At 41.2% G+C, this 461373-nt stretch carries 486 protein-coding genes, 1 tRNA gene, 2 other RNA genes, 4 pseudogenes, 5 riboswitches and 1 other annotated feature (2 of these 499 cut by a window edge); of the genes and pseudogenes, 108 read left to right on the top strand and 385 right to left on the bottom strand.

The window, feature by feature from the left end; translation table 11 throughout:
* The 9 genes from NST57_RS09815 to NST57_RS09855 form a co-directional block, all read right to left on the bottom strand.
* Nucleotides 1-1254 carry the 5' portion of an extracellular solute-binding protein gene (locus NST57_RS09815; protein ID WP_142155205.1) on the bottom strand. Its footprint begins 3 nt before the window's first position, so 1254 of the gene's 1257 nt are visible here — the first part of the coding sequence; its start codon is at nucleotides 1252-1254; the stop codon falls past the left edge of the window.
* Nucleotides 1255-1472: 218 nt separating this feature from the next.
* A complete protein-coding gene (locus NST57_RS09820; protein WP_142155206.1) occupies nucleotides 1473-2513 on the bottom strand; it encodes a LacI family DNA-binding transcriptional regulator in 1041 nt (346 codons plus the stop codon).
* Between the two features lie 183 nt (nucleotides 2514-2696).
* Nucleotides 2697-3389 carry a D-allulose 6-phosphate 3-epimerase gene (alsE, locus tag NST57_RS09825; RefSeq protein ID WP_142155207.1) on the bottom strand — a complete coding sequence of 231 codons (693 nt, stop codon included), beginning with the start codon at nucleotides 3387-3389 and terminating at the stop codon, nucleotides 2697-2699.
* A gap of 17 nt (nucleotides 3390-3406) precedes the next feature.
* Nucleotides 3407-4669 (bottom strand): PTS ascorbate transporter subunit IIC, encoded by a 1263-nt coding sequence (locus NST57_RS09830; RefSeq protein ID WP_142155208.1) that lies wholly within the window; start codon nucleotides 4667-4669, stop codon nucleotides 3407-3409.
* A gap of 26 nt (nucleotides 4670-4695) precedes the next feature.
* On the bottom strand, nucleotides 4696-4962 hold the full coding sequence (locus NST57_RS09835; protein WP_017359544.1) for a PTS sugar transporter subunit IIB: 267 nt from the start codon (nucleotides 4960-4962) through the stop codon (nucleotides 4696-4698).
* 15 nt (nucleotides 4963-4977) lie between these two features.
* Entirely contained in the window at nucleotides 4978-7050 is a 2073-nt protein-coding gene (locus tag NST57_RS09840) for a BglG family transcription antiterminator (protein WP_341299212.1), read from the bottom strand.
* A 39-nt stretch (nucleotides 7051-7089) separates the two neighbouring features.
* Nucleotides 7090-7356 (bottom strand): hypothetical protein, encoded by a 267-nt coding sequence (locus tag NST57_RS09845; protein WP_341298471.1) that lies wholly within the window; start codon nucleotides 7354-7356, stop codon nucleotides 7090-7092.
* A 237-nt stretch (nucleotides 7357-7593) separates the two neighbouring features.
* On the bottom strand, nucleotides 7594-8067 hold the full coding sequence (locus NST57_RS09850) for a GNAT family N-acetyltransferase (protein WP_142155210.1): 474 nt from the start codon (nucleotides 8065-8067) through the stop codon (nucleotides 7594-7596).
* 132 nt (nucleotides 8068-8199) lie between these two features.
* Nucleotides 8200-8619, bottom strand: a complete 420-nt coding sequence (locus tag NST57_RS09855; protein WP_341299213.1) for a MarR family winged helix-turn-helix transcriptional regulator — start codon at nucleotides 8617-8619, stop codon at nucleotides 8200-8202.
* A gap of 170 nt (nucleotides 8620-8789) precedes the next feature.
* Between NST57_RS09855 and NST57_RS09860 the strand changes: the two are divergent.
* Nucleotides 8790-10362 (top strand): annotated as a pseudogene (locus NST57_RS09860) (MDR family MFS transporter).
* Here NST57_RS09860 and NST57_RS09865 read toward each other — a convergent pair.
* From NST57_RS09865 to NST57_RS09885, 5 genes are all read right to left on the bottom strand, one after another.
* Nucleotides 10351-11220: a class II fructose-bisphosphate aldolase gene (locus tag NST57_RS09865; protein ID WP_341298473.1), complete on the bottom strand. Its 870-nt coding sequence runs from the start codon at nucleotides 11218-11220 to the stop codon at nucleotides 10351-10353. The pseudogene NST57_RS09860 and the gene NST57_RS09865 overlap by 12 nt on opposite strands.
* A gap of 2 nt (nucleotides 11221-11222) precedes the next feature.
* Nucleotides 11223-11681, bottom strand: a complete 459-nt coding sequence (locus tag NST57_RS09870) for a fructose PTS transporter subunit IIA (protein ID WP_142155215.1) — start codon at nucleotides 11679-11681, stop codon at nucleotides 11223-11225.
* 14 nt (nucleotides 11682-11695) lie between these two features.
* The gene (locus tag NST57_RS09875) at nucleotides 11696-13111 is read right to left on the bottom strand and encodes a PTS fructose transporter subunit IIC (protein WP_341298474.1); all 1416 of its coding nucleotides are present in this window, start codon (nucleotides 13109-13111) and stop codon (nucleotides 11696-11698) included.
* 12 nt (nucleotides 13112-13123) lie between these two features.
* Nucleotides 13124-14038 (bottom strand): 1-phosphofructokinase, encoded by a 915-nt coding sequence (gene pfkB, locus NST57_RS09880; RefSeq protein WP_341298475.1) that lies wholly within the window; start codon nucleotides 14036-14038, stop codon nucleotides 13124-13126.
* Nucleotides 14039-14168: 130 nt separating this feature from the next.
* On the bottom strand, nucleotides 14169-14945 hold the full coding sequence (locus NST57_RS09885; protein WP_341298476.1) for a MurR/RpiR family transcriptional regulator: 777 nt from the start codon (nucleotides 14943-14945) through the stop codon (nucleotides 14169-14171).
* A 160-nt stretch (nucleotides 14946-15105) separates the two neighbouring features.
* On the opposite strand from NST57_RS09885, the gene NST57_RS09890 reads away from it, so the two are divergent.
* Nucleotides 15106-16512 (top strand): phospholipase D-like domain-containing protein, encoded by a 1407-nt coding sequence (locus tag NST57_RS09890; RefSeq protein ID WP_341298477.1) that lies wholly within the window; start codon nucleotides 15106-15108, stop codon nucleotides 16510-16512.
* An 11-nt stretch (nucleotides 16513-16523) separates the two neighbouring features.
* Here NST57_RS09890 and NST57_RS09895 read toward each other — a convergent pair whose 3' ends face one another.
* Genes NST57_RS09895 through NST57_RS09905 form a run of 3 tightly spaced genes read right to left on the bottom strand, consistent with a single transcriptional unit; the run spans nucleotide 16524 to nucleotide 18156 of the window.
* A complete protein-coding gene (locus NST57_RS09895) occupies nucleotides 16524-17009 on the bottom strand; it encodes a DMT family transporter (protein ID WP_142155219.1) in 486 nt (161 codons plus the stop codon).
* 21 nt (nucleotides 17010-17030) lie between these two features.
* A complete protein-coding gene (locus NST57_RS09900; RefSeq protein WP_341298478.1) occupies nucleotides 17031-17717 on the bottom strand; it encodes a Crp/Fnr family transcriptional regulator in 687 nt (228 codons plus the stop codon).
* A 13-nt stretch (nucleotides 17718-17730) separates the two neighbouring features.
* On the bottom strand, nucleotides 17731-18156 hold the full coding sequence (locus NST57_RS09905) for a DMT family transporter (RefSeq protein WP_341298479.1): 426 nt from the start codon (nucleotides 18154-18156) through the stop codon (nucleotides 17731-17733).
* A gap of 212 nt (nucleotides 18157-18368) precedes the next feature.
* On the opposite strand from NST57_RS09905, the gene NST57_RS09910 reads away from it, so the two are divergent.
* The 3 genes from NST57_RS09910 to cysI all read left to right on the top strand — a co-directional run bounded on the left by NST57_RS09910 (nucleotide 18369) and on the right by cysI (nucleotide 23573).
* On the top strand, nucleotides 18369-19796 hold the full coding sequence (locus tag NST57_RS09910) for an aldehyde dehydrogenase family protein (protein ID WP_142155221.1): 1428 nt from the start codon (nucleotides 18369-18371) through the stop codon (nucleotides 19794-19796).
* 213 nt (nucleotides 19797-20009) lie between these two features.
* The gene (locus NST57_RS09915) at nucleotides 20010-21821 is read left to right on the top strand and encodes an assimilatory sulfite reductase (NADPH) flavoprotein subunit (RefSeq protein ID WP_341298480.1); all 1812 of its coding nucleotides are present in this window, start codon (nucleotides 20010-20012) and stop codon (nucleotides 21819-21821) included.
* A gap of 33 nt (nucleotides 21822-21854) precedes the next feature.
* On the top strand, nucleotides 21855-23573 hold the full coding sequence (gene cysI / locus NST57_RS09920; protein WP_341298481.1) for an assimilatory sulfite reductase (NADPH) hemoprotein subunit: 1719 nt from the start codon (nucleotides 21855-21857) through the stop codon (nucleotides 23571-23573).
* A 222-nt stretch (nucleotides 23574-23795) separates the two neighbouring features.
* On the opposite strand, the gene NST57_RS09925 is transcribed toward cysI, so the two are convergent.
* The 10 genes from NST57_RS09925 to NST57_RS09970 all read right to left on the bottom strand — a co-directional run bounded on the left by NST57_RS09925 (nucleotide 23796) and on the right by NST57_RS09970 (nucleotide 35921).
* A complete protein-coding gene (locus tag NST57_RS09925; RefSeq protein WP_341298482.1) occupies nucleotides 23796-25730 on the bottom strand; it encodes an AMP-binding protein in 1935 nt (644 codons plus the stop codon).
* A 14-nt stretch (nucleotides 25731-25744) separates the two neighbouring features.
* Nucleotides 25745-27268, bottom strand: a complete 1524-nt coding sequence (locus NST57_RS09930; protein WP_341298483.1) for an acyl-CoA carboxylase subunit beta — start codon at nucleotides 27266-27268, stop codon at nucleotides 25745-25747.
* An 18-nt stretch (nucleotides 27269-27286) separates the two neighbouring features.
* A complete protein-coding gene (locus NST57_RS09935; protein WP_341298484.1) occupies nucleotides 27287-28069 on the bottom strand; it encodes an enoyl-CoA hydratase in 783 nt (260 codons plus the stop codon).
* A gap of 15 nt (nucleotides 28070-28084) precedes the next feature.
* The gene (locus tag NST57_RS09940) at nucleotides 28085-28990 is read right to left on the bottom strand and encodes a hydroxymethylglutaryl-CoA lyase (protein ID WP_142155227.1); all 906 of its coding nucleotides are present in this window, start codon (nucleotides 28988-28990) and stop codon (nucleotides 28085-28087) included.
* Nucleotides 28991-29002: 12 nt separating this feature from the next.
* The gene (locus NST57_RS09945; RefSeq protein WP_017367387.1) at nucleotides 29003-29218 is read right to left on the bottom strand and encodes an acetyl-CoA carboxylase biotin carboxyl carrier protein subunit; all 216 of its coding nucleotides are present in this window, start codon (nucleotides 29216-29218) and stop codon (nucleotides 29003-29005) included.
* Nucleotides 29215-30564, bottom strand: coding sequence for an acetyl-CoA carboxylase biotin carboxylase subunit (locus NST57_RS09950; protein WP_341298485.1), 1350 nt, complete (start codon nucleotides 30562-30564; stop codon nucleotides 29215-29217). Before NST57_RS09950 ends, NST57_RS09945 begins: the two co-directional genes overlap by 4 nt.
* Before the next feature lie 8 nt (nucleotides 30565-30572).
* A complete protein-coding gene (locus NST57_RS09955; RefSeq protein ID WP_341298486.1) occupies nucleotides 30573-32210 on the bottom strand; it encodes an AMP-binding protein in 1638 nt (545 codons plus the stop codon).
* Between the two features lie 42 nt (nucleotides 32211-32252).
* Nucleotides 32253-33395 carry an acyl-CoA dehydrogenase family protein gene (locus NST57_RS09960; RefSeq protein WP_142155230.1) on the bottom strand — a complete coding sequence of 381 codons (1143 nt, stop codon included), beginning with the start codon at nucleotides 33393-33395 and terminating at the stop codon, nucleotides 32253-32255.
* Between the two features lie 159 nt (nucleotides 33396-33554).
* Complete coding sequence (locus NST57_RS09965) at nucleotides 33555-35090, bottom strand: glycoside hydrolase family 10 protein (protein ID WP_341298487.1); 1536 nt, start codon at nucleotides 35088-35090, stop codon at nucleotides 33555-33557.
* A 24-nt stretch (nucleotides 35091-35114) separates the two neighbouring features.
* The gene (locus tag NST57_RS09970) at nucleotides 35115-35921 is read right to left on the bottom strand and encodes a tyrosine-protein phosphatase (protein WP_341298488.1); all 807 of its coding nucleotides are present in this window, start codon (nucleotides 35919-35921) and stop codon (nucleotides 35115-35117) included.
* Between the two features lie 171 nt (nucleotides 35922-36092).
* On the opposite strand from NST57_RS09970, the gene NST57_RS09975 reads away from it, so the two are divergent.
* Entirely contained in the window at nucleotides 36093-36845 is a 753-nt protein-coding gene (locus NST57_RS09975; protein ID WP_341298489.1) for a DeoR/GlpR family DNA-binding transcription regulator, read from the top strand.
* Nucleotides 36846-36965: 120 nt separating this feature from the next.
* Nucleotides 36966-37267: pseudogene (locus tag NST57_RS09980) on the top strand (tautomerase family protein); the annotation flags it as partial.
* 36 nt (nucleotides 37268-37303) lie between these two features.
* Here the strand turns inward: NST57_RS09980 and NST57_RS09985 are convergent.
* Nucleotides 37304-37858, bottom strand: coding sequence for a branched-chain amino acid aminotransferase (locus NST57_RS09985; protein ID WP_341298490.1), 555 nt, complete (start codon nucleotides 37856-37858; stop codon nucleotides 37304-37306).
* A gap of 125 nt (nucleotides 37859-37983) precedes the next feature.
* On the opposite strand from NST57_RS09985, the gene NST57_RS09990 reads away from it, so the two are divergent.
* From NST57_RS09990 to NST57_RS10015, 6 genes are all read left to right on the top strand, one after another.
* Nucleotides 37984-39117, top strand: a complete 1134-nt coding sequence (locus tag NST57_RS09990; RefSeq protein WP_341298491.1) for a CdaR family transcriptional regulator — start codon at nucleotides 37984-37986, stop codon at nucleotides 39115-39117.
* A gap of 77 nt (nucleotides 39118-39194) precedes the next feature.
* Complete coding sequence (gene glcD, locus NST57_RS09995) at nucleotides 39195-40604, top strand: glycolate oxidase subunit GlcD (protein WP_341298492.1); 1410 nt, start codon at nucleotides 39195-39197, stop codon at nucleotides 40602-40604.
* Nucleotides 40601-41941, top strand: a complete 1341-nt coding sequence (locus NST57_RS10000; protein ID WP_341298493.1) for a (Fe-S)-binding protein — start codon at nucleotides 40601-40603, stop codon at nucleotides 41939-41941. The genes glcD and NST57_RS10000 overlap by 4 nt, the downstream gene beginning before the upstream one ends.
* A 78-nt stretch (nucleotides 41942-42019) precedes the next feature.
* Nucleotides 42020-43507: a spore germination protein gene (locus tag NST57_RS10005; RefSeq protein ID WP_341298494.1), complete on the top strand. Its 1488-nt coding sequence runs from the start codon at nucleotides 42020-42022 to the stop codon at nucleotides 43505-43507.
* Nucleotides 43508-43519: 12 nt separating this feature from the next.
* On the top strand, nucleotides 43520-44620 hold the full coding sequence (locus tag NST57_RS10010) for a GerAB/ArcD/ProY family transporter (RefSeq protein ID WP_341298495.1): 1101 nt from the start codon (nucleotides 43520-43522) through the stop codon (nucleotides 44618-44620).
* Nucleotides 44617-45717: a Ger(x)C family spore germination protein gene (locus tag NST57_RS10015; RefSeq protein ID WP_341298496.1), complete on the top strand. Its 1101-nt coding sequence runs from the start codon at nucleotides 44617-44619 to the stop codon at nucleotides 45715-45717. The genes NST57_RS10010 and NST57_RS10015 overlap by 4 nt, the downstream gene beginning before the upstream one ends.
* 43 nt (nucleotides 45718-45760) lie before the next feature.
* Here the strand turns inward: NST57_RS10015 and NST57_RS10020 are convergent, their stop codons facing one another.
* Nucleotides 45761-45991 carry an excisionase family DNA-binding protein gene (locus tag NST57_RS10020; RefSeq protein ID WP_008346618.1) on the bottom strand — a complete coding sequence of 77 codons (231 nt, stop codon included), beginning with the start codon at nucleotides 45989-45991 and terminating at the stop codon, nucleotides 45761-45763.
* Between the two features lie 167 nt (nucleotides 45992-46158).
* Here NST57_RS10020 and NST57_RS10025 point away from each other — a divergent pair, with 167 nt between their 5' ends.
* The 3 genes from NST57_RS10025 to NST57_RS10035 are packed head-to-tail and all read left to right on the top strand — an operon-like array spanning nucleotide 46159 to nucleotide 48108.
* Nucleotides 46159-46566 carry a GtrA family protein gene (locus NST57_RS10025; protein ID WP_394804974.1) on the top strand — a complete coding sequence of 136 codons (408 nt, stop codon included), beginning with the start codon at nucleotides 46159-46161 and terminating at the stop codon, nucleotides 46564-46566.
* Between the two features lie 4 nt (nucleotides 46567-46570).
* Entirely contained in the window at nucleotides 46571-47452 is an 882-nt protein-coding gene (gene galU / locus NST57_RS10030; protein WP_142155242.1) for a UTP--glucose-1-phosphate uridylyltransferase GalU, read from the top strand.
* Between the two features lie 53 nt (nucleotides 47453-47505).
* Complete coding sequence (locus NST57_RS10035) at nucleotides 47506-48108, top strand: VTT domain-containing protein (protein ID WP_142155243.1); 603 nt, start codon at nucleotides 47506-47508, stop codon at nucleotides 48106-48108.
* 39 nt (nucleotides 48109-48147) lie between these two features.
* On the opposite strand, the gene NST57_RS10040 is transcribed toward NST57_RS10035, so the two are convergent.
* Nucleotides 48148-48969 (bottom strand): uroporphyrinogen-III synthase, encoded by an 822-nt coding sequence (locus tag NST57_RS10040; RefSeq protein ID WP_341298497.1) that lies wholly within the window; start codon nucleotides 48967-48969, stop codon nucleotides 48148-48150.
* A gap of 148 nt (nucleotides 48970-49117) precedes the next feature.
* Here NST57_RS10040 and NST57_RS10045 point away from each other — a divergent pair, with 148 nt between their 5' ends.
* Together NST57_RS10045 and NST57_RS10050 are read left to right on the top strand one after the other, a co-directional pair.
* Complete coding sequence (locus NST57_RS10045) at nucleotides 49118-49738, top strand: acetate uptake transporter (protein ID WP_142155245.1); 621 nt, start codon at nucleotides 49118-49120, stop codon at nucleotides 49736-49738.
* Nucleotides 49739-50356: 618 nt separating this feature from the next.
* Complete coding sequence (locus NST57_RS10050; protein WP_445818818.1) at nucleotides 50357-51430, top strand: glycoside hydrolase family 26 protein; 1074 nt, start codon at nucleotides 50357-50359, stop codon at nucleotides 51428-51430.
* 105 nt (nucleotides 51431-51535) lie between these two features.
* Here the strand turns inward: NST57_RS10050 and NST57_RS20355 are convergent.
* Nucleotides 51536-51616, bottom strand: a pseudogene (locus tag NST57_RS20355) (transposase); the annotation flags it as partial.
* Nucleotides 51617-51622: 6 nt separating this feature from the next.
* The gene (locus tag NST57_RS10055; protein WP_341298499.1) at nucleotides 51623-52642 is read right to left on the bottom strand and encodes an LLM class flavin-dependent oxidoreductase; all 1020 of its coding nucleotides are present in this window, start codon (nucleotides 52640-52642) and stop codon (nucleotides 51623-51625) included.
* A 175-nt stretch (nucleotides 52643-52817) separates the two neighbouring features.
* Here NST57_RS10055 and NST57_RS20360 point away from each other — a divergent pair, with 175 nt between their 5' ends.
* Nucleotides 52818-58409 (top strand): BclA C-terminal domain-containing protein, encoded by a 5592-nt coding sequence (locus NST57_RS20360; protein WP_445818819.1) that lies wholly within the window; start codon nucleotides 52818-52820, stop codon nucleotides 58407-58409.
* 32 nt (nucleotides 58410-58441) lie between these two features.
* On the opposite strand, the gene NST57_RS10080 is transcribed toward NST57_RS20360, so the two are convergent.
* The 7 genes from NST57_RS10080 to gltB all read right to left on the bottom strand — a co-directional run bounded on the left by NST57_RS10080 (nucleotide 58442) and on the right by gltB (nucleotide 70138).
* Nucleotides 58442-59002, bottom strand: coding sequence for a DapH/DapD/GlmU-related protein (locus NST57_RS10080; protein ID WP_142155248.1), 561 nt, complete (start codon nucleotides 59000-59002; stop codon nucleotides 58442-58444).
* Nucleotides 59003-59066: 64 nt separating this feature from the next.
* Nucleotides 59067-60434, bottom strand: coding sequence for an MATE family efflux transporter (locus NST57_RS10085; RefSeq protein WP_035703202.1), 1368 nt, complete (start codon nucleotides 60432-60434; stop codon nucleotides 59067-59069).
* Between the two features lie 19 nt (nucleotides 60435-60453).
* The gene (gene dacB, locus NST57_RS10090; RefSeq protein ID WP_341298503.1) at nucleotides 60454-61938 is read right to left on the bottom strand and encodes a D-alanyl-D-alanine carboxypeptidase/D-alanyl-D-alanine endopeptidase; all 1485 of its coding nucleotides are present in this window, start codon (nucleotides 61936-61938) and stop codon (nucleotides 60454-60456) included.
* Nucleotides 61939-62069: 131 nt separating this feature from the next.
* Nucleotides 62070-63050 (bottom strand): pectinesterase family protein, encoded by a 981-nt coding sequence (locus NST57_RS10095; protein ID WP_046526848.1) that lies wholly within the window; start codon nucleotides 63048-63050, stop codon nucleotides 62070-62072.
* A 99-nt stretch (nucleotides 63051-63149) separates the two neighbouring features.
* Complete coding sequence (locus tag NST57_RS10100) at nucleotides 63150-63842, bottom strand: DUF421 domain-containing protein (RefSeq protein ID WP_024718337.1); 693 nt, start codon at nucleotides 63840-63842, stop codon at nucleotides 63150-63152.
* Nucleotides 63843-64065: 223 nt separating this feature from the next.
* The gene (gene gltD, locus NST57_RS10105) at nucleotides 64066-65550 is read right to left on the bottom strand and encodes a glutamate synthase small subunit (protein WP_341298504.1); all 1485 of its coding nucleotides are present in this window, start codon (nucleotides 65548-65550) and stop codon (nucleotides 64066-64068) included.
* Between the two features lie 16 nt (nucleotides 65551-65566).
* Complete coding sequence (gltB, locus tag NST57_RS10110) at nucleotides 65567-70138, bottom strand: glutamate synthase large subunit (RefSeq protein WP_341298505.1); 4572 nt, start codon at nucleotides 70136-70138, stop codon at nucleotides 65567-65569.
* 153 nt (nucleotides 70139-70291) lie between these two features.
* Between gltB and NST57_RS10115 the strand changes: the two genes are divergently transcribed.
* From NST57_RS10115 to NST57_RS10125, 3 genes are all read left to right on the top strand, one after another.
* Nucleotides 70292-71194 carry a LysR family transcriptional regulator gene (locus NST57_RS10115; protein WP_024718330.1) on the top strand — a complete coding sequence of 301 codons (903 nt, stop codon included), beginning with the start codon at nucleotides 70292-70294 and terminating at the stop codon, nucleotides 71192-71194.
* A 94-nt stretch (nucleotides 71195-71288) separates the two neighbouring features.
* Entirely contained in the window at nucleotides 71289-73022 is a 1734-nt protein-coding gene (locus NST57_RS10120) for an ABC transporter ATP-binding protein (protein WP_341298506.1), read from the top strand.
* Nucleotides 73019-74848 (top strand): ABC transporter transmembrane domain-containing protein, encoded by a 1830-nt coding sequence (locus NST57_RS10125; RefSeq protein ID WP_142155253.1) that lies wholly within the window; start codon nucleotides 73019-73021, stop codon nucleotides 74846-74848. The genes NST57_RS10120 and NST57_RS10125 overlap by 4 nt, the downstream gene beginning before the upstream one ends.
* A 59-nt stretch (nucleotides 74849-74907) precedes the next feature.
* Here the strand turns inward: NST57_RS10125 and NST57_RS10130 are convergent, their stop codons facing one another.
* Nucleotides 74908-75729 carry a MerR family transcriptional regulator gene (locus NST57_RS10130; protein ID WP_142155254.1) on the bottom strand — a complete coding sequence of 274 codons (822 nt, stop codon included), beginning with the start codon at nucleotides 75727-75729 and terminating at the stop codon, nucleotides 74908-74910.
* 87 nt (nucleotides 75730-75816) lie between these two features.
* On the opposite strand from NST57_RS10130, the gene NST57_RS10135 reads away from it, so the two are divergent.
* Entirely contained in the window at nucleotides 75817-76386 is a 570-nt protein-coding gene (locus NST57_RS10135) for a GNAT family N-acetyltransferase (protein WP_142155255.1), read from the top strand.
* A gap of 214 nt (nucleotides 76387-76600) precedes the next feature.
* Here the strand turns inward: NST57_RS10135 and NST57_RS10140 are convergent.
* The 4 genes from NST57_RS10140 to proC (NST57_RS10155) all read right to left on the bottom strand — a co-directional run bounded on the left by NST57_RS10140 (nucleotide 76601) and on the right by proC (NST57_RS10155) (nucleotide 81109).
* Nucleotides 76601-77763, bottom strand: a protein-coding gene (locus tag NST57_RS10140; protein ID WP_341298297.1) for an IS3 family transposase whose coding sequence is annotated in 2 segments (ribosomal slippage) — nucleotides 76601-77487 and nucleotides 77487-77763 — 1164 coding nt in all. Because the reading frame shifts where the segments join, the coding sequence is not laid out codon by codon here.
* 115 nt (nucleotides 77764-77878) lie between these two features.
* On the bottom strand, nucleotides 77879-79147 hold the full coding sequence (locus tag NST57_RS10145; protein ID WP_142155256.1) for a glutamate-5-semialdehyde dehydrogenase: 1269 nt from the start codon (nucleotides 79145-79147) through the stop codon (nucleotides 77879-77881).
* Between the two features lie 18 nt (nucleotides 79148-79165).
* Entirely contained in the window at nucleotides 79166-80284 is a 1119-nt protein-coding gene (gene proB / locus NST57_RS10150) for a glutamate 5-kinase (protein ID WP_019743320.1), read from the bottom strand.
* Between the two features lie 27 nt (nucleotides 80285-80311).
* Nucleotides 80312-81109 (bottom strand): pyrroline-5-carboxylate reductase, encoded by a 798-nt coding sequence (proC, locus tag NST57_RS10155; protein WP_445818788.1) that lies wholly within the window; start codon nucleotides 81107-81109, stop codon nucleotides 80312-80314.
* A 471-nt stretch (nucleotides 81110-81580) separates the two neighbouring features.
* Between proC (NST57_RS10155) and NST57_RS10160 the strand changes: the two genes are divergently transcribed.
* Both NST57_RS10160 and NST57_RS10165 read left to right on the top strand, forming a co-directional pair.
* The gene (locus NST57_RS10160) at nucleotides 81581-82777 is read left to right on the top strand and encodes a cytochrome P450 (RefSeq protein WP_341298507.1); all 1197 of its coding nucleotides are present in this window, start codon (nucleotides 81581-81583) and stop codon (nucleotides 82775-82777) included.
* 116 nt (nucleotides 82778-82893) lie between these two features.
* A complete protein-coding gene (locus NST57_RS10165) occupies nucleotides 82894-84933 on the top strand; it encodes a molybdopterin oxidoreductase family protein (protein ID WP_341298508.1) in 2040 nt (679 codons plus the stop codon).
* A gap of 60 nt (nucleotides 84934-84993) precedes the next feature.
* On the opposite strand, the gene NST57_RS10170 is transcribed toward NST57_RS10165, so the two are convergent.
* From NST57_RS10170 to xylA, 4 genes are all read right to left on the bottom strand, one after another.
* A protein-coding gene (locus tag NST57_RS10170) for an IS3 family transposase (RefSeq protein WP_341298297.1) occupies nucleotides 84994-86156 on the bottom strand; the annotation gives its coding sequence in 2 pieces (ribosomal slippage) (nucleotides 84994-85880 and nucleotides 85880-86156; 1164 coding nt in all).
* Between the two features lie 116 nt (nucleotides 86157-86272).
* Entirely contained in the window at nucleotides 86273-86959 is a 687-nt protein-coding gene (locus NST57_RS10175) for a glycoside hydrolase family 11 protein (protein ID WP_341298509.1), read from the bottom strand.
* 94 nt (nucleotides 86960-87053) lie between these two features.
* Nucleotides 87054-88547: a xylulokinase gene (gene xylB, locus NST57_RS10180; RefSeq protein ID WP_341298510.1), complete on the bottom strand. Its 1494-nt coding sequence runs from the start codon at nucleotides 88545-88547 to the stop codon at nucleotides 87054-87056.
* Between the two features lie 33 nt (nucleotides 88548-88580).
* Nucleotides 88581-89918: a xylose isomerase gene (gene xylA / locus NST57_RS10185; protein WP_341298511.1), complete on the bottom strand. Its 1338-nt coding sequence runs from the start codon at nucleotides 89916-89918 to the stop codon at nucleotides 88581-88583.
* Nucleotides 89919-90131: 213 nt separating this feature from the next.
* Here xylA and xylR point away from each other — a divergent pair, with 213 nt between their 5' ends.
* The gene (gene xylR, locus NST57_RS10190) at nucleotides 90132-91292 is read left to right on the top strand and encodes a transcriptional repressor XylR (RefSeq protein WP_142155263.1); all 1161 of its coding nucleotides are present in this window, start codon (nucleotides 90132-90134) and stop codon (nucleotides 91290-91292) included.
* 46 nt (nucleotides 91293-91338) lie between these two features.
* Here xylR and NST57_RS10195 read toward each other — a convergent pair whose 3' ends face one another.
* The 3 genes from NST57_RS10195 to csaA form a co-directional block, all read right to left on the bottom strand.
* A complete protein-coding gene (locus tag NST57_RS10195) occupies nucleotides 91339-92946 on the bottom strand; it encodes a glycoside hydrolase family 43 protein (RefSeq protein WP_341298512.1) in 1608 nt (535 codons plus the stop codon).
* Between the two features lie 24 nt (nucleotides 92947-92970).
* A complete protein-coding gene (locus tag NST57_RS10200; RefSeq protein ID WP_142155265.1) occupies nucleotides 92971-94362 on the bottom strand; it encodes a glycoside-pentoside-hexuronide (GPH):cation symporter in 1392 nt (463 codons plus the stop codon).
* Between the two features lie 516 nt (nucleotides 94363-94878).
* Nucleotides 94879-95211, bottom strand: a complete 333-nt coding sequence (gene csaA / locus NST57_RS10205; protein ID WP_017359474.1) for a chaperone CsaA — start codon at nucleotides 95209-95211, stop codon at nucleotides 94879-94881.
* A 267-nt stretch (nucleotides 95212-95478) separates the two neighbouring features.
* On the opposite strand from csaA, the gene NST57_RS10210 reads away from it, so the two are divergent.
* A complete protein-coding gene (locus NST57_RS10210; RefSeq protein ID WP_142155266.1) occupies nucleotides 95479-95958 on the top strand; it encodes a hypothetical protein in 480 nt (159 codons plus the stop codon).
* Here the strand turns inward: NST57_RS10210 and NST57_RS10215 are convergent.
* From NST57_RS10215 to NST57_RS10245, 7 genes are all read right to left on the bottom strand, one after another.
* Complete coding sequence (locus NST57_RS10215) at nucleotides 95955-97580, bottom strand: YndJ family protein (protein WP_341298513.1); 1626 nt, start codon at nucleotides 97578-97580, stop codon at nucleotides 95955-95957. The two genes, NST57_RS10210 and NST57_RS10215, sit on opposite strands and share 4 nt — an antisense overlap.
* Nucleotides 97573-98178, bottom strand: coding sequence for a DUF4166 domain-containing protein (locus NST57_RS10220; RefSeq protein WP_142155268.1), 606 nt, complete (start codon nucleotides 98176-98178; stop codon nucleotides 97573-97575). The genes NST57_RS10215 and NST57_RS10220 overlap by 8 nt, the downstream gene beginning before the upstream one ends.
* Nucleotides 98141-99022 carry a hypothetical protein gene (locus tag NST57_RS10225; protein WP_142155269.1) on the bottom strand — a complete coding sequence of 294 codons (882 nt, stop codon included), beginning with the start codon at nucleotides 99020-99022 and terminating at the stop codon, nucleotides 98141-98143. Before NST57_RS10225 ends, NST57_RS10220 begins: the two co-directional genes overlap by 38 nt.
* A 154-nt stretch (nucleotides 99023-99176) precedes the next feature.
* Nucleotides 99177-99746, bottom strand: a complete 570-nt coding sequence (locus tag NST57_RS10230) for a TetR/AcrR family transcriptional regulator (RefSeq protein ID WP_341298514.1) — start codon at nucleotides 99744-99746, stop codon at nucleotides 99177-99179.
* A gap of 3 nt (nucleotides 99747-99749) precedes the next feature.
* Nucleotides 99750-100469, bottom strand: coding sequence for an MBL fold metallo-hydrolase (locus NST57_RS10235; RefSeq protein WP_341298515.1), 720 nt, complete (start codon nucleotides 100467-100469; stop codon nucleotides 99750-99752).
* Nucleotides 100470-100507: 38 nt separating this feature from the next.
* Nucleotides 100508-100984, bottom strand: coding sequence for a GyrI-like domain-containing protein (locus tag NST57_RS10240; RefSeq protein ID WP_341298516.1), 477 nt, complete (start codon nucleotides 100982-100984; stop codon nucleotides 100508-100510).
* A 54-nt stretch (nucleotides 100985-101038) separates the two neighbouring features.
* Nucleotides 101039-101962 (bottom strand): helix-turn-helix transcriptional regulator, encoded by a 924-nt coding sequence (locus NST57_RS10245; RefSeq protein ID WP_341298517.1) that lies wholly within the window; start codon nucleotides 101960-101962, stop codon nucleotides 101039-101041.
* 118 nt (nucleotides 101963-102080) lie between these two features.
* Between NST57_RS10245 and NST57_RS10250 the strand changes: the two genes are divergently transcribed.
* Nucleotides 102081-102605, top strand: a complete 525-nt coding sequence (locus NST57_RS10250; RefSeq protein ID WP_341298518.1) for a mother cell-specific membrane sporulation protein — start codon at nucleotides 102081-102083, stop codon at nucleotides 102603-102605.
* Nucleotides 102606-102640: 35 nt separating this feature from the next.
* On the opposite strand, the gene czrA is transcribed toward NST57_RS10250, so the two are convergent.
* Complete coding sequence (czrA, locus tag NST57_RS10255; RefSeq protein WP_007500691.1) at nucleotides 102641-102970, bottom strand: Zn(II)-responsive metalloregulatory transcriptional repressor CzrA; 330 nt, start codon at nucleotides 102968-102970, stop codon at nucleotides 102641-102643.
* Between the two features lie 187 nt (nucleotides 102971-103157).
* Between czrA and NST57_RS10260 the strand changes: the two genes are divergently transcribed.
* A complete protein-coding gene (locus tag NST57_RS10260) occupies nucleotides 103158-104483 on the top strand; it encodes an APC family permease (RefSeq protein ID WP_341298519.1) in 1326 nt (441 codons plus the stop codon).
* A 97-nt stretch (nucleotides 104484-104580) separates the two neighbouring features.
* A complete protein-coding gene (locus NST57_RS10265) occupies nucleotides 104581-105243 on the top strand; it encodes a lysozyme family protein (RefSeq protein ID WP_142155276.1) in 663 nt (220 codons plus the stop codon).
* A gap of 87 nt (nucleotides 105244-105330) precedes the next feature.
* Here NST57_RS10265 and prpB read toward each other — a convergent pair whose 3' ends face one another.
* From prpB to NST57_RS10285, 4 genes are all read right to left on the bottom strand, one after another.
* Nucleotides 105331-106248, bottom strand: coding sequence for a methylisocitrate lyase (gene prpB, locus NST57_RS10270; protein ID WP_058336748.1), 918 nt, complete (start codon nucleotides 106246-106248; stop codon nucleotides 105331-105333).
* A 12-nt stretch (nucleotides 106249-106260) separates the two neighbouring features.
* On the bottom strand, nucleotides 106261-107697 hold the full coding sequence (locus tag NST57_RS10275; protein WP_142155277.1) for a bifunctional 2-methylcitrate dehydratase/aconitate hydratase: 1437 nt from the start codon (nucleotides 107695-107697) through the stop codon (nucleotides 106261-106263).
* Between the two features lie 2 nt (nucleotides 107698-107699).
* Entirely contained in the window at nucleotides 107700-108842 is a 1143-nt protein-coding gene (gene mmgD / locus NST57_RS10280) for a citrate synthase (RefSeq protein WP_341298520.1), read from the bottom strand.
* A 167-nt stretch (nucleotides 108843-109009) separates the two neighbouring features.
* Nucleotides 109010-109549, bottom strand: coding sequence for a DUF420 domain-containing protein (locus NST57_RS10285; protein ID WP_142155279.1), 540 nt, complete (start codon nucleotides 109547-109549; stop codon nucleotides 109010-109012).
* Nucleotides 109550-109754: 205 nt separating this feature from the next.
* Here NST57_RS10285 and NST57_RS10290 point away from each other — a divergent pair, with 205 nt between their 5' ends.
* Entirely contained in the window at nucleotides 109755-110261 is a 507-nt protein-coding gene (locus tag NST57_RS10290; RefSeq protein ID WP_008346514.1) for a GNAT family N-acetyltransferase, read from the top strand.
* Nucleotides 110262-110413: 152 nt separating this feature from the next.
* On the opposite strand, the gene NST57_RS10295 is transcribed toward NST57_RS10290, so the two are convergent.
* The 8 genes from NST57_RS10295 to NST57_RS10330 all read right to left on the bottom strand — a co-directional run bounded on the left by NST57_RS10295 (nucleotide 110414) and on the right by NST57_RS10330 (nucleotide 116121).
* On the bottom strand, nucleotides 110414-111205 hold the full coding sequence (locus tag NST57_RS10295; protein WP_135227097.1) for a LysM peptidoglycan-binding and 3D domain-containing protein: 792 nt from the start codon (nucleotides 111203-111205) through the stop codon (nucleotides 110414-110416).
* Between the two features lie 256 nt (nucleotides 111206-111461).
* Complete coding sequence (gene recQ, locus NST57_RS10300; RefSeq protein WP_142155280.1) at nucleotides 111462-113243, bottom strand: DNA helicase RecQ; 1782 nt, start codon at nucleotides 113241-113243, stop codon at nucleotides 111462-111464.
* A gap of 135 nt (nucleotides 113244-113378) precedes the next feature.
* Nucleotides 113379-113564, bottom strand: a non-coding RNA gene (gene ssrS, locus NST57_RS10305) — 6S RNA.
* A 132-nt stretch (nucleotides 113565-113696) separates the two neighbouring features.
* Nucleotides 113697-114197 (bottom strand): TraR/DksA family transcriptional regulator, encoded by a 501-nt coding sequence (locus NST57_RS10310; protein ID WP_057079424.1) that lies wholly within the window; start codon nucleotides 114195-114197, stop codon nucleotides 113697-113699.
* 91 nt (nucleotides 114198-114288) lie between these two features.
* Nucleotides 114289-114936: an SDR family oxidoreductase gene (locus NST57_RS10315; RefSeq protein WP_341298521.1), complete on the bottom strand. Its 648-nt coding sequence runs from the start codon at nucleotides 114934-114936 to the stop codon at nucleotides 114289-114291.
* A gap of 177 nt (nucleotides 114937-115113) precedes the next feature.
* A complete protein-coding gene (locus NST57_RS10320; RefSeq protein WP_008346505.1) occupies nucleotides 115114-115455 on the bottom strand; it encodes a PH domain-containing protein in 342 nt (113 codons plus the stop codon).
* A 266-nt stretch (nucleotides 115456-115721) separates the two neighbouring features.
* Nucleotides 115722-115859 carry a YozQ family protein gene (locus NST57_RS10325; protein ID WP_017359491.1) on the bottom strand — a complete coding sequence of 46 codons (138 nt, stop codon included), beginning with the start codon at nucleotides 115857-115859 and terminating at the stop codon, nucleotides 115722-115724.
* Between the two features lie 49 nt (nucleotides 115860-115908).
* Nucleotides 115909-116121 (bottom strand): DUF6501 family protein, encoded by a 213-nt coding sequence (locus NST57_RS10330; RefSeq protein WP_142155283.1) that lies wholly within the window; start codon nucleotides 116119-116121, stop codon nucleotides 115909-115911.
* A 210-nt stretch (nucleotides 116122-116331) separates the two neighbouring features.
* On the opposite strand from NST57_RS10330, the gene NST57_RS10335 reads away from it, so the two are divergent.
* Nucleotides 116332-117816, top strand: coding sequence for an aldehyde dehydrogenase family protein (locus NST57_RS10335; RefSeq protein WP_341298522.1), 1485 nt, complete (start codon nucleotides 116332-116334; stop codon nucleotides 117814-117816).
* Between the two features lie 64 nt (nucleotides 117817-117880).
* Here NST57_RS10335 and NST57_RS10340 read toward each other — a convergent pair.
* Nucleotides 117881-119031, bottom strand: a protein-coding gene (locus tag NST57_RS10340) for an IS3 family transposase (protein ID WP_142155484.1) whose coding sequence is annotated in 2 segments (ribosomal slippage) — nucleotides 117881-118761 and nucleotides 118761-119031 — 1152 coding nt in all. Because the reading frame shifts where the segments join, the coding sequence is not laid out codon by codon here.
* Between the two features lie 171 nt (nucleotides 119032-119202).
* On the opposite strand from NST57_RS10340, the gene NST57_RS10345 reads away from it, so the two are divergent.
* From NST57_RS10345 to NST57_RS10360, 4 genes are all read left to right on the top strand, one after another.
* A complete protein-coding gene (locus NST57_RS10345; RefSeq protein ID WP_341299215.1) occupies nucleotides 119203-121080 on the top strand; it encodes a terpene cyclase/mutase family protein in 1878 nt (625 codons plus the stop codon).
* The gene (locus NST57_RS10350; protein ID WP_341298523.1) at nucleotides 121073-121894 is read left to right on the top strand and encodes a superoxide dismutase; all 822 of its coding nucleotides are present in this window, start codon (nucleotides 121073-121075) and stop codon (nucleotides 121892-121894) included. Before NST57_RS10345 ends, NST57_RS10350 begins: the two co-directional genes overlap by 8 nt.
* A 151-nt stretch (nucleotides 121895-122045) precedes the next feature.
* Nucleotides 122046-122996, top strand: coding sequence for a bile acid:sodium symporter family protein (locus NST57_RS10355; RefSeq protein ID WP_341298524.1), 951 nt, complete (start codon nucleotides 122046-122048; stop codon nucleotides 122994-122996).
* A 101-nt stretch (nucleotides 122997-123097) separates the two neighbouring features.
* Nucleotides 123098-124248 (top strand): IS3 family transposase gene (locus tag NST57_RS10360; protein ID WP_142155484.1). Its coding sequence is split into 2 segments (ribosomal slippage): nucleotides 123098-123368 and nucleotides 123368-124248, totalling 1152 coding nucleotides; the frame shifts between segments, so codons are not numbered across the junction.
* 67 nt (nucleotides 124249-124315) lie between these two features.
* Here the strand turns inward: NST57_RS10360 and odhB are convergent.
* The 7 genes from odhB to cdaS all read right to left on the bottom strand — a co-directional run bounded on the left by odhB (nucleotide 124316) and on the right by cdaS (nucleotide 134556).
* The gene (gene odhB / locus NST57_RS10365; RefSeq protein WP_046343784.1) at nucleotides 124316-125572 is read right to left on the bottom strand and encodes a 2-oxoglutarate dehydrogenase complex dihydrolipoyllysine-residue succinyltransferase; all 1257 of its coding nucleotides are present in this window, start codon (nucleotides 125570-125572) and stop codon (nucleotides 124316-124318) included.
* A 14-nt stretch (nucleotides 125573-125586) separates the two neighbouring features.
* On the bottom strand, nucleotides 125587-128421 hold the full coding sequence (gene sucA / locus NST57_RS10370; RefSeq protein WP_341298525.1) for a 2-oxoglutarate dehydrogenase E1 component: 2835 nt from the start codon (nucleotides 128419-128421) through the stop codon (nucleotides 125587-125589).
* 224 nt (nucleotides 128422-128645) lie between these two features.
* On the bottom strand, nucleotides 128646-130562 hold the full coding sequence (locus NST57_RS10375; RefSeq protein ID WP_341298526.1) for a vWA domain-containing protein: 1917 nt from the start codon (nucleotides 130560-130562) through the stop codon (nucleotides 128646-128648).
* Nucleotides 130563-130573: 11 nt separating this feature from the next.
* Complete coding sequence (locus NST57_RS10380; RefSeq protein ID WP_142155290.1) at nucleotides 130574-131452, bottom strand: AAA family ATPase; 879 nt, start codon at nucleotides 131450-131452, stop codon at nucleotides 130574-130576.
* An 89-nt stretch (nucleotides 131453-131541) separates the two neighbouring features.
* A complete protein-coding gene (locus NST57_RS10385; protein WP_341298527.1) occupies nucleotides 131542-132120 on the bottom strand; it encodes a superoxide dismutase family protein in 579 nt (192 codons plus the stop codon).
* A 75-nt stretch (nucleotides 132121-132195) separates the two neighbouring features.
* Nucleotides 132196-133527 carry a LysM peptidoglycan-binding domain-containing protein gene (locus NST57_RS10390; protein WP_142155292.1) on the bottom strand — a complete coding sequence of 444 codons (1332 nt, stop codon included), beginning with the start codon at nucleotides 133525-133527 and terminating at the stop codon, nucleotides 132196-132198.
* A 402-nt stretch (nucleotides 133528-133929) separates the two neighbouring features.
* Complete coding sequence (gene cdaS / locus NST57_RS10395) at nucleotides 133930-134556, bottom strand: sporulation-specific diadenylate cyclase CdaS (protein ID WP_024718575.1); 627 nt, start codon at nucleotides 134554-134556, stop codon at nucleotides 133930-133932.
* 81 nt (nucleotides 134557-134637) lie between these two features.
* On the opposite strand from cdaS, the gene NST57_RS10400 reads away from it, so the two are divergent.
* Entirely contained in the window at nucleotides 134638-134763 is a 126-nt protein-coding gene (locus NST57_RS10400; RefSeq protein WP_003215647.1) for a hypothetical protein, read from the top strand.
* Nucleotides 134764-134822: 59 nt separating this feature from the next.
* Nucleotides 134823-136190 (top strand): MATE family efflux transporter, encoded by a 1368-nt coding sequence (locus NST57_RS10405; RefSeq protein WP_142155293.1) that lies wholly within the window; start codon nucleotides 134823-134825, stop codon nucleotides 136188-136190.
* A 21-nt stretch (nucleotides 136191-136211) separates the two neighbouring features.
* Here the strand turns inward: NST57_RS10405 and bshB2 are convergent, their stop codons facing one another.
* The 4 genes from bshB2 to rarD form a co-directional block, all read right to left on the bottom strand.
* A complete protein-coding gene (gene bshB2 / locus NST57_RS10410; RefSeq protein ID WP_135227103.1) occupies nucleotides 136212-136877 on the bottom strand; it encodes a bacillithiol biosynthesis deacetylase BshB2 in 666 nt (221 codons plus the stop codon).
* A 17-nt stretch (nucleotides 136878-136894) separates the two neighbouring features.
* Nucleotides 136895-137245 carry a YojF family protein gene (locus NST57_RS10415; protein ID WP_008346474.1) on the bottom strand — a complete coding sequence of 117 codons (351 nt, stop codon included), beginning with the start codon at nucleotides 137243-137245 and terminating at the stop codon, nucleotides 136895-136897.
* Nucleotides 137242-137523, bottom strand: coding sequence for a hypothetical protein (locus NST57_RS10420; RefSeq protein WP_008346472.1), 282 nt, complete (start codon nucleotides 137521-137523; stop codon nucleotides 137242-137244). Before NST57_RS10420 ends, NST57_RS10415 begins: the two co-directional genes overlap by 4 nt.
* Nucleotides 137524-137601: 78 nt before the next feature.
* The gene (rarD, locus tag NST57_RS10425; RefSeq protein ID WP_007500743.1) at nucleotides 137602-138513 is read right to left on the bottom strand and encodes an EamA family transporter RarD; all 912 of its coding nucleotides are present in this window, start codon (nucleotides 138511-138513) and stop codon (nucleotides 137602-137604) included.
* Nucleotides 138514-138599: 86 nt separating this feature from the next.
* Between rarD and NST57_RS10430 the strand changes: the two genes are divergently transcribed.
* Entirely contained in the window at nucleotides 138600-139073 is a 474-nt protein-coding gene (locus NST57_RS10430; RefSeq protein WP_142155294.1) for a spore gernimation protein GerT, read from the top strand.
* A 40-nt stretch (nucleotides 139074-139113) separates the two neighbouring features.
* On the opposite strand, the gene NST57_RS10435 is transcribed toward NST57_RS10430, so the two are convergent.
* Both NST57_RS10435 and NST57_RS10440 read right to left on the bottom strand, forming a co-directional pair.
* Nucleotides 139114-139332, bottom strand: coding sequence for a hypothetical protein (locus NST57_RS10435; protein ID WP_003215921.1), 219 nt, complete (start codon nucleotides 139330-139332; stop codon nucleotides 139114-139116).
* A gap of 75 nt (nucleotides 139333-139407) precedes the next feature.
* The gene (locus NST57_RS10440; RefSeq protein ID WP_142155295.1) at nucleotides 139408-139740 is read right to left on the bottom strand and encodes a winged helix-turn-helix transcriptional regulator; all 333 of its coding nucleotides are present in this window, start codon (nucleotides 139738-139740) and stop codon (nucleotides 139408-139410) included.
* 141 nt (nucleotides 139741-139881) lie between these two features.
* Here NST57_RS10440 and NST57_RS10445 point away from each other — a divergent pair, with 141 nt between their 5' ends.
* From NST57_RS10445 to NST57_RS10455, 3 genes are all read left to right on the top strand, one after another.
* Nucleotides 139882-140499, top strand: coding sequence for a nitroreductase family protein (locus NST57_RS10445; RefSeq protein ID WP_142155296.1), 618 nt, complete (start codon nucleotides 139882-139884; stop codon nucleotides 140497-140499).
* A gap of 237 nt (nucleotides 140500-140736) precedes the next feature.
* The gene (locus tag NST57_RS10450) at nucleotides 140737-140955 is read left to right on the top strand and encodes a DUF3311 domain-containing protein (protein WP_341298528.1); all 219 of its coding nucleotides are present in this window, start codon (nucleotides 140737-140739) and stop codon (nucleotides 140953-140955) included.
* Nucleotides 140940-142433 carry a sodium:solute symporter family protein gene (locus tag NST57_RS10455; RefSeq protein WP_341298529.1) on the top strand — a complete coding sequence of 498 codons (1494 nt, stop codon included), beginning with the start codon at nucleotides 140940-140942 and terminating at the stop codon, nucleotides 142431-142433. The genes NST57_RS10450 and NST57_RS10455 overlap by 16 nt, the downstream gene beginning before the upstream one ends.
* Nucleotides 142434-142678: 245 nt before the next feature.
* On the opposite strand, the gene NST57_RS10460 is transcribed toward NST57_RS10455, so the two are convergent.
* Entirely contained in the window at nucleotides 142679-144064 is a 1386-nt protein-coding gene (locus tag NST57_RS10460) for a S41 family peptidase (protein WP_341298530.1), read from the bottom strand.
* 151 nt (nucleotides 144065-144215) lie between these two features.
* Between NST57_RS10460 and NST57_RS10465 the strand changes: the two genes are divergently transcribed.
* Together NST57_RS10465 and NST57_RS10470 are read left to right on the top strand one after the other, a co-directional pair.
* Entirely contained in the window at nucleotides 144216-144914 is a 699-nt protein-coding gene (locus tag NST57_RS10465; protein WP_341298531.1) for a class I SAM-dependent methyltransferase, read from the top strand.
* 92 nt (nucleotides 144915-145006) lie between these two features.
* Nucleotides 145007-145258: a hypothetical protein gene (locus NST57_RS10470; RefSeq protein ID WP_008346452.1), complete on the top strand. Its 252-nt coding sequence runs from the start codon at nucleotides 145007-145009 to the stop codon at nucleotides 145256-145258.
* 49 nt (nucleotides 145259-145307) lie between these two features.
* Here the strand turns inward: NST57_RS10470 and NST57_RS10475 are convergent, their stop codons facing one another.
* From NST57_RS10475 to NST57_RS10495, 5 genes are all read right to left on the bottom strand, one after another.
* Nucleotides 145308-146138 carry a M15 family metallopeptidase gene (locus NST57_RS10475; protein ID WP_017367458.1) on the bottom strand — a complete coding sequence of 277 codons (831 nt, stop codon included), beginning with the start codon at nucleotides 146136-146138 and terminating at the stop codon, nucleotides 145308-145310.
* Between the two features lie 68 nt (nucleotides 146139-146206).
* Nucleotides 146207-146902: a purine-nucleoside phosphorylase gene (deoD, locus tag NST57_RS10480; protein ID WP_341298532.1), complete on the bottom strand. Its 696-nt coding sequence runs from the start codon at nucleotides 146900-146902 to the stop codon at nucleotides 146207-146209.
* Between the two features lie 110 nt (nucleotides 146903-147012).
* Nucleotides 147013-147330, bottom strand: coding sequence for a hypothetical protein (locus NST57_RS10485; protein ID WP_142155300.1), 318 nt, complete (start codon nucleotides 147328-147330; stop codon nucleotides 147013-147015).
* Between the two features lie 54 nt (nucleotides 147331-147384).
* Nucleotides 147385-147993 (bottom strand): phosphatase PAP2 family protein, encoded by a 609-nt coding sequence (locus NST57_RS10490; protein ID WP_142155301.1) that lies wholly within the window; start codon nucleotides 147991-147993, stop codon nucleotides 147385-147387.
* Nucleotides 147994-148044: 51 nt separating this feature from the next.
* On the bottom strand, nucleotides 148045-148215 hold the full coding sequence (locus tag NST57_RS10495) for a YozD family protein (protein ID WP_142155303.1): 171 nt from the start codon (nucleotides 148213-148215) through the stop codon (nucleotides 148045-148047).
* 119 nt (nucleotides 148216-148334) lie between these two features.
* On the opposite strand from NST57_RS10495, the gene NST57_RS10500 reads away from it, so the two are divergent.
* A complete protein-coding gene (locus NST57_RS10500; protein WP_017359686.1) occupies nucleotides 148335-148469 on the top strand; it encodes a hypothetical protein in 135 nt (44 codons plus the stop codon).
* Here the strand turns inward: NST57_RS10500 and NST57_RS10505 are convergent.
* From NST57_RS10505 to cgeC, 7 genes are all read right to left on the bottom strand, one after another.
* The gene (locus NST57_RS10505) at nucleotides 148466-149146 is read right to left on the bottom strand and encodes a hypothetical protein (protein ID WP_142155305.1); all 681 of its coding nucleotides are present in this window, start codon (nucleotides 149144-149146) and stop codon (nucleotides 148466-148468) included. The genes NST57_RS10500 and NST57_RS10505 overlap by 4 nt on opposite strands.
* A gap of 147 nt (nucleotides 149147-149293) precedes the next feature.
* Nucleotides 149294-149518 carry a YozE family protein gene (locus NST57_RS10510; RefSeq protein ID WP_003215834.1) on the bottom strand — a complete coding sequence of 75 codons (225 nt, stop codon included), beginning with the start codon at nucleotides 149516-149518 and terminating at the stop codon, nucleotides 149294-149296.
* Nucleotides 149519-149597: 79 nt separating this feature from the next.
* Complete coding sequence (locus NST57_RS10515) at nucleotides 149598-149879, bottom strand: YokU family protein (RefSeq protein ID WP_024718564.1); 282 nt, start codon at nucleotides 149877-149879, stop codon at nucleotides 149598-149600.
* A gap of 2 nt (nucleotides 149880-149881) precedes the next feature.
* On the bottom strand, nucleotides 149882-151282 hold the full coding sequence (gene ablA / locus NST57_RS10520; protein WP_142155307.1) for a lysine 2,3-aminomutase: 1401 nt from the start codon (nucleotides 151280-151282) through the stop codon (nucleotides 149882-149884).
* 116 nt (nucleotides 151283-151398) lie between these two features.
* Entirely contained in the window at nucleotides 151399-152775 is a 1377-nt protein-coding gene (locus tag NST57_RS10525) for a sigma-54 interaction domain-containing protein (RefSeq protein WP_341298533.1), read from the bottom strand.
* Between the two features lie 155 nt (nucleotides 152776-152930).
* A complete protein-coding gene (locus NST57_RS10530; protein ID WP_142155309.1) occupies nucleotides 152931-154226 on the bottom strand; it encodes a glycosyltransferase in 1296 nt (431 codons plus the stop codon).
* Nucleotides 154227-154244: 18 nt separating this feature from the next.
* Nucleotides 154245-154565: a spore maturation protein CgeC gene (cgeC, locus tag NST57_RS10535; RefSeq protein ID WP_142155310.1), complete on the bottom strand. Its 321-nt coding sequence runs from the start codon at nucleotides 154563-154565 to the stop codon at nucleotides 154245-154247.
* Nucleotides 154566-154772: 207 nt separating this feature from the next.
* Here cgeC and NST57_RS10540 point away from each other — a divergent pair, with 207 nt between their 5' ends.
* Both NST57_RS10540 and NST57_RS10545 read left to right on the top strand, forming a co-directional pair.
* On the top strand, nucleotides 154773-155174 hold the full coding sequence (locus tag NST57_RS10540) for a hypothetical protein (RefSeq protein ID WP_142155311.1): 402 nt from the start codon (nucleotides 154773-154775) through the stop codon (nucleotides 155172-155174).
* A 183-nt stretch (nucleotides 155175-155357) separates the two neighbouring features.
* Nucleotides 155358-156152, top strand: coding sequence for a CgeB family protein (locus NST57_RS10545; RefSeq protein WP_341298534.1), 795 nt, complete (start codon nucleotides 155358-155360; stop codon nucleotides 156150-156152).
* A 28-nt stretch (nucleotides 156153-156180) separates the two neighbouring features.
* On the opposite strand, the gene NST57_RS10550 is transcribed toward NST57_RS10545, so the two are convergent.
* On the bottom strand, nucleotides 156181-156903 hold the full coding sequence (locus NST57_RS10550) for an acylneuraminate cytidylyltransferase family protein (protein ID WP_341298535.1): 723 nt from the start codon (nucleotides 156901-156903) through the stop codon (nucleotides 156181-156183).
* Nucleotides 156904-157156: 253 nt separating this feature from the next.
* Between NST57_RS10550 and NST57_RS10555 the strand changes: the two genes are divergently transcribed.
* On the top strand, nucleotides 157157-158185 hold the full coding sequence (locus tag NST57_RS10555) for an SDR family NAD(P)-dependent oxidoreductase (protein WP_142155314.1): 1029 nt from the start codon (nucleotides 157157-157159) through the stop codon (nucleotides 158183-158185).
* 53 nt (nucleotides 158186-158238) lie between these two features.
* Here the strand turns inward: NST57_RS10555 and msrB are convergent, their stop codons facing one another.
* The gene (gene msrB / locus NST57_RS10560) at nucleotides 158239-158670 is read right to left on the bottom strand and encodes a peptide-methionine (R)-S-oxide reductase MsrB (protein WP_007500777.1); all 432 of its coding nucleotides are present in this window, start codon (nucleotides 158668-158670) and stop codon (nucleotides 158239-158241) included.
* The gene (gene msrA / locus NST57_RS10565) at nucleotides 158670-159203 is read right to left on the bottom strand and encodes a peptide-methionine (S)-S-oxide reductase MsrA (protein ID WP_142155315.1); all 534 of its coding nucleotides are present in this window, start codon (nucleotides 159201-159203) and stop codon (nucleotides 158670-158672) included. Before msrA ends, msrB begins: the two co-directional genes overlap by 1 nt.
* A gap of 138 nt (nucleotides 159204-159341) precedes the next feature.
* On the opposite strand from msrA, the gene NST57_RS10570 reads away from it, so the two are divergent.
* The 3 genes from NST57_RS10570 (at nucleotide 159342) to NST57_RS10580 (ending at nucleotide 160872) form a co-directional block, all read left to right on the top strand.
* Entirely contained in the window at nucleotides 159342-159773 is a 432-nt protein-coding gene (locus NST57_RS10570; RefSeq protein ID WP_142155316.1) for a MarR family transcriptional regulator, read from the top strand.
* Nucleotides 159774-159825: 52 nt separating this feature from the next.
* Entirely contained in the window at nucleotides 159826-160086 is a 261-nt protein-coding gene (locus NST57_RS10575) for a hypothetical protein (RefSeq protein WP_008346413.1), read from the top strand.
* A 117-nt stretch (nucleotides 160087-160203) separates the two neighbouring features.
* A complete protein-coding gene (locus tag NST57_RS10580) occupies nucleotides 160204-160872 on the top strand; it encodes a DUF4397 domain-containing protein (RefSeq protein WP_142155317.1) in 669 nt (222 codons plus the stop codon).
* A 188-nt stretch (nucleotides 160873-161060) separates the two neighbouring features.
* On the opposite strand, the gene ypmT is transcribed toward NST57_RS10580, so the two are convergent.
* From ypmT to ilvA, 7 genes are all read right to left on the bottom strand, one after another.
* Nucleotides 161061-161258 (bottom strand): protein YpmT, encoded by a 198-nt coding sequence (gene ypmT, locus NST57_RS10585; protein WP_341298536.1) that lies wholly within the window; start codon nucleotides 161256-161258, stop codon nucleotides 161061-161063.
* A gap of 24 nt (nucleotides 161259-161282) precedes the next feature.
* The gene (locus NST57_RS10590; protein WP_142155319.1) at nucleotides 161283-161849 is read right to left on the bottom strand and encodes a DUF2140 family protein; all 567 of its coding nucleotides are present in this window, start codon (nucleotides 161847-161849) and stop codon (nucleotides 161283-161285) included.
* Nucleotides 161850-161858: 9 nt separating this feature from the next.
* Nucleotides 161859-162620, bottom strand: a complete 762-nt coding sequence (locus NST57_RS10595) for an SGNH/GDSL hydrolase family protein (protein WP_017359696.1) — start codon at nucleotides 162618-162620, stop codon at nucleotides 161859-161861.
* Between the two features lie 69 nt (nucleotides 162621-162689).
* Nucleotides 162690-163280: a cytochrome c oxidase assembly protein gene (locus NST57_RS10600; protein WP_007500791.1), complete on the bottom strand. Its 591-nt coding sequence runs from the start codon at nucleotides 163278-163280 to the stop codon at nucleotides 162690-162692.
* 22 nt (nucleotides 163281-163302) lie between these two features.
* Nucleotides 163303-164145, bottom strand: coding sequence for a DegV family protein (locus NST57_RS10605; protein WP_017359697.1), 843 nt, complete (start codon nucleotides 164143-164145; stop codon nucleotides 163303-163305).
* Between the two features lie 187 nt (nucleotides 164146-164332).
* The gene (locus NST57_RS10610) at nucleotides 164333-164584 is read right to left on the bottom strand and encodes a DUF2535 family protein (protein WP_142155320.1); all 252 of its coding nucleotides are present in this window, start codon (nucleotides 164582-164584) and stop codon (nucleotides 164333-164335) included.
* Between the two features lie 36 nt (nucleotides 164585-164620).
* Nucleotides 164621-165889 (bottom strand): threonine ammonia-lyase IlvA, encoded by a 1269-nt coding sequence (ilvA, locus tag NST57_RS10615; protein ID WP_142155321.1) that lies wholly within the window; start codon nucleotides 165887-165889, stop codon nucleotides 164621-164623.
* Nucleotides 165890-166070: 181 nt separating this feature from the next.
* Here ilvA and NST57_RS10620 point away from each other — a divergent pair, with 181 nt between their 5' ends.
* Together NST57_RS10620 and trhA are read left to right on the top strand one after the other, a co-directional pair.
* Nucleotides 166071-167039 carry a sigma 54-interacting transcriptional regulator gene (locus NST57_RS10620; RefSeq protein ID WP_341298537.1) on the top strand — a complete coding sequence of 323 codons (969 nt, stop codon included), beginning with the start codon at nucleotides 166071-166073 and terminating at the stop codon, nucleotides 167037-167039.
* Between the two features lie 13 nt (nucleotides 167040-167052).
* Nucleotides 167053-167688, top strand: a complete 636-nt coding sequence (gene trhA / locus NST57_RS10625; protein ID WP_142155323.1) for a PAQR family membrane homeostasis protein TrhA — start codon at nucleotides 167053-167055, stop codon at nucleotides 167686-167688.
* A gap of 38 nt (nucleotides 167689-167726) precedes the next feature.
* Here the strand turns inward: trhA and NST57_RS10630 are convergent, their stop codons facing one another.
* From NST57_RS10630 to NST57_RS10685, 12 genes are all read right to left on the bottom strand, one after another.
* Nucleotides 167727-168350, bottom strand: a complete 624-nt coding sequence (locus NST57_RS10630; RefSeq protein WP_341298538.1) for a lysophospholipid acyltransferase family protein — start codon at nucleotides 168348-168350, stop codon at nucleotides 167727-167729.
* Nucleotides 168351-168369: 19 nt separating this feature from the next.
* Nucleotides 168370-168858 (bottom strand): type 3 dihydrofolate reductase, encoded by a 489-nt coding sequence (gene folA / locus NST57_RS10635; RefSeq protein WP_142155325.1) that lies wholly within the window; start codon nucleotides 168856-168858, stop codon nucleotides 168370-168372.
* Nucleotides 168855-169649: a thymidylate synthase gene (locus NST57_RS10640; RefSeq protein ID WP_008346390.1), complete on the bottom strand. Its 795-nt coding sequence runs from the start codon at nucleotides 169647-169649 to the stop codon at nucleotides 168855-168857. The genes folA and NST57_RS10640 overlap by 4 nt, the downstream gene beginning before the upstream one ends.
* 102 nt (nucleotides 169650-169751) lie before the next feature.
* Nucleotides 169752-170279, bottom strand: a complete 528-nt coding sequence (locus NST57_RS10645; RefSeq protein ID WP_142155327.1) for a phosphatidylglycerophosphatase A family protein — start codon at nucleotides 170277-170279, stop codon at nucleotides 169752-169754.
* An 18-nt stretch (nucleotides 170280-170297) separates the two neighbouring features.
* Nucleotides 170298-170915, bottom strand: coding sequence for a YpjP family protein (locus tag NST57_RS10650; protein WP_007500816.1), 618 nt, complete (start codon nucleotides 170913-170915; stop codon nucleotides 170298-170300).
* A 266-nt stretch (nucleotides 170916-171181) separates the two neighbouring features.
* Nucleotides 171182-171979 carry a class I SAM-dependent methyltransferase gene (locus NST57_RS10655; protein ID WP_341298539.1) on the bottom strand — a complete coding sequence of 266 codons (798 nt, stop codon included), beginning with the start codon at nucleotides 171977-171979 and terminating at the stop codon, nucleotides 171182-171184.
* A gap of 66 nt (nucleotides 171980-172045) precedes the next feature.
* A complete protein-coding gene (locus NST57_RS10660; RefSeq protein ID WP_017359703.1) occupies nucleotides 172046-172480 on the bottom strand; it encodes a BrxA/BrxB family bacilliredoxin in 435 nt (144 codons plus the stop codon).
* 81 nt (nucleotides 172481-172561) lie between these two features.
* A complete protein-coding gene (gene ilvD / locus NST57_RS10665; RefSeq protein WP_034319100.1) occupies nucleotides 172562-174238 on the bottom strand; it encodes a dihydroxy-acid dehydratase in 1677 nt (558 codons plus the stop codon).
* A gap of 310 nt (nucleotides 174239-174548) precedes the next feature.
* Nucleotides 174549-175688, bottom strand: coding sequence for a virulence factor (locus tag NST57_RS10670; RefSeq protein WP_142155329.1), 1140 nt, complete (start codon nucleotides 175686-175688; stop codon nucleotides 174549-174551).
* Between the two features lie 30 nt (nucleotides 175689-175718).
* A complete protein-coding gene (locus NST57_RS10675) occupies nucleotides 175719-176342 on the bottom strand; it encodes an HD domain-containing protein (RefSeq protein WP_142155330.1) in 624 nt (207 codons plus the stop codon).
* Between the two features lie 2 nt (nucleotides 176343-176344).
* Nucleotides 176345-176827, bottom strand: a complete 483-nt coding sequence (locus tag NST57_RS10680) for a glutathione peroxidase (protein WP_007500827.1) — start codon at nucleotides 176825-176827, stop codon at nucleotides 176345-176347.
* Between the two features lie 74 nt (nucleotides 176828-176901).
* Complete coding sequence (locus tag NST57_RS10685) at nucleotides 176902-178584, bottom strand: formate--tetrahydrofolate ligase (protein WP_341298540.1); 1683 nt, start codon at nucleotides 178582-178584, stop codon at nucleotides 176902-176904.
* Between the two features lie 138 nt (nucleotides 178585-178722).
* Here NST57_RS10685 and metA point away from each other — a divergent pair, with 138 nt between their 5' ends.
* Nucleotides 178723-179631, top strand: coding sequence for a homoserine O-acetyltransferase MetA (metA, locus tag NST57_RS10690; protein ID WP_341298541.1), 909 nt, complete (start codon nucleotides 178723-178725; stop codon nucleotides 179629-179631).
* A gap of 228 nt (nucleotides 179632-179859) precedes the next feature.
* Entirely contained in the window at nucleotides 179860-181011 is a 1152-nt protein-coding gene (locus NST57_RS10695) for a diglucosyl diacylglycerol synthase (protein ID WP_142155333.1), read from the top strand.
* A gap of 35 nt (nucleotides 181012-181046) precedes the next feature.
* Here NST57_RS10695 and NST57_RS10700 read toward each other — a convergent pair whose 3' ends face one another.
* Nucleotides 181047-181748 carry an AIM24 family protein gene (locus NST57_RS10700; protein ID WP_017359709.1) on the bottom strand — a complete coding sequence of 234 codons (702 nt, stop codon included), beginning with the start codon at nucleotides 181746-181748 and terminating at the stop codon, nucleotides 181047-181049.
* Nucleotides 181749-182015: 267 nt separating this feature from the next.
* On the opposite strand from NST57_RS10700, the gene cspD reads away from it, so the two are divergent.
* Nucleotides 182016-182216, top strand: a complete 201-nt coding sequence (gene cspD / locus NST57_RS10705) for a cold-shock protein CspD (RefSeq protein ID WP_003215784.1) — start codon at nucleotides 182016-182018, stop codon at nucleotides 182214-182216.
* 51 nt (nucleotides 182217-182267) lie between these two features.
* Here the strand turns inward: cspD and NST57_RS10710 are convergent, their stop codons facing one another.
* From NST57_RS10710 to NST57_RS10720, 3 genes are all read right to left on the bottom strand, one after another.
* Nucleotides 182268-182450 (bottom strand): hypothetical protein, encoded by a 183-nt coding sequence (locus NST57_RS10710; RefSeq protein WP_008346368.1) that lies wholly within the window; start codon nucleotides 182448-182450, stop codon nucleotides 182268-182270.
* A 171-nt stretch (nucleotides 182451-182621) separates the two neighbouring features.
* Nucleotides 182622-182804 (bottom strand): zinc-finger domain-containing protein, encoded by a 183-nt coding sequence (locus NST57_RS10715; protein WP_008346366.1) that lies wholly within the window; start codon nucleotides 182802-182804, stop codon nucleotides 182622-182624.
* Nucleotide 182805: 1 nt separating this feature from the next.
* Nucleotides 182806-183477 carry a reverse transcriptase-like protein gene (locus NST57_RS10720; RefSeq protein ID WP_142155335.1) on the bottom strand — a complete coding sequence of 224 codons (672 nt, stop codon included), beginning with the start codon at nucleotides 183475-183477 and terminating at the stop codon, nucleotides 182806-182808.
* A 94-nt stretch (nucleotides 183478-183571) separates the two neighbouring features.
* Here NST57_RS10720 and NST57_RS10725 point away from each other — a divergent pair, with 94 nt between their 5' ends.
* Genes NST57_RS10725 through NST57_RS10735 form a run of 3 tightly spaced genes read left to right on the top strand, consistent with a single transcriptional unit; the run spans nucleotide 183572 to nucleotide 184827 of the window.
* Nucleotides 183572-184261, top strand: a complete 690-nt coding sequence (locus NST57_RS10725) for a queuosine precursor transporter (protein WP_142155336.1) — start codon at nucleotides 183572-183574, stop codon at nucleotides 184259-184261.
* 1 nt (nucleotide 184262) lies between these two features.
* Entirely contained in the window at nucleotides 184263-184658 is a 396-nt protein-coding gene (locus tag NST57_RS10730) for a reverse transcriptase-like protein (protein ID WP_142155337.1), read from the top strand.
* Between the two features lie 43 nt (nucleotides 184659-184701).
* Nucleotides 184702-184827, top strand: coding sequence for a hypothetical protein (locus tag NST57_RS10735; RefSeq protein WP_008346357.1), 126 nt, complete (start codon nucleotides 184702-184704; stop codon nucleotides 184825-184827).
* 40 nt (nucleotides 184828-184867) lie between these two features.
* On the opposite strand, the gene NST57_RS10740 is transcribed toward NST57_RS10735, so the two are convergent.
* The 7 genes from NST57_RS10740 to NST57_RS10770 all read right to left on the bottom strand — a co-directional run bounded on the left by NST57_RS10740 (nucleotide 184868) and on the right by NST57_RS10770 (nucleotide 192666).
* On the bottom strand, nucleotides 184868-185755 hold the full coding sequence (locus tag NST57_RS10740; RefSeq protein WP_047946659.1) for a 5'-3' exonuclease: 888 nt from the start codon (nucleotides 185753-185755) through the stop codon (nucleotides 184868-184870).
* A gap of 275 nt (nucleotides 185756-186030) precedes the next feature.
* The gene (locus NST57_RS10745; protein WP_008346351.1) at nucleotides 186031-186294 is read right to left on the bottom strand and encodes a YpbS family protein; all 264 of its coding nucleotides are present in this window, start codon (nucleotides 186292-186294) and stop codon (nucleotides 186031-186033) included.
* 41 nt (nucleotides 186295-186335) lie between these two features.
* Nucleotides 186336-189929 (bottom strand): dynamin family protein, encoded by a 3594-nt coding sequence (locus NST57_RS10750; RefSeq protein ID WP_341298542.1) that lies wholly within the window; start codon nucleotides 189927-189929, stop codon nucleotides 186336-186338.
* A gap of 131 nt (nucleotides 189930-190060) precedes the next feature.
* Nucleotides 190061-190168, bottom strand: coding sequence for a Fur-regulated basic protein FbpC (fbpC, locus tag NST57_RS10755; RefSeq protein ID WP_306172627.1), 108 nt, complete (start codon nucleotides 190166-190168; stop codon nucleotides 190061-190063).
* A gap of 64 nt (nucleotides 190169-190232) precedes the next feature.
* A complete protein-coding gene (locus NST57_RS10760) occupies nucleotides 190233-190742 on the bottom strand; it encodes an isoprenylcysteine carboxyl methyltransferase family protein (RefSeq protein ID WP_017367476.1) in 510 nt (169 codons plus the stop codon).
* On the bottom strand, nucleotides 190742-191839 hold the full coding sequence (locus NST57_RS10765; RefSeq protein WP_341298543.1) for a type III polyketide synthase: 1098 nt from the start codon (nucleotides 191837-191839) through the stop codon (nucleotides 190742-190744). The genes NST57_RS10760 and NST57_RS10765 overlap by 1 nt, the downstream gene beginning before the upstream one ends.
* Nucleotides 191840-192159: 320 nt before the next feature.
* Nucleotides 192160-192666 carry a GrpB family protein gene (locus tag NST57_RS10770; RefSeq protein ID WP_046343818.1) on the bottom strand — a complete coding sequence of 169 codons (507 nt, stop codon included), beginning with the start codon at nucleotides 192664-192666 and terminating at the stop codon, nucleotides 192160-192162.
* Between the two features lie 821 nt (nucleotides 192667-193487).
* Between NST57_RS10770 and NST57_RS10775 the strand changes: the two genes are divergently transcribed.
* Nucleotides 193488-194342: a polysaccharide deacetylase family protein gene (locus NST57_RS10775; RefSeq protein ID WP_341298544.1), complete on the top strand. Its 855-nt coding sequence runs from the start codon at nucleotides 193488-193490 to the stop codon at nucleotides 194340-194342.
* 192 nt (nucleotides 194343-194534) lie between these two features.
* On the opposite strand, the gene pbuX is transcribed toward NST57_RS10775, so the two are convergent.
* The 12 genes from pbuX to NST57_RS10835 form a co-directional block, all read right to left on the bottom strand.
* A complete protein-coding gene (pbuX, locus tag NST57_RS10780; RefSeq protein ID WP_142155345.1) occupies nucleotides 194535-195854 on the bottom strand; it encodes a xanthine permease PbuX in 1320 nt (439 codons plus the stop codon).
* Nucleotides 195851-196435 carry a xanthine phosphoribosyltransferase gene (xpt, locus tag NST57_RS10785; RefSeq protein ID WP_003215672.1) on the bottom strand — a complete coding sequence of 195 codons (585 nt, stop codon included), beginning with the start codon at nucleotides 196433-196435 and terminating at the stop codon, nucleotides 195851-195853. Before xpt ends, pbuX begins: the two co-directional genes overlap by 4 nt.
* Before the next feature lie 118 nt (nucleotides 196436-196553).
* A riboswitch (purine riboswitch) is annotated at nucleotides 196554-196653 on the bottom strand.
* Nucleotides 196654-196789: 136 nt separating this feature from the next.
* Entirely contained in the window at nucleotides 196790-198295 is a 1506-nt protein-coding gene (locus NST57_RS10790; RefSeq protein WP_341298545.1) for a carboxypeptidase M32, read from the bottom strand.
* A gap of 127 nt (nucleotides 198296-198422) precedes the next feature.
* A complete protein-coding gene (locus NST57_RS10795) occupies nucleotides 198423-200360 on the bottom strand; it encodes an ATP-dependent DNA helicase (protein ID WP_341298546.1) in 1938 nt (645 codons plus the stop codon).
* Between the two features lie 75 nt (nucleotides 200361-200435).
* Nucleotides 200436-200633 carry a hypothetical protein gene (locus tag NST57_RS10800; RefSeq protein ID WP_017359721.1) on the bottom strand — a complete coding sequence of 66 codons (198 nt, stop codon included), beginning with the start codon at nucleotides 200631-200633 and terminating at the stop codon, nucleotides 200436-200438.
* A 105-nt stretch (nucleotides 200634-200738) separates the two neighbouring features.
* A complete protein-coding gene (locus NST57_RS10805) occupies nucleotides 200739-201893 on the bottom strand; it encodes a THUMP domain-containing class I SAM-dependent RNA methyltransferase (protein ID WP_341299216.1) in 1155 nt (384 codons plus the stop codon).
* A 109-nt stretch (nucleotides 201894-202002) separates the two neighbouring features.
* Nucleotides 202003-202384: RNase P RNA component class B (rnpB, locus tag NST57_RS10810), an RNA gene on the bottom strand.
* 60 nt (nucleotides 202385-202444) lie between these two features.
* Nucleotides 202445-202750 carry a cell division regulator GpsB gene (gene gpsB, locus NST57_RS10815; protein ID WP_008344631.1) on the bottom strand — a complete coding sequence of 102 codons (306 nt, stop codon included), beginning with the start codon at nucleotides 202748-202750 and terminating at the stop codon, nucleotides 202445-202447.
* Between the two features lie 75 nt (nucleotides 202751-202825).
* Entirely contained in the window at nucleotides 202826-203368 is a 543-nt protein-coding gene (locus NST57_RS10820) for a DUF1273 domain-containing protein (RefSeq protein WP_341298547.1), read from the bottom strand.
* Between the two features lie 49 nt (nucleotides 203369-203417).
* Nucleotides 203418-203654, bottom strand: a complete 237-nt coding sequence (gene cotD, locus NST57_RS10825; RefSeq protein ID WP_072368252.1) for a spore coat protein CotD — start codon at nucleotides 203652-203654, stop codon at nucleotides 203418-203420.
* 314 nt (nucleotides 203655-203968) lie between these two features.
* On the bottom strand, nucleotides 203969-205216 hold the full coding sequence (locus NST57_RS10830; protein WP_341298548.1) for a ribonuclease H-like domain-containing protein: 1248 nt from the start codon (nucleotides 205214-205216) through the stop codon (nucleotides 203969-203971).
* Nucleotides 205217-205239: 23 nt separating this feature from the next.
* Nucleotides 205240-207486, bottom strand: coding sequence for a DEAD/DEAH box helicase (locus NST57_RS10835; RefSeq protein ID WP_142155349.1), 2247 nt, complete (start codon nucleotides 207484-207486; stop codon nucleotides 205240-205242).
* A 160-nt stretch (nucleotides 207487-207646) separates the two neighbouring features.
* On the opposite strand from NST57_RS10835, the gene NST57_RS10840 reads away from it, so the two are divergent.
* A complete protein-coding gene (locus tag NST57_RS10840) occupies nucleotides 207647-208765 on the top strand; it encodes an NADH-dependent flavin oxidoreductase (protein ID WP_025207530.1) in 1119 nt (372 codons plus the stop codon).
* Between the two features lie 49 nt (nucleotides 208766-208814).
* On the opposite strand, the gene NST57_RS10845 is transcribed toward NST57_RS10840, so the two are convergent.
* Nucleotides 208815-209321, bottom strand: coding sequence for a PTS sugar transporter subunit IIA (locus NST57_RS10845; RefSeq protein WP_065460619.1), 507 nt, complete (start codon nucleotides 209319-209321; stop codon nucleotides 208815-208817).
* A 168-nt stretch (nucleotides 209322-209489) separates the two neighbouring features.
* Here NST57_RS10845 and NST57_RS10850 point away from each other — a divergent pair, with 168 nt between their 5' ends.
* Complete coding sequence (locus NST57_RS10850) at nucleotides 209490-209909, top strand: Hsp20 family protein (protein ID WP_142155350.1); 420 nt, start codon at nucleotides 209490-209492, stop codon at nucleotides 209907-209909.
* A gap of 22 nt (nucleotides 209910-209931) precedes the next feature.
* Here NST57_RS10850 and NST57_RS10855 read toward each other — a convergent pair whose 3' ends face one another.
* The 3 genes from NST57_RS10855 to NST57_RS10865 form a co-directional block, all read right to left on the bottom strand.
* A complete protein-coding gene (locus tag NST57_RS10855; RefSeq protein ID WP_142155351.1) occupies nucleotides 209932-210384 on the bottom strand; it encodes a YppG family protein in 453 nt (150 codons plus the stop codon).
* A 108-nt stretch (nucleotides 210385-210492) separates the two neighbouring features.
* Complete coding sequence (locus tag NST57_RS10860) at nucleotides 210493-210873, bottom strand: YppE family protein (RefSeq protein ID WP_341298549.1); 381 nt, start codon at nucleotides 210871-210873, stop codon at nucleotides 210493-210495.
* 49 nt (nucleotides 210874-210922) lie between these two features.
* Nucleotides 210923-211156 (bottom strand): DUF5446 family protein, encoded by a 234-nt coding sequence (locus NST57_RS10865; RefSeq protein WP_234717153.1) that lies wholly within the window; start codon nucleotides 211154-211156, stop codon nucleotides 210923-210925.
* Between the two features lie 196 nt (nucleotides 211157-211352).
* On the opposite strand from NST57_RS10865, the gene sspM reads away from it, so the two are divergent.
* On the top strand, nucleotides 211353-211457 hold the full coding sequence (gene sspM / locus NST57_RS10870; RefSeq protein WP_017359731.1) for an acid-soluble spore protein SspM: 105 nt from the start codon (nucleotides 211353-211355) through the stop codon (nucleotides 211455-211457).
* A 23-nt stretch (nucleotides 211458-211480) separates the two neighbouring features.
* Here sspM and NST57_RS10875 read toward each other — a convergent pair whose 3' ends face one another.
* Nucleotides 211481-212437 (bottom strand): DUF2515 family protein, encoded by a 957-nt coding sequence (locus NST57_RS10875; RefSeq protein WP_142155353.1) that lies wholly within the window; start codon nucleotides 212435-212437, stop codon nucleotides 211481-211483.
* Nucleotides 212438-212483: 46 nt separating this feature from the next.
* Between NST57_RS10875 and recU the strand changes: the two genes are divergently transcribed.
* Nucleotides 212484-213119 carry a Holliday junction resolvase RecU gene (gene recU, locus NST57_RS10880; RefSeq protein WP_341299217.1) on the top strand — a complete coding sequence of 212 codons (636 nt, stop codon included), beginning with the start codon at nucleotides 212484-212486 and terminating at the stop codon, nucleotides 213117-213119.
* Nucleotides 213120-213138: 19 nt separating this feature from the next.
* Nucleotides 213139-215829 (top strand): PBP1A family penicillin-binding protein, encoded by a 2691-nt coding sequence (locus NST57_RS10885; RefSeq protein ID WP_142155354.1) that lies wholly within the window; start codon nucleotides 213139-213141, stop codon nucleotides 215827-215829.
* Nucleotides 215830-215864: 35 nt separating this feature from the next.
* Here NST57_RS10885 and NST57_RS10890 read toward each other — a convergent pair whose 3' ends face one another.
* From NST57_RS10890 to NST57_RS10970, 17 genes are all read right to left on the bottom strand, one after another.
* Nucleotides 215865-216374 (bottom strand): YpoC family protein, encoded by a 510-nt coding sequence (locus NST57_RS10890; protein ID WP_341298550.1) that lies wholly within the window; start codon nucleotides 216372-216374, stop codon nucleotides 215865-215867.
* Nucleotides 216371-217033 (bottom strand): endonuclease III, encoded by a 663-nt coding sequence (nth, locus tag NST57_RS10895; RefSeq protein WP_008344602.1) that lies wholly within the window; start codon nucleotides 217031-217033, stop codon nucleotides 216371-216373. Before nth ends, NST57_RS10890 begins: the two co-directional genes overlap by 4 nt.
* A gap of 17 nt (nucleotides 217034-217050) precedes the next feature.
* The gene (locus NST57_RS10900) at nucleotides 217051-217755 is read right to left on the bottom strand and encodes a DnaD domain protein (protein WP_142155356.1); all 705 of its coding nucleotides are present in this window, start codon (nucleotides 217753-217755) and stop codon (nucleotides 217051-217053) included.
* Between the two features lie 297 nt (nucleotides 217756-218052).
* Nucleotides 218053-219345: an asparagine--tRNA ligase gene (gene asnS, locus NST57_RS10905; RefSeq protein WP_024718525.1), complete on the bottom strand. Its 1293-nt coding sequence runs from the start codon at nucleotides 219343-219345 to the stop codon at nucleotides 218053-218055.
* 116 nt (nucleotides 219346-219461) lie between these two features.
* Nucleotides 219462-219947, bottom strand: a complete 486-nt coding sequence (tseB, locus tag NST57_RS10910; RefSeq protein ID WP_142155357.1) for a cell wall elongation/penicillin-binding protein regulator TseB — start codon at nucleotides 219945-219947, stop codon at nucleotides 219462-219464.
* Between the two features lie 12 nt (nucleotides 219948-219959).
* A complete protein-coding gene (locus NST57_RS10915) occupies nucleotides 219960-220130 on the bottom strand; it encodes a YpmA family protein (RefSeq protein ID WP_008344594.1) in 171 nt (56 codons plus the stop codon).
* Nucleotides 220131-220263: 133 nt separating this feature from the next.
* The gene (gene dinG, locus NST57_RS10920) at nucleotides 220264-223056 is read right to left on the bottom strand and encodes an ATP-dependent DNA helicase DinG (RefSeq protein WP_341298551.1); all 2793 of its coding nucleotides are present in this window, start codon (nucleotides 223054-223056) and stop codon (nucleotides 220264-220266) included.
* A 115-nt stretch (nucleotides 223057-223171) separates the two neighbouring features.
* Nucleotides 223172-223555 carry an aspartate 1-decarboxylase gene (gene panD / locus NST57_RS10925; RefSeq protein WP_017359738.1) on the bottom strand — a complete coding sequence of 128 codons (384 nt, stop codon included), beginning with the start codon at nucleotides 223553-223555 and terminating at the stop codon, nucleotides 223172-223174.
* Nucleotides 223548-224414: a pantoate--beta-alanine ligase gene (gene panC, locus NST57_RS10930; protein ID WP_341298552.1), complete on the bottom strand. Its 867-nt coding sequence runs from the start codon at nucleotides 224412-224414 to the stop codon at nucleotides 223548-223550. Before panC ends, panD begins: the two co-directional genes overlap by 8 nt.
* Complete coding sequence (panB, locus tag NST57_RS10935) at nucleotides 224411-225250, bottom strand: 3-methyl-2-oxobutanoate hydroxymethyltransferase (RefSeq protein WP_017367493.1); 840 nt, start codon at nucleotides 225248-225250, stop codon at nucleotides 224411-224413. Before panB ends, panC begins: the two co-directional genes overlap by 4 nt.
* A gap of 199 nt (nucleotides 225251-225449) precedes the next feature.
* Nucleotides 225450-226433 (bottom strand): biotin--[acetyl-CoA-carboxylase] ligase, encoded by a 984-nt coding sequence (locus NST57_RS10940; RefSeq protein ID WP_142155361.1) that lies wholly within the window; start codon nucleotides 226431-226433, stop codon nucleotides 225450-225452.
* A complete protein-coding gene (locus tag NST57_RS10945; RefSeq protein ID WP_142155362.1) occupies nucleotides 226406-227608 on the bottom strand; it encodes a CCA tRNA nucleotidyltransferase in 1203 nt (400 codons plus the stop codon). The genes NST57_RS10940 and NST57_RS10945 overlap by 28 nt, the downstream gene beginning before the upstream one ends.
* Entirely contained in the window at nucleotides 227601-228746 is a 1146-nt protein-coding gene (gene bshA, locus NST57_RS10950) for an N-acetyl-alpha-D-glucosaminyl L-malate synthase BshA (protein ID WP_341298553.1), read from the bottom strand. Before bshA ends, NST57_RS10945 begins: the two co-directional genes overlap by 8 nt.
* 2 nt (nucleotides 228747-228748) lie before the next feature.
* Nucleotides 228749-229453 carry a bacillithiol biosynthesis deacetylase BshB1 gene (bshB1, locus tag NST57_RS10955; protein WP_142155364.1) on the bottom strand — a complete coding sequence of 235 codons (705 nt, stop codon included), beginning with the start codon at nucleotides 229451-229453 and terminating at the stop codon, nucleotides 228749-228751.
* Nucleotides 229440-229859: a methylglyoxal synthase gene (gene mgsA / locus NST57_RS10960; RefSeq protein ID WP_008344580.1), complete on the bottom strand. Its 420-nt coding sequence runs from the start codon at nucleotides 229857-229859 to the stop codon at nucleotides 229440-229442. The genes bshB1 and mgsA overlap by 14 nt, the downstream gene beginning before the upstream one ends.
* 17 nt (nucleotides 229860-229876) lie before the next feature.
* Nucleotides 229877-230680 (bottom strand): 4-hydroxy-tetrahydrodipicolinate reductase, encoded by an 804-nt coding sequence (gene dapB, locus NST57_RS10965; protein ID WP_017359745.1) that lies wholly within the window; start codon nucleotides 230678-230680, stop codon nucleotides 229877-229879.
* Between the two features lie 5 nt (nucleotides 230681-230685).
* Nucleotides 230686-231021 (bottom strand): nucleotide pyrophosphohydrolase, encoded by a 336-nt coding sequence (locus NST57_RS10970; RefSeq protein ID WP_003215805.1) that lies wholly within the window; start codon nucleotides 231019-231021, stop codon nucleotides 230686-230688.
* Nucleotides 231022-231158: 137 nt separating this feature from the next.
* On the opposite strand from NST57_RS10970, the gene NST57_RS10975 reads away from it, so the two are divergent.
* On the top strand, nucleotides 231159-232031 hold the full coding sequence (locus NST57_RS10975) for a YitT family protein (RefSeq protein ID WP_003215598.1): 873 nt from the start codon (nucleotides 231159-231161) through the stop codon (nucleotides 232029-232031).
* 30 nt (nucleotides 232032-232061) lie between these two features.
* On the opposite strand, the gene ypjB is transcribed toward NST57_RS10975, so the two are convergent.
* The 36 genes from ypjB to NST57_RS11155 form a co-directional block, all read right to left on the bottom strand.
* The gene (gene ypjB, locus NST57_RS10980) at nucleotides 232062-232868 is read right to left on the bottom strand and encodes a sporulation protein YpjB (protein ID WP_341298554.1); all 807 of its coding nucleotides are present in this window, start codon (nucleotides 232866-232868) and stop codon (nucleotides 232062-232064) included.
* 65 nt (nucleotides 232869-232933) lie between these two features.
* Nucleotides 232934-233527 (bottom strand): DUF1405 domain-containing protein, encoded by a 594-nt coding sequence (locus NST57_RS10985; RefSeq protein WP_341298555.1) that lies wholly within the window; start codon nucleotides 233525-233527, stop codon nucleotides 232934-232936.
* A 102-nt stretch (nucleotides 233528-233629) separates the two neighbouring features.
* A complete protein-coding gene (locus tag NST57_RS10990) occupies nucleotides 233630-234397 on the bottom strand; it encodes a menaquinol-cytochrome c reductase cytochrome b/c subunit (RefSeq protein WP_008344567.1) in 768 nt (255 codons plus the stop codon).
* Nucleotides 234398-234438: 41 nt separating this feature from the next.
* On the bottom strand, nucleotides 234439-235113 hold the full coding sequence (gene qcrB / locus NST57_RS10995; protein WP_003215804.1) for a menaquinol-cytochrome c reductase cytochrome b subunit: 675 nt from the start codon (nucleotides 235111-235113) through the stop codon (nucleotides 234439-234441).
* Nucleotides 235114-235115: 2 nt separating this feature from the next.
* Nucleotides 235116-235622, bottom strand: coding sequence for a ubiquinol-cytochrome c reductase iron-sulfur subunit (locus tag NST57_RS11000; RefSeq protein WP_007500911.1), 507 nt, complete (start codon nucleotides 235620-235622; stop codon nucleotides 235116-235118).
* A 144-nt stretch (nucleotides 235623-235766) separates the two neighbouring features.
* Nucleotides 235767-236213, bottom strand: a complete 447-nt coding sequence (locus NST57_RS11005) for a YpiF family protein (RefSeq protein WP_341298556.1) — start codon at nucleotides 236211-236213, stop codon at nucleotides 235767-235769.
* 61 nt (nucleotides 236214-236274) lie between these two features.
* Nucleotides 236275-236814 (bottom strand): ReoY family proteolytic degradation factor, encoded by a 540-nt coding sequence (locus tag NST57_RS11010; RefSeq protein ID WP_008344562.1) that lies wholly within the window; start codon nucleotides 236812-236814, stop codon nucleotides 236275-236277.
* A gap of 76 nt (nucleotides 236815-236890) precedes the next feature.
* The gene (locus NST57_RS11015; protein WP_341298557.1) at nucleotides 236891-238162 is read right to left on the bottom strand and encodes a tetratricopeptide repeat protein; all 1272 of its coding nucleotides are present in this window, start codon (nucleotides 238160-238162) and stop codon (nucleotides 236891-236893) included.
* A 289-nt stretch (nucleotides 238163-238451) separates the two neighbouring features.
* Complete coding sequence (gene aroA, locus NST57_RS11020; RefSeq protein WP_142155369.1) at nucleotides 238452-239738, bottom strand: 3-phosphoshikimate 1-carboxyvinyltransferase; 1287 nt, start codon at nucleotides 239736-239738, stop codon at nucleotides 238452-238454.
* A gap of 10 nt (nucleotides 239739-239748) precedes the next feature.
* Nucleotides 239749-240864 (bottom strand): prephenate dehydrogenase, encoded by a 1116-nt coding sequence (locus NST57_RS11025; protein ID WP_341298558.1) that lies wholly within the window; start codon nucleotides 240862-240864, stop codon nucleotides 239749-239751.
* A 117-nt stretch (nucleotides 240865-240981) separates the two neighbouring features.
* On the bottom strand, nucleotides 240982-242079 hold the full coding sequence (gene hisC / locus NST57_RS11030) for a histidinol-phosphate transaminase (RefSeq protein WP_341298559.1): 1098 nt from the start codon (nucleotides 242077-242079) through the stop codon (nucleotides 240982-240984).
* 11 nt (nucleotides 242080-242090) lie between these two features.
* Nucleotides 242091-242894, bottom strand: coding sequence for a tryptophan synthase subunit alpha (gene trpA, locus NST57_RS11035; protein WP_341298560.1), 804 nt, complete (start codon nucleotides 242892-242894; stop codon nucleotides 242091-242093).
* A complete protein-coding gene (gene trpB, locus NST57_RS11040; RefSeq protein WP_142155373.1) occupies nucleotides 242891-244090 on the bottom strand; it encodes a tryptophan synthase subunit beta in 1200 nt (399 codons plus the stop codon). Before trpB ends, trpA begins: the two co-directional genes overlap by 4 nt.
* Nucleotides 244071-244736, bottom strand: a complete 666-nt coding sequence (locus NST57_RS11045; RefSeq protein ID WP_142155374.1) for a phosphoribosylanthranilate isomerase — start codon at nucleotides 244734-244736, stop codon at nucleotides 244071-244073. Before NST57_RS11045 ends, trpB begins: the two co-directional genes overlap by 20 nt.
* Nucleotides 244733-245485, bottom strand: coding sequence for an indole-3-glycerol phosphate synthase TrpC (gene trpC / locus NST57_RS11050; protein WP_142155375.1), 753 nt, complete (start codon nucleotides 245483-245485; stop codon nucleotides 244733-244735). Before trpC ends, NST57_RS11045 begins: the two co-directional genes overlap by 4 nt.
* On the bottom strand, nucleotides 245478-246500 hold the full coding sequence (gene trpD / locus NST57_RS11055) for an anthranilate phosphoribosyltransferase (RefSeq protein WP_142155376.1): 1023 nt from the start codon (nucleotides 246498-246500) through the stop codon (nucleotides 245478-245480). The genes trpC and trpD overlap by 8 nt, the downstream gene beginning before the upstream one ends.
* Entirely contained in the window at nucleotides 246472-248019 is a 1548-nt protein-coding gene (gene trpE / locus NST57_RS11060) for an anthranilate synthase component I (protein ID WP_341298561.1), read from the bottom strand. Before trpE ends, trpD begins: the two co-directional genes overlap by 29 nt.
* A 232-nt stretch (nucleotides 248020-248251) precedes the next feature.
* On the bottom strand, nucleotides 248252-248635 hold the full coding sequence (aroH, locus tag NST57_RS11065; RefSeq protein WP_341298562.1) for a chorismate mutase: 384 nt from the start codon (nucleotides 248633-248635) through the stop codon (nucleotides 248252-248254).
* Complete coding sequence (aroB, locus tag NST57_RS11070; RefSeq protein WP_341298563.1) at nucleotides 248632-249723, bottom strand: 3-dehydroquinate synthase; 1092 nt, start codon at nucleotides 249721-249723, stop codon at nucleotides 248632-248634. The genes aroH and aroB overlap by 4 nt, the downstream gene beginning before the upstream one ends.
* Nucleotides 249723-250895, bottom strand: coding sequence for a chorismate synthase (aroC, locus tag NST57_RS11075; RefSeq protein ID WP_341298564.1), 1173 nt, complete (start codon nucleotides 250893-250895; stop codon nucleotides 249723-249725). Before aroC ends, aroB begins: the two co-directional genes overlap by 1 nt.
* Nucleotides 250896-250971: 76 nt before the next feature.
* On the bottom strand, nucleotides 250972-251748 hold the full coding sequence (locus tag NST57_RS11080; RefSeq protein ID WP_008344547.1) for a CheR family methyltransferase: 777 nt from the start codon (nucleotides 251746-251748) through the stop codon (nucleotides 250972-250974).
* A gap of 144 nt (nucleotides 251749-251892) precedes the next feature.
* The gene (gene ndk, locus NST57_RS11085) at nucleotides 251893-252339 is read right to left on the bottom strand and encodes a nucleoside-diphosphate kinase (protein ID WP_142155381.1); all 447 of its coding nucleotides are present in this window, start codon (nucleotides 252337-252339) and stop codon (nucleotides 251893-251895) included.
* A 129-nt stretch (nucleotides 252340-252468) separates the two neighbouring features.
* Complete coding sequence (gene hepT / locus NST57_RS11090) at nucleotides 252469-253431, bottom strand: heptaprenyl diphosphate synthase component II (protein WP_272511669.1); 963 nt, start codon at nucleotides 253429-253431, stop codon at nucleotides 252469-252471.
* A gap of 24 nt (nucleotides 253432-253455) precedes the next feature.
* Nucleotides 253456-254160 (bottom strand): demethylmenaquinone methyltransferase, encoded by a 705-nt coding sequence (locus NST57_RS11095; RefSeq protein WP_341298565.1) that lies wholly within the window; start codon nucleotides 254158-254160, stop codon nucleotides 253456-253458.
* 3 nt (nucleotides 254161-254163) lie between these two features.
* Nucleotides 254164-254931, bottom strand: a complete 768-nt coding sequence (locus tag NST57_RS11100) for a heptaprenyl diphosphate synthase component 1 (RefSeq protein WP_007500958.1) — start codon at nucleotides 254929-254931, stop codon at nucleotides 254164-254166.
* A gap of 115 nt (nucleotides 254932-255046) precedes the next feature.
* Nucleotides 255047-255277 (bottom strand): trp RNA-binding attenuation protein MtrB, encoded by a 231-nt coding sequence (mtrB, locus tag NST57_RS11105; protein WP_008344541.1) that lies wholly within the window; start codon nucleotides 255275-255277, stop codon nucleotides 255047-255049.
* Between the two features lie 23 nt (nucleotides 255278-255300).
* Nucleotides 255301-255870 carry a GTP cyclohydrolase I FolE gene (gene folE / locus NST57_RS11110; RefSeq protein ID WP_003215789.1) on the bottom strand — a complete coding sequence of 190 codons (570 nt, stop codon included), beginning with the start codon at nucleotides 255868-255870 and terminating at the stop codon, nucleotides 255301-255303.
* Nucleotides 255871-256060: 190 nt separating this feature from the next.
* Nucleotides 256061-256339 (bottom strand): non-specific DNA-binding protein Hbs, encoded by a 279-nt coding sequence (gene hbs, locus NST57_RS11115; protein ID WP_003215863.1) that lies wholly within the window; start codon nucleotides 256337-256339, stop codon nucleotides 256061-256063.
* Nucleotides 256340-256713: 374 nt separating this feature from the next.
* Nucleotides 256714-258192, bottom strand: a complete 1479-nt coding sequence (gene spoIVA / locus NST57_RS11120; protein WP_341298566.1) for a stage IV sporulation protein A — start codon at nucleotides 258190-258192, stop codon at nucleotides 256714-256716.
* A 205-nt stretch (nucleotides 258193-258397) separates the two neighbouring features.
* Nucleotides 258398-259123 (bottom strand): hypothetical protein, encoded by a 726-nt coding sequence (locus NST57_RS11125; RefSeq protein WP_142155382.1) that lies wholly within the window; start codon nucleotides 259121-259123, stop codon nucleotides 258398-258400.
* 18 nt (nucleotides 259124-259141) lie between these two features.
* The gene (locus NST57_RS11130; protein ID WP_008344530.1) at nucleotides 259142-259345 is read right to left on the bottom strand and encodes a DUF2768 domain-containing protein; all 204 of its coding nucleotides are present in this window, start codon (nucleotides 259343-259345) and stop codon (nucleotides 259142-259144) included.
* Nucleotides 259346-259611: 266 nt separating this feature from the next.
* Nucleotides 259612-260649, bottom strand: coding sequence for an NAD(P)H-dependent glycerol-3-phosphate dehydrogenase (locus NST57_RS11135; RefSeq protein WP_142155383.1), 1038 nt, complete (start codon nucleotides 260647-260649; stop codon nucleotides 259612-259614).
* A gap of 14 nt (nucleotides 260650-260663) precedes the next feature.
* Complete coding sequence (gene der / locus NST57_RS11140; protein WP_039963975.1) at nucleotides 260664-261974, bottom strand: ribosome biogenesis GTPase Der; 1311 nt, start codon at nucleotides 261972-261974, stop codon at nucleotides 260664-260666.
* Between the two features lie 161 nt (nucleotides 261975-262135).
* Complete coding sequence (locus NST57_RS11145) at nucleotides 262136-262330, bottom strand: capping complex subunit for YIEGIA (RefSeq protein WP_008344527.1); 195 nt, start codon at nucleotides 262328-262330, stop codon at nucleotides 262136-262138.
* A 6-nt stretch (nucleotides 262331-262336) separates the two neighbouring features.
* Nucleotides 262337-263221, bottom strand: a complete 885-nt coding sequence (locus NST57_RS11150; protein WP_142155384.1) for a YIEGIA domain-containing protein — start codon at nucleotides 263219-263221, stop codon at nucleotides 262337-262339.
* Nucleotides 263218-263820, bottom strand: coding sequence for a YphA family membrane protein (locus tag NST57_RS11155; protein WP_341298567.1), 603 nt, complete (start codon nucleotides 263818-263820; stop codon nucleotides 263218-263220). The genes NST57_RS11150 and NST57_RS11155 overlap by 4 nt, the downstream gene beginning before the upstream one ends.
* A 118-nt stretch (nucleotides 263821-263938) precedes the next feature.
* Here NST57_RS11155 and NST57_RS11160 point away from each other — a divergent pair, with 118 nt between their 5' ends.
* Entirely contained in the window at nucleotides 263939-264070 is a 132-nt protein-coding gene (locus tag NST57_RS11160; RefSeq protein WP_008344525.1) for a YpzI family protein, read from the top strand.
* Between the two features lie 175 nt (nucleotides 264071-264245).
* Here the strand turns inward: NST57_RS11160 and fni are convergent, their stop codons facing one another.
* The 17 genes from fni to NST57_RS11245 all read right to left on the bottom strand — a co-directional run bounded on the left by fni (nucleotide 264246) and on the right by NST57_RS11245 (nucleotide 280270).
* Nucleotides 264246-265313, bottom strand: coding sequence for a type 2 isopentenyl-diphosphate Delta-isomerase (gene fni, locus NST57_RS11165; RefSeq protein WP_142155385.1), 1068 nt, complete (start codon nucleotides 265311-265313; stop codon nucleotides 264246-264248).
* Nucleotides 265314-265327: 14 nt separating this feature from the next.
* Nucleotides 265328-266479: a 30S ribosomal protein S1 gene (rpsA, locus tag NST57_RS11170; RefSeq protein WP_142155386.1), complete on the bottom strand. Its 1152-nt coding sequence runs from the start codon at nucleotides 266477-266479 to the stop codon at nucleotides 265328-265330.
* A 223-nt stretch (nucleotides 266480-266702) separates the two neighbouring features.
* Nucleotides 266703-267380 (bottom strand): (d)CMP kinase, encoded by a 678-nt coding sequence (cmk, locus tag NST57_RS11175; RefSeq protein ID WP_142155387.1) that lies wholly within the window; start codon nucleotides 267378-267380, stop codon nucleotides 266703-266705.
* Between the two features lie 71 nt (nucleotides 267381-267451).
* The gene (locus tag NST57_RS11180; protein ID WP_142155388.1) at nucleotides 267452-267634 is read right to left on the bottom strand and encodes a DUF5359 family protein; all 183 of its coding nucleotides are present in this window, start codon (nucleotides 267632-267634) and stop codon (nucleotides 267452-267454) included.
* A 63-nt stretch (nucleotides 267635-267697) separates the two neighbouring features.
* Nucleotides 267698-268345 carry a flagellar brake domain-containing protein gene (locus NST57_RS11185; protein ID WP_142155389.1) on the bottom strand — a complete coding sequence of 216 codons (648 nt, stop codon included), beginning with the start codon at nucleotides 268343-268345 and terminating at the stop codon, nucleotides 267698-267700.
* Between the two features lie 102 nt (nucleotides 268346-268447).
* Nucleotides 268448-269797 (bottom strand): germination protein YpeB, encoded by a 1350-nt coding sequence (gene ypeB / locus NST57_RS11190; protein WP_341298568.1) that lies wholly within the window; start codon nucleotides 269795-269797, stop codon nucleotides 268448-268450.
* 16 nt (nucleotides 269798-269813) lie between these two features.
* A complete protein-coding gene (gene sleB, locus NST57_RS11195; RefSeq protein WP_445818820.1) occupies nucleotides 269814-270653 on the bottom strand; it encodes a spore cortex-lytic enzyme in 840 nt (279 codons plus the stop codon).
* Between the two features lie 201 nt (nucleotides 270654-270854).
* Nucleotides 270855-271511: a glutamic-type intramembrane protease PrsW gene (prsW, locus tag NST57_RS11200; protein WP_142155392.1), complete on the bottom strand. Its 657-nt coding sequence runs from the start codon at nucleotides 271509-271511 to the stop codon at nucleotides 270855-270857.
* Between the two features lie 155 nt (nucleotides 271512-271666).
* Nucleotides 271667-272638 (bottom strand): YpdA family putative bacillithiol disulfide reductase, encoded by a 972-nt coding sequence (locus NST57_RS11205; RefSeq protein ID WP_017367512.1) that lies wholly within the window; start codon nucleotides 272636-272638, stop codon nucleotides 271667-271669.
* Between the two features lie 124 nt (nucleotides 272639-272762).
* Nucleotides 272763-274037: a Glu/Leu/Phe/Val family dehydrogenase gene (locus NST57_RS11210; protein ID WP_007500982.1), complete on the bottom strand. Its 1275-nt coding sequence runs from the start codon at nucleotides 274035-274037 to the stop codon at nucleotides 272763-272765.
* 196 nt (nucleotides 274038-274233) lie between these two features.
* A complete protein-coding gene (locus NST57_RS11215; RefSeq protein WP_007500984.1) occupies nucleotides 274234-274812 on the bottom strand; it encodes a genetic competence negative regulator in 579 nt (192 codons plus the stop codon).
* Between the two features lie 164 nt (nucleotides 274813-274976).
* Nucleotides 274977-275765, bottom strand: a complete 789-nt coding sequence (locus NST57_RS11220) for a metallophosphoesterase (protein ID WP_142155394.1) — start codon at nucleotides 275763-275765, stop codon at nucleotides 274977-274979.
* 87 nt (nucleotides 275766-275852) lie between these two features.
* On the bottom strand, nucleotides 275853-276305 hold the full coding sequence (locus NST57_RS11225) for a DUF2663 family protein (RefSeq protein WP_007500988.1): 453 nt from the start codon (nucleotides 276303-276305) through the stop codon (nucleotides 275853-275855).
* Between the two features lie 64 nt (nucleotides 276306-276369).
* Entirely contained in the window at nucleotides 276370-277134 is a 765-nt protein-coding gene (locus tag NST57_RS11230) for a LysM peptidoglycan-binding domain-containing protein (RefSeq protein ID WP_142155395.1), read from the bottom strand.
* Nucleotides 277079-277720, bottom strand: coding sequence for a CPBP family glutamic-type intramembrane protease (locus NST57_RS11235; protein WP_142155396.1), 642 nt, complete (start codon nucleotides 277718-277720; stop codon nucleotides 277079-277081). Before NST57_RS11235 ends, NST57_RS11230 begins: the two co-directional genes overlap by 56 nt.
* Nucleotides 277717-279225: a RecQ family ATP-dependent DNA helicase gene (locus tag NST57_RS11240; protein ID WP_142155397.1), complete on the bottom strand. Its 1509-nt coding sequence runs from the start codon at nucleotides 279223-279225 to the stop codon at nucleotides 277717-277719. The genes NST57_RS11235 and NST57_RS11240 overlap by 4 nt, the downstream gene beginning before the upstream one ends.
* Complete coding sequence (locus tag NST57_RS11245) at nucleotides 279218-280270, bottom strand: helix-turn-helix domain-containing protein (RefSeq protein ID WP_142155398.1); 1053 nt, start codon at nucleotides 280268-280270, stop codon at nucleotides 279218-279220. Before NST57_RS11245 ends, NST57_RS11240 begins: the two co-directional genes overlap by 8 nt.
* Before the next feature lie 268 nt (nucleotides 280271-280538).
* On the opposite strand from NST57_RS11245, the gene NST57_RS11250 reads away from it, so the two are divergent.
* A complete protein-coding gene (locus NST57_RS11250; RefSeq protein ID WP_008344492.1) occupies nucleotides 280539-280787 on the top strand; it encodes a ferredoxin in 249 nt (82 codons plus the stop codon).
* Between the two features lie 34 nt (nucleotides 280788-280821).
* On the opposite strand, the gene NST57_RS11255 is transcribed toward NST57_RS11250, so the two are convergent.
* Nucleotides 280822-281403 (bottom strand): ECF transporter S component, encoded by a 582-nt coding sequence (locus NST57_RS11255; RefSeq protein WP_008344490.1) that lies wholly within the window; start codon nucleotides 281401-281403, stop codon nucleotides 280822-280824.
* A gap of 149 nt (nucleotides 281404-281552) precedes the next feature.
* Nucleotides 281553-281685, bottom strand: a riboswitch (FMN riboswitch).
* A 287-nt stretch (nucleotides 281686-281972) separates the two neighbouring features.
* Here NST57_RS11255 and serA point away from each other — a divergent pair.
* Nucleotides 281973-283547, top strand: a complete 1575-nt coding sequence (gene serA, locus NST57_RS11260; RefSeq protein WP_017359773.1) for a phosphoglycerate dehydrogenase — start codon at nucleotides 281973-281975, stop codon at nucleotides 283545-283547.
* Between the two features lie 33 nt (nucleotides 283548-283580).
* Here the strand turns inward: serA and NST57_RS11265 are convergent, their stop codons facing one another.
* The 15 genes from NST57_RS11265 to NST57_RS11335 all read right to left on the bottom strand — a co-directional run bounded on the left by NST57_RS11265 (nucleotide 283581) and on the right by NST57_RS11335 (nucleotide 297552).
* On the bottom strand, nucleotides 283581-284228 hold the full coding sequence (locus NST57_RS11265; RefSeq protein WP_142155399.1) for a peptidoglycan DD-metalloendopeptidase family protein: 648 nt from the start codon (nucleotides 284226-284228) through the stop codon (nucleotides 283581-283583).
* Between the two features lie 100 nt (nucleotides 284229-284328).
* A complete protein-coding gene (locus tag NST57_RS11270) occupies nucleotides 284329-285435 on the bottom strand; it encodes a sigma X negative regulator (RefSeq protein WP_142155400.1) in 1107 nt (368 codons plus the stop codon).
* A complete protein-coding gene (sigX, locus tag NST57_RS11275) occupies nucleotides 285395-285955 on the bottom strand; it encodes an RNA polymerase sigma factor SigX (protein WP_341298570.1) in 561 nt (186 codons plus the stop codon). The genes NST57_RS11270 and sigX overlap by 41 nt, the downstream gene beginning before the upstream one ends.
* A gap of 203 nt (nucleotides 285956-286158) precedes the next feature.
* Nucleotides 286159-287940 carry an ATP-binding protein gene (locus NST57_RS11280; protein ID WP_142155401.1) on the bottom strand — a complete coding sequence of 594 codons (1782 nt, stop codon included), beginning with the start codon at nucleotides 287938-287940 and terminating at the stop codon, nucleotides 286159-286161.
* The gene (locus tag NST57_RS11285; protein ID WP_003215596.1) at nucleotides 287937-288659 is read right to left on the bottom strand and encodes a response regulator transcription factor; all 723 of its coding nucleotides are present in this window, start codon (nucleotides 288657-288659) and stop codon (nucleotides 287937-287939) included. Before NST57_RS11285 ends, NST57_RS11280 begins: the two co-directional genes overlap by 4 nt.
* Before the next feature lie 86 nt (nucleotides 288660-288745).
* Nucleotides 288746-289924 carry a c-type cytochrome biogenesis protein CcsB gene (gene ccsB / locus NST57_RS11290; protein WP_142155402.1) on the bottom strand — a complete coding sequence of 393 codons (1179 nt, stop codon included), beginning with the start codon at nucleotides 289922-289924 and terminating at the stop codon, nucleotides 288746-288748.
* Nucleotides 289908-291587, bottom strand: a complete 1680-nt coding sequence (resB, locus tag NST57_RS11295) for a cytochrome c biogenesis protein ResB (RefSeq protein WP_142155403.1) — start codon at nucleotides 291585-291587, stop codon at nucleotides 289908-289910. The genes ccsB and resB overlap by 17 nt, the downstream gene beginning before the upstream one ends.
* Before the next feature lies 1 nt (nucleotide 291588).
* The gene (resA, locus tag NST57_RS11300; RefSeq protein ID WP_008344474.1) at nucleotides 291589-292119 is read right to left on the bottom strand and encodes a thiol-disulfide oxidoreductase ResA; all 531 of its coding nucleotides are present in this window, start codon (nucleotides 292117-292119) and stop codon (nucleotides 291589-291591) included.
* 90 nt (nucleotides 292120-292209) lie between these two features.
* Nucleotides 292210-292944 (bottom strand): 23S rRNA pseudouridine(2605) synthase RluB, encoded by a 735-nt coding sequence (gene rluB / locus NST57_RS11305; protein ID WP_142155404.1) that lies wholly within the window; start codon nucleotides 292942-292944, stop codon nucleotides 292210-292212.
* A 134-nt stretch (nucleotides 292945-293078) separates the two neighbouring features.
* On the bottom strand, nucleotides 293079-293615 hold the full coding sequence (locus tag NST57_RS11310; RefSeq protein WP_017359781.1) for a spore maturation protein: 537 nt from the start codon (nucleotides 293613-293615) through the stop codon (nucleotides 293079-293081).
* A gap of 4 nt (nucleotides 293616-293619) precedes the next feature.
* On the bottom strand, nucleotides 293620-294207 hold the full coding sequence (locus tag NST57_RS11315) for a nucleoside recognition domain-containing protein (protein ID WP_142155405.1): 588 nt from the start codon (nucleotides 294205-294207) through the stop codon (nucleotides 293620-293622).
* A complete protein-coding gene (locus tag NST57_RS11320) occupies nucleotides 294195-295346 on the bottom strand; it encodes a D-alanyl-D-alanine carboxypeptidase family protein (RefSeq protein ID WP_341298571.1) in 1152 nt (383 codons plus the stop codon). Before NST57_RS11320 ends, NST57_RS11315 begins: the two co-directional genes overlap by 13 nt.
* Before the next feature lie 271 nt (nucleotides 295347-295617).
* Nucleotides 295618-296097, bottom strand: a complete 480-nt coding sequence (locus NST57_RS11325) for a DUF3907 family protein (protein ID WP_142155408.1) — start codon at nucleotides 296095-296097, stop codon at nucleotides 295618-295620.
* Nucleotides 296098-296210: 113 nt separating this feature from the next.
* Nucleotides 296211-296804 (bottom strand): SMC-Scp complex subunit ScpB, encoded by a 594-nt coding sequence (gene scpB / locus NST57_RS11330; RefSeq protein WP_341298572.1) that lies wholly within the window; start codon nucleotides 296802-296804, stop codon nucleotides 296211-296213.
* On the bottom strand, nucleotides 296794-297552 hold the full coding sequence (locus tag NST57_RS11335; RefSeq protein ID WP_007501021.1) for a segregation/condensation protein A: 759 nt from the start codon (nucleotides 297550-297552) through the stop codon (nucleotides 296794-296796). The genes scpB and NST57_RS11335 overlap by 11 nt, the downstream gene beginning before the upstream one ends.
* A 210-nt stretch (nucleotides 297553-297762) precedes the next feature.
* Between NST57_RS11335 and NST57_RS11340 the strand changes: the two genes are divergently transcribed.
* Complete coding sequence (locus tag NST57_RS11340) at nucleotides 297763-297855, top strand: YjcZ family sporulation protein (protein WP_008359694.1); 93 nt, start codon at nucleotides 297763-297765, stop codon at nucleotides 297853-297855.
* Nucleotides 297856-297944: 89 nt separating this feature from the next.
* Nucleotides 297945-298469 carry a DUF309 domain-containing protein gene (locus NST57_RS11345; protein WP_341298573.1) on the top strand — a complete coding sequence of 175 codons (525 nt, stop codon included), beginning with the start codon at nucleotides 297945-297947 and terminating at the stop codon, nucleotides 298467-298469.
* A gap of 24 nt (nucleotides 298470-298493) precedes the next feature.
* Here the strand turns inward: NST57_RS11345 and NST57_RS11350 are convergent, their stop codons facing one another.
* The 7 genes from NST57_RS11350 to NST57_RS11380 all read right to left on the bottom strand — a co-directional run bounded on the left by NST57_RS11350 (nucleotide 298494) and on the right by NST57_RS11380 (nucleotide 302851).
* The gene (locus NST57_RS11350) at nucleotides 298494-298847 is read right to left on the bottom strand and encodes a GNAT family N-acetyltransferase (RefSeq protein WP_142155410.1); all 354 of its coding nucleotides are present in this window, start codon (nucleotides 298845-298847) and stop codon (nucleotides 298494-298496) included.
* Nucleotides 298848-298960: 113 nt separating this feature from the next.
* Nucleotides 298961-299425: a 6,7-dimethyl-8-ribityllumazine synthase gene (ribH, locus tag NST57_RS11355; protein ID WP_007501031.1), complete on the bottom strand. Its 465-nt coding sequence runs from the start codon at nucleotides 299423-299425 to the stop codon at nucleotides 298961-298963.
* 26 nt (nucleotides 299426-299451) lie between these two features.
* Nucleotides 299452-300075, bottom strand: a complete 624-nt coding sequence (gene ribB / locus NST57_RS11360) for a 3,4-dihydroxy-2-butanone-4-phosphate synthase (protein WP_142155411.1) — start codon at nucleotides 300073-300075, stop codon at nucleotides 299452-299454.
* 11 nt (nucleotides 300076-300086) lie between these two features.
* A complete protein-coding gene (ribE, locus tag NST57_RS11365; RefSeq protein ID WP_200831226.1) occupies nucleotides 300087-300737 on the bottom strand; it encodes a riboflavin synthase in 651 nt (216 codons plus the stop codon).
* A 260-nt stretch (nucleotides 300738-300997) separates the two neighbouring features.
* A riboswitch (FMN riboswitch) is annotated at nucleotides 300998-301139 on the bottom strand.
* 113 nt (nucleotides 301140-301252) lie between these two features.
* Entirely contained in the window at nucleotides 301253-301597 is a 345-nt protein-coding gene (locus NST57_RS11370) for a hypothetical protein (protein ID WP_008344451.1), read from the bottom strand.
* Between the two features lie 234 nt (nucleotides 301598-301831).
* The gene (locus NST57_RS11375; RefSeq protein ID WP_142155413.1) at nucleotides 301832-302068 is read right to left on the bottom strand and encodes a DUF2164 family protein; all 237 of its coding nucleotides are present in this window, start codon (nucleotides 302066-302068) and stop codon (nucleotides 301832-301834) included.
* A gap of 201 nt (nucleotides 302069-302269) precedes the next feature.
* Nucleotides 302270-302851 carry a TetR/AcrR family transcriptional regulator gene (locus NST57_RS11380; protein ID WP_341298574.1) on the bottom strand — a complete coding sequence of 194 codons (582 nt, stop codon included), beginning with the start codon at nucleotides 302849-302851 and terminating at the stop codon, nucleotides 302270-302272.
* 259 nt (nucleotides 302852-303110) lie between these two features.
* On the opposite strand from NST57_RS11380, the gene NST57_RS11385 reads away from it, so the two are divergent.
* Nucleotides 303111-304373, top strand: coding sequence for an MFS transporter (locus NST57_RS11385; RefSeq protein ID WP_341298575.1), 1263 nt, complete (start codon nucleotides 303111-303113; stop codon nucleotides 304371-304373).
* A 31-nt stretch (nucleotides 304374-304404) separates the two neighbouring features.
* Here the strand turns inward: NST57_RS11385 and NST57_RS11390 are convergent, their stop codons facing one another.
* A complete protein-coding gene (locus NST57_RS11390) occupies nucleotides 304405-304842 on the bottom strand; it encodes a peptidylprolyl isomerase (protein WP_008359679.1) in 438 nt (145 codons plus the stop codon).
* 320 nt (nucleotides 304843-305162) lie between these two features.
* Between NST57_RS11390 and NST57_RS11395 the strand changes: the two genes are divergently transcribed.
* Nucleotides 305163-306047, top strand: a complete 885-nt coding sequence (locus tag NST57_RS11395; protein WP_277687675.1) for a DUF1002 domain-containing protein — start codon at nucleotides 305163-305165, stop codon at nucleotides 306045-306047.
* 239 nt (nucleotides 306048-306286) lie between these two features.
* Here the strand turns inward: NST57_RS11395 and lysA are convergent, their stop codons facing one another.
* From lysA to NST57_RS11500, 21 genes and pseudogenes are all read right to left on the bottom strand, one after another.
* The gene (gene lysA / locus NST57_RS11400; protein WP_341299218.1) at nucleotides 306287-307612 is read right to left on the bottom strand and encodes a diaminopimelate decarboxylase; all 1326 of its coding nucleotides are present in this window, start codon (nucleotides 307610-307612) and stop codon (nucleotides 306287-306289) included.
* A 115-nt stretch (nucleotides 307613-307727) separates the two neighbouring features.
* The gene (locus tag NST57_RS11405; RefSeq protein ID WP_007501043.1) at nucleotides 307728-309200 is read right to left on the bottom strand and encodes a spore germination protein; all 1473 of its coding nucleotides are present in this window, start codon (nucleotides 309198-309200) and stop codon (nucleotides 307728-307730) included.
* The gene (locus tag NST57_RS11410) at nucleotides 309154-309762 is read right to left on the bottom strand and encodes a stage V sporulation protein AE (protein ID WP_142155418.1); all 609 of its coding nucleotides are present in this window, start codon (nucleotides 309760-309762) and stop codon (nucleotides 309154-309156) included. Before NST57_RS11410 ends, NST57_RS11405 begins: the two co-directional genes overlap by 47 nt.
* Nucleotides 309763-309768: 6 nt before the next feature.
* Nucleotides 309769-310119, bottom strand: a complete 351-nt coding sequence (gene spoVAE / locus NST57_RS11415; protein WP_007501045.1) for a stage V sporulation protein AE — start codon at nucleotides 310117-310119, stop codon at nucleotides 309769-309771.
* Nucleotides 310119-311135, bottom strand: coding sequence for a stage V sporulation protein AD (gene spoVAD, locus NST57_RS11420; RefSeq protein WP_008344437.1), 1017 nt, complete (start codon nucleotides 311133-311135; stop codon nucleotides 310119-310121). Before spoVAD ends, spoVAE begins: the two co-directional genes overlap by 1 nt.
* Nucleotides 311136-311147: 12 nt before the next feature.
* A complete protein-coding gene (spoVAC, locus tag NST57_RS11425) occupies nucleotides 311148-311600 on the bottom strand; it encodes a stage V sporulation protein AC (RefSeq protein WP_142155419.1) in 453 nt (150 codons plus the stop codon).
* Nucleotides 311601-311620: 20 nt separating this feature from the next.
* A complete protein-coding gene (locus NST57_RS11430; protein WP_007501049.1) occupies nucleotides 311621-312037 on the bottom strand; it encodes a stage V sporulation protein AB in 417 nt (138 codons plus the stop codon).
* Nucleotides 312027-312647, bottom strand: a complete 621-nt coding sequence (locus tag NST57_RS11435) for a stage V sporulation protein AA (protein WP_341298576.1) — start codon at nucleotides 312645-312647, stop codon at nucleotides 312027-312029. Before NST57_RS11435 ends, NST57_RS11430 begins: the two co-directional genes overlap by 11 nt.
* A gap of 114 nt (nucleotides 312648-312761) precedes the next feature.
* Entirely contained in the window at nucleotides 312762-313535 is a 774-nt protein-coding gene (gene sigF / locus NST57_RS11440) for an RNA polymerase sporulation sigma factor SigF (protein WP_341298577.1), read from the bottom strand.
* A 12-nt stretch (nucleotides 313536-313547) separates the two neighbouring features.
* A complete protein-coding gene (gene spoIIAB / locus NST57_RS11445) occupies nucleotides 313548-313988 on the bottom strand; it encodes an anti-sigma F factor (protein WP_007501052.1) in 441 nt (146 codons plus the stop codon).
* Nucleotides 313985-314338 (bottom strand): anti-sigma F factor antagonist, encoded by a 354-nt coding sequence (gene spoIIAA / locus NST57_RS11450; RefSeq protein WP_008344431.1) that lies wholly within the window; start codon nucleotides 314336-314338, stop codon nucleotides 313985-313987. Before spoIIAA ends, spoIIAB begins: the two co-directional genes overlap by 4 nt.
* A gap of 157 nt (nucleotides 314339-314495) precedes the next feature.
* Complete coding sequence (locus tag NST57_RS11455) at nucleotides 314496-315650, bottom strand: D-alanyl-D-alanine carboxypeptidase family protein (protein WP_445818821.1); 1155 nt, start codon at nucleotides 315648-315650, stop codon at nucleotides 314496-314498.
* 159 nt (nucleotides 315651-315809) lie between these two features.
* Nucleotides 315810-316622: a purine-nucleoside phosphorylase gene (locus NST57_RS11460; RefSeq protein WP_341298578.1), complete on the bottom strand. Its 813-nt coding sequence runs from the start codon at nucleotides 316620-316622 to the stop codon at nucleotides 315810-315812.
* Between the two features lie 11 nt (nucleotides 316623-316633).
* Nucleotides 316634-317818 (bottom strand): phosphopentomutase, encoded by a 1185-nt coding sequence (gene deoB, locus NST57_RS11465; RefSeq protein WP_142155423.1) that lies wholly within the window; start codon nucleotides 317816-317818, stop codon nucleotides 316634-316636.
* A gap of 153 nt (nucleotides 317819-317971) precedes the next feature.
* Nucleotides 317972-318862, bottom strand: a complete 891-nt coding sequence (gene xerD / locus NST57_RS11470; protein WP_142155424.1) for a site-specific tyrosine recombinase XerD — start codon at nucleotides 318860-318862, stop codon at nucleotides 317972-317974.
* A 6-nt stretch (nucleotides 318863-318868) separates the two neighbouring features.
* The gene (locus NST57_RS11475; protein WP_008344420.1) at nucleotides 318869-319096 is read right to left on the bottom strand and encodes a YqzK family protein; all 228 of its coding nucleotides are present in this window, start codon (nucleotides 319094-319096) and stop codon (nucleotides 318869-318871) included.
* 117 nt (nucleotides 319097-319213) lie between these two features.
* Nucleotides 319214-319666: a ferric iron uptake transcriptional regulator gene (gene fur, locus NST57_RS11480; RefSeq protein ID WP_003215577.1), complete on the bottom strand. Its 453-nt coding sequence runs from the start codon at nucleotides 319664-319666 to the stop codon at nucleotides 319214-319216.
* Between the two features lie 121 nt (nucleotides 319667-319787).
* A complete protein-coding gene (gene spoIIM / locus NST57_RS11485; protein WP_017367532.1) occupies nucleotides 319788-320432 on the bottom strand; it encodes a stage II sporulation protein M in 645 nt (214 codons plus the stop codon).
* A gap of 115 nt (nucleotides 320433-320547) precedes the next feature.
* Entirely contained in the window at nucleotides 320548-321678 is a 1131-nt protein-coding gene (locus tag NST57_RS11490; RefSeq protein WP_142155425.1) for a S8 family serine peptidase, read from the bottom strand.
* Nucleotides 321679-321789: 111 nt separating this feature from the next.
* Entirely contained in the window at nucleotides 321790-322011 is a 222-nt protein-coding gene (locus NST57_RS11495) for a hypothetical protein (RefSeq protein ID WP_142155426.1), read from the bottom strand.
* 267 nt (nucleotides 322012-322278) lie between these two features.
* A pseudogene (locus NST57_RS11500) lies at nucleotides 322279-322452 on the bottom strand (GNAT family N-acetyltransferase); the annotation flags it as partial.
* A gap of 96 nt (nucleotides 322453-322548) precedes the next feature.
* Between NST57_RS11500 and NST57_RS11505 the strand changes: the two are divergent.
* Nucleotides 322549-323699 (top strand): IS3 family transposase gene (locus tag NST57_RS11505; protein WP_142152928.1). Its coding sequence is split into 2 segments (ribosomal slippage): nucleotides 322549-322822 and nucleotides 322822-323699, totalling 1152 coding nucleotides; the frame shifts between segments, so codons are not numbered across the junction.
* Nucleotides 323700-323718: 19 nt separating this feature from the next.
* Here the strand turns inward: NST57_RS11505 and NST57_RS11510 are convergent.
* Genes NST57_RS11510 through NST57_RS11520 form a run of 3 tightly spaced genes read right to left on the bottom strand, consistent with a single transcriptional unit; the run spans nucleotide 323719 to nucleotide 325731 of the window.
* On the bottom strand, nucleotides 323719-324009 hold the full coding sequence (locus NST57_RS11510; protein WP_341298579.1) for a GNAT family N-acetyltransferase: 291 nt from the start codon (nucleotides 324007-324009) through the stop codon (nucleotides 323719-323721).
* Entirely contained in the window at nucleotides 323996-325177 is a 1182-nt protein-coding gene (locus NST57_RS11515) for a TIGR00375 family protein (RefSeq protein ID WP_142155428.1), read from the bottom strand. The genes NST57_RS11510 and NST57_RS11515 overlap by 14 nt, the downstream gene beginning before the upstream one ends.
* The gene (locus tag NST57_RS11520; protein WP_142155429.1) at nucleotides 325174-325731 is read right to left on the bottom strand and encodes an NUDIX domain-containing protein; all 558 of its coding nucleotides are present in this window, start codon (nucleotides 325729-325731) and stop codon (nucleotides 325174-325176) included. The genes NST57_RS11515 and NST57_RS11520 overlap by 4 nt, the downstream gene beginning before the upstream one ends.
* Nucleotides 325732-325899: 168 nt before the next feature.
* On the opposite strand from NST57_RS11520, the gene NST57_RS11525 reads away from it, so the two are divergent.
* Nucleotides 325900-326826, top strand: a complete 927-nt coding sequence (locus NST57_RS11525) for an aldo/keto reductase (protein ID WP_142155430.1) — start codon at nucleotides 325900-325902, stop codon at nucleotides 326824-326826.
* 174 nt (nucleotides 326827-327000) lie between these two features.
* On the opposite strand, the gene NST57_RS11530 is transcribed toward NST57_RS11525, so the two are convergent.
* Complete coding sequence (locus tag NST57_RS11530; protein ID WP_142155431.1) at nucleotides 327001-327225, bottom strand: YqkE family protein; 225 nt, start codon at nucleotides 327223-327225, stop codon at nucleotides 327001-327003.
* Nucleotides 327226-327344: 119 nt separating this feature from the next.
* On the opposite strand from NST57_RS11530, the gene NST57_RS11535 reads away from it, so the two are divergent.
* Entirely contained in the window at nucleotides 327345-328274 is a 930-nt protein-coding gene (locus tag NST57_RS11535; RefSeq protein ID WP_142155432.1) for an alpha/beta fold hydrolase, read from the top strand.
* A 24-nt stretch (nucleotides 328275-328298) separates the two neighbouring features.
* On the opposite strand, the gene NST57_RS11540 is transcribed toward NST57_RS11535, so the two are convergent.
* From NST57_RS11540 to NST57_RS11550, 3 genes are all read right to left on the bottom strand, one after another.
* Nucleotides 328299-329561: a response regulator aspartate phosphatase gene (locus NST57_RS11540; protein ID WP_142155433.1), complete on the bottom strand. Its 1263-nt coding sequence runs from the start codon at nucleotides 329559-329561 to the stop codon at nucleotides 328299-328301.
* A gap of 302 nt (nucleotides 329562-329863) precedes the next feature.
* Nucleotides 329864-330103 (bottom strand): YqkC family protein, encoded by a 240-nt coding sequence (locus NST57_RS11545; RefSeq protein WP_008343836.1) that lies wholly within the window; start codon nucleotides 330101-330103, stop codon nucleotides 329864-329866.
* Nucleotides 330104-330115: 12 nt separating this feature from the next.
* Nucleotides 330116-330442 carry an iron-sulfur cluster biosynthesis family protein gene (locus tag NST57_RS11550; RefSeq protein WP_142155434.1) on the bottom strand — a complete coding sequence of 109 codons (327 nt, stop codon included), beginning with the start codon at nucleotides 330440-330442 and terminating at the stop codon, nucleotides 330116-330118.
* Nucleotides 330443-330653: 211 nt separating this feature from the next.
* Here NST57_RS11550 and NST57_RS11555 point away from each other — a divergent pair, with 211 nt between their 5' ends.
* Entirely contained in the window at nucleotides 330654-331361 is a 708-nt protein-coding gene (locus NST57_RS11555; RefSeq protein WP_142155435.1) for an expansin EXLX1 family cellulose-binding protein, read from the top strand.
* A gap of 17 nt (nucleotides 331362-331378) precedes the next feature.
* On the opposite strand, the gene NST57_RS11560 is transcribed toward NST57_RS11555, so the two are convergent.
* Both NST57_RS11560 and NST57_RS11565 read right to left on the bottom strand, forming a co-directional pair.
* A complete protein-coding gene (locus NST57_RS11560) occupies nucleotides 331379-332353 on the bottom strand; it encodes a GNAT family N-acetyltransferase (RefSeq protein ID WP_142155436.1) in 975 nt (324 codons plus the stop codon).
* A complete protein-coding gene (locus NST57_RS11565; protein WP_142155437.1) occupies nucleotides 332350-332829 on the bottom strand; it encodes a GNAT family N-acetyltransferase in 480 nt (159 codons plus the stop codon). Before NST57_RS11565 ends, NST57_RS11560 begins: the two co-directional genes overlap by 4 nt.
* Before the next feature lie 286 nt (nucleotides 332830-333115).
* On the opposite strand from NST57_RS11565, the gene NST57_RS11570 reads away from it, so the two are divergent.
* The 4 genes from NST57_RS11570 to NST57_RS11585 all read left to right on the top strand — a co-directional run bounded on the left by NST57_RS11570 (nucleotide 333116) and on the right by NST57_RS11585 (nucleotide 336754).
* Complete coding sequence (locus tag NST57_RS11570) at nucleotides 333116-333565, top strand: YfmQ family protein (protein ID WP_142155438.1); 450 nt, start codon at nucleotides 333116-333118, stop codon at nucleotides 333563-333565.
* A 141-nt stretch (nucleotides 333566-333706) separates the two neighbouring features.
* Nucleotides 333707-334939 (top strand): DNA polymerase IV, encoded by a 1233-nt coding sequence (locus NST57_RS11575; protein WP_142155439.1) that lies wholly within the window; start codon nucleotides 333707-333709, stop codon nucleotides 334937-334939.
* A 15-nt stretch (nucleotides 334940-334954) separates the two neighbouring features.
* Complete coding sequence (locus tag NST57_RS11580; protein ID WP_142155440.1) at nucleotides 334955-335299, top strand: YolD-like family protein; 345 nt, start codon at nucleotides 334955-334957, stop codon at nucleotides 335297-335299.
* A gap of 219 nt (nucleotides 335300-335518) precedes the next feature.
* Entirely contained in the window at nucleotides 335519-336754 is a 1236-nt protein-coding gene (locus tag NST57_RS11585) for an MDR family MFS transporter (RefSeq protein WP_341298580.1), read from the top strand.
* Nucleotides 336755-336984: 230 nt separating this feature from the next.
* Here NST57_RS11585 and coaA read toward each other — a convergent pair whose 3' ends face one another.
* Nucleotides 336985-337944, bottom strand: a complete 960-nt coding sequence (gene coaA, locus NST57_RS11590) for a type I pantothenate kinase (RefSeq protein WP_142155441.1) — start codon at nucleotides 337942-337944, stop codon at nucleotides 336985-336987.
* A gap of 188 nt (nucleotides 337945-338132) precedes the next feature.
* On the opposite strand from coaA, the gene NST57_RS11595 reads away from it, so the two are divergent.
* A complete protein-coding gene (locus NST57_RS11595) occupies nucleotides 338133-339461 on the top strand; it encodes a CoA-disulfide reductase (protein ID WP_341298581.1) in 1329 nt (442 codons plus the stop codon).
* A 163-nt stretch (nucleotides 339462-339624) separates the two neighbouring features.
* Here NST57_RS11595 and NST57_RS11600 read toward each other — a convergent pair whose 3' ends face one another.
* Together NST57_RS11600 and NST57_RS11605 are read right to left on the bottom strand one after the other, a co-directional pair.
* Complete coding sequence (locus NST57_RS11600; protein WP_142155443.1) at nucleotides 339625-340401, bottom strand: SDR family NAD(P)-dependent oxidoreductase; 777 nt, start codon at nucleotides 340399-340401, stop codon at nucleotides 339625-339627.
* Nucleotides 340389-341363, bottom strand: coding sequence for an MBL fold metallo-hydrolase (locus NST57_RS11605; protein ID WP_341298582.1), 975 nt, complete (start codon nucleotides 341361-341363; stop codon nucleotides 340389-340391). The genes NST57_RS11600 and NST57_RS11605 overlap by 13 nt, the downstream gene beginning before the upstream one ends.
* 168 nt (nucleotides 341364-341531) lie before the next feature.
* Nucleotides 341532-341743: a binding site (T-box leader), on the top strand.
* 41 nt (nucleotides 341744-341784) lie between these two features.
* Between NST57_RS11605 and proC (NST57_RS11610) the strand changes: the two genes are divergently transcribed.
* Nucleotides 341785-342612, top strand: coding sequence for a pyrroline-5-carboxylate reductase (gene proC / locus NST57_RS11610; RefSeq protein WP_142155445.1), 828 nt, complete (start codon nucleotides 341785-341787; stop codon nucleotides 342610-342612).
* 35 nt (nucleotides 342613-342647) lie between these two features.
* Here the strand turns inward: proC (NST57_RS11610) and NST57_RS11615 are convergent, their stop codons facing one another.
* Both NST57_RS11615 and NST57_RS11620 read right to left on the bottom strand, forming a co-directional pair.
* The gene (locus NST57_RS11615; RefSeq protein WP_341298583.1) at nucleotides 342648-343139 is read right to left on the bottom strand and encodes a DinB family protein; all 492 of its coding nucleotides are present in this window, start codon (nucleotides 343137-343139) and stop codon (nucleotides 342648-342650) included.
* Between the two features lie 117 nt (nucleotides 343140-343256).
* Complete coding sequence (locus NST57_RS11620; protein ID WP_341298584.1) at nucleotides 343257-344870, bottom strand: M20/M25/M40 family metallo-hydrolase; 1614 nt, start codon at nucleotides 344868-344870, stop codon at nucleotides 343257-343259.
* 140 nt (nucleotides 344871-345010) lie between these two features.
* Between NST57_RS11620 and namA the strand changes: the two genes are divergently transcribed.
* Together namA and NST57_RS11630 are read left to right on the top strand one after the other, a co-directional pair.
* Entirely contained in the window at nucleotides 345011-346027 is a 1017-nt protein-coding gene (gene namA / locus NST57_RS11625; protein ID WP_341298585.1) for an NADPH dehydrogenase NamA, read from the top strand.
* Between the two features lie 119 nt (nucleotides 346028-346146).
* Entirely contained in the window at nucleotides 346147-346911 is a 765-nt protein-coding gene (locus NST57_RS11630) for an alpha/beta fold hydrolase (RefSeq protein ID WP_108611157.1), read from the top strand.
* Nucleotides 346912-346955: 44 nt separating this feature from the next.
* Here NST57_RS11630 and NST57_RS11635 read toward each other — a convergent pair whose 3' ends face one another.
* Both NST57_RS11635 and rnz read right to left on the bottom strand, forming a co-directional pair.
* Nucleotides 346956-348263, bottom strand: a complete 1308-nt coding sequence (locus NST57_RS11635; protein ID WP_341298586.1) for an aminotransferase class I/II-fold pyridoxal phosphate-dependent enzyme — start codon at nucleotides 348261-348263, stop codon at nucleotides 346956-346958.
* 139 nt (nucleotides 348264-348402) lie between these two features.
* Nucleotides 348403-349332 carry a ribonuclease Z gene (rnz, locus tag NST57_RS11640; protein ID WP_341298587.1) on the bottom strand — a complete coding sequence of 310 codons (930 nt, stop codon included), beginning with the start codon at nucleotides 349330-349332 and terminating at the stop codon, nucleotides 348403-348405.
* Between the two features lie 222 nt (nucleotides 349333-349554).
* Here rnz and zwf point away from each other — a divergent pair, with 222 nt between their 5' ends.
* Nucleotides 349555-351030, top strand: coding sequence for a glucose-6-phosphate dehydrogenase (gene zwf / locus NST57_RS11645; RefSeq protein WP_341298588.1), 1476 nt, complete (start codon nucleotides 349555-349557; stop codon nucleotides 351028-351030).
* A 62-nt stretch (nucleotides 351031-351092) separates the two neighbouring features.
* On the opposite strand, the gene NST57_RS11650 is transcribed toward zwf, so the two are convergent.
* The 11 genes from NST57_RS11650 to NST57_RS11700 form a co-directional block, all read right to left on the bottom strand.
* Complete coding sequence (locus NST57_RS11650) at nucleotides 351093-352079, bottom strand: acetylxylan esterase (protein ID WP_142155452.1); 987 nt, start codon at nucleotides 352077-352079, stop codon at nucleotides 351093-351095.
* Between the two features lie 106 nt (nucleotides 352080-352185).
* On the bottom strand, nucleotides 352186-352908 hold the full coding sequence (locus NST57_RS11655; RefSeq protein WP_073414000.1) for a GntR family transcriptional regulator: 723 nt from the start codon (nucleotides 352906-352908) through the stop codon (nucleotides 352186-352188).
* Between the two features lie 23 nt (nucleotides 352909-352931).
* Entirely contained in the window at nucleotides 352932-353840 is a 909-nt protein-coding gene (locus NST57_RS11660; protein WP_160141247.1) for an ROK family protein, read from the bottom strand.
* Between the two features lie 72 nt (nucleotides 353841-353912).
* Nucleotides 353913-355319, bottom strand: coding sequence for a glycoside hydrolase family 1 protein (locus tag NST57_RS11665; protein ID WP_073413996.1), 1407 nt, complete (start codon nucleotides 355317-355319; stop codon nucleotides 353913-353915).
* The gene (celB, locus tag NST57_RS11670; RefSeq protein WP_073413994.1) at nucleotides 355309-356649 is read right to left on the bottom strand and encodes a PTS cellobiose transporter subunit IIC; all 1341 of its coding nucleotides are present in this window, start codon (nucleotides 356647-356649) and stop codon (nucleotides 355309-355311) included. Before celB ends, NST57_RS11665 begins: the two co-directional genes overlap by 11 nt.
* 24 nt (nucleotides 356650-356673) lie before the next feature.
* Entirely contained in the window at nucleotides 356674-357006 is a 333-nt protein-coding gene (locus tag NST57_RS11675) for a PTS lactose/cellobiose transporter subunit IIA (RefSeq protein ID WP_073413992.1), read from the bottom strand.
* On the bottom strand, nucleotides 357006-357317 hold the full coding sequence (locus NST57_RS11680) for a PTS sugar transporter subunit IIB (RefSeq protein WP_073413990.1): 312 nt from the start codon (nucleotides 357315-357317) through the stop codon (nucleotides 357006-357008). Before NST57_RS11680 ends, NST57_RS11675 begins: the two co-directional genes overlap by 1 nt.
* 350 nt (nucleotides 357318-357667) lie before the next feature.
* The gene (locus NST57_RS11685) at nucleotides 357668-358453 is read right to left on the bottom strand and encodes an SDR family oxidoreductase (protein ID WP_309219640.1); all 786 of its coding nucleotides are present in this window, start codon (nucleotides 358451-358453) and stop codon (nucleotides 357668-357670) included.
* A gap of 13 nt (nucleotides 358454-358466) precedes the next feature.
* Nucleotides 358467-359312: a GRP family sugar transporter gene (locus NST57_RS11690; RefSeq protein WP_341299219.1), complete on the bottom strand. Its 846-nt coding sequence runs from the start codon at nucleotides 359310-359312 to the stop codon at nucleotides 358467-358469.
* A 117-nt stretch (nucleotides 359313-359429) separates the two neighbouring features.
* Entirely contained in the window at nucleotides 359430-360839 is a 1410-nt protein-coding gene (gene gndA / locus NST57_RS11695) for an NADP-dependent phosphogluconate dehydrogenase (RefSeq protein ID WP_065460666.1), read from the bottom strand.
* A gap of 98 nt (nucleotides 360840-360937) precedes the next feature.
* Nucleotides 360938-362194 (bottom strand): DNA polymerase IV, encoded by a 1257-nt coding sequence (locus NST57_RS11700; RefSeq protein ID WP_341298589.1) that lies wholly within the window; start codon nucleotides 362192-362194, stop codon nucleotides 360938-360940.
* 120 nt (nucleotides 362195-362314) lie between these two features.
* Here NST57_RS11700 and NST57_RS11705 point away from each other — a divergent pair, with 120 nt between their 5' ends.
* Nucleotides 362315-362596 carry a hypothetical protein gene (locus NST57_RS11705; protein ID WP_008342247.1) on the top strand — a complete coding sequence of 94 codons (282 nt, stop codon included), beginning with the start codon at nucleotides 362315-362317 and terminating at the stop codon, nucleotides 362594-362596.
* A gap of 25 nt (nucleotides 362597-362621) precedes the next feature.
* Nucleotides 362622-363440 (top strand): membrane protein insertase YidC, encoded by an 819-nt coding sequence (locus NST57_RS11710; RefSeq protein ID WP_445818789.1) that lies wholly within the window; start codon nucleotides 362622-362624, stop codon nucleotides 363438-363440.
* Between the two features lie 139 nt (nucleotides 363441-363579).
* On the opposite strand, the gene NST57_RS11715 is transcribed toward NST57_RS11710, so the two are convergent.
* Genes NST57_RS11715 through mce form a run of 4 tightly spaced genes read right to left on the bottom strand, consistent with a single transcriptional unit; the run spans nucleotide 363580 to nucleotide 367075 of the window.
* Nucleotides 363580-364044 carry a chemotaxis protein CheW gene (locus NST57_RS11715; protein ID WP_008342245.1) on the bottom strand — a complete coding sequence of 155 codons (465 nt, stop codon included), beginning with the start codon at nucleotides 364042-364044 and terminating at the stop codon, nucleotides 363580-363582.
* 14 nt (nucleotides 364045-364058) lie between these two features.
* Nucleotides 364059-365180 (bottom strand): M20/M25/M40 family metallo-hydrolase, encoded by a 1122-nt coding sequence (locus NST57_RS11720; protein WP_142155458.1) that lies wholly within the window; start codon nucleotides 365178-365180, stop codon nucleotides 364059-364061.
* A gap of 16 nt (nucleotides 365181-365196) precedes the next feature.
* The gene (locus NST57_RS11725; protein ID WP_341298590.1) at nucleotides 365197-366660 is read right to left on the bottom strand and encodes an acyl-CoA carboxylase subunit beta; all 1464 of its coding nucleotides are present in this window, start codon (nucleotides 366658-366660) and stop codon (nucleotides 365197-365199) included.
* Nucleotides 366653-367075 (bottom strand): methylmalonyl-CoA epimerase, encoded by a 423-nt coding sequence (gene mce / locus NST57_RS11730; RefSeq protein ID WP_142155460.1) that lies wholly within the window; start codon nucleotides 367073-367075, stop codon nucleotides 366653-366655. Before mce ends, NST57_RS11725 begins: the two co-directional genes overlap by 8 nt.
* A gap of 101 nt (nucleotides 367076-367176) precedes the next feature.
* Here mce and prli42 point away from each other — a divergent pair, with 101 nt between their 5' ends.
* Entirely contained in the window at nucleotides 367177-367269 is a 93-nt protein-coding gene (prli42, locus tag NST57_RS11735; RefSeq protein ID WP_017357951.1) for a stressosome-associated protein Prli42, read from the top strand.
* A gap of 39 nt (nucleotides 367270-367308) precedes the next feature.
* Here prli42 and NST57_RS11740 read toward each other — a convergent pair whose 3' ends face one another.
* The 6 genes from NST57_RS11740 to NST57_RS11765 all read right to left on the bottom strand — a co-directional run bounded on the left by NST57_RS11740 (nucleotide 367309) and on the right by NST57_RS11765 (nucleotide 371830).
* The gene (locus NST57_RS11740; RefSeq protein WP_113747201.1) at nucleotides 367309-367818 is read right to left on the bottom strand and encodes a L,D-transpeptidase; all 510 of its coding nucleotides are present in this window, start codon (nucleotides 367816-367818) and stop codon (nucleotides 367309-367311) included.
* Nucleotides 367819-367870: 52 nt separating this feature from the next.
* Nucleotides 367871-368824: an aromatic acid exporter family protein gene (locus tag NST57_RS11745; RefSeq protein ID WP_007501130.1), complete on the bottom strand. Its 954-nt coding sequence runs from the start codon at nucleotides 368822-368824 to the stop codon at nucleotides 367871-367873.
* 111 nt (nucleotides 368825-368935) lie between these two features.
* On the bottom strand, nucleotides 368936-369658 hold the full coding sequence (locus NST57_RS11750; RefSeq protein WP_017357952.1) for an amino acid ABC transporter ATP-binding protein: 723 nt from the start codon (nucleotides 369656-369658) through the stop codon (nucleotides 368936-368938).
* A complete protein-coding gene (locus NST57_RS11755) occupies nucleotides 369651-370304 on the bottom strand; it encodes an amino acid ABC transporter permease (RefSeq protein WP_008342239.1) in 654 nt (217 codons plus the stop codon). The genes NST57_RS11750 and NST57_RS11755 overlap by 8 nt, the downstream gene beginning before the upstream one ends.
* A 127-nt stretch (nucleotides 370305-370431) precedes the next feature.
* Complete coding sequence (locus tag NST57_RS11760) at nucleotides 370432-371196, bottom strand: transporter substrate-binding domain-containing protein (RefSeq protein ID WP_017357953.1); 765 nt, start codon at nucleotides 371194-371196, stop codon at nucleotides 370432-370434.
* Nucleotides 371197-371392: 196 nt separating this feature from the next.
* Nucleotides 371393-371830, bottom strand: a complete 438-nt coding sequence (locus NST57_RS11765) for a BrxA/BrxB family bacilliredoxin (RefSeq protein ID WP_007501138.1) — start codon at nucleotides 371828-371830, stop codon at nucleotides 371393-371395.
* Nucleotides 371831-371997: 167 nt separating this feature from the next.
* Here NST57_RS11765 and NST57_RS11770 point away from each other — a divergent pair, with 167 nt between their 5' ends.
* Complete coding sequence (locus NST57_RS11770; RefSeq protein ID WP_341298591.1) at nucleotides 371998-372891, top strand: YegS/Rv2252/BmrU family lipid kinase; 894 nt, start codon at nucleotides 371998-372000, stop codon at nucleotides 372889-372891.
* Nucleotides 372892-372903: 12 nt separating this feature from the next.
* On the opposite strand, the gene NST57_RS11775 is transcribed toward NST57_RS11770, so the two are convergent.
* The 9 genes from NST57_RS11775 to NST57_RS11815 form a co-directional block, all read right to left on the bottom strand.
* On the bottom strand, nucleotides 372904-373197 hold the full coding sequence (locus tag NST57_RS11775) for a YesK-like family protein (RefSeq protein WP_341298592.1): 294 nt from the start codon (nucleotides 373195-373197) through the stop codon (nucleotides 372904-372906).
* A gap of 68 nt (nucleotides 373198-373265) precedes the next feature.
* Nucleotides 373266-374522, bottom strand: coding sequence for a dihydrolipoamide acetyltransferase family protein (locus tag NST57_RS11780; protein ID WP_341298593.1), 1257 nt, complete (start codon nucleotides 374520-374522; stop codon nucleotides 373266-373268).
* Between the two features lie 19 nt (nucleotides 374523-374541).
* Nucleotides 374542-375525 carry an alpha-ketoacid dehydrogenase subunit beta gene (locus NST57_RS11785; RefSeq protein ID WP_007501148.1) on the bottom strand — a complete coding sequence of 328 codons (984 nt, stop codon included), beginning with the start codon at nucleotides 375523-375525 and terminating at the stop codon, nucleotides 374542-374544.
* A gap of 12 nt (nucleotides 375526-375537) precedes the next feature.
* Entirely contained in the window at nucleotides 375538-376530 is a 993-nt protein-coding gene (locus NST57_RS11790; protein ID WP_039955993.1) for a thiamine pyrophosphate-dependent dehydrogenase E1 component subunit alpha, read from the bottom strand.
* Between the two features lie 17 nt (nucleotides 376531-376547).
* Nucleotides 376548-377972 (bottom strand): dihydrolipoyl dehydrogenase, encoded by a 1425-nt coding sequence (gene lpdA / locus NST57_RS11795; RefSeq protein ID WP_341298594.1) that lies wholly within the window; start codon nucleotides 377970-377972, stop codon nucleotides 376548-376550.
* Nucleotides 377962-379083 (bottom strand): butyrate kinase, encoded by a 1122-nt coding sequence (gene buk / locus NST57_RS11800; RefSeq protein WP_445818790.1) that lies wholly within the window; start codon nucleotides 379081-379083, stop codon nucleotides 377962-377964. The genes lpdA and buk overlap by 11 nt, the downstream gene beginning before the upstream one ends.
* A gap of 33 nt (nucleotides 379084-379116) precedes the next feature.
* On the bottom strand, nucleotides 379117-380211 hold the full coding sequence (gene bcd, locus NST57_RS11805; protein ID WP_007501155.1) for a branched-chain amino acid dehydrogenase: 1095 nt from the start codon (nucleotides 380209-380211) through the stop codon (nucleotides 379117-379119).
* 25 nt (nucleotides 380212-380236) lie between these two features.
* Entirely contained in the window at nucleotides 380237-381130 is an 894-nt protein-coding gene (yqiS, locus tag NST57_RS11810; RefSeq protein WP_142155465.1) for a phosphate butyryltransferase, read from the bottom strand.
* 125 nt (nucleotides 381131-381255) lie between these two features.
* Nucleotides 381256-383328, bottom strand: a complete 2073-nt coding sequence (locus NST57_RS11815; protein ID WP_341298596.1) for a sigma-54-dependent Fis family transcriptional regulator — start codon at nucleotides 383326-383328, stop codon at nucleotides 381256-381258.
* Between the two features lie 149 nt (nucleotides 383329-383477).
* Here NST57_RS11815 and NST57_RS11820 point away from each other — a divergent pair, with 149 nt between their 5' ends.
* A complete protein-coding gene (locus NST57_RS11820) occupies nucleotides 383478-383714 on the top strand; it encodes a DUF2627 domain-containing protein (protein WP_017357960.1) in 237 nt (78 codons plus the stop codon).
* Nucleotides 383715-383748: 34 nt separating this feature from the next.
* On the opposite strand, the gene NST57_RS11825 is transcribed toward NST57_RS11820, so the two are convergent.
* From NST57_RS11825 to NST57_RS11965, 29 genes are all read right to left on the bottom strand, one after another.
* Nucleotides 383749-384486, bottom strand: coding sequence for a glycerophosphodiester phosphodiesterase family protein (locus NST57_RS11825; RefSeq protein WP_142155467.1), 738 nt, complete (start codon nucleotides 384484-384486; stop codon nucleotides 383749-383751).
* A gap of 226 nt (nucleotides 384487-384712) precedes the next feature.
* A complete protein-coding gene (locus NST57_RS11830; RefSeq protein WP_142155468.1) occupies nucleotides 384713-385813 on the bottom strand; it encodes a response regulator aspartate phosphatase in 1101 nt (366 codons plus the stop codon).
* A gap of 449 nt (nucleotides 385814-386262) precedes the next feature.
* The gene (gene spo0A, locus NST57_RS11835; protein WP_142155469.1) at nucleotides 386263-387066 is read right to left on the bottom strand and encodes a sporulation transcription factor Spo0A; all 804 of its coding nucleotides are present in this window, start codon (nucleotides 387064-387066) and stop codon (nucleotides 386263-386265) included.
* A 283-nt stretch (nucleotides 387067-387349) separates the two neighbouring features.
* Nucleotides 387350-388627, bottom strand: coding sequence for a SpoIVB peptidase (spoIVB, locus tag NST57_RS11840; RefSeq protein WP_142155470.1), 1278 nt, complete (start codon nucleotides 388625-388627; stop codon nucleotides 387350-387352).
* A gap of 198 nt (nucleotides 388628-388825) precedes the next feature.
* The gene (recN, locus tag NST57_RS11845; protein WP_341298597.1) at nucleotides 388826-390559 is read right to left on the bottom strand and encodes a DNA repair protein RecN; all 1734 of its coding nucleotides are present in this window, start codon (nucleotides 390557-390559) and stop codon (nucleotides 388826-388828) included.
* Between the two features lie 34 nt (nucleotides 390560-390593).
* Nucleotides 390594-391043 carry a transcriptional regulator AhrC/ArgR gene (gene ahrC, locus NST57_RS11850; protein WP_007501163.1) on the bottom strand — a complete coding sequence of 150 codons (450 nt, stop codon included), beginning with the start codon at nucleotides 391041-391043 and terminating at the stop codon, nucleotides 390594-390596.
* 366 nt (nucleotides 391044-391409) lie between these two features.
* Nucleotides 391410-392264, bottom strand: a complete 855-nt coding sequence (locus tag NST57_RS11855) for a TlyA family RNA methyltransferase (RefSeq protein WP_007501164.1) — start codon at nucleotides 392262-392264, stop codon at nucleotides 391410-391412.
* Nucleotides 392261-394162 (bottom strand): 1-deoxy-D-xylulose-5-phosphate synthase, encoded by a 1902-nt coding sequence (dxs, locus tag NST57_RS11860; protein WP_341298598.1) that lies wholly within the window; start codon nucleotides 394160-394162, stop codon nucleotides 392261-392263. The genes NST57_RS11855 and dxs overlap by 4 nt, the downstream gene beginning before the upstream one ends.
* Nucleotides 394163-394313: 151 nt before the next feature.
* Nucleotides 394314-395210, bottom strand: coding sequence for a polyprenyl synthetase family protein (locus tag NST57_RS11865; RefSeq protein ID WP_445818791.1), 897 nt, complete (start codon nucleotides 395208-395210; stop codon nucleotides 394314-394316).
* Nucleotides 395194-395454, bottom strand: a complete 261-nt coding sequence (locus NST57_RS11870; protein ID WP_003215880.1) for an exodeoxyribonuclease VII small subunit — start codon at nucleotides 395452-395454, stop codon at nucleotides 395194-395196. The genes NST57_RS11865 and NST57_RS11870 overlap by 17 nt, the downstream gene beginning before the upstream one ends.
* Complete coding sequence (gene xseA, locus NST57_RS11875; protein WP_142155475.1) at nucleotides 395451-396797, bottom strand: exodeoxyribonuclease VII large subunit; 1347 nt, start codon at nucleotides 396795-396797, stop codon at nucleotides 395451-395453. The genes NST57_RS11870 and xseA overlap by 4 nt, the downstream gene beginning before the upstream one ends.
* 70 nt (nucleotides 396798-396867) lie before the next feature.
* Nucleotides 396868-397719, bottom strand: coding sequence for a bifunctional methylenetetrahydrofolate dehydrogenase/methenyltetrahydrofolate cyclohydrolase FolD (folD, locus tag NST57_RS11880; protein ID WP_007501171.1), 852 nt, complete (start codon nucleotides 397717-397719; stop codon nucleotides 396868-396870).
* A gap of 11 nt (nucleotides 397720-397730) precedes the next feature.
* Nucleotides 397731-398126, bottom strand: a complete 396-nt coding sequence (gene nusB, locus NST57_RS11885) for a transcription antitermination factor NusB (protein ID WP_142155476.1) — start codon at nucleotides 398124-398126, stop codon at nucleotides 397731-397733.
* A 209-nt stretch (nucleotides 398127-398335) separates the two neighbouring features.
* A complete protein-coding gene (locus NST57_RS11890; protein WP_200831229.1) occupies nucleotides 398336-398743 on the bottom strand; it encodes an Asp23/Gls24 family envelope stress response protein in 408 nt (135 codons plus the stop codon).
* A 25-nt stretch (nucleotides 398744-398768) separates the two neighbouring features.
* On the bottom strand, nucleotides 398769-400118 hold the full coding sequence (accC, locus tag NST57_RS11895) for an acetyl-CoA carboxylase biotin carboxylase subunit (RefSeq protein ID WP_008342217.1): 1350 nt from the start codon (nucleotides 400116-400118) through the stop codon (nucleotides 398769-398771).
* An 11-nt stretch (nucleotides 400119-400129) separates the two neighbouring features.
* The gene (gene accB, locus NST57_RS11900) at nucleotides 400130-400612 is read right to left on the bottom strand and encodes an acetyl-CoA carboxylase biotin carboxyl carrier protein (protein WP_341298600.1); all 483 of its coding nucleotides are present in this window, start codon (nucleotides 400610-400612) and stop codon (nucleotides 400130-400132) included.
* Between the two features lie 194 nt (nucleotides 400613-400806).
* On the bottom strand, nucleotides 400807-401439 hold the full coding sequence (locus NST57_RS11905) for a SpoIIIAH-like family protein (protein WP_341299221.1): 633 nt from the start codon (nucleotides 401437-401439) through the stop codon (nucleotides 400807-400809).
* A complete protein-coding gene (spoIIIAG, locus tag NST57_RS11910; RefSeq protein WP_445818822.1) occupies nucleotides 401439-402074 on the bottom strand; it encodes a stage III sporulation protein AG in 636 nt (211 codons plus the stop codon). Before spoIIIAG ends, NST57_RS11905 begins: the two co-directional genes overlap by 1 nt.
* A gap of 28 nt (nucleotides 402075-402102) precedes the next feature.
* Nucleotides 402103-402735 carry a stage III sporulation protein AF gene (gene spoIIIAF / locus NST57_RS11915; RefSeq protein WP_142155480.1) on the bottom strand — a complete coding sequence of 211 codons (633 nt, stop codon included), beginning with the start codon at nucleotides 402733-402735 and terminating at the stop codon, nucleotides 402103-402105.
* Nucleotides 402736-402749: 14 nt separating this feature from the next.
* On the bottom strand, nucleotides 402750-403943 hold the full coding sequence (spoIIIAE, locus tag NST57_RS11920) for a stage III sporulation protein AE (protein WP_445818792.1): 1194 nt from the start codon (nucleotides 403941-403943) through the stop codon (nucleotides 402750-402752).
* A 19-nt stretch (nucleotides 403944-403962) separates the two neighbouring features.
* Nucleotides 403963-404376, bottom strand: a complete 414-nt coding sequence (gene spoIIIAD, locus NST57_RS11925) for a stage III sporulation protein AD (protein ID WP_087978339.1) — start codon at nucleotides 404374-404376, stop codon at nucleotides 403963-403965.
* Nucleotides 404373-404579, bottom strand: coding sequence for a stage III sporulation protein AC (gene spoIIIAC, locus NST57_RS11930; RefSeq protein WP_003153142.1), 207 nt, complete (start codon nucleotides 404577-404579; stop codon nucleotides 404373-404375). Before spoIIIAC ends, spoIIIAD begins: the two co-directional genes overlap by 4 nt.
* Nucleotides 404580-404598: 19 nt before the next feature.
* On the bottom strand, nucleotides 404599-405114 hold the full coding sequence (gene spoIIIAB, locus NST57_RS11935) for a stage III sporulation protein SpoIIIAB (RefSeq protein WP_341298601.1): 516 nt from the start codon (nucleotides 405112-405114) through the stop codon (nucleotides 404599-404601).
* Nucleotides 405108-406031 carry a stage III sporulation protein AA gene (spoIIIAA, locus tag NST57_RS11940; RefSeq protein ID WP_041091756.1) on the bottom strand — a complete coding sequence of 308 codons (924 nt, stop codon included), beginning with the start codon at nucleotides 406029-406031 and terminating at the stop codon, nucleotides 405108-405110. Before spoIIIAA ends, spoIIIAB begins: the two co-directional genes overlap by 7 nt.
* Nucleotides 406032-406097: 66 nt before the next feature.
* On the bottom strand, nucleotides 406098-406379 hold the full coding sequence (locus NST57_RS11945; RefSeq protein ID WP_017367580.1) for a YqhV family protein: 282 nt from the start codon (nucleotides 406377-406379) through the stop codon (nucleotides 406098-406100).
* A 377-nt stretch (nucleotides 406380-406756) separates the two neighbouring features.
* On the bottom strand, nucleotides 406757-407314 hold the full coding sequence (efp, locus tag NST57_RS11950) for an elongation factor P (RefSeq protein WP_007501192.1): 558 nt from the start codon (nucleotides 407312-407314) through the stop codon (nucleotides 406757-406759).
* Between the two features lie 25 nt (nucleotides 407315-407339).
* Nucleotides 407340-408401, bottom strand: coding sequence for a M24 family metallopeptidase (locus tag NST57_RS11955; RefSeq protein WP_007501193.1), 1062 nt, complete (start codon nucleotides 408399-408401; stop codon nucleotides 407340-407342).
* Nucleotides 408398-408841: a type II 3-dehydroquinate dehydratase gene (aroQ, locus tag NST57_RS11960; protein ID WP_007501195.1), complete on the bottom strand. Its 444-nt coding sequence runs from the start codon at nucleotides 408839-408841 to the stop codon at nucleotides 408398-408400. Before aroQ ends, NST57_RS11955 begins: the two co-directional genes overlap by 4 nt.
* Before the next feature lie 109 nt (nucleotides 408842-408950).
* A complete protein-coding gene (locus tag NST57_RS11965; protein WP_142155482.1) occupies nucleotides 408951-409478 on the bottom strand; it encodes a YqhR family membrane protein in 528 nt (175 codons plus the stop codon).
* A gap of 220 nt (nucleotides 409479-409698) precedes the next feature.
* Between NST57_RS11965 and NST57_RS11970 the strand changes: the two genes are divergently transcribed.
* Together NST57_RS11970 and NST57_RS11975 are read left to right on the top strand one after the other, a co-directional pair.
* Nucleotides 409699-410655, top strand: coding sequence for a DUF1385 domain-containing protein (locus tag NST57_RS11970; RefSeq protein WP_142155483.1), 957 nt, complete (start codon nucleotides 409699-409701; stop codon nucleotides 410653-410655).
* Between the two features lie 38 nt (nucleotides 410656-410693).
* On the top strand, nucleotides 410694-411089 hold the full coding sequence (locus NST57_RS11975; RefSeq protein WP_096881615.1) for an SA1362 family protein: 396 nt from the start codon (nucleotides 410694-410696) through the stop codon (nucleotides 411087-411089).
* On the opposite strand, the gene NST57_RS11980 is transcribed toward NST57_RS11975, so the two are convergent.
* The 3 genes from NST57_RS11980 to NST57_RS11990 form a co-directional block, all read right to left on the bottom strand.
* Complete coding sequence (locus NST57_RS11980; protein WP_341298602.1) at nucleotides 411086-411961, bottom strand: patatin-like phospholipase family protein; 876 nt, start codon at nucleotides 411959-411961, stop codon at nucleotides 411086-411088. The two genes, NST57_RS11975 and NST57_RS11980, sit on opposite strands and share 4 nt — an antisense overlap.
* A 102-nt stretch (nucleotides 411962-412063) precedes the next feature.
* Complete coding sequence (gene mntR / locus NST57_RS11985; protein WP_003215946.1) at nucleotides 412064-412498, bottom strand: transcriptional regulator MntR; 435 nt, start codon at nucleotides 412496-412498, stop codon at nucleotides 412064-412066.
* A gap of 85 nt (nucleotides 412499-412583) precedes the next feature.
* The gene (locus NST57_RS11990; protein ID WP_017357972.1) at nucleotides 412584-413420 is read right to left on the bottom strand and encodes a lipoate--protein ligase family protein; all 837 of its coding nucleotides are present in this window, start codon (nucleotides 413418-413420) and stop codon (nucleotides 412584-412586) included.
* Nucleotides 413421-413639: 219 nt separating this feature from the next.
* Between NST57_RS11990 and NST57_RS11995 the strand changes: the two genes are divergently transcribed.
* The gene (locus NST57_RS11995; protein ID WP_024718853.1) at nucleotides 413640-414020 is read left to right on the top strand and encodes a rhodanese-like domain-containing protein; all 381 of its coding nucleotides are present in this window, start codon (nucleotides 413640-413642) and stop codon (nucleotides 414018-414020) included.
* A 39-nt stretch (nucleotides 414021-414059) separates the two neighbouring features.
* Here the strand turns inward: NST57_RS11995 and gcvPB are convergent, their stop codons facing one another.
* From gcvPB to gcvT, 3 genes are read right to left on the bottom strand one after another with little or no spacing between them, the layout of a single operon-like run.
* The gene (gene gcvPB, locus NST57_RS12000; protein WP_041506963.1) at nucleotides 414060-415520 is read right to left on the bottom strand and encodes an aminomethyl-transferring glycine dehydrogenase subunit GcvPB; all 1461 of its coding nucleotides are present in this window, start codon (nucleotides 415518-415520) and stop codon (nucleotides 414060-414062) included.
* Entirely contained in the window at nucleotides 415513-416859 is a 1347-nt protein-coding gene (gene gcvPA, locus NST57_RS12005; protein ID WP_341298603.1) for an aminomethyl-transferring glycine dehydrogenase subunit GcvPA, read from the bottom strand. The genes gcvPB and gcvPA overlap by 8 nt, the downstream gene beginning before the upstream one ends.
* Before the next feature lie 16 nt (nucleotides 416860-416875).
* Entirely contained in the window at nucleotides 416876-417973 is a 1098-nt protein-coding gene (gcvT, locus tag NST57_RS12010; protein ID WP_019743009.1) for a glycine cleavage system aminomethyltransferase GcvT, read from the bottom strand.
* Nucleotides 417974-418077: 104 nt separating this feature from the next.
* Nucleotides 418078-418172: riboswitch (glycine riboswitch) on the bottom strand.
* A gap of 3 nt (nucleotides 418173-418175) precedes the next feature.
* Nucleotides 418176-418283: riboswitch (glycine riboswitch) on the bottom strand.
* Between the two features lie 250 nt (nucleotides 418284-418533).
* On the opposite strand from gcvT, the gene NST57_RS12015 reads away from it, so the two are divergent.
* The 4 genes from NST57_RS12015 to sinR all read left to right on the top strand — a co-directional run bounded on the left by NST57_RS12015 (nucleotide 418534) and on the right by sinR (nucleotide 421734).
* Nucleotides 418534-420204, top strand: a complete 1671-nt coding sequence (locus NST57_RS12015) for a DEAD/DEAH box helicase (protein WP_341298604.1) — start codon at nucleotides 418534-418536, stop codon at nucleotides 420202-420204.
* 14 nt (nucleotides 420205-420218) lie between these two features.
* Nucleotides 420219-421016 (top strand): YqhG family protein, encoded by a 798-nt coding sequence (locus NST57_RS12020; RefSeq protein ID WP_341298605.1) that lies wholly within the window; start codon nucleotides 420219-420221, stop codon nucleotides 421014-421016.
* A 184-nt stretch (nucleotides 421017-421200) separates the two neighbouring features.
* Nucleotides 421201-421365 carry an anti-repressor SinI family protein gene (locus NST57_RS12025; RefSeq protein ID WP_008342197.1) on the top strand — a complete coding sequence of 55 codons (165 nt, stop codon included), beginning with the start codon at nucleotides 421201-421203 and terminating at the stop codon, nucleotides 421363-421365.
* A 33-nt stretch (nucleotides 421366-421398) separates the two neighbouring features.
* Complete coding sequence (sinR, locus tag NST57_RS12030) at nucleotides 421399-421734, top strand: transcriptional regulator SinR (protein ID WP_017357978.1); 336 nt, start codon at nucleotides 421399-421401, stop codon at nucleotides 421732-421734.
* Between the two features lie 67 nt (nucleotides 421735-421801).
* Here the strand turns inward: sinR and tasA are convergent, their stop codons facing one another.
* The 3 genes from tasA to tapA are packed head-to-tail and all read right to left on the bottom strand — an operon-like array spanning nucleotide 421802 to nucleotide 423810.
* Nucleotides 421802-422602 (bottom strand): biofilm matrix protein TasA, encoded by an 801-nt coding sequence (tasA, locus tag NST57_RS12035; RefSeq protein WP_142155488.1) that lies wholly within the window; start codon nucleotides 422600-422602, stop codon nucleotides 421802-421804.
* A 58-nt stretch (nucleotides 422603-422660) separates the two neighbouring features.
* Entirely contained in the window at nucleotides 422661-423233 is a 573-nt protein-coding gene (sipW, locus tag NST57_RS12040) for a signal peptidase I SipW (RefSeq protein ID WP_017357979.1), read from the bottom strand.
* A gap of 49 nt (nucleotides 423234-423282) precedes the next feature.
* Nucleotides 423283-423810 (bottom strand): amyloid fiber anchoring/assembly protein TapA, encoded by a 528-nt coding sequence (gene tapA, locus NST57_RS12045; RefSeq protein WP_341298606.1) that lies wholly within the window; start codon nucleotides 423808-423810, stop codon nucleotides 423283-423285.
* A gap of 252 nt (nucleotides 423811-424062) precedes the next feature.
* Here tapA and NST57_RS12050 point away from each other — a divergent pair, with 252 nt between their 5' ends.
* Entirely contained in the window at nucleotides 424063-424389 is a 327-nt protein-coding gene (locus tag NST57_RS12050) for a DUF3889 domain-containing protein (protein ID WP_017367590.1), read from the top strand.
* Between the two features lie 34 nt (nucleotides 424390-424423).
* On the opposite strand, the gene NST57_RS12055 is transcribed toward NST57_RS12050, so the two are convergent.
* The 10 genes from NST57_RS12055 to NST57_RS12100 all read right to left on the bottom strand — a co-directional run bounded on the left by NST57_RS12055 (nucleotide 424424) and on the right by NST57_RS12100 (nucleotide 431351).
* The gene (locus NST57_RS12055) at nucleotides 424424-424618 is read right to left on the bottom strand and encodes a YqzE family protein (RefSeq protein WP_034319624.1); all 195 of its coding nucleotides are present in this window, start codon (nucleotides 424616-424618) and stop codon (nucleotides 424424-424426) included.
* Between the two features lie 60 nt (nucleotides 424619-424678).
* Nucleotides 424679-425062, bottom strand: coding sequence for a competence type IV pilus minor pilin ComGG (locus NST57_RS12060; protein WP_142155491.1), 384 nt, complete (start codon nucleotides 425060-425062; stop codon nucleotides 424679-424681).
* Nucleotides 425059-425556 (bottom strand): competence type IV pilus minor pilin ComGF, encoded by a 498-nt coding sequence (comGF, locus tag NST57_RS12065; RefSeq protein ID WP_341298607.1) that lies wholly within the window; start codon nucleotides 425554-425556, stop codon nucleotides 425059-425061. The genes NST57_RS12060 and comGF overlap by 4 nt, the downstream gene beginning before the upstream one ends.
* Complete coding sequence (comGE, locus tag NST57_RS12070) at nucleotides 425498-425812, bottom strand: competence type IV pilus minor pilin ComGE (protein WP_142155493.1); 315 nt, start codon at nucleotides 425810-425812, stop codon at nucleotides 425498-425500. Before comGE ends, comGF begins: the two co-directional genes overlap by 59 nt.
* Nucleotides 425796-426242, bottom strand: a complete 447-nt coding sequence (gene comGD, locus NST57_RS12075; RefSeq protein WP_341298608.1) for a competence type IV pilus minor pilin ComGD — start codon at nucleotides 426240-426242, stop codon at nucleotides 425796-425798. Before comGD ends, comGE begins: the two co-directional genes overlap by 17 nt.
* Complete coding sequence (comGC, locus tag NST57_RS12080) at nucleotides 426235-426528, bottom strand: competence type IV pilus major pilin ComGC (RefSeq protein WP_008342186.1); 294 nt, start codon at nucleotides 426526-426528, stop codon at nucleotides 426235-426237. The genes comGD and comGC overlap by 8 nt, the downstream gene beginning before the upstream one ends.
* A gap of 16 nt (nucleotides 426529-426544) precedes the next feature.
* A complete protein-coding gene (comGB, locus tag NST57_RS12085) occupies nucleotides 426545-427585 on the bottom strand; it encodes a competence type IV pilus assembly protein ComGB (RefSeq protein WP_341298609.1) in 1041 nt (346 codons plus the stop codon).
* Nucleotides 427566-428636 (bottom strand): competence type IV pilus ATPase ComGA, encoded by a 1071-nt coding sequence (gene comGA, locus NST57_RS12090; protein ID WP_017357987.1) that lies wholly within the window; start codon nucleotides 428634-428636, stop codon nucleotides 427566-427568. Before comGA ends, comGB begins: the two co-directional genes overlap by 20 nt.
* Before the next feature lie 260 nt (nucleotides 428637-428896).
* A protein-coding gene (locus tag NST57_RS12095) for an IS3 family transposase (protein WP_445818773.1) occupies nucleotides 428897-430086 on the bottom strand; the annotation gives its coding sequence in 2 pieces (ribosomal slippage) (nucleotides 428897-429798 and nucleotides 429798-430086; 1191 coding nt in all).
* 392 nt (nucleotides 430087-430478) lie between these two features.
* Nucleotides 430479-431351, bottom strand: coding sequence for an STAS domain-containing protein (locus tag NST57_RS12100; protein ID WP_341298610.1), 873 nt, complete (start codon nucleotides 431349-431351; stop codon nucleotides 430479-430481).
* 99 nt (nucleotides 431352-431450) lie between these two features.
* Here NST57_RS12100 and NST57_RS12105 point away from each other — a divergent pair.
* A tRNA-Gln gene (locus NST57_RS12105) sits at nucleotides 431451-431521 on the top strand.
* Between the two features lie 55 nt (nucleotides 431522-431576).
* On the opposite strand, the gene NST57_RS12110 is transcribed toward NST57_RS12105, so the two are convergent.
* On the bottom strand, nucleotides 431577-431957 hold the full coding sequence (locus tag NST57_RS12110; RefSeq protein ID WP_142155497.1) for a Spx/MgsR family RNA polymerase-binding regulatory protein: 381 nt from the start codon (nucleotides 431955-431957) through the stop codon (nucleotides 431577-431579).
* 211 nt (nucleotides 431958-432168) lie between these two features.
* On the opposite strand from NST57_RS12110, the gene NST57_RS12115 reads away from it, so the two are divergent.
* Nucleotides 432169-432411, top strand: a complete 243-nt coding sequence (locus tag NST57_RS12115; RefSeq protein WP_003217440.1) for a DUF2626 domain-containing protein — start codon at nucleotides 432169-432171, stop codon at nucleotides 432409-432411.
* Nucleotides 432412-432459: 48 nt separating this feature from the next.
* Here NST57_RS12115 and NST57_RS12120 read toward each other — a convergent pair whose 3' ends face one another.
* Nucleotides 432460-433098: an MBL fold metallo-hydrolase gene (locus NST57_RS12120; protein WP_017357989.1), complete on the bottom strand. Its 639-nt coding sequence runs from the start codon at nucleotides 433096-433098 to the stop codon at nucleotides 432460-432462.
* Between the two features lie 160 nt (nucleotides 433099-433258).
* Here NST57_RS12120 and NST57_RS12125 point away from each other — a divergent pair, with 160 nt between their 5' ends.
* Entirely contained in the window at nucleotides 433259-433432 is a 174-nt protein-coding gene (locus NST57_RS12125; RefSeq protein WP_003217333.1) for a DUF2759 domain-containing protein, read from the top strand.
* A gap of 24 nt (nucleotides 433433-433456) precedes the next feature.
* Here NST57_RS12125 and NST57_RS12130 read toward each other — a convergent pair whose 3' ends face one another.
* From NST57_RS12130 to rpmG, 11 genes are all read right to left on the bottom strand, one after another.
* Nucleotides 433457-433771 carry an MTH1187 family thiamine-binding protein gene (locus NST57_RS12130; RefSeq protein ID WP_017367597.1) on the bottom strand — a complete coding sequence of 105 codons (315 nt, stop codon included), beginning with the start codon at nucleotides 433769-433771 and terminating at the stop codon, nucleotides 433457-433459.
* Nucleotides 433772-433848: 77 nt separating this feature from the next.
* Complete coding sequence (locus NST57_RS12135) at nucleotides 433849-435102, bottom strand: MFS transporter (RefSeq protein WP_341298611.1); 1254 nt, start codon at nucleotides 435100-435102, stop codon at nucleotides 433849-433851.
* Nucleotides 435103-435432: 330 nt separating this feature from the next.
* A complete protein-coding gene (locus NST57_RS12140) occupies nucleotides 435433-436557 on the bottom strand; it encodes a M14 family metallopeptidase (protein ID WP_341298612.1) in 1125 nt (374 codons plus the stop codon).
* A gap of 83 nt (nucleotides 436558-436640) precedes the next feature.
* On the bottom strand, nucleotides 436641-438560 hold the full coding sequence (locus tag NST57_RS12145) for a sulfatase-like hydrolase/transferase (protein WP_142155501.1): 1920 nt from the start codon (nucleotides 438558-438560) through the stop codon (nucleotides 436641-436643).
* Nucleotides 438561-438773: 213 nt separating this feature from the next.
* The gene (locus NST57_RS12150) at nucleotides 438774-439727 is read right to left on the bottom strand and encodes an ROK family glucokinase (protein WP_142155502.1); all 954 of its coding nucleotides are present in this window, start codon (nucleotides 439725-439727) and stop codon (nucleotides 438774-438776) included.
* Between the two features lie 13 nt (nucleotides 439728-439740).
* The gene (locus NST57_RS12155) at nucleotides 439741-439944 is read right to left on the bottom strand and encodes a YqgQ family protein (RefSeq protein WP_008342322.1); all 204 of its coding nucleotides are present in this window, start codon (nucleotides 439942-439944) and stop codon (nucleotides 439741-439743) included.
* A 70-nt stretch (nucleotides 439945-440014) separates the two neighbouring features.
* The gene (locus NST57_RS12160; protein ID WP_341298613.1) at nucleotides 440015-441553 is read right to left on the bottom strand and encodes a rhomboid family intramembrane serine protease; all 1539 of its coding nucleotides are present in this window, start codon (nucleotides 441551-441553) and stop codon (nucleotides 440015-440017) included.
* A gap of 86 nt (nucleotides 441554-441639) precedes the next feature.
* Nucleotides 441640-441813 (bottom strand): hypothetical protein, encoded by a 174-nt coding sequence (locus tag NST57_RS12165; RefSeq protein WP_017357994.1) that lies wholly within the window; start codon nucleotides 441811-441813, stop codon nucleotides 441640-441642.
* 100 nt (nucleotides 441814-441913) lie between these two features.
* Nucleotides 441914-442378 (bottom strand): hypothetical protein, encoded by a 465-nt coding sequence (locus NST57_RS12170; protein ID WP_341298614.1) that lies wholly within the window; start codon nucleotides 442376-442378, stop codon nucleotides 441914-441916.
* Nucleotides 442379-442462: 84 nt separating this feature from the next.
* A complete protein-coding gene (locus NST57_RS12175) occupies nucleotides 442463-443023 on the bottom strand; it encodes a 5-formyltetrahydrofolate cyclo-ligase (protein WP_045034376.1) in 561 nt (186 codons plus the stop codon).
* Nucleotides 443024-443072: 49 nt separating this feature from the next.
* Nucleotides 443073-443222, bottom strand: coding sequence for a 50S ribosomal protein L33 (rpmG, locus tag NST57_RS12180; protein WP_008360061.1), 150 nt, complete (start codon nucleotides 443220-443222; stop codon nucleotides 443073-443075).
* 451 nt (nucleotides 443223-443673) lie between these two features.
* On the opposite strand from rpmG, the gene NST57_RS12185 reads away from it, so the two are divergent.
* Together NST57_RS12185 and NST57_RS12190 are read left to right on the top strand one after the other, a co-directional pair.
* A complete protein-coding gene (locus tag NST57_RS12185; RefSeq protein WP_003217285.1) occupies nucleotides 443674-444021 on the top strand; it encodes a hypothetical protein in 348 nt (115 codons plus the stop codon).
* Entirely contained in the window at nucleotides 444018-444518 is a 501-nt protein-coding gene (locus NST57_RS12190; protein ID WP_008342335.1) for an endolytic transglycosylase MltG, read from the top strand. Before NST57_RS12185 ends, NST57_RS12190 begins: the two co-directional genes overlap by 4 nt.
* Before the next feature lie 44 nt (nucleotides 444519-444562).
* Here the strand turns inward: NST57_RS12190 and pstB (NST57_RS12195) are convergent, their stop codons facing one another.
* The 9 genes from pstB (NST57_RS12195) to NST57_RS12235 form a co-directional block, all read right to left on the bottom strand.
* Nucleotides 444563-445345, bottom strand: coding sequence for a phosphate ABC transporter ATP-binding protein PstB (gene pstB / locus NST57_RS12195; protein ID WP_341298615.1), 783 nt, complete (start codon nucleotides 445343-445345; stop codon nucleotides 444563-444565).
* A gap of 15 nt (nucleotides 445346-445360) precedes the next feature.
* On the bottom strand, nucleotides 445361-446173 hold the full coding sequence (gene pstB / locus NST57_RS12200) for a phosphate ABC transporter ATP-binding protein PstB (RefSeq protein ID WP_007501258.1): 813 nt from the start codon (nucleotides 446171-446173) through the stop codon (nucleotides 445361-445363).
* A 23-nt stretch (nucleotides 446174-446196) separates the two neighbouring features.
* Nucleotides 446197-447081, bottom strand: coding sequence for a phosphate ABC transporter permease PstA (pstA, locus tag NST57_RS12205; protein WP_007501259.1), 885 nt, complete (start codon nucleotides 447079-447081; stop codon nucleotides 446197-446199).
* The gene (gene pstC / locus NST57_RS12210; protein ID WP_142155505.1) at nucleotides 447081-448007 is read right to left on the bottom strand and encodes a phosphate ABC transporter permease subunit PstC; all 927 of its coding nucleotides are present in this window, start codon (nucleotides 448005-448007) and stop codon (nucleotides 447081-447083) included. Before pstC ends, pstA begins: the two co-directional genes overlap by 1 nt.
* Before the next feature lie 79 nt (nucleotides 448008-448086).
* Nucleotides 448087-449004 carry a phosphate ABC transporter substrate-binding protein gene (locus NST57_RS12215; RefSeq protein ID WP_341298616.1) on the bottom strand — a complete coding sequence of 306 codons (918 nt, stop codon included), beginning with the start codon at nucleotides 449002-449004 and terminating at the stop codon, nucleotides 448087-448089.
* 214 nt (nucleotides 449005-449218) lie between these two features.
* A complete protein-coding gene (locus NST57_RS12220; RefSeq protein WP_341298617.1) occupies nucleotides 449219-451354 on the bottom strand; it encodes a peptidoglycan D,D-transpeptidase FtsI family protein in 2136 nt (711 codons plus the stop codon).
* A gap of 122 nt (nucleotides 451355-451476) precedes the next feature.
* Nucleotides 451477-452763 carry an MFS transporter gene (locus tag NST57_RS12225; RefSeq protein ID WP_142155507.1) on the bottom strand — a complete coding sequence of 429 codons (1287 nt, stop codon included), beginning with the start codon at nucleotides 452761-452763 and terminating at the stop codon, nucleotides 451477-451479.
* Between the two features lie 123 nt (nucleotides 452764-452886).
* A complete protein-coding gene (gene sodA / locus NST57_RS12230; RefSeq protein ID WP_007501264.1) occupies nucleotides 452887-453495 on the bottom strand; it encodes a superoxide dismutase SodA in 609 nt (202 codons plus the stop codon).
* A 183-nt stretch (nucleotides 453496-453678) separates the two neighbouring features.
* Nucleotides 453679-454164 carry a DUF456 domain-containing protein gene (locus NST57_RS12235; protein WP_007501265.1) on the bottom strand — a complete coding sequence of 162 codons (486 nt, stop codon included), beginning with the start codon at nucleotides 454162-454164 and terminating at the stop codon, nucleotides 453679-453681.
* 143 nt (nucleotides 454165-454307) lie between these two features.
* Between NST57_RS12235 and NST57_RS12240 the strand changes: the two genes are divergently transcribed.
* Entirely contained in the window at nucleotides 454308-455060 is a 753-nt protein-coding gene (locus NST57_RS12240; protein ID WP_035390831.1) for a DUF1189 domain-containing protein, read from the top strand.
* A gap of 237 nt (nucleotides 455061-455297) precedes the next feature.
* On the opposite strand, the gene NST57_RS12245 is transcribed toward NST57_RS12240, so the two are convergent.
* Nucleotides 455298-455822, bottom strand: coding sequence for a GNAT family N-acetyltransferase (locus NST57_RS12245; protein ID WP_341299223.1), 525 nt, complete (start codon nucleotides 455820-455822; stop codon nucleotides 455298-455300).
* Between the two features lie 209 nt (nucleotides 455823-456031).
* Here NST57_RS12245 and NST57_RS12250 point away from each other — a divergent pair, with 209 nt between their 5' ends.
* Nucleotides 456032-456334 carry a hypothetical protein gene (locus NST57_RS12250; RefSeq protein WP_142155509.1) on the top strand — a complete coding sequence of 101 codons (303 nt, stop codon included), beginning with the start codon at nucleotides 456032-456034 and terminating at the stop codon, nucleotides 456332-456334.
* Nucleotides 456335-456440: 106 nt separating this feature from the next.
* Nucleotides 456441-457556: a flavodoxin-dependent (E)-4-hydroxy-3-methylbut-2-enyl-diphosphate synthase gene (gene ispG / locus NST57_RS12255; protein ID WP_008342357.1), complete on the top strand. Its 1116-nt coding sequence runs from the start codon at nucleotides 456441-456443 to the stop codon at nucleotides 457554-457556.
* A 48-nt stretch (nucleotides 457557-457604) separates the two neighbouring features.
* On the opposite strand, the gene NST57_RS12260 is transcribed toward ispG, so the two are convergent.
* Complete coding sequence (locus NST57_RS12260; RefSeq protein ID WP_142155510.1) at nucleotides 457605-457967, bottom strand: cell division protein CrgA; 363 nt, start codon at nucleotides 457965-457967, stop codon at nucleotides 457605-457607.
* 139 nt (nucleotides 457968-458106) lie between these two features.
* Between NST57_RS12260 and NST57_RS12265 the strand changes: the two genes are divergently transcribed.
* The gene (locus tag NST57_RS12265; RefSeq protein ID WP_025207634.1) at nucleotides 458107-458685 is read left to right on the top strand and encodes a 5' nucleotidase, NT5C type; all 579 of its coding nucleotides are present in this window, start codon (nucleotides 458107-458109) and stop codon (nucleotides 458683-458685) included.
* Between the two features lie 227 nt (nucleotides 458686-458912).
* On the opposite strand, the gene NST57_RS12270 is transcribed toward NST57_RS12265, so the two are convergent.
* The 4 genes from NST57_RS12270 to NST57_RS12285 form a co-directional block, all read right to left on the bottom strand.
* Nucleotides 458913-459830 carry an ROK family protein gene (locus NST57_RS12270; protein ID WP_341298618.1) on the bottom strand — a complete coding sequence of 306 codons (918 nt, stop codon included), beginning with the start codon at nucleotides 459828-459830 and terminating at the stop codon, nucleotides 458913-458915.
* Nucleotides 459831-459971: 141 nt separating this feature from the next.
* A complete protein-coding gene (locus NST57_RS12275; RefSeq protein WP_003217433.1) occupies nucleotides 459972-460400 on the bottom strand; it encodes a Fur family transcriptional regulator in 429 nt (142 codons plus the stop codon).
* The gene (locus NST57_RS12280) at nucleotides 460378-461238 is read right to left on the bottom strand and encodes a metal ABC transporter permease (RefSeq protein ID WP_007501274.1); all 861 of its coding nucleotides are present in this window, start codon (nucleotides 461236-461238) and stop codon (nucleotides 460378-460380) included. Before NST57_RS12280 ends, NST57_RS12275 begins: the two co-directional genes overlap by 23 nt.
* On the bottom strand, nucleotides 461238-461373 hold the 3' portion of the coding sequence (locus tag NST57_RS12285; RefSeq protein ID WP_008342368.1) for a metal ABC transporter ATP-binding protein. Its footprint extends 641 nt past the window's final position; the window shows 136 of its 777 coding nt (coding positions 642-777); its start codon lies beyond the right edge, outside the window — the gene reads right to left on this strand; it ends in the stop codon at nucleotides 461238-461240. Before NST57_RS12285 ends, NST57_RS12280 begins: the two co-directional genes overlap by 1 nt.

Here is a 461373-nt window from a genome sequence, read left to right on the forward strand (position 1 = left end):
TTGTTTTTTCAGACGCTTATATTCCTCTTCCATTTTCTTCGATAGTTGTTCCGGTGTGATGGAGCCTGCTAATAATTCTTGACCGGTCGTTGCCATGACAGCCCACATGCCGCTCGGTAAGTATTTTCGATCAAAATATGGTTCAATTTTAATATCTTCATATTGCTCGTAAAATGTAGAGTAATAGTTTTTGGCTTTGACTTCTTTTAAAGCCGTTTCAGAGGAAGTGCCCTCTGCGATTTTCTTTGCGTTTTCAGGCTTTGCTAGAAAGTCAATGAATTGTTTTGCTTCTTTTAGATGCTTTGAGTCTTTCCATGCCGCGACAGTAAAGCGTTCCCCGCCAATCCAGCTTTGCTCATCTCCTTCATGAATCGCTGGTACGGGCATGGTGCCTACTTTGATCGATTGATTGAGTTCAGTCGCCTCAGGTCCTAAAGATCCTCCCACAAAGGTGAAAGCGATTTTGTTTTGTGCCATCAGCTCAGGTGCTTGAGATAGTTTCGCCGTGAGTACATCTTTGTTTAAAAGGTCTTGATCTTTCAGCTCCTTCATAAACTGTGCAAGCGGTGTATAGTGAGACCAATCAAATGATCCATTTTCAAGGTCTTTTCCGTATTGATGTTTTTGATCGGTAATGAGTAAAGGCGTTGCCAGCTCATCAAAGACTTGGGCAATATTTGAATTATCGCCTCCTGGGACCCAGAGCGGCACAACGTCTCCTTTACTTTTTTCTTTGACAGTTTGTAAAGCACTTTTCAGTTCATTCAGTGTTTTAGGAATTTTTATGCCATATTCTTTTAATAGATTGGCATTAAAACTAAGTCCGTCTTTTGCTTGATTCAGCGGATAGGCATAGACTTTGCCATCTTTGTCTTTTAAAATTTGATCGAGTGACGGATCGAGTTGTTTTACCCAGTCCATCTCCTTTAGATCAGCCACGTATTCGCTATATCGCAGCTTGGCCCAGCCGTGTGTATCAAATAGGTCCGGCATGTCGTTTGCGCCCATTTTGACGCGTATCATATCTTCATAGCTGTTGCCAGGGAAGTTGGCATCAATTCGGATGTTTTGATGTTCTTTTTCAAAGTCACGGATCACTTCTTCAAATGCCTTTCTCTCCCCGCTGTTACTCATTGTGGAGAATAGGGTCAAGGTCACTTTCCCGTTTGCTTCAGACGCACCGTTATTGCCGCAAGCAGACAAGATCATCGACAAAACTAGAGCTACACACAGCATCAGAATTTTTTTACTCATCGTTTCCTCCTTTTGATCACTGAAAATTCAGATGATTATCGGTAGAATTCATGCAGTTGCGGAAACAAAAGAAGTCCATTATACTGGAATTCTATTCTTTTCAAAGAGATAAGAGAGCAATTGGGTGAACTGCGTTGTTTTCAGCATGATCTGGCCATCATGCTCAGCAGCTCCCTTCCTGCTTTTTTGTCTCTTTTTTTGTTTACTGAAATGCTCGTTCACCCCCTTTCATGGATTGGGCATGTGCTGCCTCTTTGCATGAGTTTTGTTGGCACGACGACTTTTAGAGGAAGCTTTCTTCCTTTTATCCGCTCAAGCAAAAGCTTTAGGCCCACTTCCCCCATTTCTTCTGTATATACTTTAACCGTTGTGAGCGGCGGGCTTGAAAAGGAAGCGGCTTCGATATCATTAAACCCCACGATTGAGACATCTTGAGGTACACGACGACCGGCTTCATGTAGCGCGCGCATAGCGCCTATTGCCATAGAGTCACTTCCGATAAAAAAGGCTTCTGGAAGATTTCCTTTCTGAATGGCTTTTTGCATAAGCGAGTAGCCTTCTTGCATCGAATATTCGCCTATGTGGATGTCATTCATATGAAGAGTTCCCGCTTCTTGCATTCTTTTGATAAAAGTTGTTTGTCTTTCATCCTCAATCACAGCATTTCCTTCAAAATAATGCTCCCTCTCTTTCCCGCCAATATATCCTAGATGTGTATAGCCGAGAGATTGCAGATGACGAATGGCACGATCTGCCGCTCTGACAAAATCCACATGTACACAATCATACAAATCTTCATCCGCATAATGATTGATAAAAACAATATGTTCCATTCGGTTTGTCATCTTTTCAACCGTATCAGGGCTGATTCGTCCAATGACGATCAAACCGTCAATATCCTTTAGTATCGCCCCTTTATCCATGTTTCTTAGGCGAAAGGTATGGAGAGTGGACAGACCTTGTTTGGCATATTCTTTTTCAATTCCTTTTCGAATCGATGAAAAAAAAGGATCATTTAATTCTTCGTCAATGGATTGGGCGACAACGACACCGATGACTGGGGATGCGGGTGGGCTATTTACTTCTGCTTGATCGGCTTTTCTTGCTCTGACTGGGGTATAGTTTAATTTCTTGGCTATGTCGAGGATGTTTTGTCTTGTTGCGTGTGAAACGGCAAGCGTTTGGTCGCCATTTAACACACGGGATACAGTAGAGACGGATACTTTTGCATCATGAGCAATATCTTTGAGTGTGGTCATAGGCAAACTCCTCAATATTTTTGACTAAATGTTTACTAAAGATATTTGAAGAATACCACATAAATAAAGCGCTTTCAATTATAAATTTGTGCTTTTTTGAAGTTTTTGAGTATGTTTTGATAAGGAGATAGTTTGTTTAGTAAAATTGCGTAAAAAAGAGGATGGACTTCATCCTCTTTTTTACTAAGGTGATTTCATTGTGGCTGTTTCTTTTGCGAACAATTGCTTCATTGTTTCCCATGCTTTATCTAATTCTTCGTGAAGTCCAAATAAACCTGAGGTGCCGATGATGTAAATTTCATTTCCTGCCTCAGCAAGCAGCCGGAACGTGCTTTCATTACAAGAGCCGTCTACCTCAATTGAAAACGAGTATCCTCCCTTCTCTTTGATTTCTTTCACCTCTTTCATTTTCGGAAGCATTTCTTTGATAAAAGGCTGACCAGCAAACCCTGGATCAATTGTCATGATCGTCACCCGGTCTATTAAATGAATAAAAGCATCTAATGCTGCAACTGGTGTGGCGGGATTGAGAACAAAGCCGACCTCACACTTTCTTTCGTGAATATGCCGAATGATTCGAAAAACGTCTTTTTGCACCACTTCTGGATGTAAACAAATCATCGTTGCGCCTGCATCAATACATGCATCAATTAAAAATTCCTGAGGCTGTTCGGCCATTAGATGAACATCAATCGGAACGTCTGTCAGTTTCCGAAGTTGTTCAATGAAAAAGGGTGATAAGGTCATATTTTTTACATAATGACCATCCATGACGTCGACATGATAACGGTCTGCCCTTGTGTTCAGAAGCTGAATTTGTTCACGGAAGTGCGTTAAATCCATGCACATCAATGAAGGTGAGAAAATAGCTGTCATCCTGAAATGCCTCCTTTTTAAAGATGAAATAAAAATTTGATCAATCCAATCAAGATTCCAATGATACCGAAGTCTGTATCTCCAAATGTTGTCCCTTCAAAGCCAAGAGTGCCTAACACAGGAAGTAAACAAGCTGGTAAAAATGAAAGGAGTATTCCATTCACAAAGGAGCCGGCGACAGCACCTCTCACTCCCCCCGTTGCATTGCCGTATACGCCCGCTGTCGCACCGCAGAAAAAGTGCGGCACAAGTCCAGGAACAATGACAGTTAAACCAAACAAAGGAAGAAGGAAAATAGACAAGATGCCTCCTGCAAAACTGCATAAAAAACCGATGATCACCGCATTTGGAGCAAATGGGAAAACAGTTGGCGCATCAAGTGCCGGCTTTGCCCCTTTCACGAAGCGATCGGCAATCCCTTTGAAAGCAGGCACAATTTCACCGATTGCCATCCGTACACCTGCTAAAATAATGTATACCCCAGCAGCAAAGGTAATGGCCTGAATGAGAATGAAGACAGCAAAGTTCGTACCACCACTAATGTTTTCTATGAATGAAATTCCCGCAAACGGTGCAATCGCAAAGAAAAGCAAAGCCATCGTAATGGAGATGGCCACCGATGTATCTCTTAGAAAACCGAGTGACTTAGGCACTTGAATGGTTTCCGTTGATTTCTCTGGGCGCCCGACCCATTTGCCGATCATTCCCGCTGTAAAATAGCCGAACGTACTGAAATGACCGAGCGCCAGATCATCACTTCCAGTGACTTTCCTTGTAAACGGCTGAAGGATTGCGGGAGCAATGACCATCGCTGCACCTAATACGATTGAACCAGTGGTGATCAGTAGCGTTCCTTGCATGCCAGCTGTTGACAGAACGACTGCAAGCATAGCCGCCATATATAGCGTATGATGACCAGTTAAAAAGACGTATTTAAAGGGTGTGAATTTTGCCAAAAGCAAATTAACCACCATACCAAAAATCATAATGAGCGCTGTCTGTGTACCGAATTCCTTTTGGGCAATGGCCGCCATGGCATCTGTATTTGGGACAACCCCTTGAATGTGAAAGGCTGCTTCAAACATCTTCCTGAAAACCCCAAGTGAATCAGATACGACTGTGGCGCCCGCTCCTAATATTAAAAAACCCATTGTTGTTTTTAAGGTGCCTGATACAGTATCGGCAGCTGACTTTTTCTGCAAAAGTAAACCAGCTAGTGCAAACAAACCGATGAGAATTGCGGGTGTGCCCAATATATCGTTCATGATCAGTTCTATCATGATGTGAATCCCCCTTTTTCTGTCGATTATATGTGTTTACGAAGGACGTCTTTAATGGCTTCCTGGTCTAACAAGTTATTTAATCCAGCGACCTTTCTTGTGCCGTCATCCAGCTGATCGATAATATCTGTTGCGCCAATATAGAGGTCTGCTTGTTCATTTTTGCTTGTACTGAGATCGGTGTGATCCACTTCCGCTAAAAGTCCTAATTCTTCTAATGCCTTTTTGACATTCATTTCAACAATAAAGCTGCTTCCTAAACCGTTTCCGCATACAACTAGAATTTTTTTCATCCTCTTTTTCCTCCTTTATACTTGTGAAAATTGATTGATTAGTTGTTGAATGGCTGCGAATTCCTCTGCTTCAATCAATTGTCTCACCCGTTTTTCTTCACTTAACAGCATCGTCAGCTGTTTGAGTGCTTTCAGGTGGGTCATACTGTCAATGGCAGCTAATACAATGATGAGCCGAACTTGCTTTTTTCCATCCTTTGAAAAGGAAACGGGCTGATGACATGACATAAGTGACATACTTAATTTGTTCACGCCATCCTCTGGCCTTGCATGCGGAATCGCCACTTGTGGCGCAATCACAATATAAGGGCCATTTTGATGAACAGACTGGATCATCGCTTTCACATAACTTTCCTGAATCGCTTGTTGATCAAGCAAAGGCTGCGCTGCTTTTGTAATGGCCTCCTGCCATGTGTCTGCTGTTTGCTGGAGCTGAATGGTTTCTTCTGTTAATAAATCGTTTAACACTGGTTTCCACCCTTTCTGGTGTGATACATATGTGGGATGAAGCAGCTCCTTCAGGTCATGAAGCAATGCTTTTTTATTTTGAACGATGGTATGCTGCTGAATGATATTGAATAAAGCATTCACATGGTGCTCATCAAGCATATGTTCTGAGCCTTCTCCATATTGAAGCAATGTTTTTTTCTCATAAGCAGTGAGAATAGGGTGAACGAGATGAACAGGTTTTCCTTTAAACGAAATAGGTGTCGTTGACACAACAAAGTCGGCATCAATGGATGTTAATTCTTCATATGAACGTTTTGATAACAGTCCGCGTATGTCAATGTAGCCGATTAATTCAAGAAGCTGCGTTTTCAGCATGTGACTTGTGCCAATTCCTTCTCCGCAGACAATGTAAACAGAACGTTTCGCAATCGATGAAATCCCTTCTCTTCTCATCCAGCCGCCAAAATGCATCGCCACATAGGCAATTTCATGATCGCTCATCTTTGAACAGGTCGCCTTCTCTAAATGGCAAGCAACCTTTTGCGTGATGTCAAACACCTCTGGCTGTGCATGTTTCATTGAATCTGTTAATTCATTGATGATCTCAATGTGATAGATGAGCCTATAATAGGCCGGAATTAAATGCATGGTTAAGTTTTGTTCCAAGACTTCTACTTCCTGGAAGGAAATACACGCATAACGCTGAAAGTCAATGATCATTTGTCTCGCAATGGTTCGAATGAGATGTTCTTCTGGTTTTTGACTTGTTGGAAGTTTTTGTTTTTTGGCACTGAGCCATAGCGTACTAAGAAAATAGATTTCATCATCATGAACCAAAAGACTGGTTTCTTTTTGAATTTGCGCCATGAAACGAATAGCAGCCAAGCATTCATCTGTTTCCTGCAATGTCCGTTTTTCTTCTGTTGAAATGTGTACAGTACATCCTAGCTTCATCCGTTTGAAGTAGAAAAAGAGATCCATAGACAGCTGATCCAGCATGTCATCTGCAAACTCAAGTTTCAGATCTTGTTCGGACTGTTGAAGGAGATCATGTATTCTCTTATATGAAATAGGACCCTTTAACCAAATCGATGGAAACGTTTTTTCATTTTTTATCATGGTGCGAATGAAATGAATATAAGGCTTCAGCGCCAATCGAATCGTTCTTTCTTCTCCCGAAATTAAATAGCCGCTGGCCGCCTGATAGTGAAGTGTAAGCTGCTGTTTTGAAAGTGCTTCTTTTAGTTGTTTCATATCTTCAAGCAGTGTATTACGGCTTACCTTCGTCATCTCCATAAAATCATCAATTTTTAGATGCTTCTCACTGCATGCAATGGATAGGAGCAAGATGGCACGTCTTTCTTTTACACATGGTTCATAGTCATAACCGACGAGAACAGTGTCAGCTTTTTCGATAATGACTTCTTTCTCGTGTGGATTTAAATAGTAGCCCCGTTGATCTTTTCGCTGAACGCCACTAAGCTGATGGGTTGCCAGCCAGCTATTCATTCGTTTGATTTCAGCGTAGACCGTTCGAGTAGAGACATTCAATCGATTCTGTAAATCTTCAATTGATAGATAAGTGGTCGTGTGAAGCAGCATCGATAATAAAGTCGTGCCCCTCTTGGTTAAATACAGATAGAATCCCTCCCTTCTTCCCTTTGGTTATAAGTCTAATCAACTCACATGCGCCAAAGAAGTCCAAATGTCTTCAGTAAGTATTGTGAAGCTTTTGGGTGCTTCTTTTGCCATAAGAAAAAGCACACCCGCATGAGTGTGCTTTGAGCCTTTTGATCTTGGTTTAGCCATTTTTAAATACTCTAAATCAAAACCAACTGGACGACCAGTATTATCAATAAAATATACTGCACCTTTCTCGTTTTCTACAATTAACCCTTTTTTTAATGCTTTTTTCTCAATAACTTTATTTTTTATATTAGGCAAATACTGTGCCTGCTTTCGTCCTGTTTCGCTAAATAGCTTAGCTTGTTCAGCTGTTTTGGCTTTTACATGTTTAAAACCATGTTCTGTAAAGGTAGCATTGTTGATTTGAGTTCTAATATCTTTTCTGCTATTGAAAAAAAGTTAAATAAATGAAAGGGTATAACATATTTTATATGACGAATATGTTATACCCTTTCTTCTTAAACTAACGCACCTGTTAGCATAACAAGAAAATGATTATTTTATTTTTTTTAGCATTTTAAAATTAGCCAACTTAACCCCCTTTTTTTCCACAGTTTGTGAACAAACAATTTTGTAACCTAGATGTTCAAAAAATGGCTTAGCTGTAATACTTGCTTCGGTATCAATTTCTAAAAGATTTAGTTTCTTTGCCTCAGATTCGAGCATATCAACTAAAGCTGTGGCTATACCTTGTCCTTGATAATCTTTATGAACGAATAGTCTATCTAAGTACCCGGTATGCGTTAAATCGCTAAAACCAACAACTTTACCATTCACTTTAGCAACAAATGTTATATTTTGACTCAATGATTCCTTCCAAGAATTCATTTTAGATTCTTTTTCATCTCTTGGTGCCCAAGCATCCAATTGTACTTGGGAATAATTTTTTGAATTTACGGAATGAACTGTTTCATAAAACAATGAAACAATCTCTTTTGTATCAGTTTCCTTAAACTTTATAATTTCCACTTTCTGTATACCCCCCCTTATTTGGATAAGCATCCTATGTTGTTATTCTCAATGAGAACTTCTTGCACCCTCATAACACATCTCTCATAAAAGATATTACCGCTTCGTCTAAAGACCTCACAGTGTCCTTTCTTACGATTTAGACTTAAGCAATTGCAGCTCTTGATCCATGATTTCAGCTGCTTCTGAAATAAATTGAATGATTAAATCCAATTCTTCTGGCTTGTATTCATTTGTGAGTTTTTTGGAGGATGCCGATAAAGATAGAAAGAGTTGTTTCACTTGTGATTTCCCAGCTGTTAATGGAACAATGATGACCCTTCGCTTGTCTTTTGAGTCCTTCTCCCTTTTGACGTAGCCAGCTTTTTCTAACCGGTCAATGAGAGCGGTGACTGCACCTGAGCTAAGACCAGTTTTTTCACTTAATTCCCCTGCTGTAAGTGGTCCGAGCTCGTTTAACAAATCAGCTGATTTGAGATCTGTTGGGAAAAGGCCGAGCGATTGAGCCGCCGCTTGATGGAATAGCACCGTTCGTGTAGCAAGGCGTCTCATCGTATGAATGATCAGGTCCGCTCGGTCTTCTGCCTCGTTCTTTATTGACAACTTGTTCTCCTCCCTTTAAAATCAATTTATCTTGATCATCAAGATAAATGTTCTCTTACTTTATCATTAACTTGATCATAGCAAAAATAAGAAGAGAACGTAAGCAGGAGGTAAATGAAATGAATCATGTGGATAAAGGCAAGGCATCCACTCGCTTTGTTGTCATCGGGTTGCTGTTAGGGATTTTTATGGCAGCGATGGACAACACCATTGTCGCAACAGCAATGGGAAGCATCGTCGCCGATTTGGGCAGTTTTGATAAATTTGCTTGGGTGACTGCTTCTTACATGGTGGCAGTGATGGCCGGTATGCCGATTTATGGAAAGCTTTCAGATATGTATGGTCGAAAGCGTTTTTTTCTGTTTGGACTTATTTTCTTTTTAATTGGATCTGCGCTGTGCGGCATCGCACAAACAATGGATCAGCTCATTATTTACCGTGCGATTCAAGGACTTGGAGGCGGTGCTCTTCTTCCGATCGCTTTCACAATTATCTTTGATATCTTCCCGCCAGAAAAGCGCGGGAAAATGTCCGGTATGTTTGGTGCAGTTTTTGGTCTATCCAGTGTATTAGGCCCGCTGTTAGGAGCGATTATTACGGATTCGATCGGCTGGCATTGGGTGTTTTATATTAACGTACCAATCGGTATTGTCAGTGTGTTCTTGATCGCCAAATTTTATCAAGAATCGCTCGAGCATCGCAAGCAGAAAATTGACTGGTCAGGTGCCATTACACTTGTCGTTGCGGTTGTCAGTTTAATGTTCGCCCTTGAGCTTGGCGGTAAATCGTATGCATGGGATTCTGTTCAAATCTTGACACTATTTGCTGTGTTTGTTGTCTTCGGAACCATCTTCTTCATTGTTGAACGAAAGGCCGAAGAACCGATTATTTCTTTTTGGATGTTTAAAAATCGTTTGTTTGCGACATCTCAAATTTTGGCGTTTTTATATGGCGGGACGTTTATTATCCTAGCTGTCTTCATTCCTATCTTCGTCCAGGCGGTGTACGGTGAATCTGCGACAAGTGCAGGGTTCATTTTAACACCGATGATGATCGGGTCCGTGATTGGCAGTATGATTGGCGGAACGATGCAGACGAAAGTACCTTTTAGACGATTAATGACGATCTCTGTGATTTCATTTTTTGCTGGGATGCTGCTGCTTGCCAATATGTCGCCAGATACAGCAAGATTGTGGCTTACGCTCTTTATGATGATTTCAGGTTTTGGCGTTGGATTTAGCTTCTCCCTTCTGCCATCTGCTTCAATGAATGATCTCTCTCCGCGCTACCGCGGCAGTGCTAATTCTACCAATTCGTTCATGAGATCACTTGGGATGACTTTAGGTGTGACGATTTTTGGAACGATACAAACCAATGTCCTGACAAATCGTTTAGCAGATGCTTTTAGCGGAATGAAAGGAGCTTCATCTCAAGTTGGTGATCCGCAAGCCATTTTTCAAGAGGGGGCACGCTCACAAATTCCGCCTGATATTTTAAATAAAGTGATTGATGCGATGTCACAAAGTATTACGTATGTATTTATGATTGCTTTATTCCCGATTGCACTTGCGGCGATTACGGTCATATTTATGGGAAATGCACGAGTACGTACATCAAATGAAATGAAAGAAAGCGAATAATGTGAAAAAAGCAGAGCGATGTGGCTCTGCTTTTTTCACATTATTGATATAAAGGTTGGGCTTTTCCTTCACTGCCAACGATCTTTATTTTAGATGTGACCATGTCTTTGGCTGCTTGTTTTGCTTTTTGTAAATACATACGCGGATCTAAGCTTTCAGGTTCGTTTGAGAAATGATCACGAATCGCTTCAGAGTATGCATTTTTCAGTTCAGTGGACACATTGACCTTTGCCATACCGAGTGCAACACATCTTTTGACATCCTCATCTGGTACAGCTGAACCACCATGAAGGACAAGCGGCACATCGACAAGCGCTGCAATTTGTTCAATGCGGTCAAAGTCGATATCCGGTACCCCTTTATAGATGCCGTGGGCCGTGCCGATCGCAGGTGCTAAAGTAGGTACACCAGTTTCTTCTACAAATTGACGGCATTCTGATGGAATGGCTTTTTGAGCATCCTTTTCATCAACGACGATATCATCTTCGACACCGCCTACCTTGCCTAACTCGGCTTCTACATTCACCCCTACTTTTAATGCGAGGTCCACAACTTCTTTTGTGCGGCGAACATTTTCTTCATATGAATGCATCGATGCATCGATCATGACGGATGTATATCCCGCTCGAATACATGTGAGAATTACATCAAAATCAGTGCAATGATCGAGATGAAGGCCGATTGGTATTTGGTATTGATCCGCTGCCGCCTTCACTGTATCTGCAATGGCTTTTGCGCCAAGCGATTGGACCGTTCCAACCGTTGTTTGCAAAATGACAGGTGACTTTAATTCAGCTGCCGTTTCGAGTACCCAGTAAATACTATCAAAGGAATGTACATTGAATGCGACAATTCCGTATTTTTCTTTTTTTGCTACTTCAAGCATGGGTGTTGTTGAAAGTAAAGACATGGTCAAACATCCTCTCTCGTCAAAATATCTGTTTTTAATAAAGTGAGCATTTCTTCATTTGTTCTTGTTTCGAGCAGTTTTTGTCGTTTCGTTTCATCCATTAATCCGCGTGAAAGAGCAGAAAGTGCTTGTAAATGAGTGGTTCCTGCTTCACTTTTTGGAATGAGTAAGGATAAGAAGAAAAAGCAAGGCTTTCCATCAAAAGCGTCCCATTCGATTCCGGTTTCTGTACGGACGATGACGAGTGCCGGTTTTGTGATGGCGTCTGACTGTGTATGCGGAATGGCAAATCCATCTTGAAAGCCAGTTGTACTAAGAGCTTCTCTTTCAGCGAGTCCTTTTTTGACAGCCTCAGGAGATGTACAAATCCCTGCTTCAGAGGCAATGTCAGCTATGGCTGCGAAAACGCCAGCCTGTGAAGAAGCCGTTTCATGTAGATTCATATAAATATGTTCCATCATTTCTCTTCCTCCTATTAAACTGCGGGTTTGTCTATTTTCTTGCGGTAAAGTCCGTATAGAATGGCACCTACAAGTGATCCGATCAGTATGGAAAGTACCCACTGGAATGCGCCTGTGACGACTGGAAGAACAAGGAATCCGCCATGCGGAGCTGGAACCTGTACGCCAAAGAGATACGTCAATATAGCAGAGATGGCGGAACCAAACATGATAATTGGCAGGACAACAACCGGGTTTTTGGCCGCAAATGGGATGGCCCCTTCTGTTATATGTGTCGCTCCTAGAATATAGTTGATGGCCCCTGCATTTCGTTCCTGCGGTGTAAAATGTTTTCGGAAAATCGTTGTGGCAATCGCTATGATAAGCGGCGGTGTGATACATGCTGCTGACACACCTGCCATGAAGTAAAGGTTACCTTCTGCGAGTAAAGCCGTTCCTGTGACATAGGCTGCTTTGTTAAAAGGTCCTCCCATATCAAATCCACACATTGCTCCAACAATTAAACCTAAGAGCAGTGGATTCGTGGATTGAACTGCTGAGAGAAAATCCATTAATGAATTATTTAGCCCTGTGATTGGAACTAATAACGGTGTCATCACAGCCCCAATTAAGAAAATACCAATGACAGGATAGATAAAAATTGATTTTAATCCGTCAAGTGATGCAGGTAATTTTTGAAGCAGGAATTGAAGAAGTACGATGATATACCCTGCTGCAAAACCTGCGATAATACCACCTAAGAATCCAGCGCCTCCATCGTTTGCAAGCAGGCCACCGATAAATCCGACAACCATCCCTGGGCGTTTGGCGATTGAATCAGCGATAAATGCTGCTAAAATAGGCACCATTAAGCTAAAGCCGAGCCCGCCAATGCTTTTCAAGTAGGCAGCAAACGGATGATACGTTTCATGCTGCGGATCAGCAGAATAGATACCGAATAAGAAAGAAATGGCAATTAAGACCCCGCCTCCAACGACAAACGGCAGCATGTGTGATACACCGTTCATTAAATGTTTGTAGATGGTGTGTACCCACTTATTGGCGGACTTTTGTTGAGCTGATGAAGGCGCAGATGTTTTTTCTGTTCCAGAAGCTCTTCCTTTCACTTGGTGAACGGGTGCTTCTCCATTGATAATGCCTTGAATCAGTTCATTTGGTGTGCGGATACCCTTTGCTACAGGAACTTCAATCAGTGGTTTGCCGTGAAAACGATCTGTATTCACATCTTTGTCAGCTGCGACAATGACCCCATCGGCCTCCAAGATGTCTTGATCCGTTAAAGCGTTTTCAATTCCTACTTGACCATGCGTTTCAACTTTGATGTCGACCCCTAATTGCTCAGCTGCGATTTTTAATGCCTCAGCTGCCATAAATGTGTGCGCAATGCCTGTTGGACAGCCAGTGGCAGCGACAATTTTCTTGCGGCTCATGTGAACTCCCCCTTATATGTTCTGAATGTGTATTTGCTCAATTAATGAATCAATGTCATATAAATCACTTAACCCTTTAGAAAAAGCGGTAGATGCCCCTGTTGCAATGCCGTAGCGTAAGCATTCTTCATGAGGTTGTCCTTCCAGCTGTTTACTTAGAAATGCAGCGAGCATGGCATCACCAGAACAAGCCGTGTTTACGACCGTTCCTATCGGTGCATTTCCTTTTAATACGGCTTCGTTTGTGAGGAGTAGTGCTCCTTCTCCTCCTCGAGAAATGAGTACTTGCTCTGCACCCATCTCGATCAGCTTTCGTCCTGATTCAACGAGTTCTGTTTCTGATAAACGGTGGGTTTTTCCAAAAAATGCGGCAATCTCTTCTTCATTTGGTTTTAGTAAATATGGTTTGTACTGAAGAGTCTCTAAAACCGCTTTAGAGCTTGTGTCTAAAATAAATTTCACGTTGTTTTGATGACAAATAGCGGCTATCTCTGAGAAAATGCTGGCAGGGACGCCTTTAGGCAGACTACCTGACATAATGAAGATGCTGCCTTTTGGAATGGCTAACATTTTCTCGCGAAAGGCATCAAGCGCTTTTGCCTCAATAGCAGGTCCTTGATTCACAAGCTTGTATTCTTCCGTTGTGTTAATAAATACATTAATGCGTGTAATCCCATCCACTGGGATAAAATCGGTTTGAATGGAGAGATCTTTTAACGATTGTTCAATATATGAACCTGAAAACCCAGCAATAAATCCTAATGCAGTGCTGGTGAAGCCATATTTCTTTAGCATAATGGACACATTAACACCTTTTCCATTCGGCTGATAATCCTCATCTTCCGTGCGGTTAACTGTATCTGCCCGCATTTCTTTTAATGCAATATATAGGTCAATAGCAGGATTTAAGGTGCAGGTATAAATCAATTGGTTTCACCTTCTTTCTTTTCTCTAAAGAAAGTATCTCATACGATTCAGTGAAAATGTTTTCAGATTGTGTAAAGGTTTTCACGGTAAAAAGCCCCCCATCATAAAGTGTGGAAGGCTTTTTGAGTATTTATTTCATCCGAATCACATAGGCGTCTAGTAAAATACGGGCAATGACATGAAGCGACAGGCGGGACCTGACTTCATAATCTGGGAAGAATGATTGTTCCCCTTTATATCCGACGAGTGTCATATCTGATATTTTACTTAATGTAGAATCAATTCTAGTTGTGATCGTAATGGTCGTGACTTGCTTCATACTGAGGTTTTGGCACGCTTCTACTAGTTCCGACGTTTCTCCATTTAATGAAACAAAGATGGCAAGTTCATTTTTATCAATGTCACGCGATTTGAGCCGAATGATATTCGGGTCGTCATGAACTTCACATGTTTTTCCGATGAGCTGCAATTTGATGGTCATCTCTTTGGCGATCATCTCTGAAAAGCCTCTGCCAAAAATATAAATTTTGTCCGCATCATGGATCTTTTGAACCGCATCCTCAATTTGCCCAATACTTTGCAGTTGAATCGTCTTTAAAACCTCTTCTTCATTTTTTCGAATGGCAAGTTTGATGTCTTCATCAATATTTTTTAGTTGATCACTATCATCTGTCATTTTCTTTTCTTGTTTCAATCGATATTTAAAGGATGTATAGCCATTGTATCCGATTTTCTTCATCAGTCTGACAATGGTCGCTGTCGACACGTTGGCTCTTTCACTTAATGTGACGATGGATAAGGTGGAGATATCCTCTAAATGCTGGTGAATATAATGCAGTAAATAACGTTCTGTTTCACTTAACGTTTGGTACACATCACTTGGTATATTAAATAATGGTTCATTCAATGCGATTCCCCCTTACTCATTTCATACTATAATTAAATGCCCTATGAAAACAAGGTGATTCTTTTATCCTGTATTTTTTATTAGAAAGCTGGATGAGTGAAATTTTGTTTTTAACATAAGCTAACAAAAAGAACGGTTTGTGTGAAAGGAGTTGATCACTGTGCTTCAATTCTTGTTTTTTCTGATCCTTTTATATGTGGTGTATGTATTTTTGACCGCATTTGTCTTGTTTTATTTACCGTTTCAAAAAACATGTAAAGAACATTGCATCTATAAAGCTTCTTCCATCTCAGGAGACGACCAAGGCATAAATCAAGTCTTGCTGCTTGATGACGGGTTTGAATCAGGTCAAGTGAGAGTTCAAATGATTCGCGAGGCTAAAAAGAACATTCGTTTGAGTTATTATTCCATTCAAAAAGGAAAAACCGCCGAATGGGTGCTTGGTGCTTTAATTGAAGCGGCTGATCGAGGAGTAAAAGTTCAGCTGTTGTTAGATGGCATTTGCCATAGCCTGCGTGGACCACTGAAGCATTTGCGTTATGCTGTGGCGAATCACCCGAATATGGCCATTCGTTTTTATGAGCCTTTTCGCTTGTTCAAGCCGTGGACGTGGCATAACCGCCTTCACGATAAGCTCCTTTTGGCAGATGGCAGGGTCGCTGTCATGGGCGGCAGAAATATTGGTGATAAATACTTTGCAGATCAGCCGCCGAAAGACTTTGCATATGACCGAGATGTGCTGCTGTACAACGCCAAAAAGGGAAAAGTATTAGATGAAATGGAGCAGTATTTCGTTTATTTATGGAATCATGATTTTACGAAAAGAACGAAAGATGTATTTTCCAAGGCAAAAGCGAAAAAAGGAAAAAAGCTAAGAAAACAGCTGCTTAGATCTTATCAGGAAGCCATTCGCACAAAAGAACCCTTTGTCACGTCCACATATGATTGGGCAAAAGACGCCATTCGTGCAAAACAGATTGCATTTTTTACAAATCCAGTGGAGCGCTTAAATAAACGTCCACTCGTCTTGAAAAAGTTAAACGATCTCGCTCAGCGGTCAAAGCGTTCTATTCTTATCCAGACGCCTTATGTCATACCGACACGGCCAATGAAAGACGGACTCACGCCATTACCTAGTGGTATTCAAACAACGATCGTGACGAACTCCCTTACAGCGACACCAAATCCATTAGCATTTGCAGGATATTTAAGCACGAAAAAAGAACTGATGAAAACGGGTGTTCATTTGTATGAATATCAAGGTCCTTATTCAATTCACGCCAAATCAATGGTCATTGATGATAACTTAAGTATTATTGGAACATATAATCTAGATGCAAGATCCAGCTTTTTAAATACTGAATCGATTTTGGTGATTGATAGTGCACCATTTGCATCATCTCTTACAGAAGCAATCGAACGGAAAGTCGCTTATAGTGTTCTCGTAGCAAAAGATCGAACAGAATATAAAGCAAGCGACTATGGACAGAAAAAAAAGCCTTTCATGAAAAGGCTCCTTTTAACTGGTTTATCTACAATCACAGTTTTATGGCGGCGGTTGATTTAAATAAAGGGCAGCTACTTTTGTGGCAGCCCTTTTTCTTGAGACTGCCCCTCTTCTACTGGTTCAAGCTTGGTTAATTTAAATACGAGGATTCCTGCCACGATGACAAGTACACCTAATAATTTTGTAAAAGAAAATGTTACTTTTTCTAACCCAAGCCAGCCAAGCGAATCAAATAGAAGCGCACAACCTAGCTGAGAGGTGAGAACAATCGAGATTCCATAAGTGGGACCGAGTCGTTTGATGCTCTGAACAAGACAGATGACAACGCCTACCCCAATGGCACCGCTTATCCAATACCAGGCTTCCATATGCCTTAATTGAAACATGCCGGTTCCTTCTAATAAGAGACCCATCAAAAGTGAAGCGATAAAGCCCATTCCTAGAACTAGCGTCGTTGTTGACCAAGAGCCTGTATGTTCATTGACTTTACTATTAAAAATGATTTGTAAGCTGACAAGTGCCCCAGCAATGACAGCTAATAATATTCCTATAATCATATATAAGTCCCTTCGTTTCTTCTATTCATAAATGTTGTGCTCTGCTATTTCTAAAAGCCTTTTTTGATCACAAATCGTAATCTTTCCTCTTCGTCTTTCGATCAGCCCTTTTTCTTGGAACTGCTGAATGACCCGATTAATATGTCGGTAGCTCGTTCCAATTAAGCTCGCTGCATCCGTGAGGCGAAGCGGCCGCGCGCGCGCGTCATCATCACCTGTTAAAACAGACAATAAATAGCTTGCAAGCCTGACCTCTACGGGATATAAAAGGTGAAAGCTTAAATCATTTGATTTAGTATAAAATTTGTTTGTGATGCCCTTAAGCAAAAAGGCTAAAACTCGAGGATCGTCCTTTGCATGCCGCATAAGGGCTTGATGAGAAATCCTCAGCATATGTACTTCTGTGACGGCTTCGACTGTATTCACCATATCTGTCTGCTGAACGTATTCAATATCTCCAATCGCTTCAAGAGGGTTTTTAAAGCAAAGAATAAACGTTTTTCCTTCCTTTGTGGTGGTGAAAATCTTTAATTTTCCTTTCACGAGCAAGTACATATACTCCCTTTTATCCCCTTTTGAACAAATCAGCTCACCTTGCTGATAGCGCCACAAGCTCACATGTGAGATGAGTCTTTGATGAAAGACATTCTGTAATTGATGCATCTTCATATAAGAGGAAAAAAGAGATTCATCATGCAGCTCCTCCATCTGATGCCCTCCTTTATAGTTTTAAGATGATGACGCCTGCAATCATTAAAAAGATGCCTGCATAATGAGGCCATTTCATTTTTTTCTTCTGAACACCAAACCATCCTTTTGAATCGATGGCAAAGGTAAACGCAAGCTGTGCGATGAGTAAAGCAGCGATCGTAAGTGTTACACCAATGATTTGAATGGCAGTGACCTCATTAAAGATAATAATGGCTGCAAAGGCACCGCCAATTAAATAAAGAGGCTGCACTTTTTTATATTCCTTAAAGTGGCCATCTCGTACGATGAGTAAAATGACGAGAGAGATGATAAACCCTGTCAGCTGCGTGATCGTTGCCGCCTGCCACGTCCCGATATCTTGACTAATTCTGGCGTTGGCTACGCCTTGTAGTGTAATACAAGCGCCGCCTAATAATGCGAAAATAACACCTTTCATTCGTTCAAAAGCTCCTTCTTTTTTCAGTCTAGTTCCATTAAATGATAGATGCCCTCATGTTGAAAAGGACATATGTCCCACTTTGCGTATTATATCAGAAACTTTTTCTCATGCAGTTTCTCCGTTTTAGATTTTTCACAGTGGGTACAGTTTTATATGAGCTGAAAACAGAATATTGGATTGAATCACACATAAAAAGGAGACATGTCAGAATGAGAAATCAAGAGAAACACTTTATTAATGGAGAATGGGTCGCATCAACAGGAAACGAAACAACGGAGGTCATCAACCCTGCGACAGAGGAAGTCATTGGCACCATTAGTTTAGGAACGAAAGAAGATTTAGATCAAGCTGTCAAAGCAGCCCGAGCCGCCTTCCCTTCTTTCTCAAAAACATCTCGAAATGAACGAGTAAAAATGCTAGAAAACATTGTGCGCGGGTACGAAAAACGCAAGGATGAACTTGTAGAAGTGATGACAAAAGAGCTTGGTGCACCGCTGAAAGTGTCCGAAGAAGTTCATTACAAAATGGGCTATGAACATTTTTCTAAAGCAGCAGAAGCACTGAAATCTTATACATTTACCGAAGACCGTGGTGGACATACCATTATAAAAGAAGCGATTGGTGTCAGCGGATTGATTACACCGTGGAACTTCCCAACGAATCAAACATCTCTTAAAATTGCAGGTGCCATTGCGGCAGGTTCACCAGTTGTCCTAAAGCCAGCGGAAATTACCCCTTTTGCTGCGATGATTCTTGCAGAAATTATTGATGAAGCAGGTGTACCGAAAGGAGTCTTCAACTTAGTAAACGGAACGGGTGACGTGATTGGTGACGGCATTAGCTCACATCCTGATATTGACTTCGTTTCATTTACAGGATCAGGTGCCGTCGGCTCTAAAATTATGGAAAACGCAGCGGACAATGTGAAGAAAGTAGCACTTGAGCTTGGCGGAAAATCCCCTCTTATCGTCTTAGACGATGCAGATGTGGACGAAGCAGCAGAAACAGCCATTCATCATATTGCGATGAATACAGGTCAAGTGTGTTCTGCAGCTACACGTGTGCTGATTCCAGAATCAATGAAAGACAAGTTTGAAAAAGCGCTGCTGAACGCCCTGACGAAGTTTACAGTTGGTGATCCGAGAGAAGATCACGCTACTGGCCCGCTTGTTTCTAAAAAGCAGTGGGATACGGTGCAATCTTATATTGAAAAAGGAATCGAAGAAGGTGCTACCCTTCTTGCTGGGGGAACTGGAAAGCCAGACGGAATCGATAAAGGATATTTCGCCAAGCATACCATTTTCACCAATGTGAAAAATGATATGACCATTGCGCAAGAAGAAATCTTTGGACCAGTCATGAGTGTGATCACGTATCAAGACCTCGATCATGCCCTTGAGATCGCCAACGATACAGTGTATGGTCTTGCCGGGTATGTTGTTGGTCAAGATGAAAAAACATTAAAATATGTCGCTGAACATATTCGCGCTGGCCAAATCACTATTAACAATGCTGAAACAGATTACTTTGCCCCATTTGGAGGCTTTAAGCAGTCTGGTATCGGAAGAGAATGGGGAGACTTCGGTATCGAGGAATATTTAGAAGTGAAAGCTGTGATGGGACTTCCAACGGTGTAAGTCAGGCGAAAAAGAGGAAAACGGTGATCCGTTTTCCTTTTTTTGTGCCCTCTCTCCTATTCATCCTTGTTTTGTCATTAGAAATCTTAATCATGACAATCAATATTATATATTTTACTTAATGGCAAACTTTCGGTAAAGTTCAAATTAAACCTATATATATAATTCCTATCGAATTAATCTATGTTTATATTCCTTGTGAGGTGGATATTGTTGCAACTTCATGTATTGAACAGTCCGTTTAGCCAGGAGCAGGCAGAGTTACTCAATCAGCTGCTTCCGTCTTTAACAGATCAGCAAAAAATTTGGCTTACTGGTTATTTATCAGCGCAGGCAGCGCTTGCCGGCTCAGAAGCTGTCACTTCGGTGCCTTCTGCCGCAGCATCTGCCCAGCCTGTGAGCAAAGATGTGACCGTGCTTTATGGGTCGCAAACAGGCAATTCCGAAGGATTAGCGAAAAAGACAGCCCAGCATCTTGAAGAGAAAGGTTTTCAAGTGACGCTCTCTTCTATGTCCGATTTTAAACCGAATAATCTGAAAAAAATAAACAATTTACTGGTCATTGTCAGCACACATGGCGAAGGAGATCCGCCGGATAATGCCCTTTCGTTCCATGAATATGTTCACGGCAGACGTGCGCCAAAGCTCGATCATTTAAGCTTTTCTGTCCTTTCATTAGGTGACAGTTCATACGAATTCTTCTGTCAGACAGGAAAAGAATTTGACGAACGCTTTAAAGAGCTTGGCGGTACACGTCTTTATGACCGAGTGGACTGTGACCTTGATTATGATGAGCCGTTTTCAGAATGGCTTCAAGGTGTTGCCTCCTCTTTGAGTGAAGGTGAAGCTGTATCAATTCCGCAAGAATCAGCGGGAGTCAACAATCAAGCCGTTTCTGAATATTCAAGAACGAATCCTTTTTATGCTGAAGTTCTTGAAAATATCAACCTAAATGGGCGTGGATCTAATAAAGAAACACGTCACTTAGAGCTTTCGCTTGAAGGTTCAGGTCTCGTGTATGAGCCAGGTGACAGTCTCGGCATTTACCCGACAAATGATCCTGCACTTGTCGACGAACTGATTCAAACATGCGGGTGGAATGCAGAAGAATCCGTCACCGTTCATAAAAATGGAGACACTCTTCCTTTAAAAGAAGCACTCACCTCGCATTTTGAGATCACGGTGTTAACAAAACCACTTCTACAAAAGATCGCTGAACTGACAAAAAGCGAATCCTTGCATGCCCTTTTAGAAGAAGGAAACGAAGAAAAACTGAAAGAATATATCGCAGGCCGGGACCTAGTAGATGCGGCTCGTGATTTCGGTCCTTTTGAAGGAACCGCCGCAGATTTCACGTCCATTTTAAGAAAAATCCCTGCACGCCTTTATTCCATTGCAAGCAGTCTCAAAGCAAATGACGAAGAGGTTCATTTGACGATAGGGGCTGTCAGATATGATGCGCACGGCAGAGAACGTCAAGGTGTCTGTTCGATTTTATGTGCAGAGCGCCTGCAGCCAGGTGATACGTTACCTGTTTATATTCAGCACAACCAAAACTTTAAGCTTCCTCAAGATCCAGATGCACCGATCATTATGGTAGGACCAGGCACAGGCATCGCCCCTTTCCGTTCATTTATGCAGGAGCGTGAGGAAATGGGTGCAAACGGAAAGTCATGGTTATTCTTCGGGGATCAGCATTTTGTGACGGATTTCTTATACCAAACAGAATGGCAAAAGTGGTTAAAGGATGGCGTCTTAACGAAAATGGACGTGGCTTTTTCAAGAGATACTGAGGAAAAAGTATATGTCCAGCACCAAATGAAGAAACAAAGCAAAGAATTATTTGAATGGCTTGAGCAAGGTGCTTACGTCTATATTTGCGGAGATGAAAAGCATATGGCGCATGATGTCCACAATACCCTTCTATCCATTATTCAAGAAGAAGGTGCGATGAGCAAAGAAAAAGCAGAAAGCTATCTTGCCAACTTACAGCAGCAAAAACGCTATCAGCGTGACGTTTATTGATTTGATGCTTGAAAGAAAGGAGCTTTTACTTACATGGTGAAGACAGCATTAACAGCGCCGGATGGACCTCCGAGCGACGTAGAGGAAATCAAAGAAAAAAGTGATTATTTACGGGGTACGTTAAAAGAAGTGATGCTTGATCCGATTTCAGCGGGAATTCCGGATGATGACAACCGTCTGATGAAGCATCACGGCAGCTATTTACAAGACGATCGTGATCTGAGAAATGAACGACAAAAACAAAAGCTTGAGCCTGCCTATCAATTTATGCTGCGTGTCCGTCTGCCTGGCGGAATCGCCACATCTAAGCAGTGGCTTGTGATGGATGAGCTTGCTCACAAATACGGAAACGGTACGTTAAAGCTGACTACTCGTGAAACCTTTCAGCTTCACGGTATTTTAAAATGGAATATGAAAAAAACCATTCAAGACATTCATTCTACTATGCTTGATACGATCGCAGCTTGCGGCGATGTGAACCGGAATGTCATGTGTACATCAAATCCTTATCAATCAGAAGTGCACCATGACGTGTACGAGCTGGCAAAGAAATTAAGTGATGACTTACTTCCACAAACAAGAGCCTATCATGAGATTTGGCTTGATGAGGAAAAGGTAGTAGCAACACCTGATACTGAGGTTGAACCGATGTATGGTCCGCTTTATTTACCAAGAAAATTTAAGATTGGCGTGGCCGTCCCTCCTGCTAATGACATTGATGTCTTTTCGCAGGATCTAGGCTTCATTGCCATTATCGAAAACGATCAACTGGTCGGTTTTAATGTCGCAATTGGCGGCGGAATGGGTATGACTCATGGTGATACAGCGACTTATCCGCAGCTTGCAAAGGTCATCGGCTTTTGTACACCTGAACAAGTCGTAGAAATTGCCAAACAAGTCATCACCATTCAGCGTGACTACGGAAACCGTTCCGTGCGAAAAAATGCCCGCTTTAAATATACGGTGGACCGCCTTGGTCTTGAGAATGTAAAAGAAGAGCTTGAGCGCCGTCTTGGGTTTACTCTTTTAGAGGCAAAGGATTATCACTTTGATCATAACGGTGACCGTTATGGCTGGGTAAAAGGCATCAATGGCAGATGGCATTATACGATGTTTGTAGAAGGCGGACGCATCACAGATTATGATGATTATCCGCTGATGACAGGCATCCGTGAAATTGCCAAGGTGCATACGGGTGACTTCCGTCTAACCGCCAATCAGAATTTAATCATTGGGAATGTGACAACTCATAAAAAGAAACAAATCGAACAGCTGATTCAAAAGTTTGGTTTATCAGACGGCCAGCAGCACTCCGCCCTGCGCCGCAGCTCAATGGCTTGTGTATCTTTGCCAACTTGCGGTTTAGCGATGGCTGAAGCAGAGCGCTACCTTCCACGATTGATTGATAAAATCGAAGACATCGTTGAAGAAAACGGATTAAGTGATAAAGAAATCACCATTCGAATGACTGGTTGTCCAAATGGTTGTGCTCGTCATGCGCTTGGAGAGATTGGATTTATCGGAAAATCACCTGGTAAGTATAATATGTATCTTGGTGCCGCATTTGATGGCAGCAGATTAAGTAAATTATACCGTGAAAATGTGGGTGAGGAAGACATTTTAAAAGAACTTGGCTCTATTCTCCCCCGCTACGCAAAAGAACGAGAAGAAAATGAACATTTCGGCGATTATGTCATTCGTGCAGGGATTGTGAAAGAGACAACAGATGGAACGAATTTTCATGTGCAATAAAAAGAGACAGGAACCTTCCTGTCTCAGATTGTTGACAAAGGGCTAAAATGAACTTTATTTTAGCCCTTTGTCTTCTTTTCAGCGTGATAGAAAACCTTTGCAGTCTAGGAAGGACGAGCATCGGCGCGGAGCGAATTTGACATTCGTGAGCACCGAAGCGCAGGACTGACACCGAATGCGAGGGTTTGTCTACACGCTGAGACAGGAACCATCCTGTCTTTTTTATTTTTTCTGTTTCTTATTCAAGTATTCGGTCAGACTCTTATATACATCTGGATTGTCTAATGAAGATAGATCTGGTGAAGGCTGCTCTTCAAACGCCCCTTTAAGTAAACGTCGTACGATTTTTCCATTCCTTGTTTTCGGCAAAGCTGAAATGAGATGAACTTCTTTTGGTGTGAGCGCTTTTCCGGCATGTGAACCAACATGGGCTGAAAGCTCTTGGATAAGGGCTGCTTCTTCAAAAGCATGCGGACTGGTCACGATGAAACAGACGAGCGCCTCCCCTTTCACCTCATCCTTTACCCCAATCACAGCCGCTTCATGCACGGCAGGATGCCAGGTAAGGATGGATTCAATTTCAGCTGGCCCGATGCGTTTCCCTGCTGTATTAATGACATCATCCGATCTGCCGGTGATGTGGAATTCTCCGTCCTCTGTTTGCATGACCCAATCTCCGTGTGTCCATACACCATCAAATCGTTTGAAATACGTATCTTCATAACGCTCCGGTTCGTTCCAAAAACCACATGTCATGCCGACCCATGGCTTTTTCACCACAAGCTCCCCTACTTCATTCATCACGCTTTGCCCAGCTTCATTGTATACATCTGCCGCCATTCCTAAGATCGCCGCATTAAAGAGAATCGGTTTGATGGGACGAAGCAGCGTACTGCCTACAATGCCACCAGAAACCTCGGTTCCTCCTGAATAATTTAAGATTGGAATGTTCTTTTGACCAATGGTGTGAAATAACCATTGCCACGGAGCTTCATTCCATGGTTCCCCTGTAGAAATAATGGCTTTGACATGCGATAGCTCGACCCCATCAATCGATTGCTGCATCGCAGAACGAACAAATGTAGGGGAAAGCCCAAAATGAGTGACTTTCTTCTGATGGATGAATGACCAGAGCTGCTGCTCATCTGGATAATCGGGAGCGCCGTCATATAAAACGATGGCAGCTCCATTGATCAAGCCACCAAAGACGAGGAATGGCCCCATCATCCAGCCCATATCAGTCAGCCAAAACAACCGGTCTCCTTTTGCCACATCCATACATAGCCCAGCATCAAAAGCTGCCTTTATCGGAAAGCCTGCGTGTGTATGAACGGCTCCCTTTGGTGTGCCGGTTGTGCCTGACGTATACAAGATCATCAGCGGATCTTCATTTGTGACATAGGTCGCGCCGGTGATCGGCTGTTCTTGTAACAAATCATTCAGCAGGACATCGCCCTGATATCCGGTATGAGAGGAAGTGTGCACAATCACTTTTTGCACAGTTGTTGTTTTATTGATGGCATCCGCCACACATTCCCGCATGTTGATCGTTTTCCCTCGCCTCATCATTTCATTCGCTGTGACGACAATGGATGCGCCTGACGCACGAATGCGTACAGCGAGTGGCTCGCTTCCATAGCCTGAGAAGACTGGGCTGAAAATAACACCAATCTTTGCAAAGGCAAGCATGACGGCGACCGTTTCTGGAAGCATTGGCATATAGATGATGGCTACATCCCCTTTTTGAAGTCCTTCTTTCAAAAAGCCAGCTGCAAGACGGCTCACTTTCTCTTGAAGTTCGAGAAATGACCATTTCTTTTCTTCACCGGCTTCATTGCTCCAAATGATGGCGGGCTGATGCTTCGTCTCTTCTTTTTCTGCCCATTTGTCCACAGCCGTTTCGGTGATGTTAAGTGTGCCGCCCTGATACCATTTCGGCCACATCAATGAGTGGTGACCTAATGCCGCTTCATATGGTTTTTTCCACTGAATGCCAACCGCCTTTTCCGCTTCTCTCCAAAACCAGTCTGTGCGTGCAATACTGGCTTGATAGAATGAGTCATACGTAGAAAAACCAAGAGATTTCATCCACTGATGCAAACGTGTTTTTTGGCTCTGCTTTTCTTCCGGTATCCATTCTGGTTTCAGGTTGATCATGAGGACTGCCCCCTTTAGACCGGATAGACCGGATGTTTTCGTTTCGTAAATGTCATGTCTTTCGATGAATAGGCTAGTAATCTATGACAAAGTTCCGTTCTTAGACGGTCAAATGGGATGACGCCATCGACAATCATTTCAGAGGCAAGCTCATAGATATTCATATCTTCCTGGTATTCCTTCCGTTTCTCTTGTATAAATGAAGCCCTCTCTTCGGGCGGGAGTTCTGCAATTTTATTTGCATAGACGGCATTTACAGCGGCTTCTGGACCCATCACAGCGATTTGCGCCGATGGAAGAGCTAGACAGCAGTCTGGCTCAAAAGCAGGGCCTGCCATTGCATATAATCCTGCTCCGTATGCTTTACGGACGATGACGGATATTTTCGGAACGGTCGCCTCTGACATAGCGGAGATCATTTTTGCCCCATGACGAATAATGCCGGCTTGTTCTACTTTTGTCCCAATCATAAATCCTGGTATGTCCGCAAGAAAGAGCAGCGGGATATGAAAGGCATCACAGAGCTGAATAAACTTGGCGGCTTTATCAGCTGAGTCGTGAAATAATACGCCGCCTTTTACTCTTGGCTGATTGGCAATGAGACCGACAGGCTGATCGTTCATTCTGCCAAAGCCGGTGATTAACTCTGCGGCAAACAGTTTTTTGATTTCAAAAAATGACCCTTCATCAATCAGTAAATCGATGAGTTGATACATATCAAATGGGGTATTCTGGCCTTTAGGAATTAAGTCTTGGATGGTGATGTTAGATGGTTTAGGTGCTTTTGCTGCTGTCATTTTTGGTTTTTCCATATAGTTGGCAGGCATATAGGTTAAATAATCACGTGCAATTTGAATGGCCTCTTCCTCAGTTTTGGCTAATATATCTCCGCATCCAGAAATGCTGCAGTGCATTTTCGCACCGCCCATTTCCTCAAGTGATACTTTTTCACCGATCACCATTTCAGCCATTCGCGGCGACCCTAAATACATAGAGGCATTTCCTTCGACCATGACGACAATGTCACAAAAAGCAGGGATATAGGCACCACCGGCAGCAGAAGGACCGAATAGTAAACAAATTTGAGGAATGCGCCCAGACAGCTTGACTTGGTTATAAAAAATGCGCCCTGCTCCTCTTCTGCCTGGAAACATGGCGATTTGATCGGTGATTCTTGCACCAGCAGAATCGACTAAATACAGCATAGGACAATTGAGCTTCTCGGCCGTTTCTTGAATTCGAATGATTTTTTCTACTGTTTTGACGCCCCACGATCCTGCTTTAACCGTAGAGTCGTTTGCCATGACGCAAACAGTCTGCCCATTCATACGCCCGGTTCCTGTGACGACACCATCTGCTGGTAAATGTTCATCTTTGCACTCTGCAAACATGGCATCTTCAATGAAAGAGTCCTCATCTAATAGCAAATGAAGCCGATCACGGACAAATAATTTTCCTTTTTCTTTGTTTTTTTGATGGTAGCGTTCTGCCCCGCCCTTTTCAATTCGTTGTTTTTTTAATTCATATTCTTCGATCATGACCATTCCCCTTTCTTGCTATTTGCCTCTGTAATGAGGCGTTCGTTTTTCTTGAAAAGCCTTGAGACCTTCTAGTCGATCTTCTGTATGAATTAGCCGAAGATAGGCTTCGTATTCTTTCGTCAGACCTGTTTGTAAATCGTGATCAAGGCTGGATTGAATGGCTTGTTTTGCTTCTTTTAAAGCAATCGGTCCATTTTTGGTGATTTGTTTTGCGAGTGTGATGGCATCATTCATCAGTGAATCGGCTGTAGAGATACGTTCAATCAGCCCGATTTGAACGGCTTCTTCTGCTCGTAAAGAAGTGCCTGTGAAGATCATTTCTTTCGCTTTCCCGGGTCCGATCAGGCGCGAAAGTCTTTGTGTGCCCCCTGCTCCCGGCAGGATAGCTAGTCCTGTTTCCGGCAGGCCGAGCGCTGCACCCGCTCTTGCGATGCGGAGATCACAGGCGAGCGCGAGCTCAAGACCTCCGCCAAGTGCGTGTCCGTTTATCACGGCAATGACAGGAACAGGCAAAGATTCAATGTCTGTAAAGGTTTGCTGAATGGTCAGAACGGCTTCTTTGGCTTCTTGTTCTGTCATCAATCGCCGTTCTTTTAGGTCTGCTCCTGCGCAAAAAACTTTAGCGCCAGCTCCTGTAATAAGCAAACAGCGGATGTTTTCATCATGTTTGATTTCTTGAGTCGTTTGATTGATTTCCTCTAGCATAGCAGCTGAGAGAGCATTGGCTTGCGCTGGTCTATTTAATGTCATGATGCCAATATGATCATCTTGTATTGAAAAATGGATCAATGAAGTCATGTGATTCACCCTTTATCAAGTAGTGTGAGACTGAAAAGCGCGTAAACAGTGACTTGGCAGGGTTCGATCCACTTTTGCTTCAATCCATTCAGCCGCTTTAATCAAGCGAGGGAGGTCGACATTTGTTTCGATCCCGAGTTTGTGAAGCATGTGCACCACGTCTTCTGTCGCCACGTTTCCGCTGGATCCAGGTGCATAAGGACAGCCGCCAAGCCCCCCGCTAGAGGCATCAAATATGGTGATGCCGGCTTTTAATGCTGTATAAATATTGGCAAGCCCCATTCCTTTCGTATCATGAAAATGAAGTGCGATTTTATCAGCAGGAAAGCGTTCAAGTAAAAGGTCTAACCGTCTTTCTACTTGCAGCGGATGGGCTTCCCCAATGGTATCCCCGAGTGATATTTCATCAATGCCGAAGGACAGCAGCTGTTCCATTAATCGCAGCACTTGGTCCATCGGCACTTGTTTTTCATAAGGACATCCAAACACGGTTGAAATATAGGCCCGCGTTTGTCGTCCTTCTGCTTTTAAATCGGCTGTCATTTGTTTGATCACAGGCAGTGTTTCCTGTATAGATCGGTTCATATTCTTTTTGTTATGTGTCTCACTCGATGAGATAAACATAGCCCCTACCTCAAGGTTTGCTTCAAAAAAATGAGCTAATCCTTTTTCATTTGGGATGAGTGCAGCATAGGTGATATCATCTTTTTTGTTTAATGATTGGGCTAATTCTTTGGCGTCTTTTAAAGATGGAACCCATTTTGGATGAACAAATGAGGTAACTTCAATATATGGAAGATGGGCTTCTTCGAGTAAATGGATCCATGTTCGCTTCTCCATTGTGTCCAGCCAAACGGATTCATTTTGCAGGCCATCGCGCGGGCCGACCTCTCTAATGAGTACGTTTTTTGGTAATGCCATGCGGTTTTCCCCCTATTCTGTCAGCTCCAAAAGTACCTCTCCCTCGTCAACAAATTCCCCCTCCGCCTTATACACTTTACTGATCACACCTGCTTCTTCTGCAACAATGGGAATCTCCATTTTCATGGATTCTAAGATGGCGACTTCCTGTCCTTTTTGCACGTCATCACCCTGTTTTACAAGAAGCTTCCATAGGTTTCCGGCCATTTGTATCGTGACAGTTTTCATGAACGGTTTTCCTCCCTTTTTTTCATCAGAAAATCGGTTGTGATCCTGCCATGGAAAAAGGCAGTTGATTCGGCCATTTCTTTTAAAAGCGGCAGATTGGTTCTGATCCCTTCTATTTCATATGCTTGTAATGCTGCTTTTAATCGTTCTATGGCGAGTTTTCGAGTATCACCGTACACAATCATTTTCGCAATCATTGGATCGTAAAATGGGGTAATGACACTTCCGCTCGTTACGCTTGACTCATGACGGATATATGGGGCATCAGGTGTAGAAAGCCGAGTGATCGTGCCTGGCGAAGGGTAAAATGTCACAGGGTCTTCAGCGTAAATTCTAACTTCAATCGCGTGCCCAATTTGATGAATATCCTCTTGGCTGAAAGACAGGGGCTCTAATGCTGCAATTTTTAGCTGCTCCTCGACAAGGTCAATCCCCGTAATTTCTTCAGTGACAGGGTGTTCTACTTGCAATCTCGTATTCATTTCTAAGAAATAAAATTGCTGGTTTTGATCGACTAAACATTCAATCGTGCCCGCATTTTCATACCCAATCGCTTTGGCAGCTTTGACGGCCATCTGTCCCATTTGCTGTCTCACAGTTTCTTCAAGACAGACGGCTGGTGCCTCTTCAACAATTTTCTGATGTCTTCTTTGGAGTGAACAATCTCTTTCAAATAAGTGAACGCCGTGACCGAACGAATCAAAAAGAACTTGAATTTCGATGTGCCGTGCGTGTTCAATCACCTTCTCCATGTATAAAGTACCGTCTTGAAAGAAGCTTTGTGCCCTTTTTTGATTTCCTTCAAACGCTCGATGCAGCTCTTCGTCGTTGCGGACGAGCTGCATACCAATCCCGCCGCCGCCGCTCGATGCTTTTAGCATAATGGGATAGCCGAGTGTCTGTGCTTTATAAACCCCTTCGTCTGCATCATGGAGCGGGGCTGAAACACCAGGAACGATTGGGATGCCCGCTTGTTCCATCGTTTTTCTCGCTTCAATTTTATTTCCCATCTGCTGAATGACTTGTGAAGATGGTCCAATAAAGGCAATGCCTTCGCTCCGGCAGCGTTCAGCAAATGCCGCATTTTCTGATAAAAGACCATAACCCGGGTGGATGGCATCTGTATTTGTTTGTTTGGCAATCTTGATGATTGCTTCCATGTTTAAATAGCTTTCAGATACTTTAGCGCCGCCGATATAATAGGCGCTGTCTGCTTCTTGCACATGAAGTGCATGCTGATCAGCCTCTGAATAAACGGCAACGGTTTTGATTCCGAGCCGTTTACATGTCCGAATCACTCTACGGGCAATTTCGCCTCGATTGGCGATCAATACTTGTTGAAACATCGCTGCCTTCACTCCTTTATTAGATCAAGCGCTTGCTCTTTCAAGCGAAACTTCTGAATTTTGCCTGAGGCGGTCATTGGATACTCATCTGTAATGAAAAAGTATTTTGGGATTTTGTAGCGTGCCATTTGCGACTGACAATAGCTCGTTAATGTCTCAATTGAGACCGACTTCCCTTGTTTCAGCCGAATGAATGCGGCTGCTTCCTCGCCGTATGTCTCGTCAGGAATACCAACGACCTGTGCGTCAAGAATGGCAGGGTGAGTGTATAGGACATCCTCAATCTCTTTCGGGTACACATTCTCTCCGCCTCTGATGATCATATCTTTAAGCCGTCCTGTGATTTTCACATAGCCGTCATGATCCATCTCAGCTAAATCCCCTGTATGAAGCCATCCGTCCTCGTCAATGACTTCATTTGTTGCTTCTTCGTTTTTATAATAGCCCTTCATGACATGGTACCCTCTTGTACAAAGCTCCCCCTGCTCCCCTCTTGGCACTTCTTTTGACGTCCCTAGCAAGGCAATTTTCACTTCAATTTGAGGAAGCGCACGTCCGACCGTTTGAACTCGTCTTTCAAACGAATCATCGGTTCTTGTTTGGGTAATGACGGGTGAACTTTCGGTCTGACCATAGGCAATCGTGAGCTCTCTAAGTCCCATTTTTTCAATGACTGCTTTCATGACATGGGATGGGCAGAGTGAACCGGCCATAATGCCCGTTCGTAATGTGGACAGGTCATAAGAGTGGAAATTTGGATGATCGAGCTCTGCGATGAACATGGTTGGTACACCATGAAGAACGGTGCATTTTTCTTTTTCTACTGTTTGAAGGACTCGTTCTGGATGGAATGATTCAAGTGGAATGATCGTTCCCCCTTTTGTGAGACAAGCAAGTACACCAAGAACAGAGCCAAAGCAATGAAAGAACGGCACAGGGATACACATACGGTCTTGCTCTGTTAATTTCATACAATCTGCGATTTGACTTGCATTACAGACGATGTTTGTGTGGCTGAGCATGACGCCTTTTGGATAGCCGGTTGTGCCTGAAGTGTACTGCATATTAATAACGTCATCAGGCGTGAGCTCATCCATTCGCTTCTCCCATTCATGATCCTCGGTTCTTTTTGCAGCCACTTGAAGACGATCCCAGCTAAGCATGCCGTTTGGTACATGCTGCCCGATATAGATGCATCTTTTTAAATAAGGAAATTGTGGGGATGTGATCTCCTCTTGATGAGCGGTTTGAAGTTCTGGAATCAGTTCTTCAAGCATGTTGACATAGGACGTCTCTTTAAAGCCGTCTACAATAAACAACATTTTACTGTCAGAATGCTTGAGTAAATAGGCGAGTTCCTGTGATTGAAAATTGGTATTCACAGTAACAAGAACAGCACCAATGGAGGCGCAGGCAAATTGAAGAATGAGCCATTCAGGTATATTTGGTGCCATGATGGCGATGTGATCGCCCTTTTGAATCCCTAATGCCATAAGACCTTTACCTATTTCCTTGACCTCTCGATAAAACGCTTCGTACGAATAACGTAAAGAACGTTCTGGGTAAACAATGGCTTCATGTGCTGGGTGCTGCTCTTTTTTTTCTCTTAAAAGGGAGCCAATCGTTTGCGGGTGAATCGACATCATTGCTTTCCTCCCTCACGTATAGTAAGCGTTTTCATTAAGGTATTACGCTAACAGCTGTCTTGCGATCACGAGACGCTGAATTTCAGAGGTTCCTTCTCCGATTTCCATGAGCTTGGCATCTCTCACAAGCCGTTCAACACCGCATTCTTTCATATAGCCAGTTCCGCCATGAATTTGGACCGCATCAAGACTTGCCTTTGTGGCCATTTCTGAAGCAAACAGTTTGGCAAAGGCCGCTTCTTTTGTAAATGGTTTGCCTTGATCTTTCAGCCAAGCGGCTTTCCAGACCATTTGTCTTGCAAGCTCTATTTGCATCGCCATATCCGCCAGCTTAAACTGAATGGCCTGGAAGGATGAGAGCGCCTTTCCAAATTGCTTTCTTTCTTTTGCATAGGAAAGTGAAGCATCAAGTGCAGCTTGCGCAATTCCGACAGATAAGGCTGCAATGGAAATTCGTCCGCCGTCTAATGTATATAAAAATTGCTTGAATCCTTTCGATTTGTCTCCCAATAGTTGATGGGCTGATACACGCACTTCGTCTAAAATGATCTCAGCCGTATCTGAACCTCGGACCCCCATTTTGTCATATGGGTTTGTAATCGACAGTCCCTTTTGCCCTTTCTCCACAATAAAGGCGGAGATGATCGGACGTCCGTTTTCATCATGATCTGTTACAGCGGTGACAATAATCGTTCTGGCATAATTGGCATTTGTGATCCAGCACTTTTCCCCGCTGATGACATATTCTTGTCCGTCTTTAATGGCTTTTGTTTTTGTTCCTTTTGCATCTGATCCGGCGTTTGGTTCTGTTAATCCGAAGGAGCCGAGTGCTGTTCCAGAGGCTAACGGAACAAGATGGTCCATCTTTTGCTCCTCCGTCCCGAAGTAATAAAGTGGACTTGCGCCTAAGGAAACCGCTGCGGCATAACTTAAACCTGTACTTGCACACTGTTTTCCAATTTCTTCTACTGCCAGTGCATACGAGATCGTATCTCCTCCAGAACCTCCATATTTCTCTGGAAAGGGTATACCCATTAAACCGAGCTCCCCCATTTTTTGAAAAGTGTTCACGGGAAATACTGCCTGTTCATCAACTGTTTGAGCGTGTGGTGCAATTTCTGTTTTTGCAAATTCTTTGACCATCTGACGGATCATTTGCTGCTCTTTCGTTAATTCAAAATCCATTTTGCTTCCCCCTTTGGCGCTTTTCTATCATATTTATTATTGAAATAGCTGCTTCATGCCAAGCTTGATTGAATTCAGAAAATTAAAATAAAAATAGTAGGAAAATAGAGAAAGCAAAAAAGCATAAATAGAGGATAACCCTCATTTATGCTGTCTTTGTTATTTTACTGTTTTTGTAGAAGGCTTGCTTTCATGATGAAGGCGATTGAGTGCTGTCACTTTGTAGGTATAACTCTTCTTTTGATTCGCTAAAATGTCTTTCGTATGTGTGAAGGAACCTGTTTCTTTTCTGACCGTTTGCACAAATTCGTATGTCTCTTTATTCGACAATCGATAGACTGCATAATAGGATGCACTAGAGCGCAGATCATTTTGTATCTGTAAAACTACGCCATCCTCTGTCTTTTTCACAGATTGGATGATTGGTTTTTTTGGCGCTTTTTGATGAAGCCATGGCATCTCTGGTATAAGAGCTGGTTTGCTATAGGTTTCTTCTATTAATCGTTTCTTTACATTCAAGGGATTCCGATTCATATCCTTCAAACTAAAATGCATGCTTCCTTGTACGAGCTGTGACTCTCTGTTCAGCTTGATCTGGTGAAAATACTCTTCGGGATCAGACCAAGCAGGATCACTGTTTTGATTGATTTTATACGTCGCTTGACCAATGTACAAGTGAACAGGCTGCCCCTTCATTTCATTTGACCACCACTTCGTCAGCACATCATAGGCAGCAGGCTGAAAGCCGATACTCCAATAAATTTGCGGGGTGATATAATCAATATGGTGCTGCTGTATCCATTCTCTTGTATCAGCATACAAATCATCGTAATTGGTCATCCCTGCTGTTGTGTTTGAACCGGTTGGGTCATCTTTTATGTTGCGCCACACACCAAATGGGCTGATACCAAATTTCACATACGGCTTTTCTTTTTTAATGGTGTCATTGATCTGCTTCACTAGCTCGTTCACATTATCTCTTCGCCAATCTTCTATATGTGTGAATTTCTGCCCGTAAGTTTCATACGTTTCTTGATCTGGAAATGGCACACCAGCGATTTTATTCGGGTAAAAATAATCATCCATATGCACCGCATCAATATCGTAGTTTTTCACTACTTCCTCTATCCCGTCTACAATGAAATCCTGAGCATCAGGAATGCCTGGATTAAAGTACAGCTGATTTCCGTAGGCGATGGTCCACTCAGGATGTGCTCTTGCAGGATGATCGTCTGACAATCGGTTGAGATCAGTATGATTCATGGTAATTCGATAAGGGTTAAACCAAGCATGAAATTCAAGGCCGCGTTTATGTGCTTCTTCTATCATAAATTCAAGCGGGTCATATCCAGGGTCTTTCCCTTGTGTACCAGTCAAATATTCAGACCATGGCCCGAATTTCGATGGATAAAAGGCATCTGCTGTTGGTTTAATTTGCATGATGACGGCGTTCATATTCATCGCTTTGATGTCGTCTAACAGTTGAATGAACTCTTGTTTCTGCTCATCTCTGGGCAGTCCTTTCTTTGAAGGCCAATCTAAGTTATAAACCGATGCGACCCACACTGCACGCATCTCTCTTGTGCTCTCAAGCTTCCCTTTTGGCATCGAACGAGCTAGACTGCTAGACGGAATCAATAAGAAGACACCCATGAAAACTAGTGTCAGAACCGTCATACTGATCTTTTTCAGCATGTTTTGCATCACCTCATATTAAGTTTATTCTGCGTTTTGTGATGGAATGCCAGCAGATGGTGTAAGCAAGATGTTTTTTACTTTAAGCAGCTGAGCTTTCGGGACGCCGCAGGCTTCTAGTAAATACTGCTCTGCACTTCCGTATGTATCCATCATCTCTTTCAGTACATCTTCAAGATAATCTTGCTGCACACCAAGCAGGGGTTGAACTTGTTCTTTTGACACCCGATATAAACTCATCATGCGAACAAATCGTTCTTGTCTTTTTACTAACATTTGCACGCCTTCGTTGGAACGCATGTATTCACTTAGTACGGTATGCACTGGCACACCTGCTGCTAATTGAATAAGAGCAGATAAAAAGCCTGTGCGATCCTTCCCGCTTGTACAGTGAAGCATCAGCGGATAATTTTTTTCATCTGATAGGAGTGTAAACAATTGCTGAATCTCTTTTTTTCGCTCATTGAGCATGCTTTGATACAAATCTTTCATGATCAGCGTAAAGGATAGAGACTTTCCTTCTGCTATCAGTATACGAAACATCGTCCATTTACTAGGCATCATGCTGTCAGGCTGCATAGGGATATGAACAATTTTGTCATGTTCCATGATCTTTGGCGGGTGTGATTTTCGTTCTGAGCTTGTACGCAGGTCACAAATTGTTTGAATTCCAAGTGTTGAGAACGTCAATATGTCTTGCTTCGTGAGACGTGATAAATCGGCAGATCGATAAATCATTCCTTGTTTGATCACCATCTGATCCGTTGCTTGGAGTCCGCCTACCTCTCTAAAATTTGCTAGCTTTGAAAATTGTATGTTGGGTTGATTCATAGAAGTGAAAATCCTTTCTATCCTCTTTTCTCTATCATACGCTTTTATGAAAAATGAGAAAAGATAAGAGAAAAAGATCGTTCGCTCCTCCCATGTTGATCAGAGACATCTTTTGCGTGGAATTATTGTTATAATAGAATCAGCATATTCGTATTGATTGGAGATTGTAGCATGATAAAAACAAAACGTATTCAGCAAATAAAAGAGTATGTATTTGACCGGGAATCTGCCTCTCTTGATGAGCTTGTGACGCATTTTGGCGTCTCAAAAAACACAATACGCCGAGATGTACAAGCATTGGTAGAATCCGGCGTGCTAAAGAAAGTCTACGGGGGCGTCGCTGTGAATCACTCAACATTGGTGGTGTATCAGGAGCGAAAAACTCGTCAGCTGAGTAAAAAACAACTGATCGGACAGGCTGCCGCCGCATTTGTTGAACAGGGTGATATGATTTTTGTTGATTCAGGTACAACAACGCTTGAGATGCTTCCTTATTTGAAGGAGAAACGGATTACCGTTGTGACAAATAACGTGGATTTCATTACACAAGCTATGCCTTATGAACACCTCACCATCTTTTCAACCGGCGGTATGCTAGAGCGAAAAACAAATTCTTTCGTTGGTTATCAAAGTGTTGAGCGTCTAAAAGCATACAATGTCAATAAAGCCTTTATTGCATCAACTGGTTTATCCATTGATCACGGCGTCACGAATTCCTCCCCTCTTGAGACAGATATTAAAAAGACACTCGTTGAAAAAAACGCCAAAACTTTTTTATTAGTCGATGATAGTAAGTTCGACCATTATGCCTTGACCACGTTTTGTGACTTAAAAGATATTGACATCGTCGTGACGAACGAACAACCAAATGAAGATTACCTTCAATATGGAAAAGAGCATGATGTGAAGTTTGTCACGCCTTAGTCCAGAGCGAAAAAGCCATACGCCAGTCTTTTGGCTTTTTTTGCATGAGTGGAACACGGTCCTTCTAGATACATTATGCCTATCGCACATCTAATAGATGTTTGGAGGTTGGCTTGACGGCTGGGCACTTGCCATGAAGAAATAGTTGATGCCTTTGGGGTACCTGAACGAGATCGCTATCAAATTGTTCATCAGCACTGCCTTAGAAGAGATGATGATTGAAGACACTGGGCTCGGTTATCCGAGAACAAAAGATCTTGTTGTCAGTAAACAATGGACGAAAGAGCAAAAGGAAAAGCTTTATGCTCAAATCGCAGAACGTGTAAAAACAGAATGTGGGGTTGATGATCTCCATCGTCGAAAATGGAGACGCCGATTGGAGCTTCGGGATGGGTGAGGCCCAATTCATAAAAGGATGGCTCAAAAAAACGGCTCAGGAATTTGAGCCGTTTTTTGATTCATTCATTTTCAAGCTGCATGAGCAAGTTGAATAAATAGCGGTACACTGCTGAGATCACACCAATCAAAGGTGTATCTTCTTTGATGTCCTCTAGTTCAAGAAGCGGAATGTTGATATCAAATAACCCGTCTTGTCCATTAAATTGAAGCTGAGCCCCATTTAATGTTGAGAGCATCTCTTTTAGTATTCCAGTATCTTTTTTGGGACGCTTCAATCCGAATAACACGGTATAGGTTTGAAATACTTCATCCCATTCTATGGCAAGTCCGTCGGCTCTCACCACATCAAACCACTTCGACTCGATATAAATGAATTCTTTTTGTTGTTTTTTTACGTATGTAAGAGGTGTATTTAAAAAGGAGGCATTTTCTGTTTGAATCATTTCCTCCGTTTCCTTGTCTACACGTTCTATATAAACATCAGCAAAGCGTGCTTCTTCTTTCATTTTTGCCCCTTCTAGCGGCCAATTTTGACTTGCGGCTTTGTTATATTCAAAGTCGGTGAGCGCCTGCCCTTCTTTCAGTAAATCTTGTAAGCGATTTTGCAGTGACATGGCTGTGTCTCCTTTCATCTACTTCATATGCGTTTTTTATTTTAGCATAACACATGAAAAGAAAGATATGCCTGAGCATATGATGGTATGATAGTGTAAAAAGAAACATCTCGGAGGGGACCGTTTTGCTCACAATGACACTGGCAGAAAAAATCGTAGATGAGGTCAAAAAGGTACTGACGGAAGAAATCATCATCACACAAACAAACGGTACCATTATTGCTGCAACAGATCCAGCACGCATTGGTCAATTTCATGAAGGAGCATATGTCACATCCTTAGAAGGGCAGAAACGAATTCTCACAAAGGATGATGTGCTGCAGATGAAAGGCGTCAAAGCCGGTATCAATCTGCCTATTTATTTTAAACAAGAAGTCATTGGGGTCATTGGAATGACAGGCGATCCAAGGCATGTGTCCCCTTTTGGCGACATTTTACGTAAAATGACAGAGCTACTCATTCAAGAACATGAATTTTTTCAAGAAACGGAAACAGATGAACGGCAGCTTGAAGCCTTTGTGTTCGACTGGCTTCATCTGCCAGAGACAGCGGTTGATATGACTGATAAAGCGCAGCGGCTTGGCCTTGATGTCAACAAGCAGCGTGTCGCTATTCTCATTGATTGTCAAGATGAATCGTTTATGAAGCAGGATCAATACAAACTGATGAAGGACAAATTGCACCTGACCAATCAGGAGATCATTGTGCGCTGGGGGCATGCACGTTTTTTGCTCATGCTGCAAGCCACACCAGATGGTCGTGATACATGGCACAAGCGCCTGTTCCATATCCATGCTGCGCTCGCAGCGCTGTCACCATCGAGGATTTTAATGGGGGCAGGAAAACCAGCAGCTTCTCATGTCATGAAGCAGTCCTTTCACCAAGCCTTTCGCGCTTTAAAATTGGCGCATGCTGAAACACCCATTGTGTTTGATGAAGATTTGACGCTTGAACTTTTTATGGAGGAAATCAGTCAGGAAACAAAAGATGCGTTTCTTGATCGAACGATTGCGTCCCTTTTCCCCTATCCTGAACTAGTGAAAACTTTGCGGGTACTCATCGCTTCGGATTACTCATTGAAACATACAGCGGAAGCCATGCATGTCCATATTAATACACTTCATTACAGATTAAAACGAATCCAGGATTTAACCACACTTGATCCAAAGCGCATGCAAGATGCGATGCTTTTTTATTTGGCATTGCTGCTTTTAGATCATGATACAAAAAATACGATAAAACAGCCAGATATTTTGTAGAATCGTCCATAGGCATGTGACGGTTCTTTTTTTATACTGATAGAAACGAGACGTTAAATGAATGGGAGTGATTGTATATGCTGGATTCAGAATTTTCAAATCAATTAAAAGAGATTGTCGGCGCGTCCTATGTCCAAGACAGCAAGGCAGATCGTCTTGCCTACTCTTATGATGCGACACCAAATTTTCAACAGATGCCAGATGCCATCGTGACACCGCACACGGCAGAGGAAGTGCAGCAAATTGTGAAACTGTGCGCCTCTTACAAGGTACCGATCGTCCCAAGAGGTTCAGGGACGAATCTTTGCGCAGGAACATGTCCTACCCAAGGCGGATTGGTGATTCTCTTTACTAGAATGAACCAGCTTTTAGAAATAGACGAAGAAAATCTCACTGCAACGGTGCAGCCTGGCCTAATTACACAGGCGTTCATTCAACAAGTAGAGGAAAAAGGCCTCTTCTACCCGCCTGACCCAAGCTCTATGAAAATCTCCACACTAGGCGGCAATATTAACGAAAATTCAGGGGGGCTGCGGGGGTTAAAGTATGGAGTGACAAGGGATTATGTCCTTGGGCTTGAAGTGGTTTTGCCAAATGGTGACATCATCAAAACAGGCGGAAAGCTGGCAAAGGATGTCGCTGGATATGATATGACTCGATTGTTCGTTGGTTCAGAAGGAACACTCGGGATTGTCACAGAAGCAGTGCTAAAGCTCCTGCCGCTTCCAGAAACGAAACAAACAATGCTTTGTTTATACGAAAGCCTTGAAGAAGCTGCGACTTCTGTATCGGCCATCATTGCTGAGCGTATCATTCCTGCTACATTAGAATTTATGGATCAGCCGACCCTTGAAGTCGTTGAAGATTTTGCAAACATCGGCCTGCCCACCGATGTTCAAGCTGTGTTATTAATTGAACAGGACGGCAACCCTGAAGCTGTTTCTCGTGATATCCAAAAAATCGCAGAAGTCTGTGAGCAGCACGGGGCTAAAAGCGTCAAGATTGCACATTCAGAAGAAGAGGCAAGTGCGCTCTTAACAGCGAGACGCTCTGCTTTATCTGCCCTTGCTCGATTAAGCCCTACAACGATTTTAGAAGATGCTACCGTCCCCCGGTCTGAAATTGCCAATATGGTTCGTGCAATCGAAGACATTGCCCGAAAGTACGAGGTGAACATTTGTACGTTTGGTCATGCAGGTGATGGCAACTTACACCCCACTTGTGCGACAGATGCAAGAAATGAAGAAGAAATGAAACGGGTAGAAGCTGCCTTTCAGGCCATTTTTGAAAAAGCCGTTGCCCTTGGCGGCACGATTACAGGCGAACATGGCGTGGGCCTCATGAAAGCCCCCTATTTGGAGCTGAAGGTCAAAAAAGAAGGAATCGCTGCCATGAAGGCGATTAAACAGGCACTTGACCCAGCACATATCATGAACCCAGATAAAGTGTTTGGAAAAGCCTCAAGAAAGCGAGTGGTGGTCTCATGAGTTCTTCTTCTAAGCAAAAAGAGATCCAGCAGCAGTTTCAGGAGCAAATGGATGAAAAAGAGCTGCTTAATTGTATGCGCTGCGGCTTCTGCCTCCCTTCCTGTCCTACCTATATTGAATCTGGACAACAAGAAACGCACTCCCCTCGGGGCCGAATAGCGTTAATGAAGGCGGTCAGAGATGGCGTCATTGAGCCAGATGAAGATGTTGAACATTCACTCAATCTTTGTCTCGGCTGCCGTGCATGTGAACCGGTCTGCCCTTCTGGCGTTAAGTATGGACAGCTGCTAGAAGATGCAAGAGACATTATTCAACAGCATAAGAAACAATCGTTTCCCGTCAAATTGATGAGACGTGTTGTGTTTAAAGGTCTCTTTCCTTCACAAAGTCGTATGCGGCAAGCTGCTGGCCTTCTTCGATTTTATCAAACATCTGGTCTGCAAACAGCCGCCAGGAAGACTCGCATACTGAAGGTGCTTCCCTCCCATTTACAGTTGATGGAACAGGCATTTCCAAAGGTGCCGCCTCAAAAGAAAAAACGTTTGAATGAATATAAAGCCATTGGTCAGGCAAAAAAACGGGTGGCGTTTTTTACTGGCTGTTTAATGGATACTGTTTTCTCAAGCACCAATGAAGCGACCATTCATCTCTTGCAGCTGGCAGGCTGCGATGTGATCGTTCCTCCTATACAAACGTGCTGCGGCGCGCTACATGGTCATAGCGGAGAAAAAGACCAAGCAAAACAGTTAGCCAAGCGGAATATTGAAGCATTCGAGGAAACAGATGCCGATGCGATTGTCATGAACGCGGGCGGCTGCGGCGCCTTTTTAAGTGATTACAGTCATTTGCTTCAGGATGACCCAGATTTTCAAAAACGAAGTAAAGCCTTCTCACAGAAAATAACCGATATATCAAGCATCCTTGTGGAGCTGGAGTTTCACCGCCGCGTGCCACTGGCTTTGCCAGCGCAAGTAATCACCTATCAAGACTCCTGTCATTTACGAAATGGGATGAATGTACAACAGGCGCCGAGGGTGCTCATGAAAGCCATCCAAGGGGTAACGTTTAAAGAAATGAAAGATGCCGGCCGCTGCTGCGGATCTGCAGGAATCTACAATATCTTGCAGCCAGACATGTCGATGCAAATTTTAGATCATAAAATGACGGAAGCGAGCAACACAGCTGCAGCTGCCATTGTGACGTCGAATCCAGGCTGTCAATTACAAATGGCAGCAGGTGTCAAAAAGGCAGGACATATGCATAGCATGAGAGCGATTCATCTGGCTGACTTTTTATTAGAAGCCGTTCAATATGGAAAAAAAGCGTCCAGCTCGTGAAGCTGAACGCTTTTTTTATGCATATCTTCAGACGATTGGTTGGATAATAGAGGAAAATCACGGAAGGAGATGGTTCAAGTGCTGAAGAAAAACAAATCTCATCAAAAGGACCCGAATTCAGTATTTGAAGCATTATCGCGTTCCTCTGATTTTATCAATGAATTATCCAGTTCGGGAGGTTTTCTTTATAGAATTTCTTTTTTTCGTTCTTTAATTAATGGCAATCTCCTTCATGAACAAATCTTGCCTTTTATTCAACAATTGCATCTGACACCAACCCTTGAAGAGCTGAAAGAACACATCCCAATTGAACAAGCTGTGATTACGAGGGATCTTCAAAAAGTGGAAGAAGCTCTTCATCGCGGCAGTATTGCTGTTCGAATTGAGACAGACTGGGGCAAAGCGCTCCTTTTGCCGATTGAAGAAAAGAAAGGCAGACAAGTGAGTCAACCTGAGATTGAATTCGGTATCATTAGTGCGCAGGAAGCCTTTGTGGAAGGGCTGGATACAAACTTAAACTTGCTCAGACGCAGGCTACCCACTCCTGAACTTAAAGTAGTTGAACACACAGTTGGTACCCTTTCTCAAACGAAAGTAGCCGTTGTATACATAGAGAATATCGCCAACCCGCAGAACATTGAAACCGTTCTTCAGCGGGTTCAAGATGTTGACTACGACCAAATTCTAGATTCTAATTATCTTGCGCAAATGCTTTATGATGTGTCCAATACAATCTTTCCATTGTTTTTAAATACAGAACGGCCAGACAGGGTTTCCTCAGGTCTAACGGAAGGAAAAATAGCCATCATGGTTGATGGTTCACCTCATACCCTGCTTGCACCTACAATTTTACTCGAGTATTTTTCTACAATGGAAGACTATAACATGTCTTGGATCGCAGCATCCTCCTTTCGGCTGTTACGCATTTTTGCTGTGATATTTTCTATTTTTGCAACCCCTTTGTATGTAGCAGTTTTAACGTTTCACTATGAACTGATTCCCAAGGACTTATTAGAAACGATTGTAGCATCACGTTATCTCGTGCCCTTTCCGCCTATTATTGAAGCATTATTTTTAGAGATATCGATTGAGCTGCTTAGGGAAGCCGGGTCTCGCCTTCCTGCAAAAGTCGGACAGACGCTCGGGATTGTTGGAGGTATTGTGATCGGACAGGCTGCGGTTGCAGCGGGATTAACAAGTAATATCCTGCTCATTATCGTCGCATTATCAGCTCTTGCCTCTTTTGTCACCCCTATTTATAAAATGGGGACGACCATTCGTCTCTTACGTTTCCCATTCCTTTTTGCTGCACAAGTGTGGGGAGCGCTAGGGATTGCGCTAATGGGGGCTTTTCTTCTTACACATTTAATGAAATTAACGTCTATAGGCCAGCCTTACTTAGAGCCAATCTTTCCACTTCGATTGGCCGATTTAAAGGGTAGTTTGATTCGGCCCCAACTCCGCTTTTTGAAAAAACGTCCACAAAATTTACGCCCGCAAAATGAAACGATACACCGCCAAAAGCCAAAGCAGGGCCGTAAGGGGAAAAATGATTTTTATGAATAAGGAAGTGAAGGCATGAGCTCTTCTTCTGTGAAAGAAAAATTTCAAGTATCCCCTTTTTTTGTGTTTTTTCTGATCAATGCCAATCAAGTAGGTGTTGGTATTTTAAATTTCCAGACGAATCTTGTCCGGACGATTAATAATGATGGGTGGATCGCCATTTTAATTGCTGGTGCAAGCGTCAATTTGATGATCTTCCTCATTTACTTTTTGTTTAAAAAAGCATCTACTGACGAATTTAGTGACATTACGCAATCTGTGTTTGGTAAATGGCTCGGACAATTCATCAACATTCTCTACATTTTATATTTTTCTTCATTGTCTTTGATTGTGCTTATTCATTATATGGATGTGATCCATGTTTGGCTGTTTAAAGAAATTCCTGGTCTTTTATTTGCATCAGTGCTGCTCATCCTCGTCTATTACATTCACACAGGCGGATTTAGAACAATCGCCGGTTGGGCATTCTTTAGCATTGTCCTAACGTACTGGATGACCTTTATCTGTTTTTATGTCATGAAATATAGTCACATCCGGTTTATGTTCCCCATGTTTGATCATTCATTTTCACAACTCATGATGGGGGTCAAAGATGCCTCTTTATCCATGTTTGGTTTTGGAACATTGCTTGTCTATTATCCCTTTATTAAAAAGGCACAAACGTCGCAAAAATTTGCACATATGGGAGTGTTGCTGACTACATGCCTCAATTTGCTTGTATTTCTCGTCTCTATAGCGTACTACTCAAGTGCTCAGCTCGAACTAACGAAATGGCCGACATTGACATTAACCAGCATTGTCAAACTTCCGTTTATCCAGCGCTTTGAATTTATTGAAGTGTCACTATGGCTTTTGCTCATCGTTCCAAATATCGCCATTCCATTATGGGCAGCAAGCAGAATGGCGAAACAAGTGTTTCACAAGAGCCAGCGCGTGACGTTAATTGTTCTCAGCCTTCTCATTCTCGTTATGTTTTCATTTTTTATCGAGGCCACCTCTTTTAAGACGTTTAATAAATGGGTGGAATATAGCGGATACATCCTCATTTATGGATTGATTGGATGTATGATCATTGGGCTGCTGCTGAAAAAAAGGTGGGTGAAAAAACGCGCATGAAACATTATATTCTCGTGTGTCTTATGTTATTGAGCCTATTCTTAACAAGCTGTGCACAGCCTCGTCTCTTAGATGAATTAAGTATCTCGCAGGCGGCGGGATTCGACTTATTGGATGATGGAGAAATGAAAGGCTTCTTTGTTTTCCCTGTTTTTAAAAGCGAAGAGCAAGGAAGTTACCAAATTGTAAGTGCCAAGTCAAATACCATTAGTAATATTCAGTTTCTCGTTTCAGAAAAATCGCCTTTCCCCGTTGTCATGGGACAAGTACTCGTGATTTTAATAAGTGAAAAGCTGGCGAAAGAAGTGGGTATGATTGATTTGATGAATTACATCTATCGTGATCCGATCATTGGGTCACGTCAAGTATTTGCCATAGTAGGCGGAGAAGTTGAAGATTTGTTGTATACAAAGATGAATCAAACCAACTTAAATATAGGTGTATATCTTTCAGATTTGCTGGCCCAAAACATGCGAAACGGCAATGAACCTGTCACGAATCAGCATATTTTTATGAATCAGATGATGGCAAAAGGCGTAGATGCCTACCTCCCTTACATTAAAAATACAAGCAACTCTATTAAAGTGTCAGGTGTCGCTCTTTTTGATCAAGAAAAAATGGTTGGGCATATTCCTGCAGAAGAAACATTTACGTTTAAAGCCATGATTGAAAATCATAAAAATGGGATTTATGAGTTTCGATTTAATGACAGAAAGAAAACCCATGTTGTCATTGAAAATATCAAATCACATGTGTCTTTTCACATTAAACCAACTGAAAACCTTTCAAAAAAGCCTCATATCACGATTGATATCAAGCTGAAAGGTGAATTAAAAGAATTCATGAAATCGAAAAAAATCGATACTCCTTCTATCTTGCAGCATGTTGAAAAAGAAGTTGAGGAGCGTGTGGCCCAGCAAGGAAGAGACCTTGTTCATTCCTTTAAAAAACAAAAAATTGATCCGCTTGGACTTGGTTTGAGATATCGCTCTAAAGATAAAGCGATGACACCGGAGAAATGGCAAAAACTCTATCCTGATGCAGATGTTCAAGTGAATTGTCATATGAAGATTGTCCAAACAGGAGTCAGTCAATAAAAAAGACTGTATGAAAAGGTTCTCCCTTCTCATACAGTCTTTTTTAATCTTCATCTTTTACGTCCGGGTCCTCAGGGATCGGTTCATTTAAGATGTCTTGAATGAGCTCTTTATATTGTTCTAGCTGTTTCATATGTGTTTGAAACTGCCCTTGATAAATAAGATACGATTCCCCGTCAAATACGTAACGAATCTTTTTTTGCTGAATTAATTTTTCAACATATGCTTCAGATACTTCTAAGTATTCAGCTGTTTCTCCAATTGTTAAATACATGCATGTGCACCACCGTTCGTTTCATCTTATAAATTATATCACGAGCTGTTGAAAAAACAGATATCGCTTGTTCATGTTTTTTTCATCTTTTCTTCATTGATTCGTCAACTCGCTTTTGTACAGTATTCATACACCCACTCAAACACTAGGAGGTGATGATCCTTCGCATGACAAAGAAAAATATTCGGACCTATGCCGCATTTTTAACTGTAGGCGCTAGCAATACGATGATTGACTTTCTGCTCTTCTTTTTTTTAACTGCCTGCTTTGTTCCCTCTTTTCTTGCACAATGCCTGTCCTATACTGCAGGAATGCTGAACAGTTATGTTTGGAATCGAAAATGGACGTTCCAAGTGAAAAAGAAAGCTGACAAGTGGGAATGGATCAAGTGGGCCACAGTCAACGGCGCAGCGTGCCTCCTCACCTATGTTGTCTTATATGTCATGCAGCAAGCAGGTTTCTCATTATTCATTAGTAAAGCGATTGGTACCCTTCTTGGCATGATGATCACTTTTACTGGAAGCCGCCTATGGGTTTTTCCATCAGAAAATAAACCATCAGAAATGGAGCGATGATTCAATGAATATCAAAAAAGCCGTTATACCAGCAGCCGGATTAGGCACACGTTTTTTACCCGCAACGAAAGCACAGCCAAAGGAAATGCTGCCGATTATCGACAAACCCGCCATTCAATACATAGTTGAGGAGGCTGTTCAATCAGGCATTGAAGATATACTAATTATCACAGGAAGAAATAAAAAATCGATTGAAGATCACTTTGACCGTTCGATTGAGCTAGAACACACGTTGCTTGAAAAAGGAAAAAATGAACAGCTGGCTGAAATCAAACATATTGCGGATATGGCCAATATTCATTATATTCGTCAAAAGGAGCCCTTAGGTCTTGGACATGCGGTATTATGTGCACGTCATTTTACTGGCAATGATCCTTTTGCGGTCCTTTTAGGTGATGATGTCATGGTGTCTGAAAGACCTGCACTCTCTCAGCTCATGGAAGTCTTTGAAGACAAACAAAGAGAGGTCATTGGCGTCCAGCAAGTGGATCGTCTAGATGTCAGTAAGTATGGTATGATAAAACCAGCTAGAGTAGACGGTCAAGTGTTTGAAGTCACAGACTTAGTGGAAAAGCCAGCTATTCATGAAGCTCCTTCCGATTTAGCCGTGATGGGCAGGTACCTGTTAACACCATCGATTTTTCCTATTCTACAAGGAATCGAGAGAGGTGCTGGGAACGAAATTCAGCTGACAGATGCGCTGAAAATCATTGCACATGAATCACCCATTTATGCAAAACAATTAGATGGGATGAGATTTGACGTTGGTGATAAGCTGGGCTCATTTAAGGCAGCGGCTGAAATTGGATTAATGCGTCATGATATGCGGCCAGCCATGCTAGCATATATGCAAAGCATACTCATGAGAGAAGCAAAACAAGCATAGGCTCTTATAAGGATGCTTGAAGAAAATTCGTATTTAAAGGCAGAGTGAAATGAATGGGAACCTTGTTTAATGAAATTTTAACCTGGCTGACAAGCCTTGGTTACGCAGGTGTTGCACTTGGACTGATGATTGAAATTATTCCGAGTGAAATTGTACTTGCCTACGGCGGATATATGGTGTCAACAGGAAGCATTGGATTTGTTGGAGCCGTCATCGCTGGGGTTATTGGTGGAACACTTGCCCAGTGCTTTATTTACTGGATCGGCCTTTACGGCGGCAGACCTTTTTTAACAAAGTACGGGAAGTATTTATTCATCCATGAGCATCATATTGCCACAGCAGAACGCTGGTTTGACCGATATGGAACAGGCGTCGTATTTACAGCTCGTTTTATCCCAGTCGTGCGCCATGCGATCTCGATTCCAGCTGGTATTGCAAAGATGCCATTTCTCAAATTTGTTCTTTTGACCGGATTAGCCGCCATCCCTTGGTCCATTCTATTTATTTACCTTGGAATACAGCTTGGGACAAAATGGGATCACATTCAAAGTGTCGCTCATACGTATACAACACCGATCATGGTCATTGCCATCGTTCTGATCGTACTGTATTTCGTTTTGAAAAAAATTCGCACAAATCGAAAACGGACAATCTAACGAAAACGCCTTTCACTCGTCATGTGAAAGGCGTTTTTTCTATGAGTACGTCGATTGTTTTTTCATATATTGAGATAATTCCATAATCATTGCACCCATTCTTTCATGTGAAGGAGCTAGAATTCGGCTTATCCCCTCTTCTTTTAAAGCTTCAGCTGTGACTTTTCCAACAGCTACAGCTAATACATGCTGCTCGAATAGAAGTTGCAGTGATTCTTTTTGGCCCCATTCTTCTGCTAGTTTGAAAAAGGCATGGACCTGAACAGCAGTTGTAAAACAAACGGCATGGACCTTCCCTTCTTTCATTTCTTGAAGCAAAGTGTCCGCCGCCTCTGGTTCAGGGGGCGTGTGCTGATATGGCATGAGCTGCAAAACATCTGCTCCCTTGTGATGTAAAAAGTCAATGAGAGCTGGTGCATTTTCGCCGTGAAGCTGCACCATGACACGTTTACCCTGAAGCTCTTTGTCTTCTAACTTTGAAATGAGGTCACGAACGGTTCCATCTTCATCAGAAACATCTGGCTGAATGCCGTGTTTTTTTAGAGCCGCGAACGTTTTGTATCCTCTTGAAGCGATATGGGCACTTGATAAAATGTTCATAAATGCTTCTCCAAGCTGGAGCTCTTCTGCACTTTCAATTAATGTGTCTGTGCCGATACCCGTTGTTAAAATGACCCAGTCAGTTCCCTTCTTTACAAAGGTTTCTATACCTGGCTTTAATTCCTCTTTGGCTAAAAATACTGTGCCCTGAAGAGAACGAATAACAGCCTGTCCTCCTTGCTTTTCAACAAGTGTACGCATTTCTTCTGTTTTTCTTGTTCCGCATATGGCAATGGTCTTTCCAGCTAAGCCTTTACTCATTCTCATCCCTCTTTTTCTATCACATGTATGATGTATTGTATTAAATATAGATTTATTTGGAAGACGTTGCAAGTGTCTACTAAAAAAGAGCTTGACGTTTCTATCGAATTCGAGTATCTTTTGTAAGTGCAAATTGTAGGAGGTCATTATGGAAAAACAGAATGTTCAAGCAATTCGATTATCAATCGCAGACCCAACACCACTTGGTTTGTTTGGTTTAGCAATGGTGACGCTTGTTGCGTCTTCACAAAAACTAGGAATCACAGATGGCACATCCCTGATTTTACCTTGGGCTATCTTCCTTGGGGGAATCGCGCAGCTGATTGCGTCCATACAAGATTCAAAGCATCATAATATTTTTGGAGCCACTGCCTTCGGCGCATTCGGTCTTTTTTGGATGGGCGTTGGAACCACTTGGCTCATTCAAGCTGGCGTTTTTGGGAAAACGCTTGCGGGAGCTGCCGACCCAAAACAACTGGGTTTCGCTTTTATTGGTTATTTGATTTTCAGCTTATTTATGACGATCGGTGCAATGGAAACACATAAAGTATTGTTTTTGATTTTCGTCTTTATTGATTTCTTATTCATTGGCCTGTCCCTAAGCTCGTTTGGTGTGATGTACGATGTGACTCATACGATGGCTGGTATTGCAGAATTGATTATTTCTCTTCTTTCATTTTATGGTTCTGCAGCTGTTGTACTCAATACACATTTTGGCCGTACAGTACTGCCAGTTGGACAACCATTTCGCGTTTTTACAAAAGAATAAATAAAAAAGAACTGCTCTGTGTCAGTACTCAGATTGTAGAGAAACTCATGTTTTTCTACAATCTTTTTTATTTTTAAAATATTGATGTTCTTTTATTGTATTGACAGCCTGATTATAATACAACTGATCGTAATGGTTACAGATTCTACATAAAAATTAGATACAAAAAATATGCATACCGCCCCCTTTACTTTAAAGCTGTACAAGATGCATGTTTAGAACGCCACTTCATTTTCCGTATTTTCCATTTATTAAATAATTCTCTTTTAGAATGAAAACGAATATGGAAAATTGTTGAAAGAGTCATGTTACCAAAGTATTATTGAGACCTATTGTTAAATGCTATTGGAGGTATTTAAACTTATTTTAAAAAACAGGAAAAATGACTGATGTATAAATGTATTTTTTAGTTTAACCTAATTTTTACCCTGAAATTGGTTTCACAAGGGTTAATGTATATATTTTGAAGAGAAAACCAATTTAAAACAAGGGGGATGATACACTTCTTACACTACAAGGAGATGGAGATTAAAAGTAATGGCTTCTGCGCTTTATAGCATTATTTAACAGTATTAAGAATAATAAAAAAGAATTGGGAGAATAAGTATGATTAAAAAAATGGGTGTTTTTATATTACTTTCTTTATTAATCGTTCCAGCTTTTTCTCAGGAAGCATCTGCTCATACAGTGACCCCCGTGAATCCTAATGCTCAGGCGACAACAAAAGAGTTGCTGAATTGGCTAGCTCACCTGCCAAACCGATCTGAGGATCGCATACTGTCAGGTGCATTCGGCGGATATACAAATGCAACGTTTTCAATGTCAGAAGCTGATCGAATCAAAAATGCTACTGGCCAGTCACCTGCAGTATATGCTTGTGATTATTCGAGAGGATGGTTGGAGTCAGCCAGTATTACTGACGCAATTGATTACAGCTGCAACAGTAATTTAATTTCTTATTGGAAGAACGGAGGTATACCTCAGATTAGTTTGCATCTTCCTAACCCTGCGTTTCAATCTGGGCATTATAAAACTCCAATTTCAAACAGTCAATACCAAAAAATCTTAGACTCATCAACTACTGAGGGCAAGCGATTTGACGCTGTTTTGAGTAAAATTGCAGATGGTCTTCAGCAGTTTGAAAATGAACGTGTTCCTGTTCTATTCAGACCTCTTCATGAAATGAATGGAGAATGGTTTTGGTGGGGTCTAACTGAATATAACAAAAAAGACAACCAACGCATTTCACTTTACAAACAGCTTTATCAAAAAGTCTATCATTATATGACTGATACAAGAGGTTTGGATAACTTAATTTGGGTATATTCCCCAGACGCAAACCGAGACTTTAAGGTAGATTTTTATCCTGGATCATCTTATGTTGACATTGTGGGATTAGATGCGTATTTCTCAGATGCTTATTCGATTAAAGGATATGACGAGTTAACTGCCCTGAATAAGCCATTTGCTTTCGCAGAAGTTGGTCCGCAAACAGCAAATGGTAGCCTTGATTATTCACAATTTATCAATGCAGTTAAACAAAAATATCCTAAAACCATTTATTTCTTAGCTTGGGATGATGGTTGGAGTCCTGTGGCTAATCAAGGTGCCTCTAATCTTTATAATGATGGTTGGACACTGAATAAGGGTGAAATGTGGAGCGGGAGTTCACTTACACCAATAGTTGAATAATGAGATACAAAGAGCACTATGAAGAAACTTTACTTCATAGTGCTTTTAAATATAAATTGATACATAAATTCAGGAGATACAAAGCATGTTATAGTAAATTTCTTATTCAAGTTGTCTTTCAGTACGGTAACCATTTAGGTATCCGATAAACATCATTTTGAACAAAATAAGTGGATCAAGAGAAGGACACCTTTATTTTTCTTGTTCCCCTTGAAATATGTCTGCAATGATTTCATAAGAGCGCATTCTTTCTTGATGATCAAACATATCCGAATTAATCATCACTTCATCTGCTTGAGTCGCTTCAATAAAGGCTTCTAACTCTTTTTTCACCTTTTGTTTATCCCCAATCATCGTCGAACTTAATTGTTCGTCCACCATCGCCTTCTCATATGGACTCCATAGCCCATCCATACTTTCAACAGGGGCTTTGAGTTTTCCTGGTGTATTGCGAATGAGACTCAAAAACCGCTGATAATGAGACGTCGCCAAATACTCAGCCCGCTCTGTTTGATCAGCAGCAAAAACCGTCACACCAACCATCGCATAAGGTTTTTTTAACACATCAGATGGTCGAAATGACTGTCTGTATAATTCTAAAGCAGGAATGGTATTTTTAGGTGAGAAATGTGCCGCAAAAGCAAATGGCAGCCCGAGTTCCCCTGCAAGCCTTGCACTAAAACCACTTGAACCAAGAAGCCAAATTGGTATATCCAACCCTTCTCCTGGAACAGCTCTGACATGTTTTTTGACCTGACCAGTCGGTTTGAAATATTGCCGAAGTTCTTCAAGCTGCTCAGGGAAATCCTCCCCATTATGAAGATTACGTCTAAGTGCCCTTGCCGTTAACTGATCTGTTCCTGGTGCCCTGCCTAGACCTAAATCAATTCTCCCTGGATACAAAGTCTCCAGTGTTCCAAATTGTTCTGCAATGACAAGTGAAGAGTGGTTGGGAAGCATAATCCCCCCAGAACCAACTCGGATCTTTTCGGTCCCTCCAGCAATATATCCAATCAAAACAGACGTTGCTGAACTCGCAACTCCTTCCATATTATGATGCTCCGCAAGCCAATATCGATGGTAGCCCCACTTCTCAGCTTTTTTTGCTAAATCCATACTATGTTCAAATGAATCTTTGATTGTGCCACCTTCTGTTACAGAGGATAAATTTAACACGGAATATGCTGTGTGTTGTAAAACTGATTGACTCATACATGATGCCCCATTTCTGTCAAAAATCATACTAGTTTCATCCTTTCCACACCATAACATAAAACGATTTAACTTTTAAATGATTTGATTCGATGAACTTCGAACTAAAAAATATCATTAAGCTCAATTCCGCTTTTAAAATTTCCACATAGAATAAAATATTAACTTTTAGGAGATGGGGAATTTGTATAATCAGTACGATAACAAATGTCCCTTTTGCGGAAAAAAGCATGATTGGCAACCTCATTACAGAAAATCTCGTCACGATAGACCTCCATTTGATGATTGCCCTCTTCTTAAACGAGAATGTAAAAAGAAAAAAGTTGTTAAACATCACAGCACTTGTGCTAAAGCAAAAGGACGAAAAAAAACAAATACTAAGATTGTAAAAAGAGGGCCTACTGGACCTACTGGTGTTACTGGTGTTACTGGAGATACCGGACCTACTGGGCCTACCGGAGCCACTGGAGATACTGGGCCTACCGGAGCTACTGGTGCCACTGGAGATACTGGGCCTACCGGAGCCACTGGTGCTACTGGAGATACCGGGCCTACCGGAGCCACTGGTGCTACTGGTGTTACTGGGCCTACCGGAGCCACTGGTGCCACTGGTGCTACTGGGCCTACCGGAGCTACTGGTGCCACTGGAGATACTGGGCCTACCGGAGTTACTGGTGCTACTGGAGATACTGGGCCTACCGGACCTACTGGTGCCACTGGTGTTACTGGAGATACCGGAGCCACTGGTGCCACTGGTGTTACTGGAGATACCGGAGCCACTGGTGCTACTGGTGTTACTGGAGATACCGGAGCCACTGGTGCTACTGGAGATACCGGACCTACTGGTCCAACTGGTGCTACTGGAGATACTGGGCCTACCGGACCTACTGGTGTTACTGGAGATACCGGGCCTACCGGAGTTACTGGTGCTACTGGAGATACCGGGCCTACCGGAGCCACTGGTGCTACTGGAGATACCGGACCTACTGGTCCAACTGGTGCTACTGGAGATACTGGGCCTACCGGAGCTACTGGTGCCACTGGAGATACTGGGCCTACCGGAGCCACTGGTGTTACTGGAGCCACTGGTCCAACTGGAGATACCGGGCCTACCGGAGTTACTGGTGCTACTGGAGATACCGGGCCTACCGGAGCCACTGGTGCTACTGGTGTTACTGGGCCTACCGGAGCCACTGGTGCCACTGGTGCTACTGGGCCTACCGGAGCTACTGGTGCCACTGGAGATACTGGGCCTACCGGAGTTACTGGTGCTACTGGAGATACTGGGCCTACCGGACCTACTGGTGCCACTGGTGTTACTGGAGATACCGGAGCCACTGGTGCTACTGGTGTTACTGGAGATACCGGAGCCACTGGTGCTACTGGTGTTACTGGAGATACCGGAGCCACTGGTGCTACTGGAGATACCGGACCTACTGGTCCAACTGGTGCTACTGGAGATACCGGGCCTACCGGAGTTACTGGTGCTACTGGAGATACCGGGCCTACCGGAGCCACTGGTGCTACTGGAGATACCGGACCTACTGGTCCAACTGGTGCTACTGGAGATACTGGGCCTACCGGAGCTACTGGTGCCACTGGAGATACTGGGCCTACCGGAGCCACTGGTGTTACTGGAGCCACTGGTCCAACTGGAGATACCGGGCCTACCGGAGTTACTGGTGCTACTGGAGATACCGGGCCTACCGGAGCCACTGGTGCTACTGGTGTTACTGGGCCTACCGGAGCCACTGGTGCCACTGGAGATACTGGGCCTACCGGAGCTACTGGTGCCACTGGAGATACTGGGCCTACCGGAGTTACTGGTGCTACTGGAGATACTGGGCCTACCGGACCTACTGGTGCAGGATTAACAGGAATTGAAGCGTTTGATCCGGTAGTAAGTCCTACTTACCCAGTAGGGCAAGTAGTGACCTTTAATGGCAGTACGTATGTAGTAAATACTGCACCACCAACAGGTACACCAGATACTTCCCCAGACTACACATTACTGGCTGCAGCAGGATCAACCGGTGATACTGGACCTACTGGTACAACTGGTGCTACTGGTGTTACTGGAGATACCGGAGCCACTGGTGCTACTGGAGATACCGGGCCTACCGGAGTTACTGGTGCTACTGGAGATACCGGGCCTACCGGAGCCACTGGTGTTACTGGAGATACTGGGCCTACCGGAGCTACTGGTGTTACTGGAGATACCGGGCCTACCGGAGCCACTGGTGCTACTGGAGATACCGGACCTACTGGTCCAACTGGTGCTACTGGAGATACTGGGCCTACCGGAGCTACTGGTGCCACTGGAGATACCGGAGCCACTGGTGCTACTGGTGTTACTGGAGATACCGGAGCCACTGGTGCTACTGGTGTTACTGGAGATACCGGAGCCACTGGTGCTACTGGAGATACCGGACCTACTGGTCCAACTGGTGCTACTGGAGATACTGGGCCTACCGGAGCTACTGGTGCTACTGGTGTTACTGGAGATACCGGGCCTACCGGAGCCACTGGTGCTACTGGAGATACCGGACCTACTGGTCCAACTGGTGCTACTGGAGATACTGGGCCTACCGGAGCTACTGGTGCCACTGGAGATACTGGGCCTACCGGAGCCACTGGTGTTACTGGAGCCACTGGTCCAACTGGAGATACCGGGCCTACCGGAGTTACTGGTGCTACTGGAGATACCGGGCCTACCGGAGCCACTGGTGCTACTGGTGTTACTGGGCCTACCGGAGCCACTGGTGCCACTGGAGATACTGGGCCTACCGGAGCTACTGGTGCCACTGGAGATACTGGGCCTACCGGAGTTACTGGTGCTACTGGAGATACTGGGCCTACCGGACCTACTGGTGCAGGATTAACAGGAATTGAAGCGTTTGATCCGGTAGTAAGTCCTACTTACCCAGTAGGGCAAGTAGTGACCTTTAATGGCAGTACGTATGTAGTAAATACTGCACCACCAACAGGTACACCAGATACTTCCCCAGACTACACATTACTGGCTGCAGCAGGATCAACCGGTGATACTGGACCTACTGGTACAACTGGTGCTACTGGTGTTACTGGAGATACCGGAGCCACTGGTGCTACTGGAGATACCGGGCCTACCGGAGTTACTGGTGCTACTGGAGATACCGGGCCTACCGGAGCCACTGGTGTTACTGGAGATACTGGGCCTACCGGAGCTACTGGTGTTACTGGAGATACCGGGCCTACCGGAGCCACTGGTGCTACTGGAGATACCGGACCTACTGGTCCAACTGGTGCTACTGGAGATACTGGGCCTACCGGAGCTACTGGTGCCACTGGAGATACCGGAGCCACTGGTGCTACTGGTGTTACTGGAGATACCGGAGCCACTGGTGCTACTGGTGTTACTGGAGATACCGGAGCCACTGGTGCTACTGGAGATACCGGACCTACTGGTCCAACTGGTGCTACTGGAGATACTGGGCCTACCGGAGCTACTGGTGCCACTGGAGATACTGGGCCTACCGGAGCCACTGGTGTTACTGGAGCCACTGGTCCAACTGGAGATACCGGGCCTACCGGAGTTACTGGTGCTACTGGAGATACCGGGCCTACCGGACCTACTGGTCCAACTGGTGCTACTGGAGATACTGGGCCTACCGGAGCTACTGGTGCTACTGGAGATACCGGACCTACTGGTCCAACTGGTGCTACTGGAGATACTGGGCCTACCGGAGCTACTGGTGCTACTGGTGTTACTGGAGATACCGGGCCTACCGGAGTTACTGGTGCTACTGGAGATACCGGGCCTACCGGAGTTACTGGTGCTACTGGAGATACCGGACCTACTGGTCCAACTGGTGCTACTGGAGATACTGGGCCTACCGGAGCTACTGGTGCCACTGGAGATACTGGGCCTACCGGAGCCACTGGTGTTACTGGAGCCACTGGTCCAACTGGAGATACCGGGCCTACCGGAGTTACTGGTGCTACTGGAGATACCGGGCCTACCGGAGCCACTGGTGCTACTGGTGTTACTGGGCCTACCGGAGCCACTGGTGCCACTGGAGATACTGGGCCTACCGGAGCTACTGGTGCCACTGGAGATACTGGGCCTACCGGAGTTACTGGTGCTACTGGAGATACTGGGCCTACCGGAGCTACTGGTGCCACTGGAGATACTGGGCCTACCGGAGTTACTGGTGCTACTGGAGATACTGGGCCTACCGGACCTACTGGTGCCACTGGTGTTACTGGAGATACCGGGCCTACCGGAGCCACTGGTGCCACTGGTGCTACTGGTGCTACTGGTGCTACTGGAGATACCGGACCTACTGGTCCAACTGGTGCTACTGGAGATACCGGACCTACTGGTCCAACTGGTGCTACTGGTGTTACTGGGCCTACCGGAGCCACTGGTGCTACTGGAGATACCGGGCCTACCGGAGCCACTGGTGTTACTGGAGATACTGGGCCTACCGGAGCTACTGGTGTTACTGGAGATACCGGGCCTACCGGAGCCACTGGAGATACCGGACCTACTGGTGCTACTGGTGCCACTGGTGCCACTGGAGATACCGGACCTACCGGAGCCACTGGTGCCACTGGTGCCACTGGAGATACTGGGCCTACCGGAGCCACTGGTGCCACTGGAGATACTGGGCCTACCGGAGTTACTGGTGCTACTGGTGTTACTGGAGATACCGGAGTTACTGGTGCTACTGGTGTTACTGGAGATACCGGACCTACCGGAGCCACTGGTGCCACTGGTGCCACTGGAGATACTGGGCCTACCGGAGCCACTGGTGCCACTGGAGATACTGGGCCTACCGGAGTTACTGGTGTTACTGGAGATACCGGACCTACCGGAGCCACTGGTGCCACTGGAGATACTGGGCCTACCGGAGCCACTGGTGCCACTGGAGATACTGGGCCTACCGGAGTTACTGGTGCTACTGGTGTTACTGGAGATACCGGACCTACCGGAGCCACTGGTGCCACTGGTGCCACTGGAGATACTGGTGCCACTGGAGATACTGGGCCTACCGGAGCCACTGGTGCCACTGGAGATACTGGGCCTACCGGAGCTACTGGTGCTACTGGGCCTACCGGAGCCACTGGTGCTACTGGAGATACCGGGCCTACCGGAGCCACTGGTGTTACTGGAGATACTGGGCCTACCGGAGCCACTGGTGCCACTGGAGATACTGGGCCTACCGGAGTTACTGGTGCTACTGGAGATACCGGGCCTACCGGACCTACCGGAGTTACTGGTGTTACTGGAGATACCGGACCTACCGGAGCTACTGGTGTTACTGGTGTTACTGGAGATACCGGACCTACTGGTGCCACTGGAGCTAGCGGTCCTACTGATACGGCACTTTATGCTGGAAATACAACAGGTCCTACAATCATTACTATTGTAGGTGGTACGAACATTGCTTTACCAAGTAATCAAAATATTAATGGATTTACGCCGAATGGTTCAAATGATACATTCACAGTCCAGCAAACAGGTAAATACTATATCACATATCAAGTAAATACCACCGTTGCACTTTTAGTGAGCACAAGGCTATGGTTGAATGGATCAACTGCTATTCCAGGTTCAATTCAATCGTCTGCCGTATCCACAACTTTTATGAGCAATACAGTTATTGTCAATTTAACAGCAGGAAATACAATTTCATTACAATTTTTCGGAGCGATTGTAACAGCCATTCTAATAGGTGGTGGTGCAACCGGTGCATCACTTACCATCATCAGACTCAGCTAAATGAAACTAAGCTAGAAAAAAGAAAGGCTCTGTCAGCCTTTCTTTTTTCTAGCTTCAATTACGCTTATACAATGGTCAATATCATGAGATTGTAAGAGATGAAAAATAGACTGTATGATCGAAAACTCTAAATTCCACCATTCTAATAACTGAAGTTTTTCAATGATATCAGAAGAAAACCGATATTTCATGAGCCGCTGCGGGTTCCCTGCGACGATCGCATATGGTGGCACATCTTTTGTAATCAGACTATTTGCTCCAATGACTGCCCCGTTTCCTATATGTACCCCTGACATGATCGTTGCTCCATATCCAATCCAAACATCGTGCCCTATACACACATCTCCTTTTGATCGTGGATGTCCTTCAATATGAGCAGCATCTGTGAAAATTTGATTGAAGGGATATGTAGTGACCCAGTCTGTTCGGTGTTCACCACCAAGAAAAACTTTCACTTCGTTTGCGATAGAACAAAACTTCCCCACATTCAGCGTTGTTCCTTCTCCCCACGTCAAGACTTGAAAATCTGGTCCAGCATAAGTGAAGTCACCGATATCATAAGAACTGAGCTCACTTCTTTGGTTTAAAAACATAGAAGATCAGACCCCCTACAAAGTAATCGATCTTCGTATGTATATGCCAGATGATAGGCTCACATTATGATTGGACAAGTGCAACGATCTGCTTTTTCTTCCATACCAGTCGATAATAGCCATATTGGAGCAATAAGTTTACAAAAAAGGCTGCAGGATATCCTATCCAGATTCCTTTGATCCCAAGCGATGTATGGTGTGATAGCACATAAGCCACTGGTACTTCAACAAGCCAAATGGAACAAATACTAAAGATGGTCGGCCATAGAACTGTGCCACTTGCTCTCATTGTGGCTGCAACGATTTGTGCTGTTCCGAAAATGAGATAGCTCCATAGGGTAATCACGACCAAACTATATGCAATGTCAATCGTTGCAGGATCTGTTAAAAAGATAGATAAAATTTGCGGTGCGAAAATATAGACGAAAATAATAATCAATCCACCTATTGCAAAGTTTAGCCCCAGCCCAATTTTAATGACATCCTTCAAACGATTCATGTTTCCTGCGCCAATGAATTGTGCGGCGAAGATAGAAACCGCAATACCAAGGCTCACTGCAGGCATCTGTACATAACTTACGACTTGATTGACAACGCCATAAGCTGCGGTCGCCTGTGATCCATAATCGTTGACAAAAGAAATGACAGCAATTTCTGATAAAGAAATGAGAATCATATTAATACTAGATGGGATACTTAACTTTAAAAGCGTTTTTAATAAATCCCCTTTCATCAATAAATGCTTTCTAACCGACGCATCAATGCGCAGCGGGTGCTTTGTTTTATAAAGATAGATATGAAGAATGATAAACGTAACGATTGTAGAAATCACAGAAGAATACGCAGCACCATATAAACCAAATGCCGGTAAACCAAGCCAGCCGAATAATAAAATTGGCAGCAATAAAATATTGGTTCCTGTACTAATCATTAAGAAATAAAATGGGGTTTTTGAATCTCCTGTTCCTCGTAAAAAAGTTGTATAGACAAAATAAAGAAATAAGATGGGCATGGAGATGAATAGGATTCTGGCATATGCCGCACTTTCCTCCACAATATTTGCAGGTGTCCCCATCAGATGTAAAATATCTGTGGCAAAAAAACCTCCAATGACAGCTAAAGAAAGTCCGATTAAAAAGGTGAACGAAAGCGTTGTACCGATAATTTCCTTTAACCTCTGCTCATTTTTTGCTCCGTATGCTTGTCCAATAAGGATCGAGCTTCCTGATCCAATCCCAATGGAAAAAGAAACAAGTAAAAAGAAAAGTGGAAAGAATGCAGAAATCGCAGCTACTGCATCCTCTCCAATCCATCTACCGACAAGCACAATGGAAACAAGCTGTCCAATTGATTGCAAAATATTGCTTAATAAAAGTGGAATTAGAAAGATCGACATGGTTTTTACTAAAGATTGATTATTATCTAACGTCATGATGGTTCTCCTTCTCTGTCTAAAGATCCTCAGCTAATATGCTGACAATGCGGTCTTCTATCTCTTTTCCTTTTTCGTCATCAACGAGATGATTCAATAAGATGGAAAAAGCAAGCGTTTTTCCACTCTGCGTTTCAATATATCCAGATAGTGTGCTGACCGTTGATAGCGTACCTGTTTTTGCACGCACTTTTTCTAGTGTAGCTGGTTCTTTCAATCTGTTTCTTAATGTACCTCCCACCATACGCTCACTTGCCCCAGCTAACGGAAGTGCATGGACATAGGTGTTAAACCATTTTTCCTTTTGAATGTTTGTCAAAAATAAAGTGAATTGGTTTGCAGAAACAAGGTTAATGGGTGATATGCCTGATCCGTCTCTCAACACAGTCATAGATGCATCGATGCCATAGGCAGGAAGACGTTCATTCAGCACGTCAAGCCCTTTGTCAAAACTTCCTTTGTTCTTTACCCGCTTCCCAAGTTCTTTTAACAGAATTTCTGCATGTGTATTGTTGCTTAATTTCATCATCGGAACAAGAAGATCGGATAAAGGCATTGATGAATGGGAAGCGATTTTTTTCGATTTTTTAGGAACTTGTTTTGTTTTAAGTGATCCTTTCAGCTCAATCCCCTCAGCCTTTAATGCTCGTTTCATTAAGTCTAAAGCGTACGTTGTCGGTTCCCATAATGCGACCCATTGTTTAGACGAAGATGCTTTTAGCGGAATCGTCCCAGTCAGTGTAATTTTGTTTGTACCGTGAGAGCGTTTAAAAGATATTTTCTTCTTTCCGCCTTCTGGCACAGTTTTCACTTGATTGATAACTTGAGCGACGTCAGTCTTCGGGATCATCTTATAGCTGGCCTTCTGCCCTGCTTTCTTTCCCGGATTGACTTCGAGAATGATCGTCCCTGCATCATAATCCTCATTCGGTGAAGCAGTAAGAGCAGATATTTGAGCGCCGTAATATTGATCTTCATCACTCCACGGCAGATCGATTGAATACCTTGTGTCATCAAACCAAGTATCATCAGCTAAAAGCTGTCCACGAATCGTATGTATTCCGGCCTTTTTGACTTGTTTGGCTAATGCGGCAAAATCGCTTTCTAACAATGTCGGGTCTCCAGTGCCTCGGAGATAAAGATTGCCGTGCAATGTTTTTTTGTGAATTGAACCATCTATCCAAACGTCTGTTGGAAAAGTGTGTGTTTCACCCAGTAGATCGAGTGCGATAGCAGATGTGAGTAATTTCATATTAGAAGCAGGAGTCAGACGGATGTCCGCTTGATGTTCATAAAGAAGAGAAGTGTCAGAAGTATCGCGTACGCTGATGCCAGCAATCGCGCCCTCTAGATCAGGTGCTGTTCGAATGAATTCGTCTAAAGAAGTGATCCAATTTGATTGATCATCATGAGCCGTTAGTTGTTCATCCTTCACTGAAAAAGGGAGAAATAACATCGACAAAATACATAGTTGTAACAACATGACCTGTGAGAAACGTTTCACGAAATCCCTCCTTTTTAGAAAAGCAGCCAAATTTAGCAGATTATGTTCATTATACACAAAAGAACGTTTGTTCTCAAAGGTTTTTTAAACAGAAAAGTCAGCTTTCTTTGACGAAAACTGACAAGCCTCTTTTACCTTTTTTCAGGATTCCAGCCATCGTTTCCGCTAAGTACGGATTGAACGGTGATTTGACTTGCTTCGTTTTTTGTTAATATCGTTGACCACTTCACCCGGTTTGCCATATGACTCCCTGCGCCCGTTGATCCATATTCTTGATATCTAGCCGTTCTTTCGTTGTCTTTGTTCTCCCAGTTATGCCATCCCTCAGCTTTAATATGTTCATCCATTTTTGTTTGGAGGAACGTGACAGCCGAATGTGGTCTCCATGGACGGCCTAAGTACACAGATTGAGACGAAGCCGTTCCTTTATTTAATGTGGAATCAATAAAAACGTAGCCATACTTTTGCGCTTCTGTTGTGGATGCCGCTGTAATATACCCATTTCCAAGACTTTTTATTTCAGCTCTTTTAAATACAGCCGTTGCTGAACCAAAGATGAAGTCAACCGTGCCCTCGATATAGCAATCTTCATAATATTGTCTCCCTGTGCCTGTGGCATAAAGTGTATCTTGATAACCGAGAACACGTACGTGTTTAAACACAGCCCGGTCCCCGGATACATAAAGGGCAACCGCCTGCCCTGCGTTTCGGCCAGCTGTATTTTGAAACGTGATATTTTCTGCGTAAAAATGATTTGCCCGAATCATTGTACTAGAGCTATTGGTTGTGCTCCCGCTGCTTGCATTTGTATCATCATACGTCAGAATCGTCTGATACTGATTTTCTCCAATAAAGGACACATACGGCTTATTTTGCGGAAGGAGAATCTTTTCTTTATACACACCATTTTTAATATATATCGTCGTTTGCTGTTGATTGTTCACTGGTATCGCATCAATGGCAGATTGAACCGTTCGGAATGTCCCATTTCCTTTTTGATCGACAATAAGCACGCGGTTTGTTTGATGGTTGTGTCCAGCTGCTTGCGCATAAGCTGAGTCAAAAAGCAGTAAGGCCAATACCATCATCAGCAGTCGTTTTCCATACTTCATCACACATCTCCCCCTTATATTGTGAACGTTTTCATTGACGTATTCTTTTTGATCCTATTCAGTGATAAAACAAAAAAACACAAAAAAACATCCACTGTGTTAGGTTGTGGATGTTTTTTCATATTTCATCGCATAAATTCCTTCATTTTCAATCCATTCACAAAATAGGACGTCTTTATAGGAGGAAATGTGCTGCTTTTTCAATTGCTCTCTCAGCCACGCTTCATCAAATCCAGCTTCCTTTAAATCTTTTCTTAAAATCTCTCCGTCGATAATAAACGTTCTAGGCAATGTGACTTCTTTTCCTTTCACGTTCACATCTTCGGCTGTAGCTGGTGCATATTTCATTTTCGGAAGCACACTCACAGACCCATCCGTTTCCAAAATGGCAAATTCAATTTCATTAAGAGCAAAATGCCCTTTCGCTCGAATCAGTGTCTGCAACTGATTTAAATCGAGCATATTTTTCTTTAATCGATTATAGTGAATCTTTCCTTTATCAATCACAAGAGTCGGTCTTCCTTCTAAGAAAGCGCGAATGGATTTGAATTTTTGTGAAAGCCATTCAACTGTGTAGATTAAAACGCCCCAGACTGCAACTGCAAAAAGGATATGTAGCACGCTGACTTCTGGATCAAAAATGGCGTTACCGACCATCTCCCCTAAAATCAGTGCAGAAATAAAATCAAACGGCGTGATTTGTGCAAATTGTGTTTTCCCTAATAACTTTGTAATGGAAAATAAAGCGAAAAATCCGATAAAGAGTTCAATCAAAATATTAAAAAATGGCACACATATACCTTCCTTTCTCACTGCATGTACTTACAGCATGTACAGGAAAGGAAGGTTCTAAACCATTTATGAAGGCAGTAAAATAAAGACGTCGTCTCCCTCAAGCGTTTTGTTAGATCCATCATCTAGAATTTCAAATCCCACCATGTCTGAATCATAAAAAGCCATGACCACTCTTTGGTCATGGCTTTTCTCTATATATGGTAAACACCCTTTGTTTGACCTATTTTGGCAGAACCGAACTCCCCATTAAATAACGGTCTACCTCGTGCGCCACTTGTCTGCCTTCGTTAATTGCCCAGACAATCAAGCTTTGACCGCGTCTTGCATCTCCCGCTGCAAATACGCCTTCTACATTCGTTGTATATTCCCCATATTTTGCGTCAATCCGATTGTTTTTGCTGTCCACGCCAAAGTGTTTCACTAGCGGCTGTTCAGTTCCCTCAAAACCAATCGCAATAAAGACTAGCTGAGCTGGCCATACCTTCTCTGTTCCTGGAATCTCATGAAATTCAAACTTCCCTTGCTCGTTTTTCACCTTTTCCATTTGAATGGTATGAAGCTCTTTTAACTTCCCATTTTTATCAGCCACAATCTTTGTGGTTTGAATCGAATATTGCCGCGGATCTTCTCCAAATTTTGCTTGTGCTTCTTCGTAAGCATAATCTAGAGAGAAGACATAAGGCTGTTCTGGCCACATGTTATCCCCTACACGTGTATCTGGAAGCTTTGGATGCTTTCCGAATTGAACAACACTTTTTGCTTTTTGGCGAAGTGCAGTTGCGACGCAGTCAGCGCCTGTATCTCCTCCGCCAATCACAATGACGTCTTTCCCTTTTGCGTCAATAAAGTTTTTATCTTTGAATCCTGAATCAAGCATGCTTTTTGTTGCGAGTGTTAAATAATCCATTGCCAGGTGAATCCCTTTTGCTTCCCTGCCTTCAATTAACAAGTCACGCTGCTTTTGTGCACCTGTACAAAGGATGACCGCATCAAATTGCTCTTTCAGTTCATCAGCCGTGATATCCACACCAATTTCTGTATTGGTCACAAAGTCAATGCCTTCTTGTCTTAAAAGTTTGACTCTGCGCTCAACGACTTCTTTGTCGAGTTTCATATTCGGAATACCATAAGTGAGCAGTCCGCCTAGACGATCAGATCGTTCAAACACGGTTACAGCATGGCCTGCTTGGTTTAGTTGGTCTGCACTTGCCAGTCCTGCTGGTCCTGATCCGACAATGGCGATCTTTTTCCCTGTACGGCTTGAAGGAATTCTTGGTGTAATCCAGCCATTTTCAAAACCTTTATCAATGATCGTCCGTTCGATATTTTTAATCGATACTGCTGGATCATTGATCGCGACGGTACATGAGCCTTCACAAGGTGCTGGACATACTCTTCCAGTAAATTCAGGGAAATTGTTCGTTTTTTGTAGTCTTTCAAGCGCTTCTTTCCATCTGCCCCGGTAGACAAGGTCGTTCCATTCTGGAATTAAATTGTAGATCGGGCAGCCAGAAACGCCGCCCCTGATCTCCATCCCAATTTGACAAAACGGTGTTCCGCAATCCATACATCTAGCACCCTGCTGTTTCAATACCTCATCTGTATAAGGAACTGAATATTCTTTCCAGTCATTTTGACGAGTGAGAGGGTCACGTTCATTTGGCTTTTCTCTTTTATAATCCATAAAACCTGTTGCTTTGCCCATTGTCCTCTCCCCTTTCTTAATGAGCGAGGGCTGCTTTTTGCCCGTTTGCCGTTTCTTTATTTTTCGGTTTTGTGTTTGCTTCAAATGCGAACATAACAGCTTCCTCGTGGCTGAGGCCTGCTTGTTTTTGTTCCTCAATGCTTTGAAGCATCATTTTGTAATTTCTCGGAATGATCTTAATGAATTGATTCTTTTCTTGTGCCCAGTTCTCGAGAAGCGCTGCTGCTTTTGAGCTGTTTGTATAATCAAGGTGTTCCTGAATCATTTGCTTCACTTCTTGTTCTTCTTCGTGATCTGTGAGTTTTTCAAACATGATCATTTCCATGTTGCACATTCTTTTGAACTGTTTTGCATCGGATGTATGCACATAAGCGATACCGCCAGACATCCCTGCGCCAAAGTTTTTCCCGACGTCACCTAAAATGACAACACGTCCGCCAGTCATGTATTCACAGCCGTGATCACCGATTCCTTCAACGACCACATTGACACCTGAATTACGCACGGCAAATCGTTCACCTGCACGACCGTTAATATAAGCTTTTCCGCTTGTCGCGCCGTAAAATGCAACGTTACCGACAATCACGTTCTCATGTCCATTTTGTACAAAGTGATCAGATGTTTTGACAGCAATTTTGCCTCCAGAGAGTCCTTTGCCGATATAGTCATTTGAGTCACCTGTTAAATATAAAGACATCCCCTTTGGAACAAATGCGCCGAAGCTTTGTCCAGCTGAACCAGTGAACCGAAGTGTGATCGTATCCTCTGGCAGACCTTCTTCTCCGTAGCGCTTAGACACTTCACTGCCCGTAATCGTTCCAGCTACACGGTGAATGTTGCGAATGTTTAGTGACAGATCAACTGGTGTTTGATGATCGAGCGCTTCCTGTACATAAGGAAGAATCTCATTCATATCCAGTGATTCATCAATTTTATGATTTTGTGGCGTTCTGAATGTGCGTGGTCCCTCTGGCTGATAAAGCAGGGTTTCAAGGTTCAGCTGTCCTGCTTTCCAGTGTGCTTTTGCTCTTTCACTTACTGATAAAACATCCGTACGCCCAATCAATTCATCCATTGATGTAAAGCCAAGTTCAGCTAAAATTTCTCTTACTTCCTCTGCAATAAACATCATGAAATTGACAATGTGATCAGGGTCACCCATGAATTTTTTGCGAAGTTCCGGGTTTTGAGTAGCGACTCCGACTGGGCAAGTATCTAAATGACATGCTCTCATCATGACGCATCCTAATACGACAAGTGGAGCTGTCGCAAAGCCGTATTCTTCTGCTCCTAAAATCGCAGCCATGACAACGTCGCGTCCTGTCATTAATTTTCCATCCGTTTCAAGAACGACTCGCTCTCGAAGGCCGTTTAAGACAAGGGTTTGATGCGCTTCTGCCAATCCAAGCTCCCAAGGAAGTCCTGTATGTTTAATACTTGTTTTCGGAGAAGCCCCAGTACCGCCATCATATCCACTAATTACGATGACATCCGCTGTCCCTTTTGCGACACCTGCTGCAATCGTACCAACGCCAGCTTTAGAAACTAGCTTGACACTGATGCGTGCGTCACGGTTTGCGTTTTTCAAATCATGGATCAATTGAGCCAAATCCTCGATTGAATAAATATCATGGTGAGGCGGTGGTGAGATTAGGCCAACACCTGGCGTAGAACCACGTACGTCTGCGACCCAAGGATATACTTTATTGCCTGGCAGCTGTCCGCCTTCTCCCGGCTTTGCACCTTGCGCCATTTTAATTTGCAGTTCATCTGCATTAACTAAATAATGACTTTTCACACCAAAGCGGCCAGAAGCAATCTGTTTAATTGCACTTCTGCGATCATCTCCGTGCTCATCTACTGTAAAGCGAGCAGGATCTTCCCCGCCTTCTCCGCTGTTGCTTTTGCCGCCAATTCGGTTCATCGCAATCGCTAGTGCTTCATGCGCTTCTTTACTTAGTGAACCAAATGACATCGCACCTGTCTTAAAGCGGCGGACAATGGATTCAGCAGATTCAACTTCTTCTAGACGAACTGGCTTTTGTTTTGAACGAAAAGCAAATAGATTTCTAAGGAAACCAATTCGTTCTTCATCTGCTGCCTTCGTGTATTGCTTAAATAGATCATAATCTTCGTTGCGGCATGCCCACTGAAGGGTATGAATGGTTTTTGGGTTAAAGGCATGATGCTCTCCATTTTTTCTCCACTGGAACTCACTGCCTGATTCTAGCGTTTGATCAGTTGATGCCTGATACCCAGCCTCATGACGAAGCTTTGCTTCACTTGCAATGGTGTCAAGATCAATACCGCCTAGCTGAGAAGCTGTTCCTGTGAAATACGCCTGGATGACATCTTCACTAATGCCGACTGCTTCAAAAATTTGTGCGCCTCGATAGCTTTGGACAGTGGAAATTCCCACTTTAGACATTACTTTAACTACGCCCTCAGTCACACTTTTCCCAAACTTTGTGACAGCTTCATCAAAGCTAATCGCAATCGCTTCTTCAGCAATAAGCTGTTTGTATGTTTCGTAAACGAGGTATGGATGGATCGCATCTGCACCGTAGCCAATCAGTGCGGCAAAATGATGAACCTCTCTTACTTCTCCAGATTCGACGATTAAGCTCACCTTTGTTCGTAAGCCTTGACGCACAAGATGCTGATGAAGTGCACTCAATGCAAGAAGTGGTGGAATCGGCACTTTTTCTTCCGTCATGTCACGATCGGAAAGAATTAGTAAAGATACCCCTTCACGAATGGCTTTTTCTGCCTCTTCAAACATCGCATCAAGACCACGTTTTAGGTCATCAGTGAAAAGTGTATGAATCGTTTTGCTTTTAAAGGCGTTATGAACAATCGTTTTCAATCCGTTGAACTGCCCGCTTGTTAAAACGGGTGTATAAAGTTTAATTCTTCGGCATGAATATTCATTTGGATGTAAAATATCTCCCTCAGCACCTAACCAAGTCATGGTCGATGTGACAAGCTGCTCACGAATGGCATCAATTGGCGGGTTCGTCACTTGAGCAAACAGCTGTTTGAAATAAGAAAACAGCGACTGCGCACGATCTGATAACACAGCAAGCGGTGTATCACTTCCCATTGAGCCGATTGGGTCCTTGCCTTCTTCTAGTAAAGGAATTAAATACTTTTGAATGTCTTCGTACGTATAATGGAAAGCACGCTGACGCGTTAACAAATCACTCATTATACTAGAATTTTCTGAATTTTCTTCCGAGCGATTGACGTGAACCATTTCTTCATCGAGCCATTTTTGATAAGGAAGTTCATTCGCAATCGAAGATTTCACTTCTTCATCAGAAATAATGCGTCCTTCTTCTAAATCGATTAACAGCATTTTACCTGGTTCAAGACGGTCTTTATACTTCACATCTTCTTCATTCGTGTCGATGACGCCGACCTCAGATGAGAAAATGATATGATCGTCATTTGTCACATAGTATCTAGCGGGTCTTAATCCGTTACGGTCTAAGATGGCGCCGATTTGTTTACCATCCGTAAACGAAATCGCTGTCGGGCCATCCCACGGCTCCATTAACGAACTATGGTATTCATAAAATGCCCGTTTCTCTTTTGACATGTGCGTATTCTCCGTCCAAGGCTCAGGAATCAGCATCATCGCTGTATGAGCAGGAGTACGCCCTGCAAGTACGAAAAATTCAAAGGCATTGTCTAAAATGGATGAATCACTTCCGTCTGCATTCAGCACTGGCAAAATCTTGTCTAGATCTTCTCCGAAGGCTTCAGACACGAATTGTTGTTCTCTTGCTCTCATCCAATTGATGTTTCCTCTTAATGTGTTGATTTCTCCGTTATGAATTAAGTAACGGTTTGGATGCGCTCGTTCCCATGTCGGGAAAGTATTTGTACTAAATCTTGAATGAACGAGTGAAAATGCAGAAACAAATGTTTCATCCTGTAGATCAAGATAAAAAGCATCAACTTGATCTGATGTTAAAAGTCCCTTATATACAATGGTTTGACTAGACAGGCTGACAAAGTAAAATTGTTTTTCCTCTGCTGTTCCCCAATTTTCAGCCTGCTTACGGATGACATATAATTTTCGTTCAAATGACAAACGGTCTGTTACGTTGTCGTTTGCTCCGATAAAGACCTGCCTCACAACCGGACAGCTCTTCGCTGCGACAGTACCAATTTTCCCTGCATCGACAGGAACCGTTCTCCAACCAATTAATGTTTGACCTTCTTGTTTAATGAACCCGTTGATTTTCTGTTCAATGGCGTGACGCGTTTTTTCGTCATCATCTTTTGAAAAGAAGACCATTCCTACCCCGTAACGGCCCTTTTCTGGAAGTGCAAATTCTTTGCAGTTCTTTCTAAAGAAAGCGTCTGGCAGCTGTACCATTAAACCGGCACCATCACCTGTATACGGATCACTGCCTTGCCCACCGCGGTGATCAAGCTGGCACAGCATTTGCAATCCCTTTTTGACGATACTATGTGTCGCCTCCCCTTTTAAATGGGCGTACAGTCCGATTCCACATGCATCATGTTCAAATTCAGGACGGTAGAGACCTTGTGGTTGTGGTAGTTGATTATAAGTCATCGTTTCTCTCCCCCGTTTAAAAGATCCGTTTTTTCACAGTAATAAAATCTCACAAACTCTGTAACTTATTTTAAGTTTTCAAATTAATATAAACAATATATAATTTAGATCAAAACAATCTCTTTTTGAGATAGATGGGTGTGAAGTGCAAAAATGGAGCTTCGTCAATTACGTTATTTTGTAGAAGTTGCTGACCGTGAACACGTGTCAGAAGCGGCTGAAAACTTACACGTTGCCCAATCTGCCATCAGCCGGCAGATTGCCAATTTAGAAGAAGAACTTGGAGTGGCTTTATTCGAACGAGAAGGACGAAATATCAAATTAACGAAAATCGGCAGACAATTTTTGGACCATGTCAGAACCGCCCTAAAAGCGATAGATTACGCCAAAGAACAAATTGATGAATACTTAGACCCCCACAAAGGGACAGTGAACATTGGATTTCCTACAAGTCTAGCAAGCCAAGTGCTCCCTTCTGTCATTTCCGCATTTAAGCTGGAATATCCAGAGGTCGATTTTTTACTTCGTCAAGGTTCCTATAAGTTTCTGATTGAAGCTGTCAAAAATCGAGACATTGATCTTGCCTTTTTAGGACCCGTCCCGACAAACGATCCTCAAATAGAAGGAAATATCTTGTTTTCCGAAAGCATTTATGCCCTTTTGCCAATTAGTCACCCCTTTAGTGGGCAAAGAAGTATTCATTTAAGTGATTTGAGAAAAGACCATTTCGTTTTATTTCCTGAAGGATATGTGCTGAGACAAATTGCGGTTGATGCCTGTAAGCAGGCTGGCTATGAGCCTACTATCTCATCTGAAGGAGAAGATTTGGATGCCATTAAAGGTCTCGTGTCAGCGGGTATGGGCGTTACCTTATTACCCGAAAGTGCCTTTTATGAAACAACACCGCGATTTACAGTGAAAATTCCCATTGATTTCCCTCAAGTGAGGAGAACGGTCGGAATTATTGCTTCTAAATCGAGAGAGATGTCTCCTTCTGCCCATGATTTTTATATGTTTGTAAAGGACTTCTTTTCAAAAATTGAACAATATAAATAATTCATTAAAACAAGACATTTCATTTGTAGAAATAATCCCTCTTTGTATATGATGAGTTACAGAACAACAGACTATATGGAAGAAAGGTAATCGTATGAAATCAATTTTATCGTTTTTAAAGCCCTATCGGCTATCCGTTGTGTCCATTGTGATTCTCACCTTTTTAAGCAGTATGCTCCAGCTGTATTTACCGACGCTTACAGCAGATATCGTTGATGTCGGGATCGTCCAAGGAGATGTCGCTTATATATGGAAGGTTGGTGGCTGGATGGTGGCTTGTTCTTTACTTGCCATCTTGCTCACGATTTGGAAGTCCTACTTGTCATCTAAGACAGCTCTAGGCTTCGGGCGTGATATGAGAAGACAGCTGTTTGTGCATGTCGAACAATTCTCATTAGAAGAATTTCAAAAAATCGGGACATCTTCCTTTATTACAAGATCAACAAATGATGTGAAACAAGTTCAAGATGTCACGATCATGATCTTACAAATGATGACACGGGCGCCTCTAATGCTCGTTGGTGGAATTATTTTGGCTGTATCTAGAGATGCTGTGTTATCTCTCATCTTTTTAGCAGCTCTTCCCCTTCTTGGTGGGTTCATTTATTTGGTGTCAAGAAAAGCGATCCCCCTCTTTGGCCAGCTTCAGAAAAAAACGGACCGGCTGAACTTGATTATGAGAGAGTCGCTTTCAGGTATTCGGGTCATACGTGCGTTTAACCGAGTAGATGACGAAAAGGAACGTTTTCAAGAAGCCAATACATCGTATAAGGATACTGGTCTTAAGGTCAATCGATTAATGGCGTACTTGTTCCCTTTTATGCTCATTATCATGAACTTCACGAATATCGGCATTGTCTGGATTGGCGCTAATCGGATTGATGCCGGACAGATGGAAGTCGGGAATCTGATCGCCTTCATTCAATATGCGATGATGATTTTAATGGCACTCATTATGCTTTCTATGAGTTTTATTATGGTGCCTAGAGCTCAGGCATCAGCTAAACGGATGAATGAAGTGTTAAATCTAGAACCCAAAATTAAAGACAAAAAAGAAGCTGTCACTAAACTTGATCAGCCAGCCCAGTCCATTCGCTTTGAGAATGTGTCATTTTATTATTCAAATGCTGAAAAACCAGCCGTTCAAGACATGACGTTTGAAGCCAAAAAGGGTGAAACGACAGCGATCATTGGCAGTACAGGTTCCGGGAAAACGACCCTTCTTCAGCTGATGACACGTTTTTATGAAGCAACAGAAGGAAAAATCACATTAGATGGTGTCGATATTAGAGAATTGCCTCAAGAGAAACTGAGAAGTCAGATGGGTTATGTTTCTCAAAAAGCCATTTTATTTAGCGGAACCATTGCTGATAATGTGCGCTTTGGCAAACACGATGCAACAGATGACGAGATTTGGCAGGCACTGCGGACAGCACAGGCCGAAGAATTTGTTTTGCAAAAAGATGGCGGAATTCACGCAGAGATAGACCAAGGGGGTTCGAATCTCTCTGGCGGTCAAAAGCAGCGTCTTTCGATCGCAAGAGCACTCGTAAGAAAACCTGCATTCTACTTGTTTGACGATAGCTTCTCTGCCCTTGATTACAAAACGGATGCAAAACTTCGGTCAGCGCTAGAAGCTGAAAAAGAGCATGCTGCTTTGATTATTGTGGCTCAAAGAATCAGCACAGTGAAGCATAGCGATAAAATCATTGTGTTAGATGATGGAAAAATAGCAGGTATCGGTACACATGAACAGTTACTGAAAGATAATCTTGTCTATCAAGAGATCGTCGCATCACAGGAAGGTCAGGAGGTGGAGCAAGGATGAGTAAAAAAATGTCTTCTGGAATGGGACATAAAGGCGGTCACCCAAGGGGGCCGGCCCCAAAACCGAAGGAATTTAAAAAAACACTTCTTCGTTTAACGGGCTATTTAAAACCGAGGAAATTTCAGCTGATCATTGTCCTGATTGCAGCGATCGGTTCAACCGTTTTTAATGTCATCAGTCCAAAATTACTTGGGGATGCCACCTCTTCCCTATTTGAAAGTTTTACACAAGGAACTGGTGTTCAATTCGATGTCATTTCACGCATTTTATTGCTACTTGTTCTATTATATGTCGTGGCTTCTCTCTTCTCATTCGTGCAGCAATATGTAATGGCAGGTGTCTCGCAACAGACGATTGCTGAACTAAGACAAGAAGCGAGTGACAAACTCACACGTCTCCCCCTTCGTTATTTTGATAAAACAACACACGGAGACACGCTGAGCCGGGTAATGAACGACATTGATAATATTAATACTTCTTTACAGCAGGCACTCACGCAAGTGATCACATCTGTCATTACAGTCATTGGAATTGTCGTGATGATGCTTTTCATCAGTCCGCTGCTGACGCTGCTTGTTTGTTTGACGCTACCTCTTAGTTTGTTTGCGATTCGAGGCATTACATCATTTTCACAAAAGTATTTTAAAGCACAGCAAAAAGAACTAGGGATGATCAATGGACATATTAATGAAATGTTCACAGGACATCAGACGGTTCGTGCGTATGGCTATGAAAAGAAAGCCATTGATACATTTGATCAATTAAACGAACAACTATATGAATCTTCAAGAAAAGCACAATTTATCTCCGGCTTAATGATGCCGATGATGACCTTTATTGGGAATCTTGGCTATGTGGCGGTAAGTGTTGCTGGCGGAATTCTTGTCATTAACGGGAATATTCGTGTTGGGGATGTGCAAGCATTTATCCAATACACACAGCAAATGTCGCAGCCACTTGTGCAAGCATCCAGTGTTGCAAACTTAGTTCAATCTGCTATCGCTTCTGCTGAACGGGTGTTTGACATTTTAGATGAGGAAGAAGAACATGCGGAAGAAGATGCAGCGATTGATCTTAAATCCCTTTCCGGAGATGTGGCCTTTGAGCACGTTCACTTCGGTTATGAGAAAGACCAACCCATTATTAAAGATTTGAATTTACATGTCCGAGAAGGACAAACGGTTGCCATTGTTGGGCCAACAGGCGCTGGAAAAACAACGATTATTAATCTGTTAATGCGCTTTTACGAGCTAGATCAAGGCTCCATTCGCATTGGCGGCGTAAAAACAACCGACCTCAGCCGAGAGCAAGTGCGTGACTTATTTGCGATGGTTCTTCAGGATACGTGGCTCTTTGAAGGCACAATTTATGACAACATCGCATATGGCAGACCACATGTTTCAAAAGAGGATGTGTTGAAGGCCGCTAAACATGCCTATGCAGACGATTTCATCCGCACCCTTCCAGATGGATATGACACACTCTTAACAGAAGATGCCGGCAACCTCTCGCAAGGTCAGCGTCAACTGTTAACCATCGCACGTGCCATCTTATCTGATCCGAAGATATTAATCTTAGATGAAGCAACAAGCAGTGTCGATACACGGACAGAAATGCATATTCAAAAAGCGATGAATGAATTAATGAACGGCAGAACAAGCTTCGTCATTGCACATCGACTTTCAACGATTAAAGATGCCGATCTCATTTTAGTCATGAAAGATGGCACGATTATTGAAAAAGGAACTCATCGTGAGCTTTTGAAAGAAAAAGGTTTTTATGCAGACCTCTATATGAGTCAATTTGCCGAAAACCAAGTCGGTTAAACAGCACCAAAAAGGATAGACAGCATGTAAAAATGCATGTCTATCCTTTTTGTGATACTTTAAGCTTCCCGTTTTCTGACTTTCACACTGAGTTTTGTCATGTAATCTGCTTCATTTTTAGACATCAGAGAATGAAGTAAATACTCCTCAAAGACATCTCCATCCAGTATCATATCCTCTGCTTCGATTTGATCTAATAAACGTGAATAGGCAGTCTCCATTTCTTCATATGTGCCTTGTTGATACATGACTGCATAAAGGCCCGCTGGCTTTTTGACTGCATCCGGCCCTTCCATTCGGCAAAACAGCCTATCAGACTGATGATAATGACGCTGCAAAAACTGCTCCTTGTTTAAAACAGAACCATTTGCCGCGGCACCTTTAATACCAATCCCTTTCAGAAATTCTCCTACAATTCGAGAAATTTCTTCTACAGGTGTGTTTGAATCAATCGGGTTTGATGTACTGAGGACGATCGGTTCCTCTGGCAGTTCTTGAAATAAGACCTCCCCTGTTTTCACTGATGATAATTCATTCGTTGTCTCGATCACACGAAAAAGAAAGGATTGAATATCCTGTAGTTTTTGGATCTCCTCCCCGACCTTTTCTGCTTGCTCAACCGCAAGGCTTTGCAATTTATCTAGAGAAGGCTCAGTGAAGTATTGTTTTAATTGTTTGATCGGAAATTGGACAGCGCGAAGGGATTGAATAGCCATGAAATGATCAAATTGTTCAAATGTATAATAACGGTACCCGTTTTCCTGAACACCTGCCGGCTTAAACAAATCGATCTTATCATAATAGAGCAGTGTATCTTTTTTCACTTCAAATAATGCCGCAAATTCTCCAGTTAAAAATGTTTTTTGACCATCGCTCATCATTTTAGGGCTCCTTTCTTGACTATGGAGTTACTCCATCCTTTATGATAACATGCATAAACACCACGTATGTGGAGAAAGGATTTAAACATGAACAAAATCGCACAAGATCAAGTCACATTATCACTTGCAAAACAAGAGGACTTCCCTTTGATGAAAAAAGAACTGCAAGAAGCTTTTACAGCTGGCATCATTGATGCATTTGGCGATGCAGAAGGCGGACCAATTCCACCTGATGAGTCGATTGATGAATCTTTTTATTCGGCTGAGAACCTTGTCTATCATATTTTACTAAATGATCAAAAGGCAGGAGGGGTTGTCTTAAAAATCAACCCGTATACACACCGTAATTCGGTGGATCTATTATACATCTCTTCGTCATCTCATAGCCGCGGCATTGGTCAGGCAGCATGGAAAGCCATTGAAGCGCAATATCCAGAAACGAAGGTGTGGGAAGTTGTCACTCCTTATTTTGAAAAACGCAACATTCATTTTTATGTGAACAAATGCGGATTTCAGATTGTTGAGTTTTATCACTTACACCATCCAGATCCGAGCTTCCCTCATGCGAAGGATCAAGAAAATGACCCTTTAGCGCCTGAGACATTTGAATTTTTCAAATTTGAGAAAGTCATGAAAAAAGACCGTTCAAGTTCATAAAAAACTCCCCTCATATGGAGAATTTCAAATTGTTGACAAAGGGCTAAAATCAAGTTCATTTTAGCCCTTTGTCTTCTTTTTCAAGGGTTGTCAGTACTTCAGCATCGTTTTCATGTCGTTCCCCTTTTTCTCTCTTTTTTTATCATACACTAAAGAACACTACCCTAAGTTATAGACTGACATAGCAGAATGAGACACGAATAAAACACCCTTATTAGGCTGACATGCTACCAAATGTTTTTGGTGCGTGGTAGCCTAATTTTTCTTGGATACGCTCTTCATTATAATACTTGATGTAACGATCGATTCGTTGCCTGACATCTTTTTCTGATATAGAGTTGAACTTTGTAAACATAAATTCCTCTGATTTTAAGCTAGAATGGAATGATTCAATCACTGCGTTATCCCAACAGTTGCCTCGTCTAGACATACTGCTTGTGAGGTTCCTTACCCCTAGCTCCTTTTGATATGCATACGAACTGTATACACTTCCTTGATCTGAATGCACAAGTACATCTTTAGGTGAATTCCTTTTCTCTAAAGCTGCCCTCAGTGTGTCCAATATGAGTGATGTCTGTTGGTGATCATCTAGGGTATAGGCAACAACTTCGTTGTTGTATAAATCCATCATGGTCGAAAGATAGAGCGTTCTCGGTCCATACTGAATATAAGTAATATCGGTTACCCATTTTAAATTCGGGTGTATTGCGGTGAAGTTCCGATTTAATATATTTGGGGCAATGATGACAGATTCCCCTTGTGATTTCCATTTCCTTTTACGCTTCACACGACATTGAAGATGGTGTTTTTGCATGATGCGCTGTACAGTATTTCGGTTTCGTTTGATATCATATTGGCGCTGAAGCAGCTTTCGGATCTTACGGTGGCCGTACCGGAACGACGTTTCGGTACATAAGGAAATAACAGCCTTCTCCACTTGTGATTTTTCACGTATTCCTTCGGATACCCAGCGATAATAGGTCGATCTGGCGATCTGCAAAATACTTAAGACAGACGTTACTGTATAGTTCTTCCGTAATCTCTCGATCAAATACAAGGCTACTCCTTTTTCAACTCCTCTACGATCTCCAAATACTTTTTTAGAATTTCATTCTCCATCTTAAGGTGTTCAATCTGCCTATTTACTTTTTCCTCTTTGGATACATTGTCAGGTCCATGTCCGAAGCTATATTGTTTTCCAATTGGCTGATCGAATCGATGTAACTGATTTTCTCGATACCACTTCATCCATGTTTTAATCTGAGATACATTCTTTATATGATATTTATCCATAATTTGTTGATTGGTAAACTGCCCGCTTAATTTATCTTTCACAACCGCCCATTTTATTTCAGCTGAATATCTGTTTTTTTTCATAAAAAATACCCTCCAAATTATCACTTAGTTTAAGTGTATCACTTGAAGGGTGTTTTTTTATGTCCCATTTGACTAGGTTAGTCTAGTTAGATAGGTAGTGTTCTTTACATTCATTCTAGCTTCTAATCTGACCATCACCAGATAGAAGCAGCTTTGTTGTTGTCAGTGCAGGAAGTCCCATTGGCCCTCTTGCGTGCAGCTTTTGAGTAGAAATGCCAATTTCAGCGCCATATCCTAGTGCACCGCCATCTGTAAAACGTGTAGATGCGTTATGGTAAACAGCGGCCGCATCGACTTCGTTTAGAAAGATTTGTGCGTTTTTTTCATTCTCTGTTACGATGGCTTCTGAATGTTTGGTCCCGTACTGATCAATGTGGTGAATGGCGTCCTCAATTGAGTCAACAACTTTCACCGCAAGATCAAGACTTAAATACTCATCTGTCCAATCCACTTCCTCCGCAGGAACCGCTTCGGAAAAGAAAGATTGAGCGTCTTGATCCCCATGCACAGTGACTTGGTGCTGAAGCAATGCTTCATTCAATGCTGCACCATTTTCTTTCAGCCAATCGCGATGAACGATCAGAGTCTCAAGCGCATTACAAACGGCCGGGCGATTTGTTTTCGCATTGATCACAATCTGAATGGCTTTTTCTACATTCGCTGTTTGATCAATAAAGATATGGCAGTTCCCTGTCCCTGTTTCAAGAACTGGAATGGTCGATTCTTCTACAACTGTTTTGATTAAAGAAGCCCCGCCTCTCGGAATTAAAACATCGATCCATTCTTTTAGATGAAACATCGCTTGAACCGATGAACGGTCTGTTTGTTCAATAAACTGTACCGCATCACGAGGGATCTTTGTTTGATCCAATGCCTCATGAATGACGCAGACGATGGCTTTGTTGGAAGAAATAGCGGAGGAACCGCCTTTTAAAATCACTGAGTTGCCTGCCTTAAGGGCAAGCCCTGCTGCATCGACAGTGACATTCGGTCTCGCTTCATAGATCATCCCGATCACGCCGAGCGGTACTCTTCGACTTTTCACATGTAAGCCGTTTTCAAGAGTCCATTCATCCAATATTTCTCCAACAGGATCTGTTAATCTCGTCACAAGCCGCAAACTTTCTGCAAACTCATGAATTCTCTCTTCATTTAACATTAATCGATCCATTAATGCTTCAGAAAAGCCCTTTTCTTTTCCTGCATCTAAATCCTTTTGATTTTCCTGTAAAATAAAATCACTTTGCTGTTCGAGTGTTTCTGCTATTTTCAGCAGCGCCTCATTTTTTTCCTCTGTTTGAAGTAAACCTAGTTTTTTTGATACGTGCTTTGCTTTTTTCGCTTTTTCTTTGACCGATGTGACAACTTCAGCTGTCAGTGTCATGAAATTCCTCCCTTATGATTAGCAAACTGGTATTGATAAATCTAAATGACAAACAAATGCTTCAAGATCTACGACATGCACCACTTCATCCTGTAGCAAGTCACCGTTTAGCGCAAGTTCGTCGGATGCATAATTGACAATGCCAAGCCCTATTTCTCTTTCATCTTGATCTAAAATACGGACAACATCGCCTTTTTTAAACGAACCCTTTACATCGACTATGCCGTCAGAATCCAGACTTTTCTCACGATGCATGAGAAGCTCCTGTGTTTTCTCTTGAACAACGATTTCGCCTTTTGGTCCAGAATGAAAAGCAATCCACTGTTTTTTATAATTCAGCGGCGCTAAATTTTCGTCAGCTGTAAAATAAGTGCCGTCCTCTGTCCCATTGATGGCTTTGTCTAAAATGTGAGGCGTATCGGCTTTTCCCAAAAAGCCATTGATGCCTGCGGCCATTGAAATTTTAAAGGCATCGAGTTTTGATTTCATTCCGCCTGTGCCAACGCTGCTTCCCGCATCTCCAGCGGCTGCTTCGATGTCTTCTGTGATTTCTGTGACTTCGAGAATTCTCTTCGCATTCGGGTTTGTATGAGGGTTATCTTCATACAAGCCGTCAATATCAGATAAAATAGCGAGGAAATCCGCATCAATCAGTCCAGCTACTTTTGCAGACAATGTATCATTATCTCCAAACTTCAAACGATTGATCGTCACTGTATCATTTTCATTAATAATAGGGATAATGCCTCGATCTAATAACACATTCATTGTATTTCGCACATTTTGATAGCGCGTTTCATCTGAAAAATCGCTTCTTGTAATTAATAGCTGTGAAGCAATATAACCGTGCGATAAAAATAAAGTGGAATATGACTCCATTAAAAGCCCTTGCCCTATTGAGGCAGACGCCTGTTTTTCTGGCAGTGTTTTCGGTCTATCAATAAATCCTAATTTTCGGTAACCAGCTGCAACCGCACCAGATGAGACCAAAATGACTTCGTGCCCTTCATCTTTGAGTTTCACAATTTGATTGACGAGGTTTTCTAGTTTTTTCAAACTAATCTCACCTTGAAAGCTAGTAAGAGAGCTGCTTCCGATTTTCACAACAATTCGTTTTCTCTCTTTATCTGCGTACACCTTATCACTCCTGTATTGAGGCTCTATTTATATCGTTACTTTTTGTTTTTGCTGTTCACTTATTTCTTTTGATCGATTGGCGGCATGTTTGACAGCTTGCTTGATGGCTTCTCCTCCGCCAAAATCATCTAATGCATCTAGTCCTGCAGCAGTTGTTCCATTGGGTGACGTAATTTTTTCTCTGAGGACAGAAGGGTTTTCAGCTGTTTCTTGCAGCATCTTCGCTGCACCGAGAAGTGTCTGTGTACCGATTTGACGGGACATTTCTTTTGATAAGCCAGCTTCTTCTCCAGCTTCTTCGATTCTTTCCATTAAGAAATAAAAATAAGCTGGACCGCTTCCGGCAATTCCTGTGAAAATGTCCATTTGTTCTTCCTGAATGGTATACACTTCTCCCATTTCAGATAAAAGAGACTGACTCATGATCACATGTTCTTTTCTTACATAACGTCCAGCAGATAAAGCGGTCGCCGACGCCCCAATCGTACTTGACGTATTAGGCATCACTCTCATAACGGGCTGCCCTTCATGCAGCATGTCTTCAATATACGATGATTTCACACCTGCGAGTACAGACAGGATGAGCTGATCTTTCTGAATATGAGGTTTTAATGATTCAAGTGCTGTTTCAGCATCCTTTGGCTTCATTGCCAGGATCAACATATCCATTTCTTCAAAAGGAAATGAATCCATTGTGCCTGTTTGGATTCCGTAGCGTTTTGTTAGTTCGTTTAATCGCTGCTTATTTTGCTTGTTTGTTGCGTAAATGTGGCTAAGCGGCATCTGAGCTGATCGCACAATACCTGCAATCATTCCTTCCGCCATAGAACCTGCTCCAATGAAAGCAACTTTCTTTTGATCAATGATATTGATCCTCTCCCTTGTTCGCTTTTTGTTCGTGTTTTTCGCACGTTAGTTATCGTAACATGATGAGAAATCGTGTCAAGAAAGAGCCAGCGCTTTTCAAAAGTCCCGAATACAGGCTGAACAGCTTGCGGTATGTATGTTAGACGTGTTTTTCAAAATCATCAATTTAGACCAAAAGAACTATACGAATTTGAATCATAGTACCCTTTCGTTCGACTGCATTCACCATTTTATTTTTGGTTTCGGTGACTTCAATTCTAGTTTTTAGAAAGCGCTATCATTTCTGATGACTTTCTATTTTCCTATAGGATGAATGTGTTTGAATCTTCCGATTAGACTATTGACATATTTTAGAAAACATGTCCGTTGAAATGCGTTTTTCGTGGTGATACCGTGAAAGGGAAATCAAGCGAAAAAGGAGCGTTCAGAATGAAAGTAAAGGAAAATTACGTCAATGTCATCCCAATGAAAGAAATTCGATCTACTGATGACCTTCTTTTCCCATTCCCTATCTACAATGAATTACGGTCGCAGGGTGATATTCGATACGATGAAACGAGAAAGTGCTGGGATCTCTTTCGATATGCTGATATTCAGTCCGTTCTGAAGCAGCCAAAAGTGTTCTCATCACAGCGAGGAAGAAGTACATCTAAAACGAGTATTTTAACAATGGACCCTCCAAAACATACCAAAATGAGAGCACTTGTTAACAAAGCCTTCATGCCAAAAGCGATCAAACAAATAGAAGAAAAGATCAAAGACTTGACACATGATCTATTACATCAAGTAAAAGATCAACCGACCTTTGATATTGTGCAAGACCTGGCCGCTCCCCTGCCTGTCATGATCATCGCTGAGCTTCTTGGTGCAGAGGTGAAAGACAGAGAGCTGATCAAAACACATTCAGATGCTCTAGTTGCAGGAGCCAAAGATGATTCAAAAGAAGCTGTTCAAGCCGTTGTTAACATGCAAAAACAAGCAGAAAAAGAGCTGTCAGCGTACTTTGCTCATTTGATCCAAAAACGAAAAGAAACGCCGGCTGATGATTTAATCTCCCTTCTCATCCAAGCGGAAATTGACGGTGAGCATTTATCAGAAAATGAACTGCTTGGCTTTTGTATACTCTTACTCGTTGCTGGTAATGAAACAACGACGAATTTAATCACAAATGCAGTACGACTTCTAACAGAAAAGCCGCATATCGCCGAATCAGTGCGGCAAGATCTATCTCTCATTCCTCAATTGACAGAGGAAACGCTGCGCTATTATCCGCCTGTTCAAGCGATTGGGCGAGTTGCAGTAGAGGATGTTCAGATTGCTGGCTCTCACATTGAAAAAGGAGACTATCTCATCAGCTGGGTGGCATCTGCGAATCGTGATGAACGAAAGTTTGAAGATCCAGATACGTTTCGCCTTGACAGAAAATCAAATCCGCATTTGAGCTTTGGTTTCGGCATCCATTTTTGTCTTGGTGCTCCTCTCGCCCGGCTTGAGGCTCATCTAGCACTTGAGATTTTACTCCGTACGTTTCGAGAAATCACCTGTGCGGCAGATCAGCTGAAACCGATTCAAAGCACGTTTGTGTTTGGGGTCAAAGAATTCCCTGTGCAGGTCACCCGTTTTTAAAGTCCCTTTCATTAGGGGCTTTTTTCATGTGCTTATCCTTACCTTCCTCGTCTGAACATGCTAAAATAAAATCCATATGTACAGTGATCACGGAATTCGGAAAGGAAGCTAAACGTATGACCGATTACACAGCAATGAAAGACGGAATATTCAAATCAGTTTGTTCGTTAGATTGCCCTGATCAGTGCGGTCTTTTAATCCATAAAGAGAACGGAAAGATTGTTAAAGTTCAAGGAGATCCAGATCATCCAGTCACTCAAGGAAACATTTGCAATAAAGTGCGGAATGTCACAGCTCGTTTATATGATGAAAAACGTCTGACAACACCATTAAAACGTGTAGGTCAAAAAGGTGACCGGCAGTTTGCTCCAATTACGTGGGAAGAAGCGATTGAAACCATTCGTCAAAAATGGACAAAGCTGATCGAAGAAAAAGGACCAGAAAGCATTTTGCCTTACAGCTTCTATGGGAATATGGGGAATCTCAATGCAGAAGGCATGGACCGCCGCTTTTTCTATCGACTTGGCTCAAGTCAGCTAGACCGAACCATTTGTCAGTCAGCCGGAACAACTGGCTATAAATATACAATGGGCGCAAGCATTGGGACAGACCCAGAAGAAACCATTCATACAAAACTATTTATCTTTTGGGGCATCAATGCAGTTTCAACCAATATGCATCAAATCACGTTGGCACAAAAAGCTCGAAAGCAAGGGGCTAAAATTGTCGTCATTGATGTGCACAAAAACCAAACGGGCCGGATGGCAGATTGGTTCATTCCACTTCGCCCTGGCACTGACAGTGCGCTAGCTCTTGGGATCATGCATGTCCTTTTTAAAGAAGACCGCACAGATGCGTCATTTTTAGAGACTTACACGGTCGGTCATAATGAGCTTCGCGAGCATGTGAAGCAGTATGATCCAGAAACTGTTGAACAGATCACGGGTGTCCCTAAAGAAGACATCATCACACTTGCGAGAATGTACGCAGAGACATCGCCGTCTCTCATTCGTATTGGCAATGGGCTTCAGCATCACGATAATGGCGGTATGAGTATTCGAACCATCTCCTGCCTCCCTGCCCTCACCGGTCAATGGCTGCACAAAGGCGGCGGTGCGATGAAATCAAACTCTTCTTTTCTTAGTTATAATGAAACCGCTCTTCAGCGACCGGAATTATTAAAGGAACACGAACCTAGAACATTTAATATGAATCAGCTGGGCAGCGTGCTAACGAACGCAGAACCTTCAATTGATTCTCTTTTTGTCTACTCTTGCAACCCGGCTGTTGTGACCCCTGAAGCAAATAAAGTAAGAGACGGTTTGATGCGGGAAGACTTATTTACGGTTGTCCATGACTTGTTCATGACAGAGACAGCCAATTATGCGGATATTGTTCTGCCAGCGACATCTGCCTTTGAAAACGAGGATTTTTATACTTCTTACTGGCATCATTACATTCAAATTCAAGAACCTGTTATAGAACGTTATGGAGAAAGCAAATCAAACACTGAAGTGTTTCGTCTTTTGGCTCATGCGATGGGCTTTGAAGATGAAGCCTTTAAAGAGACAGATGCGGAACTAATGGAACAAGCTCTTCATCATCCTGAAAACCCGCACTATGAAAACATTTCATATCAAGCGTTAAAAGAGAAAAAGTGGATCAAAGCAAAACGAGGGCCTTTCGAAGATTTAAAGCTCCCTACCCCAAGCGGGAAAATTGAACTTTACTCTGAACAAATGAAAAAAGATGGATATCCAGCCCTTCCAACCTATGTACCTTTATTCAAGGAAAGTGATTATCCACTAACGTTTATACCGGGACCAAACCATAATTTTCTTAATTCCACCTTCTCTCTTCATGAGAAGCATCAAAAGCTTGAGAAATGTCCGAAGCTTCATATGAATGAACAAGATGCAAAAGAAAGACAGATTGAAGATGGGGACATGGTTCGTGTGCTGAATGATCGAGGAGAATGCGAGCTGATCGTGTCAGTCGGACAAAATGTGTTATCTGGTGTTGTTGTCAGTCAGGGATTATGGGCAGACCAAAAAGGCAAAAAACATTTGGTGAATGGCCTCACACCTGATCGTTTGGCAGATATGGGCGGTGGTGCGACGTTCTTTTCCGGCAGAGTCGAAGTTGAAAAATTATGATAGAAAAAGCCAGGAGTTTAGACTGACATAGCAGAATGAGACACGAATAAAACACCCTTATTAGGCTGACATGCTACCAAATGTTTTTGGTGCGTGGTAGCCTAATTTTTCTTGGATACGCTCTTCATTATAATACTTGATGTAACGATCGATTCGTTGCCTGACATCTTTTTCTGATATAGAGTTGAACTTTGTAAACATAAATTCCTCTGATTTTAAGCTAGAATGGAATGATTCAATCACTGCGTTATCCCAACAGTTGCCTCGTCTAGACATACTGCTTGTGAGGTTCCTTACCCCTAGCTCCTTTTGATATGCATACGAACTGTATACACTTCCTTGATCTGAATGCACAAGTACATCTTTAGGTGAATTCCTTTTCTCTAAAGCTGCCCTCAGTGTGTCCAATATGAGTGATGTCTGTTGGTGATCATCTAGGGTATAGGCAACAACTTCGTTGTTGTATAAATCCATCATGGTCGAAAGATAGAGCGTTCTCGGTCCATACTGAATATAAGTAATATCGGTTACCCATTTTAAATTCGGGTGTATTGCGGTGAAGTTCCGATTTAATATATTTGGGGCAATGATGACAGATTCCCCTTGTGATTTCCATTTCCTTTTACGCTTCACACGACATTGAAGATGGTGTTTTTGCATGATGCGCTGTACAGTATTTCGGTTTCGTTTGATATCATATTGGCGCTGAAGCAGCTTTCGGATCTTACGGTGGCCGTACCGGAACGACGTTTCGGTACATAAGGAAATAACAGCCTTCTCCACTTGTGATTTTTCACGTATTCCTTCGGATACCCAGCGATAATAGGTCGATCTGGCGATCTGCAAAATACTTAAGACAGACGTTACTGTATAGTTCTTCCGTAATCTCTCGATCAAATACAAGGCTACTCCTTTTTCAACTCCTCTACGATCTCCAAATACTTTTTTAGAATTTCATTCTCCATCTTAAGGTGTTCAATCTGCCTATTTACTTTTTCCTCTTTGGATACATTGTCAGGTCCATGTCCGAAGCTATATTGTTTTCCAATTGGCTGATCGAATCGATGTAACTGATTTTCTCGATACCACTTCATCCATGTTTTAATCTGAGATACATTCTTTATATGATATTTATCCATAATTTGTTGATTGGTAAACTGCCCGCTTAATTTATCTTTCACAACCGCCCATTTTATTTCAGCTGAATATCTGTTTTTTTTCATAAAAAATACCCTCCAAATTATCACTTAGTTTAAGTGTATCACTTGAAGGGTGTTTTTTTATGTCCCATTTGACTAGGTTAGTCTAGTTTTGCTCCCGGCTCTTTTCTTTGACTTTTTTAGTTGCCAATAAACAGCTGATTGGTCATCACATTTGCACTTCCACTGCTTTGGTAGCCTTCTACAGTAAATGCCGTTTCATACATTTTCCCCATTGGCATCCCTAAGCTTTCCCATTTTCTAAAATGCGCACTGACGGAGACCGTTCCGCTTGTACGTTTCGTTTGACGTACACTCCAATATTGCTTGAAGGTTGCGATCCCGATAATGGAAGGCTGATTGACACGGGTTGTTTCATAAATGTCATATGTGCCCCCGTCTGCATAAAATGTTCCTTTATGTGTTCCTGTTGGACGATATGTGCCCCATGAATCAACAATGTAGTATTCTGCTAATGGAGATTGTGTCCAGCCATAGACACATAAATAGGAATTCCCGCCTGGGTTAAAACTAGCGTTGTAATTGATGGAGATGTTGCCAAGCTGATGGTGAGTTCTAGTGGAATCAAACTTTTTTCCTTTTCGAAATAAAGCATTTCCGATATTGTTCCAGCCTGCACTAAATGCGCCGCCGTTGTTAAGTGTCATCGATGTATTTCCGTAGTCCTTCCATAGTTCATAATCGTACCCGCTGTGGTTGCCCATTTCATTATTCGTAATGGTTCTCGCGTGGGCTGGTACAGCCGTCAGCATAAGCGTCAGTCCAATACACATCACAAACAACAGTCTTAATTTTTTCAAATTCATTGTCCATTCCTCTCCTTTTTCATCCTTTTGATTCTGTCATCTCTAAGATGAAACGAATTCATCACCTCCTTTCATGCCCCCACTCACTGCTAGATTATCGATACTTTGCTAGACCCGCATGAATGTCTCTTGTGTTTGTATAAATGCTTTGATACAAACGAAAGAGATGATCATATACATCGACATGCTGTTGATTTGGTGTAAATACGGCCGCTTGATGGATAAATTGATCCGCGCACGCCTCAAGTGACTGGTACCAGCCGCATCCAACTGCTGCAAGCATCGCTGCACCTAATGCGGGCCCTTGCTCATTTTCAAGCTGAATCACCTCAGCTTGAAAAATGTCTGCCTGCATTTGAAGCCATGTATGACTTCTCGCACCTCCACCAATGGACACAATAGCATCTATTCTTTTTCCGGCCTGCCTGAATAAAGCGATCGATTCATTTAATGAAAAAGTGATTCCTTCAAGCACAGCTCTAACCATATGCGCTTTTTCATGCCGGCTGTCTAATCCAATGAAGCTTCCACGAATGACTGAATCTGCATGAGGCGTTCTTTCCCCAACTAAATATGGCGTAAATAGCAATCCATTTGCCCCAGGCGCTATATCCTTTGCTCCGGCTAAAAGGGCTTTAAACGAATCATTTGGAGCAAGTAAAGATTTAATCCAATCGAGGCTATAACCTGCTGATAAAGTGACTCCCATTGTATAAAAAGCGTCTTTTTTTGCATGATGGAATAAATGCAAGTTTCCATTCAGCTCTCTGTTATGATTTTCTTCATAGGAAAGAATGACACCTGATGTGCCAATGCTGCATAGTGTGTGACCTGATGATAAAATGCCGGCGCCAATGGCACCGCAAGCATTATCCGCTCCACCCGCAAAAACCTTCACCTCTTCTGTCATCCCGGTTTCCTTTGCGATCTGCGGCAAGAGTGTTCCAACCTCCGCCTCCGATGAAACGAGCGGCGGGCAAATACGAATCGGAATATCAAAGGTTTGACAAATCTCCTCACTCCATGTTTGTTCTCCAATATCCAACAGTAACGTACCAGCCGCATCAGAATAGTCCATATGAATAGCGCCGGTTAATCGATATCTGACATAATCTTTTGGAAGTAAAAACAAATGGATTCGTTGATCAATTTCTGGTTCGTGTTCCTTTACCCATAACAACTTTGGCAGTGTAAATCCTTCTAACGCCTGATTTTTTGTGATCGCTTGCAGCCTGTCTCCTAGCTTTTCTGTCATGCGCACGCATTGCGGTGTTGTTCTTGTGTCATTCCACAAGATGGCAGGCCTGAGCACCTGAAGGGATTCATCCAATAAAACAAGTCCGTGCATTTGTCCAGAAAAACTGATGCCTTCTACTTGCCTTGACTGAACAGGCTTTCTCTCCATAAGTTCTGTCATCGCGGCCATCGTCTGCTCTACCCAGTCTTCAGGATTTTGCTCACAATAACCTGGTTTGCTTTGAATGAGGCGGTAAGATTTAGTCGTCTCGCAGCATACCTTCCCGCTCTCATCTACTAATATCGCTTTGACTCCGCTCGTTCCAAGATCAATTCCCATCACATACTTCATGTGTTCACTCCTTCAAAACATCCGCCTGCTCCATTAATCTTCTAACAAATATTGATTTAATCTGGCTTTCAGCTGTTCCTCTCTGCCAGATTCGTTTTTGATGAGCGGATGTTTCAGTGCATATTCTTCTAATGTATGAAAGTTTGCCGTTCCTTCTGAAATCTCTCGTCCAATTCCTTCAGAAAAACTGCGGTACCGGTGCTTGATCACATCTTCAAACACACGGTCTTCTATGAGTCTATGAGCCACCCGCAGCCCTTTTGCGAATGCATCCATCCCCGCAATATGGGCATACAGAAGATCTTCCAGTTCAAAGGAGGCTCTTCTGACTTTTGCATCAAAATTGAGACCGCCTGTTCCAAGGCCGCCATTTTGCAAAATTTCATACATGGCGAGTGTTGTGGCATATAAATCCGTTGGGAATTCATCAGTGTCCCAGCCTAGAAGGGAGTTTCCTTGGTTGGCATCAACGGAACCGAGCAGTCCATGAATTCTTGCTACACGCAGCTCATGCTCAAACGTATGACCCGCTAATGTCGCATGATTGGCCTCGATATTTAATTTAAAGTGTGTATCCAATCCATATTGTTTTAAAAAGGCGATTGATGTCGCTGCATCCGTATCATATTGATGAGTTGTCGGTTCCTTCGGCTTTGGTTCAATTAAAAATTGACCTGTAAATCCAATTTCTTTTGCATAATCGACCGCCATATGCAAAAAGGTCGCCAAATGGTCAAGCTCTCTTTTCATATCTGTATTCAGTAGTGTGTCGTAACCTTCTCGTCCTCCCCAGAAAACATAATTTTCTGCGCCGAGTTCCTTTGCTGTTTCGATGCCCTTTTTCACTTGTGCAGCTGCATAGGCAAATACATCTGCATGACAGGATGTCGCTGCACCGTGAACAAATCTTGGATGTTTAAACATATTAGCCGTGTTCCATAGAAGCCGAACCCCGCTTTGCTGCATGTAACCTTTCATTCTGTCTACGATGATGTCTAACTGCTGATTGGTCTCTTGAAGCGTATCGCCCTCTGGTGCAATATCACGGTCATGGAATGAAAAATACGGAACATCCAATAAATCAAAGAGCTGAAAAGCCACTTCCAATCTAGCTTTCGCCAAATCCATTCCGCTATAAGAATCCCAAGCTCTTTTCATCGTGCCAGTTCCAAACATGTCTGTTCCATCAGCAGTCAGTGTGTGCCAATAAGCGACGGAAAATCGCAGGTGGTCTTTCATTGTCTTTCCGCCAATCTTTTCGCTCGGATTATAATATTTAAATGCGAATGGGTTCTTTGAATGTTTTCCTTCATATTGAATGTTGCCAATCCCCTGTAAACGACTTAACGAAGTCATATTTGATTTGACCATAAGTGATTCCCCCTATATATTCACTTAGTAAGTTGATTCAACAAACGAATGAGCTAGTTTACCAACTAATCTCTTTGAATTTTCCATATTTTTTAGTTTTTTAGAAATATTTTCGTTATAATAAAGTGAAAAGCATGTTTTATAGAGAATGAACACGATAAAAAGTGGCTTTTCTTCACTTAATCTAAAGACGAAACAAATGGAGTGGATACAATGGATATTGCGGATCAGAACTTTGTGAAAAAAATAAATCAAAAGCTATTACTCAACGAAATTCTGCACCATGCACCAATTTCCAGAGCAAAATTATCTGAACGCACTGGGTTAAATAAATCGACCGTTTCATCTCAAGTGAGTACATTAATGAAAGAACATCTTGTTTATGAAATCGGTCAAGGCGAATCTAGCGGCGGAAGAAGACCCGTGCTTCTCATGTTTAATAAACGTGCAGGTTACTCTATCGGCATTGATGTCGGTGTTGATTATGTCAACGGCATTTTAACAGACCTTGAAGGATCGATTATTCATGATGAGCAACTCAAGCTCCCATCCAGCACACCTGAAGTGACTGTCCGTATATTAATTGAATTGATCCAGCAGTTACGTTCACATATTCCTTCTTCCCCATACGGGCTGATTGGTATTGGGATTTGTATACCTGGTCTGGTCGATGCAGATGAACAAATTGTGTTTACGCCTCATTCAAAATGGAAAAATGTCGATCTAAAAACAAGTCTCCAAGACACATTCCAAGTACCGGTTTTTATCGAGAATGAAGCAAATGCCGGTGCGTACGGTGAAAAAATCTTTGGTGCTGCTAAACATTATGACCATCTGATTTATGCAAGTATTGGCACTGGTATTGGTATAGGCATCATTATCAATCAACATTTATACCGAGGTACAAACGGTTTTTCTGGTGAAATGGGACATATGACGATCGACTTTAATGGACCGACATGCAGCTGCGGAAATCGTGGTTGCTGGGAACTGTATGCATCTGAGAAAGCATTGTTCCAATCGCTCCAAACAGATGGTCAGCCATTCACCTATCAAGACATTGAGCAGCTGGCGAAGTTAAATGATATGAAAACACTCAATGCCTTGCGTAACTTTGGCTTTTACATTGGAGTAGGTCTTACAAACGTTCTGCATACCTTCAACCCACAAGCCGTTATTTTACGAAACAAGGTCATTGAATCTGAGCAGGCCGTTCTAAGTGTCATTCAAGATGAAGTATCCTCTAGAATGGATGCACAATTCAGCTCACGGGTGGAGCTGCTTCCTTCGTCATTAGGACAAAACGCACCAGCCTTAGGGATGACATCTCTTGTCACTGAAGCTTTTTTACGTGATGTCACGCCTTCACCATAATGGAATACACGTTAAAGAGAGACAGCCTTTAGAGTGTTGTCTTTTTTTATTCAGTTGTTTCTTCGTATCGAAAATACTTAAAATCGGCAGGCAGACGTTCGCCGCTTGTGTCTTGGCACTGCATTCCGACAAAAGCCCCTGTAAAGAACCCCCCTCCTCGAATAAAATCATCTGATAAATGGGTCGATTCAAGCGTTATCTCTATTTTTTTCCACTCTTGTTGATCAAAAGAATAAGAATACGTGTACGTCTCTCTCTGAACAGTTACTCTTAAATACACATACGTGACCTCGTCTGGGATCATGATTTTTTTAATTAGCGGCTGAGAAAAGGCAAGATTTTCACACACAGATAATTCAAGGATACGGCCAAACGCCTCGTCATATGTCACCTGAAGTGCAGTCCAATTTTCCGTATTATAATAATTCACAAGACCTGCCGCTTGCTGAAAGTTTTCTGGAAAGAAGGAAACCGCTGTCTCTGCTTCAAAATAAAAGCTTTGCCAGCGCCTCGCAACAAACGCTTGTGTAAATTTAGACGTTAAAGATTCCTGCCCATACAGCCTTAAATGATGTGGGTTTTCTGTCACTGAACCAATCTGATCCGTAAATGGGATTCTTAATGTTTGGAAATGTCTATTTAACGATGAATCTTTAAATTCATCGACTATGTGATAGGTTGGAGAGAACTCCTCTACGCTTATCGCAGGCGCTTCAACCTCTAGGAGCCCCTCTTTTCCGCCTACCACATACGGCCAGCCATCTTTCCATTCAAGCTTTTGTATGGCCGTCTCTCTTCCTAAAGGGCACCAGCCTCTTTGCTGAAAAATGGATTCCTTACTTGAATGAATTGGGCGGCCAGTCAGATGAGCCAAATACCATTCATTTGTATGCGTTTGTACAATTGATGCATGCCCGCATTTTTGTAGTGGATGGCTAGGCGCATGAAAAGCCGTTAAAATTGGGTTGTCAGGATGAACCTCGTACGGCCCATCAATATGCGAGGAACGGGCAATCGTTGCTGCATGTTCGTAACGTGTGCCCCCTTCAGCTGTTAATAAATAATAGACATCATTGATGTAATAAAGATGCGGAGCTTCTGTCAGTTTGATTGGCGTGCCTTTAAAAATGACTTTCCGCTCACCGACCAGTTTTTTTTCAAACACACTATATTCCTGTAAGGCAATACCTGCAAAGGAGTGATGGTTTTCTCGATGGTCCCACAGCATATTCAACACGTATTTCTTTCCGCTTGGATCATGGAATAAGGAAGGATCAAACCCAGAACTATTGAGCCGAACCGGATCGCTCCACTCGCCGTCTACTTCGTCAGCTGTGACCAAATAATTATGACCATCCTTAAACGGACCATCTACTACTTTAATATCTGAATAGATGAGCCAAAACTGACCATCCGCATAACTTAAACACGGCGCCCATACCCCGCCGGAATCAGGATTTCCTTTCATATCGAGTTGAGATGTTTTTTGCAAGGGACGCGCGGCGAGTCGCCAGTGGACGAGATCCTTCGAGTGATAAATTTGAACCCCCGGGAACCATTCAAATGTAGAGACCGCCATATAATAATCTTCTCCTACACGGCAAATACTTGGATCGGGGTTAAACCCTTTGAGCACTGGATTAGTAATCTTCATTGAACTTCCTCCTCTTTCAGAGAGCTACATTTTAAAATCGTCCATATGATCGATATACACCTTGTCTCTATTCTCAAGCTCTCGTACGACTTTTTTATGTTTTTCTTCATCTAGGTTATAAAAATTAATATCAACCATCGCTAAAATTAGTAAGCATACAGGAATCACCGTTGTCGTGATTAAAATGCCAAGTAAAGCTTCTGGTGTTTGCACTTGGTTTGCAATATAACCAAAACGGTCAAGGACAAGTCCTGGAACGATGCCACCTAAGGCCATACCAAATTTAAAGAAGAATCCAATCACTGCGTAGATCAATCCGCCCATTCTTTTTCCTGTTTTATATTCACCGTATTCTACAGTTTCAGGAATGAGTGCCCACATGTAAGCACCAGCTGTAATGCTTCCTGCAGCAGCAACGAGCCTGAAAACAAGTATTAAAGTGATTTGACTCGGCGGGATCACAAGTAATGCAAGAAGACCTACAATATTCAGCAATAGTGAATAATTCAGCAGCTTTTTCTTTCCTAATAGTTTGTGCAGCTTTGGAATAAACGGCAGCACCATTAAAGCTGGCAGACTGCCAATCAGACCGTACCATTTCACTAAATCTTCTCTGCCGAGGTTATACGTCACATAATAGATCCCGACTGAGTTGCTGATCGAGTTCACACCAAAGATAATGATAAAGAAAATGCTTAACACAACAAGCGGACGATTCACTCGTAACTGGACAAAGAGATCACTGAACTTGATCTTTTCCTCTGGCTTTTGAAGCGTGACGCGCTCATTCGTACTTTTAAAACAGAAAATAAGTAATCCGCCCCCAAGAACGCCGAGAAATGCCATTGTCATCTGCCAGCCAAGCGCTGTATTTCCTGTTGTATCACCCAAAAAAGTGGCTAGAAACGGAACAAAAAAAGCAACAACTAAACCACCGAGATTTGCAAAAAGCATACGAACAGACGTAATACTGACGACCTCTTGGTTATTTCTTGTCATCGCGGAAGTTAAAGCACCATAAGGAACATTGATGAACGTGTATGTAAGCGATAAACCAACATACGTGATGTACGCATAAATGAGTTTTCCCATTTCGGAAAAATCCGGTGTCGTAAAACAAAGAATGGCAAGAACAGCAAAAGGTAACGCACCAAATAACAAATAAGGTCTAAACCGGCCAAAACGGCTGTTCGTCCGATCAACCATCGCCCCAATAAACGGATCTGCAAGCGCATCGATGGCCCGAACCACCAAAAACATCGTCCCTGCTGCTGCTGCTGATAATCCATACACATCCGTATAAAAAAATAATAGATACGTAGAGACAGTTGCATAAATTAAATTACATGCGAAATCTCCTGAAGCATACCCCACTTTTTCAGACATACGAATCTTCTTTAAATTCTCACTCACCATGAGTTTTCTCCCTTCTTCACTTAGCCTCTTTTAACGGACAGATGATGTAGGGCAGCAGCAATCAATAGATCAAAAATAAAGCGCTTTCAATTCGTTGCAATAATGAAGCTGAACATCTCTTTCTTTCAGCTTAGCCCAAATAGCAGCAAATCATTTGATTAAACAATAGGTCAATAGATGATCACCATCTTAGTTTATCGATTAAACAAACTAAGATGAATTCATTTTATAAAATCTGATCTGACTTTTCAATATTTTTCGAAAAAATAATCCAAATAATTGATTTCCTGTCATTTTTTCTATGATATGAGGATATGACTCCTCTTTTTATCTTCCAAAAACAAAGAGAACTCAAATAATGGTTGCATTCATACCTCTCCCATGCTATATTAATCAAGCGATGAGCTGAATTGTGTAAGTCGGGTAACATGTCTCTTTGAGACACACACGAATGTGGCGTGTGGTTATTCCGCCTCAATACGCAAAAGACATCTTCTAATGAAGATGTCTTTTTTCTTATCCTATTTTTGTTCCATTTTCAACTGGCTCATCTGTGGCAAGCAAAACAACGTCTTCTTTTGACGGCATGCCTCCTAAGACAAGCACCTCTGATTTAAACCCAGCAATTCTTCTTGGCGGGAAATTGACCACTGCAATAATTTGTTTCCCAGTGAGATTCTCAGCCTGATAACGTTTTGTCAGCTGTGCACTAGATTGTTTGATCCCAATCTCATCCCCAAAATCAATCTTCAGCTTAAAAGCAGGTACTCTTGCTTCTGCAAAAAATGCTGCTTCTACTATCGTCCCAACACGAATGTCTAACGCTAAAAACTGTTCAATATCTGCCATCAGAATCTCTCTCCCCTTCATTCTTTCATAAAAAAGGTCACTTTTTTCTTCTGCTAGATAAGCACTTGTCTCCCACTTATTTCTTTATTGTAGCACAGCCTACTCTTCTAAAAGAAAGGGTGAAAAAGCCTATTCATTGAAAATCTTCATTAGTTTACATAATAAATTTATAGTAGTCTATTAAATGTTTGCATCATAAAAATGAATTCGGTAAAATGGCAAATAATCCTACTGCTTCCTCTCGAATATTTCAGGGAGGGTTAACACTTGTTTACATTATCGAATATGTGGACGTTTTGCTGGTCGTTTTTCGTCATTCTTCCTATCGTTGCCATCTTGCATCAGCTGGGCCATATTGTAGTCGCCTGGCTGTTTGGAGCAAAGGTTTCGTTTGCGCTTGGCCGAGGCAAAAAAGTATTGAAAATAGGCGTCGTTGAAATTAGAAGAATCTATTTTCTAGATGCATTTTGCCACTATGAAGAAATGAGGAGAAATAACCGTTTCTCACACATACTTGTCTACTTAGGCGGATCATTATGCAACCTGCTCAGTGTTCTTATATTGAACACAATGATCGCCAATGATTTCCTGCCAGAACATCAATTTTTCTATCAATTTGCTTACTTCTCAGTCTACTATGTATTTTTTGCTTTACTGCCAGTACAGTATGCAGATCATCATCCGAGTGATGGGCAAGCGATTGTGAACATCATTCGTCACGGTGAACCATGCGACATCATTGACTAAGATGAGGGGCTTTCACTGGCGATTTGATACTGAATCGTTAAAAAAGGAATACCGAATAGCTTCATTTGATGAATTGCTGTGAGACTTTTTTCCGTCTCTGGTTTCATATGAAAGCTTTCTTCCATTGGCAGTTTCATGGTGATGAAAGACGTATGCAAATACAATCCTTCATCGCCCGTACTGCCTTTTGGACTTTTACTTTTTAATAGAAAATCTTCCTTTTCATTAAAAGGTTTTAAAATAGCCGTAAGCTGTGAAAAAGGAAGCGGCAAAGCAATATTCATATAGACCGTCTCTTCATCATGGTGCTGGGCATAGAGCGCATAAAAGACTTGCTTGCCTTTCTCATTGCGCCTGATCCACACACGTACATTCTCCCTTTCTTCAAGAGGATGTTGAAATCTTGAAAGACTCCCCGGCATTTCATATGGCATTCGTGATGCCCCTAAATAGAGCTGTCCTAGTTGTCTAAAAACAGGTTGAAGCAAAAAGACAAATGGCCTTACCCACCAATGAAAGCAGACGGCTGCTTTTAACGTAAAGGACATCGGGTCTTCATAAAATCTGCGAATAACAGGTGACACACGCTCTGCTGAAAATGCCTTTCCATTTAATTGGCCAAGAGAATCAACTAAACCTATCTTCTCGTCATGCTGCTTGTGGTCATGTTGAAAAGACATGACCTGAAAACGACCGTGAACTCTCGATACCGGAAAACGCTTTTGTTTCAATCGATCAGCTGGTCTTTCAATCAACCATCCAATGACGCCTGGTAAAATAACCAAACTTGCATTGATACTGCCATGAAACCAAATCATTTGATCCATGCTGATGTAGGTAACTCGTAAAAGCATTCCGGCAGAATAAAGGAATGAAAGAACAATGGTTCCCATTAACATGATGCTAGAGAACACAACGAACCCTTTTGCGGCAGTTGAACGAAAAGAAGTTGTCATACATAAAATTCCATACAAATAAAGTGCGATCACATACAAAATGACACTGAACGTATCAAACAGGCGGGAATAGCTGATTCCAACTGCAATCATCACTGGCGACAGTAAAATAACCCAGCCGCCCACTTTGTATAGCGTTGTCTCTTTTTTCCGCTGCCTGCCCAATAATCCATAAAAGATAGGGATAAAAAAAGCCGAGTAATGAAAATGAATAGCAGTCAAAAGAACAATCATCGGTGAAAATGTCATCACTTGTATATCTGCTGTGTATAGCCAGAACCAAAGCCCGCCTAGAGCGATATACATACATGCGCCATCGATCATCAGCTCATGAAGCGGATGGGCTCCTCTTTTCAGCAAACGGGTGAAACCAAATAAAGCCAGAATCATTGTAAAGAAAAGCCATCCAAATGCAAGCCAAAGAGAATGATAGATGAATGCGCCTGTTGCACATAGAGCTGCTATTGGAAAGGCTTTCATTATGAAGCCGATCAGCCCCTCCTGCTGTCGTTTCTTCTCTTCCTGATAAAAAAAGTGTAAGAAAGCGGGAAGAAAAAATAAAATCGCAATCAAAACAAAAAATTCTGGTATGGGAGCTGTCGTCAAACGTGTAACGAGAAAGCAAGACATCAACACGATACTACACATCAAATGCCATTTATTCATGAGGTGACAACCTTTCCGTAAACCGGCCCTTATATGTAAAAAGAGTACCAAAAAGGCGATTTTTCACTTGTACATCAATGGTATACTCACCTGCACGCTCATCGTAACCTTCTGTTACATCAGATTCACCGTAAAGCCAAGAAGGCAGTGGCCACTCCCGCCCAAACAGCAAAAACTTTTGCTTACCTGATTGAATGTGCAAGAACCCTTTTTCCGTGACTGTAAAATGAAGCTCTGACATAAGAAGCCTAGGCTTTCCAAAGTAGTCCAGTACTTGATGACTCTTCTGATCAATGATCATATCTGCATCAAAATGTCTTTCCTTTTCAGGAAAATAGAACGTACGAAACCAGTGCATCCCTTCTTCTCCCATGTTTGTCATAAAAGGCTTGTTCACAATTTGGAAGGGAATATTCCGCCCTCTTTCAGGAAAAAAACAGCGAAACAATGGACCGATTTTGAATAACAATCGGATGAGCTTTGTCCCGCCTCCTATTTCCTCCATGATGCCTTCGGCCGTAAACGCACGGTTATACCGTTCTTTTAATGTCGGATGCAGCCTATCGTAGTCCTTTACTTGATGATGATGAACGACCATGTCTACCTCCCCTTTTTCGTTTGATCGAAAACACATCTACACAATCTTTTAAATTGATCATTCCTGCAACGGATAAAATGAAAAATGCACTCAGCACCAGCGGCTCGTGCAGAGTCGTTTCTGGTGATAAAATCCCTATACCAAGCATCATCAGCAAAAAGATGCTTTGAAGGATGAATACATATTTCTTTGGAAGCTTAGGCATGAGCCATGATACGCCTAATAGCGCATAAAACAATCGAAATCCGGTGCTATGATCAAAAGCAGAAGGTGAAAAAGGAATGAATGCTTGACATAACCAGACGATAGCAAACAACAAACAAATACCATAATGGGCAAGTGTTCTCTCTAGCAGCAAACGGGGATGCGTGCCCTTTTCAAGCCACGTCTTTAATGCGCCAAAGCTAAAGGCAGTCATAAAACCCATCATTGGCCGAAAAAAGACACGGTCTGCCCATCTCCACCCTTTTCCTTCCTTTGTTTCATAATCAAATTGCGTTTGAAAAACAATGTGGTCATTCGTTTTCAAGTATTTCCAATACCCTCCGCCTTCTTTTATGAAAGACAACGGGTGTGATGATTTAAATTGAAGTGAGGATGCTCTTTCATGACGCTCATCCTTCACGCTCGTTCGATACGCTCCTGTCCCAGTCACACTAATGCCGAATCCAAGGTGTTTCTCATACAAAAAGGATTGGGGCTGTTCATCTCTAGGTCCATTTAATGAAATGGTCGAAAATCGCAAATCCCATTGTTCATGAAGCTTTGGATTTTGCGTATACTCCCATACTTTTTCAATAGGTGCTTGAATGGTTGTTTCCACATAAACAGGCTTTCTTTTCATCTGCCTCTACTCCTCTATGTGAATTATTTCACATAATAAGCATACCATGTTTCACAAAACTGTCAAATCTTTATTGGTTTTTTGCCCAAAAAATGTTTTGATTTGTTTATACCTCCTTCATCATATCGGTTCGATACATAAAAAAGACCTGTCATTAAGACAGATCTTCTTGCATCTTGATCCCTGTGATATAAAGACGGACCGCATAGCTCACACTATCTTCAAGCTGTTCTTTCCGTTGAAATCCCTTCTTGTTTGAAATATCTCCAAAGCCGTGCAGTAAGCTTCTGAGACCTCTGACGACATGCGTCATGTCCTCTTCTTTTACACCAAAACGAGACATGATGGATTGGACAAAATCAGCAAGATTCTCTGCAGCCACACTGACTTCTCTTTCATTCATATGTGAAAAAGCAGCCTCATAAAGGCCGGGATGCTGACGAACAAATTGAACATATTTTCTTGCAAATGCTAAAACAGCGTCTTCTTTTTCCAGCCCCGCTGTTACTTGTTTACCAGCCTCACAAAGCATTGTCAGCCCCTTGACAGCAAGAGCTGCCTGTATTTCATGAAGACCGGATATGTGGTTGTAAAGAGAAGGCGGTCTGATGTTAAGCCGTTTGGACAATGTAGCAATGCTCAAAGCAGAAAAGCCCTCTTCATCGACAAATTCGATGGCAGATTCAACAATTTTTTCTTGTGTGATACCCATTCTTGGAGACATGGTTTACTGCCCTCCTTTTTGTAGCTGATGCTTCCTTTTTTCGATAGCAGCTCTGAGCTTTGTCTCAGGCTCTATCATGAGATCACCATGCCCTGCTGCGAGACAAGACAAGGGAAATGCCAGTAATTTTTCAGCGCTTTTTAGTGCTGTTTCTGCATCCCAAGTGGCAAAAGCCGGGAATGGGAAGGTGAAGCGAAACTCACCCGTTACAAATAAACCGCCTTTTGTCACAACTGCATCACCCGCAATGACAACCCCTGACTTTTCATCGTATAAAGAGATGCTTCCTGGTGTATGTCCTGGTGTGGCAATGACTTTAAGTGACCCAATCTCGTCCCCTTCTTCGACAAGCACGTCTGGTTTTGTGTGAATGTCTTTTGAAAAACTGCCTTTGACTTTTTTCTTCGGCTCACCAGGAAGTAAAGAGAAATCGCCAGCAAACAGGCGAGCATCTCGTTTCGATAAATAAACAACTGCATCTGGAAAAGCCTTTTTCACTTCATCTAGTGCACCAATATGATCCATATGACTATGAGTCAGAATAATTTTTTTAATGGGTTTGTTTAATTTATGTGCAAATTCAATCATCGAGCTTGCTGCCATTTTCAAAGCTGCATCAATTAAGATGAGTCCATTCTCTTCCTCAAATACATAACAATTTACCGGAAAAATACGCGGCATGAATGTAAGCTGGTGCAAACGGTCAAATGTTGTCAATCTCATCTTGTTTTCCTCCTAAAACTAATATCGTTAGTTTTATATTAACTAATACCATTAGTTTTAGCAACTATTTTTTCATCGACTGCAATATAAATATCAATTTGCGCTTCTTTTGGATCAATCGATCGTTCATCGTACCATTCAAAATCGCCAGTATATGTTCGCAAATGACGCTGATCCCAGCTCCAAATCTGCTGCCATGTTTCAAACACAACCTCTTCAATCGGGCCCTTTCTCGTTTGAAATCTTGCGTAGGTGGAGCCTGGAATCTCTTTTGCATCTTGTTCTAGCTGCCGGTCAACCAATTGCCCCGCTGTGAACAAATAAGTGCCATTTTCATCCTTTTCATAATCTGAATACAGCCCTATGACTGGCGCATGGCCCCCGTCGAGCTGCTGCGTGAAAAATTGCTGCCAAAGCGGTGCAATCTTCCGCTCTTTTGTTTGCTCCATCTCATTTGTTGTTCGAGCAGATAATCCCTTGATCCATTGTTTCTGTAAAATCACGATATCGTACATACATTCTCATCTCCTTTTTTTCCATCATATAAAAAGAAACCTGACAACAATGTGTCAAGTTCCTTTTGGTTTTTGAAATTGTTTCAACTTGAGATCAAACGCTTCCCGAACGGATGGCGGAGAGACAATGTCAACATCTGGCCCTAAATAAAAAAGAAAGCTATATAACCAATCATCTTGAGGCAACGTGATTGTGGCAAGATAGGTACCATCTGCACATACGGTGAATTCATTTTCATCTATCCATTCCTTCACTTTACCAACCGAATTTTCAGTCAACTTGAGCGTTAGTGTACTGACGGAAGGTTCTTCGTGCCAAGAATCATTCCAAGGCTTTTCTTCATTTTTTATTCGTTTAGGAAGAAAAGATACTGAATGCGTGATAAGGTCTGACATTCTTTTGAGTTTAAACAGGCGAAAAGCTTTTTTCACGCAGCAATACGCATACAAATACCAGTGCCTTCCTTTTAAGACAAGTGTATAAGGTTCTACTTTTCTAGAAAGTGTTTCGCCTTTTGCATTGCGGTAGATGAACTGGATATATTGATGCGCTGAGGCAGCGGTATGAATGAGCTGGAGCTTCTTTTCTAAGTAGCTGTCTTTCCCCCAAGAGCTTAAATCAATAAATACATGGTGCTGTTTTTCGTTTTGAGGCGGAATCAGGGATTTCATTTTCTTTAGTACATGTTCACTTTCTTTAAAGGTGTATGCACTCGTGATACTTTCAAGAGCGGTTAAAATCAGTTCAATATCATCATCGGTGAATAATTTTTTCTCTAGACGATAGTCGTCGACGAGTGAAATCCCGCCGCCTGCGCCTTGCTTTGTCACAACTGGAATCCCCGCTTGATTAATGGTATCAATATCACGATATATGGTTCTCACGCTCACTTCATGTAGTTCAGCGAGGTCCTTCGCCTGTACTTGCCGTTTACTAATCAGTATCATCACAATGGACAAAACGCGATCGATTTTCATGACTTTTCCTCTTTTTCATAAATATAGGTTTTGATTTGATAAAAAAAGAAAGAATGGTAATGATAAGTAACAGCCAGCATTCGTTTACATCCCTGCCTGTGCAGGAGGAGGTTGCATCATGACACATCACGTATGGCAGTTGTTCATGATCGGGATCGTCATGCTCGTCTGGATCATCATTCGAATGAATCGAATGAGACGCTATCAGCTTGTACGCCCGGTAAATCTTTTCATGAGAATGTATGTATTTAGTCTCACTGCCCTTATTCTCTTAACTGAAGGATGGCAAAATCACAGTATTTTTATCTATGCCGTCATTGGCATGATCTTCGGGAGCAGTCTCGCCATTCACGCCTATCAGACGATTCAGATGAAATTAGAAAATGGCCGGCTGTATATGAAAACAAGTAAATGGATTGAAAGCTTTATTTTATGTTTGTTTTTATCTAGGCTTGCATTTAAATCGGTCAATCTGACAACACATGCGATCACCAAGATGGATATCGTTGAATTGTATCAGCATATTGTCAGCGATGATGCGCTGACAATGCTCAGCTTTTTCCTTCTAGCGGCTTACTATATTGTGTTTTCTTATCAAATGATGAAAGCAAATAAACGATCAACCCATGTACATCATGCATAAAAAACCTTCCTATATAAAAGTAGGAAGGTTTTTTCTCAATCATGCTGTGCATGGTGGATCATTTGTTCAAGCACTTCCATCACATGCTGGTCTTCAGGACTGTAAAAAATCGAGGTCCCTGCTCGTCTAGATTTCACGAGACGAAGATTTTTTAAAAAGCGCAGCTGATGAGATACGGTTGATTGCATAAGGTTTAGTGTTTCTGCTATATCATTTACTGAATGTTCACCTTGAGACAGCAAATGCAGAATACGAATACGCGTCGGATCAGATAAGGCTTTAAATGTTTGGGAGACAAGAAATAGACTTTCTTCGTCCAGCTCCATCCGTTCCTGTTCTTGATTTGTATTCAGTTCTTCCTTCATTTCGCTTCACCTTTCTTGTCAGTCAACTCACGACTTATTCTATGTATCATCATATACCAAAACGTGTAGCATGCAAAGCTTCCACACCTTTTGAAAAAAGATTTATTCAAATAGCATTGACACGTGGTAGCATTCTTTTTAAAATGAGCATTATTTATTCATTTTTTCAGAGGAGCTGATAGGCAAATTGACTGAAGAGCCAAGACTAAAACGCAGCCTGACTGTTTTTCCACTTGTTGTGATCGGGCTTGCTTATATGGACCCACTTGTCGTATTTGATTCATACGGCATTGTTGCTCAGCTGACGAAAGGACACGTTGCTGCAGCTTATATCTTTACTTTACTGGCATTACTATTGACAGCGCTTAGCTATGGGAATATGGTGAAGGCTTTTCCAAAAGCAGGATCTGCATATACATACGCGCAAAAAAGTATTCATCCTCACGTTGGCTTCCTTGTAGGCTGGACACTTTTACTGGACTATTTATTTTTGCCGATGGTGAATTTTGCAATCGGAAGTGCTTATTTAACTGCAGCCTTTCCCGATGTACCTCATTACATTTGGATCATCATACTTGCTATCGCCATAACGACTGTCAATGTAATCGGTATACGTCTTACAGCCAACATTACAGCGCTATTTGTGACCTTTCAGGTGATTGTCGCTGTCACATTTGTTGGGTTTATTATTTATGGGCTCACGCAGCATGCAGGTACCGGAGAATTACTGTCAACCCGTCCATTTTATTCAGCGAGCTTAGATCCCGCCCTTATTTTTTCCGGGGCGACGATTTTATGTTTTTCTTTTTTAGGATTTGATGCGATTTCGACCATGTCTGAGGAAACAATTAAGCCCAAAAGAACGATTCCTCTTGCCATTTTCTTAACGGTCGTCATTGGAGGTGTGCTGTTTACCCTCACCTCTTATTTTTTACAGCAGGTATTTCCAAATTTTCAACAGTTCAAGCATCCAGATGCAGCATCACTTGAAATTGCGGAATTTGTGGGCGGTGCGTTTCTCCACTCATTCTTTTTAGCCGGCACCATGGTCGCTGTCATCTCTTCCTCCCTATCATCACATGCGAGTGCCGCAAGACTCTTGTATGCGATGGGAAGAGATCAATCATTACCAAAACGTTTCTTCGGTTATATTCACCCAACATTGAAAACACCTGTATTTAATATTTTATTAATTGGTGTTTTCTCGTTAACCGCAGTCCTTGGTGAGCTTGAGGTCATTTACTCGTTTATCAGCTTCGGGGCATTAATCGGATTCACGTTTGTTAACTTATCTGTTTTCGCCTACTATTTCATCAAACAAAAACAAAGAGGTGTATTAAACACACTGAGATATGCAATCATCCCTCTTTGCGGAACGGCCTTTTGTATTTGGCTCTTAACAAGCATCAGTACAAATGCATTAATCATTGGTATGGTGTGGCTCATGATCGGTTTTGTTTACTTCTGCTATAGACTGAAAACAAGACCAGAATTTACGTTTGGCTATGATTGAATATAAGGTTTTCACTTGGTATCCTGTGCAGGATATGGCATAATATAAAGGCTGTACTTCCCTTTTAAAAGCGGGGCAAAACAGGGGTGAACTGACCTTGAAAAAGAAAAAAACAGGATGTTTTGCCATTTCAGGCTGTTTCACGATTTTTCTGTTTGTTTGCGTATTAGCAGCCATTGTCATTTCCTTTAATCAAAAGGAGTTAAAAAAGCTGCCGATTGATACGGAATCAATTGTTTTGTCGAGATTGGATGATTACAAACCGCTTGTAGAGACAGAGTTAAGAGATCAAGATTTAGATCAATATACCGCGTTAATTCTCGGTATGATGTATCAAGAATCAAAAGGCAGAGGCGGAGATCCAATGCAGTCCTCTGAATCTCTTGGTTTAAAACGAAATGAAATCAATGATCCTCAGAAGAGCATTAAACAAGGAGTCCATCATTTTTCAGCCATGTACAAGCATGGGAAGAAAAAAGGCGTTGATTTGGAAACCATTATTCAAAGCTATAACATGGGAATCGGCTATATTGATTTTGTTGCAAAAAACGGGGGAAAACATTCCGAAGAATTGGCAAAGCAATACTCCAAAAAGCAAGTGAAGCGAAACCCAGAAGTCTATACATGTGGGGGCGACAAAGATAACTTCCGCTATCCGTATTGCTACGGTGATTTCACTTATGCTGAAAAAGTAAAAGAAAAAACGAAAACAGTTGAAGAAAAAATGAAATTGGCTTCATCATCCACACCATCATCGTAAAAAAAGCACTTCCGTGAAGGAAATGTTTCAAATTGTTGACAAAGGGCTAAAATGAACTTTATTTTAGCCCTTTGTCTTCTTTTCATCTTATGAATGTTCTTTCCCGATTTCCGGCAGGATCGTTTTGGCTAAATGCTGATCCATTTCTTCATATTCATCATAATGAATCGTTTCATATAGCTCTTTTCTCGTTTGCATGTCCTCCAGCATCCCCTGCTGCGTCCCCTTTTCCTTAATCTCTGTAAATAAACGCTCATACGCTTTTGCAGCAACTCTCAGGGATGACACAGGATAAATCACCATTTGAAAGCCAAACATAGAAAATTCGTCTGTATGATAATAAGGTGTTTTTCCAAACTCCGTCATGTTTGCAAGAAGCGGCCCTTTTATATTGTTCGAAGCATACGTGAAATCTTCTGCTGTGATCAGCGCTTCAGGAAAAATGGCATCTGCTCCTGCTTCTAGATAGAGATTCGCCCGGTGAATTACATCCTCCATCCCGTTTACTGACTTCGCATCCGTTCTTGCGATGACGAGAAGTGTGGGTGCCGCTTGTTTGATCGCTTTGATTTTCGCCATCATGTCTTCTACAGAAACAAGTGACTTTCCGTTTAAATGTCCGCATTTCTTCGGCATTTGCTGATCTTCAATTTGAACAGCAGCTACCTTGCTCTCAACCATTTCCTTTGCTGCTCTGGCTGCATTTAATACACCGCCATAACCAGTATCCATATCAACTAAAAGAGGCAGTTGAGAAGCTCGAATGATTTCCTTTGCCTTTTCCGCCATTTCAGTGGAATGAATCATACCAAGGTCAGGAAGCCCTTTGCTTGCGCAAAAAGCGGCACCCGATAAATAAAGACCTTGAAATCCCATTTTCCTCGCATAGAGCGCAGACATTCCATCGTGAACGCCTGGAATTTGAAATAAAGCGGATTTGTGCATTTGCTCTTTAAAAGCTGCGGCTAAGTCAGCTTGATTTACTTCATCATTCACGATCCACACACTAGCTCCCCCTTATATGACAAATAAATCCATAAATGCTGGTACTGTCGTTGTTTTTAATTGATTTGGATTTTGACAAAGTGAAACAATTTGATCGACTTGTTTTTGTGGAAATCTCGTTTTCAAATGATACACCCATTTCTTTTCAAGCAGCGGGATCCCTTCCTGCCTTCTTCTGCGATGACCAAGCGGATATTCAATTTCGATTCGATCTGTCATCGTTCCGTCTTTAAAGAAGATTTGAACACAGTTTGCAATTGATCTCTTTTTTGGATCTAAATAGTCTTCTGTATACCGTTTATCTTCTTTCACGATCATTTGATCACGCAAACGGTCAATGAGCGGATTCTGCGCCGTTTCTTCTTCATAATGATCAGCGGTCAGCTCACCATAGATTAACCCAATGGCCGTAATATACTGCAAGCAATGATCACGGTCTGCCGGGTTGTAGAGCGGTCCTTTTTTATCAATAATTCGAATGGCTGATTCATGTGTCGTAATCTCTATCCTGTCAATCTCATCTAAACGGTCTTTTACCGCGTCATGTAGAATGACAGCGGCCTCAGCGGCAGTTTGCGCATGAAATTCTGCTGGATAAGCAATTTTAAAGAGTACATTTTCGATCACATATGACCCGAGCGGCTGGGCAAGTGTGAGTGGTTTTCCTTTCATTAACACATCTTCAAAACCCCACTTTTCTGCACTGAGGGGCGTTTGATAGCCCATTTCTCCTTTCAATGTCATCATCGCTAGTCTCACTGCACGGCTTGTGGCATCCCCTGCTGCCCACGATTTCCTTGATCCTGTGTTCGGGGCATGCCGGTACGTTCTAAGCGGGGAATTATCCACAAAAGCTTGTGATAACACATGCTGCACATCTTCTTTCGTTCCGCCAAGCATTGCACAAACGACTGCACTTGAGGCCACCTTGACAAAAAGAACATGATCCAAGCCATTTCGATTCAAACAATTGTCTAAAGCAAGCACACCTTGTATTTCATGTGCCTTTACAATCGCATGCAGTACGTCATTCATCGAAAGCGGTTCTGCTCCGTTTGCAAGCCTCGTTCTGCTGATATAATCGCTTACAGCCAATATCCCGCCCAGGTTATCTGATGGATGGCCCCACTCCTGTGCAAGCCATGTGTCATTATAATCTAACCAGCGGATCATACATCCTATATTAAAAGCCGCTTGAACAGGATCTAACACAAATGAAGTGCCAGGCACTCTTGCTCCGTTAGGGACAACGGTTCCAGGTACGATCGGGCCAAGGTGTTTCGTACATTCTGGAAAATTGAGCGCCAGCATTCCGCAGCCGAGCGTATCCATAAGTACATACCGAGCTGTTTCAATTGCCTCTTTGCTCGTAATTTCTCCATCAACGGCATAGGCAGCAATGTCTTCTAATAGTTGATCTGTTTGATTGGCTACTGCTGTTTTATTCATATTCATTCCCCCGTTTTTCCATCATCATTTGAGACTTTTAATCCTCTTGGTCCTAAATACCGTACTCTCGGTCTAAAAATCCGATTGTATAAATGCTGCTCGATGACATGCGCTGCTAATCCGCTTGCTCTCGCAGCAAAGAAAATCGGTGTGTAAAGTGAAATAGGAATCCCGAGCACGTAATAAATTGGTGCTGCGTAATAATCAAGGTTTGGATAGAGGTTTTTCTTTTCTTTCATGTATGCCTCGCCTGCGACGCACATGTCATACAGCGTCGTGTCTCCTTTTGACTCAGTAAGCGTTTTCAATGATTGTTTTAAAAGAGCCGCTCTCGGGTCCATTTTTCTCATGTATACCCGATGGCCAAAGCCCATCATTTTTTCTTTTGCGGCTAATTTACGTTCAATGAGCGCAAGGAAACCTTCTGTTGTTTTGCCTTCGAGCAGCATGTGCATGACGGCTTCATTTGCGCCTCCGTGTAAGTCGCCTTTTAATGAAGAAATCGCTCCAGTAAAAGCACCATACATGTCAGAATGAGTAGACGCAATGACTCTTGCTGCAAATGTTGAATTCGGCAGCTCATGTTCACTATAAAGTGTAAGCGTTTGGTCAAATGCTTTGATTTCGTCTTGTACAGGAGTACGGCCAGTTAACATGGCTAAAAAATTTTCAGTGTAGGATTTGGTCTGGTCAGGAGTAGGTGTGGTGTCTTGTGTGAGAATATGATAGCTTCCCGCAACAATCGCTGGCAGCTGGCCAAGTAAGCGAACAGCACGCGTTTGTTGGCATGCTTCTGATCGATCATTCAGTTGTTCATCGTACCCTGCAAGAGCAGATAAACACGTTCTCATGGCATCCATTGGGTGAGTGGTTTTTGGCAGTTTTGTCAAAATGGTTTGAATGGTTGGGTGTATGTTTGTTTGTGAGGAAATGTCTTGCTGAAATTGATGATATTCCATTGCATCTGGTAATCTTCCGTAAATAAGCAGATAGGCTGTTTCCAAGTATGTCTTGTTTTGCGCCAACTCAATGAGGTCATAACCGCGAATGACAATTTCTTCTTGCTGCACATCTAAGTAAGAAATAGACGTTTCGCTTGCCACAATGTCTTCAAGCCCCGGTTTATACTGCAATTGTTCAGTCATCATATAACCCCCGTTTCGTTCAATTGTGTTCTCCAAACGAGCAAACGGCCAGACATGATGTGATTCTATAGGTGGGAAGATACCGTGCAAGTCGGATACCCAATTCCCATTTTATCCAAAGCAATTCATCTTGTAAATAAAAGAACGTATGTCCAAATGGACATACGTTAGCTGTAGTATGGAGAAATCATGATATAGACGATGACACCTGTTAGACTGACATAGAGCCAAAGAGGCATGGTCCATCTAGCAATTTTACGATGACGTTCGACTTGCATTTGTGCGCCTCTAAAGAGAGTGATCAGTGCAAGCGGTACAATGACGGCAGATAAGACGATATGTGTGATGAGAATAAAGAAGTAAATCGGACGAATGATTCCTTCTCCCCCGAAGTGTGTATCAGCTGCCATTGAATGATACGTCACATACGAAATTAAAAAGACAAGTGTTGTTGAAAAAGCCGCAAAGATAAATCGTCTATGGGCTTTAATGTTCTTTTGTTTAATCATAATGAGCGCTGAAAGTAAAAAGATAAACGTAAAACTGTTCATCACAGCATTCAGTAACGGCAGAAATGTAATATCCAGATGACTAAATTTATCTGTTTTTGGCATCAAAAATAATAAAGCAATTAAGCCGTTTATGGCAATTGTTAAAAAGACAACAATGCCGGTGAAATTTTTCGGTTTTTGATTCTGTTCGTTCATGTTTGAAAACCTCTCTTTATTAGTTCCGACTAAGAGTATGTTATTTAACTTTCTCTCTAAAGTCAATGAATTCGCTGTCTTCGTCGAATTTTAGACAAACTTGCCGATTGCCTGCCTTTTAGCGGCTTGAAAGATCCACTCACTTCCTTTAGAATGGGAATTTGTGTGGTTTTTTATCAACTTTTCTATGAAAGGAGCAATAGACTTGTCAATCTTACAGGAAACAACAAAAGATGTGAAGACATTAGAGCAAGAATTACAGCAGTTGCAGTTCCAAATGTATCGAATGCAAGAAAATATAAAAGATATTTCAAAAAAAGCAAAGATTATTGGCATTGATCAAGCGAAGGAAGATGAATGGATGATCGTCTCAGCAATTGAGAATGCAGATACGTGCAAAATCATGTTAAGCGATTGTGAAAAAGCTTTTCGCGGACAATCTGATTTTTCCTTAATCGCGGAATATCCTGAAGAAGGAAAGATTCACATTGCCGACATTAAAGGCCCGCCTGATAATGGCTATGGATCAATTTGTATGAAACATTTAAAAGAAATCGCAAGAGAGCAAAACATTCCAGTCATTACTGGCGACCTTGTCAAAAGAGATTGGAATCATGTGGACCGTTTGATTCATTTTTATGAAAAACACCATTTTGATGTCCAAATCAATTGGAAAGAGCAAAGCGGAGAAATTTATTGGGTGGACAGCTAACGACACAAAAACCAGCGTTGAGATGAGCTTATACGCTGGTTTTTGTCGAAAATGCAAATTTTTCAGAAAAATATGTGTATTTCTGACCAAAAAAAGGTATAATAAAAGCATCAGGCCGCCACCTGATGCTTTCTTCCAAAAACAATAGACTACTAGTTAAGTACTTTTACTTTGACTGATTTTACGCCCCAATTTTTAGCTTGGGATTTGCTTGGTACGTGTACATCAATTTTATTACCTTTAATTGCGCCGCCAGTATCTGCTGCGATGGCTTCACCGTAGCCTTCAACATAAACCTTACTTCCTAATGGAATGACATTAGGATCTACTGCGATTACTTTTGCATTTGGGTTTTTGTTTAAGTTTACCCCTGTTGCAGTGATACCTGAGATGCCACCATCATTTGCTGTATAAGCCGTAGCCGTTACAGTCATTTCTTTTTGAACACTTTGACTAGCAGAAGATGATTCTGCTTTAGCTGTTTCCTTTTTAGGAGCAGCTTTTTTCGTTGTTTGCTCTTTTTGGACAGGTGCCTGTTTTTGAACAGGTTCTGAGCTTACCGGAGCTGAGCTTTGACCAGCAACACTTAGTGTTGAACCAATCATAATTATATCTGAGTTTAAGTTATTCCAAGACTTAAGATCGCTAATTGACACATTGAATTTTTGAGCGATTTTCCAGAGGCTGTCCCCCTTCTGGACTTTGTACTGCTCCTGAGTTTTCTCTTTTGAAGAGATTGTCAATTTATCTCCTACATAGATCATGTCTGTAGATAAATTGTTCCAACCCTTTAGGTCCTTTAGAGACACATCATTTTTTTGAGAGATTCCCCAAAGTGTATCACCTTTCTGTACAGTGATTTCCTTTGCAGAAGCTTGCTGTGCTCCTAATGCTGTTGTTGAGATTGCTGCAACAGCAACCAAGGACATAATAGTCTTCTTCATAAAGTAAATCCTCCCTTGTTAGCTTTTTATGGCGGCTAACGAGTGCTATCGTAACATATGTAAATGTCATTTCAATAACAAAACGATATGTTTTAGATTACAGTTCCTTTACATGAAACATCTCTCTCCATTGGTAAATCAGCCCACTAAATGGCTCAATTCCGCATCATATCAAGGTTTTGTAGGGAGGGAAATCATCATGATGAAAACGCGTCCAAGTGAAACGAAAAAAATTTATTTCTCTTCTTCAAACTCTTTATTTTTTCTCTTTTTCTATAAATAAACGAATTTCTTCTAAAAAAACATCTCCATATTTCTCTCTTTTTTGTGCGCCGACACCTTTAATATTTAAAAGTTCTTCTTCTGTTTTAGGCTCTACTGCTGACATTTCCTTCAATGTTTGATCAGAAAAGACAACAAATGGCGGAACGCCCTGCTCTCTTGCCAACTTCATTCTGACCATTCTTAACTGTTCAAATAATGCATCATTTTCTTGAATAGCTTCTGCCTTTATCGCCTGCTTTTTATAGACGGTCTCCTGCCCCACTAGCACTTTCTTTCCTTTTTGTGTCACTTTTAGTGTTGGAAAAGCCCCCTCAGACATGTGTAAATACTCTTCTGTAATTAAAAATTCAATGAAATCACTGATATGCTGGGCTGAATGCTGTTTCATTAAAGCATAAGTAGGAAGACGGTCGAAACCAAAATCAAGCACTTTTTTGTTTTTAGAGCCAGCTAATACTTGAGCAATCATCATTTTTCCGAATCGTTCGTTCATTCTAACGGTACACGACAAAACCATTTGTGCTTCTCTTGTGACGTCTTCACGCTCTCTCTCATCTAGACAATTGCTGCATTTTTGACAGGTGGCACTTGTTGATTGGTCAAAATAGTCCATTACGAATTGCTGAAGACACTGCTCCGTATGACAGTAGTCTACCATTTGTCTTAGCTTGAGCAATTCATGCTGATACCGTACTTCATCTTCTGTTGATTGTTCAATGAGAAAGCGCTGCACCCGTACGCCTTGCGGTGAAAACAGCAAAATACATTCACTTTCAAGCCCGTCTCTGCCGGCACGCCCTGCTTCTTGGTAGTAACTTTCAATATCTCTTGGAATTTGATGATGAATGACAAAACGTACATTAGACTTATTAATCCCCATACCAAATGCAGAGGTAGCTACCATCACTTGAATATCATCATTTAAAAAAAGATTTTGCTGCTCTTCTCTCACTTCATCATCTAATCCTCCGTGATAAACGCCCGCTTTGATCTTTTGCTTTTTTAAACGTTGATAAATCTGATCTGCTTCTTTTCGTGTGGCTGTATAGATAATCCCTGACTCAAGACTGTTTTTCTTCATATATTGTGTGATGAATTGGTCGCTGTTTTGCCCTTTCACCACTTGAAAGGATAAATTTTCTCTAGCAAAACCAGTAAAGATCGTTTCTTCTTCTTCCATGCCAAGCTGCTCACATATATCCTGTTGAACCTTCTTTGTAGCAGTGGCTGTTAATGCTACAATAACGGGCCTTTTCGACAGCTTGTTTACACATTCTTGTATAAAGCGATAGCTCGGTCTAAAATCATGTCCCCACTCAGATATACAGTGCGCTTCATCTATAGCCATTAAAGGAATCGTCAATCGATCAAGCAGCTGAAAAAAACGTTCATTTTGTAAGCGTTCAGGGGTGATATAAAGCAAATCATACTCCCCCTGTTCACATTTTTTCAGCCTTGTATTCATTTCACCTGCTGAAAGTGTACTATTTAAAAAGGACGATCGTATTCCCATCTCATTTAATGCATCAACTTGATCTTTCATTAAAGAAATAAGCGGAGATACAACGATTGTCGTTCCTTCCATCATAAGGGCAGGAATCTGGTAGCAAACCGATTTCCCTCCGCCTGTCGGCATAATGCAGACCGTATCCTTCCGTTTATTCACAATCGATTCAATGGCTTGTTTTTGACCTTGCCTAAAGGCGTCAAAGCCATAATATTGTTTAAGAAGTGCTTCTGCTTGTTGTAACATCCAATTCCCTCTCCGTCGTTTGTTTTGTCTATTTTAACATACATTTGTACATCCACATTCAGTCTGTTCAAAATCGTGTTTTGGGCAAAATAAAAAGCCATTTTCCAAAAAAGGAAAATGGCTTGAATCATCCTAGGAAAAGCTGCGGATGCCGTAATCTAAGTAAGAAAGTTTTAAACCACCACTCCTCAAAGTGGGTGTTTGCAGAAACGTTCCTGTCTTCCTCTCGAAGGAGGCGTGACATTCCGGCTTCAATATAAAACTCCCTATTACAGCTTAAAGGTTAAAACTTAATTAACATTACGCGCATCGCAGCCTTTAAACTATACTACACGAAAGTTTATTAAATTTCAAGATATGTTTTTTCTAAAAAAATACTCATGTATACAAGATATTTGTCCATGTAGATGGGGGAAAACATTATGTTGAGAAAACATAAATTCCTCTCATTTGTTATTTTTCCTCATCTACATCAACATCTTGCTCTTCTTCTAGCCTTTCATACGTATCTGAATGCATTTGATCCATTGTTTCTCTATTTGTTAAATCACGCATTTGCTCAGAGAACGAACGGTCAAATTCATTTGGATCTTGATTGGTTTCTTCATTTTTCTTTGCATCAATTGAATAACGAGTATAGGGTACTGCTTTCAAACGTTCATATGGAATGTCTTTTCCTGTTTTTTCACAAATTCCATATGTCCCGTCTTCCATCCGCTTAAGCGCTGCATCAATTTCACCTTCAAGCTGATCATCGACTTGATCCAGCGTTTGTTCGGTCATGCGGTCTAAATAGATGCTTCCGTGATCTGCGATATGATTTCCAACACCATTTGAAATCTCATTCGATTCGGCCAGCATGGATTCTTCTTTCTTTTTTGATCCTTTCACATCTTCTTTTAATTGAATAAGTCTTTCATATAAATCAGCTTTTTGCTCTTTCGTTAAGCTCACGGTCAATCACTCCTTTCTTTTTACCTTCCCGCTCCATGCGAAATGAAAACATCAAAAAAGCCGCCGCCTCTTTGGCAGCAGCTTTCTTCATTTAAAGATTGCGAAGTACTTCTTCTACTGGTGTATCACCTTTGATTAAGTCAAAGGTCTTATTTCTCACATTGGATTCCGTTAAGCTTTCCACTAAGACAGTGGCTACATCTTCTCTTGAAATCTCAATGTCACGATCATCTGGAATATGAGCAGCCGCTTCTATTTTCCCTGTCTTCTCCTCATGCAGCAGTGCTCCTGGCCGCACAATGGTGTAAGAAAGACCAGACTGTTTTAAATGTTCATCGGCTTTTCTTTTCGCTTCATAATAAATCTCCATACTGCCATGTCCTTTTCCTTGATGAGGATCGTCGGCATTATAAGAACTCAGCATCACAAAATGCTGAATATTTTCTTTTTTGGCTGTATCAACGAGGCGTTTTGCCCCCTCTTGATCAACAGCAATGGTTTTATCTGCACCTGTTTTTGAGCCTGAACCAGCTGCAAAGATGACAGCTTCTGCTTGCTTCACAGCATCTGTCACATCCTTTTCAAGATCACCGATGACAGGCGATGCCCCAAGTTCTTTTAGCGCATCTGCTTGTTTTTCATCTCGAATGAGAGCAAGTGGCTCATGTCCTTTTTCTTTTAAATATCGAATGACAAGTCTCCCTGTATGTCCGTTTGCTCCAGCAACTAATACTTTCATTGTCCATTCTCCTTTCTGTATCTGTTTCATCTTTATCCTTTTTTGCTTTGATTCAAACACATGAATAGAAAAAAGCCTTCCCCACTGTAGTGGGAAAAGCTCAAGAGATGTGCGATAGATAAAAATAAGAACAAAGAATGAGAAAAGTGCATGTGATCTATGTAATCGCAAAGTTGATCAGCAAAGATGTTTTGTTAAAATGGCCTGCACGTCACTCAAATCAGTATCTTTAGAAAAATCGAGTTCAAATACTTTTGAGCTTGTAACAAGCAGCATACCAGTGTCCTGATCAAACACGCCAGCTTCTTGAATAGCAAAACTTTCAATTGATCGATACGGCAAGGAGACCCTGACTTTCTTTTTAGAAAATACGCGGTTATCGCCAAAGATCAGTCGTTTATTAGTGAAACAAATTTGGTCGTGACGCAGTCTGTAAACAGCCTCAATTCTTTCCCCTTCAATTAATAAGGATTCGAATTTTTTATGATCATTTTGTTTACTGACAGAAAAAATACCCACGTAAACCCCCTCTTCCTGCATCAAATTCCTTTATGACAAAACGGCCACATGGCTCTGTGGGTACGTTTTATTCTCACTTATAGAATACGCTATAAATCGTCGTTATTCCATTACGAATAGATTAAATTTCATTTAACTTTTTCTTTTTGATCCGATGCTCTTTCCTCTACTTATTTAGACTGTTAAAGCAGGAAAAAAGTTTCAGTTTTTTTCAAGAAATAGACCATAAAAAAACAGTGATTATGTAAAATCACTGTTTTAAATGACTATTCATCTTTCGGGGTATCAATCGTTCCTTCGGCATACACATCAGAAATTTGCTCAAGTGTAATCGCCATATCAGCATCTTCATTGTCATGCCAAGCATTTTGATGTTTCTGCTCTTCTTGCTGCTGCTTTTTCATCATCATCACCCTTTACTGTTTTTCTTAGTATGAGTGATGACCCTTAAAATCATTCAGCAGAGTTGTCTTCGAAATACTCTTTGTAATACCCGCCTACTTTACCCGTATTATCAACGACAAAGAGAAATTCTTCTGTTTCATTTTTCACATCATATGTGTGCCCAACCGTTAATGCCTGATTGACCATATATTTTTTCGCATTTGTATGTACACATTTTACTTGTTTTACCGTTTCAGCTGTCTGCCAATTTTGATGGATCATGATTTAAAAACTCCTTTTTTCATCTATACATTTATTGTAGCCAATTTTTCGTGAAATGCAATGAGTGTTATCGATTGCTTTCAAACATGTCGTGTAATATGATAAATGTATACGTTTACATTAGTGTGCGTATACAAATTGCTTCATGTCCACTTTTTCCACCTTAGAACTCGCAGAACAACCCATATCTTTAAGGAGGTTTGTTTATTTATGAGCTCTACAACACTTCAAATTAGTTCAAAACTCGAATCTTTTCTCCAAGGGACGAAAAAACTCTACATTAATGGTCAGTTTGTCACAAGCCATGATAACAAAACATTTTCTACACCTAACCCTGTCACAGGAGAAACCCTTATTGATGTATATGAAGCAGGTGCAGCCGACATTGATGAAGCAGTGAAAGCTGCTAAAAAGGCTTTCCATGGACCTTGGCGTTCTATGTCTGCCGCTGAACGTGCCCGTCTGATGTTTAAGCTTGCAGATTTAATGGAAGAACACCAGGAAGAACTGGCTCAGCTGGAAACACTTGATAATGGAAAACCAATTAATGAAACAACCAATGCGGATATCCCTCTTGCCATTGAGCACATGCGCTATTATGCAGGGTGGACCACAAAAATGACTGGACAAACCCTTCCTGTCAGTCAGGGATATTTTAATTATACCCGCCATGAGCCTGTTGGTGTTGTGGGACAAATCATTCCTTGGAACTTCCCGCTGCTCATGGCCATGTGGAAAATGGGTGCTGCACTAGCAACAGGATGCACCATTGTTTTAAAACCAGCCGAACAAACACCACTATCTGCTTTATATTTAGCTGAATTAGTGGATAAAGCCGGATTCCCAGAAGGCGTGATTAACATCGTTCCTGGATTTGGTGAAACTGCCGGTGAAGCATTAACCGATCACCCTGATGTCAACAAGCTGGCTTTCACTGGATCAACAAGTATTGGGAAATTGATCATGGAAAAAGCAGCCAAATCCATCAAGCGTGTTACATTAGAGCTTGGCGGAAAATCGCCGAATATTATTTTGCCAGATGCCGATTTAAAGAAAGCCATTCCAGGTGCATTAAACGGCGTGATGTTTAACCAAGGTCAAGTTTGCTGTGCAGGGTCAAGGGTTTTTGTGCACCGGAGCCAATATGATGAAGTCGTCGATCAAATGGCTAAATATGCGACATCATTAAAACAAGGAGCTGGTCTTCACCGCGATACCCAAATTGGACCTCTAGTGAGTAAAGAGCAGCATGAACGTGTGTTAGGTTATATCGAAAAAGGGAAGTCAGAAGGTGCAACAGCCGTAGTCGGTGGTGACTGCCCTTATGAAGCAGGCTATTTCGTCTCCCCTACTGTCTTTAAAGATGTAGAAGATGAAATGACAATCGCAAAAGAAGAGATCTTCGGTCCAGTTCTATCTGCGATTCCTTACGATTCCATTGATGAAGTCGTCGAACGGGCCAATCAATCTGACTATGGGTTAGCGGCAGGACTTTGGACGGAAAACTTAAAGCATGCTCACGATATCGCTGCACGCCTAGAAGCAGGAACCATTTGGGTCAACTGCTATAATGTCTTTGATGCCGCCTCCCCGTTTGGCGGATATAAACAGTCAGGCCTTGGCAGAGAAATGGGATCATATGCCCTTAACAACTATACAGAAGTCAAAAGCGTGTGGATTAATCTGCAAGACTAATCATTTAAGAAAGCCGGTGACGATGGGACTGACCCCCGTTTTTGAGACAGGAATCAAAACACCTTTATGAAACAGCCAGTTGCCGAAACTCTTTTGGTGACTGGTTGTTTAATTTCAATTGAATTCGGATATTGTTATAATAATCAATATACTCCCTGACTGTTTTTTCTACAATGGCTGTTGTAGTGTTTGTCAGGTGGTGGAGATAGAATCCTTCTGATTTTAAACTGGAGTGGAAGGATTCGATGGGGGCATTATCAGCGGGCATTCCCTTACGGGACATGCTCATGGTAATGCTTTTTTCCTTTATCTCCTTTTGATAAGCATAAGAAGTGTAGACCGAACCTTGATCACTATGAAGTACGCAGCCTTTAGGCAGTGCCTGTAGCTGATTCAACGTATCTAGAACAAGCGAAACATCCTGTTTATCACCAATCGTATAAGCCACAATCTCACTTGTATATAAATCTTTTATGCTAGATAGATAAAGTATTTTTTGGCCAAAGGGCAAATACGTTATATCAGTCACCAATTTTTCAAGTGGCTTTGTCGCAGTAAAATCCTGTTTTAAGTGATTTTCTGCAATATAATAAGGTTGACCAGTCTGTTTACGCTTTTTTACTTTCACACGACACTGTAAACCGTAGGTTTGCATAATACGTTGTACGGTCTTATGGTTCATTTTCATTTCTTTTCGCAGTAGAGCCGTTATTTTACGATAACCATACGTATATTGGTGTGCCTCACAAAGAGACGATATGAGGTCGATTAACACTTGCTGTTTTGGCTGGAGATCTTGTTTTTTCCAACGATAAAATGTTGATCTTGCGACCTCAAACATCTGACAGAATGTACTTACACTTACTGTGTCTTTTACCGTATCGTAAATCGACACGAACGCTTCTTTTTTCACTTCCTTTCCCATTCCATGTACTTTTTTAATAGGTCAATTTGTTGTTTTAGAAAACGATTTTCTGTTTTTAACTTTTCGTTCTCATCTTGATATTCAGGTCCTTTACCATATGAATACTGTTTGCCTACCGGCTGTCTTAAACGATGAATGTCTCCAGATTTATACCATTTCATCCATGTTTTAAGTTGGGTCACATTCCGAATATTTAATTCCTCCAACACTTTTTTAACTGGTACTCCCGCCAATCGCATTTCAATTGCCTTCATCTTCACTTCAAATGGATAACTAACTCTTGAACCCATAGAAAAACACCTCCAAATTGTTTTCAGGTATTCTATACCCGATTTTCAACTTAAAGGTGTTTTTATCTGTCTCACTTTATGGGGTCAGTCCCGATGTCATCGGCTTTTTTTGTGCTGGCATGTGACAGGCCGACTCCTGAATATAGTGATAAAGGAAAGGAGCATGGCCGAATGCAAGATTTAAAAACGAGAGTCAACGAATATATCGATGAACTGCACATGCAGGTAGAACGCAGACAAAGAGAAGATGGCGCATTTGTTTTCTGCTTTGAAGGACCTATGATGACAAATTCTTTTTTCATTATGCTACTAAAAGCCGTTGGTGACCCTGATCAGCAATTGATCCATCAATTGGCCGAAGCAATACATGCCAAACAAAATGAAGATGGTTCCTTTTCTTTGTATCATGACCAGTCGGGACATCTCACAGCTACAGTACAAGGTTATTGCGGCATGCTCGCATCTGGCAGATTTCAAAAAGACGAGCCCCATATGGAAAAAGCAGCACAATATATTCGCTCAAAAGGTGGCCTAAAGGACGTCCATTTTATGACAAAGTGGATGCTTGCCGTAAATGGCATGCACCCTTGGCCCTACTTCTATGCACCGCTTTCATTTTTACTCATTCCTACTTCCTTTCCGCTTCACTTCTTCCACCTTAGTGCCTATGCAAGGATTCATTTTGTGCCTATGATGATTGCATTGAACAAACGGTATACCTCTCATGCTGTGTTTCCATCATTAGCCCATCTTGATGAAAACATGTCTAAAAATCCATTTGACTGGTTTATGGCAAGAGAAGAACGTTCGACTGATCACTTCCTCATGTATATGCGGTCATATACAGCCCTCGACAGCCGGCTCGACTTTTTCGGATATGAAGCAGCGAAGCGATACATGTTTGACCGTCTTGAAAAAGATGGGACGCTGTACAGTTACTTAAGTGCAACCATCTTTATGGTCTATGCCCTCATGAGCCTTGGGTACTCCCCTGGACATCATCTCATCCAAAAAGCAGTCAGGGGTATGAAAAAGCTCGTCACCTCCTGTCAAGGCAAGATATATGCTGAGAATTCCACCTCGACTGTGTGGGATACAGCGCTTGTCAGTTACGCTTCTCAAAAATCAGGAAGAAAACGAGAAGATCCCATGATCATGAAGTCCTTCACCTATTTGCTGGACCGGCAGCAAATGAAGAAAGCGGATTGGTCGGTTCATAACCGGCATGCTGCTCCGGGAGGCTTTGGTTTCTCACATATCAATACGAATAATCCTGATTGTGATGACACGCAAATTGTGTTAAAAGCGATCCCAAAGGAATACACTCCACTTCAGTGGAAACGAGGATATGACTGGCTTCTCTCCATGCAAAACCGTGATGGCGGCTTTTCTGCTTTTGAAAAAAATCAAGATCACTTTCTGCTTCGTCACCTTCCGCTTGAATCTGCGGAGGATGCAGCGATTGACCCGTCAACTCCCGACATTACTGGCCGTGTGCTCCATCTGATTGGTTTAGAAGAAAAAGATACTGCTTCTCCCACGATTCTCAGGCAAAAAGATCGATGTGTGAAATGGCTCTTTGACCACCAGGAGAAAAACGGATCATGGTTTGGCAGATGGGGTGTTTGTTATATTTATGGAACTTGGGCAGCATTAACGGGACTGAAAGCAGCCGGCATCCCCTCCTCACACCCTGCTGTGCAAAAAGCGTGCCGTTTCCTAAAGCAGATTCAGCTTGAAGATGGCAGTTTCGGAGAATCGTGTAAAAGTGCAGAACTGAAAACCTATATCCCGCTTCCCTTTGGCACAGTGGTTCAAACCGCATGGGCAACAGAGGCACTCCTCCAATATGAAAAAGCAAATAGCGCAGCCATTTTGAAAGCTGTCTCCTTTTTAGTGAACCATCACCATACTGAAGAAGCCATGTACTATCCGGTCGGCATTGGACTGCCAAAACAATTTTACATCACCTATCATAGCTACCCGTTTGTGTTTCCGATGATGACTTGTTCTACATTTTTAGACGAAATGAGGCGTATACATGAATAAAGAAGAATATCGCTCACAGCTCAACGAGTGGCTTAGCACCATTCAACATGTGTGGCAAGATGATAAAATTCATCGAAAAGTGGAACATTTACGACTCAAAATGGAGGATGACCATTCGAGTGAACAAGAATGGTACGAACTAGCCGAAAGGATTGCAGAAGACATGAAGCCACACGAAGAAGTGCGCGATGTAGCAGCTGGAAATCATCAGTTACCACCACTGCCTTATCGGTATGACGCGCTCGAACCTTATATTTCAAAAGAAATTATGTACTTGCACCATCAAAAGCATCATCAAACTTATGTTGATGGGCTAAATCAAGCTGAACTTGCGCTAAAAAAAGCAAGAAGAACCAACGACTTTACGATGATCAAGCATTGGGAACGTGAGCTTGCCTTTCATGGGGCAGGACATTATTTACATTGTATCTTTTGGTTTTCCATGAGTCCTTCAGGGAAAAGAAAACCTACTGGTCAAATGCTTCGTCTCATTGATCAATCATTAGGCAGCTATGAGACGTTCAAGTCACATTTTTCAGCTGCTGCCAAACAAGTAGAAGGTGTTGGATGGGCGATCCTTGTATGGTCCCCGCGATCTCAGCGTTTAGACATTTTACAAGCAGAGCGCCATCAGTTCCTCTCTCAATGGGACGTCATCCCCCTTCTTGCTCTTGATGTGTGGGAGCATGCCTATTACCTCCAATATCGAAATGAAAAGGCGCAATATGTAGACCGGTGGTGGAATGTCGTTGACTGGCGTGAGCCAGAAGCAAGACTAAAACAGGCTCAACAAGTGAAATGGACACCTTTTTGATCGCATACTCCACATAGTTCATTTACTATGTGGGTTTTTATTAGTTTACATAATAATATTATGAGTACCCATTACAAAATCATAGGTTGTTTTTTCAGAAAATTCATTTAAAATAGAAAAGATATGAAAAGAAAGAGAGTTGAAAGAGAGTATGAACACCCTTTTACACATTAGTCACTTTGCGGGAAGAACATTTGCTATATGGGTCATTGTCTTTGCTTGTCTAGGTTTTACTTTTCCTGCGACATTTTCTTTGATTGGACCTTATATCCCTTTTTTACTTGGCATTATTATGTTTGGCATGGGGCTGACGCTGTCTTCTGAAGATTTTAAAGAGCTTTTTAGAAAGCCTCTTTATGTATTGATCGGGGTTTTAGCGCAGTATACACTGATGCCACTCATAGCATTTTTATTGGCCTATGGGTTACATTTGCCTTCTGAAATCGCTGTCGGTGTCATTCTCGTCGGCTGCTGTCCAGGCGGGACTGCATCCAATGTAATGACCTTTTTGGCGAAAGGAAATACGGCCTTATCTCTTGCCGTGACAACGATCTCGACCCTGCTTGCTCCTATTTTAACCCCTGTTTTTATTTATATTTTCGCAAAATCTTGGTTATCTGTATCACCGGGTGCTTTGTTTTTGTCGATTGTCCAAGTTGTCTTAATTCCGATTATTTTAGGTGTCATCGTCAAATTGTTTTTTAAAAAACAAGTGACGTATGCTGTACAAGCACTTCCACTTGTATCTGTTACTGGCATTGTCGCCATCATTGCAGCTGTTGTCAGCGCAAATAAAGAACAGATTCTGCAAACTGGACTGCTTATTTTTGCCGTTGTTGTTTTACATAATGCTCTTGGTCTATTATTGGGTTACCTCATTGCAAAATGGTGTAAAATGGACATTCCTTCTCAACGAGCAATTTCAATAGAAGTAGGGATGCAAAATTCTGGACTTGGCGCAGCCCTTGCGACAGCACACTTTTCTCCACTTGCCGCCGTCCCCAGTGCCATTTTTAGCGTGTGGCATAATTTATCTGGCTCGTGGCTGGCAACATTTTGGTCAAAAAGAGGATTCCCAGAAAATAAAGACCAAAAAAGCTAGTACCTTCATGGGACTGACCCCATAAAGTGAGACAGATAAAAACACCTTTAAGTTGAAAATCGGGTATAGAATACCTGAAAACAATTTGGAGGTGTTTTTCTATGGGTTCAAGAGTTAGTTATCCATTTGAAGTGAAGATGAAGGCAATTGAAATGCGATTGGCGGGAGTACCAGTTAAAAAAGTGTTGGAGGAATTAAATATTCGGAATGTGACCCAACTTAAAACATGGATGAAATGGTATAAATCTGGAGACATTCATCGTTTAAGACAGCCGGTAGGCAAACAGTATTCATATGGTAAAGGACCTGAATATCAAGATGAGAACGAAAAGTTAAAAACAGAAAATCGTTTTCTAAAACAACAAATTGACCTATTAAAAAAGTACATGGAATGGGAAAGGAAGTGAAAAAAGAAGCGTTCGTGTCGATTTACGATACGGTAAAAGACACAGTAAGTGTAAGTACATTCTGTCAGATGTTTGAGGTCGCAAGATCAACATTTTATCGTTGGAAAAAACAAGATCTCCAGCCAAAACAGCAAGTGTTAATCGACCTCATATCGTCTCTTTGTGAGGCACACCAATATACGTATGGTTATCGTAAAATAACGGCTCTACTGCGAAAAGAAATGAAAATGAACCATAAGACCGTACAACGTATTATGCAAACCTACGGTTTACAGTGTCGTGTGAAAGTAAAAAAGCGTAAACAGACTGGTCAACCTTATTATATTGCAGAAAATCACTTAAAACAGGATTTTACTGCGACTAAGCCACTTGAAAAACTGGTGACAGATATAACGTATTTGCCATTTGGTCAAAAAATACTTTATCTATCTAGCATAAAAGATTTATATACAAGTGAGATTGTGGCTTATACGATTGGTGATAAACAGGATGTTTCGCTTGTTCTAGATACATTGAATCAGCTACAGGCACTGCCTAAAGGCTGCGTACTTCATAGTGATCAAGGTTCGGTCTACACTTCTTATGCTTATCAAAAGGAGATAAAGGAAAAAAGCATTACCATGAGCATGTCCCGTAAGGGAATGCCCGCTGATAATGCCCCCATCGAATCCTTCCACTCCAGTTTAAAATCAGAAGGATTCTATCTCCACCACCTGACAAACACTACAACAGCCATTGTAGAAAAAACAGTCAGGGAGTATATTGATTACTATAACAATATCCGAATTCAATTGAAATTAAACAACCAGTCACCAAAAGAGTTTCGGCAACTGGCTGTTTCATAAAGGTGTTTTGATCCCTGTCTCAAAAACGGGGGTCAGTCCCTCATCGGTACTAGCTTTTTATTTTCGATTATCCTTCAAGCAATAGCTGTTCAGGATCTTCAAGTAGATTTTTAATCGTGACAAGGAACCCAACAGCTTCTTTACCATCGACAATACGGTGGTCGTATGAAAGAGCTAAATACATCATTGGACGGTTTTCAAAGCGTTCTTCATCAATCGCAACAGGACGAAGCTGAATTTTATGCATACCTAAAATTCCAACTTGAGGACTGTTTAAAATTGGTGTTGAAAGCAGAGAACCAAATGTTCCTCCGTTTGTGATCGTGAATGATCCACCTTGTAATTCATTGAGCGATAATTTGTTATCTCTTGCTTTTTTCGCAAGATGACCGATTTCTTTTTCAATTCCAGCAAATGAAAGTCTGTCTGCATCACGGACAACTGGTACCACAAGTCCTTCATTGGCGGCTACAGCGATACCAATGTCATAGAATTTTTTAATGACAAGCTCATCACCTTGAATTTCTGCGTTGAGAAGTGGATATTTTTTAAGTGCTGCTACCACTGCTTTTGTGAAGAAGGACATGAAGCCCAGTTTCACATCGTTTTGTTCAAGGAAGGCATCTTTGCGACGCTTTCTTAGATCCATTACAGCTGTCATATCGACTTCATTAAATGTTGTCAGCATCGCTGCTGTCTGTTGAACTTCAACTAAACGTTTTGCAATCGTTTGTCTGCGGCGTGACATTTTTTCACGCTCAACTGGTTTCCCTGTTTGATCATTTTGCACCGCAGCATTTGCTTTTGGCGCGGCTTTCGGTGCACTTGCAGGAGCTTCATTCTTTTGGTAAGAAGCTACATCCTGCTTTCGTACCCTGCCCAGTGGATCTGCGGTTGGAATCTCAGATAAGTCTAATCCCTTCTCTCTTGCTAGTTTTCTAGCTGCAGGAGAAGCGATCGTTCTGCCATTACCAGATTTCGGCTCTTCTTTTGCTGCCTCTTCTTTTTGTTCAGCTGCTGGTTCTTCTTTTGAAGCTGGTGCAGAATCTTGCTCAGGTGCTGGAGCTGCGGACTCGCTTCCGCCAGCTTCACCTGCTGCAATCGTTCCGATGACTTCTCCAACTTGGACAGTGTCACCAGAATCTTTCAGTACTTCTTTTAGAACACCAGATTCTTCAGCTGTCAATTCGACATTGACTTTATCTGTTTCAAGTTCTAACAGGTATTCCCCCTGCTCAACATAATCGCCCGGCTGTTTTAGCCACTGAGCAATTGTTCCTTCCGAGATTGATTCCGCTAGTTCAGGTACTTTAATTTCCGCCATTTTTCATTTCCCCCTTAGTTTTTGCGAGTCAAGCTATCAGATACAATTCGTTCTTGTTCTTTTTTATGAACAGTTGGATCACCCTCAGCCGTACTTGAACGTCTTCTGCGGCCGATGTAACGTACTTTCACTTTTTCAGATGCAATTTCACGTAAATATGGCTCAATATATCCCCAAGCGCCCATATTTTGCGGTTCTTCTTGCACCCATACGATTTCTTCTAAGTTCGTCAGTTTTGATAAAATAGCTTTAATATCTTTGGCTGGGAATGGATATAATTGTTCCACTCTCGCAATATGAAGCCAATCTTTTGAGTCTTCCATTTGAGTAAAACGATCACTAATATCGATCGATACCTTCCCGCTCGATAAAACAAGGCGTGTTACTTTTTCATGATCATGCACAAGGCCCGGCTGTTCAAGAACTGGACGGAACTGTCCATCTGTTAGTTCTTGGACTTCGGATAATGTGTTCGGGTTACGAAGCAGACTCTTCGGTGTCATGATGACAAGAGGACGAATCTCTTCACGAAGCAGCATTTTCGCCTGTCTTCTAAGAATATGGAAGTATTGAGCTGCACTTGTCAGGTTCGCAACTGTCCAGTTATTCTCAGCAGCTGATTGCAGGAAGCGCTCTGTTCTTCCACTAGAATGTTCTGGACCTTGTCCTTCATATCCATGTGGCAAGAGCATCACAAGCCCTGACTTTTGTCCCCACTTGGCGCGGCCTGCTGAAATAAATTGATCAAAATACACTTGAGCCGCATTTGCGAAGTCTCCAAATTGAGCTTCCCAAATAACTAATGTTTCAGGAGAATAGACATTATAACCATATTCAAACCCGATGACAGAGCCTTCTGACAGTGGACTGTTATGGACTGTAAATGATGCATTTGCATCACTCAGTTCATGAAGAGCTATGAATTCATCTCCCGTTTGACTGTCGTGAAGAACAAGGTTTCTTTGAGCAAATGTTCCTCGTTCAGAATCCTGTCCGGTCATTCGAATCGGCGTACCGTCTTTTAATATAGATGCAAATGCAAGTGCTTCACCAAGTGACCATTCCACTTTGCGATCATCTGTAAACACTTTTGCACGTTTTTCAAGGATCCGCTTTAGCTTACCGAATACTTGGAAGTCTTTCGGCCAGCTAATCAATTCTTCATTCAGCTTTCTTAATACATCAAACTCTACAGATGTATCAACTGCAGGGAAGCCGTTAGAGACAGGCTCTGGCAGTTCGATTTCTTGAATCGTATGTTCTTTCTTTGAAGGCACTTTTTTATAAGCTTCTTCAATTTTTGCCGTAACAGCCTGTTCAATTTCTTCTCTTTGTTCTTTTGACAGAAGGCCCTCGGTGACAAGTTTATCTGCGAAGATATTCTTGACCGTTTTGTGCTTTCTGACCGCATCGTACAGCATTGGCTGAGTAGTAGAAGGCTCATCCATTTCGTTATGACCATATCTGCGGTAGCCAATCAAGTCAATTAAGAAATCCTTTTTAAACCGTTTACGGTATTCTACCGCCAGCTGAACGGCTGCTAAACAAGCTTCTGGATCGTCTGCATTGACGTGAACAATTGGAATCTCGAAACCTTTTGCAAGATCACTAGCGTATTTCGTTGAACGAGATTCATTGCTTTCCGTGGTAAATCCAATCATATTGTTGGCAATGATATGGATTGTTCCCCCCACTTGATAGCCGACTAATTGACTTAAATTTAATGTTTCTGCGACAATCCCTTCTCCAGGAAATGCAGCATCCCCATGAATTAAGATGGCTAACGCTTTTTCAACGTCTTGAACTGGATAGCCTTTTTGAGTACGCGATTCTTGCGCGGCACGAGTGCTTCCTTCAATAATCGGGTCAATAAATTCCAAGTGACTTGGGTTATTGGCAAGTGTGACTCTTGCACTCTTTGTAGCTTCATCTTTGATTTGGCGGTCAGCACCGAGATGGTATTTTACATCCCCTGTCCATCCGTAGCTGATGCCGATAGAGCCTTCTGATGGTACAAGCTCTTTATTAGGCGCATGCTGGAATTCTGAGAAAATGATCTCATATGGCTTTCCTAACACATGTGCTAATACATTTAAACGGCCTCTATGTGCCATTCCAATGTTAATATTTGAAGTCCCTTGTGTAACAGACTCGGATATAATTTCATCAAGTACTGGAACAAGTGCGTCTAATCCTTCAATAGAAAAACGCTTTTGTCCAACAAATGTTTTATGAAGGAACTGCTCAAATTGCTCGACTTCTGTTAATCTTTTGAGTACAGAAACTAGTTTATCTGCTGGTTTTTTCTTGAATAATTCACCAGACTCAATAGATTTAGAGAGCCAGTTTCGCTCTTCGAAGTCATGTACGTGATCAAACTCAAATGAAATGGTACGCTTATACGTATTTCTCAAATGGTTAATGGCTTCTATGCCGTTTGAAATGTGTTTAGGTGCATCTGGACTAATAATTGATATTGGAATATTCTTAACGTCTTCTTCAGTTAAACCGTATTCCTTTAAAGGAAACAGCTCTTGTAGTTCCTTTTCTTTGCGAAGAGGATTGACGGAAGCATTTAAATGGCCATACGTTCTGATGTCTTCTGCCAGTTTAACGACTGATGCTATCTTTTGGATTTGTTCAGAAGTAACTACGCTATTTTCTTTTTTCCCAATTTCCTCCTTCATTTCACTCGGTGGTGCACCAAGTTCATCAAATATGCCTCTTATGTCTTCATCAACACTAGTAGGATCCTGGACATATTGATCGTAGAGCTCGAGCACGTAGCCGAGGTTCGGACCATGAAATTCTTCCCAACTCAACGGTTGTTTCACATCATTTTGAAACATTTTGAACACTACCCCCAACTTTGATCATCAAGTGATTGAACACTATTTCGATATAACTTCCAGAACAAAATGACCAAATTTATGTAATAAAACGCTTCCAATCATATTCTACCACTGTTTCAGATTACTTTCTACATTCTTTGTTCAATTAAAGATAAAAAATTCAAAGAAAAACAAAAAATTTAAATCATTCCGAAAAATATTTTAAAGAAAGGGGCAAAACCTTATGCCCCAATGCTTTTATGCAGCAATTTCTTGAGTAATGGATATAGCACATCTGGCAATGTATCGACATCCGGTACAAAAATGCTGAACTTGCCATACATATCTTGGATCGTTTTCATCTGCGCCTCTTCAATCGGAGAATTGGATAGAAATACATTGATGACTTCAATTCCCTTTTTTCTCGCTTCGAGAACCGCTTCATGTGTATCCACGATCCCATTTTGTTCGTAGCTGAAGGCAGCCGGCTCTCCGTCTGAGAAAACAATGAGGAATTTTTGTTCTTCTCTTCGTTTTAAAATCATTTTTGTCATTTGGCGAATCGCATATCCGTCCCGGTTATCCTCTTCTGGCTCAAGTGACATAATGGAAGGTCCTGCGTCAAATAAGGAATCTTTGAACGATACGACGGTGTTAAAGTAGTTCGGCTGACTTGTTTCAGTTGCGTCATTTGTATCTTCCCAGAACCCTACAATTTGATGAGGTACCTGCACTGATTTTAAAGCTTCATGAAACAGAACAATCCCTTTTTTTGTCTCATCCATCTTGTCAAACATACTCGCAGAACAGTCAACTAATAAAGTGAACACAGCATCAATTTGAGAAGATGGGGCTTGTTTTTTATAAAAAAGTCGAGGATTGGACTCTGTAAAATAACGAATGAGCTTTTTACTGAGACGTCCTGCATGAAGATCTGTTTTTGGCCATGATTTTTTATGCTCAAGTGTTTTTTGAATCATTTGTTTTAAGCGTTTCTGATAAGGCTCGATTGCCTTTGCGTGCTGCTTGTACACATCTATTTGCTCTGGCGCAGGAGGTTCTGGTGAAATCATGACTGGAAATGCATATTTGTTTTCTTTTCCATTCTCATGCGCATCTGCACCGCTTTCTTCTCCTTCTGCCTCTTCTAGTGCTTCAAGCTTTGAATAATCTTTTCGTTGGGTTTGTTTGGCTGAACCTTGAACCGTTCCAAGCGCCTGATCTCCATCGTCACCTTCTCTTGCCGCATCTTTGCCGAGATCGCTTTTGCCACCGTGCTCTAAATCAAATTGAAGGAAGCTTTTAGATGGTGCTTCCGTTTCTCTATGCCATACTTCCATATATTCATTATGGATGTCTTCATCCCCCTCTTTTTCCCGATCGACTTTTATCTCCTCACTTAATTTAGGCTTTCTTTTGAGGTCATGGAAAAGCGGTTCGTTTGCCGCTTTTTCATAGTCCAATTCTGGGAAGAAAAAGTATGTGTTCAGCATATCCTTTTCAAGGAGCTCATCGAAGCCTTCTGTCAATTCTTTGACAATGATGGCGATATCAGATGTCGAGCGTGCGTCATATACACGTTCAAGACTTGACTCAATAAACGGAATCATTGGATCTATCCGCTCATGAAGGGGTGGAATTTCTTCAAGAGGAGATTCGGCTGTCAGCTTCACGTATATCGCACAAAAGAGTGCATCTGTTAAAATACTGCGTTCTTGGTTAATCGTTAATTGTGTCTTAAAGTGACGTCTGTAAAGCTCTCTTCTCCGTTTAAATACCTTTTTTGTTCCTGGGCGGTCACGTTTAATCCGCTCTTCAATTCGGATATCTTCAAACAGCATAAACAATTGTTTGCACACATCAGGAATGGATAATGTGTGGGCATAGCGAATGATGTCTTCAAATACTGAAAGATCGCTATATACCGTCCCTACTGCTCGCAAGAACACATCACTTTTTAAGCCTGCCATCATATCCTCCTGATGACGATCATCCCAAAAATGGCTGATGAAAATTTTCTTTTCAAACGGTTCATAGTAGGACTGCACACCGTATTCAAGCTCCACATCATCACTTTTGGCAAGTGTTTTGGCTAAATCTGTTAATTCCATAAATAAAAATGAATCGATTCTGCTGTCATTAAATTTGATGAATTTCAAAAGTCAGAACCTCACTCGAATAATGTTTGAGCGATATTTCTTACCGCTGCTTTTTCCCGGTCATCTTCTAGCTTCTCTACAATTCCTCGTTCAATTGCACGAAGCGGAGGGATATATTGCGCAAGATCACATGTATCTAACAGTGCGCGAATGGATGCGGCTTCTTCACTGACCTGTCCATTGTGTGCTTGGATGATGAGATCTGATGAGAGCTGTACGAATTGATCGATTAACCGCTCATCCTTTAAAACGGATTGAGTGTGCAGTACTTCTTTTAAAATGCCGCCGCCAATGTAAGGAACTTCGATGACGACAAAACGGTTTTTCAGCGCTTCATTGAGCGGCACTGTCCCAACATATCCCTCATTGATTGCTGCAATCACGCCAAAAGCTTCTTCTGCTCTAACGACTTCACCTGTAAATGGGTTTGTCATCATTTTTCTGTAATCAAGCACACCGTTTAAAATAGGCAGTGTTTCTGGTTTTGCCATGTTGATTTCATCAATATATAAAAGGTGTCCTTTTTTCATTGCTTTTGTAACGGGTCCTTCAATGAATTCTATAGAAGCAACTTGTCCATCATTATGGATGGTTTTATAGCCAATAAGACTTTCTGCATCAAGGTCAACTGAGCAGTTTACACTGTGCATCGGCTGTTGAAAAAACGCGGATAACGTTTCTGCTAGTTTTGTTTTACCTGAGCCCGTCGGTCCTTTTAACAGAACATTTTTTCCTAGGGCAAGTGCAATCATGGCATCTTGAATAATAGACGTATCTTGTGATTCATAGCCGCCTGTTCCGATAAGCGGACGAAATTCTTCTTCGAGAACTTTTCCTTTTGCTTCGATCATTGCTTGAATTTCTTCTGGGAGTGATTGTTGGTTAAACATATATGATTAATTCCTCTCTTCGATCATTTTCCTCACCAAGTATACTAAAAAAACCTTTATGCACTCAATACATAAAGGTTCGTCTTCTGTTATTTTACCATTTCTTTTGTGATGGCTCCGCAAGCAATGCGTTTCCCTGAGTTGCCAGAAGGGTTGCTTAAGTAATCATCTGCTTCTGCATGGATGATGAAACTTCGCCCGTTTTGATCAACCAATTGATTCGGGCCTCCTTTGACTGTCACATTTGGAACATTCACAACGACGTCAATTTGACCATCTGCCCCTACTTCTAAATTAGGCATATCTCCAGCATGATGCCCTTTTGGGTTGTCGAAGCCATGCTCTCTATGGGTCGGATTAAAATGCGCACCTGCTGTTTCAAAGTCTGGCGCCTCACATACACCTGTTTCATGGATATGGAAGCCATGAGCACCTGGAGGTAATCCCTTCGCTTTCACATGTAAATCAAGTCCATTTTCTGTCGATTCCCTGATGTCGATGCTCCCTATTTTTTGCCCGCTTTCATTGATTAATGAAGTCGTCATTGGCGATTGTTTAGGAGCTGCAACTTCCTGGCTCTCTTCAGTTGTTTCTTTTTTTGGCGGAGCATGACATGCTGATACGAGAAAAACCAAACATATCAAGACCATCCTCAGTGACATTTTCATCTAACTGCCCCCTTTTGCTATCAGTATGGACAAACTGATGAGAAGGCAAACAAAAAAAGCCGAAAATCGGCTTTTTTAGAAGAAACGTTTCGCACCTAAGTAGGCTTTTTTCCAATAAGGATTGCTTAAGTTTGAAATCCCTACTCCACTGTCACTTGCATGAAGGAAATCTCCTCCACCTAGGTATAGTCCCATATGAGAAGGGCCTGCTTTGTACGTTGTGAAATAAACAAAATCTCCAACTTGTGGTGTGCTGACAGGCGTCATCATATTCCAGTATCCTGCTGTACTCAATCTAGATACTGATGAAACCTTATTAATGAGATAGTAAACAAAGCCGCTACAATCAAATCCAGCTGGTGTATTGCCACCCCATCTGTAAGGAATGCCTGTGAGTTTTTTACCTTCTTGAATCATTGTCGTGATTTTTGCATTCATTGGAACGTCATTTTTATTATTGTTGACCGGTGTTGTTGAACCGTTTGACGTAGAACCATTAGATCCAGTTGAACCGGAAGCTGTTCCGTTGATTTTTAATACTTGTCCAATTCTCAGCACATCACTTTTCAAGCTGTTTGCTGTGCGGATTGATTGAACCTGCACCTTAAACTGATTCGCAATTTTCCATAATGAATCACCTGATTTAACCGTATAAGATGTTGTTTTACTACTTGAAGACTGATTGCTGTTTGAAGGCGTGCTAGGTTGAGCAGGTGCTTTCGGCTGACTTGGTTTTGACGTCACCGTTCCTTTTACCTTCAATACTTGATTTGGATAAATCGTATCAGATTTTAGCGAGTTCAATGTTTTAATTTCACCAATCGACATATTTAACGAATTGGCAATTTTCCAAAGTGAATCGCCTAATTTCACTTTATATGTACTAGATGCTGATGACGAACTATTAGAATTCGTTGATTTGTTACTTGAGCTGGAATTAGATGTTGAGTTTGAATTTGAGGACTGGCTGCCGCTCGTTTTCGTCGTTCCAGACACTTTCAGCTTTTGTCCAGGACGAATGAGGTCACTGTTTAAGCTGTTCAAACTTTTCAAACTTGCAACTGACATTTTGTGATTCTTCGCAATCAGCCATAATGAATCCCCAAGCTTGACTGTATAGCTAGATGTTGTTGAAGCACTTGATTTCGTTGCTTTTGAACCTGTTGATGAGCTGGATTTCGAACTTTTTGCACCAGGGATCTTTAAGCTTTGTCCTGCAAAAATCATCGTCGTTTTTAATTGATTAAGAGATTGAAGTTCCGAAATACTTGTGTTGTACTGTTCGGCAATCTTCCAAAGTGAGTCACCGCTTTTCACCTTGATCGTCTGTGCTTCTGCCGGTGCAGCAATAACAGCTGAGCCTGCGATCGCTGAAACTGTGAGGCCGGTTACTACTTTTTTCTTCATAGATGAATCTCCGCCTTTCATGATTTCGTTCCACAAGACTTATGTACTAGTTTTGAGTTTAGCATTTAATGGTTCTGCTTCTCTTGCACTATTTTATCTTTATTTCTATTATATTACTCGACATGAAGACGTTGGGCAATACTAAATAGGTTAGAGCAGCCAACTCAAAATGCTAAAACAAAGCCATATCGTTTCTATCGGCTGTTTGCTGTATTTATCAACATTTTTTAAGGAATTTTTAAGTTGACGTTTAGAAATTTGTCAAAACAAGCACGTTGCTAGTTTCATAGTTCTATTCTACATGACAAATTTTTCTGTATCAAATGACTTTTTACTTAATTACCTGCTTTTTCTCCTCAATAAAAAAAGCACCCTTCCCAATGAAGAATGCTGTGTACATGTTTACTTTCTGATTTCTTGATCTTTTACAGTTAACGGATAGAGGACTCCTTCTTTCGCAAACGACATTTTCCCTGTTTCTTCTGATACCACAAGAACAAGGGCATCGGTCATGCCTGAAAGTCCAATGGCTGCCCGGTGTCTTGTGCCTAGAGAAGGGCTGACTTTTTTCGAGGTGAGCGGCAGGACATTTGCAGCGGAAACAAGCGTGTTTTCTTTTACTAAAAGGGCGCCATCGTGAAGTGGGTTTCCAGGATAGAAAATGCTTTCTATTAATGATGCACTAATTTTCGCATGAAGGTTTGTCCCTTTTTGTATATAATCCTCAACCTCGTCTCTCCTTTGAATCACAATCAGTGCGCCATGCTTTTGTTTTGATAAGTTCTCAATGGCTAAAGAAAATTGAGCAAAACCTGGTGTGAATTCTTCCATATACGCTTGTAAATAAAACGAGGAAGCCTCTGCATGCATTTCATTAAACTGATCATGCAATGATTCGAGTTCACAAAGAAGGCATTGTTCCGTCTGGTCAAGCGAATCGACGATTTTTCTTGCATCCATCATAATTTGCGTTAAATGAGATTTCATTTCTAACTTAAACATCGCTTCTTCATTTGTGCGATTGATCATCTCACCATGTCCCTCCTTCTTTCGCTTGTGTCATAAAATAACAAATTGTGCACATTCTATTTGTATGGAGGTGAATTCAATATGACCATTCAAAAAGTGATTCAATATGCTTGCAGCATTTTAGGTGTTGTCAGTCTTTCTTTTATTTATGCCCAAATGTTCAAAAAAACGAAGCCCTCAAAGAAAAATAATCCGACAGAGAATTGATTTTTTTACATAGCGTGATATAATTCCTCTCGTTATTTCTGTTCAGAGAGGAACTTATGATGAGAGAAACGAATAGTATTCGAGCAAAGTTGGCACAATTTTTAACCATATTGATTCCGATTTTAATTACACAAGCAGGTCTTTCGCTCATCACATTTTTAGACACGGTCATGTCTGGAAAAGTGAGTGCAGAAGACCTGGCAGGTGTAGCGATCGGTTCGAGCATTTGGACACCTGTTTATACTGGTCTTGCTGGTATTTTAATGGCTGTTACCCCTATAGTGGCTCAGCTGATGGGCGGCGGCCGCAGGGAAGACGTTCCTCGTGCAGTCTTCCAGGCCATTTATTTATCTTTTCTTTTAAGTATCGTGGTGATTGTCATTGGATCGTTGTGTGTTCCTTTTATTTTAGGGAGACTTGGGCTTGAACCATCCGTAGAAACCATTGCCCGTCATTTTCTCAGCTTCCTTGCTATTGGAATCATCCCACTTTTTGGTTATTCAGTCATGAGATCTTTCATTGATGCATTAGGAAAAACACGTGTGACGATGTTCATTACGTTAACCGCACTTCCTATTAATTTTGTTTTAAATTATCTCTTTATTTTTGGGAACTTTGGGTTTCCAAAGCTTGGCGGTGCAGGGGCAGGTCTTGCATCTGCGATGACGTATTGGGCGATTTTCATCATGAGTATTTGTATTGTCATCAAAGCTGAACCGTTTGCGTCCTTTCGGTTGTTTCAGACATTACCTCGCTTCAACGTTTCCCGAATGGGTCAAATACTGAAAATCGGTATCCCTATTGGGTTTGCGATCTTTTTTGAAACAAGTATTTTCGCAGCTGTCACGCTCTTAATGGGTCACTTTGATACCGTGACGATCGCCAGTCACCAAGCAGCGATGAACTTTGCTTCTATTTTATATATTCTGCCGCTCAGTATTTCAATGGCTTTAACGATTGTTGTAGGTTTTGAAGCCGGTGCCATGCGGTATAAAGACGCAAAAAGCTACAGCTATATTGGCATTGCAACGGCTGTTTTGTTCTCATTATGTACCGCAGCACTCATCTTGTTATTTAGACCTGAGATCGCTGGTTTATATACAACTGAATCAGCTGTTTTACAAATGACACAGCACTTCTTGATGTATGCGATCTTTTTCCAGCTGTCAGATGCGATCGCTGCACCCATTCAAGGAGCTCTGCGCGGCTATAAAGATGTGAATTATACACTCATTGCTGCGTTTGTCTCTTACTGGGTCATCGGCCTTCCAGCTGGCTACCTGATTGGCACATATACCTCATTTGGAGCGTTTGGTTATTGGATTGGACTGATTGCTGGACTTGCCGCAGGTGCAATCGTCCTATTTGTTCGTCTCAGGTTGATTGAAAGACGTATGCATTCTGATACAACACGAAAAGGCAGCTGACCTCAGTCAACTGCCTTTCATTTAGTCATTCCATTGATACGTCCAGAAAATTTCTTCATCAAACCATTTTTGGACGACCGGTTCTTTGTTTTTCAGCTTTTGTTCAAGCTCTCTTAGCATGCCTTCTGTTTGTGTTCTATGCGCTCTTAACGCATTTAATTTGATATCTGCTACATCCGTAATATCAATCACAATATCGGCATTTCCTAGCACTTCTTCTCGATTTTTCGTAATGGCCATGCAGTATGTGACGGGACGGTCTTCTTTTTTCTTGCGGTATAGGGCACGAATGACCGCTTCACCTGTCGCATCATGATCAGGGTGTACACCATGACCTGGGTAAAATGTGACAATAAGAGTTGGTTTCACTTCATCAATTATGCGTTCCATCACATCCGCTAAATACTCATCATCTTCAAATTCTAACGTTTTATCCCGAAGACCAAGCATACGCAAGTCTGTGACATCCATTTCTTTACATGCATGGATTAATTCCTGTTTTCTTAATTCAGGAAGTGTCTCACGGTTAGCATATGTTGGACTTCCCATATTTCTTCCCATTTCTCCAAGTGTCCCGCATGCATACGTCACTGGAATTCCACGTTTTCTGCTTTGCGCGATGAGCCCTGCGACCCCGAAGGATTCATCGTCGGGGTGAGGCAGCATCACAAGTACATGTTCGTTCATCACTGTTCCCCTCTCTCCTACACCTGAAATGGTGTTTCACTAATTTGTAATGAGATCGCTAGTTTTCCGTCTGGCAGGTGTCCTGCTAACAGCAGGCGGCCTTGTTCATCAAACACGTAATCGGTTAAACCTTCTGCGTAAATCCAGCCATCTTCTGTTTTCATTCCGACTCGGTATGGACCTTGTCCTTTTATTTTCGCCTGTGAATAGACGACTTTTGCGTTGCGGATATACGCCACGACCGTCATATTTTGCTCATTCACATGAGCTGAATAAGAACCAGTTGTCGTTTCAAGATGAACGAAGACTGGCCGATTTAAAAACGATTCAAGATGTGCTGTGACATCTTCCGTTTGAATTGGTTTCATGAGTGGTTCCTTCCTTCATTTTGAATTAGTTCTCGCAGCTTTTTCGTATGTAAGCTGATCAGCTGTAGTTGATGACCCTGTTCAATCGTGCTTTCTAAAATTCTTTCCACAGCGAGTACATACTTTTGATGTAATGACTTTCTTGCGCGAGGATGGGTGCGTGCATCAAGCAAATCATCTCGTATCGCCTCGTGTAATGAAGTCATATCCACTACATCAAGCTGCCGATTTTTCCATAAAGATTGATAAGCGTGTGCAAGCTCATCGACTGATGACATGTGATCACCTCTACAGTTTTGGTAACAACTTATTATGACATGATCCGCCTGCAAAAAAAAGCAAACTGCTTCGTCTCTTTAATGAGAATTCGCTGTTTTTTTCATTCGCAGTTGAGAGGTTGTAAATAGTAAAATCGCCACCCAAATACAGAGGAATGTCACGATTTTTGCTGCAGATAAGTGTTCGTGATACACAAACAGCCCCAAAAAGAGTGTAATGGTCGGTGCAATATACTGCAAAATACCAACTTGGTATAAAGGAATTCTTTTGGCCCCTTCAGAAAATAAAAGAAGCGGTACAGCTGTAAAGACACCTGCAAAAAATAATAGCCCAAGAGAGCCGAAGCTGCTAGGATTCATTGTGACAACAGGTTCTTTTAAGAAGAAGAATAAGTAAACAAGCGCAGCTGGTGCAAGAAGCAGTGTTTCAATGGTTAATCCAATGGCACTCGTAAAACTCATCCTTTTTTTAATCAGTCCATAGAACCCAAAACTAAAAGCCAATACGAAAGCCACGACAGGAAATGAGCCGTACTGAACAGTTGAGATGATGACCCCAGCTGCGGCAATGAGAATGGCGGTGGTTTGCATTTTATTCAGTCGTTCTTTTAAGAAAATGATGCCTAGTAAAACTGATACAAGCGGATTAATATAATACCCTAAACTCGCTTCCAGCATAAGATCGTGATTTACCGCCCAAATGTATACATACCAGTTGACCGATATTAAAATAGCAGATAAAAGTAATGAAAAAAGTGCTTTTCCATCTATCATCAGACCTTTCACAGTCTGCATCGCTGGACGGACTTGCTTTAAATATAAAAGAATACCGCACATAAAAACAAAGGACCATACGATTCTGTGCGCTAAAATTTCGCCTGACGAAATATGCTCCATCAGTTTCCAATATAATGGGAATAACCCCCATAATGTAAAAGATGCAGCCGTATATAAGACACCTTTTGATTGTTGTTCGTTCAATCTAACCATTCCTTTCTAAACCTATCGTATATTATAGCACGCACATCACTTTATGGGCATATACTAATTCAGGGCATTTAGAAAGGATGATTTGCATGTTTGACTGGAACCGATTATTCCCTTTTCAAAAGCAATTTTCAAAAGAAGCGTTAAAAAATTCAGATCCTAAAGACGTTGAGCAATATGTCAATCAAGTCATGGAAAGTGTTTTCGGCTCCAATTATTCTGCTCAATTCCCCTTTCAGGATCCGCTGTCTCAGAAGCAGAAAGCAAGAGAGACAGACGATAAAAAAAAGAAAGAGCCGAATGTTGAAGTATTTGAGACGACAGATCACGTGTTTGTCAAAATAGAGCTCGATCGTCCGAACACTGAAAAAGTAAAAATCAAACATACAGCCAATCTGCTGTTTATTGATCATTTTCCTGAAGAGAATAAACAAAAGAAGGTTGTCCTGCCTGCTGCTGTGAAAAGAAAAGGAACGAAGGCTTCGTATCAAGAGGGTATTTTAGAAATTATGTTTTTAAAGCATGATGATCCAGGCATCTCTGAAATTGATATTCCATTATAAAAAGCCTGCTTTGAAATGGAAGCAGGCTTACTCTTTTTTCTCAATAATATGGTGGATATCCGCCGCCATAAGGTGGTGGAACAGGCGGTGGTGGTGGCGGGTAATATGGACGAGGATAATTAAAAATCGCACTTCCTAGAAATCCGCCAAGCAGTCCGCCGACTAAAGGAGCGCCAAAACCAAAAAACAAAGGGACTCTAGATTCATATGGCGGAATGCCGGGGGCACCGCCTCGAAAATACGGAGTATGAGGGTACATGCATTTCTCCTCCTTTGTCATGTGCCTAACATCAGCATATTCATTAGGAGACAAAACGTTTGGGCAAACCTAAAACTAGGCTTGCTCCTTTTTTTCATGAGATCCAGCATACTCCCCTGCCCAGCGCGATACTTCTGCGAACACACCATGTAATGCACTTCCTTTTTCGGTTAGACAATAGATGACTTTGACTGGCGTTTCAGGAAGTACAGTGCGCTTTATGATTCCTTCTTGCTCAAGCTCTTTTAAGCGTTCTGCGAGCATTTTTTGACTGATGGATGGAATAATGTCCGTCAGGTCTTTAAACCGCTTCGGACCATCAAGCAATACATGAATGATGAGACCATTCCACCTTTTGCCAAGAAGTAAAAAAGCTTGCTGAATGTTTGGACATAATTGAAATTCCATATATTTCAGCCTTTCTTTTCATGATCATTTGACAAACTAACGGTATACAATTTAAAATATATCTCTAGTTACAATAAGTAAGTTTCTCACTTTTTTATTTATTGTACCATACTATTTGCAAAAACGGGAGGAAATATCCATATGGCGAGCGATCAAAAAACGATTGACATTTTAAAAGAAAGAGCTTCAGTAAAAGAGTATGATACAACTCATGAAATGACAAAAGAAGAGTTAAAAGAGCTTCTTGATATCACAACAAAAGCACCATCTGCTTGGAACCTTCAGCATTGGCATTTCACTGTTTTCCATAGTGCTGAATCAAAAGCAAAACTTCTTCCAATTGCTTACAACCAAAAGCAAGTCTCACAAGCATCAGCTGTAATTGCAGTGCTTGGTGACCTTGAAGCCAATCAAAATGGCGAAAAAATCTACAGTGAGCTAGCAGAACAAGGCTTCATCACAGAAGATATTAAAGAAACACTGATGACGCAAATCAATGGTGCTTACCAAAGCGAGCAATATGCACGTGAAGCTGCGTATTCAAACGCTTCGTTAGCTGCTATGCAGTTAATGATTGCTGCGAAAGCAATGGGATATGATACATGCGCAATGGGCGGTTTCAGCAAAGAAGCGTACGTGAAAGAATTCAATGTGAGCGGTCGATACGAACCAGTGATGTTGATTTCTGTCGGAAAAGCAGCAAAAGAAGCTCATAAAAGCAATCGTTTTGACATCGAAGAAGTATCTGATTTCCTATAAAAAACGGCACAGTCCCAGCTTCATGCTGGGGCTTTTTTATTTGCTCTAAATATTATTTTTCCATACTTATTTTCAAGTCTTCCTTTCTCATTCTTCAATATTTACCTCTTTTTAAAAATGAAAGCGTTATATTAGTATGATATTCATAAAAATGATTGTTTTTTCTGAAAATGGTCTTGTGATCTAATCTGACAACTGCTATTATTATGAAATTACAAAATATTAGGGGAGGAAATCATGAACAAAAAACTGATACTGGCGCTACTCATTACGATTCCATTCATTGGACAGCTTGCACTGCTCCCCTTTGTGAATCGTATTCAACCATTTGTCATCGGGCTGCCCTTTTTCCACTTCTGGCTCTTACTATGGATTGTACTCACACCCGTTTGCACATTTATCATTTACAGGATGCAACATTCAAATGGAGGAACTGACGAATGCAAGGAAACTTAACAGCTTTATTGATTACTGCAAGTATTATTTTCATCGTCGTGGTCATCGGTTTTGCCGCTGGTCGTGATAAATCATCAAGACAATCAGTTGAAGAATGGTCTGTTGGCGGGAGAAAATTTGGTGGGCTTCTCGTCTGGTTCCTTGTTGGCGCAGACTTATATACTGCTTATACCTTTTTAGGGCTCACAAGTACAGCTTATACAGCTGGAAGTGTTGCTTTTTTCGCTATCCCCTATTCAGTTCTTGCTTATTTTATTGCGTATTTCTTCTTACCGAAACTTTGGACAGTAGCAAAAAATCACAAGTTGACAACACTTGCTGATTATGCACGTGAGCGATTTGACAGTAAGCTGTTATCCAGTTTGATTGCCATTGTTGGTGTACTCATGCTCATTCCATACATTTGTCTTCAACTGAGCGGGATTCAAGATACGTTAACTGTCGCTGGAACGAGTTATATTAATGTGAATGCAGTTGTTATGATTTCATTTATTTTAGTTGCACTTTATACATTTTTCAGTGGTATTAAAGGTCCTACATATACAGCCATTATTAAAGATATTCTTGTTTGGGTGATCATGCTCTTTATGGTCGTTTCCCTCCCGATTATTCATTTTAACGGCTGGACACCAATGATGAATACGTTAGCTAAGGAGGCCCCACAGCTTCTGACGATACCTGAAGGCGGCTCTAAAGGCATTTTGTGGTTTATTACCGCATCAGGTGTTTCTGCACTCGCATTATTTATGTGGGCTCATGCAGCAACTGGTGTTTTCACTGCAAAAAGCGCAGATGCCATCCGTAAAAACAGTATGTTTTTACCTCTTTACAACATTGTATTGATTTTGGTCATCTTCCTTGGCTTCATTGCCTTTTTAGTCTTACCGGAAGATACAAATCCAAGATTTGCTCTTCTTCATTTAATTCAGACGTCATATGGCGGCGTGATGCAGGGGCTTGCGTATTCAACGATTGCACTTGCTTCTCTCATTCCATGTTCGATCATGGCCATTGGGGCGTCGAATTTATTTGCCAATAATTTGTACCGTGATTTAATCCATCCGAATGTGTCACCTAAACGGTTAACGATCATTACACGTTCGATGGTATTTATCGTGATCGGGCTTGCTCTTTTATTCGGTATGCTGTTCCCGACTGCGCTTGTCACGCTTCAGCTGATCGGTGTTTCTGGAATGGTTCAAATTTTCCCAGCCATTGCCATCAGCTTATTCTGGAAAAAACAATCTAGAGAAGCAACGATCGCAGGGCTCATCGTAGGAATTATCGTTACCTTTACAGCGAATATGACACAAATGACATTCGGCCTTTATGAAGGCTTTCTTGGTTTACTAGCAAACATTGTGGTCATCTTGATATTGAATCCATTCTTCCAGATGAATCTCACATCTAATTCTGTGACAAGTGATTTGTTTGAAAAAAATAGGAAAACAACAAAACCTGTGGCTAACAAAGCGTAACACAAGAAAAAAGCAGTCCCCTGATGAGGACTGCTTCAGCGTGTAGACAAACCCTCGCATTCTTTGTCAGTCCTGCGTGCTGGTGCTCACGAATGTCAAATTCGCTCCGCGAAAGTAGCTGTCCTTCCTAGACTTCAAAGGTATTCTATCACGCTGAGCTGAAAAGAAGACAAAGGGCTAAAATAAAGTTCATTGTAGCCCTTTGTCAACAATTTGAAGCAGTCCCCTGATGAGGACTGCTTTTTCTATTTCATTTCTTTTTTCAACACTTCAATGGCTTTTTTCATTTGCGTATCATTTTTCTTGAGCTTATCTTGGATGTTTGTCATTAATACTGTCGTTGTGTCCCCTGTAAGAATACCATCAGCCTTTAGATCGTGATCTGATTGGAAACTTTTCACCATCGACTGGAATGCTTGATCATATTCTCCATTGGCTTTTGCTTTGTAACCAAGCGCTTGGAACATTTTTTGAGCTGCTTTGACTTCATCTCCATGATCATTCAGTTGATACGTCTTTTTCGGACTTAAGTATGGTAGCTTCGCATAACTCGGTAGAGATGCTTTCACTTGTGGCTCAATTCCTTTTTTATGAATCCAAGACCCGTCTGGTGTCAGCCACTTGGCAATGGTTAATTTCACACTAGAACCATCATTGTAGCTTTGCGCATTCTGAACAGTTCCTTTACCAAATGTCTTTTCTCCAACAAGTTGAATGCTAGAGGATTGGTGCAGAGCTGCCGCCATGATTTCAGCAGCACTCGCTGAACCGCCGTTTACAAGAACAACTGCCGGCTGATGTACTTTGCGTTCTTTTTCCGCTTTGTACACTTGTTTCTTCCCTTTTTCCTCAACTTGCATAATGACTTTTCCTTTATCGATAAAGTCATTGCTCATTTCAATCGCTTCTGTCATAATGCCGCCTGGATTATCTCTCAGATCAATGACAAAACCTTTTGCCCCTTTTTTCTCAAGGTCATCAATCGCTTTATCCAACTCTTTAGAGGTGGTTTCAGCAAAAGAAGTGATTTGGATTTCGCCTATTTTATCTTTTGTTAGTTTTGCATACACCGTTTCAAGCGGGATGGTATCTCTTGTGATCGTGACATCCACATTTCCAACACCTTGTCTGTTCAAATGCAGTTTGACATCCGTTCCTTTTTTCCCTCTGATAAGAGAAACGGCTTTATTCACTGACATGCCTTTTGTGCTTTTACCATCCACTTTTAAAATACGATCATGAGGTTTCAAACCAGCTTTTTCAGCAGGAGAGCCTTTAATCGGTGCGACAATTAAAATTTGTCCATCTTTCTCTTCTACTTGTGCACCAATTCCTTCAAATGAAGATGAAATCGTGTTGTTAAACCCTTCGGCTTCCTCCTGATCCATATATGTAGAGTATGGATCATCAAGTGATGCAATCATTCCTTGAATCGCACCGTCTACTAGTTTTTGATCATCCGTTTTTTCGTAATACTCGTTTTTTACCTTCGTATATGCAGCCATGAGTTTACTAAACTTCTCATCTCCTGAAACGCTGACAGCACCTTGTTTTGTCATAACAAATGTAATCGCTGAGGAAAGCGCTGCTGTCACCAGAATGGCGATCACGAACTTGAATTGTTTTTTCAAAAAAACACCACCTTTATCTCCTTTCATTATTATCAAGGACGATTCTTCATCCGTCAACCAAAGGATCAAACTTCTATTTGAAAAGATAAGCCATTTAGCCCTGCAATGCATAATCTTTAGAGAGAAACATGATAAAGAAAGAAGGGATTCCATGAGTGACTATGTAGAAATGCTTGCCTATTTTGGTGTATCAGGTGCCCATCCTGGTGGAATTGAGCTAACAAAAACGATGATTGAGCATCTCAACCTGGCGTCTGGCGATCGTATACTGGATGTTGGATGCGGCACAGGACAAACAGCCGCATATTTAGGACATTTAGGTTATGAAGTAGAGGCGATTGATACACATCCTTTGATGATTGAAAAAGCCAATCTGCGATTCAAGCGGGAACAACTACCTTTCCGCGCACAGCAAGCATCGATCGAACACCTGCCTTTTGCGGATGACTCGTTCTCTCTACTGATCAGTGAATCTGTTTTAAGCTTCACCCATTTACCTGCTGCGCTTGCTGAGATAAAACGGGTGCTTGCTCCTGGACAACAATTGATCGCTAATGAGGCTGTGTTAAAAGTGCCGCTTACCTCAAAAGAACAGGTAGCCATTCGGGAGTTTTATGGGTTTCACTCCCTCTTTTCATTTTCTGAATGGCAAAAGCAGTTAGCGTCCGCAGGATTCCGTGACATTCAGATTCTCTCATTCGATGAGCACATGGTGCAGGAGGAGCCGACCGAAATGGAATTATCAGATCAAATACCATCTTCTCTTTATGATACATTACAGACACACTATGACCTGATTCAAACACACCGAGAACATCTGAGTCACCTTGTATTTGAATGTACAGTATAAAATGAGCGAATCTCCTATATGTTTTGTCCAAACTCTATGAAGTCTTTCGCATAGGATAAGAGTGAAAAGAGTTTGTCATAAGGAGGAAAAACATGGAGCGCTACTACAAACTTTGTCAGCAGCATATGGGGAAAGTAGCTAGAATTACCGATCGAAATGGCAGAGTACATGTTGGACGTATTGAGCGGGTGTCAAACCGCAAAGTTTATATCCGTCCAGTCGGCGGGTCCCGCGGGGGCTTTGGTTATGGATATTACGGAGGTTATTATGGCTGGGGTGCAGCTTATGGCATCGGTCTCGGTTTTATTACCGGCTTCGCTTTAGCAGGTTTGTTCTTTTTTTAAAACGGCGTATAAAAGAAGGCCTCCCAGCTTCGGGAGGCCTTTTATTTGTTTATATTTTCTTCACTTTGTTCATATACTCTTCGAATGTTAAATCATGATCATGCATCGCTTTTGCAGCTTCTTTCCCTACATAGCGCAAGTGCCACGGCTCATATTCATATTTCGTGATGTCTTCTTTCCCTTTTGGATAACGGATGATAAAGCCATATTTATAAGCATTTTTGGCTACCCATTTACCATCAGGTGTTTCACCAAATTTTTCAGAGATTTCAAAGCCGGCACTTTTTGAGGAAATATCCATAGCTAGACCTGTTTGATGTTCACTTTCCCCTGGTAAGGCTACGGCTTCTTGGGCTTTTTCTTTCCCTTTTAGTTTCACTTCACTATCAAAAATGACTTTTTGACGGTCATAGGAACGATAGCCCGATACTGCAGCAAGCTCAAAGTTTTCCTTTTTAGCACCTTTGAATAACTTCGCAAGTGCCTCCGCTGCTTCTTTTCGAATATATCGTTTTTCAATATCCTCTGAAAAAGAGAATTCCACTTTTGGTACAACGAGATCAGAAGGTTTATAGGTTCCTGGCAGTGCATATTCTTTGTTCACTAAAGCAAGCACATTTTCAGGGTTTTGAATGGTCTTCAGTCCGCTCACTACCTTGATGTCATTGAAATATTCACTCTTTAACGTCAGCTCTTGATTAGATGAATCTGCCGTATCGTTTGAGTTTTGCTGGGGTGATGAACTTGCTGCGTTCTTTTGTTCGTTTGTTTTGTTAGATTCAGTGGTACCGCTTTTCTGATCCAGCAACTGGCAGCCTGATAATGCGGCCGTCAAACCAAGAATCGATGCGATTGAGAGTATTTTATAGCTTTTCTTCATGACATACCTTCCTTTTGCTCTACTAAAAAAATAAAGATGCGCTACATCGTAGCACACCCTTTATACTATTATAAAACAGAATCTAGTGCAATTAAGATCATTTCGTCAAATGTCGTTTGACGCTCTTCAGCAGTTGTTTCTTCTCCTGTTAGCACATGATCACTCACTGTCAGAATCGACAACGCTTTTCTGCCAAATTTTGCAGCAAGCGTATAAAGAGCCGTTGTCTCCATTTCAATCGCTAGAATTCCATATTGATCCATCAGCTCAAGTGGTTTTTCATTATAAAATTGGTCTGCTGTAAATACATTCCCAACACGCACAGCTACATTTTTCGCTTCTGCTGTGTCGTAGGCTTTTTTCAGTAAACCAAAATCAGCACATGGTGCGTAATCAATCGGTCCAAATTCCACACGGTTCATTTGAGAATCTGTTGATGATGTTTGAGCTAAGATGACGTCGCGTACATTGACATCCTTTTTGATCGCTCCGCAAGAACCGACACGGATTAAGTTTTGAACATCATAGCTTTGGATCAGCTCATTCACATAGATCGAAATAGACGGTACGCCCATTCCAGTACCTTGTACAGAAATGCGTTTTCCTTTATATGTTCCAGTATAACCATACATGCCACGCACTTCGTTATAGCACACAACATCTTCTAAATATGTATCTGCAATATATTTCGCACGAAGCGGATCGCCTGGAAGCAATACCGTTTCTGCAATTTGTCCTTTTTCTGCTCCAATATGTACACTCATTTTTTAGCCTCCACTTACGTTTAACATGTGTTTAGTCCCATTTATTATAAACGATTGAGATCAAAAAAGAAAATACCAGCTAAAAGTAGAGCTGGCATCATCGTTTATATTTAACTCATCGTTATTAGGCGTTCACTGCGTTTCCATCCTGCCGGAAAGAGCTGGTAGTAGCACTTCCCTTTTTTCTGGTCATCAATCACAACGATATCGCCTGTTGTGATAAACCGTGCATTGTAATCATTAGGGACTGTATCTTGTACATTAAATGTCGAGAATGCTTTTTCCAGTACATCAAGGTGTGTCCTGCCGCCAATCTTTGTCCGGTACACAGGCTGATGTCCGCTTGCAGCACCATATTCAGGTGTTTGGTAGATGGTTAAGTGATAAGCTGAAGGTTTCTTTTGAAAAAATCTCAACGTCAATTGCATTCAAATCCCTCCCCTTTTATATAAAATTGGCTAGGATCTATGAATTTCCTTCTTCTATTTTTGTCGAATGACGGACAATTTTTCGTCAATCTTTTTACATATGAGAAATAAAGCTAGTCCTATCGCAAAGCCCCCTGCTACATCAGTGACATAATGAACACCGATATACATCCTGCTGATGCCGATCATCAGCACACAACATCCTGTCACCATGTAGACTGCTTTTTGTCTCTTTTTCAGCCACGGAACCATTTCAATGAATAGATAGGCAATAAATGGATAGATCGTTGCTGCATTCATAGAATGACCGCTCGGAAAGCTGTAATAGGTCTCATTCACTAGATGATCAAAGGCCGGACGCTCTCTAGCAAACAGTCCTTTCAGTTCATGATTGACCGTTTTTTCTGCCATATATAGTAGAAAAAGCAGCATAATAGAGTGGTAGCGTTTATACATAAACAGCATCACGCTAAAGATGAGCATGATTGGGACAAGCAGCGCACTGATACCAAAGTCAGTCAAAGTCAGCATGACATCATTTAAAAAAGGAAGTCTGATGTTCTCAAACGATAAGATGATCTGGTTGTCCAATTCCTGAAACATACCAGATACCATAAGCGCAGCGATGGCGCCAAACAAAAGGAAAAAAATGATGACATACACGCGAAACAATTCCCCTCCCTTTCTACTCAGAATCTCTTCAAAGTATAGTGCCTACCTTGCCTCTTCTTCAACTATCATTGCTTTCCTCAGCAGATATTCAAATGTAATATCGGCAAGCTCAAACGTTTCCAGCTCAGATGGTATGTACCCTCTTTTGACCAGCTCCATGTAGAAGAATTCTGCAATTTCCTCTGTATCAATCACCAAATCTGCTTCTTTCATTGCTTTCCGCCTCCTTTTTTATGATGTATGAACGCCGCCTTATTTTTATTACAGTTTGTCATAATGGCTTATTCCATACATATAAATGCAGTAAACGAAAAGAAAAGGGGCACGAGGCAATGAAATGGTTAAGCATATTAGATGGACATACTTTTGATCAGGTAATGGGCCGTATCTTGAGGGGATGGTTTTATGTGATTGCTTTTTTCTGTGTTCCTTACTTTTTATTCGTGTTAGGACAAGTCTTCTTTTAACCAAAATGCTCGTTTAAACTTTCCAAAATAAAGTCCATCATATCCTTATATTCTGGATCTTTGAAAAATTCATAGAGAATTTTATAATCATTGTAAATATCAAGAAGCTCATCCACTATAGATACAGCGAGAAATTCTAGTGATGCTTCCGTTTCTTGTTTCTCTTCTAACTGTAATAGAGCGGTTTGCACCATATCTTCCTCTATTTCTTTTGAGGTTTCTCCAACGTAATGCACAAAAAGAAGCTGATGAACAAACTGATCCATCTCATATTTCCTTAGGACAAGCGTCAAGTCTTCTTCCTCTGTTTCCAGCCATTCTCCATCTTTTAACCTTGTGAGTTCATAAATGACATCTTCCCAGCCATCTTCAAGGTAGCGCCATATTTCAGTCCGATGACCAATGATTTTAAATAGCTCTTTCCCATAATCCTTTACATATACAACATCGCCAATGAGGAACTCATATTCAATGTCCAGCTTTTCTGTATCCACTATCACCCCGTCGTACTCATCGTAAAGCTGGAGTGATGTTTCAAAATAAAGCACCTCATTATGATTGACCTCATATAGATAATGCTGGTCAATTTGATGGACTTTTGTTATCGTTCCAACTGTGCCGTACATGACAACGACGACAATATCCCCTACTTTATATTTTGGTGCTTTCGCCTTCATTCTGTCTCCCCCTTGCCCGACTTTTGGTCTTAACGTATCGTATGCCGGCGCAAGGAATTCTGCATGGGCAACCACACCATGCAAAACGCCATTTTATTTCTTCATGAAAAAACCGCTTCTTCCATACGGAACAAGCGGTTGTGTGTGTTATTTTTTTTTGACTTCTACTTCGTATTGCTCAAAAGCCTCGTCAAATGTCGTCATGGAGCTTAAATAGTCCCCATTTAACTCTAAATAGGCACATAGCTCATGATAATCAGTGGATGCTTTAGGAAAGCTGTGATCTTCATAAGCAGCATTTGCAAAATGACTGATTTCATCCTTCGGTTTTGGATGTCTGTACTTCATTAAATAATGGTAAAACGACTTCACCTGTTTTTCCCTCCGCGACACTCTATTTTGTTGTTATATTATACAGGAATTTGATGACTTGTATAGGCGGAGGTACAACTTATGAAGAAAAATCAAAGTAATTACGCTTTAATAACCGCTCCATGCTCATTAATTCTTCATATGAGATTTTTTCTGGAAGCTTTGTTTGATCGACTAAAATTAATTGATCTTCTATCTCTTTTACTGTCTCATCCTTCTGATACGTCATCCCGCAATGCGTGCAAGAAATCGAAGGCGTTTCCAAAATCTCAATCGATTGTGTGCCCGTGATGAGTTCCCAATAGACTGTGGTCTGTCCTGCGTTCGCTTTCTTCTCCTCACACCAATCACATGTCAGCAACGTTATTTCTCCTCCTTTACGGTTTGTTCTTTTTTGAGCTGGGCTTGATATTTCTTTTCTTTTAACTCATCTCGTTTTTCTCGCTTGTTTTTGAGCGTATCATGTTCAGGATTCGTTTCATAAGACTCTCTTCGTTTCATTCGGCTTAAATTTTCAGGCGTAAAGGATCTTGCTTCGTCCTCAAATAGAGCTGTCACGCCAATGGCCGGTTCTTTCTTTTCTTCATAGATTTCATTAAAATACGCATCCGCCTGGCCGGCAACGTAATGTTCCGGCTCTGGGTAAGAGGTGATCACACCTTCAAAGTTACGCAGGACCACTTTCTCTGGGCTTTGAGATAATAAATAATTTGGCTGTAAGGCGATCTTACCTCCTCCGCCTGGTGCATCTACAACAAAGCTCGGCACAGCATAACCACTCGTATGCCCTCTTAAGCCTTCAATGATTTCAAGGCCTTTTGAAACCGGTGTTCTAAAGTGGCCGATCCCCTCAGATAAATCACATTGATAAATATAATAAGGTCTGACGCGGATCTTCACGAGATCATGCATCAGCTTCTTCATAATTGGAACGCTGTCGTTAATTCCCGCTAGAATTACCGCCTGATTGCCAACAGGCACGCCAGCATTGACAAGGCGCTCACATGCTTCTTTCGCTTCTTTGGTGATTTCAATGCTTGTATTAAAGTGAGTGTTCAGCCAAACTGGGTGATATTTTTTCAAGATCTCACACAATTCATCTGTAATTCGCTGCGGAAACACGACCGGGGCACGTGTTCCAATTCGAATGATTTCAACGTGAGGAATGTCTCGTAAGTTTTTCAAAATGTATTCAAGCACTTGATCATTAATTAACAGCCCGTCACCGCCTGAAATTAACACATCCCGCACTTCAGGGGTTTCTCTAATATATCCAATGGCGGCATCTAATTGCTTTTTCGGCACGCCCATCCCGATCTGACCGGAAAAACGTCTTCTCGTACAATAGCGGCAGTACATGGAGCACTGATTTGTGACAAGAAACAGCACACGATCTGGGTAGCGGTGCGTTAAACCAGAAACAGGTGAATCCTCATCTTCATGGAGCGGATCTTCGAGGTCATATTTTGTTTTATGAAGCTCTTCTGCAATCGGTACAGACTGCATACGAATTGGGCATCTTGGATCGTCTGGATTCATCAGTGAGGCATAGTAGGGTGTAATGTTGAGTGGAATGGTTTTCGTAGAAATTTTCACCCCTTCTTTTTCCTCTTCTGTTAAGTTCACGACTTTTTCTAAATCTTCAAGCGTTTTGACCGTATGCGTCAGCTGCCAAATCCAGTCGTTCCACTTTTCCTCGGGTACATCCTTCCAAAGTTCAATGTCCTTCCAATGTCGCGCAGGTTGATACAGTTTTTGATTCATATCCATTCCCCCTATCAGCATTCACTTTATACTATGCAAGTTATGTGCCAACATGGGAAAATGCCCCTATTCTTTACAAAAGGAGCTTTTCCATCACATTCATCTGTTTGAAGTGCCTACTTTTCGGCATCTGTATATTTTTTTAGCTTATACTGCAATGTTTGTCGAGGAATCTTTAAAGCGGCTGCCGTTTGCTTAATATTCCCTGCGTGCTTTCGTAAAGCTTCTTGAATCAGCGTTTGTTCAAATGACGTCACTTGACTTTTTAATGAGGACTCTGGCGGATGACTTTCTATCTGATGCGTCCGCAAATGGGCAGGGAGATATGCTGGGGTAATTTCTTCTGCTTCCTTTGGCATCATCAAGACGGCATGCTCAATCGTATGTTTTAATTCTCTGACATTCCCTGGCCACTGATGGGCCATAAATACTTGGACAGTTTCTTCAGAAAGGCGGTTGACGTTTTTAGAAAATTGCTGATGATACGTTTGAATAAAATGGCGGGATAACAGCTGGATATCATGCTTCCTTGTGCGAAGCGGCGGGATATGAAATGATGACACATGCAGTCTATAAAATAAGTCTTCTCTTAACATTTGTTTTTTAACGGCTTCAAATGGGTTAATATTGAGTGCAGTAATCACTCTGACATTTACTTGAACCGCTTTTGCATCACCTATCCGGCGGACAACACCATCCTCTAACACACGCAGTAGTTTTGTTTGCAGTGTAAGCGGCATCGCTTGTAGCTCATCAAGAAAAAGCGTACCACCATCTGCTAACTCAAACAGCCCTTTGCGATCTATTGCGCCCGTATAACTTCCTTTGACAGACCCGAATAAAAGACTTTCAAGCAGCGATTCTGGAAGGGCAGCGCAGTTTTGTGGGATAAAGACTTGATCTTTTCGATCAGATGCATGAACTATCGCTTGTACGAGTACCTCTTTTCCTGTCCCAGTTTCCCCGTAGACCACAACGGATGAAGGATATGCAGCAGCTTTTTTAGCTTTCTCCAGCATCTCTTTTAGGTGTGGATCATTTGTTAAAAATGAAGAAAAATCATGCATTTGAGTGGTGCCGGGCACACCATCCGTTCGCTTTTTTTGATCTAAACGATTTGAAAGTGCCGACAGCTTCGACACATCCTTCGCTACTTCTACCGCCCCAATTAACTTGCTGCCTTCCTTAATGGGCAATGTGGTGTTGACGGTTTCAATTTTTTCTCCATTTTTATTCAAATAAGTTTGCAAAGAATGATAAATGGGTTTCCCCGTTCTGAGTACATGCATGAGTGTACTTGTCTTTTCAGTTAATGAAGGATACACATCCAGTATGTACTTGCCAACCACCTCTTCTTTCGCTAAACAGTCAAACTTCGCTGCATTATGATTATAAAAGATGGTGACCCCCTGATCGTCTACAACGTGAATCGCTTCATCGATGGCTTCTAAAATTAATTCAAACCAATCCGCTCTTTCGACAACCTTCCCCACTATTTCCCCCTCACTTTCTATGCCGAAAATCCGGCACGTATTGCCCAATTTTCAGCGGCTTGATGATGTTCAACGTGTTCCCCTATCCTTTTCACGTTTCGCTTTTTCCTTTCGATCTCCTGCTTTTTTCGTCTATTCTAAAAAAAGCACCCCTCTTATGAGGAGTGCTTTCGCCCTGATATTTGATAAAGAGACAAGTCAAATTCCTGAAGGGACTCCATATACAGCGGCACAATCGGCTTTCCTTCTTGAAAAAATGCAAATTGAGAAGGCTGTAGTTTGATTGGCTGATGGTAAAACGCAAATATTTTCACTACCTCAGGGACAATTCTGCAAAAGGTATCATGCACAAATAAATAGACATCTTGTTTCCATTTAAACAGCCGTCTATTTGGCGGGCTGAATATTGGAGATACTTGAATGATGCTGCCTTCCTCAAACGTCTCCAGCTGCTCTTTTGTTACCGTGTATATCTCCTTTTGGTGAAACTGAAAATATTGCACATCACGTTTTGAAGCAAACCGTCTTTTTGTCTGATGTTCAATATAATAAAATGTTCTGCCGTTATCTGCGGTGACAACTGTATAATTTGGCACTGTCAGCATCTCTCTCATTTCATATTTCATCGAACATAAGGAAGGAACACGGATCGCACGCCTGTTCTTTTCATTCACCCAGCGCTTGTCAATTTGATGAAGATATCCGTGAGCGATTTGATAATAAGCGCCTTCTCTTTCAATCACAGCTCCGTCAATTAAATCGTATGGCATACTCGAAAACATATGATGGAATGATTGCGGCGTTTTATATGTGGTATCAAGTACTTCTTGCAATGGAAAGAACACAGAAAAATGATTCAGTCTCATCCAAAAAACAGAGTCAGCATGATGCCAATGTTTTGGTTCGTCAGCCCAGTATTGTCCATATTTTTCATGAATAAGCGAAAGCAGCCGGCTTCTATGCATAACAGAGCAATGGTCGACTTGAAAGGATGCATGCTCCAACACTTGATCTGCTTCTCGAACGAAGCTCGCCGTTTCCACCAAATGCTGATTCACATGCACGACACGCTGCGAGGAATAGACGATATCTATGTGAGGCTTCGATTGAAAAACCTCGACCATTTTCTCTAAACGATCTTTTCTGTATACTGTATCATCAGTTACATAACAAACCAGCTCACCTGTAATACGTGTTAATGCTTCATTGATTAGCGTTGCATAACGTACAGTCTTCAGCCGGTCTGCAGGATGAATTTGATGAGAATACAATTGAATGCGCTTATCCACTAAATAAGGCTGCATCTTTTGGATCGTTTCTTGTTCAGAGCCATCATCCATGATCAAAAGCTCCCAATGCTGATACGTTTGTTCTACCACACTCTTTAGCACACGTTCAATGAAATCAGGTTTGTTGTAGCTTGTTAATATCACTGATACTTTCATGACCATTATCCTTTTTTAAATAGATTAAAAAGCCCCCCAGCTGACAATGTTCACATAAGGAACACTTACTCTTAGCTGATTTGTCGCATTTTTAAAGACTGCTACTGAGTCAAACAATTGTACGACAACCACATTTTGCAGCACATCTCCATTGACTAAATGAACACGCGGTAGCGGAATCCCGAGCTCAAGCCATGGGCGCAGCAATTCTTTAATCTCTGACGCACTCCCTTCCTCACTTTCCCCTAAAAGATGAAGAAGAAGTATGATCAACACAACTTCAAGTATTCCTTCTGTTTCTAGTAATTCTTCGTTCCAGCCATTTAATAGTTGTTCAAATTCCATTCAGATTCCCTCTTTCTTCTCGTTTAATCTTTACTAGAGTATGAGGTTCACCTCATTTAGCATCAGCATTTGAAAACATTTTTCAAAAATGTGTGAAGTCATTAAATGAAAAAAAAACAAGGAATGAGCATTCAGCTTATACCAAAAAAAGAGAACGGCATATACATAGTGGTGTGTTTGAATGGATGAAGAAAGGATGGGGAAAACATGAGCGAAAAGCGTGCCGAATTAAAAAAAGAGCTATTAAAGCTGTTTTTCAAACCGCTTAGTCATGCGTTAACAGTTAATCTCGAAGAAGGAGGAGTTCAAGTGGAAGAAAAATTGAACGATTTATTTAGTGAGGTGGCAGCTGAAGCATCACCTTCAGATTCTGCTACAACACTCGACGTATCTCAACCAGCAAGATGGATTTTTGCAAGACTTACACCTGGAACAGTCATTAGCATTGTCATGGACTCAGGTGACTTAATCGGACCCGTTCAATTCGTATCATTCGATGCTTCAACAGGTGTTGTTTTCGTCTCACAAGAAAGCTCTGTGACACCTACGGGCTCTGCAACGACTCTATTAGATGTAGATAAAGTAGAAAGTGTTACGTTCACATCTTAATGTGAGAGGGCCATCATGAAGCTTCTTTATATCAGCTCTGGCTACGGTGGAATCTATCGGATGTTCGATCAATGGTTAGAAGATAGCTTCATTGATTCCCCCTTTTCATGCGTCAAGATGGAAAGGGAAACTCTCCCCGCTCATATGCACAAAATCCGGACATTTTCTCCGGATTTTGTTTTCATGATGATCGGTGATCATATTCCAACAGAACTGCTTCATCAATTCAAACAAGAAAAGATCCCTGTTGTACTATGGATGACAGAAGACCCTTTTTATATAGATGTGTCAGCTGCATGTGCAAATGATGCACAGCTGATCTTAACGATTGACGAAGGTGCTTTGTCATTTTACAAACAACTAGGCGCTCATCACACGCACTACTTTCCCATTCCGACCAATACACACGTATTTCAGAAAAAAGAATCACCACATGAGTCGTGCATCTATGACATTGCACTCATTGGCTACCCTTATCCAAACCGCATCAAAGCCATCGATACACTCTTACATCAAAACAAATGGCGCATTCTCGTAGCAGGAAAAGAGTGGCATCGCGTGTTGAATAAATCACGCAGACGATATCGTGATCTCTCACTGATGACCCACTGGCTGAGTCCCGAGCAGATGGCAGACATCTATCAAACATCAGCCATTGTTCTGAATCCGCACAGGCCCGCGCAATTTGCCTATAATCAAAACAAAGCCAATGTTCAAAATATGAGTCTCAACAACAGAGCATTTGATATCGCTGCAAGCGGAGGCTTTCAGTTGACAGATCTACAACCGTCACAGGCATTTTCAAGCTTCGCTTTTTACACACATGAAAACGATTTGATTGAGCAGGTCGAGCACTATGTAACAAACCCTCAGCAAAGACAATCGGTTGCAGAGAACAATTACGAGCAAGTCGTTCGCTGGAACACATTTGATACGCTGCCATACAGACTTTATGAAATAGTCAAAAGCGCCCTATGACCGGGCGCTTTTTCTAATTGACATCATCTTATACCGTTCCTTCTGCATCTTGTCGAGCCAATAAAATCTTCTCTGCCTTTTTCCGATCTTCCTCACTTTTCACAACAAGCGATTGCGCATGATCCATCATATATGCACCAACAGATCCTTCTAAAAAGGAATGAATGCATTCTTTTGCATATGGAACATGAAACGCATAGACAGCTCCATTTAAACGCCCATACGTATAAGGGTGCTCCTGAGTTGGTACAAAAAAATAATGATTGTCCTTATACAGACTGGCTTCATTGGTGTCATGAAGTGTCCAAGTTTCATTTGGATTTTCTAACGCCTCTGTAAAAGACGCCGCACAATCATATCCTCCTTCTACTAGAAGCTGCAAGCAGTTCTCAATATCTGCCGTCTGCCTTAGTGGTGATGATGGATGCAAATATAAAACAATATCAAATGTCTTTCCCTCTCGTTCTAAATAAGCAAGCGTATGCTTCACAGCTACTAAAGAAGGTGTTTGTTCCGTCACATGTGTGCTTGGCAGTTCAATCACATTTGCTCCATAGTGGGACGAAATGATTTGAGTATTCACATCCTCTGAAGATACGATGACTTCATCTAATTCAATCATTTGTAATAATGGCTGAATGGTCCAATAGATCAGCGGCCGCTCCGCCAATACGCGAATGTGTTCAGCATGATGCCCTTGCTTGCTGCTAAAAGCTGGTATCATCGCTAAAATACGATTTCCCCTATACATGTATGATCTTCTCCCCTCGCGCAGCTCAGTATCAGTGAATAAATTCTGAGAGCTGAACTGATCGCCGTACTGAAGTCTTCAGGTGCCTCACTATTCTACTTAATCTTCTATCTCTACATATTCTATTAAATCGTCAAGCAGATGGTTATAATTGGTTCACCTAATTTATGCATGAAGTGGTTCTTTTCCTCAAACGTCTTCCACTCTTTCACATATGATGCAAAGTAGAGAATTGAGAGTTGGGGGATTAAATATGTCCAAACAAATAGAAACGAGTTTGAAGACCTTTTTTCGTGACAAAATCATCTTGGTCATAGGCGGTACGGGTTCGATCGGCCGGCAGATTGTGAAAAAATTAACAGCCTGCTCTCCTAAAAAGGTCATTGTCTTCAGTAAAGATGACAGTAAACAATACATGATGAAAAATGAATATGCGGGAAATCCAGAGGTCGTATTTGCACTTGGAGATGTGAGGGATGCAAGCCGCGTAAGGCAGCTTGTCAAAGGGGTAGATATCATCTTCCATGCAGCTGCACTCAAACAAGTACCCACCTGCGAAGATAATCCGTTTGAAGCTGTCCAAACCAATATCATCGGCGGACAGCATGTCATTGAAGCAGCACTTGAACACGAAGTCAGTCATGTTGTCAACATTTCAACCGACAAAGCGGTTTCTCCGACAAATGCAATGGGAGCTACAAAATTAATTTCAGAAAAATTGTTTTTTCAAGCGAATGAAAGTATTTCAAATCAGAAAACGAGGTTTTGCTCTGTCCGGTTTGGCAATGTGCTTGGATCAAGAGGTTCCGTCATCCCCATCATGCTTCAACAGTTGTTAAATGAACAACCTCTAACTGTAACTGATCCTAATATGACACGCTTTTTTATGTCTATCGAAGAAGCTGTATTCCTCACGCTTGAAGCAGCTATCATGATGAAAGGCGGCGAAACTTTCATTCTCAAGATGGAGTCATTACAGCTCGCAGATCTATTGAAAGCATTTCATGAATATGCCGGTCAGATCAACGTTCCTTCTCCTGATATTCTCGTTGTCGGCAAAAGACCTGGAGAAAAGCTTCACGAGGAACTCACATTCCCTCACGAGGCAGATGCACTGTTTGAACATGAACAATTTTATGCCATTTTACCAAGACCACATCTTCACCCTCATTTTCAAAAAGTCCATTTGACCCATTACACATCAAACGAAGCACCGCTCATTACAAAAGAGAAGCTGTTTCACATCATTGAACAATTACATCATACACACCATAAAAAATAAAAAAATCGTCACACGGAAGCAGCTGACTTCCATGTGACGATTTTTAAAATCAATTATTGAAAGATGTGTTTCAAATGGCCATAGCCTTCTTTTTCAAGATCATCCTTCGGGATAAACTTTAAAGCGGCTGAATTAATACAATATCGAAGACCGTTTGGCCCTGGGCCGTCAGGGAATACATGACCAAGGTGAGAGTCGGCCGTCTTACTGCGAACTTCTGTCCGCACCATTCCATGGCTCGTATCTACTTTCTCTTCTACCTCTTGATCTTCAATCGGTTTTGTAAAACTTGGCCAGCCGCAATGGGCATCAAATTTATCTAAAGAAGAAAACAATGGTTTGCCTGAAATGATATCTACATAAATGCCCTCTTCCTTATGATCCCAAAATTCATTTTGAAATGGCGGCTCAGTGCCATTATTTTGCGTCACTTCGTACTGCATTCGGTTTAACTCTTTGATGCGCTGCTCTTTTTCGTTAGCCATTATTGATCACTCCAATGAGACTTAATAAAACCTGCTCTGCCCGAACCGACATGGTATCGTTCGTAGTGCATTTTGTTCTTTTTATAATAATGCTGATGATATTCCTCAGCAGGATAAAAAGGACCCGCCTCTAAAATTTCTGTCACGATTGGCTTTTGGAAAATTCCACTTTGGCTCAGCTGCTCTTTTGATGTTTCTGCAAGCTGCCTTTGTTTTTCATTGTGGACATAAATACCTGTACGGTAGGACTCTCCTCTATCACCGAATTGTCCTCCATCATCTGTTGGGTCTATTTGCTGCCAGTATAGTTCTAATAGCTTCTCATACGGAAAAACGTCTGGATCAAACGTAATTTGAACGGCTTCTCTATGGCCTGTCGTATTTGTACATACTTCCTCATAGGTTGGATTCACTGTATGTCCGCCAGTATACCCTGATTCAACTTTGATAATGCCGGGCTGTTCATCAAAAGGTTTAACCATACACCAGAAACAGCCTCCAGCAAATGTGGCTAATTCTTGTTTTTCAGACATATTAGTGCCCCCTTCATTTAAAAAATGGTATCATCATATTATAACATGATAAAAAATAATGAAAATGATACGACTTGTATACCTAAAAACAAAAGAAAGCGTTCTGTCGTATCTTAAAATATAATGGGGGTTTAATGATTGGAACAAAGAAAACAAATGATGTATGAAATGGATACTTTACTGAGAACCGTATTTAAGCAAATACGTTATGAAATTAACAGCCTGCTTGAAAACGAATTATCTCGGAATGAATTTCTCATTTTAAATCTGCTGCGTGAACAAGGTGCAAAAAAAGTAACGGAATTCGCCTCAATTCTCGGTGTATCAGCAAGCCATATTACAGCTGTAACCGACACACTTGTAGAAAAAGGCTGGATCACTCGTATCCGTTCAAAAGAGGATCGCCGCATCATCAAAATCCACTTAACCGATAAGGGTAAGGAAATTACTGAGCATTTTGAGAAAAAGAAAACAGAATACTTCATGGAACGATTTGAATCATTTGATGATCAAGAACTTAAAACAATGATCAAATTGTTTAAAAAGCTGGATAAAAATCAAAAGGATTAAGCATAGAATTTAGCGAGGAGGACATGCTACGGATAAAAAGGTGGAATAAACCATGACAAGTCCATATCTTTGTCCGAACTGCAAAACCAACAGAACGCGTTTTAACCTCATCGAGCAGCATTCAGAACCTGTGAAACTTGATCCAGCTACTGGAGCTATTGTCGAAACATACGAAGGGGATCAGCTTTCTCCTTTTCACATGAACTATCAAGGGCCGAAAATCAAAGTCCAGTGCGGCGTTTGCGGATTAATTGAGGATGAAAAAACGTTCATTAAGCTGGCTGAATATCATCAATATTCATCTCCTTCTTAATACGAGGGCCTGACGCTTTTTGTCAGGCTTTTTTCTATGTTTCTTTTGCCTATACAGATCGCCTTTTTCTTGCATACGCTACAAAAAACACATTGTAGAGAAAGAAGGGATGAAGACTTGCAGCAGCTCTACGAAATGCCTCACTTTCTATATCGTCCGTTAGCTACCTCCCCCCCATACCATCCGAGAAACACCATTTCCAAAGCCGTTATTCGATTATTTCACGCCGCACCGGATTTAAATGAGCTTGCTGTATTTGTGAATCAGCATCCAATCCAAAAAAAGCTGCCATACGGTCAGCTGTCTGCTTATATGGAATGGGATGAGGGGGTTTATGAAATAGAAGTATTCAAGCTGTCTACAAAAGAAAGAATTCTTTCTTCTCGTATGATGATTAATGGAAACGAGACTTACACGCTATGTATCACAGGAGCTCATACAGGCTTTGCGCTGCTCACAGAAAAGCAAGACTCGCTGATTAAGCAAGAAGAGCTATCAGCACTCACGTTTATCCAGTTGTCACCAGACCTCCCTTTCATTGATATATATGAGCGAGATCAAGGCATGTTATCAAAGGAACTCGGATATGTGAACGGCACCCAAACCCACCACTTCTCTCCTAATAAGTATCACTTTGAATTAAAAGCTGCCGGTACTCAAAGTGTACTGCTAGATATTCCGAAAGTTCACCTGCAAACAAAGCGGGCCTATCTTATTTTACTTCATGGATTTGCAAACGGAGAACCAGAGCTTATGGCAAAAGTCGTCTTGTCTCACCAAATGTAAAAAGAGCCTTTCCAAATGGAAAAGGCTCTCAGCGTGTAGACAAACCTTCGCATTCGGTGTCAGTCCTGCGTGCCGGTGCTCACGAATGTAAAATTCGCTCCGCTCCGGTACTCGTCCTTCCTAGAATGCAAAGATTTTCAATCACGCTGAAAAGAAGACAAATAGCCTTTCCAAATGGAAAAGGCTATTTACGAGACATCTTCAGCTTTTTCTTGTTTTTGAAAATCAAAAGCAAGAATCATGGTACCTAAAAATAATGCACAATAGGCGATATTTAAGTAAAACTGGTCGATATTTTCTGCTTTTAAATGAGAGGCAGCTGTCATGCCAAAGTATGTAGCAAATAAGAGCGACAGTAAACTAAAATATTGATAGACTCGCTTCATAGTTTCACTCCTGACTTACACGTTCTATTGCTTTGGATGATAATATGAGAATTCAATTTCATCATTCTCAAGGTCAATTTTGTTCGCTTTGACATACATATCATTCGTCAGCGGCATTTCTGAAAGGCGCACTTCCACCGTTTTTTGGTCTGGTTTCACATGAACGAAATCAGGCAGTTCATAGAATTGACCCATGTAGCTTAAAACAAAACTGATTGGGATGCTTAATTGTCCAATTGAAAAGTCATCTACTTTCAGCAGAACATCCCCGTTATCTTCAACAGTTGGTGTAAATGATACATTTGCATTAATTGTTGAAGAAAAAGCTTTGATTGCACCTGTTACTTTCACATCTTGGTCAATCGCAACATGAAAGTCGGGCATATCGCTTGATCCTTGGTTTTTCAAATAATCATTGACAAAGCTGGTGAGCGATTCTTTTGAACTAGAAATGTTAAAAGCATACTCGCTTTTCACTTCGTTTTTTGAAGCGGATTGATCGCTCGGCAGAAGCATAAAAATACCGCACACAAGAACAATCAATAGATTAATTGACAGTAAAATAAAAAATAAACTCTTCCATTTTTTCATCTTTTCACCCTATTCCTTCGGCAGTCCTTCTTTTTTCACTTCTGAGAATAAACGATTTGCCATAAGAGAGTACCCCTTTTGGTTTGGGTGGAAATCATCATCTGCCAGTAATTTTTCATCTTTATCATCTTCAAATAAATCTGCTACATCGATCATATCAGCATTGCCGTCTTTTTTTAGTTCTTTTTCGGCAGCAGCATTCCAGTCTTTGACGACCTCATCAATATCTCTCAGCTCAGATAAGCTGAACTTAAAAGGATTGTACATACTGACATACATGATCTTTGCATGGTCATTATGCTCTCTTAATTGAGCAAGAATGGTCTTAAAACGCTCTTCAAAAGGACCTTGCTCTTTTTGAAAAGGAGCAAATGTCAAGTTGAGCACATTTTGACGGACGACATGCATTAAGTCATTTCCGCCGATCGTAAAGAAAATATAATCAGCGTCTTTCAGTCCATCCTGCACTTTTTTTTCTTTTAATCTTTTTAATAAATCTACCGTTCTACTGCCTTTAATGGCATAGTTTTTTAATGTAACAGACTGTACACCGTCCACCGCTTCTATCTTGTCACGGGTGATGCCGGCATACCCTTTTTTATTTTGATCTCCGATTCCTTCTGTTAAGGAATCTCCAACCGCTGCGATCGTAATATGTTCTTTTACGTTTTGTGTGTCTTCTAGTTTATCCTTTATGCCAGCCTCTTGCGCGGAACATGCAGAAAGAACAAAAGCTAGAGACATCACAATCAAAATCAAACGAGCCTTCAAACGATGATGTCCCTCCTTTTTCTGATTAAAAAAGTGTATCATGTTTTCGCTCATTTGAACATCCTTATGCTAGCTTCGATTCAGTGTTTTGATGTCCTTGATGATTTCATCATATGGCGTATTTTGAACACCATCATAGTTTTTCATCACTTTTCCTTCTTGATCAACGAGGAAAAACAGAGATTGATGTATCACTTGGTCTTCGTCTTCAGGTTTTTTCACAATCGTCTTAAAGCTTTTCATTGCAAATTTTTCAATCGCTGACTGCGAGTAACCAGTGAGAAAATCCCAATTTTTAAAGGATAATGGATATGCTTTTGCAAATTCCTTTAGCTTTTTCGGTGAGTCCACCTCTGGGTCGACGCTAAATGAAATGATGTGCGCATCCAATTTTTCTTCTTTTAACCGTTTTTGCAGCTCTGTCATATGTGCCGTCATCGGCGGGCAAATCGTTTCACAGCTTGTGAAAATAAAATCTGCCACCCAGACTTTCCCCTTTAAATCGTCGAGCGACACCTTTTGACCATCCTGGTTTTGATATTCAAACGGCTGGATTTGATAATTTAATGCATCCTTGATTTGTCCATTTGAACATGAGACTAAAAGAAGCACGCTTATAATCGTAAGCGCACCAAATAAGGCTCCCCTTTTTGTATACATGACAAAAACATCCCCTTTTCAATCAATCGGTATAAAAAGTAAAGCCTATAGCGCCCTTACCCGTATGACAGGAAATAATCGGTGTTGTATAAGCGATGTCAACTAGTGCATCTGGTGTGTGATCAAGCAGTGCTGCTTTAAGCTTTTCTGCAAGTTCTAATGCATCTGCATGTGCAATCCCAATGGCCTGAACGGTTTTCCCTTTCACCGCCTGTACATACTGTTTTGTCAAATAGCGGACAAGAGCGGAGTAACTTCTCACATTCGCTTCTGGTGTGTATATTCCGTCTGTTAAGCTGGCAATTGGTTTAATATGAAGAAGTGAACCGATCAGCGCCTTCCCTCTTCCAATTCGTCCACCTTTCACGAGATTTTCTAATGTATCGATTGTGACAAATAGCTTTGTTTTAAGACGAATTTTGTCCATTTCTTTGAGGATGTCATCACGGCTTGCACCTTTTTTTGCAAGCTCTGCTGCTTTGGTGACTTGAAACCCTAAACCATAGGAAATAAAATTTGAATCGATGACAGTGATATTTCCGTCTACCATTTTAGAAGCGCTTTCAGCAGTTTGAACCGTACCACTCATCCCACCAGTTAAATGGATACTAATGACTTCGCTTCCATCTGCCGTCAGTTTTTCATATAACTCAACGAATTGACCGATCGCAGGTTGAGACGTTTTCGGCAGTTCCTCAGCGGCCTCCATTTTTTCAATAAATTCATCTGGCTGTATGTTCACTCGGTCAATATAATCAACCCCAGAAATGGAGATATTAAGCGGAATAACATGAATGGAAAGATCATTGATTTTTTCTTGCGGAAGGTCCACAGTTGAATCTGTTACAATTTTAATTTGTTTCACTATCGTCTCATCCTTGCTGTCTTAGTCTTTACATATGATATTACCTTATTTCGTGCATACTTGAAAACAACTGTCAGAACGTTTTTGAATTTGTCACATTTTCTTCTTTTCATGTAAAAAATCCTTGCCAAGATGAGTAGCCGCCATTTCAAAATGGCCGCTCACTCTCCTTGACAAAGATTCCAATTTACGCATTGTGTTTTAGTGTAGGCTCTTGATAGATCTGTTCATATGTGCTCCACTTGACGTTACGTTTCACATCCTCCCTGAAAGAGTACACATGTCTCTTTCCTTTAGATACATAGACTTTTTTCAAGAAAGCTTCAAGTCTAAAGGTGAGCATGAAACAGTGAGGCTCATCTCCCTTTAAAACAGGAACTTCTGTTACCTTGATCTGAGCTCCATCCATCCGTCTAAAACATATTGTTTTGAGCAACACAAATGATCAATCCTCTTTTCCAATTATCTGTTAAGCCTAAATAAATAGGTGGAATAAATCTTGATCTTTATTCACTTCAACATAGTGGAAGCCTTTTTTATTCATTCGGTCAATCAGCGCTGCATAGTCATCTCTTTCTTTCAATTCGATACCAACAAGCGCAGGTCCTTTGCTTCGATTATTCTTTTTCGTATATTCAAAACGTGAGATATCATCATTTGGCCCTAACACTTCATCTAAAAATTCTCTGAGAGCACCTGCTCTTTGCGGAAAATTAACGATGAAATAATGCTGGAGACCCTCGTAAATCATGGAGCGTTCCTTGATTTCTTGCATCCGGCCAATGTCATTATTGCCTCCGCTGACAATACAAACGACATTTTTCCCTTTAATCTCCTCACGATGTGCATCTAAAGCCGCAATCGGTAAAGCACCCGCTGGCTCAGCTACAATTGCGCATTGATTATACAGCTCTAAAATGGTTGTACATACTTTTCCTTCTGGTACAAGACTAATTTTATCGACAACGGACTGAAGCGACGTAAACGTCTTTTCACCAATCCGCTGAACCGCTGCTCCATCTACAAATTTATCAATTGAATCAAGTGTGACAACCTCCCCTTTCTCATGGGAAGCATGAAGTGAGGCGGCTCCAAGCGGCTCGACTGCAATAATTTCCGTTTCTGGTGCAATATTTTTGATATACGTGCCAACACCAGATAACAAACCTCCGCCCCCGACACTTGCAAATAAAAAGTGAGGCTCCACTTCGATATCATTTAATATTTCTACAGCAGTTGTTCCTTGTCCTGCCATGACATCTAAATCATCAAATGGATGGATAAATTCCCGCTTTTCTTTATCTCCGCATTTGACTGCTTCGTGATATGAATCATCAAAGGTATCTCCGGTTAAGATAATGTCAACATATTCTTTTCCGAAAAGCTCCACTTGAGATACTTTTTGCCTTGGCGTGGTAGCAGGCATAAAGATTTTCCCGTGGATACCCAAATATTTGCAAGAATAGGCAACGCCTTGTGCGTGATTTCCTGCACTGGCACAGACAATGCCGTTTTCTAGTTTTTCTTTTGGCAGCTGGCTCATTTTATTAAAAGCGCCTCTTAATTTAAAAGAACGAACTACTTGCAGGTCCTCTCTTTTTAAGTAGACATTACATTCATATCGATCAGAAAGTCGCTCATTTTTTTGAAGTGGTGTATGAATCACAACATCCTTCAAATTTTGATGGGCTTTTAAGATGTCTTTCACTTGAATTAGCGTGTTTTCTTTGAGCAACGGTTTCATGTACAAGATCCTTTCTCTTTAACCTTATTTAATTTGTCATTATAACATGAATATTCAAAAAATAAACCAATAGATCATGGATCGGATATAAATTTCATGAACTTTTTCGTTTTTCTATACATTTGTTCCAATTGGGTGTTATAATAAAACCAATTAGAACCATAAAGAAAGGAATCACTCGATGACCACACATCCGTTTGCTTCTATATATGGAGAACACCAAGATATAAAACACGCCATTCATTTGGCAAAACAATTCACGAAAAACAATCAGCCTGTGTTGATCACAGGTGAAATCGGAACAGGTAAATCACGCTTTGCACAAGAAATGGCCAATACATTTGCTTCGCAGGCTTCCATGAAACATATATACTGCCCCATTGTAGATGAAGTGACTTTGCAGGAAGCATTCACTCATGCGGCAAATCATGTGCTTTATTTAGACGAAGTCAGCGCATTGAGTATTCCTATGCAGCATCAGGTCATTCGTTTTCTCGAAGTTTCTCCTGCAACAAAAATCATTGCTTCTTCGTCTTTATCATTAGAGGCGATGAGCGTTTCATCCAATTTTTTACCTGAGCTGTTTTATCGGCTCAATGTGCTTCATCTTTCTCTCCCGCCTTTAGAAGATCGAAAAACAGATATTCCTATTTTAACCGCTGCTTTCTTTCAAGAACTGAACATGACACCTGACATTGATTCAAGTGTGTGGGAAGTCTTACAGCAATATTCGTTTGAAGGGAATGTCAAAGAGCTCAAAAATATCGTTCATTATGCAGCTGCGATCCTCGAAGGGCAAACGGTTTTCTTGCATCACTTGCCACCTTTTGTATTATTACCTCAACAAACAGCTGGTAAAGGAAAAAAAGAAGAACACCAGCTTACGCTTATGGAGAAACAAGAATTTGTTTTCTTACTCGAAGCCATTAAGTCTCTAAATGAAAAAGGAGAAGCAGCCAGCAGACGTATCTTGTCTGAGTTAAGCAAACAAGGCGACATCCCGCTGACCCCTCAACAAGTCAGGAGTCGATTAGATGATCTTGAGAAAAAAGCCTATGTGACGAAAGGGAAAGGCAGAGCTGGAACGAAGATTACACTTGAAGGTCTCTCATTTCTGAAGTCGCTTGATGGTTATATACCGGTTCAATAAAGGAGGACATCCATTGTTTACTGTAAAAGAAGAAATTGCCAACGCGATTACACATGGCATTGGCGTCATTTTATCCATTCCCGCCATTGTTTTTCTCGTTTTATTCGCTGTTCAATACGGCACTGTCACTGACATTATTAGCTTTTCGATATTTGGCGCGTCGATGCTGCTGCTTTATTTAAGCTCTACTTTGCTTCATAGCATTCGGCACAAAAAAACAAAAGATGTATTTGAAATCCTTGACCACTCTGCGATTTATGTATTGATTGCTGGTACATATACGCCATTTTTGCTTGGCCCATTAAAAGGCGCACTTGGCTATACTCTTCTTGCAATCGTATGGGCGCTTGCTGCAGGCGGTATCGTTTTTAAAATCTTTTTCGTCAAACGGTTTATCATTGTATCCACCCTTGTTTATTTATTGATGGGCTGGATGATTATCATCGCAATTAAACCTCTGTACATTCAATTAACAGGAGCTGGATTCAGCCTCTTACTATTAGGCGGTATTTTGTATTCAGTCGGAACGATCTTTTATATTTGGCGGAAAATTCCCTATCACCATGCGATTTGGCACAGCTTTGTTCTCGGCGGAAGTGCATCCATGTTTTTCTGTATTCTATTTTATTGTGTCAACATCCCATCATGATCAAAAAACCAGCATCCACATTCGGATGCTGGTTTTTTCTATGCACGCTTTTGTGCGTAATCACTCATCTTGACCGGTGCTTTTATATGGATATCGACATTAACTGGACGAAGTCTTTTGATGATCTTCCCTGTTAAAAGGCGGTCTGTGCCGCTTGTTTCAACCGGAACAAGTGGGCAGTTACACTCTTCAGCAAGCGTTTCTGCCATGACACGATATTGTTCAGAAAGCAACAGACTCTGGCCAGATAGAACTCTTTCTCTTGCTTCTTCTAACAACGCCTCATCAGATTGATTCTGCTTGATCACCGCCATCTTCTTCAACCATTGTTTTAAGATGGGATAGCGAAACAGATGCGGTTTTGCCATAAAAGCAAATGGCTTCTCTAAGTGACCAATCAGCAATGTCGTCGTCACTGGATGATGTGCTTCTGTGACATAAATAACAGCGCCATCTGGCAGCTTTTTTTGCTGATGAATGGTCATGACGGATCCTGATTGATCAATACATCCTCTGGCAAACCTTTTTGCATGCTCATGAATGAAATGCATTCGTTTCGTATAGGAAATGCGTGGATCTGTTAATTCATGATCGTACAAATGCCTTATACTTTTAAAAAAAGATACAACAACATAAATCGTTAAAAACCAATAACGAAACAACCGTACTCCTCCTACTCACTTATCCTTCTGTTCTGTCATAGACGACAAATTCATAATTGTAGGGGTTCTTTTCGTCACGATGGCCTTTTTCACGTGATACAACGGTCCAATCATCTTCATCGTAATAAGGGAAGAAACGGTCGCCTTCAAATGAATGATGAATATGCGTGATATATAAGCGATCTGCGTATGGCATCATTTCCTCATACAACTTAGACCCGCCAATGATCAATAATTCTTCCTCAGTCTTCGCAATGGTTAAAATATCATCGATTGAATGGACCACCTCGCATCCTTCAGCTTGAAAAGAAGAACTTGTGGTCAACACGATATTCCGCCGGTTAGGCAGCGCTCGTCCAATTGATTCAAACGTTTTTCTGCCCATGACAATGGTATGGCCACTTGTGACTTTTTTAAAATACGCTAAATCAGCGGGTAAATGCCAAGGCATTTGATTATCTTTGCCAATAACTCTGTCTTTTCCTGTCGCCACTATCATGGAAATCATACACTGACTTCTCCTTTAATATGCGGATGTGGATCATAGTTCTCGAGTACAAAATCATCAAACGTAAAATCAAAAATACTTTTGACATCTCTAGTGATGCGAAGCTGCGGAAGTGTACGCTCCTCACGCTCTAACTGCATTTTGACCTGCGGAAGATGATTTTGGTAAATATGAGCATCTCCTAGCGTATGAATAAACTCTCCTGGCTCAAGGTTTGTCACTTTGGCAATCATCATCGTTAGAAGTGCATACGAAGCAATATTAAAAGGCACACCTAAAAAGATATCTGCCGAACGTTGATAGAGCTGGCACGATAATTTACCGTTTGATACGTAAAATTGAAACAAGCAATGACAAGGAGGCAGCGCCATCTGATCAATCTCTCCTGGATTCCACGCACTGACAATCAATCTTCTCGAATTAGGATGATTCTCAATATCATGGATCAGTCTGCTGATCTGATCTACTGTCTCTCCGTCTCCACTCGCCCATGATCTCCACTGCGCTCCATACACACGCCCTAGCTCTCCATTTTCATCTGCCCATTCATTCCAAATACGGACACCATTTTCTTGAAGATATTTGACATTTGTATCACCTTTTAAAAACCACAGTAACTCATGAATGATTGATTTCAGGTGTAATTTCTTTGTTGTTAATAAAGGAAACCCCTCCTGTAAATCAAATCTCATTTGGTAACCGAACGTGCTGATAGTGCCTGTTCCTGTTCTGTCACCTTTTTCATCCCCGTGCTGTAATACATGACGGCATAACTCTTTGTATTGTTTCATTTTTTTCATCCTTTATTTATGTTCTTGTTGTAGTTTACCTTATTTCTGCTTTTGTTGAAACCAAAAAACATGTCTGCATGATGAGCAGACATGTTTTTCTTTTTATGCTTGATTCACTCGATCCTGCTCTTCGTCCTTAATATCTTGGTGAGAGTGAGCAATGCGGCTTGCTGCTGCTGCGGCAAGCGCAGCGACAAGGTCATCAAGGAAGGTGTGCACTTCACCAGGACGACCTTCATCTAATTCTCTAATAATACCAAATTTCTCTTTGTCTAAATAACCGAAGTTGGTCAAACCGATTGATCCATATACATTGACAATGGAAAGCGGAATAATCTCATCAATTCCATATAGCGGTTCATCTGTTTCAACTAAATGCTGCAAAGGTTCTGGCAAAAGCTTTTTTTCTGCCAGCTGATCAAGAGCAAGTCCTGTCAAGACTGCGTGGACAATTTCCCTTTTATTCAGCACTTTTTCAACATTTTCAATGCAGACACTAAGTGGAAGATTTGGGTTGTATTTTTCTTGGAGTTTCAGCACAATGTGTGCAATATCTTCTATTTTCACTCCGCGATCGTTTAACATCTGTTTTGTAATGCGAACCATTTCGTTCATTGTATACTTTTTCAATTGGCATGACATCTCCTTCTAGTGGCTCATCCAGCTCGGCGGGGTGTTTTTATCCCAGTAAATATTACCGAGTTCATGATGCGTCTGGAATCCATCTTCTGCTGTATGGTAGTGAAAGTTAAACCAATATCCGCTGTGAGGCGGCTGATCTCTCCTGACATGAAAACGAAGCAAATCTTCTCCAGTCTTTCTATTATAAATGTGGAAGATTTTTTCCCCATTTCCGCTTGAAGGCTGATCAGTTAAAACAACATCTTGAAATTTTTCGTCATCTTTGAAATTTGTTAAAAAGTCTGTTAACACTTGTTCAATTTTTGGTTGAATCTCTTCTCTATACTCGTCCTCAATGACAGGTGTGATTTTACGACCAAATTTGAGAAAGGATTGGTTTTCTGCACTTGATAGAACCTCTTGCTTATATTGCTCAAAGGGGTCTACCCGCTCTTTGTTGTCTTCTTGCGATAGTTCCCAGCTGCGCGTATCATCTGATGTATCATAAACTGCTGTATAAGGTGCTTTATCAGATGAAGAAAGTTCAGATGGCTTGTCTGTCATCAAAGCCGATGGAGGAGAGATTAAACCAAATGTCGCAATCGTAAAGAGAGCAACAAGCGTTTTTCTCATCCACATTTTCATGATATCTAATTCCTTCCATAAGTTATCATACTGCTATTCTAGCATATAATGAATTTTCAGTCATTCAATTTGGTCATTGAGTTGAGACTTTCTTTTTCATGATAAAACGTTTACAATGACAGTAACGACGACTAAAATTTAGGAGGAATGGATATGCTTGAAGGGTTTTTCATCACAGCTTCCTTGCTGACGTTATTTTATTTTGTCTATATGGAGATCACCGATTAAAAGCCCTGAAATAGGGCTTTTTTTATTGTTAAGAGTGATTAAAGTCGTGTTGATTTGTCTTCTTCTATTGTGATATATCCGTAATGGAATTGGGCGGTTTTACGTTTCATCACCTGAAATTGATAGGAATCAGTGGTAAATCGTGTGCTTTTCCAATGATCTTTTAAAACCACTCTTTTTCTAGCCACTCTCATTGCTTCTTTCACAGCGGTTTCATGGTCAAAATAATGCTCAGCTGCATGACGAAGCGGCATCATACTAGCAGACTCTTGTATGGTTTCTTCAAACATTGGATCAAAATAGACAATATCATAGGATCGATCAGGGAGCTTCTTTAATTGCTCAATACTGTCCCCGCTGATGACAGATATCCGTTTCATCGCTTCGTCTGCCTCTATCACACCCGTTTCCCACGTACTGAGTCCTTCTCGAACAAGCAATGCCATCATCGGATTTTTTTCAATACCGGCCACTTTTCCATTGGCTCCTGTAGCGCAGCTTGCGGTAATCGCATCTGATCCTAACCCAAGCGTACAATCTAAAAAGGAATCGCCCGGCTTTAATTGCGCTGCTTCTATTAATGGATCTTTTTCACCACGAAGGACCCGCTTCACCCTAAACATCGCTGAGCTTGGATGGAAAAAGAACTTTTCACCATTTGACTGATACCATTCAAATCGTTCTTTCCCAACAACGAGTACATCCCCCCGCTTGATCGCAAGCTGTTTGACAGATTGTTTGCGCCGCTCGATATACTCACCATGCAAATCCTTTGCGAGGGCCTTTGCCGTTTCAATTGTTTGTTCATTTGCTCTAAAGCTTGTTGTAATGAGCATGTCGTTCCTCCATCATGATCAAGAAAAAATGCCCTGATTGGATCACAGGACATTTCAACACTTGTATTAGCAATGTTTTTCAAATGCAGATAAGACGTTCTTCATAATATCTTCCATTTCATGACCTTCAATTTCGTCACGCGGGATAAAATGGACGAGTTCATTTCCTTTTAAAAGTGCCATAGATGGAGAAGATGGCTCCTCACCTGTGAAGTATTCTCTCATTTTAGCCGTTGCTTCCCGGTCCTGACCAGCAAAGACCGTCACAATTCGATCTGGTGCTTTTTCTGCTTTCATGACAGCTTGAGTAGCAGCAGGGCGTGCTAAACCGGCAGCACATCCGCATACGGAATTGACGACAACAAATGTTGTTCCTTCTGCTTCCTGCATCGTTTTTTCTACTTCTTCTTCAGTCGTCAATTCTTGAAAACCTGCACTTGTCAGTTCTTGGCGCATTGGTACGACGAGCTGACGCATATATTCTTCATATGCCATTGACATAAAAAAGCCCCCTCTATAATCCTTATGTTGTGAATAAAGGATACTATAGAGAGAGCCAATTTTCAAATGTTCGATTTCAGATTAAATTTTCATGATTCCGCCTGTATTGGCTGATGTCACAAGTTTTGAGTATCTGGCAAGGTAACCTGTTTTTACTTTTGGCTCAAAGCCTTTCCAGTTTGCTTTTCTTCTTTCCCATTCTTCTTCCGGGACATCTACGCTTAAAATGCGTTTTTCGATATCGACAACGACATGATCACCATTTTCAACAAAGGCAAGCGGGCCGCCCTCTGCTGCCTCTGGAGAGACGTGTCCAATAGACAATCCGCGAGAAGCACCTGAGAATCGTCCGTCTGTAATTAAAGCAACCTTTGGACCAAGTCCCATTCCGACAATTTGTGAAGTTGGTGCAAGCATTTCAGGCATACCAGGACCGCCTTTAGGTCCTTCATAACGAATAATGACAACATGTCCTGCTTCTACTTTTCGATTAATGATCCCTTCAAGCGCTTCCTCTTGGGATTCAAATACGATCGCAGGTCCTTCATGACGCGTAATGCCGTCTTGTACACCGCCCGTTTTAATGATTGCTCCATCTGGCGCAAGATTTCCAAATAAAACAGCTAAGCCGCCCTTTTCAGTAAATGGCTTGTCAATTGGATAAATGACGTTATAATCTTTTACCTCATGCCCCGCGATGTTCTCGCCTAACGTTTTCGCCGTGACCGTCATGGTATCTAAATGAATAGCCCCTTCTTTTTTGGACAATTCATTTAGTGCAGCGGTCACTCCGCCAGCTTCATGTAAATCTTCAATATATACATCTGAAGCTGGAGCGAGTTTGGATAAATGCGGCACTCGTTCTGCTACTTCATTGATACGCTCAAGTGAATATTCAACGCCCGCTTCGTTTGCAATCGCCAATGTATGAAGAACTGTATTTGTTGAACCACCAAGTGCCATATCTAAAGCAAATGCGTTATCGATCGCTTTTTCAGTGACAATATCACGTGGTTTAATGTCTTTTTTGATCAGCTCCATCAATTGTTTTGCTGACTTCTTCGCAAATTCTCTTCGTTCTGGTGAAGTCGCCAGAATGGTTCCATTTCCAGGAAGAGCAATCCCAAGCGCCTCTGCTAGACAGTTCATTGAGTTTGCTGTAAACATACCAGAGCAAGATCCACATGTCGGACAGCCAAACTGTTCTAATTCATTTAATTCCTCTTCATTGATTTTCCCTGATTGGTATGCCCCTACGCCTTCAAAGACAGAAGAAAGCGAAATTTTTCTGCCATCACTTGTTCTCCCTGCTTCCATCGGTCCACCACTGACAAATACAGTTGGGATATTTACACGCATGGCAGCCATCATCATACCTGGCGTGATTTTATCACAGTTAGGAATACACACCATGCCATCAAACCAGTGTGCAGAGACCACGGTCTCTACTGAATCAGCAATGATTTCACGGCTTGGCAATGAATATCTCATCCCAATATGCCCCATCGCAATACCATCATCTACCCCGATTGTATTGAATTCAAATGGAACACCGCCAGCTTCACGAATGGCTTCTTTCACAATTTTTCCGAATTCCTGAAGATGGACATGCCCTGGGACAATATCAATATAGGAATTACATACGGCAATAAACGGTTTGCCAAAATCCTCATCTTTTACCCCAGCTGCTCTTAGTAAGCTTCGGTGAGGTGCTCTGTCAATTCCTTGTTTAATCATATTACTGCGAAGTTCTGCCATCTGTTTAAAAAGCCTCCTATACTACTAGTCTTGTTGACTGTATGATTTTGAGTTCATTTTATTTTACAAATTTTCTGTTTATTTAGCCACCTATAATAGATAGTGACTTATTTCTCTGCTGAAGCAAGTGCTCAGCAAGGATTGTGTTATAAAATCTGACCTCCAATATTCTATATTGGTACTACTATATAGAGTTTTTTCTCATATTTCAACAATATTCAAAATAATTTTTCTAAAAAAATTTTTCTGCCAATAAAAAAACCCTTTTCAGAAAACAAGCTGCCTTTTATTGGCAGCCCGCTTGTCTTTCTTATGATTCTGATGCATTTTTTCTACTTTCTGTCATTTGCTTCCACACAGAGCCTTTTGCTTCTTCTCCGTGCTCAATTCGTTCGATGGCCATCTTGACTTGAAGACTGACTTCAAATTCAGGGTCTTGCTCCGCTTCTTTTAAAGCTTCAAGTGCTGTTTCGTCACCTTCTTCATAAAGGAACATGGCCGCACGCCAGCGGACAAGCTTACTTGGGTCCTTTAGGGCTTCGATCATCACTTCAATCGCACTAGAATCACCAAGATCCGAAATACAATCTCCAGCAGTTCTTCTAACCGTCACTGTTTTATCTTCAAGCCCTTTATATAAAATAGGCAAAATGTCTGGATCTTCAATCATGCCGGCATTCACAACAGCCTGTCTGCGAATCGATGTTTTTGGATCCTCCATCGCTTTCATTAAAACAGGTATATCTTTTTTCTCCGGCTGCATTTGCTCTAAATGAGCAAAACGTTTCTTCCAATCTTCATCGCGCAGCATCTCTTCTGTCACATCATATGCTTTTCGGTTCACTTGTTTATCTACAGCCTCTTGACCTTCCTTCACTGCCTCTGTTAAACGGGATAAACGCTCGTCGTCATATGCAGCTTGCAGCTCTTCTGTGACTTCTTGACCGATATCAGCAAATTCTCCAAAACGTACGCCATGTTCTTTCCACACACGTTCAAATACAACATTATCTGAACTGCTTCTTAGCTTTAAAATCGCTGTCTGGAAACGTTCAGGCATTCCAAATCGTTCTTCTCTTTCACCGTCTGTCAGCTTCACCTGCATCGGAATCCCATTAAACATTTGAACAAACACTTTGACTTCTCCAAATGTGTCATCACCTGACTGCGATTCTCCCTGAAGACCTTCTGTTTCTTGTCCAAAGGCTTCTCTGACCTGCTGTAAAATACCCTGCCAGTCAAATTTCGCATTGCGCTCAACCGCTAAGAAATCAGCTACATGGTAAACACCTTTTACGCCTTCAATGGTTAAAATGCGCTTGATCATCTCTGGCGCTTCGTCTTTTTGATCTTTTTTGTAGTTGTTGCTTTTACCGCCTGCAAGCGCTTCTGTCAAAATGACTTTCATTGTATTCGGGCTTGGCGTTGGTTCTATGGCAGTTATTTTCATCTATACATCCTCCTTACACACATAAAGACCCTACTCATCTGTAAGGTCGCATTCTTCTTTCCATGTCTTGATAAATAGACACATAAACTCATGCCGCTCATGAGCCAGCTGCTTTCCAGCACGTGTGTTCATCAAGTCTTTTAATCGAAGCAGCTTTTCTTGCATATGCACAAGTACTGTGCTTTGGTGAGCACCTTCTGTATAGTGAGGCTCCCCTTTTGCACCTGCATATGTAAACACCCTTGCAATCCCAGTTGCTCCTATCGCATCCAGCCGATCTGCATCTTGAACAATGGCCCCTTCTAATGTCACTGGCTTATGCTGCATATGCCGGTGCCGAAAAGACATCGTTGTAATGATATCCATGATATAGCGAATATCTCGCGTGTCCACTTCCCACAAAAGGAGCTGCTGCTTGAGATCATGCGGTGAAAGCTTCCATTCACTAGACAGCTTCTCATCAATGACATCATGGACAATCGCCGCCATTTCAATGACAAAAAGCGACCCGCCCTCCTGTTGTGCAATATGGACGGCAAGCTGGCGCACACGATTGATATGAGCTTCGTCGTGTCCAGTCGGTTCATTCTTTAGCTGTTTTGAAACAAAGGAGGCAGCTGCCTCCAATTGTTCTTGCTGCTTGTTAGAATACATGTTTATTTCTCCAAAAGAGCGATAATGGAGCTTTCTAATTCTTTTGGTGGTGTTTTAGGAGAGAATCGTTCAGTCACTTCTCCGTTTTGGTCAACGATAAATTTTGTAAAATTCCATTTCACCGTTTTTGTACCAAGCACACCTTTCGCATGACTCGTTAAGTATTTGAAAAGCGGATGCGCATTGTCACCATTGACATCTACTTTTGCAAACATCGGGAAGGTCACACCATAGTTCAACGAACAGAATTCTTGAATTGCTTCTTCCCCTTCTGGCTCTTGATTCATAAATTGATTGCACGGAAATCCTAAAATTTCAAGGCCCTTTTCATGATATTGATCGTATAACTCTTGTAATTGTTTAAATTGAGGGGTCAGTCCACATTTGCTCGCTGTGTTAACGATGATCAGTACTTTCCCTTTGTAATCTGCCATTGATTTTTCCTGACCGTTAATGGTCTTGACCTGAATATCATAAATTGACATCTCATAGCCTCCTAGGATTCACTTTTCCCTATCGTAACATGCTTCTTTTAGAAAATCGCTTTTTATGCTTTCTGCTAAAAAAGTCCAGTCACACTGCCGTCTTCTAATAAATCCATCTCAAGTGCCGCAGGTTTTTTAGGGAGACCTGGCATGGTCAGAATGCTTCCCGTTAGTGCAACGATAAAACCTGCTCCTACAGATGGTTTTAACTCTCGAATCGTCACGGTAAAGCCTTTTGGTCTGCCGATTAAAGCCGGATCATCCGATAGTGAATATTGCGTTTTTGCCATACAAACCGGCAAATGGGCCCAGCCATTTTTCTCGATTGCAGCCAGCTGCTTTCTTGCTTTTGATGTAAGGTTGACGCCGTCTGCACCATAAACCACTTTGGCGACTTTTGACAACTTTTCTTCAATGGAATCTTGCTCCTCATATAAATAGGAGAAGCTGTTTTCATTCTTTTCAATGAGTGTCGTGAGCTCTTCGGCAAGTGCGATGCCGCCAGTTCCTCCTTCTTCCCATACATTGACAGCTTTGACTGGATGTCCATTCGTTTCGCACCAGTTTTCTATTGCTTGAATTTCTTCTTTTGTATCGGTAATAAAACGGTTCACCGCAACGATATATGGTAGACCGAAAGCTTGCACTGTTTCAATATGCTTCTCTAAATTATGTATACCTTTTAATACAGCCTGTGCATTTGCTTCCTTGAGCTCTGTTTTCTGCATTCCGCCATGCATTTTAAGCGCCCTGACAGTTGCTACAATGACAACAGCGCCTGGTTTAAAATCACCGGCTCTTGTTTTGATGTGAAGAAATTTTTCCGCGCCGAGGTCTGCACCAAATCCCGCTTCTGTTACGACGTAATCTGCTAGTTTCGCCGCCATTTTTGTGGCAATTAAACTATTGCATCCATGTGCAATATTGGCAAAAGGACCACCATGAACAAGGGCTGGAGTTCCTTCAATTGTTTGAACCAGGTTTGGTTTCAGCGCATCTTTTAAAAGCAAGGTTAATACGCCTTCGTATCCTAGATTTTCAACTGTGACCGGTTCACCTTCTTGGTTGTAAGCAACAACAATAGAAGAAAGACGTTTTTTTAGATCGTTTAAGTCATCTGCTAAACAGAGGATGGCCATCATTTCGGATGCAACCGTAATATCAAACCCATCTTCTCTAGGGTACCCATTTAATTGACCGCCAAGTCCTACGACCACTTGTCTTAAAGCACGGTCGTTTAAATCTAGCACTCGTTTCCATACAATTCGGCGTGCGTCGATCCCAAGTTCATTTCCGTGATGGATATGATTATCAATGAAAGCAGATAAAGCGTTATGTGCAGACGTAATCGCATGAAAATCCCCTGTGAAATGAAGATTGATTTCTTCCATAGGCAGCACCTGTGAATATCCGCCTCCAGCTGCACCGCCTTTAATACCCATTGTAGGCCCTAGTGAAGGTTCACGCATGGCAATGATCGTTTTTTTTCCAATTTTCTCGAAGGCTTGACCGAGGCCAACTGTTACGGTGGACTTCCCCTCACCTGCTGGCGTTGGGTTGATCGAAGTCACAAGAATCACATTTCCTTCTTTTTGTTCCTTTAAACGGTCAAAAATAGTCAAAGATATTTTCGCTTTTGTGAAACCATAGCATTCTAATTCTTCGTCATGTATTTGTAATTTTGCTGCGATGTCTTGAATCGGTCTCAGCTTTGCCTTTTGGGCAATGTCAATATCTGATAAATGCTTTGTGATCATGTTTAATGGCCTCCTTTTTTGACAGAAACAGCTTTCTTTTTTGCTCTATTTTTCATTGTAACATAATTGAAACATTGAAATATCGCCAGAAAGTTCCTATAATGAAGTGAAATTAGCTTTGATTCAGGGGGTGGCGAGTTGCCTATTAACATACCAGTTCATCTGCCGGCAAAACAAATACTAGAGAGCGAAAACATTTTCGTCATGGATGAGACAAGGGCATTCAAGCAAGATATCCGTCCTTTGAATATCGTGATCTTAAATTTAATGCCAAAAAAAATACAAACTGAAACGCAGCTGCTGAGAATGCTCGGGAATTCTCCTTTGCAAGTGTATTTTACATTTTTGATTCCAAGTACACATACACCGAAGAATACATCGAGAGAGCATCTAGATGAATTTTATACGACCTTTGACTCGATTCGCCATAAAAAATTTGATGGCATGATCATTACAGGTGCACCAATTGAGCATTTAGCTTTTGAAGAAGTTTCCTATTGGAAAGAACTGCAGGACATTTTGGACTGGAGTAAAACAAATGTGACGTCTACTCTCCATATATGCTGGGGGGCACAGGCAGGCCTATATCATCATTATGGCATTGAAAAAATCAAGCTTCCAGAGAAAAAATTCGGTGTCTTTGAGCATCTTGTCAAAGAGAAAAAAGAAAGATTAGTAAGAGGTTTTGATGAAGTATACTATGTCCCACATTCTAGGCATACAGATATTAATACAGAACAATTAAAAAACACGCCGAATCTAAAAGTATTGAGCATGTCTGAGGAAGCTGGTGTTTGTTTAGTTGTTTCAGATGATGATAAACAAGTATTTTTAACTGGACATCCTGAATACGATACAGATACATTGAAGCAGGAATATGAAAGAGATTTGTTGAAACATGATACAGTCCAAAAACCCGTCCACTATTTCATTGAAGATGGAGACACATTAATCCCAGTGAACCGCTGGAAAGCCCATGCTACTTTGCTGTTTATGAATTGGCTTAATTATTACGTTTATCAAGAAACACCATATGTGTGGGAATAAAATAGACTGTAGTCTGATGATAAATGCTTAAAATGTGTTAAAATACAAATGGCTCTGTCTTCCATTATCAATTTAGTCTGTTTGTTTTTTAAAATTAGTTTAATTCTTTCGTAACGAATGATATGCTCTCGCTGTTTATATGTTATCTTTATGTATATGTAGACCTATGAGATTTATAGTTTTCGTACGAAGTTTTGTTGTTGTTGATTACATTTGAGGTGAATATTCTTGAATACCAATAAAAAAATATTAATCTTGACCGCAAATTATGGAAATGGACATATGCAGGTTGCAAAAACACTGTATGATGAATGCAAATCCCAAGGGTTTGAACATGTGATAGTTTCTAATTTGTATCAAGAATCAAATCCCATTGTGTCTGAAGTGACTCAATATTTATATTTAAAGAGCTTCTCCATTGGGAAACAATTTTATCGCTTGTTTTATTACGGTGTAGATAAAATTTACAATAAACGCAAATTTAACATTTATTTAAAGATGGGAAATAAGCGTCTTGATGAATTAATTCAATTACACAATCCGGATATCATTATCATTACATTCCCGATGATTGTTGTACCTGAATACCGAAACAAAACAGGTAAAGTCATTCCAACATTTAATGTGATGACAGACTTTTGTCTTCATAAAATTTGGGTACATGAAAACATTGACCGATACTATGTTGCAACCGATTATGTGAAACAAAAGCTAGTAGAAATCGGCACACATCCAAGCGATGTCAAGGTAACAGGCATTCCGATTAGACCACAATTTGAAGTAGACGTGCCAAAATCGATCATCTATAAAAAATATGGATTATCATCAGACAAAAAAGTCCTTCTCATTATGGCGGGTGCCCATGGTGTACTAAAAAATGTGAAGGAACTGTGTGAAGCACTACTTCTTGACAGTGAAGTACAAATTGTTGTTGTGTGCGGTAAGAATGCAGCGCTGAAGCAATCGCTTAGCGAACTTGAACAAGCACACCCAAATCAATTGAAGGCGCTTGGATATGTGGAACAAATTGATGAATTGTTCAGAGTAACGGACTGTATGATTACAAAACCGGGCGGGATTACATTAACAGAAGCAACAGCAATCGGTGTCCCAGTTATTCTTTATAAACCTGTCCCAGGACAAGAAAAAGAAAATGCTCTTTTCTTTGAAGATTACGGCGCTGCCGTTGTCATCAACAGACACGAAGACATTTTAGAATCTGTCACCAACTTGCTGCAAGACGAAGAAAAATTAGAATCCATGAAACAAAACATCAAAAAATTACACTTAAAACAATCTTCTCAAACCATTTTAGAAGATATCGTCGAACAATCAGATCTGATCATGAGCAACAAATCGTATGCTCAAGCATTATCATAAAAAGGTGCCCGTCATTGACGGACACCTTTTTTCTTTTAACCTTGATTTCCATTCGTTGTATACACTTCTTCAAACGGCTGAACAACAACAAAGCCACTTCCGCTAAACTTCATTTGAATGGACTCTCCGCTTCCCCTGCCAATAAACGTTTTGAACGATACATCTGTTACAAATTCAGTCTGCAAATCTCCTGACCATGCGACCGTCGCATTCGGATCTGTATAAACAGAATCACCTGGCTGAACAATCAGCGTCAGCGGTTCGTAATGACTTGTGATTGCCACAAGACCTGGTCCTTCAAGTTTGACATTAAATAATCCACCTGCAAGCATGCCAGATACCTTTTTCATTAATTTAATATCCCATCGAACTGACGGTTCAAATGCGAGCAGGTCGTTTCCATTAACGAAAATAGACTCCCCTTGAGCCAATCGAAGAATCGAGATTTTTTTGCCTTGGTCTGCTACATATAATTTCCCATCACCTGTGGCCTTCATCAAAGAGGTTCCTTCTCCTGATAACATTTTTTTGAACATCTTTGACACACCGTGTTCAAATACACCTTCACGTTCAAACTTTATTTTCCCGCGATATGAAACCATAGAGCCTGTCTTTGCCCAAATAGTATCCGTTAAATTAATTTCTAACAATCTTGATGTTTCAAGTTCGAAGACCCCTTCCCCTTTGTCTTCTTGCTGCGTATTCTGAACAAACTCCTCAATTGTGTAACGATTCATGACGCACCTCTTTCTGTATTTTTACTATATACGGACAAGTTATACGTTAGGTTTCATGAGATTAGGACGTTTTATAGATAAATGTCATTCACTAAAAAAACAAAAAAATCAAACATTCTGCTCAAAATTTGGCTTGCCTGCTTGACGCTTTACTTTTGATGGTGTATAGTGGAACCATCATTTAACAACTGCTTAAGTCGTTAGGTGATGAAAAATTTTTTTTAGTATGCCAAAAGGTGTGCTACAGTACTAGGAGGAAAAAGCAATATGCAAAACGGTAAAGTAAAATGGTTCAATAATGAAAAAGGTTTCGGCTTCATTGAAGTTGAAGGCGGAGACGACGTATTCGTTCACTTCACAGCTATCGAAGGTGACGGTTACAAATCTCTAGAAGAAGGACAAGAAGTTTCTTTTGAAATCGTTGAAGGTAATCGTGGACCTCAAGCTGCAAACGTAACAAAAATCTAATCAACTCAATCAATGATGAAACGACAAAATAAAGAGAGGCGTATGCCTCTCTTATTTGATTTTCAGCTGAATTTCAATCGCTAAAATATTTTGCTTTAATCTTTGTTCAATTTCAGAGATATCTTTTTCGAGAAAAGGTCTTCCCTTCTTTGCTACATCTACCAGTTGCTCTAGATCACTGTACACCTCTTGAAATGTCCGATGTAATACCGTTTCAAAATCCTTATTATCCATGCCGGCCTTCCCCTTTTCCTCTATTATCCGTCACTTAGTCAAAAAGTAACTCAACCAAAACTTTCTATAGTTATATCGGCTCATTTTTCAGAATATGTTCTTTTTTTACACATTCTATTCGTTTTTTTTCGTGAACGTATGATACATCTAGGGAAAAACCGGAGTGTACGCTTATTTTTTGAGTAATTCATTCCCGTATTGTTTGATCTTCTCTCCTACCGTGCATTGCTGTATACAAAAGGAGTGCGCGTATTTTTTGCCAAATTCTTTACGAAAGTGCTTCTTAATCAAGCAATCTGAACAATACGTGTCTTGAAGATCTGTTAATTCTTTTACTGCTGTTTTTTTATCCACTTTATTCAGCTCCGTCTGCTTCTAATTTCAACTTACTTTCGATGGGGACGTCTGCAAGTATCTGTCTGGCAAGCTGATCTGCTTCTGCATTTTGTTTACGATCGATGACTTCATATGTTGGCGTGAGCTTCAGCTCTTTGATCGCAGCCTCAATTCGGTCGAGCCATTTGTTATGTATATCATCATAACAAGGCCATTCCCCTTTGAGCTGATTCATCACCACAAGAGAATCTCCTCTAATCGTAACAGAGTTTCTGCTGGCTCCCAGTTCTTTTAAAGCTTTTATTGCTTCAAATAAAGCCGCATACTCTGCCTCATTGTTCGTGGTGCTCTGGAAAGGCTGATTCTTCCTTAATCGGTATGCATCCTGCCCAAGCTGGTAATACACGACAATTCCAAGCCCAGCATCACCTGTTTCTTTACGAAAATTCGCATCAAAATAGACCTGAAGCTGATCGGGTTCAAGCCTAAGTTCTTCGTTTAGCTTTTCAAGTTCTTTCATCGACCACATCGCACCCTTTTCATCTTCAAATGATAGAAGTGACTGCGGTTCTTTTTTGTCTATATGTTTTGCTAAAAGCAAGGCCTCTTTGAGCTCCATCCAATCTTCTTGGAGAAAAGCAATGGACCCAATTGATTTCACTTTCATTGTATAGTGTGCTCTTAGTTTCATTGATCACATCGCCTTCCCGTACTTTTAAGGTTAACGTTCGTTATGCTATAATCAAAAAGTTACATTTTACAATCAGAAAGGAAGTTCATGTCACTTGTTTAATGAAGGTATTTGGATCTTATTTGCGATCATTAATTTTATCATTGTTCTTCTATTTTATAAAGGATTTGGCAAGATGGGGCTTTTCGTCTGGATTGGTTTTGCAACAGTTGCTGCTAATTTACAAGTGGTCAAAACCGTTGAATTATTTGGCTTAACAGCAACACTTGGCAACATTTTATACGGCAGTGTGTTCTTTGCAACGGACGTCCTAAATGAAAAATATGGACAAACCGAAGCGAAAAAAGCTGTCTGGATTGGCTTTGCCACCCTTTTGACATTAACTGTTGTCATGCAGGAGGCTTTGCTTTTCCATCCCGCCTCATCTGACATTTCCCAATCATCATTAGAAACGATTTTTGGCTTTATGCCAAGGGTCGCTCTTGGTAGTCTTGCTGCTTATATCATCAGTCAAATGTTAGATGTTTATGTATATTCGTTTATTCGTCGGATATTTCCTTCAGACGGTGCGCTCTGGCTGCGAAATGCGGGGAGTACAATGATTAGCCAGCTGCTTGATACACTCGTTTTCACAACCATTGCCTTTCTTGGTACCTACCCATTCCATATATGGATCGAAATTTTCATCACGACTTATGTGATTAAATTTATCGTCGCTGCAATTGGCACACCTTATGCGTATGCGGCGAAAAAAATGGTTCCGATTGATGAAAGGGGGAAATAAATTGCCAGCTGAAATATATATTGACGGTGCTAGTGCCGGAAACCCAGGTCCATCTGGCATCGGCATTTTCTTGAAATATGACGGAAAAGCTGAGTCTTTCTCCATCCCACTTGGCAGCATGAGCAATCATGAAGCAGAGTTTACCGCGCTCATTGAAGGAATGAAAATCTGCGTAGAGAAAGGATTGCGGACTGTTTCATTCCGCACTGATTCACAAGTAGTGGATCGTGCAGCCAATGCAGGATTTGCTAAAAATCCAGCTTTTCGTCATTTTATCGAAGAGATGATGCAGCTTCAAAGCGAATTTGATTTATTTTTCATTAAGTGGATTCCGAGCAAGGAAAATCAAGTGGCTGATCAGCTCGCTAGAAAAGCGATTCACCTTTCAAAAGGATGAATCGCTTTTCTTTTGGTTATGCTAATGTGTGAGGTGATACGAATTGGATAAAGAGAACAGAGGCCGTGTCACAAACGGAACGACTCCTCAAGGTGATGCGCAGACAAAAGATAAACAGCCAATATCGCAATTAGAAAATAAGGCAAAAAAAAGCAACACAAAGGGCTAATACATGTAGCCCTTTGTTTCTTTTCTGCGTAAGAACAACCTTAGCTGATTCCTAATTGACTTAAGCGATTAACCATTGGTTCGATCCCTTTAATTTGATGCAAGCGCAGCATTGCCGCTGCCCGCTCTGGGTCCATTTTTATTTTTGTTTCGTCAATCGGACAGCTGAGTGGTACATCACATTTAATTTCTGCCAGTATACGAGAAAGCTTCAGATCTTCTAAACCTGCTTGCATTTTCTTTTGCTGAGCTGCCGTTAATGCATGAACATTTTCTAATAGTCGATCAATCGTTTGATATGTTTGGATAAATTTTAATGCTGTTTTTTCTCCGATTCCTTTTACACCAGGATAATTGTCACTAGCATCACCCATCAGTGCTTTCATATCAATCAGCGCCTTTGGAGAAATGCCCATTTCCTCTTCAAAAAGGGCTTTTGTATAATGCTTATAATTCCCGATGCCTTTTTGCATTAAAGCCACGGTCACTTGTTCATTCAAGATCTGTAGCAAATCTTTATCTCCTGTTAAGACGGTCACATGTGCTTCGTTTTGATAGATTGATGCAAGCGTTCCAATACAATCATCTGCTTCAAAACCTTTCACACCAATGTTCATGATCCCCAGTTCTTCTGTCGCCTCTTTTGCTAAATCAAACTGTGGGATAAGCTCAACAGGTGCCTCGCCTCGATTGGCTTTATAATCTTGAAACAATTCGTTCCGGTATGTCTGGCTTCCCATATCCCAGCAGCAAACGATATGAGTCGGCTCAAATGTTTGGACAGCTGTTAACAAATGCTTCAAATAACCATTCACTCCATTTGTCGGCACACCACGATCATTTATCATAAAATTGCGATGGACAGCCGTCGCATAAAACGACCTAAAAAGAAGGGCCATTCCATCTACAAGTAATACGTGTTTATTCATTCATCTAAACTCCCTTTTTATAAACAATACTCCTATTCTATCATAGAACATCGAAACGAACATAAAAAAGGCGCCTTCTTCTTTTTGATAAAGAAGAGGCAGCCCGATTACTTTTTACCATATTGCATTTTTTTCGTTTCCGCTTCTGCGTAGGATGGCATGTCTTTTTCTTTCGGCATGCGCTCCTCCTGCTGCTTTACGTTTTGCTTTTTTGCCATGATCATTCCCCTTTCTGGTTCATTTGTTAAGATGACCAAAAATGAGAAAGTTACTCTTTACTTCTGTTTACGCTGGGTGTATTCCTCCACCATCTCAATCGTGACATGTTTACGAAGCGGAACAATTCCGCCTCGGGCAAGCTCATTCATTTTAGAAGTAATGGCATTGATCTCATCTGTTGAAAATGGTTCATTGTGTTCACATTTTTTCACAGCCGATTCAATCGCCTGCTCTCTTTTTTGTTCAAGTGCAAGAAAAGATTGAATGTGAGCATGTTGTTTCTGTGAATGTGCAGAAATTTCTTCGTGTACGCTCGTCATCGTCTATCAACTGCTTTCTTTTTTATATAGTCTATCATGAATCATATCGTTTTCAACTGGTTCTTCCATTCATTTGTTTGTTCATAAACTTGTTCAATGATCGCCTGTTTTTCAGCATCTGTTATAAGGCTCGTCATAAATGTCTGTTTTTGCTCATTGAGCTGTTGGAGAGCATCTTGTTCGTATCTTTCCGTATAGATCTTGACTAGCTTTTCATATCTGCTTAGCAACTCTTCTTTTTCTTTATCTGCCCACCATGTTGTCATTTGATGTAGAACATCTCGAATGGCTTCAATAAACGCAGCCTTTTCATTTTGTTCAAAAAAGGCTTTCGCTGATTTTTGTCTCTTTAAAAGCGGCTCAAATGGTGCAATCTCTGCTTCGACTTCAATTTGTTTTAGCTCAGCATTTTTCTCCTCAGGGGCTGACAGGCTGAGAGAAAAGTAAGGATCTTCCGCACATGCAGCCTGCATCCCTTTTTCCCACTCCTCTTGGAAATAATGGTGGATAAACGATTCCATTCGGATATCAAGTGCCTTGAGCTCCTGCACAAATTCAAATTCATACTCCTTTAACGCTTTCTCAAGTGCCTTTTTTAACTGCTGACCAAAATTCCCTTGAGATATGCCAGGATAAAAGGCCGACTTTAACAGATCATTCGCAAATAATGAAAGCCGCTGTACAATATGATAAAGCTGTTCATGTACGTCTTTTTTTACGCTTTCGGTCACTAGCTTAGACCGTTTCACATCTTGCATTTTTTCGAGAATGGCTTCATAGGATGTCTTGATGTTTTTCTTTTCAGCTTCTTTCTCATCTTCTGATTGATGCAAGGTCGCACGTAGTCTATCGACCGTTGTACATAATGTATTAGCTTCAAAATGCAAAAGTTCAATGGCATCTTTCGTTAATTCTTCCTCAATAAAATAGTCGAGCTGTTTTCTCAGTGTTGCATATTGATTATAAGATGTCGGCTCTTTCCCTTCGATCTCTTCCTTACTAGACACATGATGCAGGTTTGGATTGCGGATGCCTTCTTTTGTAAGCTCGCTTCGTACATAGTGAAATACGGTTTCAAGCTCTGCTTGATCCTTAGCCAAATCAGCTGCATTGATGATAAAGAACATTTTATCCATGCTAAAGGAATCTTTTACGAGTCCAAGCTTCCGTAAAAATGAGCGATCAGCTTTTGAGAAAGAGTGCTGATAATACGTTAAATAAAGAAGGGCGTCTGCATCCTTCATATACTGGAAGGCGATTTCTGTATGACGCTTATTCATACTGCTTGCACCTGGTGTATCGACAATCGTCAGTCCTTTATCTGTCAAAGGTGTACTTAAATACACCGTCACTTCCTTCACCACACAAGAAACAGATTCTTCCGCTACATAAGGCTTTAATTCTTGAAGTGTGACATGTACATTGGTTTGGTTGTCAATGTCATCATGAAACTTGGCATAGGCTTGTAGAAAATGTTCTACAATGATTCGGTGATCCTGTTCGAGCTGCCGTTTTTTCAGTACTCTTTCCAGCTTTGCCTGAAACGAATCTCCTTTTTCTGTTGTGATCGAAAATCCAAGAATCTGATCGAGTTCCTCTAGAATGTCCTGCTTGGTTTTAAACACCACTTTGACACTTTCATGAGGATGATCTTCCGTAGGTCGTGTCAGTTTGTTAATTGTTGCAGTTGTTGGCGTAGGAGATGATGGTAACACCTTCCGTCCAACAAGCGCATTGGCAAAAGAAGATTTTCCAGAACTAAAAGCGCCAAATAATGCGAGTGTAAATTCTTTTGCCTGCAGCCGTTCTGTTCGTTTTTCAAAGGAATCTCTTTGAGACTTTAGAATGTCTAAAGGCGATAAAATGCGGGAAAGCTTTTTAAATTGTGCAATTGATTGTGCTGTTGTTAAATGCTGTGATTGACGGTATTGATTGCGCTCTGTCCGTTCAGCAGCTTGATCGCTCTCTTCAACATGAATTGATGCGTGATTCTTCTCCAGCTGGTCGTGCTGCATCCATTGCTTTTTCGCATAAAACCAGTCACCTGGGATATGCTCATCCGTTCCGTTTTGCCAAATATCCCATATATGCTGAATATCCTGTCTTATTTGTTCATTTTTTTCGTTATACCCCTCAAGGCTCTGAAGCTCTTGTTTCGCTTGCTCCCATTTTTCCTCTTGCTTCTCTTGTTCATTCCGGAGCTGGTCTTTCAAGGTCTCAATCATCTGTTCAATCAATTGAAGCGCTTGCTGTTTTGCCTGTCTTTTCAATGCTTCACCAGCATCTTTCGCATATTGAAGAACGTATTCGTTAGAAAAAGTTGCCCCTTGGTGAATGACCTTTTTAAGCAGGGATTCTTCAATAGGTGTCTCAAATGCCATGGCTTTGTCTAATAACGCTTCGCCAAGCTGATGCTGTTTTATTTCTTTTTTAAGGAGCTCGGCAATGTGCCAGTCAACTTCCGCTTTCATTCTCTTTTTTACATCTGCTAAGAAATCATTTGCCCGCTTTTCCTTTTCCTGCTCGGTTTTATTTTTGGCAAAAAGTAAACCCACTTTAAAGCCAGGTGCTTTCGATTCGATATAGTTACTTGCAAGCTCTCGCATCTTAAATGGCGTAAGGTTTGCGTTTTTTAAGATATTCTCTACTTCAGAAGACACTTCATCTTCTACCTGTTTTGCACCAGTTTCAATAAATCGGCGTTTTTCTTCTAGTTCTTTCACTTCATTCCTTTTTTCTTGAAGTTGCTTATCAAGGTTCTCATCATGCAGCTCTTCTTTTAACGAGTCCATATGTTCTTTTAAAACATGTTCAATTTTCTGCTCTGTATAGGCTCGAAGTGATGCTTTAGGCATGGTTTGTAATTCTTGTAGTTTCTTCAATAGACGGACCATTTCGTTTTTTGGGTGTGCCTCATCCGTCACAGAAGTAAAATATAGATGTTCTTCCTCAATGCCTTCTTTTAAAAGCATCTCAACGACTTGTTTTTTGTAATCTTTAAAAGCTGTCTCTTGTTCATCGTGCCGATCCACTTGATTGACGATGAAATAAAGATTTGGTACTTGCTCTTTAATCGAGCGAATGAAGCGAATGTTTTCTTCAGAATGGACATGGTTATAATGAACAACATAAAAAAGAGCATCCGCTTGATGAAGAATGGAGGCAGCGGATAAAAAGTGCGCATGATCCGTTGAATCAATTCCCGGTGTATCAATGAGTGCCACTTTTTCTTCAAGTCCACTATAATCACCGCTAATTTCCACCATCTCAATCTGTTCCCCATCTTTACAAAAACGCTGCACCGCTTCTTTATCATAAGAACCGCTCATTTTTGCAAAACGTCCATCTGACGTATGGAGCTGAACTTCACTTACCCCTTTCCTGACAACAACCAAGTTTGCACTCGTTGGAATTGGGCTTGTGGGCAAGATGTGATCATGAAGAAGATGATTCACTAGTGATGACTTACCAGCAGAATAGTGGCCGGTAAATGCGATATATACTTCTTCTTCAGCTTCCTTTTTCATAATAGATGCAAGTTTGGTTGCGCGCTCGTGATCACCCCTTTTCAGAAGGCTTTGGTATAAAGCACCTGTAGTTTGAACGAGCGAATCTCGAATAGACAAGTCTTTCATGACGATAAACCCCTTTGTTTTTAGAAAAGTCAGTTATGTATGTGTACCATTTTACACAAAATAAAGAGATTTTTCTTCTGATCTGAGGAAATAAAAAAAACTGCTGCCCGATCAGTCACAATGGACTGCAATCAGGAAGCAGATTTTTTTGAAACACCTTTTAATACGAAGCCAATCAATAAGCTGTATACACAGACCGTACCGAGTAAGAAAATCATTGTCATGTGATCACCATCCATCCTTCATGATTGAGAATGTTTATCATTAATGAAAGTGTAGCACAATTGATAATGATTTTCAATATTAATTTAGTAAATACTGATTCAGTGCTTTTTCTTCTGTTTGTATTCTGACCATCATCATCCATCCATTTAAACACGTAAACAAAATGGCCGTAATAAATGCGTTAAATAGCAGCGGAATGAACATCAGTTCAATCGCCACCACCACATAGTTGGGGTGCTTTAACCAGCGATACGGCCCCTTTTTCACAATCATCGCATTTGGAACGACTAAGATTTTTGTATTCCAATACGTCCCAAGTGAACATAGGGCCCAGTACCGAATCACTTGGGTAGCAAGCAGGAACACAAGCAGCAATAGGAAAAAGCGAGACGGTTGACGATGCAGCAGCCATGTCTCTCCAATAAGCGAGAGGAAAAATGCTGCATGCATGGCGACCATATATGGATAATGGCTTGCACCAAATTCAATCGCTCCAATCGCCTTCACCTTCTTTTCATTTCTTTTTGCCACAAGCATTTCAATGAGGCGCTGACAAATGAAAATGCCAATCACTATCCAGAAAATCATCACGAGAGCCCCTCCCATTTCATGAGCAATAATTCTGACGAAAAGCCTGGACCAAGTGCTCCGCAAAGCCCCACCTGTCCCGCATCTAGTGACTGATGTTCAAGAAAATGCTTCATCACATATAAAACGGTGGCAGAGGACATATTCCCATGCTGTTTCAGAACCTCTTTTGAAGAAAATAACTGATGCTCTTGTAAAGATAGGCTTTCCAGATAGGCATCAATCACTTTTTTTCCTCCAGGGTGAGCAAGAAATACGGATACATCCTCTGTTGAAAACCCTAGCTGATGTAAAAATTGATCCACTTGCTCTTTTAACCACCCAGAAATGATGGATGGAATGTCACGTGAGAAGATGACCCGAAATCCGTCGTCGGTAAAATCCCATCCCATCACATCCTCAGAATCTTTCATGGTCACTGACTGCGTGCCAAGCACTTTAGGTACCGTTTTTAACCGTGAATACTTAGAGGCGGCCTTTTCTCCAGTTAAAAGAACGGCCGCAGTCCCGTCACCAAATAGAGAGGTTCCTATTAAATTGCTTTTTGATTGATCTTGCGGCTGAAAAGTGAGGCTGCAAAGCTCGCAGGCAACAACTAGCACTTTCGCTTCTGGATACGCCCTGATGTATTCATAAGCTCGGGATAAGCCTGCCGCCCCGCCCCCGCAGCCTAACCCCCAAATTGGCACTCGTTTCGTATAAGGAGAAAATGGAAGAACATTCATCAGCTTTGCATCAAGACTTGGCGTTGATAACCCTGTACTGGAGATGAAAAACAAAGCATCAATCTCACCAAAAGGAACTGGCTTTGTAAGAAATGCTGTTTCATGCAGACAGTGAAAAACGGCTTCTTTCGCATGAGCCAATGCTTTTTCGACATAGAGGTTGTTTTTCTCTTCAAAAGAGTGATGTTCTTGATACCAATCAATAGGCTGTACAAACTGCCTGCTCTCTATTTCGCCATTATTAAAAGCTTTTAATAGTCGATCAATATCTTTAAACGATCGTTTAAATTGAGACCTTGCAAATTGAGCAGCTGCTTGCTGATCCACATGATGTTTTGGCAGACTTGTTCCAGCTGAAAGAATGTACGCCATCGGCTTCACCTCTTTTTTCGGTTAATATCCCCCAATCAAAAAAAGGATATACATGCCAAAATGACACAATTCAGTCAAAATATTTTCCTCCGGCTAACTTTTTGTCTTGACGACAATTGATAAATATTGGATAATATAGGTGAAAACATGATGTAGTTTTCCTCCTTCACAGGTTCGTTCCAAGCCAAGCGAACCTGCTTTTTTTATGCAATTTAAGTTCAAAAATAATGTTGATTTAATGAAAAATAAAAGAACTCCGTTAATTGGGAGTTCCTCTGTGAATGACCTCTCTTATGAACATCTAAAGAGCAAACCCTCACCTAAATCTTTTCAAGGATTGACTTAATAAAATCAGTTTTTTCATGTGCGTATTTGTGTTTGTCATTTCCATGTAAACTTGATAATTTAAGTTTAAGCTGTTGGTACTCACTTCTAGCTTGCTCATTATTTCTCAAGTAATCTCTGAAATTTAACTGTTCAAGTAAATACTTATTATGTCTTTGGTACATATGGATTTGATGTGTTCGTGGTTCTCCTTTATTAAAGTAGTGTCTTTCGGGTAATACGTTTGTTCCTTTATATGAGTAACCGAGTCCTTCCAACGCTATTACACATTTTTCTCCATCAAAAAAATGTTCTATTTCAATTGCAATATCAATAATTGGCTTAGCGCTTAAACCTTTTACTGCCGTACTTCCAATATGATGTACATTGATTGTGTATTGACCAATATCAGCTATTATCTGGCGCTTTTCTTTTTCATATTCGTTTTTCCACTCCATAGACCAAGGCACTAAAAAAACTTCCCCTCTTGGTAATCCTAACATTTACTTATCCCACCTTTTAACACCCATTTGGAGAATCTTAATAAACCAACTTTATCATAGGTCCCATATGGAGAGAGCAGACAGATTTCAACAATCATCTTATTCGTTTAGATCTATTTCTTGGTTGATGTCATTCAATACGATTCTTAACAATTCACTCTCATCTTATTTTATATCTAAAGAACAAAAATTCCCTTCAACCGATTATTAATAGAGTTATTTAACATAGCTTTATGCAAAAAAACACCTCTCAAATGAGAAGTGCAGACCGTAGACAACCCCCACCTTTACTTCAAGTAAAAGTGCTGTATGAAAGGAATAAGCAAATGACTTTTCACGTTCACCTTTTACATAGTAGCCAATCTCTGATTCAGTTGTACTGACTTTGCTTTCTTTTGTTTCTTCTTTATTTTGTAGGGGAAGAGTTTTTCTCTATGTATTTCGCGATTGGCGATTGATAGCCTCTATCTCCAATATCCACATGAGCATCCTTTTTTCAATGAAATCGTCATTTTACAACACTTTCATACGGAATCTCCTTTCACTTCGCATTAATGGTTAAATCTGTTGCTATCTTAGCGTATAAATATCAACGTTTCGGTCATTATTCAGAATTATTTCATTTAAACATGAATGGATCACCTTTTTTTCTGATCAACACAAATAAATAACCATAAAATGCAAATTTATTTGATGATTATATATGAAAAGGGGTTTTTTTCCTGTATACTTAATCAATATGAACACCATGAAAAACAGTGAAAAAAGACAGAATCTACTACATGATTCGGCACAAAATTTAATTGACTGGAGTGATTGTAATGAAAAAGGTGTCCAAAAAACAGACACCCTACAACACGATACTTCTCTCGAAGATAATTGGTTTAGTGCTTCTTACACTGTTTCTCTTTTTTATCTGGGATATGTCTAAACCCCATTTGCAGGCGACAAATGGGCAAGAAAAAATTGTTGCTAGCAGTGACTTCCGAGACACAAATATCAGTCTGAAAGCAAAAGATCATTCTACAAGAACATTGGATAAACAATTTACGACCAATCCAAACCAACAGACAACGAATAAAACGATCTTTTTAACATTTGATGATGGCCCTTCTGCTACATCAAATCAGCTGTTAAATGTCTTAAAAGCACATCAAGTGAAGGCGACATTCTTCATGCTTGGACCGCAAATCCAAGCTCACCAAGCAGCTGTGAAAAGACTTTATCAAGAAGGACATCAATTAGGGCTTCATGGCATGACGCATGATATAAACCGCTTTTATCAAAACAGTGAGTCTCCCGCAAATGAAATGAGAGAAGCTCAGCGCATTCTTGCTTCTGTTACAGGCGTTTACACCCGTCTTGTGAGAACACCTTATGGCAGTGTTCCAAATTTAACATATGATCAAAAAGTACGCTTAAACCAATATGGCTTTATTTACTGGGATTGGACGATTGATAGCCTTGACTGGAGATATAAAAACTCACAATATGTTCAAGAGGTATTGAATCAACTGCAAATGTTTGAGAAAAATAAACCATGGGAACCAAAAGTTATTTTAATGCATGATCAACCCTCTACCACGAACTATTTAGATAGCCTGATTACACAACTAAAAGCAAGGGGCTATACATTTGCAGTCATTAACGAAACAATGCCGCCGGTACAACATTAATAGCGCTAATCACAATAAGCCCGTATCCAAAGGATGCGGGCTTTCAGCTTGTAGACAAACCCTCACACGCTCCTTCCTAGGATCCTAGAACTTCAAAGGTTTTTTATCAAGCTAAAAAGAAGACAAAGAGCTAAAATAAAAGGTATTTTAGCTCTTTGTCCATAATCTGAACCCCTTCTCCAAGAGAGGGGTTTACATAACAGATTGCTTAGGTTCTTCTATCAGGTCCTGCCCGCTTTCTTTTTTAAAAGGAATCATGTGATAAATAATATGAAGCAAAATAGCGGTAAAGCTTCCGGCCACGATTCCATTACTTGTTAATAATTTGATTGATTCTGGCAGATGCTCAAACATTTGCGGCACAACGGTGACACCTAAGCCGATCCCCACTGAGCATGCAACAATGAGTAGGTTTTCCTGTTTGGCAAAATCCACACGCGAGAGCATTTTAATACCGTAGGCAATGACCATCCCAAACATGGCAACCATTGCGCCGCCAAGAACAGACTTTGGAATGATCGTCGTAAATGCAGCAATTTTAGGAAAAAGTCCAAATAACATGAGCAATGCGCCTGTCACAACGATGACTTGATTTTTCTTGACCCCTGTCAACTGGATCAACCCAACGTTTTGCGAGTAGGCTGTGTAGGGAAAAGCATTAAAGATACCACCTAATAACACAGCAATCCCTTCTGCGCGATAGCCTTTAGCTAAGTCTTTTTCTTTTAATGAGCGGTTTGTTAAATCACCTAGTGCGAAATAAACACCTGTTGATTCGACTAATGACACAATCGCAACTAAGGTCATCGTCATAATCGGTGCAAATTCAAAGGTAGGCATGCCAAAATAAAATGGTTCAATCATGCGAAAAACTTGCGCATTCGCCACCTCAGCTGTTTCCACTTTCCCCATAAATGCAGCAACGGCTGTCCCAAGGAGAATACCAATTAATATGGCGATCGCCTTCATAAAGCCAGTTGTGAATCGATAGAGCAGCACAATGATAAACAGTACAAGGAAAGCGAGGCCTAGATTTTCAAAAGAACCATAATCAGCACTTCCTTCTCCTCCTGCCATATTATTCATCGCTACTGGAATAAGGGTTATCCCAATAATGGTGACGACAGACCCTGTCACGACAGGTGGGAAAAATTTCACAAGCTTCCCAAAGAAAAAGGAAAGCAGAATGATGATACACCCCGAAGCGATAATACTTCCATAGATAGACGAAATCCCGTATTTAGAACCAATCGCAATCATAGGAGAAACCGCAGTAAATGTACATCCTAATACAACAGGCAGACCGATACCAAAGAAACGGTTTTTCCAAACTTGAAGAAGCGTGGCAGCCCCGCACATAAAAATATCTGCCGAAATTAAGTAAGTCAGCTGTGCAGGTGTGAGGCCGAGTGCATCTCCCACAATGAGTGGTACAAGAACGGCACCAGCATACATCGCCAGCACATGCTGAATCCCTAGCGAGAGTGTTTTCGCTTTTTTAGCAGCACTCATGATTGTACCTCTCGTACAAACGTGACTTTCCCTTCCTCGAGCGATTCGATACGTGCAAGGGATTCGACGCGGTAGCCCATTTGAACAAGCGCATCTCTTCCTGGCTGGAATGACTTTTCAATGACAATGCCAAATCCCGCTACTTTTGCTTTCGCCTGCTTTGCAATTGCGGCAAGTCCTTTAGCGGCTTCACCGTTCGCCAAGAAGTCATCGATGATTAATACACAATCTTTTTCACCGAGATGCGTATTTGAGACAGCGATCGTACTTTCTACTTTTTTTGTAAAAGAGTACACACTCGCTGTTAATAGGTTTTCTGTTAGTGTTAGTGATTGACGTTTTCGAGCAAAAACAACGGGTACTTGAAGAGCTAGTCCAGCCATCACAGCTGGTGCAATGCCTGAAGACTCGATTGTGATAATTTTTGTAATGCCATCATGCTTGAATAATCTAGCAAACTCTTGACCGATCTCATGCATTAACACAGGATCAATTTGATGATTTAAAAAAGCATCTACCTTTAACACTTGATTTGACAGAACGATTCCTTCGTTCTCGATCTTTTGACGTAACAATTCCATCATTCTTCCTCCCAGCATATTAGCAACTTTCATTTTTTTGCATAAAAAAAGCATTGCTGTCCATTAAGGAGCAAGCAATGCGAAAACGATCCACGGGATCTTCAGCTCATACAAAAGCTGTTTCATTTTGCTCACTCATAGTCGGACGGTATCGGTGTCCGGTAGAAACTTGCGTGCCATCATCACGCGATTATATGAGTGTTATAGTGTTCAAATTATAACAAGATTTCAGACGCTTGGAAAGCACTTTTCTAGAAAAATACCGAACTTAAATAATCATTATGCTCTAAACGTTCGTTTTTAGAATATTCAACCAGCAAAAAAGCACCCTTCTGATTAAAGGGTGCCTTTCATTTAAGACAAATACAGTTTCGTATATTTATCAGTTAAATAATCGATTAAATATTGTACATTTAATTCCTCACCAGTCGCATCTTGAATGATTTCAGAAGGCTTTTTCCGTTTTCCATGCTGATGGACATGTTCAGTTAGCCATTCTTTTATCGGTGCAAAAGACCCATTTTGAATCAGTTCATCAAAATTCGGTAAATCTTTGATCATTTGCTGCTTTAATTGCGCCGCATACATATAACCAAGTGCATATGAAGGGAAATAACCAAAACTACCATCAGACCAGTGAACATCCTGCAAAATACCAAGCGCATCGTTAGGCGGCGTAATGCCAAGATATGCTTGGTATTTTTCATTCCATAATGCTGGCAGATCTTCAACGGCTACTTCTTCATTGAAAATGGCTTTTTCAATTTCATAGCGAATAATAATGTGAAGCGGATACGTGAGTTCATCTGCTTCAATTCGAATGTAAGTCGGCTTTGATTCATTCACCGCATGCACAAATTCTTCTAAAGTGACATCTTTAAATTGTTCAGGAGATGCCTCTTGCAGCTTTTGATAATACGTTTTCCAGAAATCTTCATGTCTGCCGATAAAGTTCTCAAAGAAGAGAGACTGTGATTCATGAATTCCCATTGATGTCCCGTCACATAAGAGCGTTCCGCTCAGTGCCTCATCAATATTTTGTTCATAAATGGCGTGGCCGCATTCGTGAATGGTGCCAAAGATCGCCATGCGAAAATCGTGCTCATCATAACGCGTCGTCACACGTACATCCCCTCTGCTTAATGTCACAGCAAATGGATGAACGGTTGTATCAAGTCGTCCTGCGTCAAAGTCATACCCTAACTCTTTTAAGAAAAAGAGACTCAGCTCTTTTTGTTTGTCGATCGGGAAGCTTTTCGATAAAAACGAAGTATCCGGTTTATTTGGCGAGGCTTCAATTTTTTTCACGAGAGGAACGATGGCGTCTCGAAGTGCGCCAAATTTTTGATCGAGTTGTTCAACCGTCATATCCGGCTCATAATTATTGAGTAGCACATCATATGGCGTTTTTTTCACGCCCCAGTACTGAATGAAACGCTTGTTAAAATCAATCAGCTGTTTTAAATAAGGTGCAAAGAGTGCAAAATCTGATTTCTCCCTTGCTTCTACCCACACATGCTCTGCTTTTGATTGTAGAATGGAGTATTCTTTAAATTCTTCTTTTGGAATTTTACTGTTTTCATCATATTCTTTTTGCGATAATTCGAGTGCCTTCTGCGTGTCTTTTGACAGCTTTTCTTTCTCTTTATTTAATGCATCAAGAAGATCTCTCATTTCATCAGAAGTCTTCATATTAAAGATATCGCTGGATAATTGACCGATGGTTTCTGCTCTGAAATCAGCACTTTTTTTAGGCGCTTGTGTTCGAGAGTCCCAATAAAGTAAATGAAGCGCCTCTGTATAATGGGCGATTTTTCCTAGTAATTGATAAAACGCTTTCTCTTTTGATTCAAGACTCATGCGTTCGTTCCCCCAATCAATAAAATATGTATGTACGTTTCAAGGCTACTTCAATAAATGTTCTTTTGTCAATGAAAAAGGAGGATACGCTGATCGTATCCTCCTCTTATTGAATGGTTTTCTATCATTAAGAGATCACTGGCTTTACTGGAAGAACGGATTCAATTTTACTTTGTAGCTCAATATCTTTCTGACTGCCAAAGTAAATATGAATGCTGCCAGCATCTTGGCTTGTCCGAATCAGTCTCCCAATACCCTGCCTTAGACGAAGCAGCATGTATGGAAGGTCCACTTCAGTAAATGCATCTTTCGCTTCATTCCGTTTTGCTTCAAATACTGGGTCATGCGGTGGATATGGAAGTCCCCAAATGACCACATTTGTTAGAGACTGTCCTGGAATATCCAGCCCTTCCCACAAGTGAACGGAACATAACACAGATGTTTCATCCGCTTGGAACTTTTGAACAATGGTACTGATCTCCTCGTCTCCTTCAAAATACACATGGAAAGGCAGTGATTCATTTGATGCATCGAGCTGCTTTCTAAATACATGCAGTTCATCAAATGAAGGGAATAAAATAAGAGATCGACCGCCATTTTCTTTTACCTGAGCCAGTACGTGCTGACCTTTTACATCTGACTCTGTCATTGGCTGCTGAATTCCGTGGAAATACATTTGCATTTGCTCCTCATAATCATACGGCGAAGCCACACTCATGGATAAATAATCTTTGATCCCAAGGCTTTCAGCTAAATAATCAAATGATTGATTTTCAGACAACGTAGCAGATGAGAAAATATAAGGGATTTTTTGTGAAAATACCTTTTCACCAAGCACCTCTGCTACCGTTTTTGGCATGACGACAAAGGTTGTATCTAATTCCTGTTTCTCCAGCCAGCTAATGGCATTTTTCTGATAAAGCGACAGAGAATACGCCATCTGCTCAATGTACTCTTCCACAACAGACAATTCGTATTGATCAATTGTGTACATCTCTGATTCAAATACGAGCGCTTCTCCAATCTTCTCAAGCAAATCACATAATTCACTTGCTGAACGCTTTACCTCATCTACACGACCAATTTCAAGACGGTGTGATCCTTTGATTTCTTTGGCATTCGTTTTTAAGAGGTAAAAGAACTGATCGTTTGTTGCAAGTGCATCTTCAACAAGCTCTGCAAACTCTTCACGAATATCATTTTGCAAAAGACGCTCCAAAAACGTCTCAAGTGTTGATTGCTTCACTCGGTATGTTAGTGCTTTTTGTGCTGCAAATTCAAGAAGATGTCCTTCATCAAATACAACAGAGCTATGCTCAGGAAGGAGCGGCAGCTGTCCTTCACGTTTACGTGACTCCTTTGTCCATACATGCTCCATGTAAAAGTCATGAGAACAAATGATGAGATCTGTTGCTTTTCGGTAATGGTCTCTTGATAAATTCAAGCCACAGCGGTGCCGCATGTCGCACGTTAAGCAGTCCCGAAAAGAGTCATAACCAATTCTTGACCACTCATCATTTGTTAATTCTGGATACTCTTTTCGATCACCATACGGATAAAATGTCTGCATCCCATGAGATTCATGAACAAATGAAGGAAGCGATTCATAAATGTCGAGCCACTTCTCATCATCTTCACGTTGCATCGTTTTCTCTAGTTTCTTTAAGCATAAATATTGATCATGCGATTTACTTAATCTCGCATCTATTTGAATATCAAGGTGATTGGCAATTTTATAGATATCACCTTCTTGTTTGACCAGCTGTTCAATTAACGTTTCGTCTGCACATGCAATGATCGCAGGTTTCCCTGTATATCTTGCATATGTGACCGCAAATAAAAGGTAAACGATTGTTTTGCCTGTGCCTACCCCAGCTTCGGCAAACATCACACTTTTTTCTTTAAAGGCTCTTTCTAACTGAAAAGCCATGAATATTTGTTCATCTCGAAGATCAAAGCCCTTTTCTGGCAAAATGTCATAAAACACATCACCAATCCAGTTGCCCAGTTCTTCGTAAAAATTATGTTCTTTTGTTAATGAAAAAGGCAAACGAGACGCTGTCACCTGCTTCAACCCCCAACTTTTGAATCATTCAGACATTCAATAGTACCATTTATGCTGGGGTATGACAATCTTTTTTTAAGAGCGCAGGCGATGCTGGTAGCTTTCCTTCATTAAAAACGCGTGCTCTGAATGGTCTATGTAGTTTTGAGCCATTGCTAAGTTCTCGATGGCTGCCGTAAGTTTAGCAGATTGTCCTGTTTCAATCCCTTCTATTTCTCGGGCTGTTGAAGCGAGTGCTTTTTGAATTAACTGAAATTGATCATAATGAATCATGAAGACACCTCTTTTTTTAAAATCAAGTTCAGTTTATTCCGTCCCGTCAAGACTTATACCTTTTTAGCATAAAAAATCCACACCTTCTCGTGGTGTGGACATTTGTTACGATTCAGTTGTTTGCTTCCTAGGCCGGCGTTTTCCCCAGTATTGATAATAGTCTGTTTTAATAAATCCATTAAACAGTTTTCTCTTTTTCGTCGCTTTTCTTCCGAAACACTCTTCGAATTTTTCATGTGACGTCAAAATGTAAATGGACCACGTATCTAGGTTTTTCAATGCTTCGCCCATGCCTTGATACATTTTTTCCACAGCTGGCTTATCGCTGAGACGTTCACCGTAAGGCGGATTTCCGACAATCACACCATACTCATCTTTTGTTTGAAAGTCTTTCACTTGCATTTGCTTAAATTGAATCAGTTCACTAAGTCCAGCTTCTTCTGCGTTCAGTTTCGCAATCTCTACCATACGATGATCGATATCGCTTGCGATAATGGTAAGCGGCTGATCATAGTTCGCCTTTTCTTCTACTTCAAGGCGTGCTTTGTTCCAAACGTCCTCACCGATCCATTCCCATGATTCAGATGCGAACTCACGGTTAAATCCAGGGGCAATGTTTTGTCCAATCATCGCTGCTTCAATAGCAATTGTGCCTGATCCGCAAAAAGGATCGACAAACGGACGGTCAGGTGTCCAGTTCGTTAATAAGACAAGCGCCGCTGCAAGGGTTTCTTTAATCGGAGCGCCCCCTTGATCTGCACGGTATCCACGTTTATGAAGACCCACACCTGACGTATCGAGCGTCAGCAATACTTTATCTTTTAAAAGCGCTACCTCGATTTTGTATTCAGGACCCGTCTCTTCTAGCCATTCAGACTGTATGTTGTAAGATGATCTAAGTTTTTGCGCGATAGCCTTTTTGACGATACGCTGACAATCCGGCACACTGGCAAGCTGAGATTTAACAGATTTACCAATGACAGGGAATGTACTATTTTTCGGTAAAAATGCTGACCAATCAATGGCTTTTGTTTGCTCAAAAAGCTCATCAAATGTTCTAGCCGAAAATTCAGCAACTTGGACTTTGATTCGGTCTGCTGTACGCAGCCACAGATTCGCACGGCAAATGGCAAGTGCATCTCCTTGAAAAATGACTTTTCCGTTATCTACAGTGCACTCATACCCGAGGTCTCTTACTTCTTTTGCAACAATCGCTTCAATTCCCATTGGCGCTGTTGCGATGAGTGTATAGGTTTTCATTTGTTTATCACCTGTTTTCTCGTTCTTTTCTGTAATCAAGATAAAAGCTCTCCATATGTAGAAATAGGAGAGCTTTGTTTTCATCATGTTTATGATAACGGATATAACGTTCTGTAAGCCATGTTTTGTTCCATCGTACTGCAAACGGCAAAAGCCTCGTACTCAGGTGGTAATCATCTATCTACAGAATTCTCTGTCCTTCTCTCCGTTTGGTTCCTTTGAGAAAGTTCCCCTACCAAGTTTGGGTTTCTCGCTCGAGGGGTTTACCGCGTTCCACTCTCACCATTTCTAGTGAGACTTCGTCACTGTGGCACTTTCAAGGATACTTTGCCATATCCTAAAAGGACGTAGGCATTTTTCCTGCCGTCAGCCTTTCCCAGGCTGCCCTGGCTTATTTTTTCGCCAGGCACGAACACTACGGGCATCTCAGCACCGTGCGAGCATGGACTTTCCTCTGCAATGTCAAAGCATTACAGCGATTACCCGAACGTTAATCAACATGCGTTATTATAAACGACAATGTCATCTGACACAAGTTTTTTTGGTATTACTCAATCATAAAGTTTGCTACCGAAAACGTGTTTCTCAAGATTAGATAGTCTTTTTAAAATATCAAAGTTTGTTGTATTGGACTGTGCAGGCTGTCTTTTCCCTTGTTCTACCGCTTCTTCAAGCTGTTTTGACAAGTGAAGGTTTTCTTGTTGGAGTTTTTCAATTTCTTGATGGAATGTCTCATAGTCTTTAATGACCATATCTAGAAATTTATCGACTTCTTCTTGTTTATACCCTCGGACACCTGTTTTAAATTCTTTTTCTAAAATTTCTTTCGCAGAAAGCTTTACTTTATCAGCAAGCATCTTTTTCACCTCATATCGTGAATTCATAGTATATTTTTTCAGAAATACGTGACGTTGTCAAATTTTCTCTTGCTTTTAGTCAAAAAACGGATCTTCCGCCTCAACCTGTGCTCTTAAATCATCCATTGTGATATACATAATTGGGTAGTCGGTATAGGTTTCAGCTTCTTTGATCATATATTTTGGCGAGCCTTCATGCTCGGGATCATATAAGACGAGAAGGCCGTCCGTTTTTTCAATAAAAAAGCGGTTCTTTTGTTTAAATTGTACCGGACTTTCATACGGTCTATGCGTGACACTTTCTACAAAATCAGCTTGCGCAAGAACGCCTTCATACAGCTCTTTATTTTGTTCATTCCAGCGTTCTTCCTGTTCATAAAATGGTGTAATGACAGCAAGTTTTAAAGCTGGGTACTCCTCTTGAAGCTCAAAGACCACTTCAGCTGTCCATATTTCTGCCCCTAGCTGACCTGAAATGAGCACCCATTCCAGCCCGTCTTCAATGAGTGCCGTCAGCCTTTTCTGAAGCTCCGCTTTTATGTATTGAAGTGCAGGCTCGTCTTGTTTGAAGATCCCAAGCTCAAATGGCTTGTACCCTGTGACAGCAATAATTTTCATTTTTTCACCTGCTTTTAAAAAAAGGGACTTATAAAAGTCCCATTTCACTTTATCTGTTACAGCAAGGTCCTCCGCAGTTAAAGTGTTGATGTGTTGCCGGGTCCACCTGAGAAAACGTATGCGGGAAGTAGTGAACATGTTGGAAATTTTGGTGATGAACATTTGTTACATGCTGCGGGTGGATGTGCGGCACAATTGTAGTTGACTCACTGTGCGTACAGCAGTGATTCGTTGGATGTACAATTGGCTGTGTAACATTTGGATTGCAATGATGATGATGGTACATGTAGCATTCCCCTCTCCTTGATTTTCTTACATTAATAATGTATGAATCAAGAGGTGTACATGTACTAATGCATTAACCTATTTTAAAAGTTTGCAAGAAAAACATCTTTATAGTTTGAAAACACAAAAGCGACCAATATGACAACAAGAAAAAACAAGTAGAAAAGACCCTTATACATGCTCTACGCTCCTCATTCAATATCTAACGTTATTTTACAGGATTCGTGACTTTTCTACAATAAAAGTGCTAAACAATTTTTATTTTCGGCCGAGAGCCGAACGTTGTCATTTTTTGCGCTTTCCCAGGCAATAATTTCATTGTCCAGCTTTTCTTAAGAGCCGATTTTCTCGCTTGTCAAGTTCCTCGATGTCTCGTTCACTTAAAGACGATTGTGATAACAATGTTTGGGTAATGGAAAGGGCTGCTTTTGGATCTTTTTGGCGGTGTTCTTCATACTTTGCAAGCTCTACACCCGCTTTTAACCTTAAATGAATATCACTTGATTCAAAAAGACGCCTCCATATGCATGCCGCTTCATCCCATTGTTTTAACCGCTTGTACTGTAACGATAGATCATAAGCTGCTTGATCCGCATGTTCAAACGCTGCTCCCGTTAATTCTTGCAGGTGCTTTGTTGCTTCCTGCACATCACGATGAGCAAGATGCCACTTAGCTAGTGCATATTTCTCATCGTCTTCCTTCACCGCATCTTTGGATAAGATTTTTTTAGACAAATGAATGTAGAGACTGATTAATGATAAGACATCAAGTTCATTGTGAGTCAGAATTCCTTCAATCAGTTTCGGCTTTTGTTCCTTTAAAAAATGAAAATAGATCATTGGTGCGAGGAATCCCGGTGTATCTCCCTCTCGATTGACGTGAAGTTCCTCTTTTTCTACAACCGAAAGAGCCATACGCTCATATTTATGTTTCCACAATCTCCTTGACCCATGCAGAAGGTCAAAATGACCAAATTCAGGTAGAGCAGGTATTTGATCGCGTAATAATGTATGCCTCGTTTTGACTTGAGGCCAGTCAAATGATTTTCCATTATATGTCACTAGTGATTCGACATCCACCTCACTAAGAAAGCTTTTGTAAAGTGCCGCTTCATTTCCTGGATTCGTGAGCAGATGTTGTTTTACCACCACTTTATCTGAATAAACTCTCGCATGCCCAAGCAGAAAAATCATATTTCCCGTTCCGCCAGATAGTCCTGTTGTTTCTGTATCGAAGAAAAATAGCTCGTGAGGCTTGTAGCCTTTTGCAGAAAGAGAATGCTGAATCTCACTTTTGTTCCATGCACTCACCATTTTCGGCAATTCTGCAAATGAATATTGCCCGTGCTGATGGTGAAGTGGATAAGTCACTTCCCGAATAAGGCAGAAAGAGTCTTCAAAGTAGTAAGGAGCTGCACCTAATTCCCCCCACTCTTTTAGAAATGGAATGGTTTCAGCCGTCACAGTGGGCGTTTGTCCCTCTTTTACTGCCCCACGCTTTTCATCTGAACGATTGTGCGACAGGTGTTTTTTCATTCTGTTTAATTTTCCTTTTAATGACATGAGTAGGGCTATTCCTCCTTTTCTTAAAATCCTGCCATCAATTGAATGATACTGCTTTTTCCATCGATCTCTTTCATTTCCATGCCAATACAAGATGGACAGCCGTTCTCGCAGCTGCATCGCTCAATCAGCTGAGTGGCTGCACGGGCAATTTCATCAAAGCGAGCCTGTACCTCTTTACTTAAACCGATTCCGCCTGGGTAATGATCATATAAAAACACGGTCGGTTTCCCGGTATGGGCTGCCTTTATTTGAGAAATGACATGAATGTCTGAACGGTCACACATGACAAACGCTGGAACAATATGCTGAAGAACATTGGCGATGCCAAGCAAGAGCTGTTCAAGTGTTTTTTCTTCAAATGTCCGTTCTGCTTCATGTAATTCAAACCAAGCAGCACTCGTATGAATCTCTTCTTCAGGTAAGTGAATCGGGCCGGAACCGATATTTTCCCCAGTTGATAATCGAATTTTTTTGAAAATGGTCGGCATTGCATTGACGGTTACATCACCGTAGTGAACAGATACCGCTTCCTTCTCTGTTGTCTGATCAATTTCAAGCACCTTGAGCTGAACCGCTAAATTCGCATCTGTATAATATTCTACATCGACTTGTTTCACATAAGCCTTAAGATGCTCATAATCTAGCTTTTCCACTTGATACTGAACCCCTTCATGTAAATAAATCGCTTCATCATGAAGTAAGGTCATCGCACTGAATCGATCCATCTCCCCAATAATTCGAACGTTCGCTACATCGGATTGATCGACAATGACGACATTTTCCTGACTTGCAGATCTCAGACTGATGCCATGAGCCGGGAACGATTGATCTGACCAATAATAACGGTTCCCGCTGAAATGAAGAACCCCTTCTTCATGTAAGTATTGCAAGATTTCTTCTACTTCCATACCGCCAAACTGTTCATCTTCTCGAAACGGTAGCTCGTAGGACGCACATTTTAGATGATCGACTAGGATGATAAGGTTTTCAGGATTGATCCTTGCCGATTCAGGCGGTCTGTTAAAGAAGTATTCAGGGTGTCTGACAATATATTGGTCAAGTGGCGATGAGCTTGCGACCATGATAATGAGTGCTTCTTCATGTCGCCTTCCAGCTCGTCCTGCCTGCTGCCACGTACTCGCTACACTGCCAGGATATCCGGTCATGATACAGACTTTTAACTGTCCAATATCTACTCCTAATTCTAGTGCGTTTGTGCTGACAACACCGAGAATGTCTCCTTCCCTTAATCCTTTTTCAATCATGCGCCGCTCTTTCGGCAAATAGCCCCCTCGATAACCACGGATCGATTTAGGACCAATTTCTTTTTTCACTAGCTCTTGAATATGACTTAGGATGACTTCAACTCTTACCCTACTTCTAGCAAAAACGATCGTTTGAATTTTTTCTTTTAAAAAAGTTTTAGCGAGCTGATTCACAACAGTAGCCGCACTTTGTCTAATATTTAATGGCTTATTGACAACTGGCGGGTTGTAAAAGACAAAATTCTTTTTACCGCTAGGTGCTCCGTTTCGTTCAATGAGCTGCACCTTGCTTCCGGTCAGCTGCTCTGCAAGCTCTTTCGGATTCGCAATGGTCGCTGAAGTACAAATAAAGGTCGGGTCACTTCCGTAAAATGCACAAATTCGCTTTAGTCTACGAATGACATTGGCGACATGACTGCCAAACACGCCTCGGTATGTATGAAGCTCATCAATGACAATATACTTTAAGTTCTCAAATAAACTGACCCATTTCGTATGGTGAGGCAAAATCGCTGAGTGCAGCATATCTGGATTTGTGATGACAATATGTCCTGCCTGTCTGACGCGCTGGCGAATCGCTGGGGAGGTGTCCCCATCATAGGTTTCACTGTGAATTGGGACATCCATCTCATGAATGATTTCGTTTAATTCACTTTTTTGATCTTGCGCAAGTGCTTTTGTTGGAAATAAATAGAGGGAGCGGCTTGTCTGATCTTCTGCGATCGACTGAAGAACTGGCAGATTGTAGCAAAGCGTTTTACCTGAAGCTGTAGGTGTCACAGTCACCACATTCTCACCATCCATCACACGTTCAAAGGCTTCCTTTTGATGAATGTATAGTTCGCTCACACCTCTTTTTTCAAGCGCCACTTTGAGCCTGTCATTTACTCTTTCAGGAATTGGAGAAGTCCGTGCAGGCTTCGCTTCAATTTCATGCCAATGCTCGACCTGTTCGTCTTTTTTTAAATCTTCTATGAGTTCGTTCATTGTTTTCTTCTTCATCTGGTATCCACCTCTCATTCTAGTGTACCGAATATTTGTTTGCATGACTAGGCGGCAATTTTTTGATGCGCCGCTTGTGAGCAAATATTTTGATGTGTTGTAACAGGATCTATTACACTTCTATAGTGAAATGATTTTATTAAGGAAGAAGATGATGAGATTGAAAAACGAATTTAAGCCTTTATTTGAACCTTTTACATTCCCAGGGGGCGCCTCTATTGATGGCCGTTTAGTCGTTGCACCAATGACACACTTCGGTTCTCATGAGGATGGCACGATCTCAAAGGAAGAAATTGATTTTATTACCGCTAGATCAAGCGAAATGGGCATGGTCATCACCGCATGCGCAAACGTGACGCCAGATGGTAAGGCGTTTGAAGGACAGCCTTCTATTGCACGGGATGAAGATATACCTGGCCTTCAAAAGCTTGCTTCTGCGATTCAAGCGAAAGGAACAAAAGCCATTATGCAAATTCATCATGGCGGCTCTCAGGCTCTCCCTCATTTAGTCCCAAACGGTGATGTCGTTGCGCCAAGTGATGTATTCAAAGATGGAAAACAAATTGCGAGAGCTTTGACAGAAGAAGAAATTCCTCACATCATCGACTCATTTAAAGAAGCAGCAAGGCGCGCGATCCAAGCAGGATTTGATGGGATCGAAATCCATGGAGCGAACGGATATTTATTACAGCAATTCTACTCCCCGCATAGTAATCAGCGTACAGATCAATGGGGCGGAAGCGAAGAAAAGCGTCTCGCATTTCCAATTGCAGTAGTAGATGCAGTGAAAGAAGCAATCAAAGAGCATGTAACAAAACCATTTATCTTTGGATACCGATTATCACCTGAAGAACCAGAAACACCTGGTTTAACCATGACAGAAACATTTACTTTAGTAGACGTACTTAAGACGAAAAACCTTGATTACTTGCATATTTCTTTAATGGAGATTGACGCTAAAGCAAGACGTGGTGCTGATACAAGTAAGACGCGGATGGAGCTATTAAAAGAGCGCTGTGGTGACACGCTTCCACTTATCGGCGTCGGCAGCGTCATTACAGCTGAGGATGCACTGAATGCATACAATCAAGGGATTCCACTCATCGCTGTTGCAAGAGAAGTCATTGTTGATCCCGATTGGGCAGTAAAGATTAAAGAAGGCAGAGAAAACGAGATTGAGACCGTCATTAAACGCAGTCAAAAAGATAAGTACTTGATTCCAGAAGGTTTATGGACTGTCATGGAAGCAAGTAAAGGCTGGGTTCCAATGGAGGATTAATCTCCTCAATAAAAAAACTACCCTATCAACTCAGGGTAGTTTTTTTGGATTATTTCATTTTCACTGTAAAAAGCTTGGACGTCTGCTTTTCTACAGAGCCCTTAGGTTCTTTGGTAAGATGTTCTACTAAATCACCATTCATGATGACAATTGGTGTCACTGTGCTTGCCGCTTTTTCTTCAATCAGCGCTAAATCACACGTAATGAGAGGATCACCTGCTTTCACTTTATCCCCTTCTTTTATGTGTGCTTCAAAGCCTTCACCATTTAACCCAACCGTTTCAAGTCCGATATGAATCAGAAGCTCAAGCCCCGAGAGTGTTCGAATCCCAATTGCATGTTTTGTATGGAAGAGTTGAATAATTTCACCATCTACTGGCGACACAATGGTTCCGTTTTTTGGTTTTACAGCTACGCCGTCTCCCATCATCTTTTGAGAAAAAACGGGATCTGGTACATCGGTCATATCCATTAACTCTCCATCAACTGGAGAATAAATGACTTCTTCCTTTACATCATCTTGGTTTTTTCCGAAACCGAATAATTTTTTCAGCAATGTTCATTTGCTCCCTTCAAGCTTTGCTTCTAGATCTATTCAGCGTATAAACCTTCTCGCTCATACACCTTGCTTCATTCAACACTATTTAATCATAATTTTTTCCTCTCATCAATTGATAACCGCCTGAGCCCCTTTTGCATAGGCTATAGATGAGAGGTGATTCAAATGAAACATGAAAGTGAAAAGAAACACGAGTTGCTATCAAATGAAGACATTTTATATGAAGCGATTGAACAATTTTTTGCATCATCCCCGTTTCACGAGATTTTAAATAGTGCGGAGGCGCTGATGACCACAAGCCATTCACTTGCGTCCATTACAACCGATGTGACAGAAGATGATCAATATGTATATATTGAGATTCGATTTCCAGACCATTTTGTCGAAGGTGATATCGTACTAGAAGTGAAAGCGCAATATTTACACTTATCGGTGCAGGAAAAAATCAAAACAGACACGACTTCCTCCTATTCGAGCTTTACCAAAACCATTTTAATGCCTGCAAAAATAGATGAAACCAATATGAAGAGCGTTTGGAAAGATCAATCCCTTCGTGTGACTGCACCAAAACAAACAACCCAATAGATGTTATATCTATTGGGTTTTGCTATGCTTTAAAAATGCTTGTAAATCCTTTCGCCAATGAGCCCACTTGATTCATTGTACTCATCATTTGTCCAGCTGTATCAAACATTTTATTAAAATCGTACTGTCCATTCGTTTTTTTAAATTGTGACAGCACACTTTTAAATTGAGATGATTGCTGTTTTTGCGGCCTTGGCAAAGGATAAGGATTCATAGGCTGCTGCATAGGCATCATGCCCGGCGGCTGTATTTGCGGCTGATTTATTGCTTCAGGCTGCAGCTGATATGGCTGGAAGTTTTCCTGATATCCAAAAGGCGGCTGATAGCCTGCAGACGTCGTCTGGTTCATTTCACCTTGATATGGAGGCATGAAATATTCTGGAGGCTGCGGAGGCTGCTGCATATCTGGATACGGAAAAGGGCGTTGCTGAAATTGATTCAAATCATAAGATGGCTGGTTTGAATAAGGGAACACGTATCTCGCTCCTCTCGCTGTGAAAACATATTGAAGTCAATGATATATTATGTTCAGGAAGCAGAAGATGTGCCTACAGCAGCCATAAGAAAAACGCAGACTGTTTCATCAGCTGCGTTTGTTGATTTCTTCTATTAAAAGGTTCAGTGTATAAATCACTGACTCAACTAAATTTTTCACACGAGGTGCATGCTGTTTGCCAAAATAAGATTGCAGCACAACCTCTTTTCCATTTTCTTGGACGGCTTCAAGCTGTTCTTGATGTAAGTATCTAGGTTTGGCCTGATGAATAAATGAGGTAGCAGCAGTAAGCCACTCTTCCATTTGCTGATCAAATTTGACAACGGCCGGTTGAATATCGTTGTAAAAATCATAATCTGGGTATTCCTCTTCTGCCTTTCCCTTTAGGTACTGCTCGTATGCTTCTTCGATCCACGTGATCAACTCTTGTGTATGTTTCAGTAATGTTTGATTATCCAAAGTGTTCACCTCTATGAACCATCCTATCAAACGTTTACTTATTGCTCAAATAGAAAAGCTATCCGGCGTGATATGCGGGTCTTGCCGCCAGCTTATACTCTGCTGCATGAATTTTCAATTCACATTCCTTCACTTCAGATTCAAGACGGTCAATGATTTGTTCTTGCTCCTCTACGGCAGCGTTTTTTGTTTTTTTGACAGCTAAAGACAGTTCTTCTTCCACCTCATCAATCTTTCGCTCAATTTCCTCTAACAACTGCATAATGGATTCTTTTGATACAAATTCGCTCATCATCAGATTCCTCCTTTATCATCTCTCGTTACATTCTCTTTTCTTTTACTCCCTCCTTCATACATGACAAAACTAGAACTAAATCGCCAATCTAAGTGAAGATAAGCGCAATTTCTTCCATTTCGACACGTGCTTGTCCTTCTTTGTATGATCGCGTCCGATTGTGTAAATTCTAAGGACAAAGGAGGTAGATGTCATGAAAAAGCAGCAAGCACCAAAAGAGCAAAAAACAAAAGGGAAAGAAAACAGTACAGATCAGCTTGATAAAAAGCTTGGCGGTCCTAACCGTCCATCCACGTAAAAAAAGCAGGTACCCCCTGCTTTTTATTTATGCAAAAAATAGTGTTCTAATGAGAAAAGAAAACGAAGCTGTCTTTTTTTATGAAAATACCAGTCGGTCAGCTCAATTTGTTTTGGTAAATGCTCTGCTTCAAACAAGGATGGACTCAATTTCTTTTGAAACCAATCTTCCCTTTGATCGTCTAATGAATGTGTCATGACTGGATACACCGTTCTGAGGAAAGGACTTGACCTTCGAGCAATCCCTAAAAACGGTTCAAAATCAAACCGAGATCCCGTATGCGGCACAGTATGCAAAAAATGATAAAAATCCGAAAACAAATCGGCTCGAAACAATAGTTTTGCTAGTTTTTTCCCTAACGTAATACGCTCTTTTACTTGGGAAAACTTTCGTATGGTTAACCCGTACAAATGTCCGTCTACTGTCGGAAAAACGACGGTTTGAAAATGTGCCCACTCGCTGAAAAGATATTGAATCGAGTGAAAAACATTCTTTTTCAGTAGAGGATTTTGTATAATAGGAGATTGTATAGTATATTGTTCATTTATGATGAGTGCATGCAGCAATCGCTCTGTGTCACGCTTTTGCCAAAATCGTTCCCACTCAGCGCTCATAAAACGAGACACACCGAAATGGGGCAGCAGATGAAATAAAGGCTTGCGGCACCTTTTTGACCATTCATACAACAGAAGCTGCGGGTAAGCATCTGAAAAGATCAGCCAATTCGCTCTTTCATACGCTGTAAAGAACAGATGCCCTTGCCGATCCGTTAAACCCGGATGGAAGAGCTCGCCTTTTAAATCTGTCATCGACCATCCAGCATTTCTCGAGACAAAAGAAGCAAGCAGAGACCATTTCATCTCTGGATGACGGTCATAAAAGTGCTTGTACGCATTTGTCCTCGTCAGGTTGTCCTTATTTTTCGCTTTCGTTTCATGTAAAATATGCTGGGTAATCATGTGCTCTTGTTGTGACAACATGGTGATCTCTCCAATACAAAATGCATTAAAAGGAGGCTGAAACTTGATGATTCGGTATCCTAACGGAAAATCGTATCAGCCCATTCAACAAATTGGGACAAAAAAAAGAATCAGCGGCGAATCATCTTATAGTAACCGCGGGATGACGCTTGAAGCTGACTTAAATGAAACGAACCAGTACTATTTGGTCAACGGGATCGCAGTCATTCATAAAAAGCCTACCCCTGTTCAAATTGTCAATGTGGATTATCCAAAAAGAAGCGCTGCTGTCATTAAAGAAGCCTATTTTAAACAATCCTCCACAACAGACTACAACGGGGTATACAAAGGGCGCTATATCGATTTTGAAGCAAAGGAAACCAAAAGCACCACCTCGTTTCCGCTCAAAAATTTCCACAACCATCAAATTGAGCATATGAAACAGGTTGAAAAGCAAGGTGGTATTTGTTTTGTTATTATATCCGCATTTGGTTCCGTTTATTATTTGTCCGCTTCTGACCTCTTCTTCTTTTGGGAGCGGCAGCAGCAAAACGGCCGTAAATCCATCAGCAAAGACGAATTATCGGAAGCAGGGCACCTCATGACACTTGGATATTCACCAAGAATTGATTATATTAAAGTAGTGGAGACACTTCATTTTTCGGATGAAAGCAAGCAACATTTACGTTCGAAAAAGGTTTAACACGAAAGGTTGAGATGTGATGTCTGATCAATTTACAAGTCGTGAACAGCGACGTAAAGCAAGTCAAGAAAACAATAAGAAGCAAAAGAACAAAAAAGGCAAAAAGAAAGCAGGTCTATTTAAAAAAATATTTTTATCTTTACTCGTGATCGGTCTTCTTTGTTTAGTAGCCGGAATCACAACTTTTGCCGTTTTTGCATCAAGCGCTCCTTCTATTGATGATAGCAAGCTAAAAACGCCGTATTCTTCAAAACTTTATGATAAAGACAAAAAAGTCTTTGCAGAAGTCGGAGCGGAGAAAAGAACGTATGTCTCGATTAAAGATATACCCGATGTGGTAAAAGACGCGTTTATTGCAACTGAAGATGCACGTTTTTATAAACACCACGGGATTGATCCTATCCGTATTGGCGGTGCTCTTGTCGCAAACGTCGAGGACGGTTTTGGAGCCGAAGGTGGAAGTACGATTACACAGCAGGTTGTGAAAAACTCCCTGCTTAACAATCAAAAGACGTTAAAACGTAAAGTACAGGAAGTATGGCTCTCGATTCAGCTTGAACAAAAATACTCTAAAGATGAAATTTTAGAAATGTATTTAAACCGTATTTTCTTCTCTCCTTATGCTTATGGGGTTGGGAAAGCGGCTGAACAATTTTTCGGAGTGACAGATTTAAATAAACTAACTGTTGCACAGGCTGCTACACTTGCGGGTATGCCGCAAAGTCCTTCTGCCTATAACCCTGTGAAACATCCAGAGGCAGCGGAAAAACGCCGTAATATCGTTTTAGGCCTAATGAAAAAACAAGGATATATTTCAGAAAAAGATTATGAAGAAGCAAAAGCAACACCTGTCAGCAAAACTGTTGTTTCAGCTGATAAATATAAGAATCAAAACTCAAGTAAGTACTCTGCTTATATTGAAGAAGTCATGGAAGAAGTACAGAAAAAAGCCAAAGTAGATGTATCAACAGATGGATTAAAAATCTATACTTCTCTTGATCGAAAAGCACAGGATCATCTGGATGACATCATCAATGGGGATTCAGCCGGATTTACGAAAGGTATGCAAGCTGGAGTCACCCTGCTAGATACAAAAAATGGTGAAATTCGTGCCATTGGCGGTGGACGTGATGTACCAGCCGGCGGCTTTAACTATGCCACTGATGCAAAACGCCAGCCAGGATCTACAATCAAACCAATTTTAGATTACGGCCCTGTAATTGAAAACAAAAAATGGTCAACATATCAGCAAATTGATGATGCGCCTTATACGTACTCTAACGGTACACCAATTAACAACTTTGACAGAAGACACTTAGGGAAAATGTCGATGAGAAGTGCTTTGGCACAATCACGTAACATCCCTGCTTTAAAAGCTTTCCAAGAAGCTGGTACAGATAATGCTGTTCAATTCGCCAATAACTTAGGTCTGGATTTACCTTCTGACATTCCTGAGTCTTACTCAATCGGTGGATTTGACGAAGGTGTCTCTTCACTAAAAATGGCTGGTGCATTTAGTGCATTCGGTAACAACGGATACTATAATGAACCGCATGCCGTAACGTCTGTTGAATTTAATGACGGAACGAAGCTTGACTTAACTCCAGACTCTAAAGCAGCCATGAGTGATTACACTGCATTTATGATCACAGATATGCTGAAAACTGCTGTACAATCTGGAACAGGTACACTCGCACAAGTACCAAATGTTCAAGTAGCTGGTAAAACAGGTACAACCAACTTTACACAAGATGATATTAATAAATACAACATCCCTTCTGGCGGTGCGAAAGATTCATGGTTTGTCGGTTACACGCCGCAATACACAGCAGCTGTGTGGACCGGAATCGGCAACTCAAAAGATGCAGACGGCAAAATGTGGCTCACGGATTATGAACAACGTGTTGCCAAAGTTGTCTTCCAGAAATTAATTTCTCAAATTGATGATGGAAGCGGCTCATTTGAAAAGCCAGACAGTGTCGTTGAAGCAACGGTTGAAAAAGGATCAGATCCAGCGAAGTTAGCTGGACCAAACACACCAAGTGATAAGAAGACAACGGAATACTTCGTCAAAGGAACTGTCCCAACAAAAGTTTCTGACACATATGAAAAGAAAGAAGCTGACAAACCATCTGACTTAAAAGCGGTGTATGATGAAGAGAAAAAATCGATTACACTCACTTGGGGTTATGATGACGATGCAGATGCAACATTTAATGTGAAACAAGCGGTCGATGATGGCGGCTATAAAGACATTCAAAACAGCTCTTCTAAAGAAGCCGTCATCTCTGATGTAAAGCCAGGTTCCACCTATAAATTCCAAGTGACAGCGACTGTAGACGATGTCACAAGTAAAGCTGCTTCTACCTTCCTCACCATTAAAGATGACGAAGAAGAGGAAGAAAAAGCAGATGATGAGAACAAAGAAGAAGAAGAGCCACAGCAACCTGATGATGAACAGACAGATCAAACAGATGATAATCAAAACCAAGGCACTGATGAGCAGAAGCCTGATGATAAAAAAGATCAAGATCAAGGCGGAAATACCGAAAACGGCAATGGCGGTTCAAGTGATGGCTCAGACAGTTCAAATGGGAACAGCAACTCACAGAGCGATACCAATAAAGATAAAAAGAAAGACGACGAGAAAGCCAATTCTCAAAGCTCAAATACTCAGTCAAATTCTACTTCTCGCAAAGAAGACGAATAACAAAAAAGCACTTGCCCTATGCGGCAAGTGCTTTTTTAACGATTTTGTTTTAACTTTCTGAGTGCTTCATATTTTCCATACTGCTTTTTGAGTTCTGTGTATAACTCGTCCAATTGAATAAAGCAATGATATTGAGTAGGTTTAAGCAAAATAAACTCTAATCGTTCTGTCCAGTTAATGGGAGCTACTGGAAACGTCTGTTGTTTAATTTCCTCCCAATCAACGGTTTGAAGCTTCTCTCCTTTAATCCAGTAAAACATTGCCATCATACTGACAATGCCTTGCAGCATATCATCCTCTTCACACCGAGATTTTCTCGTTTGAAAGCGAGGAAGCATGTTGTCTTTTAATTCATTCCACAGATCAAACATCAAAGGAACAAATTCTTCCGTTTTCTGCCACGGTTGCTCATCTAGTAAAGATTCCGAAGATAGATCAAATGCGAGTGGATTGATTCTCAATATATCCTTTTTTTCGCCGTTTATCTCTACCTTTTTCTCTTTTAGCTTTTCGACATATGAGGTGAAAACAGCTGCTCCGCTCATGCAAGCTTCACCAGCCCTTTTTTCAGCCTCTTCTGCCCTTCTCTGCACATATCAAGAAGTGGACAAGATTCACACTGCGGCCGCTGCGCCTTACAGTGGTATCTGCCGAAAAAGATGAGACGGTGATGGGTCACAGACCAATCCTCTTTAGGCACCTTCTTCATTAAGGTTTGCTCTACCTCAAGAACAGAATCCTTCCAGCGGCAAATCCCAAGTCGTTTGCTGACGCGCTCAACATGTGTATCTACTGCAATGGCGGGAATTCCAAAAGCGACAGACACAACGACATTTGCTGTTTTCCGTCCAACCCCTGGGAGCTTGATTAGCTCATCTCGATCTCTTGGCACTTCACCGCCATAATCTTCAATCAGCATTTGGCTTAATTTTTGAATGTTTTTTGCCTTATTACGATAAAGACCGATCGAACGAATATCCTGCTGCAATTCTTCAAGCGGCACACTTAAATAGTCTTCTGGTGTTTTATATTTTTGAAATAGATGTTTGGTCACTTTGTTCACTAGAACATCTGTACATTGCGCTGAGAGTGCGACAGCAATCACTAGTTCAAATGGATTGGAATGAACAAGCTCACACTCAGCCTCTGGAAACATATCTCCTATAATATCTAAACATTCATTGATTTGTTTTTTTGATAACATGCCTTCTCCTTTATTGGTTATTGTTCCAGCCAATTATAAAAAGGAACTTGTCGTTTATAAGAAGATGTTTCTTCTTTTGAAGGTGGGGCTTTTTGCTGCGAACGGAAATGCTGGCTATGCTCTTTCGCTTCTTCCGCTGTTTTCAGCCCTTTCTTTTTCCACTCAAATAAAATTCGATCAATATAGCGGAAATTTAATTTTCCTGATAAAACGGCTTCTCTTAGGGCAAGACGAATCATCTCAGCATCATGATGGTCTTGGTCCATCCAGATCGAGAGTGTTTCCCCTTCAAGAGGAGAAAGTGGTCTGCCAAACTCATCTTCAAATAGCGCATATAAAGATTTTTCAGCCTGCACATAATTTTTTTGTACGTCTTTCGCCTGTTTTGCTTCTAAAAAGTCATACAGCACACCCCATAAGGGCTCTACCGAGTACCGATCATGCTGAATACCAGACCTGTCTTCAAACGGCTGGATCGAAATAAACCCTTTTTGAATCAAATACTGCACCATATAAGCACATTCTTCAGCCGAAATGGTCATACCATGTGAAAGCTCTTCAAATGTCTGAAAAAAGACGCCTTGTTCTTCATTCATTTTAATCTTTAACATGACCATCATTTGTGATTCATTCAGTCCTAACTGCTCATAATGAGCAATCAGCAAATTAGGCAAACTGGTCGAACCCATTTTCTGCATTTCTATAAATTGCTGCCTTTTCATCGGATACACCTCTTCACTTTCAGTATATCACGTTTTCTCATACGTGCTGCCCTTAAGACGTTTGAAAAAGCCTCCATATGTTGGAGGCTTTCAGCGTGTAGACAAACCCTCGCATTCGTTGTCAGTCCTGCGTGCTGGTGCTCACGAATGTGAAATTCGCTCCGCGCCAGTACTCGTCCTTCCTAGACTGCAAAGGTTTTCTATCACGCTGAAAAGAAGACAAAGGGCTAAAATAAAGTTCATTTTAGCCCTTTGTCAACAATCTGAAAGCCTCCATATGTTGGAGGCTTTCACGTCTTAAGGATATAAACGGTTTAATAATCTTGGGAATGGAATTGTTTCACGCACATGCGGCGCTCCGCTAATCCAAGCAACTGTTCGTTCAAGTCCAAGACCAAAACCTGAATGTGGTACAGAACCATACTGTCTTAATTCTGTGTACCATTTGTACGTTTCTTGATCTAACCCATGTTCTTTTAGTCTTGCTTCAAGCAGATCTAAATCATGAACACGTTCAGAACCGCCGATAATCTCTCCATAGCCTTCTGGCGCAATTAAATCTGCACAAAGGACGACATCATCACGGTCTGGTGCAGGCTGCATATAAAATGGTTTTAATGAGGTTGGGTAATGAGTGATAAAGACTGGTTTATCATAGCTTTCGGCGATCGCTGTTTCGTGCGGCGCACCGAAGTCATCTCCCCATTCAATGTCATCAAATCCTTTATCCTGCAAGAATTTAATCGCTTCATCATATGTGATACGCGGGAATGGTGCTTTGATGTTTTCTAATTTTGCTGTATCACGGCCAAGTGTGTGCAGTTCTACTTTACAATTTTCAAGTACACTTTGAACAACGTGAGACACATAATTTTCTTGGTACTCAAGGTTCTCATTAAATTCAACAAATGCCATCTCAGGCTCGATCATCCAGAACTCGATTAAATGACGTTTCGTTTTCGATTTTTCTGCTCTAAATGTTGGACCAAATGAGAATACTTTTCCGAGTGCCATCGCAGCAGCTTCCATGTAAAGCTGTCCACTTTGAGAAAGGTATGCATCTTCATCAAAATATTTAGTAGCAAACAGCTCTGTTGTTCCTTCAGGAGCACTTCCTGTTAAGATTGGCGGATCCACTTTCACGAAGCCTTCTTGATGGAAAAACTCATATGTAGCACGAATAATTTCGTTACGGATTTTCATAATGGCATGCTGTTTTTTAGAACGCAGCCATAAATGACGGTGATCCATTAAAAATTCTGTTCCATGTTCTTTTGGTGTAATTGGGTAATCTGTTGCTTCGTGAATCACTTCGATGGATTTCACTTGTAATTCAAAACCAAGTGGTGAACGCTCATCTTTTGTTACTTGTCCTGTGACATAGACCGATGTCTCTTGTGTCACTGATTTCGCAAGCTTAAAGACTTCCTCTTCCACCTCTGCTTTTACAACGACTCCTTGAATAAAGCCTGTCCCGTCGCGAAGCTGCAAGAATGCAATTTTCCCGCTTGAACGTTTATTGGCAATCCATGCGCCGATTGTTACTTCTTCATCGACGTGTTTGAACACTTGATTAATAGTTGTTTTCAACATATTTCCCTCCAAAGCCAGAAAGAAACTCACCTTGTTAGATAGGTGTGATTCTTTTTTCATACATTTTATTATAACCGTTCTAAATCAGCATGGTCAACGCAAGACAGAAGAAACTATGGTGTTAAATTTTTTTCCACTCGTCCTGTCGTAAAATCAACATAGCTGAAACTATATTGGCTGTTCTCATTTAAGTACGTTACTTCCCAAAGGAGGACGTCACCTTCTCTTGCTAATTGAACATTTTTCAGCTTAGAAATGGTGTTCTCCTTTTGAACCGCTTGTACTGCTTGATTTGAAGTAATGCCTTCTTTTGCTTTTTTAGCAATGACTTTTTCTTTTTTGCTGGCAGGTACCCACACATAGATCGCTTCGTTTTGTTTGTTTTTACCTTCCACAATAAATTGCTTTTCTTTCCCAACAAAGGTATCCACTTGCTCTACTTGTGCTAATGATGCTTGCTTTTTTGCTCGTTCAATCGCTGCCTCATGACCTTCTTCTTTTTGTCCCATGGCCATTTGATAAATCCATGAAAAGCTAATGATACCAATGAGTAAAACGAGCGCAGCAACGGATGAAATAATCCAAACTAATTTTTTCATGTCAAGCTTCCCCTATGTGCGATATATGGTAAATATCGCTTGATTTTGATCTTCTTGATCTAGTGCTAATCCAAACATAAGATCTTCCCTTTTAAGCGTTCTGTTCAGTAAATCGACGATTTTGTATAGGTCTTCTGAATGCTTAATTTGAACAGTTGAAAGTACCTCTATTTTACTTTCCACTTCTAATTCCTCCTCGGTACGTAAATATTGTTAGTCATACTTTTCAATGTGAGAACCGATACTATTTTTACAACGGAACATAAAAAGCCGTTAACGATAAATTAACTCCAAACCCACACCAGCGAAAGGCCGCTTATGACAGCGGCTTTTCGTTGTTAAGCTTTTCTATATACGCCTCAAGCGACTCTTTAGACATCTCGTGAACTGGCGCATGATGAAGTGATTCTAAAAATAGTTTTCCATACGAAGCGGTTTTCACTCGGCGGTCTAAAATCAGCAATGTTCCGATGTCTTTTTCCGAGCGCAGTAAGCGGCCTGCTCCTTGCTTAAAGGTTAACACAGCTTCCGGGAGAGCGACGGCTTTAAAGGGATTCTTCCCCTGTTTTTTTGCCGCTTCGCATTTTGCTTCAATGAGCGGTGAATCAGGCGGGCGAAAAGGCAGCCTTGCCATAATGACGGTCGTCAGCTCTGAGCCAGGAAAATCTACTCCTTCCCAGAAACTCCCTGTTCCTAGCAAGATGGCTTGCTTAGCCAATTTGAACATTTTCGTCAATTTCACAGGACTCCCGCCTGTCAAACCTTGAGCAAACAATGCCGATTGCATGCCTTCTGATTTCAGCTCTTCATACACTGCTTTTAACATCTCATGTGAATTAAATAACACCAATATTTTCGCTTGATTCTGCTTTTCCATAATCTTAATATATTTTGCAGCTTGCTTCACATATTCACGTTCATCACGGTTTGTGATCGGCGGCATGTCAGCCGGTACAACGACCTTAAGCTGTTTTTCAAGTTCAAAAGGTGAATCAATTTGGACAAGGTGTGGGTAAAAATCTTGCAGGCCAAATCGTTCCAAGCAATAATCAAAGCGTTGATTGATGGTAAGCGTCCCTGATGTGAGGACGACGCTTTTTTTGTTCATAAAGAACCGATCAGCTAGCAGCTCCCCTGTATCCAGCGGCTGTGCGTGCATAAAGACAGCATTCTTGGCACCCTTTGCATCAATCTCAATCCAAACAGTTTCATCATTGTTTGGTTCAAAGATAAACCGGTACAGCGTACTGCAGAATGTCTGCATAAATGACATCACTTGATCGTATTCTTCTGCTTCAAATGCAAAGTGTTCTATGAACTGATCACTTTTGTGAAGCAGCTCATTTTTTTGCTGCTCATACAGTTTCTCACAAGCAATCAATAATGAACAAAGCTTACTCGCTGATTCTTTAATTCGGACCCACTGAGCATGTTTTGAATGATGACGGACTCTATGAATGAGACGATTGATGTCTGCTTTTGGTTTTGTCCTTTTGACAAAAGAATGTACGGTACTAAAAAATGCGTCACTTTCCATCTGAAGCTGCTGAAGATACTCGTCCATTTCAATAAAGGTGTCAGTTGATAAACCTGCCCCATGAAACCTCTTTTTTAATGTCTTAAGCAGCCCACCATGCAAGGAGCCAAGCTGCGTTAATTTCGCATGAAGCTGGATATAAGACGCACTGTCACCTAGCGTTTCATTGGCTGTTTTTTCAAATTGGTGGGCCTCATCAATCACATAGACGTCTGCATGCTGAAAGATAGAAGCTCCTTCCGTTTGGGATAAAAGCAGACGGTGATTCGTCAAAATTAAATCCGCGGTTTGAGCCTTTCGTTTAGCCCGTTCATAAAAACAATGTTCTTTAAAACGACGTTTTTTCGATGTAAATGGCATGTGCACACAAGAGATACGGTCTTTTATATTTGCAGCCCCTGATGGTAAATTCAGTTCAGACAAATCACCTGTTTCAGTGACAAGGAGCCACATTAAAATTTGCGCTTTTGTTAAGACAACATCATAGTTATCATCTTCCTCATGCAGGACATGCTCAAACTTATCTAAACAAATATAATGTGCCCGCCCTTTAAATACACAGGCAGCTGGCTCAAATGGGAGCAACTGCTTGAGCAACGGAACATCGCGCTGAAGCATTTGCTGCTGCAGTAAAATAGAATATGTACTGATAATGACAGGTTTTCCTGATTTCTTTGCTTCTAAAGCAGCTGGTATAAGATAAGCGAGTGTTTTCCCGATTCCTGGCGCCGCTTCAATTAACGCATAGGCTCTTTCATGGAACACATCTCTTACTTTATTCATCATCGTGAGCTGGCCTTCTCTTACTTCATAGCCTTCTAATGTTTGAGGGAGCTTCTCTTTTATCTCCTCAAATAGCTGCTCGTCGTCAGCGCCTACTGCATATGTCGTTTCAGTGATGTGATTGGTCACATCTTTCACAGCAAAAGATCCTACTTCTACAAGCAAATCATCCTGACTAGAGTGATTGGTTTCAAGCTGCTTAATTAAAAGTCCTATATCACTTAGAAGATAAGAGGATAATCTGCGCAGCTGCTTTAACACATTTGGCGGTGTATTCCTTAATTGATGTAATAAGGTTAAAAATAACATGGCAGTAACTTCCGCATCACTATCCGCCCTGTGCGGGTGGTCATGTGGAAGCATGAGCTCTTCGCTTAATTCAGTTAGCTTATAACCTTCAAGCTCAGGATAAAGAATTCTAGAAATTTCAACCGTATCAATTGCTAGCACATCCAGCTCATTTTTCCCGCATGCTTTTAGTTCATCGTTTAAAAAGTTCAAATCAAAATGAACATTGTGCGCAACAAAATAAGCGCCCTGTATGAGATCATACACCTCTTGGGCAATGTCCTCAAAAAACACCGCGTCATCAACCATGTGCTGTTTAATACCTGTCAGCTGTTCAATAAATCCAGGAATCGTTTTCCCTGGGTTCACATATTTTGAATACCGTTCGACAATTTGTCCATTTTCAATGACCACCGCAGCAATTTGAATGATTTTATCACCTTTTTTTGGTGAATTCCCGGTGGTTTCAATATCAACGACAACAAACCTTTGATCGGTCATAAAATGGACACCTCAATTCCTCGTTCCACTCATAGTGAAACACACTCTGGGCAATATAGCTGAAACAGAACAGCTTCCTTTTGATGAAACTGTTCTGTTTCCATGTGAGCGTGCGTTATAAAATCGTTCTCGCAGGCTCTTGCCCAATCATTTGTTCAATTTGATTTTGTTTATTCAACACGACCACTTTAGGTGTGTGTGATTTCGCTTCTTCCTCTGACAACATCCCATAAGCGATAATAATGACTTCATCTCCTGGCTGAACTAATCTTGCTGCCGCACCGTTTAAACAAATGACACCGCTCTTTCTTTCTCCAGGGATGATATATGTTTCAAGTCTAGCGCCATTGTGATTATTGACAATTTGCACTTTTTCATTTGCCATCATGCCTGCCGCATCAAGCAAATCTTCGTCGATGGTAATACTGCCTACATAGTGTAAGTTTGCTTCAGTCACTGTCGCTTTATGAAGTTTCGAGGTCATAAAAGTTCTATACATGTTTTTCACCGCTTTCAGGAACATGGAAAATCACATTATCAATCAGTCTTGCCCGGGAGAACTTCACAGCAATGGCAATGATCACTTGGCCCGTTAAGTGCTGAAGGGGTTCAAGCTCTGGGTAGGAGTAAATGTCAATATAATCGATTTCTCCACTCGTTTGAAGAATCTCCTCTTCCACTAATTGATAAATACGATTTACATCATGTTCACCCTTTTCTACAGCTGTCTGTCCTTTTTTTAATGCCCGATATAAAGCAGGTGCTTCTTGCCTTTCTGTTTCAGACAAATACACGTTTCTTGAGCTTTTCGCTAAACCGTCTTCTTCTCGAACAGTTGGAACAGACACAAGGTGAAGATCAAAAAAGAAATCTTTGATCATCGCATCGATAACTGCGACTTGCTGTGCATCCTTTAGACCAAAGTATACATTGGTTGGTGCGACAAGGTGAAACAGCTTTGTCAGCACCGTGACAACGCCGTCGAAGTGTCCTGGGCGTTTCTTCCCGCATAAGACGTCTGTACGCTTTTGAACAGTCATCGTAATCGATGGCTCATCTTTGTACATTTCCTTCACATCAGGTGTAAATAATATATCTACTCCAGCTTCTTCAGCAAGACGCTGGTCTCTTTTCATATCTCTTGGATAGGATTCAAAGTCTTCGTTCGGTCCAAATTGCAATGGATTGACAAAGATGCTCATCACCACAATGTCATTTTGATCTCTTGCTTCTTTTGCAAGCGTAAGATGTCCTTCATGAAGGAAACCCATTGTAGGGACAAATCCAACGGATTGCTGCTTCTTTTGATGCTGCTTCATCATTTCTTTTAATTCATGAATATGGGAGACAACTTTCATTCCTTAGTCCCCCCATATAAACCATCAAGGACTTCTTCTTTCATATGAAAAGTATGAGCATCCTCTGGGAATGTGCGTGCTTTTACTTCTTTTGTATATTGTATGAGCGCTTCTTCTAATACAGCATCGATTTGCGCGTATTGTTTCACAAATTTAGGTGTTCTAGACACGCCGTACCCTACCACATCATGGTAAACGAGAACTTGTCCATCTGCTTCAGCCCCTGCCCCAATTCCGATCACAGGAATCTTTAGCATGTCAGTAATCCGTTTAGTCAGTTCACCAGGTACACACTCTAACACAAGGGCGATGGCACCTGCTTCCTCACATTTCAGACTATCTTCAATCAATTTCTGTGCACTCTCTTTGTCTTTTCCTTGCACTTTATAGCCGCCAAGGACACCGACTGATTGAGGGGTGAGCCCTAAATGGCTTACAACAGGAATGCCGCCTCTTGTAAGTGCTTGAATGGATTCAAATACTCCGTCTCCACCTTCAAGCTTTAAGGCATCAGCACCGCTTTCTTGCATAATGCGTGCTGCATTTTTCATCGTTTCTTCTAATGAATAATGATAAGACATAAATGGCATATCCGTCACAACAAATGTGTCTTTTGCGCCTCTTTTGACTGCTTTTGTGTGATGAATCATATCATCCATCGTCACTTGCACTGTGGAATCAAGTCCAAGGACAACCATCCCAAGTGAGTCACCAACTAAGATCATGTCGACTTCCGCTTTTTCCGCTTGCTTTGCAGCTGGATAGTCGTATGCTGTCAGCATCACAATAGGTTCGTTTTGTTCTTTCATTTTGAAAAAATCTAACTTTGTCTTCATTTGTTCCTCCTCATTCTGGAGAGGAGATGGCTTGTCTGATTTCACACGCTTTTATCTCTCATGTGCAGACGAATCATCCCTCTGTCCAAGTCCCTTAGGATCAAGGCAGAAATTTATCGAATTTTTCTTCCTAACAGGTACAGTTCTTTTACAGATACTGCCCACACGAAGTATATCAAAAATGTGCCGGGTGTTCCACTTAAGTTGACTTGATCTCAATGTCAGCGGAGTAGATGTTTTGGATTCCGCCCTCCGTTTCAAGTAAAAGAACGCCTTCATCATTAATCCCAAGCGCCGTTCCAGCATATTGTCCATTGACGGTACGCGCGACGATACGCTTACCGATGGTCATCGCAAACGATTCCCATAATTGTTTGATCGGTGCAAATCCATATTCCATATATTCATCATACCTTTTTTCAAAGGTGGACATGATGGTTTGAATCAGTGCCGCTCTGTCTACCTTTTCACCCAGCTCCATTCGCAAACTCGTCGCAACATCCTTTAATTCATCAGGAAAATCATTTGCCGTCTGATTCACATTAATGCCTGGGCCAATAATGACTGCGTGAACTTGGTCAGCTTCTGCTTTTAATTCAGTCAAAATACCAACGACCTTTTTTCCGTTTAGCAAAATATCGTTTGGCCATTTGATCGATGGACTGAGACCCGTTTGCTGCGCTATGGCTTCAGCGATCGCGACAGATGCTAAAAGCGTCATTTGCGGCGCTTTGTGCAGCGGTATTTCTGGCCGGAGAATCAAACTCATCCATATGCCTGTCCCATTTGGTGAGTGCCACGTTCTTTGAAGGCGTCCTTTTCCGTTTGTCTGATGATCACTGACAACAAGCGAGCCGTGCGGGGCTCCTTTATTGACGAGGTCATGGGCAATGAGCTGAGTTGAGGCGACTTCTTCTTGAAAATAAATATGCCTGCCAAACAGCTCTGTTTCCAAACCAAACAGAATTTCGTCTTCACTAATTTTGTCCGGTTTACGAAGCAGCCGGTATCCTTTTCTTCTGACCGCTTCGACCTCATATCCCTCTTTTCGCAAATCCTCTATATGCTTCCATACTGCCGTTCGGGAGCAGCCAAGCTCATCACATATTTGCTGGCTTGAGACAAAATCTTGCTCAGATGCTGTAAATAGTTCAATTAATCGTTTTCTAATCGCTGATCGCACGCTATGAGCCACTCCTCTATGGCTTCTTTTCGGTTTTCAAGCTGGTTTTGCAAAACGGCTTTTTTCACAGAAGCAAGCTCTTCTGCAATCCATTTACCAGCTGGCTTTTGACGAAAGGCCATCAAATCTTTTCCTGACACTGCAAGGTCTTGAAGCTGTTTAATCGGTAGCGCATCATATGAACGTTTCGCCGCCTCCAGCTCATCAAAGAAAATGCGACGCTCATGTTTGAGCTGTGTGATTTTCATACTAGAAAGCAGGACATGTTCACCCGCTTCAAACATTTTTTCCACATCCCAGTCACAATCAACATATTTGCTAATGGCAACGGCTTCTTTTAAAAGTTTCGTTGATAACTTCCATTCTTTTAAAAAGGACACCGCCTCCGCCTCATCTAGTCCAAGCAAATGGACAAAGGCTCCCCACACCTCATCTAACCCATCCAATAAATAATACGGGAAAGCTTGGAACGTTTCATTCACCTGATCCTTTTTGAGGCCCGGCAATTCTTCATACAATTTGGTGGAGATGAGCACCTTAATGGCTTGCTCACAGAAGCGGCCTTTTAAAAGTTTTTCCATTTCAATCTTTTTGCGTTCAACAGATATGTTGGCAAGCAGATGTTTATCTTTTTTCATTGCTTCTTCTGTCTCTTTAGAAAGCTCAAATCCAAGCTGGCTTAAAAAACGCACCGCTCTCATCATCCGTAGCGCATCTTCTTGAAAGCGGCACGCAGGATCTCCAACCGTTTGAATTCGTCTCCGCTTAATATCCCGTTTGCCGCCTACATGGTCAATCATGTCACCATGAATATCCATGGCTAATGCATTGATCGTTAAATCTCTTCTTAAAAGATCTTCTTTTAGTGATGAAATAAACGCCACTTCTTTAGGCCGGCGAAAGTCTTCATATTCTGATTCAGTCCGAAACGTAGTGACCTCATAGCTGATCCCGTCAAGTAAAACAATGACAGTGCCATGCTCTTTGCCGACATCTACTGTTTTATCAAATAAAGACTCCACCACATCAGGTGTGGCATCTGTCGCAATATCGATATCCCCAATTTCCCTGCCTAAAAGGACATCTCTCACCGCACCGCCGACAAAATAAGCTTGATACCCATGTTCGTGCAGCGTATGTAAAATAGGGATTGCATGTGTGAATGGTTCATTCATCTTCAACATCACCTTCGATCAATTCTAAGTAAAGCTTTTCATACTCTCTCACAATTTTGTCAGAAGAGAAATTGGCTTCAACACTAGTCTTGGCTGCCATCGATATTTGCTTATGGAGCGCATTGTCTTTCAGAATAGAGATGGCATGTTTCGCTGCTCCATCTACATCACCAAGCGGAACAAGGAATCCTGTCTCTCCATGTGCAATGACCTCTGGAATTCCTCCAACGTCTGTTCCTATACAAGGTACTCCGCATGCCATTGCTTCAAGTAGTACAAGACCAAAACTCTCTTTCTCAGAAAGTAGCAGCTTCAAATCACTAATCGAATAGAGCTCCTCCACTTTCTCTTGCTTTCCTAAAAATAACACGCGGTCCGTTAATCCAAGCTTTTTCACAAGTTCGCAAACAACCGATTTTTCAGGGCCGTCCCCAATAAGCAGCAGTTTTGCATTCACCTGTTCAGAAATCTGTTTAAACACATGGATTACGTCATGCACCCGCTTCACTTTACGGAAATTTGATACATGGATGACGACCTTCTCATCCTGCAGAAGACCATAATGCGTCTTCAGCACTTCGTGATCTTCACGCAAATAAACGCGCTCATCGACGAAATTATGGATCGTATCAATCTTTTTATTCGGTTTAATTAGATCGTATGTCTGCGCAGCCAATGAATGTGATACAGCCGTTACGCGGTCAGATGATTCGATCGCAAACCGGATGACTTCCTTTAAAGATGGATCATAGCCTAAAACCGTAATATCCGTCCCGTGAAGCGTGGTGACGACTTTCACAGACTGTCCAGTCATTTGTTTGGCTAAGAACGCACAGACGGCGTGAGGGACCGCATAATGCGCATGAATAATATCAAGCTTCTCTCGTTTTGCCACTTCTGCGAGTTTACTTGCCAGTGCAAGGTCATAAGGCGGATATTGAAACACAGCATATTGATTGACATCCACCTCATGAAAATAAATATTCGGATACACTTTATTGAGTCTAAACGGAATACTCGAGGTAATGAAATGAACATCGTGCCCTTTTTCAGCTAAACGTTTTCCAAGCTCTGTGGCAATAATGCCCGATCCGCCAACACTTGGATAACAAGTGATTCCGATCTTCAATTTTTTCATAATTACCCCCCAAGTAAGTCATCGTCCATCAAAAGTGGCTTCTTTGTCAGAAACCCTTCTGCAAAAGCTTTATTGACTTCCCTTCCATACATCGACTCTCTCATTTTGACAAAATCAATATAACCATTTACAAGCGGTGTCTCCACTGAACTCTCTGTTTTGACAAATTGGCTTTTATACGCATGTAAGCTATCAATTTTTTGATTCATCTCGTCTGAAATATCGATCACAAAATCTGGACGATGATGGCCGTTAATCATGTAATAATACATCTGGCTTATTTTATGCGCTGGCTGCTTGTATGAATCTTCAAATTTATGTATACCTGCAGAAAAAGCGGCCTCTTCAACAAGTGAACCCGCATGACCATGATCAGGATGCCGATCTTGGTGGTGCGGGGCAAAAATAAGTCTCGGTTTGTATGTTCGGATGACACCTGCAATTTCTTTCATCGCTTCGTCATTGAGATAAAGTCCTCTATCTGGCAGCGTGAGCTGGATTCGAGTCGTGACGCCTAAAATGGCAGCGGCTGCTCTGGCCTCTTCTTTTCGGCTTTCAACCGTTCCATTTGAAGATAATTCAGCCTGAGTCAAGTCACAAATCCCAACACGTGCCCCTTTTTTTACGTATTTTGCAATCGTGCCACCCATACCGATCTCTACATCATCGCTATGGGCACCGAATGCAAGGATATCAAGTGGTTTCATGCGTTCCTCCGTTTTTTGCTACATCTCGAAAATCAAACGTACCTTTATTTAAATTCCTGACTAAAATTTCGGCAGTCCCCATATTGGTCGCTAATGGAATGGCATACACATCACAAAGCCGGATGAGTGCAGATACATCCGGTTCATGCGGCTGTGCAGTGAGAGGGTCTCTAAAAAAGAGCACAAGATCCATTGCATTATCAGCAATCATGGCACCAATCTGCTGATCTCCTCCAAGTGGTCCTGATTGGAAACGATGAACGGGAAGCCCAGTCGCTTCTTTCACTCTTAAACCTGTTGTTCCTGTTGCATAAAGTGTATGATCTGCCAAAAGATCTCGATACGCAATGGCGAATTGAATCATGTCACTTTTTTTCTTATCGTGAGCGATTAAAGCAATGTTCATCAGGGGTCCACTCCTTATTAGTCGATAATATTTTCTAAGCCATAGACGAGTTGATCAATATGCATCACCTGTTCAACAGAAAGCTTCACACCTGACATAAAGGATGCACGGTTATAAGAATCATGACGGATCGTGAGCGTCTGTCCGTCCATTCCAAACAGCACTTCTTGATGTGCAATCATGCCTGGAAGTCTTACGCTGTGAAGGCGGATGCCATCATAATCTGCTCCTCGTGCACCTTCGATTAGTTCTTTTTCTTCAGGGTGCCCCTGCTTTTTGCTTTCTCTTACTTCTGCGATCATTTCAGCTGTTTTTAGTCCTGTACCGCTCGGAGCGTCCAATTTTTTATCATGATGAAGCTCAATGATTTCAACATCAGGAAAATAATTTGCTGCCATTTTGGCAAACTTCATCATTAAAACAGCACCAACAGCAAAGTTAGGCGCAATAATACAGCCTATCCCTTTTTCTTCTGTTAATTGCTGAAGTTCTTTTAGGTCGTCTTCTGAAAAACCTGTTGTGCCTACGACTGGACGTACGCCATGTTCAAGGGCTTTTTTTGTATGTACTTTCCCGATTTCTGGGGTCGTCAAATCAATTAATACATCTGGTGCTGTTTCTGAAAGACACACGTCAATATCCGTATAAATGGGCGCATCAGATGTTGTATGAAGCACATCAGATAGCTTTTTCCCCTCATGTGTGTGATCAAGTGCTGCTACCAGTTCAAAATGGCTTGTTTCTTCTGCCAGCTTGACAGCCTCTATCCCCATTCTTCCTCTTGCTCCAGCGATTACGACTTTGATGGTTTGATTCGTCATCTTCTCTACTTCCCTTCTTTTTTCGTCCAGCGGTCTTTGTCTCTTGTATTGAATTTATGCATCACACGATCATGGGCTTCCTCTAGTGATATATCTAATGAATTAGCGAGACATGTTAACACAAATAAAACATCGCCAATTTCTTCTTCCATACTTTTTTCTGTTTCCGTTGTTTTTTTCGGCTTTTCTCCATAGTAATGGTTAACCTCTCTTGCCAGCTCACCTAATTCTTCTGTCAGACGGGCCATCATGGCAAGCGGGCTGAAATAGCCTTCTTTAAATTGTCCTATGTAATCATCTACTTCTTGCTGCACGTGACGCAGCGTTTTTTCATTCGTCATGAAGCTCATCCTCCTATCCATCTCTTACATGTTAGCGAAATCATAAATATTTGACAAATGTTTTAAACTCAGTTTGCTTGTTTCTCTTCCATACCATATAATATTATCGCTGTCTAAGCAAAAAAAGGAGTGATCTTTTGCTAAAAGAAATTCGTCTTAAAAATATCGTATTTATTTTAATAGGATCTGCGATTTTTTCTTTCGGCCTTGTTCATTTTAATATGCAGAACAACTTGGCGGAAGGCGGATTTACAGGTATCACACTGCTTTTATATTTTCTATTTCACATTGATCCATCTATTTCAAACCTTGTGTTAAACATTCCGATCTTTTTTATCGGCTGGAAAATGCTTGGCAGAACCATGTTTACATATACAATTGTAGGAACCGTCAGTCTTTCTGTCTTTCTAGCCATCTTCCAGCGCTTTCAAATACATATGCCTCTTCAGCACGATTTAGCCTTAGCCGCACTCTTTGCAGGTGTGTTTATCGGAACAGGCCTCGGGATCATCTTTAAATTCGGTGGGACAACAGGCGGCGTTGACATTATTGCAAGACTGATCAACAAACATTACCAAGTCGCAATGGGACGAACGATGTTTATCTTCGACGCGTGCGTCATTACTATCTCTCTCACCTATTTAAATTACAAAGAAGCCATGTATACACTTGTGGCCGTATTTGTTGCTGCAAAAGTCATCGACTTCATGCAAGAAGGCGCTTACGCTGCCAAAGGAGCGATGATTATTTCTGAGAAGGATGACATCATTCAAAAGAAAATCACAGAGGAAATGGAGCGCGGAGTGACCATTTTAAAGGGAGTCGGCTCCTATACGAAACAGGAACGCAACGTCCTTTACTGCGTCGTTCCAAAAAATGAACTTGTCCACCTCAAGAGCGTCGTAACTTCAGTCGATCCTCATGCATTTGTATCCGTGAGTGACGTGCATGACGTACTTGGTGAAGGCTTCACATTAGATGAACATAAAAAGCCGCTCAATCCCCACTAAAAAAGAAGCCCGATAACGGTGCTTCTTTTTTTATGACTTTGGATAATCGGCTTGTCTCTTTTGCCTTTTTTCTTTTTCAGCACGGTATTTCCTAAAACCAACATACGTTAAAGTGAGTAAAATCATACTTCCTGTTGTTAAAATGACCCATAAAAGCGATGGATCCGCTTCATCTTGATCAACGTTCGCAAACACACTTGATAAATCTTCTTCGAGTTTCGTGAGACGCTCAAGCTTTGTCCCACTCGATGCTTTTAAAAATTCACCTTGTTCAATTACTTCCATGTGCTGCTTAATCGTTTGCAGCTTTTCAGGCGAGATATCAATGGTTAAACTCGGATAAATCATATCATACAATGAAACCAGCTCATTCCAAGTTTCATAGAACGTCGTCGATTCTGGATCTTTTACTTCTTTCTTTAATGTCGGAAAAGACCCCATAATCGGCTTCTCGAGAGATCCCCAAAGAGGTTCTGAATTTGATTGTATCGCATCGAGAAGCATTCTAAACTGAGAGGCATACCGAAGTTTTTCGCGCTCATTTAAGTCTTCCTGCGGGAGTCCTTTAATGATATCTTGATAGCCAAGTGTAATTTGCCGAACCTGCGTATTCGTCAGAGTTCCACGCCAATTCTCAGCTTTAAATGTCTTTTCAGCATACAATGCAACTTGTAATGCCTCATCATATTTAGCTTGTCTCGTTAATTGAAAGATTGAATCTGATAGTTCCGTTAATTCTTGCAGCGCTTTAGCAGCTGTTGTTTCCTCACCTTTTGCAGCAGCTGGATGCAAGACAAGAAATAATAATAGAATCATCGCGATTGACTTTCGTTTCATGCAAGTCCCTCCTAGCCTTTCTCCATACAGCGTATGAAGAAAAGGACAAGGTTAGACCAACATTGTTAAGGGAGTTCAAGCTTGACCGATTTTTTCGAGATGACAAGATAATACGAAACAAGAAGAACGGCAATACTTAACCAAAACGTCACGTAGCCGATCTCATTTGAATAGGCAGAAAGCATAGAATAACGCGGCATCATTCCAAATACATAATCAATCACATCATTATGTAAAATCCATATGCCTGCTACAACCAAATGACGCATGTGAAAACGATAATACGGCACAAATAACACAGCCTGTACTGCCATCGCAAAGTGCGAACCAATTAGCATATATCCTTCCCACGGAAAATCATCAACAGAAACGAGCACGAAAAGATTCATCCCTACAGCCCATAATCCATATTTGATCAAGGTGACAAGGGCCAGTGCTTCAAAATAAGGAACATGGCGTTTCATTAGAAAGGCTAGTAATACAAATAAAAAGAAAAAGCTTGCCGTCGGACTGTCTGGAACAAAAGGTAAAAAGATAGCCGGCGTCTCAACGAGCTGCGGGATATACCAGTAGTAGCCGTACACAGTACCAAGAAAGTTGACAATGAGCACCAGCACAAGCATGTAGCGTGTGGCTAGCAGATATTGAATCCATCTCATATTTCTCTTCACTCACGATCTGTTAAAATCAGAAAAAAGCTGACAGCGCCAGCTTTTTTCTCCTTTTGAGTATATCCTTGTACTTGCATTTAAACAACTGAATTATTTAGATTTGACCTCAGATAAATATTTCGAGAGCTTTTCAAGTTCTTCATCGCTGCCTTTAAAAATGCCCTTAGGCATGTTGCCTTTTCCTTCTACAGCGATTTTCGCAATTTCCTCTGGTGCTAAACCATTGTCAACAAGTGACGGTCCAGCTGCCCCGCCTTGCATATTATCTCCGTGACAGGAGATACATGTCTGCTCTTGATAAATTTTATACTCTTCAGCTGAGGTATCAATCTCTGCTTCTTTCTTAATTTCACCTTGCTTCGCAGCTGCTTCCCAGTCATGAGTAGCAACAGACTCCCATGTTAAATAGGTTGCTGCACCAACTGCAAGAATCATCATTCCAACTGCAATTGGTCTTCGATATGGCCTGCGTTCAGGACCAGAATCAAGAAATGGTGCGAGTAAAAGAGCACCAAACGCAATTCCAGGCATAATCATTGCGCCAACCACCGTATAGCTCCCTGCAGCAAACTCATATTTTAACAACTGGTACAAAAATAGAAAATACCAGTCTGGCAGCGGAATATAGCCCGTATCTGTCGGATCAGCCATCCGCTCAAGCGGAGGTGCATGAACAACAGTTAGGACAAGAAATCCAATTAAAAAAACAGCACCTACAAGCCATTCCTTTAAAAGAAAGTTCGGCCAAAAGGCTTCGGTTTTTCCCGGATATTCGGAATAGTCTTTAGGTATGTTAGGTTTTCTTTCTGCCGGTATTCTAGAATCTCCGACAAACTTCATCCCTTTTCCCCTATGCAAAGTCATCCCCTCCTCATTGAACATTCATCAAACGCAAAATTTTACAGCGGTCCAGAAATTCCTTGCTTACGAATCATAATAAAGTGGGCAGCCATCAGCCCAAATAATGCCGCTGGCAAGAAAAAGACATGGATAGCGAAAAATCTCGTCAGCGTTTGTGCACCTACAATGTCAGGATGACCTGCAAGCAGCGTTTTAATCTCTTTCCCAATGAAAGGTGTCGCCTCTGCAATTTGAAGACCAACCTTCGTCGCAAACAGCGCCTTCATATCCCACGGTAAAAGATATCCTGTAAAACCAAGTCCAAGCATTACAAAGAAAATGAGCACACCGACAATCCAGTTTAGCTCTCTAGGCTTTTTATACGCCCCTTGGAAAAAGACCCTCAGCGTATGTAAAAACATCATAACAATGACTAGACTCGCACCCCAGTGGTGCATCCCTCTAACAATCTGTCCAAATGCCACTTCATTTTGCAAATAATAGACAGATTCCCATGCGTTTTTAATATCCGGTACATAATACATCGTTAAAAACATGCCCGAAAGGACTTGAATGACCGTCACAAAAAACGTTAAACCGCCAAAACAATACACAAAAGCAGAGAAATGATGTGCTGGATTGACGTGCTCTGGCACTTCATGATCCGCAATGTCTCTCCATATCGGTGTGATGTCCAGCCGCTCATCTACCCAATCGTAAATCTTGTTAAGCATCGTTACCCTTCCCCTTTCGGCACAGCTTTTCCAAGATAGAGGTATCCGTCCTTCACTTGCTGCTTATAATGGTCAAGCGGTGCAAGCGGTGGAGTTCCGGGTACGTTTGTACCATCCTTGTCGTACAGCCCATAATGGCATGGGCAGAAAAATTTGTTTGGATTTTTCGGATCACTGTTCCAGTTCACTGTACATCCCAAATGTTTACAGATTGGCGATAAAGCGACAATTTCATCCCCTTCTTTGTACACCCATGCAGACCTAGATTCCTTTGACTCATACCATGCATCTACTTGATCAATTTTAAAGTCAAAGCGCTTCGGTTCCTTTGTCAGTTCATCTACACTGACAACTTGAACCATATCCTGATCCTCTGTTCCTTTTAGCACAGGGTCAAGCGCAAAGCGAACCATAGGCATGAGCATTCCAGCGGCCATAAATCCCCCCACGCCGGTCAACGTGTAATTCAAAAATTGACGCCTGGACACTCCATGTCTCTTCTCGCTCATTTTTTTCTCCCCCCCTCAGGTCGTCAGCTACTTTATAACTGAATTAGAAAAAATTTCATAAAACTAGGACACCCTCATAATATATCAATCTATTCACAAGGTCAACAGCCTAAAAAGCTATGTACAATGCAAATGTAAGGGTTTTTATGAAGGGTTCCATTTTTGTAACAAAAAGTTCAAAATTTGTTCTACACTGTCTTGAATGACTTTTTGCTTTAAATTGATCTTTAAATGCTCAAGCGGAACAGACTGTAAAATAAATGCCGATTCACTCACTTCTAACTGGTCTTTCCACTTGTTATCAGATGTGATAAACACAACATGCTGAAAATGTTCTTGCAATGATTGTTTTACTGCAAGTATGTCTTCTTGCTTACGATGATTTACTTCTAAATATGTATGTGGAGGAAAAAGAAACACTCTGCCTTTCAGTTGCCTTTCAAGATCTTCTGCCACAAGCATTGTAAACTCACCTAAAGACACGGTTTGTTTGATATGGCTGGCATTTACCCCAACTAATGGAATGATAGCGGTATCAATGTAATCTTTAGATTGTAAAAAGAGATCCGCGTCCTCCGCCTGAAACTTCATCTAGTTCCCCTCTTTCATCACATAAGCCCTGCCTGTATAGGGCAAGGCTTATTGGCTTGGTTTATGATAATAGGCTTAATTCTTTTGCTAACTTATTAAATGTTTCTTGATCATGACGGTCAAGCGCTTCATCGATTTCTTTCATCAGCCGTTCTTTTTGGAAAGTAGCAATAGAATGCTCTAGCACTTTCTCAGCAAGATCTTTATCTTTTTCATTTTCATAAAGATCTTTAGGAATATGAGGATTTGTTTCAAGTACAGCGGCATATTCCGGCGAACGATATGCAGATCGGAAATTCAATTGAATAAACAAATCTTGCTGTTTATTCAAACGAATATCATGAAATGATTTTTCTGCATCTGTCGTCATGATATTTTCTTTATAAAATCTAAAGGGAACTTCATCCACACAGTGTGTTGACATAATAATTCCCCTTGGGCAAAATTCTGCTTGCTCTACAAAATGAACCTTTTCCATCAAAGAGTCGTGACTCATTAAATAATTTAATATCCAAACACACTCTCTTCGCTTTAACTGATAATGGTTTAAGAACCACCGGATAAATTCCTTCTTTTCATTGACAGAAACAGGGGTCTGCATGTTATTCCCTCCTCTATCGTAAAATTAAATTGCTATACATGAATTATTCAACAAACCAGTTCTTCATTCCTGCAAACTATAAGGAAATTTCGTCTTCAATTCTTAAAATCGTTTCTTCAATTTCTTCATTCGTGCCATCTTTCTGAAGAACTTTTCGTAATAACGGCAAGGCTTCTTTTTGTCTGCCTTCTTCTAAAAGGAACGAAGCATATTCATATAAAAAGTCACGTTCCTCATCAAAATCAGGCAGAGCAAGTTTGAAATACTCAGCGGCTTCATCATATTCTTCTCGTCCGACAGAAGCAGAAGCAGCATACCAATTCCATTTTGGATCTTCTTCCCCAAAACTTTTAACCTCTTTAATCACATCCAGAATTTCATCAAACAGCTCTTCATTTAAATAGATCGCAAGCAGCGTTTGAACCGCTTCAATATATCCTGGATCAAGAGCAAGTGCTTCTTGAAGCAATTTTTTCGCATCTTCCGAATGGCCATTTTTCAAATCAATCTTTGCCCCATATAAATATAACTCTTTGTTATACTCATCCACTTTAATTCCTTCTTTTACTACCTCCAAAGCTTCATGATATAGTCCTTCTTCCTCATAGCTTTTGGCTAAAGGCATATAAAGTGACGAATAAGAAGGATCAATATCTTTTAGCTCAGAAAGCTGCTGAATAGCTGTTTTCGTTCTGCCAGCCCTCATCGCTGTAAATCCGTAGCCAAAAAGTGTATTTGGATCCACATGATCCTTTACAGCCTTTTCATACCATTCAAGGGCATCTTCAAATTCTCCAGCTGTGCTTAATGATTCAGCAAGCCGCTGATATACATTGACTCCGCCAATTTCATTTTGTTGATCGGCCACTTTGTAGAAATAGTCGGCTGCTTTCTTTGAAAGACCTTGAGAAAAATACAATTCCCCTAAAGCAAAATCAATGACGGCTTCATGAGGTAGTAACTCTTTCGCTTTTAAAAGCTTTTGTTCACTGACTTCAAATAGTCCTTGCATTTGATACAAATCTGCCATTAACAATAAACTCTCTGGATACGCATCGTCATTTTCAGGGATCGTTTCTAGGACTGCTATTGCCTTCTCTTCTTCATCAGAGTCTATTAACAGCTCTGCATAAAAACAGGTTAATCCCGTTTCCTCTGGATATAAATCATGTAAATCACTAATGAGATTTCGTGCTTTATCAATATCTCCCCAGTCATAATATAACTGAGCTGCCTGCGCTTTTTCTTCATCATGAAGATGTTTCTCTGCTTGAGCAAGTGTTTGGAGTCCCTTTTCAGTCTCACCCGCCTCAACTAATTTTATGGCTTCTTGTAATGAACTATTCAAATCAAACCGTTCCTTTCTGTTTCCAAAAACCTAAACTGTTGTTACTTCATATCATAATCGACAGCTGCATATCCAGCAAATATGTTGCTCTTTTAACATGAAGCCATTTTTGTGTTTTGAAGACTCTTTTTCAATCAATACTTTACTAAACTGACGATTTGTAAACCGGATACGCTAAAAAATTGTTTTTGAATCAGCAAAATGCTTTTTTTCAAGGTTTCACCTTGAGACAAGCTATGCTATAGTTCTTTCAAATATGCAAAAGGAAAGAAAAAGCCTGAGGAAATCCTCAGACTGTTTGCGTTAAGTATTCAATGTGTTCAAAGAAATTTGGGTAAGATACACGTACTGCATCTGTATCTTCAATCTCGATTGCTTGCTCTGTTATACATGCCGCAATTCCTAACATCATACCAATTCGATGATCTCCGTAGCTTGAGACGACTGCGCCGCCTTTAAGACTGGTTTTACCATGAATCTTCATTCCATCATCTGTTGCTTCAATATGAGCACCTAGCTTTTTAAGTTCTGAAACGACTGTATCAATCCGATTGGTTTCTTTCACTTTTAATTCAGCGGCATCTTTAATGATCGTTGTTCCTTCTGCTTGAGTAGCTAGGAGCGCAATAATAGGAATTTCGTCGATGAGTCTAGAAATCATATCACCTGAAATGTCGATCCCTTTTAATGAAGAGGTAGAGATCGTTAAATCACCGTAAGGTTCTCCGCCTTTAGCATCCACTTCTTGAATGTCGAGGTCTGCACCCATTTGTTTTAGCACATCTATAATACCAGTTCTCGTTTTGTTCAAACCGACATTTCTCAATACAATCCGGCTGTTTGGAACGATAGATCCAGCCACTAGGAAAAATGCAGCTGAAGAAATATCTCCTGGGACAAATACATTTGTTGCTTTTAACGTTTGTCCACCTTCAATTGAAACACTTTGTGCATCTTCATGTAGTGAGACCCCAAACATAGATAACATTCTTTCGGTATGGTCTCTTGATTTATGTGGTTCAGTTAACGTCGTTGTTCCTTCTGCCTGCAGTCCAGCTAAAAGGACAGCCGACTTAATTTGCGCACTTGCAACTGGAGACTCATAAGAGATGGCTTTTAAATTGCCCCCACGTATAGAAAGTGGTGTATACTCGCCATTTGCTCTGCCATCTATCTTGGCTCCTAATTGTCTTAGCGGACCTGTTACCCGTTTCATCGGCCTTTTGGCAATACTTTCGTCACCGATCAGCGTACTGTGGAACTCACAGCCAGCCAAGATTCCCATCATTAAACGAATGGTCGTGCCTGAGTTACCAACATCGAGAATATCGCTCGGCTCTTTAAGTCCTTTTAGTCCCTTGCCATGAATGACAACATCTGTACCTTTTTGTTCGATGTCGACACCCATTTTTCTAAAACAATCAATCGTACTTAAACAATCAGCGCCAGGAAGAAAGTTTTTTACTACTGTAGTCCCGTCAGCAATAGCGCCAAACATCACAGATCTATGAGAAATAGATTTATCTCCTGGAATATGAATTTCTCCATTCATAGGAGCATTTTTATGAATTTTCATGTTCCTCACCTCAATCAGCATAAAATGTATCGTAATTTGCTCTATTTTTTATACAGAGTTCTGCCCGCTTTCGATCATCATCTGTTTGAAAACTAATGCGTAAAATCCCGTTAATGTCTTCTCGTGTTTCAATAATACGGATATTTGTAATACTAATGTTTTCATTTGCTAGATATCCTGTAATTTCCGAAATAACACCAGGATGATCCGGCACATCCACATAAAGGTCATAAAAAGCAGGGATAGCTCCTTTTTTCCTCAGAGGCAGGCCGTCACGATATTCCTTGGCCTCTTGGAAATAAGAGAATAACCCCTCAGCATCTTCTTGTTGCACAAAGGATTCAATGCGGTCAATCTCTTTTTTCCATTCATAAAACCGGTCTAAAATCTTGTTTTTATTGTGCAAAAGGATGTCGCGCCACATTGCAGGATTACTTGATGCAATACGGGTAATATCTCGAAAGCCTCCAGCAGCAAACCGTTTCACAAGAGGAAATTCTTCTTCAAAATGATGTGCTTGATGCACAAGACTGGCAGCGACGATGTGTGGAAAGTGACTAATCACACTTGTCACAGCATCATGTTCTTCGGGTGTCATTTCAATGAAATGAGCATTGGTTCCCTTCAGCAGATCCTTCAAACGGTCAACAGCCTGACGGCTTGTGACTTTTGCTGGCGTTAAAATGTAGAATGCATTTTCAAATAAAAAATCTTTCGCTGCAATGACACCTGATTTATGAGACCCTGCCATCGGATGCCCGCCAATAAATTGGTAATGATCAGGCAGCGTTTTTTCAGCAAAATGAACGACCTTTTGCTTTGTGCTCCCTACATCCGTAATCGTGAGCTCTCTTTCAATTCCAGATACCGCAATATCGTTTAACATTTTGACCGTTTGTTGAACTGGCGTTGCCAAAATAATCGTTGCTGATGCTTTTAAGCCTTCCATAAAGGACTCGGCAGTCGCATCAATGATGCCGAGTTTTGTTGCAGCAATCATTTGTTCTTTTGAGACATCATAGCCTACAATTTTTTTATGAGGAAACTCTTTTTTAATCGACAGTGCAATAGAACCACCAATTAAACCAAGTCCAGCGATTAATATGGTTTCGTTTGCTTCATTCATGTTCATCACCTGATTTTTCGCGAAAATTAAACAAGCTGTTTCAATAGCTTATATGTATATTGGATGAGCTACAACGAAAGCCATATCCCATAAACAGGATATGACTTCATTGTTATGCTACGCACGAATGCCTTGTAATAAATCGGCAAGTGTAGTTAGGATTTCTTCATTTTGCTCCTTTGTTCCAACAGTAATACGCAAAGAAGTTGGGAATCCGAGAGCTTGACCAGATCGAACGATATAGCCCTTTTTCAAAAGTGCATTGAACAGTTCATCTGCATCTCTTTTAAAATCGATCAGCACAAAGTTTGTTTGAGACGGATAGATAAATAATCCAAAACGGTCTGCAAATTCTTGATATTGCTTGAGACCTGCTTCATTTTTTTCCCTGCACGATTGAATGAAGTCTTGATCTTTAATGGCTGCACGTGCAGCTGCCTGAGCGATACGACTTGTATTAAATGGCTCTCTCGCAGGTTCAATGGAGGTAATCAATTCCTCTGAAGCAACCCCATAACCTACTCGAAGTGCCGCAAGTCCATATGCTTTAGAGAATGTGCGCAATACAATGACATTTTGATAGGCTTTTAATAGAGATAAACTGTTCGGAAAGTCTTCTGCGCGAACATATTCAAAATATGCTTCATCTAGAACGACAAGCACATGAGCAGGCACTTGATCTAAGAACGATACGAGCTCAGATTCTGACAAATGATTTCCTGTCGGATTGTTCGGGTTACACACCCAAACGACTTTTGTGTTGTCATCAATCGCATCCAGCATTCCCTTTAGATCATGAGCTCCACCATTTAGAAGTGGTACTTCTCTAATCTCTGCATGCTCAATCACTGCATTGTGACGGTATTGCGGGAATGACGGAGATGGGATCACCGTATTTGTATGTTGATCAAGGAATGCCCTAGCAATAATTTGCACAAGTTCATCTGAGCCATTCCCGAATATTAATTGTTTTTCATTTACTTGAAGAAACTCAGCCAGTTCCGTTCTTAAACTTGCGCTGTATCCGTCTGGATAAATCGCTAAATGTTCAAGTTCAGCTTGTATGGCCTCTCTTGCATGTGTGGAACATCCAAAAGGGTTTTCATTTGAAGCCAATTTCACAATTTTGTCTAATTGATATTCTTTTTTGACCTCTTCAATTGGTTTACCAGGTTGATACGGTTTTAGCTGTTTTAATTGATCTTTGATTTGCAAAATGTTTCACCTCATTTGAATGAATAGAGGGGACTAAATGTTTTTGCATATGTTTCAAATTCTCTTAAAGCCTCTTGGCGTGTATCACTTACTACTAATTGTTCTTGAAGCTCTTCAATTTTTTTGACAAGCGCACTGCCTACAACGACACCATCACTAATTTTATTCATTGAGTCTACTTGTTCTCTTGTTGAAATGCCAAAACCTACTGCAACCGGTATTTGGCTCAGCTGTTTCACTTGTTGAATAAAATCTGTAATCGATGCGTCGAAAGATTGTCTGACACCTGTGACGCCGAGAGATGAAACACAATACACAAAACCTTCTGCCTGCTCTACAATTTTTTCTAATCGTTCCTTGCTTGTTGGTGCAACGAGTGATATATATGAAATGTCGTGTGCTTGACAGTTCTTCTGCAGCTCGCTGCTCTCTTCAAAAGGCAAGTCGGGTGTTAAGAGTCCCGAAATATGATTTTTGCGCAGTAAAGCGAAAAAGTATTCTGTGTCTAATTGTAACACAGGATTATAATACGTAAATAGAATTACAGGAATTTTTACGCCGTTTTTTTTCATCTTTCCTGCTAATTCTATCGCTTTTACGATATTCATACCATGATGAAGTGCTCTTTTAGAAGCTCTTTGAATGACAGGGCCGTCCGCTAACGGATCGGAATACGGCACACCTAGTTCAATTGCATGTGCCCCTGCTGCTTGAAGCGCGAGGGCTAAATCAATGGTGATCTCTTCTGATGGATCACCCGCTGTAATAAATGGAATAAATAATTTCTCATCTTGCTCTAATTGAAATGTGATCATTTTGTTTCACCCTCACTTTCAAGCACATTCATTAATGTATGCACGTCCTTATCTCCTCTGCCTGACAAGCAGACAAGGACAATGTCATCTTCTCTCATGTTTTGACTCATCTCAAACGCTTTTGCTAAAGCATGTGCAGATTCGATTGCTGGCAGGATTCCTTCTTTTTCTGTGAGCAGTTTTAACGCATCTAGTGCTTCTTGATCTGTCGCACTCACATATTGAACCCGGCCGCTCGCATGCAAGTACGCATGCTCTGGTCCGATCCCCGGATAGTCTAATCCAGCTGAAATCGAATAAGGCTCAATAATTTGACCAAATTCGTCTTGGATCAAGTATGTCAAAGATCCATGTATGACACCTTTTGTCCCTTTCGTGATGGTCGCTGCATGAAGCGGAGTATCGATTCCTTTCCCAGCAGCTTCTACACCAATGATATCGACTTCTTCATCTAAGAACGCCCGGTACATTCCAATCGCATTACTCCCGCCGCCAACACAGGCAACGACTTTATGAGGAAGCTGCCCTTCCTTTTCCAGTATCTGCGCTTTTGCCTCATCTCCGATCATCCGCTGAAATTCACTGACGATTTGAGGATACGGATGAGGTCCAACGACTGAGCCGATCATATAAAAATGGTCACTGCAATGCTGGACCCAATAACGGATGGCTTCATTGGTTGCATCCTTTAATGTTCCGTTCCCACTTGTGACAGGTATCACTTCAGCACCGAGCAGTTTCATTCGGAACACATTGAGAGATTGTCTTTCCACATCTTCTTTTCCCATAAATACAGTGCAGGATAAACCGAATTTTGCCGCCACTGTTGCAGCAGCTACCCCATGCTGACCTGCTCCTGTTTCGGCGATGATATTTGATTTACCCATTTTTTTTGCTAGCAGAGCCTGCCCCAGGGCATTGTTAATTTTATGAGCGCCTGTATGGTTTAAATCTTCTCTTTTTAAATAGATTTTAGCACCGCCGAGATATGCCGATAATTGATCAGCGTATGTGAGTGCAGTAGGTCTGCCTGAATAGTTTTTCAAAAGCGATATATATTCCTTTTGAAAAGCAGGGTCTTCTTTTAATTCACGAAAAGCTTGTTCGATCTCTTCTAGTGGCTGCATGAGCGTTTCAGGAACGAATTTCCCCCCGAATTCTCCATATCTGCCAATCTCATTTGGATATGCGTACATGGTTCAACATCCTTTCTTCGAGCGCTTTCATCTTTGTACTGCTTTTCTTCCCGTTTTCTTCTATACCGCTTGAAAGGTCTATGGCGTCTGGGCCAAAAGCAAGCAGATCTGTTATGGTACCTGGCGTAATCCCGCCAGCAATGGCGCAAGTTTTCCCCAGTTGTTTTGCATGCTGAACATATGAAGGCACCGCCTCCCATGCAAAAGCTGTTCCAGAACCGCCTCTCACTCCTTTTACTTTCGCATCAATGAGAAAACCATCGACACTTGGAGCGAATGCCGTCATATGTTCAAGTGTTTCGTTTACATCGGGCTCGTGATGGAACACTTTCCAAACGAGAGCCTTCGTTTGCTGTTTGATGTCATTTGCATCTTCTGGCGTCTCATCGCCATGAAGCTGCACAATATCTAAAGGAAGGTTGTTTGTGATCTCGCAAACTTTTGGTGTTTTTTCATTCACAAATACACCCACTATCTCTTTTTTGCATTTTACTTGTGACAGCCAGTGTTTCACTTGATCTGGATGAACTCGTCTTTTACTCGGGGCAAAGATAAAACCGATAGCATCCGCTTGAGATTGTGAGATGCATGCGACATCCTCTTGTGAGACAGCCCCGCAATATTTTAAATAAGGCATCCTATTCATTCTCCGAACAATGCCTGAACGGCTTTCTCCTGTGATTGTTCCCTCATTAAAGATTCACCAACAAGAACGGCGTTTGCTCCGTTCTGTTTCACAAAGGTCAGATCATCAAATGTCTTTATGCCACTTTCACTGACTAGTAATACGTCTTTTGGAACAAGTGGCGCGATCTCTTTTGTTTGTTCAACTGTTGTTGTAAACGTATTGAGATTCCGGTTGTTCACGCCGATGATCTCAGGAGTGAATAGGTGTAAGATCTTTTCTAGTGTATGTGCTGCATGTACTTCAACGAGGACATCCAGTCCTTTTTCTTTCGCTTCTGTATAGAGTTCATACAGCTTTTGCGGCTCAAGCACCTCTCCAATTAATAAAATGGCATCTGCCCCTATCCGTTTGGACTCTTCTACTTGTATAGAGTCAATTATAAAATCTTTTCTTAAAATAGGACGTGTGATGTGTTCTTTAATAAGAGACAAATATTCGTTTTTCCCTTGGAAAAACGGTTCATCCGTTAAGACAGATAAACAATCTGCATTTGATGCTTCGTATGCTTTCGCTGTCTGTAAAGGATCAAAATGAGGCTGAATGATTCCTTTGGAAGGAGACGCTTTTTTCACCTCAGCAATCAGTCCAATCGAGCGGTGAGGATTTATAAGGGCTTCTTTAAATGATCGTCTTTCATAATGTCCATCCTCAGGTAATTGCAAGGTTTGCACATGTTCTTTTTTACGATCGATAATTTGATTAAGCATAGATCTCTTCCTCTTTCGTTTTTTGTTTTAGACGCGCTAATTGTTCTTTAGCTGATCCGTTTTTGATCGTTTCTAATGCTTTCATTGTGCCCGCCATCAGACTCTCTGCTTTTCCTGCCACATATAATGCGGCTCCAGCATTAAGCGCTGTAATATGAAGCGGCGCTCCTCCTGCTTGATAATTCAATATATTCTGAATCAATTTGGCGCTTTCTTCTGGTGATTGGACCTGAATGTCTGATAAATGCCCTTTTTCAAGTCCAAAGTCTTCTGGGTTTAACGTATATTCCGTCATGACACCTTTTTTGAGTTCAATGATGTATGAATTTGCTGTAATGGTTAATTCATCCAGCCCATCATCTCCGCAAACAAACAGGACATGTTCTGGCTCTAAAGGAGCAAGAGCTTTCGCCATGAGCCTTGCCTTTTCTTTTGCATATACACCGATGATTTGCTTTTTGGCCTGCATCGGGTGGCAAAGCGGTCCTAATAAGTTAAATACCGTCCGAAATCCAAGCTGCTTGCGTACGGCGGCTACTTGTTTCATCGAAGAATGATAGAGCGGTGCAAATAAAAAGCCCATGTTTTTCTGCTGTATTTGCCGTCTTGTTTCTTCAGGTGTGGATTGAATTTGAATACCAAGACATTCTAGCACGTCAGCACTCCCGCTTTTAGAGGAGACGGAACGATTTCCGTGCTTGGCGATTTTCGCCCCAGCAGCTGAAGCAACGATGGCGGCGGCTGTTGATATATTAAATGTTGATAAACCATCGCCTCCTGTACCGCACGTATCAACGACATCGAGTGATCTTTCTACCGGTGCTGCATGCTGTCTCATGGCTTTCACGAAGCCTGTCATTTCTTCGGCGGTTTCTCCTCGATGCGCTAAAATAGATAGACTAGCAGCGACTTCAGCATCTGTTAACGAGCCGCTCATCATATCATGCATCAGGCCATACGCTTCTTTTTCTGATAGTTTTCCTCCATTAACAAGAGCTGATAGTCGTTGATTCATTTGGCACACTCTCCTTTTCTGAGAAAATATGTTCAGCAAGCTGAATGGCTTTTAGAAGTGCTCCTGCCTTATTGCACGTCTCTTCCCATTCGTTTTCGGGAACGGAATCAGCGACAATGCCGGCACCTGCTTGTATAGAAGCAGTCTGATGTTTAACGCTCATTGTGCGAATGGTAATACAGGAGTCGATATTGCCGTCGAAACCAATATAGGCAATACAGCCGCCATACGTCTCTCTTGGCTCAGGCTCCATTTCGTTTAATAATTGCATCGCCCTAATTTTTGGGGCGCCTGTCAATGTGCCTGCTGGAAAAGCGGACATAAGCGCGTCTACTGGATGTGTATCTTGCTTCAGCTTTCCTGTCACAATAGAAATAATGTGCATGACGTGCGAAAAGTTCACAACTTTTGTAAAAGTTGGGACAGACACACTGCCGTATTCTGCCACACGTCCCACATCATTTCGAGCCAGATCCACCAGCATGTAATGCTCTGCTTTTTCTTTTTCATCATCGAGCAGCTCTCTTGCTAGTGCATCATCTTCTTCTTTTGTCATTCCTCGTTTTCTTGTACCAGCAATTGGATGGATTTCTAAGTGACCGTTTTTCGCATGGATTAATCGTTCTGGCGAGCTTCCGACTAAGTCTCGATCTTTTAATTTCATAAAATACATATACGGTGATGGATTGACAATCCGAAGCACACGATACAATTCAAATGAGCTCACGGTCACTGGAATGTCAAAACGCTGAGAAAGTACACCCTGGAAGATATCACCCGCTCGAATATACTCCTTGATTTTTTCGACATCCTTTAAAAATTTTGCTTTTTCATAGGTAGACGTCACCTGTTCAAACGAAGGGGGTTCATTCATATTCCCTGAGATAATCAGTTCTTTCATATCAATTTTTGTATGAAGCTGCTGTACCATCAGTTCAAGCTGCTTTTGATTTTCTCGATAAACCAGAATTTTTTCTTCCTCTGTTTCATGACCGTTCAGCTGCGTGTACTGAATAAAATGAACTTGGTTTGTTTCATGATCAAATGCGATCATTGTTTGGCAAACAAATAATGTGCAATTATCTGTTGTTGATGCATTCGGATGCGGCTTGACAGACGGCTCAATGTTAGGAATGAGGTCGTAACTTAAGTACCCTACGGCTCCGCCAGTAAATGGGATATCAATTTCAGGTGTCTTGATTTGATATTGCTCTTTCATCCAGTCAAGCAACTCTTTCAGCTCCGCTTTTTGCATCACTGACTTTCCCGCAGCGTCACGAGCAATATAATGGTCTTGCTCGTCATGTAATGTTAAAAAAGGATGTAATCCGATAAAGGAATATCTCGACCAGCTAGAAGATTCGTCTTTGCTTTCTAGCAAATACACAATATCCTGTTTCAGTTTCTCGACAATTTGAATGGGTGAGAGCGTATCAACTGTAATGGTTTCAACAATCGGGATGGTTTTGTAAAACTGACTGTCTCTTAAAAATTGGGTAAGGTTTGATTGGTATTTCATAAGCACACTCCTTAAATGGAATTAAGGAGAATGAGGGGACATCTTGAGGATTTGTTTGAGTATACGAAATAAGCCTAAAAGAGGCTTCGCTCTTTTAGGCAGTATGATTAAATAGAAGTATCGTATCTCTGCTCAACTCTACTCATCTCAACTACCCTAGTCTCATTCTCATCTTCTCTAAGCTTGCAATGCCGTTCACACCTGTGTGTAAACTTCGGCTCTTCATATCGTATTATAATTCCTTGTTTTTTGTCAACTGTAAATCAGGCCGAAGCGTGACAGCCTCTTCCAAGTATACGTGCTGTATGTCTTCCTGCTTGGCATCTGTCTGAACGGTCATTAAAACGCGAATACACTTCTTTAGACCTCCATCAATGTCAAGCTCTTGCATACAAGTGACAGGCACATAGGTCCATCCTTCAAACTGCCTGAGTGCTTTTGCTGGAAAAACGGAGTGAATATCTTGTGTAGCTGAAATCAAGATCTGCACGACACGCTCTGGATCTACTTGGTTTTTTGAAATGATCGCTTCTAGCAGCTGCTTCGTTTTGGTTAACACTTCTGTTTCAGTATCTTCTGTCACAGTTGTAGCCCCGCGTATCCCGCGAAACATCATAGACAGCCCTCCTCCCGTTTCCATTCTTCGAGCCAGTGATACAGCTCATCTTTTGTGAAAGATTGCAGGGTGACGTCTCCAACTTGTTTTAGCAAAACAAATTGAACACTCCCACCTCTTGCCTTCTTATCACCAATCATGCGATCGACAAATGTTTTGGTTGAAATCGTTTGTGTGACTTGTACTGGGAACCCTAGTTCTTTCATCCACACTTTAAGTTTCTCACGATCTAGGCTGAGTCCTTGCTCTTTTTCACTGACATATAAAGCAAACTGCATGCCAATTGCAATGGCATCTCCATGCGTAATCGCACCGTATCCATACTCCGCTTCAATGGCATGACCTAGTGTATGACCTAAATTCAAGTATGCCCGCACACCTTGTTCTTTTTCATCTTCTTGAACAATGGATGCTTTCACTTGAATCCCTTGATAAAGCATATGTGCCAGTTCATCCTTTGATAATTCTGTCAACGAACGAATGGACATCAGTTCTGATAAAAAGACTTCATTTGAAATCAGTGCATGTTTTATCACCTCAGCAAAGCCTGATCTTAGTTCTATTGGTGAGAGTGTCTCTAGCATACTTGTATCATAGATGACAGCTGCCGGTTGATGAAACGCACCAATTAAATTTTTGCCGAGCGGATGATTGATTCCGGTTTTTCCGCCGACTGCACTATCATGTGCAAGCAGCGTGGTCGGTACTTGAATAAAATCAATGCCTCTCATATAAGTGGCAGCAGCAAAGCCAGCCAAGTCTCCAATCACCCCGCCTCCTAATGCAATGATGCATGAGGAGCGGTCGAGTTGAAATTGGATGGCTTTCGTATGAATCTGCTCAAACTGCGCAAACGATTTTGATTGTTCTCCGTTTGGTACCACCACTTTTTGTACAGACCATTTCTGTTTAAGTAATTGAACCATTTCATCTCCATAAAGGGCATCGACGGCAGAATCTGTCACGATGAAAAGCTTCGTGTAGGATCGTCCAGTGGAAGTAATCAAGTCTACGATATTGTGTCTAATCCCATCACCGATATATACAGGATAAGTGGCTGAAGACGTCTTCACTTCCAGTGTTTTCATTAAAACTCCCTCTGAAGCTGGCGCATTTTGTCCACATTTTCTTTAATGCGGTCAATTTGATCAAGACCAAACTGCTCAACCACTGCATTGGCGATTTCCCATGCAACGACTGCTTCTGCCACAACACTTGCGGCTGGAACAGCACAGCTGTCAGAACGCTCAATACTTGCAGAGAAAGGTTCTTTTGTTTCAATATCCACGCTTTGCAATGGTTTGTATAAGGTTGGGATTGGTTTCATAACCCCTCTTACGACGATCGGCATGCCAGTTGACATTCCGCCTTCAAGACCACCTAAGCGGTTCGTTTTTCTCGTATAGCCTTTTTCTTCATCCCAAATGATTTCATCATGAACTTCACTGCCATTTTTAGAAGCCGCCTCAAAGCCAATACCGAATTCAACTCCTTTAAAAGCGTTGATACTAAGTACTGCACCTGCAAGCTTGCTATCCAGTTTGCGGTCATAATGCACATAGCTGCCGACTCCAACCGGCATCCCTTCAACGATGACTTCGACAATACCGCCAATTGAATCGCCGTTTTTCTTCGCTTCGTCAATGGCATCCATCATTTTTTGACCAGCTTCACTGTCATAGCAGCGAACAGGTGATTCTTCTGTTATTTTTTGCAAATCTTCAATAGATTCATAAGCGGTATGGGAAGCTTTTACTCCACCAATTTCAAGGACGTGACCAGCCACTTTGATTCCAAGGTGAGCCAAAATTTGTTTCGCTACTGCACCTGCTGCTACACGAACCGTTGTCTCGCGTGCTGATGAGCGCTCTAATACGTTTCTCATATCACGGTGACCATATTTAATTGCACCATTTAAATCCGCATGCCCTGGTCTTGGACGAGAGATTTGACGCTTCATTTCACTCTCTTCTTCTTCGGTAATCGGCTCTGCACCCATGACCTTTGTCCAGTGCTTCCAATCATTATTTTCAACAACAAGTGCAATAGGAGAACCTAATGTTTTCCCGTGGCGAACACCACTTAACACTTTCGCTTGGTCTTTTTCAATCTGCATTCTTCTTCCGCGGCCATGACCTTTTTGTCTTCTAGCCAGTTCATAATTGATGTCATCCTGCTCTATGTAAAGTCCCGCTGGAACTCCTTCAATAATTGTGGTCAGTTGTGGACCATGTGATTCACCTGCTGTTAAGTACCTCATGACTTATTCTCCCTTCATCGCATTAACGCTTTTAAGTAAAACTATGATAACACACTTCCTACTAAAAAGTCAGCTATTACCCCTTCTTTTGATAAAAGAAAGTATCAGCAGAGGTTAATCCAAACTTTTCTGGGTGAAAAATTTGTTCTGTAGAACCAACAAATAATACGCCATTTTGCTTTAAACTGCTGCTCATTTTTAAGTAAATTTCTTCTTTCGCCTCTTCTGTAAAGTAGATGAGGACATTTCGGCACACGATGAGATCCAGCTGTTTTTCATATGGATCTGCTAAAAGGTTGTGTTTCTTAAATTGAATGTGCTTTCGAATCTCATCCTTCACCGTGTAAAATGAAGAATCTTCTTTGGTGAAATATTTTTGCTTGATTTGATCTGGCACCTCTTGCAAAGATCGTTCATGATATCTTCCTTTTTGCGCGGATTGCAAGACTTTATCATCAATATCCGTTGCAATAATTTGGAAGTCTTTCACAAGCGGATGGCTTGATAGCAGCATTGAGAGTGTATACGGCTCTTCTCCAGTAGAGCAAGCTGCACTCCATATTTTTAGGGTGCCACTGTTTTTTGAAAGAAGCGGCAGGATTTTTTGATCAAGTACTTCCCAGCGCTGATAGTTTCGGTAAAATTCTGACACATTGATCGTCATTCGATCCATCGTTTCATCTAATAGCGCTTTGTCCTTTTCAAGAGCAGACGCAAATGCCTCAAAATCTTTATATCCTTTTTTATCATAAAGGGATGTTAATCTTCGTTTCATTTGTGCTTCTTTATATAAGTTCAGATCTACCCCAGTTAGTTTTTTCCATTTCCCAACAAATACTTGATACTGATCCATCAATGTCCTCTCCTGTCTCATCTATCTTTGTCCTAGTATAGCTGTTTTTATCATAAATTTGTATCATCTCATGCGAAAATTCGTATAGAAATCTCAATATAAAAAAGCCAAAGTGATCATTTGATGAACACTTTGGCTTGAACATTAATAAATCCAGCTTGAGATCGTTTGATCCCAGTTTGTCAGTTCTTCTTGTTTAAAGAAAAGGTTGATTTCTCTTTCGGCACTTTCTGGTGAGTCTGAGCCATGGATAATATTTTTGCCAACAGTTAATCCATAGTCGCCTCTGATCGTTCCTGGGAGCGCTTCCTTCGGATTTGTCTTTCCGATCATCTGCCTTGTTACGTCTACGACTTGTTCACCTTGCCATACCATCGCAAATACAGGTCCTGACGTAATAAAGTCAACCAATTCACCGAAAAATGGTTTTTCTTTATGCTCTCCGTAATGTGTTTCTGCTACTTCTTTTGGAATGCTCATGAGCTTTGCTCCAACAAGCTGAAGCCCCTTTTTTTCGAATCTTGACAAAATTTCACCGATTAATTGTCTTTCCACACCATCAGGTTTGACCATAAGAAATGTTTTGTCCATATACGTTTTCCACCCCGTCGTTATGTATGTATAGGCTTACATTGTTACAAAGTGATCGTATCATTTTTTTTTATAATAATCAATTTTTGACAAAAAATTTCACAAAAAAACCAACCAACGAAACGTTGATCAGAATTTTCGTTTACCAATATATTTTGCAATCGACGCTAATGAAGATTTAGCCCGCCCGCGCGGAAGTTGATCGAGCTGTTCAAATGCTTTTTTCAAATACATTTCACTCACTCGAATGGAACGGTCGATCGCATCTGTTTGTTTGAGATGTTCAATCACAGGCTTCAGCTGCTTTTCTGTCGTTCCACTATTGATCAGCTTCAACTGACTTTCTAATGTCGGGTTCTGAAGTGCATATAAAACAGGAAGAGTGACATTTCCTTGTAAAAGGTCCCCACCAACAGGCTTGCCTAATTCTTCTTCAGTTGATGTAAAATCAAGGACATCATCAATGATTTGGTACGACATACCAACATAGTACCCAAACCAGTAAAGGGCTTTATGTGTTTTTTCATCTGTTCCAGCTGCAATCGCACCTAATTGGCAGCTGCCTGCAATAAGCAAGGCTGTTTTTCGTTTAATTCTTCTTAAATATGTACGAAGATTTTGGTCCATGTTGTATTTATCTTTGACTTGTTCTATTTCCCCAAGACAGAGCTCGACGACCATTTTTGACAAAATTTCATGTGCCATTGGGTGATTGATTTTCGTCATGTACTCGAGTGACCTTGCAAATAAGTAATCCCCCGTGTACATCGCAATTCTGTTGTCCCATTTTGCTTTAATCGTCGGTTTTCCTCTTCTCAGTTCTGCATCATCAATGACATCGTCATGGACAAGTGATGCCATATGAATTAATTCAAGCGCTACGGCTACATATTTAATTTTATTAATATCATAGTCACCAAACATGCCTGAAAGGAGAACAAAAACGGGGCGGATTCGTTTTCCGCCCGCTTGCAGCAAATGAAGACCGGCTTCACTTAATAATGCATAATCAGAGCGAACTGTTTGTTCAAGCTCTTTTTCAATTATATCGATATCATGATTTAGAAAAGAAATCATTGCTTTTAGTTTCATTATTTTCACCCAAATATCGTTTATTCAAATCTTCTTTCCGATATGTGTTGCTGCTACACCGCCTGTAAATGGATGATACGAGACATCAGATAGACCGGCCTCTTCAAAAAGAGACGCCAGTTCTTTCATGCCAGGGAACGTTTTGGCTGATTCTTGAAGCCATGAATACTCCTGATAGCTTTTGGCAAACAGCTTGCCAAAGAGCGGCATGATGTATTTGAAATAGACATAATACCCTTGTTTAAACCCAATCATCTCAGGCTGTGATGTTTCAAGGCAGACAACCATTCCACCGGGTTTTACCACTCGTGTCATTTCCTTTAGCACTGTTAAGTAATCAGGGACATTTCGAAGGCCAAAACCGATTGTGACATAATCAAATGAGTTGTCCTCAAAAGGAAGCTCCATTGCGTTGCCGTGGAGCAGCTCAATTTGATTGTAGCCGCCTGTTTTCACCTTCGTTTCGCCAACACTCAGCATATTTTTACTGAAGTCAAGACCTTTGACCTCGCCAGTTTCTCCAACAGCGTCTGCAAGCGCAATTGTCCAATCGGCAGTTCCGCAGCATACATCTAGTGCTTTGGCTCCTTTTTGAACATTCATGAGCTTCATTGTTTTATCGCGCCATTTTTTATGCTGTTTAAAGCTAATGACAGAGTTCATTTGGTCATAGTTTTTATAAATTTTTTCAAATACACCGTGTACTCGCTGTTCTTTTGATTGCTGCATGACTTACCCTTCTTCCACTTTCTGATGGTACGCAGGTTCATTTTTCATATGATCCAAGCGATTTAATAGCTCTTTTTGAACGATCGGAGATGAAACTAGATGCTCCTTGATTGATCGTTTGGCCTTTTCATAGCCTTCATTCTCAAAGTTGTCAAAACATGTATAGGCGTCCGTATAGCTATCGTTCAAAAAAAGTTTTAAATGTTTGTCGTCTTCTGCTTGTTTCATAAAACGTTTATAAACAAGGAAGCGACTTGCAATTTCATTCCAATGCGTCAATTGAAAGTGCTCAGAAATTCTTTGGAATAGCGCAGATTCCACTGTAGCAACACTTTTATAAAAGTGGGCTGCATCTTGAATGGATCGATCATATAGTCTAATTTTATGTTCATTAATCTCTTTGATCGCCGTGGCGAGAGTGCGGATCATGTAAATATCTTTCATGTCAGAGAGAAGAGAGTAATAGAGACCGCTGAAATAGTCTCCTGCTAGGATGGTCAACTGACGATTTTTGAACTCGTCTTGTTTGATGGCTGCAGCAGTTGTGACTTCGTCATGGGTATCAAGGGCAATTTGCACAAGCATCGCCGTTAAAATATAATTTTCTTTTTTCTCAGCATCGATTTGAGCTTCATCAAACATTGCATGAAAAAGAAGGAGCTTATCTTCATCGATGAGCGGCGCACGCAAATGCTTCGCCAAATAAGGATGAGAAAGCTTTTTGTTTAATTTTATATTCAGATTAGATAAAATTCCGTAGATGTCTTGCAAAGATATCACCCTTGTCCCAAAAATTACAGTTTCATATGTAGCTCTCTACATTGTATAGAGATTTATTATATCATATCAGGTCTGACTTTCATGCTATCAAGTGCATAGTCGAGCGTTATTTCTTTGCTTCGCTTTGAATTTCACCGAAGCTTGTTTGAATGACAGCATCGCCCCGCACTTTGATGGCTGATGTGTGCTCAGTAAATTGTGCGATAATGACTTCACCTTTATCGAGCTTTTCGGAATGGTGAAATCTTGTATCGGAGCCTCTAGTTAAGCCGATCACATTGACACCATTATCAATGGCTTTAATCACCACAAAATCAGATGCTTTATTTTCACTCAATCTGTTCACCTTCCATCTAATGATTAGTCGTTTTTAATAAAGGAAAGCACTTCTGCTCGTGCTGCCGCATCATTTGCAAATGTACCGCGTACGGCTGAAGTGACTGTTTTAGCGCCGGGCTTCTTCACTCCGCGCATCGTCATACACATATGCTCTGCTTCAACGACAATCATCACACCATGTGGATTTAAGGTTTCTACCATACTGTCTGCAATCGTTGATGTAATGCGTTCCTGAAGCTGCGGGCGCTTTGCCACGGCCTCTACTGCTCTTGCCAGCTTGCTGAGTCCCGTTACTTTTCCGCCGCGCGGAATATAAGCGACATGGGCTTTGCCATAGAATGGCACAAGGTGGTGTTCACACATTGAATGAAAAGCAATATCTTTGACAAGAACGAGTTCTTCATGATCTTCACCAAAAATGGTTTTAAAATGTTCTTTTGGATCTTCATTTAATCCCGAGAACACTTCTTCATACATTTTTGCTACTCGTTTTGGGGTATCAAGAAGTCCTTCACGATCTGGATCTTCTCCAATCGCTTTTAATATATCGCGTACAGCGTGTTCAATTAATTCTTTATTTATTTCACTCATGTATTATATCCTCCAAAGGCGATTACATTTCATTCAGATTCTAGCACACTTCAGATCCTAAAAGCAAAGGAGAGCGTTCTAAACAAACCATTTGATTCAAAAGGAAAAGCCCCTTATCAAAGGGGCTTTTCTAGACCAGTGTGAAACTGTATATGTATAACTCCTTCAATAGGATCATTACACATAACGATTATTTACCTGCCACCGCGTCTTTAAGTGCTTTACCTGGTTTGAAAGCAGGTACTTTGCTTGCAGGGATTTCGATCTCTGCACCAGTTTGTGGGTTACGTCCTTTACGAGCTGAACGCTCACGTACTTCAAAGTTACCAAAACCAATAAGTTGGATTTTGTCACCATTTTTAAGTGCATCTAAAATTGTATCAAAAACAGAATCAACTGCTTTTGTCGCGTCTTTTTTAGATAACTCGCTTGCTTCAGCAACCGCGTTAATAAGTTCTGTCTTGTTCATGCCTTTCACCTCCTCCCAAAAATATGCATTCAATAGATTGTTATCATTTCTTCACAATTCATCTTCTTTCTATACACTTTTTTTGAAAAAAAGAGCGTCTAGAAAGCGTCATACATGGCTTTTCATTAGAAAACTTCTCTTTGAAGGAATGTTTGTCCAACAAAGTGAAGATTTTCTGTAAGTAGATTAACACATATGAAATACCATATCAAGCATTTTAAAGGGAAGAATCCTTATTCGTCAAGGATTAAGGGCACTTTTGCGAACGAATATTCCTAATTTCAGCCTGAATCTGACTAATCTTTATACAATTGTCTTTTTATGACTTAACCCGCACGCAAAAAAAGACCCCCATCAATGAGAGGTCCCACATCCTATAGAATAATCGCGATCAGACCACCTGATCCTTCGTTAATAATTCGTTCAAGCGTTTCCTTTAGTTTATACCTTGCATTTTCCGGCATTAGCGAGAGTTTTGCTTGAATGCCTTCTCTGACAAGCGAGCTGAGTGAGCGTCCAAATATATCGGAATTCCAGATAGAAAGTGGATCATCTTCAAAGTCTTGCATTAAGTATCTGACAAGCTCTTCACTTTGTTTTTCTGTTCCGATAATCGGCGCAAACTCACTTTCTACATCTACCTTAATCATATGAATAGAAGGCGCGACTGCTTTTAATCTGACGCCGAATCTTGATCCTTGCCTAATAATTTCCGGCTCATCTAAACTCATGTCTGACAAAGCTGGTGCCGCAATTCCGTAACCAGTCTGCTTCACCATTTTCAAAGCGTCAGACACTTGATCATACTCTGTTTTCGCATGTGCAAAATCTTGCATTAGCTCAAGAAGGTGATCTTTGCCCCTAATTTCCACACCAACCACTTCTTTTAGGATATGATCATATAGATCATCCGGCGCATACAGATCAATTTCTGCGATCCCCTGACCCATTTCAATGCCTGCTAAGCCCGCTCTTTCGATAAAATCGAATTCACTGAATTGACCTACCACTCGGTCAACATCTCTTAATCTCTTAATATCCTTGACGGTTTCTTTCACTGAATTCTGATAACTCTCTCTTAGCCAATGATCTTCTTTTAGTACCATGACCCAGCTTGGCAGGTTCACATTCACCTCAAGCACTGGGAATTCATATAATGCTTCACGAAGTACACTGAGGACGTCTTGTTCTCTCATACTTTCGACACTCATCGCGAGTACAGGAATATCATATTTTTGACTAAGCTCCTGCCGCAGTGCTTCTGTTTCAGGGTGATAAGGTCTCACAGAGTTGATCACCATAATAAACGGCTTTCCAACTTCTTTGAGTTCGTCAATGACACGTTCTTCTGATTCAATATAGTCATGTCTTGGGATTTCTCCAATTGATCCATCTGTTGTAATCACAACACCAATCGTTGAATGCTCTTGAATGACCTTGCGTGTACCAATTTCCGCTGCTTCATGAAACGGGATAGGTTCTTCATACCACGGCGTATTAATCATTCTCGGACCATTTTCATCTTCATACCCGCGTGCACCAGGCACGGTGTAGCCTACACAATCGACAAGCCTAATGTTGACATCCAGGCCGTCGCTCACGTGAATGGATGCCGCTTGATTTGGCACAAATTTTGGTTCTGTGGTCATAATGGTTTTTCCTGCTGCGCTTTGCGGCAATTCATCCTGTGCTCTTGCACGGTCTGCCTCATTATTGATATTCGGGAGCACCACGAGCTCCATAAACTTTTTAATAAACGTAGATTTCCCTGTACGAACAGCTCCAACGACTCCTAAATATATATCGCCTCCTGTTCGTTCAGCGATATCCTTGAAAATATCGACTTTTTCCAAGTGATCCCCTCCCGGACTTGCTATCCTCGTTTTCAAATAAAATACTCTATACTTCAATCAAACGGTGCTTGAAAGGTGTCAGGACAATATATGTGTATGACGTTGTCCTATTTGAATATGACACCTTTTTTGTTTTGAGAGTATGTTTAGCCATAAAAAAACCTTTCTCCTCATTTATATGCAGAGGAGAAAGGTTCATTCTTGTTTATGACGTCTTTTTTTCTAAAAAAGCCGGGTCACCTTTTTTGTTGATCGTATATGGAACAGAAAACGCTGGTACAAACGGGGTTTCCTGCCAATAGACATCTTGAATATTTTCACCTGGTTTCAGCTTTTGTTTCGTATTTTTCAAAATCTGGGCAAAATCACTGCGATAGTCAACATAGATTTCGCCATTTGAGGAAATCAGTAATGGAAGGGATTCACCCGTGACAGGGCTCGTCACTGTAGGCGGTGCTTTTAACCCTAGTTTTTTTTCATCTAACGTATATAAATCTTTGGATACTACTTTGCCATATGGCGGATATGTATGTTCATCTTGATATATTTTGATCCTTAGACGTAATTCACTGATCGTTTGTGTCATTTTGACATCAAGCAGTTTCACCGTTGGGTTTTGTTCGACGTCTGTGAGGACATAGATATATTCGCCTCCGCCTTCAAAAGATGTCGACGGTACATCGTGTAAATATCTTGGTGACAGACGCTTAAAGTCAATGACATACTTCTGATAAATAGGTGTGTCGCCTTCTTTTGTTTCAATGGGCAAAAGGCCATTTGTCGCTTTTTGAAAATCTTCAATCGCGGTCTGCACACTTTGCAGCTGCTCTTTATATGGCACGCGGTTTTCAGCTTTGCGATTCTCTGGATATAGGCACCCCGTAAGTAAAATAAGTGTTAACAGCATGACACTGATTTTTGCTTTGATCATCACATTCTTCCTTTTTCTTTATTCATTGACCGGCCCGCTAAATACAACTAAAAACACAATGATACCTGATATGAGCATCAAGCTGTACGCAACAGTCGAGGCTGTTATTTTCAGAAATCGGCTCTTCAGCTTAAACCTACTAAGATAAATGGTTACAACGGCTAAAAACATGAGCCCCATTGAACCAAGCGCAAACCACATCTTGATTAAAGCAAAACTCATCGTGCCTGTCCCCCTTTAATACAAACGAATTGTAAGCGTTTATATTTCATTCTAAACCAAAATTAAGTAAAATATCAATCATTTTTCCAATCATTCAGAAAAAAGTGCATAAAAAAACTGAAGCAAAGAGGGGGACTCTGCTTCAGTCATTAGGTCGACTATTTTTCCTCATTCTGTAGAGGCAAAGCTCTATTCAAACTTCATTGTTATGTTATGCAAGTCTTCCCCTTCTTGCATCCTCTACACGCCTAAGTTCAGTCTTCCAATTACTTTGTTTGGTTTTCGAACATGTTCACAAGGTCTTCCATCTCATGTGTTTTGACACGTGCCATCAATGACTCTACAGCATCGTCTACCTTTTTCCCTTCAAACAGGACGTGGTAAAGCGCTTCTGTAATTGGCATGCTGACCTTATATTCTTTAGCAAGCTGGTATGCGCCTTTTGTTGTGCGGACGCCTTCTACCACCATGCCCATTTTTTCAAGTACTTCTTCAAGTTTATATCCTTTACCAAGTAAATTCCCGCAACGCCAGTTACGTGAATGAACACTTGTACATGTGACAATCAAATCTCCAACACCTGTTAACCCGGCAAACGTAAGAGGATTTCCTCCCATTTTTGTGCCGAGGCGGGCGATTTCAGCAAGACCTCTTGTGATGAGCGCTGCTTTCGCATTATCGCCATATCCGAGTCCGTCTGTGATTCCTGCCGCAAGAGCGATGATGTTTTTCAGCGCCCCGCCAATTTCCACACCAATCACATCAGGGTTTGTGTACACTCTGAAGTTGTTGTTCATAAACAAATCTTGAACAAATTGAGCCGCTTCAATATGTTCTGATGAAACTGTAACAGTTGTCGGATGACGCAGACCCACTTCTTCAGCGTGGCTTGGTCCTGACAGGACAACAACTGCTTCTCTTTTTGCTTCTGGGACTTCTTGTTCAATCATTTGAGAAATTCTAAGAAGTGTGTCTGGTTCAATCCCTTTACTGACATGAACAAATGGCACCTTTGACGAAACAAACTCATTTGCCTGCTTCAATACTTCTCGAATGGCCTTTGTTGGCACAGCAACAATAATCGCATCTGTCCCTTCTAGTGCCTGTTTCATATCTGTTGTCGCTTGAATAGACGCTGGTAATGCAACATTAGGCAAGTAATCATGATTTTCATGTTTCTCATTGATTTGATCAATCAATTCTTGTCTATGTCCCCACATGTGTACATCATGATGATTATCAGCTAATACAAGCGCAAGAGCTGTTCCCCAGCTCCCTGCTCCAAGTACTGAAATTTTCTTCATCCTGCTCACCCTTTTTATTTTCTCGCTCTCGCAAATATTTTAATTGGTGTTCCTTCAAAACCAAATGCATCTCGAATTCGGTTTTCTAGGAAACGCTCATAAGAAAAGTGCATAAGTTCTGGATCGTTTACAAACACAACAAAGGACGGCGGTTTGATCGCCACTTGTGTTGCATAGTAAATTTTCAGACGCTGTCCGTTATGGGTCGGCGTTGGGTTCATTGCTACGGCATCCATGATAATATCGTTTAGTATATTCGTTTGAACGCGCATCGCATGATTTTCACTAGCGGTAATAATAGTTGGCATTAACGTGTGAATTCTCTTTTTCGTAAGAGCTGACATGAATAAGACAGGTGCATAATCAAGGAATTGAAAATGATCGCGAATGTTTTGCTCAAATTCCTTCATTGTACGCTCGTCTTTTTCAACAGCATCCCACTTGTTCACAATGATCACAACGGCTTTACCCGCTTCGTGTGCGTAGCCGGCAATACGTTTATCCTGTTCAATAATGCCTTCTTCACCATCAAGAACAACAGCGACAACATCCGATCGATCAATGGCTTTCAACGCACGAAGTACACTGTATTTCTCTGTTGTTTCATATACTTTCCCTTTTTTTCTCATACCTGCTGTGTCGACAATGACAAAGTCACGTTGGTTATACGTAAACATTGTATCTACAGCATCTCTTGTCGTACCAGCGATGTTGCTGACAATGACACGTTCTTCACCGAGCATCGCATTCACCAAAGAGGATTTTCCTACATTTGGGCGGCCGATTAAGCAGAACTGTACCACTTCTTCATCATACTGTGTATCTGGTAAGTTTTTGAAATGCTCTGCGACAGCATCAAGCAGATCACCTAGACCGAGACCGTGCGTTCCAGAAATCGGATACGGTTCTCCGAATCCAAGAGCATAAAAGTCATACACGTCGCTTCTCATTTCAGGGTTGTCCAATTTATTGACAGCCAGTACGACAGGTTTTTTCGTGCGATATAAAATTTTTGCGACTTCTTCATCCGCAGATGTGACGCCATCTCTTCCATTGACCATAAAGATAATAACATCTGCTTCATCCATTGCGATTTCAGCCTGATGGCGAATTTGCGCCAAAAACGGCTCATCTCCAATATCTATTCCACCAGTATCTATTAAATTAAAGTCATAATTTAACCATTCAGCAGAGCTATAGATTCGATCTCTTGTTACACCAGGTGTATCTTCTACAATCGATATTCTTTCGCCTGCGATTCGATTAAAAATTGTAGATTTTCCAACGTTGGGCCTTCCAACAATGGCTACGACAGGTTTACCCATAGTACCCTTCCTTTCAATCCAGCCGCGATTCAATATGTTCATCATCATGTTTCAACCGGGATTTAAAATTTTCATTCAGTTTGTTATGAAATAAACCCTTCAAACATGAAGGGTTCAACTTATATATTATATCAATTTTTAATCAGACCACAATGAATAACTTAAAAATGTTTGACGATCAAGTAAAGATCTTCTCCAATCCCGTGGGCAATTCCGTCTAGAATGGCCTCTAAATTCATGGCATACATGTCGAGTTCTTCTTTGTTTTCACAGAAAAAAACCGCTGTTCCTCCAATGACTCGTTCTTTATTTGTCGTGGCCACAGCTAATATAAACTGTTCAATGGTGTTCGCCATTTATCCTTACCTCACTTTCTTTTTAATGAAATCTGTCGGCATTCTAATGGCATTTTCTAATATCGGTACTTCTTCTAGTACACGTACAGCCAAATCTTCACGTTTCCATTGCGGTAAAATGAATACGCCAAGTGTGCCGTTATTCAGATCACGTTTTGCAAGCGGACAAAGTGATGGTTCACCAGAATCTCGGTATACACCAAGCACGTTGGATAAATCAAATAAGATAGCTTGCCGCTGGCCAAGGTTTGCGATGGTTGTGGCTGAATTAAAATTCTTTGGAGTCAAGATGAACCCCATCCCATGCTCTAAAATCAATTTTTGCTTTTCAGGTAGTCCGATATTCATAATGTAAATATCATTTACGTAAAGTCCTGCTCCGTCAAAGCGAAGTTCCCCTTTTTGAATATTCACGATATCCTTTAATTGGCTCCCTGACATTAATAGTTTTGCCATGAAAAAACAAAGAATACCGACCACTGTCCCAACGACGAGCGAGAAGAAAATACAGGCGGTTGTTGTAATAAGGGCAGTAAGAATGGCAATATAATTTCGACTTTCAAAGGCGATCGCAATGCCTTCGATATATGTACTGCCTCGTGAGACAAGCTCATACGAATCCATTTGGGTCAATGTATTTCTTTCCATATTACGCACATCACGAAATTGCGTGGCTGCAAGCGTCAGAAAGGTAATTGCAGTGAATTCTTCCTGGATCAGTGCAGGCATAATAATAGCACCAAGCCCTGATGCGATAAAACCCAGCGCAATGTGAATCACTTGTCCATGAATATATGTCGGATATTGCCGATAATCAGTTCTTAGCATATAAAGCCTAGCCGCCATCCCAAAGATGACACCAATAATCACAGGAAACGTGTAATCCGTCATGTTGATTTTGCAGCCCCTTTTACTGGTTTTCTAGATGAACGGGTATTCAAGAGTTTTTCAAGCTGACCTACACCTAATAGAAAGACAGCTCCTTGAACAGCCATGGAAAGAAACGAGAGATCTCCTATGACAATGGAAGATGTGAGGCGATGAATCGTAAGTGCATAAAGGGCTTCCCCCAGACATATAGCCATCATCCATAAAGTGATCCGTTCCGTTAACTGATGCCCATATGTTAAACACATCAAGATCAGCAAGGCAAATACAACCCAGTCCACCTTTATTATCGTGAACCAAACTGGATCATATAATGCAAAAATCATAAAAAAGGCATATGCACTAACCATGGAACCTAATTGCATGATTCTCATGATTCGATGAGCAGGCCGAAAGATCACAAACGACATACAAGCATATAAAAAAGTCATCAAAAAGCCTGCATTGATCCTCATGTCTAAAATAGAAACCATGACATGACTGCATATAATATGAATGAGAACACATACGCCAAGCACATTGCGCCACGTGCTTTTCTCCATGATAAACGTCACCATAATCCAAACGAACCATATTGCCCAATAATAGTACAATGCCTCCAACCCTCATCACCTCAATAACATTATGGGAAAATCCCCAGTTTTTAAACGTATGAGAAGGTGCGAGATTTGCATGAAATAAACAAGAGGTGACACCCTAATAGTTGAGGAGGGATGTATGATGGGTAAGGATAGACAAGAAAAACGCCTAAAGGCATCAAGAAGAGTTGAATCTGACCGTGATCAATCCATTCATCACAAAGGGGCAACAACTTTAGAAGGCCCGGAAGACGCTCGCAAAAGAAATCAATAAAAAAAGACATGTGATCATCACATATCTCAGCGTGTAGACAAACCCTCGCATTCGATGTCAGTCCTGCGCGCTGGTGCTCACGAATGTCAAATTCGCTCCGCAAAAGTAGCTGTCTTTCCTAGACTGCAAAGGTTTTCTTTCACGCTGAAAAGAAGACAAAGGGCTAAAATTTCATTTAGTCCTTTGTCTTCTTATTTCTTAAACTATAGTACGTAGTATCCACGCCTCTTTCTTTCAGCCAATGACTTGTTTCCCCTGTAAGCACAATCGGAGCTTGCCGTAGCTCCTCAATTGTCTTCATGCCAAGTACTGTCATCAACATCTTCACATCATCTTGTAGATCAATGATATCAGAGATGAGGCCCTTTTCTCCTCCACTCGTCAGGGATTTTAAGAAAAAGCCGGCTAATCCAGCGGCAGACGCACCAAGAGCAATTGATTTTGTCACATCAAGTGCATCTTGAATGCCTCCAGAAGCTAGGACGGTTTGATCTGGAAAGGCTGTATGTACTTCAGCCAGACTCGCTGCAGTTGGAATTCCCCACTGGTCAAAATAGCGAAGTGCTTTTTGACGGCGCAGGTTCTCGATTTTAGAAAAATTCGTTCCCCCAAATCCGCCTACATCAACAGCAGCAACTCCAGCATCAAATAATTTCTTTGCTGTTTCTTTACTCATCCCAAATCCAACTTCTTTGACAACAACAGGCACCTCAATTGATTCAGTAATGGCTGCGATCCGCTCAACAGCACCTCTGAAATCACGATCTCCTTCAGGCATGACGATCTCTTGAATCACGTTTAAATGAATTTGGAGCATGTTTGCCCCCAGCATGTCAACGGCGTCCCGTGCTTGCTGAATTGTCGCCTCACTGCCTAAATTGGCAAAAACGAGTCCATCCGGATTCACCTTTCGAACCACTTCATACGTACGACGTTCGTCTGCATCTTTCAGTGCAGCCATTTGTGATCCGACTGCTACTGGAATATTGGTTTCCTTCGCTGCAATAGATAAAGAGCGATTAATCTCATAGGTCGATTCTCCGCCTCCACCAGTCATTGCATTGATAAAAATTGGCGAACCGAAAGTCAGTCCGCCAATTGTCGTATGTGTATCAATTTGTGATGTCGCAAGATCTGGTAAACTGGCGTGAACGAAGGAAACATCTTGTAAACCTGTTGCTGCATGCTGGCCAGTCGACAAAGCATGCTCAATATGCTGTTTCTTTCTTTCTGCTCGCGTCAATTTTGATCACCAAATTATTTTAGTTTATTGAGTTTATCACCAATCAGGTCACCAAGCTGGAATCCGCTTGTATTTTCTTCTTTCGCCTGATATTGACGGTAATCCTCTTCGATTTGTTTTTCAGGATTCTCTTCTAATTCACGAATGCTAAGTGAAATGCGCTCTTCATCTTCATTTACATCAAGCACTTTCACTTTCACAGTCTGCCCTTCTTCAAGGACTTCTTGAGGAGTACCAATATGTTTGTGTGAAATTTGGGAGATATGCACAAGTCCTTCTACACCTGGCAGAATTTCAACAAATGCTCCAAAGCTCACAAGACGTTGGACAGTTCCTTCAAGAACATCACCTTGTTTTACCTTTTCACCAATTTGGCTCCAAGGCCCTGGTAATGTTTCTTTAATAGATAGTGAGATACGTTCGTTATCGCGGTCAACAGCAAGAACTTTGACTTTCACTTCCTGTCCTTCTTCAACAACGTCAGATGGCTTTTCGACATGCGCATGGGATAGTTGAGAAATGTGAACTAATCCATCAATACCGCCAATGTCAACAAATGCACCAAAGTCAGTCAGGCGCTGCACTTTTCCATCAATCACACTGCCTACTTCAAGCTTTTGCAGGAAGTCTTGCTTTTTGTCTAATTGCTCTTGCTCAACGACTGCACGATGCGATAGAATCACGCGATTTTTTTCGCGGTCAAGCTCTACGACAACAAGCGAGAGTGTTTTTCCTTTGTAGTCAGTGAAGTCTTCTACATAGTGTGCCTCAACAAGAGACGCAGGAATAAATCCGCGAACACCAATGTCGACCACTAGACCACCTTTGACAACGTCTTTTACTTCAGCTTCAAATACTTCTTTTGTTTCAAACTTTTTCTCTAGGTCTTCCCAAGCGCGGTCTGCATCAACAGCACGTTTCGATAAAATCAAAGCATCGTCTTCGACCTTTGTTACTTTAAGCTCTAACTCGTCGCCATCTTTCACGACATCTGATGCTTTTTCAACGTGAAGACTTGATAATTCACTGATTGGGATGATCCCAGGTTGTTTCACATTGACGATATCTACATTGACATGCTTGTCCTCAACTTTAGAAACAATCCCTTTCACTACATCTCCAACCTCTGGTACCTGAACATCGATTTGATTCATTTCCTCTGTCATTTCGATAACCTCCTTGGTCCAAACCTACACAGCTTAGTTAAAACGACTGGGTGAATATGTGTCCTTAGCATGATGATTGCCAGCCGAATATGTATTATAGAAACATTCAAATCAACAGAATTGCTTGAATGATCAATAAAAATAGTATTAGTATAAACTTCTAATAAAAGACCTTGTTTGTCAAGAGATAAACCTCTAACTTATAAAAGTTTTCTAAAATTTCTTACTGTTTTTCTACACGCTCTGCTGCATCTAAAATTTTACCTGCAACCTCTTGAATAGAAAGAGAAGTCGTGTCAATTTCAATGGCGTCATCTGCTTTCTTCAGCGGTGATACTTCCCGCTCAGAATCAAGCTTGTCACGTCTTGCAATCTCTTCGATCAGCTGATCGTAATTGACATCATAGCCTTTTTTCTGATTTTCTTCAAAACGACGTTTTGCTCTTTCCTCTACTGACGCAAGTAAGAAAATTTTCACTTCTGCATCTGGAAGAACATGCGTGCCGATGTCTCTTCCATCCATGACGACACCGCCTCGGTTCCCCAGCTCTTGCTGCCTGCGGACCATTTCTTCCCTGACAGCTCTATGCTTTGCAACAACAGAGACTTGATTGCTCACGCGGTCTGTTCTGATGTCTTCTGTGACATCAATCGTGTCTAGATGTACTTTTTGACCTACGTCAGTTGACACAAGTTCAATGACTGTCTTTTTCAATAACGCATCAAGTGCCTGTTCGTCTTCAAGGTCTACGCCTTGATTGAGTGCCGCAAGTGTAATTGCGCGGTACATCGCACCTGTATCGATATAAATATATGATTTTTTCGCTGCGACAATTTTTGCCACAGTACTTTTTCCTGCTGCAGCAGGACCGTCAATTGCGATAGATAATTTCTTTTTCATAATACCTCTCCTTGATTGAATCTCCCTTATGAATTGTAACACGATCACCGCTCAAACGGGGGAATTTTCTATCAATCCTTTTGCTTAAACGTCTCAATCCAATCTTCAATGCTCATGTTATTCACACCCTCGTATTGTACGACTTTTGACAAAAATAGTTCGCCTTTTGTCAAGTGAAGGGTGACCTGAACCGCTAATAACAAAATAAGCTGAATGAGGGCTGCTTTGAACAGCCATCTTTCCATTGTTTTCATACAAAAAGCCTCCAACGCTAGATTCTTTCTCTCTAGTATGGAAGCTTTTGACAACCTTTATTCTTATACTTTTTTCACACGTGTTAAAAGCTGCTGCTGGAAGCAGTACTTCATAATGTGCTGCTGGTGGTCGTTTGTGATTTCAGTAAATTCCATGATCGCTCTTGTTTTTCCCGTCTGTTCATCTTGATAAACACGATTCATTTCTGCAATCGCTTTAATTTTCACTGGTTCTTTAAGTGAAAGTTCAAACTCTGTGACGACCTCGCCATATTCTTTTAGTGAGACACCTTCTGGAACAGCAATTGCTACACCGCCAGCACTCATATTGACGATAAATGTGTCGAAGGTTTCTTCACCATTTTGCGTAATGGTCGCTTTCACCATCGTATCCACTCGAAGATATTCTCTTCGCTGAAGCCGTATCATTTCTTCTTTTGGCGGAATCGAAACGACAATCATCGGAATATCTTCTTTTCTTTTCCCAATGACTTTGCTTGTACATTTGTATGGAATTTGATTTTCATCGAAAAAGAAGACGGTGATTTCTGTTTCTTGATTTAAATAGATCGTGCGCCCCGTTTCTTTATCAGCTGGATAATTAATGCAAATATCATCGTTATTATTTTCCAAAACTTTCGATTTTGCAGTTTTCACTTCTTTGTTCTCATTGACATACTCAATTGTGATTGCATCCCCTATTTGTAACATTCCTCATCACTCTTTTCATCTGTGAAATGGTATCCTCTCCTATATTAAACCATGTATAAAACAAAAGGAAAAGGCTTATTCGCCTTTTCCTCATTTCCCTTTTTATAGGTCTTTATATATAGGTTCTGCGTTTTTTAGTTTATCTACTCTTTCTTCTTTTCCAGTATCTGCATTAATGAACATGCGGTACGTGTCGTTTTTAATGGTTCCTAAAAACTCATAGCAGAGAACTTCCTCTGACATATCATTTTGAACAAGAGCTACATGTGTATCCTCGATCTTCACATGTTTATTTAAAGTCTTTTCAGCTTCTTTTTGAGAAATTTTTGGTGCTTTCATGTCACGTTTTCTATGATTCATTAAATAGTCTTTCGCTGAGAATCCCACAACCTCTCCATCATCTAAAGCGACTTTCATTCGAATACTATCTGGATAAAGCAATACGTTATTCTGTAAAGGAACATAGGTAAATACGCCGATATTATCAAATTGCGCACTCTCATCTAAATGAAACGATTTAGTATCGAATCCATGCTTCTTTAAGAAACTTAGTGCTTTTTCTGAGGCATCATTTAAACTGATTTTTTGTTTGTTCACTTCACGGTTCTGAAGGAGATAGACAGGATGGCCTCCTTTTTCAGTCAAGTCTATATAAAAATTTGCCCGGCTATCTGGGTCAGACATTGACAGACTGTAGACATCACGGTTCGTTTTACTCCCACTTTTTCTCACCTTAAAATCTTGGTTATGGTCAGGTGCAAATTGCTGGGCGATGCGGATCGCTTCTTTTTTTGAAATCTTTTGGCCTTTTAAATGATTGTAACCTTGCGTTTCTGATTCAGTTGACACATTTGTAGGGCCAAGATCAACATCTGCAAACGCATCAGCATTCCTCTCAACGGTTTTTAATCCGTCAATGATGGTGTTGTCGTTTTTACGATCTCCATCAGCCAGTGCCATTTCAACATCCATCCATTTTAAATTTTTGTTGAGTACGAGATGCTGCACTTGTCTAAGCTCGTTTTGAATATCTGCCGCTTGATCATATAAAGTGGTAATGGTTTTGTGTGTATCTTTGTTTAATGGTTCATCTGATAAAGATTTAAGTGACGATTTGTAGCTAAAGTCACCGACATTCGCTAGAAACTCTTCTGTTTTGTTAAAAGGCATCAATGTGAGCGGAAGCTGGCTGACATTGTTATGTGCTTCTGATGACATTCTCCATACATCTGCCAGTGCTGGAGAGATAGATGTTTGGCTGTTCATCGCAAGTGTTGCGCCGAGTTTATCGTGCAGCTGATCAACTTGATACGTTAGATCATGGAAGGCTCTTTGATAGTTGTTCTCTGCATGAAGCAGCACCGCATCTTTTTCTTGGTGCTCCTTATAGCCCCAATATCCTGTTGAGATGACAGCAATTCCTAAAATAGCAATCAATATTCCTCTGATCATTTATTTACACCTCTTTTTATTCACAGAAAATATGTTTCCCGATTCGTTTAATTTGTGGTCTTCCCCAAATCCATGGGCTTGTCGCTGTATCAGGATTAAAGTAATAAACGGCGCTTTCAGATGGGTCCCAGCCATTAATAGCATCAAATACTGCCTTTTTAGCGGTTTCATTTGGCGCCATATAAAATTGTCCATCTGCTACAGCGGTAAACGCAAGTGGTTCAAAAATGACACCTGCAATTGTGTTTGGAAAGGTCGGGTTGTTTAAACGGTTTAAGATAACGGCTGCGATCGCCACCTGCCCTTCATAAGGTTCACCTCTCGCTTCACTATAAACAGCTTGTGAAAGAAGCTGAATGTCATTGCTTGAAAAACCACCTGGCATGTTGGCTGCCGTTTGTTTCGGCGTTTGATTTGCTTGACCATTTCCTGACTGGTTTCCAGACTTCTTAGACGAGCTGTTTCCTCCACTTTGACTTTTTTGATTCTCTTTTGCACCTTGTGCCGTCTTTCTTTGCGCAGGAGCCTTTGTTTGCTGATCAAGAGGTTTCCCGCCATAATGCGTAAACTGATTCCCTTTTTGCAACTGCTGCTGCACAAACTCTTTGTAGTATTTCGTCTTTTGAACTAATAGGCTTTTTGTTTTCTCCCCTACGAGACCATCGACTTTCTGTACACCAAACTGGCTTTGAAAATTGCGCACGGCCCAGTAAGTTCCCCAGCCATACACCCCGTCTATTTTTCCATTGTAAAAACCATTGTATTGGAGCCTTGCCTGGAGCTCGACGACATCTTCTCCTGTAGCTCCCCGCTGAATCACTTGATTCGTGAAAGCTTCACTTTTTTCAGCTGTCATCAATGAAGACGCGAGCAGAACAATTGAGAAGATAAGGACGATTTGTTTCATGAAACGAGCTTTGTCCATATTTGATCCTCCTGTACTTTTGATGTTTGAATATATGTTTCTTCCGATCCCTATTTTTATACATTCACCACAGGAGGGAATTGGATGGAAAAGACAAAAAACGCCCTAAAGACGTATAGGACGTTTTCCAATTTAAATTTGTACCATCTTTACCGCACGGGCTTTTTTTGCTTTCCGCAGACCAAACCACCATAAAAAAATCATGAACGGTAACATAATATATCCCCAATTTTTCATGCCGAGAAGAATGAAATCATATAAGCCATGAAAAAGGATAGGAAGTATTAAAGAGAGAATCAGCCATTTTCGCTGTTCTTTTTTATGAGAGAAGCGGGCTTTACCTATATAAAACCCCATCACCACACCAAATAAAGCGTGGCTTGATACAGGCAGCAAGGCACGTGTAAACGCGTACTCTACCCCATGACCAACTAAGTACAGAATATTTTCAAGTGTCGCAAATCCAAGCGAGACACTTGTTCCATAGACAATCCCGTCATAGTGTTCATCAAACTGTACGTGCGCATAGACACTGACCATTAAAATAAACCACTTTAATGATTCTTCTAAAAAACCCGATGTCACAAATGAAATCACGATAGGATTCGTGGCGATATTTTCCTCTTGGAGGACATACTGAATAAACATGGTTGGAAACACAAGTATGACACCTAGCATAAAAGATCTGATGACCATATGAACCGGCTCATTGTCGTATTGATCTTTCAAATAAAAATAACTTAAAAGTGCGATGCCGGGAGCTAAACCTGCTGAAATGATTGCGATCATAATCAGACCTCTTTCCCTACATTATCCTTTATTATCGTACCACGAATCACCCCTTTTTTATATGACTCGAGCCCATTTTCCCAAAAATAATCTTCTATATAATCCCAATTTACATAAAAAAGAACTGAATCCCTTAGAAGGACCCAGTTCTTTTTTTACCCGTTGATTCTTTTGTTGATTTCTTCTGCAATCAACCCGCCATGAAATCTTCCATTTTCAATGAAAATTTCGTTGGCGTTGTTACCAGCTGCAATGACCCCTGCAATGAAAATACCTTCTACATTTGTTTCCATTGTTTGTTCATCAAATGCTGGGCGGCCTGATTCTGGATCGATAGTTACACCCATTTTTTCTAAAAATGAATGATCAGGATGATAACCTGTCATCGCAAACACATAATCACTTTTCACTCGATCCGTTTGGCCCTGCTGGTTTGTAAAGACAACATCCTGTTCTGTGATTTCCTTCACCTCTGCACCAAACTCCATTCGAATGGTGCCATTTCGAACAAGCGCTTCAAACTCTGGTAAAATCCAAGGTTTGATGCTGGATGAATATTCAGTTCCTCTATATAAAACCGTCACCCTACTTCCGCATTTCACAAGTTCCAGGGCAGCATCAACACTAGAGTTCTTCCCGCCGATCACCGTCACATCTTTATCAAAGTAGGGGTGTCCTTCTTTAAAATAATGATACACATGAGGAAGGTCTTCCCCTTTTACATTCATATAGTTAGGATGATCATAGTAGCCAGTCGCAATCACAACATAGTCACATGTATAGTCGTCTTTTGATGTATTTACCGTAAAACGGCCATCTTTTTTCGTCACAGCGTTTACCTTTTCAAAAGCATTCACACGAAGGCTTTTTCGCCTGACCACCTCTCGGTAATAGGAAAGCGCCTGAATACGAACGGGTTTCCGATTTTCAGTGATAAAAGCGACATCACCGATCTCAAGCTTTTCACTTGTACTGAAGAAGGTTTGGTGTGTAGGGTAATGATAAATACTATTGACCACATTGCCCTTTTCAATCACAAGTGCATCAATACCAATTTGCTTGAATGCAATGGCAGCTGATAGACCGCACGGGCCGCCTCCTATTATGATCGCTTTTTCTTGTTTCATTTGTTCCACTCCTGTCGTTTCACTGCAATAACAATTGCTCGGCTGTTTCATTCTTTGCATGATTCCATAAAAAAATCTCCTATTTAAGGATAGGAGATTTTAAGGCGCGATGCAAATAAGCCGCTTAAATCCAGCCTCTGAATCGAGAAGCTTCAGCCATTTTACGTACACCGACCATATATGCTGCTAGTCGCATATCAATACGGCGGTTTTGCGCCATTTCATAAATATTATTAAATGATTTCACCATCATATCTTCTAAACGAGTTTCCACTTCTTCTTCTGTCCAGTAGAACCCTTGGTTATTCTGAACCCATTCAAAGTAAGAAACAGTCACTCCACCCGCACTTGCAAGGACGTCTGGAACAAGCAGTACACCACGATCTGAAAGAATTTTTGTCCCTTCCAATGTCGTTGGTCCATTTGCTGCTTCTACGACAATTTTGGCTTTAATGTTCGCCGCATTATCTTCTGTAATTTGGTTTTCAATGGCTGCAGGTACTAAGATATCACAATCTAGCTCAAGCAGCTCTTGGTTTGTAATTGTATCATTAAATAATTTAGTGACGGTTCCAAAGCTGTCACGTCGGTCAAGCAAGTAGTCAATATCTAGACCATCTTCATCATACAAACCGCCGTAAGCATCAGAAATTCCTACGATTTTCGCTCCGGCATCATACATAAATTTAGCCAAGTAACTTCCTGCATTTCCGAATCCTTGAACGACAACACGAGCCCCATTGATGTCAATTCCTTTTTTCTTCGCCGCTTCTTTGATACAGATCGTTACACCTTTTGCAGTTGCAGTATCACGTCCATGTGAGCCTCCAAGAACAATTGGTTTTCCTGTAATAAATCCTGGCGAGTTAAATTCATCAATTCTAGAATACTCATCCATCATCCATGCCATGATTTGAGAGTTTGTAAACACATCTGGTGCTGGAACATCTTTTGTTGGTCCAACGATTTGGCTAATTGCGCGAACATAGCCGCGGCTTAGTTTTTCAAGCTCCCTAAATGACATTTCTCTTGGATCACAGATAATACCGCCTTTTCCTCCGCCATAAGGAAGATCCACAATACCACATTTTAAACTCATCCAAATTGAAAGCGCTTTTACTTCTTTTTCAGTAACGTTCGGGTGGAATCGTATTCCGCCTTTTGTTGGACCGACAGCATCATTATGCTGCGCACGATAACCAGTGAAAATTTTCACCGATCCATCATCCATACGTACTGGAATTTTGACCGTTAATAGGCGAATTGGCTCCTTCAGCAATTCATACACTTCTTGCGGATAGCCCAATTTATCAAGCGCTTTATGTATGACGGTTTGAGTTGACTTTAAAACATCTAGCTTATCTTCTGCGTTATGAGCGGCGTTTTGATCGGCTGCCATTAAAATAAACCCCCTAGAAATCTTTCATGATCTACTGCTCCCTTTCAAGCAATAGTATACACCTTCGTACTGGTAAAGCAAAGGTAAAAAGCGTTTTTTATCAAAATAAAATATCAGCGTTTATAAATATAAAAATGGATATAAAAAAATACTGTTGTTTCATCACAACAGTATTAAATATAATAGAAAAAAGTGATTAAAAATACAGTTGAATCGTTTTCACTGCATCTTCCTGCATGATCACTTTTCCGTATTCTTTTAACCGGTGAATGGTTAATGTCGTCGGTGAACCGAACTCCGCTAAAATCGAAATGACCGTATCTGCAGACAGTTCTTCGAAATCATCTAGGCTGAGAAAATATTGACCTTCATAATGGTAAACTGTACCCCCTAAAAGTCCAATACGACTTAAACTATGGGACAGTTGAATCACATCTTCAAACGAGGCAAATTGATAGAGCACATGCTTGCTCTCGTCGAGCTTGACTTGCATCTCAATGTAATCTTCATCAAACTCATCATCAGCATCTTCCTGCTGACTCTTTGTCACAATGACGACCATCCCCTGCGCCTGAAGAGAAAATACTTCAACAGCAATCGGTCCATTCGCTTCAAAACCGAGCTCCTGATTCGCTTCGTTCATCATGTCTTTAAACAGCTGATGAACTTTGAACGAATCTTTCCAAAGGTCTTCTTTCGTAAGACCTCGGTCTGTCAGATCATCTAGTGTGAGAAAAATTTTGATTTTATTATAATTCAGACGCTCTAGCCGCATAACGTTCCCTCCTGCCTCTTCTAACACACATCATACTGTAGTATATGAGATGATGAGTCATAGGTTCTTAATTTTGTATTCAGTTTACACTGTGTCAAGACGGAAGACAAGCATGAAGCTATGCTTACGGTGACTTTTATGGAAAATATTGATGGAGCATCAACTTAGCGCGTTTTTAGCGGCATTAAATAGATCAGATGGGTTTCTGGTTCTGCTCCAAGACGCATCGGAATCTTTGTTGTTCCATAGCCATTACTAATCAGAAAGAAAGCACCTTTGACTTGGCCAGTTCTCCCTTTTTCATACGGTCCAAATTTCCCAATGCGAATTTGACCCCCGTGGGTATGACCGCTCAGAACAAGATCAATTCCCTCTTCTTCACTCATCAAGTGATGCACATCTGGGTTGTGTGATAAAAGGATATTCACATCTTCTTTAGCAAACTCCGGCCGGATCGCTTCATAATCTGCTTTTTCAAGCCTTATATCATCAATTCCACCTATTTTAATGGGCTGTCCTTCAAAATCCCAAACAGCCGTCTCATTTTGCAATGTCGTCACCTGATAGGTATGGAGGATGTCTTTGAGTTTTTGCTGATGCAGCTCATGGTCATTATTCCCCCACACAAAATACACCGGGGCAATCCTTGCTAAACGTTTCACATTTTCTTCGACTCTGGCATAAGGGACTCCCTTTTCAGCTAAGTCCCCGCCGATCATAATGACATCCGGCTGCTGCTCTTCCACTTCCGCTAATAAAGTATCGCTAATCAGACGGCGATGTGTATCAGAAATAAAGAAAATGACAGCAGGTCGATCTGACTGAAGTCCTTCTATTGTAAAGTAATGCTTTTTGATGTTGTTTTGTTTTGCCGTTTTCACCATTTTCGCTGTTACACACACACCTGTTGTCACAGCTGCTATGGCAGCAGTAAATCCGATGGCATATTTCATTATGAATGACTCCCTTGTATCAGCTTTCTTTTATAGGACGCTTGAATGAAAAAAGACGTTTCAACTGTTTAAACGTCTTTTGCTCATTTATTTACTTTCATAATAGAGGTTGATGTCATATTGCGTCTGCATGAAGTGGAAAACGGCCTCGCGCTCTTTCCACTGATTTGATTGAGGCCATAAATCTGTGCTTTTCTGTATAATTTCACATCTGAGCTTATGATATTCATCCTCAGCCTTTTCTTCTTTTTTCTTATAATAATACGATGCGTAAAAAGCAAACACTTCAGCCATGATCCAAAACAGAAACACCTCATGGCCAAGCAATGTGGCAATCATCGCTTCTGGCTGCAGGGAGCCCCCACTGTTAGCTGTTATCACAAAATAAAACAGAAGAATCGCAAGTGATAAAAGGGCTGTCCATTGCCACCTTTTGCATTGTTTTGCAAACCCCTCGTATTTGCGCTTCCTTTTGATCAATGTTTCAATCATTTTCTGTGTCGGCTGATCCATATAGCGGCTGATTGCGTGCAATGTCATCACATACACCCTTGTCCCTTTTTTCTACATATGTATGTGCTTTTTCATTCATTCATGTCAAATATTAATTTTCTAATGGGATATTCAATACTTGTCCGCTGTACACGCTATTTCCTTTTAAATGATTGTAAGCTCGAATTTTCTCTTCCCCTGATCGGTTTTGATAATACTTCATGGAAATTCGATACAAGTTTTCCTCTGGCCCAACAGTATGCTGCACGACACGAACAGGCTTTTCTTCCTGCTTCTTCTTCTCTTCTGCTTCTTTTCGCTTTTTCTCTTCCTGCTGTTTTTGAAGAGCGAGCTGCTGCTGCTTACGCTTTTTTGCAGCTTCGGCCTTTTCACGCTCAGCCTTCTCTTTAGCTGCTTGTTCTTTTTTCTTTTGCTCTGCTTTTTCTTTTGAACGCTGCTTTTCTTTATCAGCATCTTTCTTTTTCTTCTCGTCATCAGATGCATCCGCTTTGTCAGCGCTTGAATCATTTTTTGTTTCAACAAGTGCTGACGGGACTGGGTCTGTGTCAGCACTCGATGTTTTATCAATATATACACCTTGATTGTTATTATGGTTAATTTCCTTTGATGTGTAATAAATCAACAGGAAGAAAACCGTGACGACAATAATAGGAAAGATAATAGCCAGTGTCGTAAACAATGGATTACGAACCTTTTTGGTTCGCTGTTTTTTATATTCATGAAAATCTTCTCGTGTAGGAAAATGAGAGTCATCTGAAGGATGCACTTTTTCTTCTTCAAGATTTTCCTCTACATCATCATCATGGATGTTTGTCAGTTGCTGCTTTTTTCTCTTCATTCTCGACATTTCTTCCATGTTCATCCCTCCCCCAATATTTAAAACGAATTTGACATGCAAAGACTAAGTCAATGACAAAGTGTGTCATGACAGGAACGAATAAATTTCCTGTCCACTCGTATAAAAGTCCTAAAAAAATACTAATAGAAACCACAAGGATAAACAAGAGTATTTTTGACAAGTAGCGAAAGTGAAGAAGTGCAAACACGATGCTTGCAATCTCCAGTCCGAATTGTTGCTGAACGATCCCGCGAAATAAAATCTCTTCTGAAAAGGCAATGAGCAGCGTTAACCAAACAATATGCGGGATGCTGCGGTTTTTGAACATTTTTTCATTTAATCCGCCATCATCATACATATGAGCCGGAAACACCTTCATGACAATAGCGTCGACAATAATCACAAGCAAAGCGCCGCCAATTCCATAAGTTAGGATACGCATATCATGGATCTGCCATAGAGCTGTAAAATCAGTCCAATGATCAAACATAAACATCCCTAGTAAAAAAGAGACAATCAGCATGAGCAGCTGTGTGAAATACAACTGTTCCACTACTTGTCGATCGGTTAATTTTTCAATAATACGGCGATGTTGTTCAATCAATGCTGCGCCTCTTTTGTCAGGTGAAACAGACGATCCAGCTCGGTCTTCCAGTGTTTCATTTCATTCAGCTCCAATGGTTGATCTTTTTTTTCGTAATCAGACAGGTCAAGTCCGCATGAAGAACAGCAGTTCCCAAAGGAAGCGTCCTCCGTTAGATCAAGCTGCTCATCAAAGTATGATAACAGAGATTGCCTAAAGCAGCGTTGGCCAGTGATATGCTCTTTAAACTGCCACACTTTTTTTAGCTTTTCTGTTTGCCTATCCTGCAGCTTTTCTTTCAGCTTCTTCATGAGCAAACGGGGCTGTTCAGTTTGGTACATCATGTAATAATGTGAGAGCATTCGCGCGCGCGTCTCCTGAAGCCCTGCTTCCATCAATTGTTCACGTAATTTCTTTTCATCATTGATCGGCACTTGTGATAATCGGGCTAAGAAAAAATCAATTTCCGGGTCATCAAAACCTTCTGCTTGAATCAAATGACTTTGAATATCCGCATCCTCTTCTGTATATAAAAGAACGCTCACACTTTTTTTCCCGTCCCGTCCAGCTCTTCCAATTTCCTGCATAAATGCTTCAATTGACTGAGGCGGACTCATATGAATCACAAAGCGTATATTCGCTTTATCAATTCCCATTCCAAAAGCACTTGTACAGCAAATGAGATCAATTTGACCGCTGATAAATTGCTGCTGGATCAGCATGCGGTCCCCTGACTCCATTCCGCCATGATAAAACTCTACACGTTGATGCGTTTTTTGTTTCACCAAACGTGAAATATCTTCTGTCATTTGCCGGGTCGGACAATAAATCAGTCCAGGCACTTGAAGGGTTTCCACAAGCTCAAGTGCTCGTTTCTCTTTTGCTTCTTTTGTTTCATGTGCCTCTTTTAATAGTGCAATATTTGGCCGGTTGACTGAATGAATATGAACATCTGGATGCTCTAGCCGCAACGTTTGCACAGTATCTTTTAAGGTTTGTTTCGTCGCAGTTGCCGTTAGTGCTAAGGCGACAGGATTGCCGAGCACTTCTCTCCATTCCCCAAGCTTGGAGTATTCCGGGCGGAAATCATGTCCCCATTCAGATATACAGTGGGCTTCATCTACAACGAATAGCCCCACATGCATCGCTTTGAGCTGCTCTAACAATATCTCTGACATAAGCGCCTCAGGTGCGACAAATAAAAATTTATATGATGGCAGATGCCGAATAATATGTCTTCTTTCCTGAAAGGACAGTGTACTGTTAAGCGCAGCCACTCGTTTTTCACCGCGCATTTTCATGCGTTCCACTTGATCTTCCATGAGTGATAAAAGAGGCGAAATGATCAGCACTAACCCGTCTGTCAAATAGCCCGGAATTTGATAACAAAGTGACTTCCCGCCACCAGTAGGAAGCATGGCAACCGTATCTTTTTGTTGAAGTACACTTTGAATAATGTCCTCCTGGCCTGTTTTGAAGGCATCATAACCAAAGTATCGCATCAGTGTCTGATGAAGCTTATCCATTTGCTTTCACCATCCTTGTCAATGCCAAGCGTATTTGAAAATAAGTAAATGAATGCTCGAGACTTTCTTTAATCAGCTTCATCTTGTTGGTTTGGAGCTGACCGGCTACCTCATGTATCGCCTTTTGAGCTTCACTGCTGACATATGGTTCGATCGAGAAGCTCGGCTCATGTATTGAGAGCTCCACAATGTGATCTTCGATTGTCGCTTTTTTTAATGAACGAATGTGAGCAATCTGATCAATACTGAACCCTTTTTGTACAAGCTCAAGCGTTTTATGGGTAGAGGTGGTCAGCACACGTTTGAATTGAAGATCATCTATTATTCGCTCGATGATCGGTGCCTCACCTTTTTGCGCACATTGAATAAAATAATGGAGCACATTCCAAAAAAGCAGGTAAACATACCATACATCTTCTTTCATCCATTCCGCCATTTGCTGGTACGTCCGTCCGATTCTTTCATTGGAAGTCAATGAATAAACAAAAAGCAGTGCCTCTTGATCAGTTAAATGAGCAAGAAGTGTTTCAAGCTCATGATGGATATCTTCAGAAAGCTTTTTCTTCTGGTGATATTGCGAGAAAAAGGATTTCGTCCAGCTTTGAACCGATACATCTCTTTGAATCGGCACATATTGTTGTGACCCCGCTGCATGATGTGAAAGGACTTGCACAAGTAAAGACAGCCTCATCCATAACACCTTTGCTTTATCATGATACTTGGCACCATCAAAATAAACTGGCATTGGTTTTTCAGTGAAACACTGCCTTATCATACTTATTCCTGCATCTGTGGCAATGAATGTATCCCCTGTCTTTCTAATGAAGTGCTGCTCTTTTAGCCTTTGTACAGAGCGGTTCAGCTGATCCCTCGTAAAAGCTGGATAGCAGCCGAAGTAGCTAGAAAGCTGAAACAAACTTGCATCCTGTATCGTTTGTGATGATTTTTTTCCTTTAAAAAGATGGTAGACAGCACTAATGGAGCGTTCGCCGTTCAATTTATGTACGCTGTCCATCAACATGACATCCAAGTAATGAATCGTCATTGACCAAAGCACCTGTCTTCCTGACAAAATTCGAATATTTTCTCCCTTTATTTTAACAGATTTCATTGAAGAAGAAATGTTTAAACTCAATTAATGGGGGAAAGTTATGAACAAACCCTTATGTGATAAGCATTCTCAATCACTTTACAGTTGAAATGTGAATTTAAAATCATTACAATAAGGTTTGAGGAAATTGGTTTTTTATCGGTGAAACTAAAAAGGTTAAACCATTTGTTCCATCGAACAATCTGGGAGGTATTTTTTTAACATGGCAAAATATACAATTGTAGACAAAGACACATGTATTGCTTGCGGCGCATGCGGTGCAGCTGCTCCAGACATTTATGATTATGATGATGAAGGCATTGCATTTGTCACGCTTGATGACAATCAGGGGACTGTAGAAGTTCCAGAAGTACTTGAAGAAGATATGCTTGATGCATTTGAAGGTTGCCCAACTGACTCAATTAAAGTTGCGGACGAAACTTTCGATGGTGATCCACTTAAGCATGAATAGGATAAAAGCCCCTTTAAAAGGGGCTTTTTTTATATTAACTATTTTGAAGTCGGCGTTTATTCTCAAACCATGGACGCATTTTGACAAAAATGAAACTAAAGACGATGGTGATGATGATTCCTTTAATCAGGTTAAAGGGCAAGATCCCTGCTGTAATGGTTGCCTTTAGCACATGATCTGACAGTACGGGTGCATTTAAAAACCATGTATAAGCAGGAAGGAACAAGAAATAGTTTAAGATGCTCATCATGACTGTCATGAGTAATGTTCCGAGGATCATAGACCATGCTAATCCTCTTGCTGATTTAATCTTTTTAAAAATAAAAGCCACCGGTAAGATGAATAGTACACCTGCTGTAAAATTCGCTACTTGATCCACAGGAACGCCGGACATGCTACCATGAATGAGGTAGTGCAGTAGATTCTTTAAAGCTTCAACAGCAATCCCAGCACCTGGCCCATAAATTAAAATCGCAATAATCGCAGGAATATCACTAAAATCAATTTTTAAATACCCAGGAAGCCCAGGGAAAGGGAAATTTAATAACATTAATACAAATGCGATACTGCTAAGCATACTGATGACGACTAAACGTTTTACTTTACTTTGATTCAATATTCTCTCTCCTTTTCGATCAAATCTTTCGAAAAGAGGATTGTTCAATTTTAGCCACAAAAAAACCGCTCTGAATACATACACAGGAGCGGGAAATTTAGGCTACACAAATAAACGTATAAACAGACATGTTTTTAACGTTTATGAACCTCCATCTTCTCCCATCCAGACTATACTGTCGGCTTCGGAATCACACCGAATCCTGCCAAAAAAGGCTCGCGGGCTTAGAGACTATGCCTCATCACCGCCGGTAGGGAATTACACCCTGCCCCGAAGATTGATCATTATTCAATTCGACATCATTATATATGATATATGAGCATTTGTACAGATAAAAATCCTGAGCAAATTCATCAGTTTTAAGAAATCGCAAAAAACCTAAAATTTATAATGACAAATGCTTAAAAATTGGGTATCTTTTGTTTAAAGGTGTCCATTCTTGATCAAGACACTAAAAAATGTTCGTGTTTTCTTTTTCGCTTTACTGCTTTAATTTGATTGACACAGTGAAAAGGAATATGGTAAATTATCAGATATTTATGACGTTTATTTTAGGAGGAAATCTTACGATGTTTCGAGTTTTAGTCTCAGATAAGATGAGCAATGACGGTCTTTTACCACTTTTAGAATCAGATTTTGTTGAAATTGTCCAAAAAAATGTAACAGAAGCAGAAGATGAATTACACACATTTGATGCCTTACTTGTCAGAAGTGCGACGAAAGTGACCAAAGAGCTTTATGAAAAAATGACTTCATTAAAAATTGTTGGCCGTGCCGGTGTGGGAGTCGACAACATTGACATTGATGAAGCGACAAAACACGGTGTGATTGTCATCAATGCACCAAATGGGAATACGATTTCAACGGCAGAGCATACGTTTGCGATGATCTCATCTCTCATGCGTCATATTCCTCAAGCGAATATTTCTGTTAAATCAAAAGAATGGAACAGAGGCGCATATGTCGGTGCTGAGCTTTACGGAAAATCTCTTGGGATTGTTGGCTTAGGCAGAATTGGAAGTGAAATCGCCCAGCGTGCAAGAGCATTTGGCATGACGGTCAACGTATTTGACCCTTTCCTCACAAAAGAACGTGCCGAAAAAATTGGTGTTAATGCAAAATCACTTGATGAAGTGCTTGAAGTATCAGATATTATTACGGTACATACACCTTTAACAAAAGAAACTAGAGGACTTCTCAATAAAGAAACAATCGCAAAAACGAAAAAAGGTGTTCGTCTAGTGAACTGTGCACGCGGCGGCATCATTGACGAACGCGACCTTCTTGAAGCACTTGAAAATGGTCATGTCGCAGGGGCTGCTCTCGATGTATTTGAAGTAGAACCACCTACTGAGAATCCACTTGTGGATCATCCAAACGTCATTGCCACTCCGCATCTTGGTGCATCTACAAAAGAAGCACAATTAAATGTGGCGGCACAAGTCTCTGAAGAAGTTCTTCAATTTGCAAAAGGACTCCCGGTTATGTCATCTATTAATCTACCAGCGATGACAAAAGACGAGTTCAAAAAAATCCAGCCTTATCATCAATTTGCAGGAAAACTTGGACGTCTTGTTTCTCAATCGATGAGAGAACCTGTAAAAGAAGTCAGCATTTCATATGAAGGATCTATCGCAAAACTCGAAACATCATTTATTACAAAAAGTCTGCTTTCTGGCTTTTTGAAAGAGCGTGTCGATTCGACTGTAAATGAAGTCAATGCAGGTATGGTGGCAAAAGAACGCGGCATTAGCTTTAGCGAGAAAATTTCTTCAAGCGAATCTGGCTATGAGAACAGCATTTCCATTGAAGTCAAAGGTGACCTTTCCACCTTTACATTAAAAGCAACGTATATCCCGCATCTAGGTGAACGTGTCGTTTCTATTAATGGTTTCAATATTGACTTTTACCCAGATGGGCACCTTGTCTATATTCAGCATACTGACGCACCTGGTGTGATCGGTCAAGTTGGAAAGATTTTAGGCGACCACGATGTGAACATTGCAACAATGCAAGTAGGCCGTAAAGAAAAAGGCGGCGAAGCCATCATGATGCTTTCTTTTGACAAGCACCTTGAAGATGAAATTGTCCAAACTTTAACTGAAGTGAGCGATATTCTTTCTGTACGTCTGATTGACCTATAAAAAAATGGTAAACCTCATGCTTTTGCATGAGGTTTATTTTGTTGAAACGATTAATCGCTCACCTGTACGTATGAGATGCGTTGTCAGTGCATTGATTTTCTTCAATTGATCAACGGTCATTTTATGTGCTTTAGCAATGGACCAGAGCGTGTCCCCTCGTTGTATGACATATGTATGTTTCTCATATCCATCTACATGAAGGGCTGGCTCTTGGAAACGATCTCTTGCAATGATTGTGAGCGGATCTACTGCATCTTCTTTACTAACTGACCAATTCCCCCTGTGCACCTCAAAATGCAAATGAGTGCCCCTAGAAGCGCCTGTGTTGCCTATGATGCCGATCGGCTGCCCTGTTTGTACATGATCACCATTCTTCACAAAACGCGCATTTAAATGCGCATAGACAGTTTCATATCCATTGGGATGCCGAATAAATACAACTTCTCCATATGTAGCAGATACATAGGAACGAGTAACCACACCTTCGCTTGCAGCAAAAATGGATTCTCCTTCTGGTGCAGCAATGTCTAACCCCTTATGCGAACCACCTCTTGTCCCAAACAAATCAGTGACTTCACCTTTGATTGGTTCCACCCACTCGGTTGTTTTCTCTGCATGGGCAAACGGTGATAAGGTCAAGAACAAGAAACAGCTAGCACATATGTAGCAATACCTTTTCATCAGTGACTTCCCTTCTTTGAAGTTCTTTTCATGACAGCATAGTATACCTCAAGGAAGCCCTTTTCTATACATGAAAAAAGAACGCCATAAGTTGCGTCCTTTAGCGTTCTTTGATAACAACTGGGTTTGGCAGTGCCGGTACCTCTAGCGGTTCTTTTAATTCATATGGGCCTACTTGATCTGTTCCTGCATTTTGTATTGTGACATCTGTAAAACCGAAATCTTTCGCTGTGAGCAGCAGTCCTTCAATAAGTAAAATATGATCAATTGAGTCCGTTAATTGTGCTGATGCTCCAAACGTGATGGTTGCATGTTTACCTTTTGATGTCACCTTTTTAATAGGCTCTTCTTTAATGAGTGGATCGAGTCCTGCATCATTCGCCCGCTTCATCGCCTCTACCGCATCTTTATAAGAAGGATAATCATCTTTTGAGGGCACCAAAAATGTCCCGCTCTTATTTTCTAAAACGTAGTAAGCGTGCTTTGTTTGTTTATTAATTGAAATGGTACCAAGACGGCCATTCGTCCCTAATTGAAGGTGCGAGCCATTGACAGACTTGACCTGTACTTGTTTATATTGGCTCCATTTTAACGTTTCTTTTACCATGTCTTTAAAACGGTTGGCTTCTTTTAATGTATCAAGAGACAAATCATTTTTCAGCTGAAAAATGAGTGTATCCCCTTTTTCACTCACATCCACCATATCCATATACGCTTGAAGAGGTTTTGTCATTTCAGGCAGCTCCAGTTTTTCATATGTATCAAGAAGCGCCTGCACATCGTCATGCTTATTTTCTTTTTGAATACTGATTGGGACAACTTGAGAAGTCGATTCATCTATGTATGAAATCGTCATATACTTTTCTTTGTCAGATGCATAAGCAACATGTGAAGGATCATTTGTGTTTTTTACCGCCTCTAATGTAGCATTCACTTGTCCTTTATCAGCACTCAAATCCATTTTCACTTTCTTTATATCCTGAGCAGCCGGCTGAAATAAATGAGGAGAAATCAAAAACGCCATAAATAAGACCACAACGGTTGCGACCGCTGGACCGATCCATCTGGCACTTTTCTTTTTCTTCCCGCTTGCCATCAGCATTTGCTGGTAAATCTGCTTAGATGAACGGTTGTCCTCCACCTTTGGAAGCTGACTGAGTAATACTTTAATTCGTTCTTCGCTCCAATTGGACCTGTTCGTTTTCATTCACTAGCTCCTCCTTCAAAAGCTCCATATGTTTTCGGAGCACTTTCAGGCCTCGGTGCTGCGTTGTTTTGACTTTGCTTTCCGAGAACTTTAGCGCCTTGGCCGTCTCCATGATTGAGTAGCCTTGGATAAACCTTAAAATGATGACGGCTCGTTGATCGATGGTGCAATGATCAAGTGCGGCATAAATTTCTTTGATATTTTCATCCTGTACAGCCAATTCATCTGGGAGCAGGTCTGGATCTTTTACATCCTGTTTATCCCAATCAAACGTGCCGAGCACCCGTTGTCTGATGGTTTGCTGTTTGCGAAACCAGTCAATTGCCACATACCTTGCAATTGAAAACAGCCATGTTTTCTCGCTGCTTCTTCCTTCAAAAGTTTTATATGAGTGAAGTACCCGAATGTAAACCTCCTGCACGAGATCCTCTGCCTGATTTTTATCTTTTACCATATAAAATAAAAATTGGTACAAATCTTGATGGTACGAATCATATATTTTTTGAAAGGTTTCATGCATAGGAAACCCCTCCGTTCACTTATTTTTGTCGAGTGACTCTCACAAAACGTTACATTACAACTTTATGACAAATATATTACAAGATCGACAATTTGGAAAGGGCTTTTAGTTTAACTTCTCCTTAAAAATATGAAAATAGAAAAAAACACTTCTTTTTCTTTCGAAAAGAAGTGTTTCTCATGTAACAAGATTCTTCGTCAAGATTAGACGAGTTCCTGCTTTTTTTTCGTAATATAGAAAGTAAAGTGAGTACCTGTTCCAGCTTTACTATGTGCATGAATAGAGCCTTGATGCGCTTCTACGATGTTTTTCACGATCGCAAGGCCAAGCCCCGTACCGGAACGTCCTCTTGTTCTTGCTTTATCTGCTTTATAGAACCGTTCAAAAATAAATGGGAGATCCTCTTCAGGAATGCCGCTTCCCGAATCTTTCACATCCATCTTGAGCCCATTTTCCACCGATTGAACTGAGAAGTGAACTTCTCCGCCTTCTGGTGTATGACGAATGGCATTATCGATGAGATTTGTAAAAACCTGTTCTATTTTATCTGGATCAAATACAAAATACGGTTCTTCTACTTGAATTTCATACGTCAGGTTGATTTGTTTTTCTTTCGCAATTCCAAGGAATTTACGGTAGATTTTTTCAGTCAGCTCTTCTGTATGAGTTGATTCAAGATTCAATGTAATATGACCAGCTTCCATACGTGCGAGATCGAGAAGATCATTCACAAGACGCCCCATTCGAAGTGATTCATCATAGATAATTTGGGCAATCTCTTTCTTTTCCTCTTCTGATCCGGCAATGTCATCGACAATCGCTTCACTGTAGCCTTGCAGCATAGCAATAGGTGTGCGGAGTTCATGACTGACATTCGCAATGAAGTCTTTTCTTAGCTTATCAAGTCTTCTCTCTTCTGTCATATCGCGAAGTACCGCAACCGCTCCCCTGACATCCTGCTGATTATAAAGCGGAGACATGAGAAGAACCCAAGTACGCCCTTGCAGCGTGACTTCGATCATTTGCTCTTTTTCCGTACTGACGGCAGTATGAAACAATTCACGCGCTTCTGGCGGCAGTTCATCCCCATCTTTGATCTTCATATTTTGCTCGTAATACCAAGCCTGCAAGAATCTTTCTGCAGGAGGGTTTGTCATGAGGATCGTCCCATCAATATTGATCGTGATGACACCGTCTGCCATACTGCTGAGAATGTTGGACAAATGTTCTTTTTCTTGATTTAAAGCGGTTATATGAAATTTAAGCTGTTTACCCATTTGATTAAAGGCGATCGCCAGTTCCCCAATTTCGTCTTGCGTTAAAATAGGAATCTTTGTATCAAATTTCCCTTTCGCCAAATCTTGTGCTCCCTCTCTCATCTTTCTGAGAGGATAGGTGACACGAGTGGATAAGAAGAAAGCGAAAATTGTCGTCAGCACAATCGCAATTCCGGCTGCGAGGAAGATATAACGCGTCGTATGTTTTGTTGTCTGCTCTACAGCAAGGAGGGATTGAGAAAGAAAGACCATCCCTTTCTTTCCGTTCGCCTCGTAAGGAACACCTACTACAATGCGTTCATCTTTCTGATTGCCTGTATCAGATTCAGCTCGTTTACTGATTTTTTTTCGTTCTGTCAGTGCTCTGTTCAAATCTTTGTCTGCTTCAATTTGTTCTTTTGTGATCGCAGGAAGCTTCCCGCCTTTTTCAGACGAATACCATTCTAGTCCATCCTCTTGAACAATCGCGATACTTGTCAATTTATCAGCTAGTTCTGATGTAATCGACCTTGCAAGCGATTGATCCTCATGGCTTTCTAAAATGACTGCTACTTTGTTGGCCATTTGTGTTAAATCAGACTTTGCTTCTTCAACATGGTAGTTCTCAATGAATTCTAAAAGAAGCACAGTTAAAATCGATAAAACAATGAGCACGAGGAAAAGAATGGTTAACCATAGCTTTCCTACGACACTTTTCCACAGCTTCATTCAGCGCCGACCTCAAATTTGTACCCGACACCCCATACTGTCACGATTTTTTTCGCTGCTTCTGGTGACACTTTATTTAGTTTTTCGCGCAGCCTTTTGACGTGGGTATCCACTGTTCTCAGATCCCCAAAAAATTCATACTGCCACACTTCTTTGAGGAGCTTTTCTCTGTCATAGACTTTATCCGGCGTTTTTGCCAAGAAGTACAAAAGTTCATATTCTTTCGGTGTCAGGCTGACTTCTTTTCCATCTGCTGTGACCCGGTGTGCATCATGATCAATGGATAGATGAGAAAACACGAGAACATCTTTTGTGGTTGTTCCAGTATTGAGATATGACGTTTGAGACGATCTTCTTAGCAATGCTTTCACACGAAGTACCACTTCACGCGGGCTGAAAGGTTTAACGATATAATCATCCGTTCCTGCCTCAAAGCCTTGCACACGGTTGGCTTCCTCACCTTTTGCTGTCAGCATAATAATTGGTGTGGCTTTTTTATCTCGAATTTGATTACACACTTCGATCCCGTCTGTCCCAGGCATCATTAAATCAAGCAAAATGAGATCATAATCGGTTTGAAGTCCTTTTTGAATGGCTTCATCTCCATTTTCCGCTTCATCAATTTCATAATTTTCCCGTTCTAAATACATTTTTAAAAGGCGGCGAATTCTTGCCTCATCATCGACGACTAATATTTTCGTTTGAGTTGTGTGCTCCATTAGACAATCCTCCTGCTTTCTCCGTTGTTACATACATTTTAACAAAAAGCCGAATCGAATCATAAAAGTTGGCCTTTTTCATGCGATTACGCGTAAGAATGAAGCCCCGCAATCACTAGGTTGACAAAGATGAGGTTAAACATAATGATCGCAAATCCGATCACAGCAAGCCAAGCGGACTTTTCCCCATGCCAGCCTCGTGATAACCGAAGGTGGAGATAGGCGGCGTAAAATAAAAATGTAATTAAAGCCCATACTTCCTTCGGGTCCCATCCCCAGAATCTCGTCCATGCAATTTGTGCCCAGATCATCGCAAAAATAAGACCACCTAACGCAAATACAGGGAAACCAATGGAAACAGCCCTGTATCCAATTTCATCGACTAAATCGAGATTCACCTGTCTTACGAGCGGCTGAAGCAGCGCACTTAGTCGTTTGCGAATGATCAATCTTAGCAGTCCATAAATGACCAGCCCAACGCCAAATGACCATAGCACTGTATTCACCTTTCTACCTGAAAAAACAGGCGGCAGATCAACCACAGGCTCTAAACGATCTTTTGTGATAAGTTCTCCTTTATGAGGTCCTACTAAGGCAGGCAGCTCATAGACCATGACGCTCTCTTCTTTATTTTTATCTACCCAATTAAATTCCGCTTCATACCCTGTCATTCTAAAGATGGACGTGACAGCGATAAATGCAAGGGTGACCACAATCATAAACATGACCAGCTCTAAGCCAAAGGTTTTCTTCCCCGGTTTTGTTTGATCGACATGCTTCAAAAGAAAAATCACACCTGCCACAAAACTGATCGCCAAAATGGCTTGACCAAGCGCTGCTGTCGTGACGTGAATATATAGCCAATTACTTTGAAGCGAAGGAATCAGCGGTGAAATATCCGATGGAAACATGCTTGCATAAGCAATGATTAATAAAGCGATTGGAAGTGTGAATAAACCTAGCACAGACACTTGATAGACAAAATATAAAATAATAAATGCGAGCACCAGCATCATGCCAAAGGCTGTGGTGAATTCAAACAGATTACTGACTGGTGCGTGACCAGACGCGATCCACCTTGAAATAAAATAGCCAAATTGACTCAAAAAACCAATGATGGTGAGCGTTATGCCGATAAGTGCCGCCTTATTTTTGCGCGGACCCTCTTCTTTCTTTTTTCCTTTAATGGCCCCTCCAAAAAAAGGAACTGCCGCTAAATAAAATAGAAAAGCTGCAAATAACAGGTTTTCACTGACTGCCGCCATCTAACCCTTCCCCCTTGCTTTTGCTGATACTTGTTGTATCAGGCAGTTCTTTTTGATCCACTGGCTGTTTGATGCCACTGCCGTGCAGCAACACCTTAAGATCAGACTTTAAGCCGAACCAGTTTTTGTTTGTATGTCCTGCCACAAATACTTTTCCATCCTTTACCGACAGCCAGATTCTTCTATGCTGCCAGTACATCCCTTGTACGACACCAATCATAAAGATGATTCCGCCAACAATAAGTACCCCGAGTGTTAAGTCTTTTCGAACCGTTAAACCTGTCACGTTTTTTGTTTCAACCCGGTCAAATTTCATTTTATAAAGATTGTTATCAGAACCCTCTACTGTCTCTTGAATTGCGACAAAGCTTTTTTCACCTTTTGGTTTTTCAGGAGAGATCATTTCAAATACGAACGCAGGATTATTTGGATTCCTCGTTTTCGTACTAGGTGTGCCATCTTCGTCAAAATAAAAGTCAGGCAAATAACTCATCACCTTGACTTTGTAACCGCTACCAAGATCATATTCTGACTTAGGCTCCAGCAGATTAATCTTCACTGTTCCGAAAGATTTCTCAGTGTCTTTTCGAATCAGCTGAAAGACCATTTGATCGAGTTCATTTTGTTTAAAATCCACTTGATATAATGAGAAATTGTCAAACTTAAGCGGTTCATTCACTTTAATATCGTGTTCTGTTACCTGCTTTAGCTTTGGCTTTTCACCAAAAACAACTTCCCCTTCACGTTTGTATAAAACGGCATCGGTTTTATAACTTTTGACGACTTGACCATCGCCAGCCTTTTCAATAGCATTTTCAAAGACTTCTTTTTCTTTTTCAGATTCATAGCGGTCAATTGAAAACGCGTTATTCTTTAAGAAGTATTGGCCTCCCGTCCCTGGGATTGGTGCCGTTTCGCCTTCTCTTACCCATAATGTTTCATCCACGTACATTCCAGGGACAAACCGGAGCATGGATCCAATGAGAAATATAATTAATCCAATATGATTGACGTAAGGTCCCCAGCGGGAAAAGCGGCCTTTTTCAGCTAAAATATGTCCATCTTCTTCTCGTACGCGGTAACGCTTTTGTTTCATCTTACTAACGATGCCTTCATATGTATGTTGATCTAATGTTTTGTTTGTTTCGCTGAAAAGACGTTGCCTTCTCATAAAGCCTTCTTTTTTGACAACCCCTTGATTTTTGAGTGCACGATAAAGTGGAATCACTCGATCAAGGCTGCAAATCACAAGGGAAATTCCGATAGATGCGACAAGGGCTAAAAACCACCAAGAATTATAAAGATCATGGAATCCAAGGATGTAATATAACTTGCCAAACGACCCATATTGCTCCTCATAATAAGTGGAAGCTGATGCACCTGGCGGAATAAACCGCTCCTGCGGAAAAATAGTTCCTAGCGAAGAAGCTAACAGTGTGATGACAATGAGCCACACACCCACTTTTACGGAAGAAAAAAAGTTCCATACTTTATCAACAATCGTTTTGTTGTATGTTTGCGAGCGTCTTGCACTGCCGTCATATCTCATATCAAGCAGTTTTGATGAATTCTTCTCTTGTGCTGCAATGGGATTCCCGCATGATTCACATAGAACAGTACCGATTGGATTAATATGTCCACACTCGCACTTTACCTCTTTCATTCTATGACCCCTTTGGTTTAATCAAATTCATATATTCATAGACATTACGTTCTGTCATCGTCCCCTTTATGACTTTGATTACTTTGCCTTCAGGATTAATTAAAAATGTGGTTGGCAGCGGCGTAATATCATATGCCTCAGTCACTTGACGATCTTTGTCCATGGCAACAGGAAAATTCACGCCATAAGCATCCATAAAGTTCTTCACAGCAATATTGGATTCCCCAACATTTACGGCAACAATTTCGACACCGCGATCCTTGAACACTTCATACTGATTTGCCATATAAGGAAATTCCTGCTTACATGGACCGCACCATGTACCCCAAAAATTGAGAAAGACGCCTTTGCCTTTTAAGTCCTTTAATTCAATCCGTTCCCCATCTACCGATTGAAGGACAAAGTTAGGCGCGATAGATCCTTCTTTGACTTGATCCTGTTTGGCAAATACTGAGTTATACATCGTATAACATAGTGCAGCAAGCATCACGAGGAGAATGCCCGTCCGTATGAAAAATCGTCTTTTCTTCATCTGAAGTACCCCTTCCCCATAGACATTCAGGTAAATTATAGCATTCTCCTTCTTTTGATGCTTCTTCATTTTTTGAAGTTTATGTGAAAATTAAAAAGCGCTTTTCCCATGATCAGCAATCGCTCTCAGACGTTTTACTTCATGCGGCGTCAATTCTCTGCGATCTCCTGGTCTCATACCTTCAATATGAAGGAAAGCATATTGCTCTCTTTTGAGTTTTAAAACGTCGTGTCCAATCGCTTCAAACATGCGGCGAACCTGTCTGTTTCTGCCTTCATGAATGGTTAATTGAACAATACATGTTTGCTTTCGTTTATCAATCGAAAGCATTTTGGCACGGGCAGGTGCTGTTTTTTTATGGTCTAACATGATTCCTTTTTCTAACTTTCTAAGCAATTCTTTTGAAGGGATGCCTTTTAGTTTCGCTGCATACGTTTTATCAATTTGATATTTCGGATGCATGAGCTTATTGGCAAATTCGCCATCATTGGTAATCAAAATTAAACCGCTCGTATCATAATCCAACCGGCCGATCGGATACAGGCGCTGCGGAACATCATCAAAGAAATCTGTCACGACTTTGCGTCCTTTATCATCCTCGGCAGCTGAAATGACGCCGCGCGGTTTATAAAGCATAAAGTAAACCGGTTCTTCTCTTTCAAGCTTTAAGCCATTGACTTCAATTTTATCTGAAGAGCCCACCTTTACTCCGAGCTCTGTCACTGTTTCACCATTAACGGTAACTCGTCCTTCTTTAATTAATTCTTCAGCCTTTCGTCGAGAAGCGACGCCGGCATGGGCAATTACTTTCTGTAAACGTTCCATTTGTCTTTCACCTCATGTACTATCTTACTTGCTTGGCTTGAAACAAACAAGCATTCGTGGAAAAATAAGCGTTTCACCTGTCTAATTTCAACTAAAAAGCTGTTTTCCATCCATGAAATAAAAAAAGCACCCGATTAGGCGCCGCTAAATAACAAACTGACGATAATAATCGATGCAATGATCCCAATCAGGTCTGCTAACAGCCCCACTTTCAGTGCATCTCCCATTTTTTTAATACCAACTGCTCCAAAATAGACGGTTAAAATATAAAGGGTCGTATCCGTTGACCCTTGCATAACAGCGGCAAGCTTGCCGATAAAAGAATCTGGACCATAAGTCGCAATTAAGTCTGATGTCATGCCAAGTGCTGCTGTTCCTGATATAGGACGAATCAAAGCAAGCGGCACCACTTCTGTAGGAACACCAATCGCTGTAAACACAGGCTTCAATAATTCCATGACAAAGTCAAGGGCACCTGATGCTCGAAAAATCGTAATGGCGACAAGCATACCGACTAAATACGGAATGATTGAAAAGGCAATTTGAATACCTTCTTTCCCGCCCTCTACAAATGTTTCATATGTCGGTACTTTTTTAATCGTCCCTGCAATCAATATTCCTGCGATGATCAGTGGAATCAAAGCAAGTGACAGCCAGTTAATAAATGCCACAAGATCACCCCCGCCTGCTTCTGCGATAGTGGAAATAGCGATCAATCATAATCGCACCGATACCTGAAATGAGAGTCGCCAAAATGGTTGGACCTACAATATCTGTTGGCTGATCTGCGCCATAGGTCATACGAATTGCAATGACGGTCGTTGGCACAAGTGTAATAGAAGATGTATTGACTGCTAAAAAAGTGATCATAGACCGGCTCGCCTCGTTTTTCCCGCCATTTAATGCTTTCATCTGCTCCATCGCCTTAATCCCAAGTGGTGTGGCAGCATTCCCAAGGCCAAAAAAATTCGCCATGAGATTGGATAGAATATACCCCATCGCTGGATGATTCGCAGGAATCTCAGGAAATAGTTTTGAGATAAAGGGCCGGCATAATTTACTAAAGAAATGTAACACCCCCGCTTCTTCTGCGATCTTCATCAATCCCAGCCAGAATACAAGAACACTAATCAACCCAATTGAAATGGTGACCGCTTCTTTTGATCCTTTAAAGACCGCTTCATTCACTTCATGCATCGTTCCGTTAAACATTGCATAGACAAGACCGATGACCGTGAGGAATACCCAGATTAGATTGACCATGAAGATCCGCCTATTGATGTCTGAAAGACAGACTTAAACATTTCTTGAAAGCTTTTTTGAGGCATTCGGTTGCGTTTATTTTCATAAAAAATCGGGACTTGCTCAATCACCTGACCATCCATTAAAAACGTCATTTTCCCTACTACATCTGGGATCGCTTCTTTGTTTTTCTCCCATTTCTTTTTAGGTGTCAGCATTTCCGTTTCGATTTCCACTAGTTTTTTTTCATCTTCATTTAAAAAATAGTCCACATCTCGCTGAATAAACGCTTTTTTTTCATAAAAAGTCCCTTTTAACGAAGCGAGCCTGCCTTTTTCAGCAAGCACATACGTTTTATAGTGATCAAATGCATACTCAAACATTGAGATATGATCCTTCCAATCATCCGGTGCATTAATCGTCACAGCAATGAGCGCCGCATCTCCTTTTGCAGCTGTGGAGACAAGCGTGCGTTTTGCAAGTTTTGTATATCCTGTCTTCCCTCCAGTCGAATATTGATATAAACCAGTGAGCAGCTTGTTTTTGTTTTTCCAATAACCTTCGATTGTTTTTGCTTTATAAAAGGTGGTACCGGCAATTTTTTGATATTGCTGATGCTTCATGGCGTATTTCGTTAAGATTGCCATATCATAAGCTGATGAATAATGGTTTTTATGATCATCGAGTCCATGCGGATTTTGAAAATTCGTATTCTCCATGCCTAGTTCAGAGGCCTTTTGGTTCATCATAAAAATAAAGCCTTCTAAGCTGCCACCAACATGTTCTGCAATGGCAACAGCTGCATCATTTCCAGAGCGCAGCATGAGCCCGTATGTCAAGTCTTCTAAGCTCACCTTCTGTCCTTCCTTTAAATAGATCGAAGAACCTTCCGCTTGAATCGCACGTTTTGACACTTTGACCATGTCGTTCATTTTTCCTGATTCAATGGCTAATACAGCCGTCATAATTTTTGTGATACTGGCGATTCTTCTTTTTTCGTGCTCGTCCTTTCCAAATAGGACTCTGCCTGACTGTCCATCTATTAAAATGGCGCTTCTTGCACTCACCGATAATGAAATGTCTGCTTGAGCGTGTGAGGAAAAAGGCAGTAAGAGTGTCAATAGAAGAAGGACTGCTGTTCCAATTTTTATATAGGGCATGTTCATTCACGTCCTTGTCCGTTTTGTACAAGTGTATGCGCGGCTAAAAAAGTTATGATGCCTCGTCCATAAAAAAAAGCAACTCTCATATGAGAGTTACTCAGCGTGTAGACAAACCCTCGCATTCGGTGTCAGTCCTGCGTACCGGTGCTCACGAATGTCAAATTCGCTCCGCGCCGGTACTCGCCCTTCCTAGAATTCAAAGGTTTTCTATCACGCTGAAAAGAAGACAAAGGACTAAAATCAAGTTCATTTTAGCCCTTTGTCTTCTTTATACCATTTTCATTTGCTGTTGAGATGTTGTATATTCCAGCTCTTCTCTCATCGTTAAAAAATTTTTTTCTAATGAAGAAAACAAACATTTGATGTCAGCCGATACTTCATGATGGAAAACAATACAGCTTTTTCCTGTGTAGGCTGAACGGCTATCTTCATACCATGTATCCTTTTTTGGTGTAAAAAATTCTTCAATACATTGATGATAAATACGGTGAAGCGTCTGCTGTGCGGCTTGCTGCGGGAATGTCTGCTGCTGCCTGATTTTCCTACAAACCGCCGCGGCATCCTCGCTATAAACTGCAAGCTTCCGTAATGTACTTAATATGTCACAATAATAGGCTTCCGCTTCCGGGTTTAATCGTTTCAAGCTTGATAAGGTAGCTTCGTTCAGATAATCACTCACTTCAACTGCAACCTTTGATAAAAAAACGCCTGCTTGATCAACTTGAGCCTTTACATTCATATGTGCCATTTGTTTCGTGTTTACCTTCCCCTCATGGCTTTGTCACCATTTTATCTTTCAAACAAAGGTTTTAGACCTAAAATCTTTGTTATATTTTATCATACATTTTTCCTTATTTTGAACTATTTTATCTCTTCAAATGTTTGATTGAAGTTTTCAAAAAAGAGATCAGCCTCTTCTTGCACCCCATCTGCTTCCACATTCTCTGGAAGTGGCGGCAATTCATCTAAGGCTTTTAAACCAAATTGCTCTAAAAAGGTAGGTGTTGTCCCATAAAGGATCGCTCGTCCCGGTCCATCGGCACGTCCTACTTCACAGAGCAGTGCTTTGGCAACTAAACTATGCAGCACTCGTTCTGATTTAACGCCTCTGATCTCCTCGACTTCGCTGCGTGTAATCGGTTGTTTATACGAGACAATGGCGAGCACTTCTAGCGCTGCCTGTGACAAACCTTTCGATGGTGCCTCTACTAATTTTTTTAAATACACGCTATATTCTTTTTTCGTCAGCAGCATATATGAATCTGCATATTCAATGAGCTCAATTCCTCGTTCTTGTTTTTGATATTCTTCCTTTACGGCAGACATAATATCAAGCAACGCTGCCTCATCAACTTCAAGAACAGACATGAGCTGTTTTCTTGTTAAGCCTTCGTCACCTGCTGCATATAGCAGCGCTTCTAAGATGGCTTTCCAATTCACGATATCAAGCGTCATGAATCGTTTCACTCCCTATGATATAAATATCTTCAAAGTTTCCTTCCTGCTCCAGCATGATTTGATGGCTCTTCATCAATTCGAGAACAGCAAGAAACGTCACGACAAGGTGTTCCTTTTGATCATGTTGAAACAAAGTCATGAAATTGGTCCGCTTTTTTGTTTTTCTTAAATGGTTCATAATCTCATTCATTTTGTCTTCAATCGGGATTTCTTGTCTTGTAATCTTTGATGGTGCTGGTTTTGTTATTTTTTTGCGGTTCAATACCTTTTGGAACGCACCTAACATATCATACACCGTGACGTGTAAGTTTGTGTCCTTCGCTTCTGCTTCTTTTGCAAATTCACTTAAATCACTTGGTGGTTTTGTAAAGGCGTTTTGCCGCTCTTCTTCACGTTCCTTCAGTTCTTGCGCTGCATTTTTATACTTGCGGTATTCAATTAATTTGCCAATCAGCTCATCACGAGGGTCCTCTTCTTCTTCCATCAGGTCTTCATCAAACAGCTCTTCCTCTTGTTTTGGGAGAAGCATTCTGCTTTTAATGCTCAGGAGGGTTGCAGCCATCACCAAATACTCACTTGCAACATCAAGTTCAAGCTCCCTCATCGTGTGGACATATAATAAATACTGCTCCGTAATTTTAGCGACGGGAATATCATAAATATCAATTTCCAAACGGTTAATTAAATGTAAAAGCAAGTCCAAAGGACCCTCAAACGAATCTATTTTCACCTGATATTCCAGCATTCTTTTCTCACCATTTCTACTGTCTTCTAAGTACCGTTTTCATCGGCTAACCTTTAGTATAAGACACCATAAAGCTCTCGTCCAATATAATTTCGACCATGAGCCAGCAGGCAAAAAAAGAAAAACAGTTGATTCGCCCATACCAATAAGGGCATTTATACATAGAATACCATTGTAATCAGAACTGATGAAAAAGGAGGCCGTAACATTATGGGAGATGGTTATTACTTCGGCGGAGGATTTGCGCTTATTGTTGTGCTGTTCATCTTGCTGATCATCGTTGGCGCGGCTTGGGTTTATTAAAAGAAACAGAGCGTCCTTTCATAAAGGGGCGCTCTTTCTTCTTTTCTTTTCGGTATGTTAGACTGATAGTGGAAAAGGAGATGACCGCTGTGTATCCTAAAGCGTACGTGGCTTTTTTACATGAATTTCATACGACAAGAGATTATTTTGAGTGTCATGAAATTCTTGAAGAGTTTTGGAAAGAAGATCCTCCTCATCAGCGCAAAAAGTACTGGGTGGGTCTCATTCAGCTTGCTGTTGCTTTGTATCATCAAAGACGAGGGAATGGAAAAGGAGCAAAACGGCTGATTTCAAACAGCCTTCATATATTAGATTCGGACCGGAACGTACTAACAGAATTAGGTCTTGATGAAGAGGCATTTCTATTACTGCTTAGAACACTGAAAAAGAAAATCGATGAAGACATGCCCTACGAAAGTGTGATGCTGCCAATCCGAGATGAAACGCTTCTTTCTTTATGCCAAGAGATGGCCCAAAAAGAAGGCTTAACCTTCGGACAGGAGAGCAACTTATCCCATACATTCTTAATCGAAAAGCATAGACTGCGTGATCGGACGGACGTATTGCTTGAACGTGAAGAGCAGATTGAACGTAAAAAAAGCAGAGGCATATAACCTCTGCTTTTACATGTGTGAGATTTAGTTTGTTTCACTGTGACACTTATGAAAGAAGCCTTGCGTTAATTCATTTGGAATGAGCGTTTTCGTTTTGAATACTTCTTCCACGGCTAATACCATTTCCTTGCCGATGCCTTGGTCACGATGGGACGGATTGACACTAATATGTTCGATTTGTACTTGGTCGTCTGTTTTCAGCACACCAATAGCACCTACGATATCATCGCCATCTTTCCAAAGGAACAGCTGCCGATCTTCATCCATTTCATACGACTTTATCGTCTGCTGAAGCTGTTTGACGTCTTTCTCACCCGGCATAAAGGACAGGAGTCCCATGGCAATTTTTTCAAAAGACCTCTTGTAACGAATTAACATATATACCCCTCAATATTAAAATTATCCTATTTTCCAGCAAATGTCTTATGAATCACTTGCTCATCACACATTATAAACACTTTTAGGTTGTTTTTAAACTCTTTTTCATCAAATTAACGAAACGTTCGATTTAGGTTGGCCATTTCAATAGCAGCTGCAGCCGACTCACTGCCTTTATTTCCAGCCTTTGTACCGGCTCTTTCTATAGCTTGTTCAATAGATTCTGTTGTCAGGACACCAAAGATAATCGGCACCCCTGTCGAGATGGCACTTTGTGCGATTCCTTTAGCCGCTTCATTGCAAACATAATCGTAATGTGATGTTGCCCCACGAATCACGGTTCCAAGTGTAATGACTGCATCATATTTTTTTGTTTCTGCTAGTTTTTTTGCCATATACGGAATTTCAAAAGCACCCGGCACCCACACGACATCAATATCGTCACCGTTTGCTCCGTGTCTGAGCAATGTATCTTCTGCTCCATCTAGTAGTTTGCTTGTAATAAAATCATTAAATCTAGCGACGACGATTCCAAACTTTAACCCTTCTGCTACTACATTACCTTGTATTGTATTCATATGTTCATCATCCTTTTTTGTGATTTTTATTTTGTTTTCATTGTCGTTGTTTGCTTGTTTATATATGCCTGCAATGCTTCAATCGTCAGCATCTTGATATCGTGTTCTTTTTGAATTTTTTGCAGTTCGGGTACACGGGCCATGGTTCCATCTGCATTCATAATTTCGCATATGACACCCGCTGGCACTGAACCCGCAAGTTTAGCAAGATCAACGGCCGCCTCTGTATGACCTGGCCTTTCTACTACGCCTCCCTCTTTCGCAATAAGAGGGAAAACATGACCTGGGCGGGCAAAATCCTCTGGTTTTGACTCTTTATTTAACATGGCCAAAATGGTCGTTGAGCGCTCAAAAGCACTGATACCAGTTGTTGTTGACGTATGGTCGATGCTCACTGTAAATGCTGTATGATGTGCATCCGTATTTCGCTCGACCATGGGATGCAGATCCAAGTGTTTCGCAATCGAGGCATCAACTGGTGTGCAAATAAGACCTCTTCCATGTAAAGCCATGAAGTTAATGACTTCCGGCGTTGCATGCTCAGCAAGTGCCACAAAGTCTCCTTCATTTTCTCTGTCTTCATCATCTACTACGATAATGATTTCTCCTCGTTTCAGGGCATTTACTGCCTCATCAACTGAATGATACATACAATCGCCTCCTAGAATCCGTGCTCTTTTAAAAATGATGAGGTTAATCGTGATGGCTGCTTTTCGCCTTGCTCTTTTGTTAAAAAGCGATAAATGTATTTACCGATCATGTCACATTCAATATTTACTACATCCCCCATAGATTTAGTCGGAAAAATAGTTCCTTCAAGCGTATGTGGAATGATAGAAACTGTCACATGAGCATCTCGCAAATCGAAAATAGTCAAGCTGACGCCGTCTATTGCGATCGATCCCTTTTTTGTGAGCATATCTGTGAGGGTCTTGTCCATTTTCAAATCATAGTAAATGGCATTACTCTTCTTTTCTACACGGGTAATTACAGCCGTTCCATCAACATGGCCTGAAACAAAATGACCGCCGAATCGTCCATTTGAGGACATCGCTCGCTCTAAATTCACTTGGCTGCCTGGCGCAAGCTGATCAAGTGATGTCGCTTTGACCGTCTCAGGCATCACATCTGCCGCAAACTGTTCTTTTGTAAAGTTTGTGACAGTGAGACAAACGCCATTGATGGCGATACTATCGCCTAGGTGCACATCTTCTAGTACACGGCTGCACTTGATGATGATTTCCATGGCATCTGCGGATCTTTTGCTCAATGACTGGACTGTACCCACTTCTTCAATAATCCCCGTAAACATGTGATCCTCCCTTTCTCTTTCTTTTGTATTTCTCACTTTATGAAAAAGCGATGTTTGGGACATGTGATCGATTGAACACCTTCGTCGCTTTTTATGGTCCATACAAGGTAAATGAGGGATCACCTAATAAACACTACATGCGATGACTAAATTGACATATTGACATACAGAAAGCCCCGGAAAAATTCCGGGGCTGTGGTTTTTTTGCATTAGAAATAAAACTATGATCAACACATATTTTTTGTTCATACATAGCTTTCGTTATCCTTCTCCCATCCAGACTTTCACTGTCGGCTTCAGCTTCTCACTGAATCAACCGTTAATAAATTAACGGGTCACGGGCTGTAAAGCATTTGCTTTATTACCGTCGGTCGGGATTTTCACCCTGCCCCGAAGGATACAATCGATATTTAGCTGTCCTTAGGGGCTATTATAGCATCCTTGTGGTCAAATGCAACAATCAAGATTTATTTACCTGTTCATAAAAAAAGCCTCCTTATAGGAAAGGAGACTTGTTAATTGACGACTTTTACTACTTTTATAAGACCGTCTATTCTTTTTTCATTACTAAAGTATGCTTTAATACGATCGCCTTTTTTCAGATCGGCCACATCATCTTCAAATTTCTTTCCATTAAAAATGATTTTCGTGCCATTTTTGGCTTGGCCATAATACTCATCTCCATCAATCTTCGTAATGGTATATTCATAGATTGTGTAATCTTTGTCATTATTCGTTAAGCTTTCGCCAATGGCTGTTGGCACATCTTCAATTTTCATGCCATTCATGTATAAATAACCTGCGCCTAAACAAAGCAGTAAAACAAATAAGATTGCGATTTTTAGTTTGATTTTCCCCATATTTAGAACCTCCATCATCTGCACTTCGCCTATTTGTATGTTCTATTCCTTCTTTTGATGAAATAAAACCAAAAAAGCTGATTTTCATTAATGGTTACTTATATAACGATTCAAATGGACTTTTGGTTCCACTTTTTCATCATTACATATGATACGAATATGCGTTCTTTATTAAGGGGGTCTTTTTTCCTCTTTATTTGTTAGCAGGGTGAACACGATAGACTAACTTCTTGATTATATTCTTTTCTCTAATGCGAATAGATCTTCCTCTAACAATTGAGATCTTTGAACAGCGATATTTCGGCTGTCACGAACCCCTTGATTATAATAGTAGCTTCCAAGCTGTTTTGTGATAAATTCCAATATATTAATGGCTGCTAATTCACCAATTTCCTCTTCTCGTTCTTCGGCAAAGTAACGCTGAATGGCAATCATCATTTGATTTTTTTCTTCTTTTGTTAATGGTTTCAAAGTATCTCCTGCTTTCTTTCAGCATAATCACACGCTTTTTAGATTTTGCAATGTCACTTATTTTGAGAGCTGCAAATGGTGATATTTACGAATGCGAATGTTTGTTCTCTTATCATATCATAAAAACGTGTCCATATCACCCTAAAAGAAAAAGCGTGTTTTAATCAATTGATCAAAATACGCTTTCTTTATATAGACTATTTATTTCAATATGGATAGTATCGTCGCTATAGAATGATCTACAAATGAACGCTCTGGACGAGATTTCATGAGGACTGTAAGTCCAATGAAAGAAACGACCAGCGCCTGTGCTAAGGCTTTGGCATTCAGAATGCTTTCGAGCTCACCCGAGCGAATACCTTGTACAATTTTTTCTTCAAAAATGACCGAAAGATACATCTGATGCTCTCTCGTGAGAATTTCAAATTTCTCTTCGTGGGGGGCAAGCTCGACTATTGTATTGATACAGAAGCACCCTTTACTCGGTCCATCTCCATATTCCTCTTCTACTATTTCAGCAAATAATGTATGAAATGCTTCCTTTGCAGTTAGATTATTTTGAAGTTTTGTTCGAATATGGGCTGCATGCTGAGTTGTATATTTGCGTAATGCTGCTTCAAACAATTCCTCTTTATCACCGAACGCTGAGTATAAGCTCGGCCGCTGTATTCCCATTTTTGCAGTTAAATCGCTTAATGTAGTGGCTCTATACCCCTTCTCCCAAAAAAGCAACAAGGCCTCATCTAACGCTTTTTCCTCATCAAATTCCCGTTGTCGAACCATCATCAACCCTCATTTCTATCATAAAAACCTCTTCACTAAATCAACCATCTATTTCGTATAAGTTTTTTACTAATCGGTACATTATCATTTTATTTTATTGACGTATCATTGTCAAACCGACTTCATCTCTCAAGATCTTCACCACATCATTTTATCATTATCTTGACTTTAAAACGTTTGTCTGGTTATCCTTAACAGGAATCATTTTATACCGATCAGTATATTATACTCTTTAATACAAAAGGAGCTGACGAAATGCATGAAAAAAGAAAAAATGACTTCCGCTGAACATCCTGATCTGGAAGCGACTCATTTACAAATAAACACCCGATCAACGATGACTCGCTATATGGCTCTGCTGTTTGCGACAGCCTCCGGGATGGCAGTTGCAAACATATACTTTGCACAACCGTTATTAGACTCCCTCGCATCCGAATTTGGTATCAACTATTCATCCATTGGCATGGTCATTACGATTACTCAGCTTTGTTATGCGCTAGGACTGCTACTGATCGTACCACTTGGTGATCTGTTCAATCAACGACGGCTCATCGTAGCTCAGATGCTAGTATCCGTGTTATCTCTCATTCTAGTCGGTATCGCCCCTACCGCCACCGTCCTGTTCATAGGACTAGCTGCTGTGGGACTGCTTGCTGTAGTCACCCAGGTACTCGTCGCATTCGCAGCGACATGGGCCACTCCTGAAGAACGCGGCCGTATAGTGGGCTTGGTTCAAAGTGGAATTGTGATTGGTATTCTTCTCGCACGAACGTTTGCTGGTGTACTAACCGATCTCGCCGGCTGGAGATCAGTCTATCTCGTTTCTGGTGTGATGATGCTGATCATAACTGGCGTGTTGTACCGGTATCTTCCGCGTGCTGACAGCAAGAGAGTCTCCATATCCTATGTGAACTTGCTCGCTTCAATGTTTATATTGTTCAGACAAGAACGAATTCTACGTATTCGTGGCGTACTGGGTTTTCTGATCTTTGTTGTGTTTGGCACGCTGTGGACTTCACTTGTGCTACCTCTCAGCACTACGCCATACAATCTGTCACATACGGCGATTGGTGCATTTGGTCTTGCTGGAGTTGCCGGAGCATTAGGTGCCGCTCGGGCTGGTAGCCTTGCTGATCGAGGCTTAGGACAGTTAACAACGTGCATCGCCCTTGTCCTATTACTATTTTCATGGCTTTTTATCTTTTTCACTGAATATTCCCTTATTTTGTTAATCGTTGGTATCGTCATTCTTGACCTATCTGTGCAGGCCGTTCATGTGACCAATCAGAGTATGATTTTCACAGTCCGGCCTGAGGCGAGAAGCCGGCTGACTGCTGCTTATATGATTTTTTATTCCCTCGGCAGTGCGCTCGGTTCTATTGGATCAACTAACATATACGCAAACGCTGGCTGGAATGGGGTATGTCTATTTGGAGCCTCTATCAGCGCCTTAGCCCTTTTATATTGGATGATTACCTACCGTTTCGCGGCACAGATCACAGGAAAATCAGATTTAAAATAAAAAAACACCGCAATTAAGCGGTGTTAATGAATTAAGCGTCGACAACTTCGACTTTTTCCATCCCTTGGCCTTGTTCCATGTCAAGAACAGCCTCGATACCAGATGTTACTTTACCAAAAACAGTGTGAACACCGTTTAAGTGCGGTTGTGGGTCATGTACGATAAAGAATTGGCTGCCACCAGTGTCTTTACCAGCGTGTGCCATTGATAATGAACCTCTCTCGTGCTGATGAGGGTTTCCTTCTGTTTCACATTTAATGGTGTAACCAGGTCCTCCAGTTCCATTACCGTTTGGATCGCCGCCTTGGCTTACGAAGCCCGGGATCACGCGGTGGAATTTCAATCCATCGTAGAAGCCTTCATTCGCTAATTTTTCAAAGTTTGCTACTGTACCTGGAGCAGCCTCTGGGTAAAGTTCAAACTCAATTTTCTTTCCATTTGTTAATTGTATGTATCCTTTTTTCGCCATTTTTCACATTCTCCTTTCAGGTTAAACAAGGCTCATTATAGCACATTTTCGGTGATGTTAAACATCCCCTGCTTACCTAATGTGATTTACCTCTTTTGCCAACATTGATAAAATAAAAGAGCTTGATTCTTTTCTCCTAAGGAAATGATCACAGACTGAGCAAAACGCTTCATCATATTGGAGGTTTCAAACAACTTTAAAAGAAAATTGAAACGTCAGACTGATTTGTTACGTCTATATGATGGAGTACATTCAAATCATGTACTCAAAAGATGAGTTTCTCACCATAGAGAAACGCTTTCGACTTGAAGGAGGTCAACATGTTTAAAAAAACAATGCTTGGTATGATGGCAGCGCTCCTTTTACTGATTGGTGCGCCAAAAGTCAGCTTAGCGGATGCAGCTGTCGGCGATGTCATCGTCACACTCGGGCAAGACTTAACACCGGCTGATCGCCAGAAGGTGCTTGACGAGTTGAATCCACCTGAAAATGCGACAAAAATTGAAGTAACCAATAAAGAAGAGCATGAATATTTAGGAAAGTATATCCCTCGTTCTTCTATCGGGACGAGAGCATTATCATCTTCATCCATCACTATTGAAAAATCAGGTGCGGGTCTGACTGTGGATACACATAACATTAAGACCATTACAGATGAGATGTATTTAAATGCTTTAATGACCGCAGGTGTGAAAGATGCAAAGGTTGTCGTGACGGCGCCGTTTGAAGTATCTGGTACAGCAGCACTGACGGGTCTATTAAAAGCCTATGAAGTGTCAAGCGACAAAGCCATTCCTGAAGATGTGAAACAGGTGGCAAACGAAGAGCTTGTAACAACATCTAAACTGGGTGACTCTATTGGAAAAGACAATGCTTCTGCCCTGATTGCAAAAATCAAAGATGACATTGCCAAAAATGGAGTTCCTAAAACAACAAAAGAAGTGGAAGAAAAAGTAGATCAAGCCGCTTCTGATTTGAACTTAAATCTGACGCAAGATCAAAAGGATCAACTTGTCTCTCTCTTCGATAAAATGAAAAATATCAATATCGATTGGAAACAAGTCGGATCTCAAATTGATAAAGCAAAAGACAAGATTACAAAATTCATAGAATCAGATGAAGGGAAAAACCTTCTACAGAAAATTTGGGATTTCTTTGTCTCTATTTGGAACGCGATCGTCTCTGTATTTACTGGTGGAAAATAAATGTCATAGAAAAAGCTGCCTGATGATCAGGCAGCTCAGATTGTTGACAAAGGGCTAAAATGAACTTTATTTTAGCCCTTTGTCTTCTTTTCAGCGTGATAGAAAACCTTTGAAGTCTAGGAAGGACGAGTACTGGCGCGGAGCGAATTTCACATTCGTGAGCACCAGCACGCAGGACTGACAACGAATGCGAGGGTTTGTCTACACGCTGAAGCCGCCTGATGATCAGGCAGCTTTTTTTAAATCGATGATTTCACTTTTGATTGATAAGGTAAATCCAATTTGACAATGTCCTCGTATGTCTCACGCTCAACGACAAGCTGCGCTTCCCCATCTTCTACAAATACTACAGCTGGGCGCGGGATGCGATTATAGTTGTTTGACATGCTGTAGCCATAAGCTCCTGTACAAAAGACAGCTAATAAGTCTCCCTGTGATAACTCTGGCAGATCAATATCCCAAATAAGCATATCTCCACTTTCGCAGCATTTCCCTGCAATGGACACCGTTTGATCATGTGTTTGGCTCATTTTATTGGCGCTCGCTGCTTCATATTTTGCTTGATATAAAGCAGGTCGAATATTATCACTCATCCCGCCGTCGATGGCTACATAATCGCGAATGCCAGGTACATGTTTTGATGAGCCGATCGTATAAAGAGTGGTTCCTGCATCTCCAACAAGTGAGCGGCCTGGCTCAATCCAAATTTCAGGCATCTCAAACTCATAGCGGGCTACATTTTCTTTCACCGCTTGAATAATTTTCTCCACGTATTCAGTCGCAGGCAGTGGCTCATCCTCTTCTGTATAACGGATGCCAAAACCTCCGCCTAAATTCAGCACTGTGGAAATAAAGCCAAATGATTCTCTCCATTCATCCAGCTTCAAGAAAATCTTATCTGCCGCAAGGACAAAACCAGCCGTATCAAAAATTTGTGAGCCGATATGACAATGAACACCTAAAAGCTCGATCACTTCTGATTTAAGCACTTGTTTGACCGCTTCGTCTGCTTGTCCATTATGAAGATCAAAACCGAATTTTGAATCTTCTTGACCTGTTGTAATATAGTCATGCGTATGTGCTTCAACACCCGGCGTGATGCGGAGTAGTACTTTCACCTGTTTTGACAGCTCTTGACCAAGCTGTTCAATGAGTGTCATTTCATAGAAATTATCAACGACAATACAGCCAATTCCGTGCTCTAGTGCCATCTTTAATTCTTCTCTGCTTTTGTTGTTACCATGGAAATGAATTTTTTCTACTGGAAACCCGGCACAAATGGCTGTGTGCAGCTCCCCGCCTGAAACGACATCAAGTGATAAGCCTTCTTCTTTTGCCAGCTGGAACATAGCAATAGAAGAAAACGCCTTACTCGCATATGCCACCTGAGCTTTTAGTTCTTCTTCAATAAATGCTTTCTGAAAGCTTTTTGCACGCTCCCGTATTAAAGCCACATCATATACATAAAGTGGTGTCCCATACGTTTCAGCTAAAGAAACGGCATCAACACCACCAATTTCTAAATGTCCGAGTTCATTTTGTCTGCAAGTGCCGTGTAAATACAATGTCATTCCCTCTTTCTCCGCCTCGGCTGAAAAAAGACAGCTGCACAAGCTGCCTTTTGCCTTTTCTCAAAGTTAAAAATACAATATCACAATCTTCAGCCACTTTCAACGAGCGTTAAGAATTTGGCGGAATTTTTGATCTGTTCTGAGGGTGAACGATGCTTGGCCTTACTTTTGAGCCAGGAACAGACGTCCGAATGAGTACTTGCCACAAAGCCTTTCCATTAAAAGGAATGAATGGCCACATATAAGGCGTCTGTAAGGAACGAATGGATGTTAAATAAATAAGTAACAGCGTAAAACCGATGATCAGTCCATTCAGCTTAAAGATCGCTACTAGTGCTAATATGATCAGTCGTATGATTTTATTAGCGACACTAAGTTCATAACTTGGAGTGGTGAATGTGCCGATGGCTGCTAGCGAGACGTATAATATGACCTCTGGTGTAAATAAACCGACATCAATTGCAATTTGTCCAATTAAAACGGCTGCAATCAAGCCCATGGCAGTCGACAAGGCGGTCGGCGTATGAATCGCCGCCATTCGTAAAAATTCCACCCCAAAATCAGCAAGGAATACTTGGAGAATGACAGGGATATGGGAAGGTTTGTTAAATCCAATATAGCTTAGATTATCTGGCAGAAGATTCGGTTCTAGAATAAAAAGAAACCAGATCGGCAAAAGAAAAGTAGAACATAAAATGCCTAAAAAACGCACCCATCTTAAAAAAGTCCCAACTGCTGGCGCCTGGCGGTATTCTTCAGCATGTTGAACGTGATGAAAAATAGTGGTTGGTGTAATGATGACACTAGGGGATGTATCCGTAATGATGATGACATGTCCTTCTAATATATGGTTAGCAGCTACATCTGGGCGCTCGGTGTATCGTACAAGCGGGAAGGGATTATACCCTTGCTTGATGATAAATTCTTCTATAGTTTTATCAGACATCGTCAGTCCGTCAACTTTGATCCCAGACACTTCTTTTTCGATAATATCAACAAGATCAGGGTCTGCAATGTCTTCAATATAACAAACACATACGTCTGCTTTAGAACGTTCTCCTACTTTAAGCATTTTATATCGCAGTTTTTCATCCCGCACTCTTCTGCGAATAAGTGCTGTGTTCACTATAATGTTTTCAACAAAGCCGTCTCTTGCACCTCTGACAACCTTTTCTGTATCCGGTTCCTCCGGCATTCTGCCAGGGTAGCTCCTGACGTCAATAATAAATGCGTAATTTTCACCTTCTACAACGACTGCCACAAGTCCAGACAGCACTTGATCCACTGCCTCATCAAGCGTTTCAACTTTTGAGACTTGCTGATTGACGAGACGATTTTCTACCACACGTGCAAGATCATCTGATTCAGGTTCGTTGTCATTGATTTCAATCAGTTCTTTTAATAAATAGATGACATATTGTGTATCACATAATCCATTTACATAGTAAAGCTGGATTTCCTGATCATGGACATAAATTTTCCGAACGCCGAGGTCAAAGCTGAGGCCCATCCCAACATTGTCTTTGAAAAAATCTTCATTTTTCTTCGGATCTCGGTACACGTGTACCTTGTCTTTTTTCATGGAAACCGCTCCTTTCTAAAATTAATTCGACTGCCTTCATTGTGATGGGAGACCCTTTGCTTAGATCATCTTTCCGTCCCATCTTGCCAATATCTCCAATGCCGACAACAATCGGAAGCTGTAGTGAATCGAGACAATACACTGTATCTCCGCTCATTTTGTGTGGTTCCATTTCTGGAAGTCCATGTTTGTCAACGCCGTATTCTGTCAGTTCACCTTCCCGATCAATGGAGACATGTACCTTTGTCCATTCCGCTTGATGGGTTTTAGATGCCACTGCAATGGCGCCAATCACCTCAATTTCAGGGTGACGTGCTACGTGCTTCATGGCCGTTTCCCCTGTTCCTTCACCTGTTAGACCAGAATCATCAAACATGACAAACACTGGGTCATACGGCGTTTTCAAAATCATCTGGACCAGTTCTGGTCCTGTTCGTTTGCTCGGATTCCCTTTTGAGCTGGAAATACATCTTCCGCCGACTTTCTTTGCGACAAGCTCAATCGTTTTGGCAGCATATATATCTCCGTCTGTCACTAAAATGACTTTGCGTCTTTGCCCCATATTAGGTTATCCTTTCGGTTTAAAGATAAGTGCAATGATAAATGAAAATAAAATCGCAGCTGATATTCCAGCAGATGTTAACTCAAAAATCCCAATTCCGATTCCAATAAATCCGTGGACATCGGCCTGATGCATCGCCCCATGAAGCAAGCTATGACCAAAGCTTACGATAGGCACGGTAGCACCCGCTCCTGCAAATTCAATAAATTTATCATAAATACCAAACCCGTCTAAAATCGTCCCCGCCACAACAAAGGTGGTCATGACATGTGCCGGTGTGAGTTTCAGTACATCAAGTAAAAGCTGGCCGATCACGCAAATCAGTCCGCCTGCAACAAAAGCAATCAAATAATCCATTAGCTTTCTCCTCCTGCACGCTCAAATACAACTCCGTGCGCAATGGTTGGAATGGTCTCTTTTTGCTGAACCATCATTGGGCTGAGAAGCGCCCCGGTTGCCACAACCAATACTCTTTGCAAATTTCCTGCTTTCATTTCTTGAAAGATGTGACTGAATGTCACGACAGCTGAGCAGGCACAGCCGCTGCCTCCAGCGAATACATTTTGATCAGGTGTGTATATGATTAATCCGCAATCATCATGCTTCCGTCCAAGCTGAATGCCATCTTCTTTCAGAAGATCCTTTAAAATAGGCGATCCAATGCCAGATAGATCTCCTGTTAAAATGAGATCATAATCATCTACTGTTCTTCCTAAGTCTTCTAAATGTTGTTTGATTGTGTCTGCTGCTGCGGGCGCCATAGCTGAACCCATGTCGAATGGATCTGTAATTCCAAGGTCCATCACCCGTCCGACGGTGGCACTTGTAATTTGAATTTGGGAAGGTTCTTGGCTGATGACGACAGCACCGCTCCCTGTCACTGTACTTGTTGCTGTATCTGGTTTTTGCCCGCCATATTCTGTTGGATTACGAAATTGCCGCTCTGCCGTCGCGTTGTGACTGCTTGTCGCAGCAAGCGCTCTATTGGCAAAGCCACCATCTACTAACGCTGAGGCAATGGCGACTGATTCCATTGAGGTGGAGCAGGCACCAAATAAACAAAGAAACGGGATTTTGAGTTCTCTTGCCACATAGTTGGCAGTCACGTTTTGGTTCAGTAAATCTCCTGCCAGCAAAAGGTCAATATCACTTTTTTGCAAATTCGCTTTTGATAAGGCCATTGATATGGCATCATCCATGAGCTGTCTTTCAGCCATTTCCCAGTTCTTTTGATAACAGTGCATTTCATCATAGGTTTTATCAATGAGATGACCGATTGGGCCTTCTTTTTCTTTCGGTCCTGCAGCTGTTCCTTCCGCATTCACATAAAGCTTGTGTTCAAATACCCAAGATTGCTTACCTGTTAGTTTCACGTTTTATTCCTCCTACGAAAACATCTTTTCCAAGACGTATCGAATAATCCCTACGACATATGCCGAGACGACACCAAACACAATGACGTTCCCAGCCAGTTTAAACATGTTGGTCGCTACACCTAACACAAGCCCTTCACTTCTATGCTCAAGAGCCGCACTTGTCATGCTGTTTGCAAATCCTGTCACCGGGACAGCTGATCCCGCTCCAGCAAACTGGCCGATTTTATCGTAAATACCAATACCAGTTAAAATAGAAGAAATTAAAATAAGGGTCGCCACCGTTGGATTCCCTGCTGTCTTCTCATTAAAATCAAAAAAAGTAATATAGAAATTTTGCAATCCCTCGCCTATCGCACAAATCAAACCGCCAACAAGAAAAGCCTTGATGCAGTTTAGTACATAAGGAGGTTTCGGCTGATACGTTTTCACTTTAGATGGATAGTTCTCTTTTAAACTTGACACGTGTTGTTCCCTCCACATTTTTAAATATAAATAAGCCAATGAAATAGCGAGCCAAACACCTTCCCTAAGACGATGGCCATGAGCAGCAGCACAATTTTCCCGTCCATTCCAATTCTTTTCGTTAAGATAGGAAGTACATTTAACACTTCAGTGAGTGCGGCTGCAAGCATGCCGACAAAAATGCCAGATAAAAGACCGATCGGAAGCGCCAGCCATTTGGATAAATGCAAATGGACTTGACTTAAGGTAGCCCAGCCGCCAACGACCGCTCCACTTATCACGGCAGCCTCATATCCTTGAATGAAACGCTGCGTTTTCGTTAATTGCATTAATCGAGGGATAATACCAAGCACTGTGAGAAACGCCACAAACCCTGCCCCTACCGTTAAACCGCCGCCGAGCCCAACAAGCACCACAAAAAGCCATTTACCGATCATGGATATCTTTCAATGTTTCTTTGTTTTCATTGAGTGCGACATAATGATCAAGATCAAGCTGATATTTAAACATTTCCACTTCAAGCGGACTTGGCTCTTCGTTTAAACGCTTTTTAAACACATGATTGAAAAATAAAATCATGCCAAAACCGAGTCCAAAGCTATATGGAATTTGTAATAAATAAGGATGCTCAACCGTGTTTCCAGTAATCATCTCGTAAAGGCGGATATGAACAAGCCGCATACTGACATCCTCATGGAAATTCATGATGGCAAGGGCCGCTCCGACAAATAAGAGGAGCCATACAAACACAAATAAAATGGGAGACAGTTGGCGTTTGCCTGTGTCTATTTCAACAATGGCTTCTGAGCCTCCGACTGTTTGAATGTCGATGGCAGGCCACGCTTTTTTGATCGTTTTGACCACATGCATGATATCTAACACAACGATGTGACGATCCTTTTTGCTGACATGGTATATCGGCATTTTGCTCAGCTTTTGCACAGCACTGTCATCTCCAGTGATTTGGGCGATATCCTCTAAATAAATAAGCTGATCATTACCAGTCTTAATCCGATGGCGCAGCCGAATAAAGATTTGTCCGTCCATCCAAGTCACTTCCTATACGATGGGTTAAAAATAGTATGTGGTGAAAAATGGTTCTCATACTGAAAGAACTTGATTTACCGGTAATTACCACACAAAAAAAGCCAGCCGAATTGGCTAGCTGTCTTTTTGATCCATTTGCATTTGCATTTGGATTTGTTTTAAAATTTTCTTTTCAAGCCGTGAGACTTGCACTTGGGAAATTCCGAGTCTTTCTGCTACTTCTGATTGTGTTTGGTCTTTATAATACCTTAAATAGACAATCAGTTTCTCGCGCTCTTCTAATTCTTTAATCGCCTCTTTCAGCGCAATTTTATCAAACCATCTTTCTTCTGAATGATCGGCAATTTGATCGAGCAACGTAATCGGATCGCCGTCATTTTCATACACGGTTTCATGAATAGATGATGGTGAGCGAACCGCTTCTTGAGCGAGGACGACATCCTCAGGTGTGATGTCTAGATATTCAGCGATTTCCTGTACAGTCGGCATTCTCCCATGAGATTTAGACAATTCGTCTCTTGCCCGCCTGATTTTATTTCCAAGTTCCTTTAAGGACCTGCTGACTTTGACCGTTCCATCATCGCGAATGAAACGCTGAATTTCACCAATGATCATTGGAACGGCATACGTCGAAAATTTCACATCATAAGACAAATCAAATTTATCAACAGATTTCAGCAGGCCAATACAGCCTATTTGGAACAGATCATCTGGTTCATATCCTCTATTTAAAAAGCGCTGAACAACGGACCAAACAAGACGCATGTTTTTTTCTACGAGGAGGTCTCTTGCTTGTTGATCTCCGTCTTGGCTTTTTTTGATGAGCTCTTTCACTTCATCATTTGACAGCTGTGCTTTTTTTGCTTGCTTTTTTACCTCCACATCCATATGAGCAGCTCCTTAATTACAAAGCGCTTTGCTTTTTGATAGATGCTTTGTTAAGCGGATCGTTGTGCCCATTTCTGGAGATGAGTCCACCATGACATCATCCATAAAGTTCTCCATGATCGTAAAACCCATCCCGGAACGCTCTAAATCTGGTTTCGTCGTAAAAAGCGGCTGCCTTGCTTCCTCAAGATCTGAAATGCCCATGCCTTCGTCTCGAATCGTCAGATACACAATATGGTCATCCAGCGTGACGCTAATGTGCACCTTGCCGTCTGGATTCCCGTCATACCCGTGAATGATCGAGTTCGTGACCGCCTCTGATACAACGGTTTTGATTTCTGTTAGCTCATCTAATGTTGGATCGAGCTGAGCGATGAATGCTGCCACCGTTACTCTTGCAAAGGATTCGTTTTGACTTAAAGCAGAAAAGGTCAAGTTCATTTCATTTGTCATGATGCCACCCCCAATGTTTGCAGCGCAGTTTGCTCTGAAGGCTCCATACGAATAATTTTAAACAAGCCGGACATATCGAATAAACGGTTCACCGCTGGCGAGATCGCACAGACGACCATTTCACCGCCAAGCTGCTTAATTTCTTTGTATCTTCCTAAAATCACTCCGAGGCCAGAGCTGTCCATAAACGATAAATCAGCTAAATTCAGCACGATGTGGCGAATGTCCTCTGTTTCCAAATAATTCGTCACCTTTTGTCTCAATGTCTCTGCGGAGTGATGATCAAGCTCCCCTGTCAACCGAATGCAAAGTACGCTCTCTTTTATTTGAAAATCAATACCAAGGCTCATCTTTTCTTCCTCCTTGCTCTATTTTCGGATAAAGAATGTTTCTCTTTCTTCACATGCAAATCCTTCACCATGACAAAACTAGTGATCATTCGTCACATTTAGATGTTCTTTTCGTTCATAGCAAAAAAGACTGCCAGTTGCAGCAGTCTTTCACCTTTTACTTCCATTTGACAAATTCGGCCATAGCCCGTTTGAAGAACGTCCAAAGACCGGCTTTTTCCATATCTTCTTTCGCTTCAACAGGACTTTCATGAAGCACTTTTCCATCTTTTTTCAAGATGATGGTGCCAAGCTTCGTTCCTTTTGAAAATGGGGCTGTGACATCTTGAGTTAATTTAATTTCTTTTTTGATCTGATCGACATTTTCGCCTTTTTTCGTTAGAAGAGAAATCGGTTCAGACGTGACAAGCTGAATTTTTTTCTTTTTCCCTTTGCTCACTTTGATCTCTGCTACGTCTTGACCACGCTTGTAGAGAGGATGCGTTGTATATTGACTAAAGGCGTAATCCAGCATTTTGACGATTTGGGCGTTTCTGTCTTTTGGTGTACTTGCGCCGAATACAACAGCAATGACGCGCATGTTGCCTTTTTTAGCAGATGCAGTTAGACAGTATTTCGCCTCGCCTGTAAAACCTGTTTTCACCCCATCTACGCCTGGATAAAATTTAATGAGACGGTTTGTATTCACAAGCCAGAATTTTTTATCCGTGTTCTGACGAAGATAGTCTTCGTATACACCAGTGAACTTGGTGATCTCTTCATATTTCAACAGCTCTTTCGCCATTTTTGCCATATCATGAGCCGTGCTGTAATGATCTTTTTCAGGAAGTCCTGTTGGATTTTGAAAGACCGTTGAGGTGAGCCCAAGCTCTTTTGCCTTTTTGTTCATTTGCTCAACAAACTGTTCTTCAGATCCAGCGATATGTTCTGCCATGGCAACTGAAGCATCGTTTCCTGACGCAATCGCAATGCCTTTCAGCATGTCTTTAACCGTCATTTCTTCTCCAGGTTCAAGGAAAATTTGTGAGCCTCCCATAGATGCTGCATGATCGCTCGTTCTTACTTTGTCAGTCATTTTTAATTTCCCTTGATCCATCGCTTCCATGATGAGAAGCATCGTCATGATTTTGGTCATACTTGCAGGGGCAAGCTTTTCATCACTGTTTTTGTTGTAAAGCACTTTTCCCGTGTCACGTTCCATTAAAATCGCTGATTTGGCTTCATGCGCCAATTCTGATGTTTGTTTTTCTCCTGGCTTTTCAATCTTTTCTTTTGCCATCGCTGATGGTGAAACCATTGAGATAAGGATCATTAAAGTAAACAATGCACATATATGACGTTTCAAGTGGCAGACCTCCATTATCGTAATCCTTTCTATTTTTTCCTCATAAAGGCTGTTTTATTCAGAGATCGTTTGATTGCCATAAAAAAAAGCCCTCTGTTTCATGAACAGAAGGCTTTTTCACACGATCTATGAGAGTTGTTTGACAACTTCTTTCACTAAATCAAGGAAACTTGCTTTCACTTTTTCCGTCACTTCGATCACTTCATCATGAGAAAGCGGCTGATCTAAAATACCTGAAGCCGCATTAGAGATGCATGAAATACCAAGTACTTTTATGCCTGCATGACGTGCCACAATCACTTCTGGCACAGTCGACATACCGACTGCATCAGCGCCAAGCGTTCTGAGGAAACGAACCTCTGCCGGTGTTTCATATGAAGGGCCTGTCATTCCTGCATAAACCCCTTGCTGCACAGATATGCCTAAATGTTTAGCCGTTTTCTCTGCAAGTGCCAGCAAATCTTGATCATACGGTGCAGACATATCAGGGAAACGAACCCCTTGACTGTCGTTTGGTCCAATTAACGGATTGGTCCCCATCATATTGATATGATCTGTAATCAGCATGAGATCGCCAGGATGGAAGGATGTATTCACACCGCCCGCTGCATTTGTCACAATACATGTCTCAATGCCGATTTCTTTCATCACACGGACAGGAAATGTCACCTGCTTCATATCATACCCTTCATAGTAATGGAAACGTCCTTGCATGGCACAAACGACCGTGCCTTTCAGCGTTCCAATGACGAGCTGGCCTGCATGCCCTTCTACTGTTGAAACAGGGAATCCAGGAATATCTTCATATTTCAATTTGATTGGATTTTCAATCTCATCGGCTAAAATGCCAAGACCTGAACCTAAAATCAATCCAACTGTTGGTACATATGTCGATGCTTGTTTAATATATGCCGCCGCTTCTGAAAACTGTGCTCCCACGTGATTTCCCCCTATTTGAGTTTAGATAAAAAGCTTGTTCCGTATTTTGGCAGCGTTGATTTAAAATTATCTGCTACCGTTGCCCCAAGATCGGCAAATGTTTTCGCTGTTGGCAGCTCATTTGCTTCTTGATGCTTTTTGCTGTAAGCAATAAGCGGAACGTATTCTCTTGTATGATCGGTCCCGTGATGAACCGGGTCATTTCCATGATCTGCTGTGATCACAAGCAGATCATCCTCTTTTAATAGATCAAACACTTCAGGTAGACGTGCGTCAAATTCCTCTAGTGCCTTACCGTAGCCTTCTGGATCTCTTCTATGTCCATAAAGCGCATCAAAGTCGACCAGATTTAAGAAGCTAATCCCAGTAAAGTCTGTTTTCAGCGTCTCAACTAGCTTGTCCATTCCATCCATGTTGGATTTCGTTCTGAGTGAAGAGGTGATTCCTTCACCATCATAAATATCAGAGATTTTTCCGATCGCAATGACATCAAGTCCATCATCTTTCAGTTCATTCATGACGGTACGGTCAAACGGTTTTAACGCATAGTCATGACGATTTGGTGTTCTAACAAATGCACCCGGCTCCCCGACAAATGGACGAGCAATGATGCGCCCTACCATATATTTTTCATCTAAAGTCAGTTCACGTGCGATTTCGCAAATGCGGTAAAGTTCGTCTAAAGGCACAACTTCTTCGTGTGCAGCAATTTGCAGCACAGAATCGGCTGAAGTATAAACGATTAAATCGCCTGTTTTCATGTGCTCTTCGCCAAGCTCATCAAGAATTTCTGTACCAGACGCTGGTTTATTTCCAATGATGCCGCGTCCTGTTTTTTCTTTTAATTCATTTAACAGTTCATCTGGAAATCCGTCTGGAAAGACTTTAAATGGTGTGTCGATATAAAGACCCATGATTTCCCAATGTCCTGTCATTGTGTCTTTCCCGTTGGATGCTTCTTGCATTTTTCCATAATACGCAAGCGGTTTTTCGTCCGCTGGAATTCCTTTAATTTCTTTAATATGACTTAGCCCAAGCTTCGCCATATTCGGCATATGAAGCCCGTTCATTTTTTCAGCAATATGTCCAAGTGTATCTGCACCTACATCATTAAAATCAGCAGCATCAGGTGCTTCCCCGATTCCTACTGAATCCATCACAATGAGGAAAATGCGTTTATACTGATAATCAGGCATGAAAAAGCGCCTCCTTCAATATTCTTGTCCTTTCACCTTTCACATTTAGAGAGGTCAGACATCTCAAGTATAAACCGTTTTCAAGTCAATTGACAACCATAAACGGTCCAAACATAAAAAAGCATGATACACGTTCACCGTGCCATGCTTTACTTATGCCCTTGGATGGAATTTGTGATACACGTCTTTTAATCTTGTTTTGGTCACATGTGTGTAAATTTGTGTAGTAGAAATATCGGCATGTCCCAGCATTTCCTGTACGGCTCTGAGATCCGCACCGTTTTCAAGCAAATGCGTCGCAAATGAATGTCTAAGCGTATGAGGCGTCAATTCTTTTTGAATACCTGCTTCTATGGCTCGTTTCTTTAAGTTCTTCCAAAAGCCCTGCCGTGACATTTTTTTCCCGTGATGATTCAGAAATAAAGCATCGGCCGGCTGTTTTTTGAGCAGCTTGTTTCTGCCTTTTTCTATATACACTTCAATCGCACTTGCAGCAGCTTCACCAATAGGCACGATTCGCTCTTTTCTTCCTTTTCCAAAACAGCGGATAAACCCCATGGTCAGATGCACATCTGCAAGAGTCAGATCAAGCATTTCACTTACGCGAATACCTGTTGCATATAAAAGTTCGAGCATGGCTTTGTCACGGTAGTCAAATGGTGTTTGCTGTTTTGGTGTATCGAGCAGCTTTTCTACCTCATTTAATGATAGAACTTTCGGTAATTTACGCTCTGTTTTTTGTGATTCAATGTTCCATGACGGGTCATCTGTTGTCACTTTTTCCCGAAGCAAAAATTGATGAAAGGAGCGTATGGATGATAGATGACGAACAGACGTTTTACTCGATTTCCCCTCGTCTTTTAACTGTTTTAAATAATGAATAATATGAAAGCGTGTGACGTCTTTTACATCTGTCAATTGTTCATGTGTCATTAAAAAAGACAAATAGTTCTGTAAATCTCTTTTATAAGAGACAATGGTATTTTCAGAGAGTCCTCTCTCTACTGTCATAAAATGAATAAAGTCGGATAATTGATCCTTCAATGGTTTCTACTCCCCGTTTTGATAAAAATAAATCAATCGATCCTGCCAGCTGTCTTGTTTCGGCTGATCCATTTCCATCACTTTTATCGCTGCACCTTCTGGTTTATCATAACGGTGATAGCTTTCATATTCTGAATTTATCCATATCATAGCATAATAGAACAGGACGGTAAAACCAGTGAACAAGATAAATACTTTCATCACTTCACCTGTTGTTTTGAGCCATTTTCGCATGTTCTTCATGTCCTTTCTCGTGTTCTCATTACTTCAGCATATGCCAGGTGGGACAAGGAATATACAACGAACATGCAAAAAACCTTTTCATCTTAAATGAAAAGGTTCCAATTCGGATTATTTGCCGGATTCATCATCATGACACCGGTGACAAATACCGTGGAATGTCAATCTATGATCCTTAATTTTAAATTTCCAGTCGCGTTCAATAATCTCTTCAACATCTTCTAATAAATCATCTTCTATCTCATCGACTGTCCCGCATTCCATGCAGACAAGATGGTGATGGAAGTGAGCGGCTCCTTCTTTGCGAAGATCATATCGCGAAACGCCGTCTCCAAAGTTAATTTTATCAACAACTTTCAGTTCAGTAAGCAATTCTAACGTCCGATAAACAGTAGCAAGACCAATTTCAGGAGACTTCTCTTTTACGAGGAGGTATACATCTTCTGCACTTAAATGGTCTTCTTCATTCTCAAGCAGTACTCTTACTGTTGCTTCACGCTGTGGCGTGAGCTTGTAGCTGGAAGAATGAAGCTGTTTCTTAATTCGATCAATCCGATTTTCCATTGACTTTCCCTCCTACGCCACATTACTTGATCATTATATCAAATGATGTGCAGAGAGCCAACTATAATCATTTTAAATTGATAAATAAATTGATTATTATTTAATAACGATTATAAAATCATCAAAACAGAACACCTGCCAGCTTTTTCATCAGCATGAATGATAAGTATGATTCAAAAAAGGACGAAAGAGCTGCGAGGGTTAAAATCATCAGTAGAACAGAGGCATACCGGCCAAACCAATGGATTGGCGCTTGACTGATGGTTTTTTTCATAAAAAGCTGACCAATTAAACGAATGGAGAACGCAATCGCACAAGTTCCGATCACTAAATACGCTGGAATGAGCAAGATATTTTGAGGAAGCACCGAGACAAAAGATAGAAAAAAACCGCTAAGCCCCATTTGATTGACCAAAAAACCGACAGTAAACCCAACTACAATCCCTTTTAAAAAGATCATCAGAAAAATAAGCGGCAGGCCAATGATTGAAATTCCGAGTATCCACATAAGGCCCAAGTATTTCATATGATGCAGAAAGCTTTGCAAAAACATTTCTTTTGATTCTGCTGCTTTCTCATTCGTCAGTTGACCAAAAAATTGATTTAAATAGTAGAATAAATCCTCTTTCTGACTCATTGTCATACTATTGACGATAATGGCTCCAAAAATGACCCCCATTAAAAAGAGGACAGAAACAAACAAATAAATTGATAAATGATCTTTCACGTGCTGAAGAAGATGTTCTTTCCAAGACTTTTTCCGCATGCGCCTTCCTCCCAAATAGTAAAGGTTACTAGATTCTATGAGAGAGCAGACGAAACATGACAGTTTTATGAAAAGAAAAACGAGAAAACAGCTGTACACTGCTTTCTCGTTTCCTTTATCGTGCAGCTTTTTGTACGTTCACAAGCCCAGCGCCATAATAAAAGGGGTCGCCAAGTTTTGTTGCCGTTTTTGTCAGCCTTTCACGCAATTCATCATTTGTCAGATTCGGATGTTTTGATAGAATGACTGCCGCAGCACCAGCTACATGAGGTGATGCCATAGACGTTCCACTCTTATAGCCATATTCATTATGAGGAATGGTACTTAATGTTGAAACGCCTGGTGCTGATACTTCCACCTCTTCCCCAACAGAGGAATCAAAGGCTCTTTGCTTTCGTTGATCCACAGATGCGATTGCCATGACAGAGCTGTATTTGGCCGGGTAATCTATCGTATTAAGTGACCCGTAGCTCCCAGCATTTCCTGCAGATGCGACAATGAGAATCCCGTTGTCATATGCTCGATCTACCGCTTCTTTCAGCGCCTCCGATTCACTTGCTCCTCCCATACTAATATTGATGACATCCATCTCATTCTCAATCGCCCATTCAATGCCTTTAATGATCCAGCTATAGTAGCCGTCACCATTTTCATCCGCCACCTTAACGGCATAGATCGAGGCTTTTGGTGCTACACCCACGACGCCTACCTTATTATCTAGTGCTGCGATTGTACCAGCCACGTGAGTTCCGTGTTCATGCGGGTCAACGAGCGGATCGGACTCTGTTGGAACAAAGCTGACACCACCAGTTACATGCAAATCTTCATGCTTGCCGTCGATTCCACTATCAAGAACAGCTACTTTGACATTCTGTCCGGCATATCCTCGTTTATGTACCTTTTGTGCTTTAATGCTTTTGATGCCATAAGGAACGCTTTGACCACTTGTTTTTGCTTTTTGGTCTTCCTCAATAAAAGTAATTTCTTTTGCTTGATGTAGTTTTTCTTTTGATGCTTCGTTCAACGAAACTTTCATCATATCTATTTTGTCTATTGATTCTTTCACATGACCGCCAGCTTTTTCAACAAGCTGTTTTTGTGTTTTGTCTTGAACGGAAGAAGAAAAACCGATCATATACTCTTTTTTTGCTTGATCCTTTGCAGATACATCTGATGCGCCGAACGTCATCGATGCTAGCAGCATACTTGCCATACAAAACCCTGCTCCAAATGATTTGACCTTCACGATACCCACTCTCCCTTTCACTTCTTTTTGTCATTTAACTACATTTTTAGACAAAAAGAAACGACCGTTTGTCCTATTTTTTAAAATTTTTCCAATTATTTGATCTACTTGTCACAAAAAAGCAAAATAAAAATGCTTATGATCCTGTTCATAGCGATCATAAGCATTCCTGCCTTTATGTTTTTTCATCATATGCTGCAAGGCTTCTTGTTTTGTTTTTGTCTTTCTTTCGTGTGTGCTAAAATGCGGCATATTTCCTCTCGACCGTTCTGGATCTCGACTGTGCTGCCTTTGAAGGTGTTCTCTCTTTTTCTTTGCGTTGCTTTTTCCCATTTCGCAAAACCCCTTTCGTTGTCGTTATGATACATGAAAGCATCTAAAAAAGATAGACGTATACACGCCTATCTCAAATTGTTGACAAAGGGCTAAAATGAACTTGATTTTAGCCCTTTGTCTTCTATTCAGCGTGATAGAAAGCCCTTGAAGTCTAGGAAGGACGGCTACTTTCACGGAGCGAATTTGACATTCGTGAGTACCAGCGCGCAGGACTGACAAAGAATGCGAGGGTTTGTCTACACGCTGAGATAGACGTATACACGCCTATCTTTCTTTTCTTACCATATCTAGATGCGGAATTCCATCCTCATCATAACAATCTGAGACTGCTTCAAAGCCAAACGATTCGTAGAACGATTTCAAATAAGCCTGTGCTTGGATTTTAATCCTTGTTTCACCTAACTCACTGAGCTTTTTTATGGCCTGATCGAGCAGGATCGGAACTGACCCCATAATATGAGACAAATAAAAAACACCTTCAAGTTTGAAAACGGATCGTTGTGAACCGAAATAAAACATGGAGGTGTTTTTTCTATGGGGACAAGAGTGAGTTATCCGGTTGAAGTCAAACAGAAGGCTGTGGAAATGAGATTGGCAGGCGTACCTATGAAAGAGATCATGCAGAAATTGAATATCAAGAATAAGACGCAGGTTCAGACATGGGTGAGGTGGCATAAGGCTGGGGATACACACCGGTTCGAACAGCCTGTTGGAAAACAATATACCTATGGAAAGGGTCCCGAGTACTCTTCCGAATTAGAGAGACTGCAGGCAGAAAATCGCTATTTGAGTCAACAGAATGAAGTTTTAAAAAAGTACAACGAATTGGAAAGGAAGTTGATAAGGAAACGTCAATCAAACTGGTAGAAGAATTGTGCAAAACGATGACAGTACAGGACATCTGTGTCCATTTAGGCATCTCACGCACTTCGTACTATAGATGGAAAAAGGATCTGACTCAGAATCATTCTAAAAGACAACTAGAGAAACAAATCGGCACGTTGTGCCGAAAGCACAAATATCGATATGGTTATCGAAAAATCACAGCCATACTAAAAAGGAGAATGCGTATTAACCATAAAACTGTTCAACGTATCATGCAGAAAAACCAGTGGCAATGCCGGGTTAAAATGAAAAAGCGTAAGAAGAATGGGCAGCCCTATGCCGTGGCCGGTAATATACTGGATCGGAATTTTCAGTCTGATCGCCCTCTTGAAAAACTAGTAACGGACATCACGTATTTGCCTTATGGACAGAAACAATTGTACCTTTCCAGTATATTGGATTTATATAATGGAGAAGTGATTGCTTTTACGATTGGTGATAAGCAGGACACAGACTTTATCTTAAACACACTTAATCAGCTCCCAGCACTGCCTGAGAATTGCGTGTTACATAGCGATCAAGGTTCTGTGTATACATCTTACGAGTATCAGAAAGCTGTTCATATAAAAGGCATTACCATGAGCATGTCCCGTAAAGGGACGCCCGCTGATAATGCCTCCATCGAATCGTTTCATTCCTCACTAAAGTCTGAAACGTTCTATCTTAACAGGATTGACCGCACTACGACCAACATCGTAGAACGCACTGTCAAAGAATACATTTATTATTATAACAACATTCGTATTCAAACGAAACTAAACAACCAATCACCGATAAACTATCGGCAATTGGCTGTATAAAGGTGTTTTGATCCCTGTCTCAAAAACGGGGGTCAGTCCCGATCTTCCCGTAGCCTTTTTTTCGGCCGGCCTTCGTCACAAGGACACGGCCAATGGACGCCTCTTTGTACAGAAAAATGCGGCAATAAGCGACAATCATGCCATTCTCTTTGGCGATTACATGCAGCGCCTCTTGATCACGATGATCAATTTCAGGATAAGGACATGTTTGTTCTACAACAAACACATTTACTCTTTCCATTAAAATCAGGTAAAGGTCCTCTTTAGACAGTTGTTCAAATGTGTGACATGTCCATTTAAGTTGTTTCATGATTGATATCCACCTTACCGTAAACTCCGCCTCCGCCAGCGATCAGCCCAACTTCACCTCTTCTTGCTTTGATGATGTAATTGGCTGTTTTCTCAGTGAGGACCGCTTTTAATTCTTGTTCTGTTGCTTGATGAAGAATATTCATTTCTGTATGAAAGACAGCTTTTAACTTTTCTAACGTTTTGGCTCCAACACCCGGAATAAATTGAAGGGGAAGCTGGTGAACATAAGGAGGCCTTATTCCTTTGTCACTTTCTTGGTCAGCAAGTTCCTTTAACCGCTCACTCACCCCTTTTGTCATTCGGGTATGGCCGCATGCTTGACACTTTTCTTGATCCTGACTGTCAGGTCTTACCCCGCATTTCTCACAGGTCGTATGATAATACTTTCCGAGCCGCGGAGCGAGCCCATAATTTCCAGTGATGTTTCTGCCATCTTTTCCTTGAAGTGCTAGCTCGAATTCAGCATAGGAGGCATGATCCATTCTGATCTTAGTATATTCCCGCGCAATTTTCCCTAAAGAATGGGCATCTGAATTTGTTAAAAAAGGATAACGGTTTAGCTCACTTAGCTGGGAGGCCATGGACGTATCACAGCTAAGGCCAAGCTCAACAGCGTCAATGAGTTCAGGATCGAATACTTCGGTTAAAGAAGTATTGACTCCTTTGCCGTATAAACTTTTATGCGGCGTAAAAATATGGGCAGGAATAAATAATCCCCCTAGTTCCTTCACCTTTTGCTGAAGCGTTCTTCCATCCACGTATAAACGCTGTGAACTCAAATGTACATTTTTCATATGAAGAGAAAGCCATGCGGAAAACTCAGACATTTTACGAAGCGTGGGCATAAAGGCAAGCACATGAATCGGACCTTTTGATTGGTCATCATTGATTTCTAGCTCACTGCCTAAAAGCAAAACGGTCTTTCCAAATGATAAACCGCCATCGCTTAGTTCAGTGTATATGCCTTCCTCTACACCTTCTATCAATTCTTCTAGGACTTCAGGAGATTGTGCATCAATCACACCAATCATCCCCATCCCTTTACTTTGAGACGCTTCAATGAGAATCTGGTCAATGGTCAGTGACCTTGCACCTGTAATTTTGACAGCCCTGCCTGTTCTTGTTCGACCAATATGAATATGGATATCTGCAAAGAATTCCCTCATTTTGTAGACTTAAGTACCTCTTGCAATTGTAAATATTGAATGGCATAGGCTGTTTTTGCATCATAAATATACTGTTTTTCGATGAGGTGCAGCGCTTCTTCTAATGAAACTTCCATCACTTCGACAAATTCATCCTCATCCAGCTCTCGTTTCTCTTCAAGCGGGACGAGCTGATCAGCAAGGTAGATGTGAACAATTTCATCCGCAAACCCTGGTGATGTATAAAAGGCTGTCAGCTTTTGGAGCGCCTGAGTTGTATAACCTGTTTCTTCTTCTAATTCTCTCAGTGCTGTATGTGCCGGCTCTTCTCCTTTTTCTAGTTTTCCAGCCGGAATTTCAACGATGGATCTCTCCAGTGCTTTACGGTATTGCTTGACCAAAATGATTTTATTTTTGTCTGTACGTGCAATGACTGCTACTGCACCTGGATGTTTAATGATTTCGCGTTTGCCTGGTTTTCCGTTCGGCAATTCCACATCTTCAAGAACCAAGTCAATGATTTTTCCGTTATATAATGTTTTTGACGATAATGTTTTTTCTTCAAAGTCCTTCAATTTTGTCAGCTCCTCGTTCTACTTTCACTTTTTACTTCATTCATTTTAACATAGATGTTTTAGGAGGATACAAAATGCGGATGCCCGCTTCAATGCGCCATTTGAAATCACCTAGCTTGAATTCCGGAATTATTTCACTTAATGTGAAAGGATAGGAGTGTGATTGAATTGAAAAAAAGACGAATTGGCACCTCTGATCTCTTGGTTAGTGAGGCGGCACTAGGATGTATGTCTCTTGGGACTGAAAAAGAAAAAGCGCTCTCTTTATTAGATGAAGCCATTGATCTTGGAATTAACTATTTGGATACAGCTGATTTATATGATTTTGGAACAAATGAGAAAATTGTCGGAGAAGCCATTAAGAACAGACGCCAAGATTTGATTTTGGCCACAAAAGGCGGCAACCGCTTTGAAAAAGGGAAATCTGGATGGGACTGGGATCCTTCAAAAGCATACATAAAAGAGGCAGTGAAACAAAGCCTGAAACGACTTCAAACAGATTATATTGATTTATATCAATTGCATGGCGGCACAATTGACGATCCAATTGACGAAACCATCGAAGCATTTGAAGAATTGGTTGAAGAAGGTGTCATTCGCTATTACGGCATATCGTCGATCCGTCCAAATGTCATTAAAGAATACGCTAAAAAATCAAACATCGTGAGTGTGATGATGCAATATAGTTTACTCGACCGCCGCCCAGAAGAATGGTTCTCTCTTCTTGAAGAACAAAGCATTAGTGTCGTGGCAAGAGGTCCTTTAGCAAAAGGATTATTAACTGAAAAACCTCTTTCGCAAGCAAGTGCAGCGATTCAAAAGAACGGGTATCTTGAATATTCATTTGAAGAGCTCCAGCAGATCATTCCTTCGTTAAAGAAAGTCGCTTATGACCTATCACTGACAGAGCTGTCCATTCAATACTTGCTCAAGCATTCTGCAGTCAGCTCTGTTGTTTTTGGTGCAAGCTCGGTGAAACAGTTAAAAGAAAATGTGGCAGCGGCAAATGCACGTTCATTAAGCGATCAAGAAGTAAAAGCTTTGTCATATTTCACAAAACAGTCTGTGTATGAGACGCATCGTTTGAATCAATAGAAGACAAATGGAAGAACAGCTTGCCACTTATGTTTTGTTTTAATGTACAACCCTATTGGTGCGATTCTGAAATGAAGTGATACGAGGGAGTTAGACGTGTTTTCTCTCAGGCTCATGTAGTATGTATTCATCTCAATGATATAACATAAAAAAGGGAGCATCGTAGCTCCCTTTTTAACTTTTATACTTTCTCCAGTCTAAATGACTTTCGTCTAGCAGCTCTGAGAAACTTTTATTTTTTTCTTTTTCTTTCTGCTGCCGAAGGAGGTCTTGTCGTTTTTGTTCTTCTCTTTTTTCTGTCTCGGCGGCCAGATTCTGCTTCATTTGAAGGAGCTGCTGTTTCACATCATCCTTTATGCCGTCCTTTAGCTTTGCTTGATCTTGTTTAGTCTTTTTCACTTTGCCTCTCTCCTTTTGCCTTAGTGTATCATCCGTTTTATTTGCTCAGCAAGAGTCCCGCCAAACTCCCAACATGTGGTATGATCATCATAGTAACACTTCGGAAAGGAAGAATCAGCTTGAAGAAGAAATGGATCGCTATACTTGCCTTGGTATTATTTCCACTCGCTGCAATCGGCATTTTTTTTACCAATAAAATGATGTATATTCGAAAATTAACGGATGAAGAGCTCATCAAACGAGAATCAGATGAAGGGCACTATCATCACGAGGAGTTTCAACAGCTTCAAAAAGAGAAAGTTTGTATTCCTTCAGCATTTGGTTATGATCTTCATGGCTATTTTGTACCACTCCCTCATACAACACGTACCATCGTTCTTTGTCACGGGGTTACAGTCAGTTTGATCAATTCCGTGAAGTATATGAAATTATTCCAAAAGCTTGGATGGAATGTGCTACTTTATGATCATAGAAGACATGGGATGAGCGGCGGAAAAACAACTAGCTATGGATATTATGAAAAAGAAGATTTGGCTCAAGTAGTCAAGTGGCTGAGAAAAAGGCTTGGGGAAAAAGCAATCATTGGTATACACGGAGAATCGATGGGCGCAGTCACAACCTTATTATATGCTGCAAAACCGGATGCAAGCGCCAATTTTTACATCGCTGATTGTCCTTTTGCTTCTTTTGAGGATCAGCTTTTGTATCGATTAAAAACAGATTTTCGTCTTTCAGGACAGTGGATTCTTCCACTAAGTGATCAAGTGTTAAAATGGCGAGACGGATACAGCATTCGGCAAGTTTCTCCACTTGATGTAATCGATCAGGTGAAAGAACCTATCCTTTTTATTCATAGCCTCCATGATGACTATATCCCTTGTGAGCAAAGCGAGCAGTTGTACGCACGCAAAAAGGGTGATAAACGTCTATTTATTGCGCCACATGGTGCGCATGCGATGTCTTATAGTGACAATAAGGAAGTCTATGAACAAGAGGCCGAAGCATTTCTGGAAGCATTTCACTTCAATCAAAAAGATAGAGGAGAATGAACAGCCGTTCGTCTCCTCTTTTTGCTAACTTATACGATAGTCACCACTGTTGTATGGTGTCTGCCCGCCAGCTCCATATGGCTCTCTTCCGATTGCTGCTGACTCATGACCGATAACCCTGCAGTTGCTGCCAATAAAAGAACTATCAAACTCATTTTCATATAAATGACCTCCATTTTGAATTTTTGATATGACTTGAATTTTCCTTTCGTAATACCGGGTAGAAACTTCAAATAATCCAAGCTCATTATAATAATGAGCCGCATCAAGTGCCAGTTCCTCAATATCTGGGTATAAACGCTTGTCCTCCAACAAATCTAATGTATCGTCTATGATTTTTATTTCTGCATCAACGTATAATGCTTTTAAAAACTGAAACTTGCAGATGTAAATTTCATCTTCTAATTCACAGGCCTTCATAATACCTTGTTGATAGAGGGTTAACGACTCTTCAATTTGTTTTTGTTTAAACAGGATTTGGGTCAGCATAAATAGTGGGTCTAGAGAGCGATTCAGATGGGTTAAATTCTCCTTTTCAAACACTTCAAGAGAGTCTTTGAGATAGCGACTTGCTGCAGCAAGATCGTTCATTTGGTAATAGCAGTTACCTAAGTTGAAAAGGGCCGAACCTATGACTCGAGGGTTTCCAATTGAGCGTGCTCGCTTTAGAGCATTTTTAAAGTAGGGTAATGCATGTTCATAGCATTTCAAATCATCATAGTTTGCACCGATGACAAATTCACAGTGGATGATTCTCAGCGTGTACGTCCTGTAGGCAGAGTACGTATCTAACGCTTGCAAAGCATAGTGCATCGAAAAGTGGGTTTGTTTCATGTGGTAATAAATTTCTGCTAATTTAAAATAAAATTCTGCTCTTTCTATATCATCTGATATGAGATTGAGCTTTTTTTCTGCGGAACGGTAATAAGCAATGGCACTCAAATAGTTTCTCTGTTCAAATTCAAACATTCCTGTAAAAAAATGAACATAGTATTCAAGCATATCCGTTAATTTGGTCTGCGAATGTTCAATTGTTTCTAGAAGCTTCTTAATCTCCTCATCATTCGAGGCTTTTTTTGCCGGTTCAAAATATTCAAGCATGACCTTATGTCGAAAATCCATCAGCTGGTAAAAAAGCAACAAGTTCTGATCTTGCTCCATCTCAAGGATTTCCTGCTCGATCTCGGCCTTTAGCTTCTCTGCTTTCATGACATGAAATCCGCAAATCTGCCTATACCATTCGTTTATTTTGATTCCAACCTGAGGCGATGACAGCTTGAGCTTCAATTCACCTTAGCACCTCCCTCCTCATGTACGATACATGTTGTATTCTATCACATTTCCTCGAATGGAAGAAATATGAAATGTCGTTTTTCGTAAAGTTTTCGGTATCCCGCAATAACCGCTTCCATTGCCGATTTTTCGGCATTTACAGCCCCTACTTTTCTCTTTCTATTTTTCTCATTTTTGTCGAAATGTTTGTTAAAAATGACTTTTTATCGTTGAAAAATCTCATTTTTCAAATTAGACAGTTTCTCCTGTTTGATGAGATGATGATGGCACAAAAAAAGCCCTCTTCAGCAAAGGGCTTATAACACGTCTGTTACGTGTTCCATATTCTCTTTTATCCAACTGACTGCTAATTCAAGCGTTGGAAATTCTTCCGTTTCAAATGTGACTTCATCTTGGAGAAGCCAGACGTCCTTTTTTACTGAATCCATTCCACCGATTGACCAGTGCAAAAGGCTATATGGATGATTATTATTTAAAAACGACACCCACGTTTTATTTTGTGCCGTGTTTTGTATCACTTTCAGCTTTTGATCCACTACGTTTCCACCTTACTTTACAAGTATACCCATTCTCGGGCTGAGTATTTGTTGAGGACTTTTCAACATAAGTGTATTGGCTTTTTCATTAAAATCAAGCGTCATTTCCTCGTCAAAAAACACCTTTTGTGCTGTGTGTATATATAGTTTTAAATGTTGGCTATTATTAAGTGGTTCCCATTCACCTGTTCTTTCACTTGTTAACCAAAGCATTGGTACGCCACTCACTGCACAGCCACAACCTTCTGAATCGTAGCGAAGCAGTAATTCTTTCGTTTCGTTTCCTGTTTGCTGTTTTTCTATATATGTTTTAGCCAGTTCTGTGATGTGAATATACATGGCGAACATCCTTTTTAAATTGATGCTTACATTGTAACACATAAAACACCATAAAACATGACACACGACTAAATCCGAAAGTCATACTCTTTGAAATACACGCTCTTCTCACTAGGATTATATCTATCTATTGGCTCTTTCTGCATCCTGTTTTTTAGAATTATACTGATGACGCTAACAATTTTAAAAAAGAAACAGGAGGTTTTAGATCGTGAAAAAAAGATTATCTCTCTGCTTTATCGGGGCACTGATATTGATGTTGAGTTTCACCATGCCAAACATGAAAGCGGCATCTATCCTTGATGAAGTACGAGAAAGCTATGCGACTTATACGGGATCTGGTTACTCAGGGGGCGCCGCTTTATTAGATCCTATTCCATCTGACATGAAAATTACGGCTTTAAATCCCCATGACTATAACTATAAAGGTGTAAATGCGGCACTTGCAGGGGCTTACCTTGAAGTAACGGGGCCAAAAGGAAAAACCGTTGTGTATGTAACCGATAAATATCCAGAAGGAGCAAAAGGAGCTCTTGATCTTTCTCCTAATGCCTTTACCAAAATTGGCAATATGGCTGACGGAAAAATCCCAATTAGTTGGAAAATTATAAAAGCACCGATTAGCGGAAATGTAGCTTACAGAATAAAAGAAGGTAGCAGTGAGTGGTGGGCTGCGATTCAAGTGCGCAATCATAAATATCCGATTATGAAAATGGAATATTACAAAGATGGACAATGGGTGAACATGGAAAAGACAGACTACAACCATTTCCTTGGCTTTCATATGGGGTCTACATCTCTTCCTGTTCGAATCACAGATATCCGCGGGGTCATAGTAAAGGATCAATTACCCGCTCTTCCATCTACTGCTGCTTCACAGGCCTATATTGTAAAAGGCAATGTTCAGCTTCCTAATTAACGAGGAGAAGAGGCAGCTTATTTAAGAGCTTCCTCTCTTCCTTCTCTATCCCAGCGATATGCCTCATTTTCTATTTCTTTTATGATTTCATTCTTTCCTGCCATATAGCTTTGTATATCTTCCGGATACTGATTTGCTAATTGTTCCTTGACAGACGCATACGCTACAGCTCGTTCTGGGTGGACTCTTAAGTAATCTCGAAACAATAAATGTCTTTTCACATCAGGATGATTTCTTTCATACACATGGACATGATGCGTACGATTCAAGCCACCCTTTTGAAAAAAACGTCTCCCTTTTATACCATTTTCACCGAGCGCTTCGTATCCAAGGTGTTTAAATCTCTCTTTTTTTCTATCGATCTCTTCTATGTCGCTTACTTCTATTAATATATCAATAATTGGTTTGGCAACAAGTCCTGTAACTGACGTGCTGCCAATATGGTATCCTTCTATCCAGCTCTTTTGAATGATTTGCTTGAGTCGCTGCTTTTCTTGACGGAATTCTTCATGCCATTCTTTTTTGAATTCGACAACCTCCACTCTGCGCCGCGGTGTCCATTTCATTTTTGATAGGGTGAGCTCTTTTGCCACATGAATTACATTTGTTTCAAAAAACCCCAATTTTTCATATAGCCTTTTTGCAGGGGTGTTTTCTTGCCCTGTGGTCAGTTCTATCGGGATATTCTTCTTCATGATTGTGGACATTAGTCTTGTTCCAATGCCTTGCTTTAGCGCTTTTGGATGCACAGCCAATCGACAAATGATCAAACAATCTTTCAGTTCTTCATAGGAGACTACACCTAATAAGAGATCATGTTGCTGAAAACCAATAAATTGCTCTTTTGCTTTCATGACATCTTGAATGGTCTCTTTTAATGGCGGAAGATCAGCATAGCCAATTTGTTCAGCTTCTTGTTGGTATGCAGCTAGTTGAATATGTAAGATCTGCTTTGCTACATCACTTATTGTGTGATCTAAATGAACAATCATTTCATTGCCTCCAGCTTCTTCACAAATAACACACGGTCTTCATGAATGCCATCGTAATCTGAAAAAACTGAGATGCCATCTACTGTTTTATCTCCCTTTTCTATCTGAAACCCGAGTTTTGTATGGTAAGCAATGGAGACTTTATTGATAGGAGCTGTGACAGCTTTAATTGTTGTTCTTCCTTCCTTTTCAGCCGCTTCATAAAAAGCTTGATAGAGGATCTGACCTATCTTTAATTTACGGTGATCTGGGTGGACGCCAACAAAGTGAATATAGGCTTCATCCGAATGAGATTGCGATAAAAAACCAACTAAAAAGCCGATCAGCTCTCCCTTTTCAACGACAACAAAACTTGTTTGCTGGAAATGTTCAAAAAAGAGCTTTGGCAATTTTGCACGCAAATCTCTGCCTCCCCACCAGCTTTGAATGACGGATGTGACTGCGTAAAAATCTGACGGTTTCACTTGACGTATCATGATGGCCTCGCCCCTTTTCCATTTTGGCTTTCCTTGCTTGAATCGATTGTTTCTCAAAAATACGATTGTTTCAATAGTCTACCTGTCTGATCAAATGATTGTAAAGACAGTATGCTTGTCTTTTTTCATGTTCACTTGTTGGTTCTTCGTCTTTCAGCCGCCATCTCCTTTTAAATCTTCACACTTATTTCAAAAAGTTCACTTTTTGTGCGAAAGTTTCATTCATTTGTTATGTTAAGATGGTTCATATAGGAAATGGTACAAATGTTTATTGGAGATGATGAGATTGGTTTGGGTTGTTATTTCGCTTGTTGTGTTTAGTCTTTTAAAGCTGCTTGTCACCTCTTTGCCTTCTGGTGTTGTTGAGCGCCTTTTTAGCCGCTACGCAGCACATGCTAAAGTAACAAGTGAGCAAACAAATATTACTTTTCAAGGTCGTTCGCTTGATGAGCAGCGAGCATCTGAAATCATTCAACATTTTAATGATGCGATCTTTATTGAACGCTATTATATTTACCCTGGTGATGAAGAACGCTTTCTTCATCCGAATGAAGGGCCAGCGCCGCTCACTATGCAAACAAAGCATGGGAAACATGATGTCACCCTTTATCTGTTCCATTATGATGACCATGTAGATGTGGTTCGGCAGTTTACACATAAGCCAAAGAAAAAGCTTATGGCTTATCGTCTGCGTTCTGAACCGCTCCAAACATTCCACAACATGGCACATGCCTAACAATCGTTGCAGCAGACGAGACGAAGTGTTCACCACTTCGTCTTTTTTGTATGGACAGCTTTTGAATGATTTACCAGTATGAATTTCACCTCATGTTGTTTACAATAGGCACAGAACATATGTTCTAAGAGGTGAAGTACAATGAATGAACGAGCCATTCTGCTTGTGGATATGCAGTCATTTTATGCATCAGTCGAGAAGGTGGAGGCACCTCATTTGGAGAATGTGCCGCTCATTGTCTCTGGAGATCCAGAACGAAGAAGCGGAGTCGTCCTTGCAGCCTGCCCTCTCGCTAAGAAACGTGGCGTACAAAATGCATCAAGGTTATGGGAAGCACAGAAAAAATGTCCTGAAGCAGTGGTCGTACGTCCACGTATGCAGCGCTATCTCGATGTCTCTGTCATGATTACAGAACTGCTTGAACAATACACAGACCTTGTCGAGCCATATTCCATTGATGAACAGTTTCTTGATATTACAGGCAGTCTTACACTATTCGGCTCTCCACATGAGATCGCTCAACATATACAAACAACGATTATGAACCAGACTGGTATTTACGCACGTGTAGGCATTGGCCCTAATAAAGTGCTTGCTAAAATGGCCTGTGACCATTTTGCCAAAAAAAACACATCCGGCATCTATGAACTGAGTGCCGACCGGGTTGCTGCTGATTTATGGCCGCTTCCAATTGGAAAATTATTTGGCGTCGGCAAACGAATGGAGCATCATTTGAAACGAATGGGCATCAGTACCATTGGCACACTTGCTGCTTATCCGTTAGATCGATTAAAAAAACGCTGGGGAATCAATGGGGAGCTTCTGCAGCGAACAGCTTTAGGACACGATCCCTCCCCAGTCACTATTCACACACATGATCAGCAAAAAGCTGTTGGGCACCATATGACCCTTCCCCGTGATTATGCATCTTTTGAGGAGATCAAAGTCGCTCTTCTTGAATTGAGTGAGGAAGTCGCTAGGCGGGCACGTTTTAAGCATTATCTCGGTCAAACGGTGTCTGTTGGTGTAAGAGGGGCTGATTTTTCACATCCAACAGGCTTTCATCGACAAATGAAGCTTCATTCACCGACACAGTATGGCTCAGATATTGCAGAGGCAGCGATTCAGCTATGCCAGCAGCACTGGGATGGCCAGCCCATTCGCAGTGTAGGCATTACCCTCTCACAGCTGCAGCCTGACAGCCACTATCAGCTGACTTTATTTGATCATCATTTGAAGAAAGATCAACTCAGCAAAGTATTTGATGAAATCCATCTGAAATATGGACCTGCGGCATTATTGCATGCTTCGTCACTGACAAGCGCAGGGCAGGCATATCACCGCGCCGAAAAAATTGGCGGGCATTACAAATAACGGAGGCGAACAAGCATGAATCCCAATAAATTAACACCTGGATACAACATCATGTGGGAATCAAGCCGAATGATGCTACCAGAGCACCGGGAGCAGCTACTTGCTCAAAAACGAAAGAAAAAAGAATGTACACCTCTTCCGCTCAGCTCCGATCAACTAGAGGAAATGAATGTTTTGATCACACAATCGATTACTGAGGATCAAGCGATTTGTGTGACATATATCGCATCCGGTATGAAAGCACAATTTTGGGGCTGGGTGAAAGCCATTCATTATGAAACACGCCGAATGAAAATCGTGAATGACGAAGATGTTCTAAACCTTTCCCTACATCAAATTATCGCCATCGATCTCAATTGATTTTGGCAAAACGAAAAAATGATCATTGAAGTTTTTCTGAAAAAATCATGCCCATCAAGGCTTAAAACCTTGAAAACGAGACCTATGCTCTTCGAATGAACGGGACGGTTCAAGCTTCTCTGTCATTTGACGGATGACTCCTCCATCAAATTGTGTATTTAATTTGCACAATTTTTCATGTATGATTGGAACATCTTACAAACTCAGGGGAGACACAGCATGAAAAATAACTTACGCACTTTACATCCACTTAGTTGGACGATCATCATCGGCACGATATTTGGCCGAATGGCGACATCCATGAGCATTCCCTTTTTAGCCGTTTATTTGACACAAGTCAAAGGCGCCTCAGCCTCTTCAGCTGGATTGATCATTGCCGTCAGCTCTCTTATTGGGATTGTTGCGAGTTTTTACGGCGGCTATGTTTCCGACCGAATCGGCAGAAAAAAGGTCATGCTTTTATCCATCTTTGGCTGGACACTTGTCTTTGTTGGCTTCGCGTTTGCAGATGCCATTTGGGTCTTCTTTTTTATGAATGCTTTAAATGGACTGTGCCGGGCGCTGTTTGAACCAACGTCTAAAGCACTCTTATCCGATGTCACCCCATCGAGCATTCGGTTGTTTGTCTTTAACTTACGGTATTCGGCCATTAACATTGGTGTCATTTTCGGCCCGCTGCTTGGCTTATATCTCGGGTCATCAAAAACGACTTTTCCATTTCTCGTCGCTGCCCTCATTTACTTGTTGTACGGGTTAACGCTGGCATGGCAATTTCAAAAGCATCCAGTGGCTGCTCCAGAAAGCACCAAACAAATCGGCGTCAAAAAAGCTCTTTCCATTATTCAGAAAGATACGGTCTTTAGCATCATCCTCATTGGCGTTACTTTATGTTCATTTGGCTATTCACACCTAAGCTCAACACTGCCTCAATATTTATCGGCATCCCCTATGATTGAGGATGGCCCTAAACTGTTTGGGTATCTTTTATCCTTAAACGCAGTGGTTGTCATTGTCGTTCAGTACCCGCTGATTATGATCGCTAAGCGCTATTCAACGATTTTGTCGTTAACGACTGGAAACGTGCTTCTAGCAGGCAGTTTGTTTGCCATTGCTTTTTCACAAAGTCTCGGTACGCTTGCTTTTATTATTGTCGTGTTTACGATTGGTGAAGTGCTGCTTTTTGCAATGATGGATCTGTTTGTAGACAATATTGCAAAACCTGAAGTGAAAGGATCATACTTCGGCGCAATGGGGTTTTCTCAGCTCGGCAGCGTCGTCGGACCGTTTGTCGGAGGATTGTGTATTGACTTATTTGGCGCAGCCCATCCCCTTTCTATTTTTTCAGTCTTGGCGATTGTCACCGCTGCAGGTGTTCCGTTCTTACTCATCGGATACTACCGCCTAAAAAAACGAACGGCGGCTGCTGTGGCTGTGAAAGTAAGTGGAGGTCATTAAAAAAACCGCTCTCAATTTGAGCGGTTTCAGATTGTTGACAAAGGGCTAAAATGAACTTGATTTTAGCCCTTTGTCTTCTTTTTAGCGTGATAGAAAACCTTTGCAGCCCTAGGAAGGACGAGTACTGGCGCGGATCGAATTTGACATTCGTGAGCACCAGCACGCAGGACTGACAAAGAATGCGGGGGTTTGTCTACACGCTAAAACCGCTCTCAATTGAGCGGTTTTCTTTATACCCTGCGGATGGCGATCTCTTCCACCTTATGTTGATCGCCTTTTTTTAAAATCAAATCGGCTCTATATTTTGTCGGCAAAATATTTTCATATAAATTTGGCCGGTTCACTGTATTCCAAATCGTGCTTGCCATCTGATCTGCTTCTTCATCCGTCAAATCTTTGTATTGATGAAAGAAGGATTCAGGATCTTGGAAGGCTGTTTCCCGCAGCAAACGGAACCGTTCTTTATACCAGCATTGAATTTGCGTCTCAGCGGCATCTACATAAATCGAAAAATCGAAGTAATCTGATACAAACACGCGCGGCTCATCCTTCAGATCATCCAGTGCCGGTGATTGCAACACATTGATCCCTTCAATGATCACAATATCTGCATCTTCTACTGTTTCATACACCCCTTCAAGCCGGTCATAGGTAAGATGTGAATATACAGGTGCATGCACAGTTTGTATCCCTGATTTCAATTCATTTAAAAACGAAAGAAGCGCTTTGACATCATAGCTTTCCGGGAAGCCTTTCTTTTCCATCAGCCCTCGATCTTTCAACTCTTTTTGTGGATACAAAAAGCCGTCCGTTGTTACGAGACTCACCTTCAGTCCATCTCCAAGCCTTGATAAAAGTGTTTCAATGATACGTGCTGTCGTGCTTTTTCCGACGGCCACACTTCCTGCAATCCCGATCAAAAAGGGGATTTTCGCATGATGCGGATAGTTTAAAAAAGCATTTACATGCTGATTTTTTTGTTTTTCTGCAAAGACGTGTAATGTCAGAAAACGAATAAGCGGTATGTAAATATCTCGAACTTCTTCTAGCGATAAGTAGTCATTTAATCCTTGAAGTGCTCTCACTTCTTCTTCTGAAACAGATACCGGCATATATTCTCCAAGAGCGGCCCATGCCTCTCTCGTATGGCGTGTATATAGTGTATTAAAATCTAGTCGTTCGTCACCCAAAGTCTTTCCCACCAATCTAAACTAAACTCATAACCAAAAAGACGATAATCCGATTGTAGCTTAAAATGAAGGCGCTGTCTTTATTTTTCAACGAAAGTTTGCTTCTTTTGTGAAAAAAAAGCATTAAATAAAGGAAAATGAGGGTAAATAAGAGTATTCAGTTTGATAGATAGAAGGGAGCACACCAAATGAAATATGTGATGATTGGCGGAGATGCAGCAGGAATGAGCTGCGCTATGCAAATATATAGAGAGGATCCAGACGCGCATATTGTAGCTTTTGAAAAAGGAGAGATTTTCTCATATGGACAGTGCGGACTCCCCTACTTAATCGGCGGTCTCATTGATCATCACAGAAAACTCATCGCACGCAGCGCTGAAACTTTTCGTGACAAATACGGAATTGATGCCAGATGCTTACACGAAGTGACCTCAATTGACCTGGAGCAAAAAACAGTATCGGGTATTCATTCTAAAACAAAAGAACCCTTTACAGAAACGTATGACCGCCTGTTAATTGCGACAGGAGCAAGCCCCGTCACACTTGATCTAGACAGCCATTCATTAGAAGGTGTCCACGTATTAAAAACAATCCCGCATGCGCTGTCTATTTTAGACAATCTAAAAAAAGACGTCACACATATCACGATCATCGGCGGAGGATATATCGGCTTAGAAATGGCAGAAAATTTAAAAGCGCTAGGAAAAGACGTTCATATCATTCAGCGGGGTGCAGCACTTGGCCCAGGCTTTGATCCCGATATGGCAAAATATCTGAAAGAAGAGGCGGATAATCAAGGCATTCAAGTAGTACTTGGTGAAACAGTGCAAAAATTAAAGGGCAAGACACATGTAACAGCTATTCAAACAGACAAACAGACCATTGAAACGGATATGGTCATCATCGCCGTTGGCGTCACTCCGCAAACATCCTTTTTAGACGGTACAGGAATTCAGCGTCTTCAAAATGGCGCAATTGTCGTGAATGAATATATGCAGACCAATGTACAAGATATCTATGCAGCGGGGGACTGCGCAGCGACCTATCACCGTATCAAAAAAAAACTGGACTATCTTCCGCTCGGTACGACAGCAAATAAACAAGGAAGAATTGCAGGGTTTCATATGACAGGAACAAACCGTGCATTTCAAGGTGTCACCGGAACAGCGGTGATGAAATTTATGGACGTGACAGCAGGGCGAACCGGTATATCAGAGAAAGAAGCAAAAGACGCTGGCCTCCCTTTCTCCACCATCATCATCGACAGCACAGACCACGCTGGCTATTACCCAGATGCAGAGAAGATGAAAGTGAAACTGATTTACAGAAGTGATGAACACACCTTGCTTGGCGCACAAATCATCGGTAAAGATGGTGTTGATAAACGAATCGATGTCATGGCAACTGCTCTTTATCAAGGACTGACTGTGACAGATCTTGAAGATTTAGATATTAGCTATGCCCCTCCTTTTAACAGTGTATGGGATCCACTTCAGCAAGCGGCAAGACGAATATAGAAAAAGCAGTGAAGCCATTGACCATTCAACAAATTGCCACCATATATTAGCTGACCCAGACTTAGGCGGTTTTAGCTACATGTTGATGGCACTGCCTTTGGCGTCACAAATATCAAACCCCATCAAATAAAAAGAAACCAGCCTGTGACCGGTTTCTTTTTCGTTATTTTTTCATCATCGCTTTACGTGCTGCTTTTTCAAATAAGAACGGGAATAGTTGATACAATTTACTGCCTGCATTCATCCATCCGGGTAAATTAATCTCTCTTTTTTTCGTCATCATGGCGGATATGACCTTCCCTGCCACCTTGTCAGCACTGAGCATCATAAAATCAACATTTTTCACATATTCGCCACTGCGGTCAGCAATGGTAAAGAAGTCTGTGGCAATCGGTCCTGGATTGACGGTTGTGACATGAATTCCGCTGTCTGCCAGCTCCATTCTGAGGCTGTTTGAAAACCCGAGAACCGCATGTTTTGATGCGGAATAGATGGCGGACTTAGGGGTGGCAATTTTGCCTGCCTGTGACGCAATATTGATAATATGCCCCTTCCCTCTTTGTTTCATTTCAGGAAGAACCTTTTTTGTGCAGGCAATTAAACCAAAGACATTGACCTCAAACATCGACACCATTTCCTCGATGGATGCGTCCTCGACGAGATCGAACACACCAAAGCCAGCATTGTTGACTAAAATATCAACAGCTCCCACTTGTTGATAGGCTTGATCAATGTCCTCAAGCTGGCTGACATCAAGCTGAACGATGTGACATATCCCGCCAGCACTTATGATCTTTTCTTTTACACCTGTGAGCTTTTCAATTCGTCTTGCCGACACAATGATTTCGGCTCCTTCGGCTGCTGCCAAGTACGCCATTTTTTCACCAATACCGCCTGAAGCACCTGTAATCCATATTCTCTTTCCTGTTAATCGCCCCATGGTTTCACTCCTTCATTTGCTCGATAGTAGAGGGTTCCGTCTTTTTGCACTTCTTCAATTTGTCCAGCCGCTAAAAGCACATCAAGCTGTCCGACTGTCTCAGACATCGTCAGAAATAAAGCTTCTTCATACAGGCCCGGAAATAAGGTGCGGCAGAGATGAAAAGCGGTCATTTCCTTTCGTTGAAGCAGCTGGTACATCGTATTTGCCCGTTTTTCCTGTTTTTTAAATCTTTCTTCGATCAATTCGTGATGAGAGGTAATAAGCTGGCCATGCCCTGGATAAATCACCTGAATAGACAAGTGCAATAAACGCTTGAGCGATTCTTTATATTGAAGCAGCGATTTTTGACGTTCTGTTCCTTTCATCGGCGCTTCCATTAACGGATTAGAAGAAATGGTTGTGAGCAGCAGATCACCGCCGATGAAATCCCCAGTTGTTTCATCTAAAAAAGAAAGATGAGACTGTGCATGTCCCGGGGTCTCCAGCACTTTGAAGTGCTCATGTCCCTTCAAACGATCGCCTTCTTTTATGACGTCATCAACATGTGCCGTACATGAATATGTATAGGACTGCCTCACCATTCTTTCACACTCGCCTTGACGAAGCGGCACACCTAACTGCTGAAAAAAATCATTTATAAAATGAATTTGGCGCTGTTTAAATGCTGAATCCTGACTAATATAGGGTTCATTCAGCTCGTGTCCGATGATACGGACATGGGATTTCATCAGATCTAAAAGACCGACATGATCTGCATGATGATGTGTCAAAACCACTTGATCAATATCGTCTATTGTTAAATGATGTTCCTTTAACTGCGTGGCAAAGGCATGCTGCGCCTCTTGTGTCATCGGCCCGCAATCGACTAAGGTCACGGCATCGCCTTTTAATACATATGCATGGACATCCCCAACCGCAAACGGTGTGGGGATGGATAATTGAATCATTTCTTCTTTCACTTTTATACGTCATCTCCTGCTTTTTGACTCATAGATCATCTGAACTTCCTCTTCTTTATTCATTGTATCTTGCAAAAGGCAGACTGTCATGCGGTTTAGATGGTCATTTTTTTATCTTTCCCTATTGACACAAACTTGTCCATCGTTGCATAATGAACAACAAATATAAGATGCGCGATGACAAGGATTAGTAAGCAAATAAATGATGCAAGAGAGTGAGGCCCGCCGGCTGTAAGGCTTCACCATCCTCTTATTTGCTGAACCTGCCCTTTGAGCTGTTAGGCAAACCTAAACGTTTCCCGCGTTAAGGGACTAGAGCTGAGTATGCAACATTGCATGCTAATTGAGGGTGGTACCGCGAAAAACCTTTCGTCCTTTGCAGACGAGAGGTTTTTTTATTTTATACAAGGAGGAGCAGCTTATGAGTAAAATTGGATTTATTGGTGCAGGCTCGATGGCAGAGTCTATGATAAAAGGACTTTTAAAGAGCGGCATTATGTCACATGAAGATATCATTGTCACAAATAAAACAAATGAAAAACGTTTAGAAGAATTAAACGCACGTTACGGAGTCAAAACAGATTTCGCCCGTTCCTTTATTTATGAAGAAGCCGATATGCTGGTGTTTGCTTTAAAACCAAAAGATGCGGAAAGTGGAATTTCTGAAGTAAGGCCCCATTTAAATGGACAGCTGATCATTTCTATTTTAGCGGGCATTTCTATTGAAACCATTCAGCATTATGCTGGCGCAAAAACGGCGGTGGTTCGTGCGATGCCAAATACATCAGCAGCCATACAGCAATCAGCTACTGGCATTGCTGTCAGTGATGAAGTCACAGAGACGCAAAAGGAAAAAGCAGTTCAGCTGTTTGAAACGATCGGTCATGTGACGGTTTTAGATGAATCACAGCTGAATGCGGTCACAGCCATTGCAGGCAGCGGTCCTGCCTTTATTTATCATTTAATTGAAGGAATGGAGCGAGGTGCATCGGAACTTGGGATGGACCAAGAGACAGCGAAATTGCTCATTTGTCAAATGATTGCAGGGGCTGCAAATATGCTTCAGGATAGCGGTAAGGAGCCTGCTGAACTGCGCAAAGAAATTACGAGCGAAGGTGGAACGACAGAAGCAGGACTTAATACCCTTGCTTCCTATCAATTTGAAGAAGCGATTGTCGATTGTGTGAAAACAGCGACAAAACGTGCAGCAGAATTAAACGACATGTTTTCAGCGAGTACGTATAAATAATATAGAAAAGCACCTGCCTTGATGACAGGTGCTTTTCATCTATCACTCGATGCTCTCATGGACATGATGGCTTTGATTTGATCGAGGTGATGAATTTCATGTAAAGCAATGGTTTCAGCTAAAATTTGAACTGTCATCATCCCTTCTTCAGGATGGAGGCCTGAAAAATCCCATGTATCCTTTTCTAATAGCTGCAGTGTTTTGTTTCTGCTTTTTTTTAGGCGTTCAATCAATGCATTGACCTCTTGTGCGGTATACGTTTCATAAGCTCTTCCCTTCACATATATCTCTGGATCATATGATGCGAAAAGCGTGTGCTCATTTGATATTGCCTGCTCTATCCGCTCTGACCAGACTTCTTCTGTATCATACAAATGTCCAACAATTTGTTTAATCGACCACTTACCTTCCCCAAAAGATGCATCTAATGTATCCTCATCACATGTCCATACTAACTCCTCAAGCTTATGCAAACTCTCATGAAGTGATGTCATGATCTCTGTTTTTGTTAGTACTCCTGTTTTCACTCTCACAATCCCCCTTCAAATATATGTAAGTATTATTCTATATCATACTCTATTTCTTTAGACAGAAGGTGATTGATATCAAAAAGAAAAGCCCTATCATGACGATAGAGCTTTCACTTAATTCTTTTCTAATAAAGCATGAATTGTTGATTCTAAGAGCGACGGCAAAACGCCAAAAGAGAATGGGACATGCAGACGTTCTGTCCATTTGTGCGCATCCTTTCCTAATGGACCAACGTTGATGACAGGAACGTTAAGAGCTTCTTTTTCTCCTTGTGGTAACGAGTAGCCTTTTTGGTATAGCGGCATGTTGGCTGTATAATCGAATATATCTTGATTTTCAAGCTGTAAGTAGCTTAAATCAGATAAACCAGGAAAATATTTGACTTCTTCTACTTCGATTCCATAGATCTCTTTTGCTTCTCTTTGAATCTTCTTTAAGGTCGTTTGAATATGCAGATCATCTGTTGAAGAAACAGATGGGTAAAATGGCGGACTATAAAACAACACCATCAGTGCTCCATCTTCCTTACAAAGGGTCGTCAGTTCTGATACAATTTTGGTTGAAAAATCACGATCCCCAAGCTCACCCCGGTTGGCAAAGGCGTAGTTGACAATTCGCTCGACCTCCTGCTTGCCGGATCGTTCAGCAGCTTTTTCGTACAGCTCATGATACGTTAACACCGTGATGTTTGTATCGATGGGTGTAAAATGTTTAAAACGCTGAAATGCAGCGGTTTTCTGTTGAAGATTGGCTTCGATTTGGGCTGCTGCTTGTTTTGCAGTTTCATAGAGAAGCCCGTGAAGCTCTTCACTAGAACGGTTCATCATCAGCACATTAAATAAAGAAACAGCCGTGTGAGGCGTTTGAACAGAGTAAGCTTCTTTCAAATCCTTTTGCATCAAATTGGTCGGAGGCGGTGTCACTTCACCATCTACTTCCTCACAATAATCACTATTCAGTTCTAACAGCCGGTTTAATTCAGATACCATAAAATTTGCATTTAATCCTGAGAAGGGCTCACCTACATGTGTTTCAATTCCTTTGCAGAAAAATCCCGCAAGTACCTTCCCAATACTGCCTGTATAGATGTATTGGTGCGCATCCCCTGGATACTTTTCAAACATCGGCTCACTGTTTAAACACGCAGTATAATCAAGTTCATACTTCTCCTTCAGCTCCTTTAGTTTCGGAACAGCCTCCAGCATTCCTTGTGAATTCACTTCTTCATCTGGAACCGTGACGAGCAGAATATTTCCTTCAAACCTCCCCTCCATCGCTCTTTCCAGCATGGAAAGCTGGACAGTCAGGCCTGCTTTCATATCCATGGAGCCTCGTCCAAACAGCCAGTCACCTGAAGCTAAATCCTCTCTTGCCCTTCTTGGGAGAAGTGCACTTTTTTGAGAAAAGGACGCCATTAACTCTTCGGGCTTACACGCCATATTTTGAAATTCTCCGTAATCCTCTGTATCGACGACATCAAAATGGCTGAGGAGTAAAACAGCATGTGGCAGCACATTTCGTTTGACAAGTGCCGTTAAAAAATACCGGCCATCTTTCATTGGATGCAAAGCCAAGTGATCAGGATGCTGCTCAAAGTATGGCCGCTCCCTCAGCAAGTAATATAAATATTCCGCTAATGCGACTTCTCCCGTTGTACCAGATATGCTTTCATACTGCATAAGAGCTGTGAGCAGCTCCTTTAGTTCACTTTCCGTTTGCCATTTCATCCGTTTATCCCCCTTTGATGTCCATATCTTTCATTATACAAAATCATGTTCAAAAGCTATATGGTTTGAGCACCTTTTATGACGAATGTTTGAATGACTGTTATAATCGGCTATACCATTCTATGAGGAGGCGAAGGTAATTGGAAACAAAGCTTTTTTCACCTTGGACATTAAAAGGTGTCACACTCAAAAACCGGATCGTCATGTCCCCGATGTGTATGTATTCATCCTATGACCGTGATGGAAAATTACAGCCTTTCCACTTTGCACATTATATTTCCCGTGCGCAAGGTCAGGCCGGGCTAATTATGGTCGAGGCAAGTGCTGTTTCACCTGAGGGAAGAATTAGTGATCGGGACCTCGGGATTTGGAGTGATGAGCACATTGAAGGGTTTGCCTCATTAAACGAACAAATCAAAGCGTACGGAACAAAAACGGGCATCCAGCTAGCCCATGCAGGACGCAAGGCTGAGCTAGATGGTGACATTCTTGCTCCATCCAGCATTCCATTTGACGAGCAATCGAAAACACCCCTCGAGATGTCTGTTGATCAAATAAAAGACACGGTTCAGGCGTTTCAAGATGCTGCTGTCCGCGCTAAGAAAGCGGGATTTGACATCATTGAGATTCATGGTGCACATGGCTATTTGATTAACGAATTTCTCTCACCGCTTGCCAATCACAGGACAGATGAATATGGCGGTTCACCAGAAAATCGTTATCGCTTCTTGAGAGAAGTGGTTGATGCAGTCAATGAAGTGTGGGATGGACCATTATTTGTCCGTGTATCCGCCTCTGATTACACAACAAAAGGACTTGATATTGCAGATTATATTGGCATTGCCGCATGGCTGAAAGAGCAAGGAGTCGATTTAATTGATGTTAGCTCAGGGGCTGTGGTGCAAGCCAGCATTCAAACATTCCCCGGCTACCAAGTCACCTTTGCTGAGAAAATAAAAGAAGGTGCCGGCATCCAAACAGCCGCTGTCGGTATGATCACATCTGGTATACAGGCCGAAGAAATTTTACAAAATCAGCGTGCTGACTTAATCTTTATCGGCAGAGAATTTTTACGGGATCCGTATTTCCCAAAAACAGCCGCTAAAGAGCTTCGTACATCCATCGAAAGCCCGCGCCAATACGATCGTGCTTGGTAACATCTCTAAGCAAAAAGGTGTCTATTTTTTGAAATAGGCATCTTTTTTGTTTTTAAGAGAAACATCTTTGCCTTTTGTGCCGTCTTTTAGCTAAAGAACCACTTAGAGGAGATGGAAGAATGAACTCGGCATTGATTGAAAGAACGTATCATATAGATGGACATCACTTTTATACAAGGCATCGTCAAGGGAAAAAGGAAGCCACCATTATTTTTGAAGCAGGATATGGAATTTCAGGCGATACGTGGGCGAATATCGCTCGTGATATTGACCCAGAGCTTGGTGTTTTCTTATATGACCGTTTAGGCAATGGAAAAAGCAGCGAAAGCAAAGAAGGAAGAACTTTGCATGATCTTGCGGATGATTTAGATACACTCTTACATCAAGCCAATATTCAGCCGCCATTTCTCATTGTGGCGCACTCATTTGGCTCTCTTGTCAGCCGCTTATGGGCAAGCCGCAGAAAAGAAGATGTTATCGGTATGGTCCTTCTAGACCCAGCAAGTGAGGAGCAAGAGCAGGTCATTCTGCCGCTCTTATCAAAGGAAGAACGCACTTCATATATGGCGCAGTTCACAGCAGAATGTACACATGAGGACTTTGAGCAAATGCTGCGTACGATCAAAGAGGAGCAAACGCATTATGGGATGATGCCCCTTCTTGTCATTTCATCAGGCAAAAGCCGCTTGTTTCATCCAGCACATGAAGCTTGGCTCAGGCTTCATAAACGAATGCTCACATTGTCATCCCAAAGCGGATGGATTCAGGCGCAGAACAGCTCACACTATATTCATCACGATGAACCGCATATTGTGCAGCTTGCGATTTATGATGTATGGTGTGCAGCAAAACAGCCTGTCTCTTATTATCAAACAGCCAACTAAAAACAAAAACTCCTTGACCGGACATCAGTCAAGGAGTTTTTTCATTATACCGTTGGTGCTGATTGACTTTTCTCAGACAGCAGCTTTTCAATGCTGACAAGCTGAACGCATAACGTAAAGATGTCAATCGCCTGCTCTAGTTCTTCAAGCGTTGGGAACGTTGGCGCAATACGGATGTTACGATCAAGCGGGTCGTTTCCATAAGGATATGTCGCCCCTGCACCTGTTAGTGTCACACCTGCTTCTTTTGCTTTTTGCACAACAGCTTTTGCACAATGATCGAGTGTATTTAAGCTAATGAAGTATCCACCATTTGGCTTGTGCCACTCAGCAATGCCTTTTCCGCCAAGCTTTTCATCAAGGATCGAAAGAACGAGGTCAAACTTCGGCTTAATAATCGCTGCATGCTTTTTCATATGTTCCTTCAATCCTTCTGGATTTTGGAAGAAACGAAGGTGTCTTAATTGATTGATTTTATCTGGCCCAATGGTTTGAACTGATAGCTGTTTTTGAATAAAGCTGACGTTGTCCTGACTAGATGCCATCAAAGCAACACCCGAGCCTGGGAACGTAATTTTAGAAGTAGAAGCGAACATAAACACTCGGTTTGCATGTCCTGCTTTGTCTACTGCTTGAAAAATATCTTTTAACGCATCAGGCGTATCTGTTAGATGGTGGACTGCATAGGCATCATCCCAAATAATACGGAAGTCGTCTGCTTTTGTCTGCATGGAAGCAAGACGGTCGACAACCTCATCTGAATACGTAATGCCGTCAGGGTTGCTATATTTTGGTACACACCAAATCCCTTTGATGGCTTCATCTTCTGCAACCAATTTTTCTACCTGATCCATGTCAGGCCCATCCGACTTCATATCTACCGTAATCATCTCTATGTTAAAATGCTCACAAATGGCAAAATGACGATCATATCCTGGGCTTGGTGCTAGGAATTTTACCTTTGGAAGCTTGCCCCAAGGTGTTTTGCTGCCATATACGCCGTGAGTCATGGCACGGGCAATTGTGTCATGCATCATATTCAGGCTAGAATTACCGCCGATGATGATTTGTTCTGGCTTCAGATTGAGCACACTGGCAAAAAATTTCTTTGTTTCAGGAAGGCCTGTCAAGCCGCCATAGTTTCGCACATCTGTACCATCCTCAGCTGTCATTGCATCCTTTGATGTCACGACATCGAGCATGCCCATAGATAAATCGAGCTGTTTTGGTGAAGGTTTCCCTCTAGACATGTCTAAGTGTAAGTTTTTACTTTTGTACGTTTCATACTCTTTTTGTCGTGCTGCATATAGGTCATTTAATTCTGCTTCACTTAACGCTGTAAAACCGCTCATCTTTGATTGTGCCTCCCGTATTCTTCATAGTGTAATTCGTCATTTGTTTTTTCTTCACCATTTTACCACTACCTGAAAAAGAGCGTCATCATAAATATCAAAAAAATCACACAACTATTTTTAACGATTCATCCAATTTTTACAGGGTACGGTCAATAGGAAAAGAAAAGAAATCGTGTGCAGCTTCAGTCAGCGGGAATATATCGCGGGCTTCTTTGAGTAATTGTTTCAGTGACTCTTCCCCTTGGTACCGTGCACTAATATGGGTCAAAATCAGTCTTTTTGCGCCTGCTTCCTGCGCTGTTTTTGCTGCCTGTTCTGTCGTACTGTGATAATAATTATAGGCTAGTTCTGCATCTTCTTTCCCAAATGTTGCTTCATGGACTAACACATCCGCATTCTTGGCAAGCCTTGTTATATTCTCGCACAAACGGGTATCTCCTGAAAATGCAACGATTCTCCCTTTTTTAGGGGGTTCCAAATAATCGGTTCCATCAATGATTCTTCCATCTTCAAGTGTAACGGTTTCCCCATTTTTCAACTTCTGATACAAAGGTCCAGGTTTTACACCGATTTTTTTTAGGTCTTCGGCTTTTAGTGCACCGGGTATATCTTTTTCCACGACCCGATAACCGTAAGCTGGGATCCCATGAGACACTCGTTTTGCTTCTACTTGAAAGGTATCATCTTCAAAAACGGTGCCTTCCTCTATTTCTATGATATGCAGTGTATAAGTCAAATGCGTTTGTGTCGCTGAAAGTGCTGCGTTTACAAAAGCTTTAATGCCACTTGGACCATATATCGTCAATTCATCCTCTCCGCCTTGAAAGGACCGGCTGCCAAGCAGACCCGGGAGACCATATACATGATCACCGTGCATATGCGTGATAAAGATTTTCTCAATTTTTCTTGGTTTAATCGTTGTATGTAATATTTGATGCTGCGTCGCTTCTCCGCAATCAAAAAGCCACACGGCTTTTCTCTCTTCTAAAAGTTTCAGCGCAGTGCAAGTGACGTTTCTTGTTTTTGCAGGAATGCCTGCACCTGTTCCTAAAAAGAGCAGTTCCATTACGATTTCCTCCTACAGCCGGTATACAATCTCTTCATTCATATAGAATACATGAAGACAGGATAAATGTGAATTCAGCGGAATTTTTAAAAAAAGTCAGACTCGGGCAGAAAAAGTCGAATCAAATGTTTGCTTTACGAACAATGAACCTTTAAAATAAAGAAAATGTACATACATTCTCGGTTTTTACAACAATGCTACGAATAAAGTGAGGTACTTTTCGTGAATACAGAAACTAACTATCCAAAAGCAGTCATTGTCATTTTTGGCGCAACAGGAGACCTTGCAAAACGCAAGCTCTACCCTTCTATACATAGACTTTATCATAGCGGAAAGCTTGGAGATCAATTCGCTGTTGTAGGTGTTGGACGTCGTCCTTGGTCTCATGAAGACCTAAGAGCTGTGGTAAAAGAATCGGTCTCTTCTGATGATGCAGAAGCAAAAACAGAGGAGTTCATTTCTCATTTCTATTACCATGACTTTGATGTCTCAAGCCCTGCTTCCTATCAAGCACTGAACACACTTCTTTCTGGTCTTGAAGATACATACAGTATCCCGAATAACCGGATGTTCTATTTAGCGATGGCACCGGAATTCTTCGGAACCATTGCGAAGTTTTTAAAAAGTGAAGGCGTATCAGAAACGACTGGATGGTCTCGACTTGTCATTGAAAAACCGTTTGGTCATGACCTCCCTAGTGCCAAAACATTAAATGAAGAGATCCGAGATGCATTTACAGAGGATCAAATTTATCGTATTGACCACTATCTTGGTAAACAGATGGTGCAAAACATTGAGGTAATTCGTTTTGCGAATGCGATCTTTGAACCGCTTTGGACAAACCGCTATATTTCAAACATTCAAATCACATCGAGTGAATCATTAGGTGTCGAAGACCGGGCGAGATATTACGAGAGTTCTGGTGCACTGAGAGATATGGTACAAAACCATATGCTTCAAATGGTTGCACTACTAGCCATGGAGCCACCGATTAAGCTCAATACAGAGGAAATCCGTAGCGAAAAACGGAAAGCATTGCGTGCGCTTCGTCCTTTCTCGAAAGATGAAGTGGATCAATTCTTTGTCCGCGGACAATATGATGCAGGAACGATTGATGGCAATATGGTTCCTTCCTATCTTGAAGAGCAAAATGTGGACCCAAACTCCAACACAGAAACATTCGTTGCAGGGAAACTTCTCATCGATAACTTTAGATGGGCCGGGGTACCATTTTACATTCGTACAGGAAAACGTCTAGAAAAGAAATCCACTCAAATCGTGGTTCAATTTAAAGACATTCCGATGAACCTGTACTACGGAAACGGGAATTCCATGCATCCAAACTTACTTGTGATTCACATTCAGCCAGACGAAGGCATTACCCTTCACCTCAATGCTCGCAAGCTTGATGGCGGAACGTATGCTAAACCAATTAAGCTGGACTATCAAACAAATTACAACGACATCATGAATACACCAGAAGCGTATGAAAAGCTGATTCATGACTGTTTGCTAGGTGACGCAACAAACTTTGCCCACTGGGATGAAGTGGCACTGTCTTGGAACTTTGTTGATCCAATTTCAGAAAAATGGGCTGAAACCAAAACGTTAAAACCAAATTATCCTGCTGGTTCTATGGGACCAAAAGAAGCAGATCAGCTTCTTGAAAAAGATGGATATCACTGGTGGAATATTTAAAGAACATGAAGAAAAGCACCTAATGACGCCTGCGTCAAGGTGCTTTTCTTCTCCTAATCTCTTTATAAATGGGTACCTTCATTCAGCAGTTCAGCGAAAAAGAGATAGGCTTGATCAGATAGTTGTGGGAGGTGCTCATGTCCATATTCGTGATAAACAAGTAACTCTTTCGATGATGGTATATTGTTATAGGCTGCAAATTGTGTAGATGGTGGGCAAATTTGGTCTTCTAGTGCAGTGACAAACAGGACATCAGCTTTGATACGGCGAGCGACATGCTGAATATCTATGTAGCCAAGTCTTGTGAAATACTTGGCCTCATGCTCATGAAAAGGATCAAAACGTCGAAAGAAATCATGAAGTTCTTCATATGCCGATTGCTTGACATCTAATGAGAATGCCCGTCTATAGTCAGATAAAAATGGATAAACTGGTAGAACCTTTGCAATAGACGGCTCAAGTGCTGCACAAGCCACAGCCAATGCACCACCCTGCGAAGCACCAAAAGCCCCTAATTTTGTTTCATCAACCCAAGCAAACGATGCCAAAATCCGTGCTGTTTGCACTGTATCTAAAAACACATGTCTGTAATAGAGCTTATGAGGATCTTCATCCTCCAACCCACGAATAATATGTCCTCTTAGTGTTGTTCCTTTCACTTGCAGATTGTCTTCTGATTTTCCGCCCTGTCCTCTACAATCCATTGCAAGCACAGTAAATCCTTCTGCTACGTAGGAAACTTTATCAAACCAATCTCCACTTGAGCCATGATAGCCGTGAAACATCGCGATACCAGGCGATTTCTTTCCTTTAGGAAGATTTTTTGGCTTGAGCAACTGACAATAAATTAGTGCACCACCAACACCTTCGAAATAAAGATCGTAGCACTCTGCATGCTTTGTTTGAAAAGAGGCTAGTTTCATCTCGTAGTTCAGTGGCATTTCGTTAAGCTTCTTTACATTTTCATCCCAAAAATCATCAAAATCAGTTGGTTTTTCATTTAAACCTTTGTACTGTTTTAATTCAGGTAAGGATAAATCAACCTTCATATAAACGTTCCACTCCCTTGCTCTTCATCTATCATGTATATGATACTTTCAGCCATTTATACCGTAAGTCATTGAAGCAACCGCCCTCTGCTACTTTGTGAAACATTCAGAGACCTGTCTTTGTTATTTCAACTGTTGAAAACACAAACTTATCATAGCGATGTCTACTAAAAGAATATTCAAAAGGTATACCTGTATTTAAGTAAGCCACTTGTTCTACTTCAAGCACTGGGTCACTTGCCGCACAGCTTAAATATATTTGGTCAAGTCCATCCGACTTGGCAGCTCTTATTTTCTTATGGGCTCCAGCAATTTTTAACTTGAGCGTATTTGTTATATATTCATAAACAGAACCTTGCAAGACTTGTTCATCAATATCTGAAATGACATTGACCGGCATAAAGGTTTTCTCTAATACATACGGCTCATCTTCGACAAGACGAAGACGAAGAATATCGTATACTGGCACACTTTGATCGATTGATAAATGTGCCGCTACTTCTTCTTTTGGAAAACGAACATCGAACCGAATGATTTGGCTGGATACCTTCTTGTCTGCAAGTACCTTTGTTAGTCCTTTGTTTTCCTGACCAGACACATTCACTGCACCCTGATTTAAGACGGTTTTGACAATGAATGTACCGTGACCTCTTTTTCGAAATAAAAGCCCTTCAGCAACAAGAATATCTAGTGCACGCTTCATCGTCATACGACTGCACTTAAATTCAGCGGCAAGCGAGTTTTCATCTGGAATGGGTTGATTTTCAGGATAGTATTGATTTAATATTCTTTTTCTAACTTCTTCAGAAATAAGTTCATACTTTGTCATCTCATACCACCAACTGACTTGTTTTATTCAGCACGTCCTTCTTTCTCTACTGCCCTTAAGAAATGGAATAGCGCCCCGACCTTACCTGCATCATTTCCTAAGGCACATAGATCCACCTCTGTGATATCAAGAGTTTCTTTTCGAATCCGCTTCATTCTGTCCTTCACTTCTCGAAGGACTTCCGTTCTCGCACTAATTCCGCCACCAATGAGAAGTTTCTCTGGGGCAAGTGCATGAACAATGTTGCTAATACCAATAGATAGTGCATCGTAGAACGAGTTTAGTAAACGAAGAGCATGCACGCAGCCTTCTGCAGCGCGCTGAAAGATTTCCTGACCTGACATCACCTCTCCAATTTGTGCTTCAGCTTTCTCAACAATTGATCGAGTTGATGCAAGGTTGCTAAATGAATATTCATTGATTGCCTCATGAAGCTGTTTACCGTAGGACAGTGTCATCAATCCAAATTCTCCAGCCATACCAATACTGCCTCTATGAAGGTCACCATTCAGAAAGATGCCGCCACCAATTCCTGTACCAACAGTGATACAGACAAAATGTTGACAGGCTTTGGCATGACCCTTCCATTTCTCAGCAAGTGTGACACAATTGACATCATTCTCTAATTCTACACGAAGCCCGAGATGCTTAAAAGTTTCCTTCACATTTTGATGCATCAAATCTGTTACAGCCCCTGCAAAATGGACATATCCTGATTCAATATCTACAGCGCCTGGGATACTTAATGCAAGCCCTTCAATTTCTGTTTCGTTTCGATAACTAGCCACAATCTCTTCAATCTCTTGAAACGTTTTCCCCATCCCCTGCTCAGGTGTTAGCGTCTCTCCACTTTTCTTCATTTCAGCATCACGTGTCATCAAACTATGCTTTATCGTTGTCCCACCAATATCAATTACAACAAAATGGCTCATTTTCATCCCTCTTCTATGCTGAAATAAGAAAAATACCTGCTCTTCCCAAGTAGAAGAGCAAGTATAGCTTACTTAAAATCCATTTGTTTTTGAAACCTGCTTAAACCAATGACCGCTTTTTTTAATGGTTCTTTTCCCATTTTCATGAAGATTCACAGAAACAAAGCCATATCGGTTTTTATAAGCATTCGTCCAGGACCAATTATCCATAAATGTCCATAAGTGATAGCCTTTTACTTGACTCCCCTCTTGAATAGCTCGGTGAACCCACTTTAAATGGTCTGAAATAAATTCAATTCGGTAATCGTCATGAATGACTCCTTCTTCATCCATAAAACGTTCTTCACCTTCTACACCCATACCATTTTCAGAAATAAAGCATTCAATATTTCCATAGTCGGTTTGAACCTTCTTTAAAATATCGTATATGCCTTTCTCATAAATTTCCCAGCCACGATAGATATTCATTTTTCGACCTGGCATCTCAAAATAATCAAAATAATGATCAGGCATAAATGGCGCATTTGGGTGTGGAAGGTGTTCCTTTGCTTTTACCCTTCTCGGTTGATAATAATTGATTCCTAATAAATCGATTGTGTTTTCTTTGATGATATCTAAATCACCGTCTTCTATTTTTGGTAAATATCCTTCCTTTTTCAAAATATCGACAAGTCTTTGTGGAAATTCTCCCTTAACAGCAGGATCTAAGAAGGAGCGATTGAAGAAAGCATCTGCAATCTCAGCAGCTTCTAAATCTTGTGGATGTTGACTTCTTGGATAAGAAGGAGTCAAATTTAAAATGATCCCGATCTGTCCCTCCTGCTTTAACTGCCTGTAGGCCTTGATTGCCATTGCATTTGAAAGAATTTCATGAAAACCTACCTGCACCGCCTTTTGAAAATCAACCTCATTTGGATAGTGAAAGCTATACATATAACCGCCTTCTACTGGCACAATAGGTTCATTGTGTGTAAACCACTTTTTCACACGATCTCCAAACAATTTGAAGCAGGTGCTGGCGTATACGACGTAGTCCTCGACAACCTGTCTGTTCGTCCATCCACCGATTTCTTGCAGCTTCATAGGCATATCAAAGTGATATAGATTCACAAACGGTTCAATGTCGTGTGCGAGTAGTTCATTAATAACATCATTATAGAACTGAACAGCATGCTCATTGACCGCTCCTCTCCCCTCTGGCATCAGCCTTGACCAAGAGATTGATAACCTAAAAGAATTGTGACCTATTTCTTTCATTAAACGAATATCTTCTTTATATTTTAGATAAAATTGGGACGTTTCCCCAGGGCCTACACCATGAAAAAAACGGGTTGGTTCTTGTTCAAACCAATAATCCCAAATATTTTTCCCTCTGCCATCACCAGGAATCGTTCCTTCCGTTTGTGTGGCAGATGCAGAAGATCCCCACCAGAATCCATCTGGGAATTCGTAGTTTAGCTTGCTAGTTTCAGTCGACATTGATTGAATCTCCTTCGCCTTGAATTGTAGCAGTTTTTGTATTTTCTACTTCTGCTGCTTTTTCATTTTTCACGTTCATTCTGTCAATAAATTTTAGGAAAGGGAACCAGATGACAAAAACAATCATCAAGTTGAAGAGCTGCAAGAGTCCACCTGCTAGCGAGTTGGTTGCCATGATACCACTTATAAAGATTGGTACCGTCCACGGAATGTTAACACCGGTAGGCGGTGGTACTATTCCTGCTGCCATCGCAAAATAAGAAATACATGTAATGACCATTGGCGCCAAAATCCACGGAATCAGAATAAGTGGATTCATCACAATTGGTAAACCGAAGATAATCGGTTCATTGACGTTAAATAATCCTGGTCCTAAGCCGAGCTTTGCCACTTGTTTTAATTGCTTACTTTTTAGGAAAATTAAAATCGTAAACACAACAGCCAGCGTCATACCGGTTCCGCCCATTCCAACCGTATATACTTCGATAAACTGTTTGCTGATGATGTTAGGAACCTCACCTGTTTTTGTATAGCTTTCAAGGTTTTGAATGGACAACGTATTCCAAATCGGGTCCATGACAGAGTTGATAATGATTTGTCCGTGTAACCCAAAGAACCAAAGAATCTGAATAAAGAAGACGGCAATGAGTGTTGGAATAATCCCGCTCCCAAGTCCTACAAGTGGCGCTTGAACTGCATTATATATCAAATCATGCATATTTGTGTTAAACACTTGTGTGATCAAAATATTGATTAGCAAAAAGGTCGTCAGTGTTAGTGTTGCAGGAATAAGTGCTGCAAAAGATTTAGCAACAGCAGGCGGCACGCCAGCTGGCATACTGATGACAAATTTTCTCTTTACGAAATATTTATATATTTCAGCTGATGTGAAGGCAGTAATCATCCCGAGAAACATCCCTTTTGCACCTAAACGATCAACTGGAATCACACCAGCAATTGCTTGCCCTCCTTCTTGTTCCAGTAAAAATGGCGTTAGCAATAAAAATGATGCAAGTGCAATGACACCGCCAAAAACAGCTTCTACGTCATAGCTTTTTGATAAATAATAACCGATCCCAAAGACAACAAAAACCGTCATAATGCTTATCGTTGCACTTGGCGCAATACTAAGTGCCGATTGGAACGTCTCGAGTGCAGACTGACTCATAATTTTATTTAAGAATGGCAAATTCATCAATACAACCATAATTGAACCAAAGATGGTCAGTGGAAATGCGAGCATAAATGCATCACGCAGCACACCAAGATAGCGATTGTTATTTAATTTTCCAGCAATCGGAATTAAAATTGCACTTATTTTGTCAAACATTGGTTTCCCCCCTTGTTACACCCTTTATTTTTTCATTGATTGGAAAATCAGTAAAAGCTCTCCCACAAGCTCTTTCATCGTCATTGTTGACATTAAATGATCCTCTGCATGCATGAGTAGTAAAGAGAAATTTGTTTTCTCTCCACCCGCTTCCTTCTGAATCATCTGAAAATGAATCTCATGCGCTTGACTTAAATCATCTTCTGCTTGCTTAAACAGTTCAAATGCTTCTTCCGTCTGATTATTCCTAAATACTTTGAGCGATTGAATGATCTTACTTCTTGCATTTCCACTATGCAAAATAAGTTGAAAGCTTATCTGTTCCTCTGTTAAATCTTGAAGCGCTTTCTTTTCCATCAAAATTCCCCCATCAATTTAACCGCTTGTTCATATGCCTTTTGACCATCGGCAAGTCCATATGCCTGCATATCAATCACATCTACTTGAATACCATATTTTTGCGCTTCTTTTTGAAGTTCACCTTTTAGAAAACTCATTTGCGGCCCAATGAGAACAACATCTGCATTCGCCATATCCTTACGTGCCTGATCCTGACCGACTGCCCAGATCTCTGCTTCTTCCCCTATTGATTCTGCATGTGCTTTCATTTTCGTCACTAGCAAACTAGTAGACATCCCTGAACTACAAGCCAACAAAATACGTTTCATATCTCTCACCTCTGAAATAATTTATTAAGCGCTTTCAAATATTATTATATATGTTTTATTTTAAATGTCTAGACATTTATTTATAAATGTTTGTATATAAAGTGAAAAAAGCAACGAATTTTAATATACACGCTACTTTTATCACATGATTTATCTTTTTATAGCTTAAAATACAGGGTATTTAGTCATTCATCCGCAAACATATAGCGTATTAGCTTACTTCTTTGGTTGTAAACTACACTGCACAAGCGCTAGCTCCTTTGGCTTTCAAATATACCCAATTAGAATGAGATCAATGACACCTTTTATAATTCAAGATCATTAAGTATCTCATTCATGATTTACACTATTTATCCTTTTCCTGCCTGAAATCCAGGGTATTTTGTCATACCGCCGTCTACATATAACGTCAACCCTGTCACATAGCTCGCCTCTTTTGATGCAAGCCAGACAGCACAAGCTGCCACTTCTTCCGGTTTTCCAATATAACCAATCGGTATCAGCTCAATGACGCCCTTTTTCAAGGCTGGATCGTTAAATTTTTCGGCATTGATCGGGGTATCAATTGCGCCTGGTGCAATGCTGTTTACGCGAATTTTTTTAGGGGCATATTCTAGTGCCAGCGTTTCTGTCAAAAGCTTGGCGCCTCCTTTACTTGCTGCATAATGGACAAAATGAGGCCACGGAATTTGCTGATGGACCGACGACATATTAATAATTGATCCTTCGATCCCGTGTTCTGTCATATACTTTAATGCATCACGGCACCCTAAAAACATGCCTGTTAAATTGGTAGACATCACTTTGTTCCAGTTATCTAGCGTCATTTCAGTTGAAGGAACTTCATTTTCAATTCCTGCATTATTGATCATGACATCAAGACTGCCATATGTATCAACAGCTTGATCAATCATCGCCTTCATATCCTCTTCTTTTGATACATCCCCTTGAATTTTGACAGCCTGTCCGCCACTTTTTTGAATCTCAGCAATCGTGTCGTCCGGGTTTTCTTTATCGGAGAAGTAATTGACCACTACATTGGCTTTTTCTTGTCCAAACCGGCGTGCCATCGCCTGACCTATCCCTGTGCCTGCTCCTGTGATAAGAACAGTTTTTCCTTCCAAATCTGGATACATTCGCTTAAACCTCCTATTTTGTAAAACCTAGTAGCACACCGCCTGCGATAATCATCAAGCAGCCTGCAATGACAAAGCTTGTTTTTGATGCTTTCTCTTTTAATAAATAAATACCGCCTAAAGTCGAGATGACAATTCCTGTTTGAGACATGGAAAAACTTACTGCTACGCCAATGAGTGGAATCGCCAAAAGAAGCCCTAGATTTCCTGTCGACCACACAAGACCAGCAATGATATTTCTGAACGTATATTTGCTAAACGGGTCTTGCTTTAGACTAATCGCTAACGATGAAAGCAGCATGCCGACAGATTGCGGAACGAGCGCAGACCAGCCATCTATATGAAACCACCTTAAAATGACGACATATCCGACGTAGCCTACGGTTGAGATGAGCAAAATGATGATTCCCTTTTTAAAATTGCCGCCTTCGTTTCTCCCACTCTTTTTTTGACCGAGTGATGTCATAACAACACCAGCAATAATAAATAAAATGGCACAAGAACCAATGAGTATGACCGTCATGGTTTGCCATTCTTTGAAGACGATGACACCAAATAATGTCGTGCTCACAAGCTGCATACCCGTTGATAAAGGAACAGCCTTTGACACCCCTAGAAAGGCGACACTTGAAAGCTGATTCATTTGCCCAATACTCCAAAAGATCCCAGAGATAACGGAAACCGCAAAAATAAGCGGTGTCAGTTCCGGCATTTTGATCAAATAGGCGCCGATTGAAAACAAAAAAGCGCCGAGGGTAATCCCAAGTGTTTGCTGATAAGCATTCCCGCCAAGTTTGACACTGATGAGAACAATACTTCCCCAAAATATCGCTGGGAGAAGCGCATATAAAATGCCCACTTCTAACCCTACTTTCTGTTCTTTTTTACTTAGCATCCCTCTTTTTCGGATTTTTAGCCGAATAGATGTAAACACAAAAAAGACCTTACCAAGGTAAGGTCTTTTGAGGTTTTATACTTATTTCATCCATTCAGTATGGAAGACGCCTTCTTTATCTGTGCGCTCATACGTATGTGCGCCGAAGTAGTCACGCTGTGCTTGAATTAAGTTAGCTGGAAGGACAGCTGTACGATAGCTATCAAAGTAAGCAAGTGCACTTGAGAATGAAGGAACAGGAACACCTTGTTCTACTGCAAGTGAAATCACTTTACGAAGTGATGATTGATAGCTTTCTACGATATCCTTGAAGTAAGGATCAAGCAATAGGTTTTTCAATTCAGGGTTACGGTCATATGCTTCTTTGATTTGCTGCAGGAAGGCTGCACGAATGATACATCCACCGCGGAAGATCATCGCAATTTCACCGTATTTCAAATCCCAGTTATACTCATCAGATGCTGCTTTCATTTGCGCAAAACCTTGTGCATATGAGCAGATTTTACTCATGAATAGGGCTTTTCTAACCGCTTCGATCAGCTCTTGTTTATTCTCTGCTGATTGCGCTGGCTTAGGACCTTCGATTAATTGACTTGCTTCAACACGCTCATCTTTCATTGCTGAAATGTAACGCGCAAAAACAGATTCAGTAATGATTGGAAGCGGAACACCTAGATCAAGAGAGCTTTGGCTCGTCCATTTTCCAGTTCCTTTTTGTCCAGCTTTATCTAAGATCACATCCACGAGCGGCTGATTTGTTTCTTCATCCACTTTTGTGAAAATGTCAGCTGTAATTTCAATTAAATAGCTGTCAAGTTCGCCTTTATTCCACTCTGAGAATACTTCATGAAGCTCCCCTGCTGATAATCCAGCGACATGCTTCAAGATAAAGTATGATTCAGAGATCAATTGCATGTCTCCGTACTCGATACCGTTATGAACCATTTTGACATAATGTCCTGCTCCATCTGGACCGATATACGTTGTACAAGGCTCACCATCTACTTTCGCAGAGATGGCTTCTAAAATTGGTTTCACTAGCTCGTGCGCTTCTTTTTGACCGCCAGGCATGATAGAAGGACCTTTAAGTGCGCCTTCTTCACCGCCAGAAACACCTGTACCAATGAAGTGAATACCACTTTCCGCAAGCTCTTGGTTACGTCTTTGTGTATCCTTGTAATATGTATTTCCACCATCAATTAAAATGTCACCTTTCTCTAGGTGAGGAAGTAATGATTGAATGGTTGCATCTGTTGCTGCACCTGCTTTTACCATTAAAAGAATTTTACGCGGCGTTTCAAGCGATTGAACAAATTCTTCAATGCTGTATGTGCCTACAACGTTTTTCCCTTGTGACTCTTGAAGAAACTCTTCTGTTTTGCTGCTAGATCTGTTATAAACGGACACGGAGAAACCGCGGCTTTCAATATTTAGGGCAAGGTTTTTCCCCATAACGGCTAGTCCAACGACACCGATTTGTTGTTTTGACATAATTCTGACGTCCCTTCTAACACACTATATTGATTACTGCTGAAATGATGTACCCTTTGAAATTACCACAACATCACCTCTTTTATCAAGTTTTCAGGCTAGTCATTTCCTCTTTCGTCCTGAAAAAAGTCTTTATTAAAACTTGTACCACTTGTTTTGCTCTCTTTTTCCTTGATGGTCACCCCTCTTTGAATGAGTGGTTTACCGTATTTTTCTTTCAGTCCGTCTAAAAGAGATTGGAGCGGTTCGTCTTTTGCATCTTCTGTATAAGAGAATAAATCAAGCTGCTTGACGGCTGATTTTCGTTCCACAAGATCGGTCCCCGTCACACCTAAAAGTCTTACTGGCTGGTCATTCCAATGCTTTAGGAATAGCTGCTTTGCCGCCTCAAAAAGATCTTCCTTTCGATCAGTTGGATTCGTGAGTGTGACGCTCCGTGTGATATTTTTCCAGCTTGCATACCGAATCATAATGAGCAGCCGGTTTGCCATCACTTCTTTTCTTCGTAATCTGGCACTCACCGATTGCGACAGTTTCTCTATTAATAAGACGAGTTCATCTGTATCATCAGAATCGTGAGGAAGAGTAGAAGAATTGCCGACAGATTTAAATTCGTATATTCTTTCTGGGTCGACAATGCCGTCATGCTCTCCGTTTGCCTTTTGCTTTAACCTCGGTCCATTGATGCCTAATAACTCTTTCAGCGCATATTCATTCGCTTTCGCTAAATCTTCAATTGTATGAATTTCGATGGTTTTCAGCTTATCTGCCGTTTTCTGTCCAACCCCATGCATGTCACCTGCAGGGAGCGGCCAGAGCATTGTCGGGACATCTCGTTTACGCAAAATGGTAATGCCCATTGGCTTTTTCCAATTAGACGCCATCTTCGCTAGAAATTTATTTGGTGCAATGCCAATACTAGAAGGAAGCATGAGCTCTTCTACTAGCCTCGTTTGAATATCATGGGCGGTTTTCACGGCATGCTCAGCATAAGGTGTATCGGTTAAATCAATATAGCCTTCATCAATTGAAACGGGTTCAACTAAGTCACTGTATTCTCTTAGTATGGTAAACATTTCTTGTGAGGAGCTGCGGTATCGGTCGAAGTTGGGTGTACGCACAATCAGTCCTGGACAAAGCCGCTTCGCTTCCCAGAGTGGCATCGGCGGCTTCACCCCGAGTGCTCTTGCCTCGTAGCTGCAGGTCACAACTATCCCTTTGCGCTCTTTTGCATTTCCGCTAATGGCTAAAGGTTTCCCTCTCAAAGAAGGATCATACGCCATTTCTACCGATGCATAAAAACTATTCATATCAATATGAAAAATGATTCGCCCCTTCTTTTGAGAATCAGCCATTTGCTTGCCTCCTTAGGTGATCTACTTTCCTTCACTTCACCGTGATTTCACCTGTTTGTTCCATTAGACATTTCATATGGTGTATAGTACACTGTGAGTAATGAAATGGATGTGATAATCATGATTATTGATACATTCAATGAAGTCTTTTTCCTTGTTGAATTCTTTACGATTATTCTTCCAGCGCTGACCGCCATCGGTATTGCTTTCTTATTAAAAGACTGCCGAATGAACGAGCACCTCGGAGGACATCGTTTAGAAGAGTTGGATGCATCTTGTTTGAATCGAACAGACTTTCTGTTTATCATATATGATCGCATTACAACTTGGATTAGTAAAGTCATTCGAATGAAAAGATCATCAAATGATGATGAAGACCATTCGCTTCCTCTCTCTTATTAGATTTTATTATTGAGGAGGAAACGAATTGAAACGTTTATTGACTATTTGTACGACTTTATTTTTTATGATGGTAGCGTCACCGGCATTTGCTGCAAGTGCGCAAACAAATACAAGCTCTGATGGGTTTTTCCATCATTATTTTGTTCAGCCTTTTTCTGAGTTGATTATCTGGCTTGCGAACTTTTTCCATGATGACTACGGTTTATCTATTATGTTCGTGACATTGATTGTGCGGCTGCTTATTTTCCCGCTTTTTGCAAACCAATTTAAAAAGCAGAGAGTGATGCAAGAGAAAATGGCACTCGTTAAACCTCAGATTGACCAAATACAAAGCAAATTGAAAAAAACGAAAGAACCTGAAAAACAAAAAGAACTGCAAATGGAAATGATGAAAGTATATAAAGACAACAATGTGAACCCGCTGGCAATGGGCTGTCTGCCGATGCTGATTCAAATCCCAATTGTTCTTGGCTTTTACTCGGCAATTCGCTCAACACCTGAGATCGCAACACATTCGTTCTTATGGTTTAACTTAGGACAAACTGATCTTTTGGTGGCGATCTTTGCAGGAGCCATGTATTTCTTACAATTTTACGTCACACAAAAATTCGCAAAGCAATCAGGCACCCAAACAGAAGCTGCACTGAAACAAGCAAAAATCATGGGCATGATTTTCCCAGTCATGATGCTGTTTCTGTCAATTAATGCTCCCGCTGCTCTTCCTTTATATTGGATGACAAGTGGACTTCTACTCACCATTCAAACAATTATTTTAAATGTGATGTACCAAAAATCAAAAACAAAAGCTGCGGCAAACGATTCAATGAACCCAGCTGCTGAATAAATTATAGCCCCCTTACCTGAACATGATAAGGGGGCTTTATTTGTCTTCTGTTCAGCGTGAACGTAGAGCAGAACAAATAAAAGATTCGTGAGCTCCGGCATGCAAAATGGCCCCTTATCCATAGATAAGGGGCCTTTGTTTATGCCAATTCCTCTTTCAATCGCTCAGGCAATTGATCAAGATCCTCAATTTTCCCTAGAAACTTATTAGGGTCCACTTGTAAAATCATCTTGTTCTCTCTCTCAACGACGCCGAAGAAATATTCAGATGCTTTTGTGTTCATATGAAATGGCTTGATCTCACTTAGCTCGATATCAATGATATCTTTTGCATCAGAAACAAGGCAGCCAATCATTTGATCGTTTAATTCAAATAATAGAACCTTAGATTGTTCGGTTACATCAAGAGGTTTTCCGTGCAGCATGACACCTGTGTCACTGACTGGAATGACCTCTCCTCTTAACGACATGAGTCCTTTAATCTCTTTTGGAAGGTTGGATACTTCTTGTAAATAAGGGACCTTCTCAATCGAGCGTATATGTTCTACGCTGATGCCAAAATCCTCTTGTCCCACCTGGAAAATAATGATCTTTTGCGTGCTCACAGAGTCTCCTGCCTTTACGATGGATTTGTCGTTTCTTCGATAATGGCGAGAACCATTTCAGCTGTCTTGACTAATTCTTCAATCGGCATTTTCTCATTTTTCGTATGAATATCTTCATATCCAACAGCTAGGTTGACGGTCGGGATGCCGTTTCCAGCAATGACGTTTGCATCACTGCCTCCCCCGCTTGTCTGTAGTTCTGAAGGACGGCCAATTTTCGCAGCCGCTTTTTTCGCCACTTCAACGACTTGATCGCCGTGTGAGAATTTGAAGCCTGGATACATGATGTCAATTTGTACATCGGCACTTCCGCCCATTTCTTTAGCGGTTTTTTCAAAGGCTTCTTTCATTTTTGCTACTTGTGCTTCCATTTTTGCCGGTTCTAAAGAACGTGCCTCTGCCAGAATATCTACTTGATCACAGACAATATTCGTTTGTGTTCCGCCTTCAAAGCGGCCGATATTCGCCGTTGTTTCTTCATCAATACGGCCAAGCGGCATGCTGGCGATCGCTTTTGATGCAATCGTAATCGCAGAGACGCCTTTTTCAGGTGCCACACCTGCGTGAGCTGTTTTTCCGTAAATGGTTGCACGTACTTTCGCCTGTGTTGGCGCAGCCACGATAATGGTACCGACCTTGCCATCTGAATCAAGCGCATAACCATATGTTGCTGTCATCAGTTTCGGATCTAACGCTTTTGCTCCTACAAGTCCTGATTCTTCACCAGCTGTAATGACAAATTCAATCTTGCCATGCGGTACATTTTTCTCTTTTAGGACACGGATCGCTTCAAACATCGCAGCAAGCCCTGTTTTATCGTCAGCACCAAGAATGGTTGTGCCATCTGTCTTGACATAGCCGTCTTCAATGACTGGCTTAACACCATTACCTGGTACAACTGTATCCATATGAGAAGTAAAATAAATCGTATCTGCCTCTTGATTCCCTTCAAGTGTGCAAATAAGATTGCCTGCTCCATGGCCGGTTGTCTCTTTTGAATCATCTTCAACTACATTAAGCCCTAAACCAGTAAATTTCTCTTTTAGGACTTCAACAATTTTTTCTTCATGTTTCGTTTCTGAATCGATTTGAACAAGTTCTAAAAATTCGTCTAATAAGCGTTTCTCATTGATCATGATGATGTTCCTCCTCTTATAGCGGCATGTTTCCATGCTTTTTTAACGGTCTATCTTCTTCCTTACTGCGAAGCAGGTCAAATGAGCGAATGAGCCGCTCTCTCGTTTCATCTGGCATTAAAATATCGTCGATTAATCCTAATTGTGCTGCCTTCATGACACTAGGTTCATTGTCCACCTCACGCAAGGCAGGATGAACAATTTCGTCTGCAAACGATTTTCCCATGACATCAATTTCTGCCTCTGGCCATGCATACACAAAGTCAGCACCTAAGCCCTTACTATTCATCGCAACGTATGCACCGCCAAACGCCTTTCGCAAAATCACAGTGATTTTTGGAACGGTCGCCTCAGCATATGCATACAGAAGCTTTGCGCCGTGGCGGATAATGCCTGCATGCTCAGCTTTCTCACCTGGCAAAAAACCAGGAACGTCCACAAGGGTTAAAATGGGAATATGAAACGCATCGCAAAATCGAATAAACCGAGCTGCTTTATCAGCAGCATCGAGGTCAAGGCTTCCTGCCAGCACCTTAGGCTGATTGGCTACAAGACCAATGGAAGACCCTTGTAATCTGGCAAAACCTGTGACGATATTTTTGGAGAAACAACGCTGCATTTCAAAAAATGAGCCGTGGTCGGTGATCGCTGTCACCACTTGTTTGACATCATAAGTACGTGATGGCTCCTTTGGCAAGATGTTCTCAAGATCGCTCGCCTCATGCTTTTGCGTCTCACGATGAATGACAGGCCGTCGTTTCGTTGGTATGTACGTTAAAAGCGTTCGAACTGCTTTTAACACGTCTCTCTCATCTTTCCCTGTATAGTGCACATTCCCGCTTGTTTGATGCTGAACTGCTGCACCTCCAAGCCGGTCAGGACAGACCGTCTCTCCTGTTGCTTTTTCTATCACTTTCGGACCAGTTAAAAACATATGAGCTGTTTGCTCCGTCATGAATACAAAATCCGTCAATGCAGGTGAATAAACTGCACCTCCCGCACAGGAGCCTAAAATAACGGATATTTGCGGAATTTGACCAGAGTATAGCACATTCCGTTTAAAAATCTGACCGTATCCCTCTAATGATACCACACCCTCTTGAATTCTCGCACCACCTGAGTCTTTTAGACCGATAACAGGCATTTGATTTTTAGCAGCCAAATCCATTAAAGCCGCTATTTTTTTCGCATGCATGTCCCCTAGCGAACCCCCGTACACGGTCGCATCTTGTGCATATACGCCTACTTGTCTCCCATGAATCAGTCCCGTCCCAGTGACAACGCCATCCCCTAAATGTTCTGAGCGGCAGCCTCTTGCAAATGACTGGATTTCCATAAAGCTGCCTTCATCAAGAAGTTCATGAAGCCGCTGACGAACAGTCAGCTTTCCTTTGTTTCGGTGAGCCGCTGCTCGTTTTTCACCGCCGCCCCATAAAGCTTTCTTGCGCCATTCAGACAAGTCATTGAACGATTCATGCATCTTCCTGTTTCTCTCCTTTCAAAGGCTCACACAATTCAATTAGCACACCTGACGTTTCTTTTGGTGAAATAAACGCAATGCGCTTTCCGTTCGCACCATTTTGTGCGCCCTTTTGAATGAGCTGTACACCGTGCTCGTCAAGTTGACTGAGATCAGCCTGAATGTCACCTGACTTTAATGCAATATGATGAAGCCCCTCTCCTCTTTTTATTAAAAAGGTATGTAATGTGCTGTGATTTGACATCGGTTCAATCAACTCAATCTGCAGATCACCTAGGGAAGCAAAAGATACTTTGACCCCTTGATTCGGAAGTACTTCTATGTCTGAAAATTCCCAGTTAAACAGATTAGAGAACGTACGTGCTGTTTTTTGAATAGAAAAAACGGCAATGGCTATATGATCGATTTGATTCATCCGTTCACTTCCTTTGTACATCACTTGTCGCCTGTGTAAAAACGAGCTAGAATAAAGAAAGGTGCGCTCGTCGCAAAAACATTTGATTATAGGGGTGCGATATGTCTCAGAAATTCATGAAATTTATGGTATTGCTCATGATTAGCTTACTGTTAATTTCTTCACTTTTAGCAGGAGCGGCAGCCTTTTTATAAAGTGTTGATAAAAAAGCAGACAAGCAGGTGATTCGTTTTTTAACGAATGGCCTGTTTGTCTTTGGCCAGCTTTTCAAATGCATCGCTTGATGTTGTGATCCATACCTTTGTACCAACTGGAAGCTGATCAAATAGTCGTTCTACATCTTGATTATGAAGACGTACACAGCCTGCCGTAATAAATTTCCCTATCGATGTCTCATCACTTGTTCCATGAATGCCATAGATTCTCCCGTCGGTTCCTCGCGCATCAAATCCAATCCACCTTCGGCCGAGTGGGTTATTCTTCGCGCCGCCTTCAATATTTTTTCTTCTGTAATAAGGATCTTTCGCTTTGATCATAATCGTAAATTCACCTTCTGGCGTTAAATCAGCTGTTTTGCCAGTAGAAGCCGGGTAGACTTTTTGAATTTTTCCATGATCAATATACGCAAGCTCGTTCGTTTGTTTATTAATAATGACATACGGATCTCCTGGAAGCGGGTTTTGCCCGAGCGGCCAGATGGGTGAAAGGGACATGGTCAGCACAGTATAAAATAAAAGACGCATAGGCTCCTCCTTTTTCATTAGATTGACCAATGAAGGAGGAACTCATGCGTCTTTATTCTTTCATCCCTTTAAAATAACTTTTCAGCACCAAATATTGTTCCATTTCCCCGAGAAAATGAAAGAGTGCGGCTCTAGCTTCAAATTCTTCACGTGTTTGCGGAAGCGGCAGTGCATCAAACTCTTCTTTCATATCAATCAGGCGTCTTAAGAACTTATGCGCCGTGTTCCCTGGGTGAATATGTTCTCGTAAATCTCTAATATATTCTGCAATGATTTGCCCATGCTCCGTTGTAACAGAAATGGACGTAATTTTCGGAAGCACCCGCTCAATGATTTCAAATTGCTTTTGTCTCATGTTGAAATAATGATAATACAGATTTTCATGTCTTAAGACATGATTTTCAACATCACGGTATGCAAGAGCTTTCGCTTCTTTAATCAATTGATGTGTCTCTGGTATTTCTTTTCCTGTCCAGTCTTGTTTTCCGGTCATTAAATATTGCTCAATTTCTTCAAAGATTTTCGCAAAATTCGCTTCAATCTGTTCACTGTATTGTTTCAGCTTTTTATCAACGCTAGGCATATACAGGTTCATAATGAGTGCGACCCCTACACCAATGGTGATAAGTAATAGCTCATTCCAGATGAGATGAAGCGTTATGCCTCCAGACATATACAGATGAAGGATAATCACTGAACTTGTGACAATCCCTTCTTTAATCCGAAGCAAGACAGTTGTTGGAATAAAGACGAGCAGCATTAGTCCAATGACGAAAGGATGATACCCAATCAGATCAAAAAATAAATAAGAAAATAAGATGGCAAGACTGCATGCGGCAAAGCGGGCCCCAGATGCGAGGAGTGACCTTTTTTTCGTCACCTGAATACATAGGATCGTAATAATGCCGGCAGCTGAATAGTTTTGCAGACCGAGCATTTGTGCAATATAAATGGCTAGAGCTGTTCCTAATGCTGTTTTCAGCGTTCGGTAGCCGATTTTAAACATGATGTGATTCACTCTTTTCTGTCTACTTTTGTGAAATGATGAACTTTTTTTACTTTCCCCATTATAATCAAAAAAAGAAGGAGATGTTAAGTCTCCCCCTCGTTTTTTTCATTATAATATTTTTTGCAAGAAATCTTGAGCACGCTGTGAAGACGGAGATTCAAAGAATTCTACAGGATTTGCATCCTCTACAATTTTCCCATCATCCATAAAGATCACACGGTCTGCCACTTCTTTTGCAAAGCCCATTTCATGTGTGACGATCATCAGCGTCATCCCAGATTGAGCGAGCTCTTTCATGACCTCTAATACTTCCTTTACCATTTCTGGATCAAGAGCAGACGTTGGCTCGTCAAAAAGCATGATGTCTGGTGTCATCGCAAGGGCACGTGCAATGGCGACACGCTGCTTTTGACCACCTGACAGCCGGTTCGGATAATCATCTTTTTTCTCTAGAAGTCCGACCTTTTTTAAAAGCTCCTCTGCCTGCTTGATGCTGTCTTCCTTCGATTGGTTCTTTACATTCATTGGCGCATACGTAATATTTTCTAGCACTGTTTTGTGCGGGAATAAGTGAAAATGCTGAAACACCATACCAATATTCTCGCGCACTTTTAATGCATTTGTTTTTGGATTGGTAATTTCCGTCCCCTGAATCGTAATCACTCCAGAAGTCGGTTTTTCAAGTAAGTTAATACAGCGAAGAAATGTTGATTTTCCTGAACCAGACGGCCCGATGACAGCTACCACTTCGCCTTCTTTAATCGTGGTATCAATCCCTTTCAACACTTCATTTTTACCGAAAGATTTTGTGAGTTTCTCTATTTTAATCATTTGATTTTAACTTCCTTTCCACCGATTTGCCGACGAAGGTAAGAATAAGCACGATGACATAATAGATGAGACCCGCAAAAATAAGCGGTTCAAGATAGTTATAGGTGACGGCACCTGCTTGATAAGCTCGTCTCATGACATCGCCAAGTCCAATGACTGTGACAATCGCTGATTCTTTTGTCAGTGTAATCGTTTCGTTCACAAGTGCTGGTGAAATATTTTTGAATGCTTGCGGAAGCAATAAGTCCTTCATCATTTTAGCATATGGGATACCTAAAGCAACGGCCGCTTCTTTTTGTCCTTTATCAATGGCATTGATTCCTGCACGAATGATCTCAGAAACGTACGCCGCAGAGTTTAGTGAAAATGCTGCTACAGCCGCCCAGTATTGATCAATTTGAAAGCCGAGCAGCTGGGGAAGACCAAAATAAATAATCAAAAGCTGAAGCACAAGCGGTGTGCCTCGGAAGATTGACGTATAAAAATCTGCTAGCCAGATAAGCGGCTTAAATACACTAATTTTACAGAGCGTTAATAAGATTCCTAAAATAAAACCAAGGAACAGTGATACCACAACAATAGAAAGCGTTACTTTAAGACCTTCTAAAATAAAGGGCATCTGAGGTATTACATCTTTAAAATCCATCATGATATTCTCCTTTTTTTCCTTCAGATAAAATCAAAGAATAAAACAGGAAAAAAGTTCAACACATGTTGAACTTTTCAGCGCTTTCTACTTGATTTTCATGAATGACGCTGATCCTTTTCCTGACTTACTTTTCATCAGCAAACCATTTTTTAATTAGTTTATCAAGTTCGCCATTATCCTTCATTTCTTTTAATGATTTATTGAATTTCGCTGTTAAGTCGCTATTTTTTTTGAATGCAATAGCTGAACCTTCGTTTGAGCTATTCAAACCAAATGCTTGGAAATCTTTTTCCTTTTTCAAGTAGCCAGCCGCTACTTTATCTTCAATAATGGCTGCATCAAAACGGCCTGCTTTAATTTCTTGAATGATATCAGAGATTTTATTACGATCTTCAACCGTTAAGTTATATTTCTTTTGCAAACCGTTTGCTTCATCTTGCTGGATAGAACCTAATTGAACGCCAACCGTTTTGTCTTTTAAATCTTTCTCTGTTTTCATACCACTAGATTTTTTAGATACAACCAAGTTTTCAGCATTGTAGTAAACATCTGAGAAATCAACTTGTTTTTTACGCTTTTCAGTAGGTGTCATCCCTGCAAGGACAATATCAGCTTTATTTGTTTTAAGAGCTGACACGAGGCTTGCAAAGTCCATATCTTGAATTTCTAGCTTGTAGCCGTTCTTTTTCGCTAGAGCTGTAGCCAGGTCGACATCAAAACCGATAATTTTATCACCGTCTTTTGATTCAAATGGCGGATAATCTGCTGAAGTCGCCATAATAAGTGTTTTGTCGTCTCCTGATGCGTTTGAATTATTAGAAGAAGTTCCGCATGCTGCTAGTGCAGCTGCAAGACCAGCTGTCATAAGTAATAATAACCACTTTTTCATATGATAATGCCTCCTAGTATTTAAAATCATGAGTAGATTTGAATATTTATTCACTATAATGTATTTTAAACACTTTCTTTTTGATATGCAATAGTATTTTGCTAAAATTATTTTGATTCGTATGTCATATAAAACAAAAAAACAGACCGATCAAAAGACCGGACTGTATCTGAATGATTCATTCAAAAGTAACATGTTACACTTCTTCGCAATACTCATCGAAAGCGGCTTGAAGTTTTGACACCACTTCCATCGGTTCATGCCCTTCGATTTCGTGACGTTCGACCATTTTAATGATTTTCCCGTCTTTTAATAGAGCAAATGATGGTGAAGATGGTGGGAAGCCTTCAAAGTATTCACGTGCTCTTGCCGTTGCTTCTTTGTCCTGTCCAGCAAACACTGTGAGCAATTGATCTGGACGCTTATCGTAATGAACAGAATAACCAGCCGCTGGTCTTGCAATACCGCCTGCACAGCCGCACACTGAATTCACCATGACAAGTGTCGTTCCTTTTTTCGTCAGCGCTTCATCAACTTCTTCAGCTGTTGTCAGTTCCGTATAGCCTGCTTGTTTAATTTCTTCTCGTGCTTGTTTCACAATATCATTCATAAATAAATTAAAATCAATATTCATAACTGTCCACTCCTTCTACGTACCAATCCATTTTAACTACATCATATCAAGGAAAACGCCGGCGGGCAAATGTCTTGTTTCGCCCCCTTCCCTTTTTTCAAACGTCGTTTATGACCTGTGGAATTGGGGAAAAGTGATAATAAAGTGATGAAAGGGAGAACTGCGTGATGGCACAATTCAAAAAAGCGATACTCATTTATAACGGAAATGCTGGACAAAAAAACATGGAAAAAACACTAGGTCAAACAGTGCCTCTTCTTTCTTTACATATTGATGAACTCATCCTTAAGCCTACAAAACAGCCGAATGATGCCTATCATTTCTGCCGCGAGATGGATGAGTCGATTGAATTGTTGATTATACTAGGCGGAGATGGAACCGTCCATGAATGTATGAATGGAATTGGCGGTTTAGAAAAAAGACCAGCTGTAGCAATCTTACCTGGCGGGACGTGTAATGACTTTTCTAGAACGCTGGGCATCCCTCAGCAGATGCCAAGGGCCGCTCAAATGGTGATAGATGGCACTGAAAAAAAGGTCGATTTAATCAAAGCAGAGGATCGATACCTTTTAAATTTTTGGGGGATTGGTCTCATCGCAGATACCTCAAACAATATTAATGATAAAGAAAAAGCTGTCCTCGGAAAAATCAGCTACTTCACGAGCGCTCTTCGAACCCTTCAGCAGACAGAACCTTTCTACGTACGCATTGAAACCGAAGAGGAAAACTGGGAAGAAGAAGCTGTGATTGTCCTTGTCATGAATGGGCACTTTATCGGCACAAATAAAATAGATCTTCCAAATGCTTCAATTGATGATGGAAAAGCCGAAATTTTAATTTGCAGAAATACGAGTTTCTCTGCTTTAAAAGAGATTTTTTCAATGAACCGGGAAGAGCTAGAAGATTTTAAAGGTGACCTTTCTCTTATTCAAGCATCCCGCATTCATATTCATACAAAAGAGGAAATGGATGCAGATACAGATGGTGAGGTATATATGACTGCTCCTTCTTCCCTTGAAGTATTAAAACAGCATTTGACCTTTATTGTTCCAGCAGAATAAAAAGCGCCTGCATCATTTCGATGCGGACGTTTTTTTGATATAACGTCTGTATAAATATTCAAGTGCATACCCTAGCAGTGTACCTATAAGAAGGGAAATGCCTAATAAACTATTGGCGACTCCTTTAAATCCTCCTATCATCAACAAACAATAAGCGATTTGAATGATTGAAACGATCGATATGATTAGTAGCAATCGTTCAGGATGATTGCGTGATTTGGAAATATACCGAAGAAAAGCGAACGCAATGGCTGTGATAAACATCAGACCGATCGTAAGAAAAGCAAAGAAATCTAGTCCAGACATCTCATCGCTCCTTTCTGATTGATGTGGAAATCCCCCTCTCATTGTGAGAAGGGGACATATAAATGAGCTTAATAGACGGACGTCTCTTCGTCAATGCCTTCAAGAATTTGTTTAATTCTTTGCAGGAATCTACCGCATACAAGACCATCGAGTACTCTATGATCTAATGAAAGACAAAGATTCACCATATCTCTTGCGGCAATCATACCATTTACAATCATCGGGCGCTTTACGATAGATTCTACTTGTAAAATGGCTGCTTGCGGATAGTTAATAATTCCCATTGATTGAACCGAACCAAATGATCCTGTATTGTTTACAGTGAAAGTGCCGCCTTCCATGTCACTTTGCTTCAGTTTGCCTTGTCTGACCTTGGAAGCAAGTTCATGAATTTCTTTGGCGATTCCCTTAATCGTTTTCTCATCCGCATCTTTGATCACTGGGACAAAAAGAGCGTCATCTGTCGCAACAGCAATGGAGACATTGATCGCTTTCTTTTGAACAATTTTATCACCAGCCCACATGCTGTTCATTTCAGGGAATTCCTTTAAGGCCTGAGCCACTGCTTTGACAAAGAATGCAAAGAACGTCAAATTAAAGCCTTCTTTTGCTTTGAATTGATCTTTTAGCTGATTTCTTCTTGTCACAAGATTTGTCACATCCACTTCCATCATCGTCCAGGCATGTGGAATTTCATGCTTGCTTCTTAGCATGTTTGCGGCAATCGCCTGTCTAATCGGAGTGACCGGCAGTTCAACATCTCCAGGCATTGAAGAGATGGAAGGAGCCGCTTTTGCTTGTGACCGCTTTGCAGGTTCTGTTTGACCCGTACCTTCACTCACAGGTGCTGCCGTTTCTTTTACGCCTCCACTTTCGATAAGCTTCAGCAAATCTTTTCTTGTGATTCTGCCGCCAGCTCCCGTTCCTTGAACAGTCGCTAAATCAATTCCGTGCTCATCAGCTAAACGCAGGACTGCCGGAGAGTATCGTTTCTTTTGACTCTGATCCACATTTGTTTGGTCAGGTTCTGGTGCTTCATCTTGCGCAGGCGCCTCTTCTATTTTCGCACTCTGCTGCGCACTGCCTTCTACTTCAATTTCACAAAACACTTCTCCAACTTGAAGTGTATCACCCTCTGCAGCCGCTAGTTTAGTGATTGTTCCTGTAAAGGATGACGGAACCTCTGCATTTACTTTATCTGTCATGACTTCCGCAATCGGATCGTATTTATTCACATGATCGCCAGGTGAAACGAGCCATTTGCTAATGGTTCCTTCTGTTACACTTTCACCAAGCTGAGGCATTTTCATTTGTTCAGTTGCCACTTTGAAACCCTCCTCTTTCTTAAAACGCCGCTAGTTCTCTCATTTCAGCTTCTACCTTATCCGGATTAACCATGAAGAATTTCTCCATTGTCGGTGCATAAGGCATTGCAGGGATATCAGGTCCTGCTAGACGTTTAATTGGCGCATCTAAATCAAACAAGCAGTGCTCTGAAATGATGGCAGCTACTTCACTCATGATGCTTCCTTCTTTTGTATCTTCTGTTAACAAGAGTACTTTCCCTGTTTTTGATGCCGCTTCAATAATCGCTTCTTGATCAAGCGGGTACACTGTACGTAAATCGAGAATATGAGCAGAAATTCCGTCCTTCGCAAGGCGCTCTGCTGCTTGGAGGGCAAAATGAACACAAAGGCCATATGTAATGACCGTAATGTCATCGCCTTCTCGTTTCACATCCGCTTTTCCAATAGGAAGCGTATAATCCTCTTCAGGCACTTCTCCTTTAATGAGACGGTATGCACGTTTGTGTTCAAAGAACAATACAGGATCTGGATCACGCACTGCGGCTTTTAACAACCCTTTGACATCATAAGGTGTAGAAGGCATCACAATCTTTAAGCCTGGCTGATTGGCAAAAATGGCTTCGACCGATTGTGAATGATAAAGCGCCCCGTGTACGCCGCCCCCGTAAGGAGCACGAATGACCATTGGGCAGCTCCAATCATTATTGGAACGATATCTAATTTTTGCAGCCTCTGAAATGATTTGGTTGATGGCTGGCATAATAAAATCCGCAAATTGCATCTCCGCGATCGGACGCATTCCATACATAGCAGCCCCAATACCTACACCTGCAATCGCTGATTCGGCAAGAGGTGTATCCATGACGCGTGCTTCTCCAAATTGCTCGTAAAGACCCGCTGTTGCTTTAAATACGCCGCCTTTTTTCCCGACATCCTCTCCGAGCACAAACACTTTCGGATCTCGCTCCATTTCTTCTTTCATCGCTAGTGTGATAGCGTCTATATATGACATAACAGGCATTTTTCTTCCCCCTTACTCCGCATACACGTAACGAAGTGCGCTTTCTGCATCGGCATAAGCTGCATTTTCCGCTTCATCAGTGGCTTCGTTTACGATTTGCATGATTTCTTTGGTCATGTCTTCTTTCATTTCAGAACTCATGACATTTCCTTCGATTAAGTACGTTTCATATTGAATGAGCGGATCTTTCTTTCTTGCTTCGAGCACTTCTTCCTTTTCTCGATAGCTAGAATCATCGTCATCACTTGAATGCGCAGTTAACCGGTAAGAAATGGTTTCAATCAATGTTGGGCCCTCGCCTCTTGCTGCACGGTCTCTCGCTTCTTTGACCGCTGCATACACTTCAAGCGGATCATTTCCATCAACCGTCACACCAGGCATTCCGTACCCTATTGCACGATCTGAAATACGCTCACATGCCACTTGTTTGTCATACGGGACAGAAATCGCATACTTATTGTTTTCACACATGAAAATAACAGGCAACTTATGCACCGCAGCAAAGTTGGCGCCTTCGTGGAAGTCTCCTTGGTTTGAAGAGCCTTCACCGAACGTGACAAAGCTAACAAAATTCTTTTGCTCTAGACGCCCGGCAAGCGCGATTCCAACCGCATGAGGAACCTGTGTTGTCACAGGTGATGATCCAGTCACAATTCGGTTTGATCTTTGCCCAAAATGACCTGGCATCTGTCTCCCGCCTGAGTTTGGATCGTCTTTTTTCGCAAAACCAGACATCATTAAGTCTTTTGCGGTCATACCGAATGCAAGGACAACCCCCATATCACGGTAGTAAGGTAAGACATAATCCTCTTCTCTATTGAGAGCGAAAGCAGCACCAACTTGCTGCGCTTCCTGTCCTTGACAAGAGATGACGAATGGAATTTTTCCAGAACGGTTTAACAGCCACATCCGTTCATCAATTTTTCTTGCTAAAAGCATGGTTCTATATATGTCAATCGCTTGTTCATCTGATAATCCTAATTCCTGATGACGCATGTTACTCATCATGTTTCCCTCCTTGATTAAAAATGGATCGCCTTTCCGTCAACAGCCAGTGCTGCCTCGCCAATTGCCTCTGACAAGGTTGGATGCGGGTGGATCGTCTGCCCCACTTCCCACGGAGTTGCATCTAGTACTTTGGCTAATGCAGCTTCAGATATCATATCTGTTACATGAGGACCAATCATATGAATTCCTAAGATATCATCTGTCTTTTGGTCAGCAATGATTTTGACAAATCCATCAGACTCTCCAAATACAAGCGCTTTTCCGATTGCCATGAAGGGAAACTTCCCAATCTTGACTTCGTAGCCTTGCTCTTTTGCCGCCTGTTCAGTCAGCCCAACACTAGCGGTTTCTGGGTGAGAGTAAACACATTTAGACACGAGCGTTTCGTCAAGCGGCTTTGGATCTTGACCAGCCATATGTTCCACTGCAATCATGCCTTCATGTGATGCGACATGCGCCAGCTGAAGACCGCCAATGACATCACCTATTGCGTAAATATGCGACTCTTTCGTTTGATAATGCTCATTCACGACAATGCCTTCCTTTTCTGTCTGAATGTCCGTGTTTTCAAGACCTATGCCTTCCACGTTTGGCACTCGGCCAACTGAAAGAAGCAGTTTCTCTGCTTCAAACGACTGAGTGTCTCCACCTTGTTCCACTTGGATCTTAACGAGATTCTCGTGCTTTTCGGCAGTATCTGGCAGAACCTTCGCATTTGTCACTAAGGTAATCCCTTTCTTCGTCAAAAGCTTTTCCATTTCTTTAGAAATATCTTGATCCTCTGTTGGCAAAATGCGATCTGCAAATTCGATCACTGTGACTTTTACGCCAAAATCGTTAAGCATGGAAGCCCATTCGATCCCAATCACGCCTCCGCCGACAATCAGCATGGACTGAGGAAGTTCTTGCAGTTCAAGTGCTTCATCTGATGTAAGAATGTGTATTCCATCCGCTTCAAGCCCAGGCAGAACGCGCGGTCTTGATCCAGTCGCAATGATGACCTGCTTTGGAATCAGCATTTCATTTTCATCGCCATTCGCCATTTCTACCGAGATGGTGCCTGGCATTGGCGAAAAGATCGAAGGGCCTAGGATACGGCCTATTCCTTCGTATACATCAATTTTCCCTTGTTTCATTAAGTGTTTGACGCCGCCTGCTAATTTGTCGACAATCTCTGTTTTTCTTTTTTGTACGCTTGCAAATTGTAAGGCAATTCCGCTTGCTTCAACGCCAAAATCAGCGGCACGTTTGACCGTTTGATAGACTTCTGCACTTCTAAGCAGCGCTTTAGATGGAATACAGCCTTTATGAAGACATGTTCCACCGAGCTTTGATTTTTCTACGACTGCTGTTTTCAATCCAAGTTGAGAGGCACGAATGGCCGCTACATAGCCGCCTGTGCCTCCACCAAGAATGACGAGGTCATATTCAGTTGCCATGACTTGTCACTCCTTTCTCCGCCTTTTGATCATTTGGGTATTCTTTTGGTGATTCTTCTTCTTTTAAAATGCGAAGCGCCCCTTCTGCTAAGGATTGCAATTCATTTTCACCTGGGTATACAACAACATCTGAAATCCAGTCAATGTATCCTCTAATGCTTGACGTAATTTGTTTGCTGTAGGCAAGACCACCTGTTAACACAATGACGTCAACAGCTCCTTTTAAAACCGCACTAGCCGCACCGATTTCTTTGGCAATTTGATAGCACATCGCTTCATAAATAAGCGCCGCACGCTCATCACCTGCTTCGATCATGCGCTCTACTTTTACTGCATCTGTCGTGTCAAGATAGCCCGCAAGACCGCCTTCACCAATTATGCGTTTAAGCATTTCCTCTTGCGAATATTCACCAGAAAAGCATAAATTGACAAGGTCACCCGTTGGAAGAGTACCTGCCCGCTCTGGGCTGAAAGGACCCTCGCCATGAAGACCGTTATTCACATCAATGACTTTTCCTTTTTCATGTACACCAATCGTAATTCCGCCGCCCATATGGGTAATGATCATGTTCAAATCTTCGTAACGTTTTCCAAACGAAGCTGCCGTTTTTCTTGCAACCGCTTTTTGATTTAACGCATGAAAAATGCTTTTCCGCTCAATTGTTGGCAGTCCTGAAATACGAGCAATCGGCTTTAGTTCATCTACGACTACTGGGTCCACAATAAAAGCTGGGATGTTGAGGCCAAGTGCAATTTCTCGGGCAATAATTCCGCCTAGATTAGAGGCGTGCTGTCCAGCATACCCTTCTTTTAGATCTTCAACCATTTGCTCATTTACTTCATATGTGCCGCCTTCAATCGGGCGAAGAAGACCACCGCGTGCGCAAACTGCATCAAACTTTGAGATGTTCATCCCCTGTTCATGCAGTGTTTTCAAAATGGTTTCTTTACGGAATGAAAATTGATCAATGATATGAGGAAACTGCTTGATTTCCTCATCTGTATGTCTTAATGTCGTTTCAAAAATAGATCGTTCATTATGAAACACACCGATTTTTGTTGAAGTAGAGCCAGGATTAATAGTGAGAATACGCCATTCTTTTGTTAGCAAAAACAAAACCTCCGTTTCAACTCATTCATCCATTTAGCGACGACTTAAAATATGTTGACCATTTTGCAGGAATTGGCTTCTTGATTTGCGCATTCTTTCAATTCGCTCTTCAGCCAATCGATCTGCCGCTTTATAAGTTGGAATGGCATCACGGTTAGAGATTTCAATCACTCGCTCAATGTTTTGGTAAATGCCTTCTACTTTTTTCATTGCACGATCTGCATTATAGCCATAAAGCTCATCTGCAACATTAATCACACCGCCTGCATTGATGACATAATCTGGTGCGTACACAATGCCCATTTCATGAATAAGATCTCCATGATGTGTTTCTCTCAGCTGGTTATTCGCTGCACCTGCAATGACTTTTGCCTTTAATTTAGGAATCGTCACATCGTTAATCGTTGCACCGAGTGCACATGGTGCGTAAATATCACATTCTTGATCATAAATATCATCAGGGTCTACCGCTTTTGCACCGAAGTCTTCTACAGCTCGCTGAACTGAGTCTTTGTTGATATCAGTGACGATGAGCTGTGCGCCTTCTTCATGCAGGTGTTTACATAGGTTGTAAGCCACGTTTCCAACACCTTGAACGGCAATTGTTTTTCCTTCTAATGAATCTGTACCGAAGGCTGCTTTTGCAGCTGCTTTCATCCCTTTATATACACCGTAAGCTGTCACTGGAGATGGGTTTCCTGAAGAACCAAATGCAGGAGAGATTCCTGTGACAAAGTCTGTTTCTTCATGGATAAGATCCATATCTTCTACCGTTGTACCGACATCTTCAGCGGTGATATAACGGCCATTTAATCCTTGAATATAGCGGCCAAAAGCACGGAACATTTCTTCATTCTTGTCTTTTCTCGGATCACCGATGATGACCGTTTTACCGCCGCCAAGGTTTAGCCCTGCCGCCGCATTTTTATAGGTCATACCTCTTGCAAGACGCAAGGCATCTTCGATCGCTGCTTCTTCATTTTCATATGTCCACATTCTTGTTCCGCCTAGTGCCGGCCCAAGTGTTGTATCATGAATGGCAATGATGGCTTTTAAACCAGACTGTTCATCCTGACAAAATACAAGCTGTTCATAATCGTATCGTTCCATATATTTAAAAAGTTCCATTTTCTATTCCTCCTAATACTTTCGCTTAATTTGATGTACAAATGGCAAGTGCAATTGAATAGAGCTTACTTTCAGCTGAATCAGACCGGCTTGTTAAAGCAATCGGCGCTTTCGCTCCTGCCACCACAGCTCCCACTTTTGCATGTGCAAAGTAGATGAGAGATTTATACAGAATGTTGCCTGCTTCAATGGTTGGCACAAGCAAAATATCTGCATGACCAGCCACATCACTCGTAATATTTTTATGAGAAGCTGCCGTTTGAGAGATGGCATTATCTAAAGCAAGCGGCCCATCAATCAGGCAGCCAGAAATTTGACCTCTTCGATTCATTTGGGCAAGGCTTGCAGCTGTGAGCGTCGAATCCATCGCAGGGTTTACGATTTCTACCGCTGATAATACCGCTACTTTAGGCATATCATTTCCGACAGATTGTGCGACTTGAACGGAATTCATCGTAATTTCTTTCAGCATATTTAAATCAGGCGCAATGTTCATCGCAGAGTCCGTCACATAGATAAAACGGTCAAACCCCGGTACTTCAAAGGCTGCAACATGTGAAAGGACACTCGCTGTCCGAAGCCCATACTCTTTATTTAGGACAGCTTTTAACAGTACGGCAGTCGGGACATGACCCTTCATGAGAATATCTGCATGATTTTCACTTACTGCCTGAACGGCAATTTTGGCCGATTCTTCGGGTGAATCTGAATGAATAATATCTATCCAGTCTTCATTAATCTCATGCTGTTTGACTAGCTCCTTTAGGTTGCGTTTGTTTCCAACCAGCAGGAAGCGAGCGACTTTTCGTTCGATTGCCATTTTGATGGCATGAAGCACTTCTTCGTCTTCTGCATGAGCCACAGCCGCTGTTTTGTTCTGCAGCTGCGAGGCTTTGATAATCAGATCGTCAAGCTTCATACTTGCCCACCTTTCCTTGTGCTCGGTTCCTCTTGTTATATGCAAGTTCCGTGCCAGCTTGAAATGTGTGAAAAATAAACCTTTTCGCAAAGAAAACATGCAATTCTTTGCAGGTTACATGCATATTACTGCATGCTATCTTTTGCAAGCTGATACTTATCCATTTTATAGTAAAGATTCCGAATGCTGATCCCTAACGTTTTCGCTGTTTTTGTCCGATTGAATTGATGTTTTTCAAGGGTTTGTTTGATCAGCTGCGCTTCAAATGCTTCTACAGCATCCGAAAGCGTCTCCCCCTCAAATTGACTAACAGCCAGTTCCTGCTGCTCTTTTTCTTCATGCTCTTCTGACTCCATGAAGGCGATATGCGCTTCATCGATCCATTCTTCTTGCGGATTCAAAAAGATCATAGCTCGTCCAAGCACATTTTCAAGCTCTCTCACGTTGCCTGGCCAGCCATATGATCGAAGTCTATTGAGTGCACGATCTGTTAAACCGCTGACGTTTCGCCCATAGTCTAAATTAATTTTCTGAATGAGGCGTTTACTTAATGATTCAATATCTTCGAGGCGCTGTCTGAGCGGTGGAATTGATATCGGGTATCTGTTCATTCGATAATATAAATCCTCTCTGAACTTACCTTCTGCCATCGCCTTTTCAATATTGACATTTGTCGCTGTGATCACACGCACATCGACTGGTATCGCTTTCGTTCCGCCTACCCGAACAATTTCTTTTTCTTGCATGACTCGCAGCAATTTCGCTTGCGTACTTGGCGTCATTTCACCGATTTCATCTAAAAAGATACTGCCTTGATTGGCTTCTTCAAACAGCCCTTTTTTCCCGCCGCGCCTTGCACCAGAAAACGCTCCTTCTTCGTAGCCAAACAGTTCTGACTCTAAAAGGGTTTCTGATAAGGCAGCACAGTTGACACGGACAAAGCGGTTGTACTTGCGATCACTTTCATTGTGAATGGCATGTGCAAACAGCTCTTTCCCAGTTCCTGATTCTCCGCGGAGTAAAATGGTTGCCGGCGTTTTTGCGCCCAGCTTTGCTTGCTCAAGTGCGACAAGCATTTGTTCACTTTCTCCAATAATGTCTTCAAATGTGTACTTCGCTTCAAGCGTTCGGATGAGCTGTCTTGCTTTATTTAATTCATTCGTCAATGATTGAATTTCGGATACATCGTGAATGACTCCGACACTGCCTTTTAGAATGCCGTCAACAATGACAGGTGCTACATTGACGATGACATCTTTTTTGTTTGGACCGACCTTCATTCTGACGCCTCGAACAGGTCTTCTTGTTTCAAGCACCTTTAAGTGCATGCTTTCCCCTTCGGAAATATCAGCTCCTGCTGGTTTACCCACGACCTCTTTATCCGTTAAACCGGTCATTTTCGTATAAGCACGGTTGATCAAAATACCTTTCCCTTGCTCATCGACAACCGATATGGCTTCATCTGATGATTGAATAATCGCCTCAAGCATCGTTCTTACTTCTTTGAGGTTCGTCACTTCCTCCGCAAGCTCCACCGCATCTGTAATGTCTTTAAAGATGGATAAAGCACCTAACATTCTCCCCGCGTCATCAATAATCGGCAGACGGGTGGTCACAATTTGAATTTGCTGATTCAAAAATTGTTTTTGGTTAAATTCCGGCTCCCTTGACCTTAATATATCGGGAAGTTTCGTGTTCGGAATCACTTCTCGAATGTGACGGCCAATCGCATCCTTTTGCGAGCACCCCACCATTTTGGAAGCCGATCGATTAAACAGGACCACTTCTTCATCCATATTAATAAAAATCATGCCATCATTCGTTGCATTAAAAATGCGGTCATGTTTATAGGTTTGTTCCTTCAATATTTGAATAAGCTGTTGTTTCTCTGCCATTAATTCTGACATGACGTATGCCATCGAGCTTGGCACAATCACAGCATGCTCTGGTTTTTGTTCAATTAGTTCCTTCAGTACAGCAGAACTGCCTGTGGTTTCAATGATGATATCAATGTCATCTTTTATGTATTCTTTCCAATCCGTCGTCGTCTCAATTCCATTCTTTTTCGCTTCATCCATCCCCGGTGCCTCGAGATCAAGGTCGGCGATCGCAATGATTTGAACCGTATTTGTTTTCAGCAATGTTTCAAGCAGTGCTGATCCACCTTGTCCTGCACCGACAATCAAGACTCTCTGCATCCCATTACCCCTTTATATGAAAAATTTTGCACACCATATTTTTCCGTTGCAAAAAATTGCACAACACCTATATTACCACGTTTTCCTTTCTTGACAAAATATTTTTTGAATTAGACAATGGAAGTAAATAACGTTTAAGGGGACATTTGATGGGGAGAATACTGGCATTAGTGATTATTTTAATACCTGGAGCCTTTGCAGCACTTGGCATTAAGCTGCTGCGTGACACTGTTTTCGGCATCATCATTGCACCATTTCCATATTTATGGTTGCAAGGAATTGCAGGGTTGTTATTTTTAGGGGGAGGTCTTTATGTTGTTGCAGGATTTATTTTATACAGGGACCGTAAACGAAATAAAGTAACGACTCGATTTAAGCAAAGGTAAATCATGAAAAAGACCCGCTGTTGATAGCGGGTCTTTATTTCATTTCTTCTCTTATTTTGATGGCTCGATCAGGAAAATCAGTAAAGATTCCATCAACACCCAATCTCAACATATTTTTTATTTGCTTCTCACTGTTTACAGTAAACGGTCTAATCACTTGTTGGTCCGCATGGAGAGCGGCTAATACTTCTTTTGTCACCCCAGCGCCCTTTATATTCGGATGGTAGCCCTTTGCCGGGATTGTTTTTAAATACATGTCCGGTTGATGAATCACATCCATCGTGAGGACCGCCAGTTCAATGTGCGGCATCAGCTTGTGAAAAAGAGCTAAGCTGCCGTGATGAAATGATGAGACAAGCACTCGATCCTCTATTTGAAAGTGCTCAATTTGCTTTTTTACTTTCTCTTCAATCCCTGGATATCGATAAATAGAGTTTTTTAATTCAATGTTGATCATAAAGGATGATCGCTGCGTCACTAGCTCTAATACTTCTTCTAAAAGAGGAATGCAAACCGCACCCGTTTCTTCATAGAAAGAGTGACTTGCATCTCCTCTTTTTAACTCTTCATATGTATAGTCTTTCACTAACCCTTTCATATTGGTCGTTCGGTTCAGCTTTTCATCGTGAATGACAGCCAGTCTGCCGTCTTTGGTGAGCTGAACATCAAGCTCAATTCCATCCGCTCCAGAATGGAGTGCGTGCTCAAAGGCAATCATGGTGTTCTCTGGATAGTTTCCTTTAAAGCCTCTATGTGCAAAAATTTTCGTCATATGCCACCTCTAAATATGATGATTACCTATATTATGACGTGTCTTTTTTCGTTTTGCCAGTTTGAGTACATAAAAAAACCTCTTCTGATAAGTGAGAAGAGGTTGACAGGTAAATTCGATCACGTAATCGCTCTGATGGCTTGCTCTGTCGTCTCTGCGTCAAGAGCAAAAAGGGAAGAAACAACTGCGACTGCTGTAACGATTGTTACACCTAACAACAACTTTTTCATAAGATAACCTCCACTTTCTTTTGAAGTATTTGTGCATCGAATTTCTTTTCAAGAAAACGAATGGCATTTTGATAATCATTTCGTTCCTTGAAGTATTTCGATATTTGTTCAGACAAATCCTCAAGCTCCACATATAATCTATTTTTTTCTATGTAGTCTAATTTTTCAGAGAATACGTCTGCCGCTCCACTATTTTCGCACATCAGATCCAAAATTTCAAATTTTACTATATATTCATTATTTTGGATATCGCAGCTATATTGAATCCCCTCTTTAATATATTCTTTCGCCTCATGATCTCCTAAATGAACTAAGGCATTTGCGAGAACATATAAAGATTGGATGAAATAATGGCTATTGTCGCGATGAATTTGAATGCCCATCCCTTTTTTGGCGTATTGCGCACTTTTTTCATAATCAGGTTTTGCGTAATAAAGAACCGCTAAATTGTGATAGCACTTCCCAATCAGCACTTCATTGTTAATGCGCTTACTTTTCTCAAGTGCCTCTTTGTACTTTTTCTCAGCTTCATCAAACTGTAGTAAATCAATACAGTTGCTCGCATGTAAAATCAAGCTGTCAATCGCCTGTGCAGTATATTCCTCATGCGCTTTAAACGTATCAATGGCTTTTTTAATATGATTAATGGAAATAAAATTTTGCTTCAGTTCGTAATAAACGGAAGCGACTTTATGATGAAAAGTTCCTACTTCAAGATCTTCATTCACACGTTTTAGACGCTGCTCTGCAATCTTATAAAAACTAATCGCCTCATCATATTTTTTGACATAGGCGGCATATTGGCCTTTATAAAAGTAAAAATAAAAATTAATAATGTCATCTGCTTTTTCATCCAGCGTTCCGACACTTTTCATAATCTGATTAGCTTTTTCAATATTTCCAAGTAACATTTCATGTCTACCGTCGACTAGCTGATAATAAAGAAGAACTTCTCGGTCCTCATCTGTATTTTTTAGCAAATTCTGAATTTTCTCTTTATAGACAGCAGATTTTTCTAGGTCATTCTGAGAAATGACCCTCGTCCACTTGCTAATTTCGTTCGCAACCTCAGCAGAGTGGATTTTCAGCTTTCCCATAACCTCACCCTCTTCTTTTCATTATTATAGCATAGTAAAAGAATGTGAAAATTATTAAATTCGACAATGGGAATATTCAGTTCAAATGGCACAATCTCTAAGAAGCCAGTGACTTTAAAACGCCAACCAATCAGGTCAATAGAAATAGAACTTTAGATCTCATTTACTTAATTTACCAATTACATAAGACCTTTTACTCTCATCCTTTTTCTTACGAATGAGCGTTTTCTTCTTCTATAAGCCAATTGATTAGCGTAGCTGATTACCACTACTTTATGTCATATTCATTTCTTTCATGCTTTATTTTTCATTTTATTCTGAAAATAAAGCGACCCGTTTGTCCAATTTAAACATTAAAGATGATTTTATCAATATAACCATTTTTTGGCAATATTTTACAAAAATAAAAAAACGCCTCATTGAAGAAACGTTTTTTTATGGACGTTGACTTAGCTTGCTCTATGCTCTAAACGCAGACGATCAGCTACCATGGCAATAAATTCGGAATTGGTCGGTTTGGCTTTTGACATGCTGACTGTGTAACCAAAGAGTGAGGAAATGGAATCAATGTTTCCTCTGCTCCAAGCCACTTCAATGGCATGACGAATCGCTCTTTCTACCCTGCTGGCTGTCGTGTTAAATTTCTTTGCAATGTCTGGGTACAATACTTTTGTAATACTGCCGAGTAGTTCAATATCATTGTACACCATCGAAATAGCTTCTCTTAAGTATAAATAACCTTTAATATGAGCTGGTACGCCAATCTCATGAATAATCGTCGTAATGCTCGCATCTAAGTTCTTGCGTTTCGGTTCAGGTTTGCTGCGAAGGACACTGTTTTGGATAGATGAAGATCGATGGCTGACTTGTGTACCGTTTCCACTGACTTGACGAATATGACCTACGAGGTTTTCCATATCGAATGGTTTCAAGATGAAATAAGATGCGCCCAAATCGACCGCTTTTTTCGTTACATCTTCTTGACCGAATGCCGTCAGCATAATGACACTTGGCTGCTTGGTCATTTCATTGTTTTCACGGAGGCGTTCCAGTACAGCAAGACCATCTAAATGAGGCATGATAATATCTAAGAGGAGAACGTCGGGCTCTTTATCTTTAAATAATGTCAGACATTCCTGACCATTATACGCCACGCCAATTACTTCCATATCTTCCTGTCCCTCAATATACTCTGTCAAAAGGCCAACAAGTTCTCGATTGTCATCAGCTACACACACTTTAATTTTCTCCACGTTCTTTCCTCCCCAATGTCGATTCCTTAGTCTTTTGCATTTCTCTTCTGAGTGTTCAATTCGACAAAACCATGCTATCCCCTTTAAAAAAGTTTAATTTTCCGAATAATAGAGCATTATCTAGCTTTTTCTACGTTTTTCTTAATGAATCGACGATTATTGCAATTTGACAACACACTGTTTTCCATTTTGTCGAAAAATCTCTTTTTCCTTATTTTATAACATGATGGAAGAGAAAGAAAGGGTAGAAAAAAACTGCCGGAAGATTCGCGGCAGTTTTGGGTCAGCTTGCTTTTTTGTTTTTTTGATAAAGATCAATTCCTGCTTCTGACAGCATCCATTCAATGTGTACGCCGTATCCGCTTGTCGGGTCATTGACGAACACGTGAGTGACCGCTCCAATGACTTTGCCATTTTGGATGATAGGGCTTCCGCTCATTCCTTGAACAATCCCGCCCGTTTTACTTAATAAGCGTTCATCCGTTACTTTAAGCACCATTCCTTTTGTTGCCGGGAATTTTTGCGGTGTTGTGCTAACGATTTTAATATCGAATTTCTCTACTTTATCATGGTCCACAACCGTTAATATTTCGGCTGGACCTTCTTTTACTTCATTTGATAATGCGACGGGAAGTGGTTTGTCTGCTACATGATTTTCAAGTTTTTCGGTTAACGTACCAAATATACCGAATGGACTGTTACGTGAAATATCACCTATCGTTTTTCTTTCGGAAGAAAACCTGGCCAATTTTTCTCCAGGGTTGCCTCCTGTCCCTTTTTCAATGGATGTGACGGTTGATCTGACAATTTCGCCATTGTCGACCACGATTGGTTTTTTTGTATCCATGTCAGAAATCACATGCCCAAGGGCGCCATATTTTTTAGAAGATGGTTCAAAGAAGGTCATCGTTCCGATTCCTGCTGCGGAATCACGAATATAAAGTCCGATTCGATAGGTACCTTCACTTGCATCTTTTGCGGGTGTTAATGTCGTTTGAAAGGTTTTATGGTCTCTTTTTATGAGTAAATGAAGAGTTTCCCCCGTTTTTCCGGCTTTCTGAATAAATGGGGTGAGGTCATTCATCTTCTCCATTTTGTGACCATTAATCTCAATGATCATATCCCCTGATTGAATGCCTGCGGCTTCACCTGGTGATTTTTTGCCGTCTGCTGTTGTGATTTGATGAAAACCGACAACGAGAACTCCTACAGAGTGGAGTTTGACGCCAATGGATTGTCCTCCAGGAATGACTTTTAATTCGGGAAGAACATCGACTTTTGTTTTCTTAATAGGAAATCCTTTAAAATCATAAACAATTTCAGCTTTTCCCGCCTTTTGTCCTGTTACTTCAAGTTGATTCTTTTTCTCTGAAAGACTAAAGGCTGGTGAAGAAGTATTGGCTGACGCTTCAATGGATGTATCAATCGAACGCTTCTCGTGTTCAAATACTGCGACAGTTGTTGGAATGCTGATATATTCCTTCACTATGCTCATAAACCCTGTACTTATTAAAGAAACAAGGAGAATCACACCAATGGCTTTTCTCATCTTTTCGGGCATTCATTTTTCACTCTCCTCGCTCCTTACCCACACCAGAACATTAATGTTTTGGCTACATCTTTACTTTTGCCTTCTTAGCGAGGATTTATAACCGGCACCTTTAGAAAATGATTGGATAAATTGATAAAAGAAAAAGACGAATTCATGCGTATAGACGGCGAATATGAGACAATATAAAAAAGGCAGCTGTTGTTTCAGCTACCCTGTCGTTTTGACATCATTTGCTTGGTGTAGTAATTCTTTTGCATGCTGTTTTGTGAGCTCAGTGACTTCTACACCAGCAATCATTCGGCCAATTTCACTCACTTTTTCATCATTACTTAGTGGTTTGACGTTCGTCATTGTTCTGCCAGCTTTAGCACGTTTAGAAATAAAAAGATGTGTATCAGCCATTGCTGCGACTTGCGGCAGATGGGTAATACAGAGTACTTGTGAGCCTGTTGCTACTTTATAAATTTTTTCAGCAATGGCTTGTGCGACTCTGCCGCTAACGCCCGTATCCACTTCATCAAATATAATGGAAGTCACTTCTTGTTTGGCAGAGAAAATACTTTTCACTGCCAGCATGACACGAGAAATTTCTCCTCCAGATGCTACTTTTGACAAAGATTTCATCGGTTCACCCGGATTTGTAGAAATGACAAATTGCGCTTGATCTATGCCTTTTTTCCCGAGCTGTACGGGTTTTCCATCTAAAAGCGGGCAGTCCGTGCTGCCAAATGGTGCATATCGAATCGAAAAAGCGGTATCAAAAGAAGACTTCTCCATATATAAATCCTTCAATTCAGCTTGAATTTGCTTCGCCAGTTTTTTCGCCCATTTTTTACGGAGCTCTGACACGTTGAGCGCTTCAAGCAATGCATCCCGGCTTATCGCATCAAGTTTGTTTTTAAGTGTCTGCAAATGGCTGTCTCGATTTTGGATTTGGTCAATCTCCTCTTCAATCTTAGCCGCATATTCTAAAATTTCCTCTACGGTTGTGCCGTACTTTCGCTTCAGCTGCTTCATCTCATTCAGCCTAGACTCAATAAAATCAAGACGGGCTGGGTCAAATTCTAATTGATCAAGCATGCTACGCATTTGAAAAGTAGAATCTTCTAATAAATAATAGGAGTTTGACACTTGCTCAGAGAGCTTTTTCAGATCGTCGTTGATCTCAGAAACTTGCTCTAGCTCGCTTGAAGCCATTCCAACCCAATCAAGTCCTCCCTGCTCATTACGCAGAGCATTATATGCGTTTTGGAGCGAGGAAAAAATTTTTTCAAAATTGCTGATTTGATGACGTTCCTCTTGAAGCTTCTCATCTTCCCCAGGCTCTAATTGCGCCGCTTCAATCTCTTCCAGCTGAAATTGCAATAAGTCTAACCGGTGGACCATTTCCTGCTCATTTTCAGACAGCTGTTTGAGCTTTTGCGCCGTTTTCATATATTGATCATACGCTTCTTGATACTGCGAGAGAGCAGGTGCAATTTCTTCCGCTCCAAATTGATCAAGCAAATGCAAATGATTTTCATCCTCCATTAACAGCTGATTATCATGCTGTCCATGTATATCAAGCAAAAGCCGGCCAACTTCTCTTAAAAGCGAGATGGTGACAAGCTTACCATTAATGCGGCAGATGCTTTTCCCGCTTTGATTGATATCACGGCGAAGAATCATCATTTCATCAGATGCATCAATTCCTTGTTCCTGGCAAAGAGCAAATACAGGATGATCTGCTGGTACAAGAAAAAGGCCTTCCAGCTCTGCTTTTTTTTCGCCGTAACGGACAAATTCAGATGAGCCTCTTCCCCCTACGAGGAGCGAGACAGCGTCAATCATAATTGATTTTCCGGCACCTGTTTCCCCCGTTAGAACTGTGAGTCCTTTTTCAAACGAAACCGTTAACTCCTCAATGATTGCAAAGTTTTTAATGGTTAGTTCTGCTAACACTCATTTGACACCTCTTTTTGTAAACCTGATCTGTTTATAGAAGCTCTAAAATTTTGGACGAAACGGTATCCGTGTCGTCTGGCGTGCGGCAAATGATTAAGATGGTATCATCCCCACAAATGGTTCCCATAATTTCTTCCCAATCTAAATTATCCATTAAAGCACCGATGGCTTGAGCGTTCCCAGGCATTGTTTTTAAAACGATTAAATGACTGGCAGCATCCATTTTAATAAATGCGTCCATTAAGGAGCGCTTTAATTTTGATAGCGGGTTAAACCGCTGATCTGCAGGAAGGCTGTATTTATATGTTCCATTATTTGTTGGCACTTTGACTAAATGCAGTTCTTTGATATCTCTTGATACGGTTGCCTGCGTGATGTTATATCCATCCGCTTTCAAAATATCGACTAATTCGTCTTGTGTTTCGATTTCTTGGCTTGCGATAATTTCTCTAATCTTAATATGTCTTTGACCTTTGTTCATTTTGACCCCCCTAGGCGTTAGAATCTCAGTTTGTCTTTACGTTCTATGTTATATGATGCACACTTCAAAAAACAAGCATTACGTGAGAAACGGTTAATTCTGATCTTTTGACCATGTAAAAAGGAATAATAGCGAGCTATTATTCCTTTCAGCATGTAGACAAACCCTCGCATTCTTTGTCAGTCCTGCGCTCTGGTGCTCACGAATGCCAAATTCGCTCCGCGCCAGTACTCGTCCTTCCTAGACTGCAAAGGTTTTCTATCACGCTGAAAAGAAGACAAAGGGCTAAAATCAAGTTCATTTTAGCCCTTTGTCAACAATCTAAAAGGAATAATAGCGAGCTATTATTCCTTTTGTTTCAATAATTCATGTGTCAGCCGGCTCAGGACTGTTTTTCTTTTCTTTCAATACGGCATGGGCTTCTTTGACGACTTTTTCAAGTTCAGATACTGGAAGTGCCGTATTCTCTTCTTGATCGGGATGCAGGACCAAGTGGAGGAGAAATTCGATATTTCCATCTCCACCTGTAATCGGTGAAAACGAAACATCCTTTACATCATAGCCTTCTTTTGCAGCAAATTGATTCATTTCTTCTAGCACACCAAGGTGTACAGAAGGCTCCCGCACAATGCCTTTTTTTCCAACAAGCTCTCTGCCCGCTTCGAACTGCGGCTTCACTAGTGCAATACAGTCGCCGCCTGGGATAAGAATATGCTTTAATGCGGGAAGAATGAGTTTGAGCGAGATAAATGATACATCAATCGATGCAACCTCTGGTAATCCTTCGGTGAAATCTGCCGGAACAGAATGGCGGAAGTTGGTGCGTTCCATGACGATCACTCGATCATCCTGTCTTAATTTCCACGCAAGTTGATTATAGCCAACATCCACAGCATAGGATTTGACTGCTCCATTTTGGAGTGCACAATCTGTAAACCCCCCTGTTGATGAACCGATATCAATCAACAGCTTTCCTTCAACGGTTAAATCAAATTCTTGAAGTGCCTTTTCGAGCTTTAGCCCACCTCGGCTGACATATTTCAGCGGATTTCCCTTCACAGTCAGCGGGGTATCACGAGCGATTTTTTCTCCTGGCTTATCCAAACGGTTTTCATTTGAGTAAACGATCCCTGCCATAATGGCGCGTTTTGCTTTCTCTCTCGTTTCCATTAGTCCTTGTTCGACTAATAAAACGTCAAGTCGTTCTTTCTTTGATGTCATGATCCAATTCCTTTTCTTGGTGCTGCGGGAAGCAGGTCACGTAACGTTTCAGCAACCTGTGTTTTCGTCAGTCCAATTTCCTCAAGCAGCGCATCGACACTTCCATGCTCAATAAATTCATCTGGAATGCCCATACGTTCTACTTTTATATGAGACACTTTTTTGTCGTGAATATATTCTAATACGCTGCTGCCAAATCCACCTTGAAGCACCGCTTCTTCTATTGTTAAAATTGGCATCCCTTCAGACAGTATCTCATTTAACATGCTTTCATCAAGAGGCTTAATGAAACGAGCATTGACAACACGGATTGATTTTCCTTCTTTTTGCAGTTCTTCTGCTGCCTGCAGCGCCATTTTAATGGTTGTACCAAATGTTAAAATGACAGCATCTTTCCCGGGACGAAGAACTTCCCAAGAACCAATTGGGATGGTTTTCAGCTGTTCATCCATTTTAACGCCTAGTCCATTTCCACGCGGGAAGCGCATGGCAATTGGACCTTCGTCATATTGAATGGCTGTGTTGACCATATGCTGTCCTTCATTTTCATCCTTTGGCATCATGAGAACCATATTCGGCATATGTCGCATGAAAGCAATGTCAAATACACCTTGATGCGTTTCTCCATCTGCACCGACAAGACCTGCACGGTCAATGCCAATGAACACATTGAGATTTTGACGGCAAATATCATGCAGCACTTGATCATAGGCTCTTTGGAGGAATGTTGAATAAATCGCTAAAAATGGCTTCATGTCCTGTGTAGCAAGTCCAGCTGCCATTGTTGCAGCGTGCTGCTCTGCAATTCCAACATCAAACATTCGCTCTGGGAATTCTTTTGCAAACCCTTCAAGCTTTGAGCCAACGGGCATTGCAGGTGTAATTGCGACAATTCGCCCATCTTCCCGTGCCAGCTTTCTGACGGTTTCACTGACGAGACCACTCCACGACGGTGCGGCTGCTGTCGGTTTCACAAAGTCACCTGTGTCGATTTTGTATGGTCCTGTTCCGTGCCATGTGCCGATCTTATCAGATTCGGCCGGCTTATAGCCTTTTCCTTTTTTCGTGATGACATGAAGGAGAACCGGGCCTTTTGTTTTCTTTGCGTACTCAAGATTCTCAAACAAATCTTCATAGGAATGTCCATCTACTGGTCCTAAGTAAGTAAAGCCCATTTCCTCAAAAAACATACCAGAGACAAGCAAATATTTCAGACTGTCCTTGATACGTTCTGCTGTTGCAGCAAGCTTTCCGCCTACTGCTGGAATACGCTTGAATAAGTATTCAAGCTCGTCTTTTACCCACTGGTATTTACCAGCTGTACGTAGCCTGCCAAGCATTGTATGGATCGCACCAACGTTTGGCGCAATACTCATTTCATTGTCATTTAAGATCACAATCATGTCTTTTTTTTCATCCCCGATATGGTTCAGTGCTTCTAACGCCATACCGCCGGTTAGTGCACCATCGCCGATAATCGGGAGAATATATTCATCTGTTCCTTTAATGTCACGCGCTGCCGCCATTCCCATTGCGCCAGATAATGAGGTTGAACTGTGTCCAGTCTCCCAAACATCATGTTCACTTTCATTTCGTTTAGGGAAACCGCAGAGCCCTTTATATTGACGAAGTGTGTCAAACTCGGCGCCTCTTCCAGTTAACAGCTTGTGAACGTAAGACTGATGTCCAACATCCCAAAGAAATTTGTCTTTCGGGCTGTCAAATACTTTGTGAAGTGCAACAGTAAGTTCAACGACACCAAGGTTTGGACCAATGTGCCCACCAGAGTTCGCTAACGACTCAATTAAAAACGTGCGAATGTCCGCACTAAGCTCCTCTAATTCTGCATTTGACATTCCTTTTAGAAACGTTGGATTTTTTATTGATAAAAGATCCAATCAGGATCAACTCGCTTTCAACAAAATTTCTATCTACATATATAATGCCTTATTCCTATGAAAACCAATTCAGGAATAAGAGTTGTCTCATCATGATAAACTGTTTACAGTTTACCACAATTGCTCGAGGACCCTCAAATCTAGGCTGTTTTTAGTGATCTCGTGAGGCAATCAGATCGCATAAATCATGCAGCAATTTTTGCTCCAACTCAAGATTTGAGACAATTTCTTTCGCACGAGTGATATGTTCATCCAGCTTTTCTTTTGCTCCTGAAAGCGTTAATAAAGAAGGATATGTCGACTTTTCATTTGCTGTATCGGAGCCGATCCGCTTTCCTATTTTCTCTTCGCTGCCTTCAAGATCTAAAATATCATCACGGATTTGAAAAGCAATACCAATATGATAGCTGAATTCTCTCAGCTTTTCGATCTCATCATCAGATGCCCCTGCCAGCATCGCACCAGCAGCCACACTAAAGGTGAGTAGCTTTCCTGTTTTGCGCGCATGAATCGATTCTAGTTCAGAAAGAGGAATTTGTTTCTGTTCTGCTTCCATATCATCAAATTGCCCGCCAACCATTCCGAGTGCACCTGCTGATGTAACAAGTTCATCGATGATTCTAAGCTTTTGATCAGCAGGTACATCGTCAGATAATTGCGATGTAATCAGACGGAAGCTTTCAGTGAGCAGCGCATCACCTGCAAGAACGGCTGTTGCCTCGCCATAAACTTTATGGTTGGTCGGCTTTCCTCTGCGCAGATCATCATCGTCCATACAAGGAAGATCATCATGTATCAAGGAATACGTATGAATCATTTCCACTGCACAGCCTACTGGTATACCGTCTTCTTCCCTTTTTCCATACGCATTTAAAAGAGCAAGAACAAGCACAGGACGCAGTCTTTTTCCGCCAGCTTTCAGAGAATAAAGCATAGAAGATTTCAGGTCTTCGGGAATAGACAATTCCTGCACATATGTAAATAAATAATCTTCAATTGCTTGTTTTCGTGTTGTTAAAAATTCGTTTAAGTTACTTGTCACCAGCATCTGCCTCCTTCACTGAAAAAGGAGCCAGTTCACCGTCCTCTTTTAAAATGAAATCCATTTGCTTTTCAACATGCTGTAATTTTTCATGGCAAAGTTTTGAGAGTGTCATTCCCTCTTGGAAATAGTGGATAGCTTGTTCTAGCGGTACATCGCCTTCTTCGAGCTTTCCAACAATCTCTTCAAGTCCTTTCATGGCCTCTTCAAATGTCATTTGTTCTTCTTTTTGTTTATTTGATTCTGTCATGATGATTGCCCCTCCTTCTCAATAACCTCACAAATCAGACGTCCATCCTTCATTGTAATCGTCAGTTGATCCTTCGTTTCTACTTGATTCACACTTTTAATAAGCTCATCTTCTTTATAGGCTAAACTATAGCCTCTTTCCATGACTTGAAGCGGATTTAATGCATTTAGTTTACCAAGAACCGATTGGAACTGCGAATGAATTGTTTTCATTTGCACATTCATGCTCCGAATGAGCTGTTCTGTTTCATTAGCGTGGCGTTTTTTCGCCTGAAGCAGCTGCTCTTTAGGATGAAGCGGCTTCAGTCTATATGTTTGGCGGTCCAGTTGACTGCGTTTTTGTTCCAATTGTCTTGTCAGCTGTTTTTGAAAACGATCAAATACCATATCGAATTGCTGCTCTTTTTGCTCTTGTAATCGCTTTGGAAAACGGAAAGCATAAGAGGATTGAAGTGCCACAAGACGGTCTTTTGCTTGTGACGTTCGATTTTTTACTGCTCTTGTTAACCGAATGTCGATTGATTTGATTCGTTCAATTAAATCAGCGGTGCTTGGAACAGCTAGTTCGGCTGCTCCTGTTGGTGTGGGTGCTCTCATGTCTGCAGTGAAATCACTAATGGTAAAATCTGTTTCGTGTCCAACGGCAGAAATGATTGGAATGTCTGATGCGAAGATTGCTCTTGCGACTGCTTCTTCATTAAAGGCCCAAAGTTCTTCAATCGATCCTCCGCCTCTTCCGACAATCAAGACATCACAAAGCTGTTTTTCATTGGCTTCTTTAATCCGTTCCACAATCGAACGCGGGGCATTTTCTCCTTGGACTAATGCCGGAAGCACAATAATCTTGGCCTGTTGATAGCGCCGATTGATCGTGGTAATGACATCTCGAACTGCTGCTCCTGTTGGAGATGTAATGACACCAACAATCTCTGGATATTCAGGAATTGCTTTTTTATAGCGCTCATCAAATAAGCCTTCACTTGCTAGTTTCTTCTTCAGCTCTTCATAGGCAAGATGAAGAGCACCAACACCATCAGGCTGCATTTCTTTTGCATATAATTGATAGCTTCCGCTCGGTTCGTAGACTTGAATTCCGCCACGTACGAACACTTTCATTCCGCTCTTTGGTGAAAAAGGCAGCTTGGACGCTGAGCGTTGAAACATGACAGCTTGCATACGTGCATTTTCGTCCTTTAAGGTGAAATAAACATGCCCTCTTGAATGAATCTTCACATTTGATAACTCACCTTTGATCCAAATATCTTCTAAATGAGGGTCAACATCAAATTTTCTTTTTATGTATTTTGTAAGGGCTGTGACCGTCACAAAGGCTTTTTCACTCATGACGTATTCCTCCTCTTCAAAAACGCACATTCATCCACCGGCAGCACGCAGGTGGATGAATGGATCAAGCTTATGATAATGTACGTTTTGCTGATTTAACCGTATTGTGTGCAAGCATCGTAATTGTCATTGGACCCACTCCGCCAGGGACTGGTGTGATGTAAGAAGCTTTTTCTTTTGCTGCTTCAAAGTCAACGTCCCCTACAAGTTTCCCTGTTTCTAGACGATTGACTCCTACATCAATGACAATAGCGCCTTCTTTAATTTGGTCAGCTTTAATAAAGTTTGCTCGACCGACGGCAACAACTAAAATGTCCGCTTTTAACGTATGTTCTGAAATGTTCGCCGTTCTTGAATGACAGTAGGTGACGGTTGCATTTTCGTTTAATAGCAATTGTCCAACTGGTTTGCCGACGATATTGCTTCGTCCTACAACGACCACTTCTTTGCCAGAGAGATCCACACCTGTTTTGTTCAATAATTCAACAATACCTGCTGGTGTGCAAGGGAGGAATGTGTCTTCCCCAAGTAGCATTTTCCCGATATTCAGCGGATGAAAACCATCTACGTCTTTCTCTGGTGAAATTCGTTCAATGACGGCTTTTTCAGAAATATGTTTTGGCAGTGGAAGCTGAACAAGAATTCCGTGGAATTGATCATTCGCATTGTACTGATCAATCATCTTTAGCAATTCCTCTTCTGTTAAAGAAGCATCTAAATGATCAAGCTGGAAATGCATGCCCATGGCTTCTGCTGCTTTTTTCTTCCCGCGTACATAAGAAAGTGAAGCCGGATCATCACCGATTAGAATAACGGCAAGACCAGGTGTGACTCCTTTTTGTTTTAGCTCTTCTACTTCTTTTGCTAATTGTTCACGCTTTTCTTTTGCTGTTTCTTTCCCATCGATGATTGTTGCTGTCATGTCGAATCCTCCTATTGCTGCTTTAGGTCGTTTTTAATGTTTGAAAGTACACCATTTACAAATTTCGGCGCTTTATCATCACCGAACAATTTTGCCAGTTCAATGGCTTCATTCATTGAAACACTCAACGGGATATCTTCTTGATATACCATTTCGTACACAGAGAGCCTTAAAATGGCTCTGTCTACGTTCGCAATACGATCAAGTTTCCAATTCACAAGATGCTGTGAAATCATGTCATCGAGCCTGTCCTTTTGTTCGAGCACACCGAAAACCAGTTCCTCGAAAAAAGGATCTGATTCTTGTTCATCCAGCGCATGTGTAATGGCCTCTTTCGGATCAATATTGCTGACATCAATTTGAAATAATGTTTGTAGCGCCTTTTCTCTTGCAGTTCTTCTTTTCATTATTTACTCCTTTAACCACTTTATCCGCTTGTCGTTAAGCCATACAGAGATCATAACATATTTTGACCGTAGTCGCACCAAGATCCATGCGAGCTGTGACGAAAAACGAATCACTCGATGCGTGACGTAATGATCATACGGAATTTTCCCAAAAATGGGCTTTAAAAAACCAAAGAGGCGATGCCTCCTTGGTTTCACTTCAACCCTTTTTACATTTCTTGATCAACTTCAGCTTCAGCTGTTTTTGTATCAAACTGAATGCCGACGACATGAATGTTGATTTCATTAATCGTTAAAGCCGTCATGTTTAAAAGGGTTTGACGGATATTTTCTTGAACAGCAGTGGATACCTTTGGAATGGATAGGCCAAATTCAACCACACAATACACATCAACTGTGATGCCTTCATCAGAGACATCTACTTTCACACCTTTACGGTGATTTTTCTTCCCAAAGCGTTCTGCCACATCAGCAGCGAAGTTGCCGCGCATTTCTGCAATTCCTTCGACCTCTGATGCAGCGATCCCAGCAATGACTTCAATCACTTCTGGCGCAATTTGCACTTTTCCCAATTGATCTTCATCAAGGTTCATTTCAAGCAAATTGTTTTCTGACACGATCATTCACCTCCGAAAGCTGTTATTATTTCATAATTTGATACGTTTCTAAAAACTTCGTATTAAAATTACCGCTCACAAATGTTTCGTGCTCTAGTAATCTGAGGTGGAATGGAATCGTTGTGTAGACTCCTTCAATGACGAATTCTTGAAGCGCACGTTTCATTCTTGCAATTGCTTCTTCTCTCGTTTTACCATATGTGATCACTTTCGCAATCATACTATCGTAATATGGCGGAATCACATAACCAGGATAAGCGGCAGAATCAATACGTACTCCTAAACCGCCTGGCGGAAGGTACATTTTAATTTCACCAGCAGAAGGCATGAAGTTTTTCTCAGGGTTCTCTGCATTAATACGACATTCAATCGCCCAGCCTTCGTATACGACATCCTCTTGAGTAAGGGAAAGCTTTTCACCTGAAGCTACTTTGATCTGTTCTTTGATCAAATCAACACCAGTGACCATTTCCGTTACAGGATGCTCTACTTGGATACGTGTATTCATTTCCATGAAGTAAAACTTCTCTTCATTATAATCATAAATGAATTCAACCGTTCCAGCACCTGTGTATTCAACAGCTTCGGCTGCTTTTACGGCAGCTTCACCCATTTGCTCACGAATATCTGCATTTAGTGCAGGTGATGGCGTTTCTTCCAAAAGCTTTTGCATTCTTCTTTGGATAGAACAATCACGTTCACCTAAGTGAATGGTATTCCCATGCTGATCAGCAAGGACTTGAATTTCCACGTGTCTAAAGTCTTCAATGAATTTCTCCAAATAGACACCTGGGTTCCCGAAGTTTTGTGCTGCTTCCTGCTGCGTGATGGTGACACCGTTAATGAGTTCTTCTTCTGTGCGAGCCACACGGATACCTTTACCACCGCCGCCTGCAGTTGCTTTAATAATGACAGGATACCCAATACCTGCTGCTGTTGAAACAGCATCATCAAGATCTTTTACAATTCCTTGAGAACCAGGAACAATTGGAACACCAGCTTGCTTCATTGTTTCTCTTGCCACATCTTTCGTTCCCATTTTGGAAATTGCTGACGCAGTTGGTCCAACGAAGATGACATTACATTCCTCGCAAAGCTCTGCAAAGTCTGCATTTTCAGCAAGGAAACCATATCCTGGATGGATGGCATCTGTACCTGTTAGTTTTGCCACACTGACAATATTTGTCACATTTAAATAACTATCTTTTGAAGCAGTCGGTCCGATGCAATATGCTTCATCAGCCATTTGAACATGCAGCGCATCACGATCCGCTTCAGAAAATACCGCAACTGTTTCAATTCCAAGCTCTTTACAAGCACGGATGATTCTAACTGCGATTTCTCCTCTGTTTGCAATTAATAGCTTTTTAATCATGATCGTACTCCTTACTCTGCTTTCACTAGAAAGAGGGGTTGTCCGAATTCTACAAGCTGACCGTTTCCAGCTAATACTTCGACGATTTCGCCTTTTACTTCTGCTTCGATTTCATTAAACAGTTTCATCGCTTCAACGATACATACAACTGAGTTTTCCTTCACTTTAGAACCTGTTGTCACATATGGATCTGCTTCTGGTGAAGAAGAAGCGTAAAATGTGCCAACCATTGGGGATGTGATTTTATGCAGGTTTTCAGACGCGGCTCCCTCTTGTGCAGGGGCTTCGGTCTGAGCTGGAGCTTGTGCTTTAGGAGCTTGTTGAGCTGGAGCTGCTTGGACAGGAGCCACTGGTGCTTGTGCCGCAACTTGCTGAACGACTTCTTTATTTTTCTTTAACTTGATTTTTGCACCTTCGTTTTCGTACGTAAATTCATCAATTGTTGATTCGTCAATTAATTTAATTAGTTCATGAATCTCTTCAATTTTTAACATGGATTTGCACCCCTATGTATGGATTTATCTTTTTTTATAGGCTAGTACTAAAAGTACATACTATAACCATCTTACAGGAGGATTTCGTTGAATTCAACTATTAATGTGATGAGACACCTCGCGCAAGCACCTGAAAAAGGGCGTCAACCCGCATGAAAAAACGCCCTTTTCAGAAAAGGGCGCTTGTGCATTTTTTATTGATTCGATGGCTCAAAAGTGACGGCTACGTTATCAAGCCCTCTCATTTCTTTTGTGACCAAATCAATAATATCTGCTGCTTGGGACTTTGATTTTTTATCAGAACGAACCGTGATGTTCACTTTATCTCCTTCTGCACTGACGAGCGCATCTTTATATCCTTTTGTTTTGATTAATGTCTCCAGCTGACGCTCTGTTCCTTCTGCTTCACTAAGCGCTGTCATTTGGTCATACGCTTCGCTTTTTTCTTGCGCTGTTGCATCATCACTAGATACAATTTCGTTGAACTCTTCACGCTGCTTGCTGCGCTTATCTTCCAGTTCAAGTCTGTAGGTTGTGAAAAGCTCATCATCTGTCTGCTCTGAAACAGCCTTTCCTTCTTCTCCACTTGTTTCCACATCTTCTTGTTTCGCATTGGTTTCTTTGTCAGTTGATTTCTCTTCTGCGTTCTTTTCGGTTCCTTTATCAGTCCCTTTTTCTGGCTCAGCCTTTTTCTCTTCCATTCCTTTTGATTTTGTATCTTCTACTGTCACAGCATTCTCACCTTGTGGAGACATGATATAGTACACACTTAATACGACAACTAAACTTAGCATCGTTAATAGCCAAACCGTTTGTTTTTTTAACATCATTCCGAATCCTCCTTGATTTTTTTAGGGGCAACAGCCACTCTATGGCTCGGTACATCAAGCACTCGTGTAACCGCTTCAATGATGGTTTTCTTTATTTGAACGTTGTCTACTCCTTGAGCAACAACGAGGACACCTCGAATGGCTGGCTTTTTCGTTTGGACAACAACAGGTGTTTCTTCATTGCCATTTTTAATAATGACAATCTCTTCTTCCTTTGTTTGATCCGTGACACTTCGCACGCCGCCTGCTTTGTCTGTTTCCTCAGTCGTAGTGCTTTTATTGGATTTGTTTTTTTCAAACACTTTTAAAGAAGTTGCGTCTACATTTACCACAATGGATACATCCTCAACACCAATGATCGTTTCTAAAATTTCTTTCAGCTGATTTTCGTATTCTTGTTCAACATCCTCTATCGAGTTTTTTGACTTGCCTGAAGAGGCTGGTTTAAACACCGCCTGCTCTTCTGAGGATGTTTTTTTAGACGCAGGAACAGCAGCCTCTTGTTTGCTTGATGGCGGTGACAGAATCTGACTGACTAACATGAATGACACGCCGATGATGAAGACAAGCAGTAAGTAATGGTGCTTCGTTAATTTTGGTTTCCCTTCACCTTTTTCAGGTGCTTGGAACATTGATTTCAGTTTTTGTCTCCAGTCTTTGTTATTCATGATCTGCTGCGTCACCTCCCTCAATGTTGAGCGCAATGTGTTCAGGCCGTGTATTCCATACATCTGCAAGCGTCTCTTTCACCTTCGCCATCTCTTTTGCTGACGTCTCGGCGCTTTCCTCCTTTTGCCTGGAGAGATCAATGTCGACCTTTGCCACCGTTTCTACAGCATCACCTGTGAGCGGGACAAGGACTGCTTTGATGCGAAATTGATCTGCCTCCATATTCTGATCAAGGTGCTCCTCATCTGCCAACACTTCTACGTGTTTCATTTCATAGCTCTCCTTCTCCAGTGGCTCCTTTGCGCTTTTTTCTAGTTGGACAGCCATTTGCTTTAAAATATATGCACGCTGTGAGGCTTGTATTTCTTTTTTTTCTAAATTCATCTGATTTTTTATTTCTTCTGATTGCGCTTGGTCCTTTCCTTTCATGATTTCTGAGAAAATTTGGTCTGGATCTGCTCTGAATAACGCAAAGATCGGATTGAGCATCACTACAATTAACAGTAAGCTGACGACCATTTTTGCATACTTCTGCATGCTTGAATTGGGAAGCAAAAGATCAATCACAATCGCAAATAAAATAAACAGGATAATACTTGTGATCCATTCTGTGAGAAAACTCAAATGGTGTCCCCTCCTTACTTCATCATCATTGTGAGGTTGCCAGCTGTGATGATAACGGTAATGCTTAAAAAGAACATAAGCGATACAACAGCTAATGCAGCAAATATATAAAGAACACTTTTTGAAATGACATCAAGGCAGCTAATAATCGGCCCGCCCCCTAAAGGCTGAAGAATCGCAGCGGCCAGTTTATAAATGAGAGCGAGCGACAGCACTTTAATCGCTGGGAAAGCCGCAATTGAAATCAAAATGGCGACGCCTACAAGGCCAACCGTATTTTTCAGCAGCACAGAGGCGCTGATAACGGTATCTGTCGCATCAGTAAACATTCTGCCAAGAACAGGGATGAAATTTCCGGTAATAAATTTGGCTGTACGAAGAGCGATTCCATCAGTGATAGCCACAGATGCCCCTTGTACGGAAATGACGCCTAGGAATACGGTTAAAAAAACAGCGAGTCCGCCAATGGCGACATTTCTTAACAGCTGGGCAAGCTGGGTCACTTTGTATTGTTCGGTCAATGTACTGACTATGCTCAAAATCGCTGATAAAAAGATGAGCGGAAGAACGACATATTGAATAAAAACACCGCTCGTGTTCATTAAAAACAAAATCACAGGATGAAAGAATCCGGCTGAGACAAGCCCGCCTGATGAAGCAATAAGTGCTAATAAAAGTGGAATAAGAGCAAGAATAAAACTAGTCATCGTTTGGATGGCTTCTGTTGCATAAGAGGTTGCAACATGAAAGCTGTTTAATGCAATAATGATAAGCACCATATAAACAAGAGCGTATGCAACTTTACTAACAGTGCTTTGCTCAAACGCATTTTGCAAAAGCTGCAGCAGCGAACAAAAGATGGTGAGTAAAATAAGTGTGCCTAAGAGTTTTCCATTGGCAATCAGCTCATGAAACAGGTAATGAACAAAAGCCTTCAGCCACGTTTGGGGAGACAGCTCTTTATCGCCATCGATCATTTCCTTCACTGTACCTTTTTGGCTTTCAGGCAGAAAGCCGCCATACTCGTCCAATATCGTTTCCCAAAAGTCACTAATAGAATGAAGCTCTAAGGCATCAGCCTGTCCACTCGCAACTTCTTCTGCGACCGGTTCTTCACTTGATAAAGGCACACTTTCTTCTGCACCTGCATACGGAACGATCATCCAAAAGAACATCATAAACCCCAGCACAGCTGTCACCCGTTTCATCATCATCACCTCTTTTCCATCAAGTCATGGACGGGATCATACCTAGGATCGTCTCAATGATGACTGTTAAAATCGGTACCGCCATGACCAAAATAAGAATCTTGCCGCCAAGCTCTATTTTTGAAGCGATGGCGCCTTGACCAGCATCCTTTGTAAGCTGGGCACCAAATTCTGCAATATAGGCAATGCCAATGATTTTCAAAATGGTTTCAACGTATTTCATATTGACGCCTGCACTAGCTGCAATTTTTTCTATCATGGAGATAATGGCATAGATTTGATCGATTAAATAAAGGAAAATGACACACCCTGTAAACACAACAAGCATAAAGGCAAAGGTTGGCTTTTGTTCTTTGACGATTAATGCTAGAAAAGTAGCGATTAAACCAAGTCCAACAATTTGAATGATTTCGATTTGTAAGCCCTCCCCTATCCTTGAAATAGAAATACGGCTTTAATCTTCTTAAACAAATCATCCACAATGGTAGCGACCATAAATAAAATGTAGATAAATCCAAGCAGTGTCACCCACTGTGCGTACTCTTTTTTCCCCATTTGATCTAAAATCGTATGGAGAAAAGCCACGACGATACCCACTCCCGCAATTTGGAAAATGACGTTTACATCAACGCCCATGCTCTCGACTCCCTTCCTCTCACATCAATAACAGAATCAGTAGTAACCCGCTTAGAAAACCAAGACTTCTTACCATTTTTTCATTTTTTGCTTGGGCGACTTCAGCTTCTTTCTCCTCTGATTCCAAATGACCTAAAGCTAGCTTGATATATTTTTGCTGAGCTGTCACATCATGCTGACCAAGGGTTTCTCCAAAGTGCTTCAGCGCCTCATATTCGCCTTTTTTTAATACGGTTTTTTTCCATACATCCTCTAGACTTTCATTCCATGCATGCCTCGCAGAAAAGGTGCCGACGTTGAGTTTTTCTGCAAATTGTTCAAATAGCCGATTCACAGGCGGTCCTACTTGGGACGCAATTTGGTCAGCGGCTCTAGCTAAAGGTGTTTGACCATACATAATTTCTGCTTCAAGAGATTGGAGCGCAAACCGGAGCTGGCGAATTTGCTTTGGCCGATCACTGTACCGCTTCGCAAACTCGAATCCTCCCCATGTCGTAGCCGCAACAATGAGAATAGCACCAATAAGCTTTAACATACGTCCACTCCCCGCCTCCGCTTCAGCTCTTGTCCATCTTGGTCAAATATCCGTCCGATCGTGCCAGGCCCTTTTTCTCTATTTAATTCCACATATCGCTCAAACACACGAAGCTGCCATAACGGTTCAAATGATGGCCGTTTAGATAAGTCTTCAAGTGAATACCCATGAGCTGAGACGATAATGGTGACTCCAGCATGGATTGCTTCTAGCAGTGCCTGTACATCTTCACTTTTTCCGATTTCATCGACAATGATGACTTCTGGGCTCATGGATCTGATCATCATCATTAACCCTTCAGCCTTTGGGCACGCATCAAGTACATCAATCCGGTGCCCAAAAGAATGCTGCGGTACTCCTCTTATACAACCTGCGATTTCAGAGCGTTCATCTACAATCCCTGTTTTTCTAGGAGAAATGGCTGTTGTTCCTGTACTGACAAGACGTGCTAGATCACGCAGCAATGTCGTTTTCCCGGTTTGCGGCGGACCTATAATCAGTGTGTTACACCAATGTTTTTCATATAAATAAGGGAGAAACGGCAGAGCAATTCCGATCTTCTCTTTTGCGATGCGAATATTAAATGAAGAAATATCTCTTAAGCCTTTGACGAATCCATTTTCGACGATGACCTTTCCAGCAAGCCCAACCCGATGTCCGCCAGATATGGTGATATAGCCCTGTTTTAACTCTTCCTCAAGTGTGTACATGCTGTAATTACTTAGCCTGCCTAATAGCTGAGCCGCATCTTCACCTGTTGTATGATAGGAAAGAAAGCGGGGTTTCCCCCCTTGCATCAGCTCAATCGGGCGATCGGTGCGAATGCGGATTTCTTCTATTTGCGCCCACTCTGCTTCTTTTAACATGCTGAGTTCTTGTCCAATTGAGTGCGGGAGAATATCCAACAAACTCCGCAACGAATTCCCCTCCTTTTTTTCTTCTCTAAAATGTATGATGCATGCCGTTAATTATGCCAAGCCATTTCACTTATAAATTCCAACAAGAATAAATACGACACCAATGAAAATAAACACAAGCTTCGCATAGGATAACTGCCCTGCAATTTGGTAGATTCCAATCGTCATCGTGATAATAAAAATGAGCGGTCCGATGATCGCTAATATGCTATTGATGACAACCGCTTTACGCACATCATTTGTCACTAAAATGAGGATGGCGGCCGTCAGTTCAATCGCGGCAGATAAAAACCTCATCCCTGCCATGGCAGCGACTGACGGGTGTATGCCTGGGAGAAATTGTTTCATATAGAACCTCCAGCTTTTTTTACACTATATGCTTCACTAGCTAGAAGTAGTCTTGTTTTTCAAAAGGAAGAGAGATGGATGAGAGAATAGAGTGAGGGGTGTCATAACGAGGCATCCTATTTTTTTCAATAAAAAAAAGACTGTAAACACGAGGTTTACAGTCTCAAATAGTTGACAAAGGGCTAAAATGAACTTGATTTTAGCCCTTTGTCTTCTTTTCAGTGTGATAGAAAACCTTTGCAGTCTAGGAAGGACGAGTACTGGCGCGGAGCAAATTTGACATTCGTGAGCACCAGCACGCAGGACTGACAAAGAATGCGAGGGTTTGTCTACACGCTGAGGCTGTAAACACGAGGTTTACAGTCTCTCTCCGTTCATTACGCTCTTGAAACGTATGAACCGTCAGATGTATTGATCACTAGTTTATCACCTTGGTTCACAAAGAAAGGAACGTTCACGATTAAACCAGTTTCTGTTTTTGCAGGTTTTGATCCACCTGATGTCGTATCACCTTTAATACCAGGCTCTGTTTCTACTACTTCTAGTTCTACAGTGTTTGGAAGTTCCACTCCAAGTGTTTCATCACCGTACATGACGATTTGAACCGACATATTTTCAAGCAAATATTTCAACTCATCTTTGATTTGCGCTTCGCTTAGTTCAAGCTGTTCGTATGAACTTGTATCCATGAATACATGCTGATCGCCATTTGCATATAAATATTGCATTGTTTTTGTTTCAATTTGAGCTTTCGCTACTTTTTCACCTGCACGGAATGTTTTTTCTTGAATCGCACCTGTACGCAGGTTACGCAGTTTCGAACGGACAAACGCTGCGCCTTTTCCTGGTTTTACGTGTTGGAAATCCACGACACGCCAAATACCGCCGTCCACTTCAATTGTCAGGCCTGTACGAAAATCGTTTACTGAAATCATTTTGTCATCCTCCTACATTTCACCATCATAATATGATAAGTTCTTTCGGTGAGTGGGTCAATCGTTTATTGCCGTCAGCTGTCAGGACAATATCATCCTCAATTCTCACGCCGCCGACATCCGGCAAGTAAATGCCTGGTTCAACTGTCACAACCATTCCCTCTTCTAACACGACATCTGAGCGTGAGGAAAGGCCAGGTGCTTCATGTACTTCCATACCAAGCCCATGTCCAGTCGAATGCCCGAAGTATTGACCGTAGCCATACTTTTCAATGATGTCTCGTGTGATGCGATCAGCTTCTTTTCCTGTTAAGCCTGGCTTGATTTTATCCACACCAGCGTTTTCTGCTTCTAATACGATATGATAAATTTCCTTTAATTTGTCGCTTGGTGTTCCTACAGCAATGGTTCTTGTCATGTCTGAACAATAGCCTTTATAATAGGCACCGAAATCCAGTGTCACCAAGTCACCAGATTCAATCACCTTTTCGCTCGCTCTCCCGTGTGGCAGGCTTGAACGAACGCCAGAGGCAACAATCATATCGAATGAAGATCCTTCTGCCCCTTCTTTTCTCATGAAAAATTCAAGCTCGTTCATGACCGCAATTTCTGTCAGGCCCGGCTTGATGTACGTGAGAATATGATCAAAGGCATGATCTGCAATCTTCGCAGCTTCCTCTAATATCTTAATCTCTTCATTAGACTTAATCAAGCGCAACTTTTCAACTGATTCCGAGACGGGAACAAGCTCGATACCGCTTGCTTTCCCCGAGTACTGCTGGTATGTGGCAAATGTCATATGGTTTTGTTCAAAACCAAGACGTTTCACCCCAAATTCGTTTGCCGTTTGGACAGCAGTTTCCACAATGTTTCCTTTATGTTCAATGATGTCATAGCCCTTTACTTGATCCTTGGCTTGCTCTGTGTAACGAAAATCCGTAATAAAGGCGGCTCGATCCTTTGAAACGATGGCAAGACCGGCTGATCCAGTAAAACTCGTCATATAATGTAAATTAAAGCTGCTCGTAATTACTAAACCATCTATGTCTAATTCGGCTAAAAGTTTTCTTAGTTTTTCAAGTTTCATGATACTGCTCCCCCTTCACTGACTAAATAACGAATTGCCAATTTATATCCTTCTAACCCAAGTCCAACGATTTGACCTTGGCATACTGGAGCAAGAACCGAATGATGGCGGAATTCCTCTCTCTTATGAACATTTGTGATATGTACTTCAATGACAGGTAACGTAATACTTGCAATAGCATCTCTCAGTGCATAGCTATAGTGGGTAAAAGCACCCGGGTTAAACACGACGCCATCGTACTGATCTTCTGCTTCATGGAGCGCATCGACCAAATCTCCCTCGTGATTCGATTGAAAGAACGTCAATTGAATATTTGCTCTTTCTGCAAACTGAAACAAATCCGTTTCTAAATCTGTTAATGTTTTACTTCCATAAACTCCTGGCTCCCTCTTGCCGAGCCTATTTAAGTTGGGCCCATTCAGTACTAGAAAATGAGGCATATGACCACTCCTTCAATCTAATTCACTCTATATCGATATCTGTTTCTTTTTCCTTAGAAACCTTTCGTTTCCAAAAATAATTTTATCATATGAATGGTGGATTTACACTTTATTCTGTCTTTTTCCCGAGTGCCCTTGCAAGCTTCTGACTCGTTAATTCATTGTATTCAAATGAAATACTGTACCCAACAAACAGGCCATATAAAATATATAGGCAAAATGTCGTCACAATGGTGCTTTGCTGCAAATCTTGCACTTGCTTCACGTCGGGGAATATAGGATTAAATACATAAAAAACAAGCAGCCACAAAACCCCTCCATAAATCAGTCCCATCCAAAAACCTTTTACCCGTTTGAGCAGTCCATAATAAATAAAGGCTGCTCCAATAGATAAAATCCCTAAAAGAACAATACTCATAAATGTACCAAGTCCGCCTTTTTTCCATTCACCAAGCACAAATGGCTGCAAAAGCATATTTGGACTCACCTCTGAAAAATGAAACATATGGGTCAGAAATCCGATAAAGCCCCAAAAAACTCCGCCGACAAAACCTGTGGCTGCTGCCCTTGCCACCATTGAAGACGTTTGTACTGATTGATTTTTTTCTTCTTGGTTTTTCTTTTCATCACGTTTCATATGAACACCTCCAGCAAGTAGTATGTCCAAAATGTCATGAAAAAAAGGATTTCCATGCGCGAGTGTAAAATTTTTATAACAGGGTATACTGGCTAAAAAGAGGTAGATAGAATTCTAGTAGATAATCGACCTGTGAGCTAGTGATTTCCCCTCTTTTCCTGTACAATAAAGGTATAAGGAAATGCATGTAAATTACAGGAAACAGGCAGGTTGATGAAATATGTCCAATCAAACAAAACCTCCAGCATATGGAGGGCAGGCAGTTGTGGAAGGTGTCATGTTCGGAGGTAAAAAGAACTATGTGACAGCGATCCGGCGTAAGGATCAGTCCATTGAGTTTTTAAAGCTTCCCCGGACCTCCAATAAACGAACCGCCTTTCTTAAGAAAATCCCTTTTGTCAGGGGTGTGGCTGCACTTGTTGAAGCAAGCGCAAACGGCAGTAAGCACTTAAACTTCTCCAGCGAGCGCTATGACTTAGATCCTTCTGAAGATCATTCTCTTGAAAAAGAACAAAAAAGCTCGAAATTATCAATGATCTTCGGCATTGCTGTGATCGGAGTTCTCTCTCTTCTCTTTAGTAAATTTGTCTTTACTTTAGTGCCTGTCTTTTTAGCCGAACTTGTGCGTCCGGTGTTTTCTGGAAACTTCGCACAAATTGCAGTGGAAACATCCTTTAAATTGATCCTGTTATTAGGCTATATTTACTTTATTTCCATGACCCCTTTAATTAAAAGGGTATTTCAATATCATGGGGCAGAACATAAAGTCATAAACTGCTATGAACAGAATCTTGACATCACAGTGGAAAATGTCCAAAGCCAATCTCGTCTGCATTATCGATGCGGCAGCAGCTTTATTTTATTCACTGTCATTGTCGGCATGTTCGTCTATTTACTCGTACCGACAGATCCTTTATGGGTGAGAGTTCTGAATCGCTTGGCGCTTATTCCGGTTGTTCTGGGCATTTCATTTGAAGTGCTTCAGCTCACAAACAAACTCCGTGACGTGCCAGTGCTTAAAGTGCTTGGCTATCCTGGCCTTTGGCTGCAATTGCTCACAACAAAAGAACCCTCTGATGATCAAGTCGAGGTAGCCATTGCAAGTTTTAATGAACTTCTTCGTTTAGAGGAAGCAGCTGCGAAACAAGCATCAGATTCTGCTCATCAAGTGATCTAGCTTATAAATCCGGTAAATTCTTTCGGAGGTGGACAGTTATGAATCGCCGAGTACATCCTGCTTTTACCATTATTTTCGCTTTAGGTGTTTTGGGATTTGTGTATTTACTCACAACGAATCCAAGCAGACTCTTTACAATGCTGCTATCAGTTGTGATCATTGGAGCGGTTCTATTTTTCTTATTTAGATGGCTGATGAATCGAAGAACTGGAACAGAAGGAAATCTTTATCGTAAAGCAGTCAAACAATCAAAACGTCGCTACCAGCAGCCTAAACCAAAAACGAAAAGCCAGATGAAAAACCGGGTCACTCATTTGCGAAGCGTGCCGACTGACCACAAGTCTAAGCCCGTCCTTCTCAAAAAGAAAAGCCAAACACATTTGACAGTCATTGAAGGCAAGAAAAACAAAAAGAAAAATCGCGCCTTATTTTAAAATGTCCAGCTCTTTAAAAATTGCTCGGCCTTCTGTCTGCCTAGATCGACGAGCGCCTTTTTCTTTTCTGTCATGAGATGAAAATCAGTGGCAATGACGTGTTCTACAGGAATAAAAATAATATGACGTTCGTGTTTTGTGGCAATATGTCTTTCGTCATGAGCACCACGCATCGTTTCAAATAGAGCGCCAAACAGTTCAAACGCATTGCGGATGGAATGTTGAGGGCGTTCTTTTTCGTTTGGGGTTAATGTGACACCGACAAACGGTCTTTTTTTCTCTTCAGCAAAAAGCCAAATCGGAAAGTTGCTGAGCACGCCGCCATCCACTATGGTACAAATTCCTTTTGAAGACCTCAGTTTGACGGGTTCAAAAAAATACGGCAGACTACAGCTCATCCGAATGGCTCTGGCAACAGAAAACCGTTCTGGATTTAACCCATAGGAAGGCAGGTCGTCTGGAAGGACGAGGATTTTGCCATTTGTTAAATCAGAAGCGACGATTTTGAGCGTATCTTTTTTCAGATCCCCAAATACAGTGACGCCTTTTCGTTTTAACACGTCTGTCAGCCATTTCTCTAGACGATCACCTTTGTAAAGGCCAAGACGCCAATAAATAGACACCCACCTGATCATTTTAAACGGGATGAATTGACACCTTCGGTCAAGCAATTGATGCTCATCCATTTCGTCTAACAGCTCCCGAATCTCCTGACTCGTAAAACCCGCTGCAATGAGTGAGGCAATGATCGCTCCCGCACTAGTTCCAGCGAGACGGACAAATTGAAATCCTCTTGCTTCGAGCGCTTCATAGGCGCCTGCAAGTGCTGCACCCTTTATGCCTCCACCTGAGAACACACCATCTATCTTCATCAAGGAGCCCCCTTTTCTGTCACACTATTAATAGTGTAGGAGCATTTGCCTTTCATTAGAACTATATTCAAAAAGGACACCCTTCGCCAGGTGTCCTTTTTCTTAAGATTCTTGATTTGTTTGTTCGTTTTTCTTTTGAATCGCTTTCAGCTGAACAGATCGCTCATCGTTTTCTTCAAAGAATTGGACAAGGTCGCCGATGCGGTCAATGCTGTTCCAGCTGAGATGATGCTCAATACCTTCTACATCATCATAAATTTTCTCTTCATCTACACCAATGATTCTTAAAAATTGCTCTAGCAGTTCATGTCTGTATACGAGACGTTTTCCAATTTTTTTGCCTTTCGGGGTTAAAATTAGACCACGATATTTCTCATAAATGAGGTATTCATCTTTATCTAGCTTCTGAACCATTTTTGTTACAGAGGAGGGATGGACAGCGAGGGCTTCTGCAATATCAGATACTCTTGCATATCCTTTTTCTTCTATCAGCATATAAATTTGTTCAATATAATCTTCCATACTAGGTGTAGTCATAAAACCCCTCCAAAATGCACCTTTACTTAATAATCATAACAATTCTACACCATCGCCCATTAAAAAACAAGAAGAGTCCTTCGTCTTAACGCTTGTAATTCCAATCATCTGTGGCGTATTTCGTTTTGGCGAGGTGATGAACAAATGCCAACTCTTCATCTGTCAGCTCATAAGGCACAAGCTCGATATTTAATCCTTTTTCAAATCCTCGTTTAAATGCAACACGCGCATCGTCTATCGTACATGTTCGATCTGAAATTTCATTGATCGCCACCGCTTTGTTTTTAAAGCTGCGCTGCATCCGCTCTCTCACCCGGTCGTTTGGATACAGAAATAAATCAAACAATTTATCCTCATCAAGATCAATTAAAATCGAGCCATGCTGGAGGATCACACCTTTTTGTCTTGTTTGCGCACTGCCTGCTACTTTTCTGCCTTCTACAACAAGCTCGTACCATGAAGGCGCATCAAAACATACAGACGATCTTGGATTTTTTAAGCTTTCTTTTTCTTTTTCTGTACGAGGAATGGCAAAATACGCATCGAGTCCCAGTTCTTTAAAGCCCTCTAAAATCCCTTCTGAAATGACGCGGTATGCCTCTGTCACCGTCGCCGGCATCTCTGGGTGCTCTTCTGATACAATCACACTGTAGGTCAATTCCTGATCATGAAGAACGCCACGACCTCCTGTAGGCCTGCGGACAAATCCAAGACCATAGCGCTCAACCGCTTCCATGTTGATTTCTTTTTCAACATGTTGAAAATATCCAACAGATAATGTCGCTGGATTCCAACCATAAAAACGGATCACAGGCGGGATCAGCTTCTCACTATGCCAATAAAGCAAGGCTTCGTCCATGGCCATGTTAAAGGCAGGGTCTTGGTTTCCTGTATCAATGAAACACCATTTCTCTTTTTGCATATAAAATCCCTTCTCTTTTACGTAGTCAATGTTAGATGATGGTGGTGACCACCGATTTTCTCTCTTCATCAGTCTATCAAATAGGGAAGGAATTGAAAATAATTCTTACCATTTATGATGACAAGTTTCTTTTGCTTTACTATAATAGTATTTGTCTAAAACGTACCATCAGACAGGTGACTGTGCTGATGCTCAAGAAGGAGTCGAGTCGTATTGCCAATATTCAACTATATCGTCCTCTCACTTTGTGGACTTTTCGTTCTTTATTCCATCGGCAGTTACATTTATCAGCAGCGCATTATGAAAACGCTGACGGAAGCAGAATTTATTAAAGGTTACCGCAAAGCCCAACTCATTGATGTGAGAGAACCAAATGAGTTTGAAGGTGGACATATTTTAGGCGCAAGAAACATTCCCCTTTCACAATTAAAGCAGCGCAAAAATGAAATACGCCCTGACAAGCCTGTTTATCTCTATTGCCAAAATAATTTGAGAAGCGGAAAGGCTGCTCAAACGTTACGTAAAAATGGCTGTCGTGAGATTTATAATTTAAAGGGCGGCTTTAAAAAATGGGGCGGCCGCATTAAAACAAAGAACTAACAAAAAAGACTTTGGGAGCTATTGCCCCCATGAGTCTTTTTATTTTCTTTCAAAAACTAGCACTGGATTCCGTGCTGCCTTTGTTTCATCCATTCGTTTCACAACGGTTGTATGTGGTGCTTCCTGTACGATTTCTGGGTTCTCTTCCGCTTCTTTTGCGATTTGAATCATCGCTTCAATAAATGCATCAAGGGTTTCTTTTGATTCTGTTTCAGTTGGTTCAATCATGATACATTCCTCTACATTCAGCGGGAAGTAGATCGTTGGCGGATGATAGCCAAAATCAAGTAATCGTTTGGCAATATCAAGTGTCCGCACACCTAGTTTCTTTTGACGTTTACCTGAAAGGACAAATTCATGCTTACAGTGGCGATCAAATGGCAAATCATAATGAGCACATAAGCGGCGCATCATATAGTTTGCATTCAACACCGCATGATCAGTTACAGCCTTTAAGCCGTCTGGTCCCATAGAGCGGATATACGCATACGCTCTGACATTGATACCAAAGTTCCCATAGAACGGTTTCACACGGCCGATGGATTCTGGACGATCGTAATCAAAGAAATAACGATCATCTTTCTTCACAAGCACTGGCTTTGGCAAATATGGAATCAAATCCTTTTTCACGCCAACTGGACCTGAACCAGGGCCTCCTCCTCCGTGTGGACCTGTAAAGGTTTTATGAAGATTTAAGTGAACCACATCAAATCCCATATCCCCCGGTCTTGCTCTGCTTAATACGGCATTTAAGTTCGCTCCATCATAATAAAGCTTCCCACCTGCTCCGTGGACGATTTCAGCCATTTCTAAAATATTTTCTTCAAAAAGGCCGAGTGTATTTGGATTTGTGAGCATGAGCGCCGCCGTTTCTTCATTGACAACACGGCGCAGGTCGTCTAAATCGACAAGCCCATGTTCATTAGATGCCACCGTAATCGTTTCAAATCCAGCTACGGTTGCAGATGCGGGATTTGTTCCATGAGCAGAATCAGGCACGATGACTTTTGTTCGTTTAAGATCTCCTCTTGCTTCATGGTATGCACGAATCATCATGAGCCCCGTCCATTCGCCATGTGCTCCTGCCGCAGGCTGTAATGTCACAGCGTCCATTCCTGTAATTTCTTCTAAATGGTCACCTAAATCATAAAGTAACTCTAATGCACCTTGCACAGTGTCTGCCTCTTGAAGTGGATGCACATGCGAGAAGCCTGCAAGACGTGCCACCTTTTCGTTAATCTTTGGATTATATTTCATCGTACAAGAGCCTAGAGGATAAAAGCCAGAATCGACCCCGTGATTACGTCTAGATAATGCTGTGTAGTGACGCATAATATCCAGTTCAGAAACCTCTGGCAGCTCCGCATCTTCATGGCGGATATACGTTTCATCAAATAAATCTGGGAGCTTCTCCTCAGGTACGTCTAAATCAGGCAGGCTGTAACCAATTCTTCCTTCTTTGGATAATTCAAAAATAAGCGGCTGATCTTGTTTATTCATGACGATCCCCCAATTCCTTGATGAACGTATCAATTTCTTCTTTTGTTCTTAGTTCTGTCACAGCGACGAGCATATGCTGCTGAAGCTCTGGATAATCACGTCCCAAGTCATATCCACCGATGATCCCTTTTTCAAGCAATCGCTCATTCGCTTCTTTCACAGGTTCATTCAGTTTCAACACAAATTCATTAAAATGAGCACCCTCTATTTCAGCCTGTAACCCATGTTTTTCTGCCTGCGTCTTGGCATAATGGGCTTTTTGTACGTTTTGATAGGCAATGTCTTTGATACCTGTTTTCCCAAGCGCCGTCATCGCAACAGAAGCGGCTAACGCATTTAATGCTTGGTTTGAACAAATATTTGAAGTCGCTTTGTCTCTTCGGATATGCTGCTCGCGCGCTTGAAGGGTCAGCACAAATCCTCGCACACCGTTCTCGTCTTCCGTTTGCCCGACTAAACGCCCCGGCACTTTCCGCATTAATTTTTTCGTCACAGCGAAATATCCACAATGAGGTCCGCCAAATGCAGCTGGAATGCCAAACGGCTGCGCATCACCAACGACAATATCTGCTCCAAGCTTTCCTGGCGGTGTCAGTAAACCAAGGGCCAGCGGGTTGCTTGAGACGATGAATAAACTTTTCCCTTTATGCGCAATCGGTTCAATGTCTTTTAACGGTTCAACAACACCGAAGAAGTTTGGGTATTGGACAAGGACCGCTGCTGTTTCGTCGCAGACGGCTTCTTCTAATGCGGTTAGATCAGTCTGACCTTTTCGAGCAGGTACCTCGACGACTTCAATATGCTGTCCCTTCGCATATGTTTTCAGCACCGCTCTTGATTCAGGATGAACCGTTTCAGAGACCACAATCTTTTTCTTCTTTGTATGTCCTGCAGCCAGCATCGCCGCTTCAGCTAATGCCGTTCCGCCATCATACATCGAGGAGTTGGCAAGATCCATACCGGCCAGCTCAGCAATCATTGTTTGAAATTCAAAGATTGCTTGCAATTCACCTTGAGAAATTTCAGGCTGATAAGGCGTGTACGCTGTATAAAATTCAGAACGTGAAATCACATGGTCGACAATCACAGGCTGGTAATGATCATACACACCAGCACCTAAAAACGAGGCATAGGCCACTGTGTCTTTATTTTTTGCAGCAAGACGAGACAATTCCCGCACTAGCTCTGTTTCAGATGCGGCTTCTTTGATGTTGTACGCACCTTTGAATCTGACTTTCTCTGGGATATCTGAGAAAAGCTCATCAATTGACTGAACACCGATGACATCCAGCATTTCTTTTTGATCTTGCTCTGTTTGCGGCAAATACCTGTGCTTCATCCTCTATTCCTCCTCGTTATTTGGCTCTTTTATAAAATGGTGTGGCGACGATTTTGGCTTTTAGACGTTTTTTACGAACTTGCACTTCCACTTCTGTCCCAAGCTGCGCCTCTGATGTTTCAATCAAGGCAAGCCCAATATTTTTCTTTAATGTTGGAGATTGTGTACCGGTTGTGACTACACCAATCTGCTTATCTCCTGAGAAGACCGGATAGTCTGTCCGCGGTATCCCCTTATCTATCATTTCAATCCCGACAAGCTTTCGTTTCGGTCCTTCTTCTTTTTGTTTTTTAAGTGCATCTTTTCCGATAAAATCCGCTTCTTTATCCGTTTTAACAGCAAAACCAATGCCGCCTTCTAAAGGAGAAATATCCTTCGTGAGCTCTTGGCCATAAAGTGGGAGTCTTGCTTCAAATCTTAAGGTGTCACGTGCACCGAGTCCACATGGGATCAGTCCTTTCGGCTGTCCAGCTTCTAATAAAGCGGTCCAAAGGTGAACAGCATCTTCTGACTGGCAGTAGATTTCAAAGCCATCTTCTCCTGTGTAGCCGGTTCTTGATACAAGCACCTCTTTTTGCGCAATGATTGCTTTTGATAAAAACGTAAATGGCTTCAGTGATGTTACCTCTTCATCCGCAACATCTTTGATGATGTCAGCAGCAAGAGGTCCTTGAAGAGCTAACAAAGCGGTTTGATCAGAGACATTTTTAATCGAAACGTCTTCCTCCCCTTGATGTTTCAGCAGCCAATCCACATCTTTTTCAATATTTGAAGCATTGATCACAAGTAAATAGTTGTTCTTTTCTTTTTGGTAGACGAGCAGATCATCCACCGTTCCGCCATCTTCATAACACATGGCTGTATATAGTGCCTTACCGTCTGTCAGCTTTGACAGATCATTGGTTAATAACCTTTGTAAAAAAGGAAGGGCTCCCTGACCTGTGACTTCCACCTCACCCATGTGAGACACGTCAAACAGCCCTGCTTTTGTTCGAACAGCTTCATGTTCTTCTTTAATGGAAGAAAATTGGACAGGTAATTCCCAGCCCCCGAAGTCAATGGTTTTTGCGCCAAACGTTTCATACGCATGAAAAAGCGGTGTTCGTTTCAACATCAATCGTTTCCCCCTTTTTTCTTACAGTGCACATCACAAGCTGAATTTTCAGAAAAAAATCACAGCAAAAAAGGACAGAGCGCTCCCTTTTATCAAAAAGAAGTCTCTGTCCTTGCACCTGAAAGTTTACAGCACAACATCATTGTGCGTTTTCCCCTTTGGTGGTTTGCTAAAATTGATACGCAAACACTCTCCAGAGTTGCGTCCGGTAAGAGTACTTTTGCCTGAGAGATTCACTGAATCCATTCAGCTTGCTCCTTCGGCGCCTGTCAGTGCAAAATAACCGCTAGGTCTCTCCCCATACCATCATCCGCTCATATTCTTCAACTTTATTGGACATACTATCAAAATGGGTGACTTATTCTCTAGATCACTTACCAACATCCTACCATTAGAAATGGATGAAGAGCAACAGAAAAATCATTAACATTTTTAAAATAATCATTCAGTATCGTTCGCTTTTATTGATATATAACACCTTTTAAATCGCTATCAAAAAATGAAGCGTTTAAAAACAGAACGATTTTATCATCACTCTACCAGAAAGGCAGGCGGTCACATTGAATATTCAAACGATATTTGATCAAAAATGGGCAAGTGAATTTCAAAAGCGGCTTACAGCAGACGGTCCCTGGGCGAATTGGGATATGTACCGTTTAGCAGCACAGGTACAAAAAGTGACAGCCATTGATTCATTTGAAGGACTGCAAGCACCTGCGCACCTGCCTGCATTTACTCCTTTAAAACACCAGCTCGAAGTCGCTAGAAGAGTCGTAGAAGAGATGAATGGGAAAGCCATTTTAGCAGATGAAGTGGGTCTTGGAAAAACCGTTGAAGCAGGACTGATTATCAAAGAATACATGATTCGCGGACTTGCCAAAAAGATTCTCATTCTCGTACCCGCCTCCCTTGTGTCCCAATGGGTACAAGAACTGCGGACGAAATTTTACATAGATGCTGTCGAGCAAAAGAAGAGCTATGTGTGGGAGCAGTGCGATGTTGTGGTTTCCTCAATTGATACAGCCAAAAGACAGCCGCATCGAGACACGATCTTATCCATCTCCTACGATATGGTCATTATTGATGAAGCACACAAACTGAAAAACAATAAAACGAAAAACTATGAGTTTGTGAGAAATTTGAATAAAAAGTTCTGCCTACTGCTCACAGCCACACCTATCCAAAATCGGATAGGAGAAATTTTTAATCTCGTCTCTCTGTTGAAGCCAGGCCATTTAGGTAATGAAACACAATTTAAAGACCTCTTTGCCAAAAAAGATCTTCAACTTGAAGACCATGACCGGCTAAAACAGTTAGTCAATAAAGTCATGATTCGGAACCGGAGACAAGACACTGGCATCGAGTGGTCAAAGCGTCATGTGAAGACAATTTCTATTGATTTCTCCCCAACAGAACAAGCATTATATGATGAAATTTGTAAGTTAAAAGAAAACCCTTCCTATACGAAGCACATGTTTTCAATTATGACCTTAGAACGAGAATGCTGTTCGAGCCGTGAGGCCGTCTATATGACCATCAAAAAAATGCAAGAAGAGGAAAAACACATTCTAGGCGCTTCTGCTATTATGCAAATCATGGAGAAAATCAACCAGGTAGAACAAAATTCTAAAGCACTTGAAGTCGTTAAACTCATTCAGCAATTAAATGAAAAAGTCATTATTTTCACTGAATACCGTGCGACACAAATTTATTTACAATGGTTTCTCCAGCAAAACGGCATCAGTTCGGTCCCTTTTCGAGGCGGGTTTAAACGGAGTAAAAAAGACTGGATGAAAGATTTATTTAGAGAGCGGGCGCAAGTGCTCATCGCGACAGAAGCAGGCGGCGAGGGGATCAACCTTCAGTTTTGCAACCAAATCATCAACTACGACCTTCCGTGGAACCCAATGCGCTTGGAACAAAGAATTGGACGTATTCACCGGCTCGGTCAAGAGCGGGATGTCCACATTTACAATATGGCAACTAGCGGGACAGTCGAAGAACATATTTTAAAACTTTTATATGAAAAAATTCAGCTATTTGAAAACGTCATTGGCGATCTAGATGATATTTTAACCCGAATTGATATCCAAGATGCTGAAACAGAATTGCATCAAATTCTCTTCCAGCACGAGTCTGACGTAGACATGAAAAAGAAATTAACCCAATTTGCTTCCTATTTAACAGAAGCACAAACACCGCTTTTAGAAGAAAGACAGCAAGGTTCATAAAGGAGAGTTGACCAATGGAGCAGCGCGAGATTCACACATTTCTTCTCCGTTTCTTTCAGGCAAATCAATGCGACATACTCGAAGAAAGTGCAGGGCACCTGACCGTACAACTGACAATCGAAATGGATAAATTGATCATGAACCGCCCTTTTTATTGGCATTGGCTCGAAAAAACGGGCGGCGTACCTGAGCCGAGGCAATTGACTTTGATCACCGATCAAAAAAAAGCTGATGACACGGTCGAAGGAGAATTTGTCCACTTCGGCTCCCCTCGTCTATTCCAAATATTCGAGGCTGTGAAACAACAAGGCCGTTTTATCCGGCTGTATGAAAAAGTCAGACCGCTCACAAACAGCCAGATCGCACTAGAGCCGTGGCTTGGTCTCAATGTGAAAATATCCTATCTAGCAGACCGTAAAAAAGATAAACTGCTATCCCTTGGACTTCATCTGATACACGGAGAAGTCATCGAACAATTTCAGGAGAAGCTGGAAGCGCGTGAGTTATCGTCTCAAATTCCTGATTATTGCTTCACAATGAGTACGATGATTAAACCAGAGAGCGGCGTCAAACGGCTTTACAGCCTGATGGAACGTTATGCCTATGAAGAGCCGGACGATTGGGCGGTAAGAGCTGTTCAAAAGTGGAAAGAAGACTCGGAACTTTTAAACCAATTTTATGAAGGGACTTCAGACACGTCTGTAGAATATGAAATAGAAAGACAAGCACTTAAAACTTTATACGAACCAAAAATCAGTCTTACGATTGAAAATGGCGGACTTTTTTACTTACAGCAAAAAAGAGGAGGCTGACCTAGCGAGTCTCCCTCCCTTTCATGTGATATACAATTTTCGATCAATCAAAAGCAACGTTTGTCTGTTTGTATTGGGCGGAAACATGACGCAAGCAATCTATGAGGTCTTATCACCTGTGTTTTTCCATTTCATGCGTTAAGTGCCTGAAATACACGATTCAGTATTTTAGGAGGGTATTTGTATGGAAAAGAAAACGAAGTTATTAGACAGTGAATGGGTTCAATTATTACGTGAAGCGCGCAAAGCAGGACTAACAGTTGAAGAAGTCCGTCATTTTCTCAAATCACGCGAAAAGTCCTCTGAGTCTCCCCCTATGGCAAGAAGTCATTCTATCAAACCTTTCTGAATGTGCTATAATATCGAAAGGAAGGTGATGACATTGATTGGCCAGCGTATTAAACAATACCGCAATGAAAAAGGCTACTCACTATCAGAACTGGCCGAAAAGGCTGGGGTAGCGAAGTCTTATTTAAGTTCAATAGAAAGAAACTTGCAAACAAACCCCTCCATTCAATTTCTTGAAAAAGTCTCCGCTGTTCTGGACGTCTCGGTTCATACACTGTTAAACGAAAATGATGAAACCGAATACGATGGTCAATTAGATAGTGAATGGGAAAAACTAGTTCGAGATGCAATGACATCAGGGGTTTCGAAAAAGCAATTTCGTGAATTTTTAGATTATCAAATCTGGAAAAAAAAGCAAGAAGAGGAGTAATGCGCATGTTTTAGCGCATACTCCTCCAATTGCTATGCAGATCTTGTTACCAGTCTAAAGACTGACTTTATTTTTTATCTTCGCTGTGTGCTTTTTCGTTTTCTTTCACGTAGCCTTTTTCATCCGTATGCTTTTTTGGATTGATCGTTAAACCATTCCACTGAGTCGCTTCAAAGGAAAGATCAATTTGAATCGCATCGCCTTGGTATTTATTTTGGATATAGTTACCGGCTTTATCCTTCGTCTGGTCATTGACAAATTCAATGATCATTTCCATTTTATCGTAATCAAACGGATTCTTTGGAATGCCGTCATACTCTGGAGCTGTTGATCCATCAACGGTGGCAACATTAATTTTACCACTTTCATGTAAAAACTTCTCATCGATAGCATGACGAAGCTTTTCAAATGCGGTCTGATCCTGCTTTGACGTTAATAGATGCAGGTCAAGCAGGTTTGCATGGTCTAAAATAATATTTTTCGGGTAACCATTCCCACCTTCGGCTCCAACCGTTAGAACACTCACCTGAAATTGGCTGAGGAATTCTTCAGCTGTATTCTTCCCGCCATTTTTCGCTGATGTTCCATCTTGAAATTGGCTGTAATCAAGACTCATCAGGACTTGATTAATTGCAAGAGACCCTTTATTTTCAAAATTAAATTCCTTCTTTATACGGTCACCGGGTTTTATGTTCGCAAGGTTGATGGCGCCGGAATTCTCTTTTGCAGATAGATTCAGCTCTCCTGTAGAGTAGACCGCATTTGCCGTCTCAACATCATTAAATGCAGCCCACGTTCCCCCGCCAATTAAAGCAAGACCTAACGCTCCCGATAATACACCTAAACGAATTGTTTTTTTCATTGCCATGATTGAACCCCCTAATAAATTGTTTTATTGAAACCTGATATAGGTTACAAACGAAAATTTATGCTTGTTCCTCTGACATATGTAACTCAGCCGTATGTCTTCGATGTTTGGCAGCACCAACAAAATGAATGGTAGAATAAACAAGCAGCATCACCCCTGGAATAATGAGCAAAAGGGCGGTCCCAGCAGAAGTTCCTGCATACGAAAGAAGCTTTCCTGCATAAGGAATGTTCACTCCCGTATACTGCGCAGTCACTTGATTCGCTTTAACGAGCGTGCCGTCTTGATACATATTATGGTCTCCTTTTGTCTCAAAGGCTTTATTTACTCCTTTTCCTTTCACCCCAACAATGCGGTGAGTCACAAAGGATTGGTCTTGCTTCGTTTGAAACGTAATAATATCCCCTTTTTTGAGTGTTTCTGGTGAGGTTACATGTTTCACGACAATCAATGAACCTGTCGAAAATTCCGGTTCCATTGATCCAGATAATACTTGCTTGAACTCATAACCAAAAATCTGAGGATCTCCTCCTGTTGTTCTTGATGACAACACGACAATAATACACACAATCATCATCGTGAAGACCAGCGCGTAAAGAATACTCCCAGACATTTTCATCCACTTTTTCATACCTTTCTCCCCTTTACATATCATGTTTCATTTAACAGGCAAACCTTATTTAGGTTGCCTTTTCTTGACAGTTCGAAAGCTGCATATGTTGAGACGTAAAGAATGGCTTTTCAGAACCACCAAACCCTTTAGGATAATAGATTTTAAACACATAGATTCCATTTGTTTTTGCTTTAACCGTAGTGACAGTCATCGTTTCTTCTGATGAGAGGGACTGGATAGCACCTTGTTCAAGAACATGGCCATCTTGTAATGGCATCTGATCACTCTCTACTTTATGCAGTTCCCACTTCCATTCAGAGTGCGATATAGGCTGTCCAATATTTTTGAGTGACATGCTCAGCTTTTGAGGCGCACAGACTGTCCCCACAATGATCGTTTGATCGATCAGTTTCAAATGGCTTCTATCCCATTTCTTCGGCTGGCAATGCTGATCTGTCTCTTCAAAATTTTCACATGTTTTCATAACAAAATTTGAATGCTTGACATCGTTAAAAGAAGCGTGAGTAGACGTAATAAAAAAAGAAGTGAAAATCAAACAAATAGCACAAAATAGTACAAAGAGCGGCTGTTTCATTGATTCGTTCAACTCCTTGAACAATTGTTCTTTAAAAAGAACGATTAAACTTAGTATAAAGAATTACCTATAAAATCCAAAACGTCAAATTAGTCCATTTTGTTCTTAAACAAGAACATTACCGAGAAAATTCTTCCATTTTCTCATTCTTTCGCCATATTCAATATTTTTTTCTGTGACATTTGTACTTCTTAAAAATTTACATAAAAGTGCAGGATTTGGTCAGGATAATAATTGGTGAGGTGATGTTAGTTGAAATATGGAAGAATCATGATCATGCTCAGTTTACTGTTAAGCCCTTCGATCCAAAGCGCCCATCTAGCGGAGGCAAAAGGAATCACTGCTGCCGCAGATCAATGGGAAACAAGGGCAGTCAAAGAAGCAAAAAAAAGGTATCCGCTGGCACATGTTTTATTCAAACAAAAAGTGTGGGATCGGCACCGGGAGAAAGAATCCGTGAAGCAATATCATATTACGTTGAAAGATCAGGCCAAAGAATTTGGGGTATATGTCACCATTTCCTATAACCCATACTCGAACAAGGTCAATAAAGTCATTGTTGTGGAAGAATACAGCTAAAATGGCATTAAAAAAACCGCCTGCTGGCGGCTTTTTACTTTTGTCGATGACGATGACGTTTTTTTAGCATCATTGAGAAGCCAAAAGGCAGAACACCAAATAAACGCTGAGAAAATGGTGGTTTTGTCTCCATTTTTTCCTGTTTATGTTCTTTCCGCTCGTCACGTGGTGTATTCATATATTTAATGATTTCCTGCGTCATATATTTTACGTAATCATTTGTCTTCATCGAACACTCACCTCTTCTTCCTTAAAGTGTTACCAAGAAGAGTATCGTTTTATACACTCGCTAATAAGTGCTGATCCATTGATTGATTTCTCCTGTCTCCTTATTCATCTCTAGTTCCCGCTCGTCAGTTACACCACCCTTTGTTTCGATGTTAACCAAGAGGCGGACTAGCTTTTTTCTGTGATCGCACTCAATTCGCTTCAATGTCACTTGGCCTTCTTCTGTGACAATTGGGCTCAATGGCTGATCACAAATACGATTTAATTTGTTTGCGGCTTCATTTAGACCCATTCGAAATAACTGTTGTTTTTGGTAAAAAGAAATCGTGAGCTCTGCACTTTTCAACTCTTTTTGAAACCCTATGGTCATTGAGCCTAGAATCAATAAAAATAAAAGAATGACAGCAAATACGTGTGGATAAATAAACCCATCTTCTCTTTTCACGTTTTAGGAATCACTCCTTTGTAAGTGAAAAAAACAGCTTCATGTACTTGACCAAATACATCTGTGACTTGGAGAGTGGTGGTTTGCTCTTTTGTTCTCACATGGAATTGTTTCACCTTTTGTAATAATGGGAGATGGCCTGCCTGATCCGTTCGTTTACGAAGGATCTCTTGATACGGCTCAATCGTCACCACTCGCCCTTGATTTGACATGTACTCCAGTGCTGTTCCATTTTTCACCGCTCTTACAGCGACAGCACAATTTAGATCCTCCTCTAATTGCAGGACAGTTTGTTTCCACTCCATTTGCGAAAACTTGTTGATTTCAGCAAACGGATGAGCTTTTTCAGCAATTGAAAAAAGCAGCATACAGCCAAAAGAAAGCAGCAAAAATAGCTGCAATTGCCATATTGCTTGAGCGAGTGTAAAGCCTTGTTCATCGCTCCAAATGTCGAAAGCAAATCGTCTTCTTTTTTTGTACTTTGTATGAAACACACCCCTTCTCCTGACCCCAAGTGAGTTCATATGTGATCTCGCCTCGTTTCTTTGTACTTGATTCCTTTTGACCTTCTATAAATGCTTTATTCATATACTCATGTAAGATTTGATAAGCTTCAAGTTTGGCTCTTAATTCTTCTTTCCCAATTGTCAGTTTTTCAAAGGATGGCACGAGCACAAGAGCAGCAAATAGAAAGAGATGGCAAGAAAAGAGCATCTCAAACGTACTAAATCCTTTATTGTTTCTGAACATGAATCCGCCCGCTCCCTAAGTAAATCGTGAGTTTATATATTTGACTGCCAAATTGAACAATGAGAGAACCGCCGCTATTTGGATGTCCGTTTTTATTAAAGTGAAGGCCTTGTTGAAATGTGGATTGCTTGATGATGCCTTTTTTCTGTGGATTAGAAGCAATGATCTGCCCACTATTCTGCTCGATGACTTCATAAGATACATCGGGCGGGTGAAACTCAACAGTTACTCGTGTTTTTTTAATAAATGCAGTATAAGATGCCAATTGAAGATCTTGTTTTAGCAAGTTCACTTGCTTTTTTGCTTCAGCACTTTCTAATATATTGGGAACTTTTCCACCTATCATCGATAATAAGATAGAGAAAATCATGACGATCAAGAGCTGCTCAATAAGTGTAAATCCTTTCTCCTGGAAAAACCATTTATTCATTCTTCACATCGCCGTTTTGAATGAAAATTGCTTTTCCATTCGGACAAGTTAATCCCTTTTTGACATAGCCTTCTTTTTCTAATTCAGCTAAAGATGGCGTCTTGCCGTCATGCTCTAATTCATATGCCATTACCTGTGTACTCACCATTGATTTCAGCCCTTCACAGCCCTTTGCTTGAATGCTTTGATGATGGCGAGTAATATTTGGAATGGTGATCAATAAAAGAATGGAGATCACAAGCATGACAATTAACATTTCTAACAGTGTAAATCCTTTATCATTCATGCCTTAGTCCTCCTTTTCACACTTGTTCCATTAGTTGATACATTGGTAAAAGAATAGATAAATACACAATGAGTATAAGAAATGCTGTTAAGCCATAGATGACAGGCTGCAGCCATGAAACCCATTTTTCAATTTTCAATTCTGCATTCTCTAAAAGAAATTGACTATATGTGTACATCTCTCTTGCTAGCATCCCGCTTGCTTCCCCATGCTTGATGACAGCTGCAAAATGCCTTTCAAAAAAAGGAGATCGGCTTATTTGATGTTCCATACTCTCACCTTTTTTTAACTCTCCTATCATTTGTTCAGACATTTCTTGAAGGAAGGGTAAATAGGTCTGCTGTTTAAAAGCTTGCAAACTTTCGTAAATCGATAGCCCAGCTTGGAGAAGTCCGCTTAGCTGAAGAGAAAAAAGATACGTATGCATCAGTTGTACCCCTTTAAATAACACTGGCATCCTGCTGATGACTTTCAGTTTCTCAAGGGTCGATTTTTTCTTAAAAAAGAGCTCATAATATCCAAAAAGACAGATACATATACAACCGATCATGAGCAGCAAAGCGTGTAGGAATTGGAAGAGGCCAAACATTCCTTGAATGAGCCACGACATGCTTGTATTCATAGAAGAATATAATAAAGAAAATTGAGGGACGATCATTTGCTGAACAATGATGAGCACAACAAAAACCGTAAACATAAGAAAAATCGGATATCGTAACATGCGCTTGAATGTGTCTACCTGCATGATTTTTTTCTCTAAAAAACGGGCGCTTTGTTCAAGAGCTCGCGCTAGGCTGCCATGTTTCTCTGAAAAACAAAGAATAGCGACGGCTTCCCGCTGAAAATGAAGTCGCTCAAGCACAACGTAAAAAGGCTCTCCTTCAAGCAGCCACTGAATGCCTGGCGTTAATCGCTGCTGCTGTTTTTTTGATAACTGAATATTTACCATCGTTAATGCCTCAATCAATGTATATCCAGCTTGAATCAATTGAGCCAGTTTCGATAAGAATTCAGCTTGTTCTTTTTTAGACCAGGCTTTAGAGGCTCGCTTCTTCATAAACCCAGCGATGATATGTGCTTTTTGATAAATAGCCGAGTGCCACTCCTTTCCGAATTAGTCTTTGCAGTGTTTCGTATGACGAATGAGCGTATTCTCCTTTTGCCTCTTTGATACACTCACCAAGCTCCTTTCCGTAAAGCAATTCAAATACATTTGTTCGTCTGACTGGCCGATTTAGTTTGCAATAAAGCTCACACGTTTCGCCGCAAAATGGACATGCGAGTTCGATTAACCGCTGAGCAGCAATGGCAACCATTGTTTGTTCGAGTTCATTCATCGTCACACCAAATTCCAGCATTCGATAAAGAGCTCCTTTTGCATTTTTTGCATGCAGTGTGCTCATGACTAAATGACCTGTCAAAGCTGCTCTAATAGCTGTTCTGGCTGTTTCCGCATCTCTTATTTCTCCAAGCACAATCATATCTGGATCATGTCTTAAAATAGCGCGTAAACCTGCCGCATACGTGATACCAGCTTTTTCATTTACTTGAACCTGCAGCACTTCTTCATTTCTTGTTTCCACAGGATCTTCAAGGGTAATAATATTTCGATTAAAATGTTTTTTGGCGAACTGAATCAATGAATAAAGTGTTGTCGTTTTCCCTGAATTTGTTGGTCCAGTAAATAAAATGAGCCCATGCGAATGATTCAGAAACGATAATAATCTCGCTGAAGCCTTCGGGAACAGTGACAAATACTTTGTTTTCGGCACATGATCCTGCGGTAAAATCCGAATCACTAGACTTTCATCATTTACAGTCGGTAGTGTAGAGAGCCGAACAAACACTTGACCGCGTCTTAGCATCACAGCCAATGATCCATTTTGTGGTCTCCTTCTTTCACCAATATCCATAGAAGATAAAAATTTGAAATGAGCAATGAGCCGCTCTCCGCTCTTTTTGTCAATGATCCGCTGCTGAATGAGGTCAGCGTCTACACGAAAAGAGACTGAAGCTTCCTTTTCTCTCGGAACAATATGCACATCAGATGCTCTCATGCGGCATGCCTCTTCTAGCAGCTCTTGTCCCAAATATTCAATACCATACAAGTGGTTCACTCCTTTCAGTGACCCTATTGTATGATGGCGGAACGTACCTGACAAAAGCGTATTTCATGATTTTCATGACTGAAAAGATGTGAAAATGTTCAATTCGAGATGTATTTCATCCATAAATAATGGAAGCACATACTAAAAAACTTGACTTTTACAACAACAGGTTCCGTTCAGAGGGGAAAATAACGAAATAACATTAAAAAAAGAGGTGCTATTTGGTCTTACCCCTGTCAAGTAGACAATTATAAATAAGCCTAACCTGCCAGTGTGTGACGGTATTCTACCGGAGCACACTGGTTTAATTTTTTCTGAAATCGATCGTGATTATAGAATTGAATGTAATCTTCTATGCTTTTATGAAGCTCTTCTTCCGTTTGACACGAAGAAAAGTAAGTGTTCTCTGTTTTGAGATGGGAGAAAAATGATTCGATACAGGCATTATCCAGGCAGTTTCCCCTTCGGGAATGACTGCCCTTCAAACCAACGTTTTCTAGTCGCTTTTGATATGCTTTTGTTGTATATTGAAATCCTTGATCTGAATGAAGTAGGGCTCCTTTGACATCCCGCAGGGATGTCAAGTTCTTTAATGTCTCCATGACCAGTTCAAGATCATTTCGTTTTGACAGTTTCCATGCGACGATTTCATTGTTGTATAGATCTTGTATAGCTGAAAGATAATAAAAGTGATGCTGGCAAGCGATATAGGTAATATCAGTCACATATAGCTGATTGTATTGATTGGCTTTAAATTTTCGGTTTAATCTGTTTGGATGGACAACCGAAGCTTGTCTTCCGAAATACCGCCGTTTTTTTCGAATGATTGATTGGATGTTCATCTCTTTCATCAACCTGTAGACACGCTTATGGTTGATGCGAAATCCTTCTTTCTTTAAAGCGATTGTCACCCGAGGATAGCCATAGAAGGGTCTTGAATGATGAATGGCCATGATGTGTTCTTTGAGGATTTGTTCTTTCAGTTGTCGTTCCATTCGAATCTTTTGATTCTTACGCCATTTATAGTACCCAGATCGTGATACTTTGGCGATGCAGACGAGCCATGTCAACGGAAAAAAACTCTTTAATTCGTGAACAACTTCAAACCTCACATTCTTTAAAATCCATCCTCTCCGTGTAGATTTGGATAACGCTTTTTTAAGTATTCTACCTGTGCCTTTAAATAATCTCTTTCTTCTTCCACATTTTTAAACATGAACTTGGGACGTCCGTTAAAAGGATTTTCTGACTTTGTATGTTTTCCTCTTTGATCTTCAAAAGATTGCCCCTCACGAAATTTTCTGACCCAACTTTTTAACTGAGTGGAGCTTTTGATACCTAATTCTTCAGACAATGACTGATAACTTTTGTTTCCTTCTTCGTACATTTTGACAGCTTTCATCTTAAATTCTTTAGAATATTGTTGAAATTGTTGTCCTTTTCTCGCCATAAAAAATCCCCTCCAAGTATAGTGTAACAGCCAAGATATGTTCTTGGGCTTTTTACACTGTCTACTTAGAGGGGATAATATCAATTGGCACATCTTTTTTGAAGATTATCATTATTTCATTTTGTTCTTCCATTGTGGATTATTTGTTACAACGAATGAGTTAAATAGTGAATCATACGGATCCCTTCGGGTGAGAAAACAGAAATTTGAGGTTGAGAAATCATTGACTCATATAATGTGTCTACCGGATAGGACAAATCCTATTAAATCAACATTTATGGATAAAAAAAGAGACCAAATCTATATGCTGATTGGTCATCTCATTCATATGCTCATTACATTGTTTCTCCATGTCAACGGACCCGTTACTTTTACTAGTAAAATTTTTTTGTTCACGTTGCTTCTTCCTGCTGCTCTTCAAAGATACGAAATCCTCTTTTTTCTAAAGCTTTTGCAAGGCTGTGTTCAGTATTTACTTTTGAAAAATCAATGCCGAGTTTCACTACTGTTTGAGCAATCTCTGGGCGAATGCCTGATATAATCGTCTCAATTCCTAGCAGCTTCGCACTATCGACCACTTTAAACAGCTGATAAGCAACCATTGTATCAACAATGGGAACGCCAGATATATCAATAAATAAATGCGTTAGACGCAGTCTAGATGCCTGTTCTAGTACTGATTCCAAAATGATTTTCGCCCGGTACGTATCAATTTCGCCAATCAGCGGCAAAATACCGATCTCTTTTGAAACTGGAATAACAGGTGCACTAAGCTCTTGAATCATCTCTCTTTGTGCATTAAGCTGATTGATTGTCACGCGGTCATACTCTTCTGATAAACGCGCAATCATGTCATCAAATGTGGCATGAAAATGCTGATTCCAATCGCACACATCTTTGAGTATCACTTCAAGCTCTGTTTGTTGTGTAAAAGTCTCAATTCTCGAACAAAAAATGTGACGGAACACCTTAAATTGTCCAATGATTTCATATAAAGGTACTTCATGAACAGCTCGATCGCGGGCTATATCAACTGACCACTTTTTTAGATGATCTTCTACTTTATCTGATAGCGTGACTAACGTTGCTGCAATGGTTTGGATAAATGCTGTGTTTTGTTCTTTCAGCTTCTTTTCTGTCTCCTCTGAAGCATGTTTGGAATATAATGAGCCTTCTTCTGTTCTTGTTTTCAGCCATTCTTCGGTCATGACAGGTGCTTCTTTAAGAATAAATTCATATAATTGCTCAGATTTTTCATTTTTCATTTCTGTCGTTCGCTCCTTTTTCACTTACAACTAGTGACAACCAACTTTTTATGTATAAATGACCGCAGATGGTGAACAATAGCATTACACGTTTCATATTGGGCTATAGCCAAGTGGTAAGGCAATGGACTTTGACTCCGTGATCGTTGGTTCGAACCCAGCTAGCCCAGTTCAGCACAAAAACGAAGACGGCCGAAACATCATTCAGCTGATCTTCGTTTTTGATTAGGAAACCGATTGATGAATCGCTTTCTTTTTTGAAATTTTCATGAGTTCCCCAGGATTATAGCCGACCACTAATTTATTTCCATTAATGATAATAGGTCTCCGGAGCAGCTTTGGTTTTTCAATGAGAAGCTGAAGTACTTCATTTACTTTTAGATCATTAATATTTAAGTTCAAGCTTTTAAAAGCTTGGCTTCGAGTAGCTAAAATTTCATCCATTCCTTCTGTTGTTAAGGAAAGGATTTTTTTCAATTCGTCTAGAGTTGGCGTTTCTCTGAAAAGGTGACGCTCTTTAAAATCAATTTGATTCGCCTTTAACCAGTGTTTTGTTTTACGGCAAGACGTGCAGCTTGGGTATGAATAAAAAGTAATGTCACTCATTAGTCTTCCTCCTTAGGTCGTTAACCTTTTCTCTTATGGACTAAGTACCCTCATGCATTTAGGCATAAACACTTTTTCATCACTTTTTCAAAAAAATTTTTCTAACGAAAGAATGAATGTTCACACGTTGTCAAAAATGTAAATGTTTACATAACAAGTGATCATCAGCTATAATATGAATCAAAGGGGTTTTTTAAGGGGAGGGAAAGAAATGAATCGCATGTTCCGCGTTCTTGGGTTTTGGACGGGTATTTTTGCTGTCATGTTCTATTTAGGACATATGAAAGATGCATCCTTGCTGTTCTTCGGTCAAACCGTTCTTTTTGTATTTTTATCCTACTTGAATTTATCCGAAAGAATGTATATTTACATTTTCGGAGCGTACTTGACGATTTTCTTTGCCGGATTTACATATTATTCGATTTTCATCATGGTTCCCGGTACCGGACATTAATAGAAAAAAGCATCTCCTTTGAAAGAGATGCTTTTTTCGTGCGTGCTATTATAAAGAAAACCCATTGATAAACGGATTTTGCTCCTGTTCTGTAAGCACAGTTGTTTCCTCGCCATGTCCACTTAACACAAGAGTTGATTCGGGCAATGACAACAATTTGTCATGTATCGATTGAAGCAGCACGTCTTGATTACCGCCCGTTAAATCAGTTCTCCCGATACCGCCTTGGAATAAAGTATCACCAGAAATGACAAATCCCTCTTCCGCTGAATAGTAAGACACACTGCCAGGTGAATGACCTGGTGTGTGGAACATTTCTAATGTAAACGATCCAATTTGAAGAGGTCCTTCTGACGTAATCAATTGTTCAGCTTCTTTGACCGTAATTCCGTTACCAATTAGGCGAGCTGAACCGTTTAGCTGAGCATTTGTCAGCCATTCTTTTTCCTTTTCATGGACATAAAGCGGAATTCCCCATTCTTGACGCACCTCATCTGCTGCACCAATATGATCAAAATGGGCATGTGTCAGTAAGACAGCAAGTGGTTTCAGCTGTTTTTCTTTCACATAAGAAATTAGCTTTTGCGCTTCGCCGCCTGGATCAAAAATTAAACATTCTCCCTGTTCATTTTTCCAAATATATGCGTTCGCTTGCACATAGCCTAGCGGCATTCTTCTCCAATTCATTTTCATCACCTACTACTTTTTTCATTCTTTTTTATTATGAAGGCTATTCAATAAAAATTCAAACAATCGTCAACTTGAATGTACTCGACAAGCTTTATGAAAACGGTTAAAATGAAAAGAAAGGAAATCAAGGGGATTGATGACAAAGGGGGACTTTCATATGATGCTCGTCATTATTTTTGGTCTAGTCACGATTTTAGCCGCTCTCGGCATCTATCGCTCACTCAAAAAAGTGAACGTACTGGCCATTGCTTTCGCTGGCGCCACATTTTTGGTTTTTGGATGGTTTACCGTCATGACCATCATCTATAGCGGTTATCCAACTGCACATTAAAAGCCTGCAATTAGCAGGCTTTTTCTATTGATTCAAATGTTTATTCACGCTTTCTAATTTGCTTGAAAGGGTGGTCGTTTGATCTCTTCTGTCATCTATGCGGATATTGGTTGCTACTCGGTGTAAACCCTTTTCAAATGGAGCCTCATGAATACGCTGAATGACCTCAAATAAAACGGATAGCTCCCCTTCAATTAATGTATTCATTGGTGTGAGCTGATATTTGATTTTCCCTTCTTGTTGAAAGCCCTCTAACAGTCTTTGTACGTCTGCTACATATGCACTCACGCTTGGTGTCTCAGTGCCTATTGGAATGATGGTGACATCTGCTATCGCCATGGTTCTTGCTCCTTTCAATGACATCCTATTTCTTTCTCGTTCTCATTGTAACCCATCGTGATTCAAAAATGCCATGATCATGTGGCGTTTAAGCTTGGTTTGTCCCGTTCTATCGTCAAATCTGATCTCTCTACCTTCCCAATATTTGTAAAAATGAGCAGGCATATACCTGATATGGCTTCGATCAGTCCACCAGCTGCAATGACATATCCTGAACCGAATAACGTCGCCATATAGCCACCAATGAGAGCGCCTAACGGTATCATTAAATACGAGATCATGTTAATAATCGCATACACTTGCGGCTGATCCTCCGCTTTTACTGACAATTGAATCATCGTATGTTCAGGTACATTGACTGCACTGATGGCTGCACCTAAGGCAAATGCAGATATAAACACAAGTGGTAATAAGGCATTCATCCCTGTAATGAAAAATGCAATTCCATCAACGATCCCTGCCCCGATAAACAACAGACCGTATCGATTCACTTTCACCTTTGTTAAAACGAATCCCATCAAAAATGCACCTAATGCCGTGGTCACTTTGATGAATGAATATACTACTGGTCCACTATGTAAATCTTCTGTTAAATAAATAACCGACAATGCCTCCCACGGTGCCGCAGCAAAATTGGAGCAGACACAAAAAATGGCTAATGGAAACAAAATATGATGACTTTTCACAAGTGAAAATCCCCTTATTAATCGTTTTCCGTATGATAATCCTTTTTTTCCTTTATCCATGATCGCTTCCGTTTTATATGTAATCAGCAAAACCAGCAAAGCGGACATGAGGTAAAGAGGAATAATCACAAGCATTGTATATCCTACCCCTACAAATGCAATCATGACACCACAAATCGTCACAGTCACAAGCCTGACCACATGACTGGCTGATTGAATGGTTGCATTCGCCTTTTGTATCACATCTTCATGCACAAGCTTTGGAATAATAGACACCGAAGCTGGTTCATAGGAACCACCAGTCGCTGAATGCAGCAACATACCGCCAATGATGAGTGCTAAAGGAGAAAAATCATAAAAATAACTCACCACAATCACAAGTATAATCGCCGCCCGAGTTAAATCAGCAAAGCACATCCAAAATTTCAATTGATGCGGCTTCATCATTGGGGTAATAAACGGCCCAATAATGGCTTGAGGGACAAAACTAACGGCAATAAAAAATGCTGTTCCAATTGCTCCTTTTCCCCCTAGCACTAAAAGCCACAAAATGGTGTTAAAAGATAAACTATCAGCAGTAATTTTACACATTTTAGAAAAAAATAGATAAGTAAAATTCCGTTTCCACAGGCTTTGAGCATTCAATCATCGACATCTCCCTAATTCATATCCTTTTTTTTACATCCACTCTTTCACAATAGCTTACAGGGATGCTCTCGTCAATCACATCAGCACGGTTTTTATTGACCATAAGAAATTGATTGGTTTGAACGTATTAAAAGATTGTTGACAAAGGGCGAAAATGAACTTGATTTTAGCCCTTTGTCTTCTTTTCAGCGTGATAGAAAACCTTTGCAGCCCTAGGAAGGACGAGTACTGGCGTGGAGCGAATTTGACATTCGTGAGCACCAGCACGCAGGACTGACAAAGAATGCGAGGGTTTGTCTACACGCTGAAAGCACCGGTTAGGTGCTTTTAATACTTACATGCTTCCCACAATAACCACTTTGTTTTCTCATAGATCGAATCAAATTGACTCATAGAAAGCGGGTTCTTTCCTCGCCCAAGTTCCACTGTATAGCCCTCACTTTTACATTGATAAATAAACCAATCACGATAACCTGCATAGCTATCAAGATATTGAATCGCTTTGTAACCGCTCACCCGTTCTAACCGTTCGACCGTCTCTTTTGAAATGGGCGGTTCGTGGCCAAGAAAACCCCAGTATATCTCTTCTCCTTGTGTATGAAGGGCAATTAATCGGTCAAAGCGTTTTCGTAAGGCGAGATGTGCCATTGCTTTCGCTTCTGGTTCTGTTAGCGGCTGATGCCCTGGAAAATCCCTATAAGACGGTGCCTTCGGCTTATTACGATAATATTCGATTTCCCAATAAGCAGGAAACTGATTGTTTAAATCAATTCCTCGAATATTCGCCTTCCATTCTCGATAATCGGAAAACCCACCATTTAGCGGCGCGATCTCTTCAGGGCAAAGCCCTAAAGATTCTGGGCCATTGCGAACCAAATCAACACCGTCTGGATTTACCATCGGGACAATAGACAAAGCAGTGGTCTGCAATATACGAACCGCTTCATGATGTCTTGCTTGCACTGGGTCAGAAGCCGCTAAACAAAGTGATTTAAGCCATTTTAATAATACAGAGGTCGTGATCCATTCATTTGCATGAAAAGAGGCATTAACATGTATGGAATGTAAATGTTGTACAGGCTCCGTACGGATTTCATAAATTGGCGTATCAAGCACTGATTGACCAATCACACTCATCTGAAGAAAAGGAAAAACAGCTTTCAAATATTGAAGCTCCCCTTCTAAGTGAGCGCTATCATATTCAAATGTTCCGCTGATCCAATCATCTGATTGCTGGAGCCGGTAAAGCGCAATGAAGCTTTGCACATCACCTATCGATTGAAATGAATGGGTCCCTTCTGGAAGTCTATACCCTGGTAAAAGGAGGTGATCCGTATTTGATTGATTGGATAAACGGAAAGCTTCTTTCCCTATACCAAGCTGCTTTGCCACATCCTCCTTTCTTGCTTCATCCAGCTTCCATTCAATTGTGCCAAACGACGTTATGTTCATTTACATCCCTCCTCTCACACTATATGAACCAGAAAGTAAAAAAAGAAAACCTCTGCTTGTAAATAGCAGAGGTTTTTTGTAAATTAAGACGCCTTTTTTAACTCAGTGTCATCTTCTTTTTTAGATGGTGAATGGTCCGAGTTGTTTCGGTCATAAAATCTAAGGAGATCTCCATAGATAATTTGATCAGAGAATTGAAGCTCTTGTTTTGCTTTTTCTTCATAAGACTGACAAACAGACTCATCTTCTCTCGGCTCACCCGTTTCTTTGTTGTAGCACACACCGGCTGTGAAAACACTGTCCTTCGTAATAAAACTTCCATCTCGAAGCACTGTGAAGTCATTTGTATCTTTTGATAATAGGTCATGACCAAATTGAATTTGCTTGCTTGTATCGATTCCTAGAAGGTTCATGACTGTTGGACGGATATCCACTTGGCCGCCAACTGTATCAATCTCTTTTGGATGTTTATCCGTGATACCAGGAATGTGTACAACAAATGGTACTTTTTGAAGCTGAACTTCTTCAAAAGGAGTAATGTCTTTGTTTAAGAATTGTCCCATTGCTTCGTTATGGTTTTCTGAAATTCCATAGTGATCCCCATATAAAACAAAGATAGAATTTTCGTACAAACCTGTTTCCTTCATCTTTTCAAAGAAAATCTTCAGCGCCTCATCTTGATATCGCACTGTCGGAAAGAACTTGTTTAACGTTTTGCTCTTAGAATCATATTCATCAATCAACTTATCTTCTTCGTCTAGATCAAATGGAAAGTGATTCGTTAATGTAATCAATCTCGTATAGAAAGGCTGCGGGATCGATTTCATCAATTCCGCTGACTGTTCGAAGAATGGACCATCTTTCAGCCCCCAGCCAACTGAATTTTCTTCATTTACATCAAATGATTTAATATCAAAAAACTTGTCGTAGCCAAAGCTATCGTAGATCAGGTCACGGTTCCAGAAACTTTTGTTATTCGCATGAATGACAGAAGAATGGTACCCCTCATCCTTTAACAGCTCAGGTGTGGCTGTATACTCATTGCTTGGATTTGTGAAGAACACAGCCCCTCTTCCAAGTGGATAGAGAGAGTTATCAACAATAAACTCCGAGTCCGATGTTTTTCCTTGGCCTGTTTGATGATAGAAATTAGTAAAGTTGTAGCTTTTCTTGATTAGTTTGTTGAGAAATGGGGTGATTTCTTTCCCATTTAATTTTTCATTGACCACAAAGCTCTGAGTAGACTCAAGTGAGACAAGGATGACATTTCGTCCTTTAGCTTGACCAAACGTCTTTTCATTACGATCGGTTTGATTTGCGCTTACATAGTTTTCAATTTCCGTTAAGCTATTGCTGTCAGCAAGAGCTCGCTGAGCAGACTGCTTTGATTGCAGCACTCCATCATAAATATGGAAATTATACAAGCTAATATTTTTCACCAGCATCTCACGGTCAAATGAACGAGTTAACAGCTCTGGTCTTTCTGTTTCAGCCAAACCAAGGTTAAAGAAGAAAGTGGCTGCCACAAATAAATAATACGCTGCTCGTTCTTTTCGTGAAATGGTGACATCCGTTCTAAAGAAAGGCTGCTTTTTATAGAGCCACATTAAAATGATGATATCAACGAACATCAATAAATCGACTGGTTCAATTAAAGAGGTAATACTTGACCCGAGGTCACCCATATTGTTTGTTTGAAATAGGACGGGGATGGTTAGAAAATCACTGTAGAATCGATAAAATACAATGTTAGCTAACAAAATAAATGTCAGAACAAAACTCGTCACGATGATATATCGATTGCGATTTTTTTCTTTAAAGAATAAACCGATACCGAAGATAAACAAGAGAAAGCTAAGCGGATTAATAAACAGGATAAATTCCTGCATGAAATTTTCTATTTTAATATTGAAGCTAGATTTATAGATAACATAGGTTTTGACCCACATGAGCAATGTCGCAATCAGTAAAAATGACATCGCCTTTAATCTTTTCTTTCGCATTGTAACCTCCTTATGCTAAGCAAGCACTCAAGCTAGGGATACACCCTAATTATTGGTGCTTCTTCAAAAATAACTAAACTATATCTTATCCTGTATGTGCTGGAAAATCAACGTCTTTTTCCTCATGACAAACTTATGAATATGCTAAACATTTCATTTCATGCCCATCTATCGCTTTTTTTAATAAAAATGACATCATGATGACTTTTTTATTTAAGACAACCATTTGTTTTTTGCCATCCATGCACCGCCGATCACGCCTGCATCGTTTCCTAGTGAGGCAATCACCACTTCAACATCCTCAGCACATGGCGGGAAGGCATGATGTTTGACGACACGCTCTACTTTACTGCGAAGAAGCTCGCCCGCTTTAGATACCCCCCCGCCAATGACGATTTTCGTTGGGTTTAAGGCACTAGCCAGATTCGCAAGGACAAGACCAAGATGGGTTGTCACTTCATCTACCACACGCATCCCAAGTTCGTCTCCGTTTTCTGCTGCCTCAAATACATCCTTTGCAGACAGTGAAGTAAGTGAGCCAAGTGATGATGTATGGCTATTTGTTTGTAATGTATCTTTTGCGATTCGGACGATACCTGTGGCAGACGCAATGGTTTCAATACAGCCTGTTCTCCCGCAGTTACATGGTGCTCCTTGAAAAGGAACGGCACAAATATGACCAATTTCTCCACCAGCACCTGTTTCGCCTTGAACCACTTCTCCATTGACAATAATACCGCCGCCAACCCCTGTGCCCAGTGTAACCATCAGGATGTTTTTGGCGCCATCACCTGCACCCTTCCACATTTCACCGAGTGCAGCAATGTTCGCATCATTTTCGATGACAGATGGAAGTCCTGTCTCTGCCTCTAAATGGTCTTTCAAGGGATAGTTTGTCCAGCCCAGATTCGTTGTTTTATAGACAATTCCGGATACTTTATCCACTGGTCCAGGTGCCCCCATACCGATCCCAATTAGCGCTGATTTCGGCATGCTGATCTCAACTAGTTTATGGTCAATTGACTTGGCAATGTCGACTGTAATTGTCTGCCCAGATTTATCCGTAGGAATCTCCCACTTATGCTGAATTTCACCATAAAGATTAATAAACGCAAGCTTAATTGTCGTACCGCCAAGATCAACTCCTACAAACCAATCCCCTGTCATACGTCCTCCACCTTCACATTGTTTTTCGATTTAATTTGGCTAGTTCCATTTGAAGGATGGTCATTGCGTTTGACCATTCAGTTCGATCGATGATGCCCGATGTGTACATTTCCTTCAATTCATCTGCCATAAATTCTAATTCCACTTCACGATCTCCGAAATACACGTAATTTCCAAATCTCATGAGCAGCTGCTGTACATCATATAACGTTTTCATTATTTTCACCATTTCTCTAAATCAACAGATAGGATAAGCGTATTCATAAATACGCTTTCAGTCAAGTCATTCAACGTGTTTGGGTGTTTTCAATATATTGTTTCAACTTTAAAAATTGGTCATTTTGCGGATCTTGTTTTAATGCTTTTTCGATGAAGTCGTCTGCTTCCGCTGTCTCGCCTTTTTCTACATATAACAACGATAAGTGATACAATTTATTCGGCTCATTTGGATCTTTTTCGAGCGACTTTTGCAAATACTCAATGGCCTTGTCAAGATGTCCAAGCTGCGCTTCGGAAAGTGCATATATATGAAGTGCTTCAGCTGAGGCATCCTTTTGCTTTACATATTCCTCTAGACGCTGACTTGCTTCGCTATAGTTCTTTTCATCAAATAAACTCGCTGCCTCGCTAGTTGCCGCCGCTTCTTTTTGATCGTCTGAATGAAACCCTGTATACAATCCAAACCCGCCAATAAGAAGGAGAAGAAGACTAGCAAGAAGCATTTTGACAGGCTGAAACTGTTTAGGAAGACGGACCACTAAAGCGGCTAAAAATCCACCTACAAGCCCCCCAAGATGCCCTGCATTATCGATCCCTGATACAGTGAAACCTATCCCTAAGTTGATGAGAATAATCACGATAATATTTGTCCCCATCGTACGAAAGAAGAGCTTCCGGTTAGAGATCGCTAAATATAGCAATGCACCTAAACAGCCAAAGATCGCACCCGATGCTCCGGCTGCGATGGCTGTATTAAACACAAAGCTCGCTATAGAGCCAAAGATACCGGAAATCAAATAAATTAGCAAAAATCTTCTTGAACCATAAATTCTCTCAACAGCCGCTCCAACGGACCAAAGAGCAAATGTATTAAAGAGTAAATGCGTCAAACCAATGTGTAAAAACATAGGTGTCACAAAGCGCCACCATTCACCCTCTAAAATCAGCACATTATTTTTCGCACCGAATGCTGTTAAAGTGGCTGTATTGGTACTTCCACCAGATAATTCAAGTAAAAGAAACATCACCACTTGAACTGCGATTAACAAGTAGGTGAAAATCGGTCTGCCATTTTGAAAAACGGCCCGTTCTCGTTCACGCTGCTTTTCCTGATCTTGAAATGCCTGAAGCACGTTCATTTTAAGCTGCATCACATCTTCGGCTGTATCTGCCTTCGCCTCTTCTACATCAAGCGAAAGTGATGTATTCAGCCATTTTTGCAGCTCGTGTCCATCGTTTTGAAGGGTTTCTTCATTCAGTAAAACAGGTGTCACCGTCACCTTTTGCTGTTTTTGCGGTTGACCGTTTATGTCTTCCCAATCATCTACTGGATGATCAGCTGTAAATTGTAGCTGCAGGAGATGAAGAGAACGTTTACGCATGGCTTCTCTCAACTGATTCATCCGAAAGGCCTGCTCTTCCATATCTCGAACGATCTCCTGTCTAAAATTCACATCTCTTCTATATAGACGGATGAGATCATATCCTGAGTTTCGTGGTGCTTCAAAAAAGATTTCATCTTCTGGGTACGGACTTTGAATCATCTCGTATCCTTTTTGTCTTAGTTCATCAATCACTCGCCAAAATAGACTATCTATGACATTCATTCATTCGCGCTCCATTTTTTACATTATTATAGCAAGAATTACTCTTATACGCATTTCTCAACAAAAAAATCCCGGCTTTTGCGGGATTAAAATGCTTGGCGAATAAATTTCGTCCGAAAATATGGGATTTTCATCAGCCATTTAATAAAAAAGTGACGCACTTGGTTTTGACCTAAGATCAAATTCATGACCCGATAACGATTTTGCACAAGAACGAATGCAAACAGTGTGAACACAATGCTCCAAATCATTTTATTCATCATATTCCCTCCTATGTTCGTATCGTGGCTTAAATAGGATTTGTTTATGCATGAACCATCATTTTTATCGCTGACAATGGCCTCTTTTATTAGTCAGTTTTCACAGCCTAATCCCTTGTTCTTTTGATTGAATATAAAACTCTTCTCCATACTCTGTTTGAAGATAAGATACATCAAATTGTTGAAGGTCAATCAAATCCTTGAACGTATGAGGCAGTTTACCATTCCACTCTAACTCTTCGATCTTATGCGGGAAGTTGTGATCGTTTGGATTTGGTATATGGATATATACTGCGTCTAATGCAGGATCTTGTTCGTAAATACAAATCCATGTTTGATATGGCTTTTCAAAACCTTCAAGCAGCTTGAGTGTTCTATTGTACAAGGCGACATGAGCTTTAATATGCTCTCTTCTTATTTTCAAGCTATTTTTCCCAACACCCCAAAAATCAAGATGTGTATGAAAAAAATCGAACCAATAATCATGATCAAGTTGTAAGTCAAAAGTATTCACTTCCTCCCACAAATTACGGAAGTATCTTTTCTTTCCTCGAAATTTTTTCAAAACACGCCTCCTACTAGCTAAAATGCCATGAGCTAATGAAACGATCTCAACACAAAAAGCCCGTTTTGGACAATGAGCGGGCCTTCACTTTTGATATAACGTACCTTTTTCACTGACAATCATAGAAACCGGTATGTCGTGCGCTTCAGCCGGTATATGCCTCGTCTGCTGTAAAGACAAACAAAGGGCAATCGTTACGCCGTGGTAGTCCGCTAAGTAGCGATCATAATAGCCGCCACCAAATCCAATCCGGTAACCACGTTGATCGAAGCACACCCCAGGGACAATGATCAAATCAATGGCTTCTTTATGCACAGCTGTAGACTCAAGAGGATCTGGCTCCAATAGCCCAAAGTAGCTGGATGTCATCTTTGTTTCAGGTGTATATTCATAAAACACCATCTCTTTTGTTTTCGGAAAACAGGTGGGAATACAAACTGTTTTTCCTTCTTCCCACGCTTTTTCAATCAGAGGCATTGTCGGTATTTCTTTTCCCCTAGACATAGTCAAAGCAATCGTTTTCGCCTGTTTCCATGCTGGCAGCTGCAACACGTGTTCATGAAGTAGAGCGGCGTGGCGATTGAACTCTTCAGCGCTTATCTGATCAAGCATGGCTAATGTTTGAAGGCGGAGCTCCTTTTTCATACAGGTTCATCTCCCATCATAAAAAAACAGCAGGAAAATTCCCTGCTGCTTACTTTGTTTCACGATGTAAAGTTTGTTTTTTATCACGTGAGCAATACTTTTTGAATTCAACGCGATCTGGATTGTTTCGCTTATTCTTTTTAGTAATATAGTTACGCTCACCGCATTCAGTGCAAGCTAGAGTAATATTTACGCGCATGTTTTTCCCTCCAAACTAAAATCAATTCACATTCAGACCTAACTATAATACCACTTCTAGCTAAGGAATGCTAGAATGTTTTTTCACCAATTTCATTTTTCAATGCATTCCACCCGCATCCTGATCCATATTGTCTAGTCATGTGATGAAAAATCGCCTTCTCCCCTATAAAAACACGTTCTTTGTCGTACTGTATACATGAGAACCCCCTCTTTGTTCCACAGCTTTTTTTCATCTGATCCGTCTTCTTTTATTTTAACAGCGGGCAAGGTTTTCATACTCGGTTTCCCTATAAAAAGAAAAATGATGAAAAAAAGGTGATTTTTTCAGCAATTCCTTTTGAAACTAGCTTTTTTATGGTATAAAAAAGAAGGGTCGAAAACTGTCTGAAACAAACATGAGAGCCTTTTTTGGCTTTCAGCATTAAAATATGAATAAAAGGTGATGAAACATGGAAATTGCAATTATCGGATTGCTTGTTGTCAGTATTGTACTGATCGCATTCTCATATTTTCAAAGAGAGCCGATTAAAGAAGTCGAACAGGAACTTGAAACACTTCAACTATCTGCAATGCAAGAAATCTATAAACTGAAAAAGAAAATGAAGGTTCTTGAAGAAGAATTGCTTGAAACAAACATCGTTGTCCGCAAGCATTCAGAAATTGATCCATCTATTGCAAGACAAATCATTTCAAAGCATCAAAATGGCATGTCTCCTGAGGCCATTGCGCGCGCTGAGCATGTATCTGTAGAAGATGTGAACATGATCATTAAAGACAACGAGAGGGTGCTTGTATGACGAAAAAAAGCATCCAAACGTTTGCAGCAGGTATGATTCTTGCAACTGGTGTTCTGGCGATCGTCTTTTTCCTTACTGGAAAAGATGAAGCGGCAGCTGATTCTACAACAAAAGAAACCCTCGCAGCGAAAGTGACAGACACTGACGTGAAAAATTACTTAGACTCTAAAAAAGAAGTCTCCGTCAGCCGTGAAACATATCAACAACTTCTTGATTATAAAGAAAAAGCGCTGAAAGCAAATGAAGACGGCGATTCTCAGAACGATAAACAAACAACGGACAAGCCAAAAGGCAAAACGGTTAAATTCGTGATTAAAAACGGTATGAGCACAAGTGATGTTTCAGACATGCTTGAAAAGGACGGAATCATCAACTCGTCTAAAGATTTTAATGATTACGTGATAGACGCTGGCTACCATAAAGAAATTCGTGCCGGCAAATTCAATTTAAAAACAGGTATGACATTCAAACAAATCGTCAAAGCCTTAACAAAATAACATCAAAAACCCCCTGGCGGCATTGAGCACCAGGGGGTTTTTGATTATCCAAATCTTCCTGATATATAATCATTTGTTCTTTGATCATTCGGCTCTGAAAACATCACATTCGTATCATTGACCTCAACAAGCTCGCCCATCAAAAAGAACGCTGTTCGGTCGGATACCCTTGCCGCTTGCTGCATATTATGCGTCACAATGGCAATCGTGTATTTCTCTTTCAGTTTCATGATCAATTCTTCAATCTTTAATGTTGAAACAGGATCAAGCGCAGATGTTGGTTCATCCATTAATAGAATATCAGGGCTTGTGGCAATGGCTCTTGCGATACAAAGGCGCTGCTGCTGACCGCCGGAAAGACCTAATGCAGGCGCACTCAATCGATCTTTCACTTCATCCCAAAGGGCAACATCACGAAGCGCTTTTTCAGCGATTTCTTTCAATTGCTGCTTGCTCTTCACCCCATGAATTCTTGGCCCGTAGACGACATTATCAAAGATAGATTGAGGGAATGGGTTTCCCTTTTGAAAGACCATCCCGACGTTTTTACGCAGTTCCACTAGATCGACACGGCCTTTTAAAATATTGTCACCGTTATACATCATATCCCCGGTGATTTTCACACCTGGCACTGTTTTGACCATGAGATTTAAGGTCTTTATAAATGTTGACTTTCCGCAGCCGGACGGGCCGATAATCGCTGTGACCTCATGCTCTTTAATGTCTAAATCAATATGCTTCAGTGCGTGATGCTGACCGTACCAAAGGTTCATATCATTCACACGAAACACTTCTTTTTTGGCTGTTTCAATTGCTACTGCATTCATCAAAATCCACCCGCCTTATCCGAATCGACCATTAATATAGTCTTCTGTTTTTTGCTGCGCAGGACGTGTAAAGATACGTTCAGTCGCATCGTATTCCACTAGATCACCGTTCAGGAAAAAGGCTGTATGATCAGATACACGTAACGCTTGCTGCATATTATGTGTGACAATGACAATCGAATAATCATGTTTCAATTCCGATAATAGCTCTTCAATTTTTGCATTTGAGATCGGGTCTAAGGCAGAAGCCGGTTCATCTAATAAAAGCACGCTAGGTTTCATCGCAAGGGTACGTGCAATACAGAGACGCTGCTGCTGGCCACCTGATAATGATAAGGCAGAGCGGTGCAAACGATCTTTGACCTCATCCCATAGCGCTGCCTTTGTTAAGCTTTCTTCTACCGCATCATCAAGCACTGATTTCCTTTTTTCACCCGCATATTTTAGCGCATGCGTAATGTTGTTGTAGATGGATTTAGGAAATGGATTTGGCTTTTGGAAGACCATCCCGATTTCTCTTCTTAAATTCACCACATTAATACGGTCATCCAAAATATTTAACCCTTCGTACATGATCGCCCCTTCACTTCGTGCACCTGGAATCAGGTCATTCATGCGGTTAATACTGCGTAAAAAAGTCGATTTTCCGCACCCTGATGGGCCAATTAATGCAGTGATTGCATTTTTTTCAATTTCAAATGAAATTTGATTGACCGCTCTTTTTTCACCATAATAAATACTTAAATCCTGCACCTGTAGAATCTGTTCCGCTTGAAGTGGAGCCTTTTTTGCTGCAATCTCTTTTTTTTCTGCTAGCATTTGAACCATATCCCCTTCACACCTCTCACTATTTATTTTGACGTAAGCTTCTTATGAATAAATGAACCAAGCCATCTAGCTGCTAAGTTGAATACTAAAACAGAGAGCACAAGTACGGCTGATGCACCATTTGCAATGGCCTCTGCATCTGGAATAATCCCCTGTGTATTGACGTTCCATATATGAACGGCTAATGTTTCTGCCGGTCTAAAAATATTCAGTGGTGACGTATCGGAGAAAGGACTCCAGTTTGTAAAATCAAGACGCGGTGTTGAAAGACCTGCTGTGAAAAGAAGAGCAGCCGCCTCACCGAAAACTCTTCCCGATGCTAAAATCGCTCCGGTAATAATGGATGGAATCGCACCTGGGATTAGAACTGTCTTCACTGTATGCCACTTTGTCACACCGAGCGCAAGCGATGCTTCCTTTTGATCCTTCGGTACAGATCGAAGTGCATCTTCTGTCACCCTGACCATCACTGGCAGATTAAAGACAGTGAGCGCAAGGGCTCCTCCGATGATCGTATAGCCCCATCCTGTTAAATTAACAAACATCAGCAAACCAAACATACCGATGACGATCGATGGCAGGGAAGATAACACTTCAATACATGTACGAATAAAATCAGTCACTTTATTTTGAGGTGCATATTCTGCCATGTACACCCCGCCGCCCACGCCAAGAGGCACGGTAAACAGCATCGTAATAAATAGAATGTAAAACGAGTTAAACAGCTGATCCCTAATACCGCCGCCAGAGCCAATCGCACTTGAGCGGGTAGTCAAAAAGTCAAAATTTAATTCTTTGGCACCGTTGAAGATGATATAAGAAAACAAGCCAACAAGTATCGCCGTAATAATGGCGGCACATAATCCAAAAACGATTGTGGCAAAACGATCGGTCATTTTGCTATTCATTAAATCTTCCTCCTAGATGACAAGTATCTGATAATGAGTATGAACATAAATGATACAACTAGAAGGACAAGTCCCATTGACCAAAGTGTATTGTTTTCAACACTTCCATACGTTGTATGTCCCATGTTTAACGTAATAATGGTTGTTAATGTACCAGCTGTGTCCATAATACTTTCTGGTAGATTACGCGTGTTTCCAATGACCATCTGAACGGCAAGGGCTTCTCCAAATGCTCTTGCCATTCCAAGCACGACTGCTGTCATTAATGTCGGAAGCGCTGCAGGTACAAGAACACGTCTGATCGTTTGCCATCTTGTTGCGCCTAATGCATACGATCCCTCACGTAAACTTTTTGGAAGTGAAGCCATTGCGTCAGTTGCAATGGATGTAACAGTTGGCAGAATCATAATAGAAAGGACAATCGTTCCTGCTAAAACACTGTGCCCTGAACCGCTTGACTTAAAGTGTCCAATAAACGGCACCAATACTGTAAGACCTATGAATCCGTAAACAACGGATGGAATCCCTACAAGCAGTTCAATCACTGGCTGGAGAATTTTCCGTCCCCATGCAGGTGCAATTTCTGTCATAAAGATCGCTCCTGCGATGCCTAGCGGTGCTGCTATGAGTGCTGATAGAAGCGTGACAGCGATTGATCCAAAGATAAATGGAAATGCGCCGTATTGCGGATTTTCTGCTGTAGGGTTCCAATTGATACTGGTTAAGAACTCAATTGGGCTTACACCATTTACGATGAAAGATTGTAAACCCTTAATGCCAAGGAAGATCGTGATGGCAATTGATACAGCAATCATGAAGAATGCGCAAAATTTCACCAAAATACTTCCTCTTACTTCATCCATTTGCCTATTTTTTTTCGAGCTGATCAGTCGATCGCTCGCTTCTGTATGTTCTATCTGTTTCATCTTTTTCTACACTCCTATGAATGTCATAAAAGGAAAAGTGAAAAGCTCCACTTTTCCTTCATCATCAATTCAAGACCTTTTACTTATCTGTTTGTTTGCCTGTTGCGTCTCTTTCTACTTTCATATTAGAGACTGAGATGTAGCCTTGGTCTTTAACGATTTCTTTTTGTACTTCGTCACTCATCAAGTAATCTAAAAATTGTTTTGCTAAACCGTCTGGCTCACCTTTTGTATAAGAGTGCTCGTATGCCCAAATTGTATATTTACCGCTTTCTACATTGCTTTCTTCTGGTTTCACACCATCAATGCTAAGCGGTGTAATTTTGTCATCTGTTAAATAAGAGAATGCTAGGTACCCAATCGCACCTGGTGTTTCTGCAATCAACTTTTTCACTGTGTTTGAAGAATCCTCTGTGATTCCTTCTGCAGGTGTCGCGCCGTCAAGTGCATATTTCACAAATGTTGCACGAGTTCCTGATGAGTCAGGTCTGTTCACAAGTGTGATTTTTTGGTCTTTCCCGCCAAGCTCTTTCCAGTTTTTGATTTTACCAGTGAAGATTTTTTTCAATTCGTCCTTTGTGATGTCTTTGACACCAACTTCAGGGTTAACAGCTGCCGCCATTCCAACAACTGCTACTTTGTGGTCTGTTAAAGCTTTTGCGTCGATTCCGTCTTTCTCTTCTGCGAATACATCTGAGTTACCAATTTGTACAGATCCTTCTGATACTTGAGAAAGTCCTGTTCCTGAACCGCCGGCTTGTACTTGAATATCGGCTTTTGGATGTTTATCCATGAATTTTTCTGCTGCCGCAAGAACTAAAGGCTGCATCGCAGATGATCCTGAGATGGTAATGGAACCTGATGCCTCATCTTTGTTTGAAGCATTTCCTTTACTGTCTTTTGAATCTCCGCTTGAGCTGCTGTTTCCGCATGCTGTGACGAATGCTAACAATGCGATAGTAAGGAAAGAAAGCAGCCATAATTTGTTCTTTTTCATTTCAAGAATACCCCCTGAATAATTTGTCCTACGAGTAATACATTAAAGGTTCTTTATTAATTTCGTTTAAATGGAATGTTAAGGTTTTGTAAATGTCGAAGATTTGTAGAGAAATTGCGGGGTTTTTTATGATTTTTGTCAATTTATATCGAAAAGTTTGAAGAAAATATAAAAAAACGCCCACAAAAAGTGAGCGTTTTTACCTAGAATAGGTCTAGTTATTTGTTTCTGCTTCATTTTCAATTTTGTTTTTGTTCTTCGCTTGTGTATCATTGCTTTCCTGTTTCGATTTCAGTTCAAAGTACTTGTCTAATACTTGTTCACCAATATCATTTGTAATTGGATAGCGCTGGTTGTAATCTTGATACACCCAAGGCACGACGACTGAAATCGCTACTTCTGGATTATCAGCAGGCGCATACGCAACAAGTGTTGTGTTATACGTCGGTGTGCCGCGTTTGCTTTTAATCGGGCCGTCATAGAATGATTGAGCGGTCCCTGTTTTGCCAGCTGGATTGTATTTTTTGTTACCAAAGTTCGAATATGCTGTCCCTCTTGGGTTCTGCATCACAAGCTTGAACCCTTGCTGTACGCGTTTGATCTGATCACTTGTCATATCGAGCTTATTTAGTACATCCGGCTTGACGGACTCCGTTACAGCCCCAATGCCTCTTTGCGGATCTGGCTCTCTCACTTCTTTTACGAGCTGAGGACGTAAACGATAGCCGCCATTGGCAATCGTTGAGACGTATTGCGCCATTTGCAGCGGTGTAAACGTGTCATATTGTCCAATCGCATAGTCAAGTAAAAGACCAGATTGTGTAGATGTTCCACGATAACCAGTTGCTTCGTTTGGCAGGTCAATACCTGTCTCCACTCCAAGACCAAATTTACTAAAATTGTAACGGAACGTATCAAACGCCTTTGTATCAATTGGGAGCGCCTGGTTCTTACGGTATTCCCCTTTTCCGATAGCGATCGCTGTTTTGAACATATACACGTTTGATGAACGCTCTAGCGCTGTTAAATCATTAATGAGTCCCATATTTGCATAGGATTTCTTTGGCGGTGACTGCGCGATATAGAGCGGTTCATCGTATTGTGTACTTCCGATGTGAATAGCCCCTGTTTTATATCCTGTCAGTACAGTTGCCCCTTTTACAGCTGATCCCATCGCATATGATGATGTCATCGTTCCTAGTGCATAGTCATCAAATTTGTATGTCCCATTCTTATTGGTAATCTGTTTACCCGCAATCGAGAGCACTTCCCCATTTCTCGGGTCCATCATGACAACAAACGCACGATCAAGAAGTTCTGTGCCGCCTCTTTGCTTCGCACTTTTCAAGTTCTTTTCGATGATTTTTTCCACCGCTTTTTGCAGCTGAATATCAATCGTCAGCACAAGGTCTTTCCCGCTCTTTCCTTCTGTTAACACTTTAGAGCTTGTGACATTGCCTTCTTTATCTGTTGTACTTTGTTCTTTTTCTTTTTGACCTTGCAGCACATCTTCATATTGATATTCTAGATAGCTTTTTCCTACACGATCATTTCGGCTGTAGCCGAGTGATAGATAATGTTCAAGCAGTGACGACGGAAGACCTTCATCACTTGAAGACACACTGCCGAGCATACTGCGGAGCAGTCCTTTATAAGGATAGCTGCGCGACCAGTCTGTTGTGACATCTACACCTGGCAGCTCGTCCAAATGCTCAGAGACGTAAGCAATTTCACTTGGTTTTACATCTTCATTTTTAATGAATTGAGGCGTAAGTGCATAGCCTGCATCCATTTGTCTTTTAATCGCAAGCACTTGCAAATCTTTTTTCGTCAGTTGATTTAATTCCTTGTCTGTGATGCGTTTCAGCTGGAGCTCGTATAGTTTATCATCAGAGACCTTATCGTCACCCTTTAAATCGGCTTCCTTTTGAACAAGCTTTTTCGCTTCATTCGGATGGGTTAAGATCCAGAAATCTTTTTTATCACGATCTGTGATTTTCTTCGTACTTACGTGAATCATATCCGCTAATTTTGTTGCCACTTTGAGCCGCTCTTCTTGTGAAGTCGTCGAGGTTCTCGTATATGTAATGGCATTTAGCGCTTTATTGCTGACAATCGTATTATAGTTTCGATCATAAATTTTTCCTCGCGGAGCAGATGAACTTACATTCACGTCTTCTTGTTTTTCTGCCTGCTTTTTATAATCTTCTCCATTCACAATCTGTACAAAACCGAGTCTGACCACAACACCGGTAAAAATAATGAACGCAGCTAAAAATAATAAATTCAGCCGGATCGGAAGTGTTTTGCGCCCTTCCTTCGCGTCTTTTTTGTTTTTCTTGTTTCTCATCACATCACCTTTTCTATCAAGAAAGAAATGGCACCCCTTTTTGTGTATAAAAGGTGCCATCATCATTTTAGCTGTTTTTCTATCATTTATCTAGAAATTTGATGTTCCTTTGGTAAGAAATTTTACCTTTCTCCCTTCATAAGGTTCGTTTGAGAAACAGGCTTTTGACCGTCAGCCTCTTTTATATCAGCTGTTTTTTCTTTTAAATGAATGTCTTTTACAAAATAATAAATAAGGGTGTGCCCCGCTCCGAGTACGACTAGTGAAGCAGGAATCCCAAGCCGATCGCCCAGTAAGGTGACCGATAAAAGAAAAAAGACAATCGAACAAATACGCCCTGCATTTAAAAATAGTTCTCTGACCACAATATATTCAATTCGGGCTTTTCTTGCATATCTGGCATGACCGATGACATCGTAAGTTAAAGAGACATACGGAACAAGCAGCAGCGGGTATCCGATCGCAATGGCTACAGCGTACATAAGGAGTGATACATAGGACAAGTGAAAGACGATTAAAAATAAAGCACCGTATAAAATAAGCCCGCCAAACATAATTGCTTTTTTGCGCCATTTTTTCTTAATCAAACGGGTAGCAAAGAAATAGGCAAAAAAGGCAACACCTGAATTGACTAGACCAAATGTGCCTAAAGCAAGCTCACTGTTTGTTGCAATAAACACAAAGACACTGATTAAAAAGACAAACACGCCTTCACGAAGCCCCTGAAAAAAGTGAGCAGTTGTGATCTTGCGCCAATTCTCGTCCGCATGGCGCTCTTTCCAAATTTGCTTAATGATAAATTTTCCTTTTGATTGTCTTCTCTTGAGGAAAAAGCTCATCACAACCGCTAGTGAAAACAAAAAAAGCGATAAAGTGAAAATCACTGTATAGCCTGTATCATCCGTTAATTGAGAAATCACAATTCCTGCAATGAGCGGCCCGATCATACCGGCTGTAGAGGTAAGCACCCCTAAAAATCCATTAAAGAAATCCCTTGTTTCAGGTTCAGTAATCTCAAAAGTGAGCACGTTAAAGGCAAGCCAGTAAAAACCATAGCCGATTCCAAGCACACTGCCTAATAACACGAGCCGGGCTGCCGCTTGCTCCCCTGCCATGAGAACAATTAAGTAAAAAGCGGCTAAGAAGATGACACCGAAACGAAGGACAAATGCACGATCTATTTTTTTAGCGAGCCGTCCAGCAAATAAAAAGGTAATGGGCTGAAGGACAACAATCGCCAAGTTATAAATCGCAAGGTCTGTAAATCGCCCAGACTGTTTCCATAAATACACGTTCACAAACGTATTAGAAAGCGCAATCGCAAGTGCGTATAATCCGCCAATCGTGAGGAGGAGCAATAAATCTCTTGTGACATCCATGTCCCCGAACATTTTCTTTAATCTGCTCATATCATTCATTCTCCTTTTCTACACAATAGTCTGTCTCATCAAAAGGCAGATATGTAAAAAAAGGAGGGAAAATATAAAAAGACCCGCTCTCAAAGAGAAGCAGGTCTTTTCAAATCAAATCATTTATTTAGCTTCGCTGTAAAGGCGAGCTACTTCATCCCAGTTCACAACATTCCAGAATGCTGAAATGTAATCAGGACGACGGTTTTGGTAGTTTAGGTAGTAAGCATGCTCCCAAACGTCTAGTCCTAGGATTGGTGTTTTTCCTTCAGTTAAAGGAGAATCTTGGTTTGGTGTGCTTGTGATTTCAAGTTTGCCATTGTTCACAACAAGCCATGCCCAACCAGAACCAAAGCGTCCTGCAGCTGCTGCAGCGAAATCAGATTTGAATTTTTCAAATCCTCCTAATTCTTTTTCGATCGCATCTGCAAGTTCACCAGTTGGTGCGCCGCCACCGTTTGGTGAAAGAAGCGTCCAGAATAATGAGTGGTTCGCATGTCCTCCGCCATTGTTACGTACAGCTGTACGAATGTTTTCAGGCACAGAGTTCAAGTTAGCCACTAGCTCTTCAATTGATTGATCTTCAAGAGCTGATACACCTTCGATTGCTTTGTTTAAATTTGTTACATAAGTGTTATGGTGTTTTGTGTGGTGAATCGTCATTGTTTCCTTGTCGATATGTGGTTCTAATGCATCGTAAGCATATGGTAATTCTGGAAGTTTAAAAGCCATGGTTAAATTCCTCCTTAGAAATGTATGTACTGAAATGCTTCCTTAGTAAGTAAGCAATTCACCCTAATCAAAGAGTATCAAAAGAAACGGCTTGTTTCAACGTTATTGCTCATGTTCTGAAACATTTCAGTGTTTATTTTGTATTTAACCCTTCAGAAAGAGTGTTAAACACCGATTTTCCATTTAGCGAAGCACATAAAACAAAAAGATTCCCAGCATCAGTGCTTGAATCAACCCTTTTGCAAATACGCCTGACACAAAACCAATTAATGAGCCAAGCCCAACTTTCACACTTGTCTTCAGATCTTTTTGATGAACGAGCAGCTCTGCGATGACACTGCCGATAAATGGACCAATGATAATTCCAGCAATCGGAATCACAAAAGGACCGGCTAAAAGCCCAATGGTACTTCCCCAAATGGCCGCCCGGCTGCCGCCAAAACGTTTCACCCCAATTAGATTGGAGACATAATCCGCGGCAAATAACACAGCTGTAAACATGGCTTGAATGAGCCAAAAGGTGAGCGTCAATTTCTCAAAGCTAAAAAAGAGCCCATATAAAATAAACCCAAGAACCATGAAAACCACACTAGGAATGATTGGATAGACAAGTCCCACAAACGCAATGATAAATGCACAGCCGATCAAAATCCAATACAGCACGTCCAATCCGCAGCCGCCTCCTTTTTATATGCTGTATACATTATGCCTCATTCCTTCTATCTTAACCAGCAATGAAGGCCGTACTTGTACTGGATGGATAGACATTGATACAATGTGAGAAATAGAAAAGAATGTAGGAAGTGAATCGGTTGAACGTATTTAGTTTATTGTTAAAAGGAATTTATTCACCAAAAGATATTGCCAGAGCACGTTTTACTGGGATTGGAAAGGCCATTTTATTCATCTTTATCCTTTCGATCATCGCAGCTGTCCCCCAGGGCTATCATATGAGCAAAGAGATTTCAAATGCGATGTCAGGATTTCAACATGTGATTAAAAAAGATTTACCCGACTTTTCCATTGAAAAAGGAACGCTTCAAGCGGATCAAAGCACGCCGATAGAAAAAGAAGAAAATGGCATCACGATTATCTTTGATCCCGCTGAAAAAATAAAATCAAGTGAGCTTGAATCAAAACAAACAGCCATTGCGTTATTGAAAGAAAAAGCAGTGATTGCCATTGACGGACAAATGACAGATATTCCATACCAGCTGCTTGGCGGAACACTCACAAAAGATGAACTTGCCAGCGTCACAAACCAGAATCAAGCGATCATTATCCCTGTCATTTGTGTCCTGCTGTACCTATCTACTGCTGCTCTCATGTTCATCAGCGCAACATTCCTAGCCATGCTTGGCACATTTATTAAACGAATGCAGCAAAAAGAGCTGTCCTTTCAAATGCTTTGGAAGCTCTCTGCCTATTCACTCACATTAACAACCGTCTTTTTCGCCATCATGAGTGCATTAAACACGCCGGTTGCGAACTCATTTTTATTAAATTGGGTGATTAACTTTATTTTCTTATATCTTGTCGTTAAAGAGATACCTGCAAAGAAATAAGCTCCCTCATTTTGGGGAGCTTTCAGATTGTTGACAAAGGGCTAAAATGTTGTTGATTTTAGCCCTTTGTCTTCTTCTCAGCGTGATAGAAAACCTTTGCAGTCTAGGAAGGACGAGCACTGGCACGGAGCGAATTTGTCATTCGTGAGTACCAGCGCACAGGACTGACAAAGAATGCGAGGGTTTGCCTACACGCTGTAAGCTCCCTCATTTTGGGGAGCTTTTTTTGTTTTGACCCTATGACTCATCTGGATGGATGATCGCAAATAAATAGTGATCCTCCCACTTATCATTGATCTTTACTTTTTTACGATGAAGTCCCTCATTTTCAAACCCTGTCTTCTCAAGCACACGAATGGAACCAATGTTAGATGGTTTTACGCCAGCCTCAATACGGTGAAGGTACAGTTCATTAAAGGCATAATCGATAATCAAACGAATCGCCTCTGTCATATACCCCTTCCCGCCTTGCTTTTCATCAAGTACATATCCAAGCAAAGCCCCTTGAATCGGTCCTCTTTCAACAGAATTGAGTGAGATCGTTCCAATTAATGCTTCTGTTTCATTTAAGAAAATACCGTGCATATAGGCTTCATCTTTTGCACGCCTTTGCATACTGCGGTTAATCCGTTCCTTTTGACGAGGTACAGTAAAAAAATCATCCTGAACCAAAGGTGTAAATTGCTGAAAATAGGTGCGGTTTTCTCGTTCAAGTGTTAATAGTGCTTCTGCATCACTTTCTGTTAGTGTTCTTATATATATGCTGACTGATTTTCTTCATATACTCTCCCCCTGTTTTTATTTTATCATAATAAAGAAAGGGCTTAGGCTTGCTTTTTCCAAACTTTTTTCACTTACAAGTCATACTAGAACTCACTAGAACCACCCTTTCTAGCTTTTTCACTCTTTTTTGTTCTATCAACTCAGGGACATGCATAAACTGAATTAAACTCTTAAAAGCGGTGAGTAAAATGCGGCGAATGATTTTTTTACTAGTCAGTTTGTTTGTCCTCTTTATTATCTTTTTTGATTTGAAAAATGGAACGATCCCCGTTCAAGAAGGCCCTGCTGTTCCCGCCAGCGCCTTTCAAACAGCTGAAAAACAGGCATATAAAACTGTCACTGTCAAACAAGGTCAAACCGTCGTCTCTATCGTACATACAAGTAAGCCATTAGATGAAGTGATTGAAGATTTTGAAGCACTGAATCAAGGCGTCAAAGCGAACGAAATTCGGGCAGGCAACACATACAAGTTTCCGGTCTATAAGAGATAAAACGTTAATTCCTTGTCATTCATACAAAGAGACTGTTACAATATGAGATGTAAAACACGTCGTACACTGCAAACGAATTGCATGTACACTAAGGAGCGATTGACAAGTGAGTGAAGTCACACATCGTACAAAAACGCGTCCCGTCAAAGTGGGACCTTTAACTATAGGTGGAAACAATGAAGTCGTCATTCAAAGTATGGCGACAACCAAAACACATGATGTCGAAGCGACAGTAGCTGAAATTAAACGTTTAGAAGAAGCTGGCTGTCAAATCGTGCGTGTCGCATGCCCAGATGAGCGTGCAGCAAATGCGATTGCGGACATTAAAAAACAAATCAACATTCCCCTTGTTGTCGACATTCATTTTGACTACAAGCTTGCACTGAAAGCCATTGAAGCAGGTGCAGACAAAATTCGTATCAACCCAGGAAACATCGGAAGACGAGAAAAAGTCGAAGCTGTTGTGAAAGCTGCAAAAGAAAAAGGCATTCCAATTCGTATTGGGGTAAACGCCGGTTCGCTCGAGAAAAAGATTCTTGATAAATACGGCTATCCAACAGCAGATGGTATGGTTGAAAGTGCACTGCATCACATTAAAATTTTAGAAGACCTAGATTTCCATGACATCATTGTCAGTATGAAAGCATCTGATGTAAACCTTGCGATTGAGGCATACGAAAAAGCAGCAAAAGCCTTTGATTATCCTCTTCATCTTGGGATTACAGAATCAGGTACGTTATTTGCAGGTACGGTCAAAAGTGCAGCTGGTCTTGGCGCAATCTTGAATATGGGGATTGGTAACACACTCCGTATTTCATTAAGTGCTGACCCGGTCGAAGAGGTCAAAGTGGCACGTGAATTATTAAAATCATTTGGTCTTGCATCAAATGCAGCAACACTCATCTCTTGTCCAACTTGTGGACGAATTGAAATTGACCTCATTAGCATTGCAAATGAAGTCGAAGAATATATTTCTAAAATTAAAGCACCAATTAAAGTAGCTGTTCTCGGATGTGCTGTAAACGGTCCGGGTGAAGCGCGTGAAGCTGATATCGGCATCGCTGGTGCTAGAGGTGAAGGCCTCTTATTCCGCAAAGGTGAAATTGTTCGGAAAGTACCAGAAGAAACAATGGTCGAAGAACTGAAAAAAGAAATCGATAAAATTGCTGAAGAACATTATGCGAAAATGGAAGCTGAAAAAGCAAAACAAGCGAACGCATAACAAAGAACGCCTGACATCACTGTCAGGCGTTTTTCTGTTCCTGCCCTGTTAAAAGAACGGGGTGATAAAGATGCCGAGGATGACGGAAACGATTCCGATCCCGATTGACCATGCGCCAAGCGCATGTGCTCCTTTTCTTCTTGCAATATAACCAACGACGATTGCCGCTACGCCTAATAGCACCGGCAAGACAAATAATGAGATAATCGCAATCGCGAGTGCTGTATAGCCTATCCCCTTACTGCCTGAATCGTCACCTACATGGTCACGTTCTCTTCTGTCTTCACGATCTCTTGATGCTTGATATGGCTCTGCTATTTCAGCAGCTGTTTCCTCTAAATAGCCATCATCATTACTAAATTGTGTGTCGATTTCACGATCATTTCTTCTGAAATCTTCGTCTCTTTCCATGATCAATTCCCCCTTTTGGTTAATAGAAAGGAGCTTTTTTAGTATGAGCAAAAATGTCTTTTTCATGTTTGCTAAAACTTGCTGGAATTGTGAATTGATTATGTTACACTTTAAGAGGATAAATATGAGGAGTGTGGGCATGTTACGTTTAGGAATTGATATCGATGGCACAGTCACGGCGCAGGACACCTTTGTCCCCTACTTAAATGAGTCGTTTCAATGTGACATCACACTAGATGATATGACGGAATATGATTTGACGAAGCTTTTAAAGATTTCAAATGAAGAATTTTGGGGCTGGATGAATGAGTATGAGCCTCTTATTTATAAACAGGCAAAGCCTGCCGAGGGTGCAAAAGAAATCCTCAATCAAATGAAACATCATCATCAATTGATTTATATCACAGCCAGAAGGCAGCATCACTCAGACATCACCTACAAATGGTTTGAGGAGAATCATGTCCATTATGACGATATCGAGCTTGTTGGCGGACATCATAAGGTGGCAGCTGTTCAAAAACATAAGATCGATGTGTTTTTTGAAGATCACCATGGCAATGCCACAATGATTGCAAAAGAAGCTGACATTCCAGTGATTCTGTTTAACTCACCGTATAATCAAATGCCGATTGATGAACGGATCATTCGCGTTAATAACTGGCAAGAAGCATCTCAATGGATCAAGCAGTATGAAAAGCGTCTGCAAACTGCTTACTAAAACAGGTCAAAAGCCGATACGTTTTTAATGTATCGGCTTCAGATTGTTGACAAAGGGCTAAAATGAACTTTATTTTAGCCCTTTGTCTTCGTTTAAGCGTGATAGAAAACCTTTGCAGCCCTAGGAAGGACGAGTACTGGAGCGGAGCGAATTTGACATTCGTGAGCACCGGAACGCAGGACTGACAAAGAATGCGAGGGTTTGTCTACACGCTGAAGCCGATACGTTTAATGTATCGGCTTTTGGATTGTACGATGATGTCCTTCTTTTATTAAAAAATGGTAGAGTGCACCAATCATACCTGCCTGATTGAAGTAGTAGCACGTTTCCATTGTCACCTGTATGTTTTTCCATGCATGCAAAGTATGTAAATGTTTCTCAATGTTTGGAATCAAATCGGGCCTTGCACTCACGCCACCGCCAATGAGGATTTTCTCTGGATTGAGAACTGTTGCCACATTGTAAATGCCGATTGCGATTCGTTTGTACCACTGATCGATCATCTTCTCAATGGCCGGATCATGCTTGGCTTTTTCAAAGATTTCTTGACCGTCGATTTGCTGACTTTGTGGAATTCCCTGCTGCTTTTTGTAGCTTCGTATCAATCCAGCTGTGGAAGCACTGCTGTTAAGTGTCGTAAACTGACCATTTTCTGTTTCTGTCAGCATCATGCCAAATTCACCGCCGCGAAAAGAGGCACCGCGAACAAGCTCGCCACCAGCAAAAATACCGCCGCCGACACCAGTCCCAAGCGTCATACATATAAAGCTGTCACACTCTTTCGCATGACCACTAAATTTTTCAGCCAGAGCTGCACAGTTCGCATCATTTTCTACTTCTACACGAAGTGATGTTTTTTCTTCCAAAAGCGTTTTGACATTTTGACCATTTAAAGCAATAATCGCTCCTGCAAATTCCGTATAACCCGTTTGACTGTCAACAAAACCCGGAAGACTCATCGCAATCCCTTTGATATCCCAAGCCCTTTGATACTCTTTCACCACGTTCTCCATGTCCTCTAAAAACGGCTCAAGCTGCCGGCAGTTTGTTTCGTAGTCGCCGCTCGTGATCAACTCTCCATTTCGATCCATGACCCCATGCTTTGTTTTTGTTCCGCCTACATCGAAAACGACATAATACGCCACCTTTGATCCCTCCCCCTATTTCTAAAGACTCAAATCTGCTTCTATAGATGATCTGTTGTTCTCATTTTAATGAAACAGTTATTCTTTGTAAAACGTTTTCAATATGACAAAACAAAAAGCCAGCCCATCGGCTGGCTTCTTTCATGAATGAACTTCCTTCGGTTCGCAAGAAGGACACGTTCCGTAAATCTCAAATTTATGTCCGCTAATATGATAATCCTCTAAATCAGCATCAAGCTTGTCCATAGGGCAAGCGTCGATTTCCTTTGTTTTACCACATGTCAAACAAATAAAGTGGTGATGATGATGGGAAAACGAACATTTAAAACGGAACAGTTTCTCCCCTGATAATTCCGTTGTCTCTAATATCCCAAGATCTTCATATAAAGACAGGTTTCGATAAATCGTATCAAAACTAAGCCCTGGGTAATCTTCACTTAATGCTGTTAATACATTTTTAGCGGTCAAGTATTTATCAGAATCAGAAAACAATTGAAGCATATCTTCACGTTTGCTTGTATATTTATAGCCTTTTTCCTTTAATAAATCAAGCGCTTCTTGTACGTTCATGATGATTCCCCCTTCTGAATTTCCCAATACTAATACACCCGATTAAAATCAAAATAGACAGCATCACAATGGTTCCACCCGGCGCTAAATCAAGATAATAACTTAAAATCAAGCCGACCATAACAGACAATTCCCCAAATAAGATGGAAAGGAAAATCGCCTGTTTAAACCCTTTGGCAATCCGAATACTTGCCGCAACAGGCAGTGTCATGAGTGCGGAGACTAGGAGTGTACCGACAATACGCATCGATGCTGCGATGACAAGTGCAACGACTAAAATAAAAATAAAATGAATCCACTTAGCTGAAATACCAGAAGCCTTCGCATGTTCTTCATCAAAAGAAAGCAAAAACAATTCTTTATACAAGAGCACAACCACTAATACAACGACCAGTGAGATCCCAACAATAATCCAAAGATCGAGTCTTGAAACCGCACTGACACTTCCGAACAAATAACTGAACAAATCTGTATTAAAACCATTTGCAAGTGAAATGAAAATAACAGAGATCCCAATACCACCTGATAAAATAATGGGAATCGCCAGTTCCTGATAATGTTTATACACAGAGCGCAGACGTTCAATAAACAATGAGCCAGCCACAGAAAAAGCCATTCCTAAGTAAAGCGGGCTCACCCCTGTCAAAAGTCCAAACTTTTTATCAAGGAACAAACTTGCCGCTATCCCAGCAAGTGACACGTGACTAAGTGCATCTGCGATGAGAGAGAGCCTTCTCACGACAATAAATACACCCAGCAAGGGCGCAATAAAGCCGATCAGCATACCTGCGATAAACGCATTTTGTAAAAATTCATAATGAAAAAATGGAAATAGCATTATTCATGTCCCCCATGATGGTGATGATCGTGATGAATCACTTGAATGTCATGCCCGTAAAATTGAGAAAGCGCCTGATCATCCATCGAATCAAACGTTTCGGCATCTCCATGAAAATGAAGTGTCTGATTTAAA

This window comes from Bacillus sp. FSL M8-0077 (assembly GCF_038050255.1).
GTDB lineage: Bacteria > Bacillota > Bacilli > Bacillales > Bacillaceae > Bacillus > Bacillus altitudinis.

Bases quoted from the DNA above. Each gene is read 5' to 3' on its own strand.
- NST57_RS09820 (WP_142155206.1), bottom strand. From the start codon at position 2,513: ATGACCACACTCAAAGATATTGCTCATGATGCAAAAGTATCCGTCTCT.
- alsE (WP_142155207.1), bottom strand. From the start codon at position 3,389: ATGACAGCTATTTTCTCACCTTCATTGATGTGCATGGATTTAACGCAC.
- NST57_RS09830 (WP_142155208.1), bottom strand. From the start codon at position 4,669: ATGATAGAACTGATCATGAACGATATATTGGGCACACCCGCAATTCTC.
- NST57_RS09835 (WP_017359544.1), bottom strand. From the start codon at position 4,962: ATGAAAAAAATTCTAGTTGTATGCGGAAACGGTTTAGGAAGCAGCTTT.
- NST57_RS09855 (WP_341299213.1), bottom strand. From the start codon at position 8,619: ATGAGACGCCTTGCTACACGAACGGTGCTATTCCATCAAGCGGCGGCT.
- NST57_RS09865 (WP_341298473.1), bottom strand. From the start codon at position 11,220: ATGTCTTTACTTTCAACAACACCCATGCTTGAAGTAGCAAAAAAAGAA.
- NST57_RS09870 (WP_142155215.1), bottom strand. From the start codon at position 11,681: ATGATGGAACATATTTATATGAATCTACATGAAACGGCTTCTTCACAG.
- NST57_RS09875 (WP_341298474.1), bottom strand. From the start codon at position 13,111: ATGAGCCGCAAGAAAATTGTCGCTGCCACTGGCTGTCCAACAGGCATT.
- NST57_RS09895 (WP_142155219.1), bottom strand. From the start codon at position 17,009: ATGATTATAGGAATATTATTAGCTGTCATTGCTGGGGCACTTGTCAGC.
- NST57_RS09900 (WP_341298478.1), bottom strand. From the start codon at position 17,717: ATGGAGGAGCTGCATGATGAATCTCTTTTTTCCTCTTATATGAAGATG.
- NST57_RS09905 (WP_341298479.1), bottom strand. From the start codon at position 18,156: ATGAAAGGTGTTATTTTCGCATTATTAGGCGGCGCTTGTATTACACTA.
- NST57_RS09910 (WP_142155221.1), top strand. From the start codon at position 18,369: ATGAGAAATCAAGAGAAACACTTTATTAATGGAGAATGGGTCGCATCA.
- cysI (WP_341298481.1), top strand. From the start codon at position 21,855: ATGGTGAAGACAGCATTAACAGCGCCGGATGGACCTCCGAGCGACGTA.
- NST57_RS09925 (WP_341298482.1), bottom strand. From the start codon at position 25,730: ATGATCAACCTGAAACCAGAATGGATACCGGAAGAAAAGCAGAGCCAA.
- NST57_RS09930 (WP_341298483.1), bottom strand. From the start codon at position 27,268: ATGATCGAAGAATATGAATTAAAAAAACAACGAATTGAAAAGGGCGGG.
- NST57_RS09935 (WP_341298484.1), bottom strand. From the start codon at position 28,069: ATGACTTCATTGATCCATTTTTCAATACAAGATGATCATATTGGCATC.
- NST57_RS09940 (WP_142155227.1), bottom strand. From the start codon at position 28,990: ATGGCATTACCAAAAAACGTACTCATTAGAGAGGTCGGCCCGCGCGAT.
- NST57_RS09945 (WP_017367387.1), bottom strand. From the start codon at position 29,218: ATGAAAACTGTCACGATACAAATGGCCGGAAACCTATGGAAGCTTCTT.
- NST57_RS09950 (WP_341298485.1), bottom strand. From the start codon at position 30,564: ATGTTTCAACAAGTATTGATCGCCAATCGAGGCGAAATTGCCCGTAGA.
- NST57_RS09955 (WP_341298486.1), bottom strand. From the start codon at position 32,210: ATGATGTCGATTCACCCGCAAACGATTGGCTCCCTTTTAAGAGAAAAA.
- NST57_RS09960 (WP_142155230.1), bottom strand. From the start codon at position 33,395: ATGGATTTTGAATTAACGAAAGAGCAGCAAATGATCCGTCAGATGGTC.
- NST57_RS09965 (WP_341298487.1), bottom strand. From the start codon at position 35,090: ATGCTGAAAAAGATCAGTATGACGGTTCTGACACTAGTTTTCATGGGT.
- NST57_RS09970 (WP_341298488.1), bottom strand. From the start codon at position 35,921: ATGAATCAACCCAACATACAATTTTCAAAGCTAGCAAATTTTAGAGAG.
- NST57_RS09975 (WP_341298489.1), top strand. From the start codon at position 36,093: ATGATAAAAACAAAACGTATTCAGCAAATAAAAGAGTATGTATTTGAC.
- NST57_RS09985 (WP_341298490.1), bottom strand. From the start codon at position 37,858: ATGTCACTGCAAAATCGCTTACAAGATTTACTGAAAGAAGGGCAGGCG.
- glcD (WP_341298492.1), top strand. From the start codon at position 39,195: ATGCTGGATTCAGAATTTTCAAATCAATTAAAAGAGATTGTCGGCGCG.
- NST57_RS10000 (WP_341298493.1), top strand. From the start codon at position 40,601: ATGAGTTCTTCTTCTAAGCAAAAAGAGATCCAGCAGCAGTTTCAGGAG.
- NST57_RS10010 (WP_341298495.1), top strand. From the start codon at position 43,520: ATGAGCTCTTCTTCTGTGAAAGAAAAATTTCAAGTATCCCCTTTTTTT.
- NST57_RS10015 (WP_341298496.1), top strand. From the start codon at position 44,617: ATGAAACATTATATTCTCGTGTGTCTTATGTTATTGAGCCTATTCTTA.
- NST57_RS10020 (WP_008346618.1), bottom strand. From the start codon at position 45,991: ATGTATTTAACAATTGGAGAAACAGCTGAATACTTAGAAGTATCTGAA.
- NST57_RS10025 (WP_394804974.1), top strand. From the start codon at position 46,159: ATGACAAAGAAAAATATTCGGACCTATGCCGCATTTTTAACTGTAGGC.
- galU (WP_142155242.1), top strand. From the start codon at position 46,571: ATGAATATCAAAAAAGCCGTTATACCAGCAGCCGGATTAGGCACACGT.
- NST57_RS10035 (WP_142155243.1), top strand. From the start codon at position 47,506: ATGGGAACCTTGTTTAATGAAATTTTAACCTGGCTGACAAGCCTTGGT.
- NST57_RS10040 (WP_341298497.1), bottom strand. From the start codon at position 48,969: ATGAGTAAAGGCTTAGCTGGAAAGACCATTGCCATATGCGGAACAAGA.
- NST57_RS10045 (WP_142155245.1), top strand. From the start codon at position 49,118: ATGGAAAAACAGAATGTTCAAGCAATTCGATTATCAATCGCAGACCCA.
- NST57_RS10050 (WP_445818818.1), top strand. From the start codon at position 50,357: ATGGGTGTTTTTATATTACTTTCTTTATTAATCGTTCCAGCTTTTTCT.
- NST57_RS10055 (WP_341298499.1), bottom strand. From the start codon at position 52,642: ATGAGTCAATCAGTTTTACAACACACAGCATATTCCGTGTTAAATTTA.
- NST57_RS20360 (WP_445818819.1), top strand. From the start codon at position 52,818: ATGGGGAATTTGTATAATCAGTACGATAACAAATGTCCCTTTTGCGGA.
- NST57_RS10080 (WP_142155248.1), bottom strand. From the start codon at position 59,002: ATGTTTTTAAACCAAAGAAGTGAGCTCAGTTCTTATGATATCGGTGAC.
- NST57_RS10085 (WP_035703202.1), bottom strand. From the start codon at position 60,434: ATGACGTTAGATAATAATCAATCTTTAGTAAAAACCATGTCGATCTTT.
- NST57_RS10095 (WP_046526848.1), bottom strand. From the start codon at position 63,050: ATGAAGTATGGAAAACGACTGCTGATGATGGTATTGGCCTTACTGCTT.
- gltD (WP_341298504.1), bottom strand. From the start codon at position 65,550: ATGGGCAAAGCAACAGGTTTTATGGATTATAAAAGAGAAAAGCCAAAT.
- gltB (WP_341298505.1), bottom strand. From the start codon at position 70,138: ATGACTTATAATCAACTACCACAACCACAAGGTCTCTACCGTCCTGAA.
- NST57_RS10115 (WP_024718330.1), top strand. From the start codon at position 70,292: ATGGAGCTTCGTCAATTACGTTATTTTGTAGAAGTTGCTGACCGTGAA.
- NST57_RS10120 (WP_341298506.1), top strand. From the start codon at position 71,289: ATGAAATCAATTTTATCGTTTTTAAAGCCCTATCGGCTATCCGTTGTG.
- NST57_RS10125 (WP_142155253.1), top strand. From the start codon at position 73,019: ATGAGTAAAAAAATGTCTTCTGGAATGGGACATAAAGGCGGTCACCCA.
- NST57_RS10130 (WP_142155254.1), bottom strand. From the start codon at position 75,729: ATGATGAGCGATGGTCAAAAAACATTTTTAACTGGAGAATTTGCGGCA.
- NST57_RS10135 (WP_142155255.1), top strand. From the start codon at position 75,817: ATGAACAAAATCGCACAAGATCAAGTCACATTATCACTTGCAAAACAA.
- NST57_RS10145 (WP_142155256.1), bottom strand. From the start codon at position 79,147: ATGACACTGACAGCTGAAGTTGTCACATCGGTCAAAGAAAAAGCGAAA.
- proC (WP_445818788.1), bottom strand. From the start codon at position 81,109: ATGGCGGAAGGAATGATTGCAGGTATTGTGCGATCAGCTCAGATGCCG.
- NST57_RS10160 (WP_341298507.1), top strand. From the start codon at position 81,581: ATGAAAGTAAAGGAAAATTACGTCAATGTCATCCCAATGAAAGAAATT.
- NST57_RS10165 (WP_341298508.1), top strand. From the start codon at position 82,894: ATGACCGATTACACAGCAATGAAAGACGGAATATTCAAATCAGTTTGT.
- NST57_RS10175 (WP_341298509.1), bottom strand. From the start codon at position 86,959: ATGAATTTGAAAAAATTAAGACTGTTGTTTGTGATGTGTATTGGACTG.
- xylB (WP_341298510.1), bottom strand. From the start codon at position 88,547: ATGAAGTATGTGATGGGAATTGATCTTGGAACGAGCGGAGTCAAAGCG.
- xylA (WP_341298511.1), bottom strand. From the start codon at position 89,918: ATGGTCAAATCAAATATGACTTCGTTAAGTCGTTTACAGGGGATTGGC.
- xylR (WP_142155263.1), top strand. From the start codon at position 90,132: ATGGATATTGCGGATCAGAACTTTGTGAAAAAAATAAATCAAAAGCTA.
- NST57_RS10195 (WP_341298512.1), bottom strand. From the start codon at position 92,946: ATGAAGATTACTAATCCAGTGCTCAAAGGGTTTAACCCCGATCCAAGT.
- NST57_RS10200 (WP_142155265.1), bottom strand. From the start codon at position 94,362: ATGGTGAGTGAGAATTTAAAGAAGATTCGTATGTCTGAAAAAGTGGGG.
- csaA (WP_017359474.1), bottom strand. From the start codon at position 95,211: ATGGCAGATATTGAACAGTTTTTAGCGTTAGACATTCGTGTTGGGACG.
- NST57_RS10215 (WP_341298513.1), bottom strand. From the start codon at position 97,580: ATGAATAAATGGCATTTGATGTGTAGTATCGTGTTGATGTCTTGCTTT.
- NST57_RS10220 (WP_142155268.1), bottom strand. From the start codon at position 98,178: ATGGTCGTTCATCATCATCAAGTAAAGGACTACGATAGGCTGCATCCG.
- NST57_RS10225 (WP_142155269.1), bottom strand. From the start codon at position 99,022: ATGAAAAGAAAGCCTGTTTATGTGGAAACAACCATTCAAGCACCTATT.
- NST57_RS10230 (WP_341298514.1), bottom strand. From the start codon at position 99,746: ATGTCTCCAAGAATGGGTATCACACAAGAAAAAATTGTTGAATCTGCC.
- NST57_RS10235 (WP_341298515.1), bottom strand. From the start codon at position 100,469: ATGAGATTGACAACATTTGACCGTTTGCACCAGCTTACATTCATGCCG.
- NST57_RS10240 (WP_341298516.1), bottom strand. From the start codon at position 100,984: ATGTACGATATCGTGATTTTACAGAAACAATGGATCAAGGGATTATCT.
- NST57_RS10245 (WP_341298517.1), bottom strand. From the start codon at position 101,962: ATGAAAATCGATCGCGTTTTGTCCATTGTGATGATACTGATTAGTAAA.
- NST57_RS10250 (WP_341298518.1), top strand. From the start codon at position 102,081: ATGACACATCACGTATGGCAGTTGTTCATGATCGGGATCGTCATGCTC.
- czrA (WP_007500691.1), bottom strand. From the start codon at position 102,970: ATGAAGGAAGAACTGAATACAAATCAAGAACAGGAACGGATGGAGCTG.
- NST57_RS10275 (WP_142155277.1), bottom strand. From the start codon at position 107,697: ATGAATAAAACAGCAGTAGCCAATCAAACAGATCAACTATTAGAAGAC.
- mmgD (WP_341298520.1), bottom strand. From the start codon at position 108,842: ATGACTGAACAATTGCAGTATAAACCGGGGCTTGAAGACATTGTGGCA.
- NST57_RS10285 (WP_142155279.1), bottom strand. From the start codon at position 109,549: ATGAACGAACAGAATCAAAAACCGAAAAATTTCACCGGCATTGTTGTC.
- NST57_RS10295 (WP_135227097.1), bottom strand. From the start codon at position 111,205: ATGAAGAAGACTATTATGTCCTTGGTTGCTGTTGCAGCAATCTCAACA.
- recQ (WP_142155280.1), bottom strand. From the start codon at position 113,243: ATGTTACAACAAGCAGAAGCACTTCTTAAACAATATTATGGCTTTGAC.
- NST57_RS10315 (WP_341298521.1), bottom strand. From the start codon at position 114,936: ATGAAAGTATTAGTTGCTGGAGCAAACGGACATACAGGGAGACTTGTC.
- NST57_RS10325 (WP_017359491.1), bottom strand. From the start codon at position 115,859: ATGAAAAAGCAGCAGCAAGAAGAGCAGAAACATCAAAATGCTTGGCAT.
- NST57_RS10330 (WP_142155283.1), bottom strand. From the start codon at position 116,121: ATGATCCATCAAAATTGGCAGACAGCTGAAACGGTAAAACAAGTAAAA.
- NST57_RS10335 (WP_341298522.1), top strand. From the start codon at position 116,332: ATGAGCTCTACAACACTTCAAATTAGTTCAAAACTCGAATCTTTTCTC.
- NST57_RS10345 (WP_341299215.1), top strand. From the start codon at position 119,203: ATGCAAGATTTAAAAACGAGAGTCAACGAATATATCGATGAACTGCAC.
- NST57_RS10350 (WP_341298523.1), top strand. From the start codon at position 121,073: ATGAATAAAGAAGAATATCGCTCACAGCTCAACGAGTGGCTTAGCACC.
- NST57_RS10355 (WP_341298524.1), top strand. From the start codon at position 122,046: ATGAACACCCTTTTACACATTAGTCACTTTGCGGGAAGAACATTTGCT.
- odhB (WP_046343784.1), bottom strand. From the start codon at position 125,572: ATGGCGGAAATTAAAGTACCTGAACTAGCGGAATCAATCTCGGAAGGA.
- sucA (WP_341298525.1), bottom strand. From the start codon at position 128,421: ATGTTTCAAAATGATGTGAAACAACCGTTGAGTTGGGAAGAATTTCAT.
- NST57_RS10380 (WP_142155290.1), bottom strand. From the start codon at position 131,452: ATGTTTAACCAACAATCACTCCCAGAAGAAATTCAAGCAATGATCGAA.
- NST57_RS10385 (WP_341298527.1), bottom strand. From the start codon at position 132,120: ATGAAAATGTCACTGAGGATGGTCTTGATATGTTTGGTTTTTCTCGTA.
- NST57_RS10390 (WP_142155292.1), bottom strand. From the start codon at position 133,527: ATGAAGAAAAAAGTAGTAACCGGCCTCACAGTTTCAGCGATCGCAGGC.
- cdaS (WP_024718575.1), bottom strand. From the start codon at position 134,556: ATGATCAATCGCACAAATGAAGAAGCGATGTTTAAGTTAGAAATGAAA.
- NST57_RS10400 (WP_003215647.1), top strand. From the start codon at position 134,638: ATGACCATTCAAAAAGTGATTCAATATGCTTGCAGCATTTTAGGTGTT.
- NST57_RS10405 (WP_142155293.1), top strand. From the start codon at position 134,823: ATGAGAGAAACGAATAGTATTCGAGCAAAGTTGGCACAATTTTTAACC.
- bshB2 (WP_135227103.1), bottom strand. From the start codon at position 136,877: ATGAACGAACATGTACTTGTGATGCTGCCTCACCCCGACGATGAATCC.
- NST57_RS10415 (WP_008346474.1), bottom strand. From the start codon at position 137,245: ATGAAACCAATTCAAACGGAAGATGTCACAGCACATCTTGAATCGTTT.
- NST57_RS10420 (WP_008346472.1), bottom strand. From the start codon at position 137,523: ATGTCATCAGTCGATGAGCTTGCACACGCTTATCAATCTTTATGGAAA.
- rarD (WP_007500743.1), bottom strand. From the start codon at position 138,513: ATGGTTAGATTGAACGAACAACAATCAAAAGGTGTCTTATATACGGCT.
- NST57_RS10430 (WP_142155294.1), top strand. From the start codon at position 138,600: ATGTTTGACTGGAACCGATTATTCCCTTTTCAAAAGCAATTTTCAAAA.
- NST57_RS10435 (WP_003215921.1), bottom strand. From the start codon at position 139,332: ATGTACCCTCATACTCCGTATTTTCGAGGCGGTGCCCCCGGCATTCCG.
- NST57_RS10440 (WP_142155295.1), bottom strand. From the start codon at position 139,740: ATGGAATTTCAATTATGTCCAAACATTCAGCAAGCTTTTTTACTTCTT.
- NST57_RS10445 (WP_142155296.1), top strand. From the start codon at position 139,882: ATGGCGAGCGATCAAAAAACGATTGACATTTTAAAAGAAAGAGCTTCA.
- NST57_RS10450 (WP_341298528.1), top strand. From the start codon at position 140,737: ATGAACAAAAAACTGATACTGGCGCTACTCATTACGATTCCATTCATT.
- NST57_RS10455 (WP_341298529.1), top strand. From the start codon at position 140,940: ATGCAAGGAAACTTAACAGCTTTATTGATTACTGCAAGTATTATTTTC.
- NST57_RS10465 (WP_341298531.1), top strand. From the start codon at position 144,216: ATGAGTGACTATGTAGAAATGCTTGCCTATTTTGGTGTATCAGGTGCC.
- NST57_RS10470 (WP_008346452.1), top strand. From the start codon at position 145,007: ATGGAGCGCTACTACAAACTTTGTCAGCAGCATATGGGGAAAGTAGCT.
- NST57_RS10475 (WP_017367458.1), bottom strand. From the start codon at position 146,138: ATGAAGAAAAGCTATAAAATACTCTCAATCGCATCGATTCTTGGTTTG.
- deoD (WP_341298532.1), bottom strand. From the start codon at position 146,902: ATGAGTGTACATATTGGAGCAGAAAAAGGACAAATTGCAGAAACGGTA.
- NST57_RS10485 (WP_142155300.1), bottom strand. From the start codon at position 147,330: ATGCAATTGACGTTGAGATTTTTTCAAAAGAAACCTTCAGCTTATCAC.
- NST57_RS10495 (WP_142155303.1), bottom strand. From the start codon at position 148,215: ATGAAAGAAGCAGATTTGGTGATTGATACAGAGGAAATTGCAGAATTC.
- NST57_RS10500 (WP_017359686.1), top strand. From the start codon at position 148,335: ATGAAATGGTTAAGCATATTAGATGGACATACTTTTGATCAGGTAATG.
- NST57_RS10505 (WP_142155305.1), bottom strand. From the start codon at position 149,146: ATGAAGGCGAAAGCACCAAAATATAAAGTAGGGGATATTGTCGTCGTT.
- ablA (WP_142155307.1), bottom strand. From the start codon at position 151,282: ATGAATCAAAAACTGTATCAACCTGCGCGACATTGGAAGGACATTGAA.
- NST57_RS10530 (WP_142155309.1), bottom strand. From the start codon at position 154,226: ATGGTCATGAAAGTATCAGTGATATTAACAAGCTACAACAAACCTGAT.
- cgeC (WP_142155310.1), bottom strand. From the start codon at position 154,565: ATGGAATTTGAACAACTATTAAATGGCTGGAACGAAGAATTACTAGAA.
- NST57_RS10540 (WP_142155311.1), top strand. From the start codon at position 154,773: ATGAGCGAAAAGCGTGCCGAATTAAAAAAAGAGCTATTAAAGCTGTTT.
- NST57_RS10545 (WP_341298534.1), top strand. From the start codon at position 155,358: ATGATGATCGGTGATCATATTCCAACAGAACTGCTTCATCAATTCAAA.
- NST57_RS10550 (WP_341298535.1), bottom strand. From the start codon at position 156,903: ATGTATAGGGGAAATCGTATTTTAGCGATGATACCAGCTTTTAGCAGC.
- NST57_RS10555 (WP_142155314.1), top strand. From the start codon at position 157,157: ATGTCCAAACAAATAGAAACGAGTTTGAAGACCTTTTTTCGTGACAAA.
- msrB (WP_007500777.1), bottom strand. From the start codon at position 158,670: ATGGCTAACGAAAAAGAGCAGCGCATCAAAGAGTTAAACCGAATGCAG.
- msrA (WP_142155315.1), bottom strand. From the start codon at position 159,203: ATGTCTGAAAAACAAGAATTAGCCACATTTGCTGGAGGCTGTTTCTGG.
- NST57_RS10575 (WP_008346413.1), top strand. From the start codon at position 159,826: ATGACAAGTCCATATCTTTGTCCGAACTGCAAAACCAACAGAACGCGT.
- ypmT (WP_341298536.1), bottom strand. From the start codon at position 161,258: ATGAAGCGAGTCTATCAATATTTTAGTTTACTGTCGCTCTTATTTGCT.
- NST57_RS10590 (WP_142155319.1), bottom strand. From the start codon at position 161,849: ATGAAAAAATGGAAGAGTTTATTTTTTATTTTACTGTCAATTAATCTA.
- NST57_RS10600 (WP_007500791.1), bottom strand. From the start codon at position 163,280: ATGTATACAAAAAGGGGAGCCTTATTTGGTGCGCTTACGATTATAAGC.
- ilvA (WP_142155321.1), bottom strand. From the start codon at position 165,889: ATGAAACCGTTGCTCAAAGAAAACACGCTAATTCAAGTGAAAGACATC.
- NST57_RS10620 (WP_341298537.1), top strand. From the start codon at position 166,071: ATGACCACACATCCGTTTGCTTCTATATATGGAGAACACCAAGATATA.
- folA (WP_142155325.1), bottom strand. From the start codon at position 168,858: ATGATTTCCATGATAGTGGCGACAGGAAAAGACAGAGTTATTGGCAAA.
- NST57_RS10640 (WP_008346390.1), bottom strand. From the start codon at position 169,649: ATGAAACAATACAAAGAGTTATGCCGTCATGTATTACAGCACGGGGAT.
- NST57_RS10650 (WP_007500816.1), bottom strand. From the start codon at position 170,915: ATGAAAATGTGGATGAGAAAAACGCTTGTTGCTCTCTTTACGATTGCG.
- NST57_RS10655 (WP_341298539.1), bottom strand. From the start codon at position 171,979: ATGCTCATTACAACAAGCTTTAGAGCAAATGAACAAACAATTGAAACG.
- NST57_RS10660 (WP_017359703.1), bottom strand. From the start codon at position 172,480: ATGTCAATGGCATATGAAGAATATATGCGTCAGCTCGTCGTACCAATG.
- ilvD (WP_034319100.1), bottom strand. From the start codon at position 174,238: ATGGCAGAACTTCGCAGTAATATGATTAAACAAGGAATTGACAGAGCA.
- NST57_RS10670 (WP_142155329.1), bottom strand. From the start codon at position 175,688: ATGAAAATAACTGCCATAGAACCAACGCCAAGCCCGAATACAATGAAA.
- NST57_RS10675 (WP_142155330.1), bottom strand. From the start codon at position 176,342: ATGTATTCTAACAAGCAGCAAGAACAATTGGAGGCAGCTGCCTCCTTT.
- NST57_RS10680 (WP_007500827.1), bottom strand. From the start codon at position 176,827: ATGTCAATTTATGATATTCAGGTCAAGACCATTAACGGTCAGGAAAAA.
- NST57_RS10685 (WP_341298540.1), bottom strand. From the start codon at position 178,584: ATGATCACAAAGCATTTATCAGATATTGACATTGCCCAAAAGGCAAAG.
- NST57_RS10700 (WP_017359709.1), bottom strand. From the start codon at position 181,748: ATGAATCGTTACACAATTGAGGAGTTTGTTCAGAATACGCAGCAAGAA.
- cspD (WP_003215784.1), top strand. From the start codon at position 182,016: ATGCAAAACGGTAAAGTAAAATGGTTCAATAATGAAAAAGGTTTCGGC.
- NST57_RS10710 (WP_008346368.1), bottom strand. From the start codon at position 182,450: ATGGATAATAAGGATTTTGAAACGGTATTACATCGGACATTTCAAGAG.
- NST57_RS10720 (WP_142155335.1), bottom strand. From the start codon at position 183,477: ATGAAACTAAGAGCACACTATACAATGAAAGTGAAATCAATTGGGTCC.
- NST57_RS10740 (WP_047946659.1), bottom strand. From the start codon at position 185,755: ATGAATAAACACGTATTACTTGTAGATGGAATGGCCCTTCTTTTTAGG.
- NST57_RS10745 (WP_008346351.1), bottom strand. From the start codon at position 186,294: ATGACGAGCGTACACGAAGAAATTTCTGCACATTCACAGAAACAACAT.
- NST57_RS10750 (WP_341298542.1), bottom strand. From the start codon at position 189,929: ATGAAAGACTTGTCTATTCGAGATTCGCTCGTTCAAACTACAGGTGCT.
- fbpC (WP_306172627.1), bottom strand. From the start codon at position 190,168: ATGGATGGTGATCACATGACAATGATTTTCTTACTCGGTACGGTCTGT.
- NST57_RS10760 (WP_017367476.1), bottom strand. From the start codon at position 190,742: ATGATTTTCTGGATAGTGATTGGCATTTTCATTTGTCAGCGCCTCATT.
- NST57_RS10765 (WP_341298543.1), bottom strand. From the start codon at position 191,839: ATGGCGTACATTCTTTCAGCTGGAACAAGTCTGCCAAAACATCATGTG.
- NST57_RS10770 (WP_046343818.1), bottom strand. From the start codon at position 192,666: ATGTTAGGATTACCAAGAGGGGAAGTTTTTTTAGTGCCTTGGTCTATG.
- NST57_RS10775 (WP_341298544.1), top strand. From the start codon at position 193,488: ATGAAAAAGGTGTCCAAAAAACAGACACCCTACAACACGATACTTCTC.
- pbuX (WP_142155345.1), bottom strand. From the start codon at position 195,854: ATGAGTGCTGCTAAAAAAGCGAAAACACTCTCGCTAGGGATTCAGCAT.
- xpt (WP_003215672.1), bottom strand. From the start codon at position 196,435: ATGGAATTGTTACGTCAAAAGATCGAGAACGAAGGAATCGTTCTGTCA.
- NST57_RS10790 (WP_341298545.1), bottom strand. From the start codon at position 198,295: ATGAGTCTTGAATCAAAAGAGAAAGCGTTTTATCAATTACTAGGAAAA.
- NST57_RS10800 (WP_017359721.1), bottom strand. From the start codon at position 200,633: ATGATTCATTATGATCAATTTCAGTTAATTCAAAAAGCACTCGCTTCA.
- NST57_RS10805 (WP_341299216.1), bottom strand. From the start codon at position 201,893: ATGAAAACCTATACACTCATCGCAACAGCGCCAATGGGAATTGAAGCG.
- gpsB (WP_008344631.1), bottom strand. From the start codon at position 202,750: ATGCTTGCTGATAAAGTAAAGCTTTCTGCGAAAGAAATTTTAGAAAAA.
- NST57_RS10820 (WP_341298547.1), bottom strand. From the start codon at position 203,368: ATGAAAATTATTGCTGTCACAGGGTACAAGCCATTTGAGCTTGGGATC.
- cotD (WP_072368252.1), bottom strand. From the start codon at position 203,654: ATGTACCATCATCATCATTGCAATCCAAATGTTACACAGCCAATTGTA.
- NST57_RS10830 (WP_341298548.1), bottom strand. From the start codon at position 205,216: ATGTCATTAAAAGGAAAATTAAACAGAATGAAAAAACACCTGTCGCAC.
- NST57_RS10835 (WP_142155349.1), bottom strand. From the start codon at position 207,486: ATGAAGAAGAAAACAATGAACGAACTCATAGAAGATTTAAAAAAAGAC.
- NST57_RS10850 (WP_142155350.1), top strand. From the start codon at position 209,490: ATGAAACATGAAAGTGAAAAGAAACACGAGTTGCTATCAAATGAAGAC.
- NST57_RS10865 (WP_234717153.1), bottom strand. From the start codon at position 211,156: ATGAGCGAATTTGTATCAAAAGAATCCATTATGCAGTTGTTAGAGGAA.
- sspM (WP_017359731.1), top strand. From the start codon at position 211,353: ATGAAAAAGCAGCAAGCACCAAAAGAGCAAAAAACAAAAGGGAAAGAA.
- NST57_RS10875 (WP_142155353.1), bottom strand. From the start codon at position 212,437: ATGTTGTCACAACAAGAGCACATGATTACCCAGCATATTTTACATGAA.
- recU (WP_341299217.1), top strand. From the start codon at position 212,484: ATGATTCGGTATCCTAACGGAAAATCGTATCAGCCCATTCAACAAATT.
- NST57_RS10885 (WP_142155354.1), top strand. From the start codon at position 213,139: ATGTCTGATCAATTTACAAGTCGTGAACAGCGACGTAAAGCAAGTCAA.
- NST57_RS10890 (WP_341298550.1), bottom strand. From the start codon at position 216,374: ATGAGCGGAGCAGCTGTTTTCACCTCATATGTCGAAAAGCTAAAAGAG.
- nth (WP_008344602.1), bottom strand. From the start codon at position 217,033: ATGTTATCAAAAAAACAAATCAATGAATGTTTAGATATTATAGGAGAT.
- NST57_RS10900 (WP_142155356.1), bottom strand. From the start codon at position 217,755: ATGAAAAGGCAGCAATTTATAGAAATGCAGAAAATGGGTTCGACCAGT.
- tseB (WP_142155357.1), bottom strand. From the start codon at position 219,947: ATGAAAAAATTAGTTTGGATTATTTCATCCGTTGCTGCGCTCGTTTTA.
- dinG (WP_341298551.1), bottom strand. From the start codon at position 223,056: ATGACCGATCAAAGGTTTGTTGTCGTTGATATTGAAACCACCGGGAAT.
- panD (WP_017359738.1), bottom strand. From the start codon at position 223,555: ATGTATAGAACTTTTATGACCTCGAAACTTCATAAAGCGACAGTGACT.
- panC (WP_341298552.1), bottom strand. From the start codon at position 224,414: ATGAAAGTTGTCTCCCATATTCATGAATTAAAAGAAATGATGAAGCAG.
- panB (WP_017367493.1), bottom strand. From the start codon at position 225,250: ATGAAGACAAAGTTAGATTTTTTCAAAATGAAAGAACAAAACGAACCT.
- NST57_RS10945 (WP_142155362.1), bottom strand. From the start codon at position 227,608: ATGAATGAACCATTCACACATGCAATCCCTATTTTACATACGCTGCAC.
- bshA (WP_341298553.1), bottom strand. From the start codon at position 228,746: ATGAAAAAATTGAAGATCGGAATCACTTGTTATCCAAGTGTTGGCGGA.
- bshB1 (WP_142155364.1), bottom strand. From the start codon at position 229,453: ATGAAACCACTTGATATCCTTGCATTCGGTGCCCATAGCGATGATGTA.
- mgsA (WP_008344580.1), bottom strand. From the start codon at position 229,859: ATGAACATTGCTTTAATCGCTCACGATAAGAAAAAAAGTGACATGATT.
- dapB (WP_017359745.1), bottom strand. From the start codon at position 230,680: ATGACGAATCAAACCATCAAAGTCGTAATCGCTGGAGCAAGAGGAAGA.
- NST57_RS10970 (WP_003215805.1), bottom strand. From the start codon at position 231,021: ATGACGAATGAAAAAACGCTGCGTCACGTGCAGCAAGAAGTAGATGAT.
- ypjB (WP_341298554.1), bottom strand. From the start codon at position 232,868: ATGAAACGAAAGTCAATCGCGATGATTCTATTATTATTTCTTGTCTTG.
- NST57_RS10985 (WP_341298555.1), bottom strand. From the start codon at position 233,527: ATGAGATGGATTCAATATCTGCTAGCCACACGCTACATGCTTGTGCTG.
- qcrB (WP_003215804.1), bottom strand. From the start codon at position 235,113: ATGCTTAACAAGATTTACGATTGGGTAGATGAGCGGCTGGACATCACA.
- NST57_RS11000 (WP_007500911.1), bottom strand. From the start codon at position 235,622: ATGAGCGAGAAGAGACATGGAGTGTCCAGGCGTCAATTTTTGAATTAC.
- NST57_RS11005 (WP_341298556.1), bottom strand. From the start codon at position 236,213: ATGAAGTTTCAGGCGGAGGACGCGGATCTCTTTTTACAATCTAAAGAT.
- NST57_RS11010 (WP_008344562.1), bottom strand. From the start codon at position 236,814: ATGCAGACCCCTGTTTCTGTCAATGAAAAGAAGGAATTTATCCGGTGG.
- aroA (WP_142155369.1), bottom strand. From the start codon at position 239,738: ATGAAAATTCATAAAAATGCTCCTATGAATGGAGAAATTCATATTCCA.
- NST57_RS11025 (WP_341298558.1), bottom strand. From the start codon at position 240,864: ATGAATGAAGCAAACGAAACCATATTAATCGCTGGACTTGGTTTAATT.
- trpA (WP_341298560.1), bottom strand. From the start codon at position 242,894: ATGATCACATTTCAATTAGAGCAAGATGAGAAATTATTTATTCCATTT.
- trpB (WP_142155373.1), bottom strand. From the start codon at position 244,090: ATGTACGCATATCCAAATGAGATTGGCAGATATGGAGAATTCGGGGGG.
- NST57_RS11045 (WP_142155374.1), bottom strand. From the start codon at position 244,736: ATGAATAGGATGCCTTATTTAAAATATTGCGGGGCTGTCTCACAAGAG.
- trpC (WP_142155375.1), bottom strand. From the start codon at position 245,485: ATGCTTAATCAAATTATCGATCGTAAAAAAGAACATGTGCAAACCTTG.
- trpD (WP_142155376.1), bottom strand. From the start codon at position 246,500: ATGAATCAACGACTATCAGCTCTTGTTAATGGAGGAAAACTATCAGAA.
- trpE (WP_341298561.1), bottom strand. From the start codon at position 248,019: ATGAAATACCAATCAAACCTTACCCAATTTTTAAGAGACAGTCAGTTT.
- aroH (WP_341298562.1), bottom strand. From the start codon at position 248,635: ATGATGTTTCGCGGGATACGCGGGGCTACAACTGTGACAGAAGATACT.
- aroB (WP_341298563.1), bottom strand. From the start codon at position 249,723: ATGAAAACACTGGAAGTGAAGACGTCTTCAGCCACTTATCCTGTATAT.
- aroC (WP_341298564.1), bottom strand. From the start codon at position 250,895: ATGAGGTACTTAACAGCAGGTGAATCACATGGTCCACAACTGACCACA.
- NST57_RS11080 (WP_008344547.1), bottom strand. From the start codon at position 251,748: ATGGATCAGTATCAAGTATTTGTTGGGAAATGGAAAAAACTAACTGGG.
- ndk (WP_142155381.1), bottom strand. From the start codon at position 252,339: ATGGACAAAACATTTCTTATGGTCAAACCTGATGGTGTGGAAAGACAA.
- hepT (WP_272511669.1), bottom strand. From the start codon at position 253,431: ATGAAACTAAAAGCAATGATTTCTTTTCTAAATCATGATATCGATATA.
- NST57_RS11095 (WP_341298565.1), bottom strand. From the start codon at position 254,160: ATGCAGCAATCAAAAGAACAGCGAGTACACGGTGTATTTGAAAAAATT.
- folE (WP_003215789.1), bottom strand. From the start codon at position 255,870: ATGAGTGAAATAAATAAAGAATTAATTGAACACGCTGTACGCGATATA.
- hbs (WP_003215863.1), bottom strand. From the start codon at position 256,339: ATGAACAAGACAGAACTTATTAACGCGGTTGCTGAAGCAAGCGAGTTA.
- NST57_RS11125 (WP_142155382.1), bottom strand. From the start codon at position 259,123: ATGATCAAAGCAAAAATCAGTGTCATGCTGTTAACACTTATTTTACTT.
- NST57_RS11130 (WP_008344530.1), bottom strand. From the start codon at position 259,345: ATGAGTTTTGCTTTAATCAAGATGTGGTTTGCGCTTGGTTCAATGGGG.
- NST57_RS11135 (WP_142155383.1), bottom strand. From the start codon at position 260,649: ATGAAGAAAATTTCAGTACTTGGAGCAGGGAGCTGGGGAACAGCTCTT.
- der (WP_039963975.1), bottom strand. From the start codon at position 261,974: ATGGGTAAACCTGTCGTAGCCATTGTTGGAAGGCCCAACGTTGGAAAA.
- NST57_RS11145 (WP_008344527.1), bottom strand. From the start codon at position 262,330: ATGGCGAACACCATTGAACAGTTTATATTAGCTGTGGCCACGACAAAT.
- NST57_RS11150 (WP_142155384.1), bottom strand. From the start codon at position 263,221: ATGACGGATTACACGTTTCCTGTGATTATTGGTGTCATCTTTGGGATG.
- NST57_RS11160 (WP_008344525.1), top strand. From the start codon at position 263,939: ATGGGTAAGGATAGACAAGAAAAACGCCTAAAGGCATCAAGAAGAGTT.
- rpsA (WP_142155386.1), bottom strand. From the start codon at position 266,479: ATGACAGAGGAAATGAATCAAATCGATGTTCAGGTACCAGAGGTTGGA.
- cmk (WP_142155387.1), bottom strand. From the start codon at position 267,380: ATGAAAAAGAAATTATCTATCGCAATTGACGGTCCTGCTGCAGCAGGA.
- NST57_RS11180 (WP_142155388.1), bottom strand. From the start codon at position 267,634: ATGAAAACAATGGAAAGATGGCTGTTCAAAGCAGCCCTCATTCAGCTT.
- NST57_RS11185 (WP_142155389.1), bottom strand. From the start codon at position 268,345: ATGTTACAAATAGGGGATGCAATCACAATTGAGTATGTCAATGAGAAC.
- ypeB (WP_341298568.1), bottom strand. From the start codon at position 269,797: ATGATCAGAGGAATATTGATTGCTATTTTAGGAATTGCTGTCATCTCA.
- sleB (WP_445818820.1), bottom strand. From the start codon at position 270,653: ATGACAGCTGAAAAAAGTGAAGCTTTCACGAATCAAGTGATTCAGCGG.
- prsW (WP_142155392.1), bottom strand. From the start codon at position 271,511: ATGATCGCAATCATTTCAGCAGGTTTAGCTCCCGGCATCGCACTTTTA.
- NST57_RS11205 (WP_017367512.1), bottom strand. From the start codon at position 272,638: ATGAAACAAGAAAAAGCGATCATAATAGGAGGCGGCCCGTGCGGTCTA.
- NST57_RS11210 (WP_007500982.1), bottom strand. From the start codon at position 274,037: ATGGCAGCCGATCAAAACGCCGCTCATAACGCAGAAGATAAGCTAGAT.
- NST57_RS11215 (WP_007500984.1), bottom strand. From the start codon at position 274,812: ATGCGGCTAGAGCGTCTGAATTATAATAAAATCAAAATTTTTCTCACA.
- NST57_RS11220 (WP_142155394.1), bottom strand. From the start codon at position 275,765: ATGAAATATGCCATCGGATTTACTGCTGCCATAGCAGCTGTGACAACA.
- NST57_RS11225 (WP_007500988.1), bottom strand. From the start codon at position 276,305: ATGACATTGCACGCAATCAGCCGCTATATGGATCAGCCGACACAGAAA.
- NST57_RS11230 (WP_142155395.1), bottom strand. From the start codon at position 277,134: ATGGAAGAAATGTCGAGAATGAAGAGAAAAAAGCAGCAACTGACAAAC.
- NST57_RS11240 (WP_142155397.1), bottom strand. From the start codon at position 279,225: ATGGATAAGCTTCATCAGACACTGATGCGATACTTTGGTTATGATGCC.
- NST57_RS11245 (WP_142155398.1), bottom strand. From the start codon at position 280,270: ATGACGATTCATTACTTGGATGTCATGTTGATGGACAGCGTACATAAA.
- NST57_RS11250 (WP_008344492.1), top strand. From the start codon at position 280,539: ATGGCAAAATATACAATTGTAGACAAAGACACATGTATTGCTTGCGGC.
- serA (WP_017359773.1), top strand. From the start codon at position 281,973: ATGTTTCGAGTTTTAGTCTCAGATAAGATGAGCAATGACGGTCTTTTA.
- NST57_RS11265 (WP_142155399.1), bottom strand. From the start codon at position 284,228: ATGAAAAGGTATTGCTACATATGTGCTAGCTGTTTCTTGTTCTTGACC.
- NST57_RS11270 (WP_142155400.1), bottom strand. From the start codon at position 285,435: ATGAAAACGAACAGGTCCAATTGGAGCGAAGAACGAATTAAAGTATTA.
- sigX (WP_341298570.1), bottom strand. From the start codon at position 285,955: ATGCATGAAACCTTTCAAAAAATATATGATTCGTACCATCAAGATTTG.
- NST57_RS11280 (WP_142155401.1), bottom strand. From the start codon at position 287,940: ATGAAGCTGTGGAAAAGTGTCGTAGGAAAGCTATGGTTAACCATTCTT.
- NST57_RS11285 (WP_003215596.1), bottom strand. From the start codon at position 288,659: ATGGAGCACACAACTCAAACGAAAATATTAGTCGTCGATGATGAGGCA.
- ccsB (WP_142155402.1), bottom strand. From the start codon at position 289,924: ATGGCGGCAGTCAGTGAAAACCTGTTATTTGCAGCTTTTCTATTTTAT.
- resB (WP_142155403.1), bottom strand. From the start codon at position 291,587: ATGAAAGAGGTAAAGTGCGAGTGTGGACATATTAATCCAATCGGTACT.
- resA (WP_008344474.1), bottom strand. From the start codon at position 292,119: ATGAAGAAAAGACGATTTTTCATACGGACGGGCATTCTCCTCGTGATG.
- rluB (WP_142155404.1), bottom strand. From the start codon at position 292,944: ATGGAACGTTTACAGAAAGTAATTGCCCATGCCGGCGTCGCTTCTCGA.
- NST57_RS11315 (WP_142155405.1), bottom strand. From the start codon at position 294,207: ATGGTCAATCTAATCTGGGTATTCCTCACGGTCATCGGTCTTGTCTAT.
- NST57_RS11320 (WP_341298571.1), bottom strand. From the start codon at position 295,346: ATGCCCTATATAAAAATTGGAACAGCAGTCCTTCTTCTATTGACACTC.
- NST57_RS11325 (WP_142155408.1), bottom strand. From the start codon at position 296,097: ATGGCACATATGAATGTAAAGGCTCAAGTTGATCAAGCAGGCGTTTTT.
- scpB (WP_341298572.1), bottom strand. From the start codon at position 296,804: ATGACGCTTGATATCGTGAATTGGAAAGCCATCTTAGAAGCGCTGCTA.
- NST57_RS11335 (WP_007501021.1), bottom strand. From the start codon at position 297,552: ATGCTGGAATATCAGGTGAAAATAGATTCGTTTGAGGGTCCTTTGGAC.
- NST57_RS11340 (WP_008359694.1), top strand. From the start codon at position 297,763: ATGGGAGATGGTTATTACTTCGGCGGAGGATTTGCGCTTATTGTTGTG.
- NST57_RS11350 (WP_142155410.1), bottom strand. From the start codon at position 298,847: ATGTTAATTCGTTACAAGAGGTCTTTTGAAAAAATTGCCATGGGACTC.
- ribH (WP_007501031.1), bottom strand. From the start codon at position 299,425: ATGAATACAATACAAGGTAATGTAGTAGCAGAAGGGTTAAAGTTTGGA.
- ribB (WP_142155411.1), bottom strand. From the start codon at position 300,075: ATGTATCATTCAGTTGATGAGGCAGTAAATGCCCTGAAACGAGGAGAA.
- ribE (WP_200831226.1), bottom strand. From the start codon at position 300,737: ATGTTTACGGGGATTATTGAAGAAGTGGGTACAGTCCAGTCATTGAGC.
- NST57_RS11370 (WP_008344451.1), bottom strand. From the start codon at position 301,597: ATGGGGAAAATCAAACTAAAAATCGCAATCTTATTTGTTTTACTGCTT.
- NST57_RS11380 (WP_341298574.1), bottom strand. From the start codon at position 302,851: ATGGTTCGACAACGGGAATTTGATGAGGAAAAAGCGTTAGATGAGGCC.
- NST57_RS11385 (WP_341298575.1), top strand. From the start codon at position 303,111: ATGAAAAAAGAAAAAATGACTTCCGCTGAACATCCTGATCTGGAAGCG.
- NST57_RS11390 (WP_008359679.1), bottom strand. From the start codon at position 304,842: ATGGCGAAAAAAGGATACATACAATTAACAAATGGAAAGAAAATTGAG.
- NST57_RS11395 (WP_277687675.1), top strand. From the start codon at position 305,163: ATGTTTAAAAAAACAATGCTTGGTATGATGGCAGCGCTCCTTTTACTG.
- NST57_RS11405 (WP_007501043.1), bottom strand. From the start codon at position 309,200: ATGAAAAAAGACAAGGTACACGTGTACCGAGATCCGAAGAAAAATGAA.
- NST57_RS11410 (WP_142155418.1), bottom strand. From the start codon at position 309,762: ATGGGGCAAAGACGCAAAGTCATTTTAGTGACAGACGGAGATATATAT.
- spoVAE (WP_007501045.1), bottom strand. From the start codon at position 310,119: ATGGATTATTTGATTGCTTTTGTTGCAGGCGGACTGATTTGCGTGATC.
- NST57_RS11430 (WP_007501049.1), bottom strand. From the start codon at position 312,037: ATGATCGGTAAATGGCTTTTTGTGGTGCTTGTTGGGCTCGGCGGCGGT.
- NST57_RS11435 (WP_341298576.1), bottom strand. From the start codon at position 312,647: ATGGACGGACAAATCTTTATTCGGCTGCGCCATCGGATTAAGACTGGT.
- sigF (WP_341298577.1), bottom strand. From the start codon at position 313,535: ATGGATGTGGAGGTAAAAAAGCAAGCAAAAAAAGCACAGCTGTCAAAT.
- spoIIAB (WP_007501052.1), bottom strand. From the start codon at position 313,988: ATGACAAATGAAATGAACTTGACCTTTTCTGCTTTAAGTCAAAACGAA.
- spoIIAA (WP_008344431.1), bottom strand. From the start codon at position 314,338: ATGAGCCTTGGTATTGATTTTCAAATAAAAGAGAGCGTACTTTGCATT.
- NST57_RS11455 (WP_445818821.1), bottom strand. From the start codon at position 315,650: ATGATCCTTATCTCAATGGTTTCACCATCAGCGATGGCAAAAGAAAAG.
- deoB (WP_142155423.1), bottom strand. From the start codon at position 317,818: ATGCCTGATTATCAGTATAAACGCATTTTCCTCATTGTGATGGATTCA.
- NST57_RS11475 (WP_008344420.1), bottom strand. From the start codon at position 319,096: ATGCGAAAATGGCTCAAAACAACAGGTGAAGTGATGAAAGTATTTATC.
- fur (WP_003215577.1), bottom strand. From the start codon at position 319,666: ATGGAAAATCGGATTGATCGAATTAAGAAACAGCTTCATTCTTCCAGC.
- spoIIM (WP_017367532.1), bottom strand. From the start codon at position 320,432: ATGCGGAAAAAGTCTTGGAAAGAACATCTTCTTCAGCACGTGAAAGAT.
- NST57_RS11495 (WP_142155426.1), bottom strand. From the start codon at position 322,011: ATGGGAAAAAGCAACGCAAAGAAAAAGAGAGAACACCTTCAAAGGCAG.
- NST57_RS11510 (WP_341298579.1), bottom strand. From the start codon at position 324,009: ATGAAACAACTTAAATGGACATGTCACACATTTGAACAACTGTCTAAA.
- NST57_RS11515 (WP_142155428.1), bottom strand. From the start codon at position 325,177: ATGAGGGAATTCTTTGCAGATATCCATATTCATATTGGTCGAACAAGA.
- NST57_RS11550 (WP_142155434.1), bottom strand. From the start codon at position 330,442: ATGTATATTCACATCACAGAACTGGCTAAAACATATATAGAAAAACAG.
- NST57_RS11560 (WP_142155436.1), bottom strand. From the start codon at position 332,353: ATGATTGTTCATTTAGATCACACAATAAGTGATGTAGCAAAGCAGATC.
- NST57_RS11565 (WP_142155437.1), bottom strand. From the start codon at position 332,829: ATGATACGTCAAGTGAAACCGTCAGATTTTTACGCAGTCACATCCGTC.
- NST57_RS11575 (WP_142155439.1), top strand. From the start codon at position 333,707: ATGAATGAACGAGCCATTCTGCTTGTGGATATGCAGTCATTTTATGCA.
- NST57_RS11580 (WP_142155440.1), top strand. From the start codon at position 334,955: ATGAATCCCAATAAATTAACACCTGGATACAACATCATGTGGGAATCA.
- NST57_RS11585 (WP_341298580.1), top strand. From the start codon at position 335,519: ATGAAAAATAACTTACGCACTTTACATCCACTTAGTTGGACGATCATC.
- NST57_RS11595 (WP_341298581.1), top strand. From the start codon at position 338,133: ATGAAATATGTGATGATTGGCGGAGATGCAGCAGGAATGAGCTGCGCT.
- NST57_RS11600 (WP_142155443.1), bottom strand. From the start codon at position 340,401: ATGGGGCGATTAACAGGAAAGAGAATATGGATTACAGGTGCTTCAGGC.
- proC (WP_142155445.1), top strand. From the start codon at position 341,785: ATGAGTAAAATTGGATTTATTGGTGCAGGCTCGATGGCAGAGTCTATG.
- NST57_RS11620 (WP_341298584.1), bottom strand. From the start codon at position 344,870: ATGAAATGGCAAACGGAAAGTGAACTAAAGGAGCTGCTCACAGCTCTT.
- NST57_RS11630 (WP_108611157.1), top strand. From the start codon at position 346,147: ATGAACTCGGCATTGATTGAAAGAACGTATCATATAGATGGACATCAC.
- NST57_RS11635 (WP_341298586.1), bottom strand. From the start codon at position 348,263: ATGAGCGGTTTTACAGCGTTAAGTGAAGCAGAATTAAATGACCTATAT.
- rnz (WP_341298587.1), bottom strand. From the start codon at position 349,332: ATGGAACTGCTCTTTTTAGGAACAGGTGCAGGCATTCCTGCAAAAACA.
- NST57_RS11650 (WP_142155452.1), bottom strand. From the start codon at position 352,079: ATGAAGGTTGATTTATCCTTACCTGAATTAAAACAGTACAAAGGTTTA.
- NST57_RS11655 (WP_073414000.1), bottom strand. From the start codon at position 352,908: ATGACAAAGTATGAACTTATTTCTGAAGAAGTTAGAAAAAGAATATTA.
- NST57_RS11660 (WP_160141247.1), bottom strand. From the start codon at position 353,840: ATGAGCCATTTTGTTGTAATTGATATTGGTGGGACAACGATAAAGCAT.
- NST57_RS11665 (WP_073413996.1), bottom strand. From the start codon at position 355,319: ATGTCGACTGAAACTAGCAAGCTAAACTACGAATTCCCAGATGGATTC.
- celB (WP_073413994.1), bottom strand. From the start codon at position 356,649: ATGTTTGACAAAATAAGTGCAATTTTAATTCCGATTGCTGGAAAATTA.
- NST57_RS11675 (WP_073413992.1), bottom strand. From the start codon at position 357,006: ATGGAAAAGAAAGCGCTTCAAGATTTAACAGAGGAACAGATAAGCTTT.
- NST57_RS11680 (WP_073413990.1), bottom strand. From the start codon at position 357,317: ATGAAACGTATTTTGTTGGCTTGTAGTTCAGGGATGTCTACTAGTTTG.
- NST57_RS11685 (WP_309219640.1), bottom strand. From the start codon at position 358,453: ATGTATCCAGATTTGGAAGGAAAAACTGTTCTTATCACAGGAGCAGGC.
- gndA (WP_065460666.1), bottom strand. From the start codon at position 360,839: ATGTCAAAACAACAAATCGGTGTCGTTGGACTAGCCGTTATGGGGAAA.
- NST57_RS11700 (WP_341298589.1), bottom strand. From the start codon at position 362,194: ATGGCTGATTCTCAAAAGAAGGGGCGAATCATTTTTCATATTGATATG.
- NST57_RS11705 (WP_008342247.1), top strand. From the start codon at position 362,315: ATGATTATTGATACATTCAATGAAGTCTTTTTCCTTGTTGAATTCTTT.
- NST57_RS11720 (WP_142155458.1), bottom strand. From the start codon at position 365,180: ATGATCAATGAGAAACGCTTATTAGACGAATTTTTAGAACTTGTTCAA.
- NST57_RS11725 (WP_341298590.1), bottom strand. From the start codon at position 366,660: ATGCATGAATCGTTCAATGACTTGTCTGAATGGCGCAAGAAAGCTTTA.
- mce (WP_142155460.1), bottom strand. From the start codon at position 367,075: ATGAATCAAATCGATCATATAGCCATTGCCGTTTTTTCTATTCAAAAA.
- prli42 (WP_017357951.1), top strand. From the start codon at position 367,177: ATGTCTCAGAAATTCATGAAATTTATGGTATTGCTCATGATTAGCTTA.
- NST57_RS11740 (WP_113747201.1), bottom strand. From the start codon at position 367,818: ATGCGTCTTTTATTTTATACTGTGCTGACCATGTCCCTTTCACCCATC.
- NST57_RS11745 (WP_007501130.1), bottom strand. From the start codon at position 368,824: ATGTTTAAAATCGGCTACCGAACGCTGAAAACAGCATTAGGAACAGCT.
- NST57_RS11750 (WP_017357952.1), bottom strand. From the start codon at position 369,658: ATGATTAAAATAGAGAAACTCACAAAATCTTTCGGTAAAAATGAAGTG.
- NST57_RS11755 (WP_008342239.1), bottom strand. From the start codon at position 370,304: ATGGATTTTAAAGATGTAATACCTCAGATGCCCTTTATTTTAGAAGGT.
- NST57_RS11760 (WP_017357953.1), bottom strand. From the start codon at position 371,196: ATGAAAAAGTGGTTATTATTACTTATGACAGCTGGTCTTGCAGCTGCA.
- NST57_RS11765 (WP_007501138.1), bottom strand. From the start codon at position 371,830: ATGAATATTGATTTTAATTTATTTATGAATGATATTGTGAAACAAGCA.
- NST57_RS11770 (WP_341298591.1), top strand. From the start codon at position 371,998: ATGGCACAATTCAAAAAAGCGATACTCATTTATAACGGAAATGCTGGA.
- NST57_RS11775 (WP_341298592.1), bottom strand. From the start codon at position 373,197: ATGTCTGGACTAGATTTCTTTGCTTTTCTTACGATCGGTCTGATGTTT.
- NST57_RS11785 (WP_007501148.1), bottom strand. From the start codon at position 375,525: ATGCCTGTTATGTCATATATAGACGCTATCACACTAGCGATGAAAGAA.
- NST57_RS11790 (WP_039955993.1), bottom strand. From the start codon at position 376,530: ATGAGTAACATGCGTCATCAGGAATTAGGATTATCAGATGAACAAGCG.
- lpdA (WP_341298594.1), bottom strand. From the start codon at position 377,972: ATGGCAACTGAATATGACCTCGTCATTCTTGGTGGAGGCACAGGCGGC.
- bcd (WP_007501155.1), bottom strand. From the start codon at position 380,211: ATGGAACTTTTTAAATATATGGAACGATACGATTATGAACAGCTTGTA.
- yqiS (WP_142155465.1), bottom strand. From the start codon at position 381,130: ATGAAGCTTGACGATCTGATTATCAAAGCCTCGCAGCTGCAGAACAAA.
- NST57_RS11815 (WP_341298596.1), bottom strand. From the start codon at position 383,328: ATGCAGAGAGTCTTGATTGTCGGTGCAGGACAAGGTGGATCAGCACTG.
- NST57_RS11820 (WP_017357960.1), top strand. From the start codon at position 383,478: ATGGGGAGAATACTGGCATTAGTGATTATTTTAATACCTGGAGCCTTT.
- NST57_RS11825 (WP_142155467.1), bottom strand. From the start codon at position 384,486: ATGACGAAAATTTTTGCACATAGAGGCTTTAAAGGAAACTATCCAGAG.
- NST57_RS11830 (WP_142155468.1), bottom strand. From the start codon at position 385,813: ATGGGAAAGCTGAAAATCCACTCTGCTGAGGTTGCGAACGAAATTAGC.
- spoIVB (WP_142155470.1), bottom strand. From the start codon at position 388,627: ATGCCCGAAAAGATGAGAAAAGCCATTGGTGTGATTCTCCTTGTTTCT.
- ahrC (WP_007501163.1), bottom strand. From the start codon at position 391,043: ATGAACAAAGGTCAAAGACATATTAAGATTAGAGAAATTATCGCAAGC.
- NST57_RS11855 (WP_007501164.1), bottom strand. From the start codon at position 392,264: ATGACATCAAAGAAAGAACGACTTGACGTTTTATTAGTCGAACAAGGA.
- NST57_RS11865 (WP_445818791.1), bottom strand. From the start codon at position 395,210: ATGCTGGTGACAAGTAACTTAAACGAATTTTTAACAACACGAAAACAA.
- NST57_RS11870 (WP_003215880.1), bottom strand. From the start codon at position 395,454: ATGACAGAATCAAATAAACAAAAAGAAGAACAAATGACATTTGAAGAG.
- xseA (WP_142155475.1), bottom strand. From the start codon at position 396,797: ATGAGTGAAAAAGCCTTTGTGACGGTCACAGCCCTTACAAAATACATA.
- folD (WP_007501171.1), bottom strand. From the start codon at position 397,719: ATGACAGCAACAATCATCGATGGGAAAGAAACAGCAAAAGAAAAGCGT.
- nusB (WP_142155476.1), bottom strand. From the start codon at position 398,126: ATGAAAAGAAGAACTGCAAGAGAAAAGGCGCTACAAACATTATTTCAA.
- accC (WP_008342217.1), bottom strand. From the start codon at position 400,118: ATGATTAAAAAGCTATTAATTGCAAACAGAGGAGAAATCGCAGTTAGA.
- accB (WP_341298600.1), bottom strand. From the start codon at position 400,612: ATGTTAAAAATTGAAGAGATTCATGAACTAATTAAATTAATTGACGAA.
- NST57_RS11905 (WP_341299221.1), bottom strand. From the start codon at position 401,439: ATGTTAAAAAAACAAACGGTTTGGCTATTAACGATGCTAAGTTTAGTT.
- spoIIIAG (WP_445818822.1), bottom strand. From the start codon at position 402,074: ATGTTCCAAGCACCTGAAAAAGGTGAAGGGAAACCAAAATTAACGAAG.
- spoIIIAE (WP_445818792.1), bottom strand. From the start codon at position 403,943: ATGAAACGGGTGACAGCTGTGCTGGGGTTTATGATGTTCTTTTGGATG.
- spoIIIAC (WP_003153142.1), bottom strand. From the start codon at position 404,579: ATGGGCGTTGATGTAAACGTCATTTTCCAAATTGCGGGAGTGGGTATC.
- spoIIIAB (WP_341298601.1), bottom strand. From the start codon at position 405,114: ATGTTAAAGCTTATTGGTGCTATTCTCATTGTTGCGGCTACGACATGG.
- NST57_RS11945 (WP_017367580.1), bottom strand. From the start codon at position 406,379: ATGAAACAATTTCTCCCAGGCATACACCCGTCAGTCGCTGCCATGGCA.
- efp (WP_007501192.1), bottom strand. From the start codon at position 407,314: ATGATTTCAGTAAACGATTTTCGTACAGGCCTGACAATTGAAGTGGAC.
- NST57_RS11955 (WP_007501193.1), bottom strand. From the start codon at position 408,401: ATGAAACTTGAAAAACTAAGAAAACTTTTAGCCGAATTAGACATAGAT.
- aroQ (WP_007501195.1), bottom strand. From the start codon at position 408,841: ATGCCTCATTTTCTAGTACTGAATGGGCCCAACTTAAATAGGCTCGGC.
- NST57_RS11965 (WP_142155482.1), bottom strand. From the start codon at position 409,478: ATGAAACGTGATGAAAAGAAAAACCAAGAAGAAAAAAATCAATCAGTA.
- NST57_RS11970 (WP_142155483.1), top strand. From the start codon at position 409,699: ATGTCCAATCAAACAAAACCTCCAGCATATGGAGGGCAGGCAGTTGTG.
- NST57_RS11975 (WP_096881615.1), top strand. From the start codon at position 410,694: ATGAATCGCCGAGTACATCCTGCTTTTACCATTATTTTCGCTTTAGGT.
- NST57_RS11980 (WP_341298602.1), bottom strand. From the start codon at position 411,961: ATGAAGATAGATGGTGTGTTCTCAGGTGGAGGCATAAAGGGTGCAGCA.
- mntR (WP_003215946.1), bottom strand. From the start codon at position 412,498: ATGACTACACCTAGTATGGAAGATTATATTGAACAAATTTATATGCTG.
- NST57_RS11990 (WP_017357972.1), bottom strand. From the start codon at position 413,420: ATGCAAAAAGAGAAATGGTGTTTCATTGATACAGGAAACCAAGACCCT.
- gcvPB (WP_041506963.1), bottom strand. From the start codon at position 415,520: ATGAATAAACAAGATCAGCCGCTTATTTTTGAATTATCCAAAGAAGGA.
- gcvPA (WP_341298603.1), bottom strand. From the start codon at position 416,859: ATGAAGCACAGGTATTTGCCGCAAACAGAGCAAGATCAAAAAGAAATG.
- gcvT (WP_019743009.1), bottom strand. From the start codon at position 417,973: ATGTTGAAACGAACACCGCTTTTTCATGCGTATGAAACGTTTGGCGCA.
- NST57_RS12020 (WP_341298605.1), top strand. From the start codon at position 420,219: ATGGAGCAGCGCGAGATTCACACATTTCTTCTCCGTTTCTTTCAGGCA.
- NST57_RS12025 (WP_008342197.1), top strand. From the start codon at position 421,201: ATGGAAAAGAAAACGAAGTTATTAGACAGTGAATGGGTTCAATTATTA.
- tasA (WP_142155488.1), bottom strand. From the start codon at position 422,602: ATGGCAATGAAAAAAACAATTCGTTTAGGTGTATTATCGGGAGCGTTA.
- sipW (WP_017357979.1), bottom strand. From the start codon at position 423,233: ATGAAAAAGTGGATGAAAATGTCTGGGAGTATTCTTTACGCGCTGGTC.
- tapA (WP_341298606.1), bottom strand. From the start codon at position 423,810: ATGAAACAGCCGCTCTTTGTACTATTTTGTGCTATTTGTTTGATTTTC.
- NST57_RS12055 (WP_034319624.1), bottom strand. From the start codon at position 424,618: ATGAAGACAAATGATTACGTAAAATATATGACGCAGGAAATCATTAAA.
- comGE (WP_142155493.1), bottom strand. From the start codon at position 425,812: ATGTTCAGAAACAATAAAGGATTTAGTACGTTTGAGATGCTCTTTTCT.
- comGD (WP_341298608.1), bottom strand. From the start codon at position 426,242: ATGAATAAATGGTTTTTCCAGGAGAAAGGATTTACACTTATTGAGCAG.
- comGC (WP_008342186.1), bottom strand. From the start codon at position 426,528: ATGAATGATAAAGGATTTACACTGTTAGAAATGTTAATTGTCATGCTT.
- comGB (WP_341298609.1), bottom strand. From the start codon at position 427,585: ATGAAGAAGCGAGCCTCTAAAGCCTGGTCTAAAAAAGAACAAGCTGAA.
- NST57_RS12100 (WP_341298610.1), bottom strand. From the start codon at position 431,351: ATGAAAAATGAAAAATCTGAGCAATTATATGAATTTATTCTTAAAGAA.
- NST57_RS12110 (WP_142155497.1), bottom strand. From the start codon at position 431,957: ATGAGTGACATTACTTTTTATTCATACCCAAGCTGCACGTCTTGCCGT.
- NST57_RS12115 (WP_003217440.1), top strand. From the start codon at position 432,169: ATGAATCGCATGTTCCGCGTTCTTGGGTTTTGGACGGGTATTTTTGCT.
- NST57_RS12120 (WP_017357989.1), bottom strand. From the start codon at position 433,098: ATGAATTGGAGAAGAATGCCGCTAGGCTATGTGCAAGCGAACGCATAT.
- NST57_RS12125 (WP_003217333.1), top strand. From the start codon at position 433,259: ATGATGCTCGTCATTATTTTTGGTCTAGTCACGATTTTAGCCGCTCTC.
- NST57_RS12130 (WP_017367597.1), bottom strand. From the start codon at position 433,771: ATGGCGATAGCAGATGTCACCATCATTCCAATAGGCACTGAGACACCA.
- NST57_RS12140 (WP_341298612.1), bottom strand. From the start codon at position 436,557: ATGAACATAACGTCGTTTGGCACAATTGAATGGAAGCTGGATGAAGCA.
- NST57_RS12145 (WP_142155501.1), bottom strand. From the start codon at position 438,560: ATGCGAAAGAAAAGATTAAAGGCGATGTCATTTTTACTGATTGCGACA.
- NST57_RS12150 (WP_142155502.1), bottom strand. From the start codon at position 439,727: ATGACAGGGGATTGGTTTGTAGGAGTTGATCTTGGCGGTACGACAATT.
- NST57_RS12155 (WP_008342322.1), bottom strand. From the start codon at position 439,944: ATGAAAACGTTATATGATGTACAGCAGCTGCTCATGAGATTTGGAAAT.
- NST57_RS12160 (WP_341298613.1), bottom strand. From the start codon at position 441,553: ATGAATGTCATAGATAGTCTATTTTGGCGAGTGATTGATGAACTAAGA.
- NST57_RS12165 (WP_017357994.1), bottom strand. From the start codon at position 441,813: ATGAATAAAATGATTTGGAGCATTGTGTTCACACTGTTTGCATTCGTT.
- NST57_RS12175 (WP_045034376.1), bottom strand. From the start codon at position 443,023: ATGAAAAAGGAGCTCCGCCTTCAAACATTAGCCATGCTTGATCAGATA.
- rpmG (WP_008360061.1), bottom strand. From the start codon at position 443,222: ATGCGCGTAAATATTACTCTAGCTTGCACTGAATGCGGTGAGCGTAAC.
- NST57_RS12185 (WP_003217285.1), top strand. From the start codon at position 443,674: ATGGAAATTGCAATTATCGGATTGCTTGTTGTCAGTATTGTACTGATC.
- NST57_RS12190 (WP_008342335.1), top strand. From the start codon at position 444,018: ATGACGAAAAAAAGCATCCAAACGTTTGCAGCAGGTATGATTCTTGCA.
- pstB (WP_341298615.1), bottom strand. From the start codon at position 445,345: ATGAATGCAGTAGCAATTGAAACAGCCAAAAAAGAAGTGTTTCGTGTG.
- pstB (WP_007501258.1), bottom strand. From the start codon at position 446,173: ATGGTTCAAATGCTAGCAGAAAAAAAAGAGATTGCAGCAAAAAAGGCT.
- pstA (WP_007501259.1), bottom strand. From the start codon at position 447,081: ATGAATAGCAAAATGACCGATCGTTTTGCCACAATCGTTTTTGGATTA.
- pstC (WP_142155505.1), bottom strand. From the start codon at position 448,007: ATGAAACAGATAGAACATACAGAAGCGAGCGATCGACTGATCAGCTCG.
- NST57_RS12215 (WP_341298616.1), bottom strand. From the start codon at position 449,004: ATGAAAAAGAACAAATTATGGCTGCTTTCTTTCCTTACTATCGCATTG.
- NST57_RS12220 (WP_341298617.1), bottom strand. From the start codon at position 451,354: ATGAGAAACAAGAAAAACAAAAAAGACGCGAAGGAAGGGCGCAAAACA.
- NST57_RS12225 (WP_142155507.1), bottom strand. From the start codon at position 452,763: ATGAGCAGATTAAAGAAAATGTTCGGGGACATGGATGTCACAAGAGAT.
- sodA (WP_007501264.1), bottom strand. From the start codon at position 453,495: ATGGCTTTTAAACTTCCAGAATTACCATATGCTTACGATGCATTAGAA.
- NST57_RS12250 (WP_142155509.1), top strand. From the start codon at position 456,032: ATGCGGCGAATGATTTTTTTACTAGTCAGTTTGTTTGTCCTCTTTATT.
- NST57_RS12260 (WP_142155510.1), bottom strand. From the start codon at position 457,967: ATGGAAAGAGACGAAGATTTCAGAAGAAATGATCGTGAAATCGACACA.
- NST57_RS12265 (WP_025207634.1), top strand. From the start codon at position 458,107: ATGTTACGTTTAGGAATTGATATCGATGGCACAGTCACGGCGCAGGAC.
- NST57_RS12275 (WP_003217433.1), bottom strand. From the start codon at position 460,400: ATGAACGTACAAGAAGCGCTTGATTTATTAAAGGAAAAAGGCTATAAA.
- NST57_RS12280 (WP_007501274.1), bottom strand. From the start codon at position 461,238: ATGCTATTTCCATTTTTTCATTATGAATTTTTACAAAATGCGTTTATC.